The organism is Bacillus pacificus, from assembly GCF_020861345.1.
Classification (GTDB): Bacteria; Bacillota; Bacilli; order Bacillales; family Bacillaceae_G; genus Bacillus_A; species Bacillus_A pacificus.
Map to the genome: position 1 here is coordinate 1 of NZ_CP086328.1, position 461,373 is coordinate 461,373.

A 461,373-nucleotide genomic window follows, 5' to 3' on the forward strand; every position below is an offset into this window, starting at 1 on the left:
ATGGAAGAAAAGGTAGAAGAATTGATTGATATATATAAGCAGCAAATATATTCCTTATGCTATAAGTTAGCGAAGACGAAAGAAGACGCGGAAGATATTTTTCAAGAGACGTGGATAAAAGTTTTTTCATCGCGGCACCAACTTTCTTACGTGGAGAATCATAAAAAGTGGATTACTACAATTTGTGTTCGTACGTTTTATGATTTTTATCGTAAGAAAAAAAGATGGAAAGATCGAATGTTGGATTTGTTTCATAAAGAAGATGGTGGAGAAATAGACTTCTCGGATGAAGTGAATATATCAGAAGAATTTATTCAAAAAGTGGAAGCAGAAATGATACGGGAAGTTATACAGTTATTGAATGAAAAGTATAAAACTGTGCTCGTACTCTACTATTATGAACAATATTCTTATAAGGAAATGAGTGAAATATTAAATATACCGATTGGTACAGTGAAATACCGCCTTAATTATGCGAAAAAGCAAATGCGAGAACATTTGGAGGGGTTCGTTTATGAAGGAAGATAAATTTGAACAGAAGATAAAGAGTAGCTTAGCAGAAGAGATAACTCCAAGCGAAGAGCTGATAGATAACACGAAGCAGGGCGTGCGAAAGGCTCAGAAGTTAGAGAAGAGATGGGTGATTTATATTCACGCCATTTGGATTGTTTTATTAACAGTTGTTATAGAACAATTTGTCATTCATTTGGATCATAAAATTCCTATGTTGATAGCAATTGTGATTATGATGCACGTATACATTCCAATATATGTTGTCATACAGTCATTTTTAAAGAAGGAGTATAAATTACATGATAGAGTTCGCTAATCCGTTTGTAATATTTGAAGTAGCTGGAGTGACAATGTTTTTAGCTTTTATAGCACTTTTAATATGTGTTGCATCATGGGTATATACAGATGCTAAAGCACATCAAATGAGTAAAGGATGGAGTGTTTTAGCGGTTATATTGCCATTCTTTATCGGGTTTTTATTATATATGGTAAGAAGAAGTAAAAAGAAAGTTGAAGGAGAATATAGGGTGAATTTTGTTAAAAAGCAGAAGGTAACATTAGTTGCGATATTGGCAAGTACAATGTTTGTATTACTTAGTGGCTTTACTTTTGCACAGACGTTAGATGATGCGTGGAGAGCAGGAGATATATATTTAGAAAATGAGAAGCAAGGAGAGACAAGTTACGAGGCAAAATTCTCATCATGGGATATTGCTGGGAAAGATATTGAACTTGAGTATGAAAAGGATACAGAAGTGACATTTTCTTATGAGACGGATGCAAAACGTGGGAATTTATGCTTTAGCTTGTATGAAAGGCAAGGAGAAGGTATAAGAGAGTTAAAAGAGATCTGTGAATCGAAAAAAGGTACTTTTACAGTTACGTTGAAAGCAAATGAAAAATATGTATTGAATATAAGTGGATTAAAAGTAAAAGATGGTTTTGTAAAAGTGAATTGGGAAACAAAATAAAGGACCATGAGAAAGGCCCTTTATTTTATCGGATTGTATACGTAACCGAAAAGCTAACAGGACTATAGTAAACGTAAGGTGCATGAAATTGAACGTACATATTCCCATCTGTTTTTGCAGTGAAAATTCGTCCGTATCCATCAGAATAACGTCCAATAAGATTATGATTTGAGTCATAAACACTGTAACTAGGAGTTTTGCTGTTAGGTTGAATTGTTAGCTCTTGTCCCTTTTGAAGGAAAATAGGTTCTTGCTCAGAACTACCTCCAGTTTGCAAAGAATAAAATTTCGTAAAGCTCTGTTCTTGAGTCGCGGCAGCAACCTTCGTTTCAGCAATAAAAGCGGTAGCACCAGTAATTCCTGCTAAAGTTAACGCACCGGCTAAAATCATTTTTTTCATAGTAGAAAAACCTCCTTATTAGTTGTAATCATTTTTGTTACAGTTAATATTGTATACGATAATGAGTAGGAAAAAATATGCTTTTATGCATATGTATTTTTTCTCAATAAAGACCACTGATAAAAATCAGTGGTCTTTTAAATGATTAAGCAGCTTTCTGTTCGGTTTGAGCAACAGGTTTTTGAAGAGTGTTATAAACACCAGTTCCGATAACTTCTAATGCCATTTTCATACGTTCAGGTGAAATATTCTCCAATACGTTATCTTGAGGTGTATGGTATACCTTCTCAATATGATAGATTAATGGATTCCAACTATCGACACCCATCCAGATGAATAGGGCGGCCGGAATCCCAACTTCAGCAAATGGCACGTGATCACTAGAGCCAAATTTCCCTTGAAGAACGAGGTCATTATTTAATTGTTTACCTGCTTGTAAGGCCGCGTCTGTTACAAGGTTTGGAGAACCGTTAGGCGTCATAGCATATAAATTCTTCGCCTTATCGTAATTTGTTGCAACCATGTCTGCGTTAAAGACACCTAAAATCCGGTCACGTTCTTTTTGGGATAGACTATTAACGTAATGATCAGAGCCAAGTAAGCCAGTCTCTTCAGAACCGAAAGCAATAAAACGAATTTCTTTATCAGTTTCTACATTTTGAAAAGCGCGTGCTAACTCTAATACTAACCCTGTACCAGAAGCATTGTCATTTGCTCCAGGTGCTCCAACGACACTATCATAGTGTGAACTTACAACGACAGCTTTTTCATTACCTGTACTATTTTTTGGTTTCTTTTTAGCAATGACGTTTAATGACGTTAAATTAGATTCATGTCTTGCTTTTAGGGAAAGAATTGTTGTCCCTTTTTTAGCGATTTCTTCTTTAAATGCATTTCCTTGTGCATAAGCAAGACCAAAGACAGGGATAGACTGTTTTTTCGTTAGGCGGGGATTGAAAGTTTGTCCGTAATTTCCACGTCCACCAATTAAGCTGTATAAAAGAACACCTTTTGCTCCTTTGCTAACAGCATTTTCAACTTGTTTATTATAGTCTGCAACTGTTGTTCCTCTTTCGAATAGAACGATTTTTCCGTTTACTTCATTTGGGATATCCTCTAATTTTGTCCCACCTTGAACAAAGATAAGAGGGGCTGTAACAGCCTCTGTAGAAATTAGTGCGTTAGGGGCAGCACCAGCTTGCCAATTACGTTTTGTGGATAATGGTGATTCAATAAATCCAACGTATTGATCCGGCACTTGGAATGGTTGATATTCTACTTCATAGCCCATTGATTTAAGCTGCATACCAACGTAGCGGGAAGCCCATTCCTCTGATTTTGTTCCACCGGGGCGAGGACCAATTGTTTCGGATAAGAAACGGATGTGTTCGATAGCACGGCTTGCATCAACTTGTTTTGTAATAGATGAAGTCTGTGTGATTTCTGACGTGGAATCAGCTTTGGCTTGTCCAATCGGGGCTAAGCTAACAGCGAGTGATACAGCAAGCAAAGAGCTTACTATTTTTTGTTTCAAAGATTTTTTCATTTCTTCCTCTCCTATTCTTCTATTCTCTCTGACTGACAAAAGAAGACGGATAACGACTTCATTTTACCTTTACCTTTATAGTTTTTCAATATTCTGACATTGAGAAATAAAAAAGTTATATGCATATTTACATATTTTTGACGGAGATATGTATGCTATCATTTTAAATGAAGGTTCGCTTTCTGCTTGGAAAGCTCCTACATTGCATGAATCTAGTGTACCCAAACTTTAGATTATGTAGAGAAAAGAATTCACTGTAGGGTTTCTTTTCTCGTGTTTGAATCATGTGATGATAAGTATGTTTCCGCATTTCATAATTATCATCAGTGATATATGTAAGGCATCCATATGAAAATACGAGGCTGTTCAAAGGTTTTCCGTACTTTTGGACAGCCTCACCCCGTTAAAAGGACGATACTCTATGTATCGTCCTTTTTTGTATAAAAAAACACCCCATCAAATATTCACTTGATGGGGTGTGAAAAACTATTAATAATATTTTTTTCGTTTTGTAGCTAAAATACTTAACAATCCAGCTAGTAGAAGTACGATACCTACTGTTTGAGTAGAATCTTTTTTGTGACCTGTATTTGGAAGTTCTTTCCCCTTATTTTGGTCATCTTGCTGTTTGTTTTTATGTGTTTCAGGATTTCCTTTTTCTAGTTCCTCGGAAGTACCTTTACCATGTGTTTCAGGATTTCCTTTTTCTAGTTCTTCGGAAGTACCTTTACCGTGTGTTTCAGGATTTCCTTTTTCTAGTTCTTCAGAAGTTTCTTTTCCTGTTTCCTCTTCTTTATTAGGAGGAGCAACTGGTTTATCCTCTCCACCTGATGAAGAATCGATTTTTTTATTTGAAACTGTAATTTGTAGTGGTGTAGCTTGCGCTTTTTCAATTGTAAAGTCTATTGGTGATACATCTAATTGATAGCCCTCAGGAGCCTTTGTTTCCACTAATTGATAATTACCAGGTTTCAAATCATTTACGATTAATTTACCATGCTCATCTGTTTTTAAACCTTCTCGTACTACTTTTCCATCTTGATTTAAAATATTGAAAATGGCACCCTCAAGTGTTCCATTGTGATCCATATCAACTTTCGTTAACTCCATTGAACCTGTTGTTAAACTATTTAAAGCAGTCACAGAAGTAACTTGAGCTTGTCCTTTCGTAATAGTGAAAGGAATTGGCTTAGCGTTTAAATCGTATCCAGTAGGAGCTTTCGTTTCAATAAACTGATAGTCGCCCGGACGTAAATCAGAAACAGAAATTTTTCCATCTTTATTAGTATTTAAATCAGAACGAACGTCATTGCCATTCATATCAACGATTTTAAATACTGCGCCTTCAAGAGTAGCCCCGTCGATGTCATCAACTTTCGTTAATTCCACAGCGCCTTTCGTTAAGCTATTCTTAGCGGTAACAGAAGCTGTAGCAGTTTGACTCTTTTCAACAGTAAAGTTGATAGGAGTTTGATTTAAGTCGTAATGAGTAGGAGCCTTTGTTTCAATGAATTGATAGTCTCCCGGACGTAAATCAGAAACAGAAATCTTGCCATCTTTATCAGTAGTTAAATCAGAACGAACGTCATTGCCGTTCATATCAACGATTTTAAATACTGCGCCTTCAAGAGTAACACCGTCGATGTCATCAACTTTTGTTAATTCCACAGCGCCCTTCGTTAAGCTATTTTTAGCGATAACAGAAGCGGTAGTGGTTTGACTCTTTTCAACAGTAAAGTTGATAGGAGTTTGATTTAAGTCGTAATGAGTAGGAGCCTTCGTTTCAACGAATTGATAGTCTCCCGGACGTAAATCAGAAACAGAAATCTTGCCATCTTTATCAGTAGTTAAATCAGTGCGAACGTCATTGCCGTTCATATCAACGATTTTAAATACTGCGCCTTCAAGAGTAACACCGTCGATGTCATCAACTTTTGTTAATTCCACAGCGCCCTTCGTTAAGCTATTAGTAGCTGTAACGGAAGCAATTTTTTCTTGCCCTTTTTTAACTGTGAACTTAATAGGTGTTTCGTTTAAGTCATAATGGTTAGGAGCTTTTGTTTCGATAAACTCATAGTCTCCTGGCGGTAATTCATCCACAACTAAACGGCCGTTTTTATCAGTAGTTAAATCAGTACGGACGTCGTGTCCATCCTTATTAACAATTTTAAATACCGCACCCTCGAGTGTTGTGTTTTTTTCAACATCATCGACTTTAATTAACTCCACACTACCTTTCGTTAAGCTGTTAGTAGCTGTAACGAAGACATGCTTTGTTTGACTTCTTTCAATTGTGAACTTAATAGGATCTTCATTTAAGTCATAATGTTTTGGAGCTTTCGTTTCAATAAATTGATAGTCTCCAGGTTGTAAGTCTTTAGCGATGATTTTTCCGTCTTTATTGGTAACTAAATTCGTACGAATATCATTACCGTTCATATCAGTAATTTTAAATACCGCACCTTCTAGCGTTTCTTTCGCATCTAAAGAGTCAACTTTCGTTAATTCAACGCCACCCTTAGTCAAGCCGTTTTTAGCAGTAACAGAAACGTGAATTGTTTGGCTTTTTTCGATAGTGAAAGGAATCGGTGTATTATTTAAATCATAATCTTTCGGAGCTTTCGTTTCTACGAATTGATAATCTCCTGGTCTTAAATTAGAAGCAGAAACTTTCCCGTCTTTATCAGTAGTTAAATTTGTGCGAACAATTTTACCTTTCGCATCAATAATGTTAAATACTGCATCAGAAAGTTTTGTATCTTGATTTATATCATCCACTTTAATTAACTCTACCGCACCTTCAATTAAGCTGTTCTTAGCAGTGACTTGTAACTTCTCTGCTTGGCTTTTCTCAATTGTAAATTTAATTGGTGTAGCATCTAGTTTATAGTGCTTAGGAGCTGTTGTTTCAATAAATTGATAGTCTCCAGGATGTAAATCAGGAATAGAAACTTTCCCTTTTGCATCTGTCGTAATGCCAGTGCGAACGTCATTGCCGTTCATATCAACAATTTTAATACCGCACCTTCAAGAGCTGTACCGTCGATATCATCCATTTTAGAAAGTTCTACCGCACCTTTAGTTAAACTATTTTTAGCAGTAACAAAAATCGGTTCGGTTTGTCCTTTTTCAATAGTGAAAGGAATCGGTTCTTTATTTAAATCGTAATGTTTCGGAGCCTTTGTCTCGATGAATTGATAATCACCTGGACGTAGGTCAGGAACGCTAATTTTACCTTGTGAATTTGTAGTAAGATTCTCGCGAATTACAGTACCCTTCATATCAACAATGTTAAATACTGCGCCTTCAAGAGTAGCCCCGTCGACGTCATCCACTTTAGAAAGTTCAACGCCGCCTTTTGTTAAACTATTTTTCATAGTAACAGTAGCAATACCTTTTTGGCTTTTTTCAACTGTAACTACAATTGGTTTTTTGTCTAAATCATAATGTTTCGGAGCTGTTGTTTCGACAAATTTATACGTACCAGGACGTAAATTTTCAACAACGATTTTTCCTTCATTATTTGTTTTTAAATCTGTTTTAAGCACTTTCCCGTTTTGGTCTAGTAAATTAAATACCGCATCAGAAAGTTTCATTTGATCGTTTAGATCATCTACTTTAAGTAGTTCAATACTACCTTGTTGTAAGCTATTTTTAGCAGTTAAAGAAATAGCTTTCTTTTGTCCTTTTTCAATAGTGAAAGGGATCGGTGTTTCCTCTAAAACGTAATGCTTAGGAGCTTTCGTTTCGATGAATTGATAATTACCTGGACGTAGGTCATCGATTTCGATTTTCCCTTTACTATTTGTAACAAGATCTTTATGAATGACAGTACCCTTCATATCAACAATGTTAAATACTGCACCTTCAAGTTTAGTGCCATCGATGTCATCTACTTTAGAAAGTTCAACGCCACCTTTTGTTAGAGCGTTTTTAGCCGTAATATGAAGAGTTTCAGTTTGGCTTTTCTTAATTGTAAATTCAATCGGTTTTTTATTTAAATCGTAATGTTCAGGAGCTATTGTCTCAACGAATTGATACGTGCCAGGACGTAGGTTTTCAACAACAATTTTTCCCTCATCATTTGTTTTTAAGCCTTCTTCAACTATCTCTCCGTCTGCATCTAATAAATTAAATACAGCATTAGCGAGCTTCGTATCAGTATCAATATCGTCAATTTTTGTTAATTCAACGCTACCTTTTTTTAACGTATTTTTACCTGTAACAGTAATTTTCTCTGTTTGACTTCTTTCAATTGTAAATGGAATCGGTTTCTCATCTAACACATAATGTTCAGGAGCAGCTGTTTCAATAAACTGATAGTCACCTGGACGTAAATTAGAAACAGAAATTTCACCATTGTCATCTGTAACAAGGTTTGTGCGAACTTCGTTACCATTCATATCAACAACTTTAAAGATTGCACCTTTCAGCATTGTACGATCGATGTCATCGATTTTGGTTAAAATGACGCCACCCTTCGTTAAGCTGTTAGTAGCGGTAACGCTAATATTTTCTTTTTGACTTTTTCCGATAGTGAACGGAATAGGATCTTTTCTTAAGTCATAGTCTTTTGGAGCTTTTACTTCAATAAATTGATAGTCACCTGGACGTAAATCAGAAGCAGAAACTTTACCATGTTCATCGGTAGTTAATCCTTTACGAACTACCTTTTTCGTATCATGAGCATCGACAATGATAAATTCTGCACCTTCAAGAGTAGCCCCATCAACGTCATCAACCTTTGTTAAAGTAACGCCACCTGTAAGTAAACTATTTGTTACAGTGACAGGGACTGGAAGATCATCCTTGCTACCTTTTTTAATTGTGAACTTAATAGGTGTTGGATCTAATTTATAATGTTCAGGAGCTGATGTTTCAATAAATTGATAATCTCCTGGTGCTAAATCAGGAATAACTAGTACTCCGTAATCATTTGTTTTTAAATCTTTCGCAATTTCTTTGCCAGTTGCGTCTTGTAATGTGAAGACTGCGCCGGCAAGAGCGATACTACTTTCCACATCATCTTCTTTAATAAGTTTAACTTTTCCTTTCGTTAAACTATTTTTAAATGTAAGTGGAAGAAGTTTTTGTTGTCCTTTTTCGATTGTAAATTCAATTGGTTCTACATTTACATCGTAATAAGTTGGGGCCTTTGTTTCGATAAGTTTATAGTTACCAGGACGTAAGTCGTCTACAACTAACTTTCCTTCACTATTCGTAACAAGTTCCGTACGAACATCTTCATTCGTATCTCTATTAACAATTTTAAATACCGCACCTTCAAGTGTTTCCTTTTCATCTGCAGCATTCACTTTTGTTAATTCAATACCGCCTTTTGTTAAGCTGTTTTTAGCGGTAACAGTAGCAGACGTCGTTTGACTTTCTGTGATCGTAAATTTAATCGGATTTGTATTTTTATCGTAATACTTCGGTGCTGTCACTTCGATAAATTTATAATCGCCAGGGCGTAAGTCGGTAGCGATAGCTTTACCATCTGCACCAGTTTTTATATTTTCGCGAATGACTTTCTTTTCATCATTAGCATCAACAATTTTAAATACAGCACCTTCAAGAGCTGTACCATCGATATCATCAACTTTCGTTAATTCAACATCTCCTGGTTTTAAAGCATTTTCAGCTTTCACAAGTAGCGTTTCTTTTTGACTTCTATCGATTGTAAATTCAATAGGTTCTGCTCGTAAAACGTAATGTTCAGGAGCAGCTGTTTCAATAAATTTATACGTACCAGGACGTAACTTATCAGCTTTTGTTTTTCCATCAGCATCTGTAGTTAGGTCAGTACGAACATCATTATTATTTACATCAACAATTTTAAATACGGCACCTTGTAGAGGTTTTTTATCACCAAATTCATCAACTTTTAATAATTCAACTTCGCCTGTTTTTAAACTGTTTGTTGCCGTAACGGTAGCTAAAGACTGTTGGCTTTTATCGATTGTAAACTCGATAGGGTTTGTATTTAACACATAATCCTTAGGAGCTTCTGTTTCAATAAATTTATACGTACCAGGCTCTAAGTCTTTAACAGTTACTTTACCGTCAGCACCAGTTTTTACATTTTCGCGAATGACTTTCTTTTCATCATGAGCATCGACAATTTTAAATACAGCACCTGCAAGAGCTGTACCATCGATATCATCAGTTTTTGTTAAAGTGACGCCACCTTTAATGAGGTGATTCGTCGCAGTAACAGTAACTGCTTTCTTTTGACTTTTTACAATTGTAAACTCAATTGGTTTTTTATCTATGTCGTAATCTTTCGGTGCTTTTTCTTCGACAAATTGATAGTCTCCAGGGCGTAAATCTTTTGCTTCAATTTGTCCTTGATCATTTGTCGTTAATTTTTCATATCCACGAATTACATTGTTATGTCGATCTCGTACACTGAACTCCGCACCGGCTAAAGTTTTTCCATCTTTATCGACTTTTGTTAAAATGGCCGAACCCGGAATCAAGCTGTTTGTTGCAGTGCGGTTTATTACTGTTGTTTGATCTTCCGCGATTTTAACCCCAATCAGTCGATCATCTAATTTATAATGCTCAGGAGCCTTTGTTTCTTGTAAGTAGTAAGTTCCTGGTTTTAAATTATCTACAGTAATTTGTCCTTTATCATTTGTTGTTAATTTTTCATGTTCTGAAATTATTTTTTTGTCTTTATCAAGTAGTGTGAAAACGGCACCTTGTAGTGTTACGTTTTTGTTCAGGTCATCAGACTTTGTTAAAACTACTTTCCCGACAAACTTCTTATTTACAAGTTTATATGTTGTAGTCTCTTGTGTACCAAGTTCAACAATTTTCCCTTGTTTTAACTCCCAGCTAATTACATAGCCTTCAGGAGCCTTTGTTTCTTTTAATAAATATTTATCGCGTTTTAAGTTATTAAATTTAGCGATACCATCTTTGTCTGTTGTAATTTTACGGATAACAGTTTTACCTGTACGATCGTATAAAGTGAATTCTGCTCCAGCTAATGGAGTGTTCTTATTGTCGTTATCTACCTTTATAATTTCAAGGTTTCCACGACCTGTAGTAGCAGATCCTCCGCCGGAACCGGAAGACATTCGTACTTCAATCGTTTCGGTAGTTTCTGTATTTGTTACTGTTAACTTATTGCCTGTGATTTTTGCTTTATTACTTACTTTTTCTTTATCGTCTGCATTAATAAATGAACGATATTCTAAAATATAAGCTCGATCAATTTTCTTCAAGAAAGCAATTTCAAAATGTTGCTTTCCGGTATTATTGTCTGTTGTTATTTTGAGTTTATAGTCTGTTCCTTGTTTTAATTCATTTGCTGTATCTTTTGTTACATTTCCATAGTAATCGACAGTTGTAGGATATAAGTGGAATGAATCTTCCACAAGTACTTGATTGTCTGTTGGATCGTCTGTTACAACTGCGTCTGCAATGGTCGATTGGCTTTCATTAATTGCAATACTCCAATTAATATAGTTGTCATCTTGCACAGCTTTTTTAGTAACGAAGCTGCCACCTTTATTTACTTGAGCATCACCTTTAAGCGTGTTTACAATTTTAGAGCCATCTTTTAACTCTGCCTCGTTTTTGTAGATGCCTTGGATAAGTTCACCATCGAGGCTTGTTTTAAAGATAATATAGTAAGGTGAATTAATTGATTGTTTGAAATGAACCTTTAGGGTGTTTTTATTTTTCTCTGTAGGTTCTTCAAGTTCATATTTCTCAGTTGGTACAGCATTACCAGGTTGTGCATTGTCAGGACTTCCATTTAAAATCATATCGCGCACTTCAATGGATCCTGGTACTAACTTTTGTTTATTTTGTATTACGTCTATCACATATGGATCTTTAATCTCAACATTATTATAATTAAAACCTATTATCCAAGTGATTTCTTTCGTTTGGGCGTTATAAGAACCGTATTTATATCCATTCGCCTTTGTGAAAGTATCAGGATCAAAGTCCGCTTCAACTTTATTTGATTGTGGATTGGACCCTGCATCTATCCAAGATAGGTTACCTGTATTTTTAAACGAAGTTTTACCACTTTCTAATTTTGTATAGTCAAAGTCTGTCGTATATTTTACGACTAATGTCTTTGTCATATTAGACTGATATGTACCTATAAGGGTAATTTTGAAACCTTTATCTGTTACATCTAAAACATAATCAGTCCCAGCTTGAAGGGTATAATCTCCGTCTTTAATTTCTAGTTTTTTATCTTTTAATTGTAATCCACCATGGTCAAAGGTATCCGTAATGATCGCGTTGTTTAATGGATAGTTGTTATTATTTACCGTAATTGTCCAGGTTGTTGTTTTGTCTTTATAGTTTGTTTCAGCTTTATTATTAGATTTAATAATATTTTGCTGCTTGAAGCCAACTTCATTTTCTTTACTTGAACCATTATCAGCTGTAACTGTATTTTTTATTTTTCCATCTTTTATGACATTACCAGTTGGCTTTGTTTTATAGGAAATTACATAAGCACTATTAATATCCTCATTAAACTGTAAGTCGAATCCATTCTTCTTGTTACTTACAGTGTAATTATTAACAGTATCTCCTGTTACAAGCCTTCCATTATCATCGTAGGAAGCGTTTTTCACAACGATAGAATTTGCATCTAGTTCATGTGTATCGTCAAAAATATCTTTTAAAAGTGCATCAGTTTTTTTGATATTTTTTTGATCACCGTTGTAAGTAATTGTCCATTCAATCGTTTGCGTCTTTGGATCATATTTACTTGTTTTGTTTAAATGTGTACCACGAGAAACCGTTACAGTAGAGCTTGCGTTTTGTTGTTTTTGATTATCACTCGTTATCGTAACGTTATTTCGGAAGTCTTTTACATTTTCATCAGTAATTTTTGTGGCATATTCGATTTGGTATGCTTTACTGATATTCTCCTTAAAAGCAATCTCCAATTTTGAACCATCTGATGAAATAATTTTGTAATCTTCTGGATCGGCTTCTTTACCACGTGTTGCGTTCCCGTTAACATCAACTTCTAAATAATAAACTTTAATAGAATCTTTATTTAAGCTTGTACCTTGTGGGATGTTATCTTTAAAAACGGCGTTTTTAAGGGTGTCTTTCGTTTTATTCATCTCTACTGTCCAATTAATCTCATTTGTATTAATTGGTCTATCAGGTAACCCCTTTTTATTCGTGGCTGTTTTTACATTAGGCTTAAAGTCAACTGTAATAGAAACATCGTTATCTTTAATTGGGAAAGGAATTTCTTGTGTTGTTGTACCTTTAATTTCAGCTTTATTAAATTCTGTTTTTAATTGTAGGTTACCAACAACATCTGGATGTTCTTCAACATAATCGTTAAATGTCATCGTGACTTTTCCATCTTTTGTAACAGTAAAGTTACCAATTGGATTGTTTTCACTATCGTATAAAGGACTGTTAATTGTATTATAAATCTTAAAGTGTTTAGGAAGATCAAAAATATAGTAATCTCCATTTTTAACATTCATCGATTTTAAAAGTTCCCATGTAAACTCAATATTGGCAGGGGAATCTGTACTTGGACGGTTATCCTCTGTAAATGGTTTTCCGTCTTTATCCGTCAACTTTACACCCGTTAAAATGTTTGTTGTTATTTGCTTTGGACCTGAATTTGTACTCTCAGCAGGATCGCTTGCTAGATTTTGTTCTTGGTTATCAGCAGCAGGTTTAGTTGCTGGATTTTGTTCCGGATTGTCAGTAGCAGGTTTAGTTGCTGGGTTTTGTTCCGGATTGTCAGTAGCAGGTTTAGCTGCTGGGTTTTGTTCCGGATTGTCAGTAGCAGGTTTAGCTGCTGGGTTTTGTTCCGGATTGTCAGTAGCAGGTTTAGCTGCTGGGTTTTGTTCCGGATTGTCAGCAGCAGGTTTAGTTGCTGGATTTTGTTCCGGATTGTCAGTAGCAGGTTTAGCTACTTGATCTGGCACTTGTTTATTAGTATCCTGTTTGGTGCCATCTTCTTTAGAATCTTCTACTTGAATAGGAACTGTTATAGGCTGAACCAGTGTTCCTAAAGGAAAATCGATTTGAACTGATTTCTCTTCAGCTTTTAAAGTTGGGTTAAACACAGTATCAATTTTAATTTTTCCTTTAGCATCTTTCGAATTTTCTACTTGATCATTAAATATTAGTTTTAATTTATTATTTTTAGCTGTTATAAAATATTGACCAATATTTTTTTGATCTGTTACTAAATCTCCTTGTAAATCTTTAGATACTTTTAATGCAAGTGGTATTTGAATTACTGCTGTATCGTTTGCATGTACAACTTGTTGATCTTTTATTGACCAAGCATATTCTACTTGAATGGTTGATCCTATCTTTATTAAGTTGTTAGGATTTTTTGCTTCGTCAATAATATGATCCGTTGCATCTTTCATCTCAACAGTGTCAAATAATGAAGTTTCCTTTAAAGTCTCAGCTTTTGCCTGATTGTACGGGAAACTAATAAACTGTGAAAATAGTACAAATACAATTAAACATATATTGAAAAGTTTTTTCATTTTGCCTCCTTTGAACATTCATTTGTTCACTGAGGAATATATTCCACATGAACAAATGGAATATAAAAAAAGTTAATTGTTATAAAGTCTTTGTTGCTACTATCCCTCCGTTTCTATGTACGTTCTCTGACAGAATAGATGTTTAACTAAAGGCATATATAAAGTAACGTAAAAATCTGGAATATACATAATTCGACAAAAAATGTCGAAATTATGCTGATAAAAGGAACGATATCAGACCTTTATATACAAGAGCATTTTCTTGTGAATGTGTTATGAACTGGATAGTCATAAAGGTAGGTTTTACGATACATGCTAACCAAAGTAATGTATCCCAAGTTAAAAGTTTGTTTTTTGCTTTAAAATTATGTGGAAAAAATCTGAATAGGGTTGATTTTGGTTAGGGTGAAGACAATATGCACTTTGAAAATATTCATTTATGTAATCTGAAATTGAGATAATTGTATCTTAAGAATGTCACTTATTACATTTATGAAAATTAACTTTCTGCCTAGAGAGAGTTGTACAATTTGTGGACCGAAGTTAAGATGGTACAGTTCCTTTTCGGATTTAGTGGAATATAAGTTATTTATAATATTCGGCTAAATCATTACTGCGGTCATTTTTGAAGCTGTTTTACATAAGAAAAAAGAAGGTATCCCTTTTGATAATAGTGTTATCTTCTCTGAAAGATGATTATGAATAACCTTCGCTAAAGATTATATACTTAAATGATAAAGAGTTCAACAGCGGTTTAACAAATATTTTCCAAAAATTAAAAATGACCGTTTTAGTAGAAAAATTCTAAAAAACGGTCATTTTTAATTTTATATTTCTGTTAAAATTATCGGTTCGCCGCGTGTTACGACAACTGTATGTTCACATTGTGCAACAAGGCTTTTATCAGGTGTAACGAATGTCCAACCATCATCGCCACGTTCGATAATATGATCAGCTTTCATAGAAATGAATGGCTCTACAGCGATAACAAGACCGTCTTTTAGAAGCGCATTATCCATTGGATCAAAATAGCTTAAAATGTGGTTTGGTGCTTCATGTAAGCTAAGACCAATACCGTGACCAGTTAAGTTTTGAATAACATTGTATCCATTTTTATGTGCAAAGTTTGAAACGGCACGACCAATTTGGTTTTGTTTTGAACCAGCTTTCACCTTTTTCATTGCTGCCCAAAAGGCATCAACAGCTGCTTGGCAAAGCTTTTCTTTTGCTTCATCTTCTCCAAGTACAAATGAAATACCTGTATCTGCATAATAACCATCAAGTGCTGCAGATACGTCGACATTTACAAGGTCGCCTTCTTTTAATACACGATCACCTGGAATACCGTGAGCAACTTCTTCGTTTACACTGATGCAAGTTACGCCAGGGAAATCATATTCTTTTTCAGGTGCAGAAATAGCACCATGCTCATCTAATACTTTTTTACCGATCAAATCAAGCTCTTTCGTTGTCATGCCTGGCTTCGCTTCTTTTTTCATTTCTTCACGTGCAAGCGCAACGATGCGGCCGATTTTTCGTAAGCCTTCTAAATCTTGTTCATTACGAATAATCATGAAAACCACTGTCCTTCCTCGAATATATATCTTACCCGATTGTATCATGTTTATTTTCGTCCTGCTACTCGCTTGCAGTATGGCGGATTGATTCCTCTCATAAAGAATACATGACAATTGTCATATCGATGTTATGACGCATCATACTGTTTCCTAAGTTTTCCAAGGAATACAATGTAAATATAAGAAACAGCGGGGGTGGAGAGATGGAAAAGATTATTGAAGTAAATAGTGTTTCTAAAACATTTAAACATAAAAAAGCAGTAAATAACGTTTCATTTCATGTGAATAAAGGAGAAATCGTAGCATTGCTTGGACCGAATGGTGCAGGGAAAACGACGACGATGTCGATGATGCTTGGATTAAAGGATCCGACGGAAGGAACGGTTTCTATATTCGGAAAGAGTCCAAAGCATAGAGATGTTCGTAATAGCCTCGGCGCGATGTTACAAGAAGTAAGTGTCATCGATAGCATTACAGTGGAAGAGGCAATTGAGTTATTCCGTAGCTATTATACGAATCCGATAGCGAAAGAAACGTTGCTACAGTTATCGAATTTAAAATCAGAGAGAAAGCAAAGATGTGAGAAATTATCAGGAGGTCAAAAGAGAAGGTTAAATTTTGCACTCGCACTTGCAGGAAATCCAGATTTGTTATTTTTAGATGAGCCGACAGTTGGAATGGACATTACGTCTCGAAGAACATTTTGGGAAACAATTCGAAAGTTAGCAAGTGAAGGGAAAACGATTATTTTAACAACGCACTATTTAGAAGAAGCAGATGCATTAGCAAATCGTATTTTATTGTTTGCGAATGGAAAGGTTATCGCAGACGGTACGCCAGATGAGATGAAAGCGACGATTTCACGAAAAACAATCACGTTTTATTCGAAGGAAAGTATTCCTGCAAAATTACTAAAAGAATTACCAAACGTAACAGAAGTACAATCAAAAGAAGGACACTTCACTTTAACAACAGAAGATACAGATGCAACGTTAAGAGCAATTTATGAAAAGAACTTACCTGTAACAGATGTTTCTGTTGAACGTGGAAGCCTTGATGAAGCATTTGAACAATTTATCACAAATCAGGAGGGGGAAATCGCATGAGAGCTTTATGGATGCAATGCAAAATAGAAATTTTACGTACGTTTCGTAATAAATTGTTTATCTTTTTCTCATTATTAATGCCAGTTATGTTTTATTACATTTTCACAAATGTGGTTCAAGTGCCACAAAACGGAGATGCGTGGAAAGCGCATTATTTAATCTCAATGGCAACGTTCAGTATTGTAGGGACAGCACTTTTTAGTTTCGGTGTGAGAATTTCTCAAGAAAAAGGGCAGGGTTGGACACATCTTTTAAAAATTACACCACTTCCAGAGGGAGCGTATATAACAGCGAAGATTATCGCTCAAACTGTAGTGAATGCTTTTTCAATCTTAGTTATCTTTATCGCAGGAATATTAATTAATCATGTTGAGTTAACAGTAGGGCAATGGATTGGTGCTGGATTATGGTTGTTGTTAGGTGTGACACCATTTTTAGCGTTAGGAACAGTAATAGGTTCTATTAAGAAGGCGGATGCAGCAGCGGGTTTAGCGAATATTTTAAATATGAGTTTAGCTGTAATTGGCGGTCTATGGATGCCAATCGAAGTATTCCCGAAAATATTAAGATCTATCGGTGAATGGACACCAACATATCACTTCGGAAGTGGTGCATGGGATATTGTAGCTGGAAAATCGGTTGGTTGGGAAAATATCGCGGTATTAGGAGGTTATTTCCTTATATTTGTTGTAATATCAATATATATAAGAAAAAGACAGGAAGCGGTATAAATGATAGAGAAGAAGAGGATTGAGATTTTTCCGAAACATATGGGATTCTTTCCGTATATGTGGCTCGTTTATTTGTTATTTCCAATTTATAATTTAACACAAGTATCGGGATGGAAGCTTGTAATAGGAAGCGGTATGTTGATAGTTTTCATGATCACATACCGTCAACTTTATTTTGTCCAGAAGACGTTTATTTTGTGGGCTTGTATTCAAATGATACTTACGCTTTTATTTGCTTTATTTTATAATCCCTTCATGATATTCTTTGGCTTTTTCACAGCAAGTGCAATGGGGTTTGCACCAAGTAAGAAAGTATTTCGGATATTACTATGTTTGTTAGTTGTAATGCTTGGAGTATTTATAAATATGAATCAACTAACACCGACAAGTTTAGTAAATATCGTTCCGATGTTTATTTTAATGCTTCTTACACCATTTGGAATGCGTAATTTTAATCAAAAAAAGGTGTTAAGAAATCAATTAAACGAAGCAAATGAGCAAATTAAAGACTTAGTAAAACGTGAAGAGAGGCAGCGTATTGCAAGGGATCTTCATGATACGTTAGGGCATACGCTATCTCTTATTACGTTGAAAAGTCAGCTTGTTGAAAAGCTAATCGTCAAAAATCCAGAGCGCGCAAGTGCGGAAGCGAAGGAGATTACACAAACATCGCGAACTGCTTTAAAACAGCTAAGGGAGTTAATTTCTGATATGCGCATGATTACAGTGGAAGAAGAGCTTGAGCAAATAAAAGCGATCTTACAAGCTGCTAATGTTGAATTAGAGATCAAACAAGAAACGAGTGCAAGTTCGCTATCACCCATTGAACAAAATATTTTAGGAATGTGTTTACGCGAAGCTGTTACGAATGTTGTAAAGCATAGTAAGGCGACGCGTTGCATAGTTTCTGTACTAGAATCACAAGGTGAATTGATTTTGACAGTAGAAGATAACGGAATCGGTTTAGCGGACCAAAACCACGATGGGAATGGTATTCGTGGTATGAAGGAGCGAATCGCTCTTATTGATGGATTTGTTGAACTGGGTACGATTAATCCAGGAACACTATTAACAGTAAAAGTTCCAGTTGTTATTAGAACAGGAAAAGATGAGGTGAAGGCATGATTCGAATTATTATTGCAGAAGATCAGCGAATGCTTCGTGGTGCGTTAGGAGCCCTACTCGATCTAGAAGATGATATTGAAGTAATTGGGCAAGCAGCGAACGGAGAAGAGGCGCTAAAACTAATCGAATCGTTAAAACCTGATGTAAGCATTATGGATATTGAAATGCCAATTCAAAGCGGATTAGATGTTGCAGAAATGTTGAAGAAAGAAAAATCGGCATGTAAAGTAATGATTTTAACAACATTTGCGCGCCCTGGATATTTTGAACGAGCAATGAAAGCTGGTGTGCACGGATATTTATTAAAAGATAGCCCAAGCGAGGATTTAGCTGCATCAATTCGCAACGTAATGAAAGGTAAACGAGAGATCTCTCAAGATTTAATGTTCGGCTTATGGCAAGAGCAAAATCCGTTATCAGATCGCGAAAAAGAAGTATTGCTACTTGCGAAAGAAGGAAAGACAGCAAATGAAATTGCAAAGACACTTTATCTTTCACCTGGTACAGTACGTAATTATATTTCTGAAGTATTAACGAAGCTTGATGCGAAAAATAGAATTGAGGCAATTACAATTGCGGAAGAAAAGGGATGGATATGAAAAGAAGTTTACCTATGAATGGTAAGCTTCTTTTTTTGTAATTCCGTCTCAGTTATATAGTCTGGAATTAGGGGGGGATTGCGTCATATAGATTTTACTTCATTTTTCGACAAAAAATTTGTTATAGTAGGATTAGGTTATCGGTATAAATTCTGGATAACTTTACCACTAATAGTTGTGATTACTCCATTTTTATCTACTTTTATAATGAGATCTTGATCATATACTTTATAGTTTTTATAAGTTTGTGCAAGATGAAATTCGGTTTGATTTTCTTTATCGGTAGGTTGAAATTCTACATTTTTTCAGTTGTTACTTGCTCTTGTTGAGCCTTAGCCCCAGTTACCTCACCTTTTAAATACTTTTTTGCAATATTTTCTTTTATATCATTTTGAGGTTGTGTTAATTTCTAAATTGTTAAGCTAGGCTGAGCAATTTCAACTTTTACTTCATTTTTCCTAATTCTTGGGTGTGGATAGTTTTTGCCGATAAAGGATAAAAAAGACCGAGTGTAATGGAAGTATGGGCAAGTTTTCTGTAATTTATCTATAATACTCCTAATCTATTATTGGATGTGAGATGAATTGCATGAAAAATTTGCCGAATTTTATATATATTATGCATTATTTCATATCAAAAATTGTCGAATTCACATTATTGTAGTGGTATGACAACTCGAAAAATTAGATTGTTATAGTGGGATGGTGAGTAAGTATGCACGCAGAAAAATTAGGAAGTGAAATTAAGAAAATTAGGGTGATGCGGGGATTAACACAAAAACAGTTATCCGAGAATATATGTCACCAATCGGAAGTGAGCCGAATTGAATCGGGCGCGGTATACCCAAGTATGGATATATTGCAAGGTATTGCAGCAAAGTTACAAGTTCCCATTATCCATTTTTATGAGGTACTTATTTATTCTGACATGGAAAGGAATAAGCAGTTAAAAGACCGAATTATTATGCTCTGTAAGGAAAAGAAATATAAAGAAATTTATAATAAAGTATGGAATGAGTTGAAAAAGGAAGAATATCATCCTGAGCTTCAGCAGTTTCTTCAATGGCAATATCATGTAGCTGCTTACATATTGAAAAAAATTGATTACGAATATTGTATTTCAGAATTAAAGAAATTGCTCAATCAACAATTGGCAGGGATAGACGTATATCAGAACCTTTATATTGAAAACGCAATTGCAAACATTTACGCTGAAAATGGCCATTTTAAGAAGAGTATTGAGTTATATGAAAATATATTAAAACAATTAGAAGTATTACATGATAATAAAGAGTTTGATGTAAAGGTGAGACATAATCATGCAAAAGCATTATACTTGGACAATCAATACGAAGAAGCACTTTGTCATGCAAATAAAGCCATTGAATTATCGTGTCAAATTAATAGTATGACATTGATTGGACAGTTATACTATCGAAAAGTTGAATGCCTAGAAAAGCTAGAGTGTGATAGAGCAGAAATTGAAGATGCTTGCGAAAAAGCTTACTTCTTTTTCGATATATTAGGAAACCATACATTAAAAGAATTAATTATAAAAAGAATGAAGAAATAAAAAAGATTTAAAAAGCAAATATGCATAATTGCATAAGATACGGATGGATTTTCATGATATATTTAAAGAAAAAAATGCGGGTGATGGAATATGAAAAAACTACTTATTGGTAGTCTGTTAACGTTAGCAATGGCATGGGGTATTTCATTAGGAGATACAGCTTTAGAGAAAAACCAAGTAATTTCTCATAATGATCAAGAAGTACAATTAGCTTCAGATGTACCTTTTGAATATTAAAAAAACAACCGTCTTACTTAGACGGTTGTTTTTTTGTGGAGTAACCTCCAAACGTCTTTACTAGAAACGGGCTTACTAATAAAGAATCCTTGAATGTGGTCACAGTTTTGCCCATATAAAAACTTCCATTGTTCTTCGGTTTCTACACCTTCTGCGATAACTTCTAAATTTAGTTCTTTTGATAGTGTAATAATGGAAGAAATAATCGCTTCCTCTAAAGGACTAGTTGTAATTCCGCAAATAAATTCTCGAGCAATTTTTAATGTATTAATTGGATATTTTGTTAAATAAGCTAAAGAACTATAACCAGTTCCAAAGTCATCAATTGAAATTTGAATACCGAGATTTTGAAGCTGTTCTAGTTTTGCAACTACAGATTGATTTTGGTTAATGGCGATACTTTCTGTAATTTCAATATCTAGTGCTTCTGGTTTTAACTCTGTTTCTTCTAAAACCTTTGAAATAGTAGGTATTAAATTTGCATGGTTAAATTGAACAACAGATAAATTTACACCGACTTTTAAGTGAGAAAAACCTTGATTATGCCATCTTTTTGCTTCTAAGCAGGCGGTACGCAAAATCCAATTTCCAAGTTCAATAATGAATCCAGTTTCCTCGGCTAGAGGAATAAATTGGGCCGGGGATACGATACCAAGCTTTGGATGTTTCCAACGAAGTAATGCTTCAAAACCGATAATTTGTTTTGTTTTTGTGCTTACTTGCGGCTGGTATTCAAGGAAAAATTCATTTTGTTGTAATGCTTTTGCAAGTTCGCCTTCTAAAAATTGGATTTCATTTTGAGCAATACTTATTTCTTTTGAGAAGAAAACAAATCGATTTTTTCCATTTGCCTTCGCGCGATACATAGCCATATCAGCATTTTTCATTAATGCTGTTACATCTGTTCCATAATCAGGGTACATTGCAATTCCGATACTCGGTGTAATAGACAGTTCTTCGCCTTGAATGAAGAATGGTTTGTTTAAAATATTTAAAATCTGTTCAGCAATAAAAGCCGCACTTTTTTCTGAGTACATATCTGGTAATAGAATTGTAAACTCATCTCCGCCTTGGCGAGCAACGACATCCTTTGAACGTAGGCAACTGCGTAATCGTTTTGCTACTTCAATTAATAATAAGTCTCCGACGTCATGACCGAGTCTATCGTTAATTTTTTTGAATCGATCTAAATCAAGAAACATGACAGCAACATCACTTGCGCTAGTTTGAGCTGTATTTAAAATGTTTTTTAAATCCTTTTCGAACTTGCGGCGATTTGGTAGTCCAGTAAGTGCATCATGAAAGGCTAAATGCTCTACTTGTTTTTGTTTTTCATATAAAGTTGTAATATCACGTGCTATGCCGAACATCCCAACAACTTCTTTATTTATGAAAGTAGGGATGAGCGTAATGTGAAGGTAATAGTAATAACCTTCTTTTTCTTTTGTGCGAACTTCTAAAGTTTGTGGTCTACCTTTTTTCGTTAGTTGTAAAGCTTTCTTTAGTAAATCATGGTCTTTTGAGTCAATAAAGTGTAAAAGGGAATAGCTTTCTACTTCACAATAGTAGGCAGTAAATAAGCTTTCGCAAGCTGTATTAGACTGTTGGAAAATACCATACATATTTAAAGAGAAAACAGCATCCGGGTGATCTTCGAATAAAGATTTATAACGTTGTTCACTTTTTGATAACGCAGATGCACCTTCTTCTACTTTGTCTTCTAGTTGTGTAGTCAACTGCTCGTATGTATCGATTAGTGCCTGATTATCTTTCCACATATAAAGTTGTCGTAAGAACAATAAGATGAGAGATAATACTAGACCGATCAACATGAACTTATCATCCCAAGGTTGAAAGATAATAAAAGAAAAAGTAATGATTATACTAAAATAAGGTAATATAAAGCGCACATAATCAAACCGATAATATTTTGTTTTCGTTTCATGCTGCATTGGTTTATCTAAAATATATAGTATGGATGACAAACCAATTAATAAAATCGAAGCAGTATGTATTAAGTAAGAGACTTCAGAAGAAGTTTTCATCCCTGCGTTTAATTGAAAGAGATGTATATATCCGTATACAAGTATGATAGTAAAGCCGATAATTAATGAGATTCTACTAGCAGAATATTGTTCTCGTCTATATAGACTAATAACGGCGTAAATGACTAATGATTGTGCAATAAAGTATCCAATTAAAACCCAATGATCTGTTGTTAACATACGAAAGCTTGAACGGTCTAAAATAAAAGTTAAGGTAAAATAAATATTCATAATAATGATAAAGATGCTATCGAATGAAAATTGAGCTAGGCCTCTAATAGAGTAATGTTTTATGAACTTTATAGCAAAGCCAGAAAAGAGCAAAATATATTGTACGATAAAAAAGGGTAATGCCGTATATGAGAATATGACTTGGTCATATATAGAAAGTGAATGAAGAAATAAAGTTATCTCCATTGTCAATCCACACAGGCAAGTGCATAGTAATAAAACCCAAAATAATTTATCACCGCGCTTCATTTTCTTAATAGCTTTATATAAGCAATAGCAAGAAAAGAGTGCAGCAAAACAAAATAAGAAGAGAATTCCAATTTCTTTTATATTCAAGTTCTTAGGAATAAGAAATATCCAAAGAGAAAATATAATTATATATATCATAACAAAGTGTACATATTTTTTTTGATTAATCATATTATGACTCCGTTTCAATAAAGTTGAATCACAGGTGGAAAATGCTAATTCCAATCATAGCATATAAAATAGGGTGTTTTTCACTAAAAAAATTACTTTTTTTGAAAAAAATAGCTCAACATTACAATTTACCATTGTAATGTTGAGCTATTTATTCTTTTTATTCCTCTTATAGCGGATAATTCATGTATGAATTGCAGCATCGCTAAATCTTTCTGTTTACTTTCAATCATAATATCGAAATTATGATTGACTTTTTTTGCAACGTGTAAGAAAGGTTTAATAAACTCTAAATCAATATATTCCGCGTGAGCCCTAAATTCTTTTTTTGATTTAGGGGAAGAAATATGAACTTTAGGAAGGATATTTGTATGTGCCCAAGTTTCAAAAATTGCAGGAAGTAACTCTTCTAACGGTTCTTCGCAAAGATTTGCCATGTGATGATGATAATCAAATACAAATGGAATCTTTTCTTTTTGGCAAATAGATAAAGTTTCAGCAGTTGTATATGTTTTATCATCATTTTCAAGTGTCATTTGCCTTTTTATATGTGCAGGAAGTTTTTTTATGTTTTCATGGAAACGTTCAACCGCCTTTTCTTTATTTCCGTAGGCACCACCTACATGGATGTTAATATAAGAAGAATCTGCAATTCCTATTGCATCTAATACTTTATAGTGATAAGTCATATCTGTAATAGCGTTAGTTGTAATGTGTGGCTTATCGCTTGTAAATAGCGTAAATTGATTTGGATGAAAACTTACTCGTAAATTATGTTCTTTAATTAATGCCCCAATGGTACGCCAAAGCGGTGTGAACAACCCGATGTAATCAAACTCGACTTCGGGATGTGTTGCAAGTGGGACGATGGAAGAAGATAAGCGATATAATGGAATTTCATGCGCTATATTGTAATGAAGAATACGTATTGTATGCTCAAGATTCTGTCGCGTAACATCGTATAATTTATCTTCTCGTTCTTGTTTACTAAGCTTTTGAAAGCTTGTAAATGTCATCGTTTTAGCCGGAGAACAGTCCCAGAGTGCCATTGCATGTGAGACATATCCGAAACGCATAATCATAATGAATACATCTCCTTTATGCATTATCTTTCCTATAGGAAGAAAGCAAGTATTGTTCCTATCCATTCTTTGCCTCTATTAATGAGAGAATTCGGACTAACATCTTTCAAGGAAAGTAATGACGCATTTTCTAGATCTTCGTGGAATTTATTTTTTACTGTTTGTATAAAATGTTCATCATATAAAAGGCAGTTGATTTCATGGTTAATATATAAACTTCTCATATCAAAGTTTGCAGTTCCGATATCACAGATGTAGTCATCAACTATAATAACTTTAGCGTGAAAAAAACCTTGTTGAAATGCGTAAATATTACAGCCAGCTTGTATTAACTTTCGGCAATATGGGAATTTTGCTTCTCGAACAAGGGGGTGATCCGCTTTTTCTGGAACGAGAATCGTGATTTGAACCCCGCGTTTTCGTGCTTCTAATAATGCATTCATAATTTTTCTTCCAGGAATGAAATATGGTGTACCGATAAAGAGTTCTTTTTTTGCGCTTTCAATTAAATATAAAAATGTATTTTGCAAGTAGGCCCCATCAGTAGGGATAAAACGATGCAGAATGGTTCCTGGTTGTTGCTTAGGAAAATAAAGAGATGCCTCTAATAAATTTTGGTCTGTATCGTCCAGCCAATCATGTAAAAATTGCCTTTGTAAATCTTGTATTCCTTCTCCTGTAAGACGTAAATGATAATCGCGCCATAATCCTAATTTTTGATTATGCCCTAAATATTCTTCTCCAATATTAAATCCACCAATATAACCAATTTTCCCGTCGATAACTGTAATTTTTCTATGGTTTCTTTGATTTGCAGAAAAGAAAGGAAAAGGAAACTTTACTTTGTGACAAAATGAAAAAGAGACACCATGTTTTTGTAGGGAGCGAATGGCCTCATTTGATAAATGATGGCTTCCCAATCGATCGAGTAGAAGTCTTACTTCAATTCCTTCCTTTGCCTTGTCAATAAGTAACTTTAAAAATTCCCGGCTGATTTTATCGTTTTTTACAATGAAGAACAAAACGTGCACATGGTGTTTCGCCTGTTTTATATCAGTAAATAGAGCGTCATACAAATCTTTTCCGTATGTATAAAGGTGAAAATCACTTTGACGTAAAGGGAAAGAACGAGAACGTACACGCTTTAAATGAACAATTCTCCCATAAGAAAGATCAATTACAATCCAGAGAGTGCTACCTATTAATAAGAGAGATAAGAAGAACATGAGTAAATTCCCTCCTTCACGGTCTTTTCACCATTCGTTTTTTATAAATCAAACATTCATTTTATCCTGTTATTTGTGGGCTAATAATTAGTAGGGAGTAAATAACTTCTACTGATTAAAGTTTCACTTTATAGTTTCACCGAAATAAACAGCTTTATTAAAAAATATGTTGTTGTATAACAAAAAACTGTTGACTGAATGCTCACTCATTATATAATGAAGGTAGGGGATAAAATTCAGAAAATTATATGTTTTTGAAGAATCTAAAAAAGAAAGAGGGCTTACAAAGAGAGGGGTAGCATAAAAATGAATAGCTTACTGATCATGAATTGGCTGGCTGCCATTGCTGTTATTGCTTATGCGGGATATTTGTTTGTGTATCTTATACGAACGAGGATGGCCTACATACAGTTAGGAAAAAAGATTGAATTTGACCGTCGTTTTAAAGAGCGTTGGGATCTCCTTAAGGTCAATGTTTTCGGTCAGAAAAAGCTGCTGAAAGATAAAAAGAGCGGCATTATTCACGTTATGTTCTTTTACGGATTTATTCTTGTCCAATTTGGAGCAATTGACTTCGTTTGGAAAGGACTCGCACCAGGATCACATCTTCCACTTGGACCACTATACCCTGCATTTACATTCTTCCAGGAAATTGTCACACTTGTTATTTTAATTGCAGTCTTTTGGGCTTTTCATCGACGTTATGTTGAGAAGCTAGTTCGTTTAAAACGTAATTTCAAATCAGGCCTTGTTCTTATCTTCATCGGTGGCTTAATGATTTCTGTGCTACTCGGTAATGGGATGGGAATTATATGGCATGGCGAGGAGCTTTCATGGAGTGAGCCAATCGCTTCTGCAATCGCTTACGTTTTCTCAGGGATAAATGAAACCGCAGCCATTTCTGTGTTCTATTTCTCTTGGTGGGTGCATTTACTAATTTTGTTAACGTTTTTAGTTTATGTTCCACAATCGAAACACGCGCATTTAATTGCGGGACCAGCTAACGTTTTCTTCGGCCGCCTTTCAAATCCAGGGAAACTTGAAAAGATTGACTTTGAAGATGAAACACAAGAAACATTTGGTGTTGGTAAAATCGAAGACTTTAGACAAAATCAGCTTATTGATTTATACGCTTGCGTAGAGTGTGGTCGTTGTACAAATATGTGTCCGGCAACAGGAACAGGGAAAATGTTATCGCCGATGGATTTGATTTTAAAACTTCGCGATCATTTAACTGATAAAGGAGCTGCAGTGACATCAAAAGCACCGTGGGTTCCGGTAGTTGCTTTTAATAATACACAAGGAAATCAGTTAGCGATGATGGCAGCGGGGAAAGGACAACAAGAATCTGCAGTCACAACACTCGCTTACGATCCGAGTTTAATTGGAGATGTTATTACAGAAGAAGAGATTTGGGCTTGTACAACGTGTCGTAACTGTGAAGATCAGTGTCCGGTTATGAATGAGCATGTTGATAAAATTATTGATTTACGCCGCTATCTCGTTTTAACAGAAGGAAAGATGGATGCGGAAGCGCAACGTGCGATGACAAACATCGAGCGTCAAGGGAATCCGTGGGGTCTAAACCGTAAAGAGCGTGAAACTTGGCGCCAAGGTGATGATGAAGTAACGGTTCCAACTGTAAAAGAAAAATCGAAAGCTGGCGAGGAGTTCGAATATTTATTCTGGGTTGGTTCAATGGGATCATATGATAATCGTAGTCAGAAGATTGCGATATCGTTTGCGAAGTTGATGAACGAAGCAGGCATTTCATTTGCAATACTCGGTAATAAGGAGAAGAACTCTGGAGATACACCGCGCCGCCTTGGAAATGAATTTGTCTTCCAAGAGATGGCGACAAAAAATATCGAGGAATTTGAAAAAGCAGGAGTGAAGAAAATCGTTACGATTGACCCTCATGCTTATAACACATTTAAAAATGAGTATCCGGACTTTGGCTTGCAAGCAGAAGTCTATCATCATACAGAACTGTTAGCTCAGTGGGTGAAAGAAGGACGCTTAAAACCGGTTCACGCTATTGAGGAAACAGTTACGTACCATGATTCCTGCTACTTAGGAAGATACAACGAAGTATACGAAGCGCCACGAGACATTTTGAAAGCGATTCCTGGTGTGAACCTTGTAGAAATGGCACGTAACCGTGAAACGGGAATGTGCTGTGGAGCAGGTGGTGGCTTAATGTGGATGGAGGAAACAACAGGTTCACGCATTAACGTTGCTCGTACAGAACAAGCATTAGCTGTACAGCCATCCATTATCGGTACAGGATGTCCTTATTGCTTAACGATGATTAGTGATGGGACGAAAGCGAAAGAAGTTGAAGAGAAAGTTCAAACTCTCGATGTAACAGAGATTTTAGAACGTTCAGTGATTGGACAGAAGAAAGAAGCAATCTAGTTTGTAGGAATGCATACAACTTTAGAAAGAGGTGCAATTATTGCACCTCTTCTCAACGTAGGAACACCGAGCGCACGCTCAGTGATAAAAAGAAATGGGGGAAAGAAACATGAGTAAAACAGTTATTTTAAGTGCTGCAAGAACACCGGTTGGGAAATTTGGAGGGTCTTTAAAAGATGTAAAAGCAACAGAACTTGGAGGGATTGCAATTAAAGCGGCGCTTGAAAGAGCAAATGTTTCTGCTAGTGATGTTGAGGAAGTTATATTCGGAACGGTTATTCAAGGTGGACAGGGACAAATTCCATCACGCCAAGCGGCGAGGGCTGCTGGAATCCCTTGGGAAGTGCAGACGGAAACAGTGAATAAAGTTTGTGCGTCGGGGCTTCGTGCGGTTACGTTAGCGGATCAAATTATTCGTACTGGCGATCAATCATTGATTGTAGCTGGTGGTATGGAGTCGATGAGTAACAGTCCTTACATTTTACGAGGAGCAAGATGGGGATACAGAATGGGCAACAACGAAGTCGTTGATTTAAACATTGCTGACGGTTTAACATGCGCATTTTCTGGTATACACATGGGTGTTTATGGCGGAGAAGTTGCGAAGGAAGATGGAATTTCTCGCGAAGCGCAAGATGAATGGGCATATCGTAGCCACCAACGTGCGGTTTCAGCACATAAAGAAGGGCGTTTTGAAGAGGAAATCGTGCCAGTAACGATTCCGCAAAGAAAAGGCGATCCTATTGTCGTTGCAAAGGATGAGGCGCCACGCGCGGATACAACAATTGAAAAGTTAGCAAAATTAAAACCTGTATTTGATAAAACAGCGACAGTGACAGCTGGTAATGCACCAGGCTTAAACGATGGTGGTGCTGCACTTGTATTAATGAGCGAAGACAGAGCGAAGCAAGAAGGAAGAAAGCCGTTAGCGACAATTTTGGCACATACAGCAATTGCAGTGGAGTCTAAAGATTTCCCGAGAACGCCAGGTTATGCAATTAACGCATTGCTTGAAAAAACAGGCAAGACAATTGAAGACATCGATTTATTCGAGATTAATGAAGCATTTGCAGCGGTAGCAATTGCAAGTACAGAGATTGCGGGAATTGATCCAGAAAAATTGAATGTAAATGGCGGCGCAGTGGCGATGGGGCATCCGATTGGAGCAAGCGGAGCGCGCATTATCGTTACACTAATCCATGCACTGAAGCAACGCGGCGGCGGAATTGGAATTGCTTCGATTTGTAGCGGTGGTGGTCAAGGTGATGCAGTGATGATTGAAGTTCACTAATTAAGATTAGACGGTATATAGTTTATTGAAAATTAAGGGGGAAGAAGAAATGAGTGTACAAAAAATTGTTGTAATTGGTGCAGGACAAATGGGATCAGGAATTGCACAAGTATGTGCAATGGCAGGATACGATGTGAAGGTTCAAGATTTAAAACAGGAGCAATTAGATAGAGGATTGGCTATTATTACGAAAAACTTAGCACGCCAAGTAGAAAAGGGGCGCATGAAGGAAGAAGAAAAGGAAGCGACATTAAACCGTCTTGCAGTAACGCTTGATTTAGATTGTGTGAAGGAAGCGGATCTTATTATCGAAGCAGCTGTCGAGAAAATGGATATTAAAAAGAAAATCTTTGCGAATTTAGATGAAATTGCTCCAGAACACGCAATTTTAGCGACAAATACGTCATCTTTGCCAATTACAGAAATTGCCGCGGTAACGAAACGTCCGGAAAAAGTAATCGGTATGCACTTTATGAATCCGGTTCCGGTTATGAAACTTGTTGAAATTATTCGTGGTTTGGCTACAGATGATGCGGTATACGAAACAATTGAGGATATTACGAAGAAAATTGGCAAAGTACCAGTTGAAGTAAATGATTTCCCAGGATTTGTATCGAACCGTATTTTATTACCGATGATTAACGAAGCAATCTATACGTTATATGAAGGGGTAGCGACGAAAGAAGCAATTGATGAAGTAATGAAACTTGGTATGAATCACCCGATGGGCCCTTTAACGCTCGCTGATTTTATCGGTTTAGACACATGTTTATACATTATGGAAGTGTTGCATGAAGGTTTAGGTGATAGTAAATATCGCCCATGTCCATTGCTACGTAAGTACGTAAATGCAGGATGGTTAGGACGTAAAACAGGTCGTGGTTTCTACGTTTACGAATAAATCCCCCTTTGTTACAAAATAGTGGTCTTACCAAATTGTTAAAAGGTTATATAGCAAATGGAGGCGGAGTATATGAACTTTCGTTTTAATGAAGAGCAGCAAATGATGAGGAAAATGGTTCGAGATTTTGCACAGAAGGAAATTGCTCCCTTTGTTCCTAGTATGGAACAAGGGGTGTTCCCAAAAGAGATTTTGCAGAAGATGGGTGAGCTTGGATTAATGGGAATTCCAGCGCCTGCAAAATACGGTGGTGCAGAAATGGATTTTATTTCTTACATTTTAGCAATTGAAGAAATTTCAAAGGTAAGCGCAACAGTTGGTGTAATTTTAGCTGTGCATACGTCAGTTGGAATGAACCCGATTTTATATTTCGGAACAGAAGAACAGAAAGAGAAATACGTTTCTAAACTTGCGACTGGTGAATATTTAGGTGCATTTGCATTAACAGAACCAAATGCAGGATCGGATGCAGGAAGTTTGAAATCAAGAGCTGTGAAGAAAGGCGATCATTACATTATTAATGGATCGAAGGTGTTCATTACAAATGGTGGTGAAGCAAGTACATATATTGTATTCGCTTCTACAAATCCAGAGGCAGGAAAGAGTGGGATTTCTGCATTCATAGTAGAGAAAGATACACCAGGCTTAATCATCGGTAAAGATGAGCATAAAATGGGACTGCTCGGTTCTCGCACTGTACAACTTACGTTCGAGGATATGAAGGTACCGGCTGAGAATTTACTTGGTGAAGAAGGACAAGGATTTAAAGTAGCGATGGCGAATTTAGATGTTGGGCGAATTGGAATTGGGGCGCAAGCATTAGGGATTGCTGAAGCGGCGCTTGCATGTGCGATTGATTATGCGAAAGAACGTGAGCAATTCGGAAAGCCAATTGCGGCGCAGCAAGGGATTGGCTTCAAACTTGCAGATATGGCAACTAGCGTAGAAGCGGCGCGATTACTTGTATATAGGGCGGCATCGCTAAGAGCGCAAGGATTACCATGTGGTAAAGAAGCATCTATTGCGAAATTATTCGCTTCTAAAACAGCTGTTGAAGTTGCGATTGAAGCAGTGCAAGTATTTGGTGGTTACGGTTATACGAAAGATTATCCAGTAGAAAGATTTTTCCGTGATGCGAAAATCACGCAAATATATGAAGGAACGAGTGAAATACAGAAACTTGTTATTAGCCGGGCTTTATAAAAGCATAAGGGGGAGACGGGCATGCATTTTAAACTATCAGAAGAACATGAAATGATAAGAAAAATGGTTCGGGACTTTGCTAAGAACGAAGTAGCACCGACAGCAGCTGAACGTGATGAAGAAGAGAGGTTTGATCGTGCGCTATTTGATCAAATGGCAGAGCTTGGTTTAACCGGAATTCCGTGGCCTGAAGAATACGGCGGAATTGGAAGCGATTACTTGGCGTATGTAATTGCTATTGAAGAATTATCACGCGTATGTGCTTCTACAGGTGTAACATTGTCTGCACATACTTCACTTGCTGGTTGGCCAATTTTTAAATTTGGAACAGAAGAGCAAAAGCAAACATTTTTACGACCGATGGCTGAAGGAAAGAAAATTGGTGCATACGGCTTAACGGAGCCAGGATCTGGATCGGATGCTGGTGGAATGAAGACGATCGCCAAAAGAGATGGAGACCATTATGTATTAAATGGATCAAAAATATTTATCACTAATGGTGGTATTGCTGATATTTATGTTGTTTTCGCATTAACTGATCCTGAATCGAAGCAGCGTGGCACGAGTGCATTTATAGTGGAAAGTGATACACCAGGATTTTCAGTTGGGAAGAAGGAGAGTAAATTAGGGATTCGCTCTTCACCAACAACTGAAATTATGTTCGAAGATTGCCGTATTCCTGTAGAGAATTTACTAGGGGAAGAAGGACAAGGGTTTAAGATAGCGATGCAAACATTAGATGGTGGCCGTAACGGTATTGCAGCACAAGCCGTTGGCATTGCACAAGGGGCTTTAGATGCTTCCGTAGAATATGCAAGAGAGCGTCATCAGTTTGGGAAGCCGATTGCGGTGCAGCAAGGGATTGGCTTTAAACTTGCAGATATGGCAACGGATGTGGAGGCGGCGCGTCTTCTAACATATCAAGCAGCTTGGCTGGAATCGGAAGGACTTCCTTATGGGAAAGAGTCGGCGATGTCAAAAGTATTTGCAGGCGATGCCGCGATGAAGGTGACGACTGAAGCGGTACAAGTATTTGGTGGTTACGGTTATACGAAAGATTATCCGGTAGAGCGATATATGCGAGATGCAAAGATTACACAGATATATGAAGGAACACAAGAGATTCAAAGGCTCGTAATTTCTCGTATGTTAACGAAGTAGGATCAAAGGCGTAGGTATTTTCCTACGCTTTTTCCTTCCAAAAAATAATAGAGAGGTGAAGGGGATGGTTAAACATAATGTGCATGCATCAGTGAAAGATGAAAAATTAGTCGCGTTAAGGCGTGAACAAATGATTAAAGGTGCAGTGCAACTGTTTAAACAAAAAGGATTTCCGCGTACAACAACGAGAGAGATTGCAAAGGCAGCTGGATTTAGTATTGGAACGCTTTATGAATACATTCGTACAAAAGATGATGTTTTGTATTTAGTTTGTGATAGTATTTATGAACATGTAAAAGAAAGATTAGAGGAAGTAGTTTGTACGGAAAAAGGAAGTGTAGAAAGTTTAAAGATAGCAATAACGAATTATTTTAAAGTGATGGACGAATTGCAGGAAGAAGTATTAATAATGTATCAAGAGGTACGCTTCTTACCGAAAGAATCACTCCCGTACGTATTAGAAAAGGAGTTTCAAATGGTAGGAATGTTTGAGAATATTTTAGAACAGTGTACGGAAAACGGAACATTTACATTAAATAAAAAAGAAATACAGCTTCTTGCGCATAATATTTTTATACAAGGACAGATGTGGGGATTTCGACGTTGGGCGCTGCAAAAGCTATATACGCTCGAAGAATATACAGACATGCAAATTAGGTATGTATTACAAGGGGCCCATATGCTTCCGAAATAAGGAATGTATACTACCCTATAAAAGTTTCCCGTTTTTTTTGTAGCATATTTGTGTGACTTTTGTTTATAATGAATAGTATGGATTTTTTTAAGCAGGCCGTTATATATAAGGTTATATTTGATGAAAGGAAGTGCCGCATAAGTGGATTTTAAGCAATATTCACCAGAAGAGCTAAAAGAATGTTCAATGATTGAAGTTGTACATAGCGTTTTAGGGGATAAAAAACAAGCAACGACATTCAACGAGTTGGTTCAAGAAATCGCTCAAGTGCTGGGACTATCTCAAGAGCAAGTTAATGCGAAAATCGCACAATTTTATACAGACTTAAACATCGATGGACGTTTCATTAATTTAGGAGAAAATCGTTGGGGGCTACGCAGCTGGTACCCATACGAGCAAATTGATGAAGAAATCTTGCCTCAACCAAAACCGAAGAAGAAACGTAAAGTTGAAGAAGACGGTTTTGACGACTACATTGACGAAGATGAAGATGACTTTGATGATGTAGATGGAAATGAAGACGAAGATGATGATGTAGAAGATTTGGACAAGGTTCTTGAAGACGAAGACGGAGACGACGATGATCTTGATGATTTAGACGAAGATGAAGATGACTTCGCTGAAGAAGAACTTGAGTATGATGAAACTGAAGAAGAAGAAGAGGAAGAACTGTAGTTCTTGACTTTTCATTATCGTCCATGTAGAATCATTTTTGGGCTCTTTAAAAAAGGACGATAATACTTTTAAAGTGTAAATATAAAAGAAAATTGCTCCCTACTTATTACTTTATGTGATGAGGGGAGCAATTTTCTTTTTTGTTTTTTGTTTAGAAAATAAAAAGAGTCTAACAATAAGATGGATACAGTGTTATCTACATACGTTGCGCTTTGCAACGGTGATTATATAACAGCAAAATAGAAGGGAGCTTTTTCATGACTAAGTATATTTTTGTAACAGGCGGTGTAGTATCGTCTCTAGGAAAAGGTATTACAGCAGCATCTCTTGGAAGACTTTTAAAAAATCGTGGTTTAAACGTAACGATTCAAAAGTTTGATCCATACATTAACGTAGACCCAGGGACTATGAGCCCATACCAACACGGTGAGGTATTCGTAACAGATGATGGTGCAGAAACTGACTTAGACCTTGGTCACTATGAGCGTTTCATCGACATCAATTTAAATAAATACAGCAACGTAACAACAGGTAAAATTTACTCTTCAGTTCTTCAAAAAGAGCGTCGTGGTGAATACCTAGGAGGAACAGTTCAAGTTATTCCTCACATTACTAACGAAATTAAAGAGCGCGTATACCGTTCTGGTCGCGAAACAAACGCGGACGTTGTTATTACAGAAATCGGTGGAACTGTTGGTGACATTGAGTCTCTACCATTCTTAGAAGCAATCCGTCAAATTAAGAGCGACATCGGTCGTGACAATGTAATGTACATTCACTGTACGTTAATCCCGTACTTAAAAGCAGCGGGCGAAATGAAAACAAAACCAACGCAACATAGCGTTAAAGAGCTTCGCAGTTTAGGTATTCAACCAAATATTATCGTTGTTCGTACAGAAATGCCTGTTTCTCAAGATATGAAAGACAAGCTTGCATTATTCTGTGACATTGATACAAAAGCAGTTATTGAAGCACGCGATGCAGATACTTTATATGCAGTTCCATTATCTCTTCAAGAGCAAAATATGGACCAAATCGTTTGCGATCACTTAAAATTAGACAATCCAGCTGCAGATATGACAGAGTGGACTGCGCTAGTTGAAAAAGTGCGTAACCTTTCTAAGAAAACAAAAATCGCTCTTGTTGGTAAGTACGTAGAGCTTCAAGATGCATACATTTCTGTTGTAGAAGCACTTCGTCATGCAGGTTACTCTTTCGACACAGATGTAGAAGTGAAATGGGTAAATGCTGAGCACGTAACAGCAGAGAACGTACAAGAATTAGTAGGAGATACAGATGGTATCCTTGTACCAGGTGGCTTCGGTGATCGTGGTGTAGAAGGTAAAATCGTTGCAATTCAATATGCTCGTGAAAACAAAGTTCCATTCCTAGGAATTTGCTTAGGTATGCAACTTGCATCAATCGAATTCGCACGTAACGTATTAGGATTAGAAGGAGCTAACTCTTCTGAAATCAATCCTGACACACCTTATGCAATCATCGACTTATTACCAGAACAAAAAGATGTAGAAGACTTAGGTGGTACACTTCGTCTTGGTCTATATCCATGTAAGCTTGCTGAAGAAACAAATGCTTACAACGCTTACAATGAGCCGGTTGTATATGAGCGTCATCGTCATCGTTATGAGTTCAACAATCAATTCCGTCCGGATATGGAAAAAGCAGGATTTGTATTCTCTGGTACAAGCCCAGACGGCCGTTTAGTTGAAATCGTTGAATTGAAAGATCACCCTTGGTTCGTAGCAGCACAGTTCCACCCAGAACTTGTTTCTCGTCCAAACCGTCCACAACCATTGTTCCATGACTTCGTAAGAGCGTCTATTACGAATAAAGAGAGCAAGTAATAAAAAATAAAGCCGGCACTTTTAAAGTGCCGGCTTTATTTTTTGTAATGTTGATTTAAGATGCTGCAAGGTGTTGACAAAGTTCCTCATAAGCAACATTGATTTTTTTCATTTTTTCCTCTGATCCATTTCCTGTATCAGGGTGATATTTCTTGGCTAAAGTTCTATACTGTTTTTTAATAATATTCATATCTCTTGTATCTGTAGGTAATTCTAGAATTTCAAGAAGTATAGAAACTCTAGAATCATTATTCTCAGAGGTAATCCAGTCCATGTGAGTTTCGATTGTTTCTTCAGCAATCACAAATATCTCTCTAAATTTATCAACGAATAGGGGGCCATCATATTTGTTAGAGACAAATATGTTTTGATTTTCGAACTTTGCTATAATACCTCGTTTAATCATCATATTGAAAATAAGAAGGTCTCTCATGAAAATATAGACCTCTATTTTTAATTGTTCATTGAAGTTTGCATCTGATATTTCAGCATACATATGACTAAATGTGTGCACAACACTGATGATGTTGAAATTGGAATTATTTTGATTGAGAAAATTTCCATTTTTATCTACAACAGAGAATGGTTTTCCGTTTATATGAAAAAAGATAGGAACGATACGACGGTCATTTACTTGCTTGAGTTGGATTTCAATATTACCAGTAGAGTTTCGAAGTTGGAGAATACCTTCCTCGTATCCATACAGTAACCCTTGCTCCCCGAAATTAAAGGAGAAGACAGGACCTTTAGCGTAAACATCCCTATCTTCTATATAAAATCCTTCTATAAATTGTCCATCAGGATGGTACCATGAGCCAGATGAATCGTTACGGTTTACTTGGGTACTTCCCCCAGAATCAGAACTAAAACACTTATAAGCAATATAAATTACTATTAAAAATAAAATAAACCCCAATATATTCTCCTTCTTTCTAAGAAATGTAAAATCAAATTCTATTTTATATCATTAAAATGGAATCTTCCAATATAATTTAGGTACAGGAAAAAAGGAATATTAGTAAAAGGGGCGTATTGGTTCATAATAAAATAGAGATTTATAAAAGGACCTAAATTTTAGGTCCTTTTAACGTAAGTTATTCATAATCCTCAATTATTTCATCGATTGTAAATTTGATTCCGTGATATGCAAATAAAGCTATCATTAAGCTTGGGAATCCGTAGCGATTACCTTCATCGTCTGGAATAAGCCCTTTTAACAATTTCGTATCAATATGTACATCTGTATATTGTTCTAGTGATTCATTGCCTTCTTGAATAGCAGAAATGCCGACAATAGAGTGTCCATCTGCTTGAAGTTTTTTTGCTATTGCTACAACTTCTTCATCTGTTGAAAAACGGCTAATAAGAAGTACACGATCTGCAGAAGTTACTTCTACTTCCTTACCATTTTCAAATAGTCGTTTTGCTTGCTTCATTGGTTCAGCACCGAATAGCGCTTCAGCAACAACGCCCTCCATTTCATTTGTACCATGTAAATAAATGAAACCTTCGCCAACTAATGCTTGAGCAAGTAGACGGGCGCTATCTTCTATATTCATTTCCTCTTTTTGAGAAACTCTGGAGAAATAACCGCTTAATTGGGTTGAAAAAATTTTTAACATAATGTTACTCCCTTCGTACGTGTTTACCGGCTTTCATTATAGTTTATTTTTTTAGAAAGGTGAAATCGAAGGTGGCATAACAAAATGGGAAACGGTAAAATAAGAAAGAAATAGGAAGGAATTTGGTAAAGAATAGCGAAAATTAATCGTTAAGATATAAGAAGCTTTAAATCTTGTACTTACACAGAAAGGTTGGGAGTTATGGAAGGGAAAATTTTAATCGTTGATGATCAATATGGCATTCGTGTGTTATTACATGAAGTGTTCCAAAAAGAAGGTTATCAGACATTCCAAGCAGCGAATGGATTTCAAGCTTTAGATATCGTGAAAAAAGATAATCCAGATTTAGTTGTGTTAGATATGAAAATTCCAGGTATGGATGGTATAGAGATTTTAAAGCATGTAAAAGAAATTGATGAGAGTATTAAAGTGATTTTAATGACTGCTTATGGAGAGCTTGATATGATCCAAGAAGCAAAAGATTTAGGTGCTTTAATGCATTTTGCTAAACCATTTGATATTGATGAAATTCGTCAAGCGGTGAGAAATGAGCTCGCTGTAGAGGCTTAAAAATGAATTTTTTATAAAAAATATGGAAAAAAGCGTTTACATGGACTATTGTGCAGGTGAATACGGTTGAGTTTTTGAGTACAAGTTGTTATCCTATTGAGTGTAGAAAAAAGTCCGGTATGTAGATATACATATTTTACCTTATTCTGGTCATACTACCAGCGATAAGAACTTATCGGATACAAAAAACGTTTTTTAGGAGGATTCACCATGCCTTTAGTTTCTATGAAAGAAATGCTAAACAAAGCACTAGAAGGAAAATACGCAGTTGGTCAATTCAACATGAACAACTTAGAGTGGACTCAAGCTATCTTAGCTGCTGCGGAAGAAGAAAAATCTCCTGTAATCCTAGGTGTATCTGAGGGTGCAGCTCGTCATATGACTGGTTTCAAAACAGTTGTAGCTATGGTTAAAGCTTTAATCGAAGAAATGAACATCACTGTTCCTGTAGCGATTCACCTTGACCATGGTTCAAGCTTCGAAAAATGTAAAGAAGCAATCGATGCAGGTTTCACATCTGTAATGATCGACGCTTCTCACCACCCATTCGAAGAAAACGTAGAAACTACTAAAAAAGTAGTAGAATACGCACACGCTCGTAACGTATCTGTTGAAGCTGAGCTTGGAACAGTTGGCGGACAAGAAGACGACGTAATCGCTGAAGGCGTAATTTACGCTGACCCAGCTGAGTGTAAGCACCTTGTTGAAGCAACAGGTATCGATTGCCTAGCTCCAGCTTTAGGTTCTGTACACGGTCCTTACAAAGGTGAGCCTAACTTAGGATTCGCTGAAATGGAACAAGTTCGTGACTTCACTGGCGTACCTTTAGTATTACACGGTGGTACTGGTATCCCAACTGCTGATATCGAAAAAGCTATCTCTTTAGGTACTTCAAAAATCAACGTAAACACTGAGAACCAAATTGAGTTTACAAAAGCTGTTCGTGAAGTATTAAACAAAGACCAAGAAGTTTACGATCCTCGTAAATTTATCGGACCTGGCCGCGACGCTATCAAAGCAACTGTTATTGGTAAAATTCGCGAATTCGGTTCTAACGGTAAAGCGTAAGAATAAAATTCCGTTTTGGAAACCGTCTACTCTTTTAGACGGTTTCCTTTCGTTGTATAATGAAAGCGTGAACAAGTCTAAAGATTTTATCATTTTGTTTTTGAAATAGAAAATAATGTGCATAGTCCTATTAATAAATGTGATAATGTATCTAAATTGATAAAGTAAATTCGATAAATAGTTAATCTTTATCTTTTTGTATTACAGGAGAAATGAAGATGATGGTTTCCTATTTATTGAGTGTTAGGGTGGAAAGAGTGATTGAGATTCTTAAGGGGGAGCTTTCTATAAAAATATAGAAAGTAAATACATTCACAAGAAGGGAGCTCAATATGGAAAAATTGCTAATTGAAGGCGGAAGAGCTTTAAATGGAACAATTCGTGTGAGTGGTGCAAAGAACAGCGCCGTTGCACTAATTCCAGCGACAATTTTAGCAGATACTCCAGTAACTATTGGTGGTGTCCCTAATATTTCGGACGTGAAAATGTTAGGAGACTTACTAGAGGAAATTGGAGGAAGAGTAACGTATGGACAGGAGGAAGAGATGGTAGTCGATCCTTCTAACATGGTTGCAATGCCTTTACCAAATGGAAAAGTGAAAAAATTGCGTGCTTCTTATTATTTAATGGGTGCGATGCTTGGCCGTTTTAAAAAAGCTGTTATTGGGCTTCCAGGTGGATGTCACTTAGGACCGAGGCCGATTGATCAGCACATTAAAGGATTTGAAGCGTTAGGTGCACATGTTACGAATGAACAAGGTGCTATCTATTTAAGAGCAGATGAACTACGAGGGGCACGTATTTATTTAGATGTTGTTAGTGTAGGAGCTACGATTAATATTATGCTAGCAGCTGTACGAGCGAAAGGTAGAACTGTTATTGAAAACGCAGCGAAAGAACCAGAGATTATTGATGTAGCTACATTGTTAACTAGCATGGGAGCACGCATTAAAGGTGCTGGTACAGATGTAATCCGAATTGATGGTGTGGATTCATTGCACGGTTGTCATCATACGATCATTCCAGATCGTATTGAAGCGGGTACGTATATGATTTTAGGTGCTGCGTCAGGAGGAGAAGTAACAGTTGATAATGTTATTCCTCAGCATTTGGAGTCAGTTACTGCAAAATTAAGAGAAACTGGTGTCCAAGTTGAAACGAATGATGACCAGATTACAGTGAACGGTGATAGAAGATTAAAAGTAGTTGATATAAAAACGCTTGTATATCCAGGTTTCCCAACAGATTTACAACAGCCATTTACAACACTTTTAACAAAGGCGCATGGAACGGGTGTTGTAACGGATACGATTTATGGCGCACGTTTTAAACATATTGATGAATTACGTCGCATGAATGCGCAAATTAAAGTAGAAGGTCGGTCAGCTATCGTAACTGGTCCTGTTTTATTACAAGGTGCAAAAGTGAAAGCGAGTGATTTGCGAGCTGGAGCAGCTCTTGTTATTGCAGGATTGATGGCGGATGGAATTACAGAAGTAACCGGACTTGAGCATATTGATCGTGGCTATGAAAATATAGTAGACAAGCTTAAAGGGCTTGGTGCAAACATTTGGCGAGAACAAATGACAAAGCAAGAAATTGAAGAAATGAAGAACGCATAAGTGATACTTCCGCGAGGGGGAAGCGAAGCATCACTACTTGCGGAAGTACACTTTATAGAAAAACACGGTTCACAAAATACGGCAGAAATATAAAGACTTAAAGGAGAGGGATTATCGTGGAAAGAAGTTTATCTATGGAGTTAGTACGTGTAACAGAGGCTGCAGCTTTATCATCAGCGCGTTGGATGGGACGCGGGAAAAAGGATGAGGCAGACGGTGCAGCAACATCAGCTATGCGTGATGTATTTGATACAATTCCGATGAAAGGTACAGTTGTAATTGGTGAAGGTGAAATGGATGAAGCACCAATGCTATATATCGGAGAAAAATTAGGTACAGGATATGGTCCGCGTGTAGACGTTGCAGTTGATCCTTTAGAAGGGACAAACATTGTAGCAGCTGGTGGATGGAATGCTCTTGCTGTTATTGCAATTGCAGATCATGGTAATTTGTTACATGCTCCTGACATGTACATGGATAAAATCGCGGTTGGCCCAGAAGCAGTTGGGGCGGTCGATATTGATGCGCCTATTATCGATAACTTACGTGCAGTTGCGAAAGCGAAAAACAAAGATATTGAAGATGTTGTAGCGACAGTTTTAAACCGTCCACGTCATCAAGCAATTATTGAAGAAATTCGTAAAGCTGGTGCTCGCATTAAATTGATTAATGATGGAGACGTAGCTGGTGCAATCAACACCGCATTTGATCGTACAGGTGTAGATATTTTATTCGGCTCTGGTGGCGCGCCTGAGGGTGTGTTAGCAGCAGTTGCATTAAAATGTTTAGGTGGAGAAATTCACGGGAAATTATTACCACAAAACGAAGCTGAATTGGCGCGTTGCAAAAAGATGGGCATAGAAGATATCAACCGCATCCTTCGCATGGAGGACTTAGTAAAAGGTGACGATGCAATCTTCGCAGCAACAGGCGTAACAGACGGAGAACTACTACGCGGCGTTCAATTTAAAGGTAGCGTAGGAACAACACAATCCCTTGTTATGCGCGCAAAATCAGGCACAGTACGCTTCGTAGACGGACGTCACAGCTTAAATAAAAAACCGAACTTGGTTATTAAGTAAAAAGCGGAGGTGGCTTGCTCAGAAGGGGAAGGCATTGGAACTCCTGACGAAGAGGCGTTTTGTGCCTCGTAGGAAGAAGTGAAGTCACCGACCATTCTAGCTGCTGAAGCTGGATTAAATAAAAAGCGAAGACAAATTTTCTTGTCTTCGCTTCTTGTATTTGTGTTTCAACGTATTGATTAAAACTAGATAAAAGGGTTACAATAGTGAATATTACCCTACTTGAACTTATTGCCTTTCATTATTAATTATTTGCCTTCCGTATTTTTTCCCTTTACCCATGTGAAAAGAGAATAACGTTAAAGTGTGGTGTCTGAATGAATTTGTCAATTGCAGCATTAGAAAACATGAAATTAAAAGAGTTATACGAGCTTGCGAAAGAATTTAAAATTTCGTATTATAGCAAATTAACGAAAAAAGAGTTAATCTTCGCCATTTTAAAAGCTCGAGCAGAAAAAGAAGGTTTCTTCTTCATGGAAGGCGTATTAGAAATTATTCAATCAGAAGGATTTGGATTCCTACGTCCTATCAACTACTCTCCAAGCTCAGAAGATATTTATATCTCAGCTTCGCAAATTCGTCGTTTCGATTTACGTAATGGAGATAAGGTTTCTGGTAAAGTACGACCTCCGAAAGAAAATGAACGCTACTTTGGATTATTACAAGTTGAAGCTGTAAACGGAGATGATCCAGAGTCAGCAAAAGAGCGTGTGCATTTCCCTGCATTAACACCATTATACCCAGATCGCCAAATGAAATTGGAAACGGAACCGAAAAAGTTACCGACACGCATCATGGATTTAATTGCACCAGTTGGATTTGGACAACGTGGTTTAATTGTCGCGCCTCCAAAGGCTGGTAAAACTAGTCTATTAAAAGAAATCGCACACAGTGTTACAACAAATCATCCGGAAGCTGAATTAATTGTCCTTTTAATTGATGAGCGTCCAGAGGAAGTAACAGATATTGAACGTTCTGTTAAAGGAGATGTTGTAAGCTCTACTTTTGATGAAGTACCAGAAAATCATATTAAAGTAGCAGAACTTGTGTTAGAACGTGCAATGCGTCTTGTAGAGCACAAAAAAGATGTTATCATTTTAATGGATAGTATTACCCGTTTAGCGCGAGCTTACAACCTTGTTATTCCGCCAAGTGGTAGAACATTATCGGGTGGTATCGACCCAGCTGCCTTCCATAGACCGAAGCGTTTCTTTGGAGCTGCACGTAATATCGAAGAAGGCGGTAGCTTAACAATTTTAGCAACAGCTCTTGTTGATACAGGATCTCGTATGGACGATGTAATTTACGAAGAATTTAAAGGAACTGGAAATATGGAACTTCATTTAGATCGTTCATTAGCTGAGCGTCGTATCTTCCCGGCAATTGATATTCGCCGTTCTGGTACACGTAAAGAGGATCTATTAATTCCGAAAGAACATTTAGACAAGCTATGGGGTATTCGTAAAACAATGCGTGATACACCAGACTTTGTTGAAGGTTTCTTACGTAAACTTCGTCAAACAAAGACAAATGAAGAATTTTTACAAAACATTGTTGCAGATTCGAAAAGATATGTAACAACGAAGTAAAGGGAAAAGATTGGGACTCGCTTATTTTATGGTAAGCGAGTTTTTTATGTTTTTTAGGTGATCTTAAAGAGAGATGAGTGGAAGGGCATTAGTTGGTTCTAGTTGGATGAGCGGCCTCCATTTTAAGATAATATCCAGCTCCAGCGGCTAGAATGGTCGGTGGCTTCGCGTCTTCCTACGAGGCAAAAAGCGCCTCTACGTCAGAAGCTCCATCCCCCTCCCATTCTGAACGAGCCGCTTGCGCTTTTAAATTGTATCTAGTTCCGACGGCTAGCTCTTCGTGTCTAAGAACCTCCGCTACTTAAGGTAAAAAGCACCATTTGTGCGAGAGAACCTTAGCCAGTCAGAGCTGAACGAGCCGTCTCCACTTTAAAGATAATATCCAGCTTCAGCGGCTAGAATGGTCGGTGGCTTCGCGTCTTCCTACGAGGCAAAAAGCGCTTCAAGGTCGAGAGTTCCAAATAGCCTGCGATTCTGAACGAGCCGCTTCTGCTTTTAAATGATATCCAGTTCCGATGGCTAGCTCTTCGCATCTAAGAACCTTCCGCCCGAAAGGTAAAAAGCACCTTTAGGTCGAAAGAACCTTAGCTGGTCAGAGCTGAGCGAGCCACCTCCACTTTAAATTTCAAAAGACAAAAACAGGTAGTTGCAAAATGAAGTTAGCCTTGTTATAATTTCATCATATGTGTTTCATCAATATAGTTGTGTATGCAGCTGAAGATGAAAAACTCTGTTTCGAAAATGATTCAGGGCGGAAGGAGATGAAAAGAATGAAAGCAGGAATTCACCCAGATTACAAGAAAGTTGTATTCATGGACACAAACACAGGCTTCAAATTCTTAAGCGGATCTACTAGAGGATCTAACGAAACTGTTGAGTGGGAAGATGGTAACACTTATCCATTACTAAAAGTTGAGATCAGTTCTGATTCTCACCCATTCTACACTGGACGTCAGAAGTTTGCTACTGCAGACGGACGCGTTGACCGCTTCAATAAGAAATACGGTCTTAAGTAATAAAAACATAAAACAGGCAAGTGTATCTATTCGCTTGTCTGTTTTTTTTGCGAAAATATTATACCTTTACCCTACTTTTAATTAAAAAGTAGATGAAAGGAGAGCTTCATGTACTTAATAAATCAGAACGGTTGGATTGAAGTGATTTGCGGTAGTATGTTTTCTGGTAAATCAGAAGAGCTTATCCGCCGTGTGCGTCGTACGCAATTTGCGAAACAACATGCAATTGTATTTAAACCATGTATTGATAATCGCTATAGTGAAGAAGACGTTGTATCACATAACGGATTAAAGGTAAAAGCAGTTCCTGTTTCAGCTTCAAAAGATATATTTGAACATATCACTGAAGAAATGGATGTAATTGCAATCGATGAGGTGCAATTCTTTGATGGGGACATTGTGGAAGTGGTGCAAGTATTGGCAAATCGTGGCTATCGTGTCATTGTAGCTGGTTTAGACCAAGATTTCCGTGGTCTACCATTTGGACAAGTTCCTCAGCTGATGGCGATTGCTGAACATGTAACAAAACTACAAGCAGTATGTTCTGCATGTGGATCTCCGGCAAGTCGTACACAACGATTAATTGATGGAGAACCAGCGGCATTTGATGATCCGATTATTTTAGTTGGTGCTTCAGAATCGTATGAACCACGCTGTCGTCATTGTCATGCAGTTCCTACAAACAAAGATAAGTAAAACTCGCTGCGCAAGGCGGGTTTTTTTCAGAATAGAGAGTGTGAGTGGTGTGAGCCACTTGCGCTTTAAGTTGTAATATCTAGCTCCAGCGGCTAGAATCTCCGGCCATTTCACTCTCTCGCTTGAAGCAAAAAGCGCTTCAAGGTCGAGAGTTCCAATGGCCTGCGATTCTGAGCAAGCCGCTTACGCTTTTAAATATAATTTGCGTTTTTTTGAGTAAGTACCATATACTATTTGTATTAGATACTAGGATGTAGAGGTGAATGATGTGTTAGATCGTTTGCAAGCTGTAGAAAATCGTTATGAGAAGTTAAATGAATTGCTAAGCGACCCAGCAATTATTAGTGATTCAAATAAGCTTCGTGAATATTCAAAGGAACAGTCTGATATACAGGAAACGGTAGAGGTGTATCGTGAGTATAAGGATGTTCGTGAGCAATTAAAAGATGCGAAAGCAATGTTAGAAGATAAGTTAGACGCAGAAATGCGTGAAATGGTAAAAGAAGAGGTTTCTGAGTTAGAATCACAAGAAAAAACATTATCAGAGCGTCTGAAAATTTTACTTGTACCAAAAGACCCTAACGATGATAAGAACGTTATCGTTGAGGTTCGTGGAGCTGCTGGTGGCGACGAGGCCGCTTTATTTGCTGGTGACTTATATCGTATGTATAGCCGTTATGCTGAGGTGCAAGGTTGGAAAACGGAGATTATCGAGGCTAGCTATACAGAGTTAGGTGGATATAAAGAGATTATCTTTATGATTAACGGTAAAGGTGCTTTCGCGAAGCTGAAATTCGAGAATGGCGCTCACCGTGTACAACGTGTTCCTGAAACGGAATCTGGTGGACGTATCCATACATCTACAGCAACTGTAGCTGTATTACCAGAGGCAGAAGAAGTAGAAATTGATATTCATGAGAAAGATGTTCGTGTTGATACATTCGCTTCTAGTGGACCTGGTGGACAGAGCGTTAATACAACGATGTCAGCGGTACGTTTAACGCATTTACCGACTGGTGTAGTTGTATCATGTCAGGATGAGAAATCACAAATTAAGAATAAAGAAAAAGCGATGAAAGTATTACGCGCACGTGTTTATGATAAGTTTAGACAAGAAGCACAAGCTGAGTATGATCAAAACCGTAAACAAGCTGTTGGTACGGGTGATCGTTCAGAGCGTATTCGTACGTATAACTTCCCGCAAAACCGTGTTACAGACCATCGAATCGGTTTAACGATTCAAAAGTTAGATCAAATCTTACAAGGTAAGTTAGATGATTTCATCAATGCCTTAGTAATGGAAGATCAGGCTCAAAGGATGGAGGCAGCTGAGTAATGCGTGTCTATGAAGCCCTGAAATGGGCTTCTTCTTTTTTACAGGAGAATGGACGAGATGAAAATGCGGGAGAAATTGTCCTTTGTCATGTATTAAAGACGAATAGAACAGGATTATTGATGAACATGCGTGAAGAAATAACTGCGGAACAAGAAAAAAGTTTTACAGAGTTTATCCACAAGCATGTAGAAGGTATTCCTATTCAATATATGATTGGTCATGAAATGTTTTATGGAAGATCGTTCTTTGTGAATGAAGAAGTATTAATACCAAGACCAGAAACAGAAGAGCTTATAGTAGGAGTGTTAGAAAGAATCGAGCGTCATTTTGGTGATGAGAAAATACATGTAGCAGATATTGGTACAGGTAGCGGAGCAATTTCGATTACACTTGCTTTAGAAAATAAAAATCTTCATGTGTATACGGTAGATATTGCGCAGGAGTCGATTGAAGTTGCAAAAGAAAATGCGAAAACTTTGGGCGCAGAAGTAACGTTCTATCATGGTGATTTATTATCACCATTTTATGAAACGGGTCAAAAGTTAGATGTTGTTGTTTCAAATCCTCCATATATACCGGAAGAAGATTGGCGTGGTCTTTCTCCAGTGGTGAAAGAGCATGAGCCAAAGAGAGCGCTTGTTGGTGGTGAAGACGGATTAGATTTCTATCGCCGCTTTATGGAAGAGTTGCCGAATGTGTTGCAGAAGAAAGCAATTGTCGCATTTGAAATTGGAGTAGGGCAAGGTGAGGACGTGAAAGGGCTGTTACAACAAGCATTTCCACATGCTCATGTTGAGGTTGTTTTTGATATTAATGGAAAAGATCGTATGGTATTTGCGGAGATGGAGTAAGGTTTACACCTTACTCTATTTTTTTTGTGGAAAAATTCATATAGATTTTGAATTTAATAGTTTAGAAAGATGAAAGTCTGTCCACACTGTTTGTAGAAGGGACGGTGGAGGAAATGAAAAAACAAGTTATTGCTTATCTTCTTCTATTATTAATTGGTGCACAGTTACTTGTGCAGTTTGGATATATGAAAGCTGATGCGAAAGGGCCTTCAGTTATTCCGAAAGAGGCCGTTCGATTACGGATTTTAGCAAATAGTGATTCAGATAAAGACCAGGCGTTAAAGCGCAAAGTGCGTGATGAAGTAAAAGCACAAATTGATGGATGGGTAGCTGATTTAACTTCATTTGAAGAGGCACGCAAGGTCATTCAAAGTCATATTCCAGAAATCGAAAAAACAGTAGCAAATACGTTGAAAAAAGAAGGAAGTAAAGATTCATTTCAAGTGAAATTCAGTAAAAATGTAAAGTTTCCTACAAAGGTATATGGGAATTTTATTTATCCGGCAGGGGAATATGAAGCAGTCTTAATTACAATTGGGGAAGGTGAAGGGGCAAACTGGTGGTGTGTACTATTTCCACCAATGTGTTTCTTAGATTTTTCAAATGGTACAGCTGTAAGGAAAGAAGAACATGTTGTGAAGGCTGAATCTCCTGAAGAGGAGCAAGTGAAACAAATAGATGATGAAGAAGTAGTAAATGCAGAAGAGAAAAAAGGGGATGAGGTGAAAGAAAAGAAAGTTGTAAAGCAGGAAGTCGCAAAAAAAGTAACAGCTTCTGAAAAAAAAGTAGTAAAAAATGAAACGAAAGTAGAAGAACAACCTGCAAGTAAAGAGGAAACAAAAACTGTGGAAAAAGTGGAGAAACCTGTGGAACAAAAACAAGAAAAGCGAAATGAGTATGTAAAAGTAGAAGAGGAAGAAGAAAAGCCGGAAGTTAAGTTATTTATTGTAGAAGCTTTTACATCTTTATTCTCTAAATAGTACTATTCGTAAATCCCTTCTCATATATAAAAAAGAGGAGGGATTTATTATGAAGAAGGTATATTTTGCGACAAAGGCAGATGTGGAAAGATTGCATTCTTTTTTCGGACAAGCTAATAAAAAAGATGATAAAATAAATGAGTTGTACGCACAGTTTATGATTTTGGAAGAGGCGGAAGAAATACGGGCAGTCATTGGATATGAACAAAGTGAAGAAAACGCACTTATTCGTTCTTGTTTATTCACACCTAATGTGGATAAACAGACTTTCTTATATTTTTTTGAAATGTTTTTGCAGTATATGAAAGAAAAAAATATTCGACAATTGTACTTACTAACAAATCATCCACAATCTATAACGATCTTTCAGTTTTTTGACTTTGTTACGATAGAGAAAGAGAACGTACCAGAGGGGATTCGACAGTTAGAACACTTTTGTAAAAATATAAAAGAGCCAAATGCAATAATACTAAATTGTCAGCTATTCACAAAGTTATCCACGGATTAATTAGGTTTATCCACATTTTGTGGATAAACCTTGTTTGTCTTTTGGATAAATCTCATAGTAAACTAAAAATAGACAAGTATTTCAGGGTAGAAAAGGACGTGGGAAAAAATGCATACAAATATGTGGGTTGTGGATAATGTTGTGGAAAGAAAAAAATATTATCCACAGTTACAAGAAGCAGCAAAATTATTAAGGGAAAATGAGGCGATTGCCTTCCCTACAGAAACGGTATATGGACTAGGTGCAAACGCGATGAATGATGAAGCGATTGCGAAAATTTTTGAAGCGAAAGGAAGACCGAGTGATAATCCACTTATTGTCCACATCGGTACAAAATCGCAGTTAGATGGTATTGTGAAGGAAATTCCGCCAGTTGCAGAACAGTTAATGGAGCATTTTTGGCCGGGCCCTTTAACAATTATTTTACCTAGAAAAGAAGGGATTTCAGAGAAGGTAACGGCAGGACTTAATACGGTTGGAGTAAGAATGCCTGATCATCCGGTAGCTCTTGCTCTTATTGAAGAGGCAAATGTACCTGTTGCAGCACCTAGTGCAAATCGTTCAGGTCGTCCAAGTCCGACGTTAGCATCTCACGTATATGAAGATTTAAATGAGAAAATCGCAGGTATTGTAGATGGTGGTGCAACAGGAGTCGGTGTTGAATCGACTGTAATTGATTGTACGAGCGCTGTTCCAACGATATTACGCCCAGGTGGAATTACGAAAGAACAATTGGAAGCGGTGATTGGCACGGTTTCTTTAGATCCGGCTCTAAAGGATGAGAAGGAAAAACCTAAATCACCTGGAATGAAATATACACATTATGCACCGAAAGCGCCGCTAAGTATTGTTGAAGGTTCACGTGAATTTATTCAGCTTATTGTGGATAAGAAAAAGGAAGAAGGATTCAAAGTCGGTGTATTAACGACAGAAGAGTATCAGCATGTATATAGCGCGGATGTTGTATTATCTTGTGGTGTTCGAAGTGATTTAGCTAGCGTTGCGACTAAATTATATGATGTACTTAGAACATTTGATGCAAGTGAAGTGGATGTTATTTTTAGTGAATCATTCCCGAATGAAGGAATAGGGAATGCCATTATGAATCGTTTAACAAAAGCGGCAGGACATCAAATTATTACTGAATGATAAGGTACGATTAGCAAACAGAATATTTCTCCTCGGATAAGCATATTGTGAAGTAGCACGTCCGAGGAGGGACATGAATGACGTTTGAACAGCTAATACCTTTAATAATTATGGCATTCGCCTTAGGGATGGATGCATTTTCGGTGAGTCTTGGTATGGGAATGATGGCCTTAAAGATAAGACAGATCCTGTATATCGGTGTGACGATAGGGATATTTCATATTATCATGCCATTTATTGGGATGGTATTAGGTCGTTTTTTATCAGAGCAGTATGGAGACATTGCACATTTTGCAGGTGCTATTTTATTAATAGGACTAGGATTTTATATTGTGTATTCCTCTATTTTAGAGAATGAAGAGACTAGAACAGCCCCTATTGGAATTAGTTTATTCGTATTTGCATTTGGTGTTAGTATAGATAGTTTTTCAGTAGGGCTTAGTCTTGGTATTTACGGAGCACAGACAGTTATTACGATATTACTCTTTGGATTTATTAGTATGTTATTAGCGTGGACTGGTTTATTCATTGGTAGGCATGCGAAAGGTATGCTCGGTACATATGGTGAGATAGTAGGTGGTATCATTTTGGTTGGATTTGGATTATATCTCCTTTTTCCTATATAATTTTAGGGGGAGGGCGTTATTTTACAAATTTCAATTTTAGGTTGGATTAAATTAATTCGCGAATGGTAAGATAGTTCCTTTCTGTGCATAGTTTTGTTTGTACTATACTGATTGCGCTAAAAAATTAAACATATAGAAAGGATGAGATGGATGACGAGATTGAAGCAAGTTTTTGGTATTATTATTAGTTTTTTTGTTTTTTGGTTTAGTATGCTCGGTGTACAAATGTTTGCTGAGTTTTTAGATATTGAGTCATTGAAGTTTGTTGCAGGGAAAACGGAGGCAGCGCGTGCCTTTTATTCTCCGTATCCATTTATAATTGTTTTTCTTATTACATTGCTTTCCCTATATTTCTTAGTCATTAAGCTTGGGAAACCGAAAAAAGAGAAAGTACCTACTTTAGAGGAGCAGAAAGAAGAGATATAAGGGGGATACTATGTCTAACATTTCTTTGGCAGAAGCTGTAAAATTAAAAAGTGTATTATCGAAAAGAATACATGAATTAGAAGAAGAGATGAACCAAATTGGATTTGTTGAAATTGAAAAAGGTGATACACTTCCAAAACAGACGCGTACATTGGTACAAGTTGAACAGGAGCTAGATGAAGTTCGCGCTGATTTTCGTCTTTTAGGTAAATTAATGTATGAAGCAAATATCCGAAATGAAGTGAATTTCAACGGAGAGAATATAACGATTGTTGAAGCGATAGAACTTGCAACGCAGTTACGTGCAAAAGCTCGAAAGTGTAAAGAGTTTGGCGTGAGTAAGAAAGAAGAACATGTATATTCGTACGGTGAAACATCGTCGCTTGTAAAAGTAGCCATGTTTGATCCTGAAGTATATCGTGTAAAAGGTTTAGAGTTAGAGAGACAAGCTAATAGGTTATCTAACTTAATTAATGCGAAAAACTACGCCATTGAACTAGACTTTGATGGTGAAAAATACTTTTAAACCTTGAAGTGGTGAGACTCCGCTTCAAGGCATAGAAGAAGACCACTTTTGTAAAAATGAGATTTGTGATGGCCAAAGGACAACCAATCATCCAATAACCAATCACACTGTTACTTTTTACCGATGACCAATAATGGGAAAAGAGGTCGATGACCAATAATGAAAAATTATTTTTCTTCTTCTATGAAAAGGGTGTACCAAATTAATTTGGTACACCCTTTTATATTATTGTTACTTCTATTCTGAACGAGCCGCTTCCGCTTTTAGATTGGCCTCACTAATTCAAATTGTTCTCCTAGTTTTGCGTAGTTGTGTCCTGCTAGGCGGCTTACTGGTTTTAGTCCTTCGGCATGAATGCGTCCTTTTTCGTATAGGTGTTCTGCGACGTGGAAGCGAACGACGCGTCCGATTAGTAAATCGCAAGCTGGTGAGTCTTCTGTTCCGCCAAGGGGGATTGCGCGTTCTAGTACGCATTCCATTCGAATATTTGCTTCTTTTACACCTGGAACGGAGATGACATCACTTTCAATTGGTGTTAATTTTGCTAATTCAATTTCACTTTCATTTGGAGGGAGATTTGCTGCTGTTTCGTTAATTGCCGCTACATATGATTCATCAGAGATATGTACAACAAATTCTCCTTTTTCAATTGCGTTTCGAGAAGTGTCTTTTCTTTCTCCAGCTTTTCGTTGTACAGAAACTGAGATAAGTGGCGGATTAGCAGCAACAATATTGAAATAACTATATGGTGCTCCATTTAATACGCCGTCTTTTGTTACAGAAGTAACGAATGCGACAGGGCGTGGAATAATACTTCCTGTAAGTAATTTGTAATTCTCTTTTTCCGATTGTTCATTTGGATTAATGGATAACATGATTGAAATCCCCTTTCTAAATATGACGACTTATTGTTTGTTTACAAGATGTTAGTGGAAAACTCCTGCTGAAAATAATATTTTTATTACATAAAAAGAACTTACTTCAACCACAATGAAGTAAGTTCCACCTAAATAATCTCGGATTCAAGATAAAAATTATAGTAAAACGTATGCGCCAGGACCGATTAAAGCTACACCGATAGCAACAGCGATTAACATTAAGTTATATTCATATCCATTTTGAGTTACCCAGTAACCGTTTTTTCCATGAACAGTGAAGATCGCCATTAACATTGTTCCAACAATAAATAATGAACCGATTGCAGTGAAAATACCTGATGCGAATAAGAAACCACCTAACAGTTCAGTTGCACCAGCCATAAATGCCATAAATACACCAGGGCGTAAACCGATTGATTCCATCCAGCCACCTGTTCCTTTTAAACCGTAACCGCCGAACCAACCAAATAATTTTTGAGCACCATGACCCATGAATGTAATACCTATAATAAGACGAATAATAAGAAGACCGAAATCCATCATTTTTGAAAACCTCCTAAAAGTTATTAACTTACCTTACGTAAGTAATAATAAAATAGTTACTTACTTTAGTCAAGTGGATTTCGAAAAAAGTTTGAAAAAAATTTTACAAATTAACAACAAAAAATAAAATGTAGTAAAGACCTCTAGACAAGTTAAGTAAAAAAAGAGAAAATATAAGTAGAAGTTAACTTCTTATTGTTATTCAGACAATCAGAATTGACTGGAATTTTGTGAGACGCTACAATAAGAGTCTAGTAGTAATGACGTAATTTATTTCGAAAGCGTTTTTACAGTATAATATTCGAAGTATGAAGTCTTACGTTTATTCTGATCTTTAATAGAGATTGCCCTATAAACTTTTAGGTAAATTATAAGGAGGACTATCCTATGTTTAAAAAATTATTCGGTCTTGGTTCAAAAACAAATGAAGAAACAATTGTAGCTCCATTAACTGGAGCGGTGAAAAATATTGAAGAAGTACCAGATCCAGTATTCGCTGGTCGTATGATGGGTGACGGTGTTGCAATCGATCCTACTGAAGGTGTAGTTGTATCTCCAGTTGATGGCGAAATCGTACAATTATTCCACACGAAACATGCAATTGGAATTAAAGCGAAAAACGGTACAGAAATTTTAATCCACGTTGGATTAGAAACTGTAAAAATGGAAGGCGAAGGTTTTGAAGCTCACGTTTCTGAAGGACAAGCTGTAAAAGCTGGAGATAAATTAATCTCATTCGACTTAGAATTAATTCGTGAAAAAGCGAAAAGCACAATTACTCCAATCGTTATTACAAACACAGACGCAGCTGAGTCTATTAAGACAACTGTAGGTGTAACTGCTACAAAAGGTTCAACAGAAGTAATGAAAGTTACAATGAAATAATTATCACATGAAAGGAATCCGTTTCGTATGAAATGGATTCCTTATTTTGTTTTGTAGTCTGTTCCTTATATATGGTAAAATACTTTGGGCACTTGGAAATAGGGTTTCACATATATGTGGATAAGGCGCATTTTTCTTAGAAAAAATATAAGAGAAATGCGCCTTTCGTATATTCACATTTCTTTTGTTCTATTGTAATGTACGCTATGATAAAAGGAAGGAAATAGAGAAAAGGGGTGGGTTTAGATGAAACGAGTATTATTTGTTTGCACTGGAAATACATGCCGTAGTCCGATGGCTGAGGCGTTACTGCGCCATTATGGAGAAGGTAAGTTTGAAGTGCAATCTGCTGGTGTTTTCGCCTATCCTGGAAGTGATGCGTCGGTACATGCAAAGGAAGCTTTAGCTGAAAAGGGAATTGCAATCGATCATGCTTCGCAGCAGGTAAACGAAGCCTTAATTGATTGGGCAGATATTGTAGTAACAATGACGGAAAACCATAAGGAACTTATCCTTGGGCATTATCCGAGTGTTGAAGGGAAAGTAGATACATTATATGGAGTAACTGAGGGGATGAGTAAGGATATTTCAGATCCGTTCGGCGGATCTCTCTCTATTTATAAAGAAACATTAGAAGAGATGGAAAAACTTGTACAAACTTTACTGAAAAAACATTCAGAAGGTTGATGTTTCGTGTATAATACGATATTGGAGATCACTTCGTCCCATTAAAGGATTAAGTGAGAATGAAGATAATGGATTGAAACTTTGGAGGGGTAAAAATGAAAGTAGTAGTAGCATCTGATCACGGCGGTATGAATATCCGTAAAGAACTTGTAAGTTTATTAGAAGAGTTAAATATTGAATATATTGATTTAGGTTGTGAATGTGAAGCTGGTTCTGTTGATTACCCTGATTTTGCGTTTCCAGCAGCGGAAATGGTAGCAAATGGCGAAGTAGATCGTGGTATCTTAGTTTGTGGGACAGGCATCGGTATGTCAATTGCTGCAAACAAAGTAAATGGTATTCGTTGTGCATTAGTTCATGATACTTTCAGTGCGAGAGCAACGAGAGAGCATAACGATACAAACATGTTAGCAATGGGCGAGCGTGTAATTGGTGCTGGTCTAGCACGCGACATCGCAAAAATTTGGTTAACAACTGAATTTGAAGGCGGCCGTCACGAAAACCGCGTAGGAAAAATTAAAACATACGAAGCAAAGTAATAGATTCTAACTAGAAGCAGTAGGAAATATAATTTGGTGAACCAACCTGTGAAAGGAAGAGGCGTAATGACAGAAATCGTAAAGGTAAGAGAACAGCTACAAATTTCGCTTTCTGATTTCCAAGAACAAGCTTCATTACAAAGTGGTCAAATTTTTGTAGTGGGGTGTAGTACGAGCGAAGTGCTAGGAGAAAGAATTGGGACATCAGGAACGATGGAAGTAGCAGAGGCGATTTTTTCTGAGTTAAAACAATTTCAAGAACAAACAGGTATTGAGTTGGCGTTTCAATGTTGTGAGCATTTAAACCGTGCTTTAGTAGTTGAGAAAGAGTTGGCGATGAAATATCAATTTGAAATTGTAACAGTTACGCCTGTTAGATCAGCAGGTGGTGCATTAGCAACATATGCTTATCACAATTTGAAAGATCCGGTAGTAATTGAGTTTATTAAAGCAGATGCGGGAATGGATATTGGTGATACATTTATCGGTATGCATTTAAAGCACGTAGCTGTTCCGGTTCGTACTAGTGTGAAGGAAATTGGAAGTGCACATGTAACGATGGCAACAACACGTGGAAAGCTAATTGGTGGAGCACGTGCTGTTTATGCGGCGAAGGAAGAGACTATCACTTGCCGTTAAAGTTATGAATAAGGTATGTTGTCTGACTTTATTATAGAAGAAAGAAAAGACCGATTTTCGGTCTTTTTTTTCTTTTATGATATAGAAAGTCATGTTAGAATGTAGTTGAAAACATGAAGGTTCGAAAGAATTACAACCTGAATTTTCGTTTTTTCTGAATAAATAAGAAAAAACTGTTGGGAATCGATGTAATTCGTTCAGAAAAGGGGGATTTTGGTGGATCATTTAAAACGTCAAGATGAAAAGGTATTTGCTGCAATTGAGGCAGAACTAGGGAGACAGCGTTCGAAGATTGAGTTAATTGCTTCGGAAAACTTCGTAAGTGAAGCAGTAATGGAGGCGCAAGGTTCTGTTTTAACGAATAAGTATGCTGAAGGATATCCTGGGAAACGTTACTATGGTGGTTGTGAACATGTAGACGTAGTAGAAGATATCGCACGTGATCGCGTAAAAGAAATTTTCGGCGCAGAGCACGTAAATGTTCAACCGCATTCTGGTGCACAAGCGAACATGGCAGTATACTTCACGATTTTAGAGCAAGGCGATACAGTACTTGGTATGAATTTATCTCATGGTGGTCACTTAACACACGGAAGCCCTGTTAACTTCAGTGGAGTACAATATAATTTCGTAGAATATGGCGTGGATGCTGAATCTCACCGTATTAATTACGATGATGTATTAGCAAAAGCGAAAGAACATAAACCAAAATTAATCGTTGCAGGTGCAAGTGCATACCCTCGTGTTATCGATTTCAAACGATTCCGTGAGATTGCAGATGAAGTGGGCGCATACTTAATGGTTGATATGGCACATATCGCTGGTTTAGTAGCGGCTGGTTTACATCCAAATCCAGTGCCACATGCACATTTCGTTACAACAACAACACATAAAACATTACGTGGTCCACGTGGTGGTATGATTTTATGTGAAGAGCAATTTGCAAAACAAATTGATAAATCAATCTTCCCTGGTATTCAAGGTGGTCCACTTATGCACGTAATCGCTGCAAAAGCTGTTGCGTTTGGTGAGGCACTTCAAGATGATTTTAAAACATATGCACAAAATATCATTAACAATGCGAACCGCTTAGCTGAAGGTCTTCAAAAAGAAGGACTTACACTTGTTTCTGGTGGAACAGACAATCACTTAATCCTAATTGATGTTCGTAACCTAGAAATCACAGGTAAAGTAGCAGAGCACGTATTAGACGAAGTTGGTATTACAGTGAACAAAAATACAATTCCATTTGAAACAGCAAGCCCATTTGTAACAAGTGGTGTACGTATCGGTACAGCAGCTGTAACATCTCGTGGTTTCGGTTTAGAAGAAATGGATGAAATTGCGTCACTTATTGCTTACACATTAAAAAATCATGACAATGAAGCTGCATTAGAAGAAGCACGTAAGCGTGTAGAAGCGTTAACGAGCAAATTCCCAATGTATCCAAATCTATAATAGATTGAAGAAGACTGCTGAGACATAATTGTTTTGGCAGTTTTTTTTGTGGACATATATTGTTCTTTAAGTATGTATACAAATGATGAATAAATTTTGGCGATATAATGAAGGATACAGCTCCCATAATTGGTAAAGATACTAGATAGATTCATCGGAAATCATGACTTTTCCAAATTTGCCCTTGAATATTAGTAGCGTTTTCTTTACAATCGTAAATAGTGTAAAAAAGCGTGCAAACGCATGAATATCATCTAAAGGAGAGATTCACATGGGAAAACTGTATGTATTTGATCACCCGTTAATTCAACATAAGATTACATATATTCGCGACAAGAATACAGGTACGAAAGATTTTCGTGAATTAGTGGACGAAGTAGCAAGCTTAATGGCTTTTGAAATTACTCGCGACCTTCCACTTAAAGACATTGAAATTGAGACTCCTGTAAGCAAAGCGACAACAAAAGTGATCGCTGGTAAAAAACTTGGTTTAATTCCGATTTTACGTGCAGGTTTAGGAATGGTTGATGGAATTCTGAAATTAATTCCAGCAGCAAAAGTAGGACACGTTGGCTTATACCGCGACCCTAAAACATTGCAACCGGTAGAATACTATGTGAAACTTCCAACGGATGTAGAAGAGCGTGACTTTATCGTACTAGATCCGATGCTAGCAACAGGTGGTTCTGCAGCTGAAGCAATTAACTCTCTGAAAAAGCGCGGCGCAAAACAAATTAAATTAATGTGTATCGTTGCAGCTCCAGAAGGAGTAAAAGTAGTACAAGAAGAACATCCTGATGTTGATATTTATGTAGCAGCATTAGATGAGAAATTAAATGACCACGGATATGTAGTACCAGGTCTTGGTGATGCTGGTGACCGTTTATTCGGAACGAAGTAAGACAACTGACGAGCAGGGGGATTCCTCAGCTCGTCTTTTTTTGATGTAAGCAAGTAGGGGAGGGGAGAGGATAAATATACATAGTATATACAACATAAGTTGCATACACATCACATATAATATAGAAGTCTTACGTCTAAAGAGCACTATATTATGGAAGGAAAGCGTTATATCGTAAAAATATAATAGTGACAAACTTGTGAACATTTCCTTCTATTATAAAGAGAAAACTGTTAGAAATTTCATATCTCTAACCAGTATTTAGAAGGGGAACGTTTTCATTTTTGGGAGGAAATGACTAATACTCAAATTTTTTGATTTTTTACGATTTCTCGTTGACACTGTTAATACCCTATTGTATGCTAACAACGGGGATAGATGGTAGGGCTTTCAGTGACAAAAATACATCTATTCCGTGACGAAAATGTAAACTTTTTATTTTGTATAGGATTTATGCAAAAAAATGAGTTATTATTAACACATCGTGAATGAGGGCTACATATTGGAGGGATGAATCCTTGCAAAAAAACGATCGCAGCCATATAAAAGCTTATGCTTTAATGTCAGGTATTCTTGCTCAGTTAGTCGGTTCTATTCTTGTTGGGATCTTTGGTGGGCAGTGGATTGATAATAAGGTTGGAACGTTTCCATTGTTTCTTATTATAGGGTTATTACTCGGATTAGGAACAGGGGTATACGCAATGATTCGACTCATTCGACATTACTATTCGGGAGAGCAATGATGATAGACGTACATGGACTTGTCCAAAGACAAAAGAAATATATGTACTACTTGCTTGCGCTTCTAGTGCTAGGATGGGGATTCACCTCTTACAAGGATGTATTTCTTGGACTGATTATCGGAACGATTTTCAGTTTTCTTAGTTTGCGCATCATTGCACGTAGGACAGACAAGCTGTTGGATCGCGTGACAAATGGAGAAAACGTGAAGTTTAAGGCGACAGCGGTAAGTACATATTCAAGATTCGCCACGATTGGGTTATTAATTTTATTTGCAGCCAAATATCAAGAGTTAATTGCGATGTGGGGCTTAGGTGTAGGATTGCTGACAGGATACCTTGTCATGATCATAGATTTTCTTTATTTAGAGTATAAGAGCAGGGAAGAGAGGTGAATTACTAGTGGAACACGGTAAATTAGTTGAATTTCTAGGTTTAACGTTCGATTTGTCATCAGTTATGATGGTTACTGTAGCAGCAGTTATTGTTTTCTTAATCGCTGTTATCGGAACTCGCAGCTTAGCTCTTCGCCCAACAGGAATGCAAAACTTCATGGAATGGGTGTTTGACTTCGTGAAAGGGATTATCAATAGTACGATGGACTGGAAAACAGGTGGACGTTTCTTAACGCTTGGCGTTACGCTTATCATGTTTATCATCGTATCGAACTTCCTTGGTTTACCATTCATGTATTCAGCAACTGAAGCTGGCGAACATATTGCATGGTGGAGATCACCAACGTCTGATCCAGCAGTTACATTAACATTAGCCGTGATGGTAGTTACCCTCACCCATTATTATGGAATTAAGATGAAGGGTACGAAAGAATACGTAAAAGGTTATTTCCAACCTATGAAATTCTTATTCCCATTAAAGGTTATTGAGGAGTTTGCTAACACATTAACGTTAGGTCTTCGTTTATTTGGTAACATTTATGCAGGTGAGATCTTATTAGGATTACTTGCTAAGCTGGGCGGAGCATCATTCCTTGGAGCATTAGGTGCACTTGTGCCGATGTTAGCATGGATGGGATTCAGTGTATTCGTTGGATCAATCCAAGCATTTATTTTCGTTATGTTAACGATGGTTTATATGGCTCATAAAGTAAGTCATGACCATTAATATAATTTAAGTAAGAAAAAATTTATTTTTTTATAATACAAAGGAGGACAAATTAAATGAGTTTAGGTGTAATCGCAGCTGCAATTGCAATTGGTTTATCAGCATTAGGTGCAGGTATTGGTAACGGTCTTATCGTATCACGTACAATCGAAGGTGTTGCTCGTCAACCAGAATTAAAAGGCGCACTTCAAACAATTATGTTCATCGGGGTTGCTTTAGTTGAGGCACTTCCAATCATCGGTGTAGTTATTGCATTCATCGTAATGAACAAATAAGGGAGACTCCCCTTACATAGATGGCGAAGAGTGTTTTTCCGAACTTTCTTCGCCATTGCTTTATGAACGAAACGTATGTCTTTTTTTTTCATATGATCAATTTAGATATTTTGAAGGGAGTGAATCCTTGTGCCAACTTTATTATTAGGGGCTGCCATTCCATTTGGAACGATTGCTTATACATTGTTCATTTTCTTACTTCTATTAGTAATGCTACGCAAATTCGCGTGGGGTCCTTTAATGGGGATTATGAAAGAACGTGAAGAGCATGTTACTAATGAAATCGACGCTGCAGAAAGAAGTAACGCTGAAGCGAAGAAGTTAGTAGAAGAACAACGTGAAATGTTAAAACAATCACGTGTTGAAGCACAAGAGTTAATCGAAAGAGCGAAAAAACAAGCTGTAGATCAAAAAGATGCTATTGTTGCTGCTGCGAAAGAAGAAGCAGAATCAATTAAAGCATCTGCTGTACAAGAAATTCAACGCGAAAAAGAGCAAGCGATTGCTGCTTTACAAGAACAAGTTGCTTCTTTATCTGTTCAAATTGCTTCTAAAGTAATTGAAAAAGAATTAAAAGAAGAAGATCAAGTGAAGTTAATTCGCGATTATATTAAAGAAGTAGGAGAAGCGCGATGAGCAATGGGATTGTAGCAAAACGTTATGCTGTCGCTCTTTTTAAAATTGCTAAAGAAAAACACGTATTAGAAATGTTTGAAGAGGAATTACGCCTTGTACAAAACGTTTATGTAAAGAACGGAGAACTACATAGCTTTTTAACGCAACCGAACATTTCAAAGGAACAAAAGAAAACGTTTCTTGCAAACGTATTCGGGTCTGTTTCTGAATCTATTTTAAATACGTTATATATTTTAATTGATAACAAGCGCATTGATATCTTACCTGAAATTGCAGATGAATATGTTGTTCTTGCTAATGAAGAACGTAACGTAGCGGACGCAACTGTATATTCTACTCGTCTTCTATCGGAAGAAGAGAAGCTTAACATTGCAGAAGCATTTGCAAAGAGAACAGGAAAAGATGCAATTCGCGTAAAAAATGTTGTAGATGAAGATTTACTAGGCGGCATTAAAGTACGTATTGGAAATCGCATTTATGACGGAAGTTTACAAGGAAAATTAGCACGTATTCAGCGTGAATTAATGAAGAATAGATAGGGGTGAAGCACATGAGCATCAGAGCTGAAGAAATTAGCGCACTGATAAAGCAACAAATCGAGAACTATCAGTCTGAAATCGAAGTTAGTGATGTTGGTACAGTTATCCAAGTTGGTGACGGTATCGCGCGTGCTCATGGTCTTGATAACGTTATGGCTGGTGAACTTGTAGAGTTCTCTAACGGCGTTATGGGACTAGCACAAAATTTAGAGGAAAACAACGTAGGTATTATCATTTTAGGACCTTACACAGAAATCCGTGAAGGTGACGAAGTTCGTCGTACTGGTCGCATCATGCAAGTACCAGTAGGAAAAGAACTAATTGGTCGTGTTGTAAACCCATTAGGTCAACCAGTTGATGGTTTAGGCCCAATCAATACAACAAACACTCGTCCAATCGAAAGTCCAGCACCAGGTGTAATGGATCGTAAATCTGTTCATGAGCCACTTCAAACAGGTATTAAAGCGATTGACGCTCTTGTACCAATTGGCCGTGGTCAACGTGAGTTAATCATCGGTGACCGTCAAACAGGTAAAACAGCAGTTGCACTAGATACAATCATTAACCAAAAAGATGAAGATATGATTTGTATTTACGTAGCTATCGGACAAAAAGAATCAACTGTACGTAACGTAGTAGAAACACTACGTAAGCATGGTGCATTAGAGTACACAATCGTTGTAACTGCATCTGCTTCTCAACCAGCTCCATTATTATACCTAGCTCCTTACGCTGGTGTAACAATGGGTGAAGAGTTCATGTACAATGGTAAACACGTATTAGTAGTATATGATGACTTATCAAAACAAGCAGCAGCTTACCGTGAGCTGTCATTACTATTACGTCGTCCTCCAGGTCGTGAAGCTTACCCAGGGGATGTATTCTACTTACATTCTCGCTTATTAGAGCGTGCAGCAAAATTAAGTGATGCAAAAGGCGGCGGTTCTTTAACTGCACTACCTTTCATCGAAACACAAGCAGGGGACGTATCAGCTTACATCCCAACAAACGTAATCTCAATTACGGATGGACAAATCTTCTTACAATCTGACCTATTCTTCTCTGGCGTACGTCCAGCGATCGATGCGGGTACTTCTGTATCTCGTGTAGGTGGATCTGCTCAGATTAAAGCAATGAGTAAAGTATCAGGTACACTTCGTCTTGACCTTGCATCTTACCGTGAGTTAGAAGCGTTCGCTCAGTTCGGTTCTGACCTAGATAAAGCAACTCAAGCGAAACTAAACCGTGGTGCTCGTACTGTTGAGGTATTAAAACAAGGATTACACAAACCGTTACGTGTAGAGAAACAAGTTATCATTCTTTACGCTTTAACACGTGGATTCCTAGATGATATCCCAGTAGTAGATATCACTCGTTTCGAAGAAGAATTCCATGCTTGGTTAGATTCTAATGCGACTGACTTATTAGAAGAAATCCGCACAACTAAGAAACTTGCGGATGACGACAAATTTGCAGCAGCAATTAACGGATTTAAAAAAGTATTCGTAGCTTCTGAATAATAAAAAGTGAAGCCGACTGTTTAGCCCCATCGGCTAAGAGGCGGAGCTAGATAATATATAAAGGCATCTCAATTTCTGAGATTGCTGACGGTTATGTAAAGGAAAAGAGTAGGTGCACCTATTCTTTTCCTTCAATCATGAGCAAGAATATCTTGCAACGTAGATTAGGAAGAGGATTCTTACTAATCGTGCCAACTTCCGGAAAAAAGGTGGTGAAAACCTGTGGCATCTTTACGCGATATAAAAGCGAAGATTAACTCGACAAAGAAAACGAGTCAAATTACGAAAGCGATGGAGATGGTATCTGCATCTAAGTTAAACCGTGCAGAGCAAAATGCTAAATCTTTCGTTCCGTATATGGAAAAGATTCAAGAAGTAGTAGCGAGCATTGCGCAAGGAAGTAAAGGAATTAATCATCCAATGCTAAATGCGCGTCCTGTAAAGCGTACAGGATACATCGTTATTACATCTGATCGCGGACTAGCAGGTGGTTATAACAGTAACGTATTACGTACAGTAAGTAACGTAATTCGTGAACGTCATAATATGGATTCAAACCAATATTCAATTATTGTGCTTGGACGACTAGGACGTGATTATTTAAAACGTCGCGGCTTTAACATCATTGATGAAGTAGTTGGATTATCTGACCACCCATCATTTACTGATATTAAAGACCTTGCTTCTCGAGCAATTGCGATGTTCGCAGATGGTGCTTATGATGAGCTGTATATTTACTACAACCATTACGTAAGTAAAATTTCACAAGAAGTAACGGAAAATAAAATTTTACCGCTTACTGATGTGGCGTCTGATAAACCGACGACAGCTTATGAATTCGAACCTTCTGAAGAAGAAATTTTAAAAGTACTATTGCCACAATACGCAGAAAGCTTAGTGTACGGTGCATTACTAGACGGTAAAGCAAGTGAGCACGCAGCGCGTATGACAGCAATGAAGAGTGCTACAGACAACGCAATGGAAGTTATCGATTCACTTACACTTTCATTCAACCGTGCGCGTCAGGCAGCGATTACGCAAGAAATTACGGAAATCGTTGGTGGAGCAGCAGCGTTAGAATAGTAATAAAAAGCGTAGGCGGTTCGTTCAGAATGAGAGGGGGATGGAGCTTTTGACGTAGAGGCGATTTGTGCCTCGCAGGAAAAAGCGAAGCCACCGAACATTCTAACCGCTGGAGCTAGATTCAATAAAAAGCGTAGGCGGCTCTGTCAAAAGAGTCGCGTAAGCTATAAACTAATAAAAAATGAAAAGCTAGCTGCTCGTAGAAAGTTAGCTAATTAAAAGAAAGCTAGGAGGGAACCCGATGAATAAAGGGCGCGTTACGCAAATCATGGGTCCGGTTGTAGACGTTAAGTTTGATGGCGGAAAGCTACCAGAAATCTACAACGCCCTTACGGTAAAACAGAGCAACGAAAACGGTGAACTTAACTTAACATTTGAAGTTGCACTTCATTTAGGTGATGATACAGTTCGTACAGTTGCGATGTCTTCCACAGATGGACTTGTTCGTGGCACAGAAGTAGAAGATACTGGTAAAGCAATCTCTGTACCAGTTGGTGATGCAACACTTGGTCGCGTATTTAACGTATTAGGTGATGCTATTGACTTAGATGGTGAGGTTCCTTCGGATGTACGCCGTGATCCAATTCACCGTCAAGCACCTGCATTCGAAGAATTATCTACTAAAGTAGAAATTCTTGAAACTGGTATTAAAGTAGTAGACTTACTTGCTCCTTACATTAAGGGTGGTAAGATCGGTCTATTCGGTGGTGCCGGTGTAGGTAAAACAGTATTAATTCAGGAGTTAATCAACAACATCGCACAAGAGCACGGTGGTATCTCTGTATTCGCTGGTGTAGGTGAGCGTACTCGTGAGGGTAATGACTTATACCACGAAATGAGCGATTCTGGCGTAATTAAGAAAACTGCGATGGTATTCGGACAAATGAACGAGCCACCTGGAGCACGTCAACGTGTTGCATTAACAGGCTTAACAATGGCTGAATATTTCCGTGATGAGCAAGGACAAGACGTACTTCTGTTCATCGATAATATCTTCCGTTTCACGCAAGCAGGTTCTGAAGTATCTGCCCTTCTTGGCCGTATGCCATCTGCGGTAGGTTACCAACCAACACTTGCAACAGAAATGGGTCAATTACAAGAGCGTATTACATCTACAAATAAAGGGTCTATCACGTCTATCCAAGCGGTATATGTACCAGCCGATGACTATACTGACCCAGCACCAGCTACAACGTTCGCTCACTTAGATGCAACAACAAACTTAGAGCGTCGTTTAACACAAATGGGTATTTACCCAGCCGTAGATCCATTAGCATCTACATCTCGTGCACTTTCTCCAGAAATCGTAGGAGAAGAGCATTATGAAGTGGCTCGTCAAGTACAGCAAACTTTACAACGTTACAAAGAGCTTCAAGATATCATTGCTATCTTAGGTATGGATGAGTTATCTGAAGAAGATAAGTTAGTTGTACATCGTGCTCGTCGTATTCAATTCTTCTTATCTCAAAACTTCCACGTAGCGGAGCAGTTTACAGGTCAAAAAGGTTCTTACGTACCTGTAAAAGACACAGTTCGTGGTTTCAAAGAAATTCTAGAAGGAAAATATGATGACCTTCCAGAAGATGCATTCCGCTTAGTTGGTGGCATTGAAGAAGTTATTGAAAACGCGAAGAAAATGATGGCGTAAGGCCTTAGGAGGGACGAAGTATGAAGACATTTCCAGTCAGTATTGTAACTCCTGATGGACCGGTTTACGAAAAAGAAGTAGAAATGGTAAGTGTAAAAGCAGAGAGTGGGGAAATGGGGATTTTACCAGGTCACATTCCAACTGTTGCACCATTAAAAATTAGTGCAGTTCGTCTGAAAAATGGTGGACACACTGATTATGTAGCGGTAAGTGGTGGCTTTATCGAAGTTCGTCCAGATAAAGTAACTGTATTATCATCATCTGCTGAAGAAGCAAACCATATCGATATCCATCGTGCAAATGAAGCGAAGCGTCGTGCTGAGCAACGTCTGCAAGATAAACAAGCACATGTTGACTTTAAACGTGCAGAAATGGCATTACAACGCGCTGTGAACCGTTTAAACGTTTCCGATATGAAATAAAAAAATCCGTAAAGGCAAAGCCTTTACGGATTTTTTTTATGTAGTTAATGGATAATTTTACAAAAATGGTATAATTATATTGGTGCTCGTATAAGTAGAGAATGTACAACAATTTATAAAGGGGATGAATAAATGATCGGTGAAATGAAGCGAGAAGCATTGCACTCTTTAAAAGGAAAATGGGGACTAGGTGTTGGATCAACGATTTTATATCATATTGTAAGTTACGTCGTTTCAATGGCTGTAATGCTTATAGTATTAATTCCAGGAGTTATAATATTTATTTTAGCATCTATTTTAACTGGTTCAATTGAAGAAGAAACAATGGCAATTGGAGCTGCTATTACGTTTGGGGTTTTTTACTGCCTTATGATAATTTTAAGTTATGCGGCTTATGGCATTACCACATATGGTCATACGAATTTGTTTCTACAAATAAGCAAACGAGAAGATGCTAGAGTGGATTATTTATTTGAAGGATTTCGTGGCTTTAAAAGAATGATGAAAACAATGTGGGCTATGCTTGCAATTTTGTTATATACAGGTATATGGGTTCCGATGTTAGGAACGATTGTATTTGGGCTATTAGGTTTTCTTGATGAGAATGCAAATCCATCATTTATAATTGTTTTCTTTATTTTATTAGCTATTTCGTTTATTGTAATGGCTATTTTGTATTTTTCATATTCGATGACATATTATGTGATGGTTGAAAAACCGGAATACAGTGTTTCGCAAGCAATGAAAGAAAGTAAGAATCTGATGAAGGGGCATAAATTAGACCTATTTCTTTTATGGCTAAGCTTTATAGGGTGGGCTATTTTAGCGATTTTTACACTTGGAATAGGTTTTCTATGGCTTAGTCCGTACGTGAGTACAACGACAGCGCATTTTTACCGCTATATTTCAAAAGATGAATTGTAGTAGGAACATGCTATACTAATAGAGTTATTGTGTATAGGAGGTTACGTATGATTGGTGATTTAAAAGGAGAAGCATTAGATTCATTAGAAGGGAAATGGGGATTAGCTGTCGGGGCGACATTACTTATTTCAATTCTAATCATGATTTTTAGTTTTAGTATTGAGTGGGGATTTTCTTCAATTTTTGATTGGAAAGAAACGAAAAATTCAATTTCAATAAATATCCTTACATTTTTTGTTACTGGGCCTTTAACTTTAGGTGGATATTATCTTGCTTTAAATATCCTTCGTGAAAAGCAAGCTAGTATCGGTAATGTGTTCATTTGGTTTTCAGAGGGAAAGAGATTTTTAAAGTCATTTTTATTATATTTATTAGTAAATTTTTATCTTTTCTTATGGACGTTACTGTTCATTATCCCAGGCATTATTAAATCATTTTCTTATGCGATGACGTACTTTATTATAAATGATCACCCGGAGTATTCTATAAATCAAGCGATTACAGAAAGCCGTCGTATGATGGATGGACATAAGATGGAGTATTTCATTTTATGTTTGAGTTTTATTGGTTGGTTTATATTAAGTTGTATTACACTCGGGATTGGATTCTTATGGCTAATTCCATATTTTTATACGACGTCAGCAGCTTTTTATGAAGAGATTGCAGAGGAATATTACGAAAAAAAAATTCCGACATTATAAAGTGAGTCGGACACTCTGCGTCGATGAATAGCTTTGTAGTCCGCAAATAGCATGATAAAAACACCTAGTATGAGTTATTGGTTCATACTAGGTGTTTTTTGTAGAAATTTTATAAATTGATGACTAGTAAGTGGTTTACTGAAATAGTAACCTTGCATATATTTACAGTTGTTCTTTTGTAGAAACTTAAGTTGTTTTTCTGTTTCAATTCCTTCAGCAACGACAGATAGGTTTAACGTATTTGCAAGGGAAAGGATAGTGGACACGATGGCTCTCTCTTCAGGTCGATGATCAGCTAGTTGTGTAAATTCTCTCGGTACTTTTAATGTATCGATAGGGAAAATAGATAAATAAGCGAGAGAAGAATAGCCGGTGCCGAAGTCATCAATGGACGTTTGAATACCATATTCCTTTAATTGTTTTAGCTTGGATAACGTTTCCTTTTCATCGATCATTGCAATTCGTTCTGTTAATTCAAGTGTTACATCTTTTGGATCGACTTTAACGTCTGTTATTATTTGTAAAATGTTCTCGATTAAATTATTTTGCTGGAACTCTTTAGCTGATAAGTTAACACTTATTTTTAAATCTTTGTAGCCAAAAGTATGCCATATTTTTAGCTGACGACAAGATTCATTTAATACCCAATGACCAAGTGGAATGACTTGAGGAGTCTCCTCTACAATTGGAATGAACTCACATGGCGGAATGTCACCAAGGAGTGGGTGTTTCCAGCGTAGTAATGCTTCAGCACCAATAATCTTTTTCGTCGTAATATCAATTTGTGGTTGATAGACGAGATAAAATTCTTCGTTTACTAAAGCGAGTGGTAAATCTTTTTCAATTCGGGCTTTTCGTTCCGTTTTTTTATACAATTCTTTCGTGTACAGAGAGCTACCATTTTTTCCTTTATTTTTTGCTTCGTACATGGCCATATCAGCATGTTGTAAAATTGATAACGGATCTTCACCTGCTTCAGGATATATTGCAATCCCGATGCTCGGTGAGATTTGTAAATGTTGATTTTCAATTTCGAATGGTTCGTTCATGGCTGCTACAATTGTATCAGCTATTTTTTTTACGTCTGGCCCCTTTTTATAATTTTCGATAAGGATTGTGAACTCATCTCCAGCTAATCGGGCAAGCTTCATATTTGGTGTCGCTATACTTTCGAGTCTTTTTGCTACTGCAATTAATAGAAGGTCTCCTACCCTATGACCGAGGGTATCGTTAATAACTTTAAAGCGATCTAGGTCAAGAAACATAACAGCAAAAGGCATTTTTGATATTTTGGATCGCGCAATTGCTTGTTCTACATATTGATGAAATGCACGTCGATTTGCAAGCTCTGTTAGTGTATCATGATATGCTAAAAAATTAATTTGTTCTTGTTGTTGTTTGCTTTCCGTAATATCTTTAATCATTAAATAAACTCCGGAAATATGATCCTTTAAAAAGATAGGAACAGCTGTCACATGCAAGTAGTAAATATCTCTATTTTTATGATATGCCCGTATTTCTAAAGAAATAGATTTCTCCTTTTTTACGCGATGAAAGGCATTAATGATTTCTTCCAAATCTTCTTCATACGTAAGTGAATAGTAAGGCTGATTTAATAATTCATTCGTTTGATAACCGAGTAAAGTCGTACCAGCGTTATTCACGTTAAGAAAATTACCGTATAAATCTAATGTGAAGATTGGATCTGGATGATGCTCGTATAAAGATTTAAACATTTGTTGGTTATGATACAGTTCATTTTTTTGTTCTACTAAATCTTCTGTACGCAGTTCAATTTGTTTTTCGAGTTCTGAGTTGAATTGCATTTGGGCTAATAATAATATTTTATTTTGTTTTCGAACTAAACTATGGCGTATGAGAACGAAGGAGAAAGTTATCATAAGCCCAATTACTACAATAGGCGCGAAAACATATTCGACTAATATGAAAACAATAAGCATTACGACAGAAATATAAGGTAATGATAATCTGATCGCTTCCCCAAATTTAGGTGTTAATAGCACTTGTTCTTGTTTTTCAGGTTCTTTTGTATGAATAATACATGCGATTGCTACTAGTACTAAAGTTACTTGATAAAGAGGAGTAACTGTAAACATAGAATACTCGGGTATGAAGTATTTGATATAAGCATAAATCGCATCTGTAGTAGCATATAAAAGTAAAGCACTGCCAAGAAGTGCGCCAACCTTTTTGGATAATAAAGATAAAGGCTTGAATAACAGATTAATTCCTATGAGGAAAAAGAGTAAATCGGTCATTGGATAAGTAAGTTGAACAAATATGTCGATATAGGATGTTGAAGAAATGTGAATGGTTCTTTCAATAAGTAAGTAGTAACTTAAAGTGAATTGTGCTGTAACAATAATACAAATATCACATATCATAAAAAGCTTTTCTAATAAATCTCGGTTATAAATGATTTCATATAGAAAGGCGAATGCAAAGCTAATTAAAAAAAGTAAATAAAAAAAGTCGGACGGATCAACGAATGTATAGTAGTCCTTTAAAATTAAACGTTGATAGGCAACGACGATATCCCCGATGAAATAAGAGAGAGTTCCAACGCATAATATCGTCCAAAATAAACGAGGTAACCCTTCTTTCATATTTGAAAAATAAAGTATATAACTACAAGCGATAATATCAATGAATAAAGTACTCATTCCAATTAATATTTGAAAGGGAAATGAGTATTCATATAGAAAAGGCATTGCCACGTAATGAATTACTATAGATAGCAATGTAATGCTTATAAGAATACTTACATGTGTTTGTTTTTTCATCTATCTCACCCACGGTATATACATATAAATTCCTCTTTTGTATTTTTTATAGTTTCTTAAAAAACATATATAACCTATATACTTATTTTGCGCAAGTATAGCAAGTTATAAAAACAGATTTTAATAATTCTCGTTTCTGTCCCCAACATATCGACATAGGAATTTGAAGTTTGCTATAATGATTAAAATAGTTGCATTATTTAGAAAAATTTAAAAATAATAATTACTGCAACTAGGACATATTGTTTACTAAGTGAACTTGTTCTTAATTTAGGGGGGAGGGTTTCACAATGGCAAGTGTATATGAAAATAGTTATATGATCGTTTTGATTTTCTTGCTATTAGGTATATTGCTGCCGGTAGTGGCTCTTACATTAGGAAGGATGCTGCGCCCAAATAAACCAAGTGCAGCGAAAGCGACGACGTATGAGAGCGGGATTGAGCCTTTTCATGATGCGAATATTCGGTTTCATGCTCGTTATTATATTTTTGCTTTATTGTTTGTCATCTTTGATGTAGAAACTTTATTTTTATATCCATGGGCTGTTGCATATGACAACCTCGGTTTATTTGCACTGATTGAAATGCTCATCTTTGTTGTAATGTTGCTAGTTGGATTAGCGTATGCTTGGAAAAAGAAGGTGTTACAATGGTTATAAATTTTGAGGAATTACATCCAAATGAGCGAGCAGAATTAGAACGAAATATCTTTTTTTCTACATTGGAACAGTTGAAAGGATGGGCGAGAAGTAATTCTTTATGGCCGATGACATTCGGACTGGCATGCTGTGCAATTGAAATGATGGGAGTAGGTTCATCACATTATGATTTAGATCGATTTGGGTCATTTTTTCGGACTTCACCAAGGCAATCGGACGTTATGATTGTGTCGGGAACGGTAACGAAGAAGATGGCTCCTATTGTTCGGCGCTTATATGACCAAATGCCTGAACCGAAATGGGTTATTGCAATGGGATCTTGTGCGACAGCAGGTGGTCCATATGTAAATTCGTACGCTGTTGTGAAAGGTGTAGATCAAATTGTGCCAGTTGACGTGTATATCCCTGGTTGCCCACCAAATCCTGCAGCTTTAATTTATGGAATTAATAAATTAAAAGAAAAAATTCGTTACGAAGCAAAGACTGGAAAGCAGGTGACGAATAAATGAGTGATCCTAACAAAGACTTAGAGGATTTAAAAAGAGAAGCGGCTAGGCGTGCGAAAGAAGAGGCGAGAAAGCGTCTCGTTGCGAAACATGGTGTGGAAATAAGTAAACTTGAGGAAGAAAATCGCGAAAAAGAGAAAGCGCTACCAAAAAATGACGATATGACTATAGAAGAAGCAAAACGACGTGCAGCAGCGGCTGCAAAAGCAAAAGCGGCGGCGTTAGCGAAACAGAAAAGAGAAGGAATAGAAGAAGTAACGGAAGAGGAAAAGGCCAAAGCGAAGACGAAGGCGGCAGCCGCGGCAAAAGCGAAAGCGGCGGCGTTAGCAAAACAAAAAAGAGAAGGAACAGAAGAAGTGACGGAAGAGGAAAAGGCAAAAGCAAAGGCGAAGGCAGCAGCGGCTGCAAAAGCAAAAGCAGCGGCGTTAGCGAAACAAAAAAGAGAAGGAACAGAAGAAGTGACGGAAGAAGAAAAGGCAAAAGCAAAGGCGAAGGCAGCAGCGGCTGCAAAAGCGAAAGCGGCGGCGTTAGCGAAACAGAAAAGAGAAGGAATAGAAGAAGTAACGGAAGAGGAAAAGGCCAAAGCGAAGACGAAGGCAGCAGCGGCTGCAAAAGCGAAAGCGGCGGCGTTAGCGAAACAAAAAAGAGAAGGAACAGAAGAAGGAACAGAAGAAGAAAAGGCAAAAGCAAAGGCGAAGGCAGCAGCAGCCGCAAAAGCGAAAGCAGCGGCGTTAGCGAAGCAAAAAAGAGAAGGAACAGAAGAAGTGACGGAAGAAGAAAAGGCCAAGGCGAAAGCGAAGGCAGTCGCCGCCGCGAAAGCAAAAGCAGCGGCGTTAGCGAAGCAGAAAGCATCGCAAGGTGATGGGGATTCGGGGGATGAAAAGGCGAAGGCAAAAGCAGCAGCGGCTGTAAGGGCGAAGATGAAGGGTGCTGAAGGTAAGAAGGAAGAAGAGACGAAGCAGGAAGAGCCATCTGTGAATCAACCGTATTTAAATCAGTATGTTGAAGTTATTAAGGGAAAAGTAGGAGAGGATGCTTTAGTAGATTGCTACATTAATAAACTTTCCAAAGATGTACCAACTCTTGTAGTGGAGCCCTCAAAATATTATGAAGTAATGGAGTTACTGCGATTCCATGAGGGACTTGCATTTGATTATATGTCAGAGCTACATGCGACGGATTTTATGACACATATGGAAGTGTATGTTCATTTATTTTCATATGGAAAGAAACAGTCAGTAGTGGTGAAGGTGAAGTTGGATAGGGAAGCACCGCAAGTGGAATCGGTGACAGCGCTTTGGAAAGGGGCAGATTGGCCGGAGCGGGAAGCGTATGATTTGCTTGGTATCGTATTTAAGGGGCATCCGAATTTATCACGTATTTTAATGCCTGATGATTGGGTAGGGCACCCGCTTAGGAAAGATTATGAACCGTATGATGTGGAGGTGTAGCTAAATGATCCGTACGGAAGAAATGCTTTTGAATGTAGGTCCTCAGCATCCGAGTACGCACGGTGTGTTCAGGCTCGTTATTAAAATTGACGGGGAAATTATTAAAGAAGCTACACCGGTTATTGGATATTTGCATCGCGGGACCGAAAAGATTGCAGAGAGCTTACAGTATACGCAAATTATCCCTTATACAGATCGGATGGATTATTTATCGGCTATGACGAATAATTACGTCATTTGCCATGCTGTAGAGACGATGATGGGGCTTGAAATCCCGGAGCGTGCCGAATACTTGCGAGTACTTGCAATGGAGCTTGGAAGGATTGCGAGCCACCTCGTTTGGTGGGGGACAAATCTTCTTGATATAGGAGCGGTTAGCCCGTTTTTGTACGCGTTTCGTGAACGAGAGATGATTATAAATTTATTAAACGAATTATGCGGTGCCCGGCTCACTTTTAACTATATGAGAGTCGGCGGTGTAAAGTGGGATGCACCGGATGGTTGGATTGAAAAAGTGGAAGAATTTGTTCCGTATATGAGAGAACAATTGGCAGGGTATCATGATCTTGTTAGCGGCAATGAGATTTTCTTAAATCGTGTAAAAGGCGTTGGTATATATAGCGCGGAGGAAGCGATTTCGTATTCTTTAAGCGGAGCGAATTTGCGGTGCACCGGAGTAAACTGGGATCTTCGCAAGGATGAACCGTACTCCATTTACGACCGTTTTGATTTCGATATTCCTGTTGGGAGCGTGGGGGATGCTTGGGATCGCTACGTTTGCCGCATGAAGGAAATTGAGGAGTCGTTAAAAATTGTCGAGCAAGCAGTCCAGCAGTTCCCGAAAGAAGGAGCAGTACTTGCGAAAGTACCGAAAATTATTAAGGCTCCTAAAGGGGAAGCATTCGTCCGTATAGAGTCGCCGCGAGGAGAGATTGGTTGCTATATTGCTAGTGACGGAAAGAAAGAGCCGTACCGCTTGAAGTTTCGCAGGCCGTCTTTTTACAATTTGCAAATTTTACCGAAGTTATTGAAAGGCGAAAACATCGCCAATTTAATTACGATTTTAGGTGGAGTGGATATAGTACTTGGGGAGGTTGATGGCTAATGATTGAAACGCTCTTACAATCACCTTCTAGCTGGACGAATTTCTTCATTTTTTTCGGATTAGCGGTGCTCCTATTATTTGCAGTCCTTGGCTTCGTTACATATGGTATTTTGGCAGAACGGAAAGTGATGGGTTTTATGCAAGGGCGGATTGGGCCAAACCAAGTCGGGGGCCGGTTTGGTCTGCTGCAAACGGTAGCCGATGTTTTAAAACTATTACTGAAAGAAGATAGTATTCCGAAGGCGGCAGATAAACCGTTGTTTATATTAGCACCTGTCATTGCGTTCGCACCAGCATTTATGGTGCTTGCAGTCATCCCATTTACTGATAAATTTCAGTTCGCGGATATTGGCGTAGGCTTACTGTATTACATTGCTGTTTCTGGCATTACGACGATTGGTGTCGTAACCGGAGGATGGGCATCGAATAATAAATATTCCCTTTTAGGAGGGATGCGTGCAGCGGCGCAAATGATTTCTTATGAAATTCCGCTCGTAATGAGTGTAATTGGGATTGTTTTGTTAGCTGGTAGCTTAAATTTAAATGAAATCGTAGCAGCGCAGGAGAATGTTTGGTACATTTTCGTGCAACCAATCGGTTTCGTCGTATTTTTAATCGCAGCGGTAGCAGAGTTAAATAGGACGCCGTTTGATTTACCAGAAGCTGAGTCGGAGCTTGTTTCTGGATATCATACGGAATACTCAGGGTTTCGCTGGGCGTTCTTTATGCTTTCAGAGTACGTATATTTCTTCGGGATGGCATCTTTAATTACAGTGCTCTTTTTAGGCGGATGGAATCCAGTTATGTTCCTTGGATTTATCCCAGGTGCCGTATGGTTTGCTTTAAAGTTTAGCAGTGTAGTTTTTCTATTAATTTGGTTCCGCGTTACGTTTCCGCGTATAAGAGGTGATCAGTTAATGGAGTTTGGCTGGAAAGTATTATTGCCAATTGCACTTGCAAATATTTTCTTAACGGCATTGATTAAGGAGTTATTCTTCTAATCTATGAAGGGGGTGCCAGTAAGAGATGAAAGGGCTATTTAAAGGATTAAAATATACATTAAGCAATTTGAGTAAGAAGAAGGTGACGTATGATTATCCGAATCAACCGTTGCCATTGCCAGATCGTTTTCGAGGAATTCAAAAGTTTTATCCAGAAAAGTGTATCGTTTGTAACCAGTGCTCCAACATTTGTCCGACAGACTGTATTCAGTTAACGGGGAAAAAACATCCGGATCCTACGAAAAAAGGAAAAATTATTGACACGTACGATATTAATTTTGAAATTTGTATTCTTTGTGATTTATGTACAGAAGTTTGTCCGACAGAAGCGATTGTTATGACAAATAACTTTGAACTCGCGGAATATTCACGGGATGACTTATTTAAAAATTTGCAGTGGCTCGATGAAAACGACGAAAACGTCAGGAAGGAGAATAAAGCATGAATGGCGAGTTTATAGCATTCTTTATACTATCCTTGTCTGCAATTATCGGCGGCGTTCTTATGTTGAATTTAACGAAAGTCATGCATATGATGCTAGCTCTCGTTCTGACATTTCTCAGCATTGCAGGTTTGTACTTTCTTTTATCAGCTGAATTTATCGGGGTTGCACAAATTTTACTTTACTCGGGTGCGATCACCATTATTATGATTTTTGGCATTATGTTAACGAAACATAATGCAGAAAATGAATCTCGTCTTACTCTTCGAAAATGGATTATCTTCTTTGCGGTTGTAGCATTTGGGGCAGTTATGTATTTCGCTGTTAACAATATTGATTTTGCAAATGAAAGCACACAAGGAAGTTTACCTCTCCATGAAAAAAACACACTTCAAATCGGTACGCTTCTCTATTCAAAATATATCATTCCATTTGAGTTAACCTCAGTTATTTTACTTGTAGCACTTGTCGGTGCAATTATTCTTGCGAAGAAGGATGAGAAAGAGGAGGATTCCAATGAGTAGCGTGCCTGCTTCTGCGTATTTAACGCTTGCGATTATTTTGTTTTGCATCGGTTTGTTTGGAGCTTTAACGAAGCGCAATACAGTGATTGTATTAGTTTGTATTGAATTAATGCTGAACGCAGCCAATTTAAACTTAGTAGCGTTTAGTAAATTAGGTTTGTTCCCAAATGTAACAGGGCAAATTTTCTCTCTGTTTACGATGGCTGTAGCAGCAGCGGAGGCGGCGGTAGGACTCGCCATTTTAATTGCTTTATATCGTAATCGTACGACAGTTCATGTAGATGAAATGGATACGCTCAAAGGATAACATTGTGACCGAAAAGGGGGAAGGAAACAATGATCGATTATGCATGGCTCATACCGCTTTTCCCGCTTGTTTCGTTTTTGTTATTAATTATATTCGGGAAGAAAATTAGAGAAGGAAGCAGTGTACTTAGTATTTTCTTCGTCTTTCTCTCCTTTATATTTGCGGTACTTGTATTAATAGAAAGATTTACGACAGTACCAGTGAAGCATAAGTGGGTATGGCTTAGAGCTGGAGATATTGATATATCATTTGGCTTTGAAGTGACAGCATTAGGGGCTTTAATGTTGTTTATCGTTACACTTGTGAGTTTACTTGTACACGTGTATTCGAAAGGTTATATGAAAGGTGAGGAAAGATTACCAACCTTTTATGCCTATTTAGGACTCTTTACATTTGCGATGCTCGGGCTTGTTATATCACCGAATTTATTACAGCTTTATATATTTTGGGAGTTAGTCGGCCTTGGTTCATTTTTACTCATCGGTTTTTATTTCTTTAAAGAAGAAGCGAGGGCTGCTGCGAAAAAAGCTTTTGTTATGACACGTATTGGCGATGTCGGTTTATTTATTGGGATGATCTTAATTTTCTGGCATGCAGGTAGTTTTGAATATGACGCAATTTTTAGAGCGATTCATACGGGTGATCTGACTCCGACAATGATTACAATAACGGCGATATTAATTTTTATCGGGGCGATGGGGAAATCAGGTCAGTTCCCGCTTCATACGTGGTTACCGGATGCGATGGAAGGGCCGACGCCTGTTTCGGCACTTATTCATGCGGCGACAATGGTCGCAGCTGGCGTATATTTAGTGGCAACGATGTTTCCGCTATTTTCAGCAAGTGCGGTGGCGATGCAGACGGTAGCAATTGTTGGCGCCTTTACTGCAATCTTTGCAGCTTCCATCGGTCTTGTACAAACGGATATAAAGAGAGTACTTGCTTATTCTACAGTTAGCCAGCTCGGGTATATGATGCTTGCATTAGGATCTGCCGGTTATGTAGCTGGTGTGTTCCATTTAACGACACACGCTTTTTTTAAAGCGTTGCTATTTTTGGCGGCAGGAAGTGTCATTCATGCCGTGCATACGCAAAACATTAATAAAATGGGCGGTTTACAGAAGAAGATGAAAGTAACAGGTACACTATTTTTAATCGGTACACTTGCAATTAGTGGTGTGCCACTCCTTTCCGGTTTCTTTAGTAAAGATGAAATTTTAGCGGCAGCTTGGATGAACGGCAATTATGTTTTATTCGTCTTAGCGATAATTGCAGCATTCCTAACAGCGTTCTACATGTTCCGCCTATACTTTCTTGTCTTTACTGGGGAAGCGAAGACGAAGGAAGATGTGCATGAATCGCCCCGCATCATGACGTATCCGATGATTGTCCTTGGCGTTCTTGCAGTCGTGGCAGGCTATATAAATACACCGTGGTTTGGAACGTTTCTCGGGGATTGGCTTACGAAAGATGTAGCATTTAAAGTGCGAGAGGCACACGGACCAGTTTGGATTATGATTGTTGCGACGCTCGTTTCTTTGACAGGGATTGCTCTTGCATATTTCATATATGGCAAGAAATCTATTGCTAGAGATTGGGCTGGTGGCGAGGACTCGCCTCTTTATAAACTTTTGAAAGAAAAATATTATGTGGATGAACTATACAATATGACGGTGCTTCCTATTACGAAAGGAATCGCTCATGTGCTTCGCCTATTTGAAGTGTATGTAGTCGAAGGAATTGCCGTTTTAATAGGGAGTTTAGTGAAAGGGATAAGTGCAATTGGCTCTAGACTCCAAAACGGAAATGTACAAGTGTACGGGACTGTAACAGCTGTTTCACTTGCAGTACTCTTCATTATTTTGCTCTATACGGGAGGGGATTTACGATGAATGATTTGTTATTAACGTTCTTCATTTTTTCCCCGCTTTTAGGAATTCTCTTACTTACATTAACACCGAAAAAAGAATCACGTACAGTGCGAGCGCTCGGTTTATTTGGAACGGTGCTTCCATTCGGAATGGCTATCGTCCTCGCTTGTACATATGCTTCCGGAAAGAGTTTGTCTCTATTTGATGAAAAAGTGAAATGGATTACATTTGGGGATTTTGCAGCGGTGGATAAAAGGTGGTTTTCCATTTATTACGAACTTGGTATTGATGGTTTATCGCTCGTTATGATGGTACTGACGGCCCTTCTAGCGATGCTTGCAGCAATTGCGGCATTTACGATTAAAAGGAATTTGAAAGCATTTTATATGCTGTTACTCATGTTAGAAATAGGGATGCTCGGTGTCTTCGCTGCTCAAAATTTAATGTTGTTCTTTATCTTCTTTGAAATTACATTGCCACCGATGTTTTTATTAATTGGGAAGTGGGGGAAATTGTCGAGTGAAAAGGCTGCTTATAGTTATTTAATATATAACGGTATTGGCTCCGCTATTTTGCTTATCGTTTTCTCGGTTTTATTTGCGAAAACAGGTACAACCAATATTACAGAGCTTAAAGAAATATTAACGAGTGTAGGTGCTGGCGGAGGAATGGCTGTCCCAAATAGCTTACAGTTCGGCTTGTTTCTTAGCATAATGATCGCTTTTGCGATTAAACTACCCGTTTTCCCGTTACATCGCTGGATGGTCAATGTACATATTGAAGCACATCCGGCTGTCGTTATGCTTCATGCAGGTGTTTTACTGAAGATTGGAGCATACGGTATAATCCGCTTTGGCCAGGGGCTATTCCCGGAATACTTTCGCGAGGTTGCAACGCTCATTGCGATTTTAGGAGTCATCAATTTATTGTACGGAGCCTTCTTGGCACTCATTCAAACGGACTTCCGGAAGGTGCTTGCTTACTCTAGTATTTCACATATGGGTATTGTATTAATGGGCCTTGCGGCGTTAAATGCACCAGGTACACAAGGCGCTCTATTCCAAGTTGTTTCGCACGGTTTAATTGCAGCTTTACTCTTTTTCTTACTTGGTGTTATAGAACAGCGCTTTGGAACATCAAATATTACAGCGCTTGGCGGACTTGCAAAAAGTGTACCAGTACTTAGCGGTTTTTTCTTAGCGGGAGGAATGGCATCGCTTGGATTGCCGGGAATGTCTGGATTTGTTAGCGAGTTTCTTGCCTTTCTCGGTTTATTCCAAGGGGAGCCAGTTATTGCTGCGGCCGGAGTACTTGGCATCATTTTAACTGCTGTATACGTATTAAGAGCAACCCTTCAAGTAACATTTGGTAAGAAAGAGTGGGAAGCGAAAGCTGATATACACGGATGGGAGTATGTCCCGATTTTACTACTTATCTTCTGCATTATTGCAATTGGAGTAATGCCAGAAATACTAGGGGATCCGCTTCAAAATACATTGAAAACATTGGGGGTGAAGTAGGGTGGATATGAATACGTTACTTAGCTTATCATGGCATCTCATGGTGCCAGAATTCATCATTCTCGGGGCTGCCATCCTTCTTTCCATATGTGATTTGTTTTTTAAGCTGAACCATAGGTATGTAGCGCTTGGTGCAATCGCAGCTATCGTATTAGCGATCGTATCATTAATTATGCTATACGGTGAACCAGCGGGAGATATTTTAAATGGCTCGTTTGTGTTAGATGGGTTTTCAAAAGGATTTAAAACGTTGTTATTAGGCGGAGCGGCTCTCATCTTATGCACCGCAATGAGCGATGATAAGAAAAATCCAATTGAAGATAAGGGAGAATATTATTACTTATTTTTAATGGCGCTTCTTGGGGCTATGTTTATGGCTTCTAGTGTCGACTTCATTACACTTTTCGTCGGCCTAGAATTGCTTTCACTTTCTTCTTATATTTTAGTTGGGATACGAAAAAAGAACCGTGCATCAAATGAGGCAGCAATGAAATATGTCATTAATGGAGGAATTGGAACGGCAATTACACTCTTTGGAATGAGTTACTTATACGGCATTACAGGGTCAACTAATATCGTGGATATGCAAAAAGTATTTGCCGGGGAACTGGCTGGTGGTATTCAGTTATTGCTAGCTCTCGCATTCCTACTCTTACTCGTTGGGCTCTCATTCAAAATTGCGACAGTGCCGTTTCATATGTGGGCGCCTGATGTGTATGAGGGAGCGGCTACACCTGTTACTGCTTTTCTTGGAACGATTTCTAAAATTGCTGGGTTCTTACTCATTATGCGTCTGTTCCTCATGGTTTTTGCAAGTGTATCGGTGCAAGGAGACATGCAATCTTTATACGGACGTATGAGCATATACATCGCTGTGCTAGCTAGTATTACGATGATTATTGGAAATGTAGTCGCATTAAAGCAATATAACGTAAAACGCTTATTTGCTTATTCAGGAATCGCGCATGCAGGATATTTACTCGTCCCGCTTGTAGCATTATCGCCATTTACGATGGATAGCATGTGGTTTTACATGCTTGCGTATATGCTTATGAATATAGGCGCGTTTGCAATTATCCACGCCTTAATCTTACAAAGCGACAAAGAAAATATCACCATTTTCACCGGATTATATAAAAGGTCGCCATTTACAGCAATCGTGATGACGATTTTTATTTTATCGCTAGCGGGGATACCAGGAACAGCTGGTTTCATTGGGAAAATTAACATCTTTTTAGGGGCTCTTCATGTAGAGCCAGCTCATTACGTACTAGCTTCTATTATGATGGGGACGACAGTCATTTCATTCGTATATTATTTCCGTATTTTACAGCAAATGTTTTTCCGTACAGGAGAAGTAGAAGAGAAAATTCGTTTGCCACTCAACATAAAGGTTGTGATGAGCCTTTGCGCAATTTCGATTGTAATACTAGGGATTATGCCGATGATTGGGTACAATTTCTTTTATGAATATTTTCCATTAATGAAAGATTTCTTCTTCTTAGGGAACGTGGTACAATAGTGAAAATAAAAGGTGTGGAGTCGTTACTCTGCGCTTTTTATTTTGTGTGAACTACGATTGAAAATGCATATAAGTATACGCTTTTAAAGAGAAAATTACGATGTAAAATGTAAGATGCTTATTTGTATTTGAAAAAGTGTGGCTCCTACTTATTATGGTATCGTTTTTATCCGACTTTAATGGGCAGTAAGACCCCCACCTCAAAATGCAGCGAAAGCAAAGAAGTTAGGTGGGGATCAACTGCCCATAAAAGTCCGATTGGTTCAACTAATAATCAGTGGGGGATGAAGAAAACCCCCACTGATTAAAGTTTCACTTTATATAATTTCGTAAGTAGTAGCTAGTTGACACTCCCACGGCTAAAGCCGCAAGCTGACTAACGTCAGTGGGATTCTTGCTACCAAAGGCGACGTCTATTTCTAGTATCGCTGACGTGCAAGATTGCGGTGTGCCATCACCACTCCGTATCCAGTGCATCTAGCAGATACGGCACTCGTTCTATTACCAAACGAGTCAGATTGTGAGTTCTCAAATGTGTTTTAGCGTCTTGTACTTGACGACTCAATACATTTTACGGAGCAGAAGAATTTGTTACTCCAACCTCATATGTATTCTGTTTTCAGAGAACAAGATTGTTTTAGAGACTTTTACTTGTCTGTTATGAAAATTATACCATTTCAAATACTTGATGTACAGAACGTATTTTCGGTATTTTATCTGTACATCGCATTTGACCTCACTATCATCCCACCCCTAAAGGGGGTACTATCGCACCGTAGTGGGCTTTCCTATTCGGAAAATCTGTAAAAAGGAGTCGGTTTTTTGGCACATCTTTTAGGGCAACAAGCACTGATTGCTATCGTTTCGCATTTATTGTTTATTACCATTACGTGGTGGGCCTTACAAGGTATTCACATTGAGCGTTTAATGAAGCCTGGAAAGGTGATGCAGACGAGAGTATTACTCATCTTAATTACAATTGCAATTGGGACATCTGTAAGTAACTTTTTCCTTGATTATTTAGGCTATTCAAAGAGTTTAACGTATTTAGTAAAGTAAGTGTATAGAACCTCATATCTCCGTTAACAATGGGGATAGGAGGGGATGAAATTGAAGCTTAAAGCCATTCTTGTTGTTGCATTAAGTGTTGTTTTATTTTTGGTTGGGTATAGAGAGATGAAACCAATGAGCGATGAACAGAAGATGGAGAGCATGATCGCAGCTGTAGAGAAAAATGATGCTAAAGTAGAAAAATGGTCATGGCTAGCGCGAGAAACAAAAACGATTTCTAATATACATACGTTTCAAAAGTTGTTAAACGATGTGAAGGACAAGGCGAATATTCAAAAGTGGGAATTAGAGCAATCTCCAGATGGATATAAAGCTACATCCTATAAAAAGTTTTCTTCTTATGAAGAACGAGTAGTAGTAACTTGGAGTAAGGAAAATACTAAAGAAAACACTTTCATTATTTTTGAAGTGAGCGGGGCAAAATGGGACCCGAAGTACATTCAGAAAACGAATAAAATTTTTAGTGAAAAACCTATAATTTACACTTGTGTTCAAGGTGTACTGAATGATAAGATTGAAGGTGTTTTGCAAAATAAAACCAATCAGGTTTTGAAAGATCTTTCAGCAAGAGCGATCGAACAGATAGAAGAAAGAGCATTTGTGTCAGTCTCCGCATACAATAAAAAGTGGGATGACGCTCTTTCAACAAATAGAGAGAAAATAAATGTGCAAATAGCAATACGTTCTACAGACAACAAAGATACAATTGTGGTTGGCACACCGATCATAACTTCTGAGTATTGAGTGAATAGATACTGAAAAAAGGACACGGAGGGGAATAATTTGGAAAAGATCATCGTCCGTGGCGGAAAGCGGTTAAACGGCACAGTGCGTGTTGAGGGCGCAAAAAATGCTGTATTACCTATAATCGCTGCAGCCCTATTAGCGAGTGATGGAAAGAATGTACTATCTGAAGTACCAGTTTTGTCTGATGTATACACAATTAATGAGGTATTACGTCATTTAAATGCTGAAGTCGTATTTGAAAATAACCAAGTAACAATCGATGCTTCTAAAGAGCTAAACATTGAAGCACCATTTGAATATGTACGTAAAATGCGTGCATCTGTTCAAGTAATGGGACCTTTATTAGCACGTAACGGTCGTGCTCGTATTGCACTTCCTGGTGGATGTGCAATTGGTTCACGTCCAATTGACCAACATTTAAAAGGCTTCGAAGCAATGGGAGCAAAAGTACAGGTTGGTAACGGTTTTGTTGAGGCATACGTTGAGGGAGAACTAAAAGGAGCTAAAATTTATTTAGACTTCCCAAGCGTGGGCGCGACAGAAAACATTATGTCTGCAGCTACATTAGCAAAAGGGACAACAATCCTTGAAAACGCAGCGAAAGAACCAGAAATCGTTGACTTAGCTAACTTCTTAAATGCGATGGGAGCGAAAGTACGCGGAGCTGGAACTGGAACGATTCGTATCGAAGGCGTTGATAAATTATATGGTGCAAACCACTCTATTATTCCTGACCGTATTGAAGCGGGAACATTCATGGTTGCAGCGGCAATTACTGGTGGAGACATCTTAATTGAAAATGCTGTGCCTGAACATTTACGCTCAATTACAGCGAAGATGGAAGAAATGGGTGTTAAAATTATTGAGGAAAATGAAGGTGTACGTGTTATCGGCCCAGATAAGTTAAAAGCGGTTGATATTAAAACTATGCCTCACCCAGGTTTCCCAACAGACATGCAATCACAAATGATGGCATTATTACTACAAGCTGATGGAACAAGTATGATTACAGAAACGGTATTTGAAAACCGCTTTATGCACGTTGAAGAATTCCGTCGTATGAATGCTGATATTAAAATCGAAGGTCGTTCTGTTATTATGAACGGTCCAAACAGCTTACAAGGTGCTGAAGTAGCAGCAACTGATTTACGTGCTGCAGCTGCATTAATCTTAGCTGGTTTAGTATCAGAAGGTTACACTCGTGTAACTGAGTTAAAACATCTTGACCGTGGCTATGTAAACTTCCATAAGAAATTAGCTGCATTAGGTGCAACTATTGAACGTGTAAACGAAAAAGTAGAAGAAGTGAAAGAACAAGAAGTTTCTGATCTTCACGCTTAATTGAAATAGTCTCTATGTCTTTTGACATAGGGGCTATTTTTTTGGGCTTATTACTGTTATAGTCAAGAAATTCTATACTTATGCACGTACCAGTAAAAATATTTAGAAAATTTTTGTTTTATATGGATCCCCTTAAGTATGTTCTAAAAGAAAGAGTTGTTCCATAAGAATGAATGGAGTAAAGCTTTTTTTATCCCGCTTTAATGGGCAGTAAGACCCACACCTCAAAATTCAGCAAAAGCAAAGAAGTTAGGTGGGGGTCGGGCTGCCCATAAAAGCCCGATTGGTTCAACTAATAATCAGTGGGGGATGAAGGAAACCCCCACTGATTAAAGTTTCACTTTATATTGGGGGAAATAAGATGAAATTTTCAAAGCCACTTTTTATTACAGTAGCGCTTCTCATAGCGCTCGTTATCATTGTACCTGCTGCTCTTGTGATTCCGTTTGCGAAAGCAAAAGTAGAGGAAAAAGCAGCTTCTAAAACTCCTCCAGCGATAGAAAGTATACCAGCTCCAGGGAAAGTGGATACGGCGGTTCAAGTTGCTGTATATCGTGAGAAACAAAAGAAGGTAGAGTCATTACCTATGGAGGAGTATGTGACCGGTGTAGTAGCTTCTGAGATGAATGCCAGTTTTGAAATAGAGGCGCTAAAGGCGCAGGCATTAGCAGCGAGAACATTTGTCGTGCAGCGTATGCTAAGCGGAGGTAAGAAAAACAATGCGGACGTGACAGATACGGTGAAAGATCAAGTGTACAAAAGCAAAGAAGAATTGAAAAAACAATGGGGCAATAACTATGAAAATAATTTGAAGAAAATCGAAGAAGCTGTTTCGAAAACCGCAGGACAAATTTTAACGTATGACGGAAAGCCAATCTCAGCATCATTCTTCTCAACGAGTAATGGTCGGACAGAAAATGCAGCCGATTACTGGGGAAATGATTATCCGTACTTAAAGAGTGTAGATAGCCCGTGGGATCAAGCCTCTCCGAAATTTACGAGCGAGCAAACCTTTACCGTAGCTGACTTTCAAAAACGTCTCGGCGTGAAAGTGCTAGCAGACGGAAAAGTTGGAAATATTAAAGATCTTACGGAAGGAAAGCGCGTAAAGGATGTAGCATTTCAAGGGAAAACATTAACAGGAAAGGAAGTTCGTGAAAAGTTAGACTTACGTTCTTCCGACTTCACGTGGAAACAACAGGGGGATAAAATCATCGTTACGACGAAAGGCTTCGGCCACGGCGTTGGTATGAGCCAATACGGAGCGAACGGCATGGCAGCAGAAGGCAAGAAATATACAGATATCGTCGCTCATTACTATAAAGGCGTTGAAATAAAGACGATGAACGACTATGAAGGTAAGTTGATGGTGAAGAAGTAGGTGTCAGGGTATCCTGGCACCTGTTTTTTTGTTTAAAATATCATAATTTTCCATTAATTGTTTGGTATAATAGGATAAAAAGCATTTGGGGGAGACAAAATGGCGTTACTGGAGTTGAAACAGTTAGGGAAGACGAACCAGTTACCGGCAGTTGAACTGAAGGTTGAGAAGGGGCAATGTGTTGTTTTGCAATGTAATAACCATACAGCTAAAGTGTTACACCGTATTATTATTGGTGAGGAAGAAGCTTCAACTGGCAATGTGCTATTTGAGGGAGAGTCGATTGGAAAGAAAAACTATTCTCGCATCGGCTTTTGTTTTTTGAAAGATGAGGCATATGATCGTTTGAAGGTGAAGGAATACTTTAAGTTTTTAATAGGGCTCTATGAATCGAATATGAGTATAGAAGAAGTTGTACAATATGTCGGCCTTTTAGATAAATTAAACGTTAAAATAGAAAAACTATCATTTTCAGAGAAACGTCGTCTTCATATTGGGCGAGTTATGATTCATAATCCGGATTTAGTTATTTTGGAAGAACCAGAGCAAAATGTAGATACAGAGAGTACGATTATGATTCGAAAAGCAATTATGAAAATGAAAGAGCAAGGAAAGGCGATTTTTATTACATCATCTTTCCTATCGGACGCCCTTTCGTTAACAGAAGATGTATACATATTAAACAATGATGGTGTGAAAAAAGTAGAAATTGAACAAGAGGAAGCAGAAGAAATCGATGAAGAAAAAGTCGTTCAAATGATTCCGCAAATGAAGTTAGAAAGAATACCAGCGAAAGTAAACGATAAAATCATTTTATTAGATCCAATGGAAATCCATTTCATTGAAACGCAAAACGGAGTAACACATATTCACGTTCGTGAAGGTGATTTCGTATGCGCATTAACATTAAGTGAACTAGAAGCGAGATTAACAGGTTTTGGTTTCTTTAGATGTCATCGCTCTTACCTTGTGAATTTACAAAGAGTACGAGAAGTAATTACTTGGACTCGTAACAGTTTCAGCTTAATTTTAGACGACGAAAGAAAAAGTTCAATTCCGCTTTCGAAAGGACGAATGGATGAGTTGAAAGGTGTAATTGGGCTATAAAAAGTGCTCCAATAAGCTCAAAATACGATCCATTCACCGGTAAAAATACTCCTTTTACTGGTATTTTACTGCGTAAACCCTTTGATTTTTATATGATTGAGTCAAGAAAAGCGAAATAAACAAACGAAAAGCGCTAAAGCGACTTTCATCTATAAAAGAAAAAACAAAGGGGATGACGAGATGACATTGGCAATTGAAATGAAAGATGTAATGAAAAGCTTCAATGAAAAAACGGCACTTCGAAATGTAAATATTGAGGTGAAGCAAGGAGAGATTTTCGGATTCCTCGGACCGAGTGGCTCTGGGAAAACAACAACAGTAAAAATATTAACTTCTCAATTACTTCATAGCGTTGGAACGGTAAAAGTATTAGGGAAAGATATTACAGGGCCAAGCAGCATCGATTATAAACGAATTGGTATTTTAACAGACAACAGCGGTTTATATGAGAGACTTAGCATTTATGATAATCTACTATTATTTTGTGACTTATACGATTGCAAAAAAGAACGAATCGATGAAGTATTAGCGCAAGTAAACTTATTAGATGATAAAAAAACATTAGTAAAGAAACTATCAAAGGGAATGAAGCAGCGCGTTACATTAGCTAGAGCAATCCTTCATAAACCAGATATCCTCTTCTTAGACGAACCAACATCTGCACTTGATCCAGTAAACGTACAAAACATTCATAAAATCTTAAAGGATTTAAATAAAGAAGGAACGACGATTTTCTTAACGACTCACAATATGGACGAAGCAGAAACGCTTTGTAATCGCATTGCCTTTCTATGTGGCGGAGAAATTGTAGCGCTTGATACACCGGAGAACCTTCGCTTACAATACGCGAAAGATCAAATACAAGTCGTGTTAAAGGATAAGAAGAAAGAAACGGTACAAAAAGATGAATTAGGTGCAAAACGCATTTCAGAATGGATGAAAAAAGGAGAACTATTATCTATTCATTCTTATGAGCCAACGCTAGGCGATATCTTTATTGAAGTTACTGGGAGGGGATTATAATGACATTTTCAATGAGACGTGTATCAGCTATTTTTAGAAAAGAAGTACAGGACTTTAAGACGAATTCACAAGTGTTGCTAATGGTATCTTTACCAATTATATTTGCATTTATATTTAGCCGATTTGGAGAAGGACAGGCAGGGGTTGGCATTATTACTTTAATGGCCTTTCTATTTGTTGCTGGGTTTGTTCAATCGATGGTAATCGCAGAGGAAAAAGAAAAACATACATTGCGTGTGTTAATGCTATCGCCAGCTTCTTCTGTTGAAGTTCTTCTTGGGAAAAGTATATTAACAGCATGTTTAACGCTAGGCATTTCTATTGTAAACTTATTCATTTTAGATCAATTAAGTGGAAATTTCTTATTACTAGCATTTGTTTTCTTATGTGGAACAATTCTATTTACTTTAATTGGAACAATGATTGGATTACTAGCTGAGTCTGTCCCACAAACATCACTAATTGGAATGCCGATATTAATGACGATGTATTTAGCTGTACAATTTGAGCCAATGGTTGAAAATAAAGTAATTAAGACAATGATTAGTTATCTTCCAACATCTCATCTTGAAAAGGCAATTAAAAGCTTAGTAGAGGGTGCTGGGTTTAGTAGTATTAGTGGACATATGATAAATGTTGGAGCTTGGCTTATTATTTCACTTATTGCATGTTTAATCGTGTATAAAAAGAAACAATTAGATTAAAAACTGAGCCAAAACGCTCAGTTTTTTCTTTTTTCTATCATTTCCTCGGAAATTTTACAATTCCTATACATATTTTTACAGATTTTGTCGAAAAGTAATTAGTTATAGGTTGTATAGGATGCGTGAATATTGTTCAAAATGATTGCTGAGGTGATGATGGAATGCGAGGAAGAAATAATAAAAAGTCGCAAAAGGTAGTACATTTATTTCAAAAAAGATGGGTATTTCCGGCACTATACATTGCTTGTGCAGCGGTAATTTTAATGGTTGCGCTATGGTTCCAAGGAGCTAATCCGAAGAAGACTCCGAACCAAGATCAAGCAACGCCGTATACACAAACGGAAGATCCAGCAGTACCAGTAACGAAGTCTTCAGAAGTAGTGAAAATGCCAGCTCCTGCTAATGCGGAAGTAGTGGTACAGAAGAAGTTCTATGAAGATGCAGCAACTGAGGCGGAACAAGAAAAAGCACTTGTCTTTTATAACAACACATATTCCCCGAACAAAGGAATTGACATTGCTGCGAAGAATGGAAAAGAATTCAATGTTACAGCTGCTTTAAGTGGTACAGTAACGAAAGCTGAAAAAGATTCACTTCTTGGTTATGTTGTAACAGTTGATAGCGGAAATGGTGTAGCAGCTTCTTATCAAAGCTTAGGCAGTGTAAAAGTAGAAAAAGGTACACGAGTTGTACAAGGTGAAGTATTAGGAAAATCCGGTCTAAGTGCAATGAATAAAGAAGCAGGTTCTCACGTTCACTTTGAAGTACGTAAAGACAATGTGGCTGTGAACCCTGAGCGCTACTTAAATAAGTCAGTAGCAGAAATTAAAGCTGATGCAGGTGCTGCAAAGGCAACGAACGCTTCTGGTAAAAAAGCTGATGACAAATCTCAAAAAGAAGAAAAGTCAACGAGCACGAAACCAGAAAGTAAAACAGAAGACAAGTCTCAAAAAGAAGAGAAATCAACTAGCGGTTCAACTAGTGACAAAAAAGAAGAACCGAAGAAAGAAGAAAAATCAACAAATGGTTCTACAGAATCATCTAACAGTTCTTCTTCACAAGAATAAGAAAGTGAAAAAATCAGTTCTCAATAGAGAGCTGATTTTTTTATTTCTATATAAAAATACTCAATTTCGAGAAAAAAGTTGCAATAACAAGGAAAAATGACGAGATTCACGAATATATATTACAAAAAGGAGGGGATACTGTGTCATTTTTGTTTGTTCTGTCGACTGCTATTATTTTATTGTTTGTTTTATTTACTTTATATTATTACATTGCCGGTAAGAAAGAGGTTCCCCACCATCAATTGTTAGAAGAAGAGTTAGAACGAGAAGAATGACGCCTTGTATACAAGGTGTCATTTTTTTCGCCAAAATAGTCACTGTTAACGTATTTCTCACAAAAAAATGTAATTTTTCTTAACTTAGTCCGCAAAAATAGTGAACATGTAGCATATATCAGTAGTGCGGGCAATACAATGGTATAAACCAAAGCAAAGAGAGTGTTTGAGGTGAGAAATCGTGAATCATTTCATTATAAATCCAAGAATGTTTAACGCTTACAAACAGCACTCACACTTACTTCTTAGTCGTATGCAGCGAGGCTCATTTCACACTTCTCACATCCAATTTAGGGAGGCGAGTGGTGTGCACGATTACATCAAAGAGAGAACTATCAAGATTGGTAAGTATATCGTGGAGACAAGAAAGACAGTGCGTGTCATTGCAAAGGAATTTGGGGTATCAAAGAGTACAGTCCATAAAGATTTAACGGAACGTCTACCAGAAATTAATCCAGAGCTCGCAAATGAAGTGAAAGAAATTCTTGATTATCATAAGTCTATTCGTCATTTAAGAGGCGGAGAAGCAACAAAACAAAAGTATAGAAAAGAAGATGTAGAAAAGCCGGTACGTCAATAAATATGCGATCGCAAACATTCCGTTTCAATTCGGTAATATTTTTCAGAAAAATTCTTTTTGCGAATATTACGTTTCTGTTAAATTTATGATAAAATCAGAAATTAGGTGTAAAAGAATTCGGGTGTAACCTGATTTTGAATATCGAGGAGGAAAAAACGGGAATGTTTGCGCGAGATATCGGAATTGACCTAGGTACGGCTAACGTATTAATCCATGTTAAAGGTAAGGGTATTGTATTAAATGAGCCATCTGTTGTTGCTATTGATCGTAACACAGGTAAAGTATTAGCAGTAGGTGAAGAAGCAAGAAGTATGGTGGGACGTACGCCTGGTAATATTGTAGCCATTCGTCCACTAAAAGATGGTGTAATCGCAGATTTCGAAATTACAGAAGCGATGTTAAAGTATTTCATTAACAAATTGGACGTAAAGAGCTTCTTTTCAAAACCTCGCATTTTAATTTGTTGTCCAACAAATATCACATCAGTAGAACAAAAAGCAATTCGTGAGGCTGCTGAACGTTCAGGTGGTAAAACGGTATTTTTAGAAGAAGAACCAAAAGTAGCCGCAGTTGGTGCTGGTATGGAAATCTTCCAACCAAGCGGTAACATGGTTGTTGATATTGGTGGAGGTACAACAGATATCGCTGTACTATCTATGGGTGATATTGTTACCTCTTCCTCTATCAAAATGGCTGGCGATAAGTTTGATATGGAGATCTTAAACTACATTAAACGTAAGTATAAGCTATTAATTGGAGAACGTACTTCAGAAGATATTAAAATTAAAGTTGGTACAGTATTCCCAGGTGCACGTAGCGAAGAACTTGAAATTCGCGGACGTGACATGGTAACAGGTTTACCACGTACAATTACAGTATGCTCAGAAGAAATTACAGAAGCATTAAAAGAAAATGCGGCTGTTATTGTACAAGCTGCAAAAGGCGTACTAGAGCGCACACCACCAGAACTATCAGCGGACATCATCGACCGCGGTGTGATTCTAACAGGCGGTGGAGCTTTACTACACGGTATCGACATGCTTCTAGCAGAAGAACTAAAAGTACCAGTATTAATTGCTGAAAACCCAATGCACTGCGTTGCGGTTGGTACAGGTATTATGTTAGAGAATATCGATAGATTACCAAAGCGTGCTTTACGATAAAGTGAAAGGAACTAAGGTGTAAGCCTTAGTTCTTTTTTTTATTTTTATTTTTGTATTTTGATTTATTGAGAAAATAGAAGAAAAATAAAGAAAAACAAAGAATATAGGTAAAATATTCATATATATGGTTAAATTTAATATTTCCGTATTTGAAAACGTTTATAATATAATGAGTCGAATACGACATTAAGGCAAATCATGTTCAAATACATATTGCCTTTCCCTAATCTGGGCATACACTCTTTTCTACCTCCGTGTCAGTTGCAAGGATATGCAACTATTTTAAGAAAATAGAGTGTATGCATTTTTTTATAAATAGGAAGTAAAGTTTCACTTTATAATGACAAACAATAAACAAAATGGGATAATAGACAATATGTCCAAGTGGTAAGACCATTATTACAAAAGGGGCGATTGTGATATGCTAAATATAGAACAAATTAAAGAAATCATTCCTCACCGCTATCCATTTTTACTTGTTGATAAAATATTAGAAGTAGATGAAGGAAAAAGAGCGGTTGGAATTAAAAATGTATCCGCAAACGAAGAATTCTTTAACGGGCACTTTCCTGACTACGCAGTTATGCCCGGTGTACTTATTGTAGAAGCATTAGCACAAGTTGGAGCAGTTGCTGTATTAAAGAAAGAAGAAAACTGCGGAAGACTTGCTTTCTTCGCAGGTATCGACAATTGTCGTTTCAAAAAACAAGTACGTCCAGGTGATCAACTTCGTCTAGAAGTAGAAATGACACGTGTACGTGGTCCAATCGGAAAAGGAAAAGCAATCGCAACAGTAGATGGTGAAGTTGCATGTGAAGCTGAAATTACATTTGCGATTGGTGATAAAAAAGAATAGATGTGAATGAAAAAAAATTCTTCTGCAACATGCAGGAGAATTTTTTTTCATTCATATATTTTTTGTCCGAAACATTAAAGTACAGATTAATCAGAATTCTTGTTGTAAATGAATGGAACTTCGTATATAATGACGCTATAAATATCTTGAAATTAAGATAAATGATAGCGCGATAAAAATAGAGACGCGGTTGTCACATTATAAAGGGTATGAGATAGGACAAAACTTATTATGATTGGTTATGATGAAGTGTAGAGGAAAGTGATGGGGAAAATTAACAGTATAAACAAATGAAAAATGAGCGTAGCATATCGAACATAGAGAGATAAAGGGGAAAGTGTCGCATTTTGAAAAGAGGAGATCATACCATGTTCGGGAGAAAAAAAAGAAAACCATTACGACAATTAATTACACATAAAGAGCCTAAGTCACGCATTACGGAACAGTACCGTAACATCCGTACAAATATTGAATTTACATCTGTAGATAATCATGTTCGTTCTATTATTGTTACTTCGGCAGATCCAGGCGAGGGGAAAACAACGACAATTGCGAACTTAGCAGTTGTTTTTGGACAACAAGGAAAGAAAGTCTTACTAATCGGGGCTGACTTACGTAAGCCGACGATTCAAAACTTATTTGCCATTCACAGTTCAAATGGATTAACGAACCTATTATCAGGACAAGCAAAATTGATGCAATGCATTCAAAAAACAGATATAGAGAACGTATACTTAATGGCTTCAGGACCAATCCCGCCAAACCCAGCTGAACTATTAGGTAGCCGGGCAATGGACGAGCTATTACTAGAAGCGTATAACATGTTTGATATTATTTTAATCGACACACCACCAGTCCTTGCGGTTACCGATGCACAACTCTTAGCGAACAAATGCGATGGAATCGTACTGGTTGTACGTAGTGAAAAAACAGAAAAAGATAAAATCGTAAAAGCGAAGCAAATATTAGACAAAGCTTCTGGTAAATTACTTGGTGTTGTTTTAAATGATAAGAGGGAAGAAAAGGAACAATATGGATATTGTTAGAAAATAATGTATGTAATAGTAAATTTAAAAGCTGATAAATATTTTTATCGGCTTTTTTGAATTTTTTATTAATTTTTTATTAATTTTTTATTTAATTATATGAAAATAATGATATAATGGAAGTTTTGGGAAATCGATGGAATGTGTTGTCATATTTAAGATTATTTTGTAAGATTATATTTGTTTGTTATGAGCTCGTATTAAATAATTTATTAAAATAAAAAAATGTAAGATGAATATGTTATAATTTTTCTTATGTGCAAATTTTAGAAAGTTGGAGGAACTTATGGAAGAAACAATTAGTTTGAAAGAGTTATTTCTTATCTTAAAAAAGCGTCTAGCAATGATCCTCATAATCGCCTTTGGTGCCGCTATAGTAAGTGCTATCATTAGCTTCTTCTTTATGACACCAATCTATCAATCTTCTACGCAAATTCTTGTTAACCAAAAGAAACAAGAAGGGACAGCTATTCAGTTGGGGGAAATTCAGTCAAATATTCAACTAACGAATACATATAAAGTTATTATTAAAAGTCCTGTTATTTTAGATCAAGTGAAGTCGAAACTAGGATTAAATATAACAATTCAGGACCTAAATAAAAAAATTGAGGTTGCGAATGAAAAAGATTCGCAAGTTGTAACAGTAACTGCGCAAGATAAAAGTCCAAGTTTAGCTCGCGATATTGCAAATGCTACTGCAGATGTATTTAAAGGTGAAGTTGCAAAAATTATGAACGTGGATAACGTAACAGTACTGTCCAAAGCAGAAGTTACGGAAAATCAATCTCCAATTAAACCACGTCCAATGTTAAATGTGGCAATTGCCTTCGTTGTTGGCTTAATGGCTGCAGTTGGTCTTTCATTCTTACTAGAATACTTAGATAATACAGTAAAAAAAGAAGAAGATGTAGAAAACTTACTTGGTTTACCAGTGTTAGGTATTGTAGCTCGTATGGATGAAGAAACAACAAATGTGAAATCACATGCTCCATCATCAAGAAAAGTGAGGGGACAAACAATTGGCTCTTAATTTATTTAAAAAGAAAAAGAATCATCGTCAACGTCGTCAATTAATTGCTCATCAACAACCGAAATCACCAATTTCAGAACAATATCGTAATATTCGAACGAATATCGAATTTGCAGCTGTTGATACGAATTTACATTCATTAATGGTAACATCTGCGAACCCGAGTGAAGGGAAAACAACGACAACAGCGAATATGGCAGTCGTGTTTGCCCAACAAGGAAAGAAAGTATTATTAATTGATGCAGATATGCGCAAACCAGCGATGCATCAAATGTTTCAAGTAGATAATATTTTCGGATTGACGAACGTATTAACACATAGTGAACGTTTAGAGAAATGTGTACAAACAACATCAGTTGATAATCTGCACTTTTTAGCTTGTGGTCCAATTCCACCTAATCCGGCAGAGTTATTAGGTTCGAAGTCGATGCAAGAGCTTCTTGCACAAGCATACAGTATGTACGATTTGATCATTTTTGATTTACCACCGATTTTAGCCGTTACCGATGCGCAAATTATGGCAAATGTATGTGATGCTTCTATTCTTGTCGTTCGTAGTGAATTGACAGAGAAAGAAACCGCAGTAAAGGCGAAAGCTTTATTAGAATCAGCAAAAGGTAAACTGTTAGGCGTCGTCCTGAACGATCGTGAGCGCGAACAAAGCTTATATTATTACTACGGTACTAATTAATTAAAAGAGTGAGATATGGCAGGAACATATCTCCTTTTTCCCCTTGAATATGAGTGAAGTCTCATATTCAAGGGGAAAAAGATTACTATGAGAGAGGGAGGAAAATAAATGATTGATTTACATTGTCACATTTTACATGGCATCGATGATGGTGCACAGACAGTAACAGATAGTTTAGCGATGGCGCAACAAGCTGTGGCAGAAGGAATACATACAATTGTCGCAACACCACATCATCAAAATGGAAAATATGTAAATGAGCGTACTTCTATTATTCATCAAGTGAAGCAATTAAATGATGAATTAGAAAAACATGAAATCCCGCTGAAAGTTTTACCAGGGCAGGAGGTCAGGTTATACGGTGATTTATTAGAAGACTATGAAGCTGGTAAAATCGTTACGTTAAATGAAACAAACAAATACATATTCATTGAATTTCCATCTAATCATGTACCTCGTTATGCAGAACAACTTTTGTATGAACTACGTGTAAAAGGAATGATCCCAATTATCGTTCACCCTGAACGTAATGCCGAGTTAATCGAGCGACCAGCTAAGTTATATAACCTTGTTAATAAAGGTGCATTAACACAAGTAACGGCAGGTAGTTTACTAGGTAAGTTTGGTAAAAAAATCAAAAAATTTTCATTGCAGCTTGTGGAACATAATTTAACCCATATGATTGCATCGGATGCACATAATACAACATCAAGAGGATTTCATCTAGCAGAAAGTTATGCACTTATAGAGAAAGAATTCGGCGCAACTGTTATGAATGATTTAAGAGAGAATCCGTATTTAATCATTAGTGGTAAAGCAATTTATAAAGAAGATCCAGAACAAATTCGACGCAAAAAATTGTTCGGTATTTTTTAAATAAAGAATTGGTGATGTCTCCTAACCGTTATCAATGGAGGCACTCGGTCGTACTGTGGGTAGAAATTGTATTTCATGCCTACCTTAGACGCTTGTTGTCGGGAGTATGGTGTGAGGATGGGTTAGATGCCCAATAATTTATTTATGATAGAAACTCTACCTATGGAGTTATAATTATGACCTTATAGGTAGGGTTTTTGTTATTGTTACATATAAATATAAAAATGTGGGGGATATATTTGAACAAAGTAAGAAAAGCAATTATTCCAGCTGCTGGTCTTGGGACGAGATTTTTACCAGCAACGAAAGCAATGCCGAAAGAAATGTTACCTATCGTCGATAAACCAACAATTCAATACATAATAGAAGAAGCGATAGAATCAGGAATTGAAGATATTATTATTGTTACTGGAAAAGGAAAACGCGCGATTGAAGATCATTTTGATCATTCATTTGAACTAGAACAAAACCTTTTAGAAAAAGGTAAGTATGAAATGCTTGAGAAAGTACAAGCTTCTTCAAGAATTAACATTCATTACATAAGACAAAAGGAACCGAGAGGCCTGGGACACGCAGTATGGTGTGCACGTAAATTCATTGGAAATGAACCATTTGCCGTATTACTTGGCGATGATATTGTACAAGCAGAAACGCCATGTTTACGTCAATTAATGGATCAATATGAAGGTACACAATCATCAGTTATCGGTGTACAAACAGTACCTGAAAATGAAACACATCGTTATGGTATTATCGATCCAGTTGAACAAAACAATCGTCGTTATCAAGTACGTCAATTTGTTGAAAAGCCAGCAGAAGGTACAGCACCATCAAATTTAGCAATTATGGGTCGTTACGTGTTAACGCCAGAAATTTTTGTGTTCCTAGAGAATCAACAAACGGGTGCTGGTGGAGAGATTCAGTTAACAGATGCAATTCAAAGATTAAATGAAATTCAACGTGTGTTTGCTTATGATTTTGAAGGAACTCGTTATGATGTTGGGGAAAAGCTAGGGTTTATTAAAACAACAGTTGAATTGGCATTAAAAAATAGGGAATTAAGGCAAAATCTCTTAGAGTTTATCAAAAAAAAATTAAATAATGATCGTTAAGGAGTGAAAGATTTGGGCGAACCAAAAATGAATAAAACCTATGTAATAAATAAAGATGAAAGTATTTCTAAACAAAATGTAATGAATGCTGTTATGAAGAGGGGAGTAGATATTTTAGGTGCTATTATTGGATTTATAATTTTCTCACCATTTTTCATTTTGATTCCTATATTGTATGGATTTGGTGATGGGAGAGGGCCAGTATTTTTTAAACAAAAGAGAATTGGAAGAAACGGAAAAGTATTTTATATATATAAATTCAGATCTATGGTTATCAATGCAGATAAAAAACTTAAAGAAGACAAAAAATTATATACAAAGTACATAGAAAATAATTATAAACTAGAACCGCATGAGGACCCTAGAATAACTGGAATAGGGAAATTTTTACGTAAAACTAGTTTAGATGAGTTGCCACAATTTATTAATGTAATAAAAGGTGAGATGAGTTTAGTAGGGCCTCGACCTGTAGTAGAAGAAGAACTATTAGAGTACGGAGAGAAAAAAGAAAAGTTTTTATCAGCTAAACCTGGGGTGACAGGCTATTGGCAGGTTAGTGGTCGGAGCGATATAGGATATCCAGAGAGAGTTGATATAGAATTATATTATGTGGATAATCAATCTATATTGCTAGATTTAAAAATCCTTGTTTTAACAGCAATACAAGTTGTAATGAGGAAAGGTGCTTATTAATGAATATAACATGTGTAATTCAGATTTAATTGTAAGAGACATTTAGTTAAGGAGACATATTTTATGAAAATATCTCTAGTGATGGCAACTATTGGTAGGTTGGAGGATATCAGGCTTTTTTTAGAATCTCTAAAAAAACAAACATACAATAATTTTGAATTGATAGTGGTCGATCAGAATGAACATGATAGAGTAGAAAATCTAATTGAAGGATATAAAAAACTATTTACCATTAAATATATTAAATCTAGTCCTGGCTTATCTAAAGCAAGAAATATAGGATTGGAAAAGGTTGAAGGGGATATTGTTGCATTCCCAGATGATGATTGTAAGTATAGAGAGAATACACTACAAGAAGTGATGGACTTTCTAAAGGAAAACCCTCAATACCATTTTGTGACGGGTATGTGTAATGATGATAATGGAAATATTTCTGTTAGTAAATTTAATGAAAAGCCTTGCGAGATTAATAAAAATAATGCATGGGTATGTGGAGTATCAGTTACACTATTTTGTAAAAAAGAGATATTAGAAAGAGTAAGTGGATTTGATGAAGAATTAGGGGCTGGATCAGGGACTATATTTGGATCAGGAGAGGAAACTGACTTTATATTAAGGTGCTTAGGAGCGGGGTTTAAAGGGTATTATGTACCTAAAATTATAGTTTTACATGAAAATCCATTAATTGAATATAATGAAAAAACCTGTAAACGTGCTTATTATTATGGAGCAGGTTATTTAAGAGTTTTGAATAAGCATAATTATCATCCTTTGAAAAAATTTGAAGCAATTATAAAAGCAGGAATAGGTATTTTTATATCTATATACAGTATAGGGAAAATGAAATATTATTATGCTTCGTTTAAAGGGCGAATAAAAGGGTATTTAGCAAGATAAGAACATTTATCATAAGGATGAGAATATATGGATCGAAAGGCTTTTAATAAAATCTTACTTAATTTAATTTTGGTCTTTATTAATATTTTAATGATAGTTTGGTATGTATCTGTAGATATTAATGAAAGTAACTTATTACAAATGAGCCTAGTATGGTTATTTGTCTTAGGTTTTCAAATTTTGATTTCTCCTAAAAGTAGTATAGGGTTAATTGGTATAATAACTATGTTTATTTCATTGTATTCAGTATCGGCTTTTATAGCAGCTTCCTTAGGTTTTATGTACTTTGAAATTCCTCAGTACATTATATTTGAAGTAACTAGTAAAAGTTTGGTTGTTATTATTGTATGCCATTTAACTTTATTATTATTAAAAATGATGTTGAAATTTCCAGATGTTAGTTTTATTGAAAGAGAATTTATTAACATCATTTTTAATTTACCATATGGTAAATTAAAAATGATGTTGGCTCTTTTAGGTATAATGGGATTATATTTTTGGTATAGGATAATATTTGTAATAGGTATAAAAGCTTTATTAGAGAACCCTCGAGTTTATGCTACGATTTTGTTTGAACAAGTAGGATTTTATCATCAAATTGTTATGATTCCTTTAAGTATAATATTAATAACGTATGTTATTAATAAACAAATTGAATATGGAAAGAAGTTCATTATTTTAAATATTGTGTTGTTTGCTTGGCTACCACTATTATTGGTAGGAGCCCGAAAGGAAATATATATATGTATAATAGCTGTTTTTCTATTTAGTGGTATTTCTAGGATGAAGAAAATGGTATTAGGTGTCTTTGCTGTATTGTTATTATTGCTACTACCTTTATTGAGAGAAGGATGGGTTGGATTTGATAATTTAATAATGTCCTTTCATGAATTTATATTACCTCAGTATTCACATTTTATCTTTGAAGTATTAGGTAGTGAAGCCAAAAGAAATATAGTAGAAACCTCAGGATACCAAGCTGGATTTTGGTCCTTATTACCGGGAATGCTTAGACCAAAGGAATATATTCCTTTAGGGCTAAGTACATTTAATTTAGGGCTTACCAATGTTGGTATTGCAGCACATCCAATTGGGGAAGCTGTATTAAACTTTAATGAGAATGGTTATGTATTTTTTGGATTGATTTATGTTGTAATAAATACCATTGTGTTTATGATTTCTAAAAGGTCCCCTCTTGCGGCAGTTATTTTCTTTTCATATTTAAGTTTATTAGGAAGAACTGATTTATGGGTAACTATATTTTTCGGTATATATACTTATGTATTTATCAGAATGTTTTTGATGAAAGTTCAAAAAACAAATAAAATGTAAAATAGGATGCTAAAAATGAAAAAAAATATATATATAAATGGTAGATTTTTAACGCAAAATGTAACTGGCGTGCAAAGAGTCGCAGAACAGATAGTAAAAGAGTTAGATATTACTTTAAATAAAAGCAATATTTTTAGTCAATATAAAATAATTATTTTGGTTCCAAATTGTGAATGTAGAGATGTAGTTTTTAAAAATATAGAAATTAGATCTATAGGGATACTAAAAGGACACTTATGGGAACAAATTGAACTGCCTTTATTTGTGAAGAAAGAATTATTAATTAATCTATGCAATACAGGACCTATGATTAAGAAAAATCAATTAGTTATGATTCATGATGCTGCTATTTGCAGTGCACCAGAAGGATTTTCAAAAAAGTTTGTACTTTGGTATAAACTTCTATATAAACAATTTTCAAGGAATTCTAGAAAAATTGTCACAGTTTCTAATTTTTCAAAGGAAGAGCTTTTAAGGTATTATCCAAAAATGGATAATAAATTAGGGGTTATTTACAATGGTGTAGATCATGTAGTCGATATTAATCCAGATGAAAAAATTCTTAGTAAAAATGATTTGGAAGCAGATGACTATATATTGGCGGTTAGTAGTATGAATCCAAATAAAAACTTTAGGGTAATAGGAGAAGCACTGGCTAAATCAAAGAGATTTAGTGGAAAAGTAGTTATTGCAGGTGGAAATCAAACAGGTATCTTTGCTGATGGGGCTAGTTCAGTTGGGCATAATATAAAATGGGTAGGATATGTGACAGATGAGGAATTAGTTGCTCTATATAAAAATGCGAGAATTTTTATATTCCCTTCATTATACGAAGGGTTTGGATTGCCCCCATTAGAAGCTATGCGTATGGGGTGTGTAGTTATTGCATCTAACGCAGCATCTATACCTGAGATATGTAAGGAGCATGCAATTTATTTTGATCCTAATAGTCCAGAAGACCTTCTTAATAAGATTGAATCAGTATATGAAAATAAGATATTACGTGTGAATCGAGCTAGCAAAGCCCTTGAATTTTCTAAAGAATATCGTTGGAGCTTAGCTGCTAGAATTTTAATAAATTATATTAAAGAATTAGCATAGGAGAATTTTGGAGTATGAAAATAGCTATCGTTCATGACTGGTTAGTAACATACGCTGGTGCGGAAAAAGTATTAGAACAAATGCTTGAAGTTTTTCCAGAAGCAGATATATTTAGTCTAGTAGATTTTTTAGATGAAAAAGATCGTGGATTTATCAAGAATAAAAAGGTTAGTACAACATTTGTTCAGAAACTACCTTTTGCTAAGAAAAAGTACAGAAATTATCTTCCTTTAATGCCTTTAGCAATTGAACAGTTAGATTTATCAAAGTATGATGTTATTCTTTCTAGTTCTCATGCTGTAGCAAAAGGGGTCTTAACAGGACCAGATCAATTGCATATATCGTATGTACATTCACCTATTCGTTATGCATGGGATTTACAGCATCAATATTTAAAAGAGGCAAAATTGGAAAAAGGCCTTAAGGGACTGTTAACAAAATCTATTTTACATAAAATAAGAAATTGGGATTACCGAACTGCAAATGGCGTAGACTATTTTATTGGTAACTCTAAGTTTATTGGGCGTAGAATATGGAAAGTGTATAGAAGAGAATCGGATGTCATTTATCCACCTGTTGATATTTCTGCGTTTACACTGCATGAGAAAAAAGAAGATTTTTATATAACTGCATCACGTATGGTACCATATAAGAAAATTGATTTAATTGTTGAAGCTTTTTCACATATGCCAGATAAAAAATTGATTGTAATCGGAGATGGACCAGATTTTGAGAAGGTGAAAGCAAAAGCTAAAAGCAATGTTCAACTTCTAGGTTATCAATCATTTGAAGTGTTAAAAAGTCATATGCAGCGTGCAAAAGCATTTGTCTTTGCTGCAGAAGAGGATTTTGGTATTACGCCAGTTGAGGCACAGGCTTGTGGTACACCTGTTATTACATATGGTAAGGGTGGAGCTACAGAAACTGTTTTAGATTTAAATCATGAGAAACCCACTGGTCTATTCTTTAAAGAGCAGACTGTTGAAAGTATTATTGAGAAGATTAATGAATTTGAAAAAAGCTATGATAAGTTTACTCCATCTAACTGTAGGGAGAATGCTATAAGATTTTCTCCAGAGAGATTTAGAGAAGAGATTAGAAGTATTGTAGAGGAAAAATATAAAGAAAAATTTCTAGGGTGAGGAGATAGTATCTTCACCTTTTTTATTTTTGGTAAGGGAGTGGAAATATGAAATTAATATTATTATCTGGTGGTTCAGGAAAACGTCTCTGGCCATTATCAAATGATTCGCGTTCTAAGCAATTTTTAAAAGTACTTAAAAATGAAAATGATGAAATGCAATCAATGGTTCAAAGAGTATGGGGACAATTGAAAAGTTTAGGGATTGAAAATGATGCAGTTATTGCTACAAGTAAATCTCAAGTAGATATGATTAATAGTCAGCTAGGAAATGGTGTACCTATTATTATTGAGCCAGAACGACGTGATACATTCCCGGCAATCGCTCTTGCTGCTTCGTATTTATATTCTAAAGAGCACGTTGATCTGGAAGAGGTTATAGGTGTATTACCAGTAGATCCATATGTAGAAAATAGTTTCTTTGAAAGGCTATTGGATTTGGAAAAGACACTAAACTCTTCAAATGCAGATCTAGGTTTAATGGGGATTACTCCTACATATCCATCTGAAAAATACGGTTATATTGTTCCGAATGTAGAGAAAAGCACACAGGAACTTATTCAAGTAAGTCATTTTAAAGAAAAGCCAGCTACTGCTGAGGCGGAAGATTTACTAAAACAAAATGCACTTTGGAACAGTGGTGTATTTGCATTTAAATTAGATAAAATTATCTCCCTATTAGATCAAAAAGGACTTCCAGTTCAATATGATGTGTTAGTTCAACAATATGAAACTTTACCAAAGATAAGTTTTGACTATGAAGTAGTAGAGAAAACAGAAAATATTGTTGCGCTTCCTTATAACGGTCCATGGAAAGATCTTGGAACTTGGAATACTCTTACAGAAGAAATGGGGACGAATATCCTCGGTAAAGGAAATATGGGAGTTGAGTGTGAGCAAAATCATATTATTAATGAGTTAGATATACCAGTTTCGGTATTAGGTCTCTCTAATATAATTGTAGCGGTTAGTCCAGATGGTATTTTAGTTTCAGAAAAAGATGCAAGCCCTCGAGTGAAAGAATTAGTGGGGGATTGGGATCAAAGACCAATGTATGAAGAACGTCGCTGGGGCTGGTATCGTGTACTAGATCACACTAAATATGATGATGGAAATGAAGTATTAACGAAACGTATAGGCATTACAGCTAGTAAAAATCTAAGCTATCAATATCATAATAATCGAAGTGAAGTTTGGACAATTGTAAAAGGTGAAGGTATTTTCGTATTAGATGATGAAATACGAGTTGTTCGTTCTGGGGATGTATTAGAAATTCAACCTGGACAGAAGCATGCAATCAAAGCTGTTACAGACTTAGAGTTTATTGAAGTGCAATCAGGTAGCGAATTAGTTGAGGAAGATATTGTTCGAATTTATATGCATTGGAACGAAATAGAGGAAGTTTGTTATTTAAAGAAGTAAAAATTAGTAGTAAAAGCAGCTAGAGGTGGAATTATTTTGTATAGAGAACCATTATTTTTTCAACCAGTATTACAGGAACGAATTTGGGGAGGGGAAGCTCTAAAAGGATTTAATTATGATTTACCTTCACAAACAACTGGGGAATGCTGGGGAATTTCTGCTCATTTCAATGGACCAAGTATTGTAAAGAGCGGTAAATATAGAGGTTTAACATTAAAGCAACTATGGGATAAACATAGGGGATTATTCGGAAACTATAAAGCTGAGCAATTCCCTTTATTAACTAAAATTTTAGATGCAAAAAAAGATTTATCTGTACAAGTACACCCTAATGATGAATTTGCAAATATCCATGAAAATGGTGAGTTAGGGAAAACAGAATGTTGGTATATTATTGACTGTAAAAAAAATGCTGAAATGGTGTACGGGCATACTGCTCAAACTAAAGAAGAATTTAAGAGCAGAATTGAAAATAACGAGTGGAATCGATTACTACGTCGAATACCAATTAAACCCGGAGATTTTTTCTATGTACCAAGCGGAACCATCCATGCGCTATGTGAAGGAACATTAGTATTAGAGACACAGCAAAGTTCAGATACAACATATCGTGTGTATGATTATGATCGTATGGATAGTGATGGAAACAAGCGAGATCTACATGTTGAAAAATCAATTGCTGTATCGATGATTCCTCATGATGATTATCAAGTTTATCCTGAAATTGAAAAAGAGAATGGTGCTATTGTTACTAGATATGTACAAGAAAAGTATTTTTCTGTTTATAAATGGGAGATTCAAGAGGAAGCATCTTTTCAACAGAATCAACCATTTCAATTAGCAAGTGTAATTGAAGGCGAAGCTATGTTGAGAACTGTAAGTGGTGAATTTAGTATAAAAAAAGGAGATCATTTTATCCTTCCAGCCGGAATTGAAAGTTTTGTTGTAAAAGGAAATGTGACTTTAATGGTCTCTCATCCGTAGGGTAGGTCACATTAATTTTGTGATTTCACTTTATCATTTAGTATTATTGCTATAATATAATGAAGAAGTCTTAGTATTTTATTTGTAATTATAAGCAAAGAGGGTATAGAAATGAAAAAGAAAATTTTATTTTGGATTCTCGGTATAATAGGAGTACTCATTATTGGTGGCGGAGCGTATGCTTATCATGTATATTCTAATGTATCTAACACATTAGATGCAGTTCATAAGCCGTTAGATCGTGATAAATCGGATAAACGTTCAGAAAAAGTCGATGTATCTGGTAAAAAGCCTATTTCAATTTTAATGATGGGTGTGGATCAACGTGGTGAGGATCAAGGGCGTTCGGATTCTTTAATGTTATTTACACTAAATCCATCCAAAAAATCGATGAAGATTACAAGTATTCCACGTGATTCTTATACAGAGATTGTAGGAAAAGGTAAGAAAGATAAGATTAATCACGCTTATGCTTTCGGTGGAATCAATATGTCAGTAAAAACAGTGGAAAATTTCTTAAACGTTCCTGTTGATCATTATATTGAAGTGAATATGGAAGGATTTAAAGATATTGTTGATGCTGTTGGTGGAGTAGATATTAATAATGATATGGACTTTACAATTGACGGTGTTCATTATGCAAAAGGTGATTTGCATTTAAATGGCGAGAAAGCATTGTTATATTCTAGAATGAGATACCAAGATACTCGTGGTGACTTTGGTCGTCAAATGCGCCAACGTCAAGTTATTCAAGCAGTAATCAAAAAAGGGGCAAGTGTATCTTCCCTAGCAAGTTACGGTGATGTATTAAAAGCGATTGAGAAAAACGTTAAAACAAGTTTAACGCAAGAGCAAATGTTTGATATTCAAAAGAACTATAAAGATTGCATGCAGAACAGTGAAGAAATCCAAATCCCAGGGGACGGCCACAAAGCCGCTGATGGTATTTGGTATTACTATGTTCCAGATGCAGCGAAACAAGATATTACGAATAAGTTAAGAGCTCATCTTGAAGTGGCTAAGTAATTATGGAATAACCCAACTCCTTTGGTAGGAGTTGGGTTTATTTTTACGTGAATTTATATTAGTATTATATGTTGTGAGAATAATAGATGAGGTGAATCGATGAATAAGAAAGCAGTACTTGTCCTAGTTATTTTTGTATTGTTTGTCGCTTCGGTTGTGAGCGGTAAATTATATTGGAATAAGAAGATTGCGAATGCAACAGGGCAGACGAGTGAAGTAACGAAAACAAAAGCTGACGTAAAAGATAGTGGAGCGAAGAAATCAGAGAAGAAACAAGATGCAAAGTCATCTTTTAATGAAGCATATGCGAAGAATTTACCAGATGAAGTGAAAGAGAAGTTAAAGAAAGCCGCTGAGGATAAAAAGGCAGTAAACCTTGTTATTGTTGGTGATGAAGCTTCTTCATCTGCAAAAGATGCTTGGGCAGCTAAGTTAACGGCTAACTTAGAAACTGCTTACGGTAAAGGTTTATGGAATGTGACGGTAAAGGAATATAAGGGCGAAAGCACAGATGAGTTAATCGCAAATAAGCGTGATAAAGAGATTGCGAAAGAAAAGCCAGATGTGATTTTATTCGAACCGCCATTTATTACCGACAATGGTAAAACTGGTAATGGAAACTCAGTTGCAAGTACGCAGAAATTTGTGCAAGCACTTTCTACTAGTGCAAAGGGTGCTACAATTATGATTCAACCATCAAACCCAGTGTATGGTGCGAAGAATTATCCGAAGGCAATTGAGGCGTTAAAGCAATTTGCGACGCAAAATGGCTATACATATGTAGATCATTGGGGAGCGTGGCCTGATGCGACAACAAAGGCTATTCTACCGTACCTACAAGAAGAATTTGGTTTCCCAAGTGCTAAAGGATATGAGGTTTGGGCGAATTATATAATAGATTATTTTATTGCGAAATAATCTGTTATCAATTAAATAGATAAAGTGAGGAAGAGTTTAAAATGGGATTTAAAAGAAAAATTAAAACATATATTAAAAGTAATAAATTAATGTATGCAATATTAAAAAAACCCTTAAAATATCGTTTTAATAGAAAAATGCAATGGAAAAGGGATGCCATTAAAAATTATGGAATAGAATGTTTATTATTAATGAAAGAAAGCTTTAAAGAGCATAAACAAGAATTTTGGTTAGATTATGGTACATTATTAGGCGCAGTTAGAGAAAAAGACTTTATAGAGCATGATTTAGACATGGATCTTGGCACATTTAATGTGAGTGAAGAGAAAAAAAGAGCTCTAGAAAAAACACTAAATGGAAAGGGGATTAAGACCTTAAGAGAATTTAGAATTAATGGTAATATAGTTGAACAAACTTTTACGTATAAAGAGGCGCATATTGATATATTTTATTATTATCGATTAGAGGAAACACAAAAAATCTGGTGTTATTTTTTTGAAGAAACAGATAATATGATTAAAAAAGAAAACGGAAATAATAAGATAGTCACGGGCTGGAAGGCAAAGACAGCAACTTCAACATTTTTAGGAGTTAATGAGATAGAGTTTAAAGGTGAAAAATTTCCAAGTCCTATAAACATTGAACAATATCTTGTTGAGAACTATGGTCCTAATTTTATGATAAAAGATGATGAGTGGGATTACGCTAATTCAGGTAATAATATCCAAGCTATAGAGGTTAATGGTATAAAGGCGATTTATAAATAATATGATTTAAAATTATTAAATTTGAAAGGATAATTACCGTAGTGGTGGTGAAATTATCCTTTTTATTTTTATTAAAAGGAGTAAATAGAAAATTTATGATTAAAAAGTTAAGGGAATTTTTAGGGGTAAAAAAACCTTATAAGTACAATGTTAAGGAAATAAATACAATTATTGATGAGCAAAGTAATTATATTTCTCAAATTATTGATACGCAGAATATTATTTTGAATAAGTTAGATAGATTAGATAAATGCTTATTAGACAATGATTCAGAGCAAGTAATGGAATCACTAGAAAAGAGATCTAATATAATTAATGAGATAATGGGAAAAGTATATGTTAATTTAGATGACATTGAAATAAAATCGGATATAGATTATTCGAAGGTTTTACAAAAGGTAATAGATGCTGTAGATATAGAGAAACCAATTGTATTCCCAAGAGGGCAATATATATTTAAATCAACAGTTAAAGTCAGGGCTGGACAAAAAATAAATTTTCAGAACTCTACAATATTCTTTAAAGGTAAAGGAGTGTTATTCGATTGTTCTTTTAAGGAGCATTCACAAGCAATAATTGAAAATGTAGATATTGAAATGGAATTAGGAAATGAGGACCAGATAGCATTTAAAGTAGATAAATTTGTAACTGGACCTCTCAGGAATATTAATATTTATGGTGGAGGATATGGTATATATTCAACAAATTCACATAGTTATGAAGTTGAAAAATTATCTCATCGGAACCCAAAAAAATCTGGCATCTATCATCAAGGTGACTTAGGGGCTGAATTACATTTTCGAGATGTACAAATTACATTTGTTGAATTTTTTGGAGGAAATGGAATTGAGATTGAACGAAAAACAACAGAAGATATTGGAGGATACTATCTCCATAATGTCTTAATTATTGCAAATAAACTAAGGAATGGATATGCGCAGCATGGAATTTATATTCATGGCCTATGTGGTCAGATTGCGACGACAGTTTTTAATTTAATTGGTGGCGGAGTAGATGGGTTTGATATACAGGATATGGAGAAAAAGCGCTTTGCTATAAGGTTGGAAAATGTAGCAAATAATCGATTTTCCTCTGCATGGATTAATAGTGTTTTATTAAAAAATACAGATAATAATTTTTATATTAATTCAAATGTACCATATGGTTTTTTATTTGACGAGTTAGTTTCGAATTTTGTGGCCTCAAATATTCGCTGTGGAGAAAATGTAGCTTTTAATTTTACAAATAATGCGGATGTAAGGAAATTTCAATATAATAATATTTCGACGTGTGAGGGACGTTTAGCTAATGAACACTCCTTTTTAACTAAAAGTGCAGATAAATCAATGAGGACTATTTTTGTGGATAGTAGAGAAATAGAAGGAGCATTATGTATTGTCGATTCATCTGATATAGCTAATAAAATGTATCTTCGAATGAGTGCATCGGGTGAAATGGAGTTGATTGATCAGGAATTCACTAAAACTCTATTAACCATCAGTCAAAACGGTATCATAAGGATTCATAGAGGGGCTTTAGAAATTAATGGATCTCAGGTTTTAGGAGCACGAAAAAAAGAATGGGAAATTCCAGGTGGTAATAGAAACAATGGTCAATGGGACACTGAAACGGTTTCATTACAAGAGCTGGCTAGTACTATGAAGAAATTAATAGAGGATTTACATGGGCATGGTTTGATTGGAAAATAAAAAAATCATCTAGTGACTTGAAGAGGTCACGGATGATTTTTTTATTTGGTTAATAAATGAAGGTCTAGTTATTAAAGCGAGTTTTGATTTTGTTTATAAATAGCATTAGAATCTCATCTTTTGTCAAGATTAGAATAAGTGTATAGAGTAGACTATTAGTTATGATTAAAGTGATAAATAATGGGATTGGATCTGCGATAAATAATCGAATAAAATAGGAAGTTGGGATAAATAATAGGGAATAAAATCCATATTTTATTTTTGATAACTCAAATAAACGGAAATTTATCTTTAATCCTTTTCTTATATAAATATATTCTAGTGTAAACAGTAAAAAATTAGATAAGGTTGTAGTTAAAATAGCTGAAGATGGTGACAAAATGTTTAATTTTACCAACGTGATATTTAGAAATAAATTTAACCCTCCACATATAAAAATAAGTTTAACCAGCATTTTTTCTCCTTTTTTTACATAGATAACTTGATTGGCTACAATAGATTCAAAGCCAAGGGAAATCATATAAAGGGAAAATATTGATAAGACAGTACTAGTATTAATAAATTCAGCTCCGCCATAAATATACACACCAACATCTGATACAATGTATAGTCCAATCGAGGCTGGGAATAAGAAGCATAAATAAATTTTTGAAATAGTATTCAATAAGTTGATGTAAGAAGCATTATCTTCATTTCCAGATAAATGAGATAAACGAGGAATAGTTACTTGAATGATGCTTAACATTAACATATGGATAATACTCATAATTTGTTGTGCCATAGCATAATAAGATACAGATTTAGTATCAACATACTGTCCTAACATATAGCGATCAAGTTGTGTATATAAAATGTTTGCGTTTGAAAATATAACAACCAAAAATAATGGCTTTAAGTGTTTTGAAATACCAATATCTTGAAAATTAAATGAAACACGGCGTTTTACATAAATAAAACTAATGATGTTATTAAGGAAGGTTGAAAGTACCAATAACCAAGCATAGCTGTGATAGTCTTCGGAACCTTTTATTAAAACAAAAAGGAATATTACGTAAAAAATTCGAACAATTATAGTTTTGATTGTAATAAAATCATAATTTTCATAAGCTTCATTTACCCATTCCACATAGAAAATAGATCCGATGAAATTAATTCCATAAATAAGTAATATAGGGAATATAATGCTTTCTCGATAGCCTATATAGGAGAATATAAGGTACACGATTAGAGAAAGTATGCTAGTAATGAATGTAACTGTGAATAAACTTGTAAAAAGTTTGCTTACTTTTTCTTTATCATGTTTAATAAGGCTCATTTCTCGCATACCGTATTGGTATACTCCAAAAACTGCAAAAATAAAAAAGTAATTGAAAATAGATTCTGAGAACTGTACGTTTCCAATAGAAGAGGCCCCAAGTGTACGATAGACATAAGGGCCTACCAGTATTGGAAGAATCAAGTTGAATAGATTAAGTAATACTTTGTAAATAATATTTTTGAATAGTGATTTTTGCATTTTTATAGCAAACCCTTCTAGATGTTTTCAATAAGAAACAGCATAAAAATATTTGATTTTTAAATAGGATATTATACATATATTTAAAACCATAAGTTAACTACAACTAGATAATTGTAATATATAACATATTCTTGGACAATAAGAAATTAAATTTTATAAAACATTTACATTATAAATTATTAATGATAACATCGATGATACATTCAAAAAATGAATATATCATCGATGTTATGGGGGCCCTCGTTGTGCAACATATATTAAGTGTATTAGAAATTATTAATCAAGAACCAAACCTAAATCAGAAAAAAATCGCGGAATATTGTGGGATTTCGATAGGGAAGGTCAATTATATTATTAGCGATCTAGTAAAGAAAAAATATGTTTCCAGTGAGAAGAAAGGGAAGCATATAAGTTATTATTTAGAGGAGAATGGGTTTTCCTTTTTGCAAAGGGAATTAGCTATTCTTCAGAAAAAGAAAATTAAAATAAATCAAGTTGGTTATAAAAAGGTTAAGCAGGCAGTAATTTTAGCAGCTGGGAGTCGGAAAGAGCTAGAGATGCCGTCGGGTTTATTGTCTATAGGAGATAAAATACTTTTAAATAGAAATGTTGATATATTAAAAAATAATGGTATTGAAAAGATAGTTATTATTTCTGGGTACAAAAAGGAGAAATTTGTTTCATGGAATAAACATCAAAACTTGTATTTTGTGGAGAATCAGGAATACAAATGGACAGGATCAATGGCTTCACTTGCTTGTGCTCAAGAAATAATCGATGATGATTTTTTATTAATTGAAGATGATATTCTAATAGAAGAAAATGCAATTGCGCAAGTATTAAAGCATCCTGAAAGAGATTGTGTATTAATCACAAATGAGAGTGGTTCTGGGGATGAGGCCTTTGTTGAAATTCAAGAAGGACATTTATATAAAATTTCTAAAGATTTTCACCAATTAAATCGTATTGATGGAGAAATGATTGGGATTTCAAAGGTTTCATATGATGTTTTTGAGCAAATGTTAGAAATATTTGCATGTAATCAAAATCCATATGTAAATTACGAATATTTACTTTTAGATATTGCAAGAACGTATGACATTGGGTACGTGAAGTTACAAAATGTTGTATGGGCGGAGATTGATACAAAACAACAATATGAAATTGTTAAAAATACAATCTATCCTCGTTTATTGCGAAAGGAAGCCGAATTTAAAGAGAAGCAAATAAAGCAATGTATTGTAGAAGGATTAGGGATTCAGGAAGATAAAATTACAGACATTCAACCATTTGGTGGCATGACTAATACTAATTTTAAAGTATGTGTGGATGATTCGGAATATGTATTGCGTATTCCTGGAAGTGGTACTGAGAATATGATTAGCCGATATGATGAAATGGTAAATTCAAAGTTTGCAAGTGAGCTAGGAATTGATGCAGAACTAATTTATTTTAATGAAAAAACAGGTGTGAAATTGGCGGAATTTATCCCTAATGCAGAAACATTAAATCCAAAAACTGCAAAACGTAATGATAATATGATGCTAACAGCTGCAGTCTTAAAGGAGTTACATAATTCGAATGCATTAATGAGCAATAGTTTTAATGTATTTGAAAAAATTGAACAGTATGAAGGACTATTAGATAAAGTAAGGGGTGATAATTTTAATGATTATGAACAAGTTAAAAGAAAAGTTATGAAATTAAGAGATGTTTATGAGGATATGAAAATTAAGGTAACACCGTGTCATAACGATACTGTTCCTGAAAACTTTGTAAAAAGTGGAGAAAATAAAATTTATTTAATTGATTGGGAATATGGTGGGCTAAATGATCCAATGTGGGATATTGCTGCTCATTGCCTAGAAAGTGGTTTTTCGGTTGAAGAAGAGGAGCTGTTCTTAAAGTACTATTTTAATGGAAAAATAGAGGTTTTACATAAAAAAAGAATATTAATGAATAAGATTTTTCAAGATTTTTTATGGAGTATTTGGACAAAAATCAAGGAAGCTACAGGAAGTGATTTTGGTACGTATGGGATGGATCGTTATCGTCGAGCCAAAGAAAATATACAATTATTTATAGAGTATTATGGAGGATATTGTTATGAACCTAAAGCAAAGTAAGGGTATCCTATATGGTGTTTTTTCAGGCTTTGCTTGGGCTGTAGATACGGTATTAATTGGAATCGTTTTGTCTTCAACAATTATGTTAGAGACGAAACAGGTTATATTTCTTGCGCCTCTAGTTAGCACTTTTTTACATGATTTTATGTCTACAATATGGATGATAGTTTATATGGCAATTAAAGGTAGCCTAGCGACTGCACTTTCAAAATTGAAAACAAGAAGTGGACGATTTGTTGTTTTGGGTGCATTGTTAGGTGGACCGTTAGGTATGACTTTTTATGTGTTAGCTGTAAAGTATATCGGTGCATCGTATACAGCTGCCATTTCGGCAATATACCCTGCGGTAGGAGCTTTTTTTGCATTTATATTTCTCAAAGAACGTTTACGTTCCTGGAATTGGTTAGGACTTATAATTAGTATGGCTGGTATTACTATATTAGGTTTTACAGGAGTGAGTAATTCCACAGAAAGCTATATTTTAGGCTTTTTATTTTCTTTAATTTGTGTTTTAGGCTGGGGATTGGAGTGTGTAATTTGTGCATACGGTATGAAGGATAATGAAGTTTCTCCAGAAGAAGCTTTACAAATTCGTCAGCTTGTTTCATCTATTACGTATGGATTGGTAATTTTACCTTCTTTAGGTGGACATTTTTTAACAAGAGAAGTTGTGGTTAGTAGTGATTTTATTTTAATCATTTTTATTGCATTAGTGGGAACTGCGTCATATGTTTTTTACTATAAAGCAATTCGTGAATTGGGTCCTACTAAAGCGATGGCATTAAATATTACATATTCAGCTTGGTCAATTTTAATTTCCATATTTATACTAGGCACTTCCCTTTCAGTTGGATTAATAATTAGTTGTTTATTGATTGTTATGGGAGCTGTTTTAACAGTTTCGGATTCACAAGAGTTTAGAAAGAAAAAATATAGAGGTGAAGCAGCGTGAGAGCGATTTTATTAGCAGCGGGCATGGGAACACGATTACGTCCATTGACTTTAACAAAACCTAAATCTTTGGTGGAAGTAAATGGTAAACCTATGTTAGAACGTCAAATTGAATTTTTACAGGAAAAAGGTATAGAAGAGATTATTATTGTTACTGGATATCTATCAGAAAAATTTAATTATCTTACTGATAAATATGAAAATATTAAAATTGTATATAATGACAAATATAATATATACAATAATATTTATACTATGTACTTAGTGAGAGAATATTTATCAAATGCATATGTAGTTGATGCAGATGTATATTTGCATCGTAATATATTTATTGAACAACCTAAGTCATCTCTATATTTTAGTGCGAAAAAAGAAGATTTTTGTAACGAGTGGATTATTAAATATGATGTAAATAATAGAGTATATGATATTGAAGTTGGTAATGGTCACAATGATTATATTTTATGCGGTATTTCATATTGGTCTGAAAATGATGCAACTTATATAGTGAGAGAAATTGAAAAGGTAGTTACTCAAGAAGATTTTAGTGAGTTATATTGGGATAATATCGTGAAAGATAATATTAAAAATCTAGATGTTCGCTTATATGAAATCAATAAAAATGATAGTTTTGAAATTGATTCACTTGAAGATCTACAAATGGTTGAAAGAAAGCTTGCTATAATAGGGAATTAAGTGTCACTTAAATATTTAATTGTTTTGGAGGACTATAATCATGGCAATACTTGTAACAGGTGGAGCAGGATATATTGGTAGTCATACATGCGTGGAATTACTGAATAATGATTATGAAATTATTGTAGTAGATAATTTGTCAAATAGCTCAGTAGAATCTATCAATCGAGTGAAAGAGTTAACAGGAAAACAATTTAAGTTTTATAAAGAGGATCTTGAGAATTATGAGGCACTGAATAAAATTTTTGAGGAAAATACAATTGAAGCTGTTATTCACTTTGCAGGTTTAAAAGCTGTAGGGGAATCGGTAGCAAAGCCATTAATGTACTATAATAATAATATTATTAGCACATTAGTATTATGTGACGTGATGCAAAAGCGTAATGTGAAGAAGATGATTTTTAGTTCATCAGCAACGGTATATGGTATTCCAGAAACATCACCAATTACGGAAGAATTTCCATTAAGTGCTACAAATCCATATGGTCAAACGAAATTAATGATTGAACAGATGATGCGTGATGTAGCATTTGCAGATGCGGCATGGAGTATCGCATTACTTCGTTATTTCAATCCATTTGGTGCACATGAGAGTGGAAGAATTGGAGAAGATCCAAATGGAATTCCAAATAACTTAATGCCATATGTCACACAAGTGGCAGTAGGTAAACTAAAGGAATTAAGTGTATTTGGAAATGACTATCCAACGAAGGATGGTACGGGCGTTCGTGATTACATACATGTTGTCGACTTAGCGAATGGTCACGTAAAGGCACTTGAAAAAGTACTGAATACAACGGGAGTAGATGCTTATAACCTTGGTACAGGCACAGGTTATAGTGTACTTGAGATGGTTGAAGCATTTGAAAAAGTTTCGGGCAAGAAAGTTCCTTATAAAATTACGGAGCGTCGTCCTGGTGATGTGGCGGTATGTTTTGCAGATGCATCAAAGGCAAAGCGTGAACTAGGATGGGAAGCAAAACGGGGATTAGAAGAAATGTGTGCAGATTCTTGGAAATGGCAATCAAATAATAAAGATGGGTATATCACAAAATAGCATTAAGGTTTTAGTGTACACACTATAGGTAATAGGGATAGATGTCTATAGTATAATATATTATAAATTAAATAGTTCTAAACCTAAAAATTTAGCTATGAGGAAAGTAGGTATACAATGAATTCAATTCTAATTTGTGGCGGAGCTGGATATATCGGTTCTCACGCCGTGAAAAAATTAGTAGACGAAGGTTTATCTGTAGTAGTAGTAGATAACTTACAAACGGGTCATGAGGATGCAATTACGGAAGGTGCGAAGTTTTATAATGGTGACCTTCGTGATAAAGCATTTTTAAGAGATGTGTTTACACAAGAAAATATTGAGGCGGTTATGCATTTCGCGGCTGATTCTTTAGTTGGAGTTAGTATGGAGAAGCCTCTTCAATATTATAATAACAATGTGTATGGTGCACTTGGTTTATTAGAGGTAATGGATGAGTTTAAGGTAGATAAGTTTATTTTCTCTTCTACTGCGGCAACGTATGGTGAGGTAGATGTAGACCTTATTACTGAGGAAACGATGACAAATCCAACGAATACGTATGGGGAGACGAAGTTAGCAATCGAGAAGATGCTTCATTGGTATAGCCAAGCTTCTAATTTACGTTATAAGATTTTCAGATACTTTAACGTGGCTGGTGCAACTCCAAATGGTATTATTGGGGAAGATCACCGTCCAGAGACGCATTTAATTCCTCTTGTGCTGCAAGTGGCGTTAGGTCAACGTGAGAAGATTATGATGTTTGGTGATGACTATAATACACCAGATGGTACTTGTATCCGTGATTATATTCATGTTGAAGATTTAGTGGCAGCTCATTTCTTAGGGCTTAAAGATTTACAAAACGGCGGAGAAAGTGATTTCTATAACTTAGGAAATGGTAATGGTTTCAGTGTAAAAGAAATCGTTGATGCAGTTCGTGAAGTTACAAATCATGAAATCCCTGCTGAAGTAGCGCCGCGTCGTGCGGGAGATCCAGCACGTTTAGTTGCTTCTTCTCAGAAAGCGAAAGAGAAGTTAGGTTGGGATCCACAGTATGTAAATGTGAAGACAATCATTGAGCATGCTTGGAATTGGCATCAGAAGAAACCTAATGGGTATGAGAAATAATAAATCTAAATTTTAATATGAAAAATTAAGTTACTATTTTTAAGGTATGTGTATTAAAGCATACCTTTTTAGTTTGAAATTGGAGGATAATTATATGAACTGGAAACAAAAATTTAGTCGCTGGCTTTCATATGCAGAGTTAGATGCAGAACTAAAAGAACAGTTAGAAAACATGAAGCAAGATGAGAAAAAAATCGAGGACAGCTTTTATAAAAATCTAGAATTCGGCACAGGTGGTATGCGTGGTGAACTTGGTGCTGGTACGAACCGTCTGAACGTATATACAGTTCGTAAAGCGACACAAGGATTAGCGAAGTTTATTGAAAAGTTAGGTGAAGAAGCGAAGAAACGTGGTGTTGTTGTAGCGTATGATTCTCGCCATAAATCACCTGAGTTCGCAATGGAAGTTGCTGCTACACTAGGTGCACACGGCATTACAACATATGTGTTTGAAAGCTTACGTCCAACGCCAGTGCTTTCTTTCGCAGTTCGTCATTTACATACAGTGAGTGGAATCGTTCTTACGGCAAGTCATAATCCGCCTGAATATAACGGTTATAAAGTATACGGTGAAGATGGTGGGCAGTTGCCTCCAAAAGAAGCTGATGAATTAATTAGCTACGTAAACGCAGTAGAAGATGAATTAACAGTTGAGGTTGCTGATGTGGAGCAATTAAAAGCTGACGGTTTATTACATATTATTGGACAAGAAGTCGATGATGCATATGCTGCAGAATTGAACAATGTCATTATTAATAAAGAAATGGTACAAAAGGTTGGGAAAGACTTAAAAATCGTCTTCACACCACTACACGGAACATCAAATATTTCTGTACGCCGTGGTTTAGAAGAAGTTGGATTTACAGATGTAACAGTTGTAAAAGAGCAAGAGTTACCAGATCCGAACTTCTCTACAGTAAAATCACCGAACCCAGAAGAGCACGCAGCATTTGAATATGCAATTCGTGACGGTGAGAAGGTAGGCGCAGATGTGTTAATCGCAACGGATCCTGACGCAGACCGTCTTGGTGTAGCAGTTCGTAATCACGATGGTGAGTTCCAAGTATTAACTGGTAACCAAACAGGTGCATTAATGCTTGATTACTTATTATCTCAAAAGAAAGAAAACGGAACGCTACCAGAGAACGGTGTTGTATTAAAAACAATCGTAACGTCTGAAATTGGTCGTACAATCGCGAAAGCATACGGTTTAGATACAGTTGATACGTTAACTGGATTTAAATTTATCGGTGAGAAAATTAAACAGTATGAAGAAAGCGGACAATACGAATTCCAATTCGGTTATGAGGAAAGCTATGGTTATTTAATCCGTCCATTCTGCCGTGATAAAGATGCAGTACAATCTGTTCTATTTGCATGTGAAGTAGCTGCATACTACAAATCACAAGGTAAAACGTTATACGATGGTCTATTAGAAGTGTTTGAGAAGTACGGTTTCTTCCGTGAAGATCTTGTATCGTTAACGCTAAAAGGAAAAGATGGAGCGGAACAAATTCAAGAAATGATGGCAACATTCCGTGAAAATCCTCCGAAAGAAGTAGCGGGCTTAACAGTTGTAGCAGTTGAAGACTATAAAGCGAGCATGATTACATCTTTACAAGATGGACATAAAGAAGAGATTCACTTACCGAAATCAAATGTGTTAAAATATCAATTAGAAGATGGTTCTTGGTTCTGCCTACGTCCATCTGGAACTGAACCGAAGATTAAGTTCTACTTCGGTGTTCAAGATAATTCTTTACAAAATAGTGAACAAAAGTTACTTATTATTAAAGAAGATGTTATGAATCGTTTATAATAAATTTTAGAAGAGTTCGATTATGTTATCGAACTCTTTTTTATGAACAAATTCCAAACAATAAATTCCCCTAATTCAGAAATTCACCAATATGTTATGATAAATGCACTAAGTTAGTAACATATTGGGTACAAAGGATAGAAGAAACAGGTGAAGCAGATGAATAAAAGGCAACAGGAAATTTTGCAAGTTTTATTATCTGAGTCTAATGAGTATTTGTTAGTGCAGGAGCTTGCTGATAGGATAGGTTGTTCAGAGAAGACGATTCGTAATGATTTTAAGGTGATTGAGGGATATTTAGAGAAGTATTCAGATGCACTTCTTATTCGGAGACCGGGTTTAGGTGTTTGTTTAGAAATTACGGATTATGATAAGTCCAGTTTGTTCAATAAATTGTATGCTGTAAAACAGGATATAGGCTATGCATCAGACGAGGAGAGAGTGTTGCAAATTGCGTATAGCTTGTTGATGAATGTTAAACCAGTTACGGTGCAGGAGCTTGCTGAGCAGTATTTTGTTAATAGGGCTACAGTTAAGAAAGATTTAGATAGAATTGAAACGTGGCTTGAGGAACTAGGATTAGATTTAGTTGTAAAGCAAAGGATCGGATTAACGGTAGAGAGCGATGAGAGAAGTAAGAGGAAGGCATTAGCTAAACTATCAGATTTAATTCATAATCAGGAGTTAATGAACCAATTTATTAAAAAGCAGTTTTTGTATCATGAAATTGAATTTATAATGACGGAATTGAAAGCGTTACAAAAAAGGTATGATACATTTTTTACAGATGATACGTTAGAAAATCTTTTATTACATACGCTAATCATGGTACGGAGGATGAAGTTAAAACAACCAATTTCAATGTCTACAGATGATTTGAACATCGTTCGAGAGACGAAAGAGTATGGGTGGACATTAGATTTTTTAACAAGGTTAGAGTTTGTATTTACGGTTCATTTTACTGAAGAAGAGATAGCTTATTTAGCCATTCATATTTTAGGCGGGAAATTTCGTTATCAAGATGAATGGGAAAGAGATAAGTTAAATGTGAGTAATCCTGTTCTTTCACAAGTTGTATCGCATTTAATAGGTCGTATGTCTAAATTGAATGAAATCGATTTCGGGGAGGATCCATTTTTACTAGAGGGATTACAGATGCACTTGTACACGACATTAAATCGTTTGCAATATAATCTGTCTGTCTCAAATCCGATGCTTCATCAAATTAAGCGAATGTATCCGTATATGTTTGATATGTTAATTCATGAGCTGGATGATATGAATCAATCATTAAGTCTACAAATCCCTGAGGAAGAAGCAGCCTATCTTACTTTGCATTTTCAGGCGGCAATGGAGCGTTTGAGTGATAAAAGGGTATCAAAAAATGTAATTATTGTTTGTCATATGGGGATAGGGATGTCGCAATTATTACGGACGAAAATCGAAAGGAAATTCCGGTATGTCCATGTGCTAGATTGCATTGCAAAGTCCAATTTAGAAGAATACTTAATGAAAAATAAAAAGGTAGAGCTTATTATTTCTACGATAGATCTTCCGCAGTTAAATATTCCTCATTTTGTTGTATCTCCTTTATTAGAGCGGAGTGAAGAAAGTAAGTTAGAGGAATTTATGAAGAAATTAGATGAACTACCGTCTAGCGGAAATAAGGACTTTGTATTATTGAATTACACAACTCCTTTTTTAGTCTTTTTACAACAAGAGGTAGAGCATCGTTACGAATTAATTGAAAAATTAGCGAGGTCTCTTTATGAAAAGGGATATGTAGAGAAAGAATATATTGAAAATGCGATTGCTAGAGATAGAATGTCAGCAACGACAATCGGTGCAGGGGTTGCCATCCCGCACGGAAGCCCTAAGCTAATTAAAGAATCCGTGATTGCAGTTGCTACGCTTAGGGAGCCGTTGGACTGGGGAGTAGAGAAAGTATCGCTCGTATTTATGTTAGCAGTTAAGAGTGATGGTAAGGAAGTTACGAAGCAGCTATTTCATGAGTTGTCTTTTATAAGTGAACAACCTGTTTTTGTCCAGAAGCTTATAAAGGAAAAGAATATAATGAAGTTTTTATCTTATTTAAGATATGAATAGGTAAGGCGATAAGCCTTACTTTTTTGTTTGTTCCGGTAAAATAATGTTTTTTCCGGAGGTTACGGTAAAAAAGAAAACTTTTATGAATCGAATATTGATATATATTATTTGTAGGCGCTTACATAAGGGTGAGGAGGATTAAAATGAGAGTACTAGCGATTACATCGTGTCCGAATGGGATTGCCCATACGTATATGGCTGCAGAAAATTTACAAAAAGCAGCGGATAAATTAGGAATTCAAATGAAAGTTGAAACACAAGGTGGTATAGGTGTTGAGAATGAACTTACCGAGCAGGAGATTCGTGAAGCAGATGGCATCATTATAGCGGCAGATCGAGTAGTAAATAAAGATAGATTCATAGGTAAAAAGCTATTAGTTGTAGGAGTTAAAGATGGTATTCGTAAGCCAGAGGAGCTCATTCAAAAAGTAGTGGATGGTAATGTTCCTGTTTATCATTCAGATGTGAAAAAAACAGAAAATGATTTGCAAGGAAAAAAACAAAATCCTATATACCGTCATTTAATGAATGGTGTATCATTCATGGTTCCTTTCATTGTTGTAGGTGGATTATTAATTGCAATTGCATTAACACTTGGTGGTGAGAAAACTCCTGGTGGTTTAGTAATACCAGAAGGTTCTTTTTGGAAAACAATTGAGCAAATAGGTGGCGCTTCATTTGCATTTATGGTGCCAATTTTAGCTGGATATATTGCTTACAGTATAGCTGATAAACCTGGACTTGTTCCTGGTATGATTGGCGGATATATCGCAGCAACAGGAAGTTTTTATGGTAGTGAGAGTGGCGCAGGTTTCTTAGGCGGCATTATTGCAGGTTTCTTAGCTGGTTATGTTGCGTTAGGAATTAAAAAGTTAAAAGTGCCAAAAGCGATTCAACCAATTATGCCGATTATTATTATTCCTGTATTTACATCACTTATTGTTGGTTTAGCATTTGTATTTATTATCGGTGCTCCTGTAGCACAAGTATTTGAATCATTAACAGCTTGGTTAGCTGGTATGCAAGGGTCAAGTTCAATTCTTTTAGCATTAATTTTAGGTGCAATGATTTCATTTGATATGGGTGGTCCGGTAAATAAAGTAGCATTCTTATTTGGTTCTGCAATGATTGGAGAAGGAAATTATGAAATTATGGGACCGATTGCAGCGGCGATTTGTATTCCGCCAATTGGAATGGGACTTGCTACATTTATAGGAAAGAGAAAATTCCAAGAGTCTGAAAAGGAAATGGGGAAAGCTTCATTTACGATGGGCTTGTTCGGTATTACAGAAGGAGCTATTCCTTTTGCAGCACAGGATCCATTACGTGTTATTCCTAGTATTATGGCTGGTTCGATGACAGGTGCTGTTATTGCAATGATTGGTAACGTAGGAGATAGAGTAGCACATGGTGGACCTATCGTTGCGGTACTAGGAGCGGTAGATAACGTATTTATGTTCTTTGTTGCTATTATTGCAGGTTCTATTGTTACAGCGGTTATTGTGAATGTATTAAAGAAAGATATTTCAAAGATTGAAGAAACACAGGAATTAAAAGAAATGAAAGAAGTGTCAGCAACTAAGGAAGTAACGGAAGCTCAAGAACAAGAAATAGAACAGAAAGCTGAAAAGATTGAAATTCAGAAGTTAACAGATATAACAAGTCTGGAGCTAATTGATGTTAATTTAGCAGGAGAGACACGTGAAGATATTATTGATGAAATGATTGGGAAATTAAATACCGTAGGTGCTTTACATTCTGATTCTGAGTTTAAGCAAGCAATTATGAGTCGCGAAGCAGAGAGTAGTACAGGCATTGGAATGAACATTGCGATTCCTCATGGGAAGTCAGATGCAGTAAAAAAACCAAGTGTTGTATTTGGAATTAAACAATCAGGGGTAGATTGGAACAGTTTAGATGGAACGGATGCAAAATTAATATTTATGATTGCAGTTCCTAAAGAGAGTGAAGGAAATGAGCACTTGAAGATTCTTCAAATGCTTTCAAGAAAACTTATGGATGATAGTTATAGAGAGAGATTAATATCTGTCCAAACGAAAGAAGAAGCACATAAGTTATTAGATGACATCGTATAAAATGGAGGATTTTAATCATGACAGAACCGTTATTTTTTGCACCCATTTTTAAAGAAAGAATTTGGGGTGGTACGAAATTAGCCTCTTTCGGATATGAAATACCATCAGAACAAACGGGAGAATGTTGGGCGTTTGCTGCGCATCAAAATGGACAAAGTGTAGTTAAAAATGGAAAGTATAAAGGCTTGTCTTTGGGACAATTGTGGAACAATCATAGAGAGTTATTTGGGAATATTGAGGGAGATCGATTCCCTCTTCTTACAAAAATTTTAGATGCAAATCGCGATTTATCTGTTCAAGTACATCCGAATGATGAATATGCACGTATAAATGAAAATGGTGAGCTAGGAAAGACTGAATGCTGGTATGTCATCGATTGCAAAGAAGGTGCCGAGATTATTTATGGGCATCATGCAAAAACAAAGGATGAACTAGTAAATTTGGTTGAACAAGAAGAGTGGGACAAGCTATTACAACGTGTAAAAGTGAAACCAGGTGATTTCTTCTTTGTTCCAAGCGGGACTATTCATGCAATTGGTGAAGGTATTTTAATATTAGAAACGCAACAAAACTCTGATACTACTTATCGGTTATATGATTATAATAGAAGAGATTCAGAGGGGAAACTGCGTGAACTCCATCTGGAGAAAAGTATGGAAGTAATAGAGACACCATTTGTTTCAAAGCAACAATCTGTTCAATATGAAAAAATAGAAGATTTATATGTAAGAAAATTTATTGAATGTCCTTATTTTTTAGTAGAAAAATGGGAATTAGATGGAGTGGTTAACTTAACGCAAAAAAATCCATTTCTTCTTTTAAGTGTAATAGATGGAGAAGGCGAGCTAATACACGGTACTGAAAGGTATCAATTGGAGCAAGGAGATCATCTCATATTACCAAGCGATTTTGGGGAATATAGAGTGGTAGGACGTGCTGAATTTATTATTGCGAGCGTATAAGAGATGAAATATAACAGGAGAGAGTATCGTCGACAAAATATGTTCGACAATACCCTCTCTTTTTTTATAAGATTTTTGCTATACTAAACTGTACTATAATACAGGATGGAAGGAGGAGAATAATGAAAATACTTGTAGTGGATGATGAGTCGAGTATTCGTAATTTGATTCGGATGCAGCTTGAGATGGAAGGATATGAAGTGCTTACGGCGGCTGACGGGAGAGAAGCTTTAGAGAGATGGAATGAAGGGCCGGATGTTTTGATTTTGGATGTTATGCTTCCAGATACAGATGGGTATGAGTTGCTTCGTTTGTTTCGGGAGAAGGATCGAGATATTCCAGTCCTCATGTTAACTGCGAAGAGTCAGATGAATGATAAATTGCTTGGCTTGCAGCTTGGTGCAGATGATTATGTGACGAAGCCATTTAATTATGCGGAGCTTATTCTTCGGGTCAAGAATATGACGCGGCGCGTGAAGAAGGAGGTAACGGTAAGCCATGAAGTAATCGGGGCGGGAGAGATAACGATTTGTCCTAAGGAAAGAAAAGTGCATGTGAGTGGGCAAGAGATTCAGTTAACGTACCGAGAGTTTAATTTATGTCAGTTGTTTGTTTCCAATCCGCAGCGTGTATTTATGAGAGATGAGTTACTTGAGAAAGTATGGGGATTTGAGTATATCGGAAATACGAGAGCGGTTGATATTATGGTGCAAAGACTGCGGAAGAAGCTCGGGAATAGCGGAGAATATATTAAGACAATTTATGGCGTTGGTTATAAACTGGATTGTTAAGTGGTGATGGTATGTCTTTAAAAAGAAATATGGTGTTTGGAATCGTTGGACTATTAATCCCGATATTTGTTCTTTTGTACGCAGTTGTTTATATTACGTTAGAAAAGAATATGTATCATAACGCGGCAAATTCTTTAGAAAAGTTAAGTGTAGAAGCACAAATTTATACGATGAATTATTTAGAGAAGGAAGCAGAGGTAGAGACGCTCGGTCCGAATTCACTTTTAATTGCTTCGTATTTAGCAAAGCGCATGGATGTCCGTGTACAGATGATCGGGAAGAATGGGGATGTTGTGGCGGATACGCAAAAGGGAGCGCTTCTTCATCGGAATATTGATATTGAGAGTTCTTTGAAGGGAAAGAAATCTTATGTGTTTGAAGAGGGAGACCCAGCTCCAATTCTTTTGTTTTCAAGCCCGGTTTATTATGGAAACGATGTCATTGGTAGTGTTCGTTTTATAAATGAGTTAACGGGTGAGAAGGAAGTGTTAACAAATGTCGGTTGGACGTTCTTAATGACGTCTCTTTGTCTCGTAGCTGCAGGTATTTTCTTTGCGATTCGTTTGGCGAAGTCTCTTCATAAGCCGATTGATCAGTTAAGGCAAATGGCGCACCGGCTTGCGAATGGTGATTATAAAAGTAAGATTGAGCTAAATGAATATGTGGAAATTGCGCAGCTTTCAGCGTCTTTTAATGCGATGGCTGATGGGATTGAACTACATATTAAGCAATTGAAGGAAGAGAAAGAGAAGCAGAAAGATTTCTTAGACCGTATTACACATGAGCTAAAAACACCGCTAACGGCGATTATTGGCTATGTGGATTTAATTCCGAAGTTAAAGGAGAAGGAAGATGTACAGGAGAGCTTGCGCTATGTAGCTGTAGAAAGTGAGCGTTTATTATCACTTGTAGAGGAATTACTTAAGTCTTCAAAGTACGGGACGAGTACGTTTGAAATATCACCTACAGTTGTGAATATAAAGGAATTAGCCGAAGAAGCAGTTTCAATCGTGAAACCTCGTCTGCAGAAGTTTGAGATTGAAGTTATTAATGAGTTAACAGATGTATATGTTGTTGCCGATTTCGATAAGACGAAACAGATCTTCTTAAATGTGTTTGATAATGCGATAAAATATAGCGACGCTACGCAAATTCGTATGAATGTCATTGTAAATGAACGTGAGGCGAAGGTGTTTGTTCATGATGATGGCATTGGTATAGATGAAGGGGTGCTGGCAGAGTGGAATGAATCGCCAGAAGGGAAGGTACTTTCTTCTAGTTACGGGAATGGTTACGGTTTGTATATTTGTCAGGAGATTATGAATAAGCAGGGCGGAAGTATGCGGATTGAGAGTAGTGAAGAGGTTGGTACTACCATATTTATTACATTCTTACTTCCGAGACGGATGGAAGACATAAAAAACTTGAAAGCGGTTAAATGATACATTTATGAAACAATTATGCGGTATTTTCGAAACAACGTTTTTTTATCTTGGAGGTAGGCAGAAATGAAAAGGCTATCATTTCAAATTCTTATGTTTGTCCTTTGTATAATCGTTTCTCTTATTTTGTTTTATGTGATGGAGAAGCAAATATATAATCGGATCACAATCGTGAATGACAAACAAGCTGTTTTACAAAGAGTGAATGAATCCCTGCCTACTGAAATGAAGGTTAGGCATGAAAAGTGGGGAGAAATTGTTATAACGGATGAAGTTCGTTTGCATACGATTGTTTCATTCTTTGACCGAATTCAAATCAATCCGAGTGAAGCTAAGAATCAAGAACAAGTATTTACTGGAGAAGTAACGTACTTGAATGGACAGAAACGTACTTTTGCAGTAGGTGACTTGTTCCAGTACGGGGCTGATATGTACGGAAAGAATGGTACGGATCCAATGATTTCAGCATTGCAAACGTATTTGTTAAGCCTGTATTACACACCAGAACGTATTCATGATTTTTTTGCGTCAGCACAGGATGTCATAGTACGCCAAGGTGGTGTAGAACGTGCGGTGAATGTTACGCACATACTTGATTCGATTCGGTACGCAAAGCAAATTACAGATTACGGAGAAATTCAGAAGTTATTACAATCACAGAATGAACCGATCGCTTATATTACCGCTTATAAAACTGGTAAGCGTATAAAGAATGAGCGTGAAGACATTCTTACTATTTCTGTGTATCCATCGTATTTTGTTGTGCAATATCTCGGTGATAATAATGGGAATGTCATGTATATGAAAAGCTCCCTCGCAAATGTATTTGTAAAGGAGAATGTGTCATGAGAAAGATAGCCTTTTTCTTCTTTTTGCTAGTAATTGGAGGAGCGATGTCTAGTTGCTCTCGAGATACAACCTCTATTAAATATAATAAAAGTGGTCTCCCTATTTTGAATGATCGTCATCTTGTTGCGTATGTAGCGGCTCGCGAGGAAGTTGGGGAAGCGTTGCTTTCATCATTTTGTAAACCACGCGGCTGTACGTATGAATTTATTCGTCTTTCGACAGAAGAGCTTCTTCGCAGGGTAGAAGAGGAAGCTGGAAATCCGAAAGCGGATATTATTATTGGCGGTACGGTAGACGCGCATCAAATGATGAAGCAAAAAAATCTATCTATTCCTGTTACGAGTCAGCATGCGAACCGTATTTCAAAAACTGTGAAAGATAAAGACGGTTATTGGTACGGTTATGAAGTAGAGAAGCTGGCAATTGCGATCAATAAAGAGCGGTGGAACGAAGAATTAGCACCGCTCGGACTTCCTTATCCATCGAGGTGGCAAGATTTATTAAATCCAGCATATAAGGGAAAGATTGTTATGCCAGATCCAAATGTTTCAGGAACAGCCTATACGTTTTTTCAATCACTTATTGATACTGTAGGTGAAGAGGAAGCGAAAGAATATGTTAAGAACTTTGCAGGGCAAGTTGGTGAAGTAACGGTGAATGGTTACATGCCAGTAGAGCTTGTTGCGAGTGGTGAGTATATGATAGGCATCAATTTCATGGGAGATCAGAGAATGCTTCAAAAACAAGGCTTTCCAGTTGTAAGTATCGTACCTGAGCAAACAGGGCTATCTGTTAATGCGATTTCGAAACTAAAACGTGCACCGAACGGTATTATTGCGGATTTATTTATTGATTATTGTTTATCAGAAGAAGCGGGTCACATTTTAGAAAAGGTTTCGTTTGGCGTGCCAACGATGTTTGCGAAGAACGAGAAAGAAATAGAAGGACAGCCGGTTAGAAGAACGAACCAACATATATCAAATAGTGGAATAATCGAGATATGGAATAGACAACGTCTCTCTCAGAAGTGAGAAAAGGAGACGAAAGAATATGTTTAAATGGCTCAAGCCAGCACCTGCAATTGAAAGATTGCCTGCGGATATGATCGACCGTGTATATCGATTACTACGTATTCGTGTGTTAATCGGAATTTCAGTTGGATATGCTGCTTATTATTTAGTTCGTAGTAACTTTACGTTATCAAGTACGTATTTAGTACAAGAATATGGTTTTAGTACAGCTCAAATTGGTCTACTAGGTTCAGTAATGGCAATTGTTTATGGATTTAGTAAGTTCTTTATGGGCAATTTATCAGATAAAGCTTTCGCCCAGCGCTTTATCGCGGTCGGTTTATTTTTATCAGGGCTTGTAAATATTTGCTTCGGTTTTGCATCTTCATTTGGGATGATTGTTACATTACTTGTTGTGAACGGTATTGTACAAGGTATGGGTGCACCTCCTTGTAGTATCGTTATGACGAAATGGTTTTCAAAGAAAGAACGTGGTACGAAAACAGGTCTTTGGAATATTTCACATAACGTTGGTGGAATGCTTGTACCACCACTTGTCGGAATTGGTGTAGGTATTTTTGGTGAAAATCATTGGCAAGGCGGCGTGTTTATTTTCCCAGCGATTATCGCAATGGTAATTGCAGTTCTTGTTTGGATTAATGCGAAGGATACACCGGAATCAGAAGGTCTTCCTCCAATTGATGAGTATCGTAATGACTATGAAAATCTTGAAAAAGCAGATCATGCTAACAAGATGTCACCAAAAGAAATTTTAATGAAGTATGTAGTGAAAAATAAATTTGTATGGTTCTTATGTATTGCAAATGCATTCGTTTATTTAATTCGTTTCGGCGTTATTAACTGGGTTCCACTTTATTTAACGACAGTTAAAGGTTTCTCAAAAAATGAAGCACATGCGGCGTACGCAATCTTTGAAGGTATGGCAATTCCAAGTTCATTAATCGTTGGTCTTTTAAGTGATAAATTATTTAAAGGAAAACGTATGCCATTATGTATCATTAGTATGGTCGGAGTTGTTATTGGTACGTTTGTATATTGGCAAGCAACTAGCATACTTGTTGTAAGTATTGCAGTTTCTATTATCGGTTGTTTAATTTATGTACCACAGTTCTTAATCGGTTTAAGTGCGATGGAATTAGTACCGAAATTTGCAGTAGGTACGACAGTTGGTATGTGTGGTCTGTTCGGTTACGTAGGCGGAAGTCTTGTAGCAAACGCAGCAATTGGTGTTATTGTTGATCGTTCTGGCTGGGATGGTTGTTTCATCTTACTATTAACAGGTGCTATTTTATCAACGATCTTCTTGTTCATCGTTCAACGTGGACATGAGAGCAAAGCTCCTAAAGCGGCGTAATATTTTGTTTGAAAAGCTATCCAATTATCATTTTGGATAGCTTTTCTTATATTACTATAATCTTTCCTTAAATCTATCTTAAAAGACATAATGTCATATTTCTAATCATTGGAATTTTTGTTACAATATAAATGGATGTGTAAAACTTTGTAAAAAGAATGTAATAATATGTAATTCATTTTCAGAAAGTTTTATACAATTTTTATATTAAACTATTAAGTTATAAAAAGGAGAGAGAATATGGTACCAAATACGGTTCGTACTCCAAACAAGAAGAAGAAATGGATTATTATCGGGGTTATTGCACTAATTGTTATTGTAGCAGCAGTTAATATTTTTGTAATGCAAGGGAAGAAGAAGGGGGCATCAACATCTGCTGATGCTGTAAGTTTCGAGAAGGTAACGGAGCGTAAGCTGAATAATACGAAGTTAATTTCAGGTCAAGTGAAGCCTGGAAATATTGAAAGTTTTTATGCGGATCCGACTAAAGGAAAAGTGAAAGATATTGAGGTAAAAGAAGGACAAGAGGTAGAGAAAGGTGCGAAGTTATTCTCTTATGATAATGAAGAGATTAATCTTCAAATGAAGCAAGCTGAGCTTGATCAGAAGATGGCAGATATGCGTTATGATCAAGGGAAGAAGAAAATTGATTCGTTGAAGAAAGAAATTAAGAAGGCGAAAGATAGCGGAGCTGGGAAAGAAGTAACAGATCCGATGGAAGAGCAAGTAAGTGAGCTGGAGATGGCGCAAAAGACAACTGATCTTGAGAAAGAGAAAGGGAAGTTGCAGAAAGAAGAGTTAAGTAAAAAGCAGAAAGAGCTTACGATTTATAGTAACTTTGCGGGTGTCGTTCAAAAGTTAGATAAAGATGCGGCGCAAAGTTCATCTCAAGCGTTAGGTGGTCAAGGGAAAGCCTTTTTACAAGTGGCTTCTAAAGATCCGTTCCAAATTCAAGGGACGTTAACTGAGCTTCAAAAATCACAAATTCAAAAAGATCAAACATTTACTGTTACTGCGAAAGCAAATAATAAGAAGAAGTGGACAGGTAAGATTACAGAAGTAAGTGAATTCCCAACAAGTGCAGAGATGGCACAAGCTGGCGGTATGGGTGAAGCGACTCAAAATATGTCTCAATATACATATAAAGCAAGTCTTGATAGTCAAGATGGTTTATCTCCAGGTTATCACGTTTCTCTGCAAGTAAATTTAGAGAATAAGAAGATGGTTGCTGTTCCGACTAAGAGCATTGTAGAAAAAGGTGATGATGCATTTGTTTATGTTGAGGATAAAGGAAAGCTTCGTAAACAAAATGTGAAAAAAGGTTCTACTGATGGAGACTGGACAGAGATTACTGAAGGCGTAACAGTGGGGCAAAAGGTGGTTAAAAATCCTTCCGACGATGTGTATGACGGAATGGAAGTGAAAGAGAAATGATTACGTTAAATAATATTGCTAAAACGTATTATCAAGGAAAATTGGCAGTGCCGATTTTGCATGGTATTAGTTTAACAATTCAAGGCGGGGAGTTCGTTTCGATTATGGGACCGTCTGGTTCTGGTAAGTCAACGCTTATGAATATTATCGGCTGTTTAGATCGTCCAACAGAAGGCGAATATATGTTGAATGATGTGAATATCTTAACAGCAGACGAGTCAAAGCTTGCTTTAATTCGTAATGAATATATCGGTTTTGTGTTTCAGCACTTTAATTTGCTGCCGCGTCTTTCAGCAGTCGAAAATGTTGAGCTTCCGCTCGTATATGGTGGCATAAAGAAAGCAGAGCGTCGGAAGCGTGCTTTAGAGGCGTTAGGTAAAGTTGGATTAGCAGACCGCGTGCATCATTTACCGAACGAATTGTCAGGTGGACAGAAGCAGCGTGTAGCAATTGCAAGAGCGATCGCGAATAATCCAACGTTCATTATGGCCGATGAGCCGACTGGTGCGCTTGATACGAAGTCTGGTGAGCAAGTTATGGATATTTTCACGAAGCTTAATGCAGAAGGTACAACAATTGTTATGGTTACGCATGAAGAGGAAGTAGCAGCGTATTCTTCCCGACGCATTGTATTGCGAGACGGGAAAATTACAGAAGATAGAAGGTGTGCGGTATGAGTTTACTAGATAGTATAAAAATTGCCCTCTCTTCTATTTTAGCTCATAAACTGCGTTCAGCTCTTACGATGCTCGGTATTATTATCGGCGTTGGTTCTATTATTACTGTCGTTGCAATCGGGCAAGGCGGGGAAGCGATGCTGAAGTCGAAAATCGCTGGTTCTGGTAATAATCTTATGCCAATTCAATTTAAAGCAGATATTAATGACGAGTTTAATATGGGCGGGCATGAAATACCGAAGTTAACGGAAGAAGATATTCTGGAAGTAAAACAAGTGAAGGATGTATCCCACGTTATTACAACAAATCAGGGGATGGATACACTTGATGTAAATGATAAAAAAGCAAATCTGAATGTTATTGGTCTTGATAATGAATATTTTGCCGTTAATAAAGTAAAGGTCGTAAAGGGACGTACTTTAAGTGAATCAGATATTTCTCATGCAAATAACGTTATGATGATTAGTACAAAAACAGAAGAAGTATTATTTAAGGACGTAAACCCAGTCGGGCAAATTATTGAGATGAAGGGACAACCGATGCAAATTGTCGGTGTGTATACATCTGATAATGAGTTTATGGGATTTGAAATGGAAGAAGCGTTAATTCCGCTTACGTTATGGCCTGTTTTATACGGAACAGATGATATTCAAAATATCGCAATTCAGTCGAAAAATGTAGATGATTTAGAATCGGCAGGGAAACAAGCGGTTGATGTATTAAATAGTCGTAAGCCAAGTGAAATTCCAGGTAAATATGAATTAGTAAACTTGAAAGAATTCCAAGAAGGTGTTTCTAAAGTTACTAACATTATGACGATGATTATTGGTGGTATCGCAGGTATTTCATTAGTCGTTGGTGGTATTGGTGTTATGAACATTATGCTCGTATCTGTAACGGAGCGTACGCGTGAAATCGGGATACGTAAAGCACTTGGGGCAACGCGTAGTAAAATTTTATTACAGTTTTTAATTGAAGCAGTTATGTTAACACTTCTAGGCGGCTTAATTGGAATTGGTCTTGGATATGGCGGAGCATATATCGTTTCCACATTCGCAAAATGGCCACCTCTTGTTTCATGGGAAGTTGTCGTCGGCGGCGTATTATTCTCGATGACACTCGGTATTATTTTCGGATTAATTCCAGCGAATAAAGCTGCGAAATTAGATCCAATTGAAGCATTACGTTATGAGTAATTACTAGTGTAGTAGAACTAAACATTACCGTTCTAGTGGGCGGTTCGTAGCCTCTATATGAGGAAGTGAACCGCCCGTTAGAACGGGTTATATAAATGGAAGGAGGCGTTATAATGGAAGCTAATGTGAATACACAAAAAGCTGGCGGAGAGAGACCGTCATTGTTTGGAATGATTACTTCTCCTGCTTTACAGTTTGAGAGAATGAAGACGAGCGAGAAAGTTTGGGGTATGTTCTTCTTAATGGCGCTATTACAGGGGCTTTTAAGTGGTCTTACTACGTACGTTACGAATACTTCACCTGAGATGGTTAAAATGAAAAAAGAATTAGGTGAATTTGCAGGACAGAGTTCACTGACATCTGACGTTATTTCTGGTATTGTGTCGGGTGCTGTAGGTGGTATGTTTGCAATAATCGTTGTAGCAGCTATCTATAAAGTATTTATGATGTTCTATGGGAATGATACCTCTTATAAAAAATTAGTAACGATTGTTGTATATGCGAACATTGTTGCTATTATTGGTGGATTTATTAATGGAATTATAGCTTTAATTTTAGGTGAAGCACCAAATGCATATACAAGTTTAGGACCACTATTTGAGCAAGGTTCACTCGCTTATGGAATCGGTAATACAATTGAAGTGTTCTATTTATGGAATATCGTTTTAATTTGGTTAGGACTGCAAATTACAGCGGGAGTAAGTAAAGTGAAAGCAGCTATTCCAATTATCGTTTTATTTATTATTAAAGCGTTATTCTTAGCAGCGATCGTTATGTTAATTGCAGCATTTTTACCAAATGTGCCAGTATAAATAAGGAGGCGTTATAATGGAGGCAAATATTAATACGCAAGATGCAGGTGGAAAGAAGCCATCATTATTTGGAATGATTACTTCTCCAGGTGAACAGTTTGAGAGAATGAAGACGAAAAGTCCGGTTTGGGTCGCATTTGTCTTATTCGTTTTATTAGGAACACTTATGGCAACAGGTGCAGCATACTTAACATTAATTAATACGCCAGAGATGGCAAAAGAGTTAAACGGTGAAGCGGGCGCAATGATAAAAGGATTTGCACTTGGTGGTGGAGCACTTGTTGGTGTAATAGGTACCCCTATAGGGCTATTTATTGCAGCTGGTTTTTATAAAATTATTATGATGTTTATGAGCAATGATACTCCGTACATGAAGATACTATCTATTTACTTATATGCTAATCTTGTTTATTATATCGGCGGATTGTTAAATGTAGCGTTAGGCTTTGTATTTGATGGAAATGGTGTTGATATTTATACAAGTTTAGCTCCTTTATTCGAAAAAGGGACAGTGTTACATGGAATTGGTTCTTCAATTGAAATCTTCAATATTTGGAGTTTGGTTTTAACGGGACTAGGATTACACATTGTAGCTGGTTTAAGTAAGAAACAAGCTACAACATTAATCGTAATTTTCTTCGTTCTATCAGTTGCATTAGGTGTTGTAAAAGGGTTAACTGGTATTGGTGCATAATACATTTGTTAAGAAAGGTGGCTCTCCCGAGAGTCACCTTTTTTATTTGTACCTTTACTTCAAATACCGCCGTTGAAATTTCAAATACAACCTAGTGTAATTTCAAATTTCAGTGATAGTATTTAAAATTACCCACAGTGAAATCCTTTCTTTATTTTTATATTGTGAAGGTACCGCGGAATATTAGAAAGGTATACCTTTTAGAAACGGGTACTGTGTGAAGCCAGCGACTTTTAAAGAGGCAGTTGTGTTGTATGAAGGAATGATTGTAAATCAAATAAAGAGGTTAGGGATCTATCAAGATTATGAAGAGTATTATCAATGTGGGTTAATCGGTCTTTGGCATGCGTATGAAAAGTTTGATGCGGAGAAAGGGAGTTTTCCTGCATATGCAGTTGTAACGGTACGTGGTTATATATTAGAAAGATTGAAGAAAGAGTTTGCAGTGCAAGAAAAGTGTGTATGTGTAGGAGCGTATGAGGATATCTTTCATTTTGAAGATATTGAAATGAAAGCGAAGGATTTTATGAGTGTATTAGATGAGAAGGAGAAGTATATTATTTTTGAGCGTTTTTTTGTAGGAAAGACGATGGGGGAAATCGCTTTAGAGACAGAGATGACCTATTATCAAGTGAGGTGGATGTATCGGCGAGCACTTGAGAAAATGCGAAATAGCTTAAGAGGATAAACATGATCATAAGAATGGAAGGCAAGTAATATTGCTTTCCATTCTACTTATTCTGTTAAGGTAGTAAATGTAGTAAGAGGCTTTTAAATTGTAGTGAATCTTGCATGTTCATACGTGATAATACATATCCGGCTTTTAATAATTGTTGTTTTAACTTATGTTGACTGATATGTATAGTTGTAGTTGTACCATTTGAAAAATGAATGGTAGCTTTTTTACTTTTTTTGAAAAACTCTATGTCATCTATATGGTTATAAAATAGCCATATACAGTTTGGAGAAGAAGGAGACTCTGTTGGAAAAGCACAAATATATTCTCGATGATTAATTGGAATCGGCACATTTCGTTTGAAATGAAAGTTTGTTTGAACTGCTTTCCGTCTACCTTGATAAGTAGAGTGAACATTGGTTAGACAAGATTTCTTGATAAGTTGGAGAGCAGTTTGACAGGAGTAAAGATGGTTCCCGCTACTTTCGATAATCTTTGTTTGATAGTAAGGGTGCTTGTGTGGTTCTAACATCATTGTAGAATTAGAAATAATAATATCATTTTCGTCATTCATAAATTTAATTCCCCCTTTATAAATGATAATAATTCTCAATATAATTATATACGAATTAAGTAAATTAATTGTTAATCTTTTATTTCATATTGTAAATTTTAGCTATTCGTTTACAATCAATAGATGATAGTCTTTCTAATTTGCATCGCTTGTACATATATATGAAAATAGAAAAGAGTAGGCGGTGAGATAGTATGAAGAAAAGGTATATTATTATGGCTCTAGTTGTTGTTCTTCTAGTATATTTAGCAAATAGTAATCCGAGTAAAGGTGAATATACGGATTGGGCAGCGAAGCAGTTTATGAAACGTAATGATGTAAGTAAGAAGCTAGACGAAGTTCAAAAGGAAAATGAAGAGGGGCTCCTTGGTGATTTAGCATCGGCTGGTAAGAAGTTGGCGAAAAAATATGTTGAGCCGCAAGTTGGATTGTTAATCGATCATTATACGAAGCGAGATGATTATATATTCTTCTCAACATATAAGACGGAATTTGATATCGGCGGAGAACACTATAAATATGTATGCGTCGGTTTTTCAAAAATCTTTATTCCAATTGAAATGCCGAAGAAAAAAGACGAATCTGCAAAATGATGCAGATTCGTCTTTTTGTTTATAAGGTAATGGGAACTTCAGATACATTCCTTTCTACGAGACGAGCTCCTTTTTTTCGGGTATTTTCATTAATTGATGAAAATACAGATGAGGCAAGGATCGTATCCATTACTTGATTTACGACTTGTGCATCGACGGGCGTGATCGGCTTCTCGATAGAAAAGACAACTGTTTTTCCATCTTCTTTCGCGAAAATTAATTCTAGTACTTGCATACGTTGATTCCTCCTCTTTATTTATTTTGTAATCAGTGGGGCATCCCCACTGATTACATTTCCACCTTAAAGGGTAGAAAGATCTGATGTGCTAACAAGTTGTACAGCATGAAGTGGTGATGCTTGTAAAGAAGCAAGAGCACGTGCTACGTTTTGTACTTGCTCTAAGTTTGCGTTTGTTTTTACGCGCTTAAATTGTTTGTTCTTAAAAACTGTTTTTCCATTCTTATCTAATCCATTGTTTAAGACGAGACGTAAAGTTAAATCCATTACGATTGTTTCGACTGCCATGTTTATCACCTCCTTTCACTATATAAATAGGATGCAAATGTCATGTTTTGGCGTGAAATTTATTCTTTTTTTTGGTACTCTTAAAAGAATAAGAGAGGGGTTTCGGAAGAATGAATCGTAAATGGTTATTTTGGATTCCTGTTTTACTATGGATGGGGCTGATTTTCTATTCCTCGGCACAACCATATAAAAAGCAGGATATGCGTTCGGATATTGAACAATATGTAAATGTGGAGTTTGTGAAAGAGCATTTTTCATGGGTATCTATCGATTACGGCGGTGGTACACCTGTTAGTATTGCAAATAAAGGTGTAGGCGGATTTATTGAGTTTTTCCTTCGTAAAGGTGCTCATTTTATGGTGTTCTTTATGCTCGGTTCATTGACGTATTACGCTTTTCATCGATCAGGTTATTCGAGAAAAAGGTGTTTTATATACGCTCTCCTTTTCGTTGCGGGATATGCAACATTTGATGAAATTCATCAATGGTTTACGGGTGATCGTACACCGATGTGGCAAGATTCATTACTGGATACGTGCGGCGGATTAACAGGTATTATAATAAGTAATTGGTTTTGGAATAGAAAAAGGAGCTAATCTCGAAAAGATTAGCTCCTTTTGTTTATACACCAAGTAATTCTTTTAGTTCATCTGTAGATAGTTCTGTCATCCAACTATCGCTTGTAATGACGGCGTTGTTTAATGATTGTTTTCTTTCTAACATTTCATCGATTTTCTCTTCAAGTGTCCCCGTTGTAATCAGTTTATGAACGTGAACGAAACGCTTTTGACCAATGCGATATGCACGGTCTGTTGCTTGGTTTTCTACCGCTGGATTCCACCAACGATCGTAGTGAATGACATGGTTGGCAGCTGTTAAGTTTAATCCTGTACCACCTGCTTTTAACGATAAAATGAAGATGTCATACGTTCCGTTTTGGAATTGTTCGATCATTTTGTCACGTTCTTTCTTCGGTACACTACCGTTTAAGAAGAGGACGCGCTGACCGAAATGTTCTTCTAACACATCTTTTAGCATGTTCCCCATACCGATGTATTGCGTGAAGATTAAGCAACTTTCATTTTGATCTTTTATATTTTCAATGAGTTCCATGAGCGTGCTCGTTTTCATGGAACGCTCGATGATGTCTTTCGGTTCTGTTTCTTTTAAATAAAGAGCGGGATGATTACAAATTTGTTTAAGTTTGTTCAGCATGAGTAATATAAATCCGCGTCGTTCAATTCCGCTTAATCCTTCTACATTTTGCAACGTATCTTGAACAAGTTGTTCATATAAGGAAGCTTGTTCACCAGTTAGTGGACAGTAAGCTTTCTGTTCTTGTTTATCTGGTAAGTTTAATGCGACTGTTTGATCTTTCTTCGTACGACGCAGTAAAAACGGTGAGATAAAACGTTGAACTTGTTGGATTTTTCCTTCGTCACGGTCCTTTTCAATTGGTGAGACGAAGCGGCGCTGGAATTGTCCTAAGCTGCCAAGATATCCATGATTAATGAAGTCGAAAATAGACCAAAGCTCGGCAAGGCGGTTTTCCATCGGTGTCCCAGTTAATGCGATTTTGTGATTTGCTTGTAAGTTTCGTACTGCTTTAGACTGTTTCGTATGTGGGTTTTTAATATTTTGTGCTTCATCCAAAATAACAGCATCCCAGCATAACGTACTAAGTTCTTCCTCATCAAGCTGAGCTAATGCATAAGATGTTAATACGACATCTGCTGATTGAAGGAAATCTTTAAAGGATTCCCCTCTAGCTCGGTTACTTCCATAATGTAACTGAACACGTAAATTCGGTGCGAAACGCTCAAATTCTTTTTGCCAATTTCCAAGAACAGATGTCGGAGCCACGATTAAAGCAGGACCTGTTTGGAGATTGTTTTCTTTTATATATAGTAAGTAAGTAATCGTTTGAATACTCTTTCCAAGTCCCATGTCGTCAGCTAACAATGCGCCGAATCCAAGCTTTCTTAAATATAATAACCACTCAATGCCATGTTGTTGATACGGACGGAGTGTAGCGTTTAGTGAAGAAGGGACATCTACTTTCGGAATATCTCCAATGTGCAATAGTTTTTGGAATAGCTCTTCATAATATCCATCTAGTTCAATTTCAATATCGTTAAATGGACTATCCTCTTCTACAATTTCTGTTTCAGCCGTGTTGGATAAATGTTGCTGCAGGACATCTTTCATTTCAAGTCCATACTTATCAGCACGATTCATGAGCTTTCGTACTTCTTCAATAAAGGCTGGATCTAGTCGCATCCATTGACCATTTATATTGAATAATCGCTTGTTTTGTTCAACGAGTTCAAAAAATTCGCTTTCTGATAAATCAATGCCGTTCGTTGAAATGCGCCAGTCAAAATTAACGAGTGTATTCATGCCGAAGAAAGATTGCGTTTGCGTAGCATTTTGCTTCAGTTGCACACGTAATTTTGGTTTTGTCGCTTTTAAATTTTGCCACCACGATGGTAATAAGATTGTAATACCTGCGGCGAGTAATTCGTTACTTGCTTCTGTTAAGAAGTTCCACGCTTCTGTTTCAAAGAGTTCACTTCGGAATGTATCACCATCTTTTAGCCACGGTACGAGCTTACTGAAGCTTTCTTGTGTTTCCAGAATACGTTCTTCATAATCGTGCCATCGTTTTGGTAAAGAATCGATACTCTCATATACATATATGCGATGTGCCCCGCGCTTTGGCGTAACAATTGTTTCAAGCTTCCACATTTCAAATTCTTCTTGCGGCTCTTGTAGTCGTAGTCCGATTGTAAAGGGAAGGTCATCTTCAATGTAACCAATTTTTCGAAGCCAATCTTCTTCATGTAGTGCTGCATCCAATTGTCTTTTCGTAAAGTCGTAATGTTCATAAAGTCTCTTTGCATCTTCCCATCCGTCATTTGAACGGTTATCTTGTAATATGCTTTCATTTACTGCAGCCGAGAAAAGAGAAGCCAATGTGTCATCTTCGATTGGAGTATTTTGAACTTTCCAAGATGGTTGTTTAGGCCAACGCTCCATATCAGGTACGAAGCTACCGCTTGTGAAGGCATCCCACAATTCGTTCGCATCTTCCGTAAGTGCTGTAATAGGGCCGTTCATTTGAATACGAGCAAAGGAGTTCATCGGTTTATTCGCGATGTATTCAAATGCTTGTGCGTTTGTTAGCATAACACCTTGTCTTCCTTCAAAGGTTGCTTCTTTTAGAAACGTGCCGTAGAAGGAAGTGGAGTGCCATGTAAATGCATTTCGTTTCCAACTTGTTACGGATAATGGAGTACCGCTATCATCTTCTCCCCAAAGGAACCAACCGTGACTAACGTGCTGGAGCCTAATTGTTACTTCAGTTTGATTGATCATCGATTAATTTTCCTTTCCGTAATTCCTCTTGTAGTGCACGCAGACGTGAATGTAAGTTTGCGATGTGAATAATGAAAGCATCCCATTCATCGGTACGCTTTAATCGTTTATATAATGTACGTAATTTCTTTAAGTAACGAACTGCACGTCTATATGATTTGCGATTTCGCTCTTCAATAGCTTCGGTAGCAGCAAGATGATAAAGAGGAAGTGCAGCTTCTGGTGCTTCCTTTTCAATATCTTTCAGCGGCTCTTTCAAAAGTTCAATCGCTTCAAATCCATGTAAGAGCTGAAGTTCTGCCCATGTTCGATACTGTTTTTTCGCCAGTACGTATTGCTCATAGTTTGCGAAACTATATGGTAATAGCTCTTGCAAAATCATTTCGAATCCAGCTTGTTCATTTGTATGGGTTGCATACGTTTCATACATGATGACGAATAAGCGAACGATATCTTTTATGAAAATTGTATTTTCGTGCTCATGTATCGTTTTCTTCACTTGTTTATACGTAAAGGAAAGCCAGTTTTTCGCACGATCCCATTTCATTGCATGTAATAACTCTTCTAACCAATAGAAGTACAGACTTACAACAGAAGCAGGTTGTTTCTTTAGTAAGTCCATCGCTAATCGATCTTCGTCATTTAAAAAGAGTAGATGAGAAGATGCTAATGCTTTGGAAAGTGGATTCATTTTCGTATCAATTCGTTTTTCCTCTTCTTGTAGTTGCTCGTTATTGTGTAACAGTTCACTCCATATGTGACGATAAATAAAGAACCTCTCTTGCGTATAGGCATCGGTGGAGAAAAATACTTCGTGAACGAGACGAGCTGTTTCTTGCAGAATTGATTTAGACTCTGAAGGAATCGATTCTGATTGTAAGTCCCGAACGATGGATTCCACTTTATCTACAAATAGGCGAACGACATTAACAGGCTGATGATAAGAATACGTTTTATTTGCCTCAAATTCCTGAATTTCTTCTAATAATTTTTGAAAGCAATAAAGTGCCGCGTGTAGCCTGAACAATTCATGTATCACAATGATACGCGGAGCTTTCCGCTCGAGTTTCGTATAGAAGTCCGTAAAAATACTCATAAGAAAATACATTTGTTTATAAGTAAGCCGAGCTTGTTCTTTTTTAAATGATTCATATTCGTTATCAAAATAGGATTGCCAACTTTTATAATCCGTTTCTTCAAAAGCTGATGATTGCAATACTTGTCTTGCAGTTCGAATAGGAGGAAGAGAAGGTTTCGTATTATTTTTGAATAAAGTTAATACATCTCCTACTTGCCCGAAACTAGATGCTGCCGATAGTAATACAGCGAGCATATGCTCACACTGCGTTGGTGCGAAGCAATCGCAATAGCTTTCAGCGACGTTACGAATCGGGATATGGACGCTATATACGCTGCCTTCAGCATCTACAGTTCCTGATAGCGTATAGCCATCAAAGTCAACGTTGTAGACAACACCACTACGATATAGGTGCCGAGCTGTAGCGACATGTTCCTGATCAGCTGTTTGCTGTGGATCTAGTCCTTGAACGAACTCATTCGCAATCATCATAATTTCATCTTTCGTAATTGAGTGTTGCAGCATAATATTCCTCCGTACACATATTTCTTTCCTTTACCATTATAAACAAAAAATGCTCAAAACAGAAAAAATGAAATTTAGATTACATTACTTGAAAATCATGGTAATATATAAAATGTTAATTTTGTATATTACTATATATTTATAGAAGGGTAATTAGTTTGTCAGATTTACAGACGAAGTTAGGCAGTGGAATGAATAAGTTACAAGAAGGAATTGAGCAAGGGAAGATGAAGCTGCAAGTTGCACAAGAGATCGCCCAATTGAAAAAGGGAATGCAAGTGCAAATGCAGAAAAAGGCAGAAGTTCTATTAGGAGTTGGACAACAAGTATATGTTCAATTAAGAGGAAACGGAGTAAATGAAGAAAGTTTGAAAGAAATGATTGCTCCAGTTCAAGAATTTGATGTAGCTATTTATCAAGCGAGAAAACGCATTGTTGAATTGCAAAAACAACAAGGGGAGAAAGCTACATGTGAATGCGGTGGACCTTTATCGATGAATGATAAGTTTTGTGGTTCATGCGGAAATCCTAACCCAATGTTAGCGGTAGAAAATGACGGTGAAACAGCAAATTGTATTTCATGCGATGAGCATATCGATAAAAACTCTACTTACTGTCCGGTTTGTGGAATTAAGCAAAGTGGGGAGTGAATAAGATGTATTGTCGCACGTGCGGAAAGCAACATGGTGAAGAAGTAAATTATTGCCCTAATGAAGGAAGTATGGAGATTGCAGGAGCTATAGATGTAGTAACGTTAGAACAAGATACTGCAAAATACTGCAAAGGTTGTGGCAGTGAAAATGCTCAGCAAAATTTATATTGTCAAAAGTGTGGGCATTCTTTATTTATTGTGAAGAAAAAAGAACAATCTATTAAATTGCCTGCAATAGACGGTACTCCTGAAGTTAAATTTACAGCAGATAAAGCCGTTTTAAAAACAGGTTTCATTGGTGGAGCTGTTGCAAGTATTCTCATGTTAATTGCAGGATGGATTGGTAGTGTATTATTTGCGTCTATATTAAGTGAGATGTTGAGTAAATTTGCGAAAGAGTTAGAAATGTTGCCGAGCTTTTATGCAAGCGCAACTGCTACGTTGTTAAATTATCATTTACTTGGTTTTACAGCTAGTGATGATAGTGGATTGATATTATCTTTATCTTGGCATACTCCATTTACATTATTAATCATTCCATTTATTATTTTCGCTGGAACAGGAATATGGTTAGGAAAACAGCATGTTGCAAAAACGATTAAAGATCAAATTTTTGTAGCGGCAACAGTTGGTATTATTTACGGTGTCTTTTTATTCATTATAAGCTTTATAGCATCACAATCTGTTACAATCCCGTTCTCGGATGCAGGTAAGATTACAGTCGGATATTCAGCAATTAAGAGCTTCTTAAGTGGTTTTGTATGCGGGACGTTATTTACTTTAGTAGGATTTATTGCTCATACAAGTAAAAACAATATGGCAGCAGCATTTCAAGAGTTAATGCCATATGGAGCGTCTGTTTATTACGGTGTTTCAGCTATGATAAAAGGACTTTTAGTAACAGCAGTAGCGGTTTGTATTATGGCGTTGGTAAGTAAGGAAGACGGTATTGAACCATTAAAACAAATAACAACCTTAAAATCTGAAAGTACATTATTAGCATTAGAGTTAACACCTCAATTATGGAGTATGGCTCATTTTGCTCCGTTAGAAGTAACAAGTCCAGCACTGAGTAAGGAATTTACTGGAGTTGGTAAGAAATCAAAATCATCTGAGAGTACATTATCGTTTTCATTTATATCAGGCGTCTCTGTAAATGGCGTAGAGGTTAGAGATGTAATGATTTCAAAAGGAGCAAGTCAGGAAAGCCTTGCTGAATTTGATGAAGTGAATAACGTATTCAATTATGGTTTATTACTGCTTATTATTCCATTGTTCCTTATGTTTAGAGCGGGAAGAAAGTTATCTGAATTACCGACTGCCAATATATATATTACATTAGCAGTATGCAGTGGTTCTTACACAATTATGATGATTGCAATGAACATCCTTTCTAAGTTCCAAATTGATGTATCTGGAAATGTAATGAATTTATTTGGAGCGGGCGGTACTGTATTATCTATGCAAAATTCATTTGTATATTTAACTATGTTTAGTTTTATTGTGACATATGTGGCGGCATTTGCTGGAATGAAATTAGCTAAAAAATAGGGGGAGAGCATGTTGAAGTTTTGTGGAACATGTAAAAAAAACGTTGCAGGCCATTTGAACTTTTGTCCTGAGTGTGGAAGCAAAGTTGAAGTAATTGTTGATAACACTGCTGCTTCAGACACAGAAGTACAAAATGAGATAAAACCAGCGAAAAGTAAGAAAAATGTATTTTTAATCATCGGTTTCCTCATTATTGCGGCTGTATTATTTGGAGCATATAAATTTGGAGCATATAAGTTTTCAAAAGAAAAGCAAGTGAATGTAATGATTGAAGCATTCCAAAAGAAAGACATTACGGCAATTGATGAAATTGTGAAAGCAGATGATCCAAGCTTAAAGATTAAGACGGAAGATATTAAGGCGTACATGCGTTATTTAAAAGAGAACCCTTCGTACAACAAAGAATTAATTTCGTATTTACAGAAAGAGACAGTGAATCAAAAATTAACAACAGATAAAGCATCATTTAAAGATGGTCAAATTATAGAAGACGGGAAAGAATGGTTCTTATATCCAAAATATAAATTTAACATGAAATCTTATTACATGAATGTAAGCACAACTGCGAAAAGTGCTGAAATATATGTGAATGATAAGAAAGAGATAGACCTATCAAGTGATAAAGCTTCAAAAGAAGTTGGTCCATATTTCCCTGGGTCTTACGTTGTAAAGGCAAAAGCGAAGACGGAACTAACTGAGTTAGAAACAGAAAAAGAAGTGGACTTGGCAGATGAAAAAGAGGCGAAAGTGGATGTTACATTATCATTAGAAGGAAATTATGTAACCATTTCTTCTGATGAAAATGATGCAACTGTATTTGTGAATGGAAAAAAATGTGGGAAATTAAGCTATGGAAGTTATAAGCTTGGTCCTGTATCCACAGATGAAACAGTAGAAGTACATTTAGAGAAAACTACTGATTTTGGTGTGATGAAATCTGAAAGTGTTAAAATTGGAGACCAAAGCACGTATTACTTAAAATTCCCGAAAGAAACATCAAGTTCGGCTGTTGGTGACTTTGTACGAAATCATATTTATGATAATGTGCGTGCGATTTCATTAAATGATTTTAGCTTAATTGAAAATAATTATGATAAGAGCGGGAAATCGTATAAGGAAGACCGTGATTATATACAGTATTTACACAAAAAAGGAATTACAGAAGATTTATTAACAATGGAAATTCGTAATGTAGAGCGTCAAAGTGCTACGAAATATAAAGTAACGACATATGAAGAGTATCATATTCGTTACGGTGATGGCTCTGTGAAGTTCAAAAGCTTTAATAATGATCATATCGTTACTGTGAATGGAAATGGAAAGATATTGTACCATTCTCTTGGAGCGAATAATACGTTGAAATCAGAGGAAGTATCTGGTCCAACTCATTAATGCAAAAGACTATCTCATGATTGAGATAGTCTTTTTTCGATTAGAAGCGCGTTTCCTTTAATATCGCTTGTACATATGGATCATGTAATATTTGCTCTATAATTGGTAACATGTTTTGTTCGAATGGAATATTGATAGGGAATGGCTTTTGTGAGCCAGGTTTGATTCCATATTGGACAAATTTGTAATGTGTATTATCTTCAGACTTGAGCACAATTAATTTATATCGATTGTCGTCGTCAGCGAGTGAGAAATCAATGGAAGTAGCGTCGTATGTTACTTCATCCTTATATATATATGGTTTTGGTGTACCGATCCAGTCTACTTTTGCTTGTACATTCATGGACATAACCTCCTTATGGCTATTATAAAGTGAAACTTTAATCAGTGGGGGTTTTCTTTATCCCCCACTGATTATCAGCCCTCACCAATCGGACTTTTATGGGCAGTTGATCTCCACCTAACTTCTTTGCTTTCGCTGAATTTTGAGGTGGGGTCTTACTGCCCATTAAAGTGGGATAAAAAAATAAAAGCCAGCTCTCAACAAAGAGAACTGGCTTCAGCAGTCATTGGTTATTTTAAAATTTTCACTTTAACAGTTTTGCGTCCCCATTTTTGAGCAGCGCTATCTGATCCAAGTAGGATGTCGATACGGTTACCTTTAATTGCACCGCCAGTATCTCCAGCGATAGCTTCTCCGTAACCTTCTACCCATACTTTAGATCCTAATGGGATTACTTTCGGGTCAACAGCGATCATTTTCATGTTTGGGTTCGCTGTTAAGTCATGACCCATTGCAGTTAATACACGGCCGCCATATGTGCCACCGTTTTCGCTCGGATGAGCTGTATATGCTGTAGCTACAACTGTTAACTCACGACCACCAGAAGGTGTGTTAGTTTCAGCAGCCTTTACAGCAGGCTTAGCAGCTTGTTTTGCTTGAGCTGCAGGTGCTTGCGCTTTAGCAGGAGCAGGTTGTTCTTGTTTCTCAATAACAGGTGCTGTACCTGTTAAGAAAGGAACGTGAACATAAGCTGTTTTTCCGTTATATTCGAATTGTAACCACTCATTTTGTACTTGGTTCGTTGTTTCGATCATATCATCTTTCTTAAGCGTCCCAAGAATTTCTGAGTTTGTGTTCGCTTCAGCACGTACGTTTAATACGTTAGCTGTTACGTAGTAGATGCTTTTAGTGAACTCTGCACTTACGAATGCGTCTTTACCATCTAAAGTGATTTTTGACCATCCGTTCTCTGTATTTTGAACATCTATTTTATTACCGTTTAGTAATTTACCGACAACTTTTGATTCCGTAGTAGGGTTTTCGCGTACATTTAGTACGTCTGTTGTTACAACAGTTTCTGCATTAGCAGATGATGTGAAAATCCCAAGACCAAAAACTGCTGCTGTTGCTATACCAATTAATTTTTTCATGATAGCCTCCATTGCGTTTGTTTTCGTGTCCTCATTATAGCAACAGATTTTTTCGGATTTGGGGAAAACACACAATTACAAACCATTCGTAATAAGTCGTTAACATCCTGTAATATAACAAAAAATATAGGAAAGCGTTTTTTATTCTATATGTTTAGTAGGTTTCTACTTATATTCAAAATATTTAATACAACATATTGTTTTCGGCGTAAATAAAAATATTACAGGAGTGTTACATGATGTTTACTAAACGATTACATTCCTTGAGTATTTTACCGTTTTATGGGTAATATAGTTATATAAACATAAACATTTCGTTTGTGAAACTATAAACACGTGCTATATACTAGCAAAAAAACCGCATAATTGTTACAAAAAGAAAGGGTTGCAAGGAAGGAAAATGCCCTTTTTTACATCTGTAACACATCCTTTTTTGGGAAAATACATTCCCATCCGCATTTTTCTCGCACAATTTGACAGCAGTATTTCGATCTTATAGCTCTTGCAGAGTGAAAAGGTTATACGGAAGGTAAGGCTGTCCATCAGAATTCTAGTTGGTGAAGGTGAAAGTAAGAAAATCACCGCAAAATTATAGTTTTCTATCCGATTTTACATATCGGAATTAATGTTATTTATAAAAGTAAAACCTACGAAGGGGGATTTGATGAGGAAACTGACAAAAACATTCATCGTTTCATTAACATTATGTATTGCATTTACAATTTGGGGGATTATTCCCGAATCTATTATTGGAAAAGGTAGCTTAGGAAATGTAACAACCGCAATTCAAACTGCATTAGTTAGTAAGTTTGGATGGTTTTATATTATTTCTGTTTCTATTATTTTAGGTGTGTCTATCTTTTTAATTGTTTCAAAATACGGTTCTATTCGTTTAGGGAAAGATGATGACGAACCTGATTATAGTTATATGACATGGTTTGCCATGTTATTTAGTGCTGGTATGGGTATCGGCTTAGTGTTCTGGGGCGTTGCCGAACCATTAAACCATTTATACGCGCCTCCGTTTGGAGAAGGTGCAACTGAGGAAAGTGCGCGTCTTGCACTGCGTTTTTCATTTTTCCATTGGGGATTACATCCGTGGGGACTATATGCATTTGTAGCGCTTTGTATTGCTTACTTTACTTTTAGAAAAGGAAAAGCAAGTACAATTAGTGCGACAGTAGGACCGTTATTTAAGGGCGGGGACCATGGGCGCATTGCTCATTTATTTGATGTGTTAGCTGTTTTCGCCACTGTGTTTGGCGTGGCAACATCATTAGGTCTTGGCGCAAAACAAATTGCCGGTGGTGTTAGTTATTTAACTTCTATCCCGAACTCATTAACGACTCAGTTAGTTATTATTGCAATCGTAACAGTATTATTTATGTTATCTGCGCAAACAGGTCTTGATAAAGGAATTAAATATTTAAGTAATACAAACATTATTTTTGCGTTTGCACTTATGATTATTGTATTGTTTGCAGGTCCAACAAACTTTATTATGAATTACTTCACTTCGACAATCGGTTCTTATATTCAGGAATTGCCAAGTATGAGTTTCCGATTAAGTCCATTAGATGAAGGCGGAAACCAATGGATTCAATCATGGACAATTTTCTATTGGGCATGGTGGATTGCATGGTCACCATTCGTAGGTACATTTATTGCCCGTGTTTCACGAGGGCGTACCATTCGTGAATTTGTTATCGGTGTGTTACTCGTACCGACAATAATTGGTGCTCTTTGGTTCTCAGTTTTCGGCGGGACTGGTATTCATATGGAACTGTTTGGTGATGCACATATCTTTGAAAAAATTAAAGAGATGGGAACAGAAGTAGGATTATTCGCTATGTTTGATCAGATGGGAAGCTTTGGATCAGCGTTATCTGTTCTAGCTATTCTTCTTATTTCTACATTCTTTATTACATCTGCAGATTCAGCGACATTCGTTTTAGGGATGTTAACGACACATGGTAGTTTAAATCCACCAAACCGCATTAAAATGATTTGGGGTATCGTTTTAGCTGCTCTAGCTTCTATCTTATTATATGTAGGTGGATTAGAAGCCTTACAAACGGCAGCTATCATTGCAGCATTCCCATTCGTCTTCGTTATTTTCTTTATGATGGCAGCATTATTTAAAGAGTTACAAAAAGAAGGGCGTATGAAGCGTCATAAATAATAGAAGGAAAAAGAGTTGATTATGTATCAGCTCTTTTTTTTATCCGGTTTTAATGGGCAGTAAGATCCACACCTCAAAATTCAGTGAAAGCAAAGAAGTTAGGTGGGGGATGAAGAAAACCCCCACTGATTAAAGTTTCACTTTATATAGAAGGAACTTTAACTGCAAGTAAGGGAAATAAAATACTTTACAGATTTTCCGAATAGGAAAGCCCACTACGGTGCGATAGTACCCCCTTTAGGGGTGGGATGATAGTGAGGTCAAATGCGATGTACAGATAAAATACCGAAAATACGTTCTGTACATCAAGTATTTGAAATGGTATAATTTTCATAACAGACAAGTAAAAGTCTCTAAAACAATCTTGTTCTCTGAAAACAGAATACATATGAGGTTGGAGTAACAAATTCTTCTGCTCCGTAAAATGTATTGAGTCGTCAAGTACAAGACGCTAAAACACATTTGAGAACTCACAATCTGACTCGTTTGGTAATAGAACGAGTGCCGTATCTGCTAGATGCACTGGATACGGAGTGGTGATGGCACACCGCAATCTTGCACGTCAGCGATACTAGAAATAGACGTCGCCTTTGGTAGCAAGAATCCCACTGACGTTAGTCAGCTTGCGGCTTTAGCCGTGGGAGTGTCAATATATTAGTAGTATGCCTTTTATATGGAGAAAAATCGATACATTTCGACAATGTTCGATATCTTGCAGATTCTATTCATATTTTTGACAAAAAATTGTCGGAAATGTGTTGTCACGTTTATATATATGTGCTATATTATTTCCTGTAAGCGATTTCAAATAGTTTTAAAGCGCATTCAAGGGGGACATCTAGAATAATGAAACGTTACGAAAGAAAGTGGAAGCATATTTGTTTGAAACGTGTGGCACATCGTAGTGTCCAAGAAAGCACGGAACCTAAGACTGAAACGCGCAAAGAGCAGCAAGAGAAGCAATTGGTTCTACAAAAATAGCAATCACTTTTTCGTATATAAATGAAGGTCGATCGTTCGTTGGGGGATGGACGTGAAATTACTTTCAGCTAAGGGGTATTGTCTGATATATAATTTATACGGCAAAAAATAAGCACAGAGCATACGGCGCTCTGTGCTTATTTTTATTTGTCTTTTTTGAATCGAACAGTTTTATCCCAGCCAATGACTTGTTTCTTACTCTTTGCACGTAAGTATAAAATTAAGCTACGAATGAATAAGTACGTAAAGAGCTGTGCGTACGTAAAGTACATGATAACACTAATAAAAATATTAGTTGGTGTAAAGGTTCGTTCCACACTCTGGGCACTAAATAATTGAGAAACATATGTAACATATGCGACATACCACATAAATAGTAGTGGGATGCTATATTGAATTTGGAATATCCCGAGTAACCCAATTACAAACCAAACGTTCGAAATGATTAAGAATAACCAAAATACAACATACACTAAAACTTGTTGTAAAGAATGGACGAGCAGTTTTCCTTTAAAGAAACTTAATGAAGAAAACATTTTTTCTAAAATGTACAAGTTCCCTTGAAGCCAACGTGTACGCTGCTTAATAAGAATTTTTAAATGCTCAGGTTCTTGTTCCCATGTAATTGACTCTGGAACGATTGGCAGGAGATAGCCTTTTTGTGTAATTCGTAATGTTAATTCAGCGTCTTCTGCAATTGCATAAGGGTCATAGCCGCCAAGCTCTTCTAATGCAGTGCGACGAAGAAGCATGTTTGTTCCTGTTAGTGAACCTGTTTGGAATAGTAACCAGCGTCCGGATTGCATAAGGAGCTGGAAGATTTGAAATTCTAACGAAATCATTCGTGTTAGCCAGTTTCTTTTTTCATTTACAGTACGAACATGCCCAACAGCTCCAACAGCATCCTCGGTTGTTTCAGCGTGTTCTACAAGCATTCGCAGTGCGTGTGGTTCAGGCTGGTTATCTGCATCATAAACACAGAAGTATTCACCATCTGAAATACTAAGGCCATAGTTTAATACACGTGATTTTCCTTTTGGTTCACCAGGTGGAACGCGAATGTGACGAATATGAGCATAAGCTTTGTCAAAATCGTCACCAATTTCAGGTGTCTCATCTTGCGAGTTATCGTTTAATAAATAAACAGTTAGTTTGCCTGGATATTCAATCTTTGCCATCGCCTCTAAAGTATCCTTAATCACGACGCCTTCATTGTGAGCTGGTATTAAAATATCGACGCTTGGGTAATGCTCTAGCGTACGATCTTTTTGTTTTCTACTTCGGTGAACTAAACCTGCGAGTGTTAAGAAAGAATAGTAAACGAGTAAGCCAGAGAATAGAAAGGCTGTAAAAATAAGTACATACTTAATTGAAAATGTGATGCTGATCCAAAAAACGAGTACGCAAAATAGAAGGAATAAAAGAAGTATAACGAGTGTCATCATAATAACTTCGGTCCTTTTGTAGCGATTTGTTCTCGTTTCATCTTAATATCTTGAATGGCCTCATCTGCAAGCTATTTTTCCATTTTAGGCTGTAGACGGTTCATTACAATATCGGCACCAGCTTCATTTGTATTTTGTAATAAAATGACTAATGTGTTTTTATCATACTCAGCAACAAGGTCAAAGTCAGCTCTTACCGTTTCAACTAATAATGAAGCTACACGGTCCATAACACTTTCCTTTGTATATTTACTAAAGGAAGTGAAGTCAAAATAAATCATAACGCCTGTTTCATTACGACGATTCATTGCATTGATTAATAATGCTTGTCGTCTCTCGAATTCTTGTCTTGTTAATAATTTCGATTCTCCAATGTATTGTTCTAACGTTCTCACACGTTCGGTTAATTCTTTATTTTCATGAATAACCTTCTTTAATAGATGAGTGGAGATATATACAATGAAGAAATTTGCTGCCATTAGGAAGTGAGTAATAATGTATTCCCATTGTTCTGATGTACTCCATAAGTAAAGCCATGCTTGGTAGAACAGGTAGAATACCGAAGTAATGGTTCCTAATATGAAGAAAACAAATGCAGTTTTATCAGGCAAAAATAGAAATAGTACATTAACAATTACATATATAATTGTAAAAATGAGAGCATGCTCATATTGCGTTACATGTACAGTTGTAAAATAAAATAAAATTTGTAAAATCCACATAGAGAGGACTTTATAGAAGTTATCTTTCACAAAACTTTCCTCCTTAAAGATAATTCATACAAGGATACTTGTAGTATGCACAATTATTAAGAAATAGATCGGATGACTACATTCTTTTTGAGAGGCAACAACAAGTAGTATCCCTCTTTTGTAAGAAAAAATAAACAGACTTGATAATTATTGTATCATAATGTTTTTATATTTCGGCATAAAGTATTTAATATATACTGAGAAAATAAAAAGTCCCCTCTTTAGAAAGAAGGGACTTTTTATTAATTTATAGGAACATCATACCTGCAACTGCTGCGTTTAAGAAGTTAGCTAGTGTACCAGCGATAACTGCTTTAATCCCTAATTGTGCAATTTGTTTACGGCGAGTAGGAGCTAATGTCCCTGTTACACCTAATTGAATTGCGATAGAAGAGAAGTTTGCGAATCCACAGATTGCGAATGTTAAAATTAGATTTGTTTTTGCAGAGAACTCTGCCATATGTGGTCCTAAGTTTGCGTATGCAACGAATTCGTTGATTGCAAGTTTTTGACCGATAAAGCTTGCTGCTTGTACAGCTTCACCAGGAGAAACCCCGATTAAAATTGCAAATGGTGATAGTAAGTAACCGAAGATTAAATCAAGGCTAAGTTTAATATCGAACCAAGAGCCAACCCATCCTAATAGGCCATTTAATAAAGCGATTAATGCGATGAAAGCCATTAACATTGCTGCTACGTTAATAACAAGTTGCATACCTTCTGATGCACCACGTGCTGCTGCGTCAATAACGTTTGCATCTTCACGCTCTGTAGAAAGTTCAACGTTATTATCTACTTTTTCTGTTTCTGGCATAATAAGTTTCGCAATTAATAAACTTGATGGAGCTGCCATAATTGCTGCTGCTAATAAGTGTTCTAACGGAATACCCATTGCTGCATAGCCGACAAGAACTGATCCAGCAACAGCTGTCATACCGCTTACCATAATAGCGAAGAATTCACTATTTGTTAAACGTGCTAAGTAAGGTTTGATTAAGATTGGAGCTTCAGTTTGTCCTAAAAATACAGTTGTTACTGAGTTTAAACTTTCTGCTTTAGAAGTTCCAAGAAGTTTACTTAATGCGCCACCAACGATACTAACAAATCTTTGCATAATACCGAAATGATATAAGATTGCTACTAATGAACTAATAAATACGATTGGAAGTAGTGCTTGAATAACGAAGATAAATCCCCAAGGGCCTTTTGCGTTGACTAAATCCCCAGCAACGAACTTAATTCCCTCGTAAGAAAAATTAATTAATCCTTGAACGCCATCTGCAGCGTGTTTTAAACCTGCTTTTCCGGCATCCCATCGTAATACGATAAATGAAAATGACATTTGTAATGCTAGCGCGATTAAAATCGTGCGCCAATTAATAGCTTTGCGGTTGGAAGATAGTAAGAAAGCGATTGCTAATACTCCAATCACGCCGCCAATTCCCCATAAAAGATTCATGCAGTGTATGCTCCTTCCTCATAGTAAAAAAATGTATAAAACAGTTGTCTATACTTCTGCAAATATAACATCTTAAGTAACTTATCATAATGGACATCAGAGGTCAAACGTCTAACGAAAAGTTTAAATAAAAAGAAAATTCTTCAAAAAAACACATATAAAATGATTAGACATGAAATAGGTTATGTTTTTTATGTGAAAATATACATTATGATAACGTTATGGATCATTATTGTAGAATATAGTGTATGAAATAGGAAAATAGATACATTATTTTTTTAGGGAAATAGGTTATACACATTAAAAAGAGCCTTCTAGTAATCTAGAAGGCTCTAAAAATATAACTTAAGGTGCTTTCGTATAACCTAAGAAGTGCTTACTCCAATAAGAATTGCTTAATGAAGCGATTGCTACACCTTTATCTCCAGCTTGGATAAATGATCCGCCCCCAAGGTAAATACCCATATGAGAAGGACCTGATTTATAAGTGTTTTGGAAATAAATTAAGTCACCTGGTTGTGGATTTGAAGTTTGTGGTAGGCTACCCCAATATCCTGCAACACTTTGACGGCTAATGTTATGACCAAATTTCTTAAATACGTGGTAGATGTAACCACTGCAGTCAACACCAGTAGCAGAAGTTCCGCCCCAAACGTATGGTACACCTTGCATTGATTTTGCATATGCAAGTACGGAAGAACTGTCACCGCTATTATTGCTTGTATTGTTATTATTGCTTGTATTGTTATTATTGCTTGTATTGTTATTATTGTTGTTTTGATTGTTATTTTGGTTGTTGTTAGGCTTATTATCTACTGCGCCACCAACTGGTGTTTTAGAAAGGTAACGTGTGCCGATATAACCAGTTTGGCCGTTGTAGTTAATTTTGCTCCATCCAGAGTTTTCAGAGATTACTTGAACCTTCTGTCCTTGTGGAAGTGCGCCTATGATTCTATAATTTGTACCTTCACCACTACGTACATTTAAGGCAGAAGCATTAATGTAGTAGTCACCAATTGCACCTTGATTAGGTTGTTCAGGTTGTTTTGGTTGCTCAGGAGTAGTAGTGCCACCTTTAACAAATTTCACGAATTCGCTACTAACGTAGCCTGTTTTTCCTTGATAGTTAACTTTAAACCAGCTACCTTCAGAACCAATTACGTTTAATGTCGTACCATTTAATACGCCACCAATTACGCTATGGTAAGTAGCAGGACCTGTACGTACGCGTAGAGATGTTGCGTTAACAACGTAAGTACCGCCAGTTTGAACAGTTACATTATTATTTTGTTCTTGTTTGTTATCTTGGTTGTTTCCTTGTGTAACGTTATCGCTAGAACCGCCTTTTGTTACGTAGTCTTTACTTACGTAAGCTGTTTGGCCTGCATAATTGATTTTGAACCAATCTTGAACTTCGCCAACAACTTGTACGACTTGTCCTTTCGTAACAGAGCCTACAGTTGTGTGAGAAGTGCTAGGACCTGTACGAACACGAAGGGAAGATACATTTACTGTATAGTTTCCGCTTGCTGGTTTTACAGATTCTTGGTTGTTATTATTCGTATTGTTGTTTGAAGAACCTGCATTAGCAGAAACACCAGATACGAATTCGCCACTTACATAGCCAACTTGTCCATTATGGTTGATTTTCACCCAACCATTTTCTTGGCCAATTACGTTTAATGTTTGTCCTTCATATACACGTCCTGAAACAGAACTAGAAGTGTTAGGAGCAGTACGTACACGTAATACATCGGCAGTAACTTTGTTTTTTCCACCTGTTGTACTTACATTGGAATTACTTGCACCATTTTTTGATACAAATTCGCCACTAACAAAGCCTGTTTGTCCATTCATGTTAATTTTGTACCAACCATTTTCTTCGCCAATCACGTTTAGTGATTGACCGTTATAAACGCGCGAGATGATGTCGTGAGAAGTACTTGATCCTGCACGAACATGTAATACGCTAGCGTTTACCGTATAAGATGAGCTGTTTGATGCAGAAGCTTGGACAGTTGTAGCAGCTTTTTGTGTATTTTGTTCAGGGGCAGCTTGAACACTATCAAGTGTAGGTGCTGCTCCTCCTGCTACAGACACTGCCGCAAGACCGGCAAGGTATTTTTTCATAATTTGTCGATTCCTTTCTGTCTGTAATGTAGTGAAGAAATATTTACCAACTGTTAAAAATTCTAAAGAGCATGTCGATTACTGTCAAGACTTATGCGGGAATCTGAATATGACAAAAAGATTACAAGAAAAAATCAAGGCATAAATCTATACCTTGATTTCCATTTAAATACATATATTGAATGTAGAAAGGATAGAAATTATTCGTGTTTAAGAAGATGACATATTGGATTGTAACAAACTCTGAGAAAATGATCGTTGCAGCATTTTAGTGATAGGGCCAACTTGACCATCTTGGATGGCGGTTCCATCAAGATGAGTCATCGGCAAAATTTCAATCGTCGTTCCTGTAAAAAAGCATTCATCCGCTTGATAAACATCACGAACGCTGAAAAGCTCTTCTTGTACTGGAATACGAAGGGTTTTCGCTAAAGAAAGAACATATTGACGAATAATGCCATTTAAAATAAGGTGATTAGCTGGATGTGTGTAAAGAGTTCCGTTTTTAATTAGAAAGAAGTTAGAGTGGCTTCCCTCGGTTACAGTACCATTTCGTACGAAAAGGGCCTCTTTACAACCTTTTCGTTCCGCTTTCGTAGTAGCTAATATATTCGGTAATAAATTTAATGATTTAATATCACAGCGTAGCCAGCGCGTATCCGGTTCTGATATGGCACGTACACTATATTCAATCCATAACGCTGGTCTTTCTTTCTTTGTAATATAGGCATAGATTGTTGGAGGGACGTCATATGAGAACGTATGGGTACGAGCTTGTACACCACGAGATACTTGCAAATAAATCGTTCCATCTTCGTGGAAGTTATTATTTTCGATTAGTTTATAAAGTAGGGTAATCAGTTCCGCTTTTGAGAAAGGGAGTGTTAATTCTATTTCTTCCATGGAGCGATATAATCTTGTGATATGCGGATCTAATAAGTGAAAGTTCCCTTTATATAGACGAATAACCTCGTAGACACCATCCCCAAACTGCAAGCCTCTTTCCTCAAGGTCTATGTACGTTTTTTGTTTCGTTGTATCAATAACTGTATCATTCCAAAGTACAAATCTTTCATATGCCAATTTTCGTCCCATCCTTTCGTAAGTGCATAAGTAAAGTGAAGCTTTCATTCATTTGGAATAAAAATCACTACAGTAATTTTTATGTGAGTAATCCTTTACATATGACGTATATGTATTTGTAAATGGTAGAGAAGTGGTAGTGATTTACAGCATTTCGTATATACAAATTCGAAAATAAGAAATAAGAATCCTGCTTTTAAATAAAAAAAAGCAACATTCTTATGGAATGCTGCACAAGGAGGGTAGCTATCTTTCATAGGGACATCGTCTTATTGAATGTTTTGTGTATGGAAACAAAACATATTGAAAGACAATTATAAGAAAGTAGAAATAAACGATTCACATATTTCTTTAAGGGATCTTATTACAGATGAGAGATAAGAAATATATAGAACCTCGTTTACATATTTTATTATAGAGATACTTCATTAATTCTATGTGAATATTTGGTAAAGGTTATGTAATGTTAAAGTTAAAGTTAATGAATATAAGTAATTGTATGGAGGAATATAAAAAAAGAGGCTGAGATTACTCAGCGCTCTTCTTTTCTTCTTTAATAGCTGTCTTTACTTCACCAGTTTTGATCTTGTTGCTTTCAGAGAAGCGAAGTAAGTCACCCTCAATGATTTTGTCAGACATGTTCAATTCATTTTGGGCACGATCAATAAGTGGTTGAGATTCTTCTTTTGGCAGTTGTACAACTTCGCCAGTAGCACGGTCGTAGAATGTACTGTTCGTGTACATGTACTTATCTGTAACGAAGCTACCATCACGAAGAACAACGAATCCTTTATTATCAGGTGAGAATACGTCATGACCGAATCGAACGTCATTCGTAGAGTCTACACCAAGTAAGTTTAGAATAGTTGGTTTAATGTCAATTTCACCAGTTGGTTTTGAAATTGTTTTACCTTCTTTTTGACCTGGAACGTGAATAAACATCGGTGTTTTTTGTAAGTTCATATGGTCAAATGCAGTAATTTCTTCTTTTCCTAAGAACTGTGCCATTGCACGGTTATGGTTTTCAGAAATACCGTAGTGGTCACCGTAGAATACGATAACTGAGTTGTCGTAAATACCTTCTGCTTTTAGACGCTCAATAAAGTGTTTCATTGCTTCGTCTAAGTAGCGAGCTGTTACCATGTAACGGTCAAATACGCCATCACCAGAATTGTATTCGTCAATTAATTTTGTATTGTCATCATAAGTGAATGGGTAATGGTTTGTTAAAGTAAGGAAGCGAGTATAGAACGGTTGCTTCACTTGTTTTAACATATCGATAGATTGATCAAAGTACTCGATATCTTTTAATCCCCAGTTTAATTTCGTTTCTGGCGTAATCTTATAGTCAAGCTCGTTGTAGTAACGATCATAACCAAGTGCCGGATACATAATGTTACGGTTCCAGAATGTTGCGTTGTTTGCGTGGAATACTGCAGTGTAGTATCCTTGCTGACGTAAAATTTCTGGAGTTGCTGTATATTCGTTGTTACCGTGTGTGAAGAATACAGCACCACGGTCTAGTGGATACATTGAAGTATCTACTAAGAATTCAGCATCAGATGTTTTTCCTTGCCCAGTTTGATGGAAGAAGTTATCAAAGTAATAACTTTCTTTCGTAAATTGGTTTAAGAATGGTGTAACTTCTTGTCCGTTAACTGTTGCACCGATTAAGAATGTTTGTAATGACTCAAGAGAGACAACGATTACGTTCTTCCCTTTTGCAGTACCAAACATATTTGGATCTGGTTTGCTTTGCGTTGTTTTTACGTAGTTCTCTGTTTCCTGTAACTTACTGCCGTCAGCAAATGCTTTTTGTGAACTTGATTTTGCTTGTAAGCCAAGATCATATACTTGGTGTACATATAAACCTAAGTTTTTAACAAGCATAACGCGGTCGAATGAACGTGTTAATAGTTCTGGACGCTCAGCTTCTGCCAATCCTAAGTTTGCGAAGAAAATAGCAATTGTTGACACGAAGTATAGGGAACGCATTGGGCGTGCTACACGTTCTGTCGGTGCAAAATTCTTCATCTTCTTCAATAAAATGAAGAATACGATAATATCAGCAAATGCAAGGATAATTTTGTAGTTAAACAATTCTTTTACACTAGAACCTAAACTTCCGAAGTTAGATGTTTGTCCTAGTACTGGTAAAGTAACGAAGTCATTGTAGAATCCGTAGAACATTACGTTACCAACAAGAACGATTGTTAAGACAAAATTAATTCCAAGTGCTATATAGTTACGTTTTTTCCCTTTTGCAAATAATGCAAGACCAACAAGCAGTAATGATGCTGCTAATGGGCTCAGGAATAAAATGAATTCTTGCATGAAAGATTCAAGTTTTAAATCAAAGCTTGTGCGTGTAATAAGATATGTCTTCAACCATAAGGCTAAAGCTACGAATGCAGTGAAACGCACATTTTGAAATTGTGATTTCAAGGTTTCTTTCATTCATTTCCACCCTTTCTCTATCAGGCTTGGTCGATTTTGGAGCGAAAAATGCTAAAATAAAAAATACATAGTTTTCTTGGCCATAATTAGAGGTTCTATATTCACCCATATACGACTATAACTATGCATACCCTTTTAGTTTCTTGTGTTACTCATAAGCATAACGTCATTTCTGTATTATACAACAAAATTCATTTCTGAGAAACACTATAACATTTTACATTTTTTGTATAAGATTTGTCACTACCAGAGAAAACTTTAACATTCGTTTATATGTCCGTCAACTAGAAAATATAACAAAGGTAGAGCAGAATGTTAAGTGAAAGTGAAAAATTTCTTGTTGAGAAATAAGAAATGACAATGGGTAAGTGGTTATCTAGAAACCTATTATATGAAGGGAAGTATGTAAAAATTAACGAACACTTGTTCTTTTTGGGTTTGTTTGTTACAATGAAAGTTCATTGATAGATTATGTGTAAATTTGATGAACTTTTACTGAAAACATATTGTAGCTTATTTCTTTTAAAAAATAGGGAGGCTTTTACATGGAGCAAAAATTTTCAGTTGAAGCATTTTGGAAGAAAGTAAAACATGTCGCAAAGCAGGCAGGGCAGTCAGTCATTTATGCAAGTTTATTGTTGTTTTACGTTTTGCAGAAACCAGATGTTCCAAAACGAGTGAAAATTATTGTAATTGGAGCACTTGCTTATTTTATTGCACCGATTGATGCGATTCCAGATTTCGTTGCTGGAATTGGTTATACGGATGATTTAGGGGCGTTAATGGCTGCGCTATTACAAGCGTCGCTATACGTCGATGATGATGTAAAAGATAAGGCACGAATGAAGTTGGCAGAATGGTTTGGTTCGGATATAGACACATCCTTTATCGATCAGAAATTAGATCAATAGGTAAGAACTGTCACATGGTGACAGGGCGAACGTAAGCGAGGAAGTGCATTATGCCATCAGGAAGAACGCATACGAAAATAAACTTAATATCCCTTCCGGTTGTTTTGTTTATGCTCTTTTCGTATGGACTAACAAATTTTGATTTTTTATTAACTTTTGCAATTGGCTTTTTAGTAGGTACTACATTTTTAACACCGGATTTAGATACGTATAGTAATGCGTATAATAAATGGGGATTCCTGCGTATATTTTGGTATCCGTATAAGAAGGTGATGCCGCATCGTTCCTTTTTTACACACACAATTATACTTGGTGATGTAATTCGCATTGCATACATGTTAATTGTGTTTTCTCCGTTTTTATTCCTATTAAATGTAATCGCGCTTGACGGGAATTTAATAGAAATGGCGAAGGAACATGAGGTTGAAATTGTAACGTTCGTAATGGGAATTGTTGTGGCAAGCACGCTTCACATTATAGCGGATAAAGTGAATACGCGCCGTAAGAAAATGATGAGAAAAAAGAAGAAACGCAGAAGATAAAAAACCGTCCCAAAAAGGTATTTTGGGACGGTTTTTCTTTTTTAATCAAACGTTTGTTTAAAAAGGAAATTAAGCTTTCAGTACTTTTATACCTTTCACGATGTTCCAAATGAAGTAGTATAAGCTAATGATTCCGCAAATACATAAGACAATCATTGTACCGATGCCCAGTGTTACATCCGGTTGATCAGATCCAAGACCCATAACTCCTAAAATAATCATGCCAATGAATGTAGCAATACTTGGGATAATGTGTGTCCATAGAGCACGTTTTGCATGTGGTTTCGTTTCCGCGTCTCCCACAATCCACACAATAATCGGGAATAAGATAGGGGCAAATAATACACTAAAGTATGATAAAGCTGCTAATATTTTGTTTCCGTTCATATATATCACCTCATAAATAATATCCGTTGTTATACCTTTATTATGCAGGAAAGTTAGCGAGCCTTCTATCGATGAACATTACAAGAACATGACGATTTTGTAAGATTTTTTCGTTAAATAATAAAATTTTCAAAAAAATCTTTTTAAATGGAAATTGTTATGGTACAGTATAAAAGAAAGTTGTTGAAAACGTTTTCTTAAACGTTTTTTTATTTTTAGGTTTAAAGGTATGATGACCTGATAGTCTATTGATGAGGTTATTCTACTTAAAAGGGGATTCTTTAGGGGGAGAGAACAATGAACACATGGACACAAGTTTATGATCCGTTCGGAAACATTTGGATTTCGGCAGCGGTAGCACTTATTCCGATTATCTTTTTTTTCTTAGCTTTAGCAGTTTTCCGCATGAAGGGGTATGTGGCAGGATTTATTACAGTTGTACTTACAATTTTAGTGGCATTATTCGCTTATAAGATGCCGTTCACAATGGCGATGGCAGCGACCGGATATGGTTTCTTATACGGATTATGGCCAATTGCTTGGATTATCATTATGTCGGTATTTTTATATAAAATATCTGTGAAAACAGGTCAATTCGATGTGATTCGTGCATCTGTATTATCCATTACGAATGACCATCGTTTACTCGTTATTTTAATCGGTTTTTCATTCGGAGCATTTTTAGAAGGGGCAGCGGGATTTGGTGCACCAGTAGCGATTACGGCAGCGCTTCTTGCAGGTCTTGGGTTAAATCCTTTATATGCAGCAGGTCTTTGTTTAATTGCAAACACAGCACCAGTAGCGTTCGGAGCGATGGGTATTCCGATTACAGTTGCTGGACAAGTAACAGGTATTGATCCACATAAAATTGGACAAATGGCTGGACATCAATTACCGTTCTTATCATTATTTGTTCCATTCTTTATCGTATTTTTAATGGACGGGTTGAAAGGAGTAAGACAAACGTGGCCTGCTTTACTTGTAGCAGGTAGCTCATTTGCAATTACGCAGTTCATAACAGCGACATTCTTAGGGCCAGAACTTCCGGATATTACGTCGGCACTTGTAAGTTTAGTTAGTTTAGCGCTGTTCTTAAAAGTATGGCAACCGAAAGAAATTTATCAATCTGGGCAAGCAAATAGAGAAGCAGCTGCAACAACAGCGGCATCGATGCCAAAATTAACATTGGGAAAAGTAGTAAAGGCATGGTCTCCATTTATCGTATTAACGGTTATGGTAGTCATTTGGAGTCAAAGTTTCTTTAAAGCATTATTTGCTCCAGGAGGCGCGTTAGAAAGTCTTGTATTTAAGTTTGAAATTCCAGGCTTGCACAATTTAGTAATGAAAGCAGAGCCTATTGTAAATAAAGCGACTCCTTACGAGGCAATTTTGAAGTTTGATGTATTATCAGCAACGGGAACAGCAATTTTAATTGCTTGTCTCATTTCCATGCTGATTTTGAAAATGAGTGTAAAAGATGCAGTGGTAACATTTAAAGAAACTTTAAGTGAACTTAAAATGCCAATTTTATCTATTGGATTTGTATTAGGATTTGCATTTATCGCAAACTATTCTGGGCTATCTTCTACACTAGCATTGGCACTAGCAGGAACTGGCGGACTATTCCCGTTCTTCTCACCATTCTTAGGATGGATTGGCGTATTCTTAACAGGGTCTGATACGTCAGCGAATGCATTATTCTCAAATTTACAAGCAATTACAGCGCAGCAAGTCGGTGTATCTGAAGTACTCCTCGTTGCAGCGAATACAACGGGCGGTGTAACCGGAAAAATGATTTCTCCACAATCGATTGCCATTGCTTGTGCAGCAGTTGGACTTGCTGGGAAAGAATCAGATTTATTCCGGTTTACAGTAAAGCATAGTTTGTTCTTCGTAATAATTGTGGGGATTATGACTTATGTTCAGGCTTATTATTTAACTTGGATGATTCCGTAAGTGGAATATTATAAATAAAAACAAGCGATTTTAAATGAATCGCTTGTTTTTATTTATATACAAAGAGTTAAAAAACATTGAAATTTTAACTCTTTGTATATAAAATGATTCTTAAAAATAAAATTATGTATGGATATAGATTTTTGGAACGATAATATAATGGAGGAGTGAGTAATATGTATGAAAGGTTATCTAAGATTTATTATAAGGACTCTTCTGATTATCAAGCAGAATACGAAAAGCGTATTAATAGTTATGGAACTGTAAGGCTTCCTTTTAGAATTAAGCCACTAAAAAGTAGCGATGAGTTTGAGTGCTTCTATGTCAATCACATGGAATTAGATATTCTTCATGAACAAATTATTAAACAAAGTAATGAAATTCAATTTGTTGCCGATAAATTACCTCCTATTGCAATTAGACAATATATTCAAGCAAAGTTAGTAGATGAATTAATAAGTACTAATGAAATTGAAGGTGTACAAAGTACCAGGGCTGAAATGACTGATGCGATGGCTGTAAGAGAAAAAAAAGCAACAAAAACTCAAAAAAAGGTTAGACATTTGAGCTTGGTAAATTCGTATTTTAAATTGCTTTCGGATAAAAATAGTAAAATTACTAGCTTAGAACAAATTAAAGAAATATATGACTCCCTAGTAAAAGATGAAATAAAAGAAGAAGATCAATTAGATGGAGAAATGTTTAGAAGGGGACCAGTAGATGTAGTAACTTCTACTCAAAAAGTGATCCATAAGGGAGTCTACCCGGAGATACTTATACAAAATTCATTAAAAGACTTAATAAAATATTTAAATGAATATAATGCACCGATGTTATACAAAATTGCAGTAACACATTATTATTTTGGATATATACATCCTTTTTATGATGGGAACGGGCGTACCTCCAGGTATATTGCTAGTATGTATTTAAAAGAGGAATTAGATCAATTAACAGCACTTACTTTATCCTATTCGACTAATAAGTTGAAGCAGTATTATTATGATATTTTTAATGAGAGCAATAATCACTTAAATAAAGGTGAATTAACGTTTTTCTGCCAAACATTTTTTTCTATTGTGTATCAAGCACAAGAAGACATATTGGAAGATTTAGCGGAAAGGGTTGAAAAAATAGGTCAATTGCATCAATTGATAAACGAACTTGAAGAATTAGATTCTCTGTGTCAGGATATTCTTTTTGTCATTGGTCAAGACTATATTTTTGGCTTAGAAGGAGAAGGAATTGAGAAATCTGTATTGATTAAGGGGTTAGATGTGACAAAGTATAAAGTTGATAAATCTTTGAAGCAACTAAGAGAACAAAATTTAGTTATAAACACGAAGAATAATCCAGTAAAAGTTACGTTAAGTAGTAGATTATCAGATCAACTTTAGTTAAATCGAAAATTAATCAGTTTTCATTTTTCAGATTATCGTGTATGATGAGAAAGTATTGAAAATTAAATCAGTGATAAACTAGGGGTGCCTAACGTATGCGTAGGCTGAGAGAGAAGCGCGTGAACTTCTTAACCCTTTGGACCTGATCTGGCTCGTACCAGCGTAGGGAAGTTAACGGCTTTACATAATGATGTCTTTTATGAGCCAGGTCCTTATTTTTTTATGGACCTGGCTCTTTTTATTTTGGCATACGCTGGCCATATCTCGTCCTTGTCACGTACAGGGGGGCAACAAAGGTTATGAAACAGTCTGTTTCAGCTGAGCAAATTGAATTGAAATCGAGTTTACCAGGAAGTAAGAAAGTGTATGTGGATGGACCACGCGAAGGTATGAAGGTGCCGATGCGTGAGATTGAACAAAGCGATACAAACGGCGTTCCGAATCCGCCAATTCGTGTGTATGATACGAGCGGTCCTTATACGGATCCAGAGTATAAAGTGGAGTTAGAAAAGGGGTTGCAGGCGCCGCGCCACTCTTGGATTCTAGAGCGCGGGGATGTAGAAGCATACGAAGGGCGCGAAGTGAAACCAGAGGATGACGGTGTGAAGGTGGCTTCAAAACATACACCTGTTTTCCCGCAGATGGATCGCAAACCGCTTAGAGCGAAGCAAGGTGCAAATGTTACGCAAATGCATTATGCACGTAATGGCATCATTACGTCTGAGATGGAATATGTTGCGATTCGTGAAGGAGTAGAGCCGGAGTTTGTTCGTAAGGAAATTGCGGAAGGTCGCGCTATTTTACCAGCGAATATTAACCATCCTGAAGCAGAGCCGATGATTATCGGACGTAATTTCCACGTGAAGGTTAATGCAAATATCGGAAACTCTGCTGTATCTTCTTCTATTGCAGAAGAAGTAGAGAAGATGACGTGGGCTACTCGCTGGGGTGCAGATACAATTATGGATTTATCTACAGGTAAAAACATTCATACGACACGTGAGTGGATTATTCGTAACGCGCCTGTACCAGTTGGAACTGTACCAATCTATCAAGCTCTTGAAAAGGTAAACGGAATTGCAGAAGATTTAACGTGGGAAGTGTATCGTGATACGTTAATTGAGCAAGCGGAGCAAGGCGTAGATTACTTTACGATTCACGCTGGTGTATTACTTCGTTACATTCCCATTACTGCAAAGCGTACGACAGGTATCGTTTCGCGTGGTGGTTCAATTATGGCGCAGTGGTGTTTATTCCATCATAAAGAAAACTTCCTATACACTCATTTTGAAGAGATTTGTGAAATTATGAAGCAGTATGATGTTTCGTTCTCTCTTGGAGATGGATTACGTCCAGGTTCGATTGCAGATGCAAATGACGAAGCGCAGTTCTCTGAGCTTGAAACACTTGGTGAATTAACGAAGATTGCTTGGAAACATGATGTGCAAGTTATGATTGAAGGGCCTGGGCATGTACCGATGCATTTAATTAAAGAAAATATGGAGAAAGAGCTTGATATTTGTCAGGGGGCGCCATTCTATACACTTGGGCCGTTAACGACAGATATTGCACCAGGTTATGACCATATTACATCCGCAATTGGAGCTGCGATGATTGGCTGGTTTGGAACAGCGATGCTTTGTTATGTAACGCCGAAAGAACATTTAGGTTTGCCGAATAAAGATGATGTACGCGAAGGTGTTATTACGTACAAAATCGCTGCGCATGCAGCTGATCTGGCGAAAGGGCACAAAACGGCTCATCAGCGTGATGATGCACTTTCAAAAGCTCGTTTTGAATTCCGTTGGCGCGATCAATTTAATTTATCTTTAGATCCTGAACGTGCAATGGAGTATCACGATGAAACATTGCCAGCAGAAGGTGCGAAAACGGCTCATTTCTGTTCCATGTGTGGACCGAAGTTTTGTAGTATGAGAATTTCACATGATATTCGTGAATATGCAAAAGAAAATGATTTAGAAACGACAGAAGCAATTGAAAAAGGAATGGAAGAGAAAGCGAAAGAATTTAAAGAAACGGGTAGTCATTTATACCAATAACACGTTACACCTCTTTACTTGATTGATCACACTGTAGTACCTAACTTAAATATAGAAGAAGCCCGCTTTGCTAAGACGGTAGCAAAGCGGGCTTCTGTTGTTTATCCTGCTATTTGCGGGCAGTGAGACCCCTCACTGATTAAAGTTTCACTTTATAAGGCGAAGAAGAGATGTACCCAATAGAATAAGAGGAATAATGTGACGACTGTTGTGAGCGGGATAACAATAAGGGATACACTTAAATAGTCTTTCCATTTTACTTTAATTTTGTTTTGTTTCAGGATATACATCCAAATGAGGGAAGCTAGCGTACCGATTGGTAATAGTAGTGAACCGATGTCACTACCAATAATGTTTGCGAGGTAAATCGTTTTTAAAGTGATTGGGTCTAGTCCCATTTCTGTTAATGTGATTGTACCAATCATAAGTGCAGGGTGATTATTGAAGACGTTGGAGAGGAGGGAAACGAGTCCGCCCATTGTAAAGCTAGCATAAAGTAGATGCTGATTTACAACTGGTTCAAGCCATTGGACAAGTGCTGCTGTTAATCCTGCGTTGTGAAGTCCGTAAATAATGACATACATAGAGAAAGCAAAAATTAAAATGTGCCAAGGTGTCTTTTTCAAAATATCGACAGGGTTCGTTCGTAAGTAGTACCATCTCCAGATGAGAAGAACGAGTGAACCGAGTACGGCAACAATCTCGATTGGGATGGATAAGAAGGATGCAACGAATAGAAGACAGCGCATAAGGAAGACGAAGCCTAATACTTTTAGCATGAACCTTGTCCGTTTTTGCTTCGTATCAACTGAATTTTTTCCTTTTAACGGATGAAAGTTTTTCGTGAAGAATATTTCTTCAATATCATATGAAGAAACAGGCAATTTTTTCGGAAGTTTTTTCTTCAAAACCGTATACATAAGCCATGACATAAACAATAGTCCTAATGTTGCAGGTACAAACATCATAGCAGTATGCATATAAAGAGTCATATTCACGATATTTAATGCGATTAAGTTTACGATATTACTTACACCAATTGGTGCACTAGATGCAGTAGCGATTAAAGCACCGCTTAATAAATAAGGGATTTGTTGATGCGGTTTTAATTGAAGATTTTTTAGGAGAAGAATTAAAATTGGCGTTGTAATTAAAATACTACCGTCGTTATTAAATAAAAGAGTCATAAGAAAACATAATAATTGAATATACCAGTATAAGCGGCGCCCGGAGCCTTTTGCTAAGTTTGCAAGTTTCGCTGCGGACCAGTGGAAGAAGCCGAAGCTTTCTAATATAACCGCCATAACGATGGTCGCTAATATTGTTATGGAGGCACCGCCAATTTTACTAATAATGTCCATGACGTCTGGTTTTGATACAAGTCCAGTAATCAGGATAATGCCAGCGCCAATTGCTGCCGGCCACGCCTCATTTAAACCACGAGGTCGCCAAAAGATAACAATCATCGTTAAGAAGAATACAATAATAGTAATCCATATTTCAATGCTCATATTTTACCTACCTTTCTACTTTTCCTCAAAGCAATGTAGCTTGTCTTAAGGTTTGTATTGGTAGTATATTCAGCAAAAAATAAGAAGAACTAGACGTATAACGGAGTGCAATGAATATGTGTTTTTCAAGTTATGGGGCAAGTATCTCTCTTAGTGAAATAACTATTGTGAGAGGAGTCTAGAAATTAATGGGGCAGTAAGATAGTAAATAAAATTTACATAGGTGATTATGGAGATATATCGGCGATTATTGAAATATATCAGCGCAACTCAAAATATATCGGCGATTATTGAAATATATCAGTGCAACTCAAAATATATCAGCGATTTTTAAATTATATCGACTTATCGACAAAACATGACAAAAGGAGCCCATCCCAAAATACCTTTTGGAACAGGCCCTACAATATTATTTTTCTTTCAAAAAAGTTCGATCCTTCAAGAATAAATTCCAGAAGAAAATAAATCCTGGTAATAAAATTGCAATCCCAATTGCATATAGAATAAGCAATGCATAGAATGTTTCGACCGTTGTAAAACTTGTAAATACAGTTACATCAGGATAAATAATATACGGTAAATGTGCAACGCCGTAAGCATAACTTGCAAATGCATATTGAGCGATGACTGCTAAAACGGCAATGCGAGGGTATCCTAGTGTGCCATACTTCTTGTTTGTCCACCAAAGAGAAGAGTACCCGATAACGAATAAAACGATAGAAACTGTAAACCACGGGAATTGCTTTATGAGCCCTTGCATAAGCCAGTGTGTTTCCGGATCCATTACAACGAGGGCGATAATCGCCGTAACGAGTGTTGCAGGACCAAGGATGATGGCGTTTCTTCTATAAATTCTATACGAATCTTCTGAACCTTGCTCTCTCGCAAAATCAGCAAGAAAGAGGGAGGAAAGAAATAATTCCGAAGTTAGCCCAAAGAGCATATAACAGTAGATCACCGGGCTAGAAAGAAGTTTTCCATACAGGAGTACTTCTTTTCCCTCAGACATTGTAATATAAGCCCCCTCTGTAACAGGTAAAACGGTAATTAATAAGGCTGGAATTAAGAGCCCAGTAATACCTGAAATAACCCGAAGGAGGTACTGATATTTTGGCACAGAGTAAGCAAATACCATGAATGTACTGCGAATTGCAATGAGTATTAAAATTAACATAACTGGTACGAACATGACTGTCGCAAGGGTGAAAGCGGCTTTCGGAAAGAAACCGAGAAAAGCGACAACGACAAAGACGAGAAATGTATTTGTTACTTCCCAAGTCGGTGATAAGTATCGGTTGGCAAGCTTGGCAGCGAGCGTTGGATGTTTTGCGTATACCATGCCCCAAAAACCTGCTCCAAAATCGATGGACCCTAATATACTGTATACGAAAATAAGAGCCCATAAGATGATGATTGCAATACTTTCCTCATGCACGAGAATCGCCTCCTTCGTGATGTAAATCATTTGTAAGCGGATGTTTCTTAAAGAATGTCCGTAATACGAAAACTGTTAAAATACCGAGTCCAATATATAAAATGATGAATAGAATAAATAAAGGACCGACAAAATCAGCGCGTGTAGAAGCGTCGACTGTACGTTGCATACCGTAAATGGTCCATGGCTGACGACCGCTACAGCTGAAAATCCACCCAAATTCAATGCCGAGCATCATAACTGGTCCACATGCGGCAGCTCCCCAAAGAAGCCACTTCGGTAGCTCTGTTCCTTTTTTTCGGTAAACAAAGTACCAATATAAGAGGGCAATTGCTGCAACTGCAAAGGTAAAGGCAGCAGTGCCGACCATTAAATTGAACAGTGTATGCGTGTAAAATGGTGGCCATGTTTCTTGTGGAAATTCCTTTAGTCCTTTTACGACAGTGCTAGGGTCTAGTCCTACTAGTAGGCTAAGCATGTTCGGAATTTCTAGTGCGTAGTTTAGTTCAAGTGTGTTAGGATCTACAACGCCGCCAATTGATAACGGTGCATGTGATGTCGTTTCAAATAAAGCTTCAGCAGATGCCAGTTTTTCAGGGGAATGCTTATGTAAAGCAATTGCCGATTCGTGTCCCGAAAGCCACATCGTAGCGCCTGTAATAAATGTCACGACGAGTCCTAACAGTAGTCCTTTTTTATGATATGCCACTTCACGTTCACTTACATTCTTCTTTAATAATTTAAATCCGGCGATAGAGGCAATGACGGCAGCTCCAGTTGCGTAGGCTGTAATCACAACGTGGAATGCGCTCGTGCCAAAACTCGGATTAAAGAAAGCTTTCCACGGATCAACGTTAAAAACGGATCCATCTGGCCCCATTGAAAAGCCCGCGGGTGTATTCATCCATGTATTTGCCGATGTAATAAGCACGGCAGATGCCGTGGCACCAATCATGACGAAGAATAGCGAGATTAATCTCATGAATGGAGGTAGTTTGTCAGCTGCATATACATAAATGGACATGAACAAAGCCTCTAAAAAGAAGGCGAAAATCTCAATTTGAAAGGGCACAGAAATAACCTGCCCAACAATTTTGGCAAAACCAGGCCAAAGCAGTGAGATTTGCACACCAACGATTGTTCCCGTTGGAATTGCTACACCAAGAAGGATGGCAAAGGCCTTTGTCCATCTTTTCGCCATAATGGCGTAGTCGGAATCTTTCTTCCAGTGGTAGAGTATTTCACTTATAAAAATCATTAATGAAAGTCCGACACCAAGTGTTGCGAAGATAATGTGGAATGCTAGTGAAGAACCGAAAAATGCTCTTGCTAATGTTACCGTATCCATATGTAAACTCCTCTTCTTTTTTGCCATTATTTTCTGATTGAATTGGAAGATTTATTCAAAAAAACTTCCAAAAATATATATGTATTTAAAAAGTGGATATGATAATATTATGTTTGAATATTATAAATAGAAAGAATTTAATGTTTAATAATGTTTTGTTTGTTTTTTAGTAAGGAATATTTTATAATCTTTTATGCGAACATAAGTTCTGTTTTTTCGAAGTGAAGAAGTTTATGTGAAATGGAGAGGATGTTTTATGTATCCTGAAGTCATTAAAAAGATGGCATTTTCAAAAGAGCATAGAGATTTATTATTGAAGCTGTATAATAAAGAGATTACGCGTAGTGAGTATGATCGACTCGTAGAATCGCTATATAGACCTTCTAAAGAGGCTTGTGAGGGATAGAGGAACGGGAGACAATCTAATAGATTGTCTTTTTTACATTTACGTATGTTCTGGTAAAATTAAGGATAGCCTTACTAGAGAGGTGAAAAGTTTGCGGAAATGTATATATATAGTGATTGGCGTTATTCTTTTAATCGCTTTAGGTGGAATTGTATTTTGGTCAGCTTTGCAAGGAAACCGTACGGAACATTTTATTTTAAGACATATGGTGAATGAAAATGGGACACTTGCTACATATCGTTTAGAAGATACAAAAGCAGGTACTGGTGAAGCGAAAGGCCGTGAAGCTTTATCGGAATCAGCAGGGCTATGGCTGCAATATACACTCGATAAAGACGATCAAGCGTTATTCGATGAACAAGTTAAAGTTATTCAAAATAACTTTGTACATAAGAACCAAATTGTTTTATGGAAAATCTCTGAAAAGGGAGAAATGCAGTCAGCTACAAATGCACTTATTGATGATCTTCGTATTATAGAACAGTTATATCGCGCTTATGAAATGTACAAGGAAGAGCGCTATAAAAACTTAGCGGATCAATTGAGTGATGCTGTAATTCGTTATAATAAGAAAGGTAATTATTATGTTGATTATTATGATGCAGATGCAAGGAAACAAAATGATTTTGCAACAACGTCATATATAAATCCGCGCGCATTCTCCTATATGAAAAAGTATGGAAAAGTTTCTGCTCAGCAATATGAAGAAGTCGTTCAATTTTTAGCAGATTATCCAAGGCATGGATGGGCATTCCCGAAAGAGTATAAAGCAGATGGCACATTTACGTACGACAAAGAAGTGAATCTTATTGACCAATCATACGTTGCATATCATCGTAGTTTAGGTGGCCTTTCATCAGATGCTTATTTGGAATTTATAAAGAAGAAATTCCAGGAGGATGGAAAGCTATACGGTCGTTACAATTTAGAAACGGGAAAACAAACTGTGAATTATGAATCGCCTGCGGCTTACGGATTAACGATTTTGTATGTACTACAAACAGGTGATACAAAGTTTGCAAAGGAATTATATGATCATATGGCCACATTCCGAAATGACAACGTATTTAGTAGATATTACGGTGGATATGTAACAGGAGAAAATAACAATACGCATATTTTTGATAATGTTTTGCCGCTTTTAGCTGAAATAGAATTAGAGAAGAATAAGAAATAGAAGGTGCTATCCATTTCGGGTGGCGCCTTCTATTTGTGTCGTTATTTGTTGATAAGTCGATATTCCTTGTCGAAACGTCGATATATTGAAAAAATCGTCGATATAATTTTACGTCCTAATATTAGAGAAGTAGTCGATTACGAATTTACGGAATTGCTGAGCAGTTTTCGATAAGTAGCGTTTTTTCGACCAACTTAAACCGATCGTTCGCTCACAATTTGGTTCAATAATACGTAACTTATTTAATGCTAAAGTAGAGTTCTTTAATAAAGTTAAACTTGGGACGAAAGCGATGCCGAGGCCTTGCTTAATCAGGTCGCTAATCACGGTTGGTTCATCTACTTCAAAAGCGATATGTGGAATGAAGCCAGCTTCTCTACAAAATTCATCTGTTAAGTGCCGAAATCCATAACCAGTGTTCATACTAATAAACGGTTCGTCCTTTACTTCATGCAGATATACACTTTCACGTTCTGATAAACGGTGCCCTGAAGGGACGACTAAGAAAATTTCTTCTGTAATAAGTGGTTCCCAAATAATCTCTTCGCCTTCAATTGGCACAGAAGAAATGCAAAAGTCAATTTCTATATTATCTAGTTGTCGTTTCATAGAAGGAGTAGATGCGAGAAACTGTTGGAATCGAACGTTAGGATGTTGTAGTAAAAAAGAACCGAGTAGTTCTGGTAATATTCTTGGAATAGAAACAGCCAGCGTAATAGAGCTTTGTTGTAAGTTAGCTAAATCTTTAATTTCTCGTTCGCCTTCACTTAATTCATGAAAAATGCGCTCTACTCGTTTTAAAAATACTTTCCCGAAAGAGTTTAATGTAATTTGTCGACCTTGGCGATCAAATAACGGGACGCCTAAGTCTTTTTCTAGTCTAGCGATTGTTTTGCTGAGCGAAGGCTGTGCGATATGCAATTCTTCAGCGGCTTTTGTCATATGCTCTAATCGTGCAACTGTTTGAAAGTATTTTAGTTGAAGAAGTTCCATTTTGACTCTCCTTTCTATAGACCAAAAGGAATGGATTGATAATTAAAGATGTATTATACAGTATGAAAATGGACGTGTATAGTAAATCTGTTAAACCATTCTAATGGTGTGAAATTCGGAGAAGGAGTATGTTTCATGAAAGGAATTCAACTTGTATTTAAAGATTGGAAAGCGATGTGGCACCATAAACATGGGCGTATCGCTTTAATTTTTTTGTTAATCGTTCCTTTAATTTATTCAGGGTTCTTTTTAGCTGGATATTGGGATCCATACGGAAAATTAGATAAATTACCTGTTGCGATTGTAAATTTAGATAAAGGTGCTGCAATGGATGAGAAAATAATTCGTGCAGGAGACGATTTTGTAAAAAATTTAAAAGAGAATAAGGAACTGGCTTTTCATTTCGTATCAGAAAAAAATGCTGAGGAAGGGCTAAAAGAAGATAAGTACTATATGGTTGTTACGATTCCAGCAGATTTCTCTAAAAAGGTAAGTACACTTATGGATGAGAAACCAGAACCAGCACAATTGCAGTACAAAGTAAATCCGGGTAAAAACTTTGTAGCAGCGCAAATTGGAACGACAGCTGTTGAAAATATGAAAACAAAAATTTCAAATAGTATTACGAAATCTTATACAGAAGGTGTCTTTTCAAAGTTTCAAGACTTAGCACAAGGGTTGAGTGATGCAAGTAATGGTGCTGGGAAGTTACATGAAGGAACGACAGATGCAAGAAATGGGGCAAATCAGCTTGCAGATGGTATTCATCGTTTAAGTGACGGGACATCAAAAGTGAAAGAGGGAAGTGAAAAACTTGCTTCTAGCAAATCAGCCTTAACTGATGGAGCGAATGAGCTAAGTCAAGGAGCAACCTCACTTCATAGCGGTATGGAGTTATTGACGCAAGGTGAAAAACACTTACAATCAGGGATTAGTGAATTAAGTGCTGGTACAAATGAGTGGGTGAACGGAAGTGAGAAACTGGCTGAAGGACAAGCGAAAGCGGACAATGCAGCAAATAGTGTAAAACAACAATTAGAAGAGTACGTGAAAAGTCATCCAGAGGTGCAGCAAGATCCTGCTTTTCAAAAGATTATCGCTACTTCTAATAGATTAGCTCAAGCAACAAACACTTTAAATAATAGTCAGAAACAATTGACACAAGGTGCACAGAAGCTTGCAGATGGTCAGCATAAGGTTGAAGAAGGTATGAATACATTCGGAGTTAAATTAAATGAAGCTACTGCTGGAACGAAAAAGATAGCAGATGGTGCTACAAATTTAGCTAGTGGATTTACGAAATGGGGAACTGGATTTACATCATTACAAGAAGGTGTCAATCAACTTGCGAGCGGGGGAACAGAGCTGAATCATGGTGCTGATCAGTTAACGAACGGACTTGTTAAACTTGACGATGGTGCGAAAGAACTTTCGACGAAATTGGGAGAGGGCGCAGAGAAGATAGCGGATGTTCGCAATGATGATGCACGCAATACGATGTTCTCAGAGCCGGTTCAATTAGTGAAGTCAACAGTTTCTGACGTGCCTAATTACGGTTCGGGTATTGCACCATATTTCTTATCGCTTGCATTTTATGTTGGCGGAATTATGGCATCAAATATTTTACCGCTTGGCCGTAGACAAAATATGAAGGTAAGCGGAACGGTACATTTTATTAATAAACTAGGATTGGTATATGTAATTGGACTTATTCAAGCATTACTTGTGGATGTGGTTGTGCTAGGAGTTATGAAATTAGAAGTTGCAAGTGTGCCGCTCTTTGTATTATCAAGTATCGTGATTTCCTTTACGTTCATGACGTTTATTCTTATGTTAGTAACGGTGTTTGGTCTTGTTGGAAAGTTCTTAGCGGTAACGCTTCTCGTCTTGCAATTAGCGACGAGCGGTGGTACTTTCCCAGGAGAATTAAATATAGCTGTTCTTAGCAAGATTGGACAATTTCTCCCAATGTCCCATTCTCTTAGAGGATTGCAAGATGTGATTTCTTTAGGAGATTGGTCGCAATTACAAATGCAAATTTTAATATTATTATGCTATCTCGTTATTGCTGGTGGAATTGCTTGGATCACGAGCCATATACAACATAGGGAAACGAATGCAGAACAAGTTTCTTAAAATAAAAAGAAGTTATCCGATTTTTTTTGGGTGACTTCTTTTTATTTTGCTTGTAGCAAAAAGAGTATTGCATTATTTTTTTATACACCAGTTCCTATATAAGAGAAGGGGGGCATAGTGAGAGTATTTAATTTGTTTTTCTATATATATGCGCTTTAAGTATTTTGAATATTCTAAAATTGGACTATGCCAATTGTTAGAATATTATGGAAAAGTTTTTTTGAAATAAATATAATGAACGTACAAATTAAATATTGGCATTGTTTTACATGATAGGAAAGGTATTCAAATGTTTTTAAGAAAGGAAGAGGAGGCATACATAGTTTATCCCACTTTAATGGGCAGTAAGACCCCCATCTCAAAATTCAGCGAAAGCAAAGAAGTTAGGTGGGGGGCGGGCTGATTAAAGTTTCACTTTATATGTTGGTTTGTTTGGACTTTTTACTGGATAATCATTCAGTAAATTTTCTTCTACGTATAATGATGAACCGTTCCTTTGGAAATTACCGATCCTCACTCTTAATGATGTAAATTAATTTTCCTGTTTGACATGGAAAGTACAATGCAAATGCCGTAGTAATAAGTCAAGAAGTCTGGGGAGGAGTGGGATATCGTATATGAACATATGGAGGCGAAAAAAGAAGCTAAGAAGACAAAAAACCTTTTTAGTACTGTTGATGCTTTTATTAGTGTTCGCGGATATACCTATCAGTTTTATTGACAACATGACGATGCATGCGGAGACAGATTCTATGCCGAAAGATAGGGGTACAGATTCTATAACAGAACAACCGAAAGATATAGAGATAGGTTCTGTAAAAGAGCAGCCAAATCCAGAAGCTGCGAAAGATTTTGATCCAGGTCCATCTTATGAGCAGAATGTAGCAAAGGATATTCCTGTAGAGGTTGGAGAGGAACGGATTGGGACGTCTTCCTGGATAAAAGATATTGCACCAGCAAGTTTAGTAGGTAACACGTGCGTTCAGCAAAATAGAGTTGTACTTAAAAATGGTGGATTTGAAAAGCCAAGGATAACGAAAGACTTCTTTATTGATCAAGATAATGTAGAGGGCTGGAGAACGACAGATCGCTATAAAGTAATCGAAATTTGGAGAACGAGAGATAGAATACCATTGCCTTCACCACTTCCAGCAGAAGGAGAGCAATTTGCCGAACTAAATGCAAGGGAACCTGGAATGTTATATCAAGATGTGAAAACGACTCCAGGGCAAACGATTTATTGGAGATTAGCTCATAGGGGAAGAGATGGGAAAGATACGATGCGCGTTCGTATCGGATCAGCAAGTGCGAATATTACTTCCTTACCTACTATTCAAACGATGGAAGATGATAATAAAGCGTGGGGTCGCTATAGCGGGACTTATACAGTTCCAGCAGGTCAAACGTTAACTCGATTTGGTTTTGAGGCTGTAAAAACATACGGAAATGTCTTATCAGTAGGAAATTTCCTAGATGATATTTTCCTAGGAACAGAACCTTGTGTTACGGCAACAAAATCTGTAAGTCCAGAAGGAAAAGTGTATGCGGGAGATGAGTTGACGTATACAGTGAACGTTAAAAACCACGGCGGAGATGTTGCTGGTGAAGCAATGTTCACTGACATGATTCCAGATGGAACAGAATATGTACCGGGCTCCATAAAACTAAAAGCTGATGGAACCGAAAAAGCTATAACAGATGCAGAAGATAATGATGCAGGCTTTTATAAAGACAAAAAAGTCACTGTTAAATTAGGCGATGTACAAAATACAGAAGAGGATCCAAATGGAATTACAGTTCAATTTAAAGTAAGGGCTTTACCAAGTTATATTGGAAAGCAAGTTACAAATAAGGCAAGAATAGATTATGGCAACTTGTTGAAGGGCTCAAAGGAATATACAAATTCCAATGAAGTTGTAAACGAGGTTATTGCAAGAAACCCTGAAATAGAGTCGGTTAAAGAAGTGAAAAATGTACAAGGTAAGAGTAGGTACGAGGTCGGAGATACAATTGAATACACAGTTAAAATGCGTAACAAAATTGAGAATAGCATCGCGAAAAAGATTGTAATAGAAGATTCATTACCAAACGGGGTAGATTATGTACCAGGGACCATTAAAGTAGATGGAAAAGCGGTGACGGACGCTGTAGATCAAGATAGCGGCCACTATACGATAGGTAAAGTGATTGGGAATTTAGGTGATATTACAGATACAGGATGGCATACAGTTACCTTCCAAGCGAAAGTAAAATTGGATCAGTTAGATAAAACGATTCGTAACATAGGAAAAATAACAGGTGAGAACATTACACCGCAAGAACCAGAGAAATCTATTGTAATAGAACCGAAAGATCCAAAGCTAGAAACGGTAAAAGAAGCAAAGAACTTACAGCAAGGTAAGAGCATATATGAAGTCGGAGATACGATTGAATATACAGTGAAAATGCGTAATAACGTAGCGAGTAGCGTGATAAACAATGCTATTATTGAGGATCCATTACCAGAAGGTGTGGAATATGTGCCAGGGACGATTCGAATAGATGGGAAGGTTGTCACAGATGCTGAAGATGGGGATAGTGGCCATTATAAGACTGGAAAAATAACCGGGAAGTTTGGAGATATTCGAGATACAGAGTGGCATACAGTAGTGTTCCATGTGAAAGTGAAAACGAATCAAGCAGGGAAAGAAATAGTAAATAAAGCGAAGGTAACAGGAGAGAACATTACACCGCAGGAACCTGAAAAACTAGTAAAAGTAGATTATAAGAATCCGAAAGTGGAATCAGTGAAGGAAGTAAAGAACTTACAACAAGGTAAGAAGTATGAAGTAAAAGATACGATTGAATATACGATTAAGGTTCGTAATACAGTCAAAGATAGCATCATAAGAAATTCTTTAGTAGAAGACCAATTGCCAGAAGGTGTGGAATATGTACCAGGATCAATTCGGGTGGATGGCAATATAGTAACGGATGCCGAAGATGCTGACAGTGGTCATTATAAGGCTGGAAAAGTAATAGGGAAACTCGGAGACATTCAAGATACCGAATGGCATACAATCGTATTTCAAGTGAAGATAAAAGATGGTTATGAAGATAAAAAAATACTGAACGTAGGTACGGTAAAAGGAGATAATATTTCTCCACAAAAACCATCAGTAGAAATAGCAGTGGAACCTCCTCCGTCAGGGAAAATTGAAATTGAAAAAGTAGATGCAAAGGATCATACGTTGAAACTGAAAAATGCAGAGTTTCAAATTATCGATAAAGATGGAAATGTAGTCGGAAAATTAGTAACCGATGAAAGTGGAAAAGCAATTTCTGAACCGCTAGTATTCGGTAAATATGAAATTAAAGAAATAAAAGCACCGACAGGTTACATGATCTTGAAGGAATCAATTCATGTAGAACTTACATCACCTTTGCAAAAGTTGAAAGTAGAGAACAACAAGAGTGAATGGGTCATTCCGAATACAGGAGGGTTTGGAACAAATCTCATTTACTTATTTAGCACATTGCTCATTGTGTTAACGCTATTTCTCTATTTCCGAAAAGGGGACAGTAATTTATAAAATATAAAGGGGGCAATACGAGTATGAAAAAGGTATTTAGTATGGTTTTAGCATTTATATTAATGCTTTCAACGCTACCAAGTGCATTTGCAGCAAATGAGGTTCCGAAAACAGGATCTTTAACAATTCATAAGTATGCGCATGAAAAAGATGGACAAAAAGGTGAAGAAGGAACTGGTGAACCTGGTCAGAAAGTTCCTGAAGGGGCAACACCGATAGAAGGAGTAGAGTATGAGGTTATACAAATTGCATCTTTTGAGGTAATTACAAAAGATGGAGAGATTGTAAAAGAAGGTGAAAAGGAAGTTAAAAATGCAATACCGATTAAAGATAAAACAGGTAAAGATGGTACTGTGAAATTTGGTAATCTTTCAATCGGTCGTTACTTAGTGAAAGAAGTTGGTGGTCCAGCAAACGTTAATTTAAATACGGACCCATATACAATTGAAATTCCAATGACTGATAAAGAAGGTAAAAAATTAAACTACGACGTTCATATTTATCCAAAAAATGAAATCAAGCGTGGAGCAGTAGAATTAACGAAAGTAGACGATGCAGGAAAACCATTAAAAGATGTAGAGTTCACACTATATCATAAAGGGACTGATAAAGTAGTAGTAGATAAAGCAGGAAAAGAATTAAAGAATCTAAAGACAGATAAGGATGGTAAAATCCGCGTTGACGGTTTATTGTATGGAGAATATTATTTCAAAGAGTCAAAAGCACTAGAAGGGTATGTTTTAGATCCTAAAAAATATGAATTTAAAGTTGAAAAATCAGGTGCATTCCCTAAAGACGGTCAAGCAGGCTATGGGGAAATTGTAAAACTAGATAAAATTATAAACTATAAAAAACCGACAATTGATAAGAAGATTAACGGTAATTTAAATGGTTTACCAATTAACGTAGATGAAGAATTCACATACGACATTAAAACGAAACTACCAGGTGATATTCATCTGTACAAGAAATACGTAATAACAGATAACGTGGATCCAAGATTAACAATTATCGGTACACCAGTTGTTACAATTGATGGTGAAAAAGTATCTTCTGATGTTGTAAAAGTGACGTTAGGTGAAAAGACTGCTGCAGGTCAATTAGTGACAGTGACTGTAGAGAATTTTGCAGCGTTAAAAGATAAAAAAGAACTACATTTGCAAATTAAGGCGAAAGTAAATGGAGATATTAACGGTGGAACAGTAATAGAAAATATAGCAAAGATCGATTATGAAACTGGTGATAAAGTAACACCACCAGACGATGAAACAACAACACCTCCTGTAAAGGTTATCGTAACTGATGGTAAAATTTCATTGAAAAAAATTGACGGTGCAACTAAAGATGCTTTAGAAGGTGCGAAATTTGAATTACGAAAAGATGGTAAAGTTGTAAAAGTAAAAGGTGTTGACGTTGTCGGCGTATCTGATAAAGATGGGATTATTAATTGGGACAACATCCCTTACGGTGAATACGAAATCGTTGAAATTGAAGCACCGAAGTATACTGATAAAGGTGAAGTGAAATCTTATCAAAAATTAAGAGAGCCAATTAAAGTTAAGATTGATAAGGATAACCAAACGGTGAAATTAACTGTAGAAAATAATAAGAGTGGCTGGATCCTTCCTGCAACAGGTGGAATTGGGACAATCCTCTTCACAGTAGTTGGCCTTGTATTAATGGGCGCAGCGTTTATGTTCTTAAGAAGAAAAGCTTAATAAGCGTACGAGTATAGGGAGAAAAGAGGGAGAAAGAACATCTTCCTCTTTTCGTTATTTACTGCCCGGTAAATAGCGGGATAAATGGAACTACATATGCATAATAAAGGGGTATATTATGAAACGTAATATTATTTTTGGATGCATCTTTTTAGTAGGACTTAGTATTTTTTTATACCCGACGGTGAGTAATTGGTTAGCGACAAGAGCGCATTATTCTGAAGTAAGTACATATGACAAAAAGGTGAAAGAGCTGCAAAGGGAAGAGATTAAACGTAAAGAAAAAGAAGCGAAAGAGTACAATGAGAAACTACAACGGGAGAGACAGACCGTTACAGATCCATTTCGTTCCGATAAGAGTGGAAATTCCAGTTCTTACGTAGATATGTTGAATGTAGGAGAAGTAATGGGCTATGTAGAAATTCCTAAAATTAATGTGAAGCTTCCTATATATCATGGAACGTCTGAGGATGTTTTAAGTAGAGGGGTAGGTCATATAGAGAATTCCTCTTTGCCAGTTGGCGGAGAAGGAACACATTCTATTTTGACTGGACATAGGGGGTTGCCATCTGCTGTATTATTTACAGATTTGGATAAATTAAAAGAAGAGGATATTTTTTATATTCATTCTTTAGATAAAGTATTAGCATATAAAGTAGATCAAATTAAAGTAGTGCTACCAGAAGAAACGGATGATTTAACGGTAGCTGAAAGTCAGGATTATGTGACACTAATTACATGTACGCCATATGGTGTAAACACGCATAGGTTACTCGTTCGAGGACACCGTGTTCCATATGACGAAAAGGAAAAAGGAGAGATTAAGGAAGTTGTTGGAGTAGATAAACGAATGATAGGAGCAGGTGCTATCATTGTAGGTGCATTTCTAATTGCTTTATATAGAAGAAAGAAGCGTAAAACTATAGAGAAAATATAAAATGGTTCTCCTTTCAATGTATATGTATGAAAGGAGAACCATTTTTTGGCCTATTATTTGCGTTCCATTACCGCAAAGTAATTGTTTTCGTTATCAGCGAAGTTAAAAGCTCTGCCAGTAGGTAAATCTACAACTTGTCCAACAGTAACATTTTTCTCAGAAAGATCTTTATACAGTTGATCTAAGTTGTTAGAGAAGAACATAAGTGAAGGTGTATGTAAGTTTAATTCAGGTTGCATTTTTGCAATTAACTCTTTATCGTGAAGGACGATGCTTGTGCCTGCTTCTTTTGACGGCGCAATTTCAATCCAGCGAAAACCTTGTCCGTTATTTTCTTCCGCAATAATTTGGAATCCTACTGTCTCAGTCCAAAATTGTACTGCTTCATCTTGATTATTTACATATAGCATAATTTGTCCAATTTGATTAATCATAGGTGTGTCCTACTTTCTTTTCTTTTATGGAATTCTATTATATCAAAGATATGGTTTGAATACCTTTTCGTGATTTTTCCGAAGTGCAATCTTAGCCCATTTCATATTTGCCCTAGGAGAAGGTCCTGTAATCCATGTATGAAATGGTAGTGTACTGCATATGACCATTGTTGAAATCGAGATTGTGGCTGTTATTGTAAATAATAATAAGCTATATAATATTGTGTTTTCTTGCAGTGTGAATAAAGAAAGAAACTTTGTACATAGTTGCAAGAAGAAAAAGTGAGCTAAATAAGCACCATACGTGTAATTCCCGATAAATCGTAAAGCTTTATATAAGAAACCACGTCGCTGTACGATTGTAATAGATAGCACGTAAAGTATGATAATTTCGCATACGATATATAAAAACATAGACGGTTTTAAATAAGTCGAAACGGTTAAATGAATAGAGTTTGCTCCGTAAAAACTAAATAACTCATAATTGATGAATAAAAATAAGATAAAGAATAAGATTGTAATAAGCGGAATATGTTTTATGACAAATGTACGCCACGCTTTTAGTGCGACAGCAGCGATTCCTCCCATGACGAAATAGAACGAATAGAAGAAGAAGGAACGATCTGTATAATGTAAAATGGTTGAGCTAGTCAATTTCTCTCCATTAAAAATGTAGTGCGAAGAATACCACATTAAGAGGAAATATAGAGAAGCAAAGATGGTCATATATTTATATATGTCTTTTTTATTTTCTGTTCGTTTTTGAAACCAATAAAATAGTGTGCACAGCAAAGGGAACAGTAGGTGAATTTGAAACATCATAATCACGTACCAAAGATGAGGTGCGGCTGTTCCAAGTAATAAACTTTTTATTCCGCTTTGTAGTGTAATCATATCGTTTGTTGTTAATAAGTAAAGAACAGACCAGAAGAAATAAGGAATGAGTAAATGTGCGGCTTTTTCAGAAATATATTCTTTGTATACTAATTGCTTTGTATAGTGACGAATTAAGTGGAAGCCGACGATAAATATGAATGCAGGTGCTGAAAATTTTGCAAGGTTAAATAGCATGCCCATAATGAGAGATTGCTCAAGTAAGACATTTCCTTGATTCATTGTATATAATAAGGAACTTTGCAAAACGACAGCAAGGAATGCAATGCTTTGCAAAACTTTAAATTCAGGTGCGCTTTGAGTCATTATGTCCATCTCCTTTTCCATACATGATTATAGTACGGAGAAAGGATAATGAGTGTGGAATATTTGTGAAGGTTTTAACAAATTTGTGGCGGAATAGATTATATCGACGTTTCGACAAGGAATATCGACTTATCAACAAATAATGACAAAAAGAGGATGCTCAAAACGAGCATCCTCTTTCTATTTATTAAGCAAATTTGTTTTTGATCCAATTCTTACCTTCTACAAGGCGAGCTGTCATTACGGCACAAGCATTATCTGCTGTTACGTTTAACATCGTTGCAGGAGGATCGATGATTGTACTAATCGCTGCGATAATTGGCAATGCTTCTGGCGGGAAGCCGTATAGAGAAACGATTAACATTTCACCAATCATACCGCCGCCTGGAATAGCGCCCATTACTGTTCCTACTAATAAAGAAACAACAAGTGCGATTGCTAATGTTTTTGGTCCTTCGAATTCCATGTTGAAAATACCGAATAAGAAAGCAATTTTTAATACGCCGCCTAAAACAGAGCCGTCTTTATGAAGTGTAGATCCAAGAAGGACAACTGTTTCACGAACGTCAGAAGAGATACCCATTTTCTTCGTTGCTTCTAAGTTCGCTGGAATACTTGCGGCACTACTACAAGTTGCAAGAGATGTAACAGTAGGAGAGACCATGTTCTTCCAAAATACTTGTACACCTTGCTTGCGACCTGCAAGGTATGCATAGAACGTAAAGAATACAAAGAAGTAAATAAGAGACGCTGGATAGTATACCATTGCTGCTCGGAAGTAAGTTCCAAGAAGCTGTGGTCCGAATTCACCAACTAATGCTGCGAAGTAAGCAGCAAGTCCGATTGGAGCGTAGTACATAATGAAAGATACGACTTTCATTGAAATTTCTGCACCAGCTTGTAAGAATGTAGCGAATGGTTTTCCTTTTTCACCAACTGCTGAAGTTGCAACTCCCATTAAGATAGAGAAGAAAATAAGAGCTAACATATTTTCACGAGATAGTAACTTCGAGAAGTCAGATACTGTTAGAATACCGACGATTTGATCTGCAACACTAACTGCTTTTTCAGCTTTGTCAGGTTGTGTTAGTTCTAATACAACACCTTGTGCTGGCGGGAATACTTTCACGACAATAATCATAAAAATAGCAGCTAAAATACTTGTAAATAAGAAAGTCCCAGCCATACTAGACATAATTTTACCGAAACGTTTTAATCCATCCATATTAGCAATAGATGACGCGATGCTAAAGAACACTAGAGGTACAACAATCGTAAACATTAAGTTTAAGAAAATGTCACCAAGCGGCTTTAAAGCAACTGCATCGGCACCCATGAAATAACCAATGAAACCACCAATTAGGATAGAAGATAATAAAATAAGTGGAAAGCGATATGCCTTCATAAATATATCCTCCTATCAATTATAAAAAATCATACTGAATTATTATAGCGAGTTAGAGCCCTCTTTACTAGGAGAATACGGATAGATGGAATAGCGTGAAAACCGAGAAATTTTTGTTTTTAAGCTCGGCATACAGCAGGAAATCTAGACATATATATTTGTAACCTAGTTGTGGTAAGGGATGCGCCGTAACTTAGGTTTGGAAAAAGGGGGAGGGAAAAGGGATGAATATTTTACTTTGCTGTGCAGCGGGAATGTCTTCCAGTTTGATTGTTACAAAAATGGAGAAAGCAGCAGAGGCAAAAGGGATAGAGGTAAAGATTTGGGCTGTATCAGGTTCTGAAGTAAATAGCCATATTGATAAAGCCGATGTACTTTTACTTGGACCGCAAGTACGTTATTTATTACCGAAAATGAAAGAATTATGTAAGGAGAAAGGAGTACCTGTTGATGTCATTCAATCCGTCCATTACGGGCTTTGTAATGGAGAAGCTATCTTGCAAGCAGCTTTGTCAATGAAACCATGAGGAGAGTGGGATAGATGATACGGTTTTTAGAGAAATATGTAATGCCAGTGGCAGGAAAGGTTGCAGAGCAGAGGCATTTGCTAGCAATTCGTGATGGACTTGTATTGACGATGCCGTTCTTAATTATAGGATCAATTTTTCTTATTATTAGTACATTACCAATCCCTGGGTATAGTGAATTCATGGCGAGTTTGTTCGGGAAAAACTGGAACGTAGCATTAGGGTATCCAGTTAGTGCAACTTTTAATATAATGGCTTTAATAGCTGTTTTTGGAATCGCTTACAGGCTTGGGGAATATTATAAAGTGGACGCTTTAGCATCCGGGGCATTGTCGCTTGTGACATTTTTACTTGCAACTCCATTTCAAGTTGCATATATCATGCCGGGTACGAAAGAAAGTATACTGGTAGATGGAGTAATTCCAGCGGCATTAATGGGAAGCCAAGGTTTATTTGTAGCGATGATTATTGCAATTATATCTACTGAAATATACCGATTTCTTGTACAAAAAAAGATGATTATAAAAATGCCTGAGACAGTTCCACCGGCAGTAACGCGTTCATTTGCAGCGCTTATTCCTGGGTTTATTGTTGTGACAGTTGTTTGGATCATTAGATTGATTTTTGAACACACAACTTTCGGAAGCATTCATAATGTTGTAGGGAAGCTACTGCAAGAACCGCTGAGTATACTTGGTGCTAGTCTTTGGGGAGCAGTTATAGCGGTTATTCTCGTTCATGTCCTTTGGGCGTGTGGAATTCATGGAGCTACAATTGTGGGCGGTGTAATGAGCCCGATTTGGTTATCGTTAATGGATCAGAACCGGATTGCTTTTCAAGCGGGCCAAGATGTACCGAACACGATTACTGCACAGTTTTTTGATTTATGGATTTATATGGGCGGTTCTGGTGCAACATTAGCCTTAGTTGTCGGAATGTTATTGTTTGCACGAAGTCAGCAATTAAAAAGTTTAGGACGATTGTCAATTGCACCTGGTATCTTTAACATTAATGAAATGGTAACTTTCGGTATGCCAATTGTCATGAATCCACTTTTACTTATTCCATTTATAGTAGTTCCTGTTGTATTAACAATTGTTTCTTATTTCGCAATGGAATGGGGATTGGTAGCTCGCCCGAGTGGTGCTGCTGTAACATGGACGACACCAATTCTATTTAGTGGATATTTAGGCTCGGGTGGCAAAATTTCAGGTGTGATTTTGCAACTCGTTAACTTTGCACTAGCGTTCGTCATATATTTACCGTTCTTAAAAATATGGGATAAACAAAAAATAGCGGAAGAAAAGGGGGAGTAGAGAACTAAAATGGATACGATAGAAACGAAGGCCTTTCACTTAATCTTGCATGGGGGAAATGCGAGAAGTTGTTCAATGGAAGCAATTGATTGTGCAAAGCGTGGAGAATTTACAGAAGCAGAAGCGAAATTACAAGAAGCGTTAGAAGAATTAAAAGAGGCGCACCGTGTACAAACGGATCTCATACAGAAAGAAGCTGGTGGTGAAAAGACCGAAGTCACCCTTCTGATGGTGCACGCGCAAGATCATTTAATGAATGCAATTACGGTGAAGGAATTAGCGAGTGAATTTGTAGAATTATATAAGAAGATGTCGGTAACTGAATGAACCTTGCGTATGCAAGGTTTTTTATTTCATTTTTTTAGCTTGATGGCCATGGGATATTACTGCCCTTTAAAGTGGCATAAAGTTAACGTACGCCTTATAGAACAAATAGAATACAATTGAACAGCTTAAGATATAAAAGAGACTTCTTTTCCCCCTTAATATCCATTTTAATTTTCTATCCTGTAGCGACAGCTTTATTTTACTTCCTTTTGGCACGTTACATACTACTTCAAACAATTCACGCTACTCCTCATTAATCCCTAAAAGTACGTACTCTTTCCCGTTTGTATATTTTATATATAAAAATTCACTGCCGCTTTTACGATCTAATACTGTTTTCATAGAGACAATTTCATCTAACTGATATATTTTCAAATCAACATCGTTATAATATTGATTTACAAAGAACACATACAGTTTTTTATTTGTAACAACGAGGACGTTATTAATACCAAAATTCATAGAAAGAAAACCGATTCCTAATGTTATAGCTGTCCCTGTTTGCCAACCCTTTACACGCGGATTGGACGCAGCCATGCTATATAAAATCTCTTCACCCTGCTGTAAATTACCTTGCACCTGATGATAACAACGCTGCATCAAAATACTTTTTGTTACTACCATTTTTGCACGTCCTATTTTCTTTTCATCTACTTTTGTTTCAACATTATATTCTGCTACATCTTCATCACTATATTGTAAATTATTTAAACCCTGCAACAGTTCCTCTTTGCGCATCAGTTTCCCCTCCTATTATCTTTTTTATTTTTTTTCGTCCTCTTGAAAGCCTGCTATACACAGTATCTGTTGCCAGCCCTAATTCAGAAGCAATCTCTTGCACACTATATTCATCCAGATACCTTTTTATAAAAATTTTTTTATCTTCATTGTTTAGCGACCTAATTAAAAGATAAAAGTTTTCTTCCTCCTCTTCTTTTGTTTGATTTGTGCCCGTTCTCTCTTCATATATATCCTGCTGAAATTCCTGTAATCTATATACTTGATTACTCTTTCTCTTAAAATCTATCGCTTTAAACTTCGCGATAGATATAAGCCAATTTCTAAATTTTCCGCGTTTCTCATCATAACTATCAATGTTGTACCAAATGATTAACAAAATATCATCAACACACTCATCTACTAACACTTTACTATGGGATGTATCTAATACACCGTGAACAACTTTATAAATTAAATCTCCATATTGATCAATTGCTGCATGTAATGCTTTCATATCTTTCTTTCGCAACCCTTCTACTATTTCTACTTCTCGCATTCCTATCACCACTCTTTGCTCCATTCTCTATTCACTTAATATACGAATTATAATGATGGTTTTCTGACATTATGATAAAAAAATCTCATTTTTTCGTTTTGGGTTTATTTTAAAATCTTAGCTTGACGGGCATGGGGAAAAAAACACTAAAAAATTTTTTTAGTGTTTTTTTGTTTTAAATACAACTAGACAACTAAACACTAATCTATTTTCATACAGTTATGTGTTAAAAGCGTGTTGTTTTATAACACACTGTGTGTTTTTTGGTCGACACACTAATTGAAAGCGTTAACACACAAAGAAAATGGTCGAAAAAGTGCTGATTTTAGTGGTTTTAAAAAGTTGGCACGCTAATTGCATTAATAAATAGCGTAAAGAAAAATAAACAAAATATAAATTTTTTATACTACACAAGGGGGATTTTCAAATGAATATTTTATTATGTTGCTCAGCAGGGATGTCTACAAGTTTACTAGTTACAAAAATGGAAGCGGCTGCAAAAGCTCGAGGTTTAGAAGGAAAGATTTGGGCTGTATCTGGGGATGCAGTAAAAACAAATATCGATCAAGCGGATGTATTATTATTAGGACCACAAGTTCGTTACATGCTTTCTTCAATGAAAACGCTTGCTGATGAGAAGAACGTTGGAATCGACGTTATCAATCCAATGCACTACGGCATGATGAATGGAGAAGCAGTTTTAGATCACGCATTAACACTAAAAAAATAATTAGGGGGGAAGCAAAATGCAAAAGTTTATTGCATTTATGGAGAAATATTTAGTCCCAATCGCAGGTAGAATTGGATCGCAGCGCCACTTAGTTGCGATCCGTGATGGATTTATCGCAGTTATGCCTCTTATTTTAGTTGGATCATTTGCAATACTTATTAATAACTTACCAGTGGATGCATTCCAAAAATTTATGAAAGGTGCATTCGGGGAAGTTTGGAAAGATATCGGCGGCGGTATGTGGGCAGGTTCCTTCGCTATACTCGCCCTCATAGTCGCAGTAGGGATAAGTTATAATTTAGCGAAATCTTACGGCGTTGACGCGTTGTCAGCAGCAATCATTACATTCGGTGCATTAATTATTATTTCTCCGACAACGCCAAAAGAAGGCGGTATTGATTTAGCATGGACTGGATCACAAGGTTTATTCGTTTCTATAATTGTAGCTCTTCTTGTAACAGAGGCATTTAGATTCTTTGTTCAAAGAGATATTACAATTAAAATGCCAGATGGTGTTCCACCAGCAGTAATGAAATCATTCGCAGCATTAGTTCCAGCATTCGTTATTTTAATCGTAACAGCAAGTATTCAATTAGCAGTGAAATTAGCAGGAACAAGCATTCATAAAATCGTATTTGAAACAATTCAAGTACCATTACAAGGTTTAGCAGGTACATTACCAAGTGCAATTATTGTAGCATTACTTATTCACGTATTATGGTTCTTCGGATTACATGGTCCTAATATCGTTGGTGGTATTATTGACCCAATTTATTTACCAGCATTAGAAAAGAATATTAAATTATTTAACGATGGTATGTCTGCATATGATGTACCGCACATCTTCACAAAACCATTCTTTGATGTATATGTATATATCGGTGGATCTGGTGCAACGTTAGCATTCTTAGTTGCAGTAATGCTTGTTGCGAAAAGTGCACAGCTTCGCGGTGTAGGCCGTGTATCTATCGGTCCTGGTTTCTTCAATATTAACGAACCAGTTATTTTCGGTACACCAATTGTATTAAATCCAGCATTAATTATCCCATTCGTACTGACACCAGTTGTATTAGTTATTACTTCTTATACAGCAATCTCTTTAGGATGGGTACCAAAAACAGTTGCTTTAGTTCCATGGACAATGCCACCAATCTTTAGTGGTTATCTTGTAGCAGGCGGAAGTATCGCTGGTGCAGCATTACAAGTAGTAAACTTTGCAATTGCAGTATTGATTTACTATCCATTCGTATTAATGTGTGACCGTACGTATGTACAAGCTGCAAAAGCTGAAACAAAAGGAAGCGACAATTCAGTATCACTTTAAAAAATATTATTCTGACGAGTTTCTATAGCTCGTCAGAATAATTACCTTTATATCATGTTCAAAAAGATGATACTCATCTACAAGAACACCAAACTATCATTCATAAATTAATATTTTAATAGAAATGTTCAAACTGAAGGGGTATTTCAATCGGTTGAACGATAATAGAGAGGGCGGTAATTATGATGACTACAGCAGAACAAATTCCATTCCAATTAATTTTAAATAGTGGTAATGCACGAAGCTTTGCGATGGAGGCACTTCAATTTGCCAAACAGGGGAAAATGGCAGAAGCTGATGAAGCGATGGCAAAGGCGAAAGAAGCGATTAATGAAGCGCATCATTTTCAAACGGAGCTCATACAATCAGAAGCAAGAGGAGAAAAAACAGAGATTAGTGTTCTTTTAATTCATGCACAAGATCATTTAATGAATGCGATTACAGTAAAAGAATTAGCAGCAGAGTTTATTGACCTTTATAAAAAGTTAGAAGCGAAAGGGGAATAAAGCATGACTGGAATTAAAATTGCTACAATCGGCGGTGGATCTAGTTATACACCAGAGTTAATTGAAGGATTTATTAAGCGTTATGATGAGCTTCCTGTTCGTGAAATTTGGTTAGTAGATATTGAGGCAGGAAAAGAAAAGTTAGAAATCGTTGGTAACTTAGCGAAACGTATGGTGAAAAAATCTGGTTTACCAATTGAGGTACATTTAACGCTTGATCGTCGCGAAGCATTAAAAGATGCTGACTTCGTAACGACGCAGCTTCGCGTAGGTTTATTAGAAGCTCGCGCAAAAGATGAAGCAATCCCGTTAAAATATGATGTAATCGGTCAGGAAACGAATGGTCCTGGTGGTTTATTCAAAGCATTGAGAACGATTCCTGTTATTTTAGATATTTGTAAGGACATGGAGGAGCTTTGTCCGAATGCATGGTTAATTAACTTTGCAAACCCAGCTGGTATGGTAACAGAAGCTGTTCTTCGTTATACAAATATTCAAAGAGTAGTTGGTCTATGTAACGTTCCAATCGGAATCCGTATGGGTCTTGCAAAATTACTTGAAGTAGATGCAAGTCGTGTACATGTGGACTTCGCAGGTTTAAACCATATGGTATACGGACTAGACGTATATTTAGATGGCGTAAGTGTAATGGATCGTGTGTTAGAACTTGTAACAGATCCAGAAAAGCAAATTACGATGGAAAATATCGCTGCGCTTAACTGGGAGCCTGACTTTATTCGTGGCCTTCGTGCAATTCCATGTCCATACCATCGTTACTACTACAAAACACGTGAAATGCTAGAAGAAGAGAAAGAAGCTTCGGTTGAAAAAGGTACACGTGCAGAAGTAGTAAAACAATTAGAAGATGATTTATTCGAGTTATATAAAGACCCGAATTTAGATATTAAACCACCACAATTAGAAAAACGTGGAGGCGCTTATTATAGTGACGCAGCATGTAGCTTAATTACGTCTATTTATAATAATAAAGGTGATATCCAGCCTGTTAATACACGAAACAACGGAACAATTGCAAGCTTGCCACATGATTCGGCTGTTGAAGTGAACTGTATTATTACGAAAGAAGGTCCAAAACCAATTGCAGTTGGAGATCTTCCAGTACCAGTTCGCGGTTTAGTACAACAAATTAAATCATTCGAGCGCACAACAATTGAAGCTGCTGTTACAGGGGATTATCATAAAGCGCTGCTTGCTATGACAATTAATCCACTTGTACCATCAGATAAAGTGGCAAAACAAATTTTAGATGAAATGTTGGAAGCACATAAAGAACATCTTCCGCAGTTCTTCAAAAAGGTAGAGAAATAAAGCGGCGCTATTTAGCCCGCTTTTTTTTATTCTATCCCACTTTAATGGGCAGTAAGACCCCTACCTCAAAATTCAGCGAAAGCAAAGAAATTAGGTGGGGGATCAACTGTCCATAAAAGTCCGATTGGTTCAATTAATAATCAGTGGGGGGTGAAAAAAACCCCCCACTGATTAAAGTTTCACTTTATTAGGAGGTATTACGATGATTAAGTTAATTGTAAACGCAGATGATTACGGTCTTACAGAAGGTACAAATTACGGTATTATTGATGGGCATATAAATGGACTTGTAAATTCAACGACGATGATGATGAATATGCCAGGAACAGAGCATGCGGTACGTTTAGCGAAAGAACATAACACATTAGGAGTAGGCGTACATCTCGTATTAACGGCGGGGAAACCGCTTCTTGGAGACGTACCATCACTTGTAAGTAGCGATGGATTGTTTCATAAACAAAGCGTCGTATGGGAAGGGAAGATAAATCCAGAGGAAGTCGAGCGAGAATGGACTGCTCAAATTGAGAAATTCTTATCTTACGGATTAACGCCAACTCATTTAGATAGTCATCATCACGTGCATGGATTATCGATTTTACACGATGTTCTTGAGAGATTAGCGGCTACATATAATGTTCCAATTCGTCGTTGTGAGGAAGAGCGAGCAGTACGCCCGTTTTCTGACGTATTTTACAGTGACTTTTACGCGGATGGTGTGACGGAAGATTACTTTGTGAAGTTAAAAGAAAGAGTACAAGGTGAACAAACGGTGGAAATTATGGTTCATCCAGCGTATATTGATCCAGAGCTTGTGAAGCGTTCTTCTTACGTAATGGATCGCGTGAAAGAATTGCGTATTTTAACAGAGAGCGAGTTGCCTGAAGGAATAGAGCTTGTGAAGTTTTAATAGAAAAACGACGGCTATATCATGCCGTCGTTTTTTATATTTATAAAATGGATAGAATATATCCGCCAAAGGCTCCGAGTATAACGATAACCCAAGGTGGTGTTTTCCAAAAAGCAAGCAAGCAAAAGAGAAGAGACGCAAAAACAAAATCTACAGCGTTCATAATTGTGCTTGTCCAAATAGGATCATAAAAAGCAGCAATTAAAATACCAACAACAGCGGCATTGACTCCAAGTAGTGCGCCTTGTATGAAAGATATTTTTCTCACACTGTTCCAAAATGGTAAAACACCAATAACGAGAAAGAAAGCAGGAAGAAAAATAGCAATTGTTGCAAGTATTGCTCCAAGCGTCCCGTTTAACACTGCTCCTATATAAGAGGCGAATGTAAATAGTGGTCCTGGCATTGCTTGTGTTAATCCGTATCCAGCTAGAAATTGTTCTTTCGTCATCATTCCGTTTTGTACGAACTCACCTTCAAGAAGGGGCAGCACGACGTGTCCGCCTCCAAATACAAGTGCACCAGAGCGATAGAAACTATCAAATAAAGCGATGTAATAAGAGAACGGTCTTAATATTGGTAGCAGTAGTAATAGTCCGAAGAATAAGACGAGACAAGAAACTGCTATCTTTTTTGAAATAGGTACTTTTATACTTTGAGATTGGCTAATTGGTTGGTTGCGATATAAAAGCCAGCCGATACAGCCACATATGATAATGAGAGTGACTTGTGTCCAGCTACTTGGCCATAATAGGGCGATTGAGGCAGTTGCAATTGCAATCGTCGCACGATTTCGGTCTGGCGTTAATTTTTGCGCCATTCCCCATATGGCATGAGCGACAATAGCGACTGCTACAAGTTTTAGTCCATGAATCCAGCCAGTACTTCCAAGATTGAACTGATTAAGGAATGAGGCGAAGAAAACTAAACCAATCACAGACGGCAAAGTGAATCCGATCCATGAAATAATAGCTCCGAATACCCCGCCTCTTAATAATCCAACGCCCATACCAACTTGGCTGCTAGCAGGACCAGGGAGGAATTGACATAGTGCTACTAAATCTCCATAGCTTCGTTCATCCATCCATTTTCTTTTTTGTACATATTCGTGGTGGAAATAGCCGAGATGGGCGACGGGGCCACCAAATGAAGTAAGTCCTAATTTAAATGAAACGAGAAAAATCTCTAATAATTTGTGAATAGTATATTTGTTATTTTCCAAAATAACCTCCTAGAATGTTTTTCTATGTGCATTATACAAGAGGTAGTAAAGCAAAAGGAACGATTCTAATGTAAAGATTGTGTGAATCTTTTCTTCGTAATTAAAGTTTGAAAAAGTCATAAATGATTATGTATAAACCATAAAGTAGTAGAAGTAGTGCTGGGAAATTTATATAAGGAGAATGCCCGTATGACAACACATTTCTTTGCGAGGTTAACAGGTAAGAGGGAAATACCTCCTGTAAATACAGAAGCTTATGGCGTAGCAGAGTTTATATTTAGTGAGGATTTAAAGAAGTTGCAATATCGGGTCATATTGAAAAACATCGAAAAAGTTACATCATGCCAAATTCATTTAGGGAAAACAGATCAAATTGGTCCAATTGTTTTAAGTTTATTTGGTCCATTAAAGCAAGGTATTAGTGTTAATGAAGGAGTCGTCACTGGTGTAGTTAATGTGGGGGATTTTGAAGGGCCTTTACAAGGGCGAGCGTTTGATAGCTTACTGCAAGAAATCATTCAGGCGAATGTATATGTAAATGTTTATACGAAGTCTAATAAGAAAGGCGAAATCAGGGGGAGAATTAGGAAAGTAAAGAAGTAGAAAAAAGGCTGTTCATATTGAACAGCCTTTTCTGTTATAAGGTGCGAATTTTAGCGATTATTGACGGTAAATCGATATATTAGAAAAATCGCTGATAAAACTCGAGTTGCGCTGATATATCTTGAAAATCGCCGATAAAATCCGAGTTGCGCTGATATATTTTGAAAATCGCTGATAAAACTCGAGTTGCGGTCGATATACTACAAAACAGCCTCGATTAATTTTTTACAGGCTGATTTTTAATGAAGAAGTCCATAACATAAAATACTTCGTCATCAGGTATTTGTATTTCAAATGTATTTTCAATTGGCTGCAATGCTTTTTTTACTTTCATATACATCCAGTATTCATCTTGTCTTCGTTTCTCTTTATCTGGATGAGGGAGGAGGCTTTCTCCTTTTTGAAGACGGTCAACCATACAGCTCATATGAAGAATAACACCCATTAAACTGTCAGGAGTTAGCTGTAAGGAAATTAATTCTTGAATTGTATTTAATGCGTAACGGATCGTTTTAATAAGTAGTGCTCCGTCGTTACGCTGCATTTGTTGTTCAAGAATATCAGCCATTTTTGCATATGTTTCTTCATACGTAATTAATTCTTGAATTGGCTGAATCGCTGTGTAGTTTACAATATCTTGGAAATGATAAGTTAAGCATGGCACCTGCACATCGAAATTTGTGACGATACAAATGATATTCCGCTCTTTTTTTATGTTCTCAATCATTTTCGTTAAATCTTTTTCATGGACAATACTAATCGGAATGATTTCAATTAAGTCTTTGTCAAATCGCAAATAGTTCTCCAACATTTTTTGAATAGCTAAAGCACTGCCTTCCCCAGTTAAACAAGCTGTTAAAATAACAGATTTCATTGGTGATAGTGGCTTTTTCTTTTCTTCTTGTACGTTTAAGTAAAACGGTGTTAAGTTCTTTACTGTTTCATATAATGCATCTAACGAGTAGCCAAGCTGAGCTTTTCGAGCAGCTTCTAGTGCATGTGGAGTGCTCGTCATGGAAAGAACACGTACCGGAATTTTGAACTCAGTTTCTAATATATCACCAATATAAGCGAGAGATCCCATATCAACGAGTAAGAGAAGCCCGTTTACATTTTGGAGTGTTTTCATATACACTTTCACACGCTCTAAGAAATCTTTCGGCGATTCATGTAACGGCATATCGATACCGGTTACTTCCTCAATGCCGAGCAGTTCGTTTGCGACGTTTGCCATTTCTGTTGCTATGCCGTTGCCGTGCGCTAATATTAATACTTTTACTTCTGTTTGTGAGGCAGGAATTGGATCAACAACGAAGAACATTGTTAAAAAGCCTGCTTCATCGATAGGCATTGTTATTTGTAATTCGTCTTCCAGTAGTTGAATGCATTGCATAGCTACGGAAAAAGCTTCTTTATATTTCGTACGAATTTGATTTAATTGTGGGTGATGAATTTGTTTTCCAGCTTGTAAACGTTGTAGAGTTGTCTGTACATGTAAGCTTAAAGCGAGAAATACTTTTTCATCGAATGTCTTGGATAAATGTTTTTCAGCAAGTTCAGCAATTTTTTCACAAACGGAAACGATATTACGATCTACAATTTTAAAAACATTTTCATGACTTGTTTTTTTTGACATTTGGTTAAAATATTGTACGAAAAAGCTTTGAATATCATTTTCTATTAGTAATTCTAATTCTTCCTCTTCAATACCACGAGCTTGAAGTTCTTCATATTTATAGTCAATATAATCGTAAATAGAAGACTGTTTTTCGTTTTCTGCTTTATGATTACTCCAACCTTCATCGCCTGTAAATATAAATGTTTCATTCGGTATTTGGTATAGATGACGGCTTTTTCTTTCAATGAAGAGCCCTTCCTTCATATACCAAGGTAAGTCTGTACTTGAAACATAGACAGAATCACGTTTCTTTGTCACGAAGTCAGAATAGGCTTTCGCACAGGCAATTTGTACATCTGTTTTTAATTGGCCGATGTTATTGGGACAATTGTAAAAGACGAAAGCACGCATTGCATTCGGACTAACGTGAATTTCTTTTCGCAAGCGAATTGCTTCATTTGTGAAAAATAGTTGCAGTAAAGCAAAACGTTCTTTATGTGTACGCTCACGAAGTGGTGGCAGCGTGACAGTCATTGGTATACGTCTTGTAAATGTTTTTAATAAAAATGAATTTGGTTCTTCTGTTGTTGCAGTAATGATCAATACTTGTGCTTTACGTTCGTTTTCTGTTTCTCCAAGGCGACGATATACTCCGCGGTCAATAAAGGTGAAAAGCATTTCTTGTCCCTCTGGAGGAAGGCGATGTACTTCATCTAAGAAAAGGATCCCTTCATGTGCTTTTTCAATTAACCCTTTCTGATCACTTGCCCCTGTATACGCTCCTTTTTTAATCCCAAATAATTGCCCGAGTAGTAGCTGTGGGTTATTTGCATAATCAGCACAGTTAAAGACGATAAATGGTGCATTTTTAGGAAGCTGTTCAACTTCAATTGCATATTCGTGCATTAAAGAAGCAAACATGGATTTTCCGACGCCTGTTTCTCCGAGCAGTAAAGTATGCATACCGTTTGGAGGATAGAGAATAGAAGCTTTCGCTTTTTCGATTGCGATTTTAAGGCTCGTATTTTCAACTGCAAATGTATCTAATGAAGTTACTTCTTTTGAATGCGTTTCCAACGAAGTGTTCGTTTCTATATAAAAACGAACAGGACGCGTATTTGTTTTTAATAAACGTTTATCTTTTACGAGTTTGTTTAAGTCGCTACTTACATTGGCTCGATCTAGCTGCAACAGGGTAGCGAGTTCTGATGCAGTTACACCTTCTGTATAATTGCCTTTTTGTATTGCGTTAAAAATGAGATCTATTCGTTTCATTTCTATTCACCTCGAAACTTCATCACTATTTAAAATTTTACACAAAAATGGGAAGGGTGGGAAGAGAAAAATAAAACAGCTTTAGCACATAGCACTAAAGCTGTTACAATCTTGTGTCTTTCCAAAAGTTTACTTCGAGATGAGAAGATGGATTATAGGGAAGAAGCTGGTATCCTTGTGACTGTAAGTAATCAATTACTTGTGGCAGTATTTGTACGGTTACACTCGAATCATGCATTAAAATTACTTCGACTTGTTCATCGCTCTGATTACGTACCCTTTCTAGTATGGCAGAGGGATTGTCATAGCTTTTCCAGTCGTATGTATCGATTGTCCAATCCCACATTTTATACTGGGCTGATACAAGTGCATCACGGTAATTCTTTTTTAAGTAAGGCATGCTACCATATGGGACACGAACGAGATGCGTATTTAAATTTGTAACTTGCTGAACGATGCTTTGTGCTTGTTCCATCTCTGTAATTAAAGCAGATGGATCACCAGTGTAAAGGCGCTTTACATCATGGGACATACTGTGAAGTCCGATATAATGTCCCTCTTTAATTAATCGTTGCATTGTCTTTTTATAATGTGGTACTTTTCCACCAATAACAAAGAAAGTTGCTTTTCCGTTCTTTTCTTTTAAGATGTTTAAAATTTGCGTAGTATATTTGTTTGGTCCGTCATCAAATGTTAAGTACGCGATTTTTTTTGTAGAAGAGGAAGTTTCGGTATTTGGATGATGTTCAGCAGGGGGAATTGTAGTTGCTCCTGCATGAGATGACGCGTACATAGTAATCGTTAAAAATAAAATAATGTATTGAAATACTCGCTTGATCATAACATTCACCCTCAGTTTGACAATCAAGATGTAAAAAAGAAAATATAATCCTTTTCTTATTATGTATATCTTTCTCCAATAGTGGAACTCTCAAACAAGCTATATTTTGGAAATATAAAATAACGAATAAAAAATAGCATCCTCTTATAAGAAAGAGGATGCTATTTGAATATTTCATAATAGTAAAGGCTATACTACAATTAGTCTTCGCGTTTTTTCACTTTTTTATAAAAGGAAATAAGTGGTTTGTAACGTTCATGTACAAGTCCAATTACTTCAGCAATAATCTCTGTAAAGAAGATTAAAACGAAAAGAAGAATAATGGATAACCATAATGTCGCACTAGAGAAAATGATTGCATTTACACTAAAGAAAATACCGAATGCGTATATAATTAGTACCGTTTTACGATGAGAGAAGCCCATTGCAAGTAAACGGTGATGTAAATGCGACTTATCTGGTGCTGAAATAGGTTTTTTATTTACGATACGACGGATAATTGCAAATGTCGTATCAAATACAGGCACGCCTAAAATGATAACTGGAACGATAAAGCTGAATAGCGTTACACTTTTGTATAATCCAAGTAACGATATAACAGAAATACAGTATCCTAAAAATAGTGCTCCTGTATCTCCCATGAAAATTTTTGCTGGATGGAAGTTGTAGAATAAAAATCCAATTGTACTTGCTAATGTAATTAATGCTAGTGGTAAGATAATAGCAGCTCCAGTACCCCATGGGCTAGTGAAGGCCATATATGCTAGCGTTGCCAGTACGATAGATGAAATACCAGCGGATAATCCATCTAAGCCGTCAATTAAGTTGATGGCATTTGTAATACCTACAATCCAAAATACTGTAATTGGGTAAGCAAGCCATCCAAGTTCAGTATCCCCGAGGATTGGAATATATAATACTTGCACTAATAATCCACTTTTTACAATCATAATGGCAACTAATAGTTGTCCACCGAATTTTACCTTCGCAGATAACTCGTACATATCATCTAAAATACCGATGATTACAATGATAATCGCACCTAGCGTTATCGATAACATTCTTTGTTCGTATAAGCCACCGACAACAAATCCAACAGCCACACCAATAAATATTGCTAACCCGCCAAGACGAGGCATAATCTTTTGGTGCACTTTACGCGCGTTTGGCTTATCTGTTGCTCCTATTTTAAAAGCTAACTTAATAACTAAAGGAGTAACGATGAGTACAGTGATGAAAGATGCCAAAATGGCATAAATCACTTGTGAGTCCATTAATACCCCACCCTTTTATAGTCTAACGTAATTTTTTTTAATATATTTATCTGAAAATTATGATGTTTATTTACAGGCTCATAACATATGGTATCACAAAAAGATTAGAATTCAATCTTTTTTTCGTTTTATGGTAAATGGAAGCAGATAGAATATATGACAATGGTATACAGAATGTTGAATCATTTGAGAAGGTTAATCGTATTGGGCTTTGGAATATGACATTTTTTCTTTCTCTTTAATAGCGAATAATTTTATTTCAATATTATAAGTGTTACACGTAGAAATGAGTAAGTTCCGTGTTAAAATGTGGGAATTTTTCGAGCCTGAACGTGCAGCTTTAATCTCGGTAAAATTTCTATTGGTTTTATGGACAATATTTAATTTTACAAAAACTTAAAAAAGAATGAAGAAAGCAATTCATATAATAAAGAAGTAAAAGAGTTTTCTCATTTTTAATGTGAGAGGGGGAAGCACAGGGGAAATTCTATGTATTCGTATATTTTCTATTGTATATTCCTGTGCGAAAAGGAAATGAAAATTACGATAATAGGTACCGGATACGTTGGGTTGATTACAGGAGTAGGATTGGCAGTATTGGGACATTCGGTTACATGTTTTGATATAGATGATGAGAAAATTGAACGGATAAAACAAGGGGATCTGCCTATTTATGAAGCTGGCTTATATGAATTAATACATGATGCGTGTGAGAATAATCGTTTAACTTTTACAGCAAGTAAAGAAGAAGCATTTCATGATGCAGAATTTATATTTATTGCAGTTGGAACGCCATCGTTATTAGATGGGACAGCAGATTTAACATATATTCAAAATGCATGTTTTGATATTGGAGCATATGCGACTAAAGACATTATTGTTGTTACAAAAAGTACTGTTCCTGTAGGGACGAATGGTGCTATGAGGGGATGGATTGAGGAGAAATTACAAAATAGGCATGAATTACATATTGTATCGAATCCCGAATTTTTACGGGAGGGTTCAGGGATTTACGATTTTTTTCAGGGAGATCGTATTGTAATTGGAGCAGATAACGAGGAAGCGGCGCGAAAAGTTGAGAATTTATATAGTAAATTACATTTGCAAACGTATGTTACAGATATAAAAAGTGCAGAGATGATTAAATACGCATCGAATGCCTTTTTAGCGACAAAAATTAGTTTTATCAATGAAATTTCAAATATATGTGAGAAGGTAGGAGCTAATGTATTAGATGTTGCAAAAGGAATGGGAATGGATAAGAGAATTGGGGCGTCTTTTTTAAATGCGGGCATTGGTTACGGGGGATCGTGTTTTCCGAAAGATACGAAAGCGCTTGTGCAAATTGCAGGGAATGTGGCGCATGATTTTCGTTTGTTAAAAGCCGTCATTGAAGTGAATAATAAACAACAGTTGTTATTGATTGAGAAAGCGAAGAAAGTAATAAATATGAACAAGAAGCGGATTGCAGTGCTGGGAGCGGCATTTAAACCGAATACGGATGATATAAGAGACGCACCGTCCCTTATTATGATACAAGAATTAATTCATATGGGTGCGGATGTAGTTCTATATGATCCAAAGGCAATTCACAATATGAAAAATATCTTTGGGGAGACTATACAATATAGCGAATGTATAGATGAATCGATTAGAGGAGCGAGTGCGGCTTTTATCGTGACAGAATGGGAAGCAATCAGAGCTTATCCGTTAGAAAAGTACGCACAACTTATGAGAGAGCCTATTTTATTTGATGGAAGAAATTGTTATACTAATGAGGATGTCAAGAAACAAGGAATAGATTATTATTCCGTTGGAAGAGAAAGTATTCATAAGAGGGATTTTTCTGTTATTCGTTAAAAAGGTATGTATTCATGTATATTCTTATATGTCATAATAGGATTTGTAACTAGTGAAAGAAAAGAGGCAATGAAATGACTGAACGTTTAAAAGTAATGACAATTTTCGGGACACGTCCAGAAGCAATTAAAATGGCACCTCTTGTATTAGAGTTGCAAAAGCATCCTGAGAAAATTGAATCGATTGTGACTGTAACAGCACAACATCGTCAAATGTTAGACCAAGTATTAAGTATCTTTGGAATTACACCAGATTTCGATTTGAATATTATGAAGGATCGCCAAACTTTAATCGATATTACAACGCGTGGTTTAGAAGGTTTGGATAAAGTAATGAAAGAAGCAAAGCCTGATATCGTACTTGTACATGGTGATACGACGACAACGTTTATTGCAAGTTTAGCTGCTTTCTACAATCAAATTCCAGTAGGTCATGTCGAAGCAGGACTTCGTACATGGGATAAGTATTCTCCATACCCAGAAGAGATGAATCGCCAATTAACAGGCGTAATGGCAGATCTTCATTTCTCACCTACAGCAAAATCAGCAACGAACTTACAGAAAGAAAATAAAGATGAATCACGCATTTTCATAACAGGAAATACAGCGATTGACGCGCTAAAAACGACTGTAAAAGAAACATATAGTCATCCTGTACTAGAGAAACTTGGAAGTGATCGTCTTGTACTTATGACAGCTCACCGTCGTGAAAACCTAGGAGAGCCAATGCGTAATATGTTCCGTGCAATTAAGCGTCTTGTTGATAAGCATGAAGACGTACAAGTTGTGTATCCTGTTCATATGAACCCTGTTGTTCGTGAAACTGCAAATGATATTTTAGGCGATCATGGCCGCATTCATTTAATTGAGCCGCTAGATGTAATTGATTTCCACAATGTTGCAGCTCGTTCATACTTAATGTTAACTGACTCTGGCGGGGTACAAGAGGAAGCACCATCACTCGGTGTGCCAGTTCTTGTTCTTCGTGATACAACAGAGCGTCCAGAAGGTATTGAAGCAGGTACGTTGAAATTAGCGGGAACAGACGAAGAGACAATCTTTAGCCTTGCTGATGAGTTGTTATCAGACAAAGAAGCTCATGATAAGATGTCAAAAGCGTCTAATCCGTACGGTGATGGCCGTGCATCAGAGCGTATTGTAGAAGCAATTTTAAAACACTTTAATAAATAAAAAAAAGCCAAATCGCATGCGATTTGGCTTTTTTATTGCTGATTTCTCATAATCCACTCTGCATGAGCATTCGTAGAAGGAGGGGGATCAGTTGGTGTTTTGTTCTGATTCTGATTCGTTTCTTTCTTCGCTTTTTCGTTAGAGTTAGAATTTGAAGAAGGAGTGGATTCCGTTTTTGTTGTTGAATTTTCTTGCGTGGTTACCTTTTCTCCTAGTTCTTTTTTAATTTCGTTACGTACTGCCTCAACACCGTTTGGATCTGGAAGGAAGTAATAAATACCACCTATTTTTTTGTCTTCTCCTTCAAGTTTGAGTGTTTGTATTGTAGAAGGATCAAACCCAGAAAGTTTCTTGTAAAGAGCAAGGCCATCAGAAATAGGAATGTCAGTTTTTATATATTTTCCAACGACCGCTGTTAAATCTTTAATTTTAAATACGGTAGAGGTGGAATTTAGTTTTTGAGCAACAGCAGCTAGTAATTGTCTTTGTCTAGCGGCCCGACCATAGTCACCATTTGGATCTTGCTTTCGCATACGAACGTAAGCGAGTGCTTCTTCACCATTTAATTCTTGCTGTCCTTGCTTAAATTGGATTTTTTTGTAGTAATCTACGTCTGAACGCTCCCAAAAATCGAAGGGAACATCAACAGTAACACCGCCAACAGCATCAACAATACCTTTAAAGCCTTGGAAATCAATTTTAACATAATGGTCTACAGGTACTTTTAGGAAACCTTCGACAGTTTTGATTGCCATTTCTTCTCCGCCGTAAGCATGCGCAGCGTTAATTTTGTCCTCTTTATTCTTTCCGACAATTGGAACGCGACTATCACGAGGGATACTCATAAGCGAAATCTTTTGCGTTTTCGGATTGACTGTCGCAAACATTAATGAATCTGTACGACCGTTTTGGCCGTCTGTTGCATAATCTTCTATACCCATAATAAGGAGTGTAAAAGGCTCCTTTGTAATTTCTACATCTTCGGTTCTCAAATCCGATTTTTCACGAGTAAAACCACTATACATCCCCATGAGAGAAGAGTAGGAATTTAATATATAAAGTCCTACACTACCAAATAAAAATAAGAAAATAAGGAAGTAGAAAAACTTTCTTCTTCGTTTCTTTTTTATTCTGCTATTTTGGAGATGATAATAACGTTCTTCCATATATAATCTCCTTAGTTCATTTGTAGGAAAGTAATTCACTACATTAATCTTTAAAGGCGATACAGTAGTTATTCTTAGATAACATCTTGCTCTAAGTACAACATATCTCCTTCTGTAATTGTACATTTCCCATTTGTTAATTCAATCATCCAATCCGTGAATGCTTGTTTTCCATCTTCTTCTACATACGTATCAAATGTGACATTTTCGAGGTAATGTATATCTTTAATGGCATATTTTGAATTACGTAATTCATTTTCAATTTTGCCAAGTAATGTGTAATCAATTTCGGTCTGCATAATACGCATTAGCTTTCGCTCGACAACACCGACATGATTAATGCCTTCGCTTGTACATTTTCCATATGCGCGAATTAATCCACCAGCGCCCAGTTTGATGCCACCAAAATAGCGGGTAACGACAACGACGGTATCTTTTAAACCGCGTTTTTTTAGTACCTCTAACATAGGTACGCCAGCTGTACCACTAGGTTCACCATCATCATTTGCTTTTTGGATTTGATCTTGTTCGCCAATTAAATACGCAGAACAATTATGTGTTGCATTCCAGTTTTGTTTTTTGATTTTTTGTATGAATTCTTGAGCTTCTTCTTCGGTTGTAGCACGACTAACATAACAGATGAATCTTGATTTTTGAATAACAATTTCGTGTTCACCGTAGTCTTTTATTGTTAAATATTGTAATAACACTTGTATACGCCCCTATCCATCAAAATGACTAGTACTTTACATTTTAAAAGCGGGCGTTTTTATATTCAAACATTTTTTATAAATAAGCTGAAATTTTTGATGAGTATTTTACCTTTTTGTTGTAATTTGTCGAGATGATAAGTATAATTTCAAACCCGCATTTTCATGTATGGATGCACCATTTTTAGTTTTCGTGTAAAATTAGGAAATAAAAACTTTTTTATAAGGCAGGTACGAAAATGAAAACAGCTATTGTTACTGATAGTACAGCATATATACCGAAGCATATTCGTGATGAACTCAATATATATATGATTCCATTAAACGTTGTGTTTGGAACGGAATCTTATCAAGAAGAAGCTGAAATTTCAGCAGATGATTTTTATGTAAAAGTACGTGAGCAAGAAGAGCTTCCGAAAACTTCTCAACCAGCAATCGGAAAGTTTGTTGAGCTATATGAAGAATTATCTAAGGATTATGATGCAGTTATTAGCATTCATCTTTCAAGTGGGATTAGTGGTACATATCAAACGTCAACGACAGCTGGTCAAATGGTAGAGGGTATTGATGTATATACGTACGACTCTGAAATTAGTTGTGAAGTACAAGGATTCTACGTGCGTGAAGGTGCAAAGCTAGCAAGCGAAGGGAAGGATCCGAAAGAGATTATCGCCCGTTTTGATGAAATGAAGAAAACGATGGACGCTTATTTTGTAGTAGATGATTTACACCATTTACAACGTGGAGGCCGATTAAATAGTGCGCAAGCTTTCATCGGTAGTCTGTTACAAGTAAAGCCGGTTTTATATTTTAGAGACAAAATCATTATCCCGTTTGAAAAGATTCGTACGCGTAAAAAAGCGCTAAAACGTATCATTGAAATTTTTGATGAGCAAGCAAGTAAAGGTGTACCTATGGAAGCAGTTATCATTCATGCACAACGTGAAGAGGAAGCGAATGAATGGAAGGCAGAATTAGAAGCAAAATATCCTCATGTTACAATCCGCACAGGTTATTTCGGTGCTGTAATTGGAACGCATTTAGGTGAAGGTGCATTAGGCCTTGGATGGTATACGAAGTAATAAAGATATAAAAAGCTCTCTTTCGGAAGAGGGTTTTTTTACGGATATTTTACGTGAAGTTGACAAGTTAATATTTGGAAATGGTAAAATGTACGTAAAATAAAATAATGAGGAAAGTTTTATAACTTACTTTTTACAAGAAACTATATTATAATAGAAGAGAGGTGAAACATATGGAGCATAATTCTTGTTTATGTCCAAAGTTTGAGTCAGCTTTTACTTTGCTTAGTAAGAAGTGGACTGGCTTAATTATTAAATCTTTGCTGGAAGAGTCAAAACGTTTTAGAGAAATCGCAGATATTATACCGAATATGAGCGATCGTATGTTATCAGAGCGTTTAAAGGAATTGGAAAGCGAAGGCATTGTAGTTCGTAATGTTTATCCAGAAGTACCAGTTCGAATCGAGTATGGCTTAACGGACAAGGGAAAAGCGTTAGAAAGTGTTATGGATGAAGTCCAAAATTGGGCTGAGAAATGGATGAAATAACGTTTTGATTTCATCCGTATTAGTATATTTAATAAAACGTAAGGGAAACCTTGCGTTTTTTTCTTTGCTTAAAAAAACTTTTAAAACTCTACACATATATACAAAAATATGCATATTTTGCGATAGAGTTACATATAATATTACATTTGTTTTACAAAAGCGTAACATTAGCAAAAAAAATCCCGAATTATGGTATAAATTTTATAGGTTATATACGGAAAAAGAAAAAAGAAAGCGGTGTAAAAAATAAAATGAAAAAGCTAAAAATGGCATCTTGCGCATTAGTGGCAGGGTTAATGTTTTCAGGACTAACACCAAATGTATTTGCGGAAGATAAAATTTCTGACGTGAAATCACAAATTAATACACAAAATGACACTTTACATAAACAACAACAAGAACGTGATGAATTACAAAAACAAATGAATGACTTAAACAAAACAATTCAAGGTTTAGATAAGTCTGTTCAAGAGAATGCTGCAAAGCTTGATGAAACAACGAAAAAAGTTGCGGACACTGAGCAATTAATCGAAAAGAAAAATAAAGATATTGCAGAATTACAAACGAAAATTGCAAAACGTGAAGAGTTATTAAGAAAACGTTTAGTTGCACTTCAAGAGCAACCAAACACAAACGTTGTAACAGAAGTTCTTGTAAACTCTAAAAACGTTGCAGATTTAGTTGATCGTTTAACTTCTGTTTCTAAAATTCTTGAGTCTGACGAAGATATCATGAAAACACAACAAGAAGATCAAGCGAACGTGAAAAAAGATGTTGAAACGGTAAAAACAAAGCAAAAAGAATTAAAAGAAGCACAAGCTCAAATTGAAACTGCTAAAAAAGAACTTGACGCTGAAAAAGCGAAAAAAGCAGCGGCAGTAAACGATTTAAGCGGTAAAATGGATACAGTTGTAACTTCAATGACAAGTACGGAAAGTCAATTGAAAGATCTTGAAAAACAAGCATTACAATTACAACGTATTGCTGAACAAGAAGCGCAAGAAAAAGCTGCACAAGAGGCTGCTGCTCAAAAACAAGCAGAGCAAGCTGCTAAAGATGCGCAAGCTCAACCAGCACAAGCGGCACCAGCTCAGCCAGCGGCACCAGCAAACAACGGTGGACAAGCTCAAAAAGAAGAACCTAAAAAGGAAGAGCCTAAAAAAGAAGCACCTAAAAAAGAAGATAAAAAACCAGAACCGACACCAGGCCCAGCTCCAGTTCCTGGCGTAATTGGTAAAGCGCAACAATACTTAGGCTTACCATATGTTTGGGGAAGTGCATCTCCATCAAACGGTGGTTTTGACTGTAGTGGATTCATTTCTTACGTATTCGGTGTAGGTCGTCAAGATGTTAATGGTTACTGGAATTCAGTTTCTAAAGTAAGTAGCCCACAGCCAGGGGACTTAGTATTCTTCCAAAATACTTATAAAAATGGTCCATCTCACATTGGTATTTACGTTGGCAATGGCCAAATGATTCATGCTGGTGACAAAGGGATTGCTTACTCTAGCTTAAGCAGTAGCTACAACCAAAAACATTTCTTAGGATACGGTAGATTCTAGGATTTATAATCGAATAAAACATGTGTATAAAGTCGATAGCTTACTATTTTATAAGTAGGTTATCGGCTTTTTTGCGTTTTTACGAGATTATAAGAAAGGTTTATAGTAATGCTGGAGGTGAGTGCTAATGCTTGCTGGAAAACAGTTGCTATTAGAAGAACTCTCTTCAGATTTACGGAGAGAATTAAGTGATTTGAAAAAGAAGGGAGAGGTTGTATGTGTACAAGGTATAACGAAGAAGGCTTCTAAATATATATGTCAGCGCTGCGGAAATATAGAGCAGCGGCTATTTGCATCATTTTTATGTAAAAGGTGCGGTAAAGCATGCGCGTATTGCCGGAAGTGTATCACGATGGGGAGAGTTAGTGAATGTACTGTACTTGTTCGCGGGATTGCTGAAAGAACAGGAGAGTGTCATAAAAAACGGTTACATTGGAAAGGGACTTTATCTACTGGTCAGGAGTTGGCGGCGCAAGGAGTTATAGAAGCGATTAAGCAGAAAGAATCTTTTTTTATTTGGGCTGTGTGCGGGGCTGGAAAAACAGAAATGTTATTTTACGGTATAGAAGAGGTGCTTCAAAAAGGAGAAAGAGTTTGTATCGCAACGCCAAGGACGGACGTTGTACTGGAATTAGCGCCGAGATTACAAGAAGTGTTTCCGAGTATAACTGTAGCTGCTTTATACGGAGGGAGTGTAGATCATAAAAAAGATGCAGCGTTAGTCGTTGCAACGACTCACCAACTGTTACGTTACTATAGAGCGTTTCATGTGATGATTGTAGATGAGATTGATGCCTTCCCGTATCATGCGGATCAAATGTTACAGTATGCAGTGCAACAAGCAATGAAAGAGAAAGCAGCGCGTATTTATTTAACTGCAACCCCTGATGAAAAGTGGAAGCGTAATTTCAGAAAGGGGAAACAAAAAGGTGTTATTGTGTCAGGACGATACCATCGTCACCCGTTACCAGTTCCTCTATTTAGTTGGTGCGGAAATTGGAAGAAAAGCCTCCATCATAAAAAAATTCCTCGCGTGTTACTACAATGGTTAAAAATGCACTTAAACAAAAAGTATCCTATTTTTTTATTTGTTCCTCATGTGCAATATATAGAAGAAATAAGTCAGTTGTTGAAAGGGTTGGATAATAGAATCGATGGCGTGCATGCAGAAGATTCGATGAGAAAAGAAAAAGTAGCATCTTTCAGAAAGGGAGACATTCCGTTATTAGTTACAACGACAATTTTAGAAAGAGGAGTAACTGTGAAGAACTTACAAGTGGCTGTGTTAGGAGCTGAAGAAGAAATTTTTTCAGAGAGTGCGCTCGTACAAATTGCAGGCCGAGCGGGGCGTAGTTTTGAAGAGCCATACGGAGAGGTTATGTATTTTCATTACGGTAAGACAGAGGCAATGGTACGTGCGAAAAAACATATTCAAAGTATGAACAAAAATGCGAAAGAACAAGGGTTGATCGATTAATGCATTGTTTACTTTGTGATGAGTATATGGTGGAAACAGTTAGTTGGTACGCCTTCTTTGTAAAGTCCCCCAAAAAATATGTATGTGATAGATGTGAGCAAAAACTTTCCTATATTATAGGAAGAATTTGCATGGATTGTGGTCGTCCTTTAGATGACTTACCTACTCGATATAAAGAAAATGACATTTGCATGGACTGTATAAGATGGAGGAATGAGGAAGGATATCGTCCTTTTAAAAATCGTTCGTTGTACGTGTACAATGATGACATGAAAGGTATACTAGCGCAGTTTAAGTTTCGAGGTGATGCGGAGTTAGTTCGTATTTTTTATCAATCTTTTCGGGAGCTATTTCAAAAGTATTTTACGGACGTTTCAACTGTTATTGCTGTTCCGCTTAGTAGGGAACGGGAATATGAGCGAGGTTTTAATCAAGCAGAGTTATTAGCAGCTTGTTTGCCTGTCAAAAATTTTTATTCATCATTAAGAAGGAAGGAAACAGAAAAGCAAAGTAAGAAGTCGCGTAAAGAAAGGCTTTCGGGAAGTAATCCTTTTTATTTTCAGAGAGAAGAGATGTTTCATGGTCAACATATTTTACTTGTTGATGATGTATATACGACAGGAATTACAGTGAGACAAATTGGAAGTCTTTTCTATGATAAAGGAGCAAGCGAAGTTTCTAGTTTGACGCTCTGTAGAAGTTAATCTGTAACTGTCGAAAGGGATAATAAAAAGGCGATAAGTCTTCTTTGACTTCGTATGTTGTCATTCGTTATAGTGAAATTATGGGGCAAATGTCCTGATTTTTAGAGTGAAGGGAATGGAATGAACATGCAAGGAAGAGTAAAATGGTTCAATGCAGAAAAGGGATTTGGGTTTATTGAGCGTGAAGACGGTGATGATGTGTTTGTTCATTTTTCTGCTATTCAACAAGATGGATATAAGTCATTAGAAGAAGGGCAACAAGTTGAGTTTGATATTGTAGAGGGAGCACGTGGACCGCAAGCAGCTAATGTTGTAAAACTGTAGGTATATTGTTTTTGGGAAGAGAAAGCTGCGTTTGTGGCAACGTTATATATATGGTAGAACCTCTTGTTTTTTTGCAAGGGGTTTTTGTTATGAATGGAGTTGTCAAAAAGTTGTTTCTTTTCTGTAACGAATTGTCCACAGTTATATTCGTTATTCACGATGTTAATAGGATAAAATAAAGATAGAAACGATGCATCTTTTCATTTCAACAAAAAACGATAAAAAAATCGCAATTCCACTAATTTTTTTAAAAAAGTTAGAAGGAGTTTTTAAGCCGGTGTCGAAATTATAGTACATAGGCTTGAAAGGAGGAATTCATCTATGAAATTCAACATTCGTGGTGAAAATATTGAAGTAACTCCAGCATTAAAGGAATATGTAGAGAAAAAACTAAGTAAGTTAGAGCGTTATTTTGATACATTCCCAGAGATTAAAGTTAATTTAAAAGTATACTCTGACAAGCAACGTGTCGAGGTAACAATTCCATTTACTGATTTATTACTTCGTGCAGAAGAAACTAATAGCGATATGTACGCTGCTATCGATTTAGTAGTTGATAAACTTGAGCGACAAATTCGTAAACATAAAACAAAAGTAAATCGTAAGTTACGTGAGAAAGGTTCTATGAAAACGAACTTTATCCTTCCAGAAGCAGTAGCTGTTCTGGATGAGGTAGAAGAGGATGAACTAGAACTTGTACGTACAAAACGATTCGATTTAAAACCGATGGACGTTGAAGAGGCAATCCTACAAATGGATATGCTAGGACATAATTTCTTCGTCTTCACAAATGCTGATACAAATGAAACTAACGTTGTATATGGCCGTAAAGATGGGAAATATGGTTTAATTGAAACTAAATAATACTTCAAAAGCGCAGCCGAAATGGCTGCGCTTTTTTTATATTTTAGTTTTTGTTTTTCGAAAGGTGAGTTACTCTTTATGATTTGGAACAGGCATAGGTAAGTAGTTATCTCTATAAGTAATTTTTTGCTAGGAGTGTATTATTATTTTTGTTAATTTGTCAAAATGTTTACCATTATAAATATAACATTAAGTTTTCTGAATGCTATTGAGAGTACATCGAGAGATTGTTATTGTTATATTGCGTTATAGAGATTTTATTTATTCCCTCGGTGAAAAAATAAGATTAGTATAATGCTACAAATTATCGGAGGTGCTTTTAGTGAGTATTAAGAAAAAAAGTCTTTTTATGCTTGGATCTGTTTTATCTTTAGGTATTTTAGCTAGTACTTTCGTTTTAACCGAACCAGCTAATGCTGATACAAGGGATGATCATGTAGAATTTACCTTTAGACTTTGGAGTGCATATGATTTTACTAACGCACGTCCTAAAGAGACACCTACTTCTATGTATATGCGTGTGAAGAGCAGTGAGAAGGGCGGTGGTTCTTTCAATGTTTGGACAGAAGCGGATAAAAATAAAGGTAAAGGTGATAGAGATTGGGTAAATGTTTCAGGTGAGTCAGGTAAGCATGAAGGAACGGTGCGACCAGGTAAAACGTATCTTTTCCAAAATTACGCATATGAAAACTATGGGAAAAATGTACCTGTGAGATTCGGTGGTTATTCTAGAGAAAATAATGCTTATCCTACTGCTTGGAGTCCTGATAGTGTAAGACCTAGTGGACCTTACACTGAATATTGATTTAGAAATTATAAATTAAAATTATTTATTGTGTAACGTTAGAAAAAGTCGTCTAGTTCGTCATCTGGATTATACGACTTTTTCTACTATTTCATTTTTTGAATAGGAGGTGCTGCAATGAAGCTTATTTCAAAATATATTTTATTCTGTTGTTTTATATTGATTATTTGTTTATTAGCTTCTTGCCATAAGAAAGTAGATGAACCTATTGTAAATATTGAAGATACTTTAACGGAAAAAGATAATTTGAAAAGTATTCAGTTGAAAGGAATTAATAAAAATACTGTTTTTGAACAAGTATTTTTGGAAAATGAAACTGGTGATGATTTCTTTCAAGGGCAAATAGATAGAAATGATATTGCAATAAAAGATAGGCTTTCAGATAAAAATTTAAAGTCAGGAGTTATACCAGAAAATTATTATGTTTTTTTAACGGGTGTTACGAACAAGAAAAAACCAGCGTATCTTTTGGGGCGGATTGAACAAACTGATGGAAAAGTAATTGAGTGGAAACAAGAAGTTAAGAGTGTAAAAAGAAAAGGTACAAATGATGTTTATCAGTATGAAGTTGAGTTTCCTAAATTTGAAGGTGAGAGAGTAAATGTTTCCTTTCGTTACATCTGGTTAAATAAAGAAAATAAATGTTATGGTGTTGCGGATCAAATGTTCATATTAAAAAAGATTTAAATTTCATTAATGGTTTATGGAGGAGCTGTAGATGAGTTACTTTTTAGGAAGGATTTTAAAAGGTAGGATGTTTTGGTTGTCTTTATTTATTATGTTAGTAATTGTCATTGTTCAATATATTTCTATGTGTGTAACAACGAAAGGATTTAATGATGCTGGGATCATAAAGGTATCTCCATATTTATCTAACATTTTACATTTTAATAGATTACCATTTTATAGTGAATTTTATCTACTTATATTTCCTATGATTTCTGCAATGGCTGTAGCTGGGATTTATAGAATTGATAAAAATTATGGATTTATTTATCCTGTCATTTCTAAGATGGGAACGCGTCATTATTTTAGATTACTTTATTTTATTAATTTTATTGTATCTTTTTTTATTATAAGTGTCCCTTTACTATTTCATTTTTATTTATATGTGATGACTTATCCGACAGTTGCTCCGCATCCGATATTAAATTATATGGCTGCTACTGTTTCACCAACAGCTCAATTTCATACGGTTTATTATGAGTATCCGACTTTATATTTTCTTATGTATGTATTTTTAAATGGTTTATACGGTGCGGTTTTTTCAAGTTTGGCTTTATCAGTGTCATTTTTTATAAAACGAGTTTATTTTATTTATTTAGTGCCATTTATTTTACATATTTTTTGGCTTGGTATTGGAAAGGGAATTCTCAATCCTAAAGATTATTTAATTAAAGACTTCGGCTTTTTTGAATTACAAATTTTTCTTAGTGTGCTGTTATGTATTTGGTTTTGTTCTGTAGTTCTTTATTTACGGGGGAGTAGGAAGCATGTTCTTTTATAATGTAATGAAAGAAACTATAAGGATGAAATATATTTGGTTCAGTATTCTCTTTTTACTTAATGCTAGTATCATTGGTTGCTTGTTCAATTATTTTGAACCTGGAATTGTAAAAGAGAAAATGAACGAATTGGAAACCCTGTATAAGGTTATGTCGTTTTATAATTTGTCGACCATATTTATTCCTTTAACAATCGTTTTTTCTGTATATTCTATGTCGAATTTTTTTAGTATTTATGTAGTTTACCGAGTGAATAATGCATGGAAATTAGTTTCTATATATTATTTGAAACTATTCGTTTTCGTTTGTTTTTTCGCTGGGAGTATGATTTTACAGTTATTTTTGATGTCAAATATGATGGCTGTAAATAGTATTTCTGTGAATTATCCATTATTATTTTGCATTCAATTATTTGCGACTATTTTTATATGTATGATAAGTGCTTTATTGCAATTATTTTTACCTAGTTTACTTGTAATAATATGTATGATTACTGCCGTTTTATTAGATAGATTTATATTACATGGATTTTTATTTACAAATGCTTTTTATATAAATGTGTTTGAAGATGCTACTGGTTTACTTATACGCTTATTTGGATGTTTTTTTATCTTTTTTATAAGTGTATGGATTTTATCTAAAAAAAGTTATATTGCTATGAATGATGAGACAGAGGTGATCTAGTTTACATTATGATTTTATATCATTTGTTAAAAAGAGATTTACATGTAAGGTTTAGAGATTCCATCAAGATAATGGCTTTTTTATTCTTAATTTACGCTATGATTGTAGTTACCTTTTTATACAATCAGCCTCTGAGTAATGGTAAAGAACCTGTATTAGTAGATGTTACCTTTTATCGATTTTTTCATGGAGTAGACTTTGTGGATTTATCTTATTTTTATAAGGAGGGGCGATTTTCTATCCCGTTTTATTGGATATTTTTTCAAATTACTCCTTTGTTGCTAGTAGGGAAGTTTGCTTTTTCAGATATTCAGCAGAATGGTGTTTATTTATTTCCTCGTGTTAAGAAGAAGCATTTTCTTTGGTTAACGAAAATACTATCTTTGTTTTTTTACATAATTAGTATTTGGATTGTTATGTATTTGATTTGGTTTACTGTTTATTATTTGCTTACTTTTGGCGGGCATTCTTTTTCAAATGTATATAGTCAATTTTCTTATAAGATAGTAGGTACTATGCTAATTCAAATTATTATAAGCTTTTTATTAGCTTTGATTTTTGAGTTTTTAACATTTTATATACCGATAACTATTGTTTTTGTACTAATGTTGTTATACCTATTTTTCTCTATTTTCTTTCATAGTATTTATTTTTTAGGCTCTTTTGTTATGCCAAATCGTTGGTATTTTGTTGATCACAGCTCAATTCAATTGACTTTAGGTAATAATGAATCTATTCAATGGCATGAGTTACTTTTAATCGGAGTAGTAATTGTTGTTGTAATGATTTTGTTAGGTAGTTTTTGTTTAAAAAAACTAGATGTGATAGGTGAATAATTTATGGACAATTATATTAAATGTGAATATATGACGAAAAGATTAAAGGGAAATATTGTGTTAGATAATATTAGTTTGTCAGTAAAAAAAGGAGAGTTTTTAGTTTTGAAGGGGCATAATGGTTCTGGTAAAACAATGATTTTACGTGCTATATCAGGATTAATGCGTTTAAATTCTGGAGCTGTTTACGTAGATAATGAAATGATTGGAAAACAAAAGCAATTTCCGGATTCTATGGGGATATTGATTGAATATCCAAGTTTTATTCCAGGGTATACTGGTTTTCAGAATTTGAAATTTTTATCATCGATTAACAATAAAATCTCTGATGAGGAAATTTATAATATTATTCAAAGGGTTGGACTTGATAAAACAGATAAGAGAAAGTATAAAAGATACTCTTTAGGTATGAAACAACGTTTAGGGATAGCGCAAGCTTTAATGGAACAACCAACACTATTGTTATTAGATGAGCCAACGAATGCTTTAGATAGTGATGGGATAAAAGAGGTTTTGGATATTTTGAAAGTAGAAAAATCTAAAGGAACGACTATCATTGTAGCTAGTCATGATGTGCATGTTCTAGATAATGAAATAGTAGATCGCATTGTACATGTTAATAATGGAAGGTTGGTAGATTAAGAGTGACAAGAAAACATGTCTTAATAAGCATTGGATTGTGTATGTTGCTATGTACATTTGCTAGTTTCTTTAGATTTAAAACATTAAATCAAAATAATGAATCTTATAAAGTCATAAAAGGTGAGCTTTTATCTAATAGAACTTTTGAAGATGGTCAAGGAGTTACATTTCATGCACTTGATCCTCTTGATCCTACAAAAGTGTATGATCCTTATGAAGACCGTGAAGTAGTGACATATGTGTTACCTTTAGATATTACAAATACAACGAATCGGGATATTAATTTGCTTAGTAATCAGTCTACTTCTAATACAATGTTTTATTCTAAAATAGGCGAGTTTTATAATGTAATCCCTTATTCAATAGAATTACCTAAAAAATATCAGTTTGATCCTGTAATACCTGCTGGTAAAACAGTGCGAGGATATATAGGGACAAATTATTTTATAGGAGATGACCCTTATAAAAATTATAAAAACTTTTCAAATGAATCAACTAAAGTGAAATTCATTTCTTTTGTGAAAGATAAGAAAGGGAAATATCATGAATTAGAAATACCAATAAATTAATACATGATTGATACAGATATATTTTAAGCGTGCTTTTGGGATGCCATGATTGAGTAGCTCTTGCAAAATAATATTATCTTTTCAAGTCGGAGGTTTTGCGCAGGTGTAAGTATCTATGGATACTGTACCGGTGAAATTTTCGGCTTTTTGTAATTATCGATTTAGATTTAATACGAAATTTGTAATGTGAATTTGAAATGATGAGATAGAGAAAAGAAACGTAACAAATGAAACTTTAATTAGCCCTCACCAATCGGACGTTTACGGACAGTTGATCTCCCACCTAACTTCTTGGCTCCAACTGAATTTTGAGGTGGGAGTTTTACGGTCCGTTAACGCGGGATAAAAACTTTTTTTGAATATAAGGCCTGACATTCGGCCGATTGTTGTCATAGTTATAAGACAAGTGTTACAATTATCATTAGGTATATACATTTTAGTTTTTTTAATTAGGAGAAAAATTGGCATAACATACATTTGATTTTTATAACGACTGATTGTAATAGAGAAAAAGAAAAAACAATCGGAAGTTTTATTTTAATAAAAAGAGGAGCGTATTTCCTATGATCGGTATCTTAAAAAAGGTGTTTGATGTAAATCAACGCCAAATTAAACGTATGCAGAAGACAGTTGAGCAAATTGATGCACTAGAGCCATCTATTAAGCCATTAACTGATGAACAATTAAAAGGGAAGACGCTTGAATTTAAAGAACGTCTAACAAAAGGTGAAACAGTAGATGATCTACTACCTGAAGCTTTTGCGGTTGTTCGTGAAGCTGCGACTCGTGTTCTTGGAATGCGTCCGTATGGTGTACAGTTAATGGGTGGTATTGCCTTACATGAAGGGAATATCTCTGAGATGAAAACGGGTGAAGGTAAAACGTTAACATCTACATTACCTGTATATTTAAATGCTTTAACAGGAAAAGGTGTTCACGTTGTTACAGTCAATGAATACTTAGCACAACGTGATGCGAGCGAAATGGGACAACTTCATGAATTCCTAGGATTAACAGTAGGAATTAATTTAAACAGTATGTCACGCGAAGAGAAACAAGAGGCTTATGCTGCTGATATTACGTATAGCACAAATAATGAGCTTGGATTCGATTACTTACGTGACAACATGGTTTTATATAAAGAGCAGTGCGTTCAACGCCCACTGCACTTTGCTATTATCGATGAAGTCGATTCTATCTTAGTCGATGAAGCGCGTACGCCACTTATTATTTCTGGACAAGCTCAAAAATCAACAGAGCTGTACATGTTTGCAAATGCATTCGTTCGTACGTTAGAAAATGAAAAAGATTATTCATTTGATGTGAAGACGAAAAATGTAATGTTAACAGAAGATGGTATTACGAAAGCGGAGAAAGCTTTCCATATTGAAAACTTATTTGATTTAAAACATGTAGCGCTTCTTCACCATATTAATCAGGCACTTCGTGCGCACGTTGTTATGCATCGTGATACAGATTATGTTGTACAAGAAGGCGAAATCGTAATTGTAGACCAATTTACTGGTCGTCTTATGAAAGGTCGTCGTTATAGCGAAGGGTTACACCAAGCTATCGAGGCAAAAGAAGGCGTAGAAATTCAAAATGAAAGTATGACGCTTGCGACAATTACATTCCAGAACTACTTCCGTATGTACGAAAAGTTATCTGGTATGACTGGTACAGCGAAAACAGAGGAAGAGGAATTCCGTAACATTTACAATATGAACGTTATCGTAATTCCAACAAACAAACCGATTATTCGTGATGACCGTGCAGATTTAATCTTCAAATCAATGGAAGGTAAATTTAATGCTGTTGTTGAGGATATTGTAAATCGTCATAAGCAAGGACAACCAGTTCTTGTCGGTACAGTGGCGATTGAAACGTCAGAACTTATTTCAAAAATGTTAACGCGTAAAGGTGTACGTCATAACATCTTAAATGCGAAAAACCATGCGCGTGAAGCGGATATCATTGCAGAAGCAGGTATTAAAGGTGCTGTAACGATTGCGACGAACATGGCGGGTCGTGGTACAGATATTAAGCTTGGAGACGATGTGAAAAACGTTGGTTTAGCCGTTATCGGTACAGAGCGTCACGAAAGTCGTCGTATTGATAACCAGTTACGTGGTCGTGCTGGTCGTCAAGGGGACCCAGGTGTTACGCAGTTCTATTTATCAATGGAAGATGAACTAATGCGTCGCTTCGGTTCTGATAATATGAAAGCGATGATGGATCGCCTTGGTATGGATGATTCTCAGCCAATCGAAAGTAAAATGGTTTCTCGTGCAGTAGAATCTGCGCAAAAACGTGTAGAAGGAAATAACTATGATGCACGTAAGCAGTTACTACAATACGATGATGTACTTCGTCAGCAACGTGAAGTTATTTACAAACAGCGTCAAGAGGTAATGGAGTCTGAGAACTTACGCGGTATTATTGAAGGTATGATGAAATCTACAGTAGAGCGTGCGGTTGCACTTCATACACAAGAGGAAATTGAAGAAGATTGGAACATTAAAGGTCTTGTTGACTACTTAAATACAAACCTTCTGCAAGAAGGAGATGTGAAAGAAGAAGAATTACGTCGCCTTGCTCCAGAGGAAATGAGCGAGCCAATTATCGCGAAATTAATAGAGCGTTACAATGACAAAGAAAAGCTTATGCCAGAAGAGCAAATGCGTGAGTTCGAAAAAGTTGTTGTATTCCGTGTTGTAGATACGAAATGGACAGAGCATATCGATGCGATGGATCACCTTCGTGAAGGTATTCATTTACGTGCTTACGGCCAAATTGATCCACTTCGTGAGTATCAAATGGAAGGATTCGCAATGTTCGAATCAATGATTGCTTCTATTGAAGAGGAAATTTCTCGTTACATTATGAAAGCTGAAATTGAACAAAACTTAGAGCGTCAAGAAGTTGTTCAAGGTGAAGCTGTTCACCCATCTAGCGATGGCGAAGAGGCGAAGAAAAAACCAGTTGTAAAAGGTGACCAAGTGGGCCGCAACGATTTATGTAAATGTGGTAGCGGTAAAAAATATAAAAACTGCTGTGGCATTGGGAAGTAATATAGGGCGGTAGCCCAGGCTGCTTTGCAAACTTTTACATCAAAAATGTATAATTAAGAAGGATTAAACTCTCTCCGTCATAAGTGGAGAGAGTTTCCCTTGTTTTCATGCGAAAGTAACAGCAATTACATAGAGGTGAAGGAAATGGAATTAGTAGAAATTAGACAGGAATTAGAGAAAATGGCTAAGAGATTAGCGGCTTTTAGGGGGTCTCTTTGACCTCCCTACTAAGGAGAAACAAATTGCAGAATTAGAAGAGAAAATGATGGGCGCAGGATTTTGGGATGACCAACAAGGCGCACAAGCTGTAATTAACGAAGCAAATGCACTGAAAGATATGGTTGGAAAGTTCCGTCAACTAGATGAGACGTTCGAAAACCTAGAAATTACGCATGAGCTTTTAAAAGAAGAGTATGATGAAGATTTACATGAGGAACTTGAATCAGAAGTAAAAGGCTTAATCCAAGAAATGAATGAGTATGAGCTGCAGTTACTACTTAGCGATCCTTATGATAAAAATAACGCCATTTTAGAATTACACCCAGGTGCTGGTGGAACAGAGTCACAAGACTGGGGCTCTATGTTACTACGTATGTACACACGTTGGGCTGAAAAACGTGGATTTAAAGTAGAAACGGTTGACTACTTACCAGGTGATGAAGCTGGTATTAAGAGTGTTACTTTATTAATTAAAGGTCATAACGCTTACGGTTACTTAAAGGCAGAGAAAGGTGTACATCGTCTTGTACGTATTTCTCCATTCGATTCTTCAGGCCGTCGTCATACATCGTTCGTATCTTGTGAAGTTGTACCTGAGTTCAATGATGAAGTTGAAATTGAAGTGCGTACAGAAGACTTGAAAATTGATACGTATCGTGCAAGTGGAGCGGGTGGACAGCACGTTAATACGACAGATTCAGCAGTTCGTATTACGCATACACCGACAAATACGGTTGTAACGTGTCAGTCAGAGCGTTCTCAAATTAAAAACCGTGAGCATGCGATGAAGATGTTAAAAGCGAAATTATATCAAAAGAAATTAGAAGAGCAACAAGCGGAGTTAGATGAAATTCGCGGAGAGCAAAAAGAAATCGGATGGGGTAGCCAAATCCGTTCTTACGTATTCCACCCATATTCTCTTGTGAAAGACCACCGTACAAATACAGAGGTCGGTAATGTACAAGCAGTTATGGATGGAGAAATTGATCCGTTTATTGATGCTTACTTACGTTCTCGCATCTAATAAGCTAAGTGAAAAAAAGCCAACAAAATTGTTGGCACACGCTGAGGATATAGAGGATATAAAGAGTGCTATTTTATTTATATGGATGAAGTACAGAGGAAGAGAAGTTGGAAACGACAACTTCTCTTTTTGATGGAATTATATGTAGCATACAATGTTGTATATTGTTTTGTAAAAAGTAGAAAATAGTAAAACAGATTGGCAATTGAGTAAGGCTTTCTACAGGTTTTTTCTAAATTCCCGTTCAAAAAGGATCCTTTATAGAAGTTTATAAGTTGTTCACAGAATTGAAACAACTTATAAAAGCTTTATATCATTAGGGTTCCCGCTGTATTTTTGAAGAATATGAAATATACCTTAGTTTTTCTATATAAAGATAATGCTTATAATGAAAATGAGTGTGTTAGGAATGAAAAGAATATCAACAATGGGGAGCGATAGAAGTGAAAAAGAAATTGTTGGCTATTGCGCTAGGAACATCAGTCGTTTTTGCTTTAGGAGCGTGTGGAAATAAAGAAGAGAGTAAACCTTCGAACCAGTCTGCAAGTACAGACAGTGCAGAACAAATTTTCCAAAGAAGTTGTGCTGGGTGTCACGCAACAGATTTATCAGGGGCAACTGGACCTGATTTAAGAAAAGTAGGCGGTAAGTACGACGCGGCAGATATTGAAGAAATTATTAAAAAAGGTCGCGGTTCAATGTCACCAGGACTTATTCAAGGTGAAGATGCGAAAAAAGTAGCTGAATGGTTAGCTGAACATAAATAAAAAGGGGTAAAATGGACGAGTTGATTCATATAATCAACTCGTTTCCCTTTTTTTGGAATGTAACATAACTGTAACAAAAATGTATCCAAACTGGAAACCGTTTGATGTTACAATGAGGTTTGTAGAATTTTGCTGAAATATATTACATAGAGTAGTATTGCTTAGAAAAAGAGTATAAGTAGACTACCTTCAACAAGAGTCGGTTAAAAGAGAATAAAGGTTTAGCTTTTATTTTCAAATGTACAGAAAAGTATTTCAAAAAAAATCATTAAGTATTGGGTGATAAATAATGATAAAAATGACGAATGTTTATAAGGAGTACCCGAATGGTATGAAAGCCATTGCTGGTCTCACAGTTAACATTAAACAAGGCGAGTTTGTATACGTAGTTGGACCGAGTGGAGCCGGAAAATCTACATTTATTAAAATGATGTATCGTGAAGAGAAGCCATCTACAGGATCAATTAATGTAAATGGTCTTACTATCGAGTCATTAGCAGAAAGAGACGTTCCATATTTCCGTCGTCAATTAGGCGTGATTTTCCAAGACTTTAAATTACTACCTAAATTAACGGTATATGAGAATGTTGCGTTTGCCTTAGAAGTAATTGAAGAAGAGCCAGATGCAATTCGTGAGCGTGTAACAGAAGTGTTAGGTCTTGTAGGTCTTGAAGATCGTGCAGACGCACTTCCAAGCGAACTTTCAGGCGGGGAGCAGCAACGTGTTGCGATTGCGAGAGCAATTGTTAATAGACCAAAGGTTGTAATTGCCGATGAGCCAACAGGTAACTTAGATATTGAAACAGCTCTTGATATTATGAAGATTTTCACACGCATTAATGAGCGTGGTACAACGATCGTTATGGCGACACATAACGCAGATATCGTAAATACAATCCGTCATCGTGTAATCGCGATTGAAGGCGGAAAAATTGTTCGAGATGAGATGGAGGGAGGATACGGATATGAAGGCTAAGACCCTTAGTCGACATTTGCGAGAAGGTGTAAAGAATCTATCACGTAACGGATGGATGACGTTTGCTTCTGTTAGTGCAGTAACAGTTACATTATTACTTGTAGGTGTCTTTTTAACAGCGATTATGAATATGAACCATTTTGCGACGAAAGTAGAGCAAGATGTAGAAATTCGTGTACACATTGATCCAGCAGCAAAAGAAGCTGATCAAAAGAAATTAGAAGATGATATGAGTAAGATTGCAAAAGTAGACTCTATTAAATATTCTTCTAAAGAAGAAGAGTTAAAACGTTTAATTAAAAGCTTAGGCGATAGCGGAAAGACATTTGAGTTATTTGAACAAGATAACCCACTTAAAAACGTATTCGTTGTAAAAGCAAAAGAACCAACAGATACAGCAACAATTGCGAAAAAGATTGAAAAAATGCAGTTTGTAAGTAATGTTCAGTACGGAAAAGGGCAAGTTGAACGATTATTTGATACTGTAAAAACTGGTCGTAACATCGGGATTGTGTTAATTGCTGGTCTTTTATTCACAGCGATGTTCTTAATCTCTAATACAATTAAAATTACAATTTATGCTCGTAGTACAGAAATCGAAATTATGAAACTTGTAGGTGCAACAAACTGGTTTATTCGTTGGCCGTTCTTATTAGAGGGATTATTCCTAGGAGTATTAGGATCAATTATTCCAATTGGCTTAATTCTAGTTACGTATAATTCGTTGCAAGGTGTGTTTAACGAAAAACTTGGCGGAACAATTTTCGAACTTCTACCATACAGCCCATTCGTATTCCAATTAGCTGGTTTACTAGTGTTAATCGGGGCTTTAATCGGTATGTGGGGAAGTGTAATGTCAATTCGTCGCTTCTTAAAAGTATAAAAAGTTGCAAACATAATTCGTACAAGCTTATCATATAGTAGAAATAGGTAAAGGCATCACACACTGTGTGATGCCTTTTGCTACACCACCTGTGTGTTTTGGAAAGGGGAATTCCGCATTGAAACGTAGAGTTGCAATTATTGGAATGGTTGTTGCATTTTTAATTGGTGCTGGCGGAATGTTTGCAGGTATGTCTTTATTTGGGGTTAACCCAGCAGAAGTAACGCAAACAATTTCGAATGGAAACGCTAGCACTGCGCAAGGGAATTTGGCAAAAATTAATGAGGCGTATGCACTAATTGATTCACGTTATGTGGAAGACGTGAAAGATGAAAAATTAGTCGAAGGTGCAATACAAGGCATGTTGTCTACGCTGAAGGACCCTTATTCCACGTATATGGATAAAGAAACGGCTAAACAGTTTAGTGAATCGCTTGATCCCGAGTTAGAAGGGATTGGGGCTGAGGTGAACAAAACGGATGGTAAGCTTATTATCGTATCTCCAATTAAAGGCTCACCAGCAGAAAAGATTGGAATTAAACCGAATGACCAAATTTTATCTGTAGATGGAAATAGTGTGAAAGATTTATCACGTGAGGAAGCGGTATTAAAGATTCGTGGTAAAAAAGGAACGACTGTTGCGATTGAAATTAAGCGTGCAGGAGTGGCTGATCCGATTGTATTTAAAATTAAGCGTGAAAAAATTCCAATCTTCACAGTGTTTAGCTCTGTGAAACAAGAGAGCGGAAAAGATATCGGTTATATGCAAATCACTTCTTTTGCTGAAAATACAGCGAAAGAATTTAAGGATCAGTTAAAAGAGTTAGAGAAGAAAAACATAAAAGGCTTAGTTATTGACGTACGTGGTAATCCTGGTGGCTACTTAAATAGTGTAGAAGAGATACTAGGAGAAATTATGACGGATAAAAAGCCGATGCTACAAGTAGAGCAACGAAATGGTGAGAAGAAGAAATTCTCTACGGAACTGAAAGAGAGAAAACCATATCCGATTTCAGTATTAATTGATAACGGAAGTGCTTCTGCTTCAGAGATTTTAGCGGGTGCGCTAAAAGAGGGAGAAGGATATGATTTAATTGGTGAAAAAACGTTTGGCAAAGGTACTGTTCAGCAAGCTGTTCCATTTAAAGATGGCAGCAACATCAAACTAACGATGTTCAAATGGTTAACACCGGATGGAAACTGGATTCATAAAAAAGGAATCAAGCCAACTGTAGAAGTGAAACAACCAGATTATTATCATGCGACACCAATTCAAATTGAAAAAACACTTTCATACAATTCAAATGATGTACAAGTAAAACATGCCCAAGAAATGCTTAAGAGTTTAGGATATGTACCAGGACGTGAAGATGGATACTTTAGTAAAGAGACAGAATCAGCACTGAAAGCATTCCAAAATGCGAATAAGATGGAAGCGACAGGACAGCTCGATAAAAAGACAGCTGAGGCGATTCAAACGAAAATTATTGAAAAAATCCGTTCTGGAGAAAATGATCTACAATTACAGTCAGCATTAAAATTAATGGCGAAGTAAAGTGAAACTTTAATCAGTGGGGGGCTTCATCCCCCACTGATTATTAGTTGAACCAATCGGACTTTTATGGACAGTTGACTCCCCACCTAAATTCTTTGTTTTCGCTGAATTTTGAGGTGGGAGGCTTACTGCCCATTAAAGTGGGATAAAAAGAAATACAGGCAGTTTGCTGCCTGTATTTTTTTGTGTTAAACAAACGTTTGTCCAGTTATGATAATATAAAAAGAAAGAATGATATAAATGGTGGTGAATGGGTTCGTGGAGGCATGGATTTTTGAAATAATGCGGGCAGTTGGACGTTTTTTCTTACACCCTGCTGTCTATGTATTTTTAATAAGTAGTATCTTCGTTGGATACTTACGTATGTTACGAGAACGAAAAGATTTTTCTTTTAAAGTTTATGATATTTGGTTTGAACTGCGAACATCTTTATTGGCGGGAGTTAAATACGGATTAATCGTATCTATCATTACGATTGGGCTCGGACTTGTTGTTTCTAAGGCGAGCTTATGGGCCATTTTACTTTGGACGTTATTATTTGGATTAACTGCTATGTATCGATATTTATCAGCAGCTTATACGCTTAGTATCGCGATTGTATGTGTTCTATTATCTTCTAAGCTACCAGTTTCTTTCTTACAGCTTGGAGAAGGTGAAGAGAATACAATCGTATCCCTTGCTATTTTGCTAGGCATCATGCTCGTTGTAGAGGGCTTGTTGATTTCTAAAAATGCAGTAGGATATTCGACGCCGAAGATTAGGAAGGGGAAGCGTGGACTAAAGATTGGTTTACACGAATCAAAGCGTTTATGGATCGTTCCTATTTTTATTCTTGTACCAGGTGAAGCAGTAACGCAGTTTATTTCATGGTGGCCTGTCGTGTCAATCGGTTCACATACATATTCTCTATTCCTCGTTCCATTTTTAATTGGATTTATGAGAAGGATTAGAAGTTATGAGCCGACGGAAGCTTTATTATTTACAGGAAGACGTGTGTACGGATTAGCAGGACTTGTGCTTGTTTTAGGAATCGCAAGTTATTGGTGGCACGTACTTGCCATTATTGCAATGGGCGTTGCAATGCTTGGACGTTTTACAATTTCCATGCAAGAGAAAATTGCGGATGAAACAAGACCAGCATACTTCGCTGCACGTAATGATGGACTCGTTGTACTAGATACAATTCCAAATACAATTGGAGCAGAGCTGAATTTACTGCCTGGAGAAATGATTACGAAAGTAAATGGAGTCATTCCAAGAAGTGCTGAGGAATTTTATGATGCGCTTCAAACGAAGACGACAGGAGCATTTTGTAAGTTAGAAGTATTAGATACAAACGGAGAGTTACGTCTTGCTCAAACGGCATTATACGCTGGTGGACATCACGAATTGGGTATTGTGTTTGTTCAGCAGGAGCATGAATGGGATTCGGAAGCGATGTAATAGAAGAAAAGGTATCACCTTGTGGTGATGCCTTTTTTGTGTAAGATGGGCGGTAGTTATAGTACATGAAATTTATATCGGCGATTATCGGAATATATCAGCGCAACTTGAGATATATCGGCGATTATTGAAATATATCAGCGCAACTGAAATTATATCAGCGATTATCCAAATATATCGACTTTCCGGCAAAAAACGACAACTATCGCAAACCTTATTTTAGTTTCATAGTCGAATCACTTGAATAATTATTTGATAATGGTTATCATTTAGGGAGTCTTTTTGATTTTGGAAAATGGAGGGAAGATATGCTACGTAAATTTTTTTCTTATTATAAACCGTATAAAGGTTTATTTATACTCGACTTTTCTTGTGCGGTCGTCGCAGGATTACTAGAACTTGGCTTCCCGCTTATCGTAAATCAATTTATTGATAAGTTATTGCCAGGGCAAAACTGGACGCTTATTTTATGGGCTTGTTTCGGTTTACTTGCAGTGTATATGTTAAATGCAGGCTTACAATATGTCGTTACATACTGGGGACATATGCTTGGAGTTAACATTGAAACAGATATGAGGCAAAAATTATTTGGATCATATTCAAAAGCTATCATTCAGATTTTTTGACAATAATAAAACAGGTCATTTAATTTCGCGTCTTACAAACGATTTAATGGAAATTGGGGAAATTGCTCACCATGGGCCAGAAGATTTATTTATCGCTGTAATGACTTTAGTTGGGGCATTCTCATTTATGATGATGATCAACTGGAAGTTAGCGCTATTAACGTTCTTCGTCATTCCATTCCTATTATGGTTAGCACTTTACTTCAACAAAAAAATGACAGGTACGTTTAGACGTTTATTCTCAGACGTTGCTGATTTCAATGCATGTATTGAGAATAACGTTGGTGGTATTCGCGTTGTACAAGCATTCGGAAATGAAAAGTTTGAGAAAGAGCAATTTGCTGTGAACAACGCTCGTTTCCGTACAACGAAATTAATGGCGTATAAAATTATGGCGCTAAATTCATCGATTAGTTATATGCTCATGCGTCTCGTAACGCTCTTCGTCTTAATATGCGGTACATGGTTTGTTCTGCAAGGTGAATTAACGTACGGTGGATTTATCGGATTCGTTCTATTAACGAATATTTTCTTCCGCCCAATTGAAAAAATTAATGCGGTAATCGAAAGTTATCCGAAAGGGATCGCCGGTTTTAAAAGGTATGTAGAGCTTCTTGAAACAGAGCCAGATATTGTAGACTCTAAAGATGCGATGGAAGTGAGACATGTACACGGTGATATTCAATATAACAACATTACGTTCGGATATGAAAATAAAGAGCCGATTTTAAATGATATTAGTTTGAAAATACATGCAGGTGAAACAGTTGCGTTCGTTGGACCATCTGGAGCTGGAAAAACGACGTTATGTAGCTTATTACCACGTTTTTATGAGCAATCATCTGGATCCATTCAAATTGATGGTATTGATACGAAAGACATGACCTTATCTTCACTTCGTAAGCAAATTGGAATTGTGCAGCAAGACGTGTTCTTATTCTCTGGAACGATTCGTGAAAATATTGCTTACGGAAATTTAAAGGCGTCAGAAGCTGAAATTTGGCAGGCAGTAAAACGTGCGCAATTAGAAGACTTAATTTACTCACAACGAGACGGTTTAGATACCGTTATTGGTGAGCGCGGTGTGAAACTTTCAGGCGGACAGAAACAACGTCTAGCAATTGCTCGTATGTTCTTGAAAAACCCGCCAATTTTAATATTAGATGAAGCGACTTCCGCATTAGACACAGAGACGGAACTTGCGATTCAAAAATCACTTGCTGAACTATCTGTCGGTCGTACAACGTTAGTTATCGCTCACAGACTTGCAACGATTAAAAATGCAGATCGCATCGTCGTTGTAAATAAAGATGGGATTGCAGAACAAGGTTCACATGATGAATTAATTGAGCAAGGCGGGGGATACAGTAGGTTATACGAAGCGCAGTTTAGTTCGTAAATATAATTTGTACGGAATTAGTGCACCATAAGTACGTAAAAATCTCATATGGGGGGTAATAAAGTATGATTGTAACAACAACGTCTACAATTCAAGGGAAAGAAATTATTGAGTATATCGATATCGTCAATGGAGAAGCGATTATGGGTGCGAATATCGTTCGTGACCTCTTCGCCTCTGTCCGTGACGTTGTCGGTGGTCGTGCTGGCGCTTATGAAAGTAAATTAAAAGAAGCACGCGACATCGCAATGGAAGAAATGAAAACTTTCGCAAGACAAAAAAATGCGAATGCAATTGTTGGTATCGACGTGGATTACGAAGTAGTTCGCGAAGGGATGTTAATGGTTGCGGTGAGCGGGACTGCTGTTCGTATATAAAGTAAAAAGCCGTGCTGGTGCACGGCTTTTTGTATGCTATGTCGAAGTTTCAATATTTCTTGGGAAATGCGGAAGGTCCCGTCGATATATAGGGAAGACATTAGAGTGCTTCTTTACATTTCCGGATTTCAACTAATAATGTTTCGTATTCTTGTTCGAGAGATTTGATGTCATCGTGATGATTTGGTATGGAAATTCGGCCAATGATTTCTGTTAATTTTGTTTGTAATCGTAACAATTCTTGTTCGGTAACGTTTACAGAATCCTCGGTTGTTCTCTTGGTGTATTGCTCGTAATTACCGTGGAATACTCTAGGTTCACTCTCGTCTACTTGTAGAATATGGTCTGCCACAGAGCGAATAAAGGCACGGTCATGGCTAATAAAAAGTATAGTGCCAGGATATTCTTGTAACATGCTTTCTAATTCTTCTTGTGTTGCTAAGTCTAAATAGTTTGTCGGTTCATCAAGCAGAAGCATATTATAGTTTCCTAAAAATACTTTTGCGAGTGCAACCTTCATTCGCTCGCCCCCGCTTAGAACGTGCACAGGTTTATGAACATCTTCACGGCGGAATAGAAGCCGTGCAAGTATTGTGCGAACGAACGACTCTGTATAGTTTGTTTCTTCTAGCACATTTTCTAAAATGGTTTTATCCGTTTTTAAAATGGATAGTGTTTGTTCAAAGTACCCAATCTTACAACTTTTCGAAAGCTGAATGCCACGCTCGTTTGCAAGAAGCATGTTGAACAGGGTCGTTTTTCCACTTCCGTTTGCCCCTAAAATAGCAAGCTTTGCACCAGGGACAATCGTTCCGTTCATATTTTTGAATAGTGTGCGGTCATCTATTTTCTTTGTTGCTTTATTAAACTGTAATGCCACTTTACTATGAATGGGTGTATGGTATTGCACGTCAAACTGAGCTTGAGAAAGATCCTTTGGCTTTTCCTTCTTTTCTAGTTTTTCAAGACGTGTTTCTAATGCTTTCGCTGCTTTACTAACCTGTTCTTGGCCATGAGCCCCACTTAATTTATACAGTTTAGATTCAGATGAACTGAACCGTGTTGGGATTTTTGTCATGCTAGAAGCACGTTGCTTTTTTTGTAAAATGGACTGCTCTAAACGATTTTTTTCTTGTACATATTGCTCATATTCTGCTTGTTTTTGTATTCGCTCACGTTCTTTTTGCTTGCGATAGTTTGAATAATTACCTTTATACTCTTGAATAGTGCCGTCTTCGATTTCGATGATTTTTGTACATATTGCATCTAAAAAGTCACGATCATGTGATATTAAAACAAGTGCCCCTTTATAAGATAAAAGTGCCTTTTCTAATTGTTCTGTACCGGCCATATCTAAGTGGCTTGTTGGTTCATCAGCGAATAAAATGCCTGCATTCTGTTCAAGAGCGTGGGCAATCTTTAGACGCATTCGTTCACCGCCGCTCATTGAATCTGTAACGTTTGAAATGCACCATTTTCCTTTTGCGAGAGAAGAAGCGGTTTCTGGTAGTTCTTCGCTAAGCTGAGGAATGGTGCTGATAGAACTATGATGAGTTACTATGCCTTTGTCAGCTTCTATTTCTTTACTTAATATTTGTAATAACGTAGATTTACCAGCACCGTTGACTCCGACAATTCCTATGCGATCCTGTGATTGAATTTCCAGTGATGGTAACGTAAATAGTGTACGATCACCAAAGCTTTTTTCAATATTACGTGCGAATAAAATAGTCATAAAAAAACCTCCCTAGTTTCACTAGAGAGGATAAACGTCGTCCTTGCATGTAAAAATCGTACATAAATAAACGATTTTTCACATGATCGTTTCGAAAGAAAGTATCGACAAATGGACAGACTAATCCTCTGCTAGTTTTCATCATTTTTGTTCACTATTTGTGATGGATGAAATAAATAAGAGAATTAGAACTTCATTGGTCAAAGTACCTTCCTTTCATAATATTACTTTTATTGTATGCGCATACAAATGAGTTTGTCAAACTTATTTCAGCTTGTGATTTTTGAATTCGTTATTATAAATTTGTGCTTTCGCTAGCGCCTCAGCATCATTTTGAATTTCATTTAATCCATTCGCATCCCCAATAATATAACCTTCAAATGATGAACCAACAAAATCAAAGATGTATTGGAACTGGGAGATAAGCGGTAATGCTTTTAGTTTCGGATTATCGCCGCCAACGATAACAACGTACATTTTTTTGCCTTTCATTTTTTCTTTGAAATGAAGGGATGTATCACGCAAGCTTTGTGACCAGCGATCGATGAAGTTTTTCATATGACCACTCATCCCGTACCAATATAATGGTGTAGCAAAGATAATTGTGTCGTGCTCTAACATGCGCTTCGTTAACTGCTCGTAGTCATCATCTACAGGTTGGAATCCTCCTGCATCATGACGCTGATCTGTAATAGGATAGACTGTGTGATCACGTAAATAAATTTGTTCTGTTTCAATTCCATCAATCATCATATGTGTTAAAGCTTCCGTATTTCCATTTTGTCTTGAACTGCCGTGTATAACAAACATGTAATCATTCCTTTTCTTTTGCTTTTTTTAGGAGTGAAACGTGTTTTTGCAAATTCGTTTGAATATTGGAAAGCAATGAAATTTGCTTTGTTACTTCATTAAGTTTATCTTCATAAAGCGTAAGGATGCTGCTGCACGGATTGTCGTATAAGTGCGGTTCAATTTCAAGGCAGCGCAGCATCCTTGCCGTCTCTTCTAAATTTAAGCCAATTTGTAAGTACATTTGAATAAGCTCCACTTTTTCGATGGCACTTTCGTCAAAATCACGATAGCCATTTGCGAGGCGCTTCGAAGGGAGTAATCCCTTTTCTTCGTAATGTCTTAGTGACCTTTCGCTAACGCCAGTTTCTTTTGATAACTCCCCAATTCGCAATGCGTTTCACTCCTTTTACATGTATTGTAAACCTTCACACTAATGTGAAGGTCAACTCTGTTTTTTCGCAAAGTAATCTACATGATTTAAAAACACTTGAATAGCTTTAGACGGAATAAAATATTTGCCGCGCACGATGGAGAATGGACGGATGAGTTGTTCATTTGGAATTTCGACGTGGAATAGTTCTTTTGCCAGTAGCTCTTTCCGTACAGTCCAATCAGAAAGTATAGCGATGCCAAGCCCGGCAGCGACAGCTTCCTTTACGCTTTGGATACTACTAAAGGTAAAGAATCGTTTCATTTTTAAATGGTGTTGATGAATAAAGCGATCGCTATAAGCACGTGTTCCGGAACCACTTTCTCTTAATACCCACACTTGATCTTGGAGTGTCCTTTCATTTATTTCATTTGTGCGGAGCAGTGGATGATTTGGCGGGACGACGAGTTTCATTTCATCTTGCATAAATGTTTCAACGTCAACGTCAGCGTATACGACTTGCCCTTCCACTAAGCCGATATCAATTTGATTAGATCGGAGACTTTGCAAGACGTCTTCTGTATTTGAGATAAAAGTATGGACTTCGACGTGCGGATTTTCATTCGCATAGTTAGCGAGTATTTTTGGAAGTAAGTATTCGCCAATTGTAAAACTAGCACCGATGCGAAGCGTTCCTGTTACAACGTTATGTAGTTCGTTAATTTCTTGTTTGGCATCTTCGTAAAGAGAGAGCATTTGCTTTGCGTGTATATATAATATGTTTCCGGCCTCGGTCACTTGAACGTGCTTCGGGGATCGCTGAATAAGTGTAGTTCCAAATTCGCTTTCTAAGTTGCGAATGTGCGTACTTACGCCAGGCTGTGAAAGGTTTAATAATTCCGCTGCACGAGAGAAGTGTTTCTGTTCAACAACCGTAACAAAAATTTTTAAAATGTCTACGTTCATATCATCTGCTCCTTTCTTTTTCTATCATCTTATCATAAGTATTTCTGATGATAGAGATTTGGTATTGGTATTAAACTTATTATAGAAACCCTCTTATAATGTAAGTAGAAAGAACATGCATGTTCCAATACGATTATTGGAGTGGTTCAAAGTGGAACAAACACTTGTTATACAAAAGAAGAAGCGTTTTGGATTTTCGCAAGGGATTGGGATTACATTATTAATCGCAATTGTGGCGAAATATTTAGCGGAGCTTCCATTTTTAAATATTATGGGACAATTAGTAATTGCTATTCTACTTGGGATGGTTTGGCGTGCGGCAATTGGAGTTCCTCATGATGCGATTGCAGGGACGAATTTTGCGAGTAAGAAGTTGCTGCGCTTTGGAATTATCTTACTTGGAATGCGATTAAATCTTGTTGATATTGCGAAGGCGGGACCGAAAGTATTGGTTATCGCTGCGGTTGTTATTACATTTACGATTTTCATTGTATATGGACTAACGAAAGTATTTAAGGTAGAAAAGAAACTTGGGATTTTAACAGCATGCGGGACAGCAATTTGCGGCGCGGCAGCGGTCGTGGCAATTGCGCCGCAAGTGAAAGCAAAAGATGATGAAACGGCAGTTGGGGCTGCAATCATTGCAATTTTAGGTACGATATTTACGCTTATTTATACGTTGTTATATCCAGTGCTTGGCCTATCGCCGTATGGTTATGGTGTATTCTCAGGGGCGACGCTGCATGAAATTGCTCATGTCATCGCAGCTGCGGCGCCAGGAGGAAGCGTGGCTGTAGACATCGCAGTTATCGTGAAGTTAACGCGCGTTGCAATGCTGGTACCAGTAGCGGTTTTAATTGGATTATGGTTTGGTAAGAGTGAAGGTAGCGAGGAAAAAAGATCATGGCGCGACCTTCCAATTCCATGGTTCATCTTCGGATTTTTAGCAATGAGTGCAGTGCATTCGCTCGGGATTATTCCAGAAGTTGTTGCGGGATATATTGTAGTCATCGCTTATATGCTTATCGCAATGGCGATGGCGGGGCTTGGTTTAAATGTAGAGTTTAAAACGTTCCGTAAGTTAGGAAGCAAAGCATTCGTGGCAGGGCTAATTGGCTCGGTTTGCTTATCGGTGCTTGGATATGTTCTTGTATATGCGTTAGGATTTATGTAGTAAAGGAGAGAGCTGTTCCCGAAGGTATATTTGGGGGCAGCTTTTTCTTATGTTTACCTTGCTACGAATGTCGGTATTTGTCGGTAAGTCGATATATTCGAAAAATCGCTGATATAAATGGAGTTGCGCTGATATATTTGGGAAATCGCCGATATAATTTCAGTTGCGCTGATATATTTGAAAAATCGCTGATATAAATTGAATTACTTTTGTACTTTGTTAGAGTAGATGTTTAATGAGACGTTTTTCTAAAATTTGTAAAGATATCTTTACTTGTAGTTGGAAAATATTTATAATTAAAGTAAAGATATCTTTACTTTCGAAGGTGGAGCCTATGGGTGTAAAAAATAAAATTAAAGAATTAAGAAAGCAACATCATATAACGCAAGTTGAAATGGCAAAGGCGATGCAGGTGACACGGCAGACAATCGTGGCGATTGAAAACCATCATTACAACCCGAGTCTAGAGTTATCCTTAAAAATCGCCAAATATTTTGGAGTGAAGGTGGAAGAAATATTTACGCTGGAGTAAGGGGAGAGAAAAATGCAGGATGAGTTTGAGAGATTTCAGTCAGATAAAGCGTTTAAATATTTAGGGTTGTTTTTAGCGATTAGTTTAGCCATATGGAGTTTGTACAATTTAATTGTTTACGGAAGTGCTGGTATGCCGTTTGTGTTATTTGTACTAGGGCAGTTTGTTTATTTCTTTGTGAACTATTGGCCGAAATGGAGATATAGAAATAGTAAAGAGGCTGATCGTGTATGAGTAAGCAAGAGGTTATACGATTTATAGGAAGTTTGTTTTTAGCGGGTTTTATTTTAAATGTGAGTCTAATGATTTTAAGTATTTCGTGGAGAACTATTTTCATATCGAATGTAGCACTAGTCATTTTATATGGCATTGCGGAATATAGAGAACAGAAGCGTTTGAAAGAAGAGGGAATACCGTCGATTGATGAGCGAGTTGTGAACAAGATGAAGTCATATTTTGCGATTAGTATGACAAGCTTCGTTTTCTTATTCATTATGTATCTTTGTGTAAATAAGTATTTAGACAGGCCAGTAGTACATGTAAATGAGTTATTATATATTGCTATTTTTGGTCTATTAATAAGTATGGCATCGACGAGCGTGTTAGCAACAAGGAATAGATAGAAAAAGGGGAACTGGGATGGGATTACCGGTATTATGTGTCGCTACAGCTATTTTTGCTTTGTTTTGGGGAATGCAGAACTTCTCTCATAATCCAGTGCCGAGTATTTGTATTATGCTTGGTACTGTAGGTTTATCGTATTATTTATTAGTTTCAGCTCATTATCATAAAACAGCAACGAGCGTTGTTGTCGGAGCACTTATTTTATTTTGTGGTCGTGCTGTGCAAAAGGGGTTATTTCCGTAAAGGCTGTTTATACGAAGCGTATAAACAGCCTTTTGTATTTTTTTTACAAAACACTTGAAAGTTACGTAACGTCATCTTTTATAATGAAGGAGAAGAGGTGATGATAGTGATTTCAATTCAACAATTGACGAAAGAAACAGGGGTAACAGTACGCACATTACGTTATTATGATCAAATAGATTTATTAAAGCCGAGTGGTAAAACAGAGGGTGGACATCGGTTATATAGTGAAGCGGACGTTATTCGTTTGCAACAAATTTTATTTTTAAAGGAAATGGGATTTTCGTTAAAAGAAACTGCGAATATGTTAGTAAAAGGTGAGTTGGATTTAAAGAATTCTCTTGAAAAACAACTTCGATTTGTACAGGAAGAACAAAAGAAATTTAATCGAATGGAGCGTGTTTTACAAGCGGTTGTTTATTCGGTAGATGTAGAGGGAGAGCTCGATTGGAAAGTTATGTTTGAATTAATTCAGCTTTCGAAACAGTCTTCTCGTATACGTGAAATATTTCAAAATGAAGTGTTTTCAAAGGAAGAACAAAAATTGCTTCAGAATTTGCCGAATATGAGTGAAGAAGATCCGAATGTTTTAGAGTGGGTAGATTTATTAAAGCAATTTCGCACTTTTATGAAAGATGATAAAGAAGTAGCGAGTGATGAGGTACAAGGGGCAACGAAGAGATTAATGCAGAAGTGTTTAGAAATGGCTAATGGTGACGAAGCGTTTTTAGATAAGTTATGGGAAGTTAGAAAATCGAAAGAAGATTCCCAGAAAATGAGCATGTATCCAATCGAAGAAGAACTTTTATTATATATGGATGAAGCTTTTCGTATATATGATGAAAAGGAGAAGGATAAATGAGTATACTTGCAGAATATCGTTGGTATTTTTTAATTGGGGCAGAGATTGTATTTTGGTTATCAGCTATCGGTTTCTTTTTACTCCGTTACGGATTCCGTTTGAAAAAGGCGAGTTTTATTATGGGGATTGTACTACTCATAAATGAAGTGTTTATTTTAACTTTAGGAGTAGTGGATTACTATCAAACAGGAAAGTTCTCTAACTTTCAAATCATTACGGTGATTATTTTATTGTATGCAGTCTTTTACGGGAAAAAGGATTTGAAGAAGCTTGATATATTTGCGCAAAAGCTAGTTGCCAAATGGCGAAATGAGCCGGCGCCTATTATAGAAGAACAGGTAGAATTAACAGGTATGGCTTATGCGAAGCAGGAAATAAAAAATTGGGTATTGCACCTTAGTTTGTTTGTTGTTGTGCATATTTTCTTTTTCTTTCTGTACGGTCTTGCTCCGGTTGAACAATGGCGTAATTGGTTAGAAACGGGAATTGTTTTAAATAAAGCAGCGAGTCGGGTTAGCCAAGTTTGGGCGATTATACTTTTAGTGGATGCAGCTATTTCATTTTCATATGTTCTTTTTCCGAAGAAGGAGAAAGGGAAAAAGAAGCTACTTTCTTAGGGGAAAGTAGCTTCTTGTTTTCATGCATTTTCTAAAGTCTTTGGAATAATTGTAAAGTCCTGCTCATCGATATCAATTGGGAATGAAATGATAGGAATGTCACAATCAATAATGCTTGGACATATCCCGATAGAGATAATGCAATCGAAGTGCTCCTTTTCTTCTGTTAATAAAGAAGTCACTTCTCTTAGTGTATGAATACTTGTAACTGAATAATGAGGTGATAAAGAAGTTAATTTCTTTTTCGTATATAAATCTAACCCACTACCTGTTGTACATAGAAGTAATAACTTTTTTGGTAAGGCCTTCTTTTTAGGTTCTGACACACTAAATAGATAGGTGGCAAGATAATTTAATATATGTTCAGAAACTGGTTCCTGCTTACTAGTAGTAAAATTGTGTACAATTTTACGAGTTATATCATAATAATAATAAATTTTAGACTTTAAATTTTGTAATTGCGGATGATAGATATGGATATTTAACTTTTGAAAAACGTAAAATCTAAAAATTAGCCATTTTAAATCTGCAATGATAGTTTCTTGCGGGCACGTAAAAATTAGATTTTGAGTAAGTTCCTCTAAAATCGTGGGAATAAGCATATCGAATTTCTTTGTATATAGTGGAAATTGATGTTCGAAATGTAGACCGCTTATTACACAACAATTTAAATAAAGGATTTCAGGAAATAAAAGTTTATTACCTGTTAAATTTTCTATTTGTTCAATAAGACTAGAAATAGAATCACTATATGGATTTTTTAATATAAAGGAGAGATCGGGCTCCAAGTTTTTGATAAATTGCTTATGACGATAACGAATAATACATGTAAGTAATAAACAATGAATACGTTTATAACCAATATCAGAAAGTGTACCAGTATTTCTTTCTATTTGTTGTATTGTATATTTGGTTATTGAAATGTCTTGTTCGTGAAATAAGAGTTGTAATCCATTACTATACTGTGTAGTTAAATGGGCATAGTGACAAATTAATTTTCTAATATGTAGCTCGTCACCTTCTAGACGGATAGGCTGTTTTGTTAAAGTAACATCGTGCTTAGTGAACTGAAGACGAAGAGCTTGTAATAAAGTTTGGCAATAACTTTGACTGACATTTAGTGTAGTAGCAATCTTTGCTACTGTTAATCCATTTGGATAGTTAAGTATAAGCTGTAAAATTTGAAAAAAATATAACTCTTGTTTGTTTTGTATACTTTGTTTTCCTTCTTTTAAGTTGAGTTGATTAATTTTAATTCCCTTTCCCCTTGAAGATAAAATGATGTTTTCTCCATATGTATTTTTTAAAAGGGTTAAGTAATTTGAAACGCTTCTTTTACTGCATTGTAATTCTTCGGATATTTTTTGAACAGTAGTCCAATCGTGTTGGGCTAATAAAAAACTTAATAATTGTTGAATTTGCTGTTGCTTCATTGTCATCGCTACACCTTATATATATATATATATTGGTAAATCAACTAAATTTTAGATTAATATGGATACTATTGTAAATAATTTTAACTGAGGCAATACTATTCCGAATATTATGAATTTGCGTCATATAATGCAAAAACACAATAAAATTTAATGCGAAATGTTCGATACAATTCATGTGTTTGTATATATATGACAATTCAACTTACGGAGGGGTATAAGCAAAATGGGTAAGAAAAAAAATAGACACATGAAGAAGATTACATCGACAGTATGTACAATTGGGATTTTGAGTGCATCTGTCACACACGGATATGCTGCAGAGATAAATAATAAACAACAGCAGTATGATCGTTTGCAAGTTGCTGAAACAGATAAAGGTTCAAAAGATAATCTTAAAATTGATCTTAATACAACATTCCCAGATAGCGCGCTAAGAAATGCTGTGAAAACAAAGATGGGGACTACTAGCGATGAAGTAACGCTAGAACAATTAAGTAATGTACGTGACGTACTAGATTTAAGTGGTAAAGGTGTTAAAAACTTTGAAGGTTTACAATACTTAACAGGATTAAATGCTTTATATATAAAAAATTCTAATCTCACAGAAGTGCCTCAACAAGTATTAGAGCTAAAAGAATTGAAAATTTTAGATCTATCCCGCAATACGATTACAACAATTCCAGATAATATGTCCTTTGATAAATTAAGAGTATTAGATTTATCGTATAACAAAATAACAGCAGTACCAGATAGTGTATGGGAGTTACCTAAACTACAAGCGTTACTACTATCGAATAATAAAATTAAAAGCATTCCTGAAAAAAAATCTAAGTTTTTAGATCTTCGTATTTTCGACTTGGCTAATAATGAACTGGAAACATTGTCTGTAGGTTTATTACATGATTTAGCACGACTTGAAGTTTTAAATATTCAAGGTGGTAATAATAAAAAACTAGAATTAGCAGATGTGAAGTTGTTAAAAGGACTAGTTGGTTTAAAAGTATTAGAGCTAAATTCAGATGTAAGTCCTGAAGAGATTAACAAACAATTAAAAGTCGGTGTGTTAAAAGTAAAAGGGAATCAGGTTGGTTTAATTTCAGTCAATGGTGTGACTGTTTTAACGTTAAGTAAGAATGACCCTGTATTTAAACTGGATGGGGAACAAAATATGTATAAAGAGGCTGGAAAACCAGCAACTATCCCAACAGGTACAATTACAGCAACGAAGGGCTTATTAGAAAGTATTACTACGAAAAATATTTTAGGATTAGATTTATTATCTAAAGAAGTGAATGGACCATTAGTTGAAGGAAAGAATGGGACGATACATTATAACGGATTAAATACAAGGAATCCGGCTCCAGGTTCGTATACGGTAAATTACAATATCTTAGTGAAGAAAACTATTTTAGATAAAATTCCACTAGTAGGTGGGTTGTTAAGCTTCTTATTTGATAAAGGAAATATTGAAAAATTAGTTGATACAAGAAACGTCATTGTAGTTGATGTAACATCACCAACGATTGGTACAGATGAAATTGAAGTTGATGATCCATCTACATTAACAGATGAGAAGCTAAAAGAATTATTAAAGGTTAAAGACAATGTTTCGAAAAATGTTGCAATTCAATATGACAAAGATTTGAAAAACTTAGCATCTGCTGAAGAAGAAGTTACTTTTACAGTTCAAGATGAGTACGACAATATTAACGTGAAGACAGTAAAAGTAAAATCTGCTGCCAATAATCAAGCGCCAGCAATTGAAGCGAAAGATTCCATTTTAGCTAAAGTTGGAGACGAAGTAGATGTAATCAAATCAGCAGAAGCAAAAGCGATGGATAAAGAAGATGGAGATTTAACGAGCAAAATTCAAGTTGAAGGTACAGTAGATACACAAAAAGTTAGCACGCAAAAAGTTTCATTAAAGGTAACTGATAAACATAATGAGACAACGTCTAAAGATGTTGAAGTGCGTGTAATTCGTATTCAAGATAAAGTAACAGTAAATCAAAAAGATCTTGATAGTAATAACTTTGATCCTAAAAAACTTGTAGAAGGTTTAAATGATGAAGATAAGGTAACTACAAAAGTAAACAACGGTAAAATCGAAGTAACCGTAACAAATAAAAACGGTCATCAGGTAACCGGAGATATGACTCCTGAAATTAATGGAAAACCATCTATTGAAGCAAAAGATAAAGTATTTGTAGAAAAGGATAAAAAAGACTTCGATGTGAAAAAAGAAGCGAAAGTAAAAGTGATTGATAAAGAGGACGGAGATTTAACAGATAAGGCTGTAGTAGAAGGTACTCTAGAGCTAGATAAAACGGGTGAACAAAAGGTAAAAGTGACAATAACAGATAAAGATGGAGAAACAGCAGAAAAAGAAATTACAGTGAATGTGATCCGTATTCAAGATGAAATTGAAGTAAATAAAAAAGACATCGTTGATGGCAAAGTGAAAGATGAAGCAATTAATAAAGAAAAAGTGGTAGACGGTTTAGATAAAGATAGTAAAGAGGAAGTAAAAGTAGAAATCACAGTGGACGAAGAGAATGGCAAAGGTAAAGTGACTGTGAAAGATAAAGAAGACAATGTAGTAAGTGAAAAAGAAATCAAAGTGAAAGTAACTAATGAAAAACCAGAAATTAAAGTAGAAAAAGACGAATTGTTCGTAGAAAAGGACAAAAAAGACTTCGATGTGAAAAAAGAAGCAAAAGTAACAGTAATAGATAAAGAAGATGGAGATTTAACGGATCAGGCGGAAGTAAAAGATTTCGATATAAAAACAGTTGGAGAACAAAAAGCAAAAGTAACAGTAACCGATAAAGCTGGGGAAACAGTAGAGGCAGAAATTACTGTGAATGTCATTGAAATTCGAGATGAAATTGAGGTAAATAAAAAGGACATCGATAAAGGTAAAGTAAAAGATGAAGCAATTGATAAAGAAAAAGTGGTAGACGGTTTAAATAAAGATAGTAAAGAGAAAGTGAAAGTAGAAATCACAGTGGACGAAGAGAATGGCAAAGGTAAAGTGACTGTGAAAGATAAAGATGGAAATACAGTTAGTGAAAAAGAAGTCAAAGTCAAAACTGTAACAGAACTAGTAAAAATCAATGTAGCACCAATGATAGAAGCGAAGGGTAAGGTGTTAGCCTTTGTAGGAGATCAAGTCGATGCGAAGTATGTAATTGAGAAATCAGGAGCGAAAGCAACGGATAAAGAAGATGGAGATTTAACAGCGAAAATTGAAGTAGAAGGAAAAGTTGATACAAGCAAAGCTGGCGAATCGAAAGTAACGTTGAAAGTAACAGATAGCCAAGGCGCAACAGGAAATAAAGAAGTAACAGTGAAAGTAGTGAAAATCAACGACACGATTGAAGTGAAAGAAAAAGATATCGTCGATGGCAAAGTAACAAATGACAAGATTGATAAAGAGAAGATCGGTGAAGGTTTAGGTGAGAAAGAAAAAGTCGAAATTATCATTGATAAAGATGGCAAAGGAAAAGTTGTCGTAACAGATGAAGAAGGAAACAAAGTAGAAAAAGAAGTAACGGTAAAAGTGAAAGATGATAACAAAGTCATCAATGAAAAGCCTGTAATTAAAGTTGAGAAAGAAGAAGTGTTTGTAGAAAAAGATAAGAAAAACTTCGACTTGAAAAAAGAAGCAAAAGTAACGATAACGGATAAAGAAGACGGAGATTTAACAGATCAAGCGGAAGTAAAAGATTTCGATATAAAAACAGTCGGGGAACAAAAAGCGAAAGTAACAGTAACCGATAAAGCTGGAGAAACAGTAGAGGCAAAAGTGACTGTAAATGTAATCGAAATTCAAGATGAAATCGAAGTAAATAAAGAAGATATCGTAGAAGGTAAAGTAAAAGAAGACAAAATCGATAAAGAAAAAGTGGTAGGCGGATTAAATAAAGAAAGTAAAGAAAAGGTAAAAGTAGAAATCACAGTGGACGAAGAGAACGAAAAAGGCAAAGTAACTGTGAAAGATAAAGATGGAAATGTAATTAGTGAGAAAGAAGTAACAGTAACGGTTAAAGATGACCAAGGCGGCAAGGATGATCAAGATAACAAAGCAATCAATGAAAAACCAGTTATCAAAGTGGACAAAGACGAAATCTTCGTAGAAAAAGGTAAGACAGACTTTGATGTGAAGAAAGAAGCGAAGGTATCCGTAATAGATAAAGAAGACGGTGATTTAACAGATAAAGCTGTAGTAGAAGGTTTAGATACAAGTAAAATTGGCGAACAAAAAGTGAAAGTAAAAGTAATGGATAAAGATGCGGGTACAAGTGAGAAAGAAATTACAGTGAATGTCATCGATGTGAAAGATAACATTGAAATAAATAAAGAAGATATCGTCGATGGTAAAGTAAAAGAAGATAAGATTGATAAAACAAAAGTGATTGAAGGTTTAAAAGAAGAAGACAAAGAGAAAGTGAAAGTAGAAATCACAGTGGACGGAGAGAACGGCAAAGGTAAAGTAACTGTGAGAGATAAAGATGGAAATGTAATTATTGAAAAAGAAGTAACAGTGAAAGTGAAAGACGACCAAGGCGGTAAGGACGACCAAGGCGGTAAGGATGACCAAGGCGGCAAGGATGACCAAGGCGGTAAGGACGACCAAGGCGGTAAGGATGACCAAGGCGGCAAGGATGACCAAGGCGGTAAGGATGACCAAGGCGGCAAGGATGACCAAGGCGGTAAGGACGACCAAGGCGGTAAGGATGACCAAGGCGGTAAGGACGACCAAGGCGGCAAGGATGACCAAGGCGGCAAGGATGACCAAGGCGGTAAGGACGACCAAGGCGGCAAGGACGACCAAGGCGGTAAGGACGACCAAGGCGGTAAGGATGATCAGAACGGCAAAGATGATCAAGATAACAAAGTAATCAATGAAAAACCAGTTATCAAAGTGGACAAAGACGAAATCTTCGTAGAAAAAGGTAAGAAAGACTTTGATGTGAAGAAAGAAGTGAAGGTATCCGTAATAGATAAAGAAGACGGTGATTTAACAGATAAAGCTGTAGTAGAAGGTTTAGATACAAGTAAAATTGGCGAACAAAAAGTGAAAGTAAAAGTAACGGATAAAGATGCGGGTACAAGTGAGAAAGAAATTACAGTGAATGTCATCGATGTGAAAGACAAAATTGAAGTAAATAAAGAAGACATTGTTGAAGGGAAAGTAAAAGAAGATAAGATTGATAAAACAAAAGTGATTGAAGGTTTAAAAGAAGAAGATAAAGAGAAAGTGAACGTAGAAATCACAGTGGATGAAGAGAACGGAAAAGGAACAGTAACTGTGAAAGATAAAGATGGAAATGTAATTAGTGAAAAAGAAGTAACAGTGAAAGTGAAAGACGACCAAGGCGGCAAGGATGGCCAAGACAGTAAGGATGATCAAAAAGAAAAAGACGATCAGAACAGTAAGGATGATCCAAGCAGCAAAGATGATAAAACTACAACTAACTTGAATAAAGATACTATAAACAATCAAGGGAATAATGGTGGTCAAGGTAATACGAATAATGAAAGTAATAAAGGTAATGGAACGAACTCTGCAAAAGAGTTACCACAAACAGGAGCAAGCGCATCTGCTTATCCGTTAGTTGGTTCTTTATTAGTTCTGCTTTCAGGTGTAGTAGCATTCTTTAGAAGAAAGAAATAAAGTGAAAAATGGTCGTTAGGGGAAACTCTAGCGGCTGTTTTTTTATTCGTGAAAAGGATTTGCTATAAGTTGAGAGAAGAGTATATCAATTAAATGATTAGGAGAGGAATGCTTATGAAAAAGTGGGGGTGTTTATGTAGTTTTTTGATTATGTTAGTAGCATGCTCACAATCTAACACTACAATTGATAAGAAGAATGATGTCATTGTAAAGGGAGCAGGAATTCTCAATCTAGATAAATTTGAAAAGTTCGTTTTGAATGTCGAGCAAAGGGAAGTTGATAAAATAAGAATTGTACAGTATACCCATGAAGGTGACCCGATTTTTCAAACGTTAGAGCGTAGTAAGAACGATATACTTTATGTGTCAGATAATAGAAAAGACCAATTTGCCGGTGATAATAAAGGGTTATATAAAGATAGTTGTAAAAGTATTGTTAAAGACGAACGCGAATCAGGAACCACTTATAAGCTAATAGATTGTACGAATGAAGATGGGCGCAATGGATATGATGTATTATATGTACCTAAAAAATAGAGTTAGTAGAGGAAGGAAGTATATACTCCTTCCTTTTTCTATGTATATATTGTCGAAAACTTTACCGAATATCTGTTCGTTTTTTTAGGTTTTTTATGGGCATTCGTGGTAAAATAATAATACAGATTTTTATGAGGAGGTCGGATCTTACGTGGAACATCAATTTGAAATTATTTCAGCGTATTCCCCGCAAGGTGATCAGCCGGTAGCTATAGAGAAGCTTGTAGAGGGAATTAATAGCGGAAAGAAAAAGCAAGTGTTGCTTGGAGCGACAGGAACGGGTAAGACATTTACGATTTCAAATGTCATTAAAGAAGTGCAAAAGCCAACACTTGTCATGGCTCATAATAAAACGTTAGCAGGACAGTTATATAGTGAGTTGAAGGACTTTTTCCCAAATAATGCAGTTGAATATTTTGTTAGTTATTACGATTATTATCAACCAGAAGCGTATGTGCCGCAAACAGATACGTTTATTGAAAAAGACGCACAGATTAATGATGAAATTGATAAATTGCGTCACTCGGCAACGTCTGCATTATTTGAACGGGATGATGTAATTATCGTTGCGAGTGTTTCGTGCATATATGGTTTAGGTTCTCCAGAAGAATACCGCGAGTTAGTTGTTTCACTTCGAGTTGGTATGGAGAAGGATCGCAATCAATTGCTTCGTGAACTTGTTGATGTGCAGTATGGACGTAATGATATTGATTTCAAGCGCGGTACATTCCGTGTGCGCGGAGATGTAGTTGAAATCTTCCCGGCATCACTTGACGAGCATTGTATCCGAATTGAGTTTTTCGGTGATGAAATTGATCGTATTCGCGAAGTAAATGCGTTAACAGGGGAAGTATTAGCAGAACGTGATCATGTAGCAATTTTCCCAGCATCTCACTTCGTTACACGTGAAGAAAAAATGAAGGTCGCTATTGAAAATATCGAAAAAGAACTAGAAGAGCGTTTAAAGGAATTAAATGATAACGGCAAGTTGTTAGAAGCGCAGCGTATAGAGCAGCGCACACGTTATGATTTAGAAATGATGCGCGAGATGGGCTTTTGTTCAGGTATTGAAAACTATTCCCGTCATTTAACACTCCGTCCAGCGGGGGCAACGCCGTATACGTTATTAGACTATTTCCCGAAAGATTTCTTAATCGTTATGGATGAGTCGCACGTATCAGTGCCGCAAGTAAGAGCGATGTATAACGGGGACCAAGCGCGTAAGCAAGTACTTGTGGATCATGGATTCCGTCTGCCATCAGCTTTAGATAATAGACCGCTCACATTTGATGAGTTTGAAGAGAAAACGAATCAAGTTATTTACGTTTCAGCAACACCGGGACCGTACGAATTAGAGCAGTCGCCAGAAGTAATAGAACAAATTATTCGTCCAACAGGGCTTTTAGATCCGCCAATTGATATACGACCAATTGAAGGGCAGATTGACGATTTATTAGGAGAGATTCAAGATCGCATTGCAAAAAATGAACGTGTATTAATTACAACTTTAACGAAGAAGATGTCAGAGGATTTAACAGACTACTTAAAAGATGTAGGGATTAAGGTGAATTACCTGCATTCTGAAGTGAAAACATTAGAACGTATTGAAATTATTCGGGATCTTCGTCTTGGTAAGTTTGATGTTCTTGTCGGTATTAACTTATTACGAGAAGGGTTAGATATTCCAGAAGTATCACTTGTAGCTATTTTAGATGCTGATAAGGAAGGATTCTTGCGTTCAGAACGTTCATTAATTCAAACAATCGGTCGTGCAGCACGTAATGAAAACGGCCGCGTTATTATGTACGCAGATCGCATAACGAGATCGATGGAAATTGCGATTGAAGAAACGAAGCGTCGTCGTAGTATACAAGAAGCTTACAATGAAGAGCATGGTATTACGCCGAAAACGATTCAAAAAGGTGTGCGTGATGTAATTCGTGCAACGACAGCTGCTGAAGAAACAGAAACGTATGAAGCAACGCCAGCTAAGAAGATGACGAAAAAAGAGCGTGAAAAGACAATTGCGAAGATGGAAGCAGAAATGAAAGAAGCAGCAAAAGCGTTAGACTTCGAGCGTGCAGCTGAATTAAGAGATTTACTATTAGAATTAAAAGCGGAAGGGTGAAAAGAGTGAGTAAGAGCAAGGATTTTATCGTTGTAAAAGGTGCTAGAGCACATAACTTAAAAAATATTGATGTAACCATTCCGAGAAATCAGCTTGTCGTTGTAACAGGATTGTCTGGTTCGGGGAAATCATCATTAGCATTTGATACGATTTATGCAGAAGGGCAGCGCAGATACGTAGAATCGTTATCTGCGTATGCACGCCAGTTTTTAGGACAAATGGATAAACCGGATGTAGATACGATTGAAGGATTGTCACCAGCAATTTCAATCGATCAAAAAACGACGAGTCGTAATCCGCGTTCAACTGTTGGAACGGTAACGGAGATTTATGATTATTTACGTCTATTATTTGCGCGAATTGGTACGCCAATTTGTCCGAATCATGGCATTGAAATTACATCACAAACAGTAGAGCAGATGGTAGACCGCGTCCTTGAATATCCTGAACGTACGAAATTACAAGTGTTAGCTCCTATCGTTTCTGGCCGTAAAGGTGCACATGTGAAAGTACTTGAAGATATTAAGAAGCAAGGATATGTTCGTGTACGTGTTGATGGTGAAATGCTTGATGTGTCTGAAGATATTGCGTTAGATAAAAATAAGAAGCATTCCATTGAAGTTGTAATAGATCGTATTGTTGTAAAAGAAGGAATCGCAAGCCGTCTTGCGGATTCACTTGAAAGTGCATTAAAGCTTGGCGGGGGACGAGTGTTAATCGATGTTATGGGAGAAGAGGAACTTCTATTTAGTGAGCATCATGCTTGTCCGCATTGTGGTTTTTCAATCGGAGAATTAGAGCCGCGTATGTTCTCATTCAATAGTCCGTTCGGTGCATGTCCTTCTTGTGATGGACTTGGCTCAAAGCTAGAGGTAGATTTAGAACTTGTTATTCCGAACTGGGATTTATCATTAAATGAACATGCGATTGCGCCTTGGGAACCGACAAGTTCACAATATTACCCACAGCTTTTACAATCTGTATGTAATCACTACGGCGTTGATATGGATGTGCCTGTGAAAGATATACCGAAAGATTTATTTGATAAAGTGTTGTACGGAAGCGGTGAAGAGAAAGTTTATTTCCGCTATGTAAATGAATTTGGTCAAGTAAAGGAAAATGAGATTTTATTTGAAGGTGTTATTCCAAATATTGAACGTCGTTATCGCGAAACGAGTTCTGATTACATTCGTGAGCAAATGGAAAAGTATATGGCAGAACAAGCTTGTCCGAAGTGTAAAGGTGGACGTTTAAAACCTGAGAGTTTAGCTGTTTTCGTTGGCGGAAAAACGATTGCTGATGTAACGAAATATTCTGTTCAAGAAGTACAGGAATTCTTCTCAAGTGTGGAGCTAACAGAGAAACAACAAAAAATTGCTCATTTAATTTTAAGAGAAATTCAGGAGCGCGTTGGGTTCTTAGTGAACGTCGGTTTAGATTATTTAACGTTAAGTCGTGCCGCAGGAACTTTATCAGGTGGTGAGGCGCAACGTATTCGTTTAGCGACACAAATTGGTTCTCGTCTTACTGGCGTACTTTACATTCTTGATGAGCCTTCTATCGGTTTGCATCAGCGCGATAACGATCGTCTTATTCGTACATTGCAAGAAATGCGTGATTTAGGTAATACGTTAATTGTTGTTGAGCATGATGAAGATACGATGATGGCAGCTGATTATTTACTTGATATCGGGCCTGGCGCAGGTATTCACGGTGGACAAGTCGTATCAGCAGGTACACCAGCTGAAGTGATGCAAGATGAGAATTCGCTAACAGGGAAGTATTTAAGCGGTAAAGAGTTTATTCCAGTTCCACTTGAAAGACGTAAAGGTGACGGACGAAAAGTGGAAATTGTCGGTGCAAAGGAGAATAACTTAAAGAACGCGAAAATGTCATTCCCGCTTGGTACGTTTGTAGCGGTAACAGGTGTATCTGGATCAGGTAAAAGTACGATGATTAATGAAGTACTATATAAATCGTTAGCGCAAAAGTTATATAAAGCGAAAGCGAAGCCAGGTACGCATAAAGAGATTAAAGGTCTTGAGCATTTAGATAAAGTAATCGATATTGATCAATCACCAATCGGTCGTACACCACGTTCTAACCCTGCGACTTATACAGGTGTGTTCGATGATATTCGTGATGTGTTTGCCCAAACGAATGAAGCGAAAGTGCGCGGATATCAAAAAGGACGTTTCAGCTTTAACGTAAAAGGTGGACGTTGTGAAGCGTGCCGTGGTGATGGAATTATTAAAATCGAAATGCACTTCTTACCAGACGTATACGTTCCGTGTGAAGTTTGTCACGGTAAACGTTACAACCGTGAAACGTTAGAAGTGAAATATAAAGATAAAAACATTTCTGAAGTGTTAGGGATGACGATTGAAGACGGGGTAGAGTTCTTCGCTAATATCCCAAAAATTAAGCGTAAACTTCAAACGCTTGTAGATGTAGGGCTTGGTTATATGAAATTAGGACAACCAGCTACGACGTTATCTGGTGGTGAAGCACAGCGTGTGAAATTAGCTTCTGAATTACACCGTCGTTCTACAGGTCGTACATTATACATTTTAGATGAGCCAACGACTGGTTTACATGCGCATGATATCGCACGTCTGCTAGAAGTGTTGCAACGTCTTGTTGAGAGCGGTGAGACGGTACTTGTAATTGAACATAATTTAGATGTAATTAAAACAGCGGATTATATCGTTGACCTTGGACCAGAGGGCGGAGACAAAGGTGGACAAATCGTTGCTTCCGGAACGCCAGAGCAAGTAGTGAAAGAAGAGCGCTCGTATACAGGTAAGTATTTAAAAGAGATTTTAGATCGTGATAAAGCAAGAATGAAAGAGAGAATAAAAGAAGTAGAGTTATCACAATAAGTTTAGTAATAAAAACCGAGTTGAAATGACGCTCGGTTTTTATTGTATAGGGGGAGAAGATGGGGTTTTAAGAAATTTATAAGGTATCAAAATGGAATTGTAATGGAGGGGGATTATGTCAATTAATCATAAATCACTTGCCCAATTTATTGTAGAAGCGAAAAGAAGGACATATGCATCTCAGGGAGATGACGCATCGGTTCAGGCGTTATTAAACGGATCGAAACAACTTGAGTACAGTAGCGGTGATTATTTTTATCGAGATATTTATTTTGGTTCAGCTTTTTTTATTGGACAAGAAACTGTAGAGTTTGAGAATCGTCCCATTTGGTCAATGGTCTATTCAGGTGGTGTCACTAACCCAAACTCAGATTGGGATATCATGGGTCCAATTTATAACTTTCTTCGCCAAGCATTAAGGTCAGTTGATACGAATTCTATCTATCGTGGTCCAAATTACTATAAATTAGGTACATATATTTTCAAGAATGAGTATGAAGGCACTCTTGATTGTTTTCAAGGTAAAGAAATTATTCTCATAGGTGATGAAAAGGTGTATGAATTGAAATATAGCGGTGGAATAGTACGATAATTATTTTAATAGAACCACAATGTGAAAAGAGAAAAAGAAATACTTAAAGGGGAAAGAAGCAGAAAACGCGTTTCATAATGAATTGAAAAAGGAGTGCTACATCTTCTATCAACACTGTAATGATGTACTATTAATAAAAGATGCAAGTGTATTAAGTATGGATGATATATTACGTGAAACAGATGATATGTATAAAGGCGATATTTACATTGTAGATAAAGATTTCACTTAGACCTTTGTGAAAATTCATGAACATAGGTGGTGTGGTCCCTATTTCACAAAGAGATGTTGGTAGGTATACAAGCGTGAAGAGTAGAATAAGTTGATATAAGTGTTTGCTGATACTTGCGTTTATTATCTATTAGCGTATGATGAAAGATATATGTTTAAAAGGATGTGTAAGAAAATGAGATGGATTGTATCACTTCTTGTAAATAGTGTTGTGTTAATCGCTGTATCGGGACTTTTAAAAGGGATTGCACCAGACGCGTTTTACGTAGCAAATATACAAACTGCAATTATTGCGAGTATTATTTTGGCTGTTTTAAATGTGTTCGTAAAACCGTTTTTAATTTTAATTACGCTACCAATTACTGTTGTAACTTTCGGTTTCTTCTTAATTGTTATTAATGCGATTACGTTAAAAATAGCAGATTCATTATTAGGAGACGCATTTAATATATCAGGTTTCGGTGTAGCGATTGTTGCGGCAATTTGTATTTCAATTTTTAATATGATTATTGAAAAGGCAATTGTGGAACCTTTATATGAAAAAAAGAGAAAATGACAAAAAGAAAAACATTTCATGATATGTATGAAATGTTTTTTTCTATTTATTAGAAACCGTATTTCTTGTTTCCAGAAAAAAATGGTACAATATCCGGTAGAATGGAATTTTACATCAAATGAGACTGAACCCGCAGCGGAGTGGAGGTTTATACATATGCCGAAAGTAAGGACAAAAGATTTAATTGAACAATTTCAATTGGAGTTAATAAGTGGTGAAGAAGGAATTCATCGTCCGATTGATACAAGTGATTTATCACGACCTGGTATTGAAATGGCAGGATTTTTTACATATTATCCAGCTGATCGCGTGCAGCTTCTTGGAAAGACGGAGCTGACGTTCTTTGACACGTTAACGTCAGAGCAAAAACAAGAGAGAATGAAAGCGCTTTGTACTGAGGAGACGCCATGTATTATTGTAACTCGTAATCAAGATGTACCAGATGAGTTGCTGCAAGCATCGCGTGAATCAGGCATGCCTTTATTACGCTCTTCTCAAACGACAACGAGATTATCAAGTCGTTTAACAAATTATTTAGAAGGTAAGTTAGCACCAACAACAGCTGTACACGGTGTGTTAGTTGATATTTACGGCGTTGGTGTTTTAATTACAGGACAAAGTGGTGTCGGTAAAAGTGAGACAGCTCTTGAGCTTGTGAAACGTGGTCATCGCCTTGTTGCGGATGATAGTGTAGAAATTCGCCAAGAAGATGAAGACATGTTAGTTGGAAGCTCGCCAGATTTAATTGAGCATTTATTAGAAATTCGTGGTCTAGGCATTATTAACGTTATGACGTTATTCGGTGCAGGGGCAGTGCGAAATTATAAGCGTATTACACTTGTTATTAATCTTGAAATTTGGGATCAAAAGAAAAACTATGATCGCTTAGGTCTTGATGAAGAGAAGATGAAGATTATTGATACAGAACTTACGAAGATTACACTTCCAGTTCGTCCTGGTCGAAACTTAGCTGTTATTATTGAAGTGGCAGCGATGAACTTCCGTTTAAAACGTATGGGAGTCAATGCAGCACAGCAGTTCTCAGAACGATTAATGAGTGCGATTGAGTTAGGGAATCAGGAGTAAACATTGGAGAGGGAGGTCATACATATGCTGTTAGGTTCTGTACCACAGCTTGACCGCGTAGCTATCCAACTTGGACCGTTTCCTGTTTATTGGTACGGGATTATTATCGGTACAGGTGTGCTATTAGGTCTTTGGCTAGCAACTCGCGAAGGAGAAAGGCTAGGTATTCCAAAAGATACATTTGTTGACCTTGTATTAATTGCAGTACCGATCGCTATTCTATTTGCGAGAATGTACTATGTTATTTTTGAATGGGAATATTACGCGCAAAACCCGAGTCAAATTATTAATATTCGTCAAGGTGGCTTGGCGATTCATGGTGGCTTAATCGGGGCTGTTATTACAGGGATTCTTTTTGCGAAACGCCGCGGAGTTTCATTCTGGAAGTTGGCGGATATTGCTGCGCCAAGTATTTTACTAGGACAAGCAATTGGCCGATGGGGAAACTTTATGAACCAAGAGGCACATGGTGATGAGGTAACGAGACAGTTTTTAGAAGGCCTTCATTTACCGGATTTCATTATTAATCAAATGTATATTGATGGTGTTTACTATCACCCGACGTTTTTATATGAATCATTATGGAATTTTGCAGGGGTAATTTTACTACTTGCATTACGAAAAGTGAATTTACGCCGCGGAGAATTATTCTTCACATATTTAATTTGGTATTCAATAGGGCGCTTCTTCGTAGAAGGGTTACGTACAGATAGTTTAATGCTAGGGCCACTTCGTATTGCACAAGTAATGTCAATTGGACTTGTTGTTATTTCTGTTATTTTCATTATTGTGAGACGAAAAATGGGGCAAGCTGATAAAAGATATTTAGAAAATTAGAGAAAAGTAGCATCTTATTATAAGATGCTGCTTCTTTCATATTCAGGAAAGAGAAAGGACTAAGGCAATGAAAATAAATACAGTGTTATTTGATTTAGATGGAACGTTAATTAATACAAATGAACTTATTATTTCTTCTTTTTTACATACTTTACATACATATTATCCAAATCAATATAAGCGTGAAGATGTATTGCCATTTATCGGTCCATCTTTACATGATACTTTCAGCAAGATTGATGAAAGTAAGGTTGAAGAGTTAATTACAAGCTATCGTCAATTTAACCATGATCATCATGATGAATTAGTAGAAGAATATGAAACTGTATATGAAACAGTTCAAGAGTTGAAGAAGCAAGGTTATAAGGTTGGTATTGTTACAACGAAAGCGAGACAAACCGTTGAAATGGGATTAAAGTTTTCAAAGCTTGATGAGTTTTTTGATGTTGTTGTGACAATTGATGATGTCGAGCATGTGAAACCACATCCAGAGCCACTTCAAAAAGCGCTTCAGTTATTAGATGCGAAACCGGAAGAAGCATTGATGGTTGGGGATAATCATCATGATATTGTTGGCGGACAAAATGCGGGTACGAAAACAGCTGCGGTTTCATGGACGTTGAAAGGTAGAGCGTATTTAGAGGCTTACAAGCCAGACTTTATGCTAGATAAAATGAGTGATTTATTGCCGATTTTGTCCGACATGAATCGTTCGTAAAGATAAGTAGAGGAGCGAGTGAAGTGCGACGGACAACGCGCTATCCTGTTTCAGGAGAGAATTCATTATGGAATGTGTATAAAACAGTATCTTTTTGGAAGGTAATGAAAAACTTTATGATTATCCAAATTGCACGTTATACACCTTTTTTATCGGTCAAGAATTGGTTATACCGCACATTTTTGCGGATGAAAGTAGGAAAGAAAACATCGTTTGCGCTTATGGTAATGCCAGACATTATGTTCCCGGAAAAGATAACTGTGGGAGAAAATTCGATTATAGGCTATAATACAACGCTTTTAGCACATGAATATTTAATTCGAGAATATCGACTTGGAGAGATTGTTATAGGAAATGAAGTGATGATTGGAGCGAATACGACTATATTACCAGGTGTGAAAATTGGAGATGGTGCGATTGTTTCAGCTGGTACACTCGTTCATAAAGATGTACCAAGCGGTGCTTTCGTAGGTGGAAATCCAATGCGTGTTATTTATACAAAAGAAGAAATGGATGCTAGAGAAGGTTGATGCTAAAAATGTAACATTTCTCTTCTTTTTTAATGAATAAAAAGGAAATAATTGAGTATAATATACTGTTTTGTTTTTTACGGAATCGTTTATACTTATAGATAGAAGAATGTGTGAACGAAGAAAACAAAAAACTGGAGGATATATGGGGAAAAATCAAAGAATATATAAGGAGAACGGACAAGTTATCTCTTTTAATCAATTAGCGGACTTCTTTTATAAAAAAGGGATGAGGGCTTACAAAGGACAAAAATTGCAAGATGCAATTAAATATTTTCGAAGAGCGGCACAAAGTGAGAAGGAGCCGTTTATTTTATGTCAATTAGCAACAGTATTATCTGAGGCTGGTGAATATCAAGAGTCGAATCAAACCTTCTTTAAGCTTGTTAGATCTAATCCAGAACTTGAACAGTGTTATTATTTTATTGCAAATAATTATGCATATATGGGGCTATTTCAGCAGGCGAAGAAGTATGCGGATCGCTATTTAGAAGTTGCAGAAGAGAAGGAATTTGTTGAAGATACATTAGAATTACTTGAAATTATGGAAGAAGAAGCGATGGGTGCGGAAGAGATTGAGGATGAAGATGATTTAATTGTTATGCAGGAAGAAGCCAATCGTTATATTCGTAACGGACAATTGGAAGAAGCAATTGCTACATTAGAAATTGTTACGAAAGATTATCCGGAATTTTGGTCGGGGCATAATAATTTAGCCATTGCGCATTTTCAATCTGGTAATGTAGATAAGGCGCTGAAATTAACGGAAATGATTTTAGAGAAAAATCCTGGTAATATACATGCGCTTTGTAATACACTTATTTTTCTATATTCAATTGGAGAGCATAAACAGGTAGAGGCGTTAGCTGCTCAGTTAGTTTCGGTATATCCGATTTCGTTTGAACATCGTTTGAAACTTGGGACGACACTTGCAACAATTGGTCATTTCGAGCCTGCATATAAATGGTTCAAATTATTAAAGCGTCAAGGATACGAAGGAGACGTTAGTTTTTATTATTGGTTTGCATATTCTGCGTATATGGTAAAAGATCAGCAAGTAGCTGAAAAAATGTGGCAACATGTTGTAGAATTGCACCCTGATAAAAAGGGAAAAGAACCGTGGAATGCATTGAATTTAGCGGATGAAGGACAAAACGTGTTATTTGAAGAATTACGAAAATCATTTCAGCAAAGTGCGACGCTAGAGGAACAAATGCTAGCTTTATATTTAATGAATGAATTATCAACGCCAGAGAAGGTTGGATTCTTCTTTGATGTAACGCAGGCGAAGAATGGTGTTCCGATCGTATCGCAACTTGCAAAGTATTTCTTTTTACTGAATAGCCATAAGAGTATTCCGGCTGATTTACAGCAATTTGAACAGTGCGCGCGAATCGCGGATGCTTTATACAATTATACGAAAAAAGATGATGAATTAATCGAAGAGTGTTTACAATTTTGGTTTTGTACGTTCATACGTTTATATACATCTGGGGCAGTTTTTACAAATGTATACGGCTGGTCAGCTGCGGTTGAATATATTGTACGCAGTGAACAAGGAAATAAGATGACACAGTCGGAGCTCGGAGATGTGTATAATGTATCTGTAGCGACTGTTCGAAAGTATGTGCAAGCTGTTAAGCGTACGCACACATAGATAAGCAAATCATTGGGAAAAAAATGATGCGAACAGTATAATGAGGGTAACTTAATTGTGTAGGAATGGATAGGAGTGAATAGTGTGTCGGAAGAAAAAATTTATGATGTCATTATTATTGGTGCAGGACCAGCTGGTATGACAGCTGCAGTATATACATCTCGTGCGAATTTAAGCACATTAATGCTTGAGCGTGGTATTCCAGGCGGACAAATGGCAAATACAGAAGATGTAGAAAACTACCCAGGTTATGAGTCTATTTTAGGACCAGACTTATCAAATAAAATGTTCGAGCATGCGAAGAAATTTGGTGCTGAATATGCATACGGTGATGTGAAAGAAGTCATCGATGGTAAAGAATACAAAACAATTATTGCTGGCAAAAAAGAATATAAAGCACGTGCAATTATCGTTGCAAGTGGTGCAGAGTATAAAAAAATTGGTGTACCAGGTGAAACAGAACTTGGCGGCCGCGGTGTATCATATTGTGCGGTATGTGATGGTGCATTCTTTAAAGGTAAAGAACTTGTAGTTATTGGCGGCGGAGATTCTGCTGTTGAAGAGGGTGTGTTCTTAACACGCTTTGCATCAAAAGTAACGATCGTTCACCGTCGTGACACGCTTCGTGCACAGAAAATTTTACAAGATCGTGCTTTCCAAAACGAAAAAGTAGACTTCATTTGGAACCACACGATAAAAGAAATTAACGAAGCAAATGGTAAAGTAGGAAGTGTAACACTTGTAGATGTAAACAGTGGAGAAGAGAAAGAAGTCAAAACTGACGGCGTATTCGTATACATCGGTATGTTACCACTATCAAAACCATTTGTTGAACTAGGTATTACAAATGAAAATGGTTACCTTGAAACAAACGAGCGTATGGAAACGAAAGTTCCTGGTATTTTCGCAGCAGGTGATGTTCGTGAAAAAATGCTACGTCAAATTGTAACTGCAACAGGTGATGGTAGTATCGCAGCACAAAGTGCACAACATTACGTAGAAGAATTATTAGAAGAACTAAAAACTGTATCAGAAAAATAAGGGATAATATACCTTTTGAGAAGAAAGCTACCGATAGGAGCTTTCTTCTTTTTTTTGTGTGAAAATGTCAAAGTTTTGTCAAAAAATATTGAGATTATAAGCTTTCTTATTGATATACTGGACTTTACGGAAAAAATCACTATAAGAAATGAGGAATTTATTCAGTATGGAATGGCGTAATATATATCGTGGATTTTGTATGGGCGTTAGTGATTTAATTCCTGGTGTGAGCGGCGGTACAATCGCTGTTGTGTTAGGGATTTATGAACAATTGCTTGCGGCAATTAGCGGATTCTTTAGTCGTGAATGGAAAAAACATTTAGGATTTTTAATTCCACTTGCAGCTGGTGTGGCAGCAGCGTTTTTAACGTTAAGTCACGTTATTAAATATTTACTTGCAAATCATTATGAACCGACTCAATTTTTCTTCCTCGGTTTAATTATTAGTATATTACCGATGTTAATGAGAGAAGCTGATGCAAAGTCGTCGTTTAAAGGTAAGCACATTGTTTTATTAATAGTTGCAGCAATTCTTGTTGCGATTACAGCTTTCTTTAAACCAGATAAGACAGCAGATCCAATTACGACGTTAACAATTTTAAATGCAATTGGTTTATTTTTCGCAGGATGGATGGCTAGTATGGCGATGTTACTTCCTGGAATTAGCGGATCGTTTATTTTATTAATTATTGGTGTGTATCCGACAGCAATTAATGCTTTAACTACACTCAACTTACCTTTAATCGCAGTTATTGGTGCTGGCGTTATGGTAGGGTTCGTTGTAAGTAGTAAAGGAATTAGTTTCTTATTAGATCGATATAAAAGTATGACATTTGCGGCAATTATTGGACTAGTTATCGGTTCGATTGTAATTGTTTTCCCTGGTATTCCAACTGGAGGATTTTCAATTATAAGTTCAATTATTACCTTTATTTTAGGATTTGCGATTGTTACTTATTTCGGTAAGAAGTAAGGGCTGGAGTCCCCTTGGCGATAAAAGTCGTTAAGGGGATTTTTCATGCTATTCACTGAAAGTCCAGGCATTTACATTGCTTGTTATAAAAAGCTTTTTTAAAATTGTTGAGTAGCAGTGCTTAGCGAAAGGGGGACTGGCTCCTTCGTTGTAGCAAACTGTTTTTGATAGTATAATGAAATGAGTATGCAGTGAGAAATTTGCTGCAAGTAGCTGAGGTGAAGAAACATGCAAAGAGTGACAAACTGTGTGTTAATTAGAGATAATGAAGTACTCTTACTCCAAAAACCTCGCCGGAATTGGTGGGTTGCACCAGGCGGGAAAATGGAGCGTGGTGAGACTGTAAGAGATTCCGTTGTTCGCGAGTATCGTGAAGAAACAGGTATTTATTTAAAGAACCCAGCGTTAAAGGGGGTCTTCACCTTTGTCATCCAAGAAGGTGATAAAGTTGTTTCTGAATGGATGATGTTCTCCTTTTTAGCGACAGATTTTGCAGGAGAAAACAAACTAGAGAGCGAAGAAGGCATCATTGGTTGGCATACATTTGATAAAATTGATGATTTAGCAATGGCACCAGGAGATTATCACATTATTGATTATTTAATTAAAGGAAATGGCATAATCTACGGTACATTTGTATATACCCCAGATTTTGAGTTGCTTTCATATCGATTAGATCCGAGTTAAACCGTCAAGGAGAGGATACGATGACAGAGAATAATGATATAAAAATGGTAATTATTACAGGAATGTCTGGAGCTGGAAAGACAGTAGCTTTACAAAGTTTTGAAGATTTAGGATATTTCTGTGTGGATAATTTACCACCGATGTTATTGCCGAAGTTTATTGAGCTTATGGCGGATTCAAAAGGAAAAATGAATAAAGTAGCACTTGGTATTGATTTACGTGGCCGAGAGTTTTTCGAACATTTATGGGAAGCGCTTGATGATTTATCAGAACGTACATGGATTATTCCTCATATTTTATTCTTAGATGCGAAAGATAGCACGCTTGTAACTCGTTATAAAGAAACGAGACGCTCGCATCCACTTGCACCAACTGGTCTGCCGTTAAAGGGAATCGAAGCAGAGCGTAATTTATTAACAGATATGAAGGCACGCGCGAATATTGTGCTTGATACATCGGATTTAAAACCGAAAGAATTACGTGAAAAAATTGTTCACCTATTTTCAACTGAAACTGAGCAAGCATTTCGTGTAAATGTTATGTCATTTGGATTTAAGTACGGTATTCCAATTGATGCAGATTTAGTATTTGATGTTCGTTTTTTACCAAATCCATATTACATTCCACATATGAAGCCATTAACAGGACTAGATGAAGAAGTTTCATCGTATGTGCTGAAATTTAATGAGACGCATAAGTTTTTAGAGAAATTGACTGATCTTATCACTTTCATGCTGCCTCATTATAAAAGAGAAGGCAAGAGTCAACTTGTAATTGCAATTGGATGTACAGGTGGACAGCATCGTTCTGTTACGCTTACAGAATACCTTGGGAAACATCTGAAACCAGAGTATAGCGTTCATGTATCTCATCGTGATGTGGAGAAGAGAAAGGGTCATTAAGGGATGAAAAAAGAGAGAAAGCCTAAAATTGTTATCATGGGAGGCGGAACGGGACTTTCTGTTTTATTACGAGGATTAAAACAATATCCGGTTGATATTACAGCAGTTGTTACAATCGCTGATGATGGTGGCAGTTCAGGTAGATTACGTGATGAGCTAGAAATTCCACCCCCAGGTGACATTCGTAACGTACTTGTTGCGTTATCAGATGTAGAACCACTGGTGGAAGCTTTATTTCAGCATCGTTTTACAACGGGAGATGGGCTGAAAGGTCATGCGTTAGGAAATTTATTATTGGCAGGTATGACCTCGATTACAGGAGACTTCTTCCACGCTATTACAGAAACGAGTAAAGTTTTAAATGTTAGAGGACGTGTATTACCAGCAGCGAATCAAAGTGCAGTACTGCATGCGGAACTAGAAGATGGAGAAATTGTAACAGGTGAGTCAAAGATTCCTTATTTCGGAAAGAAGATTAACCGTGTCTTTTTAACTCCAGAAGATGTAGAACCGTTACATGAAACGTTGACTGAAATTAAACGAGCTGATTTACTTGTTTTCGGTCCAGGAAGTTTGTATACGAGTATATTACCGAATTTAGTTGTTAACAAAATTGGGGACGCTGTTCTTGCTGCAAAAGCGAAGAAGGTATATGTGTGTAATGTTATGACGCAAGCTGGTGAAACGATGGGATATACTGCGTTTGACCATGTGCAGGCGTTACATGATCATTTAGGTGAACCATTTATCGATACTGCAATTGTAAATAACCGTGATATTCCTTGTGAATTACGTCAGTTATATGAGGAAGAAATGTCGGCGCCAGTTGTAGTAGATGAAGAGCGTTTTACTGAAAATAATATTAATGTGATTCAAGATCAATTAGCGAAGTATGATGACCGTGTTGTAAGACACGATACATTAAAATTAGCTTCTATTTTATATTCACTGTTGTAGATGTGCGTTGCCTCGTTTGAGGTAACGCTCCTCATTTCATATAGGACAAGATTTTTGTTCCACAATAATCGTATAAGGAGGTGTTGACTGTGTCATTTGCATCAGAAACAAAGAAAGAATTGACGAATCTGGAGATGAAGGAATGCTGTGAGAAAGCAGAATTATCAGCGTTACTTCGCATGAACGGATCGCTTTCTTTTTCAAATCGTCGTCTATCAATCGATATTCAAACGGAAAATGCGGCAATTGCAAGAAGAATTTATACGCTTTTGAAAAAAGGATATGACGTGACGGTAGAATTACTTGTTCGTAAAAAAATGCGATTGAAGAAAAACAATGTATATATCGTAAGGCTTGTTGAGAAGTCGCGCGAAATATTAGCTGATCTTCATATCGTTCGAGACGACTTTTCATTTATTCGAAATATATCACAAGAATTAATTGAGAAGAAATGTTGTAAACGATCGTATTTACGCGGTGCATTTTTAGCAGGTGGTTCAGTAAATAACCCAGAAACATCATCTTATCATTTAGAGATCTTTTCGTTATATAAGGAACATAATGATGCTATATGTGAACTGATGAACGGATTTGATTTAAATAGTAAGACGTTGGAAAGAAGAAAAGGGTACATTACGTATTTGAAAGAAGCAGAAAAGATTACAGAGTTTTTAAATATTATAGGTGCTCATAATGCACTTTTAAGATTTGAAGACATTCGAATCGTACGTGATATGCGTAATTCTGTAAATCGCTTAGTGAACTGCGAAACAGCTAATTTAAATAAAACAATTGGTGCAGCGCTAAGGCAGATTGAAAATATCCGTTATATTGATGAGACGGTTGGTCTTGATATATTGCCGGATAAACTACGAGAAATTGCGCAACTACGAAGAGATTATCAAGATGTAACATTGAAAGAGTTAGGTGAGATGGTATCCGGGGGGAAAATTAGTAAATCGGGTATTAATCATCGTTTGCGTAAAATCGATGATATTGCAGAGAAATTACGCGCGGGGGAAACGGTAGCAAAAAAATAAGAGGTTAAAGGGGAAATGGAGCTGTGGTTCAAAAAAGAGTTCAGGTTTCATTAAAAAACGGTTTACAAGCACGTCCGGCTGCGTTGTTTGTACAAGAGGCCAATCGCTTTCATGCAGATATCTTCATCGAGAAAGATGGAAAGACAGTAAATGCAAAGAGCATAATGGGGATTATGAGCTTAGCAATTGGAACTGGTAGCATGATAACAATTACAACAGAAGGTTCAGATGCAGAAGAGGCTTTAGAGGCGTTAGCTGCATATGTACAATAAGAAGCTATCGCGCATGTGCGATAGCTTTTTTGTTGTTTGGGGCTTGTTGGTGGGGGTATGTGGGGTGTGCGTACTTGTCGAGAATTGTCGGTAAGTCGATAAGTTGTGTCGAAACGTCGATATATTAAAATAATCGCCGATATAATTGGAGTTACGGTCGATATATTTGAAAAATCGCCGATATATTTCGGTTGATACTAGGTGGGGTATGTGGGCGGAGAACAGCATATAAAAAAAGCGCCCTGTTATAGGGCGCTTCTGCTTTTAATCTATCCAGCTCCAGCGGCTAGAATCTCCGGTTGTTTCGCTTTTACATTCGAGGCAAAAAACGCCTCGGATGTAAAAGCTCCAACACCCTGCGATTCTGAACGAGCCGCTTCCGCTTTTAGTTATTAACGATTTGTAAAGATCTTATCGATTAAACCGTATTCTAAAGCTTTTTCTGCTGTCATGAAGTTGTCGCGGTCTGTGTCGCGTTGTAGTACTTCAAGTGGTTGACCTGTGCGGTCAGCAAGAATTTGGTTTAGTTTTTCACGTAAGAATAGGATACGTTTAGCAGCGATTTCGATTTCAGTCGCTTGACCTTGTGCTCCACCAAGTGGTTGGTGAATCATTACTTCACTGTTTGGAAGTGCATAACGTTTTCCTTTTTCACCTGCTGCAAGTAAGAATGCACCCATAGATGCAGCCATACCGATACAGATTGTTGATACTTGCGGTTTAATAAACTGCATTGTATCGTAAATTGCCATACCTGCTGTGATAGAACCACCAGGGCTGTTGATGTAGATGTGAATATCTTTTTCTGGATCTTGAGATTCCAAGAATAAAAGCTGGGAAACGATTGAGTTAGCTACGTTGTCATCAATTGCGCTACCAAGCATAATGATGCGGTCTTTTAATAGTCGAGAGTAAATATCGTAAGCGCGTTCTCCACGATTTGTTTGTTCAATTACTGTAGGAATTAAATTCATCTGTTATTTCCTCCTTATAAAGCTTTCTTAGTCTTATAATACAATTATGGTCAATAAAGGTCAAACGAAACCACTTTAAATCAAAAAAATATGTAGTTGTACCATGAAATATTCGCTATGTTTTTGAAATTCCCTGCTTATGTATCTTCAACATCATAACCGAATTACATAAATTTAAACGTTATAAAAACTGTAGAAAAAAAGAAAAGAACGCCTTTTGACTGAAGCGTTCTTGCGATATCTATTCTTTTAAAAGATAGGTTACTTTATTTAAAATCTTTTCGATTTGTTTCGCGTTTTTACTATACATTTCGCTCGCTGATTTCGACTTTGTTTCTAGGGAAAATAGTTCGAGATCAGCATGACATTTTTTTAATGATGCTAATAATAAAGGTTTGTTTTGAGGAGAAGGCATTTGTAGTTTGTCATTATAAATGTCGATAGTCAGTTGTCCGTATGAATCAACTTGACCGAGAAAGACATTTTCGATAACAACACCGAGCTTTTCTAGTTCAGCATGTAGCCAAGCGCGGTTATGTCCACTTGCGGATAGCGGTTCATCTAAGACATTGCCATCCATAATAACAGTTTGTGGTTCTTTTTCGTTCGGCACTTTTAAACCGATGTCTTTTGCTGTGAGTGGTTGGCGATCTTTCTTTAATAATACATTTAATTCTCCGCTCGGTTCTAATACAGCAAATTCAACATCAGCTACGCTGAAAGCATCTTTTCCACGGAGAAGTTCCAGTAATTCGTCACTTGTATATTTTTCTTTCTTTAAATTATCTTCGAGTATCTTTCCATCTTTTATTAATACAGTAGATTTCCCTTCAAAGAAGTCCCGAGCTGTTTTGTTCTTTAAAGAAAGGATTCCTGTTAAAAAAGGTACCACAGCGAAAATGAGTATCGCAAAGACGCCGTGAAAAAATTTTGAATCGAGCCCTGTAGATACTTGGGCAGCGATGTCACCGATTGTCATTCCGGCTATGTATTCAAAAAAGGAGAGCTGAGAGATTTGTCTTTTCCCTAACCATTTCGTAATAGCGAATAAAATAATTAATATGAATACAGAGCGAAGAATGACAAGTGTCCATTCCGGCAGGTGAGACATAGTCATTTCCTCCAGTCTACTTAAAACCCTTTATATTGAGGTTCTTCACGTTCTAATACTGAAACTCTATTTTGTAAATCAGCGATGATGCTGTCCATTTCTAACATACATTCATGAAATACACGTTTTGATTCTGCGTCCTGTGAATGTAGTGAAAGGGAGCTTAAACTTGCTTGAGCGCCCCTTACACTAGCAAGGCAGGTTTTGACGCTAGCGATAACTGTCATACGAACACCTTATCCTTTCGGTTTGAATAGCAATGCTCCGATGAAGCCGAAAATGATAGCTGCGGATACACCGGCGCTTGTTACTTTAAACATGCCGGTAATAACGCCAACGATGCCATGTTTTGCGGCTTCTTCCATTGCGCCGTGAACGAGGGCATTACCAAAGCTTGTAATAGGTACGGTTGCCCCAGCTCCAGCGAAGTCAATTAATGGTTCATACAAATTGAATCCATCTAATATAGCTCCAGCAACAACGAGTGTTGCCATTGTATGAGCGGGTGTTAGCTTGCCGACATCAAACATAAGTTGGCCGATTACACATATGAGTCCGCCAATGACGAAAGCCCAGAAAAAAATCATTGCGTTGCACCTCCGAATTCAATTGAAACGGCGTGAGCGATGCACGGAATCGTTTCTTCTTGTTGGAATGTAAGTGGAGATAGTAAAGCGCCTGTCGCAACGACAAGTATTTTTTTGAACTCTCCTCTTTTCATTCGGTTTAATAAATGACCGTACACGACTGTTGCGGAACATCCTGGTCCGCTAGCCCCAGCTATGACAGGTTGCCCTTCTCTATAAATGAGTAGCCCGCAATCTTGAAACTGTTCGCTCGTTACTTTCGTTCCGTGTTTATGTAGTAAGTCATAAGCAATTTCACGTCCTACATGCCCGAGGTCACCGGTTACGATTAAATCGTAGTAAGAGGCGTCAATTTGACGTTCGCGTAAGTGAGCTTCAATTGTATCGACGGCGGCTGGAGCCATTGCGCCTCCCATATTAAACGGATCTGTTAATCCCATATCAACCACTTTTCCGATTGTTGCGGATGTTATCCTAGGACCATGTCCAGTATCGCTTAAAATAGCGGCTCCTGCTCCAGTTACTGTCCACTGTGCGGTAGGTGGCTTTTGTCCACCATATTCGGTAGGGTAGCGGAACTGTTTTTCTACAGCGGTGTTATGGCTTGATGCCCCGGTTAATAAATATTTTGCGCCTTTTGCATTTACGATACTCGCCCCAAGTGCTAAACCTTCCATAGAAGTAGAACAAGCGCCGAATAGTCCGAGATAAGGAGTGCCCAGTGTACGGCAAGCAAAGCTTGTAGGGGTAATTTGATTAATTAAATCTCCTGCGAGTACAAATTGGATATCATCTTTACGAAGTTCTGCTTTTTCAGTGGCGCGGCTACAAGCTTCTTCGAACAAAATTTTATGTGCTTTTTCATAGGAATCTTGTCCGAGCCATAAATCTTCATGAAGGATATCGAAGTCTTCGGGGATTTTTCCTTTTGCTTCAAACGGCCCGCCGACGACGCCTGTCGAAATAATAACTGGTTTGTTTTCAAATACCCACGTTCGGTGTCCTTGTAACATTTATAGCCCTCCCCATTGAACGAGAATCGTTTTAATAAGTGCGATGACGAAAGCTGAAAATACACCAAATAAAATAACGGAGCCGGCTAATTTAAACATGTTAGCTCCAACACCAAGGACAAATCCCTCTGTTCGGTGTTCGATGCATGCTGCGATAACAGAGTTACCAAATCCAGTGACAGGTACAGCTGTTCCAGCACCTGCAAATTGACCGAGACGATCATATACACCGAATCCAGTTAGTAACATCGAGATGAAAATAAGAGTTGCTACTGTTGGATTCCCTGCTGAGCGTTCAGTGAAATCGAAATACGTAATATAAAAAGTAGAAATGAGTTGCCCAATTAGGCAAATGAAACCACCAACGAAAAAGGCTTTTATACAGTTTTTTAAGACAGGACGCTTCGGTTCGCGTTCTTGCTCGAATTTTTTATATTCCTGTTGTACAGGGGTTAAGTTTTTATCTTTACTAGACATTTAAATCCTTCCTTTTCTATTCGAAAGCGTTAAGTGTTAGATTCCATTTCTGATCCGATAAGTTTTAACTGTTTTTTGATTTCATCTTTAGATATTTCTTTTTTCTTGATTCTGTTTTCAAGCTTTTCGAGTAACATAAAGATTTTTTTATCGGTGCTAACACGAACATCGAAAGTGGGATATTCGTCACTTAGTTGCTTTTGAAGTTTCTTGCGTAAAGGTTTTAACCCAAATCGTTCATGATGCTCAGGCTTAACTGCTATGTAGAGATCTAAATTTGAATTCACAGCTGCGCTCTTTATAATTTCATCCATAGCGAGAGCTCTTTTCTTCGCTCCCTGTGATATAGATTGATTAAAGGATTCCGTACTCGTCTTTGTTAATTTGGGACCTTTCTCTTTCTCTGTTCGTTTTGCTTCTTCTTTTTTTACCTTTTTATCTAATGGGCTGTGATCACAACCGGTAAAAGAACTAAATAGAAGTATAAATAACGCGGTAATGAGTCCGATCTTTCGCATAATCATCATTCCATTTCTATTGCAATATGTAATGTGATAGAAAAAGGATGACTGCATATCACCCTTTTTCTATTTCACAGCAAGACTGATTCGTTATTGCTGTGAGTATTGTGGTTCTTCTTGTTGGACTTCTTCAACACGTGGGTTTAAAGAATCGATAATTGTTTGTGTTTGCTGCGCAGCTGTTTGGAAAAGTTGCTTAGCTTGTTGGTTATCCGTATCAAGAGCGAATCCCTCTAAGCTAGCTTGTGCACTTTTTAATCCAGAAACAGTTTGCTTTAATTTCGTAATTACAGTCATTGAATGAAGCCCCCTTTGGAATATCAATTCAAAGATTATAATTTGTGAGTTGGAGTGAATTTATGATTGGAAAATTTAGGGGTGGAGCTTCTGGGAAGAGGGACGAGTGTATAGAATGAAGGTAATTTCATAGGAAGGATAGAAGGTAAGGAATTTAATACCAATATAAATTTCTTTATTTAGCATGGTATATCCGTTTATAATGGGCACTTATGGAATTTTAATACGGAGGTTGTACATGAATACTTTATTTTTGTTAATGACGATAGTAGGATTTATTGTTTTTCCAATCCTGTCTGTTGTTTTTATTTTGTCATTTTTTATGAAACGATTAAGACCATACAAGAAAAAAATTATCGGTGCTATGGCAATAGGGTTTCTTATGTTAATCGTCGGAGCTGTTAATTACGAACCTAGCCCGGAGGCAAAGGCTCAAGCGGCGAAACAAGCTGAGGAAGCGAAAAAAGAGAAAGAAGCAAAAGCGAAAGAACAAGCTGAAAAAGAAGAGAAGAAAAAGGCTGAGCAACAAGCTGAAAAAGAAAAGAAAGCTGAAGAAAAAGCGCAGAAGGAAGCGGAAGAAGAGAAAAAGAAGAAAGATAAAGAAGAGGCTGAGCGCTTAAAAGCACAAGAAGCTGAGAAGAAAAAAGTAGAAGAAGAACAGCGTAAGGCGCAAGAAGCGGAAAAGAAAAAGGTAGAAGAAGACCAACGTAAAGCACAAGAAGCGGAATTAACGACGTTGCCTTTCGAGGAATTTTTAAATAAATATTATGCGTTAAGCGCAGATGAAAATAGTAAGTTTTATGATGAAAATATTCATAAAAAAGTGTTTACATGGAGCGGTTATGTAGCGGATGTATTTGGTTCTAAAGTTGTAGTGAATACGAAACCAATCGTTAAACAGTGGGGCGAGTTTACTGGTGAGGAACAAGCACATACGTTTATTGCGAGTTTTGATAATAAAAAAGAGTTAGCTAATGTTAAACCAGGGGATAAGATTACAGTGTCTGGTTCTGTGGAGAGCCGCGGGGCATATATGCCAGAGAAAGAGCTGTACTCTTATTGGAAAATGTATAAAGGAAAGTTAATTAAGTAGCGAAAGGAGGAGCGGGTTCGCTCCTTTTTTAATGGTTGAATTTATGTGGATTCTAAATTGAAAAACTCGTCAGAGGACGTGCATGGCAATCTGTACATCCTCTGACGAGTTTTGATGTTACTTCAATAGTTTACTTAGGATCGGAATTAACTCTGAAACGTAGTCTGTGTTGTGCCACAGAATGATACCGATTACTGTCGCAACAACACATTTTACAGTACCGCTACCTTCAATTGAATAACTTTTGTCCGTTTCTTCTTTGGATCCATCTACCTTTGTTACCGTCGTTTTGTTATTCTTTGTAAATTTAAAAATGTCCATGTATGTACCTCGCTTAACGTATTCTATTCACCCGTCTTATTTTTTGGATGTATACTTCTATATAAAAAAAAACGTGGGACTCCTTTTTTTTTTTGCTAAGTTTTTAATGGACACTTTCAAAATGTTGGTGTTGTTCCTACAAGCACTTGACTTAGTTTTACAGGGATGTTCTTTTCTACTTCAGAGGAATAAAGTGAAACTTTATTCAGTGGGAGTTTTCTTCATCTTCCCACCTTAGTTCTTTGCTTTAGCTGAATTTTGAGATGGGTCTTACTGCTCGGCGAATAGTGAGATAAATAGTTAAGAGAGTTTTTTATTTGTGTGGAGCGTGATTCCTTCTATATAATGTGTATCAGATATTTTTATTGATTTGGCTGGGTTTTATTGCTATTATTATGAGAAGAAAATAAGCAGGTATTTACTTGTTATATTTCACTTCTATTAGAGGTTTTTCGCAAGAAATTAAATGTGGAAAAGCGGAATAGAAGAAGGCTTAAAACCTTGATAATAAACGGTTTATAAAATTTTATCATGCGCCCATAGCTCAGTCGGATAGAGCGGTGGTTTCCGGTACCACGTCTGCCGGGGGTTCGAATCCCTCTGGGTGCGTTACTTATCGTTAAAGTCTTGCTATATCTACATTCTTTTAAGAAAAAATTTGGATAACCGTCATACATTTAGCGTTGCTATGACACGTTCTATTCCAAAAAGGAAAGAATTATGGTATTAAGTAAGCGGCACTCAACAGCGTGAAGAACGTGTTGAAAATTAATAGTAAAACTAGGGAAACCCCTTGTATGTGATTAGAAATAATCGTGTACAGGGGGTTTTTTCGTTATGAAAAGAATTAAAAGACGTGCCGTTGGAAAGCGTCGTGACGTTGATACGGATATTATCCTATATAAGCCGTCTATCACTGTTAATAGGGCTTTAGAACGTGTAATGGACATTTATGTAGCTGAAGGGTACAGAGAACGGACTATAAGCGATTATAGAATGTTTTGGGCGGAGTTTATTAAGATAATTGACCGCCAGCTAATTACAGATGTTACGAAAGAGGACATAAGGAAGTACGTGAATCAGCTGCTAAAAGAAAGAAAGTTATCGCCTGTGACAGTTAATATTCGCTTATCTGCTATTAGGGCAATTTTTAATCGTTTGGAAAAAGAAACGGTTATAGAAAATAATCCCGTGTTGGGTGTTAGAAAGTTAAAGGTAGATGAACAAAAAATTTATACTTTGACCGACAATCAAATAAAACGTCTATTTGCGATGATTGATAAGACTTCTTATGCGGGTTATAGAGATTATGTAGCTATGCTGGTAATGCTTAAATGCGGCTTGCGTATCAACGAAGTCAATGCATTAGAAATCAATGATGTTGACTTTGATAATGGCGTTATTTTATTGCCTGGCAGAAAAAATAAGAACCGAAAAAGTAGGGTAATTCCAATGTCTAAAAAGGTTCAAAATGAATTGGCCCAGCTAGTAACAGAAACAGGAGAGTATTTTGAAGGGTTGGGAATGGCTGTATTCGTTAATTCGTTTGGTGAACCTTTGAAATACGACCATATACGTAAAAGAATGAATTACTACGGGAAACAAGCGGGTTTAACTAAAGAATGTAGGTGTTCACCACATAGTTTACGCCATACTTTTGCCGTTAACTTTTTAAAGAATGGTGGAGATATAAGGACGTTAAGTCTTATTTTGGGTCATAGTGATTTATCGACTACACAAGTGTATTTAAGTTATTCAGATACTCACGTAGTTGAACAGTATATGAAGGCTAGTGATAATGACAATTTAGAAGTTTAAAAAAGAAAAAAGCCACCTATTCGCAGTAGGTGACTCAAAATAATTCAGCTTAAAACTAAATAACGGATATTCCGTACATTCAGCACTTGTATTATACCATTTTTGAAAAATGGATAGCAAGGGGCGTAGTTTCTCATTGCCTTTTTTAGATGATTAGAAACTTTTGTGTGCGGTAATTCCGAACGTGGAATTGCCTGTAAACCACGTTAAAAACTGATTGGCTGGCGTATGGTCGTGCAGCGGGTTCTAGTCAAGCCCGTCTAAGATACGCAACTCATAGTGTATACCTGTTCATATGCTATGAGAGGGCGAGAACTTGCCTAGACGTTTAGTCTAAAAGGTTCGGGTGGTTATCGTTAGCATTACGGTGCTAGGGAATACATTCAGTTTGTTGTGTAGGGACGATATTACAAGGACAAGCCATAGAAAAAGGATGTATGCGATGAAAATCGCTGAGTGAATAGGGCTACGCATACGGACACTGCATAACGCAAGCCATGTATAGTACTTATCCTTTCTAGCTTTCTTAGTTATTTTTAACTTTGAAAAACTAGGGGATAACTATGCTATCAGCCGTTTCTGCAATCCCCGCTTCACCATGTCAAAGGGCGTTCAAAACCGTCAAGTGATTTATTCCACTATCCACGGCTAGAGGGCAATTAAAGCATTTACCACTAACTAAGATAGAGGGGAATAAGGATTAAACGATGTATAGATTAAGAACTATTAGCCAAAATGAGAGGAAGAGAACCAAAAAAAGAATTATAGGAATATTTTACATAGAAACACTTGTTTGTCAGAAAGAAATTTGAGATAATATAGAAGGTTCATTCAACCATCAACCGCTTTTAAAGTGGTCACCATTTGCATGAATTATAAAGGGATTTTTTAATTTATATCGAAAATGCTGTACAAATAGGTGGTGGTTGTATATGTTCAAGTTCTTCTATAAGAAGGATTCAGATACAACAGAAATATCTTTTCATGTTAATTTTGAAGTGATTATTTCTGCTGTAGTAGGGTCTGGTGCAACTTTTGAATTTATTAAACAACTGTTAATGAACATATAGCAACTTGAAAAAGGAATGTGGAGATAATCCATGTTCCTTTTTCTATTTTTAAATACGATTAGCAGTACAAATTTCCCCCTAAATTTTTCAGTATGTACAGATAGTCCGAAATAGGAAAACTGATATAAGAAGTACACCTGTAGGTTAAAAAATAACCTGGCAGCTTAGGAGATAATGGATGGTAGAATGAGGTGACAATGTTTAAAGGGGAGAAAGTATTATGGTTGTTGTTAGGGTATATCGTTCATTAAAAGAAGACACACTAGGCTATTTTCAGTATAAAGGCGAATGCGTTCAAGCTATGGTTAATGAGGGATTTCCTGTAGTATCAAGTGTAATTGTAGTTGATGCATGGGAACTTCAATTTAAGCAATTGGAGGATATTGAAGTTTATCAATCAATTGCTAGAAGATACAAAGAAAAGGGATTAACTAGCACTGTAGCAGTTGCAGCAGCGTTAGATGAAGAAATGAAACTGATTCATAATACTAGGGTACAAAATATATTAAAACGCGATTAATAATGTAAGGGTCAAGTAAAAGATATTAATGTTAATATTCTTTACTAAGTTAAATGTTTTAACACAGATACAGAGGACTGAAAGGGAAACGTTAAAATGCGTACTACAGGAAGTAGGTCTGAAATCAATTGTAACAAAAATGTAACAAAGTGCCTTGAACCCTACAGCCCCAACGGTTTTAGCGTTTTGTGTAAGGTGGGGGTGAGAAATAGGCGTAGTACAAACGCTGCTTTTAACGCCCTATATACTAAAGAAAAAGAAAAAGTAACCAAAAAGAAATTAAAGATTAAAAGATATACGTAAGTCACTAACGTTCCTTACGTCGTTACTCATTTCGCTAACGCTACATGAGATAACGGCCTAAAAGATTATAGCTATAAATAATATCTATAGATTCTTAAAAAGAGTTCGTTGAATGAACGTAGTGAATGAAACGACCGAATGCGTTAGCAATTCGGAATAAGGTTTTAATGTTTTTATTGTTTTAATCTTTAATGGAGAAGTCTGTCTATATGCTATCGCAGCATAGAGGATAGAATAATAAATTATAAAATACAATTAGGAAAAACCGCTAAGGTATAAGCGGGATTGCCTATTGTCCATGTCATAGCTTGAAGTGTATACCTGTTAGTATTGTAATTCATGTGTAATCTGTTTTGAGGTGTTATTAGTGGTTTTGTATCCACTAGTAGCACCTCTTTTTTTTATATCTATTAACTAGTAAATGATAAAGAAATTGTAGTACAAAACCTTGTTCTAACGCTATTAAAGATAAGAAAGGCTATCAATTGAATAGTTAAAGTAAGAGGGAGGTTACATACATGAAGAACAATAGCCACTTGTTAAAATTCATGACCGGGGAAGTTATTTCTGGGATTGCTAGGCTGTATGGCTTATCACATCAAGATATGGCGTTACCTTTACGTTGTACACGTATAAATGTCCAGTATCACATTAGAAACAATTCTTTTGCACCATATCAGAAGGCGTTAATTCTAGAGTTGTTCCAGTCTAGAGGTTTAGAAGAAGCAGAACTATTATTTTATCATCAACTAGTTTCACTGAAGAAAGAAAAACAATCCGTTTAGCGGCCCTAGAAGGCTTATAGATGGCTTTAAAATATATATACTACAAAGGAGACAGAAACGCATGACAAAGGCAAAAACACGCTTAGATTACATCAAAGATTACTATGCTAAACATAACAAACTTGTTCACCTAGCAATTCCAGGACACCCAATAGCAAATGGGCAGATAAGAGTTGGTGAGTATGAATACAGTGGAATTAAATTTAATCGAAATGTCGCTAAAGATGTACCAGTAGCAGAGGCACACCGATTAGCAGAAGCATTTGATTATATGGTTATTGTTGAACCAGGAGAAAAGGAGGATGAAGAATTATGGAAAGTACTTTACAGCCGAGTGTCAAAAGCCGAGTAGAAGCATTTCATAAAGCTTTTTATGAAGGATTAGAAAAGATTGACCAACAAATTGAAGCTACTAATAATACGATTGTAGATAAAACCCTCGAAATGAAATTTATCAATGAAGTTGAATATCCTAAAGCAGTAGAAGTAAGGGTTATTAGTGGTGACGATAAGGAAGCAAAGAAGTTAAAAACGTTACTTGATAAGCTACAGGAGGACGTCGCAGAATTACAAGAAGAATTAGTTGTAATGGCTTCAGTTCGTGATAGATATGTATTTACGAAATCAGCTGAAGCAAAGGAATTAATACATGACTTTAATACAGAAAGAGACGCTGCTGCTAAACAATCCTATCATAGAATGTCATTAGCTAAACGAAAGTACTTAGAAGCATTGAAAGCAGAGTCTAAACCGTTAAATGAGTATTACAGGGTCGATGGAATGCTAGAAGGTGTTCTCGGAGAAGGTGGCCACGCTAAGCCAATGTCTTACTTCCCTAATTTATCAGCTAAGAAGTTTGGGGATAAGTTTTTAACTGATGGCATTTACTTGCCAGTAACGTATGATGAAGCTACACTCTTTATTCAAGGCAGAGATACAGCAGAAGATATTGAGTATCTACCTACACGGTAATTACTCATATTACTTGTTTTTAATTTAGTTGTAATGAAATAGAATCCTAAATTCCTTTTTAGCCCACTGTGTACACGGAAAGTATACGGTGGGCCTTTTTTTATGCCTATTTTTAATATAATGGCGTCTGAAAAGAATCTTTACTACGTTACTAAGGTGAGAGACAGTTAAAACCACTAGATGTAATCATTACGAAAAGGAGGGAAGGGCAATGACACAAGTAATCTTTGTAGAATCGGAAAAGACGTTAAAACCCTGGGAAACGCCAGAAGCTATTGAATTAGCAAAAACAAATAAAGCTAGACGTGAAGCGACAAGAAAGCTAGAAGCCACACCAATAGAGTCTATACCAGAAGAATCGGGGGACTACTACATTAAAAAGATGTTAGATTTTAGAACGAAAATTAGGGGCAGCCATTAATAGGGTTGTCTCTTTTCTTTGTTGTAGCAGCTGTGTACGGTTTTACAGGATACTTCTGTTAAGTCTGTAATGAGATTATAATAAAGTTATCTAATGAAGTGGTTTGGGGGCTGATTGCAGGTGTTTAAAGTAAATGGTGTAGTAAGTATTTTTGGAGATAACAAGAAACGAGAAATTACAGTAGACGAACACGGAAACATTACAGGTGACGAAATGTTTAAATTTGAAGTCCTGTTTTTATTGGAAACAATGCAGCGAAGAGGGAAGGCGATAGGGCCAATTCATTATGTGCCGGACGGTTCGTATATTTCTGATGTAATCGCTATTTCATTAGTTGTCGATATGATTTGCGAAGACGTGGAATTCATAGGGGAATGGCCGAAAATAGGGGAGGTGGAGAAGTAATACTTCTATATTTAACGAAGCATAGCGAATCTTGACGAAGCTACTACATGAAAGCGGGATTGTTTGGGCATTGTTAAAAATATTATTCTGAATAGAATCCTGTAACGGTGCGGATTCCCTTTAACCTGGTAGGGCATGTTATGGCCAGTTAGCAGTTTTGGTTGTCACTATATAAAAGTAAGTTTTGTTTTTAATTGAGTACAGTTTGTTCTCTGTATTTTTAACATTATATGAGTTTGTGAAATAGTTAACTTTTAGTGTACATAATACTTATTATTAGCAGTAGTTTGGCATAAGTGTCGTGAAGGCAGTTGTGGCAAGGGATTCAGCGTTTTGTATTTTGGGTGAATATTTTTATTTTGTGGTTAAAAGTTATTTTATTCATTTAGTGCATAATTATTTGTATTAGATTGTTGATGTAATAGTGTTCTTGATATTTTTATACGGGATTTTATACATAGTTTTTTGGGGCGTAGTCTTGTTAAATTTACCTAGGGTCATTGTTTAATTATGAGAGAAGCCGTTCTCCAGGTTTATATGAAGTGCTAGGGCTATATGCATTATATATAGAGTAGGAAGTGCTAGGCTATATATGTATAGCAAGTAGTGTTGTGTATGTTGCTATATACAGCAGCAGAGTTAGACAGACTGTTAGGACTATAGGTATATACTACAGCATGGTACGTATGGTAACACGCCGTTCGGTAGTACATGGTGCATAGTGCATAGTGTGTGATGGTGCATGGTTGGTGCATTGTGTATGTGTGTGTGATGTGTGTACAACACGTTACAACGCGATACGAACAGCGTGTTCCGTTTGATGTGTTAATGATGACTAGTGGAGGACGTAGGGTAGGTGTATATATGGCACTATCTATAGCATATCAATTAAGGCTATTTTGTCAAAGCATTTAAGATTAAGGGGGCAGCAGGGGGGATACACCCTATAATAGCCCCGGTACAGCCTTTTAATAATTTCTATTTCACTTTCTGACACTTGTATCGTAATGGTTGAATATAGAAAGCAGCTTTTAAATTTTTTTTTATTTTTTTTTGAGATTCGGCCGTGTAATTATTATTTGACTACCCTTCTTATAAGTTCTATAATGTCTATAGGTTCTATAGGGAGGAGGTTAAAAAAATGGCTAAAGTATTCCATCCAATCGAATCTTTATTAGTTCCTGCTACTACAGGGCAGAAAGCCCACCCAGCGAACACTGAATATAAAGTTTCATATGGCAGTGAAATCTGGGACGGTATTGCAGTAGAGGTGTATAAGGTTCAAATGGTTTATGATGGTAAGGTTTCTGGTAGAAGGTCACCTTCATATCCATGTGCTAGTGATTATCAGAAAGTACATGAAGCAATGCAGCAATTAATAGAAAAACACGGTAAATAAAAAAAGGAGGAAAGCCAATATAGACTTTCCACCAACACACACACTTATTTTAGTCTATATTGGTGAATTTAACAATGAATATTCCGGCTATCGAGAGATTATTGAAGAATGAAGGATTTGCCAACGTTAGATACACAGAAAAAGAAGGTTTTGTATTTGATTTAAACGCTGAATTACATACTGGGTGGGTTAACCTAGAGTATGATAAGCAGCAGAATCAATTTGTAATTAAAGGTACTGAGTTTAAAACAACTGAATTGGCTTGTTTAATGGACGTAGCTACAGAAATGAACAGTTTCACTAGATGTATGTATCACGCTAACTCGTGGTTATAGCAGCCATTTTCTTTTATATAGTAGAAACTTATCAAAATTACTTGTATAAAGTTTTAAAAATTCGTGGCAAGCTTACAATGAATAACGTTGAAAAAAGTACTTTAGCATTTTATAATCGAAATAGGCTGGCATAAGTACTTAGTATGTTCATGTCTAAAAATATCATTTCTAAATTACGTACAAGGTAAAACCTTGATTTTATTAATAATTTTAAACAGCGGTTACCGTGTGGTTTCCGGTACCACGTCTGCCGGGGGTTCGAATCCCTCTGGGCGCGTCAAAAAGTCCTAACTTACGTTTTGTAGGTTAGGACTTTTTTTATTTCCCTCTTGTTATATCTGATGATAAGATTTACTATTAGTACTTGGTTATAATTAAATTCCGTTATTATTTTCTTTCAATATTATTCAAATTTCGGTTTTAAGTTGTAAATCTCATTAATACATATAAATTAATAATATTTTGGAATGGGTGTCTGTGATAGCATTCTCCTTTTACCAAACTTATTGTACAATAGAAACAAGGGGGAGATTAGTTTGAAGGCAAGTCTTTTACAAGAACAAAGCTTACGTTTGGCAATGACACAAGAGTTAAGGCAAGCGATTACAATGCTCCAGTATAATGTACAAGAATTATCGGAGTTTTTGTATGAGCAATCGTTAGAGAATCCCCTTATTGAGTTAGGTGGTTTTGAGAGGGAGAAGAAAAAGAGCTCTAACAACAGTAAAAGTACCAGCAAACAAGTCGAGAATCAGATGGAAATCTACAGTGTGGATTCTACAACGATTCAGCAACATTTATTAAATCAAATACAGTATTATAAAATAGAGGAAGAAGAGCGAAAAGTAGCTTCTTTCATTATTATGAACATGGATGGAAATGGGTATTTACAAGAAACGAACGAGGAGTTAGCAAATCTCCTTTCCGCACCGCTACATGTAGTTGACCGCTCTGTAGAGCTTGTCCAATCACTTGAGCCAGCAGGGGTAGGGGCGCGTAATATTCAGGAATGTCTAACTTTACAATTGAAGCGCTTACAAAGACGGGATGGATTAGCAGAAGAGGTTGTAGAAGACCATTTCGCTTATTTCGTGAAGAAAGATTGGCGAAAGCTCGTTCAAGTGTTGAAGTGTAGTAATGAGGAATTACAGAGTGCTGTAAATTGTATAACGTCATTACAACCAAAACCAGGTCTTGCGTTTTCTTCTGATAAACCACTTTATATTGTGCCTGATATGGCGGTGAAAAAAGATGGTGATCGTCTCGTTTTACAAATGAATGAGAGAAATATGCCGAGAATTGAAATTCATTCTGAATATAGTGCGCTTCTTAATAATAGTGAAAGTGAAGTAGCATCTTACGTTTCAGAAAAGTATCAGCATGTACAGTGGATTATGCGTAGTTTGAAACAGAGAAAACAAACGCTTTTGCAAGTGATGACCATTATTATGGAAAAACAACGTGATTTCTTCTGGAAAGGTCCGGAGTATTTAAAGCCACTTGCTTTAAAAGAAGTAGCAGAAGAGTTAAGCGTCCATGAATCGACAATTAGTCGGGCAACGCGAAATAAATATGTGCAAACACCACACGGTTTATTTGAGATGAAATCGTTCTTTAGTAATGCCGTTTCGACTACTGAAGATGAAGCGGTTTCTACAAAGCGTGTAAAACAATTTATTCAAACGCTTGTTGAGGCGGAGAATAAGAAAAAGCCACTTTCAGACCAAAAGATTTCAAAATTGTTAGAAGAAGAGCATGAAATCGTTATTTCTCGAAGAACAGTGGCGAAGTATAGGGAACAAATGCACATCCCAGCGTCGTCATTACGAAAAACGATCGGATAGGTGAAGAAGATGAAAGTTGTACTGTATACAAAAAATGATTGTGGCCTTTGCGTGAAGGCGAAGCAAGTTTTACAGGAAGTACAATGTGAATATTCTTTTCAAATTGAGGAAATAGATATATATGAAGATAATGACCTTTTAGAAAAATATCACCTAATGATTCCGGTTGTAGAAATAGACGGAAAACAAGTAGAATATGGTAACATTCACAAAGGTGTCATAATAAACTATATAAAGAATGCAGTTAAGAGTTGAATAAGTTTCTATCTCCTGTTACAATAATACACGTAGCAGGGATTATTTTTTTAAACTATGTGGGACACAAAATGTCACTACGGGACGTAAAGTGACCACGAGGGAAAATGAACCGATGTAGTGAGGAGAAAAGATATGCGCTCATGGATTCAGAACACAAAAAAATTATTACCTGATCTGCTACCTGTTATGCAAACGAGAATGCAAATTCTTCAATACATTAGGCTTATGCAGCCAATTGGAAGAAGAAATTTATCAGCAAGTCTCGGTATGACAGAACGAGTATTGCGAAGTGAAGTTCAAGTTTTGAAAGAACAAAACTTAGTTCACGTCGCTTCTTCTGGAATGACTTTGACAGAAGAAGGAACAGCTTTAGTTCTTGCTTTGGAAGACTTTATGAAAGAAATTTCCGGGTTAAAGGTTTTAGAAAAGCAACTTAAGGAAACATTAGACTTGGATGAAGTTTTCGTTGTCCCTGGTGATAGTGATGAATCGCCTTGGGTCAAACTGGAGATGGGCCGTGCTTGTGTGACTTGTATAAAAGACCGTCTGACAGCGAATAATATCGTTGCTGTGGCTGGAGGAACTACGCTAGCTGCTGTTGCGGACATGATGCAGCTTGATTGCAAAGATTTACATATGCTATTTGTCCCAGCACGTGGTGGAATTGGAGAAGGCGTCGAGTTAGAAGCCAATACTATTTGTGCCAAGATGGCGCAAAATACGATGAGTAATTATCGCTTATTGTATGTTCCAGACCATGTTAGCAGCGAAGCATATGCGTCTATTGTGACAGAGCCTTCCGTGAAAGAAGTTCTTGAGTTGATTCGATCTTCCAATATCGTCATTCATGGAATAGGTGATGCGTTAACAATGGCACGTCGCAGAAATACTTCAGAAGCAGATTGGTTAAAGATTCAGGCAAGCGAAGCAGTTGGCGAAGCTTTCGGTTACTACTTTAATGAACAAGGAAATGTTGTTCATAAAGTAAGAACAGTTGGTATGCAACTAGAGGATTTACAAAATGTATCTCACGTTGTTGCAGTCGCTGGAGGTTCTTCAAAGGCAAAGGCAATACAGGCTGTAATTAAACAAGGGCACACTTCAATTCTAATTACAGATGAAGGTGCAGCAAAACAGTTAACAAAGGGTATTACCCTTTAATATAATCCCCCAAGGAGGAAATTCAAATGACTAAAATTGGTATTAATGGATTTGGACGTATCGGACGTAACGTATTCCGCGCAGCTCTTAACAACCCAGAGGTAGAAGTAGTAGCAATCAACGACTTAACAGATGCTAAAACTTTAGCTCACCTTTTAAAATATGACACAGTTCACGGAACTTTAAACGCAGAAGTATCTGCTAACGAAAGCAGCATCGTTGTTAACGGTAAAGAAATTAAAGTTATCGCTGAGCGTGACCCAGCACAATTACCATGGAGCGACTACGGAGTAGAAATCGTAGTAGAATCTACTGGCCGTTTCACTAAAAAAGCAGACGCTGAAAAACACTTAGGTGGATCAGTTAAAAAAGTTATCATCTCAGCTCCAGCTTCTGACGAAGATATCACTGTAGTTATGGGTGTTAACCACGAACAATACGATGCAGCTAGCCACAACGTAGTATCTAACGCTTCTTGTACTACAAACTGCTTAGCTCCATTCGCTAAAGTATTAAACGAAAAATTCGGCGTAAAACGCGGAATGATGACAACAATTCACTCTTACACTAACGACCAACAAATCTTAGACTTACCACACAAAGATTTACGTCGTGCTCGTGCAGCAGCTGAAAACATGATCCCAACATCTACTGGTGCAGCTAAAGCAGTAGCATTAGTATTACCAGAACTTAAAGGTAAATTAAACGGTGGCGCTGTACGTGTTCCAACTGCTAACGTTTCTCTAGTTGACCTAGTTGTTGAACTTGACAAAGAAGTAACAGTTGAAGAAGTAAATGCAGCATTCAAAGCAGCAGCTGAAGGCGAATTAAAAGGTATCCTTGGATACAGCGAAGAGCCATTAGTATCTATCGACTATAACGGATGTACAGCTTCTTCTACAATCGATGCATTATCTACAATGGTAATGGAAGGTAACATGGTTAAAGTACTTTCTTGGTACGATAACGAAACTGGTTACTCTAACCGCGTAGTAGACCTAGCAGCTTACATGACTTCAAAAGGTCTTTAATTCTTAATTATATAAGTTATCAATGACAAAACGAGGGAGAGGGTTTGTTCCCTCTCTCTCTTCTTTCGTTTTAAAAGCAAATGTGTTAAGCTTTTGAGTGGGTTTTGTCAATCCTAACTAGTAGTCGGAGGGAAATCCAATGAACAAAAAATCAATTCGTGACGTAGATTTAAAAGGTAAGCGTGTATTTTGCCGCGTTGACTTCAACGTACCTATGAAAGAAGGCAAAATTACAGATGAAACTCGTATCCGTGCAGCTCTTCCTACAATTCAATATTTAGTAGAGCAAGGTGCGAAAGTTATTTTAGCAAGCCACTTAGGCCGTCCAAAAGGTCAAGTAGTAGAAGAAATGCGTTTAACTCCAGTAGCAGCACGTTTAGGCGAGCTTCTTGGTAAAGACGTTAAAAAAGCAGACGAAGCATTCGGACCAGCTGTACAAGAAATGGTTGCAGCAATGAACGAAGGCGACGTATTAGTTCTTGAAAACGTACGTTTCTATGCGGGCGAAGAAAAGAACGATGCAGAACTTGCGAAAGAATTTGCAGCTCTTGCTGACATCTTCGTAAACGATGCATTCGGTGCAGCTCACCGTGCTCACGCTTCTACAGCAGGTATCGCGGACTACCTACCAGCAGTATCTGGTTTACTAATGGAAAAAGAGTTAGATGTTCTTGGAAAAGCACTTTCTAACCCAGATCGTCCATTCACAGCTATCATCGGTGGTGCGAAAGTAAAAGATAAAATCGGTGTAATTCGTCATCTATTAGACAAAGTAGATAACTTAATCATCGGTGGCGGACTTGCTTACACATTCGTTAAAGCTTTAGGTCATGAAATTGGTCTATCTCTATGTGAAGACGACAAGATTGAACTAGCAAAAGAATTTATGCAACTTGCAAAAGAAAAAGGCGTAAACTTCTACATGCCAGTTGATGTTGTAATCACTGAGGAATTCTCTGAAACTGCAACAACTAAAATCGTTAATATCGATTCTATCCCTTCTAACTGGGAAGGCGTGGACATCGGTCCTAAAACACGTGAAATTTATGCAGATGTAATTAAAAACTCTAAGCTTGTTGTATGGAATGGACCAATGGGTGTATTCGAAATGACTCCATTCGCAGAAGGTACAAAAGCAGTAGGACAAGCATTAGCAGATGCAGAAGGTACATACTCTGTTATCGGCGGTGGTGACTCTGCAGCAGCTGTTGAAAAATTCGGTATGGCTGATAAAATGAGCCACATTTCTACTGGCGGCGGTGCGTCATTAGAATTCATGGAAGGTAAAGAGCTTCCAGGTGTAGTTTGTCTTAACGACAAATAAGTAGCAGCCAAAGAAAAAGGACGGTGCAAAGCATGCGTAAACCAATTATCGCAGGTAACTGGAAAATGAATAAAACTCTATCTGAAGCAGTTAGCTTCGTAGAGGAAGTTAAAGGTCAAATCCCAGCAGCTTCAGCTGTTGATGCAGTAGTTTGCTCTCCAGCTCTATTCTTAGAGCGCCTTGTAGCAGCGACTGAAGGAACTGATTTACAAGTAGGTGCACAAAACATGCACTTCGAAAAAAATGGTGCATTCACTGGCGAAATTAGCCCAGTAGCACTTAGCGACTTAAAAGTAGGCTACGTAGTACTCGGCCACTCTGAGCGTCGTGAAATGTTTGCTGAAACAGATGAGTCAGTAAACAAAAAGACTATCGCAGCATTTGAACATGGTTTAACACCAATCGTATGTTGTGGTGAGACTTTAGAAGAGCGCGAAAGCGGAAAAACATTTGATCTAGTAGCAGGTCAAGTGACAAAAGCACTTGCAGGTTTAACTGAAGAGCAAGTTAAAGCAACTGTTATCGCTTATGAGCCAATCTGGGCTATCGGTACAGGTAAATCTTCTTCTTCTGCAGATGCAAACGAAGTATGTGCGCACATCCGTAAAGTTGTTGCAGAGGCTGTTTCTCCAGCTGCTGCAGAAGCTGTTCGTATTCAATACGGCGGTAGCGTAAAACCAGAAAACATTAAAGAGTACATGGCACAATCTGACATCGACGGCGCTTTAGTTGGCGGTGCTAGCTTAGAGCCTGCTTCGTTCTTAGGTCTTCTGGAGGCGGTAAAATGAGAAAGCCAACAGCTCTAATTATTCTTGACGGTTTCGGACTTCGTGAAGAAACTTACGGGAATGCTGTAGCACAAGCTAAGAAACCTAATTTTGATGGTTACTGGAACAAATTCCCTCACACAACGCTTACAGCTTGTGGCGAGGCAGTAGGTCTTCCAGAAGGTCAAATGGGTAACTCTGAGGTTGGTCACTTAAATATCGGTGCTGGCCGCATTGTATATCAAAGCTTAACACGCGTAAACGTTGCAATCCGTGAAGGTGAGTTCGATAAGAACGAAACGTTCCAAAGTGCAATTAAAAGCGTAAAAGAAAAAGGTACTGCACTTCATTTATTCGGTTTACTTTCTGACGGTGGTGTGCACAGTCACATGAACCACATGTTTGCTCTTCTTCGCTTAGCAGCTAAAGAAGGCGTTGAGAAAGTATACATTCATGCATTCTTAGATGGCCGCGATGTTGGACCAAAAACAGCACAAAGCTATATCGATGCAACAAATGAAGTAATTAAAGAAACAGGAGTAGGACAATTCGCGACTATCTCTGGTCGTTATTACTCCATGGACCGTGACAAGCGTTGGGATCGCGTAGAAAAATGTTACCGTGCTATGGTGAATGGTGAAGGCCCTACTTATAAATCAGCAGAAGAGTGTGTAGAAGACTCTTATGCAAATGGTATCTACGATGAATTCGTATTGCCGTCTGTAATTGTTAACGAAGATAACACGCCAGTTGCAACAATCAATGATGATGATGCAGTTATCTTCTATAACTTCCGTCCAGACCGTGCAATTCAAATTGCTCGTGTATTTACAAACGAAGACTTCCGTGAGTTCGATCGTGGTGAAAAAGTACCTCACATTCCAGAATTCGTATGTATGACACACTTTAGTGAAACAGTAGATGGTTACGTGGCATTCAAGCCAATGAACCTTGATAACACTTTAGGTGAAGTTGTTGCGCAAGCGGGATTAAAGCAACTTCGCATCGCGGAAACTGAAAAGTATCCGCACGTTACATTCTTCTTTAGCGGTGGTCGTGAGGCTGAATTCCCAGGAGAAGAGCGTATCTTAATTAACTCACCGAAGGTTGCAACGTATGACTTGAAACCTGAAATGAGCATTTACGAAGTAACGGACGCTTTAGTAAATGAAATCGAAAATGATAAACATGATGTTATCATTCTTAACTTTGCGAACTGTGATATGGTTGGCCATTCTGGGATGATGGAACCAACAATTAAAGCAGTAGAAGCAACTGACGAATGTTTAGGAAAAGTTGTAGAAGCGATTCTTGCAAAAGATGGTGTAGCACTTATTACTGCTGACCATGGTAATGCTGACGAAGAATTAACTTCTGACGGAGAGCCAATGACAGCTCATACAACTAACCCGGTTCCTTTCATCGTTACGAAGAACGACGTAGAATTACGTGAAGGTGGTATCTTAGGTGATATCGCTCCAACAATGCTTACACTTCTTGGTGTTGAGCAACCGAAAGAAATGACAGGTAAAACAATTATTAAATAATTTGCTTATATAAAAAGGAGAGAATTTATTATGTCAACAATTATTGATGTTTATGCTCGCGAAGTCCTTGACTCTCGTGGTAACCCAACTGTAGAAGTAGAAGTTTACACAGAAAGCGGCGCTTTCGGACGCGCTATCGTACCAAGTGGTGCATCTACTGGTGAACACGAAGCAGTAGAATTACGTGATGGTGACAAATCTCGTTACCTTGGTAAAGGTGTTGTTAACGCAGTAAACAACGTTAACGAAATTATCGCTCCAGAAATCGTTGGTTTCGACGTAACTGACCAAGCTGGTATCGACCGTGCTATGATCGAATTAGATGGCACTCCAAACAAAGGTAAACTAGGCGCTAACGCTATCCTTGGTGTATCTATGGCAGTAGCTCACGCAGCAGCTGACTTCGTAGGTCTTCCATTATACCGTTACCTTGGTGGATTCAATGCAAAACAATTACCAACTCCAATGATGAACATCATCAACGGTGGTTCTCACGCTGATAACAACGTAGACTTCCAAGAGTTCATGATCTTACCAGTTGGTGCTCCAACATTCAAAGAATCAATCCGTATGGGTGCTGAAGTATTCCATGCACTTAAAGCTGTATTACATGACAAAGGTCTTAACACTGCAGTAGGTGACGAAGGTGGATTCGCTCCAAACCTTGGTTCTAACCGTGAAGCATTAGAAGTAATTATCGAAGCTATCGAAAAAGCTGGTTACAAAGCTGGCGAGAACGTATTCTTAGGAATGGACGTTGCTTCTTCTGAGTTCTACAACAAAGAAACTGGTAAATATGACCTTGCAGGCGAAGGCCGTACTGGCTTAACTTCTGCAGAAATGGTTGATTTCTACGAAGAGCTTTGCAAAGACTTCCCAATCATCTCTATCGAAGATGGTTTAGACGAAAACGACTGGGATGGTCACAAATTATTAACTGAGCGTCTTGGAAGCAAAGTACAATTAGTTGGTGACGACTTATTCGTAACTAACACTCAAAAACTTGCTGAAGGTATCGAAAAAGGTATCTCTAACTCAATCTTAATTAAAGTTAACCAAATCGGTACTTTAACTGAGACTTTCGAAGCTATCGAAATGGCTAAACGTGCTGGTTACACAGCAGTTGTATCTCACCGTTCTGGTGAAACTGAAGATGCTACAATCGCTGACATCGCAGTTGCAACTAACGCTGGCCAAATCAAAACTGGTTCTATGAGCCGTACTGACCGTATTGCTAAGTACAACCAATTATTACGCATCGAAGACGAACTAGGCGAAATCGCTGTTTACGATGGTATCAAATCTTTCTACAATATCAAACGATAATTGTAGAAAATAACGACAGACCGTGAGAAATCACGGTCTGTTTTTTTATGTTAAAATTGTTCATCCGTCATAAGTGACATGAAATGTTTAAAGAAGCGGTTATAATCAAAATCAATTGCGATTTGATGAATCGGCCGATCAATAAATGGTTTAGATTCTTCTAAAGAGCGGAATTCCCCAATGCTTGCCCCTTGTGCATAAGATTCGGTCATGATAACGATAGGTGATTTGTGATACGTAAACATAGAGTTATCAAGTAAAGCGAGTATTGGCATTGTGTCATGGAAGGGGCTACCCTTTAAATGTGGTAGAGCATTTTTATAATAACTATAGTAATAATGATCGAATAAAGGTTTGACGAGTGGGGCTTTTCCTTTTGCTTCAATATATTCAGCCATTTCTGGTGTAATGATGGAATATTGGGTGACGTTTAATGGATAGATGTACATGTTAGGTGAGGATTGAAGGACTATATTAGCGGCAACAGGATCACCATAAAAGTTTGCTTCAGAAATAGGGGTAACATTACCCGGGTGTAAAAAGGCACCGCCCATTATGTAGTAAGATTTAATTTGCTTCATTAACTGTTTACATACGATGAATAAAATTGCGAGGGAGGTAAGTCTTCCTAAACTTACAATGATTACTTCATCTTTATACTGTTCAATAAGAGGAATAACTTCGAAAAAATTCTCCATTTCCCCGTTAGTTACATTCCCTTTTGGAATAATTGGCCCGAGCCCTTGTTTCCCATGTACATCGGTAAAAAAAGCAGGTGGGGCACCAGTAAGTGGACGCTCTGACCCACCAAATATCTTAATATTTCTATTCATTGTTTCATTCTTAAGAAAATGAGCATTTTGTACGGCCATCTCTTTTGGAACATTACCGTAATCAGCAACAATGCCGATGATTTCTATTTCATCAATAAAGAATGCTAAGAGGAGAGCCATCGTATCATCAATCCCAGGATCACAAAAAATGAGAACTTTTTTGGGCATATGTTCACCACCTATCTTGTTTATCCCACTTTAATGGGCAGTAAGACCGCCACCTCGAAATACAGCGAATTAGTTCAACTAATAATCAGTGGGGGATAAAGAACCCCCACTGGTTAAAGTTTCACTTTATATATATGTAAGCTTAAGGATAAAAAGATTATTTTATTGAAATAACAACCTTTAAAATTCAGAAAATAAAAACTTTTTATATTAGGTCAAGGTTTTTGACTTAATTTTCTTTTAGAAATGTAGTCATATCAAGGTTGTAAGCGTATAACATAGGCGTTTTTTGCTGTCAAGTTGATAAATTGCAGCTTTTTACAATTTATACTATGATAAAGATATTAACAGAAGATCGTATAAACAAGAGGGATGATGAACATGAAATTTACAAAGATTCTTGTCCAAATTGCTGCTCTTTACGTTTTTTATATGGTTGGAACTTGGGTACAAGAAATGTTAAATATTCCGATTCCAGGAAGTTTGATTGGAATGTTCCTCTTACTTGTTTTACTTAGCCTAAAAGTTCTTCCTGTGAAATGGTTCGATTTAGGAGCAGAAACACTCGTTGCTATTATGCCGTTTTTATTAATTCCGCCAACACTTGGCCTAATGAATTACGGTGCTTTTTTTATGAGTAAAGGAATTTCTCTTTTCATTACAATTGTAGCGAGTACATTTTTAATTATTATTGTCGCAGGACATACAGGACAATATCTTGCGAATAGAAAGGAAAGAGAGTCGCGATGAGCCAAATATTGATCGGAATCGGTTGGGTTATTTTTACGGTGCTATTATACCAATTATCTAAAAAAATCTATAAATTATTTCCAACACCATTCACCATTCCAATGCTTGTAGCAACAGGATTAATGGCTTTCTTATTTATTATGCTTGATATACCGTATCAACATTATATGGAAAGTGGTGGCGGCTGGATTGCAAAACTGCTCGGACCCGGTGTTGTAGCATTTGCAATTCCTCTTTATAAACAACGCCACGTTCTTCAAAAATATGTTGTACCAATTGCCGGCGGGGTACTAGTAGGTACAACAGTTGCCATTGCAAGTGACTTTGCTATTGCGTCACTTATGGGAACAGATAAAAGCTTAATTTTATCTTCTTTACCAAAATCAGTGACAATGCCAGTTGCGATGAGTGTTTCAGAGCAAGTTGGTGGTGTACCGTCATTAACAGCAGCCTTCGTTGTTATTGCAGGTATTACTGGAACGATTACCGGCCCGCTTTTATTAAAATGGAGCCGCGTTACAAACTCAGTTGGTAAAGGTATCGGATTTGGATGTGCTTCTCATATTATGGGCGTAATGAGAGCGATGAAAAATAATGAACATGAAGGTGTTATTGGATCGGTAACAATGACATTAACAGCGATTTTAACATGTTTGCTCGGGCCGCTATTTGCAATGATGTTCATGTAATAGAAGAAAAGCGAGAGCAACCTTATAGCTCTCGCTTTTCTATAGAATTTATGCTACAGTTACAATAACTGAATCTTTGTAGGAGGTACGCCAAGTGCATACGTTATTATCCGTTTTACTTATTATTGTATCGATTTTAATGATTGTTATGGTACTTATGCAGTCTAGTAATAGCTCAGGCCTTTCAGGTGCAATTTCAGGCGGTGCAGAGCAATTATTTGGTAAGCAAAAAGCACGTGGAATTGAAGCGGTATTAAACCGTATTACAATTGTTTTAGCTGTATTGTTCTTCGCATTAACAATTGGTGTTACGTACTTAAACTTATAGAATTGAAAGAAGAAGCGTTAGTAAGATGTACTAATGGTTCTTCTTTTTTTGTTTTGTCATTTGAAAGATGTTTCTAATTAGATTATAGAAATATAAATATGGTACACTAGATATAGAAAGAATACGACTAGATTACAGAAGAGAAAGAGGAGAAGTACATGATGAAATTAGCATCTCCGAAACCATTTACATTTGAGGGTGGAGACCGCGCTGTTTTATTACTACATGGATTCACAGGAAACTCAGCTGATGTACGTATGTTAGGGCGTTTCTTAGAAAAGAAAGGCTACACTTGTCATGCCCCAATTTATAAAGGGCACGGTGTACCACCAGAAGAGCTTGTTCATACAGGTCCTGAAGATTGGTGGCAAGACGTAACGGAGGCATATCAGCTTTTAAAAGATAAAGGTTTTGAGAAAATTGCTGTCGTTGGATTGTCACTTGGCGGCGTATTTTCTCTAAAATTAGGTTATACAGTACCGGTTTTAGGTGTAGTCCCAATGTGTGCACCGATGTATATTAAGAGTGAAGAAACGATGTACCAAGGTATATTGGCATATGCCCGCGAATATAAAAAGCGTGAGCAAAAATCACCAGAGCAAATCGAACAAGAAATGTTGGAATTCCAAAAGACACCGATGAATACATTAAAAGCATTACAACAATTAATTGCTGACGTACGTAACAATGTGGACATGATTTATGCCCCAACATTTGTTGTACAAGCGCGTCATGATGAAATGATTAATACAGATAGTGCGAACATTATTTATAACGGTGTAGAATCAACGTTAAAAGACATTAAATGGTATGAAGACTCTACGCATGTCATTACACTTGATAAACAGCGTGACGAGCTACATGAGGATGTATATAACTTCTTGGAGCAACTAGATTGGTAAGATCTAGTTGCCTCTTTTTTTCATAAGGGAATTTTTTATGGAAGCTGTAAAAAAATCATTGGGAGATGATTGAAGTTTCGCTTTATACATCCCCCATCTTTCGGATACACTAAATAATATAAGGGTTTAAAGGAGGTATTTTTGCTTGGAAGAAATCATACAAGAACATATTGATAAGTTGTTATTATTTATGAGAGAAGAAGCGTATAAACCGCTAACGATACAAGAGTTAGAAGAGGCGTTTGGGATTGAAGGTTCTGAGGGCTTTAAAGATTTTGTAAAGGCGCTTGTAACGATGGAAGAGAAGGGACTTGTTATTCGTACTCGTAGCAACCGTTACGGTCTTCCTGAAAAAATGAATTTAGTACGTGGTAAGTTAATTGGACATGCACGTGGCTTTGCATTTGTTGTACCAGACGAGAAGAAAACAGGAGACGACGATCTTTTCATTCCGCCTACAGAATTAAACGGTGCGCTTCATGGTGATACAGTATTAGCCCGCCTTAGTTCTCAATCGAGTGGTTCGCGTCAAGAAGGTTCCATTGTACGCATTTTAGAACGCGGAACGAAAGAACTAGTTGGTACATATACAGAGTCCAAAAACTTTGGATTTGTTATACCTGACAATAAACGCTGGACAAGTGACATTTTCGTATTGAAAAGCGCATCAATGGGCGCTGTAGAAGGTCATAAAGTAGTTGTGAAAATTACGAGCTATCCAGAGAATCGTTTAAGTGCAGAAGGTGAAGTTATTCAAATTCTAGGTCATAAAAATGATCCAGGAGTAGATATTTTATCTGTTATCCATAAACATCATTTGCCTTTAGCGTTCCCTGAAGAAGTGATGGAGCACGCCAACAGTGTACCAGAAACGATTTCAGAAGAAGATTTAAAAGATCGCCGTGACCTGCGTGACCAAATGATCGTAACGATTGACGGTGCAGACGCAAAAGATTTAGATGACGCTGTTACAGTCACGAAGCTCGAGAACGGTAACTATAAACTTGGCGTTCATATTGCGGATGTAAGTCATTACGTCCAAGAAGGCTCTCCAATTGATGTAGAAGCAGCGGAGAGAGCGACGAGTATATATCTTGTTGACCGTGTAATTCCGATGATTCCGCATCGTCTATCGAACGGTATTTGTTCATTAAATCCGAAAGTAGACCGTCTGACATTGTCTTGTGAAATGGAAATCAACAACTTAGGTGACGTCGTAAAGCACGAGATTTTCCAAAGTGTAATTAAAACGACAGAGCGTATGACGTATGCTGACGTAAGAAGCATTTTAGAAGATGAGGACGAAGATTTAATGAAACGCTATGAGCCGCTCGTACCGATGTTTAAAGAGATGGGGCAATTAGCACAAATCCTACGTGAAAAACGTATGCGCCGCGGTGCAATCGACTTTGATTTTAAAGAAGCGAAAGTATTAGTAGATGAAGAAGGAAAACCGACAGACGTTGTTATGCGTGATCGTTCTGTATCAGAGAAGTTAATTGAAGAATTTATGCTTGTCGCGAACGAAACAGTAGCAGAGCATTTCCACTGGATGAACGTACCATTTATGTACCGTGTCCATGAAGATCCGAAAGAAGATAAGTTAGAGCGTTTCTTCGAGTTTGTAACGAACTTCGGATATGCGGTAAAAGGACGTGCAAATGAAGTACACCCTCGTGCGCTACAACAAATTCTTGAAATGGTTCAAGGGCAACCAGAAGAAGTAGTCATTTCGACAGTAATGCTTCGTTCTATGAAGCAAGCACGTTACGATGCAGAAAGCTTAGGACATTTTGGTCTATCAACTGAGTTCTACACGCATTTCACATCACCAATTCGTCGTTATCCAGATACGATTGTTCACAGATTGATTCGTGAATATATCATTAATGGTAAAGTTGATAATGAAACGCAAGCAAAATGGCGTGAAAAATTACCTGAGATTGCAGATCATTCTTCTAATATGGAACGCCGTGCTGTTGAAGCAGAACGTGAAACAGACGAAATGAAAAAAGCAGAGTATATGGTTGATAAGATTGGCGAAGAGTATGATGGTATGATTAGCTCTGTAACAAACTTCGGTTTATTCGTAGAGCTTCCAAATACAATTGAAGGTCTTGTACACGTTAGCTACTTAACGGATGATTACTACCGTTATGATGAGCAGCATTTCGCAATGATTGGAGAACGTACAGGTAACGTATTCCGTATCGGTGACGAAATTACCATTCGTGTTATTAACGTAAACAAGGACGAGCGTGCAATCGACTTTGAAATCGTTGGCATGAAAGGTACGCCTCGTCGTAAGTTCAAAGATCGTCCAGTTGTGATCGAACAGCCAAGAACAGGCAGAAAGAAACGCGGCGGACGTAGCGAACGCAGTAATGAGCGCGGCGGAGAACGTGGCACAGGTAGAAAATTTGACCGTGGTGGAAAAGGTAAAGGAAGAGGATCTGCATCCGCGTCCGCTAGCCAACCAGGGAAAAAAGATGGTAACGGCAAGAAGAAAAAAGCATTCTTCGAAAATGTACCAGGATTCAAGAAGAAAAAGAAAAAGCGTAAGTAAGAAAAGGATGGCTTCGCTTTGATGAAAAGCGAGGCTTTTTCTTTTTTCTTAGTGGCTGGAGAACGAGCCACTTTCGCTTTTTATGGGAATCCAGCTACAGTGGCTAGAATGTTCGGCGGCTTCGCTTCTTCCCGAGAGGCAAAGGGCGCCTCAAGGTCAGAAGCTCCATCCACCTCACATTCTAAGCGAGCCACTTTCGCTTTTTATTAACATTTGTTACAATAGTAAAAATAGAGGAGGGACGTTATATGCCAAAAGGTTCAGGTAAGGTTATTGCACAAAATAAAAAAGCATTTCATGATTATTTCATCGAAGAAACATACGAAGCAGGGCTTGTCCTTCAAGGAACGGAAATTAAGTCGATTCGCGCTGGACGCGTGAACTTGAAAGATGCGTTTGCACGTGTACATAATGGTGAAGTATGGGTTCATAATATGCATATTAGTACGTACGAGCAAGGAAATCGTTTCAACCACGATCCGCTTCGTACGAGAAAGTTACTTCTGCATAAAAAAGAAATTGATAAATTAGCGGGAGCTGCAAAAGAAACAGGATATGCATTAGTTCCACTTAAAATCTATTTGAAAAATGGATTCGCGAAAATGGCACTTGGTTTAGCAAAAGGTAAGAAACAATATGATAAGCGTCACGATTTAAAAGAGAAAGAAGCAAAACGTGAAATTGCACGCGCGTTCCGTGATCGTCAAAAGATGTAATACAGATATTTACATTTGTAAAACGGCGCGCGTATGTTATAATAACTTATGTAAGATTGTTGCACATTGAAAAACAGCTCTTAGTAGCTATCACGAAATTTTCTTCGTATGCTCCATTTTTATCATGGGGACGTTACGGATTCGACAGGGATAGTTCGAGCTTAGGTTGCGAGTCGAGGGGATCGGCCTCGTTAAAACGTCAAAGCCTATAATTGGCAAACAAAACAATCTTTCTTTAGCTGCTTAATTGCACTAAAGGTTCCTCCCTCCATCGTCCATGTGGTAGGGTAAGGGACTCAAACTAAGTGGACTACGCCGGAGTTCGCCGTCTGAGGACAAAGGAAGAGAACAACCAGACTAGCAACTTGGAAGCCTGTCGATAGGCCGAAGAGTTCGCGAAATGCTAATATATCGACTACACTCGTAGAAGCTTAAGTGCCGATATTTTTGGACGTGGGTTCGACTCCCACCGTCTCCACCAATACATATTTGGTGGTTTTTTATTTTGTATGATATGAACCATAATTTTGCCAGTTTGGTGAGGTTATGGTTCTTTTTGTTTTGTGCTTTTATAAAATATTTAAGTTGATAGGGATGAGGCAGTATCCCTGAAACAGAAAATAAAGAAATGGTTATGGATGATAAGCAGGTAGATTCTATAGCTGCTCGTAAACGCCTGATTGGTGAGTTTCTATTAATAAAATCACTTTATTTAAATGTTAATATATTTTGTCTTTTTATCCATACCTATTGTAAGATTATATAGAGTTCTCCTAATAAGCTGTTATAATGACTTTTTTTAGGAGTTTAATACTTATAAATCTTAAATTATTTTTTGGGAATAATTTTTTATCTAACCAAGTTATATTGAAGTAGAGGTGAACCATCGGTGAGGCAGGTGTTAGTAATTAAGAATGAACGGTCTTTAGCGAAGAAAATCGTAAGTGGTTTAAAGCAAGAAGGCCATTTCATTTTAAAACTTCACAATGAAAACGAAGGTTTAAATATAGTATATGAACAAGATTGGGATATTATCATATTAGATTGGGATTCATTAAGCATGTCCGGACCAGAAATTTGCAGGCAAATACGCCTTGTTAAAATGACACCGATCATTATTGTGACCGACAATATTTCTAGCAAGGATTGCGTAGCAGGGTTACAAGCAGGAGCTGATGATTATATAAGAAAACCATTTGCGAAAGAAGAATTAGTAGCAAGAGTTCAAGCTATTTTAAGGCGAAGTGATTATACTCAGCAAAATGAGCCGAATTTTGTTCAGTTTAAAGATCTCCTTGTTGATGTATCTAGCAATATTGTGAAAAAAGGCGGTAAAAATCTCTCGCTTACGAAACGCGAGTACGACTTACTTGTATTTTTAATCAAGAATAAAAACACAATATTGAGCCGTGAAATGCTTTTGAATCAGGTTTGGGGATATAACGTAGTAGTAAATCCAAATGTAGTAGACTTATATATTGGATATGTAAGAAAAAAGTTAAAGTGTGAGAAGAAAGACAGATATATTCAAACGATACATGGCAGAGGCTATTCAATGATTGAATGATAAAATAGTTTATGTGAAATATGAAAAATTAGCTATTAATGGTCATTTTTTTTACAGTAGAAATCACAGTTTATAAGGTGCTAATCTACTGGTTAGTACGTGTGGGGGATGAATCTGTTGCGCATTAGTTGAGATTATATCTAAGTTATGTTTAATTTTATTAACTCACACCATTCACAAGATTTTCACAGAATTAATGACTATACTTATTTACAGGATATTCAAATGAAAATGATTATCAATATTGATTTAGGTGAATAGTAGTTACTATCTAATTCAATCTTTGGAAGTCATCATTTTCGAAATAAATTACATAATAAGGAGTATACGTATGAAAAAAACTATGCTTTTAAAATTAGTAAGTATTCTAGCAGTTTTCACTTTAATGTTAGTAGCTTGCTCAGATTCAGGTAAAGAAACTTCGAAGGCTACTAAAGATAATAGTAGTGATAAGCCAAAAACGGTTGAAATTACTGATGCGCATGGAAAAGTTACAGTTCCTGTAAATCCAAAGAATGTAGTTGCTTTAGATAATAGAACGTTTGAAACTTTAGCTGATTGGGGAATTAAATTAGCGGCTGCTCCAAAGGATGTCATGCCTGCTGATTCAGCATATAAAAAGGATGAAAAAGTTCAAAATATCGGGAATCACCGTGAACCAAATCTTGAAATTATCGCAGCTGCAAACCCTGACCTTGTAATCGTTGGTCAAAGATTTGCTAGCCATTACGAAGAAATCAAAAAATTAGTACCAAATGCAGCAGTTATTGATCTTAATGTTGATGTTTCTGAGAAGGCTACTAAGCCTGGAGAAAACTTAGTAAAAGGACTTAAAGATTCTACAGTTACTTTAGGAAAAATCTTTGATAAAGAGAAAGAAGCTAAAAAATTAGTAGCTGATTTTGATAAATCTATTGAAAATGCAAAATCTGCTTATAACGGAAAAGATAAAGTTATGAGTGTTATCGTTACTGGCGGTAATATTGGTTTTGCTGCTCCACATTCTGGTCGTGTTTGGGGACCAATGTATGAAATTTTCGGTTGGACTCCAGCATTAGAAGTTTCTAATTCTACTGCAGGTCATAAAGGTGACGACGTTTCTGTTGAAGCTATTGCACAAACAAATCCTGATTGGCTGTTCGTATTAGATCGTGATGCTGCAACATCTGATGCAGCTAAGTCAGCTCCTGCTCAGGATGTTATTTCTAAATCACCAGCTCTTCAAAACACAACTGCTGTTTCTAAAAAACAAGTTATTTATGCACCAGCAGATACTTACACAAATGAATCAATTCAGACTTATATAGAGTTATTTGGAAATATCGCAAAAACTTTAGCTAAGTAGTGTAAAGGGGTACGAAGCAGTGTCAAAAAATATAATTTCTAGGGTTGAGAATATTTCTCAACCCCAGTTTTATAATCACAATAAATTATGGACAAAATCTTTTATAATAGCGATTATAGTTGTTCTAATTTTAGGGATTATATCACTGTTTACTGGCGTTTATGATATACGTGGACAAGAGGACGGAATGGAGATGTTTTTCATCACTCGTGTTCCGAGAACAGTTGCATTAATGCTTACTGGAGCTGCAATGGCGATGGCAGGGCTTGTCATGCAACTTATTACACAAAATCGATTTGTTGAACCTACTACAACGGGGACTATTGAATGGTCAGGCTTAGGCCTGCTTTTTGTGTATTTACTATTCCCTGCCCCGACTTTAGTTCAAAGAATGACTGGTGCAATCATTTTTTCTTTTATAGGAACTATGATTTTCTTTCTATTTTTAAGAAGAGTTAAGCTTCGTTCGTCTTTAATTGTCCCGATTATTGGATTGATGCTGGGAGCAGTTATTTCTGCAGTGTCTACTTTTTTGGGACTCCTTTTTCAAATGACGCAAAGTATTGAAACTTGGTTTGTAGGTTCATTTGCTAACATTCAGGTGGGAAGATACGAATATTTATGGCTGATTGTTATCGTTACTTTGCTTATTTTTATGTATGCGAATAGATTGACTTTAGCTGGACTAGGAGAAGATGTCGCAACAAGCCTTGGCGTTAATTACAATCGAATTGTTCTTTTTGGAACGGCCCTTATTTCTTTTGCCGTTGGGATTGTTGCAGCTGTTATTGGAAACTTACCTTTCTTAGGGTTAATTGTTCCAAATATTGTTTCCATGTTTAGAGGTGATGATCTTAGAAGTAATTTACCTTGGGTGTGTCTGATCGGAATGGGTACAATAACTGCCTGTGATATCATTTCTCGAACAATTATAAAGCCTTTTGAATTACCTGTTTCTTTAATACTGGCATCAGTGGGAGCAGTCGTGTTTATTACTATTTTATTGAGAAAAAGAAAACCAAGGAGGCCACGATGATCACATTAGATTATAGAAATAAAGAAAATGTCGAAGTCGATTCTAGCCTTCATAATGAAAGTAGATCAGCTAGCGCTTTTCGTTCTAAGAAGGAAGCAAGACGTTATTGGATTGTACTGATAACATTGATTGCTTTAGGCCTCCTTTCTTCATATGGACTGTTAGTGTATAACAATCCAGTTCCGATAGATTCACCTTCTTTTATCCCAGTTGTTAAGAGAAGGATTGTAGCTATTGTTGCAATGATTATTGCAGCTGTTTGCCATAGCTTGTCGACAGTTGCTTTCCAATCCATTACGAATAATAAAATTATTACGCCTTCGCTTTTAGGTTTCGAATCACTTTATTCAGCAATTCACACGAGTACAATATTCTTCTTTGGTGCTAGTGCATTGATCAATTTTACTGGGATTGGTCCATTTTTATTTCAAATTTTTGTTATGGTCCTCATGAGTTTGATACTTTATGGATGGCTACTTTCCGGTAAATACGGAAATTTACAACTTATGCTTTTAGTCGGGATTATTATTGGTGCTGGACTAAATTCTATGTCAACTTTCATGAGAAAGTTACTTGCGCCTTCAGAGTTTGATCTTTTACAAGCAAAATTATTTGGTTCTGTTAATCATGCAGATCCTGCATATTTTCCTATTGTCATTCCGATGATTATAATTGTAGCAGTATTAATTTTTGCTCATTCTAAGAATTTAAATGTGTTATCACTAGGAAAGGATGTTGCTACTTCCTTTGGAGTTAAATATCAACCTAGTGTAATTTATACGCTTGTATTAGTAGCTATTTTAATGTCTATTTCAACAGCTTTAATTGGGCCACTTACTTTCTATGGGTTTTTAGTAGCAACTTTGAGTTATCAGGCGGCGGCAACTTATGATCATAGATATATTTTCCCAATGGCTTTTGCAATCGGATTTTTAATAATGACGAGCGCATACTTTTTAATGTATCATGTATTCAATGCTCAAGGTGTAGTTTCAGTTATTATTGAATTATTTGGTGGAATTATATTCTTAACTATAGTTTTAAGGAAGAGGGCTTTATGATAAAAATCGATAATGTTAAAAAGTTCTATACTGATAAGGTAAAAATAGGACCTTTGGATATTGAAATACCAAAAGCGGGCTTTACTTCTTTAATTGGACCAAATGGTGCTGGAAAGTCTACGACACTTTTGATGATAGGAAGACTTTTAGATATGGATGAAGGTCAAATCCAAGTAGCAAATATGGATGTTTCTGAATCCAAATCAAAAGACTTAGCAAAAGTTTTGACTATATTGCGACAAGAAAATCATTTTGTAACGAGGCTTACTGTTAGACAATTAGTTGGATTTGGACGCTTTCCTTATTCAAAGGGAAGATTAACGAAAGAGGATGAAGTTATTATTTCTAAATATATCGACTTCCTAGATTTAACGAATTTAGAGAATAGATATTTAGATGAGCTTTCTGGTGGTCAAAGACAAAGGGCATATGTAGCGATGGTATTGTGCCAAGAGACTGAATATGTACTTTTGGACGAACCTTTGAACAACCTTGATGTTGCTCGTTCTGTTCAAATGATGGAGCATTTGAGACGTGCAGCTAATGAATTCGGAAGAACAATTTTGACTGTTATGCATGACATAAATTTTGCAGCAAAATACTCTGACAAAATTTGTGCTATGAAAGATGGACAAATTGCTGCTTTTGGAACAGTAGAAGAAGTTATGGACCCAACGCTTTTAACAGATATTTTTGAAACAAAAATAGAGATTATTGATGGTCCTTATGGGCCGATCGCTGTTTATTAGTTATAAAATGTATACTGTAGCTGCTGTCTATATTTTGTAGGTAGCAGCTTTTTTGCGATTGCATTTATAAAAAAGTTATTTTACATAAGGTGAATGTGATTCTCTCGTTTTTAAAATGTCGTAATCAAAAGGGAGGAGTAACATTATGCTTACAGTGCGATTTTAGATGTGGTGATATACTGTTTATGAGTGTTTGTTGTGTCGTTTTTTGTCGGTAAGTCGATATATTATGAAAATCGCTGATATAAATTGAGTTGCGCTGATATATTTCGAAAATCGCCGATATAATTGGAGTTGCGCTGATATATTTGAAAAATCGCTGATATATTTTGGAGGGGATAAAGATGATTGTGAAAGAACGGAAAATGCCCGTACATTTGCTCCAATTAGAAGCTTTACTTAGAAGATTGCCTGCTCATCATCCAAAAAGGAACGTGGTGGCTGAAAATTTAGCGAAATTTATGGCTGGCTATAAAGGAGAGCAGGCAATTGAATATCCGCTTAGTTTTCTATCTGAAACAAAATATAGCATTTTACATGACATTAGATTGTTTGATCAGAAACATTATTTCCAAATTGATGCCCTCATAATTTCCTCATGTTTTCTTCTTTTTCTTGAAATAAAAAATATCATTGGTACGTTAATTTTTGATGCAAAGTTTAATCAACTCATTCGAATCGTAGATGGTGCTTCAGAAGAGGGTTTTCCAGATCCGCTTTTACAAGTGAAACGGCAAGAGATGCAGCTGAGAAAATGGCTGAGTTTGCATGGTTTATATAATATTCCGATTGAATCTCTCATTGTAATTAGTTCTCCTCGTACAATTATTAAAACTTCAGATGAAATGCTTCCTAATAAAATTATCCACGGTGCAAATTTACCTAATAGAATCAAACAAATGGAAAATCAATATAAAGAAGATATAATTGGTAATGTAGATGGACTTATAAATCAGATTATGAATGAGCACATTCCGCAACGACAAAATATTTTGGCACAATATAAATTAAAAAAAGAGGAATTACTAAAGGGCGTGCAGTGTGAGGAATGTTTTACAATGGCAATGTTAAAAGAAAAACAGGGCTGGCGTTGCTCAAACTGTAATAGTACGTCTAAAAATGCTCATTTACGTGCTTTACAAGACTACACACTTCTGTTTGGAACAATAACTACCAATAGCAAATTGAGGGACTTTCTTAATATGCAATCTAGTTCTGCGGTTAAAAGACTCCTCAAAACAATGAACATCCCACACACCGGCACCAACAAAGGGCGAAAATATGATTTAACCCACCTCCAATTATAATTTTGCTATAATAAATATGTACTTATACGAAGGGGAGTTTAATGAGAAAATGAAATCATTTAATATTGATCATTTTATCGCGAGTGTTTTACAGTGGATATTAAATATAGCGTTAATTATATTATCCATTGTCTTATCTATCTTTTTAATTAACGAGACTATCACATTTATTCAATACATATTTTCAACAAAGGAATATACGTCGTATAAATTGGTTGAAAGTATCATCGTCTATTTCTTATACTTCGAGTTCATCGCATTGATTATTAAGTATTTTAAGTCGAACTACCATTTTCCGTTACGTTATTTTATTTATATTGGAATCACGGCGTTAATTCGATTGATTATTGTGTCTCATGAGGAACCGATGGAGACGTTATTATACGCAGGAGCAATTCTTATTTTAGTTATCGCTTTATACATATCTAATATGAGGGATTTGAGAAAAGAGTAGTAAAAAAACCCCTATATTTAGGGGTTTTTGCTTTATCCCGCTTTAATGGGCTGTAAGACCCCCCACTGATTAAAGTTTCACTTTATATAATATGAAATCCGATTAATAAAATAACGATGAACGTGATAGCAAATACACCCCACCATAACGTATGAGTTTGTCCTCTTCTTTTTCTTGCTACGAGAATTTCCATCGACATAATAAGGATAAGAGCGAATACTGCTTTTATCATAGAAATGACAGGGAAGTTTTTAATAACTACCATTCCAATTCCTGAACCTAACATAAGAACATAAAATGCACGTTGCCCCCACAGTGTAAATTCTTGTTTGTTAAGCATGTAACTCATAATAAATAAGATGATAAGAATTGCCCATGATCCCGCGTGAATTTGATAAAAAGTATTAAGCATTACAGTTCACTCCCGTATGTATGTTGTTTTTTTGAAAATAGGATTACGAATCCGATAGAAAGTATCGTTATCATGCCGCCTATTATGAAAGATATTGCCCCTTGTGATGTAAATATCATTGTGAAAAATACTGGTCCGATAATTCTTCCTAAACTGTCAAATGAATAATTTAAGCCTGAAATGGTACCGTGATCACTTTTTATTTGTTTTGTTAAAAAGGATAAGGTACATGTTCGTACGAGTGCGTTTCCAGCTGTGAAGATGGATAAACAAATACCAGCCCATAGTAAGTTCGTAATGAATGGGATTAAAAATAAGCCTGTTGCAGAAATGATTTGTCCGATTATAATGTAGCGTTTTTCATCTCCGTTACGAATGTAGCGTATGAGTCCACCTTGTATAAATGCATCTACTAGGCCGCTTGCTAAAAAAATTATGCCAATTTGTAATGGTGTAATGCCGATTGCTTGTTTACCAAATAGTTGATAAGTGCCTTCTAATCCAGCTAATGCCATAGAAATTGTGAAGGTAATGAAAAATAATCCAATTGATGCGGCTGGTAAACGAATGAATTTTTTTAATGGATTTTCAGCATGTTTTTCTTCTGCATTGTTTAAACTCTCTTTAAAAGTAAAACATGTATAGAGAAATAAAATGAGAAGAAGATTGCTAGCAATTTGGAAAGGAACCGCATTTCCAAAATGGCTTAGCATACCGCCAATTGCTGGCCCGACAATAAAGCCCATGCCAATGCAAGCACCCATCAGTCCTATATAACGATTACGCTCATTTTCATTGGTCATATCGACAATGGAAGCTGTTGCAGCGGTGTATAATGCCCCTGCAAATAATCCGTTTAGGCTTCTTGTGATGTATAAGCCAGTTACATTATCAATCAGTAAACCTGTTAAGAAAAAACTAATGGAATATCCGAGTATACCAATTAGTAGTACAGGACGCCGACCAGCTCGATCAGCAATCTTTCCCCAAAGTGGAGCTGTTAAGAATGAAGCAAGCGAATAAGAAGATAACAGCATCCCTAAATGATGTGACGGTACATGTAAATTTGTAATGATTTCTGGTAGAACAGGGATAATCATGCCGAATCCTAAAAAGATAAAAAATTGAACGGTCATTAACGGAAGTATATTCCTTTTCATCATATCCTCCTTTCCTTTTATTATTTAAATGACATATGACTAAATAGTCATATGGTTATAATAATGGTTTATTAAAAGGAGTACAATCGATATAATAAAATTGAAACAAATTATTCATAATTTCAAAGTCCGGTTAGGAGAATTAAGAATGTCTATTCGTTATGCATTACTTGGACTACTTTCAAAAAAAGAACAAACTGGTTATGACTTGTATCATACGTTTCAAGAACAACTCATTTATTTTTGGAATTCAAGTCATTCACAAGTGTATAAAGAATTATCAAAAATGGAGCAGGATAACCTGGTTACGTTCGAATATATTTATCAAGAAGGAAGTCCAAATAAAAAAATATATTCTTTGACGAAAGAGGGGGAAAAGGCTCTTGTTGAATGGATTATTCATTCGAAAACGAAGCCCCAACGTATAAAGGATGAGTTTTTATTAAAAGCCTCAAGTTTTAATGTTATTTCAGTAGGTGAAGCTATTTCACTATTACAGAAGATAATTGATAGAGAAGCGCATGTAATACGGGAAACTCAAAAATGGAAAGATTATAGTTTTCCGGATCAGTCGTCTATTCGTAAACAGGTAATCGGAGAGTATATTACTGTTGAATATGGAATAAGGTATTCAAAAATGTACATCGACTGGTGTGAATGGGCAATTGAAGTGTTAGAAACATTACGAGAAGAAGAGTAAGAGAAAGTAGTGCAGACAAAGGTTTGCACTACTTTTTTATCCCGCTTTAATGGGCAGTAAGACCCCCACCTCAAAATGCAGCGAAAGCAAAGAAGTTAGGTGGGGATCGGGCTGATTAAATCTTGACCTTTAAGTTACTTGAAAGTTTACAATGTAAATAGGGCGTTTGAAATTGAAAAAAATTGAGAAATTAAGTGAAGAGGTTTCTTTTACTTGGAGGTTATAGAAATGAGTCAGGAATTGAAATTGCGTCCATTAGAGCGAGAAGATTTAAAGTTTGTACACGAACTGAATAATAATGCACATATTATGTCGTATTGGTTTGAAGAGCCGTATGAGGCATTTGTAGAGCTGCAAGACTTATACGATAAACATATACATGATCAAAGCGAACGCCGATTTATCGTTGAAAAGGACAATGAAATGGTTGGATTAGTTGAGTTAGTAGAAATCGATTATATTCACCGTAGAACGGAATTCCAAATTATTATTGATCCGAACTATCAAGGATATGGTTATGCAGCGGAAGCGACGCGTTTAGCGATGGATTACGCTTTTTCTGTATTAAATATGCATAAACTCTATTTAGTTGTTGATAAAGAGAATGAAAAAGCTGTACATGTTTATAAAAAGGTTGGATTTATGGTGGAAGGTGAACTGCTAGACGAGTTTTTCGTGGATGGTAACTATCATAATGCAATAAGGATGTGTATGTTCCAAAAGGCATACTTTGGAACGAAATAACCGATTGAAAAAGCTATAGATAATATTGTGTCTATAGCTTTTTTGTAATGTAAACAGAAATTATTTATTGAAAAACAATAAATAATTATTGACTTGTGATATTCCTAGGCTTATTATGATGGTAATAAGATCAATGAAAATTAAAGGAGAGTACAAGATGAAAAACAAATATGTAGTAGCTATTTCTTTCATGATTTTAGCGATTATTACTTTAGCTATACATGCTTCAAACAGTAAAGTAGGAGCGAATGGATTCCTTGAAGAACCTTTCTTTTTCCTAGTACCAATAAGTTATGTATTGTTCTTTAGCGGTATTGGTGTATTATTATTTGGATTTATTACTTCAAAGCTGAAAAATGGCAATAGATAGGGACAAAACACTCACTATGAGATAGAAACATACCATATGGAAGAAAAAGAATAAGTGAGATGAATCATGATGAACCATCATTTTTATAATGGAAGACAAGTAGGAGCAGCTATTACTTTGGCTGGGGCACAGGGAACCATTCATGCTGTGAATCAAGTGATTCAAATGCAGCAACAAGCATATTTGGCACAAATGATGCAAGGACAGTATATGCCATACTCACAACTTCCAATGCAAAGTGTGCATTATGATGTGCATCCAGCGGGGTTACTTTCTATTCCATATGGCGGGACTTACTTCTTATAAAAAGAAAGCGACTGATAAGAGTCGCTTTTTTTATATTCCGCCTAGCTTCATTCCAAGGAATGCAAAGAGGATGCCGATGATATAAGTAGCACTTAAATATAGAAATAGTATGCTAAGGTTTTTACGATTGAAGAGCTGAATGGACTCTAGCTTAAATGTTGAAAATGTCGTGAAGGCACCCATAAATCCAGTGCCTAACAATAATTGCCAACCTGTAGTGACTCCGTTGCCAATTATATATCCGAGTAAAAACGCTCCTGTTATATTAATGAGAAATGTAGCGATTGGAAAGGGAGTTTTATTTCTTTTTTTAAACCAATTGCTAATTGCAAATCGTGTAATCGCACCGAAAAATCCTCCTGTTGCTACTAATAAAGCTTCTATCATAAATAATCACCTTCCGTAAGATGTTTCTTAATTAAGAAATCACCTAATGTATAGCCAAGACCAGACATAATGAGACCACCAAGTATGCTGCATGATACATATAAGAAGGCTATGCTCCACTCAGAATGATTGATCAATTGAATAGTCTCTACACTAAATGTTGAAAACGTCGTAAAGGAACCGATGAATCCAGTCCCGATGCCTGTGATAATTTCTGAAGGCAAGATGTTAAGCTTAGCGATATACGTAGTCAGCCATGCTAATAAGAAGCATCCGGCTAAGTTAATGAGTAATGTAGCTAGTGGAAATGTATGATGCCAAAATTCCTGAATCGTAAGACCTAAATAATAACGAGAAAGGGCCCCTAATATGCCAGCAATGCCAACGATAATATAAATCAATTTTCTCACCTCTTTAAATAGCTTGCTCAAAAAAATAGACTCCTACCAGTAGTGATACTGGTAGGAGTCATTAGCTAAGCAGCGTTTATGGCGAACTCCATCGCCTATAATTATTACATATAGTGTACTAAACATTGCGCTTGATTTCCAGTGAAGGAGTTAGGGGATTTTGTATTTTTGATAATGTAAGAGCAAGAATTGTTGTTTATAAACTAAATATAGTGATATAAGGTTTTTGATATGATAAAATATTTGTTATGTCTGTCATTCAGTTTTAGTTAACTGAAAATAAAGATAATTAAGTTATGTGTTTTAGAAAAGGGGCGTTTATTTGAAGAAGTTATTAAAAATAGTACTTATATGTATTTTAGTAGGGGTAGGAGTTGTAGGTGGTTTTTTAGGGTATATGACACTTACTAAAGAACAGCCTGCTGATGTTGTAAGTTTGAAGGTGGAAAATAATAAAGAGCGCGTATTAGCGACAGGAAATGAATTTAAAGTTACAACATTTAATATTGGATATGCCGGATTAGATAAGGACCAAGACTTCTTTATGGATGGAGGAAAGGGGTCTGGTTCAAGTAGTAAAGAGCAAACGGAAGTTAACTTAAAGAATATGCTTTCGTTTTTACAAAATGAGAATAGTGATTTTGCGTTATTACAAGAAGTCGATATAAAATCAATGCGATCTTTTGATGTAAATGGGCATGAATTTTTGAAAAATGGATTACCTGATTATGCTTCATCGTTCGGAAAGAACTATGATACAAAATGGGTCCCTGTCCCAATTACAAGTCCAATGGGATATGCGGAGGCTGGATTAAGTACATTTTCTAAATATAAAGTTCAAACAGCAGAGAGGTTCCAGCTTCCTGGAATGGAGCCTTGGCCGAAGCGTTTGTTTGATTTAGATCGAGCGATTGTTGAGCATAAAATTCCTGTTAGTAATGGGAAGTTTGTTAGACTCGTAAATTTACATTTGTCTGCGTACGATGAAGGCGGGAAAATTAGAAAACAGCAAGTAGAGTTTTTAAAAGAATATATGAACAAGCATTATAAAAATGGTGATTACGTAATAATGGGCGGAGATTGGAATCAATTACTTTCTAACGTTCAATTAAGTGATCCGAAGTTTGTGAAAGAGCGTCCTGAATGGTTGGTAGAGTTACCGAAGGACTTTACTGATGGTGGCTTTAAGTGGGCTGTAGACTCATCTGTTATGACGGTGAGAGACGATGTGAAGAAGTATGTAGAAGGCGAAAACTTCGTCACGATTATTGATGGCTTTATCGTTTCACCGAATGTAGAGATTGTAAATGTACAAGGGAAAGATTTAAAGTTTGAAAATAGCGATCATAACCCAGTAAGTGCGGTATTTAAACTGAAGTAATTGATATGTATAAGTAGAAGGTGGGGCTTCATATGGAGTGGTTAAAGAGGACTTGTTTTTCTAAACTTGAGAAAGAATCACAGAAAAATCATTTATTACTGTTTATAACGATTTGTAGTTTCTTCCTTGGGATAATCGCGATTGGGTATTATGGATATATTTTTACAGAGAGAGCAATAGCGTTTTGGATTTGTGGTATTTCTGTCGTTGCATTTGGAACGCTTTTTACTTTTATAAAAAGTATGGAATCAGCGTATAAATATATCATGACATTTATGTTGCTTACAATGTCTTACATTATGGTACAAGCTTTTAATGAAAGCCCGGCTGTATTTCAAATGGTCTATTTTACATTAGCTGTTTCACTTATTTACTTAAGTGAGCGCCTCATTTTAATTCTTGGCGGGGTAGCTGTTGTGATCACATTTATCCTTTGTAGCTATTGGCCGGAGCAATTTTTTGCTTATACAGCCTCGTCTGAAGCTGCTAATTTCGCAAGTTTGTTAGCGATTGTAACAATCGCTATGTGGGGCGTCACGAAAATTGGTTCTAACTTACTGGCTCGTTTAAGTGATGAGAAGCAAGAAGTAATGAGAAAAGCTCAGGAGTTAGAAGAAACGCAAAGGCTTATTGAGGAAACGGTTGTGAAACTAGATCGTAATTTCAATTATTTAAGACAAAATATGAATACATCGATGGAGTCAATGAGTGAAATCAATTTTGCTTTTGAAGAGGTAGCAGTTGGCACGCAATCACAATCAGAGATGATCCATCGTTCGGTAGAAGTATTGAACGATATGGAGGGAAATATTGAACAAATCATTTCTCAAGTAAGAAATGCATCGATTCGTGTTGATGAAAGCTTAGAAATTTCAAAAGGTAGTGTACATACTCTACGAAGTTTTGAAGCGAATATGAGAAGTTTAAATGATGTTGTTTCACAATCAGGAATTATATTTAGAGATTTAATGATGCAATCGAAACAAATTAATGAAATTGTAGATGTAATAACGAATATTTCAAGTCAGACGAGTTTGCTAGCTTTAAATGCAAATATTGAAGCTGCAAGAGCAGGTGAGCATGGAAAAGGATTTGCTATTGTAGCGAATGAAGTATTAAAGCTTGCTGAGGAATCGAATCGTTCTGCGGGAAGAATTCAAGGGATTTTGAAGGATTTTAGTAATCAAGCAAGTAAGGTAGAAGTGCAAGTAGAGAAATCAGAAAGAGTACAAGAAGAATGTAATGAAATGCTAGTAAGTGTTTTAACAAATGTAACGGATTTAGGGAAGTTTATTGATGAAATTAATGATGTAATGAGAGAAATCGTTGGTCATCAAGAAAGTTTCCAAGTTAAAACGACGAATATCGTAAAGGATGTTACACATGCTTCCAATGTAATCCAGCAAACTTCTGCAGCTACAGAAGAAGTGTTAGCAAGTGTGGAAGAAGAAAAACATCGAAATGATACATCTGTGAAGACATTACATACTGTTAGCGAGCAAGTGAAATTGTTAGAAAATATTTTAGAAAAGTAATATCACTTAAAAAGGGCACAACGTTTGTGCCCTTTTTTCATTTAAACGAAGACTTGCTCGGATTTTAATTGCTTTTCTGCTCGTTTTCTGCCAAGCTTAAGAAGATGAAATTCAGCTAATAGCGGAATTAAAATACTTCAAAGAAAGAATTAAATAGGTGACGTATATGATCGAAGTTAAGACTTCTGAACTTAGTGATGGAGAATTTAATAGAGGTGTATTTGCAACTCGTGATATTAAAAAAGGTGAGTTGATACACGCAGCGCCAGTTATCTCTTACCCGAATGAACAGCATGAACACATTGAGAAAACATTACTTGCTGACTACGCATTTGAGTATGGGATTAATCATACGGCAATCCTTTTAGGATACGGCATGTTATTCAATCATTCATATACACCGAATGCGACGTATGATATTGTCTTTGAGAATCATACATTTAACTTCTATGCTTATAAAGATATAAAAGCAGGAGAAGAAATCTTAATCAATTATAATGGTGAAGTGGATAACGATGAACTGTTATGGTTTGATAAAGAAAAAGAAGAGAACGAAAAGTAATTTAAAATAAGTAATGAAAAAGATGTTTTTACATAGGTAAAAGCATCTTTTTTATTGATGAAAATAAAGCAAAAATTACAAAAAAATACCACTTTATTTTCGTGTGGTATAGTAAGATACTGAAGGGTAGTGTTTTGAAAAAGTAATATATTTTACAAATTGTTGTCTTTCTGATGACATGTCAAGTTTAGTAGCCTATTTGGGTTGCTTTATTATGCAATATATATTTTAATATGAGTGGCACCTCTTATAAATTAAGAGGTTAATAGGTGTCTCGAATTGATTTTGGGTACACTGTATCCACCACTTTAGGTTCATTTCATGTATGTGGGGATATTATGGGCCCGTATAACGGGATAAAAAGAATATAGAAATAGAGGAATCGTAAAATGAATATGCAAGAGGTTTATGAATATTTAAGTACGGTATTGCCTGAAGGTCATGTGAAACAAGATGAAATGTTAAAGAATCATACGCATATTAAAGTTGGCGGAAAAGCAGATGTTTTTGTTGCGCCGACAAATTATGACGAAATTCAAGAAGTTATTAAATATGCGAACAAATATAATATTCCAGTTACGTTTTTAGGAAATGGATCCAATGTTATTATTAAAGATGGTGGAATTCGCGGGATTACAGTAAGTTTAATTCATATTACAGGTGTTACTGTAACAGGAACGACGATTGTAGCACAGTGCGGTGCAGCAATTATTGACGTATCACGTATTGCGTTAGACCATAACTTAACGGGTCTTGAATTTGCTTGTGGTATTCCAGGTTCAGTTGGCGGAGCATTATATATGAATGCAGGTGCATACGGCGGTGAGATTTCGTTTGTATTAACAGAAGCTGTCGTAATGACAGGTGATGGAGAGCTACGTACTTTGACGAAAGAAGCATTTGAATTTGGATATCGTAAGAGTGTATTTGCGAACAACCATTACATTATTCTTGAAGCGAGATTTGAACTTGAAGAAGGTGTATATGAAGAAATTAAAGCAAAAATGGATGATTTAACGTTTAAACGTGAGTCAAAACAGCCTCTAGAATACCCTTCATGCGGTAGCGTATTTAAACGCCCACCAAATAACTTTGCTGGTAAATTGATTCAAGAATCAGGACTACAAGGTAAGCGAATTGGTGGAGTGGAAGTTTCTCTAAAACACGCTGGATTTATGGTGAATGTTGATAACGGAACGGCACAAGATTATATCGATTTAATTCACTTTGTACAAAAAACAGTTGAAGAGAAATTTGGCGTGAAGTTAGAGCGTGAAGTAAGGATTATTGGAGAAGATAAAGAATAACATATACGTATGAAACTGCGAATTATTTTAAAATAACATTTGGGTATTGTTGACAATTTGTTTGCAATTCAATATAATGGCTAATAATTTAACAAATAACATACGTTGAAAGAGCCCAGTAGCAGTTTGTCACTGTTAACGAGAGAGCTAGGGGATGCTGGAACCTAGCACAAACAAACTTGTGAATTACACTCTGGAGTATCTTAGGTAATGCTAAGCGGATTGGCAATCGATACTATTGCTGAGAGTGGTATGAGTAGCTATGCTATTTATACAAACTGGGTGGTAACACGGTGAATCATCGTCCCTATGTCATAGACATAGGGATTTTTTGTTTTTAAAAAATAAAGGGGATGACAAAAAATGAACATTATTGATGAATTAGAATGGCGCGGCGCCATTAATCAACAGACTGACGAAGAAGGTTTACGTAAGCTAGTAGAAGAGAAAAAGATTTCGCTATACTGCGGAGTTGATCCGACTGGTGATAGTATGCATATCGGACATTTGATTCCGTTTATGATGATGAAAAGATTTCAGTTAGCTGGCCATCATCCGGTTATTTTAATTGGCGGAGCAACAGGAACAATTGGTGATCCAAGTGGACGTCAATCAGAACGCCAACTTCAAACGCTAGAAGTAGTTCAACATAATGTGGATGCGTTAACAGCACAAATGAAAAAGCTATTTGATTTTGGCGGAAATAGCGAAGTAAAGATGGTAAATAACTACGATTGGACACATGAAATAAATATTATTGAGTTTTTACGTGATTACGGGAAAAACTTTAGCATTAATAGTATGTTAGCAAAAGATATCGTAGCAAGTCGTTTAGATACAGGAATTTCTTTCACAGAATTTACGTACCAAATCCTGCAAGCGATGGACTTCCATCATTTATACACGAAAGAAGATGTTCAACTACAAATTGGCGGTAGTGACCAATGGGGAAATATTACGAGTGGTTTAGATTTAATTCGTAAGTTAGAAGGGCACGAAGCGAAAGTATTCGGATTGACGATTCCGTTACTATTGAAATCTGATGGTACGAAGTTTGGTAAATCAGCAGGTGGTGCCGTTTGGCTTGATCCTGAAAAAACAACACCGTTTGAATTTTACCAGTTCTGGATGAATACAGATGACCGTGATGTCGTTAAATACTTGAAATACTTTACGTTCTTAACGAAAGAGCGCATCGATGAGTTGGCAGTGAAGGTAGAGACAGAGCCTCATAAACGTGAAGCGCAAAAAGTATTAGCGGAAGAAATGACGAAATTCGTTCATGGAGAAGAAGCGTTGCTGCAAGCTGTGAAAATTACAGCAGCGTTATTTAGCGGAGATATTAAATCGTTAACAGCCGATGAAATTGAACAAGGCTTTAAAGAAATGCCAACATTCCAGTCTTCAAAAGAGACGAAAAATATCGTAGAATGGCTCGTTGATTTAGGAATCGAACCATCTAGACGACAAGCACGCGAAGATATTAATAATGGAGCTATTTCTATGAATGGCGAAAAAGTAACGGATGTAGGTACGGATGTTACGGTAGAAAATTCATTTGATGGACGATTTATTATTATTCGTAAAGGGAAGAAGAACTACAGCCTTGTGAAGTTAGGATAGTAAACAAGACGGAAAAATTATATCGGCGATTTTTCGAATATATCGACCGTAACTCGAATTATATCGGCGATTTTCTCGATATATCGATTTACCGACAAAAGGTGACAATAAAAGCTGTTCCAAAACGGGACAGCTTTTATTGTGAAAAAGTCAGTATATTTAGATAAATTTAAAGGGTATATCATTTTTTTGACGAATAAATAAGTTAGAGAAAATTACGGATAAAGTGAAACTTTAATCAGTGGGGGTCTTACTGCCCATTAAAGCGGGATAAAAATAGCCCGAACCATGCAGGGCATGATTCGGGCTTATATTCAGATTAGTAAGCTAAGCTGAATAGACCTTTAATGTGTGATAAGTAACGAACGTTACTTGCTTCTTTCATTAATGATGCTGGTAAGCCTTTAAGTGGAGTATTGCTTGCTCCGATTGTAGCAACAGCATCTTTACGTCCTAGACTAGCAAGTGTTCCAGAGTTTACAGGTGCGAACTCTTCGAATGCTTTGCCTTCTAGTGCTGCGTATAAGTTGTATCCAATTAACTCACCCATTTGCCAAGCGATTTGTGCAGTTGGTGGGTATGGACGTCCGTCTGGAGCGAAGACAACAGCGCTGTCTCCAGCAACGAATACGTTTTTGTGAGAAGTAGATTGTAGGTATGCATCAACTGTTGCACGACCACGGTTTACTTCAAGACCTGATTCACCGATTAGTGGGTTACCTTGAACGCCACCTGTCCAAACGAATGTGTTAGCAACAAGTTTTTGACCGTCTTTTAAGTCAATTTCATTGCCAGCAACGTTTGTTACAGGAAGACCAGTTAAGAATGTAACGCCGCGTGCTTCTAGGCTAGTAGTTGCACGTTCGATTAAGTGGTCTGGTAATACTGGAAGGATTTTTGGACCTGCTTCAACAAGAAGAAGTTTAACTTCTTTTGGATTTACGCCGTGGCTTTTTGCAAGTTTAGGCATAATGTCAGCAAGCTCACCAACTAGCTCAACGCCAGTTAATCCGCCACCACCGATTACGATTGTAGCATCAGCTTCGTTTTTCGTTTTCGCGTATTCACGAATACGGTCTTCAACGTGTTTGTAGATTTTGTTTGCATCAGCAGCAGATTTTAATACCATGCTGTTTTCTTCTAGTCCTGGAATACCGAAGTAAGCAGTTTTACTTCCTAAAGCAACTACAAGTGCATCGTAAGATAAAGTAGTGCCGCCAGCTAATTTGATTTCTTTGCTATCAACTGAGAATGACTCAACTGTTGCGATTTTAAGATCGATATCTTTACCTTTGAAAAGCTTTGTAAGTGGCATTGCAACTGCTTGCTCAGACACGTTACCAGCTGCAAGGCGGTGTAGTTCAGTGATGATTTGGTGTGTTGGGTATTGGTTAATCACTGTAACTTGTGCTTCTGATTTGCTGTAATATTTACGTACGTTTAAAGCGGCAAGAAGACCGCCATAACCAGCGCCTAAGATGACAATTTGTTTTGACATAGTATGATATCCCCCGTCTTTACTAATTGTTGTTATAAGTTAACTTATTTATTGTTACGTTCTGCACTAATTTGAAGATATGCGTTCACAAAGCGGAACATTTTTTGTGCTTGTGGATCTTTTAGTAATTTTAAAAGACCGAATAGGCCGATAACTTCGTTGCTTTCGTCAGCACGGTCTTTCGCTTCGATTGCAGTTGCAGCCATGCTTTTCACTGTATCTTTTACAGGTTCTACAAGCTCTGTGATTGCACCAACAGTGTCGCTTTTTAATACTTCATCAGTAGCAACAGTTTGAGCGAAGTCATAAGACTTAGTTAAAATGTTAACAAGCTCAGTTAATTTTGGAAGCTGTTCTACTAGTGTTGTTAATGATTCTTGTACCTCAGGTTTTAACAACTGATCAAGTACATCAAGTTGTCCTTGGCTAGCAGAAATTTGTACAGTTTCTTGTTCTGGCTTTGTTTGAGTCATAGTTTCTGGCATCTCCAATTCTCCTTTACGATAGCAATACTCTTATTTTTGATAAGTAAGATAGTAAACGGTTACGAAACTTTATACAAAGTTTCACAAAACACAATAAAATGCCTTTAAATTTATGACAGCAAGTAAGCTGCAAACATAAATCTAAAACCATAACGTCTTACTTATTATTTATGAACTGTCCGATATATGGCTTGTCCGCATAATGGAAAAGCTCCGTTACCGGAAAGTGTATATAATATATATCCTATATTATATACTATATACACCTATGTTAACATAAAAATGATTCCTAATTATTTGATATTGAGTGTATAACGTAGTACTGACAAGGTATGGAAGCGTATAAAATATTTTGTTCCAGTTAGAAATGTACATATATATAAACAAAAAAAGGAAAAAACGAACAAATTCACGTTCGTTTTTTCCTTTTTCCTTTTATTCACTTTCTGCAATTAGCATCGATGTCTTACCTTCTTTTTCAAGATGGCATTCGCCCCAAGTACAAAGGGAATCAAGAATGGATTCTAAAGACCAACCGTAGTCTGTAAGGGAATATTCTACTTTCGGTGGTACTTGATTGTATACCTTTCTTTGAATAACGCCGTCGTCTTCTAGTTCGCGTAATTGCTGCGTTAACATTTTTTGTGTAATACCAGGCATAAGACGTTTTAATTCACTCGTTCTCTTTGTACCTTTCGTTAAGTGACAAAGAATAACGACTTTCCATTTTCCGCCGATAACTTCTAAAGTCGCTTCAACGGGAATGTTATATTTCTTCATATAAAAATCTCCTTTGATGAATCTAGATTGCATTTCTCCAACAAAAGAAGCTAAATCATTTAAATGTTACTAAAAAGTACCTATAGCACTTTAAAGTACGTACTTTTTATCATGTTGAATATGTTCCATAATAGCATACGTAAGAGGGAAATGAGTAGTACGGTACTAAAAAGTGCCTATGTTACTTTTTGGTACCTATCGTACTTTTAAGTGCGTTCTTCAAAAAAAGAGCGAAGCCATTCATAATAGCATATATGAGCAATAAAGTTATTTTTGTAGAAGAAAAAAGGCCTTTTTTCACACTATTATGATTGGATTTCTCGTATTAAGGAGGGGTTCAATTGAATTCATATACAGTATCTTCTTCGGCTATGCAGACGAATCGAAGAAGTATGTTTGCTTTATTAGCACTAGCAATTAGTGCGTTTGGAATTGGTACAACCGAATTTATTAGTGTCGGTTTATTACCATCTATTTCAGAGGATTTACATGTTTCTGTTACAACAGCGGGTTTAACCGTTTCTTTATATGCGTTAGGAGTAGCGTTCGGTGCCCCGGTATTAACGTCAGTAACAGCTAGTATGTCGCGAAAGACATTATTAATGTGGATTATGATTATTTTCATTATTGGTAATGGAATTGCGGCAGTGGCAACAAGCTTTACTGTGTTACTTATCGCAAGGGTTGTATCTGCGTTTGCACACGGCGTTTTTATGTCGATAGGATCGACAATTGCGGCTGCGCTTGTACCTGAGAATAAACGTGCGAGTGCAATTGCATTTATGTTTACTGGTTTAACGGTTGCGACCATTACAGGTGTGCCAATTGGAACATTTATCGGTCAGCAATTTGGATGGAGAGCATCGTTTATGGTAATTGTGGCAATTGGAATCGTTGCCTTAATCGCCAACAGTATGCTCATTCCTTCTAATTTAAAAAAAGGTACGTCTGTATCATTTCGCGATCAGTTTAAGCTGATTACAAATGGAAGACTATTACTTGTATTTATCATTACTGCATTAGGGTACGGGGGAACATTCGTAACATTTACGTATTTATCTCCCCTATTACAAGAAGTGACAGGATTTAAAGCAAGTACCGTTACAATTATTTTGTTAGTGTACGGAATTGCAATTGCGATTGGGAATATGGTCGGCGGAAAATTATCAAATCATAATCCGATTCGAGCGTTATTTTACATGTTCTTTATTCAAGCAATTGTATTATTTGTTTTAACATTTACAGCGCCGTTTCAAGTCGCTGGATTCATCACAATTATTTTTATGGGACTATTCGCATTTATGAATGTTCCAGGACTACAAGTATACGTTGTTATATTGGCTGAACGATTTGTACCTAGCGCTGTTGATGTGGCATCCGCGATTAACATTGCGGCATTTAACGCTGGAATCGCTCTTGGTGCTTATTTAGGTGGTATTGTAACGAACTCGTTAGGATTAATTCATACAGCTTGGGTAGGCGGTGTGATGGTAGTAGGTGCTGTTATTTTAACGGCGTGGAGTATGACTTTAGAAAAAAGAGATCAAGTGAAATAGAAGGAGAGAAAATATAATGAAAAATTTACAAAGTACAACAACATTGCATAACGGTGTAGAAATGCCTTGGTTCGGTTTAGGCGTATTTAAAGTAGAAGATGGGCCAGAACTTGTAGAAGCTGTAAAATCAGCGATTAAAGCAGGATATCGCAGCATCGATACAGCTGCAATTTACGGAAATGAAAAAGCTGTAGGTGAAGGAATTCGTGCAGGTATAAAAGAAGCAGGCATTTCTCGTGAAGATTTATTCATTACTTCAAAAGTGTGGAATTCGGATCAAGGATATGAAACGACACTTGCTGCATATGAAGAAAGCTTAAAAAAATTAGAGCTAGATTATTTAGATTTATATCTTGTTCATTGGCCTGTAGAAGGGAAATATAAAGATACGTGGAGAGCGTTAGAAACACTTTATAAAGAAGAGCGCGTACGTGCAATTGGCGTAAGTAACTTCCAAATCCATCACTTACAAGATGTAATGAAAGATGCAGAAATTAAACCAATGATTAACCAAGTGGAATACCACCCTCGTTTAACACAAAAAGAACTACAAGCTTTCTGTAAAGAACAAGGTATTCAAATGGAAGCATGGTCACCATTAATGCAAGGTCAATTATTAGATAATGAAACATTACAAGCAATTGCAGAGAAACACGGTAAAACGACAGCTCAAGTTATTTTACGTTGGGATCTTCAAAATGGAGTAATTACAATTCCAAAATCAACGAAAGAACACCGTATTATTGCAAACGCTGATGTGTTTAACTTTGAATTAACGAAAGAGGACATGGAAAAAATCGATGCGTTAAACCAAAATCACCGTGTTGGTCCAGATCCTGATAACTTTGATTTCTAAGATTAAGGTGAGAAAAAGAGTGTGTAAAAGCACTCTTTTTTTGTGCATAAAAATAGTTTCTAAATAAATACTACTTAGTATTAAGTTTGTTATTAAGGGGCTGTAAACATGAATATAAAGCAATCGTTCAAAATTTTAGCTATGTTTTTAAGTGTTTTATTTGTGTTATTCCCACTTCAAAAGGCATTCGCAGAAGTTATGGACCATACAAAGTATCAAATGGATTGGAGCTATAGTAAGTCCAAGAAGAAACCAATCCGCACAGAGCTTATTAAAACGGCAGATGGGAAAATTGCTTTTTGCTTAAATGTAGATTTGAAATCTCCAAGCGGTCAAGATTTACCGGAAATGGGGAAAGTGGATATTAATGTGTACCGTGTACTATTGAATGGATATCCACAAAAGAGCCCGCAAGAATTGGGTGTTTCTGATTGGAGAGAGGCACATTACGCAACGCAGCTTGCAGTGTGGAATGCATTAAAACAAATCGATATTAATGATTTAGACTTCCGTAATAAAAATGTAGAAAAGTTAACGAAAGATATCGTTGCTAAGGCAAATGCTAGTGAAGAATTACAAGAAATTACGATGAGTGTCGTACCATCAGAGGAACAACAAGCGGTATTGAAAAATGATTTCTTTGAAACAGGCTTATATACAGTAGAAACAAATGCAAAAAGCGGAACGTATAAAGTGCAAGCAACAGGTGCACCAGCGGGCGTGAAGTTTGTAAATGAAAAAGGCGAAGCAAAAACGGAATTTAATGTAGGAGAAAAGTTCCGCATTTTAATTCCTAAACAAACACCAGCTGGTGGATTTAGCTTTAAAGTAATCGGGAAATTAACGAAGTTACAAGGAATTTCTTATAAAGGGACACCGACGATTCAAAATGCAGTCGTATTACTTGAGAGAAGTGAGGAAAAAACAAGTCCGGAGTTATCGGTGAGCTGGAAAAAAACACATAGCCATGATCATAATAATAAACCATATACTCCAAACGAACCGCATAAACCGAATCAATATAAAAGGTAAGGATGAAAGCATTGGTATTAACCAATGCTTTTTATATATGAAATATAAAATTATATTAAAATAACTATTAACTAAACAAAGCACTGTTTTTATGTTATAAAAGCTATTTGAAAATAACGAAATATAATAAAATCCAAACGTTAAGATTAACAGATTAAATTCACAAAATTGTAACATTATTCTAATTGAAAAGGCTATCAAACAAAGTGTAAAGCGTGTAAAATTCAGTTGGAAAAACTACCTATAGATGGTCATATATGAAGAAAATGTAAGACTTTATTGTTATTTATAACTTTACATGTATAGATGACAATACTAAATGATATCTTTTACTATTCTCTTTTTATGTACGAAGAGAACTCATCACAAATAGAGAGAAGTGAGGAGGACATATTACATAAAAATTTTACAATTTAAGAAAGCGAATACATGGAGGGAAATGCGGTAGTAATAGATACAGGTGCGCAAGGTGTTCGTTTATTTATTACATGTTTTTATAAAAATAATAGGATTTTTCATTAAACAAATATATAGGATGGTTTTTCTAAATAAAGGAACAGGGGACACAGATTATGTCGAAGAAGAAAAAGAGTAGGGTATTAGTAGCTGGAATATGTATTTCTACATTATTATCACCAGTAGCTTTTGAAGCATCAAAAGGATATGCGGCACCTTTGGAAGAGGTTAAAGGTGGAAAGTTGGAAGAGAGCAAAGAGAGTCGTTTGGAGCAGAGGACGTTTTATGTGCCTGGAAAAGGTGATGTCACTGAGGAACGAGATCGTTTAAAGGTGGACTGGGAACTAGCGGCAAATGAACCAACTGGGATTTATGCAAAGCCAAATGAAGAAATGAAAATTAAAATAAAAGGTGATAAGTCTATTAAAGCTTTTATAGGAACACATGCGTATGATGAAGAAGACCCTAAGGAATTTGATTTAACACCTGGTGAAAATGTAATATCATCTCCAGTGGGCGGGATACTGTATTTCTATAACCCGAACAATCAAGGTGATATCACAGCTGAAGTTACTAATGGTGGAAGTCATTTTCCATTATTCATGTTAGGAAAGCATACGAAAAAAGATTGGGATGAAATGTTGAAAAAGTATGAGAATCCATATGCAGTGGAATTAAGAGGAGAAAGAAGCCTAATCACATCAAGCTATGATGCTGTACAAGATTATATGAAAAATACAGATCCAACAGAATTATTGAAGCTGCATGATCAAATCATTCGCATAGAAAATAAGATTTCGGGATTATCTGAAGAGAGTGTAGGGGTGGCGAAAGCGCCAAAACACTATGTTCAATTTGTTGAAAATAGATATCCAGAAGAGGGCGATTGGATGAATGCATACTATTACCGCACTTCTTATGTTAAGAATGCGATGAAGTATGTATTAGACAGTAAAGAGTTAAAAACTGATGGATGGGGGCCTTGGCATGAAGTTGGGCATTTACATCAGCAGGCACCTTGGGAGTGGGAAGACCTGGGAGAGGTAACCGTTAATATTTACTCTTTAGCAGTTCAAACTAAGTTTGGTCATCAAACGAGGCTGGAAGAAGAGGAGCGCTACAAGGCAGCTTTTGCTTATTTAGGTCAAACAGATGCACAAGAGAAGATGGATGAATTCGAGAAATTAGTTATGTTTTGGCAATTGCACTTAGCATATGGAGATCAATTTTATCCGAAACTACATCAGATGTATCGTATGTTACAAAATACAGAAATGCCTAAATCTGATGAAGAGAAAAAGCAGTTGTTTATTTACATGACATCAAAGCTGGCTGGTCAAAATTTAACTCCTTTCTTTGAAAAATGGGGATTAACTCCAAAGGATGATACTAGAGACAAGATAGAGAAATTAAATTTACCGAAATTAGAAAAAGAAATATGGTTATCTACAGACAGCAATCCAATTCGTGAAAAACAAACTGGATTATATGAGGTTCCATACGGTGAGCCGAATGATACAAAAATCCAAAATGTAGAAATTGGTACTACATATGATGAGAAAAAGGCAAAAGAACTCGTACAGAATTTAGGGAAGGGTGTCAAAACAACGGGCGTAATTATGCAAGATAAGCCCGAAGTTGGAGAAAAAACTGTAAAAGTAGAGATTATGGATGAAAAAGGGAATAAGAATTTCATTCCTGTTGTAGTGAATATTGGTTATGGTGATAGTTTAGTATTTAAAGGGCTTAATTATGATACTAATATTAAATCCATCGTAACACTGCAACATGATCAGAAAAAGTTTAGTGCGATGGCCGATTCAAATCCAGTACACTATTATTTTAAAGAAGACACGTATTTTGAATTCTCATTACTAGGCCAAAATGGAAATGAGAAAAAGAAAGCAACAGTAAAAGGTGTTGAAAATGCGGAAGAATTCGCGAAATCAATTAATGGGTTAGAGTTCGAGTATGGTGATGTAGTGAAAGTGTATCACGCTGAATCAGATCGCTTTAATTGGTATCAAAATAATGACTTTATCGGTCAAGGTAAGGCAAAGGTAGAGAAAGAATTATTATTTAAAGTAACAGAAAAGGGCTTTGAGCGAATGGGGGCCCAGCAAGAAGTAAAGGCGTTGCCACAAAAAGTAGTAATCGGAACAAACAGTGAAACATTAGACGCAAAAAACTTTGTTCAAGTGAAAGATGGAGAAGTAATTGGATTTGTAGAAAAACCAAATACAACAAAAATCGGTGAACAAAAAGTAAAAGTAGAAACGAAAGATCGTTTTGGAAATAAGAAAGTGACAGAAGTACCATTAGAAGTGACGTATGGAGATAGTATCGCATATGTGGGATATAACAATGACATTGCTTCAATCGTAACTTTAAAGCATGATGATAAGAAATTCCATGCGACTGATATGGATAGTCAAATCCATAAATATTTTAATAAAGAGCTATACATGGGAATGACGTTATACGATGGAGAAGGAAAAGAGAAAAAACATGTAACAGCAGAAGGGCAAGAAACTTCAAAGGACTTTGCGAAGCAAGTGAATGGTATGCAGTTCGAGCATGGAGATGTAGTGAAAGTATTTCATGCGGAACCAGATCGTTTGAAATGGTATCAAAATAACAATCTTATTGGTCAAGGTGAAAAACAAGGAACGAAAGAACTATTCTTCAAAGTGACAGAAAAAGGTTTTGAGAGAATGGACATGCTACAAGAAGTAACAGCAAAGCCACAAACAGTAGTAGTCGGAACAGAAATTGAAAAGCTAGATGCGAAAAACTTTGTTGGAGTAAAAGGCGGAGAAGTAGTTGGATTTGCGGAGAAACCAAATACAATGAAAATCGGTAAACAAACAGTAAAAGTAGAAACGAAAGATCGTTTCGGAAATAAGCAAATAACAGAAGTGCCAGTAGAAGTGATTTACGGAGATAGCATTATGTTCTTCGGGACATGGCACGACGGAACGAATATTAAATCGATTGTTACATTAAATCATGAAGAAAAGAAATTCAGTACAACAGATTCAGAAGGTCCAATGCATACTTCATTTAAAGATGAAAAGTATATGGCGATGGCTGTATATGATAAAGATGGGCAAGAGAAAAAAGAAGTAACAGTAAAAGCATCTGAAAATACAAAAGAATTTGCAGCGCAATTCAATGGTATGGCTTTTGAATATGGTGATATAGTAAAAATTTATCAAAAAGAATTTGATCGTTTTAAAGTGTATAAAAAGAATGAATTCATTGATGCGAAGTATGGTGTTAACGAAGTGTTCTTTAAAGTGACAACGCAAGGTTTTGAACAAATGGGAGCGCAGCAAGAAGTAAAAGCATTGCCTCAAAAAGTAGTAATTGGAACAAACAGTGAAATATTAGATGCAAAAAACTTTGTTGAAGTGAAAGATGGAGAAGTAATTGGATTTGTAGAGAAACCAAATACAACAAAAATCGGTGCACAAAAAGTAAAAGTAGAGACAAAGGATCGTTTTGGAAATAGGCAAGTGACCGAAGTTCCTGTAGAAGTTACATATGGAGATAGTATAGTATATCAAGGAGTGTCCAATGTAACGCGTTCGATTGTTACACTAAATCATGATGAAAAGAAATTACATGCAACATTTACAAATGATACGATTCATTATCGTTTTGTAAATGAACAATATATAGGTCTTACGATTTACGATGGAAATGGAAACGAGAAAAAACATGTAACAGCAGAAGGGCAAGAAACTTCAAAGAATTTTGCAGAACAAGTAAACGGTACACCATTCCAGTATGGAGATACGATAAAAGTGTATCATGCAGAATCTGATCGTTTAAGTTGGTATAAAACTGGTGAGTTACTTGGAAAAGGGGACGCGAAGAAATTTAAAGAGATTTCCTTTAAGATTACTCCAAATGGTTTAGAACAAGTGAGATAATAAAAAAGCTCGTAAAACATTATGTTTTACGAGCTTTTCTTTATTATTCAGCCTCAGAAACAACTGTGAAGCGTTCGTTTACGTGTTTTGGATTTTCGATTTCATCAAGTGCTGCGACTGCGAAGTCTTCGTAACTTACGTAGCTATCACCTTTTGCGTTAACAAGAAGGTTGTCTTTACCAGCTGTATAAGAGCCTGTGCGTTTTCCTAATGCAAATAGTGCAGAAGGGCTGATGAATGTCCAAGTGATGTCATTTGTTTGTTGTAAAATTTCTAAGTTTTTACCTTGGTTTTGAGCAGTTGCAAGGTATTCTTTCGGGAAACCTGGTGTATCAAATACACGTGTTGTTTTCTCTTCGTCTACAAATAAGCTTCCAGCGCCGCCAACTACAAGTAATTTTGTGTTAGGTGCACCTTTCATAGCTTCAATTAGTACATTTCCTGCATCTACGTGAAGGTGTTCTTCGCCTGCTGGAGCACCGAATGCATTTACAACTACATCGAATGCTTGTAGGTCGTTAGATGTAAGAGAGAATACATCTTTCTCTAAAACTTTTACATTTTCTTCTGTAATTTTTGCAGCGTTTCTTACGATTGCAGTTACTTCATGTCCGCGATCTAATGCTTCTTTTAAAATGCGACTTCCTGCTTTACCAGTTGCTCCGATAATTCCGATTTTCATAATAAATCCCTCCAAAGTGTTTTGTTAAAGTGTATATCTGAAAGTAAATGAATTTGTTGTAATTAGGTTTGTTACAACCTGATGTAATCATTATAGTTACAGGGTGTTATTTTTGTCAATAGGTTTGTTTGTGAATTATTTTTTGTTTTAGTATGCACAGTTAGAGGGAGAACAGTCATAGAGATATTTTTACTGCAAGACTGTCTAATATTTGGAAATTGCAAATTGTCGAAAAATGTTGATTTTTGAATGTTTTTTAAATATAATTCGTTTTATGGAGAAAAGGAGGGGTTAATTGTATGAATATTTTGGAACAATTCGTTTCGTCAACAAATACAATTCTTTGGTCATATATTCTTATAGCAATGTTAATTGGTTTAGGGATTTATTTTTCTATTAAATTGAAATTCGTACAAATCACTCATTTAGGGGAAATGATTCGTTTAATGAGTGATGGGTTAACTGGAAAGACGCGTAAAAAAGGTAGTGTATCTTCTTTCCAAGCATTTTGTATGAGTTCAGCAGCCCGTATTGGTATCGGTAATTTAGCTGGGGTAGCTTTAGCGATTTCTATGGGAGGACCTGGAGCAGTATTTTGGATGTGGGTGATTGCGATTATCGGGGCGTCTTCAAGTTTTGTAGAAAGTACGCTTGCCCAAATTTATAAAGTAAAAGATGGCAGTGGCTTCCGTGGTGGTCCTGCTTATTATATGGAAAAAGGTTTAAATAAACGTTGGATGGGAATTTGGTTTTCTATCCTTATTACAGTTAGTTACGGTTTAATTTTCAACTCAGTACAAGCAAATACAGTAACATTAGCGTTTAAAAATGCATTTGGTTTAGAGCGTTATATTGTTGGTATTGCATTAGCTGCATTAGTTGCAGTTATTATTTTTGGTGGTGTAAAAAGTATTGCACGTATGTCGGAAATGATTGTTCCGCCAATGGCGCTTATTTATATTGCGGTAGCTATTTTTGTTGTCATTAAAAACTTCTATTTAATACCAGATGTGTTTACGGAAATCTTTAAAGGTGCATTCGGTTTAGATTCAGCTGTAGGTGGCGGTATTGGTGCTGCGATGAAATATGGTATTCAGCGCGGATTATTTGCGAACGAAGCAGGTATGGGTAGTGCGCCGAATGCGGCAGCAACAGCTGATGTAACGCATCCAGCGAAACAAGGTTTTATTCAAACGATTGGAGTATTAGTAGATACATTTTTAGTGTGTACATCAACAGCATTTATCGTACTATGTTCTGGTGCATATAAAGCAACGAATTTAGAAGGTATTGAACTAACACAAAATGCATTAAGTTCACAAATTGGCCCATGGGCAAGTAGCTTCTTAGCGATTATTATTTTCTTATTTGCGTTTAGTTCACTTTTAGGAAACTACTATTATGGTGAAACGAATATTGAATTCATTAAACAAAGTAAAACTTGGTTAACAATTTACCGTATTGCGGTAGTGGGAATGGTATTATTCGGTTCTGTTGCGACGCTTCAAGTTGTATGGAATATGGCGGACTTATTTATGGGACTAATGGTAATCACGAACTTAATTGCGATTACACTTCTTGGACGATTTGCGTATGCTGCATTGGCAGACTATGTAAGGCAAAAGAAACAAGGAAAAGATCCAGTCTTCCGTGCAGATTCTATTCCCGGTTTAACGAACACAGAGTGTTGGGATAAGTCAGCGGTAACGGATAAAGAAAAAGCAGTATAATGAAAAGGCGAGCATCGAGATGAATTCGGTGCTCGTTTTTTATTGTAGTAAATGATGAAAAGAGTAAGAGGTAATGATTAATATAATTTTTGGTTGTTCATTTTTCATGTTATTTGTAGGGAACGTACTGTCTTAAAGGTATGAATGGTCGCATAGGATGAGTGATTTAGTATTGGATAAATGCGCGTATTGGTTATAGTTTTACGTAAAAAAATCATGTATGTTAATTATGTTAACGTATAGATGTTAGAAAACCTAACATAAAGTTCTTGATTACTAAGAGTTTTTAGAATATAATTTTCTTATTGTTAGGAAGAGGGGGCAATGCAATTATGGATTTTTTAGCTAAGGTAATTGGGGATATAAATAATGTCCTTTGGTCATATATCATTATTGCGATGTTAATTGGGTTAGGACTTTACTTTTCATTCCGTGTGAAATTTGTCCAAGTTCGTTACTTCGGTGAAATGATTCGATTGCTTGGGGATGGGGCGAGTTCGAAAACGAGGAAAGCACAAAAAGAGAAGAGTGGTGTATCATCATTCCAGGCTTTTTGTATGAGTACAGCTTCTCGTGTAGGTACTGGTAACTTAGCCGGAGTAGCTATTGCAATTTCAGCAGGTGGTCCAGGAGCAGTATTTTGGATGTGGTTAATCGCGGTAATTGGGGGTGCTTCTGCATTTGTAGAGAGCACATTAGCGCAAATTTATAAAGTGAAAGATGGGAATACGTTCCGTGGTGGTCCAGCGTATTATATGGAAAAGGGGTTAAATAAGCGCTGGCTTGGAGCTATTTTCTCTGTATTAATAACAGTGAGTTTTGGATTAATTTTTAACGCTGTACAATCTAATACTGTAGCAGCTGCTTTTGATGGGGCATTCAAAACAGATAGTAGATTAGTAGGTCTTGTAATGGCTGGTTTACTTGCAGTTATTATTTTTGGCGGAGTAAAGCGAATTGCACGCGCGGTTGAAATGATTGTTCCAGTAATGGCGATTATTTATGTAGCAGTAGCATTATTCGTTGTTGTAACAAACATTACGGCAATTCCGTATGTATTTAAAGAAATTTTCTTACATGCTTTCGGAATTAAAGAAGTAGTAGGTGGAGGATTAGGTGCTGCGATTTTATTAGGGGTAAAACGCGGATTATTCTCAAATGAAGCAGGTATGGGTAGTGCGCCGAACGCAGCAGCGACTGCAAACGTAACGCACCCAGTTAAACAAGGTTTCATTCAAACTTTAGGGGTATTTACAGATACATTATTAATTTGTAGTTGTACAGCATTTATCATTCTTTTATCAGATGTGCATAATGCAGCTGATTTAAATGGTATTCAATTAACGCAACAAGCATTAAGTCAACATATCGGACCGTGGGCATCTATATTTGTAGCAGTTGCAATCTTCTTGTTTGCATTTAGTTCATTAGTAGGTAACTACTACTACGGTGAAACGAATATTGAATTCTTAAATGGAAGTAAAGTGTTATTAACAGCGTACCGCATTGCTGTACTTGGTATGGTTATGTTAGGGTCTGTAGCAACAATTCAAATCGTTTGGGATGTAGCTGATCTATTCATGGGTATTATGGCTGTTATTAACTTAGTTGCAATCGTATTCCTTTCTAAGTATGCTTTTGCAGCGTTATCAGATTACGTAAAGCAAAAGAAACAAGGAAAAGATCCAGTCTTCTATGCGAATTCAATTCCAGGCCTGAAAAATACAGAGTGCTGGGAAGAGCAAGTAGCAGATAAAGAAAAAGCGGTATAAGGAAATGGGTATCAAGTGAAACTTGATGCCCATTTTTTTATTTTATCTAAATCTTTGCAAGAAGTAAAAGACGAACATTAATGGATGTTTCTTAATAAAATGTAATTTTTTAAAGAAAAGTGCGGATATGAGTTGTGATTTATGTTAGAATGGAAAATGCCTTTGAAACAAGAGGTTTTATGATTTTTCTTATCCGATTGAAGATTTTGGAGGAGAAATGGAAAGTTCGGATTATTTCTTGTTTTTAGTGGTCAGACGTTCAACGTTAATGAAGAGTTAAATGGAGGATTTTATTAATGAAGTTTGTTATGTTTCTTGTAGGATTACTCGTTGTATTTGTACTCGGTTTTCTTATAAGCTCCGATCGAAAGAAGATTAAGTATAAACCAATCGCAATTATGCTTATTATTCAGCTAGCATTATCTTATTTCTTATTAAATACGCAAATTGGTTATATTTTAGTAAAAGGAATTTCAGATGGGTTTGGCGCACTTCTTGGATATGCGGAAGCTGGAATCGTTTTCGTATTTGGTGGTCTTGTTAATAAAGGAGAGGTTTCATTCTTCTTAACAGCGTTATTACCAATCGTATTCTTTGCCGTTTTAATCGGGATTCTGCAACACTTTAAAATTTTACCGATATTTATTCGTGCTATTGGTACATTGTTAAGTAAAGTAAATGGTCTAGGAAAATTAGAATCATATAACGCAGTAGCAGCTGCTATTGTTGGGCAAGCGGAAGTATTTATTACAGTAAAAGATCAATTAAGTAAAATCCCAAAACACCGTTTATATACATTATGTGCATCTTCTATGTCAACAGTATCGATGTCAATCGTCGGTTCTTACATGAAAATGATCGAACCAAAATATGTAGTAACAGCACTTGTATTAAATTTATTTAGTGGTTTCATTATTATTCATATTATTAACCCGTACGATATTACAGAAGAAGAAGATACACTGAAATTAGAAAATAAGAAAAAACAGTCATTCTTTGAAATGTTAAGTGAATATATTATGCTTGGTTTCACAATCGCGATTACAGTAGCAGCGATGTTACTTGGTTTCGTAGCATTAATTACAGCAATCAATAGCTTGTTTGATTCCATGTTCGGTATTACATTCCAAGCTATTTTAGGATACATTTTCTCGCCATTAGCATTCGTAATGGGTATCCCGCAAGCCGAGATGGTAACAGCGGGACAAATTATGGCAACGAAATTAGTATCAAACGAATTTGTTGCGATGCTTGATCTTGGAAAAGTAGCTGGTGATTTATCAGCTCGTACAGTTGGTATCCTTTCTGTATTCCTTGTATCATTTGCGAACTTCTCATCAATCGGAATTATCGCAGGTGCAACGAAAGGTATCGATGAAAATCAATCAAATGTAGTATCATCATTCGGTCTACGCCTTGTGTACGGTGCAACATTAGTAAGTATTCTATCAGCGATTATCGTTGGTGTTATGTTATAAAAAAGATGGTCCTAGCTCATAGCTAGGGCTATTTTTTATGGTAAATTTGCATAGAAAAACCAATTAATTAGGAATATATTAACATATAAAAATCTTTTTAAATTTATATTGCTTTTCAGTTAGATAACGCTTACAATTTGATTTGTAGGTGGTATCAATTTCAGACTTTCAAGTATGGTAGGAGAGAAGAAGCTACCTTTTATAAATTGCAATTTATGTAAACGCTTACTGATTTTAGATAATAGTTGAATAGTATTTAGGGGTTTTAAATTTTTTTAACATCAATGGTCAGACGTCATTCGTTATACGACCGATAACTCGTGGGAGAAGTGGAGGATTCACATATGAAAATAGTAATGTTTCTAGTCGGTTTACTTGTCGTATTTGTACTAGGTTTCCTTATCAGTTCAGATCGTAAGAAAATTAAATATAAACCAATTGCACTTATGCTTGTCATTCAATTGGTACTTGCATATTTCTTACTAAATACAAAGGTCGGATTTGTATTAGTAAAAGGGATTGCAGATGGGTTTGGCGCTATTTTAAAATTTGCGGAAGCAGGGGTTAATTTCGTATTTGGTGGTCTAGCAAATGATGGACAAGCACCATTCTTCTTAACAGTATTATTACCAATTATTTTCTTAGCGGTATTAATTGGGATCTTACAACATATTAAAATTTTACCGATTATCATTCGTGCAGTCGGTTTCCTATTAAGTAAAGTGAACGGTTTAGGAAAACTAGAATCATATAATGCAGTAGCAGCTGCGATTGTTGGTCAAGGGGAAGTATTCATTACAGTAAAAGATCAATTAAGCAAATTACCGAAAAATCGTTTATACACACTTTGTGCATCTTCCATGTCAACAGTATCGATGTCAATTGTCGGTTCTTATATGAAAATGATTGATCCAAAATATGTAGTAACGGCACTTGTATTAAACTTATTTAGTGGATTCATTATCGTTCATATTATTAATCCATATGACGTGAAAGAAGAAGACGATATTTTAGAATTACAAGAAGATAAAAAGCAAACATTCTTTGAAATGTTAGGCGAATATATTATGCTTGGTTTCTCTATCGCTGTAACAGTAGCGGCGATGTTAATCGGTTTCGTAGCATTAATTACAGCAATTAATGGTGTGTTCGATTCAATTTTCGGAATCACATTCCAAAGCATTTTAGGATACATTTTCTCACCATTAGCATTCGTAATGGGTATCCCAACATCAGAGATGCTAACAGCAGGACAAATTATGGCAACGAAATTAGTAACGAATGAATTCGTTGCAATGCTTGACCTTGGTAAAGTAGCTGGTGATTTATCAGCTCGTACAGTAGGTATTTTATCCATCTTCCTTGTATCATTTGCGAACTTCTCATCAATCGGAATTATCGCAGGTGCAACGAAGAGTATCGATGGTAAACAAGCAAACGTTGTATCATCATTCGGATTAAAACTTGTATACGGTGCAACATTAGTAAGTATATTATCAGCGGTTATCGTTGGGGTTATGCTTTAATAAATAGTAAAAAAGTCGTTTATCTCTCACTTAGAGGATAAACGACTTTTTTTTGTTTTGGTATGATAAATAATACAGAGAGGGGGAATTAGGTTGGAAGAACAGGATATTTTAAGGGAGTTTGACGAGATTATAGATAACATTGATCAATTAACTGGAGAAGATGCTAGAGCGTTTTTGAAATTGATACATGGATATTTGAGCATAGTAGAAGAAGGCGATGGGACTTTTACTCATAGTGACTTTGTTGAAAAGGTTTCTAGGTTTTATAAGAAAGATGTGGCGAGGGTTATTCAGCTGAGAGAAGAAATAAAAAAATCACCTTAATCCATTCATTAAGGTGATTGAAATACTACTCAGCTGGAGGCGTAAATGTACGTTTCTCTAATTCAGCATCTAACATAAATAATGCGTTTGAATCGCTTGTAATACGTTTTAATTTTTGGATGATGCTATCGAATGAAGCTTCTTCTTCTACTTGCTCATCGACGAACCATTTTAAGAATGTAATTGTTGCGTGTTCACGCTCATCCCAAGCGATATCAGATAGATTGTAAATACGTTTTGTTACTTCACGCTCGTGCTCAAGTGCTACTTCAAAAGCGTTCAGTACAGAGTCATATTCGTTATTTGGATTATCAAATCCAGTAATAATAGCGCGCTCACCGCGGTCATTAATGTAGTTGTAAAGCTTCATTGCGTGGAAACGTTCTTCTTCAGCTTGTACAAGGAAAAAGTTAGCGAATCCATCATAGCTTTCGGCTGTACAGTAAGCAGCCATTGCCATATAAGCGTGGGCAGAGTAAAACTCAAAGTTCATTTGATCGTTTAGTGCATCGTGCAATTTTTTAGATAACATAAAATCCCCCTTAGTATTGTGACAAGAATATTATATCATAATTGATAATATTCTCATTTGGATGTTTCAAACCTTTTCGAAAGCTTTGTGACGTGTGCGTCCATAATGTCTTGCAAATCTAAATCATATTTTTGTGAAAGAATAATAAGATTAGATAGTACATCACCAAGTTCTTCTTTTAGTTCTTGTTTTAGTTCTTCTTCTGTCTTAGCGTCTTCATCAGGACGATCGCGACCGATTTCGATTGCGCGAACAACGCGTGAAACTTCCCCAACTTCCTCTGTTAAGAAATTTAAGCGAATAAAGGCATTATACTGTGACCAGCTTCGTTTTTCGTAAAATTCCTCAACCCATCTTTGAAATGCAACGATATCCATTTCTTTCTCATCCCCTCAATATGTTGTACAATGTTCATTGTATCATAACAATATATAGTTTCGGGGTGTAAGGATGAGAAAGATTTGTGTGTTTGCAGGTTCCAACTTAGGGGAGAGACCAGAATTTAAAGAGCAGGCAATAGCGTTAGGGAAAATGTTTGTTGAGAACGATTATGAGCTTGTATACGGTGGTTCTTGCGTTGGATTAATGGGAGAAGTAGCAAATGAAGTACTTCGTTTAGGCGGGCGTGTAACAGGTGTTATGCCGCGCGGTCTATTCCGAGGAGAAATCGTTCATACAGGGTTAACAGAATTAATTGAAGTAGAAACGATGCATGAACGTAAAGCGAAAATGGCAGAGCTTTCGGATGCTTTCATCGCACTGCCGGGGGGATACGGAACGTTTGAAGAGCTATTTGAAGTAGTATGTTGGTCACAAATTGGTATACATAATAAGCCAGTTGGTTTATTGAACATAAAAGATTTTTATGGACCAATTTTGCAAATGGTTGAACGCGCAGCGGAAGAAGGATTTATGAATCCGTCAAATAAAGAGTTAATCGTTTCAGCTGAGACAGCTGATAAATTAATTCATGAAATACAAAATTACGAGCGTCCTGTTTTAGGAACGAAGTGGAAGCAGTTATCATAATACAATTTTATAGAGATTATTGGAAACACATGTCACTTTATCTTCAAAAGGCATGTGTTTTTAATTTGGTTAAATATGTTAATGTTGAGATATAATGTTTTGGGAAAAGGAGAAATAGATGGAGGAGTTTGTGTATTTACGTCCTGTTTTTAAAAGTATTTTAGCAGCATCTATTCTTGTTATGCTAATTGTTTCAACACAGAAGAAAGAGCTAATTAATGAATTTTCGCTTTGGTTTATTTCGATATTGTGTATCGGTGTTTCAGCGATCACGTTGTTTATGTCTGGATTTATTGTGGATGAGTATAATCTAGCTGGGGATGCACAGAGTTTTAATATGTGTATTGCGATTGGTTGTATTAGCGGTTTGAATTTCATTATTTACTATAGACGGAAACAATAAGGAAGGCATTCCATATTACTTTGGAATGCCTTTATCATTTTGATTACTTTGTTTTTTATACAAGTACCAGCCACCCCAGCCGCCACCAATTGCTACTACAACGAGGAAAGCGTAGTCTTTCACCTCGATACGTATGTTGAAAATATTAGCTATAAGTAAGACAATCCCAACTGTTATTAACGCAAAAAATGCTCTAATTAAGTAGTCTTTCAACTGAACCACTCCCGCCATTTAAGTAGTAAATGATGAATATGGAAAAGCTTTTTTTGAATCTATGTTACTATATTTTAACATAAAAGAGATTGTAATATATTGATGAAAGTAGGGGAGAGGGACACAGATCTTGTCGTGATTTGTCGGTAAGTCGATATCCTATGTCGAATCGTCGATATAATGAAAAAATCGTTGATATATTTGAAAAATCCTTGATATATAGGGAAAATCGTTGATATAAATTTCATGTACTGATACGCGCGACCATTCCATAGAAAAAAGCGACTCTGAACGAGCCGCTTCCGCTTTTAATTATTATTGATTTAAGAACGCACGTAGCATCCAAGCGTGTTTTTCTAGTTCTGTGTAGATGCCTAGTAGTAGGTCAGATGTCATTTCGTCATCAGAGTCTTGAGCGATTTCCATGCCTTTTTTCAGTTCGACTAGCATCATTTCGTAGTCTTTCATGATTGCTTCGACCATCCCTTCTGCAGTTTCTCCGTATGCTGCTTCTTGAATAGAAGATATTTCTAAGTATTCTTTCATTGTTGCTACTGGTTTGCCGCCAATTGCTAAAATACGTTCTGCAATTTCATCGATGTGAGTAGCTGATTCTGTGTAAAGTTCTTCGAATTTCTCATGTAATGTGAAGAATTGAGGTCCTTTTACGTACCAATGGAAGTTGTGTAATTTTGTGAATAAAACGCTCCAGTCTGCTACTTGTTTGTTTAATACTTCGATTACTTGTTTGTTCATTATGATCAATCTCCTTTTGAGTTGTTATGTGATATCAATTACTAATTTATAATTATTATAATCTAGTAATTCGTATAAATCAACCCTTTTGCTGGAATTAATTTGAACAAATTATGAACTGTTGTAAATAAAAATCCCTATTACGTTGAAGTAATAGGGATTTTGTTTGATATATAGCTGTTGTTCTAAACGAGCTGCTTTCACTTTTAGTGATATCCAGCTCCAGCGGCTAGAATCTCCGGTCATTTCGCTCTCTCGCTCGAAGCAAAAAGCGCTTCAAGGTCGAGAGCTCCAAATAGTCTGCGATTCTGGACGAGCCGCCTCCGCTTTTAATTATTACACAGCCTTCTGTTTTTCTTCTATATCCTGTCCATCCCAACACTCTGTATTTTGTAAGCCAGGGATAGAACTTGCAACGAAAACAGGATCTTTTCCTTGTTTCTTTTGCTTAATATAGTCTACTAATGCTGCGTAGGCGAATTTGCTTAGGAATGAGATGGCAATTAAGTTTGTGAATACCATTAGTCCCATGAATAAATCAGCTAAGCTCCAAACTGTTTGAAGGGCAGCGATTGATCCGAAGAATACCATTCCGACAACTGCCACGCGATAAATCATTAACCATGTTTTACTTTCTTTAATGAATGCGATATTTGTTTCACCATAATAGTAGTTTCCTAGTAAAGAACTGAAAGCGAATAGGAAAATAATAATCGCTAAGAAAGTGCTTGCCCACGGTCCAATTTGTGAACTTAATGCATTTTGTGTTAATTCGATACCTTTTAAATTTGAACCTTTGTAAAGTCCAGAACATAATACGATAAATGCTGTTGATGTACATACTAAGAATGTGTCTACGAAAACACCTAATGCTTGAACAAGTCCTTGTTTTACAGGGTGAGATACATCTGATGTTGCAGCTGCGTTAGGGGAGCTACCCATACCTGCTTCTGTTGCGAATAGACCGCGCTGAATTCCGTACTTAATTGCTGCTCCAATACCACCAGCGATGGCTTGGTCTAAACCGAATGCACCATTAAATATTTCCATAAAAATGCTTGGTAACATAGTAAAGTTGTTAATCACGACAAAAATAGCCACACCAATATAAATGATTGCCATTGGAGGAACAATCATTTCCGTAATACGTGAAATGCTCTTAATGCCACCGAAAATAATAACTGCAACTAATAAAGCTAATAGAGCTCCTACGATCGTTCGCTCTAGTCCAAAAGCATTTTCAAATGCAATTGTTACTGTATTTGCTTGTACAGAATTGAAAATTAATCCGTATGCAACTGTAATAAGAAGTGAGAACCAAACACCCATCCAGCGTTTGTTTAATCCTTTTTCCATGTAATATGCGGGTCCACCACGGAATCTGCTTCCATCTTTTACTTTATAAATTTGCGCGAGCGTACATTCTACGAAACTAGTAGCTGCTCCAAGGATGGCGATAAACCACATCCAAAACACTGCGCCAGGTCCACCCATTGAAATAGCTAATGCTACACCAGCTAAATTTCCGATACCGATACGTGCTGCTGCACTTAAGCAAAATGCTTGGAACGGAGAGATGCTATCTTTCTTTTTTTCTTTTCGATTAAATCCTTTACTAATTAAACCGACCATCTCACCGAAATGAGTAATTTGGACAAATTTTAATTTAAAAGAAAAATAAAGACCGAAGCCGATTAGCATTGCAATAAGAATATATGACCATAAAATATTATTCGTTACCTCAAGGAATCTGCTAAAGATATCAACCATATAATACACTTCCTTTTTTCCGTAATAAGAAAATTATATGCAAAAAATATATGAGAATCAATTTTTCTAAAAAGTTATGTTACTTAAAGTTATTTTATGTTATGATTATGTTACATCGTAATATTTTTAGAATTGTTTCCATTTTAAAAAACTAAATGTAAAGCGAGAAAGAGGGGATAATTTGAAAGAAGAAACTTTATTGAAAGTAAGCCTTAAGAGTTTGAAAATGAGAAGTAATATATTTTTTATCATTACATCTTTAAGTATCTTTTTAGGAGCCACTTATTATTACAATAAAAGATTTCCAAATCACAGGTATCCTGAATGGTTAGAGTTTCTAAAGTTGATTGGATGAATAAAAGGCAGAAAAACAGAAAATTCAAATAAAAATTGTTGTGGAGGAGCTAAATATGAATATTAGAGAAAGTGAACTTCCGGGTATTGGTTATAAGTTTCAAATCGTTACGAAAGGTAACGAGAAGATGGTGATTGTTATTCATGATGACGGGCGTAGAGAAATGTATCATTTTGATTCAGACCATGAAGAAAGTATCTCAAGTATTTCATTACGTGACTCAGAGGCAAGACAAATTGCAGCCATATTAGGTGGAATGGTATATAAGCCGAGAGCATTAGAAAATGTTGAAATGGTTTTTGAAGGTTTGGCGATTGAGTGGTTTAAAGTGGAGAATGCTGCGCCAGCAATCGGAAAAACAATCGGCGATCTGGAAATAAGAAAAACATATAGCGTAACGATTATTGCAGTTATGAAAAAGAATATGAAAAAGCTATTTAATCCAGGACCAGAAACAGTAATTGAGGAAGGCGATATGCTTGTAGTTTCAGGTGAGAGAGAAGAAATTAAAAAAATTATTAATGAGTTACTTTCGAATAGGGGGACTGACTAGATGGATACGTTAATTTTTGAAGTTGGTACAGCGTTAGTATTAGTTGCAATTGCAGCAGTAATTGCTGGAAAGTTTAAATTCTCAGTCATTCCGTTTTTAATTGTTCTTGGGATGTTAGTGGGGCCACACGCGCCGACAATAGGTGTGATCGATTTCAAGTTTATTGAAAGTGCAAGTGTCATTTCCTTCCTTGGACGGATTGGAGTTCTGTTCCTTCTGTTCTATCTAGGACTAGAGTTTTCGATGAAAAAATTAATTAAATCTGGACGTTCTATTGCGATTGGCGGAACGATCTATATTTTAATTAACTTTTCACTTGGGTTATTGTACGGATTTATCATGGGATTCCCTTTACTAGAAATCTTAATTATTGCGGGTATTATTACGATTTCTTCTAGCGCTATCGTTGCAAAGGTGTTAGTGGATTTAAGAAGAACTGGTAATAATGAGACCGAATTAATTTTAGGAATTATCATGTTCGAAGATATATTCCTTGCTGTATATTTATCAGTCGTTTCTGGATTAGTTCTAGGGGATCACGCTTCATTCTTAGGTGCCCTTACTTCAATTGGAATTGCTTTAGGATATATGCTTCTATTCTTTATTGTAGCTAGAAAAGCGACGCCGTTATTAAATAAATTGCTTAATATTAGTTCGGATGAAATTTTCATTATTGTAGTATTTGCTTCATTATTCTTTATTGCAGGATTCTCGGAAACAATTCATGTTGCCGAAGCAATTGGAGCACTTCTTTTAGGATTAGTTTTCTCTGAGACAGAGCATAGTGACAGAATTGAACATCTCGTTGTTCCATTTAGAGACTTTTTCGGAGCTATTTTCTTCTTCAGTTTCGGATTAAGCATTGATCCGTTCTCATTGGGCGGAGCGATATGGTTAACGTTAGGTGCAGTTCTTCTTACAATCATCGGGAACTTTATAGCAGGGATGATTGCAGGACGACAAGCTGGATTATCTCATAAAGCGTCAACAAATATTGGATTAACAATCGTTTCAAGAGGAGAATTCTCCATCATTATGGCCAATATCGGTATCGCTGGTGGTTTAATGTCAGTCTTGAAGCCATTCTCAGCACTATACGTGCTTATACTATCTATCTTAGGTCCACTTCTGACAAAAGAGTCAAAGAATGTATATAAATTTTTAAATAAAGTCTTTAAGTGGGATACGAAGACTAACTAAGTTAAAAAAATAAAAGTAAAAGATATGTATGAAAAAGTGATTATGGAAAAGGAATCTATGTCGGCATAGGTTCCTTTTTTATTGGTATTTTTTCAAGGATGAAAGAATATGTTTAATATTTACCATATTGTGGCATACATATAGAAAAAGGGTGCTTGGAAAGGGGAATAAAGAGAAATGGAACTCCAGTTTCAAAATGTATATCAACAGGTGGAGAATTGGTATGTGTTGGATTCGGAGCTTCCTTGGGATGTCAAAAGGCTTAGAGACGATTTATTTTCACTGATTGAAGTATGTAAAACACCGGTTATTTTTTGTGATACGTGTGATGCGAATCATGTCCTTTTATCACTAGGAGAAGAAGAAGAGGAATTTTTATTCCCGGTAGGTGGTTTTTATCATAAAGAAAAACAATTAATTTTTGTTTGTATGTGGGAGGAGTATGAGCAAGTCCTTAAAACATTGCTACATGAATTTCGTCATGCGATGCAGCATAAGAGCGAAGTATTGTATGTTGGAAGTGAATTGTACGAAGATAGATGGATTGAGAAAGATGCGAGCAAGTTCGCGGAGAGGAAGTTAGATGAATATAAAAATAGAAAGTTAATGTAAAGCATAGTGGAGAAATAGCGCTGTGCTTTCTTTGCTTCTTACTAAAAATAAGTAATTGACTTTTATAAAGTTTAGTTCTAAACTAATGGTATGAAACGAGCGAGGTGATGAAATGAAAACAGAAGATAGACTAGGTTTACTACTATGGTTTCGTTTATCACGTTTTTATAACAAAAGTATTCGTGAGACAAATCAGCATTTGAAAGAATGGAAAGTATCTGCCGCTCAGTTTGATGTACTAGCTCAAGTTGGAGGGCATGGTCGTTTAACGCAGCAAGAGCTTGGAAATAAGCTATTTGTTACGAAGGGAAATATTACGCAGCTTTTAAATAAAATGGAGCAGCTCGAGTGGATTCGTCGTGAACGAGAAGGTACTACGAAATATATTTCGTTAACAGGAAAGGGAAGAGCTTTATATGAAGAAATCGTTCCGCCTCAAGAAACATTCCAAGCGGAGCAGTTTCAAAATTTAAATGTAGAAGAACAACATCAATTACTACAATTACTAAAAAAGTTACAGTGAGAAAAATTTTAAAATAAATCTCGAATTTGAGATAATATGAGGTGAAGGATATGTTTAGAAAAGTTGATCATAAAAATATGGGAAGAGCAAATCACGGTTGGTTAAATACACATTTTCATTTTTCATTTGCAAATTATTATAATCCTAATAACATGAACTTCGGTGCATTACGTGTAATTAATGATGACTTAGTAGCACCGCAAACTGGTTTTGATATGCATCCCCACCGCGATATGGAAATCATTTCGTACGTTGTAGACGGTGCTTTAACACATGAAGATAGCATGGGGAACCGCGGAACAATTGAGCGTGGACATGTTCAATATATGAGTGCGGGTACGGGTGTATTTCATAGTGAGCATAATTTAGGAAATGAAACATTACGTTTACTACAAATTTGGATTTTACCAGATCGCGCGGACCATAAACCAAACTATGGTGAGTTTAAATTTGATTGGAACAAGCGTGAAAATGAATGGTTTCATATGGTATCTCAAGTAGAAGGCGGGGCACCAATTCAAATTCATCAAGATGCGAATTTATATGCTTTATCGTTACATGCTGGAAAAGAAATTCATTTTCCAGTGAAAGAAGGCCGTCAATTGTATCTTGTACAAATTGAAGGTAGTAGTGTAATCAATGGTGAGACACTTGTTATGCGTGATGCGGCAGAAGCGATAGAAGAAGATATTCATATTGTAGCGAAAGAGCAATCTCACTATTTAGCAATTGAATTGAAAAAACAATAAAAGGTTTGAAAAGAGGACATCCGATAGATGTCCTCTTTTTTTGAGTGGAATTGTCAGAAAAAACTTTCTCAAATTTTAGGGAAAGGTATCAACTTGAAAAACAAGAATTGTATAAAAGTGTCAAAAATCTTTATGGGAATGGGGAATGTTATAGTGAAAAAGCAAGTCATTTCATCAGCATTAGCGTTAACTGTTATCGCCGGGGGATTTGGAACATTTGGAGCAACGACAACGAAAGCGGAAGAACAAAAAATTCAATACCATCAAGAATTTAAAACGCCTGCATACATAGGTGAAGAATGGAAAGCGCCGGAAGGACTAGATAAAAAAGAAACGGTCTTTCAATATTTAGAGAGTAAGAAAGATATGTTCAAATTAGCAGGAAATATGGATAAACACTTTAATGTCGTTGGGGAAGAAAAAGATGCTGAATCCGGTACAACACACGTGAAGCTAGTTGAGAAACATAATAACATTCCTGTGTACGGTTCAGATCAAACAGTTACACTAGATAAAGAGAATAATGTAAAAGCATTCTTCGGACAAGTTATTCCGAATTTAGAGGATAAAAATATTCCTGCATTTGCAAAGATTAGTGCAGAGCAAGCAGAAACAATTGCAAAGGCAGATATTGAAAAAGAAGTTGGTAAAGTAAAAAATTATGACGGTGTGAAAAAAGATTTATATGTGTATGAAAAAGATGGGAATTACTATCTTGCATACTTAGTGAAAGCATCGATTTCAAAGCCAGCTCCAGGGTATTGGCATTACTTTGTTGATGCGACAAATGGAAATGTGATTGAGAAATATAACGCTGTAGATAACATTACAGGATTTGGTTACGGAGTATTGGGCGGTAAACAATCATTTGAAATTGCTCAAGATACGAAAACAGGAGAATTCAACTTATTTGATGGTAAACGAGGACAAGGTATCCATACATTTGATGCAGAGAATATGGACGAAAACTGGTTTAATCTATTCTCACAAATTCTTGGGTATACGGGAGAAGAAGTTAAGAGTAAATCTAAGTTCTTCGAAGATAAAGCGGCAGTTGATGCGCATGTAAATGCAGGGAAAGTATATGATTACTACAAAAAGACATTTAATCGTAACTCTTTCGATGATAAAGGTGCGAAGCTAATTTCTACTGTTCACGTTGGAGAAAGCTGGAATAACGCAGCTTGGAACGGTGTGCAAATGATGTATGGTGATGGCGATGGTAAAACATTCATTCCATTATCTGCTGGACTAGATGTTATCGGTCACGAATTAACGCATGCTGTCACTGAGCATACAGCAAATCTTGTTTATAAAAATGAGCCGGGTGCGTTAAATGAATCGTTATCTGATATTATGGGTGTTATGGTTGAGAAGAAGAGCTGGGATTTAGGTGCTGACATTTATACACCTGGTAAACCTGGTGATGCACTTCGTTCATTGAAAGATCCAGCGTCTATTCCAAACCCATTAAAACCAGGTGAAGGTTACCCAGATCATTACAATAAACGCTACACTGGAACAGCTGATAATGGCGGCGTTCATATTAACAGTAGCATTAACAATAAAGCTGCATACTTAGTATCTGAAGGCGGGGAGCATTACGGCGTGAAAGTAACAGGAGTAGGCCGTGAAGCGACAGAAAAAATTTATTACCGTGCTCTTACGAAATATTTAACTGCAAACTCTGACTTTAAGATGATGCGTCAAGCAGCACTTCAGTCAGCTGAAGATTTATATGGTAAAAACTCTAAAGCTGTACAAGCTGTAACGAAAGCTTATGATGCAGTAGGCGTAAAATAATAAGAGAAAAAGACCTGACTAGGATGTCAGGTCTTTCTGTATTTAGTCGCGAATACCTAATGCGATTTTCGCCATACGTGACATACGTTCTTTAGACCAGGGCGGATTCCATACGACATTTACTTCTATTTCATTGACTTCAGGTACGTTCGTTGATAATACTTTTTTAACGTCTGATACAATTTGCCCAGCCATTGGACAACCGATAGAAGTCATCGTCATCGTAATGACAGCATTATTATTTTCATCTGCTGTAACGTCATAAACTAATCCAAGATTAATAATATCAACACCGAGTTCAGGGTCAATAACAGCTTCTAAGTTTGCATATAACTTTTCTTCAAATGCTTGTTGTGACATGTGTAGCACCCCCCTACATATTAATGATATCGATTCTCATTATAACGGATATATGTATAAAGTGCAGGAAATGAGCTCAAAAAAATATTCCTCTTGGAAGAGGAATATTTTTGGAATGGCTATTCAGTTTTAAAATGAGATACGAGTTGATCTAATTCTTCAACTGTTTGTTTCATTTGTTTAGCTGTTTGTGTCATTTCATTCATCGTAACGACTTTTTTCTCAGCAGATTGTGCTGTTGCTGCTGTTTCACTAGATACTTCAGTAGAAATAGAAGCGATGTTATTCAGTGAAGCGTTCATTTCTTCAGCACTTGCAGCCATTTCTTCAGCAGTTGCTGAGATGTCTTGCATTTGAGTAGATACTTTGTTTACTTGTTCTACAATTGTTGTGAAAGAATTGCCAGCTTCACGAATAACATGAATGCCTTCAGATGCTTCCGAACGGCCTTGTGACATCATAGAGTTAGCAGTTTCAGTGTCTTGTTGAATTTGATGTAGTAGCTGGTTAATATCTGTTGCCGCTGTTTTAGATTGTTCAGCAAGTTTTCGAACTTCGTCAGCTACGACAGCGAAACCTTTTCCTTGTTCGCCAGCACGAGCTGCTTCAATAGAGGCGTTTAAAGCAAGTAAGTTTGTTTGTTCTGCGATATTAGAAATAGATTGTACAGCTGTATCAATATATTTTGTATGAGTGATTAGACGTTCGACCACTTCTGACGTAGCATTTACCGCGTCGTGTATCGTTGTCATTTGTGAAACAGATTTTTGAATAACAGTATTTCCATCGTTAGCTTGTTCGGATGTAGCTACAGCAAGTTCAGTTACAGATGAAGCAGATTCAGCAATGCGCTGAACACTTACTGTCATATCGTCCATTGCAGTTGAGCTTTCTTCCATGCTAGCAGATTGCGATTGAATACTTGCATTTAAGCTAGACATCGAGCTTTGAACTTTTATTGTTGCCTCACGTGATATATTCGTTTTTTCTAGCATATTTTCAGAAGCGTTTTGTACTTCCACAGATGTTTTTTGAACACGATTAATAATATGTTGTAGATTTTCTAACATTTTATTAAATGATGTTGCAATCGTACCAATTTCATCATTACTATTTACTTGTAGGCGGGCTGTTAAGTCACCTTCTTGAGATGATAATTCTTTTAGCTTGCTATCAATTTGTTGAATTGGTTTAACAAGTTTACCAGAGAACCACCATGCAAGTGTGATAGCTACGATAATACAAATAACAAGTGATAAGAAGACAACATATTCAATTTGTAGTGAAGATTGATCAATTTTTGCGATAGATTGATCACGTAGCTTAGCTTGTTCATTACTATAATTTGTGAAGTCACCAATTACTTTATAAACAGTACCATTTTCTGCATAAGCTACTTGTAAAGCTTCTTCCCACTTTTGTTCTTTTGCAAGAGGGAAAACTTTTTCTTCAATAAATTTTCTCCAAGTGGATCCTGATTCCATTGTATTTTTCATAGATTCAGAAACATTTGGATTAGAAAGAAGCTTATCTTTTGTATTCTCAAGCTCTTTACTCATCGAATTAAACTTATCAAATTCAACTTGATCATGTTGTAATAAATACCCTCTTAAAGCAGAGAGCTGTACTTGATAAGCATCCCCGCGCTCTTTTAATTGTGTTGCAAGGGGGGAAATCTCTTTTTGTAATGCTTCAGCTTGACGAGATTGATCAATAGCAAAAAATAAAATAAAAGCTAAGGCGATTCCAAATAAAGCGCAAATCGTTCCCATCATGAACATTAGTTTTTTTCGAATGCTAATAAAACTCATATAATAAAATCCTCCTTTGTGAAATCATAGTATTAGAATTAATTAATGTAAAAAATTGAAAGAAAGCTTTACTCCGTCTGGAATAAAGCTTTCTTCTTTCCTTTAGGAATTATAGCAGACGGAATGAGAGATAGAAAGAGATATTTTAAAGTGAAAAAAGAGAGATTGTAAATCTCTCTTTTTTCACTTTAAGCATTTGTTTTAAAATGAGAAACGAGAACTTCAAGTTCTTGTACGGTCGTTTTCATTTCAGATGCTTTTTTAGCAACGACACTCATTTTGTTTACTTGGTCACCAGCTGAAGTTGCTGTTTGTGATGTTTCGGCGGCAACTTCACTTGAAATAGAAGCGATGTTATTTAAAGCTGCATTCATTTCTTCAGAACTTGCGGCCATTTCTTCAGCAGTTGCAGACACCTCCTGCATTTGTGTAGAGACTTTGTTAATGTGGTTAACAATTTCTGAGAATGAAGATCCTGCAGTACGAATGACTGTAATGCCTTCAGAAGCCTCTGACTGACCTTGCGTCATCATTTCATTTGCTATTTTTGTATCTGCTTGAATTTGATGAAGTAAATGGTTAATATCAGTTGCTGCTAGCTGAGATTGTTCAGCAAGCTTTCGTACTTCATCGGCAACAACAGCGAAGCCTTTTCCATGTTCACCAGCACGAGCCGCTTCAATGGAAGCATTTAAAGCAAGTAAATTCGTTTGTTCCGCGATATTAGAAATAGATTGAAGTGCAGTATCAATATGATTTGTATGTGTAATGAGTCGTTCCACTACTTGTGATGTAGCGTTCACAGCTTCATTAATGGTATGCATTTGTGTAATAGATTTCTCAATGACTTTATTCCCACTATCAGCTTTTTCTGAAGTAGTAACAGTTAGGCTAGCAACAGAAGAGGCGGATTCTGCAATACGTTGAACACTCGTTGCCATATCGTCCATTGCAGTTGAACTTTCTTCGATGCTGGAGACTTGTGAACGAATATTATGCTCAAGAGCATTCATAGTTTCTTGCGTTTTTGCTGTATTTTCCATAGAAGCAGTTGTTTCAATAAACACATTTTCAGATGCTTCTTTTACACTTGTTGATGTTTGTTGCACTTGTTGTATGATACGTTGTAAGTTAGCGAGCATTTGATTAAAGGAATTGGCGATATCACCGATTTCATCTTTACTCGTTACGTGCAGCCTAGCAGTTAAATCACCATCTTGAGAAGCTAATTCTTTTAATTTCTCATCAATTTGTCGTATCGGTTTAACGAGTTTACCAGAGAACCACCATGCTAATAAAATAGATGTTACTGTACATGTAATAAGTGAGAAGAAAATAATATATTGAATAAGAGATGAAGAAGATTCTACGTCAGCAATTAATGCGTCACGTTTATCATTTTCTTCATTTGCATATTTCGTAAAACGACTTAAAAGGTCGTTTACATAATCGGTTTGAGCTAAAGCGATTTTGGATGCTTCGTCCCATTTTCCTTCGCGAGCGAGAGGGAGGACTTCATTATCTATGACGCTTCGCCATTTTCCACCCATTAAAATGGCTTCTTTCATTCCTTCCGAAAGTTTTTTATCACTAGTTACTTTTTCTCTCGTATCAGCTAGTTTTTTTCCTTCTCGGTTGAATTTATCCAATCCTTTTTGATCATGTGACAGTAAATATTCTTGTAAACCAGCAACTTGTGCTTGGAACCAATCGCCACGTTCTTTTAAAATGGTTGCTCTTTTGGATACATCATTTTTTAAGGTTTCGACTTCATTTGCTTGATTCATGGCGAATGAAAGAATAACAATAAGAGCAATGCTAAATAAGGAACAAATACTTAAGAGTGTGAACAGTAGTTTTTTTCGAATGCTAACATATTTCATCGTTACCCCTACCTTTTAAAAACTATTTATTATGATTTATAAATGTTAATACAGAGTTAATAAAAACATTATTATGAAGTTATTAATCTGTTCAATGAAAATTATAGCAGATAATGGAAGATAGCAAATCAGTATGAGTAAATGTTCTTAAAATGTATACATTTGTATATCAAAAAATTCATAAATAAAAATTAGAAATGCTATTGTAATTTGAAAAAACATCATGTATACTTCTAATTAGTTGATAACGATTATCAGTATCAACTAATAACATTACTCTTCGTTATGTTGGTCATACCCCTTTTTGACGACGTAAGTCAGAGACGAAATGTTGAAATATCTTGTGTCCTATTCTACAGAATTATGGTAATCTCCAACCTCAACTTATATGCGTGAGCATGCAAAAAGGATCCTATCCGTGAAGGGATCCTTTTTTGCATGCTGTTGCAATTAATGTATATAGGCCTGGCACACGTTCTTCCATTCCTTCCGGTGCAGTAGGAGGGAAGACCCATCTTTGATGTGGCCCGTGTTCTTCAACTAGTTTTTCAATTTTAAAATGTGCTTCCGCGAGCGTTGTAATGATTTCTCCTAGCGTCCAGCGACGGATAGTTGTTTTAGGTAGCGATTCTTTCTGTGCTTCTGTAAGAAGAATGCTATAAGCAACATCATCTTCAATCAATTCTTCATCAAAATAATTTCCATTGGCCTGAAATGATGGGTGGTCGACTCCTAATAATTTCGTGTAAACAGGATGATAGTCACGAAGGATAAGCATTCCATCTTGCTTAAGCAAGGTAGCAATTTTTTGAAAAAGCGGTTTTAAATCGAGAAAGTAATGGAGTACACCAAGTTCCAGCAATACGATATCGAATGACTCTGATAGTTGCACATGTAATACATCAGAAACGACATACTGAATAGAGACACCTGCTGCGTCCGCAAGTTCATTTGCATATTTTGCATTACTTGCTGAAATATCAACAACCGTTACGTCAGCTCCTAAAAGAGCGAGAGCAACAGCTTTATTTCCTTTTGACCCGAGTAAATTAATAATACGTTTTCCTTTTGGAGATTGTATGTAAGGTAAATAGTGATCTACCTCGCGCATGGGATCTTCCATAAGCTTTTTTGCATAATCTGCTGGGGCCCCATGGCGATTCGTCCAAGCTTCATAAGCAGCTGCATTCCAGCTTTTTTCATTCCGCGCGCTTAGTTGTTTTTGATTCAATCGTATCACTCCTTTTGTGAACGTATAGGTATTCGGCGGGAGGATGGGATTTCCTTTTCTTTTTGGACAAAAGTTTGATTTTTCTGTTATTAAGTCGTACAATACTTGTTATACGTAAAAGCGTTGAAAAGGAAAAGTAGAATGAAATCATTCTGTCCAGAGAGCTTCGGTAGCTGAGAAGAAGCAAGAATATTCATTTGAACAATGGCCTTTGAGCTTCGTCCTGAACTTATGAAATGATAATAGTAGGCGGCGACGAGAGTTGGTACTCGTTATCAAAACCACAGTATAAGAGCATATAGCCCCGTACTTGTTAAGGCTAATTATGTGAGTAATTGGCGAAATAAGGTGGTACCGCGACTGTTTATACAGCCCCGCCCTTATCTTTTTTTAGATAAGGGCGGGGCTTTTTATATTTTAAAGGAGGAATGTAAGATGAGTATTTTTATTGGAGGTGCTTGGCCGTATGCAAATGGTTCGCTACATCTTGGACATATTGCGAGTTTGTTACCCGGAGATATTTTAGCACGTTATTACCGGGCAAAAGGTGAGAATGTGTTGTATGTTTCGGGAAGTGATTGTAATGGAACACCAATTGCAATTCGGGCAAAACAAGAAGGTGTGACGGCGAAGGAAATTGCTAATAAGTATCATGAAGAGTTTGAGCGATGTTTTCGTAGCCTTGGTTTTACGTATGATTGCTATACACGTACAGATAGTGAGCACCATCATAAAACGGTTCAAAAAGTTTTTTTACGTTTATTAGAAGAAGGCCATATTTATAAAAAAACAGTGGAACAAGCATATTGCGAAACGTGTACGCAGTTTTTACCTGATCGTTATGTAGAAGGAATATGTCCGCATTGTCATGAAGCAGCAAGAGGAGATCAATGTGATGCGTGTTCAGCTATTTTAGATCCACTCGATTTGTTAGAAAAGAAATGTAAGTTATGTGGTAGTACACCATCCGTACAGGAAACAGAGCATTTCTATTTCGCATTGCATACATTTCAGGAGCAAATCAAAGTGGCTGTAGAAACAGCAAAACAAACAGGAACATGGCGCGACAATGCAATTCAGCTAACAGAAAGATACGTAAAGGAAGGGTTACTAGATAGGGCTGTATCACGTGATTTACCAATTGGGGTACCAATTCCAGTAGAAGGGTATGAAGATAAGAAAATTTACGTATGGATTGAAGCAGTGACAGGATATTATTCGGCGAGTAAACATTGGGCTGAAAAAACAGGGAAAGATGATCAAGAGTTTTGGGATAGAGAAGCGAAAACATATTATGTGCACGGAAAGGATAATATTCCGTTTCATTCTATCATTTGGCCAGCGGTATTGCTTGGAATAGGAGAAGGGGCAATTCCTCGTCATATCGTTTCGAATGAATATTTAACAGTGGAAAAAAGAAAATTATCTACAAGTAAAAACTGGGCAATATGGGTGCCTGATATATTAGAACGCTATGATCCGGATTCTATTCGTTACTTTTTAACAGTGAACGCACCAGAAAATCGTGACACTGACTTTTCATGGCGGGAATTTATTTACAGTCATAATAGTGAATTGTTAGGTGCATACGGAAACTTTGTGAACCGAACATTAAAATTTATTGAAAAGTACTATGGTGGTATCGTGCCGAAGGGAAGTATTGATGTAGAGCTGAAAGATAAAATAGAAGGATTATATAAACATGTAGGAGAGGCGATTGAGCAAACTAAATTTAAGGTGGCGCTAGAATCAATATTTGATGCAGTACGTTTTGCAAATAAATACTTTGATGAGAGGCAGCCTTGGAAACAAAGGGAAGATGATCCAGTTTCATGCGAAGAAACGATTTATAATTGTGTGTATCTCATCGCTAATTTTGTAAATCTCCTTGAACCGTTTTTACCATTTTCAAGTGAAAGAGTTAGAAACACATTATCGATTGTGAACCGAAATTGGGAGCCTCAAACCACGTTGCCGAATAGAATTGATAGTGTACAGCCACTATTTGAACGGATTGATGTAAAACAAATTGAGTGTGAGATAGAGAAGTTATATGGAGCAGTAAAGTGAGATAGAGAAAAAGACCTTTCAAATATATGAAAGGTCTTTTGTTATGCAGTAGGATTCTCTTTCTTATCCTTTAAGAAGAACAGCACAGCAAGGATTACGAGAATAATAGCTGCAATATCATATGTTATTTTGAATGTGGTATTAAAGTTTAAGTACTCCACCAAAGGGGTTTTGACTGCCCCAGCATATATGCAAATGGGAATGAGGAGCACATCGTAAAATTTCTTTTCTTTCATATATCTTATTAGGAAGAAGATACACATAATGGCAAAAAAGGCTACGCTTAAAATAGTCATTTATACCTCCAAATAGATTTGAAATTATACCACATTGTAACTGTATTTACATTTATATGCAAGTTTCTATTTTCATGCACTATGCACGCTACTATGTTTCTTTTCTTTCCTAGCGGTAAGTAGCTGAGGAGTAAAAATTCCAAGTAGTATAAAGATGATCCCAATCCACTGCATGAACGTTACGACTTCATGTACAAGTGTAATAGAAGCGATAATGGCCGTTGGTAATTCAGCTGCTCCTAGTATTGTACCAAGTCCTGTTCCTACTTTCGGTACGCCAATTGAAAAACAAATGACAGGTACGACAACGCCGAACAACCCGAGGAAGAAAGCATATTTCCATAGGCCATCTTGCAAAGCACCGTCTGTTAAAAAGGTTGGCGGGAAGAATAGACATACGATAAGAGTAGCGCTTGTTGTCATAAGAAAGCTTTTCGTATAAGGCGGAACTTCTGTAGCAACACGCCCACTTGCAAAAACATAGAATGAAAAAGAGACAGCGGCTAATAGACCAAAGATCATACCTTTTGTGGAAAAGTTTTGTCCGAGGCCTTCAAAGACACCGCCTGCAAACAATGTACCAGTAAATAAAATAATGATAGATATAACTTTCTCACGACTTGGAAATGTTCGATTTGCAATGGCTTCAATAACGACACCAATCCATGTGAACTGGAAAAGTAGGACGACAGCGATAGATGCTGGTAGTTCTTCTACCGAAATAGCGTAGAAGATACCGGTCATACTCATCGTTGTGCCAACTGTTAGTAAGGAAAAGAATTGCTTTTTTGTTACTTTATGACGTGAAACGAAAAGAACGAGCAGAAGAAGACCGATCCATCCGAAGACATATTGACCTCCTAATAGTTGATGGGCTGAAAATCCATCAATGAATCCGAGTTTGAAAATAGTTGAAAGTACGCCGTAGCTACAAGCTCCGAATAAAACGAGTAATGAATACTTAAATTTCTCCATGAAAATCCCCCTTTTACATAATAAAAAACGCCCGCTATCCAAATAAGGATAACGGGCGAACGAAACAGAGTCATATACTCTACAAAATTCCGCCACTCATACGAAGTATGAATTTGGGATATGAAATTGTAGTAGGTTTTTACATTGCTTTTGGGAATACAATAGAACATTTTACACCTTGAGGCGTGTTTTGTATACCATAAGGAAATTGATGTTTATCTAGTATTTGTTTTACAATGTATAACCCAAGACCACTACCTTGTACTAAGCCGTGTTTGTCAGGGTTTGCGCGATAGAATGGCTCAAATAAATGGGCAAGTTTATCCTCATCTATTTGTGAACCTGTATTTAATACTTCTAATGCGTAACCGTTTGGCTTTTCATAAAGCTTTATATATACATGCTGATGGTCAATTGTATAATGAATTGCATTTGAAATAATGTTAAAAATGGCAGTTTGAATAAATTTGGGATCAGCTAAAACTTGTACATCTTGTTTAATGTTAGATTGAACATTTAACTGCTTTACAGATACGAAATAATCTACTTTCTTCATAACGTCCTCAATAATATTAGTTAATGAGATAACTTTTAAATCAGGTTTAAATTGAGGGTTTTGTATTTTGGATAATTCCGACATTTTTTCCGTTAATATGTTAATGTCTTGCATCATTTCATAGGAGCGTTTTAAATATTTATCTCTATCTTTATAAGCTCCAATTCCGTGAATCATGCCATCTAGTTGTCCCATAACGGCTGCGATTGGTGTTTTTAATTCATGGGAAACCATAGACATAAATTCTTTACGGGATTGTTCTAATTGTTGCTCCTTTTTGAGTTCATTTCTTAAATCTTGATTGCTCGCATGCAAATTCTTCACTATATTTGGTATTTGTGAAGCAGCTACTTGTAAATTAAAATCTGTTTGATCAGTATTTTTGTTGAGTAGCTTTTTATCTGAGAAATCAAGATTCATAATATCTTTTAAAGCATCACTCATATATTGAAAAGGTTTAGCAATTAGTTTTGCATAAATTAAAGATCCAAGCAGAGAGAGTGCAAGCATTGTTGCGCCAATATGTGGAGCTAATTGCTGCAGGACATCTGTTAATTTTGGATTATCTTGTGCATCATTTGCTTTACTTGCTGCATTTTGTTTATGTAAGGCATCATTAGTAGCGACTTGCTTTTCCGTTTCTGTAAGTGGAGCAGAAGCGCTATTTTTCCCCGAAATATTTTGAGTATGTTCTTTTGCTTTTGCAGTTTGGCTAGGCTGCAAAAGGTGATTGATAGCTGTAGAGAGAGAATTATAATCTATAATAGCAGATTGGAAATTAAACATGTCCCCCTGTGATACAGCTTTATTTTGATTCGTTTTACTTTGGTCGTTTTGTTTATCTGAATCCGCTTGTTCTGTAGTATGCGTTCCATTTTCTTTCGCAAAACGTTCTTTATCGTAGTTTGAAGCTAAGAAGTAAATAACTTGATAAAGACAAAGTGATAAAAGAATACAAAATAATAAGGTTTTGATGAAAATATTTTTGGTGATGTTGTCTTTGCTACGATTCGATTTTGTAGCCAATGCCTTTCACCGTTTTAATATAAGGAATTCCTAATTTTTTTCGTAAGTTTTTAATGTGTGTATCTATAACTCTTACATCACCATAATGTTCATAGCCCCATACCTTATTCAACAAATCACTTCTTGATAATACTTTTCCTCGATTTTGCAGTAAAGTATAAATAATTTCAAATTCTTTTGTTGTCAATTCAATTTGATTACCATGAACATAAGCGGCGTATGCTGTAGAATTTAACATCAATTCATGGAATTGTAGTATAGTCGCAGCTTCGGCTTCCTTCGTTGCTGCCCTTCTTAATACAGCTTCTACACGTTTAATAAATACGGTGTAATGGAACGGTTTCGTAATATAGTCATCAATACCTAATTCAAATCCTTTAATTTCACTTTCTTCATTATGTAAGCCTGTTAACATAATGATTGGTACATCAGATTGTCCTCGCATAATTTTACAAATACTATAGCCATCTATATCTGGTAACATCACATCAAGGAGGACAAGATCGTATGAATTTTTTTGGAAAAGAAGTATACCTTCTGTTCCAGCACCAACGACATCAACAGTAAAGTTTTGTGCCATTAGAAATTCACGAATTAGTTCTTGTATATCTGGGTTGTCTTCAATCACCAGTATATGCGTCATAGTAACACCTCCTAAATAACGCTTTTAACTGCAATATTCGAATTCATCATTTTTTCGATGACTCAGATTGTTTATACATATAATAAGCCCCTGCCATAAAATAATCATGAAAGTAGCAAGGGGAGTTGTTTAGTGAAACTGAATATTTAAGAATTACAGTAATTCTATTATAGTATGTATTATAAAATTTATAAAATATTATAACTGTATAATTTTAATATCCATGTTTATCAATGTTTGGATGTTACCTAACACAATCTATTCCTATTATATATGTAAATACAGTTGTTTTGCTACTGTAAATGAAGAAATAAAATAAGCCAAGACATAAAATTCTTGGCTACACGTAAATCGCGCTTTGAGGTTATTTTACAGTGACAGTAGCTTGCTGGGGAATACGCTCAAATAACCAGTGTATATCATTGTTATACATACGAATACAACCTAATGTTGTCCACTTACCAATTGCCTGATTATTGTTCGTACCATGAATCGCATAAGTTGTTCCGTAAGTTCCTGCCATGTTTAGTCCGAGCCAACGGTCACCAAGTGGATTGCGCGGATCGCCGCCTTTAATTTTGCCTGTGTAATAAGGACGATTTTTAATTTTATTTACGATTTGAAAAGTACCTTTAGGTGTAGGAGTAGCTGCCTTTCCAGTAGCGACAGTAAAACTTTTTATGAATTTTCCGTTTTGATAATAATCCATTTTATTTAACTGTGTATTCACGATAAGCTGATCATTTGTTGCAGCTGCCTCAGCATTTGTGAATGGAATAGTTAAAAATCCTAATGATAATAGTGCGCTTAATAATAGTTTTTTCATTATGTTCTCCTTTTTACTATTGTAGTAGTCTTACATACAATGAATTTGCAATCCTCGTAATACTTTATTTACATTTTCATCTAATGTTTCAAAGAAGGTAGTAATTTTGGCATTGTGTTTGTTGTTTTTATCAATAAGTAATCTTTCATTTAATAAAAGTTCGCCATGTAGTCCAAAACTTTGAATTTGAATATTTAATTCATCTTCAGTTTCAGAAATAATTGGTAAGAAGTAGTGAAAAGCTTTCGTTGGAATGATGTAGCTTTTGCCAATCATGCTTTCTTGATTTGAATTAATCCATTTTTTCGTAACAATCTTAATGTTCTTTTTTGAAACGATAAAAGACAGTGTTGTAGACTTTGTTAAACTTATGTCAAATTCATTTGTTTCACATATGTGCAAATTAAAAACGGTTTCATTTTGGTGAGATTCAACATTTGTATTAATAAAATCGTGCATTTTATAAGCTTCCATTTTTTATTCACCCTTTTTTCAATTTCGAAAAGCGATTAATATTTATTCAAATTAATGTTTAGTCATATATTGGTTAAATTTTTCAACAAATTCCGATATAATCTTACAATACTTATATGAAGCTAATATGAAGTTAGTATGAGTTTGTAGTGGTTTTTTATTAAGAACAAAATATAACGATTTTTAAGTGTTAAAAAATGGATAAAAAGTGCATATTAAGGCCCTAATTTTTCGCAGTGTATACTTGTTAAATTGTTTTAAAATGAGAGTACATAATGAACGTAAAAGTTTAGTGAGAGCCTTACAAAAATGTAATAAAAATGTAAGCTATTGTGATAGTTATTTCGACATTTTTTTTATACAATATTAGTAAGAAGTTGCACGTGATTGAAAGGAGAGATGACATGGAATGGATTCATGAATTATTTCAGCAATACGGGTACTATGTTGTACTTGTTGGTTTGCTGTTAGAATATATTGCACTTCCGTTTCCGGGAGAGCCAACGTTAGCATATGCGGGATTTTTAGCACATAAGGGTGATTTAAGTTTACCGATTTTAATTATCCTATCCTTTATTGGGACAAGTGTAGGAATGACAATCCAATACTTTTTAGGAAATAAATTAGGAATGCCCTTTGTTCAAAAGTGTGGGAAATACGTATTTTTAACACAAAGAAAAATCGACTTAACAAGAATGTGGTTTGATAAGTATGGATACTTCTTGATTTTTATCGGTTTCTTTATTCCTGGTGTACGTCACTTTACAGGATACTTTGCAGGAATTATTAACTTACCATTCCGCCGTTTTGCAATTACAATTTACTCAGGTGCTCTATTTTGGGTATCATTCTTCTTAATCGGTGGTTACTGGTTAGGTGGAAACTTACATGATATTTTTGGAGCGCTAGAAGGTCACATTGGTAAAATTATTTTTGGAGTGATTGCGATTGTAGCAATTACGTTAGGAGTTCGTTTCCGCAAACAGTTAAAACGAGCATTCTTACAAAACGCAAGTTAATATGGAATCCATTCTATGTCAGAATTTAGGAAGGCAGTGCAGATGCACTGCCTTTTTTATTTTAATAAGCTTTTGTTTGTTTATCAGTTTAAAATCCCATAGGTTATAATTGTCAATTATTAACGTCAAAATGACAATTATAATTGACAAAAATAAGGGTATTATTTACAATTTGATTAAATAAATGAAAAAGAGGGAAGACATGAAGCTTCAAAATCGAGTGAGAGAATTGCGGGCAAAGCATCGTTTATCACAAGGGGATTTAGGGAAAGCGATTGGATCATCGCGGCAAACGATTAGTTTAATTGAGCGCGGGGATTATGCACCATCTATCGTATTGTCGTTAAAAATCGCACAAATTTTCAACGTACCGGTGGAGGAAATATTTATGTTGGTGGAGGGGGAAGATGATGGTGAAGAGTAAGCGAAAAAAACAATTTGATTTTGTGGGGAAAATGGCATTAAGTATGATGGGTGGGTTTTTAACATCTTATATAGCTTTAGATTTACTCTCGGATGAACCGAGAAAATTATCATCTAATACATTTATAGGTATATGCACCATTTTTGGAATCTTAATGATGTACTACACTTGGAAGAATACACGTATGTTAGCGGAGGCACGTGATGAAGAGGAGAGTGTACAAGGCAGAAAATTAGGCATTATAAGTATATATTTACGTGTAGGTGATATAGTTACGCAAGCATGGTTTGTATATGCAGTTATTGCATGTAGACGTGCACTGTTGCAGGATACAAATGTTTCATTTGCAGTGTGGAATTTAGTAGCTTCTATCGTTTGTTTAACTATTGTAGTGATTAGTGGGCTCATAACAAAAAATCGTTATAATAAGCTATATCCTGAACAAGGTGTAACATATATGGAATCTATGAAAATGTGGACGAAAAACGCAGATGAAGGATTAAAACATATTGTGCATGAGGCTGGATATAAAGCTTATGAATTTACGAATACAATATTGGCATATGTATGGTGGGCTGCCGTTATATATACTGTGGCTAGTGATATCAATTTTGTATTAATTGGCTTAATCTCATTTATTTGGATATTGCATCTTGGAAAATTCATGTACGAAATGCATAGAAAAATGATTTACTAAGGGGAGAAAAAGGTGGATATTTTAAGAAGGCCAGCTGGTTCTATGACGGCGGCGTTAGTTTTGTCCATTTTATACGGAGTAATCCGAACTGGGAAATTAGAAGTAATGTTGGATATATGGGCATTATTTGGGATTTTTTTGTTAGTGCTAGCTATTCATGAGCTAGGACATGTAGTGTTTGGTGTAATAGGTGGTTTGAATTTTAAATTTATGACAGTAGGGCCGATTACTTTTCAAAAAGAGAAGGGGAAAGTACGCATTCGAGAAAATAAATTGTGGATGTACTTTGGAGGCGTGGCGATGTTAGTGCCTCCTTCTATAGAGACACCGAATCTTTCAAAAAAATGGGCGTGGATGACTTTAGGTGGACCGATTACGAGTTTATTATTTGGTATTACTTCCGGTTACATATACATGGTGAGTTATTATCAATATCTTTTATATTTTTCTGTTTTACACTTTGTGATTTTTGCAGCTACAATCGTACCGATAAAAGGAACGTTTTTGAGTGATGGCATGCAATTTCTTATTTTAATTAAAGATGATGAAAAGGCTAAGCAGCATTTATATAACATTCAAGTATCGAGTGAATTATTTAGTTATAAAAGGCCGAAAGATTGGGATGAGAGATTAATAGAGCTTAGTGAGGAAAAATTAAAAGAGGATAAAAGTATAAGAGATATAATGAGCGGACTTATGCTCGTTTTTTATGCTAGAGCTGATCAAGAGGGAATGGAAAGAGCGATACCGTATATAGAACCAATTGTTCGACAACCTGTAACGAAAGAAAATAAGTTTTTCGTTAGTAGTTTTCATAGTTGGTACCTTTTATATAAAGCTCTTTATGAGATGGATCGTCTTTCTTTGCAAGAAGCGAAGGAACATGGGAAGGCTATTACAAAAATGGACCTAAACGGATATTATCGTACACAAGGAATTATTAAATATTTAGAGGGCGATATGGAAGCGTCAAACATTTATATGAGGAAAGCGGATAAAGAATTGAAGAGCGCTGAGAAGAGTGAAATGGGATATTTACAATTAGAGAGAGAATGGTTTGAGCAGCTGAAAGAGAGGGTATCTTACGATGGGTGAGGTATCCTCTTTTTTCTATGTCGTCTTATGCCGTTCCATAAAAAGTGTGGGGCGAGTAAAATAAGATGTGAAGAGCAAAGCTTGGAGGAATTCTAGATGGAAATTTTAACGATTATTTTAATCGTCTTGCTCATTTATGTTGTTTTTAAAGTGGCATATGTAGCATTAAAAATACTCGCGATCCTATTAATTATCTTTTTAATCGTAGAGTTCGGCAGTAAATTGCTTGGGGGATAGGGTATGTTGAGCGTCTTGATTGTCGAAGAATGTCGGTAAGTCGATATCCTGTGTCGAACCGTCGATATAATGAAAAAATCGCTGATATAAGTGGAGAAATCGTCGATATATTTGAAAAATCGCTGATATAATCCGGTTGATACTGGATGGGGTATATGGAAAAGAAGTTGCCGTGAGGGTAACTTCTTTTTATTTGTTTATAAATTGTTTATTTTTACCTTCTATTCTTAGAGTAAGGAGGCGGTAGAGATGAAAAAAGCGGTTTTAGAAGTAAGAGATGTGACGAAAAAGGTGAAGGGGAGAACGTTGCTAAGTCATATGTCTTTTTCTGTTTATAAAAATGAGATTTGTGGTTTTGTTGGGCCAAATGGTTCTGGGAAGACAACTCTTATTCGAACAATTATGGGGTTAATTCGACCAAATGAAGGAGAGATATTAGTTAATGGTATTAGCGTACAAAAAAATCGGAAAGAAGCTCTTCAGCATGTAGGCGCAATTGTAGAGGCTCCAATTTTTTTCCCTTATATGTCAGGACGAAAAAATTTGCGGAATCTAGGGAGGATTACGTTACGTACTGGTGGAGAAGTTCTTGAAAATAAAGTGCAGCAAGTATTAGAAATCGTCGGTTTAGAAAATCGTGCTGACGATAAAGTTGGTACGTATTCGTTAGGGATGAAGCAGCGTTTAGGTATTGCACAGGCGCTTCTTGGGAATCCAGATTTTATCATTTTGGATGAACCGTCTAATGGATTAGATCCAGTTGGAATTAAGCAGCTTCGTAAAATTGTACTCGACTTACAGCGTGAGAAGGGCATTACTTTTTTCATTTCTAGCCATTTAATTCGTGAATTGGAGCTTATGTGTGATTCATGGGTCATGATTCGAGAAGGATCATTAATATGGCGGGGAACGACGGAAGAATTGCAAGGAAGGAATAAAGAATTAGAAGATATTTTCGTGGAGATGATGAGCTCATGATGATGTTAGTACGCTCGGAATGGGAGCGGCTTTGGGCGAAGAAAGTAACATGGCTTTGTTTTTTGATGATACCAGTGATGTTACTTGGGGCTGCTAAGTACTATTTAAAACATAATCAAGAGGTCGAAAGGATAGCGGTTGATTATACATATGCGAATTCGTTCCCCGTCCTTGCATTATCTGAAATGCTTATGAGTATATGTAATCTTGTTTTACTCGTTTTAATTGTTCTTGTGTTTGCTCAAGAGTATCATAGCGGTCAAATTAGGATGGTAATCCAAAGATCATATACGTATTCGGAGGTTCTGATTGCAAAAATAATTACGATAGTAGCGGTAAGTTTGCTATTTATAAGTGTTTATTTTATTTGCAGTTATTGTATTGGCTATATTTTCTTTGAGCATGAACCGAATATTCTTTTGTTTTATCATACGGAAAAAACGAATGCACTTGGCGTGTTCTTATACTGTATTTCTTATTACGGAATTGCTTATCTTACTTTAGTAGCAATGGCTAGCATATTAATTATGCTGTCGGTTATAAGTAAATCGACAACAAGTGCGACTCTTCTCGGTATGGGATTCATTATATTTTCCTTTGGATACCCAGCGATGGCGTTAGTGATAGGCCAATCCCCGACTTTTCTTTATATTAATTATTCTTCTTTAATTAAATTGCAACATGAAGGAATTGCTATATCTTTATCTGGTAGCTCAAGAATGATTCTTTTTGGATCTGTAGTTTTACTACTATACATTGTTGTTTGTAATACTGTAACAGTTTATTGGATAGGGAAAGAAGATAATTTTGTGTGAGGTGTGAAGAATGAGACAAATACTTATAAGTGAATTTGAACGGATTTTTAATAGAAAAAAGACGAAAGCATTAATAGCTATTTTTGGGCTGCTACTTATTTTGCATAGCGTATGGGTTCATACTTTTGGAGTTGCTATTTATGATACAAAAGGAACAGAAGTAATCTTAAGTAATTTAAACTTTCCTGTCGCAGTTACAAGAGAATGGTATTTTACGTTATTCTTATTAATTTTTCCAATCTTATTTATTGATAGTTTTAATAGTGAAATTTCATCTGGTGCGTATCGGCTTGTTATGATTCGTCCCGTAGGTAGATGGGAATTATTATTGGCGAAATGGATTACTCAAATGAGCATTGTAAGTTTGTTTTTGTTAATGGCATTCATTGAGAGTTATATATATGGAACATTTTTTATAAGGCGTGCAGAAGAGACATTCTTTTTAGATAAACAAGTCATTTATAGTGCGAATGCTTCTATTTTATATACTGTAAAATATTATTTAATACTATGGTTTATAGCAAGTGCTTTAACAATGTTGAGTAGTTTTGTAAGTCTGTGGTTTCAAAACGCTATCATTACGTATTTTGCAATAGTCGGTTTATTAGTAGCAAGTTTATATGTGAATGAAGAATTAAGTTATTTTGTAATTGGAAGTGGATCAATTCTAAGAATATTAAGTGAGGGGAAAGGAACATTTTACCTGATAAATGGTACAATTTTAGGAGGATGTGCAATAGCGGCTATGTTTAGTTGGTGTAAAAAAGATATATTTAATTAGGGGGGACTTGCCGTGACGAGCAAAATACTACTTGTAGACGATGAACCAGATATTCTTACATTTATTGAAGATAGTCTTGTCATGGAAGGGTATGAAGTAAAAAGTGCATTAAGTGGTGAAGAAGCTTTGAAGAAATTAGATAATAGCGTGGATCTCATTATTTTAGACGTTATGTTGCCAGATATGAATGGGTTTAAAGTTTGCGAGAAGATGAGAGAGTCTTATGCATGCCCAATCTTATTTTTAAGTGCGGATAGTAGTGAACGGTCTCGGATAGAAGGTTTATTGATTGGTGGAGACGATTATATTAGTAAGCCATTTAGTTTAAAAGAGTTGAAAGCGAGAATTGTTGCCAATTTGCGCCGTACGACAGATTTAAGAATGGTGGATCAAAAGGAATTTCTACGCTATGGAAGTATATTAATAGATTTGCAAAACTACGAAATAATGACTGGGAAAGAAAAAATTCATTTTACAAAAAAAGAGTATGAAGTTGTGAAAATGTTAGCACTTCATGCTGGTCAAGTTTTGACGAAAGAGCAGCTGTTTGAAAAGATTTGGGGATATGATAGTGAAAGTGATGTCTCTACTGTAGTTGAGCATATAAAGAAAATTAGAACAAAGCTTAGTGTATATGACAGAGAAAATACATATATTCAAACGGTGTGGGGAATTGGATATAAGTGGAGTGTACAGAATTGATGCAAAGGTTAAGGATTAAACAACAGCTAGTAGCTGGCTTCTTAATAGTTCTACTTGGTAGTTTAATACTAACGGTTTTAACAGCGGCTAGTGGTTGGTATTGGCTAACGAAGAATGGGAAAGTATTTCCTGCGAATTATTATGAACAGAAAATACCTATGATAAAAGAATATGTAAAAGATAAAGGCATACTATTGTTAAATGAGAAAGAGCGAAATGGATTAGAGAAAATTGTCCCTAAAGAGGGAATTAAATATCAAATTGTTAATAGGCAAGGAGATATTTCTTATGGTACATATAACAAGAAATTAATAACAAATGAGAGACCGATTTCGAGTGTTATTAATACAAATATTTATGGTGAAGAAGATGATAATGAAGTTACGACATATCTGCCTTTAGTAGATAGGAATGGAGATTTACAAGGAGCGATAGGGTTTAATTATCATTTAACAATATCTACTGCTTCGGCAGTTGATTCCTTTTTTGTAATCTTATTTTTAGCTTCACCCTTTATATACATTACAATTTTGTCCTACATTATTTCAAATCGAATGGGAAAAAGAATAAAGAAACCACTAGTTGAACTATCAGAGGCCTCAAAAAGAATTCAAGAGCAGGATTTAAATTTTCATTTAGAGTACAACGCGAAAAATGAAATTGGTGAATTAGTCAGTTCGTTTGAAAATATGCGTGCAGCGCTAGCTACTAGTTTGTCACGACAATGGGAGTTAGAAGAAGAAAGGAGAGAATATATTAGAGCTATTTCTCACGATTTGAAAACGCCATTAACGATTGTGCAAGGTCATACAGAAGGTTTGCAAAGTGGTTTATGGAAAAATGAAGATTTGTTACATCGGTATTTACAAACGATTGAAAGAAACACAAACAGAATGACAAAGCTTCTTGAGGAGTTCCAAATAGTAAATGAGCTAGAGAGTTTCTCATTTCAATTACGTTTAAATAAAGTACATATAAATCCATTCTTTCTTAAAAAACTAGAAGAATACGAATGCATAGCTAGAAAAAAAGAAATTGATTGGGATGTCATCTTTGAAAATAATGAGGATATACAAAGCTTAGTATTTGATCAAGAGCGAATCAGTCAAGTAATGGACAACATCGTAATGAATGCAGTTCGATTTACTCCGGTGTCAGGGAAGATGCTTTTGAAAGTATGTGCTTGGCATGACGCAATAGAGTTTCATGTATATGATTCAGGGCCTGGGTTTCAAGAAGGAGATTTGAAAAAAGTATTACAACGTTTTTATCAGGGAGATCAGTCGCGTTCAGGAAGCAAGGAGCATTTTGGACTCGGGTTATATATTGCTAAGACAATTGTTGAGAAGCATGGTGGTAAAATTCAGGTAGAAAATAGTGAGGTGAGAGGCGGGGCACACGTTTCGTTTCGGATTCCGAGCGGAGGTATATAGATGAAAATTGATTGTCGAAAAATGTCGGTAAGTCGATATCCTGTGTCGAACCGTCGATATAATGAAAAAATCGCTGATATAAGTGGAGAAATCGTCGATATATTTGAAAAATCGCTGATATAATCCGGTTGATACTGGATGGGGTATATGGGAAAGAAGTTGCCGTGAGGGTAACTTCTTTTTATTGTGATGCCGTGGTATGCAAACCAACATAAAAAAAGCTGGAAGAATCCCTTCCAGCTTACGAGTTACTTTCAATTTGGCGACCGTTTTCTTCTTCGTTGTCTTGTAACAGGTTGAATACATCAGCTAGACAGAATGCAATGAACCAAGTCCATAGACCGTGGAAGAAAGCTGAGCTTAATTGAAGTGGTAATGTATAGTTAGTCATTGAGTAGGAAATACATCCGCCAACGATTCCGATCATTGTTAATAACATTGTTTTTTGCGCATTTTCTTCTGGATTAAAGAGGAAGAAAATGTATCCACCTAAAATTGAAGCGCTTACAAGTGTTTCGATTCCATTAAAAATGATATTCTCTCCAAGCTGAGTGTTTGTCCAGAAGCAGATTGTTCCGCCGATAATAGCAAACAGGACAGCTATTGTATATCGTATATATTGATTCATATGTTCATCTCCTTATGTAATAAGATGATTTGGAAGTCAAAAAGGTAGGTATAGTATATTGAAGTGAGTTTTAGTTGTACGTATCTTTTTATAAAAAGATTATTGAAGAGTGATCGGTTTTTTAAACCGTTACGTGTATGATGTCTGAAATATACCCGACTGCTCGTTTCTTTTTGCTTGTAAAATAAGAGAAACTTCCAAGTCTATATACTCTTTTTTTGTGAGTCTGTTTTCATTATAACATATTTAGAGGCATAATAATAGAATTATCTGATTTTGTAATAAGTGTAAAAAATAAAAAGCGCAAGGAAATACCATTCCTTGCGCTTTTTTATATACGTTTGAAACGGCCGACAATTTCAACTGTTTCAGTAATATTCATAAATGCTTTGTTATCCACTTGACGGATAATACGTTTCATTTCGCCTAACTCATAGCGAGTCACGACAGTGTAAATCATTTTTTTCTTATGGTTTGTATAGCCGCCGACAGCATCTACCATCGTCACGCCACGTATGCCGTGATGTAGTAGGGCGCTTTTTATTTCCTCGCCTTTTTCTGTAATTGTCATTATCGTCAATTTAATATGTTTCGTATGCACAGCATCGATCACTTTGCTGACTACAAATCGACTAATTAACGTATAAAGTGTAATATCCCATCCGAAAATAAATCCTGCTACAACAAGTAAGATTAAGTTGAATACAAATATGATTGCTCCAATTGAAACATCGCGATATTTCGCTACAATTAATCCAACAACATCAAATCCACCTGTTGAAGAAGCAAATCGGAATATGATTCCTGAAGCTGCTCCGCAGATTACACCGCCGAATACAGAAGATAGTAAAATATCGTCTGAAACTTGGTGTACAGGGATAATGTTCATCGCTAATGATGATACAGCTACAAAGTACGCTGTTAAAAAGGTTGTCTTCTTGCCTAAGTAAAAGTGACTTAAAATAAGAAGAGGAATGTTTAGTAAAAAGATAAGTGCACCGATATTGTAGTGCATTAAATAACCGATAATCATCCCTACTCCAGCGAATCCACCGCTAATCATGTTATGCGGGATAAAGAACATATTCATAGAAATTGCATACAAAATAGAAGCTACGAAAATAACAACCAACTGTATGATAAATTCTAAGTGAAATGTTTTAGCTGCTGGGAAGGATAAAAAGGCGGTGTCGGGAACGTAATCGGCGTCTCCTAGTTGACCCATAGTATGTTTCATCTCCATATTCATTTTTGATTACAAGAAGAGAATAAAGGTTTTTTCAAAAACTGGCAATAGTTTTATTATAATGCAAAAATTTTATAAATTTCTAATAAATCAAGCCTATTCATTGATGTGTGTGAATATACTAAAGAAAGCGAATACAATGTTTCTTAATTATTGTTTTCTTGAGAAAATATGCAAAATACTTTTTTTGACGATAAAAGGAAATAGAGAATGTTTGCCGAATGTGCTAAAATGACCTTATTAAGGATGTGAAGCGATGGAATTTTTATTGCAGGATGCAATTCTATATATATCGTTTGTAACGACAGCACTTTGTTTATTAGAAGTTTTCTTCCTTGCTAACGTTTCTCGCTTTGTGCGTCAGCAAGCATCAAGCGGTAGACAAAGAGCATTTGCGTTAGTTGATACGTGTGAAGATAGTGCGGGGAATGTACCGCTATTTTCGATTTTTTATAAATATGGAATGATTCGTTCTGTACGCAGACAAGAATCGAGTGAAGAGAATGACGAGGTCGGTCCGTATACACCAATGTTTCGCTAAATAATTACGAAACATTGGAGGAATGAACATGTTAAAATCATACCGAACTGCGCTCGTTAGTTTATCATTATTACTTGTTTTTGTTTTATCTGGTTGTAGTAATGCAGCCCCAATTGATGCACATAGTACGGGAATTTGGGATCATTATTTTGTATATCCAATCTCGTTTATGATTCAATTTGTTGCTCATCATATACCGGGAGCTAGCTTCGGGATTGCTATCATTATTATGACGCTCGTTATTCGTTCAGCAATGATTCCATTAGCTGTTTCGCAATATCGTAGCCAAGCGAAAATGAAGAAAATGCAACCTGAATTGCAGAAGTTAAAGAAAAAATACGGTGATGTAAGTAAAGATCTTGAAAAACAAAAACAGTATCAAAAAGAAATGTCAGAACTAATGAAATCAGGCGGTTGGAATCCACTTGCTGGTTGCTGGCCAATCTTTATACAAATGCCGATTTTCTCTGCTTTGTATTATGCCATTAGCCGAACAGAAGAGATTCGCACATCTTCGTTTTTATGGGTGAACTTAGGACATGCAGATCCTTATCATATATTACCGATTATTGCAGCATTAACGACATTTATTCAGATGAAAGTTTTCCAATCTAATATTACACCTGGAGAACAAGTACAGATGCTAAAGATGCAGCAAATTATGATGCCGGCAATGATTTTATTTATGGGATTTGCGGCACCATCGGGTCTTGTGTTGTACTGGATAACAGGTAACTTATTTACAATGACACAAACAATTGTATTAAGAAGAATAATGGAACGTGAAGAATTACAATTACAAAAAGCATAGAAAAACACCGCTCATTATGAAGTGAAGTGACCCCCGAAAACGGGACACCAATCAAAACACCTAAACCACTTGTTCCCTAAATTCTTTAGGGGATAGGTGGTTTAATTTTTCTTGAATTCGCACACAATTGTAGTAATGAATGTATTCTAGCACAATCTTTCGCACAGTTGTGTTGGATACTTTTGTTATCTTTTGTGAATAGAAAGCTTCACTTTTTAAATGACCAAAGAAGCTTTCCATGACGGCATTATCATGGCAATTTCCTCTCCGGGACATGCTGGTGATAATGCCGTTTTCTTTGGCATACGCTTGAAATTCTTTTGCTGTATAAATACTTCCTTGATCTGAGTGAAGAAGGACATCTTTTACTTTTCGCCCTCTCATTGCTTGTTTTAATGTCTTCATCGCTAATGTCAGTGTTTGTGATTCGCTGATGACACAACTAATAATTTCACGATTAAAGGTATCCATAATCGTTGATAAATACAAAGTACGCTCTCCAAATAAGAGATACGTCACATCCGTAAACCATTTTTCATTTGGTCTGGATGCATCGAATTGGCGCTCCAATCGATGAGGGGCTACCATTGGCTCCGCACCATTGATATATTTCTTTTTCTTTCGACGTACTTTTGAAAGAATGTGATTTTGTCTCATGATTCGTAATACTTTTTTATGATTGACACACAGTCCCATTTTACGAAGAGTAGCGGTCACTCTTCGATATCCATACCGGAATTTATGCCTAAGACAAACGTCCTTTATTTTCTCTTCTATACCATCTTTCAAATCTTCCGTTCGTTGTAACCAACGATAAAATGTGGAACGGGGTAATTCTAATACGTTACACAATTCTTTTACCGTTATTTTTGTTTTTACATTTTCCCATAAAGTAACTACAGTTTCTGGTTTCAGCCCCTTTCGATTTCCAGATACTTTCCCCATACAAGTAATTTTGTTTTTAGATGTTTATTTTCTAAACGTAGCTGTTCTAATTCACTGAGCTCTTTTGGTCCTTTTCCATAAGAATATTGTTTTCCTACAGGTTGTTGAAAACGATACGTTTGATCTGTATGATACCATTTCATCCATGTCTTAATTTGGGAAACATTTTTAATTCCGAGTTTCTCCATAATTGTACGATTTGAATAGCCGTCTTTCTTCATTTCAATCACTTTCCACTTTGTTTCTTCTGGGTAATGAACTCTTGTCTTCAAACGAAAAACACCTCCATTGAATTTGCATACTTAGTATGCGAATTCAGGAGGTGTTTTTTTCATGTACCACTATTCGGGTTCACTTCATCATGAGCGGTGTTTTTTTGTTAAGTCGTTAAGGAAATTTTAAGAAACCAACATTACTATAGGCATTGTATACGAGAGTGTACATGCATTAGAAATATGAAGGAGGAAATTTCCTATGAAGAAGAAAACAGTTGGGTATTTAGCGATTGCAGGTGCTTTATCATTCGGAATCATTGGGGGAGTCGGCATCCCGGCATTCGCGGCAACGAATACTCCAGCAGCTGAGCAATCTACAAAAACGGCGAAAAAAGATTTAGATGACGCTACAAAACAAAAAGTAAAAACGATTATGGATGATACAAAGAAACAGTTAGAGGAGCTAGGTGTAAAGCTTCCAGAGAAAGAAAAACGTAAAGAAATGTTTGCGGGATTAGATGAAGCGACAAAAGAAAAAGCGAAATCAATTTTAGAGCAAGAAAAGTCTGGGAAATTAACACGTGAACAAGCAAAAGAAGAATTAACAAAATTAGGCGTGAAGTTCCCGGAAAAGGGTAAACACAAAGAAATGTTTGCGGGATTAGACGAAGCAACAAAAGAAAAAGCAAAATCAATTTTAGAGCAAGAGAAATCCGGCAAATTAACACGTGAACAAGCAAAAGAGGAATTAACGAAGTTAGGCGTGAAAATGCCAGAGAAGGGTAAGCATAAAGACATACTTGCTAACTTAGATGAAGCAACAAAGGAAAAAGCAAAGTCTATTTTTGAACAGGAAAAGTCCGGGAAATTAACGCATGAGCAAGCAAAAGAAGAATTAACAAAACTAGGTGTGAAACTCCCAGAGAAAGAGAAGCATGAAGACATCTTTGCGGGATTAGATGAGGCAACAAAAACAAAAGCAAAAGCGATTTTAGACAATGAGAAGAAACAATTAGAGGCATTAAATGTGGATCTTCCGCATCATAAGTTTTTTATGAACAAAGAAGATAAATAATCGAATTACGTATCTTTCGTGTGGGCAACCGGAAGATACGTATGCGAGGAGGCTGTTTTTGGAACAGTCTCCTCTTACTTGTTGTCGTTTTTTGTTGGTAAATCGATATATTTCGAAAATCGCCGATATAAATTAAGTTGCGGTCGATATATTTTGAAAATCGCTGATATAAATTAAGTTGTGGTCGATATATTTGAAAAATCGCCGATATAATTTTTTATTGCTACACGGCTCCAAAGATAAGAGGGAATTAGAGAAGTATCGTAACTTCTGTTATAATATAAGAAGAGAAATATTTCATATGTTATATAAAAAATATATTGATTTTTTCTAACAATTCAATATAATGAACAATAACTACAAAATTCGACATCAAGAAGTGATGATGAGGACATGATCAATTTTTTACGATTCTCAGAGAGGGAGGCCTTTGGCTGTGAGCTTCCTAATACGGAAAAATAGATTACCACCTCTGAACTGCAGCAGTGAACGAACATCTAGTAATTGCTTGCCGGCAAAAACCGTTATGTAGACTTGAGAAATTGGTGAAGTGTGTTACTTTGCGAATTGAAACAAGGGTGGAACCACGAATACAACACTCGTCCCTTTTTTAGGGAGGAGTGTTTTTTTATTTCATTTTTGCATCACACTAGGATTGGAAGGAGGATACGCAGTATGCATCATGATGAGAAGAACAAAATTGGTTTAACGGTAGCACTTTCTATCGTAGTAGGAACGATTATTGGGTCTGGTGTGTTTATGAAACCAGGCAGCGTATTAGATTACTCGGGGAGTTCTAATATGGCGATTCTTGCTTGGATAATTGGTGGTCTGTTGACGTTAGCAAGTGGTTTAACAGTAGCTGAAATTGGAGCGCAAATCCCGAAAAATGGTGGGTTGTATACGTATTTAGAGGAGATTTACGGAAGTTTTTGGGGATATTTATCGGGCTGGATGCAAACGATTGTTTATGGGCCAGCTATTATTGGAACATTAGGGTTATACTTTAGTTCTTTAATGATTAATTTTTTCTATTTAGATAAAGTATGGAATTTACCAATCGCGATCGGAACAGTTGTGTTCCTTGGCGTTGTAAATAGTATGGGAACAAAATACGGAGGTATCGTTCAAACGATTACGACAATCGGAAAGATGATTCCAATCGTATTAATTGTTGTGTTAGGTTTCTGGAAAGGGAATAGCGATATTTTTAACGTAGTTGTACCGATATCAGAAAATCAAAGTATCGGGATGGCAATTTTAGCAACGTTATTTGCTTATGATGGCTGGATTTTACTTGCTTCGATTGGCGGGGAAATGAAGAATCCAACAAAGTTATTACCGAAAGCAATGACAGTTGGGATTTTAATTGTAACAGCTGCTTACGTATTAATTAATTTGGCGTTACTGAATGTATTACCAGCAACTCAAATTGTAGACCTTGGAGAAAATGCAACAGCGACAGCTGCAGGAATGCTACTTGGAGAATATGGCGGGAAAATTATTAGTATCGGTATTATCGTTTCTATTTTCGGTTGTTTAAATGGAAAGATTTTAACGTTCCCACGTATCCCGATGTCGATGGCAGAACGTGGACAACTTCCATTTGCTAAGTTTATTGCGAAGGAAAGCCCAAGATTTAAAACACCAGCAAATGCGATTACTGTTGAAATCATTTTAGGAATTATTTTAATGATTATTAGTGATCCGAATAAGCTATCTGAGATTTCCGTATTCATTATTTATATTTTCTATGTAATGACGTTTATTGGTGTCTTCATTTTAAGAAAACGTAATAAGAATAAAGAGCGTGCATACAGTGTACCGTTATTCCCAATCGTACCAATCGTTGCGATTTTAGGTTCGTTCTTTGTAATTGGTAGTGCCATTATCAATGATCCGGTAAGTTGTTTCTTATCAATTGGAATTGTATTTACGGGGCTGCCGGTATATTGGTATTTAAATAAGAAGAATAAAAATGAAGTATCATGAGTGAAGGGTAGGCGTATAATACGCCTACCCTTTTTTTACTGTAAAAAAATTGTACTTGTGTTCAACTTCTATTTTGGTTACTATAGTCGTAGTAACCAAAATAGAAAGCGTGGGGAAAGACTTGAATTTTCGTGTGTATATTTTAGCTATCGCGGCTTTCGTAGTCGGAACGGTTGAGCTAATTATAGGAGGAACGCTTGATTTAGTTGCCAATGATTTAGGAGTATCTATTAGTGCAGCTGGTCAGCTTATCACAATATTTTCAGTAGTATTTGCTTTATCAGGCCCTGTTTTATTAGCATTAACAGGGAAATTTGAAAGAAAAACATTGTATGTTGGGGCATTATCAATTTTCTTAATCGGAAATATTATTTCAGCATTTAGTGTGAATTATGGGATGTTAATGTTCTCAAGGGTGATTTGTGCGGCGAGTGGTTCGCTTATTATTGCACTGTCAGTAACACTTGCTTCTAGCGTTGTAGAACCGCATTTTCGTGCGCGTGCAATTGGAATCATTTTCATGGGGATTAGTGGGTCACTTGTACTTGGAGTACCGCTTGGCCTTGTGCTCGGAAATGCATATGGATGGCGTGCACCATTTGTGCTCATTTCAATCTTAACAGTGATGGCAATCGCTTGTATTTCATTATTCTTAACGAAAGTACCACCGACATCGGTATTATCAATAAGAGAGCAAATTGCTACGTTAAAAGATAAAAAAATCGTCAGTGCACAGTTAACGTCGTTCTTATTTTTAACGGGTCATTTAACACTATATGCATATTTAACACCATTTTTAAAAGATGTTATGCATGTGGAAGCGAATTGGATTAGTGTATTTTATTTCATCTTCGGAATCGCAGCAGTAATTGGGGGCGGCTTCGGAGGCTGGCTTGCTGATAAATGGGGATCGAAGAAAAGTATTATCTCAATTATTATCGTATTTGCGTGTGCGATCTTCCTATTGCCGATGATGACATTCTCATTCCCGCTGTTCATTATTATGATGGGACTTTGGAGTATGCTGAGCTGGGCTATTTCGCCAGCACAGCAAAATTATTTAATTGAAATTGCACCAGAATCAGCTGGTATTCAGCAAAGTTTAAATAACTCTGCCCTTCACTTAGGGATTGCGCTCGGTTCAACAGTAGGTGGAGTTGTTATTGAAAAATCATCTGTTATATATAACGCTTGGGTAGGGGGCGGCTTTATTATATTAGCGCTGCTTTGTGCAATTTTCTCGATTACAAGAGGACGTTCTGCCCAGCTTGCAAAAGAAGAATCTATCGTTTGATAGGTTCTTTTTTATTTGTAAAAAATTGCAGGTTTTTGTAGGGAAGTGGAGAATTTGTATGTAGCGAGGTGATGTATATGTATACGAATTTTTCAATTATTGGTCTTCTAATTTCAATGCTTCCATTGTTTCTTATTATTCTTGCGCTTAGATGGGTTCGTTTCATCTATCAAAATTCAGAGAAACAAGTGGAGCAGAATGAGAAAATGATTGAGTTGTTGATGGAGATAAAAGAGGAAAATAAAAAGGAGTCTAGATAAAGAACTAGATTCCGTTTTGGATTGGAAATGAAATCAAAGTTGCATTGCAATAATTTGAAAAAAAGCATCTAGTGGCGCACTAGATGCTTTTTGTTTTTTATCCCGCTTTAATGGGCAGTAAGACCCACCTCAAAATTCAATGAAAGCAAAGAATTTTGAGGTGGGTCGGGCTGTCCATTAAAGTTCGATTAGTTGAACTTTATCGTATGTGTATTAGTATCTCAACTTCATCAACAAACTTTTAATTTCCTCATCTTCCATAAAGAGATCATGGTGTTTCTGGGTAATCTTTGCAAGTGCAACGTCGTGATAGAAAAATTCTGTAAAGAACTTTACGAAAGGTTGTGACATTGTTTTCATTGCTTGCCATGACTCTTGCTCTACACCAGCAAATAAAATTTCGCGGTCGTCAACGATGAGTAGTAAATAGCGCTCTAATGCGTTAGGTTCTTCAGCTGGAATTAGAAAATGCATGTTTTCTAAATTCGTTTCTACTTCTCCAACTATAAGAGATTCAATTTGGACGGCTTGTTTTGCTTTTTCTTCTAGTAACGGAAGATATTCTAAAAGAGTATCGTTCCAAGCTGAAATGCGAATCGATTCTTTTGCACTTTCGATGAGCTCTTTACTTTGAACGCGAATAGAAGATTGCATTTTTAAGCTCCATACACGGTCATCTGTAAATGATTTTTTTGATATAGTTGTCTCTAATTCTTTAATATTAGATTGGAATTCTGTCGTTAATTTTTCAATTGCTAGCTTGAGTGGTAATGCTGTATACAGCTTTTTCTTTTCTGAAACAGAATCCATTACCATTCCTTTATCGATCAGGCGTGCTAGCACTTCATATATTTTGGCTTTTGGCACACCAGAATGCTTCACAATCGTTGTAGCATCTAATGGTTCGTTGCTTGATACGACAACTTCATAAGCTTGGCTTTCATATTGTGAGAAACCGAATTTTTGTAACATAGTTACCTCCGAACGAATGAGATTATATAGTTTAAGGATAATGAACTATTTGTTTTTACACAAGTGGTAGTAGGTTTTCTAATGGGATTGAGTTGAGAATTAATTTCAATTTTTTAATTTTATCCATTATACTTAATATAGTGATTAATATGATTACAATACAACGAGAAGGGGATGCGTTGGGGAAGATGTTAAGAAGTTTACGTTTAAAAATTGCAATAGTATTTTCAGTACTTATTTCAATGATGTTCGTAATTTTAGGTACAGCTATGTATCAATTACAGAAAGAGAAGGAAGTGAGCTCCTTAGACCAGTATTCTCAAAATACGATGGATCTTGTGACAGAGCAGTTAACTGCATTTATGCAGCGAATTGAAGAGGATATGGGTCATTATGGAAGTCATGATGATATTCAAAACATGTTACAAGATGGAGTGACTCCAGAAGAAGAGAGCTTTATTTTAAAAGAGTTTTCAAGGTTTAAAAAGAATCATCCTGATATTTTAGATGTATACATTGGAACGAAAGATAAAAAAACGTTGAGTGCAAATCTTGCTGACGGAGGAAAAGTACCTGAAGGGTATGATCCAACGAGTCGTCAGTGGTATAAAGCATCAGAATCCGATACAAAATCGATTATTTGGGGGCAACCACAATATGAAATTGCGACAGGTAAGTTAAGTATTGGGGTTTCAAAAGCTATTGTCGGACAAGATGGTTCAGTATTAGGGGTAGTAGCAATGGATGTATCATTAGGAACAATCCAAAAGCTACTCCATAATATTCAATATAATAATGGCGGAGAAATGTTTATCGTAAATGATAAAAATATTGCTATTGTATATCCAGAGAAAGTAGGAAAAGATGTTTCAAAAGAATCACTTGTAAAAAGTTTGAATAAAGATGAAACAAAATTTGCAGTGACGACATTAGGAGGGAACGATGTAGTAGCCTATAGTCAACTGTTTGATAAGATGAAATGGAAAATTGGGATTGTTTATCCGAAGGACACGATTGATGGGCTATTAAATAGTACGAGAAATACAGTCCTTATAATGGCATGTATTAGCTTATTCGTTGGAATTGTAGCCTCATACTTGTTCTCAAGAAGGTTAGCAAGACCGCTGCAACTATTAACGAATCACGTTCAAAAAGTAGCAGAAGGTGATTTAACGTTGCAAATGAAAGTGACAAGTAAGGATGAAGTTGGAGAACTGACGAACCATTTTAATCATATGGTTGAGCAAATGAATGAAATGGTAAGCAAAATTAAAAATAGTGTATCAACCGTGCAACAATCAACGAATAATTTACATTATTTAACGAATGAGACTGTAGCAGCTAGTAGAGAAGTGTCAGGTGCAATGGATGACGTGAGCGGAGGAGCTTCTACGCTTGCTAATAGTGTAGATGAAGTTTCAGAGCAGCTCGAGAATATGGCGCAGTCAGTGGAACAAATGAATAACTCTGTTAGTGAAATAAAAGGTGTGGCTGGCAAAGCTGAAGAGGCATCTAAGCAAGGATTAAATACGATGCGTAATTTAGTTCGTACGAGGGGCCAATCCTCTTCGATTGTTGTTCATACAGAGGAAGCATCTGGAAAGTTAGAGCAAAGGGTTGGATCGATTCAAAATGTTGTAGAGCTTATAAAAGGTATTTCAGATCAAACGAATTTACTTGCTTTAAATGCTTCAATCGAGGCGGCACGTGCGGGTGAACAAGGTAAGGGCTTTGCTGTTGTTGCGGAAGAGGTTCGGAAATTAGCGGAACAATCAAAAGAAGCAACAGTAGAAATTGCGACGATGATTGGTGATGTACAAGTAGAGGTAAGACGAGTTGTAGAAGTTGTAAGTAAATTGAAAGACATTGCGGATATACAAAATAATGTTACGACAGAAGCAGAGGCGGAATTCCGTACCATTATGTCAGTTGTAAATACAATTAGTACTTCAGTGGAACAAATTGTAGAAGAGGTACATAACATCGGTCACGAGCAAGGAGAAATTACAGCGGTCATGCATACAATTGCTGGTACGAGTCAAGAAAGCGCAGCGGTTTCGGAAGAGGTAAATGCTGCAACTGAATCACAAGTGAATCATCTAGAAAAGGTAGCTCATACGATGGAAAGCTTGACGGAGCATATGAGAGACTTAGAAAGATTAGTTGAGCAGTTTAAAATAGAGGAATAACAAATTAGTAAAATGATGCGTATTTCGGTAAAATAGACAATGGATATATAAGAAGCAAGTATAGGAGGAAGACTACTATGGCAATTGTTGACGTATCGATTATTCCAGTAGGAACAGGTAATCCAAGTGTGAGTGAATATGTAGCAGAAGTACAAAAGGTGCTAGAGAAAAACTCAGATCGTGTGAAGTATCAATTAACACCAATGAATACAATTATTGAAGGAGATCTTCCTGTCATTCTAGAAGTAATTCAACAAATGCATGAAGTTCCATATGCGAAAGGTGCGCAGCGCGTTGCGACAACAATTCGTATCGATGATCGTCGTGATAAAGTAAGCACAATGGAGAAGAAATTAAACTCTGTTCGATCAAAATTATAAAGAAAAGCAGCGATCTTCGCTGCTTTTTTCATATAGGAGGTAGATAAGATGAGTGAAAAGTTTAACGAACAATTTGACGGGTTGTTAGAGAAATACACGGAACTATTACTTGGAGAGAGCAATGAAGAGAGAAAAGAACAGGTACAGAAGTGGGCGCTGTATTCTTACATAGCGAAGACGATGCCGGCTTTAGTGAAGCATTGGAATGAGACTTATCCCGATGCGAAAGAAGAGATGGTGCAGTTAATTACACATATTAAAAGGCTGAATGAAGAGAAGAGAAATGAGCAATAAAAAAACTTGGGGTAAATATAATCTCAAGTTTTCTGTATTAATATCCTCATATAATTTACATGGAATATAAAGGGTTTTATAGGCATGTCGAATATTTTCGGCATGCCTATTTTGTGCCTATTAAACTCTATTTTTCTAAATGTCGAAAAATATTTCAGGCATATTTATAAGCGAGAATATAGGTTTTTAAATGTTTTTATAGTATTTTATAAATTATCTAAATAATTATTTGTATCCAATAATTTTAAACAATGATATAATTTCGAAGAGGGGTAAAAAACAGATAAATTAAGTCATAGGGGTGAATTACATGGAACAATTAATGCGAAATTCGTTTCTTTTCTTATCTAAAAATAAAGCGCTAACAAAACTGGCTAAAAAGTACGGTTTACGCTTTGGTGCAGGTCGCTTTGTCGCAGGGGAGACAATTGAATTAGCGACAGCAGCTATTAAACAATTAAACAAGCAAGGACTTTGTGTAACAATCGATTATTTAGGGGAATTCGTTGATAATGAAGCGGAAGCAAATGAAATGGCTAACCAATCGATTGAAGCAATCCGTGCAATTGGAAGAGAAGGTCTTGATTCGCAACTTTCTTTAAAGATGACTTCTATGGGATTAGATATCTCTGATGAAATCGTAATGAACAATATGCGCCGCATTTTAGAAGCTGCAAAAGAAAATGGTGTGTTCGTTACAATTGATATGGAAGATTATACACGCTGTGGAAAGACGATTGATATCTTTAAACAGTTAAAGTCTGAGTACGATAATATTGGTACTGTTATTCAAGCTTACCTATATCGTACAGAAAAAGATATTGAGGACTTAAATGCTTATAATCCTAATTTACGCCTTGTAAAAGGGGCTTATAAAGAACCTGAAGAAGTGGCGTTCCCGGACAAGAAAGATGTAGATGACAATTATAAAAAGATTATTAAAATGCACTTATTAAATGGAAATTATACTGCAATTGCTTCACATGACGAAGCGATTATTGAATATACGAAAAAACTTGCCGAAGAACACAACATTCCAAGGGATCAATTTGAATTCCAGATGTTATATGGTATTCGTAATGAGCGTCAACTCGAGCTAGTAAAAGAAGGTTACAAAATGCGTGTTTACGTACCTTATGGAAACGACTGGTATGGCTACTTCATGCGTCGTCTAGCAGAGCGTCCAGCAAACGTTGCGTTCGTATTAAAAGGTATGGTTAAAAAATAACCAAGGAGAAAATACTCCTTGGTTATTTTAATTGCTGAAATGCGTAATGTGCCATTTTCTTCGTATCAGGATACAGTTGCTTGCGAGTAGAAGATAATACAACATTAATGACACGTTTACCGTCTTTCTCATCCACTGTTACGACTGTATATTTTCCGAGTGCTGATAGACCGCTTTTACTTCCAATTGCATATGGATCGTCATATAGTTCTTCTCGTCCATAGTTTGCAATCTTTGGAGAGCGTTCTGAAGTATGTAGAGTTGTACGCGTTGAATTCATATATTCTAAAACAACTGGGTACTTTAATGCTTCTTTCGTAATTATAGCAATGTCATATGGTGATACTTTGTTTCCTAGTGCATCAGCACCACTTGCGTTTTTGAAAGTCGCATGCTTTGTACCAAGTTCCTTCGCTCTAGCATTCATCATTTTTACAAATTCATTTTTTGATCCTGCAATATGTTCTGCAATGGATTCAGCTATTGGGTCTGCACTAATGATAAGCATCAGTTTTAATGCCTCATCACGTTTTAACTTTTCCCCAGCACGAAGTTTAATTTTCTTACTTTGGCTTTCTGTTTTAATTGCGTTTTCTGTAACTGTAATTTCTTCATCTTCTTTTACATTCTCTAGTAAAAGAAGGGTTGTCATCATTTTGGCTATACTAGCCGGATAAGAGCGTTCGTCCTCTCTTTTTCCATACAAAATTTCACCTGTGTCTGCATCAATTGTAATGCCGTATTGCCCAGTGATACTAGGTTGATCAGCTCTTACAGCTTGTTGTCTTTGTGCGTAAGAGAAGAAAATCATCCCTGTAAATAGTGTGGCAATCATTACAATCATAACTATTGTTCGCTTCATTATAATTCCCTCATTTGTTACAAATAAATTGGGCAGAAAAAGCAGCCATTACCCATTATGCCACGTTCTCTGCCCAAAAATATAGCGTTATTTTTCGCCCATATTATGCTTCTTATATTGTTGGTTATTACCTTGACGTCCTTTTTCTACGCCTCGATCAGTTGGGCCAGCGTTTCCTGTCACACTTGCTGCGCTAATTCCAGCCTTTGAAGGGTTCTTCTTAAGTTTTGCCATATATATTCCTCCAGTTTCGTCAGATTATAAAAAGGGAAAGTGTATTTTAGTGAAGAAAATACATATATAGCATGGGCAAATAAAAGAAAAATATTTATCCCACTTTAATGGGCAGTAAGACCCCCACCTCAAAATTCAGCGAAAGCAAAGAAGTTAGGTAGGGGTCAACTGCCCATAAAAGTCCGATTGGTTCAACTAATAATCAGTAGGGGATGAAGGAAACCCCTACTGATTAAAGTTTCACTTTATTTCAGAAAATTTTATCAATAAATATATTGCGAAAATTTAAATAGTATCATATATTTATTAGTAGAGGCTCACTCATTGATTGCGACTTATGTCGAAAAATTGAATGAGCATTCATTCAAGAATAGGGGGAGAATTGGATGTTCCAAATTAAAAAGGCTGCTGTTCTAGGGTCAGGCGTAATGGGTTCAGGAATTGCGGCACACTTAGCTAATATTGGTATTCCGACATTATTGCTTGATATTGTACCACCTGCGCTTACGAAAGAAGAAGAAGCGAAGGGACTTACATTAGAACATAAAAGTGTGAGAAATCGTTTTAGTAATACGGCACTACAAAAACTATTAAAGCAAAAACCAGCTCCTCTGACAGTGAAAGGAAATTTAGCACTGATTGAAGCAGGTAACTTAGAAGATGACCTTGAGCGTCTAGCTGATGTAGATTGGATTATTGAAGTAGTAGTTGAAAACTTAGATATTAAAAAGAAACTATTTGAAAAAGTAGATGCTGTTCGTAAACCGGGTTCTATCGTAAGCTCGAATACGTCAGGCATTTCAGTTGAAAAAATGGCAGAAGGTCGTTCAGACGACTTCCAGAAACACTTCTTAGGCACACACTTTTTTAACCCACCACGATATTTAAAACTTCTAGAGGTAATACCGACGAAAGAAACTGATCCACAAGTATTAAGCTTCATGAAACTATTTGGCGAAGACGTTCTTGGAAAAGGCGTTGTTATCGCAAAAGACACACCAAACTTTATTGGAAACCGCATCGGTACGTACGGTTTATTAGTAACTCTTCAAGAGATGGTAAAACGCGGCTATAGCATTGGGGAAGTTGATTCAGTAACAGGCCCACTTATTGGTCGTCCGAAGAGCGCAACGTTCCGTACATTAGATGTTGTCGGTTTAGATACATTCGTACACGTTGCAAATAACGTATATGAAAACGTACAAGAAGAAGAGCGCGATGTATTTAAAGTACCAGCTTTCATGCATGACATGCTTGATAAAAAATGGCTTGGAAGCAAAACAGGTCAAGGCTTCTTCTTAAAACAAGGAAAAGAAATTTTAGAATTAAATCCAGAAACGATGGAGTACGAAGCTCGTAAAAAATTAAAAGCTGCATCGATCGAGTTAAGTAAACAAGAAAAAGGTTTATCGAATAAATTGAAAGCGCTTGTATATGCGAAAGACCGCGCAGGAGAGTTGTTATGGAATATCATCACACCGACTCTTTTATACTCTGCAAAACTTCATAAAGAAATTGCTGACGATATCGTTGCAATTGACCAAGCGATGAAGTGGGGCTTCGGCTGGGAGCAAGGACCGTTTGAAGTTTGGGATGCAATTGGCGTTGAAAAGTCCGTTCAAAAGATGGAAGAAAACGGCGTAGTTGTTCCTGCTTGGGTGAAAGAAATGTTAGAGAAAGGTTTCACTACTTTCTACAAACATGATAACGGAGATAGCTACTATTACGATAATGGCGAATATAAGCTAATCGAACGTAATAAAAAAGCAATTTCTCTTAAGCAATTAAAAGCGAAAAATGGCGTATTAAAGAAAAATAGCGGAGCGAGCTTAATTGATTTAGGCGACGGCATCCTTTGTTTAGAATTCCATTCGAAGAGCAATGCAATCGGTATGGATATTACGCAAATGATTAACTACGCTGTTGATGAAGTAGAAAAGAATTATAAAGGTCTTGTTATCGGTAACCAATCGAAGAACTTCTGCGTTGGTGCGAACTTAGCAATGATCTTAATGGAAGCACAAGACGACAACTACTTTGAAATTGAGTGGGTTGTGAAAAACTTCCAAGATGCAATGATGAAAATTAAATACTCTTCTAAGCCAGTTGTAGCAGCACCATATGGTATGACGCTTGGCGGAGGTACAGAAGTTTGCTTACCAGCAGCGAGCATTCAAGCTTCTAGTGAAACGTATATGGGCTTAGTAGAAGTTGGTGTTGGCTTAATCCCTGGCGGAGGCGGTAATAAAGAGCTATACATTAAACACTTAAATAAAATGGCAAACGGCGTAGAGTTTGACCTACAAAAAGTTGCAAATAAAGTGTTTGAAACAGTCGCAATGGCGAAAGTTTCAACTTCAGGACAAGAAGCGATTTCTCATAACTTCTTAGGTGATAAAGATGGTATTAGTGTGAATGGTGATCACTTACTATACGATGCGAAACAGAAAGCACTTGCTTTATATGAAGCTGGTTATAAAGCGCCGATTCGTAAAAAGATACCGGTTGTTGGTGAAACAGGATATGCAACTCTTGCACTTGGTGCAGAAGCAATGCATTTATCTGGTTACATTTCAGAGTACGATCTTCACATTGCGAAGAAACTTGCATATGTCATCGCGGGCGGAAAAGTGCCGTATGGAACAGAAGTTGATGAGCAGTATTTATTAGATGTAGAACGTGAAGCATTTATTAGCTTAGTAAGTGAGATGAAATCACAAGCAAGAATGCAGCACATGCTTGTAAAAGGAAAGCCATTACGTAACTAATAACGAGGGGAGATATCGTTCATGAGAGAAGCTGTCATTGTTGCGGGAGCAAGAACACCAATTGGAAAAGCAAAGAGGGGTTCATTAAAAACAGTTCGTCCTGACGATCTAGGGGCGTTAGTAGTAAAGGAAACGTTAAAGCGTGCGAATTATGAAGGACCAATCGATGATTTAATTTTCGGTTGTGCGATGCCAGAAGCAGAGCAAGGTTTAAATATGGCTCGTAATATCGGCGGATTAGCAGGACTTTCTTACGATGTTCCAGCTATTACAATTAACCGTTACTGTTCTTCAGGTTTACAAAGTATCGCTTACGGAGCAGAGCGCATTATGCTTGGGCACTCGGAAGCTGTATTATCAGGCGGAGCGGAATCAATGAGTTTAGTTCCAATGATGGGACACGTTGTTCGTCCAAATAGTCGCCTTGTAGAAGCAGCTCCAGAATATTATATGGGTATGGGACATACAGCAGAGCAAGTTGCTGTGAAATATGGAATTTCCCGTGAAGAGCAAGATGCATTTGCAGTACGAAGTCATCAACGTGCTGCGAAAGCATTAGCTGCAGGAAACTTTGCTGATGAAACAGTACCTGTAGATGTAACGTTACGTACTGTTGGATCAAATAACAAACTGCAAGAAGAAACAATCACTTTCACGCAAGACGAAGGTGTAAGAGCAGAAACGACGCTAGACATTTTAGGTAAATTACGTCCAGCATTTAACGTTCGCGGTTCTGTAACGGCTGGTAACTCTTCACAAATGAGTGATGGTGCAGCATCTGTATTATTAATGGACCGTGAAAAAGCAGTAAGCGATGGTATGAAGCCACTTGCGAAATTCCGTTCATTTGCAGTAGCGGGTGTACCACCAGAAGTAATGGGAATTGGCCCAATCGCAGCAATTCCGAAAGCATTAAAACTAGCTGGCTTAGAGCTATCTGATATCGGCCTATTCGAACTAAATGAAGCATTCGCTTCACAATCGATCCAAGTTATTCGTGAACTTGGTTTAGATGAAGAAAAAGTAAACGTAAACGGCGGTGCAATCGCACTTGGACATCCACTTGGCTGTACAGGAGCAAAACTAACACTATCTCTTATTCACGAAATGAAACGCCGCAACGAACAATTCGGTATCGTAACAATGTGTATCGGCGGCGGAATGGGAGCAGCGGGAGTGTTTGAATTACTATAAAAAAAGTGCAGGTGGCTCGTTCAGAACAGGAGGGCGTTGGAAGCCCTGACGAAGAGGCGCTTTTTGCCTCACAGGAAGGGGTGAAACGACCGACTGTTCTAGCCACCGGAACTGGATTATGAAAAAAAGTGGAAGCGGCTCGCTCAGAATGTGAGGGGGATGGAGCTTCAGACGTAGAGGCGTTCTTTGCCTCGCAGGAAGAAGTGAAGCCACCGAACATTCTAGCCGCTGGAACTGGACTATAAAAAAGCGCAGGTGGCCCGTTCAGAACGAGACGTCACCAATGCAAAGAATGGAAGCAACAAAGGTTTATAAAAACAAAAGGGAGAGCCAGCTTCTTTCAAAATGAGAGAAGCGGCTTATGAAAATATGAAGGAGGAAATTTTCATGGAAAAAACAGTAGGAAGTGCAGTTAAAGGCGGTAGCTTTTTAGTAGATGAGATTACGATTGATCAAGTGTTTACGCCAGAAGATTTTTCATCTGAGCATAAAATGATTGCAAAAACGACAGAGGACTTTATCGTAAATGAAGTTCTTCCAGAGCTTGAATATTTAGAGCAACATGAGTTTGATCGTTCTGTTCGTCTTTTAAAAGAAGCTGGGGAACTTGGTTTATTAGGTGCTGACGTACCAGAAGAGTACGGCGGAATTGGTCTTGATAAAGTAAGCTCAGCGTTAATCGCAGAGAAATTCTCTCGCGCTGGTGGCTTTGCAATTACTCACGGTGCTCACGTAGGTATCGGATCTTTACCAATCGTATTATTCGGTAACGAAGAGCAAAAGAAAAAGTATTTACCATTACTTGCAACTGGTGAAAAATTAGCGGCATACGCATTAACAGAGCCAGGTTCAGGATCGGACGCATTAGGTGCAAAAACAACGGCACGTTTAAATGCAGAAGGTACACATTACGTATTAAATGGTGAAAAACAGTGGATTACAAACTCTGCATTTGCTGACGTATTTATCGTATATGCAAAAATTGATGGAGAGCACTTCTCAGCATTTATCGTGGAGAAAGACTATGCTGGTGTATCTACAAGCCCAGAAGAAAAGAAAATGGGTATTAAATGTTCTTCAACTCGTACGTTAATTTTGGAAGATGCGTTAGTACCGAAAGAAAACTTACTTGGCGAAATCGGTAAAGGTCATATTATCGCATTCAACATTTTAAATATCGGTCGTTATAAATTAGGTGTTGGTACAGTTGGATCTGCGAAACGTGCAGTAGAAATTTCAGCACAATATGCAAACCAACGTCAACAGTTCAAACAACCAATCGCTCGCTTCCCATTAATTCAAGAGAAACTTGCGAATATGGCAGCAAAAACATATGCAGCTGAAAGCTCTGTATATCGTACAGTAGGCTTATTCGAAAGCCGCATGAGCACATTATCTGAAGAAGAAGTAAAAGACGGTAAAGCAGTAGCAGCTTCTATCGCTGAATATGCAATCGAGTGTTCTTTAAACAAAGTATTCGGTTCTGAAGTACTAGACTATACAGTAGATGAAGGTGTTCAAATTCACGGTGGTTACGGATTTATGGCAGAGTATGAGATTGAAAGAATGTACCGCGATTCTCGTATTAACCGTATTTTCGAAGGAACGAATGAAATTAACCGCCTAATCGTACCAGGTACGTTCTTACGTAAAGCGATGAAAGGTGAATTACCACTTCTTCAAAAAGCACAAAAATTACAAGAAGAGTTAATGATGATGATGCCAGAAGAAGTAGGCGATGAGCCATTAGCACTTCAAAAATATTTAGTAAATAACGCGAAGAAAATCGGCTTAATGGTAGCTGGATTAGCTGCTCAAAAATACGGTAAAGCATTAGATAAAGAACAAGAAATTCTTGTGAATATCGCTGACATCGTAAGCAACCTATACGCAATGGAGTCAGCTGTTCTTCGTACAGAAAAAGCAATTAAAACAACTGGTCTTGAAAAGAATAAACAAAAAGTGTTATACACTGAAGTATTCTGCCAAGAAGCATTTAACGAAATCGAAGCAGATGCGAAAGAAACACTTATCGCAGTTGAAAACGGCGACATGCTGCGCATGATGTTATCATCATTACGTAAATTAACTCGCCACACACCACTTAACGTAATTCCGAAGAAACGTGAAATTGCTGCGAAAATTTTAGAAGATGAGCGTTACACGGTTTAATATTTTTAAAGAAAAGTAGTCGTATAAACGACTGCTTTTCTTTTTTTTCTGAGAAAATAAAGTTTTTAGTGACATAAAACTAATACCATTAGTATAATAAAACTAATGGTATTAGTTTTCGTGAAAAGGGAGATGGGAATATGAGAGTGATGCATGAAAAAACGGTATATCAATTGTCATTTTTGCCAAGAGTGTTTCCTGTGAATTGTTACTTTATAGAGGAAGAAGATGGTTTAACTTTAATTGATGCTGCTTTGCCATATAGCGCAAAAGGAATTTTACAGGCGGCTGAGAAAATAGGAAAACCAATTACGAATATTGTATTAACACACGCGCATGATGATCACATCGGTGCATTAGACGCATTAAAGGAAGTGCTTCCTCATGTTCCAGTCTATATTTCTAAAAGGGACGCAAAGCTGTTAGAAGGAGATACGACGTTACAAAAGGATGAACCGAATATACCGATAAAAGGCGGTGTACCTAAAAAAGTAAAAACGGTACCTGATGTTTTATTGGAAGATGGCGACCGAGTTGGATCGCTTCTTGCGATTATGACACCGGGACATACGCCAGGCTCCATGGCGTTTCTTGATGTACGAAATAAAGCTCTTATTGTTGGGGATGCATTCCAAACGAGAGGAGGTACGGCTGTTTCGGGACAAATGAAATTTTGGTTTCCGTTTCCAGCGATGGCAACGTGGAGTAAAGAAATATCATTACAAAGTGCAGAGAAGCTAAGAGAATATGAGCCGTCCTTGCTTGCGGCAGGGCATGGGAAAATGATAAACGATCCAGGGGCTGTCATAGAGCTTGCTATTAAGGAAGCTAAGCGGAATATAGAAAGTAGAAAAGAGGGTTAATTGATGTCACCGAGAATCGGACTTACATTACAGAAAATTGTAGAAACAGCAGCAGAAATTGCAGATGCAAATGGAATACAAGAAGTAACGTTAGCTTCATTAGCGCAAACATTAGGGGTACGTTCACCTTCGCTATACAATCATGTGAAAGGTTTACAAGATGTACGGAAACATCTTGGTATTTACGGAATCAAGCAGCTGTATAACAAACTGGAAGAAGCGGCCGAGGGTAAACGGATGGATGAAGCAATTCATGCTTTAGGAGAAGCGTATGTAGCATTCGTACGCAAACATCCTGGACTATATGAAGCAACCTTTTTACGAGATGAAGAAGTAAGAAAAGCAGGTGACGGAATTGTAAAGCTTTGTCTTCAAGTTTTACAACAGTACGGCTTAGAAGGAGAGAATGCACTTCATGCGACACGTGGATTCAGAAGTATTTGTCATGGATTTGCGTCGATTGAACAGCAGGGCGGATTTGGTTTGCCGTTAGATTTGGATATAAGTTTACATGTATTGTTGGAAACGTTTATTAAAGGATTACGTGGAATGAAAGAGTGAATAAGAGGAGAAAAAGCATGAATTTGTCGCTGAGGATGCTTTTTATATAGCAGGCTTTGATTTGCTGGAGGGACAATGACAAAAGGATGTGAAGTGAAATGTTTGCAGGACATTTTGGCTTAGCGGCAGCAGTAAAAGCCAAGTCACCTAAACTACCACTTTGGGCTCTTATGGTAAGCTCACAATTGTTGGATATCATTTTTTTGCCGCTGTATATTTTAGGAGTAGAGACAATTGAACCTATTAATAGGAATAGTTATGGTGAAGCAATCATTCATGCGGATTACACACATTCTTTAATAGGAGCACTGTTTATTGCTTTTGTTGCAGGAATAGTGGGGAAAAGGTTTTGGGGCAAGCGGAGTGGTTTTGTTATAGGGGCTGTAGTTTTTAGTCATTGGATTTTAGATTTACTTGTGCACCGTGCTGATTTGCCGTTACTTCCGGGCCATTACGGAGATTTACCTATGCTTGGTTTTGGATTGTGGAGATTTCCGGCTATTAGTATCATATTGGAATGTATTCTTATTGCGATAGGAGGTATATTATACTTCCGTTTTATCGTTTCAAGTGCGGGCGCACAAAAGAAGTTTATAGCACGAGTAACTGGCGGATTGGTAGTTATATTATTAATTCTTTCGTTACTTATTAGTATAGTGTTTTGAATATGGATAGCCGGAAACCTTAGAAGCGATTCTAAGGTTTTTTAGTGTATATGGTTTGAAAAGAACAGTAAGTGGATTAAAGTTTCTCTTTATTATTGTTAAAAATAGTTTACATGATGTTAAAAATAAATTACGATTAAAATATAGAAAATATTGTAAAAAGGAGAGGTTATGAAACAGAGTGGAATTTTACAAAATAATCTCGTTGTACTTAGAGCAGAAAAACGCTGGTCACAAACTGATTTAGCGAACAAAGCAGGGGTAAGTAGACAAACGATCGCCTCAATTGAAGCAAATCGTTACAATCCATCTTTAATTTTAGCTTTTGAAATTGCACATATTTTAGGTAAGGAGTTTCATGAAGTTTTTCAATATAAAATAGAGGGGGAAACGGAATGAGCATTGTAATAGGGGTCATAATCTCAGTAGCAGGACTAATAGGTGTTTTATATTCCACACGTTTTCAGAAGAATGAGGGGGAAGATGAAAGAGGCGAGCATATTACAGGAAATGCCGCTAAAATTTCATTATTTGTATTTTTATTTCTATATTTAGTTATCTTTTTGATTGGGAATCTATATTCACTGACAGGCGAACAGTATAAGTTAGCAAATGCATGTTTATTAGCTGGAGTGCTTTGTTCGTATGCTTTAACTATTGTAGTTTTGAAAAGAAGATATTAGATGAGAAAGAGCCTCTAGTGGTTTAGAGGCTCTTTTTTGTTAAATGATATTATTTAGCTGGTTTGAAAAATGTAAATATCGCTAAGAAAAAGCAAACGAAACTGAATGCGATGGGATCTTGATAGGGACTAGGCTCAGAGCCCTTTTGGATTTCTGTAAGGAAGTCGTGTGTTTTCATGTTTATTGCTCCTTTATATAAGAATACTGTTAATGAAACTAGTACTGACTAATAGAGTTGCACTAATAAACAATAGGAAAAATGTAGTGTTACGATTTTTATAATTGTTAAGCGCAATGAGTAAAAAACAAATGAGAAATAACATATGTAAAGGGATAGAAGTGAATAGTGGTTTTAAAGTTAATACATCAATTAATAATTTTACATATAGAATGGTGTAGACGATAAAGAAGATAATTTTAAAATATTTTTGCATAAGCACACCTACCTACTATGGTTTGTTTTGAGATGCTATCGTTAGTGTAAGGTGACTTTTTAAAATTTGTATTTTTCTGTAATTATAACATTTTTTTGTATTTATAAATAGATGTGAAATGTAAGAAAGCTTTTTCATGAATACGATTTAAAAAGAACAGAATACTAAAGGAGAATGAAAGAAGAAAGGTAGGAGTATTCCATGCAAAATTTAACAGAGCTTGAAGTAGAAAACTTACGTCATTTAATTGGTGGACATGCAACAATTATTAACAAGTTGGAGCAGTATGCACAGACGTGTACGGATCCACAACTGAAACAAATGCTACAAAAAGATGCGCAAGATGCACGAAATACGAAACAACAATTAATGACTTTCTTAGGATAGGAGGAAGCGAAAGATGAATGAAAAAGATATGGTAAATGATTATTTAGCAGGATTAAATGCAAGTTTAACAAGTTATGCAAACTATATCGCTCAGTCTGATAATGAACAGTTACACCAAACGTTAATTCAAATTCGTAATCAGGATGAGATGCGTCAACGTAATATGTATGAGTATGCAAAGCAAAAGAGTTATTACAAACCGGCAGCACCTGCAAATCCGATGATTGTACAACAATTAAAGAGCCAATTAAGTGCGGAATAACAGAAAAAAGAAAACGAGCGAATCTATTCGCTCGTTTTCTTTTTGTATATGTCAATAAATACATAATAAATATTTTTCCAGTTGTAACAAATATGACGAAAATGGAATATAACAATTCGCAAAAAGGACAAAAACTTTGCTCAATATTTCACAAAGTATCCATGGTTTATATCGTGGGAATCTCTATAATTAGGAGTGTAAAGAACAAAAGAAATAGATTATATGATCAATTAGGAGAGATTGCTATGAAACGAAATACAAGAAAAATTGCAATTATCGGTACTGGATTAGTTGGATCAAGTTGTGCATATTCCATTGTGAATCAAGGCATTTGCGAAGAGCTATTATTAATTGATATAAATCATGAACGTGCAGTTGGGGAAGCGATGGATTTATCACACTGCATTAACTTTACAAATACAAGAACAAAAGTATATGCAGGAAGCTATGAAGACTGCAAAGATATGGATATTGTTATTATTACAGCAGGACCAGCACCAAAGCCAGGGCAAAGTCGCTTAGATACTTTAGGAGCGAGTGCGAAGATTATGGAAAGTGTTGTTGGTGGCGTAATGGAAAGTGGATTTGACGGTATTTTCTTACTTGCATCGAACCCAGTTGATATTATTACATATCAAGTGTGGAAATTATCTGGATTACCTAGAAATCGTGTGATCGGCACTGGTACATCACTAGATTCTTCTCGCTTACGAACAATTTTATCTGAAATGTTACATGTAGATCCTCGTAGTATTCACGGGTATTCATTAGGGGAACATGGTGATTCTCAAATGGTTGCTTGGTCACACGTAACTGTTGGTGGAAAACCAATTCTGCAAATTTTAGAAGAGAAAAAAGATCAATTTGGTGAAATAGATTTAGATGAAATTGTTGAGAAGACTGCAAAAGCTGGATGGGAAATTTATAAACGTAAAGGAACAACTTATTACGGAATCGGAAATTCTCTAGCATATATTGCGAGCTCAATCTTTAACGATGATTACCGTGTCATTGCTGTATCAGCTATTTTAGATGGTGAGTATGGTGAATATGATCTTTGCACAGGAGTACCAGCTATTATTACTAGAGACGGTATAAAAGAAATTGTAGAACTAAACTTAACAGAAGATGAAGAATCTCGATTCGCAAAATCAAACGACATTTTACGTGATTATATGAAAACAATTGGTTACTAACTTATAGGAGAAGGTGAAACAAATGAAGGAATATATAATGTCTCGTGTATTTAAAGCTTCTGCTGGAATTGCACAAGGTATTTTCGTATCCCTCGGAATTGGTTTACTGATCGAAAATATAGGAAGAATTGTTGATATTCCGTTGCTTATTACAATCGGAGTTGTTGCAAAATCACTTATGGCACCAGCCATTGGTGCCGGAATTGCTTTTATGCTCGGTGCAAATGGCCTTGTAATCTTCTCGGCTATGGTAGCTGGAGCGATTGGTGCCGGATCCATTTCAATTACTGAAGCAGGTCTAATTATTAAAACAGGTGAGCCAATCGGAGCATTATTAACAGCGACTTTAGCTGTATATATTGGTAAACGTTTAAGTGGAAAAACTGCGTTAGATATGATGCTCGTTCCATTTGCGGCCATATTAGGTTCTGGTTTAGTCGGTATTTGGTTATCTCATAATATTACTCCTGTTTTAAATACAGTTGGAGCATTCATTAAAGATAGCTCAGCTGGTAGCCCGTTCATCGCTTCTATCGTTATTGCGGTAGTTTGGGGACTATTACTTATCTCCCCAGCTTCATCAGCTGCGTTAGCGATCGCACTTAGCTTAGACGGTGTTGCAGGTGGTGCTGCTCTTGCAGGCTGCGTTGCTCAGTTTATCGGATTCTCTGTTATCTCAGCGAAAGAAAATAATTTAGGTGGCATATTAGCTCAAGCTCTGTGTACTCCAAAAGTACAGTTGCCAAATATCACTAAAAATCCAATGATTCTCGTCCCAACGGTCGTCGCCAGTGCGATAGTTGGTCCAGTATCAGCATTAATTTTCCAACTGGAAGCAGGAAAAGAAATTGCAGGTCTTGGATTAAGTTCCCTTATCGCACCAATTAATTTAATTTCCAGCGAAGGATGGGAAGTTGTCCCAGCGATGGTAATCACTTATATCGTCATTCCAGTAGCTGTTTCTTATATACTTTACATTGCTCTTAAAAAAGCAGGTCGTATTCACTCTGGTGATATGACTGTACCGCAATCTTAACTTGAAAATCTCCCTTTATATAGAGAAAAGCAGACTGAGAAGCCACAGTCTGCTTTTTACATTTTTTGATTTTGTTTTACTGGAACACGTACTGTTTCTTTTGCTAATAACAGCTGAACGCCGAAGTATAGTATGCTTGCAAGCGTCATTCCAGAGATGGCGTCTACAAATGCATGTTGCTTCGTAAATAGCGTTGATAAAATAATAAGCGTACCGAAGAAGGTAAGAATGTAATATTCAAAAGCATGTTGTTCTCTACGTTTAAAGGCAGCTAGCATAATGACAAATGTAGTAAGAACATGAATGCTCGGGAAACAATTTACCGGTTGATCGATACTATAAATATAGCGGACTAGTTCAGAAAACACGTCTGATCCAACGACGGTTGGACGTGGTACAGTTGTCTGCCAAAAATAATAAATGGAAAAACAAGCAAGTTTTCCGAGAATGATACTACTTAAAGTGACATAATATTGTTTTCGATCTGCAAAGCAGTAATAAATAAGTGCGCCGTATAAGTAAGGAAACCAAAGTAAATAAGGAATAATAAATGCTTTCACAAATGGAATCCAATCATCTACTACAGTTGTGACATCTACTGCGTGTACAGTCGATTTATTTAATACATCGTAAAGGGGACTTACGAGTACGAGTAGAAGTATATAACTTAACGGAAGAAAAGATGAAAGTTTAAATTTCTTCATGATAATCTCCTATGTTTAGTAATGTAAGTAAATTCAATTGATTATAATATAGAAACGTAATTTGGGCTATCGATTTTGCTTACATTTTCTTGAATGAACCTTACGTTTTTGTCACTTGACTGAAAAGAAGGGGAGGGTGCTAAATGAAGCGTTTATCGTATTTCTTAGTTTTTATATTGATATGCCTAGCGAGTGCTGGGTGTGCAAAGGATAAAGAAGGAGAGAAATTAGAATATAACGGAAGAGCACTCGTAATTGGAGTTGTTGGAGAAAAACCGAAAGATACGTTTAGGAATGTAAAGTTTGAGGAAATGAAGTTAGAGGAACTGGAAAAGAAATCTAAGGAAGTAGATGGTTTTCTCATAATGAAAGATCACTTTCAAGAAGCCTCAACAGAGCAATATAAAAATGTATTTTCATCACTAAAGAAACCAGTATTTTTTATCGGTTTGCAAGATAAATCATATTCGATTTTTATTACAAAAGGGATAGAGTATAACAGTGCTCGAAAAGATGTAAATGCGATGTATACGCAAGGGTTTGCAAATATCGGAAGTGGTGAAGGACAACAATGGGCAGTTGGTTTATCGAATGGCGGAAATACTGAAGAAAGCATTCATAATATGTATATCGTCGTATTTCAAACAATTGCAGATTATTTGAGTCGATGATGAAGAAGGGTCCTGTAAACGAAGCTTCTCCTTTATTTCGCATGCAGGAATCGGGTACATAGTGGGTTCAACCGATGTCATTGTTTATGAGGTAACTAGTCGAAATTATGGAATACTGTAAATACAATATGCAAATATGCATATTGTATTTATTTGGATATTAAATGTGTTAAAATTAAATATAAGGATTTTCGTATATAAAGAACTAAAATCAGAAATATCCAGTGAATTTTGAGAGGTGTTACATGTTTACAAACAAGAAATTAATTCGTTTTGGTCTAACATTACTTGTATGTTTATTTGTAATTGATTTTACAATCGGTTATTTTCAAGCATATCTTGAATCAGCAGGTATTAAATGGGTAATATCAGAAACTTGGAGAACTATTTTGTTAGATGCCCCTGAAAGTATATTGGTTATTTTAGGCGCAATTGCTTTATATGATTTTACAAAAGAAACATCGCCAAAAGACGCATCCATTTAAATGCGTCTTTTTTCTTTGCAGTAATTTCTTCAAAATCATGGAACACTCTCATTATTACGGCCAAAATCGTTAGTTCCTTTTATCTGTACATCTTTGTCATGTAAAGTGTTTTCAGGTTTTGTGACTATAGGCTGAAATGGTTAAATAAACGTTTGTTTAAGAAGTATGTTCGGTAGGAAGAAAGCGATGTAGATCAAGGGTTAACAAAGAAAAAAGGGGAGTTAATCAAACGTTTGTTTAAGAAGTATGTTCGGTAGGAAGAAACTGATACAACTCAAGGGTTAACAAAGAAAAAAGGGGAATTAATCAAACGTTTGTTTAAGAAGTATGTTCGGTAGGAAGAAAGCGATACAGCTCAAGGGTTAACAAAGAAAAAAGGGGAGTTAATCAAACGTTTGTTTAAGATATATGTTCGGCGAGTGATAAGAGAAGAATCTAAAAAAATTTATATAGTTATTTTTTCTTAACAAATGGCGGAAAAATAAGAAAAATTTGCAGGATTATTAAAAATTATCACGAAATAAGTAAAAGTTTAGCGAATAATCGTTTGAAATAATAAAACGTTTTCTATATGATAAAGGTAAAGGTTAGTAAAAAAGTAGGTGAATTTATGACAGTAACATTTTATTCATATCCAAAGTGTGGCACATGTCAAAAAGCAAAGAAATGGTTTGAGGCAAACGATGTAGCATATGAGATGATTCATATTGTTGAAAATCCACCATCAAAAGAAGATTTACGTAATTTACATGAAAAAAGTGAATTACCATTAAAAAAATTCTTTAATACAAGTGGAATGCGTTACCGTGAACTTGGTCTGAAAGATAAGTTAAAAGATGCAAGTGAAGACGAAATGTACGAGCTTTTAGCATCTGATGGCATGTTGATTAAACGTCCAATTGTAACAGATGGAACGAAGGTAACACTTGGTTTTAACGAAGAGCAGTTTGAAAGTGTGTGGAAAAAGTACCAATAAGGTATTTTTACATAATTAATACATTCACTGGAGGTACAGTCATGAGCATTCCAAATAATTTACGTTACTCTGAAGAACACGAATGGGTAAAAACTGAAGGTAATGAAGTTGTTATCGGTATTACTCACTTTGCACAAAGTGAGCTAGGCGATATCGTATTCGTTGAACTTCCAGAAGTAGGTGCAACAATCGAAGCTGACGAGCCATTCGGAAGCGTAGAATCTGTTAAAACAGTTTCTGAATTATACGCACCTGTAAGCGGTAAAGTTGTAGCAGTAAACGAAGAATTAAGTGACCAACCAGAACTTGTTAACGAATCTCCATACGAGGGTGCATGGATGGTTAAAGTTGAACTTTCTGATGCAAGCCAAGTTGAGAAGTTATTAACTGCTGAAAAATATGCAGAAATGACAAACCAAGACTAATTATAGTCGACTGAAGGACAGCCTTTGTGCTGTCCTTTTTTATTTTATGTAAAATAATGAACGTAGAATCATATACTAATTATCGTGTGGGAGAACGTTTTTTGGAAAAACTTTTTTGTTTTAAGCTTTATATAGTTCTAGCTGTTTTCGCTTCTTCTTGCAAGGCAAAAAGCGCCTTTACGTCAGAAGCTCCATCCCCCTCGCAATCTGAACGAGCCGCTTGCGCTTTTCTTTGTCCAGCTCCACCTCCTAGCCCTTCATGTCTAAGAACCTTCCGCACGAGAAGACAAAAAGCGTCTTCTGTGCGAAAGAACCTTAGCCAACAGGGCTAAGCAGTCGGTTCCGCTTTTCTTTTGCAAAAATAAACAGGAAACAACATGAAAATAACGAATATACTATATACTAAGTTAAAGGTTGTATAGTATATGGTGATCGGGTGATGACATATGGTTTATGTAGAAAAAGTCATTATTGTAGAAGGTACATCAGATAGAAGAAAGATTGAATCTATTATTCGGGAACCGGTGGAAATTGTTTGTACAAATGGTACAATTGGTTTGTCGAAAATGGATGAGCTCGTTGATCAGTTTTTTGATAAGGAAGTGTATGTACTAGTGGATGCTGATGATGCTGGAGAAAAGTTAAGGAAACAATTTCGAAAAGAATTCCCGCAAGCAGAGCATATTTATATTGATCGCTCGTACCGAGAAGTGGCAACTGCGCCATCTTCACACTTAGCAAATGTATTATGGGGAGCTGACATTGACGTTTATACAGAATATTTACGGTAAGGAATGATAGAAGTGATTGACTGGACAGGAGCCGAAGCTACAGCTCTAATAGAGAATGAAGAAAAAACAGTGTTATATGTATATACTCCAATGTGTGGAACATGCCAATTAGCAAAAAAGATGTTAACTGTCGTTGAGATGACAATTGAAGGTTTGAAAATTGGAATGTTAGATTTAAATTATGCTCCGCATTTCGCGAAAGAGTATGGGATCGAAAGTGTACCTTGTTTACTTGTTTTTGAAAATGGGACACTGATGAAGAAGATATACGCATTTCATTCGGTTGAATATTTATATACGGAATTAAAGTAGGCGGCAAAGTTTTTGTCGCCTCGACATATTTCTCGGGAAATATGTCGAGATGCAGGGTGGTTACAGTATTTGTCGAGCGAAAATAACAGGATTGCTCTTTAGTGAGAGGGAATGGTATGTGTAATAGAAAGTGATATGAAGGATGTGATTTAGAGTGAAATTATATTCTTTGCTGCAATCATTTGTAAATTACGCTAATGGTCAATATCATTTAGAACCGCTTTTAAGACAAGGAGAAAAAACTGTTAATTTCCGCTTTGGAGATGAAAGTTGTTCGTTACAAATTTCAAGAGATTATATAGAGCTGTTGAAAGAAGAAAGAGGAACAGAGCAAATTGTGTGTGTAGATGAAGAAGATGTAAAAGAATTGGTGAACGGCAATGTACGATTGCAAATGTTAATGAACGATGGACGTGTACAATATTCGGGAACGTATCGAACGATGCTATTAGTTGAATCGATGTTTCATATATGTAAACCGATGTCAGTAGGTGCTTAAAATTCTGAAGTTTCATTTTTTGCGAAAATTTCTGTTGACATGGTGTGTGGATATTGATACAATTCAATTCATAAAATATAGATAATTTCATAAATTACAAATCAGACGAAAATGTAATCTGATTTCTCTTATCAAGAGAGGTGGAGGGACTGTGCCCTGTGAAGCCCGGCAACCGTCAACTTTATGTTGAAATGGTGCCAATTCCTGCAAAGCAAATGCTTTGAGAGATGAGAGAGAGGGATAATGTTGTTATATATGCACATAAACCTTTCTGCTTCTCTAAGGCAGAAAGGTTTTTTTGTTGTTTGAATGTGGAGGACATTCAAATAATAAAAGTAGTGATAACGGTGGACTACACGCATTAAACATAAAAAATTGCGGAGTCGATCCAAACAAAAAAGGGGTGATACACCATGATTCTATTAGAGAATGTAAAGAAAATATATAAAGCAAAAAGCGGTGATGTCACTGCTGTAGATAATGCCAATTTAAAAATAGAGAAAGGTGAGATATTTGGTGTTATCGGATATAGTGGCGCTGGAAAAAGTTCTTTAATTCGATTATTCAATCAGTTGGAGAAACCAACTTCAGGCCAAATTACAATTGCAAATCGCGTCATTTCAGCGATTACAGGAAGCGAACTTCGTAAGGCAAGGCAAGAAATCGGAATGATTTTTCAACACTTCAACTTACTTTGGTCACGAACTGTACGTGAAAATATTGAGTTCCCACTTGAAATTGCAGGTGTTGATAAGGCGAAGAGAAGAAAACGCGTGGATGAGTTAATCCATCTTGTTGGATTAGAAGGAAGAGGAGACGCGTACCCATCTCAGCTGAGCGGAGGACAAAAGCAACGTGTTGGTATTGCGAGAGCTTTAGCTAACAATCCGCAAGTACTTTTATGTGATGAAGCAACGTCAGCTCTTGATCCAGAAACGACAGATCAAATTTTAGATCTATTATTAGATATTAATAAACGTCTTGGTTTAACGATTGTACTCATTACACATGAGATGCACGTAATTCGAAAGATTTGTAATCGTGTTGCAGTAATGGAAAAAGGGAAGATTGTAGAAACAGGTCCAGTACTTGATGTGTTCCGTAATCCGCAGCAAGACATTACGAAACGATTTGTACAGCAGTTAACGGATTCTGAAGATACAAATGAAACGATTGAAAGTTTAATTGAAAAATATCCAGATGGAAAAGTAGTTCGTTTGCAGTTTATCGGTGAAGCGGTAGAAAGACCAGTACTTCAAAGATTAATGCAACGCAGTGATATAGAAGTTAGCATTTTGCAAGGAAATATCGCACAAACGAATAACGGCTCTTACGGTAGTTTAGTTGTTCATTTAAATGGTGAGGAAACAGCGATTCAGCAAGCAATAGAGGGAATACATCAAGATCAAGTAGAGCTGGAGGTGATTGCACATGGATAAGTTACTCACAAATGTTGATTGGAATCAAATGTTAGAAGCAACTGGTGAAACGTTATATATGACGGCAATCGCCGCTCTTGCCACATTTGTTTTAGGACTCATTTTAGGATTGTTACTCTTTATGACAGCGAAAGATAATTTATGGGAAAACAAAGCGGTTAACACAGCGATTGGAGCTTTCGTAAACATTTTCCGCTCGATACCGTTCATTATTTTAATCATTTTATTAATTCCATTCACAAAGATTTTGCTTGGAACAATTCTTGGAGCGAGTGCAGCACTTCCAGCTTTAATTATTGGAGCGGCACCATTTTATGCAAGAATGGTTGAAATTGCACTTCGCGAAATTGATAAAGGTGTAATTGAAGCTTCAAAAGCGATGGGAGCAAAAACAAGCACAATTATTTTGAAAGTGTTAATTCCAGAATCGTTACCAGCGTTAGTATCTGGTATTACGGTTACGACAATTGCTTTAGTGGGCTATACAGCAATGGCGGGAGTTGTTGGTGCTGGTGGTCTTGGAACACTTGCTTATTTAGAAGGATTCCAACGAGGAAATAACGACGTAACAATCGTTGCGACAATTTGTGTATTATTAGTTGTATTTTTCATTCAGTGGATTGGTGATCGTGTAACGACTCGAATAGATAAACGATAATAAAAAACGGGAGGATGTTTCAAATGAAAAAATTATTACTTACAGCACTGATTTCAACTTCAATTTTGGGGCTAGCTGCTTGTGGCGGAAAAGATAAAGATGAAAAGAAACTTGTTGTGGGGGCTTCTAACGTACCGCATGCGGTTATTTTAGAAAAGGCTAAACCTTTATTAGAGAAAAAAGGAATTGAGTTAGAAGTGAAAAAATTCCAAGACTACGTATTACCAAATAAATCGTTAGCGGATAAGGATTTAGATGCAAACTACTTCCAGCACATTCCGTATTTAGAAAAAGAAATGAAAGATAAAAAATATGATTTTGAAGTAGCAGGAAAGATTCATTTAGAACCGATTGGTGTATATTCTCAAAAATATAAGAGCTTAAAAGAACTTCCAGACGGAGCGACAATTATTATGAGTAATTCAGTTGCTGACCATGGACGTGGTCTAGCAATTTTACAAAAAGAAGGTATTTTAAAAATTAAAGACGGAGTAGATCCGGTTAAAGCAACTCCAAAAGATATTGCGGATAACCCGAAAAACTTGAAATTCAAAACAGATATTGAGCCTGGTTTATTGCCACAAGTGTATAACAATAAAGAAGGCGACGCGGTTCTAATTAACTCGAACTATGCAATTGATGCGAAGTTAAACCCAGAAAAAGATGCAATTGCAATTGAAAGTAATGATTCACCATACGCAAACGTAGTAGCTGTTCGTAAAGGCGATAAAGATAAGAAAGAGATTAAAGCTCTTGTAGAAGTATTACATTCTAAAGAAATTGAAGATTTCATTAATAAAGAATATAAAGGGGCAGTTGTTCCTGTAAAAGAATAATTGCTGTAAAAGGGCTGGTGTATGCCAGCCCTTTTTATAACTACATAATTATACGGGAGAAGGGGACATCATATGAAAAAGATTCTATTGTCAGTTGTTACAGCGCTGTCTATATTTACATTAGCTGCTTGCGGAGGAAAAGAGGAGAATAAGCTTGTTGTGGGAGCTTCTAACGTACCGCACGCTGTTATTTTAGAAAAGGCACAGCCGATATTAGAGAAAAAGGGTATTAAATTAGAAATTAAAAAATTCCAAGATTATGTGCTGCCGAATAAAGCGTTAGCGGATAAGGAAATTGATGCAAACTACTTCCAGCACATTCCTTACTTAGATAAAGAAATTCAAGAAAAAGGATATAAAATTGTAAACGCAGGGAAAATTCATTTAGAGCCAATGGGCATTTATTCTAAGAAATATAAAAGCTTAAAAGACTTACCAGATGGCGGGACAGTGATTATGAGTAATAACGTAGCGGAGCGTGGCCGTATGCTAGCGCTGTTACAAAAAGGCGGCGTTATTAAATTAAAAGACGGAGTAGATGTTGTGAAAGCAACAGTAAAAGATGTTGTAGAAAATCCGAAAAACTTAAAGTTTAAAACAGATGTAGAGCCTGGTCTTTCACCGAAGTTATATGAAAATAATGAAGGTGATGCATTATTTATTAATTCAAACTATGCAATTGATGCAAAATTAAATCCAACAAAGGATGCGATTGCGATTGAAGGATCAGACTCTCCGTATGCAAATATTATTGCAGTTCGTAAAGGTGACGAGAAGAAAAAAGAAATTAAGGAGCTAGTAGAAGTGCTGCATTCAAAAGAAATTCAAGATTTTATTAATAAAGAATATAAAGGTGCTGTACTTCCGGTAAGTGAATAGATATAAGGAAAGGGCTGGAAATTTACCAGTCCTTTTTTCTTTATATAAATAAGAAGAAAGGTGTATCATATAAGGATGCAAGTGAAATACTTATATACATTTGTGAAAAAATTGTTACTTTTTTTCATCGTTTGCGATATCATTTTATTTGATATAAAATTAGAATGAGAATAAAATGAGAATATGAACGTTTTAGGAATTTTTAAAATGTATATATAGGATTAATGGAGGTATTGAGATGGCTGGTTCTACATTAACGGTTAAAGACTTACACGTATCAATTGATGGCAAAGAAATTTTAAAAGGTGTAAACCTTGAAGTAAAAGGTGGAGAAATCCACGCAATTATGGGACCTAACGGAACAGGTAAATCAACTTTATCTTCTGCAATTATGGGTCACCCAAAATATGAAGTAACAGAAGGTAGCATCATCATCGACGGTGAAGATGTATTAGAAATGGAAGTAGACGAGCGCGCGCAAGCAGGTCTATTCCTAGCAATGCAATATCCAAGTGAAATTAGCGGAGTAACAAACGCTGACTTCTTACGTTCTGCAATTAACGCACGTCGTGAAGAAGGCGATGAAATTTCTCTTATGAAATTTATCCGTAAATTAGATAAAAACATGGAATTCCTAGAAATGGATCCAGAAATGGCACAACGTTACTTAAACGAAGGTTTCTCTGGCGGTGAGAAAAAACGTAACGAAATTCTTCAATTAATGATGATTGAGCCAAAAATCGCAATCTTAGACGAAATTGACTCAGGTCTTGATATCGATGCATTAAAAGTTGTATCTAAAGGTATTAACGAAATGCGCGGCGAAGACTTCGGTTGCCTAATGATTACGCATTACCAACGTTTATTAAACTACATCACTCCAGACTTCGTTCACGTTATGATGAACGGTCGTATCGTTAAATCTGGTGGCCCTGAGCTTGCACAACGTCTAGAAGCTGAAGGTTACGACTGGATTAAAAAAGAATTAGGTATTGAAGACGAAACAACAGAGCAAGAAGCGTAAGAGAGGAGCATAAACATGACAATCGGTACATTACCTTTCGATCAAGAAATAATCCGTCAACGCGCAAGCGAAGTAAACGAAGCAGCTTGGTTGACTGAGTTCCGCTTACAAGCTCTTGCACAAGCAACTGAACTTCCAATGCCAACTCCTGATAAAACGAAAATTGACAAATGGGACTTTATCGGAAAAGGCGACGCTGCTAAGCAAGAGCCTGTAAGTTCTTTAACAGAGCTTCCAGAAGCAGTGAAAAACTTAATCGATGAAAATAACAGCGTATTAGTGCAACGTACTGGTACAACTGCATTCGTTTCTTTAGCAGACGAAGCAAAAGAAAAAGGTGTTATTTTCACAGACATCGTAACAGCTGCAACAGAGCATGCTGAACTAGTACAAAAGTACTTAATGAAAGACGGCGTGAAGGTAGACGAGCATCGTCTAACTGCACTTCATGCTGCATTAATCAACGGTGGTGCATTCGTATATGTTCCGAAAAACGTTGTTCTTGAAACGCCACTTCAAGCTGTATTCTTAGTAGACGGCGAAGAAGCTAACGTATATAACCACGTATTATTCGTAGCTGATGCGAACAGTACTGCAACTTATGTAGAAAACTACGTTGCAAATGAAAATGCTAAAGGTATTGCAAATATCGTAGCAGAAGTAATCGTGGAACAAGGCGCACAAGTGAAATTCGGTGCGGTTGATTTATTAGCAAAAGACGTAACAACTTACGTTAACCGCCGCGGTATTGTTGGACGCGACGGCCGCGTTGATTGGGCTCTAGGCCTTATGAATGACGGAAACACAATTTCAGAGAACGTTACAAACTTAATGGGCGACGGTTCATATGCTGATACGAAAACAGTAACAATTGGCCGTGGTAACCAAACACAAAACTTTACAACTAAAGTTGTTCACTTCGGTAAACATTCTGAAGGTTGGATTTTAAAACACGGTGTACAGAAAGATAGTGCAACATCTATCTTTAACGGAATTGGTAAGATTGAACACGGTGCATCTAAGTCAAATGCACAACAATCTTCTCGCGTTCTTATGTTAGATGAGAAAGCACGCGGTGATGCAAACCCAATTCTTTTAATTGACGAAGATGATGTTATGGCAGGTCACGCAGCTTCAGTAGGTCGCGTAGATCCAACTCAACTATACTACTTAATGAGCCGTGGTATTCCAAAACGCGAAGCAGAACGTTTAGTCATCCATGGATTCTTAGCACCTGTAGTTAATGAGCTTCCAATTGAAGGAGTAAAAGCACAGCTTGTTGAGGTAATTGAAAGGAAAGTTCGCTAATGAATATTCATGAAATACGCAAACAGTTTCCAATTCTTGATCAAAAAGTGAACGGCAAACAACTTGTTTATTTCGATAGTGCAGCAACTTCTCAAAAACCAATTCAAGTCATTGAAACGTTAGAACGTTACTATAAAGAATACAATTCTAACGTGCATCGCGGTGTTCATACGCTCGGTACGAAAGCTACCGACGCGTATGAAGGTGCACGGGAGAAAGTTCGCAAGTTTATTAATGCGAAATCAATGGAAGAGATTATTTTCACGCGCGGAACGACAACTGCATTAAATACAGTAGCGGCTAGCTATGGTCTTGAAAATGTAAAAGAAGGCGATGAAATCGTTATTTCTTACATGGAGCACCATAGTAACATCATTCCGTGGCAACAAGTTGCGAAGAAAACTGGTGCAACTTTAAAATATCTTCCGCTTCAACCAGATGGGACAATTTCAATAGAAGATGCTCGTCAAACAATTACACCGAATACAAAAATCGTTTCTATCATGTATGTTTCTAACGTACTTGGAACGATTAACCCTGTAAAAGAAATCGGAGCAATCGCACATGAGAATGGCGCAATTATGGTCGTTGACGGTGCACAAAGTACACCTCATATGAAAGTAGATGTACAAGATTTAAACTGTGATTTCTACGCATTATCTGCTCATAAGATGTGCGGACCTACAGGTATCGGCGTATTATATGGTAAGAAAGAATTGCTAAACAATATGGAGCCAATTGAATTTGGCGGTGAAATGATTGATTTCGTAGATTTACAAGAATCTACTTGGAAAGAGCTTCCGTGGAAGTTTGAAGCAGGTACACCGATTATCGGTAATGCAATCGGACTTGGTGCGGCAATTGATTTCCTAGAAGAAATCGGTCTTGATAATATTGAAAAGCATGAGCATGAATTAGCGCAATACGCTTTAGAAAGACTATCAGAAGTAGATGGCGTTACAATTTATGGTCCAAAGCATCGCGCTGGTCTTGTTACATTTAATATTGAAGACGTACATCCTCACGATGTAGCGACTGTATTAGATGTAGAAGGTATTGCGGTTCGCGCAGGACACCACTGTGCACAACCGCTTATGAAGTGGCTGAAAGCTTCTTCAACAGCACGTGCGAGCTTCTATTTATATAATACAAAAGAAGAAATTGATACATTTGTTGAATCGCTAATCAAGACAAAGGAGTATTTCACAAATGTCATTTAATAATTTAGATACGTTATATCGTCAAGTTATTATGGATCATTACAAAAATCCTCGTAACCATGGCGTGCTAGAAGATAGTGTTACAGTTAACTTGAACAATCCAACTTGCGGCGATCGTATTCAACTTACGATGAAAGTAGAAGAAGGTATTGTGCAAGAAGCGAAGTTTGAAGGAGAAGGATGTTCTATCTCAATGTCTTCAGCTTCCATGATGACACAAGCAGTAAAAGGTAAGAAAATTGAAGAGGCGCTTCAGCTTTCTAAAATTTTCTCTGACATGATGCTAGGAAAAGAGTACGATGACAGCATCGATTTAGGAGATATTGAAGCATTACAAGGCGTATGCAAGTTCCCTGCACGTATTAAATGTGCAACATTAGCGTGGAAAGCGTTAGAAAAGGGCTTAAACGAAGATAAGTAATGTTAAAGGTTCCTAAAAACGAGGTTATCTAAGGAGGGACACACCAACATGGCGAAGCAACTGCCAGATATCGGCGATTATAAATATGGTTTCAAAGACAAAGACGTTTCGATTTTCCGTGCTGGACGCGGTTTAACAAAAGAGATCGTTGAAGAGATTTCACGTATGAAAGAAGAACCACAGTGGATGTTAGACTTCCGTTTAAAATCACTGGATAAGTTCTATGAAATGCCAATGCCACAATGGGGCGGCGACTTAAACGACTTAGATTTCGATGAAATTACGTACTACGTAAAACCATCTGAGAAATCTGAGAAGTCTTGGGATGAAGTACCTGATGAAATTAAAGCGACATTTGATAAATTAGGTATTCCAGAAGCTGAGCAAAAATATTTAGCTGGTGTATCTGCACAGTACGAATCTGAAGTTGTATACCACAACATGAAAGAAGACCTAGAAGCTCTAGGAATCGTCTTCAAAGATACAGATAGCGCATTAAAAGAGAACGAAGATATTTTCCGTGAGCATTTCGGAAAAGTAATCCCACCAACAGACAACAAATTCGCAGCATTAAACTCTGCAGTTTGGTCTGGTGGATCATTCATCTACGTTCCAAAAGGTGTGAAAGTTGATACACCACTTCAAGCGTATTTCCGTATTAACTCTGAAAATATGGGACAATTCGAGCGTACGCTTATCATCGTAGACGAAGGCGCACACGTACACTACGTAGAAGGTTGTACAGCACCTGTTTACACGACTAACTCACTTCACAGTGCGGTAGTAGAAATCATCATTAAGAAAGATGCATATTGCCGTTATACAACAATCCAAAACTGGGCGAACAACGTATACAACCTAGTTACAAAACGTGCGGTTTGTGAAGAAAACGCAACGATGGAATGGATTGACGGTAACATCGGATCTAAATTAACGATGAAATACCCAGCAGTTATCTTAAAAGGCGAAGGTGCTCGTGGTTTAACATTATCTATCGCGATTGCTGGTAAAGGCCAACACCAAGATGCTGGTGCGAAAATGATTCACTTAGCACCAAACACATCTTCAACAATCGTTTCTAAATCGATTGCGAAGCATGGTGGTAAAGTAACTTACCGTGGTATTGTACACTTCGGACCAAAAGCGAAAAACTCTCGCTCTAACATCGAGTGTGACACGTTAATCATGGATAACCAATCTACATCTGATACAATTCCTTACAACGAAATTAAAAACGATTACGTTTCACTTGAGCACGAGGCGAAAGTATCGAAAGTATCAGAAGAACAATTATTCTACCTAATGAGCCGTGGTATTTCTGAGCAAGAAGCTACAGAAATGATCGTAATGGGCTTCATCGAGCCATTCACTCGCGAACTTCCAATGGAATACGCAGTTGAAATGAACCGCCTAATCAAGTTTGAGATGGAAGGTTCTATCGGTTAAATAGAAATGCGGAGCCGACTGTTCAGACCCGTTGGCTAAGGTTCTTCCGCACAGAAGATGCTTTTTATCTTCTCGTGCGGAAGGTTCTTAGACATGAGGGTCTAGGAGGCGAAGCTGGACAATATATGTATGAAGAAAGCGCCCTGCTGTGCAGGGCGCTTTTTTTATTGTGTGAGCTTGGCTTGGGGTGGGGTTAGCCGAGATACCCAGGTGGGTTTCTGGCTAAATATATCAGCGATTTTTCAAATATATCGACGATAACTCCGAATATATCAGCGATTATTTCAATATATCGGCGATTCGACAAAGGATATCGACTTATCAACAAATTACGACAGGAAGAACAGGTCGTATACCCCGAACTTAAATCGTATCCACCTTATCCACAGATTTAACACGTTCCAAAATATACTTCATCCCAACAAAAGAACCGTACCCAATTAAAGCTCCTAGCATATTCAATATGATGTCATCAATATCGAAAACACCAGTAAAGGTAAGGAGTTGTAACGATTCAATTAATAAAATAAACTTAATAAAAATTTTGGATGCTATTTTTACATTGTTAATTTGTTTAAATAATAAAGGTAGCAGGAATCCGAATGGGATGAATATGATGACGTTTCCTAATGTGTTCATAAGTACGATTTCTATATTATAAGGATCTAGTAAATGAGTAGGATCGAATCCACTTAAATAGTTGATTGTACTTCTGAAAGGAACTAAGTTTATTAACCCACCGTGTATAGCATGCCAGTCACCTGTTTCAAAGAAGTACTTCAGATTACCAAAGTAAAAAGCTGACCTCCCGAGCAATAGTTTAAATAACAAAATAAGCGAATACGGTAAAAACAATCCCCAGCCAATCCACTGTACATATTTTTGAGTAGAAGATTGCATCGCTTTTTCAATTTCAGTTCCTAAAGTAGAGGCTTCTCCAAAGTTTTGAATGGCTAATGCAGTAGCTTCTTTTTCAGATTTTCCTTGATCGAGAAATTCTTGTTTTAAGCTTGTGAGATGATCATAAATTTCGAAGTATAGTTCGCTTTTATCAGATTGGGATAGGTTTGTTTTTTGAACGATACTCTTTATGTATTTTTCAATCGTCATTAATTTAAAGCTCCTTTCTGACAAGTTTTAATAAGAGCTGTAACTGAATCCCACGCTGTTAGTTTTTCTTCTAAAATTTTCTTTCCGTTCGTAGTGATGCGATAAAATTTTCGTTTCATACCCGTTTCAGATTCGCCCCAGTAGGAATTTATTAAATCCTTTTGTTCCAGACGTTTGAGTGCTGGATAGAGTGTACCTTGGCTCATTGTGTATAAATCATTGCTGTTTTCTTTTAGCTTTTGAATAATTTCATATCCGTACGTATCGTGCTGTTTAATGATGGAGAGAAGTAAAATATCAATACTTCCTTTTAATATCTCTTTATCCATTTTATGGTTCACCACCTTATAATGAGATTGTAACACGACATATGTCGTGTTACAAGGTATATATGCATGAGTATACCCCTGCTAGTATACATTTCAATATATCAGCGATTTTTCAAATATATCGACGATTATTTCAATATATCAGCGATTATTTCAATATATCGGCGATTCGACAAGGAATATCGACTTATCAACAAATTACGACATAGCAGAGCGGGCGTATACCCCTCAATATTTAGATGATATGCATGAAGTGGCCGAATGGAAGTAGTTGAGGCTAAGATATTGACAAACCCCCACAAGGAACCCCCACAACACCCCCACAAGAAAACCAAACAAACACCTCGTAAAACCACTCAACAAACTTTCTGACAAATCCCACCCCCGTTCTCTCAACGAATCCAACAACTAAAAAGAAAGTTTCTCATATGAAAAAGGGCAATCTTTTGCTTTTTCTCACAATGCGAGTACAATGTAAAATAGCAAGAAAAGACGAAAAGTATTTACAGGATTATTGCGTACGCATAGCGTAAATGGCAGTAAGGAACTGAGAGGAGGTTTTTTCTCTGAATATAAATAAAGAAACAATGATCCACCTTTATCATACAAACGATATACATAGTCATTTTGAAAATTGGCCGCAAATTTCTCGGTTTGTACAAGGAGAGAAAAAGCGAAGACAGGAAGCGGGAGAGACCGTTTTGACTGTAGATATCGGCGATCATGTGGATCGTTTTCATAGTATTTCGGAAGCGACGAATGGGCTTGGCAATACGAAGCTTTTAAATGAGGCGTTATATGATTATGTAACGATCGGAAACAATGAAGGAATTACGTTAGCGAAGGAGCATTTGAATCGCCTATATGATGATGCTGGATTTGAGGTGCTTGTCGCGAATTTATTTGAAAAAGAAGGGGTACGTCCGGAGTGGGCAAAGCCTTATAAATTACATACAACGACAGATGGGATTACGATTGCTTTTATCGGATTAACGGTTGCGTATCCAGAGTTTTATCAAATGTTAGATTGGCATATTGAAGATCCAATCGAGCATTTAGAGTCTATTTTAGAAGAAGTGAGAGATGAGGCTCATATAACGGTTGTCCTTTCTCACCTTGGAAAAAGCATGGATGAGCATATGGCGGAGCATTATGATATAGATGTTATTTTAGGGGCACATACGCATCATTTATTTGAGCGTGGTGTTCTTATGAATAATACGTTACTATGCTGTTGTGAGAAGTGGGGACGTTACGTTGGGCACGTTCAGCTTACTGTGGATAAAGAGACGAAGAAGTTGTTGAAAAAGGATGGTAGAGCGATTAAGACTGAACGTTTAGGTGCTTATAGCAAACCGTTATCCACAATTGAAGCGCTGCAGGAAGAAAGTGAACATATTATGGAAGAGCCTGTCGTTCATTTAAAGGAATCATTACCGGTTGATTGGTTTCATGAGACAGCATTTTCGCACATGTTAGCAAATGCGCTGAAAAACTGGTGTGGTGCAGAGATTGGTATGGTGAACGCTGGTGTACTTCTTGAAGGATTAGAAGAAGGCGTTGTGACGCGCGGAGATATTCACAGAATTTGTCCACATCCCATTAATCCATGTTTATTGAAAGTGCCGGGGAAAACGTTACGAGAAGTGATCTTGAAAGCACGCCGCCCGAATATGGAGAACCTTGAGGTAAAAGGATTCGGATTCCGCGGGAAAGTAATGGGAAAAATGATTTACGCTGGTGTAGAAGTCATTCCAGATACGATTCCTGGGAATAAAATTTTACTCGAAGATGTATTGATTAACGGGGAATCGCTTGAGTTAGATCGTATATATACAGTAGGAACGATTGATATGTTTACATTCGGCTACTTATACCCAGAGCTATCCACACTTTCTGACAAACAATATTATATGCCAGAACTACTTAGAGATGTGTTAACAGACATGTTAATAACTTATACATCTTCCGTCAAACTATAGGCTAGTTAACTTGTAACACTCATTTTTCTCTTGTCATACAGATAAGAAAGAGAGGAGTGTGAACTATGGTTAATGTGGAGACAATTATAATCGATAATTATACGTTTATTGCGGTTAGCGTCAAACTTCCAAAGACAAATTTGCTAGCTGTAATGAGCGATAAAGGATATATTATGTGCGGTGCATTAGATGTAGGTCTTTTAAATGAGAAGTTAGGGGATCGAGGTATTATTGCTGGCCGCGCGGTTGGTGTAAGAACGATTGAACAACTTCTTGAAGCACCGCTAGAATCAGTAACGATTGAAGCCGAAGCGTTAGGTATTACGGCTGGCACAATCGGAAAAGAAGCATTATTAAAAATGAGATAAGCATATATCGTCCCTCCTTCTTGCATAGAAATGATATAAGAAGGAGGGTTTTGTATGAGTATATTTCGTTCGAAAAATTCGCGGTTTCGAAGGGGACCTGTTTCCTTTCGGCATATACTGCTTATGTCGTTTATTCTTTTTGTCATATTACTCGTGCAAGGATTATGGATTGTGAATAGCAGCATTCAGCCGACATTAATGAAATATGGAGAAGTAGAGACACATAAAATGGCGACAGCGGTTATGACGAAGGCGGTAAAAGATAGAATTGATGAGGGATTCGATGTCGATTCATTAATGAAAGTACAAAATGATAAAAACGGGAAAGTATCCACAATTAATTTAAATACGAAGCAAGTAAATGAAATCGTAACGTCAACGACCACATACATAGAAAAATATTTACAGCAAGTAGAACAAGGGAATTTGAAGGGGCTAGGTATTTCTGAAAAAAATGGGGCAACAATGGCAGTTCCGTTTGGCCGTGTAACAAATAATGCACTTCTTGGAAATATCGGACCCGACATTCCAATTGATTTCACAACGATTGGTCATGTGAATACGGATATTAAACAAAAAATTGAGCCGCACGGAATCAATACGACAGCGATTCAAATTATTATGGAGATGGAAGTGACGTTGCAAGTCATTATTCCATTTCATACGAAAGAAATAAAAGTAAAACAAGATGTTCCGATTGCGACGCGTATCGTTCAAGGGGAAGTGCCTACGTATTATGGAAGCGGAAGTGTTGTTGTACCTGATAAAAAGAAAACGGATAGTTAGTCGAATATAAAAAATAACCGTAGCAATGTGCTACGGTTATCGTTTTGTATTCGCGCGTTCTTTTCGCTCCCAAAGACTTAAATGCATGTATGGATCGAAAGCCCATTCTGTATAACCATTGTCTTTATACATACCGAAATGTAGGTGGGGCGGGAATTTTCCAGCTGTGCCGGGAGGTCCGTAACCGGTGCTACCAACAAATCCGATTACTTTTCCAGGCTCGACAATTTGCCCAAGCTGTATTTCTTTTGAGAATCCACCTAAATGAGCGTAATAATGGTAATTATTATGAAGGTCGCGAATGCCGATGCGCCATCCGCCAAGGCGGTTCCAGCCTTTTGTTTCAATAATGCCATAGCAAGTGGATCTTACTGGCACGCCATAGCCTGCAAAAATATCAGTTCCTTCATGAACTCTTCGTCCTCCAAAACTTCTTCCAGCGCCGAAAGTACTACGGTAGCTATGGTCACTGCGAATAGGGAGAGGAAACGCATTTCCTTCTAAATTAATACGTCCATAATGTTTATAAATTTGGGCGTATTCGGTGATTAAATCAACTGTTTTTGCACGTCTATAATATTCCCAGAGCATGATTTTAATACGTTCTTCTGACGTTCCTTGTTTCTTTAAAATCGTTGCTGCTGTATGCAAAAGATCACGGTCGTTATTTGCATTTGCAAATCCATCTTTGTCACCATCTAAACCTAACCCGCCAAATAGAGCAATTGTATGGGGGAGAGTGTCGTTACCATTAACAGGTCCAGCCCATATTTCTGGTTTGAAATAAAGGGAAATGATGGCATCTGGTTTTTTCGGAATATCTTTTCTTACGCTCCGTATATTTCTTTCGTATTGATCCATTGCAGCTAAGTAATACCACGGAATGCCTGAAGCTTGCTCGGTTTCTTTATATAGTGCCATGCGCTTTTCGTATATGCTTTGCTGATTATCTTCACCGTAAGCGATGTTTTGGTGGAGAAGAAAGCAAATCGAAAGCAAAAGAGAAATTTTTCGAAGCATGAAATAGACTCCTTTCACATCATCACTCTTTTTAGTGTGGGATATACGGAGTATTTCATTATAGGGAACGATTGGAAAAAATCTTAGAATCTTCATTTGAGCAAATCGCTTTCATACGTTAGAATAGATATGTTACATTGAAAGAAGCGAACACGGTAAACTATTTCATATTGTGCGGAGTTGATAACCATGACAAAACAAACAGAATATAAGCGCAAGCCCGAATGGTTGAAAATTAAGTTAAACACGAATGAAAACTATACAGGCTTAAAGAAAATGATGCGTTCTAAAAATCTTCATACAGTTTGTGAGGAAGCAAAATGTCCGAATATTCATGAATGCTGGGCTGTAAGAAAAACAGCAACATTTATGATTTTAGGTGCGGTTTGTACACGTGCTTGTCGTTTTTGTGCGGTTAAAACAGGCTTACCAACTGAGCTTGATTTACAAGAGCCAGAACGCGTAGCAGATTCTGTAGTACAGATGGGCTTAAAGCACGTTGTTATAACAGCGGTTGCACGTGATGATTTAAAAGATGGTGGAGCAGCTGTTTTTGCTGAAACAGTACGCGCTGTACGTCGTAAAAATCCATTTACGTCAATCGAAGTATTACCATCTGATATGGGTGGAGTAGAAGAAAACTTAAAAATGTTAATGGATGCAAAACCAGATATTTTAAACCATAACATTGAAACAGTACGTCGATTATCTGACCGAGTTCGCGCTAGAGCAAAATATGATCGTTCATTAGAGTTTTTACGTCGAGCAAAAGAAATGCAGCCTGATATTCCAACTAAATCGAGCATTATGGTGGGCTTAGGTGAAACGAGAGAAGATTTAATTGAAGCAATGGATGACTTACGTGCAAACAATGTAGATATTTTAACTCTTGGACAATACCTACAACCATCTAAGAAGCATTTACCAGTTCTTAAATATTACCCACCAGCAGAATTTGCAGAGCTAAAAGAAATTGCACTTAGCAAAGGCTTTAGCCACTGTGAAGCTGGCCCACTTGTGCGTTCTTCTTACCATGCGGACGAGCAAGTTCGTTCTGCAAAAGAAAACACAGCAGAAGCAAAATAATGAAAAAAGGGAGCTAATGATTAGCTCTCTTTTTGTTTGTACTCCAAAACAGTATTTGAACATGTTAATAAAATCTTTTTTAATTCTTCTGTGGATAATTCAATTGTAAATTCAGGTACACCAGGTGTAATTAAAATTTTATCGTACGTATAAATAGCGTTATCCACAATAATTGTTACATCGTGTGAATACCCGAAAGGAGCTACACATCCCGGCGTACAACCAGTTTTGTCTCGCAGTTCATCAGGAGAACAGAGAGATAAGCGTTCTCCCGTTAGTTCTTTCATCTCTCCGCGGTTAAGCCTTGTGCCCTCTAACGTGAAAAATACGTAATAATCTCCAGCCTTTGATTTTAAAAATAAGCTTTTACTTGGAGTGCCTTGTAAGCCAAGCCTCTCGCGTACGATCCGATCTGTCTCATAATCGAGTACCGGTTCATGTTCAAATTTTTCATAAGAAACATTTGTTTTATGTAGTAAAGCAAGTACATCTTCGTACATATGGAGTGATACCCCTTTCTATTATTAGTACAGTTCCTTCTCGTGGCGTCAACTGAATGTGTTGGAAAGAGATATTACTTGGACGGTGCTTTCCATAATCGTTTTAGGCTACATTGTTCATCAATTGTAATTTCGTACATATCAGGATTGGTTAAAGCTTTCCATTCATGAAAGCCGATCGTATGATCAAGGTGCTTTAAAATGAGCGTAAGTAAGTTTCCATGTGTAACGAGTAATGTTGTAGAATGGTTTAATTTTAAAACGTCTTCGATAAGCGATATAGCACGGTCCGTTGCTTGTTTTGTTGACTCTCCGCCTGAAAAGGCAATATCTATATTTATAAAAGTAGATTCTAGTTTTTGCATCCAATCGTCCATTGGAACGTCGCTTAATATGCGTTCAGCTAATCGTTCATCTTCTTGGATAGACAAATTAGCTTGGAGTGCATAGGGCCGAATAGAATCGATAGCTCGCACAAATGGGCTTGAAATAATATGATCTATTTGTAGTTGGTTTTCTAAGAGGAATGTAGCAAGGGTGTTTGCTTGTTTTTTTCCATCGGTCGTTAATTCGGCATCACGTTCTTGGCCAGTTGCTGAACAATGTCGTATTACAATAATTTTCTTCATAATTCATCCCCATCTTTCAAGTTGACGCTATATACTTCGACAAATGCGAAAAAAATTCCTTTTTATTGGAAAGTGCATAGTGATTTATATATATGGAAAAGTAATGTGGATAATGAAAATTGAGGTGCCAGTATGAAAAAAATGATATGTATCGTATTCATGATGTGTTTTCTGACGCAAATGTCCACAACATATGCACAATCCAATCAAAAGTTAGGTTATCCAAGTAATCGAAATAAGCCATTTGTGAGCGAAGATGTGTTTTACGAACAGTTAGATAAGAAAATGTATAAAGAATACAATAATGCAGCGTATAGTGTTCGAAAAAAGATTTTATTTAAAGAAGTACCCGATGAAGAACTTTCTTTTCTACAAAAAACAGCCGCGGGTTGTCGGGGTGAAGTGGTGCTTCAAGATTCTTTTATTCACCCTGATCGCCAAGTTTATTTTTTCGCTTCCTTTTCTCAAAATGAAGTAGAAGAGTTACACAAGTACATCGTTATAGATGCAGAAACAAAGAAGGAGCTGCAAAGTGGCAAAAGTTATCATCACTATGATAATCCTTATAAAAAATAACCCACCAATTGGCGGGTTATTTTTTATTCCGGCACACTCATTAATTTCTCTTTCATTTTACGAATAAGAATGATAGCACCAATTGTGAAGAGAAGGGTGATTCCTTCTGCAACAAAGATGTTAATTGTTTTCGTTTGGTAAAGTGCCGCGAAGAAGTCTACAAGTGCGTGGAATAGTATAGCGTACACAAGGAAGATATATTTCTTCTGCTGCACTGCGTATAAAACAAGCATTGTAAAGGCGATTTGAAGCACGAGTGCCATAATTCTTTCTAAGCTACCAAGGAAGTATAAGTAGGCAGGTTGCTGAATTAACATGTCCTGTAGGCGACTTAGTTCCGGCATTTTTTCGACCATCTGGGCGAAGCTACCGTTGTTAATTGAATTCGCAAATATAAGTGCTTGGAATGCAGAGAATCCGCCAACTAAAATGGATTCTATCCCGCCGTGACCTATTCCGTAAGCAAAGCCATCTTTATATTCTTGATATTTTTTTAGTAGGAAGAAGAAGGCAACGAAGCGTCCTAATTCTTCAAAAATACCAGCAGTGAGTCCGCCATAGAGTGCGAAAACAAATGGATTTTCTAAAATTGGAGCGATTGCTGGATTACCGCGCATAAATAGGTGGAATGGTGTTTCGAGAATTTGGGTAAATCCGATAAAGATAAGAACACCAACGCCGACTACTTTCCAATTTATATTATATTTTTTACGGAAATAAACGAGTACAATAATTGGGACCAGAATCGAGACAATGAGTTGAAAGATGATGCTGGCAATTACAGTATTTGAAACCATACTTTCACCGCTTTCTAATATATGTACATATCTATTATGCATGAAATATAGGAGAGATGAAACTTTTTAAGATAAAATGAATTTACTTATTGACTCTAACGTTGCGTCATACTTTATCGTATGTACTAAGGGGGAGATACACATGGCAATGAAGGTAAAAGAAGTAGCTAATTTAGTTGGAATTAGTGTGCGCACACTGCATCATTACGATGAAATCGGGTTGTTAACCCCAGACGAGACGACAGAGTCTGGATATCGTCTGTATTCCAATGAAAATTTAGAGACGTTGCAGCAAATTTTATTTTTTAAAGAATTAGGCTTCCCTTTGAAGAAAATTAAAGACATTATCATGAGTCCATCATTTGACCGGGAAGAAGCATTGCAGCTTCATAAAAAAATGCTTCTTGAAAAGCGGGCTAGGTTAGATAAAGTGATTGCGACGATTGATAAGACAATTCAGCATACAAAAGGAGAGATTGAAATGACGAATAAAGAGAAATTTGAAGGCTTCGATTTCAGCCATAATCCGTACGAAGAAGAAGCGCGTGAAAGATGGGGAGACGCAGCTGTAGATAAAGCGAATGAATATGCGAAAGGTATGTCAAAAGATAATCAAGAAGAGTTTAATACGATTTACAGAAATTTAGCGGCGCTTAGACATGGTGCACCAGATTCTAAAGAGGCACAAGAAGCAATTGGAGTATGGTACGATTATTTGCAAAACTTCGGTGAATATTCATTAGATGCTTTTAAAGGACTTGGTCAAATGTACGTCGCTGATGAGCGCTTTACGAAAAATATCGATAAGTTTGGCGAAGGTTTAGCTCAGTTTATGTGTGATGCGATGGAGGTTTACGCAAATCGTAAGAAATAGTAAAAAATAAAGAAGATGGAGGTTTTCTCCACCTTCTTTATTTTTTTATCATATCATTCAAAGTCTGATCCTCTGTATTGTTCAAATGAGGATTTTTGCTCATTTCACGTTTTAACATATCGAGGCTCTGTGTATATTCTGTATCATTTAATGCGCCAGATTGAAGGCCTTGAATTTGAGAAATCAACTTTTGGTCTGTTGATACATATGCTTTATAATAGCGAGGGACGATGGACAAAGCAGCTCTATATACTTGATCCGCTACGAGTTTTGGATCCGTTGTGTTTGCACGGTATACAACAAATACTTCATCATCGGTAACGAGCGTAGCAGCGTTTGTAACGTCAGGAAGTTTGACTGTCATGCTTGTAATCATTTCAGCGACTTTCTCACGGTTAATGGCTCCTACTTGTTTGTTAGACACTTCATGCTTTTGTTTAGATGAATAACCGACTCTTGTAAGCCGTGTATTTGTATTTTCCGTATGATACATGTCGTTTTTATTGGAAACAAGAACACGACTTCCTTCTTCACGTTCCATTTCGGCTTTATTCGTTGATTGGCAGCCTGCAAATAAGGAAAGAGTGAGAAGAGAAAGGATAATTTGTTTTTTCACGATGTATCACCTCCTTCTCCATAGCATGCACTAATTTTCAATTTTTTGTATTTGAAATTGTTGGTTGGTATGCTTTGTGATACGATAAAAAGAAGAATGCTTAGAGAGGAAGTTAATGATGGAGCAAAAGCAAGAGATTCATGCTACGGTGAGCATTAATAATGTGCAGTACGAAGTAATTAAAAACTTTCGTGACGGTTTTAGTGAAGAAGCATTTAAAGAGCGCTATGCAGAAATTTTAAATAAATATGATTACATCGTTGGGGACTGGGGTTATGAGCAACTTAGATTGCGCGGCTTCTTTGATGATAGTAACCAGCGTGCGACATATGATACGAAAATTAGTACGTTATCGGAGTATTTATACGAGTACTGCAACTTCGGTTGTGCACATTTCGTATTACGAAAAGTGAAGAAATAAAAAAATCCTCTTACGATTGTAAGAGGATTTTTTGCATTATAAACAAATCGAGATACGATCGCCTTCAGAAAGTATTGTATTTGGTTTCATTTGTTGTCCGTTCAATTGAATATCCCCGTTTTTAATTTTATTCACAATGCGTGTACGGCTCCAGTCGGAAATATATGTGGATAAAGTTTTATCCATCCGGTGGGAACCGAAAACGAGGTCTAATACAATCGTAATTTCAGCTATACCATTTTCTTTATGTTGCGTAATGGAAATGGTAGTAGTTGTTTCTAGTTGATCCTGCTGCGACATATCGACTGTTTCAACGTGATCAGTAAATGATTTATAAATACGCAATTTTTGATTCCACGTATGATCTTTCGGACATTTATAAATAGCAAAGCGGTATATGTTTTTTCCGTTGGCGTTATGCCTACGAATATTTGTATCGGTAAATAGGGTAGTGCGTCTGCAATTTTTACAATACTTTTCGATTGTGTTTTGCTCGTTTTCATATAAACTCCAAGAAAGTTGTACTTTCTGCATTTTCCTTCACCTCTTATAGTAGTGGCAAAGAAACGTAATACAGCTATTTGGATGTCTTGTAGTATGAAGACAGGAGGAAAAGACAAAAATAAAAGGAGGTTCCCCAAAGAGGAACCTCCGTAAACATCATACTACAGATGCAATACGTTCCTTTGTAATGGGAATGGGCAGACTACTCCCTTGAAAAAGCATGGTGCTTTTTTGAGAGTAATGCTATCCAATTGCTGGTCCATTACAAAGTAGTTATTGGCATACGTAGATAACGTCCTTTCTATCCAAATAGATTTATTCTTCATTATAACATAAAGATTAGAAAATTCAAAATACTTAAAGCGAAAAAAACACCAGCTAAAAAGCTGGTGCCTAAGATAAATTATATAAGTTCAAATAAAAATGAGCGTAGTTCTTCTGCAATTTCTTCAGTCATAGAAAATGCGTGCTCTAAGTAGCCTGGTTCGTTTAAATCGTCAGCGCCGATGATTGCGAATTTATTACGCTGCATATCAAGGACAATTGTTTTACCGTAATGACGATCGGAGTATAATAGCGCTAAATCATGACGCTCATTTTCTCCCATAAAGCTAACGAAACGAGTTTTTGTAGCGACAGTGTCGTCGTACAGAAAGAAACGTTCTTCCATACACATGGCTCCTTTTATTAAATATCTAAGTTTAAGTGTGGCTTATGATCTAAATGGTGATGCGTTTTAATGAATCGTACTGTTCTTGTTTTGTAACGCATTACGATAGAGTATGTTTCAGCTAAATCTCCGCCTAGGAATTTTACGCCGTCTAATAATTCACCAGCAGATACACCAGTTGCTGAGAAGATTGCGTCATCACCAGATACTAAGTCTTCTAGCATTAGAAGTTGACGAGGGTCTTCTAATCCCATTTCACGACAACGAGCTTCTTCTTCTTCGTTCATTGGAACTAAGCGAGCTTGCATTTCACCTTCAAGACATTTTAATGCTGCTGCAGAAATAACACCTTCTGGAGCTCCACCGATACCTACGAATAAGTCGATACCTGTCCCAGGTAGTGCTGTTGCGATTGACGCACCAACATCACCATCACCAAATAATTTTACGCGTGCACCTTTTGCACGAACACGATCAATAATATCTTGATGACGTTCACGTTCTTGAACGATAACTGTTAGATCGCGAATCTTTTTATTGTTAGCTTCTGCTACAATTTCAATTGTTTTTTCAATTGGATCATCTAAGCTAATTTTACCAGCTGCTTTTGGACCAACCGCGATTTTTTCCATGTACATATCAGGAGCATGAAGAAGGTTTCCTTTATCTGCGATTGCGATAACTGCCATTGCATTTGCAAGACCTTTTGCAACGATGTTTGTACCTTCTAATGGGTCAACGGCGATATCTACTTCTGGACCGTTACCTGTTCCTAGTTCTTCACCAATATATAACATCGGTGCTTCATCAAGTTCTCCTTCACCAATTACAACTGTACCTGCCATGTTTACTGAATCGAACATATCACGCATTGCTGTAGTTGCTGCATCATCTGCTTCGTTTTTCTTTCCGCGGCCCATCCACTGTGCGGATGCTAATGCTGCTGCTTCTGTTACACGGACAATTTCTAGTGCGAGTTCACGTTCCAAGGTTCCATTCCTCCAATTTCAAAAATCATACAAATATAACTATAACAAATAACGGAGAAAAGGTGAATTCGAAAAATTGTCGATTTTTTCAGAAGAAAGCGTTACAATTAAAATGTAAATGCTTTAATTTCCAGGTAGGTGACATTCATGTATTTTGTAGACAGAAAGAAAATAGAACAAATGCTAGTATGTTTAGAACGAGCAACAAGTACATTTCAAGAGAAAAAGATATATGAAACCGAGTTTGAATTTTACGCATTAGAACGCATAGCTCATCTAATGATTGATTGTGTATTAGATGTAGGGAATGCGATGATTGATGGATTTATTATGCGCGATCCAGGAAGTTATGAAGATATTATCGATATTTTAATGGACGAGCGAGTGATAAGTACAGAAGATGGACAAGGGATGAAAGAAATTATCCTTCTTCGAAAAATGCTTACGCAAGATTATATTCAAATGAATCATGATGAATTATATAAGACGATTCAAAAACATATTGCAGTGGTAGAGAAATACCCAGCAAATATTCGCAGTTATTTAGAGAAGGAATTAGGACCTGTATCTGCATTTGTACCAGAATAATTATGCTTATAAGATCCCCAGAGAATGCCTTTTGGGGGTCTTATATTGTATGTGAGGGAGAAGGGTGAAGCATGGGGGAAGCACGTACGACGAAAGATGAAATTGTGCAGTTGTTGAAAGTAAAGGGAGAGCACACCGTAGCGGAACTAGCTGAAATGTTAGAGATTACAGAAATGGCAATTCGAAGACATTTAAGTAATCTTGAGAAAGATGGTTTCATCTATTCCAAGATGGTAAGGCAACATGTCGGAAGACCAACTTATTTGTATGGATTAAGCGAAAAGGGAGAAGATACATTTCCGAAAGAGTATAAGCAATTTGCGATTGATATGCTAGAAGATTTAGCTCGAATGGGCGATGAAAAAATACTTCGTTACGTTTTAAAAGAGAGAACGAAGCGTATGGAAGAACAGTTGCAAAAGCGAGTGAGTAATCAAAAGAATTTAGCATATAAAGTGCAAGAGATAGCAGCTATGCAAGAGAAAAATGGTTATATGGTTCAAATCAAGAGAGATGGAGAGAACTCTTTCGTAATTGAAAAACAAAATTGTCCGTTAAAGGAAATTGCAGAGAGATTCCCGCAAGTGTGTGAAGATGAAAAAGAGATGTATAATCGTTTATTTGCGAACGCAGATGTGAAAACGCTAGCAAACATGTGCGAGGGCGATTGTAGTTGTTCTTACCAAATAAAAGAGAAAAAATGAACGTTATGGGGCGCTTTAAGGTAAAGCGTTTTTTTCTTTTGGAAAAGCGGGTAATATAAGAGTGGTATGATAAGGTGAGAACGTTAGCATAGAAGGAGAGACATAATCGATGTATAAAGGTTACTTAATTGACTTAGACGGTACAATGTATCGCGGAGAAGAACAAATTGAAGAAGCAAGCGACTTCGTCAAAGCGTTAGGAGAGCGCGGCATTCCGTATTTATTCGTTACGAATAACTCAACTCGTAAACCAGAACAAGTGGCAGAAAAACTTGTTCGTTTCGATATTCCAGCGAAAGCAGAGCAAGTATTCACAACGAGTATGGCAACAGCAAACTTCATTTATGAACGTAAACAAGACGCAACTGTATATATGATTGGTGAAGAAGGTTTACACGATGCGCTTGTGGAAAAAGGATTTGAACTTGTAGATGAAAATCCTGATTTCGTTGTTGTCGGTTTAGATCGTGACATCACATATGAAAAATTAGCAAAAGCTTGTCTTGCTGTGCGTAACGGCGCAACGTTTATTTCTACAAATGGAGACATTGCCATTCCGACTGAGCGCGGATTATTACCAGGTAACGGTTCATTAACATCAGTTGTAGCAGTATCAACAGGTGTGGATCCAATCTTTATCGGAAAACCAGAATCAATCATTATGGAACAAGCCTTGAAAGTGCTTGGCATAGAAAAGAATGAAGCATTAATGGTTGGGGATAACTACGATACAGACATTTTAGCAGGAATAAATGCTGGTATGCATACACTTCTTGTCCACACTGGAGTAACAACTGTGGAGAAGTTAACAGAATACGAAGTTCAACCGACGCAAGTTGTGCATAACTTGACGGAGTGGATTGAGAAGATGTAATGAAGAAAGCTGTTCCATACTTTGGAGCAGCTTTTTTCTAATATTTGCGGGTAGCCCGATTGGGGTGGGCTAATATTCAGTTGTAATTAGTGTCGTTTTTTGTCGATAAGTCGATATATTTAGAAAATCGCCGATATAATTTGAGTTGCGCTGATATATTTGGAAAATCGCCGATATAATCTGAGTTGCGCTGATATATTAAAAAAATCGCTGATATAATGTTATTTAAAACGCACGATTCACAACATCTTTAACCTCTTCAAGATATTGTTTACGCACACTATCATCCACAGAAGGGACACTTGTATAGAATGTATGCTCAATTGTTTCAATGCCTGTAAATTCAAAAATACCAACATCCGCTGTTTTCTTCATTGCGTCAAACATACCGCCTGTTGTGTATGCCTCTTTCGTATTTCCCATTGTAGATAATAATAATCCTTTTTTACCGCTTAATAACTTTTCAATACCATTCTCACCGTAAGCATAAGCGAAGCCGTGGCTAAATACACGATCAACGTATCCTTTTAAAATAGCAGGAAGTCCCGCCCACCAAACCGGATAAATAAATGTAATGCTATCAGCCCAAGAGATATGCTCTTCTTTAATATCTGCTGGTGTGTTTCCTTGAGAAAATGAGATGAAATCGGAAGCGTCTAATACTGGGTTGAAGTTTAATTCGTATAGATCGCGAACGCGTACTTCATGACCTTTTTCTTCTAATTCACTTTTTACCGTTTCTAAAATCGCATGGTTGAAGCTTTCTGTATTCGGGTGTGCATAAACGATTACATGTTTCATTGTTCTTCCTCCTATTTGTGGATATGTGAATGGTTTCACTGTAACCATTATTGTTACTTCTTTTGCGAAAGTCAAGTAATACATATGTATAAAAAGACGCCTCAAATCGTCTTTCTACACTCCGCTCATACAAAGAACAAAGAAAACAAATAAAATGATAACAATACCAATGCCGAAGTTAAATACGAGAGTACTATCCATATTATGTAACCTCCTTGTTTGAAAGTAAAAAGCACTCTAGACAAGAGTGCTTTTTTATTTTGAGTCTACTTAAAAACTTTGAAAAAAGGACTCATGCATGTAAAGAGTTATATCATTTTATGTGTTTATGCTTTGAAATGAGTAAGTCCTTGTAAGGTATAGAAAAAAAGACACTCTTTCGAGTGTCTTTCAAGATGACAAAATGTGCCAATTGCTTGAGTTTGATAAGGCGCTAATATCCGTTTTAACGCCTTTTCTTTGATCAAGAAGTGTAGCAACAGCGATTCGAATAAATTGTACCATTTGTTCCATGGGCGTGCGTATGCAATTGTGCATATTTCAATTATGAGGTAGGTGATGAACTGTGAATGATTTGAAGTGATTTACTTACGATTTCTTCTGCGGCATATATGCCGATTGCATCTGTTTTTACAATATGGGGTTGTAAATGATTATATGTTGCCCCTAATTCACCATGAAGTGGTGCAAAGGCATAGTTCGCCTTTTCAAGCATGCATAAATCAAGTAAAGAATCCCCAGCTGTAATAATAGTATCCATTTGTAGTATTTCTTGTATATATTGCACGGCGTCCCATTTGTTAATTGGTTTTGGTACAAAGTATAGTTTCCTACCTTGAAGTGAATGATTCCAGCCCTGTTTGTCTAACCAGGAAGTGAAGGATGATAATTCATCATAAGGAATGTTCTCTCGTTTAATGATGCAATAGTGGAATAAATCATCAGCCGTTTTTTGTGATATAACCCAATCTTTATGAGCGATTTGTTCAAATTCCTTTAGTATATCGTTCCTCTCTATACATTCTACTGAAATTCTTTTTTTTATTTCTTTGTTCCAAGTAACATCTTGCTTACCGTTATGAAGGATATTACCGCCGTTACTTGTAATGGCATATTCAGGAATGATTTCATTTTGGAATAAAGTAATACGTTGAAATTGTTCAATCGTTCTTGTTGTAACTGGGATAAAATATGAATGCAGTTGCAATTTTATTAGTAGTGTAATGGTTTTATATGTTATGAAAGAAATTTCTTTTCCATCTAAAGTTTCAATGAGCTGAATTGAATTATCTTCTATATGAGCACGAAATGATTTACGGGAATAAATAAGTGTCTGATCAAGATCACTGGCGAAAATCATATCGTATTCCCCCTAAGAGGCTTAATGAGTCCGCAACATGAATAAGTCATATTCTCATATATTTCAACAGGGACATTCTTTTCTTTAGCAAGAAGTAAAATATGCTTTAAATCAGGAGTGTCTTGCTTTCGTATTAAAATTTTCCACGGTATTCTCCGGAGTAATACGCGAGTTGTTTCACCGACTCCTGGTTTAATTAGATTAATATCATCAATTTCAAAGTGAGTTTGGATAGATTGTATATCTTTTAATCCTTGCCAAGATGGATCGGTGTATGTTGAAGCAATATAATGTAATTGATTATCTATATGAGAATGAACAGAAGGGAATAAATCTGTTATCTCATCGATAAAGAAATTTGATAAATCTTCTTGTTCTAGCTCTTTATAATATTTAACACCATGAAAATCATTTGGGCCAATATAGGTGTCATTTAGTACAGTGCGGCTAATTAGTCCAGAGACGGTCGCATTTAAGCAAGCACTAGGGATAAGAAAATCTTCGCGTGTACCGTAAATTGAAGTACAGTAACCGGGATCAGCAAGTACAGCCATACAATGAGAAAGGTGTGTATTATTTCTCTCGTTAAATGTATGTACTGCCTGTTCCAATTCCTTTTTTATTGCACCCTTTCCAGTCCAGCCATCAATGAATTGAATTGTTTCTGTAGGATGATGTTCTAAAATATAGTGAAGTGCATTTTCATCGATGCCGCGTCCACGAATAATAGAAATACAATAGTGAGGTACATCAAGGTTATATTGATAGCGTATGTAGCGTTTTATAAGAATACCAATAGGTGTACCAGCACGCGCTAATGAGACGAGGACGAGATTCGTTCCTTTAGTCTGTATAATTTGTTCAGCGACAACTCCGACAGCGATGGCTAGTTTGTGTTTGTAATGTTGCAGGGAAGAAAAGAATAAATCCATATATGCTTTAGATGGTTTATATTCCGTTGGTAACATTTCAGAATAATGTATGCCAGCTTGAATGGCTTGTTCTCTCGTTTCTGTGGAACTTTCTTTCATTAAATCACTAATATCTTTTAATAGAAAAATAGCATCATTTGGATCGTAACTACTAATATGGGAATTTACCTTTACCATAATTATCAACCTTCCTTTTCTATGCTATTTGAAAATGAGACGATATGAATACAAGGAATAACTGTTTGTAACTGCTGTAGAAGAGGTGATAAGGCTTCTTCTCCTACATCACGTTCCATAAACACAAATACTTCATCGTATTCATGGGGTGAAATATTATAAAAGTAATTTGTAATAGTAGAATCTTCGGGATTTGGATAAGAGAAATGATTATGAATGGCGTAGTTCACATCATTTGAAACAGGGTGGATAGGGCTTCGTGTTGTAGATTGATATAAAATATTTTCACCCATTTCAGCAGCAATTTTCATTGGAATATACATAAACTCACCCGTTCCGAGGCAGAGTGTTCGTTTTCCAATTCTTTTTCTTTGTAACATTTTTCCTGCTTCTTGAGCAAAAGAATGAATGTGCTTTTGTTCATATGATGAAATGCCAAAGCGTCCAGTATATTTTATATAATTTGATGTATAGGATAATGCTGGACAAATAATCGTATGTTTTTTGAAATAAGGTTTTGTTTCTTCAATATGAGTATCTGTTTTTGTAATATTCAATGGCTGGCCAGTTGTGTGAATGCGGCCTTCTAATAAAAAAATAACATGAATTTTTATTTGAAGTTCTTCTTCTAGTTGTTTAAATTGTCTTCTATTAGTATTAGAACGCCAGTCTAATAAAGAAGCGATGGTATACTCTTCTCGTGGAAATTGCTGTTGAATAGACCTGATAATATTTAGTACGGTTTTCCCAGTTGTCATCTCATCATCTACGAGAATGATTGGATTGTTGTTTTGAAAAAAGCTTTTATCCACATAACAACGGTGTGATGTTGCATGGGAATGTTCTTCCTCAAATGTAATGACAGATTCGAGATTGGGTATCGATTCCCTAGTTGTATGTACATACTTTGCATTTTGAAAGCATTGAAACATAGAATGGCCAAGTGCTGTTGCTGTTTCAGCGAATCCGATAAATAAAACTTCTTCTGGCAAGGGATATTGATAATAAAATGTTTCTTCTGGAATTTCATCAACTTCTAATGAAATAAGATTTAAAATTTCTTTTTGAAATGGATGAAAAGTATTATGTAGTATTTCCATATATCTTGCAGCGAGAGCAAATCCACTTGCTAGAGAGACTGCAGGTTTAATAGGAAGATGCTTTCCAAGAATTGTACTTACAAATAAAAAACTCCGCTTCTTATTGATTCTCGCAGCCATTTGAAAAAGATTGTCTAATTCTAAGTTATATGGATTATCACGCACTTCTACATGAACCTTTATATTATTCAAAACGTTATACGTGTTGTTTTGCGTTTGTAATAAGGAGATCGGTGAATTGTTTGTTTTCATGTAGCACCCCGTAAATATTAGATTTTAAAATGGTTTTGCGAGCCCAGTTATAATGGGGCTTTACTTCATTCATTTTGTTAGCAAAACTGCTTTTTAGCACTCCGTTATACGTATTTGCATGTTGTAAAATTGACCTTGCGTCTAAATAATCTTCCATTGTAACAATGTGCATTGCTTGTACAACTTTAATATGAGATGGGTGAATGACTGTCTTTCCAATTAATCCATTTGCATGGTCAAGCGATACCTCTTGAATGAGCCCTTCTTCGTAATCATTAGAAAAATATTCCCATACACATCCTGAAATAACATATCCATTTGTTGCTCTGGAGAAAATATTAATAATGTCGGAAATACAATCACGAACAACAGTAATATGATAGATAGGGGTGTGTTTATTACGCCGAATACCAAATATGCTTGAAAAATCAGTAGCACCAATGCGTACATTTAAGATGTAATCACGATAGGAATCTAGTAGATCTTTTATTTGTAACAATGATTTTACACGTGTTTCTCTATACATAATTTCTGGGGATTCTAAAATCGGCATTCCGTAAAGGGATAATGAATATAGCTTGTTTATATAAGCAAGCTGATCGATATAAGACTTTCCATTAACGGGTGTGAATTTTGGAAAGACAAAACCACATAAGCAATGAACCGCACTACCTAATTCAGTAACAATTGTCCTCATTTGACTTGGCTGTCGAACTCTAATAAAAAGAAGGGGGATGTCTGCTTGATTTAGTATGTTAGCACTGACCAAGTTGGCGATTTGCTGTATTTGAAAGACGATATTTTGCTCTGCAAACTTTACTTCCTTATCGCTGATAGAGTCTTCTAGACAAAAAATAATCGAGGTAGCTTCCACATGTTTTTTTCTAATTATATCTTCCGCGATCGTTTCTTTCGTGCCAGGAGTATATAGTGTAGCACCTAATGCGTACGCTAATTGCTCTTTCTCTATATTTTTTGAAAAACTAAGAGGTTCTTTATAGAAAAAATTTTGACGTTCTTCTAAGGAGAGATAAGAAAAATAATTCAAATTGTCACCACCTTATTTCAAATGATTCTGTTTAATCGTAACATAATAAGAAAAATCTTCCATAAAAATAAAGCGAGAAATTAAAAAAACATATTGAGAAAGATGAATTATAAGATGAGTATCGAATATTGTTAGTAGAAATATAATAGGGGGAAGAGAAAGTGGAAATACATGAGCTGACGGTAGAAGAAGCAAATGAGATAAATACGTGGACGTACGAAGAACCCTATAATTTATATAGCTTTTCAGGCGAGAAAGAAGTAATAGAAGAATTGCTAGATGGGACGTATTATGGCTGTTGTGACGATAATGGAGAGTTTATCGGCTATTTTTGTTTTGGGGAAAATGCACAAGTGCCAGGTGGAAGAGATGCTCATTTATATAGTGGAGAAGATGTAATGGATATCGGACTTGGCATGAAGCCGGAGTTAACAGGGAAAGGGCTGGGGAAAATATTTTTTCAAGCTGGGATAGCCTTTGCAGCGAAAGAATATAAGCCGAAAACGTTTCGACTTAGCGTAGCGACATTTAATACAAGAGCGATTACGCTATATAAAAAAATAGGTTTTCAACAAGGACCTATTTTTTTGAGCCGTGGAAGAGAATTTATGCTCATGGAATACGAAAGCCCGTCAGTATGACACTGACGGGCTTTCATATTTCACTCCGAATGCTCAGCTCTATGTGCTAAACGGCTTGAAGCAGCGGCAGCGATTCCACCAACGATATCATCAAGGAATGTATGCACCTTTCCAGTTGATTTATCATTTAAGTATTCTAAAATACCAGGTTTTAATTTATCGATATATCCAAAGTTTGTGAAACCGATAGAACCGTACACGTTAACGATAGAAAGTGCGATCACTTCATCAATTCCGTATAAGCCTTCATCACGTTTTACGATATCTTGTAACGGCTCACTTAACATTCCTTTTTCAGCAAGGACATCGAGTTCGATACCAGTAATTAGTGCATTCTGTACTTCACGTTTTGATAATACACGCTCAACGTTATAACGGCATTCTGACATCTCTAAATTTGGATGATATTTTTTTTGAAGAAAATGAACAAGCTCAGCAATATCATCAATTGTTACACCGCGTTCTTGTAATAGTTGCAATGCTCTTTCTTGTAGTTGATTTGATTCTTTCATGTTTATCACCTTTTTTTCTTTTTAGTATTTGTATACGTTTCGTTGCTTTATCATGTGCATAGGAATGAAAGGCGAGCACAAGCTCATATATATAAAGAAAAACCATAGGTGGCGACTGCGATGATTCATCATATTTATGAGCATTATCATATGCATGTTAAAGAATTAATCCCCCTTGGCCCCTATAAAAGCTTTTGGATTCGCAACAAAATTTATGTACTTGTTCCAATTGGAGAAATGGAGGAAGAAGTACTTGTAGAGATGAAAAAGCTCAGTGATTATATGAACCAGCAAGGGGATATAACTGTAGCGACTTTCGTTCCGACTATACACGGCTACTATGTAAGTGAGATAGAAGAACAAAATTACTGCTTATTAAAAGGTATGCGCGCGTTAGAACGACATGCTATGTCATTAGGAAGTGAGCTTTCTATATTCCATAAACGAGGTGCATTCTTTCCAGAAGAAATTGAGCAATTAAGCCGCATTGGTGAATGGAAAGCGTTATGGGAAAAAAGGCTCGATCAGTTAGAAAAGTTTTGGCAGTCACAAGTGATGAACCACCCTACAGACGTATTCGATCAATTATTTATTGAATCCTTCCCGTATTACTTAGGAGTTGCGGAAAATGCCATTCAATACGTTGTTGATACAGAGATGGATGATACGCCGCAACTAACGGATGCAGCAACCATTTGCCAAGAACGATTCACACCTTTATTATGGCATCAAACGAAGCGTCTCAAACTCCCTTTTGACTGGGTGTATGATCATCCAACTCGAGATATAGCAGAATGGATTCGCTATATGATGATTGAAAAAAAGAAAGACTGGGAGCAAACAATCGTTCAATTTGTTACAGATTATGAACGGAACTATTCGCTATCCTCATTTGGGTGGCGCCTATTATTTGCAAGGCTCCTGTTCCCGCTTCACTATTTTGAAACAGTTGAACGATATTACCAAACTGGAAACGAAGAACAAAAAAGCATATATAGAGATCGCTTAGAAGCCATTTTACACGATGTGAACCGCTCTGAGCAATTTATGAAACATTTTTATGGCTCACTTCGTTTACCAGTTGATAAGCTCGGGATTAGAAAATTAGATTGGCTGTCTTAAAAATATAAAAAAGAGACCGATTGAGGTCTCTTTTTTATATACCACAATTATATGTAATACATTATGCCCCTACCTGTTGATCTGCACATATATTTAAAATGAATTGATGTTGTTCGATTTTTTCATTTACTTTACTCAATAATTCTTGCTGGATTTCTTTAAATAAAAATTGATAGCTCGCATTCCATGTCGGTATAACGGATGAAAGGTCCAATAAATACTCTTTTTTCCTTTCTAGTTCTTGAATTGTTAAAAACGTGTTCCCCATTTTTGGCATGTGTCGTCCCCCTATGTTTTTTACTTTATATGTGTGAACGATTCACTATATAGTATCAATTATCGCATTTTTTGAGAAGGATTTCCAATTTTGTTTTATGATGTTAACGGATAAATGTGATTTGTATAAAAAAAGGAGACCAAATTTGGTCTCCTTTTAGCAAGTGGCTTTGAACGAGCCGCTTCCGCTTTTAATTAAAATACTTGTTCTACTTCGATAACGCCTGGTACTTCTTCAAGTAATGCGCGTTCGATACCAGCTTTTAGTGTGATTGTAGAACTTGGGCAGCTTCCGCATGCACCCATAAGGCGTAATTTTACGATACCTTCTTCAATGTCTACTAATTCAACGTCTCCGCCATCGCGAAGTAAGAATGGACGTAATTTATCTAATACTTCTAGTACTTGTTCTTGCATATGTGGGTTTTCCATTTTTATCGACTCCTTTCATCAGTTTTATTATAATCAAGATAGAGGGGAAAATCTATTTTTTCTGTTCTTGTTTTATTGCCGAAATTTTTTATCATGTTTACAACGTGTTTTTTCAGTATAGGGGTATGGAATGAGTTTGTAAAATGATGTGCTTATGTAATAAGGTATCTGAATATACTGTTAGAACAAGAAGTGGGGGAGAAGAAATGGTTAATGTGCAAGTGTATGGGACGAAAGTAATTTGTGCGAGCTGCGTTGGAATGCCATCTTCAACAGAAACGTTTGAGTGGTTACAAGCGGCGATTGGTCGTAAATATGAAGGACAAGAAAATAAATTTAATTTCGAGTATATTGATTTTCAAGAAGAACAAGAAGATGAAGATAAAAAAGCATTCGCAGAGCGCGTAGTGGAGGAAGATTTATTTTATCCGGTCGTTCTTGTAAATGGAGAAATTGTTGGAGAAGGAAATCCTCGTTTGAAGGATGTTTACGAAGAAATCGAGAAATATTTATAAAGCAGGAAGCCTTTGCGAATTTGCAAAGGCTTTTTTTATTGGAGGGATAGATGTGAAGCATGCGTTACCGAAAGAAGTAGAGCAGTTGATGGAGCAGTACATAGGAGGACTGAAAGAAATTTTTTTAGATGAAAAAATAGTCGGGGTATATATTTACGGATCCATCGCACTCGGTGCATTTCATGCAGAAACGAGCGATGTTGATTTTGTCACGGTAATAAGTGATCCCGTGAATGAAGCTGAAAAACAGCAACTTGTAGAGCTTCATAAGAAACTTAGTGGTAGTACGTTAGGGAAAAGAATGGATGGTATGTATATTCCGCTTGCTGATTTAGGAAAATACAATGATGAAATGAATGAGTACGTGTATTGTGCAGATGGTAAGGCGAATATAGGACATTGGGATATTAATGCAGTCACATGGTGGACATTGAAAAATCAAGGTATTACAGTGATCGGGAAAGAAGCAGAAGACCTTTCGTTCCAAATAAGGTGGGATGATGTAGTAAATACGATGAAATACAACGTAGAACAGTACTGGAGCGGGAAGGCGAAGCAGCCATATTTATTCTTTATAGAAGAATGGGTAGAATCAGCGGTCGTTACGATGGGTCGTATTGTATATACACTAGATCATAAAACAATCGTTTCAAAAGATAGAGGACTACAATACTTGTTAGAACATTCATCGGAAGAATGGGGACCTTTATTAAAAGAAGTAGAGAGAATACGGCAGAATCCAAAAGAAAAGCGAATGCTCTCAAGGTGGAGAAGAGCGGATATGACGAAGAGATTTTTATTGCATTTAATTGAGACGTGTAGAGGGAAGTGGACGATACAGTAAATTGTATCGTCTCTTTTTGTGTTGGAATTGGTATATAATGGTTTTAAAAGTTTGATTATACTGGAGGGGATAGGATGGAAACGGAATTAGTTACATATAAAGAAAAGAATGTACAAATGAGTATGCTAGAAGTAATCGGTATGATCGGAATTATTTTTGGGGTAATGTATGGAATTGGTTATTTGAACTTTTTATATGAATTCTCATTATATCCGTGGTATGTAAATCATCTCATTTCACCCTTCACGTTTTGTATGATTATTGTAATGTATGCACCAGCAAGAAATTACTGTGTGCATTTAATAAAATCAATACAATTCAATAACTCAAAACATTATGTAACAATAATAATGACGATGATCGTATTGCTTATATATCTTGCGGTATTAAATTTAGTTTTACCACATGGGCTTCGTGTGGGTGAATCTAATATAGTAATAGAGCCTACTAAAAATGAAATCATTTTATATGTAGTTGTACTCACGATTTTTGCGCCGATTTGGGAAGAGCTTGTATTCCGAGGGATGTTTTTTATGACATTATCTCAGCGCTTCTCTACACTTAGTAGTGCCGTTATAAGTGCTTTCATATTTACTTTAGGGCATCCCTTTACAGTAGGGAGTATTTTATATATTTTTGGTATAGGGATATGTTTAGCCTACACCTATAAGAAAACAAACAATTTACTCGTTCCAATTGGAATTCATGTATTAAACAATTCATTTAATTTATTAGTAAATTTTCAACTGTAAAAAAGGCGCCTTTTTGAAAGGGCGTCTTTTCTATTTTGTAGTAGGTAGAAAAGGCTTTACAAGTATTATGTAGAGGAAAGATAATAGAAAAAATATGTGTGTGGAGGAAGATGATGAGTAAATATAAATTACATATAGATAGGGAACAATTATGGAAAGGCTGCATCTTAAATTCGATTGCAAATGCAATTTTTGTAGCACATGATCCTGATTTCTCACATGAAAGTTCATGGGATGGATGTAACTATAGTATGCAAGATAGCCAAGGCGGAAGAGGGACAATTACGTTTCATCCGGATTATACGATCGTATGTCTTCAAGATGTGAATAGTGAAAGAATTGATGAGTGGATTGATGCGGCAAATTATTTTGAAGGGGCACCTTCGGAAGTGTTAGAAATTGCGAAAGAGGAAGCGCTTCAATACGTATTGGAAGAAGTAGAAGGTGAAACAGTTCCTTTCATTACAGCAGCATTTTGGATTGATGAGAGCGGTGCATATTCAATCGATTCATTTGAAGAGATGGAAGAGCATGGCGGATTTTTATTGGAAATCCCATTACTTGATACGGAATCAGCGATGGAAAGATTGGAAGAAGAGTATGAGCTAACAGAGGAACAAATAGAGCTTTTACAACTTGTGTATGAGAGAAAAATCAAAAATCCAAACGAGGAAATGATGTTGTCTAAAGAAGAAGTGGCGATGATTGGGACGGATGATGACGAAGGATTGGAAGTATGTAAGGATTCATTTGAAGAGATGAATATTACTTGGGAGTTGTAGTGGAGGATAAAATGTTTCCGATAGGTGATCAGCCGAAGATTACGAAAGACTTAGCGGGTATAGCTGGCGATTTAGGAGAAGTAGCGATTGAGGGGAAAACAAAAAATATAGAACGACTAGCATCTTTGCAAGTTAAGAAATTATGGATTTTCGCAGTAAATCAAAAGCAGTTTGAGCATATTCTTACGTATGCTCGTCCCGATATATTATATGTTTACGAAATGCGGGTCGAGGATTTAAGTAGCCTTCAGAAATTATCAGATTTACAACAGTTGTATATGTGCTGGAATACCAAAGCGAAGACGTTATGGGATATCGCGTATAATAAGCAACTCAAATCTTTACTAATTGATGATTTTTCTAAGCTAGAAGATTTAAGTGCCTTAAGTAAGTGTCCACAACTCAATACCTTTTATATGGGCGGTGGGATAAATACAACGATGAAAGTACAAACTTTGCAGCCACTCGCTGCATTAAAACATTTGAAAAAGCTTACTCTTATGAATTTAAAGGTTAAAGATGATTCGTTAGAACCGTTAATACAATTGAAAAATTTAAAGGAGTTAAGCTTATCTAATCAATTTAAGGTGGAAGAGTATGCAAAATTATCTGTGGCATTGCCATATACGGAATGTGAATTTTTCAAACCATACGTATATATGAACGATGCAATAGAAGGAAAAAATATAATGGTGATTGGGAGAAGAAGACCACTCCTTAATTCGAAAACGGATACGGTAAAGATACAAAAGTATGAAGAGGAATTTAAAAAGTTACAAGAGGAATATAAAGCACTAGTAGAAGGTACAATGTAATTTCACATTGCACCTTCTACTAGTTTTTTCATATACATATCAACTTCACGAAAGAATACCTGCTCTTTTTCCTCGGTATTAAGATGTACAGCACAATGCAAATATTGCTGTAAGTAGTGATTAGCTTGCTCGTACTGCTTTAAATTGTAGAAAGAGAAACAAGTAAGAAGCAGAAACGCTTTTTCCTGTAATATTGGAACGACGGCTAGTACCGAAGTAACGGAATGTATATTTGTTTTTACTAAATTCTCATAAGATGCCCACACTTGAAACCAGTCGAAAATAGTAGAAAGATAATTTGGAATGTCGATAGTTTCATGTGAAACATTATGCAATAACTGGTTCTGTTTCATATGTATAGGCTCTATTCTCGTTCGCAGAATGCAATCGAATATTGAGATGTTTTCTTTAATTAGTAATTGGTCCGTGATAAGCTGCGGGAGACCGATAGGATGAACTCCTATATGTATATAGAAGTCATCTCCAAATTGACTTTTTTGTATGTTAATGAGTTTATAAAATCCGTTTTCAGTTTTGCAAAATGTATGTCTTTTTTTCTTAAATCCAAGCGGTTTTAAAGCAGCATGTAAATTTGCCATGGAACTTTGTACCGCTTTAGAATAAGGCTTACTCTTCATCATATTCATATGTAGTTAAGTTTTGTAAGAAACTTTCAAAGTTAGGTGCTAATTCAATTATTTGCTCAACTTCATTATCAATAAATATAACTGGAGGATTTTCAGCTACATTTCGATAGTCTAATGCAATCCACGTATGCCCGTCCCCCGATAAAAGTACGAGATTCTCAGGCATTTCCCATTCTTGAATTAAATAATGACTCTCTAAAATACTAGATTCATTTTCATCAAAAGAAATGCCATATAAGCCAGACACATTAACGTGATCGTCTGCCCAAGAATTTGGCTCTGAAGTAGGGTGAGCATCAAGGCGCAGTGTTCCTCCATTTTGTTCTTTTAGAAGGTTTATGTATGATTCAGGAAGCTTTACGTTCAGTACTTCTTCTGCTTTTTTGATTAGTTCGTCGTTAATAGGTGCTAGTTTTAAATAATCATCTTCTGTCCAAATTGTAGTCTTCATATTGGATCACCTCAAATAATAGTTTTAAGAATCTTATGTCATATATTATAGTTAGTTTAGATGATGCACAATAGAGGGAGGAAATAATGAAAAAGTTTCAAATCAAACTAAATAAACTACCAATAGAAAATGCTGGAGAAATAGTACTTAGCGTAGATGAGAGTATTGTGTTTCAAGAAAAGACAGACATAATAGACCCGATTTGGTGGTTGTTTGACGCTTGGGTGGGATTTTTTGAATATGATGATGCTACAATTTTCTTAGATGAATATGAAAAAAAGATGGAATTTCAGAAGAAAGATGGAGAATTTCTCATTATTAATCAGAGAGGTAAGAAGTTAGCTAGTGTTGATAGCGAGCAATTTTTACGAGTACTCTTTTCGTTTCTTAAAAAGGAGATAGGACAGATTTACATGAGTGGAGTTGATTCTTTTCGAATCAAAGATGCTTACCATAGAATGTTAGAAATTGAGCCGTTTGTTCCCGAACTTATAAATGGAAATAAATCAATTATGTATCGAATTTATCATTCTACAAGTGGCAAGTATGAATTAAGCTGGAAGTATGTAAAGGGGATAGAGGTTGAACCGATATTTGTTCCGGTATTATCTCATGATGAGAAGAGTATCTTTTATGTGGAGGAAAATAACCACGAAATTCGTAAACTCGATAGTGAAACGAAAGAAGAGGTTTGGCAGTGCCATATTCCATTAGTAGAAGATTGTAATTGCATAACTGTGAATGGTGTCACAATTATTTGGCATGCGAATCGATTGGGAGAAAGTATGGCGAAATTGTACGCTATTTCATCAAGTTCCGGGGAGCTTCTATGGGATTTAGAAATAGAAGGGCATATTATACAAGATGTAAAAATTACGAGAGAAGAATTATCACGTTTATTAGTTATTACACAGGAAGGCTATAATATTTTATTAGAGCTTGAAAGTGGAGTGAAAGTATGGGAAAAGAATGTCGGAGTTGGAGGAGAAAAGTTGCAGTGCCATCTTGGCCCAGATTACTATGTGTTAGTAGGCAATCCTGTTGATGGAGATGGGGAAGTTGATGCATATAGTAACATTGCAATTGCCATTCAATTATTAGACGCTTCTACACTATGGAAACAAATGATGGAAGATTGTAATCCAAATAAACCAGTTACTTTAACTAATGAGCATTTTATATGTGTAGGAATAGAGTTATTACAAAAGTGGGAATATGGAAAAGAAGGTTGTAACTTAATTTTTGAAAAAGCCTTTGATGAGGTATGGTATTCTTACATTGCATCACAAGAATCAAAAATACTATTAGCAAAAACTGAGTATGAATATGACGATGAAAGTAGACAAATACAATGTTATGACCATAAGAGCTATCAAAAATTATATGAAGTAAATATGCCTTTTGAAATTGAAACACATCCATTTATTACCAGTGAGATCATGGTATTGTCCTTAGGAGAAGGTAGAATTTGTGGTATTCATATTCAAACAGGTAAAGTGATTTGGAACAATACGACTCTACATGATATTACAAAGGTTCTGTTATATAAAAATGGGGAAATTTACATTGCTACTTCAAATTTAGAATTAATCATACTTGATGCTAAATGTGGCGAAGTGAAAGATATAATTAAACTCCCTAAAAATGTTGTAGCAATAGATTTTATTGTATCAATTGAGGAAGTTAATAATGGATTATTCATTAGTTGCGTAAGTGGAAATATGTTTGAAATAGTAGAAAGCTAATTTGTGAGTTCTCTTAAGTCGAGATGTTTGTTTTACAATAGTAGTATATATTCACTAAAAAAGATGTATAAAAATGATTTTGATGCATTCTTTTTAGTGAATATATAAAATAATTAACTTAGTGTATTAAACGTATTATTCATAAGTATTCTAATATATTTAAAAGTAAAATGGAATAAGAAACGGATAATTGTCGGAATATATTCGATTTCCATTCATTTTTATGAAATATATGTACTTTTTGTTAGATTCCTTCTTTTTATTTCTATAAAATACACGTATGTAGATATGAGAAAAGGATGATGTACGTGAAGGACACTGTTTTACAAAAAACGATTTCTCCACAAGAATTACATAAAGTTGTTCAAAAGAATACAGCTTATTATGACTTTAAGTGGGGCAAAGTAGAAAATCCAGCGCAAGGGAATACGTGGAATTGGGTAGCCTTTTTCTTCCCACCTTTTTGGTTAGCTTATCGTAAAATGTATAACTTTTTTATTATCCTTATGTTATTATCGGTTCCTAGTATACTTATACCTCCTTTTATAGACATTCCAGATGGAATTTTTTTATCAATTGGTCTAGTTTTTCAATTAGGAATGATGATATTTACTGGATGGCAAGGAAACCGTTTATATTATAAGCACGCTGTTCGTGTATTACATAAGGGAGAAGATATGCCAGATCATGAGAAGGCATATTATTTACAATCAAAGGGTGGAGCTAGTTTTGCTGGTATGATTGGTTTACACATAATAGTAGGGTTAGTATTTGGCGGAGCAACCTTTGGACTTTCCTTATTACCAACTGAGCCAAATATTAAAAATGTTGTTCGTTCAAGTGGTGAAGGTGTGACTTTAGAGATTATGACGGATAATCCGACTTGGAAGTTTGTGAAGAAAGAACAAGATTATGATGTAGTAGAATTTACTGGCTATGATTATACAGAGAAGAAAAATGTGAAAATTAAATTTGCTGTTTATTTTAGTGAAGACTATTTTGAATGGCAAGAAGTATATGAGAATAATAAGAAGTTAAGTGAAGATGAGCTAGAAGAGTATCAATTTTACATCGAAGAAAATGGTTGGGGGTTCTAGTGAGAACTCGTCCATTTTGAAAAGAAGAATCTTGTGAGGGTTCTTCTTTTTGTATATTAGAAAAGTAAATAATGTTAGGGGGAAAAGGTAGTATGATGGATGTTCATTTTTATGATTGGGCTAAAAAACGTCCTAAAAAACATTATAATCGATTACATGAAATGAGAATTTTTGAATTGCTTTTTTCAAAGAAGTTAAGTAGTTTCAATCTTGGATTAGGAACTGTAGAAAATATTGATATATATTGTCTAGCCAATTCTAATAAAGATACTTCTTATGAATTACGTGGGGATTTGTGGAAGATTTGTATATACCTACCTTATGATTATATGCAATTTTTAAATATGAAATCAGTTGAGGAGAAATATAAGCATTTTTGTGATTTGGTTCACCTCTATGTCGTACCAGCTATTGAAAAATATTCAAAACTATCAATAGAAATGATTAAAGCGCATGTGAATGAGGCGCTTCAAGAAATAGAGAAAGAGAATTATGAGATTGTATTTTTGGTGGATAAAACGCCGAAGAAGAGCCCAAGCCGAAAGAAAACGGCTATATTAAAAGGAATTCATCGTTCGGAAGGATTTCAGCTAATGTGTGAAGTGTATAACGATAAAGGGCTAAGAGTGGTAAATAAATTACTCGTAGAAGAAGTAGGGAATGAAGTAGTCTACTCTAGATTTTTAGGTAAACTAAAATGGGAAAACGAGCACTTAATAGTAGTGAAATCTAAGACAAGTAGTTGGATGGAAGAAGTACATGTCGAATAAACTAATTAACGAAATATGTGAATACAAAATACCATACGAATTAAAAATTTGTAAAATACAATAAAAAATGAGAATTCCAGGTAGGCTTGTCAATAACGTGAGACTATGGCACTATAAAGAAATGCTGTACAAATTTTATTTATCGAGATGTAAACATCAATTTTGATTTTTACGTATAAATAATGAACGGAGGAAATGAATTTATGGCTACTTTACCAAATTGTCCAAAATGTAATTCAGAATATACGTATGAGGATGGCGTTCTTTTCGTATGTCCAGAATGTGCTCATGAGTGGGGCCAAGAAGCAGAAACTGAAAATAATGATGGTGCAAAAGTTGTAAAAGATGCGAACGGAAACGTTCTTCAAGACGGCGATGCTGTTACTGTCATTAAAGATTTAAAAGTAAAAGGAACTTCTTCAGTTGTGAAGATCGGTACGAAAGTAAAGAGTATCCGTCTAGTTGATGGTGATCACGATATTGATTGCAAAATCGACGGTTTCGGAGCTATGAAGTTAAAATCACAATTCGTTAAGAAGGCGTAAGTAACAAGAGGAGGCGACTAGCCTCCTCTTGTTTATTGTCATTTTTTGTCGGTAAGTCGATATTCCTTGTCGAATCGTCGATATATTTCAAAAATCGTTGATATATTTTGAGTTATGATAGATATATTCGAAAAATCGTCGATATAATTTCACTCACCGAGAAAGGTGCATCATTTACCGAGCAAAAAGCCAGATTACCGTCCGCCATAGTCAATCTCCTTCAACTGACACCGCTTATTAAAGAAAGTTTTATATCCAAGCTGCAAGAAGATAATAACAGCAAAAGCGGTACTTCCTGAAATACCGAGTATAATGGCAATTTGATATTGAATGGCTGTAAATGGTGATACACCAGATAAGATTTGACCGGTCATCATGCCCGGTAAGCTTATAATTCCCATTCCGACCATAGAATTGATTGTTGGTAAAATAGCAGAGTCAAAAGCGTCGCGTATGAGCGGAGCAGCGGCTTCTTTCGGTGTGGCACCGAGCATAAGTGCCCCCTCGAGTTGACCTCTTTGCGATTTCATATTGTTTAAGAACGTATTTGCACCGAGAGAAACACCTGTCATCGCGTTCCCAACTAACATTCCGGTAATCGGAACGATATATTGCGGTGCATACCACGGATCGTGTCCGATAATAACAAAGATAAATAGTAGAAGTGGCCCAATTGATCCGGCGACCATGGAAAGAGCGGCTACTCGTTTTAATTCTTTAGACATTGGGATATTAACTCGTTTATAAATATTAAAAATTGCAAAGGTAGTAATAGAAGTAATGAGAGCAATTGTATAAAATGGATTACTGTTTTCAAATACGTATGTAAGGACATAGGCAACGAGTACGAGCTGAATCGTCATACGGAACGTTGCGAGCGCGATTTGTTTTTCGCGAGGTATCCCTTTTAATTTCACGAGCCCGATTAAAATAAGAATAAAAATATATGCAGCGGCAAGTTGCCAAATTTGGAGTTCAATCACGCCCTTCAACTGAGAGCACTTCCTTTCTAGTTGCACCGTTTGCTTTACTAATCTCAATAATATCGTCTGCAATTTCTTCTGGAAGTTGTTGCGAGTGTGTGATAACGATAACTGTTTTGTTCTTTTCTCTTGCTAGCGTAGTGAATTGTTTCATAACGCGTCGTTCTGTATCGCTATCTAGCGCCGAAGTTGGTTCATCTAATAAATAAACAGGTGGATCCATAAGTACGATACGTGCAAAAGCAAGTCGTTGTTTTTCCCCGCCTGATAATGAATTAGCGTTGTCTTCTAAATTTTTTTCTAAGCTAACAGTCGTTAATGCACTTCGCAAGGCGGCATCATTTGGAAATGGTTTTTCAGAAAGACGAAGTCCCATTAATAGATTGTCTTTAATGGTTCCATCGAAAATAGGTGGCGTTTGCCCAAGCATGACTACGTCACGTCGTAATTGAATAGGGGGATAGTCAGAAATCAATTTTCCGTTATATTCAATTGTTCCAGATGTTGGAGATTGTAGATCATTTAACATACGGAGCAATGTGCTTTTTCCGCTCCCACTCTCACCGATTATACATGTGATTTTTTCTTTTTGAATCTGTAAATAAGGAATGTGCAGTATATCTTTATATGTAACGTCTTTTAATATAAACATAGATGGCTCCTTTCTGATTCTAGTTCTATCGTATCAAAAAAGAGAAGGTAACGGTTATAAAGAGCAACGTTTTTTCTTCGTCTTGATTTCTATTAATAAGTTAAGTAAACGATCTAATTCTTGGCTGAAAGAAATTACTTTATGATGAGTGAATCCATATTGTTCAACGAGATGAATCAACTCTTTCTTCTTCGCTTCTATTCGATCGTTTAGTTTCGTAACGTTCATAAGTGAAATGGAATGCCTCCTGTAAAAGTATTTACAACACAAAAAATAAGACCGAATGAATTCGGCCTTAAAGGAAATAAAACAACTTATAAATAGCATACACTGTTTATTGGTAGTTTTTAATATGAAAATGAAAAATAAATCATAATTCATATTGAGAAAGATGTGTCTGATAATTATATTTTAACGAATAAGAGAGGCTGCTTACTTAGTAGACAGCCTGTAAAGTATTAACCGTTATGATATTTGTACATCCAGAGGATACCGGATTTTAGTAATCTTGGTACACGTCCCATTAATGGTTGGTTTGCTAGCAAACCAAAGCCATGCTTCTTACCAAGAGAGCCGAGAACACCTTTTAATTTAATGACAGGTAGTTCGTCAGGAAGTGGTTCATTATTCCAACGTTTTAATAATATTTGGACAATTTGTTCTCCTTGCCCTTCAGCAAGTTGTGCAGATGGTGCGTGTGGAAGTGCTGCACAATCTCCTACAACATATACGTGCTCGTTATTTGGAATATTGTGATATTTTGTTAAAACAACCCGTCCGCTACCATCTTGTTCAACTGGAAGGTTTCGAACAACTTCATTGGCTTGAATACCAGCTGTCCAGACGATTGCATCACATTCAAGTGGTTCATCGTGGTTGTACACAATATTTGGCTCTACTTTTGTAATGTTAGAGTTTCGTATAATAGTAACTTTATGTTTTACGAACCATTCTTCTACATATCTACTTAATTTCTCTGGATATGGGAATAGAATTCTATCTTTTCGATCAAATAAGTAGATTTTTAAATCAGAACGACTCTCGCGAAGTTCACTTGCAACTTCAACGCCACTTAATCCAGCGCCAACGACAGCTACTGTTGCATTTGGTTCTAGACTATTTAATTGTTCATATGTCTTACGTGTTTGTTCAATCGATTGTAGGCTATGTGTATATTCCTTCGCCCCAGGAACGTTATGGTATTTATCCTCACAGCCAAGTCCAATAATTAAATCATCATATTGGATCGCTTCGCCGCCATCGAGATGAACAGCTTTTTCTTCGAGATCAATATTTGTTACTGTGCCGTATTGAATATTGAGGCGTGGGTGTTCAGGAAACGGTATACGAATATGCGTTTCTGAAATAGTACCCGCAACTAATGCATAATATTCAGTTTTGAAGCAATGATATGGTACTTTGTCGATTAATGTCACTTGTACATCATCTGGAAGTTGGTTGCTTGGAAGTAGCCGCTGCAGAATTCTCATTCCACCGTAGCCGCCACCTAATATTACGAGGTGTTTCATGATGGATTACCCCTTTTCTGTTGAAATATCCCCTAATCATAAAATTTTATATTAATAAAATATTTTGACTTTACTCAATCAAATTATATCGAATTTGTGAACAAATAACAATGCATGAATGAATACTCTGTTGTACAATAAGAAGAAAAGTAGAGTAAACTGTTTTTCTTATTTAGTTACCATTTCATCGCAAGTAGCATGTTATATAGAAGGAATCATCTATTTTGAAGTGAAATAATGAAGTAACTAAATAGTTTAGAAGGTGTAATGAAAACAACAAGAAACAGCTTAGTTTTTTTCTTATAGATGAAGTCAGAAAGTAATTTGTTTTGTAGTACAGGGGGGAGAATTTTGATTAAACCATTAATTGAATTTTGTGTAGGTAACCTTGCAAGTGGTTCACAAGCAGCTTTAGAGAAATTAGAAAAAGATCCGAATTTAGATGTAATGGAGTATGGTTGTTTAGGATATTGTGGCATTTGTTTTGAAGGACCGTTTGCACTTGTAAATGGTGAAGTAGTACAAGGTGCTACAGTAGAAGAACTTGTTAATAATGTATATGAGTATTTGGATGAAAATCCAATGTTTTAAGGTGTTGCAATCGGCAGCACCTTTTTCTTTTTCTATGAGATAAAATCTTCTTTCGTAGGGAGATAATACTGTATATAAATAAAAAAAGGCCCTTTTAGAAGGGCTTTTTCTTACACAATTTGCGCAAGATTGGCTCATCGCCAAATGTTGTCAAATATGAGAAACGGGGGACATTCATATTGTGTTCTAAAAGCGTGCATTTTATACTTGAAATAACAAATTATTTTTGGAGTGAATACAAATGAGCCAATTTTCTTTTACAAAAATGCATGGTCTTGGCAATAGTTATATATATGTAAATATGTTTGAAGAACAAATTCCTGAAGAAGATTTAGCTCTTGTGGCGGAAAAGGTTTCAAATATTAATACTGGTATTGGAGCAGATGGAATGATTTTAATTTGTCCATCTGACGTAGCGCCGGTGAAAATGCGCATGTTTAATAATGATGGATCAGAAGGAAAGAGCTGTGGTAACGGTTTACGCTGCGTAGCGAAATATGCGTATGAGCATAAACTAGTAGAAGATACAGTTTTCACAATTGAAACGTTAGCTGGCATTGTAACGGCGGAAGTAACGGTAGAAGAAGGGAAAGTTACATTAGCGAAAATCGATATGGGAGCACCTCGTTTAACCCGTGCAGAAATACCGATGCTTGGTGAAGGTGAAACACCATTTATTCGTGAAAACTTCCTATACAATAATCATCGTTATGCATTTACAGCTGTTTCAATGGGGAATCCGCATGCAGTTATTTTTGTTGATGATGTAGACCAAGCGCCTCTTACAACGCTTGGTCCAGTCCTTGAGACACATGAAATGTTCCCGGAACGAGTAAATGTTGAATTCATCGAAATCTTAAATGAGGAAGAGATGAACTTCCGAGTTTGGGAACGTGGATCTGGTGTAACACAAGCTTGCGGAACAGGGGCGTGTGCTGCAGTTGTAGCCTCTATTTTAAATGGAAAGATGGAACGTGGTAAGGAAATTACAGTTCATTTAGCTGGCGGCGATTTAATGATTGCATGGACAGAAGAAGGCAATGTGTTAATGAAAGGACCAGCGGAAGTAATTTGCCGCGGAGTGTATGAGTACAAGATAGAAGCGTAAAGATGTATAATAGAATGAGAACAGAAAGGATGGTGTATTTCATGATTGAAGTTACAGAACAAGCAGCTTTTCAAATTAAAGATATGTTAAAAGATGCTGAGGATGGAGAGAAGTACGTGCGCCTTGCTGTACATGGCGGCGGATGCAGTGGTCTTTCTTACGGCTTAGGATTTGAAGTAGAACCAAACGAAGACGACACAGTTCTTGAGTTTTTCGGTGTCGAATTTGTTATCGATAAAGAAAGTGCTCCCATTGTTAAAGGAGTAAAAATTGATTATAAACAATCTATGCTTGGCGGCGGATTCACAATCGACAATCCAAACGCAATCGCATCATGCGGATGTGGATCATCTTTCCGTACAGCGACGAATGCTGGTAAGCCAGAAGAGTGCTAAGTTTTTAGGTGAAATAGAAAAAGACCTTTTTAGCGATGGAATGCAATCGTTAAGGAGGTCTTTTCTTTTGGCGTAAAAGTCCAAAATGAAACTTATGTAAAAAACTTTTGCTCAAAAGTTAGAAAACAATATATAGTCACTTCATCATTTAGAAATTTCTTTTCACATATTGAAAACGAAACTGCTAAAGTAGCTTTAGGTTGTTCAATTCATTCATTGCTAGTTATTTGAGCTTCTTTTAAAGTTCTCTTTTTTCGAGTTATAATTGAGGGGCAGAAAGAGAGGATATATGCTGGAAAATACTTTTGAATTTATATTGAAGTACATTATAGGTCCTATTTTTAGATTTATAAGATACATTGTGATAGATATTATAATAGAATGCATAATAGAAGGTGTAATAAACGGTATAAGGAAATTACGTGATAAAGCCCATGATAAGTGGCGAAACTGGCGTGAAAGACGTTATTGGCGGTAATCGGTACATAAAAAATTGGTAGTAAAGAGATAGCGGAGAAAAAGCCTTAAGGGAGATGAATGATAAAATTCATCTCCCTTAAGGCTTTTTCTTTTGACATTATGTATACGAACGTATACACTTGTGATTAATAAAATAAACGTATACATTTGTATACAAAGGGGGATTTGAAATGAGAAAAGATAAGTTCATGAAAGAAGGACACCACCGTGGTGAGCGTCATAAAGGGAGAGATGGATCGCATCATCGCGGGCCGAAAACATTTCGACGCGGGAGAGCAATTGCTTTTTTAGAAATGATGAATTTGAAACGAGCGACAATTAAACAACAGTTAAGTGAGCCAGAATTCCAGTCTATTCAGCAAATTTTAATTGGGGAATTAAAGGCAATTGATATGGTTATTAATGAATTTACACAACTATTTGAAATACATGAGAGTGAAACAGAAGAAGCGCCTATGTTAGATGAGCAGGCAGATTTAGAGAAAGGGACTGCATCTGATGAAACAAATTAATCGTTATATTGATTCCGTATTTTGTGGTCAAGATACACTTTTGGATGAAGTGATTGCTTCCATAAAAGAAAACGAAATGCCGCCCATATCGGTATCGCCTTCTTCTGGTAAACTTTTGACGATGTTAGTTTCTATTTCTGGAGCGAAAGATATTTTAGAAATAGGTGCATTAGGTGGGTATAGCGGAATTTGTCTTGCGAAAGGTTTTGGAGAAGAGGGGACGTTAACTTCACTGGAACTAGAAGAAAAATATGCAAAGGTAGCGCACCGCAATCTACATAAAGCGGGATTTGGAAAACAAGTGTCGTATATGACTGGTGCTGCCTTACAAAGTCTTGAAATATTAGCTGCAGGTAATAAACAATTTGATTTCTTCTTTATCGATGCTGATAAGGAGAATTATGAAAATTACTTGACGTACTGCATTAAGCTTGCTAAGCCAGGTGCTTTAATTGTTACAGATAATGTTCTAGCTGGTGGTAGTGTAGCTGATGAAGGTGTGAAACAAAAACGTTATACAGAAGTTATGAAGAAGTTTAATGAAGTAGTAGCAGCTCATCCGAATTTAGAATCTGTACTTATTCCAATTGGTGACGGGATGACGGTTTCTAAAGTGAAGAAATAATTACTATCTTACAAAAGTGTAATGTTCATGTCATGTTTTTGAATTTCTTCTTTAAGCTCTGGGCTTTAAGATAACAATATAAGAAAAACACATGAGGTGAAGGAAATGAAAAGATATATTGCACTTTTTAGTATTTTAGTTGTATTTGCGAGTCTTTTAGTTGGCTGTGATTTAAATCGTATGGGTAAAGATGAGTACTACGTTCAAATTACAGTAGATGGAAAAGAGTATAATGGTAAATCTGATAATGGTGAACCATATAAAGATTACCAATATAAATTAACTGGATTTGATAAAGAAGGTAAAGAAAAAGAATTAGAATTTATGGCACAAAAAAACCTTCGTAAAGAAGCATTCTTACGCGTATACCACTCAGATAAAAAAGGTGTAACAGCTTGGGAAGAAGTGAAGAAAGACGAGCTTCCAGCGAAAGTGAAAGAAAAATTAAATGTGAAATAAGACAGAAAAAAGGAATTGACGAACAGGGTCAATTCCTTTTTATCCCGCTTTAATGGGCAGTAAGACCCCCACCTCAAAATTCAGCAAAAGCAAAGAAGTTAGGTGGGATCAACTGCCCATAAAAGTCCGATTGGTTCAACTAATAATCAGTGGGGGATGAAGAAAACCCCCACTGATTAAAGTTTCACTTTATATTCTCAAAATCCTCTTCTGAAATGACTTTCAATCCATGTCTTTTGAATAAAGCAGTTGTTACCCCGTAACCAGTTTGTTTATTCCCGTTAAATTCTCCCGTATAAATTGTAGAACTACCACAAGAGGGACTACGTTCTTTCAAAATAATATATTCTGGTTGCAAATTTTTAATTTGTTCTAGCGCTTTATAAGCGCCACTCACGAAAGATTCCGTGACATCTTCCCCATCTTTTGTCATCACTTTTGCTTTTCCATCCAAAACGTCATCGCCATTCCCGCCAATAATTTCAGCTGAGGGACGAGGCGTTGGCAATCCTCCTAATACTTCAGGGCAAATGAGTAGTGTCTCTTCTTGTTGCAGCAAATCCTCTATTTTTGAAACGAGATTGTCATTTCCATCATACCGACAAGCAATACCACCTAAACAAGCGCTAATTACGATCATATTTTCATCTCCACTAAAAAAATATTAAATAGCACGCCAAATTCCCTTCCTGCCTCTTACTTATAAATGAGGTGATAAAAATGGGAAGCTTATATAACTTAATGAAACCATATAGTGAATTTCGAAGTAAAGAAGAGTTTAATACATATCAAAAACAAGTTTTGAAACATTATCGATTTCAATTAAATAAAACGGATGCTACCATTATTCATTTTTTAGGAAAGTACGCGGTGAATGAGAAACAGAAAACAGTGGGAGTTGCTTGTCCGTTAATGGAGACAATTGCTACAAATGTTGGAAAAAGTATTCGTACAGTACGTCGCTCCATTGCAAAGTTAGAGGAATTAGGAATTATAAAGCGTGTTGCAACAAAAGAAAGACATAGGCGAGGCGGATATAGTGCGAACTTATATGTTTTTCTTACATCTGCAATTGACCGCATGGATGACCGTATGAGAATGTCCGCATGTGAAAGTGAGAATGATGCAGCTGGCTGTAGTAAAAATGAGCAAAAAAATGAGGGGGAAACAATTCTTTTTAAAAACTTTCCCCAAATAAAAGAGAATAGAAAAGGAACGTACGAACTTGATGAGACGTATTGCCGTCATGATATACCGAAGCCTTTTATATATGCACTTCTACCGATGACGAGTAATCCGAAGAAGATCAATATATTTTGGAGTAAGGTGGAACTTGCATATAAAAAGAGTGGGTTACTAGAGCAAGGTGTTTTACTGGAGCAAATATTAGCTGATGAAGAAGTGTATGGAAATTTCATTTGGCGCGTGAAAAGCGTTGTGAGAGCGTATAAATACGGAGAAATCCGTAAAAATGTGAAGGCTCTTTTATATAGTACAGTGCGGGATTTATTTTTAGAAGTTGGATTAGAATGGGGAGCAGCAATGAGAAGAAGTAAGGGAATACCGTTATTTGATCCGTTTAAAAAGGAGCCATGCGTATAACGCATGACTCCAAGTAGTTAATCAAACTTTCTTACAACTGGAACACGAATCGCTACAAATAGTACGAAGACGATAACGGCGATTGCACCACTTTTCATAACGGTTACGATTGGAATTCCAATTGCAAGCGCGATGGATGTGAATGCATAAGAAAGCGGGATAAAGCCCATTGATGATAGCATAAGCAAACTCATTACGCGTCCCATCATTTCTTCTTTTACTGTCGATTGAATCATCGCCATAAGTGGAACGATAGCCATTGCGATTGTAATACCGTAAAACATGCCAGCTAATAATGCTTGCCATAGTACAGTGCTAAAGTTGATGGATAAGAAGAATACACCAGACAGTAGCATCATGATAATGCAAAATAGACCGCGTCTACGATTAATATTTTTTAAACCGACAATGACAGCACCTATCGCCATACCGCCACCTACAGATGCTTCTAAGTAACTAAACTGAAGCGAGTCACCGTGCAGAACATTTTTAACGAAAAGCGGGAAACCGACTTGCATCGGACCGATTAAAAATAAGTTTAGAAAGGCGCTACAAATAAGGAAAGTTGAAAGGAATGGCGAGTCCTTTACATATAAAATTCCTTCTTTAATAGAAGTGAACATGCCTTTGTCTGTATTTTGCTGCTCTGGCATCGTAAATTGTATTTTTTGAACGAGTATGGCTGCGATAATGAGTAATAAAATTGTAATTGAGAAAATCGTTTCATAGTTCGTAAATTTGATAAGAATGCCGCCAAGTACAGGGCCTAAGATGACCGATGCTTGGTTTGTCATTTGTGTAAGTGAGTTTGCTTGTGTTAAACGGCTTTTTTCTACAAGTTCAGGCAAGATAGATCCATCAGCTGACCAGAAAAAAGCATCAGCAAGCCCGAAGAATAGAGCGAATAAAGCAAATGTATATAGTGTTACATCACCTACGATAAACCATGTAAGGATGGTTGCGACAAGAATAGCACGAACAATATTAGAATAAAACATAATGTTTTTTTTCGGGAATTTATCAGCTACAGCGCCGCCGATAATCATAAAAATAAGCCTTGGAACACTAAGAGCTACGAAAACAACACCGAGTGATGCCTCAAGGTTTAATGTTTTTGCTATGTACCACGTTTGTGAAAAAGTAAAAAAGGCTAAAGCGAAACTTGAAAAAAGAGTAGCTGCCCAAAGAAAAAGGAAATTCGTATTTTTTAATAACGGTTTTCCGCTTCCTTCTAAAGCAGATTTATTTTGTTGTAGTTCCTCCATATTGCTTCCTTTCTATGCGACAAATTTAAACTAAAAAACTTGTTAACAATCACTTTATCCCGCGTTAACGGGCAGTAAAACTCCCACCTCAAAATTTGGCTCGAGCAAAGAAGTTAGGTGGGAGACTAACTGCCCGTAAACGTCCGATTGGTTCAACTAATACTCAGTGGTGGGGGATGAATCCCCTCCCACCACTGAGTATAGTTTCACTTTATACAGTTTCTAATATTTCTATACTGCACTTTCTCATTGTAGACAATTATGCTGGATTTGCACAGTGGCTATTTAACGACGAAAGAGAAGATACCATTTGGTATCTTCTCTTTTGTTGTTTAGGCTAATGCAATATAAATATCCAATTGTGCGTTGTTTGGATCTGTTACTTTTTCATCGTATAGCTCGAAGTCTATTGTGAAAGCACGTTTGTTTCCTTTTGACCATTTCCAAATATATTCCCAAGCTTCGCAAACGACTTCAGCAACTGGTCCTTTTCTCGTTGTAAATACCGCATACGTAGCGGCAGGTATTGTTAAAGTTGTCATATTTTCAGGAACGTCTTCTAATGAAGAAACGGGCATACCAATTGTGAATTGATATGTACCAGTTTCATCTGATTCGTAGTTTGAGTAAAAAGCGAATGTTTCTTTCGTTTGTTGATTTGGGATGTGATGCATGATTTGTTCGTGGAAGTAGCGATTCCAAAGCCCGGGAATTTTTCCTTCAGTAGATGCCTCTTTTTCATTGGTCGTCGTAATCGAAATGCCTATTGCTTGAAAAGCTTCTTTTTTTACGATAGTAGGTTCTTTCATTTTTAAATATCCCCCTTATTAAATAGAACGTTTGTTCTTGTTCATTGTAACATATTTTGGAAGGGAACGATAGCGTAATAAAAAAGAACTCCTTCGCATAAAAGGAGTTCTTTTCATTTCTATATTAAAACATACTAGAGCTATGCATCGGTTGAAGCTTTGCGTTTGGATCGAAGTAAGCTTTCGCATTGTTTACCGCTGTCGGTGCTTCACCGAAGCCGCAAGCAATGAGTTTTACTTTTCCTTCATATGTACAAATGTCACCAGCAGCGTAAATGCCAGGAATATTTGTTTCCATTTTCGAGTTCACGAGAATGCTGTTTTTTTGTATATCTAAGCCCCAGTTTTTTATTGGTCCAAGGGAAGAAACGAAGCCGTAGTTTACGATTACATCATCAACATCGATGATAATTTTTTCTTCCGTTTTTACATGCTGAAGAACGACTTGTTCAATTTTGTCATCACCAATGAGTTCTACTGGAACGTATGGTGTGCTTACTTCTGCACGAGAGTTCATTAAGCTTTCTACGCTATGTTCATGCGCACGGAATTTATCACGACGATGAACGATTGTAACTTTGTCGGCGATTGGCTCTAACATCATTGTCCAATCAACAGCTGAATCGCCGCCGCCAAATACTACGACGCGCTTACCAGCAAATTTATTCATATCATCAACGAAATAATGTAAGTTTTTCTTTTCATACTTTGCTGTTCCTTCTAATTCTAAGCGGCGTGGTTGGAAAGCACCATTGCCAGCAGTAATAATTACTGATTTAGAATAGTGAGTTTGCTTATTTGTAACAAGTTTAAATATACCGTCAGCTTGTTTCTCAAGCGTATCAACAGCTTCTTCTAAACAAACGGTTGGATCAAATTTCTTCATTTGCTCTTTTAAGTTATCAACTAATTCTTGTGCACGCACTTTCGGGAATCCGGCTACATCATAAATATATTTTTCAGGGTAGAGCGCGGATAATTGTCCTCCAAGCTGAGGTAAGCTTTCAATAATTTTTACACTTGCTTGTCTCATACCACCATAAAATGCTGTGAATAGTCCTGTTGGACCACCACCAATAATTGTTATGTCGTAAACTTTTTGATTTTCTGCCACTTTCATTCCCCCTATAGATGGAATTTTGATATTGATTTCATATATTGTTCATATGTACACGAAAATCCTGCAAATGATGACACTTTCAAATAAATGATAGCATATTTGAGTTCATAATACTTCTGAAAACGACTGAATTGTGTGTAAGTTTTCGCATAGATGTTTTTTACATTGTATAAAATATACAGAAAGGAAAATACATGAAAAAAAGGCTGAAAAACCCTTGAAAACGCTATGTTATTTTAAAATATTGATAATTCTCCAGACGCTTGAATTCTGGAATAAAACCGACTAATATAGGGAAGTATTATGTTAAATTTCTATGACAAAATTCGTACGATTTTTTGACTGCGTTTTGTTATGATATAGAATGTGATAAATTCCACATTCTTGACAAATAGAGTTTTTAGTACTTGGTATTATTTTTCATTACTATTATATAAAGAAAAGGGTTGTGATTTGGTGAAGACTCCAAAAATCGTAGTTTTAGGTGCAGGTTATGGCGGGATGATTACGACTGTTCGTCTGCAAAAAGCATTATCTGTAAATGAAGCTGAAATTACGTTAGTAAACAACAACAGCTATCACTACCAAGCGACTTGGTTACACGAGAGCGCAGCTGGTACATTACAAGATGAAAAAATCTGTCTAGATATTCAAGACGTTATTGATACAAATAAAGTGAACTTTGTACAAGATACAGTAGTAGAAATTAAAGCTGCTGAAAAACGCATTATCTTAAAAGACGGCGAGTTAGAATATGACTACTTAGTAATCGGTCTTGGTTTCGAATCAGAAACATTCGGAATTACAGGATTAAAAGAGCATGCATTCTCAATCGCTAACATTAATGCAACTCGTCAAATTCGTGAGCATATGGAAGCTAGCTTCGCTAAATATGCAGATGAAAAGCGCGATGAGTTAGTAACAATCGTTGTTGGTGGTGCTGGATTTACTGGTATCGAGTACGTAGGTGAGCTTGCAAACCGCGTTCCTGAACTTTGTAAACAGTACAATGTACCACGTGAAAAAGCACGTATTATTTGTGTAGAAGCTGCTCCAACAGCACTTCCAGGTTTCGATCCAGCGTTAGTAGAATACGCTGTGAAACAACTTGAGAAAAAAGGTGTAGAATTCCGCATCGGTACAGCAATTAAAGAAGCAACTGAAGAAGGTATTATCGTTGCGAATGGCGATGACACTGAATTAATTAAGTCTGAAACAGTAGTTTGGGCTGCAGGTGTTCGTGGTAACGGTATTGTGGAAGAGTCTGGTTTTGAAGCAATGCGCGGACGTGTAAAAGTTGATGAGTACATGCACGCTCCAGGATACGAAGATGTATTCATGGTTGGTGACGCAGCGTTAATCATTAACGAAGAAATTAACCGTCCATACCCACCAACAGCACAGATCGCAATTCAACAAGGTTACAACATTGCGCACAACTTAACTGTGTTAGTTCGTGGTAAAGGCGAAATGAAGAAATTCGTATTCGACAATAAAGGATCTGTATGTTCTTTAGGCCATGACGATGCAATGGGCGTTGTTATGGGCAAAAAGTTAACAGGTTGGAAAGCTTCCTTCATGAAGAAAGTTATCGATAACCGTTACCTATTCTTATTAGGTGGACCTTTATTAGTTCTTAAAAAAGGTAAGTTAAAGTTCTTTTAATATATAGTAGAAAAAGCAGAAACGGCTAAGAGCTGTTTCTGCTTTTTTCATTTAAAAAATATAGTATAATGTATAAAAAGAAAGAATATTCTGTCCGTTCTGGTAGAGGAGGGTACTGCATCATGGAGAAGCGAGGAAAAGTATGGTTAGCTGTCAGTGGCCTAGTAGCTACAAAAGATGGCAGGTGGCTATTCGTTAAGAAGAAATACAGTGGATTAAAGGGGAAATGGTCTTTACCGGCTGGTTTTGTAAATGAAGGTGAGACCGTTGATGAAGCTGTGAAGCGTGAAGTGTTAGAAGAGACAGGTATTGTCGCTCATGTGAAGGGGATCATTGGTGTTAGATCGGGTGTGATTCGCAATGAGATTAGTGATAATATGATTATTTTCCTTTTGGAGCCTGAAGGGGAAGAGATTATTGTACAGGAGAAGGAATTGTCTGAAGTAGCGTTTCTACATCCGGATACGATTGCGGACGATCCAAATACGTCTGTGCTTATTACATATTTGTTAGAAAGACAATCAGAATTACATCTTGAAATGGACAAAACATTAAATCCAGGAGAGCAATTTGGTTATACAGCCTATCACGTATTTACGGCACGTACGAAGGAGAGGGAGAAAGAGTGAGTATACCGGTATTACTTATTTCAATGATGTTATTTTTCATTTTGTTTTTTGGAATTGGATTTTTACTCAACATGATATTGCGAGCGACATGGGTAATGGTTATTGTATATCCGATTGTTTGTATGCTTATTATTAATAAGGCGAGTGTGTGGGATTATTTTTCAAAGCCAAAAGAAACATTCTCTTCATTTGGGACAAGTGTATCGCATTTAGGACAAGCAGATTTGTTTATTTTATCTACTGGATTGGTTGGTGCTGTTTTAGCAGGAATCGTCATTAAGAAACTTCGGAAAAGCGGATATCAAATGTTTTAATCTCCAATGCAATTGGAGATTATTTTTTTGCATATTCTTTCATCGTATAGGGAATGATTAACGATGAAGGAGTGTGGAATATAAAAATGTTAAAACGATATTGTATTCGCATTATGATGACTTGTTTACTTGTATCCGCATTATGCGTAACATGGAATGCTTTCACAGGAGTTTCTTTATTAGATATTGTAAAGAAATATGAGGGAACGAGTGCAAAAGAAGTACATGCAGCAGAAGTTAAGAGAAATGTTGCTCCGAGTAAAGAAGTGATAAATGCTTTAGAGCAGGCAAATGACTGGTCTAAATATCGTTCAATTGAAATGACTGCAACAGGTTATACATCGGGAATTGAGTCAACTGGTAAGAGGCCGGGACATCCGGAGTATGGTATTACATATTCAGGTGTTAAGGCGAAAAGGGATTTATATTCCACAATCGCAGCGGACTTACGCGTATTCCCGATTGGAACAATTTTATTCATACCAGGTTATGGGTATGGTGTAGTAGCTGATAAGGGCGGTGCAATAAAAGGAAACCGTCTTGATTTGTATTATGATACGGTGAAAGATGTTTATAGCCAATGGGGTAAGAAAAAAGTAAATGTGTATATAGTTAAGCTAGGAAATGGTAAGTTTTCAGAAGAAGAGTTAACGATGTTAAATCAAGACGAAACGATGCAAGTGTTTCGTGGTCAATATTTAAAACAAAGATAGTCTAGTGGTAAGTACGCTAGACTTTTTTTATTTTATATAGGATGTAACAGAAGTTAGAATTATCGCATTTTATCGAAAATAAAGTTATAATAAAGATAGAGTAGAGAAATTTAGGGGGTCTGAACATGTTTCACGTACAAAAAGAATTAGGAAGCCATGAAGCGGTGATTGTTGCCTTATTTGAAGAAGAGAAAACGAGTAGTTTTGTACAAGAACTGGACAAAGCGTTTGAAGGACAATTACAAGTTTTATTAGAAGAGAAAGAACTTTCTACGAAGAAGAAAGCTATTTCAAAAGTACATAGTTTAGGAAAAACAGAGGTAAAACGCTATTATTTTGTTGGTTTAGGTAAGAAAGAATCTTATACGACAGAAACATTACGTGCGGCTCTTGGTAAGGCATTTAAAACATTGCAAGCAGCAAAAGTACAAGATGCAGCAATCTTGCTTGATTCTTTCGTAACAGAGAAATTAGACGCGATTGATGTCGCTCATATTGCAGCAGAAGTACAAGGCCTTGGTACATATGAGTTACAAACGTATAAATCAGATAAAAAGGATCGTGTGGAGCTAGAGAAGTTCACGGCTATTACAGCGGAAGATACACAAGAAATTGAAGCTGCATTAACAGTTGGCTACGTACATGGGCGTGCAACAAATTCAGCTCGTACACTTGTAAATATGCCGCCAAACGTATTAACAGCGAAAAAGCTCGCTGAGTATGCTGTTGAGTTAGCCGAGAAGTATGATATGGATTATAAAGTTCTTGAGAAAGAAGAGATGGAAGAGCTTGGTATGGGTGCGTTACTTGCAGTAAACCAAGGTAGTGTAGAGCCACCAAAAATGATCGCTCTTATTTATAAAGGAAAAGAAGAGTGGACAGATGTTATTGGATTCGTTGGAAAAGGAATCACATACGATACAGGCGGTTATTCTTTAAAACCACGTGAAGGCATGGTCGGTATGAAAGGTGATATGGGCGGTGCGGCTGCTGTATTAGGTGCGATGGAAATTATCGGTGAACTTCGCCCAGAGCAAAATGTGATCGCTGTTATTCCATCAACAGATAACGTTGTAAGTGGTACAGCATTTAAGCCAGACGATGTAATCACATCTATGAGCGGAAAAACAATTGAAGTATTAAATACAGATGCAGAAGGTCGCTTAGCATTAGCTGACGGTATTACGTATGCTAAAAAATTAGGTGCAAACTACCTTATTGATGTTGCGACATTGACAGGTGGAGTAATTGTTGCACTTGGAAATCATACGACAGGTGCAATGACAAACAATGAAGAGTTATTCGAGCAAGTACTAGAGGCATCTATGGAAACAGATGAATCAATTTGGCAATTACCGATTTTTGATCGTGATAAAGAACGCGTGAGAAACAGTAAGTTTGCTGATTTAAATAACTCACCAGGCCGCGAAGGACATGCGGTTATGGCAGGTACATTCCTAGGTGAATTCGCTGAAGATACACCTTGGGTACACTTAGACATCGCTGGAACATCTGAATCATCAGGAGCGCATGATTTAGGACCAGCTGGAGCGACAGGTGCAATGGTACGTACACTTGCAACACTTGTTGAACGTTTCGGAGAAGAATAGGATAATAAGAGAAGGCTGTTCCTACATTTTGGAACAGCCTTTTTTATTGATATATGGTGTTACGGCCGATGTAATTTTACTTTATAGAGAAATTGTATATAAAGTCCCGTTTAAAGCAAAGGAAGTGCGGCCCGTTTCTTCAGAGACAACTAAAATAAGGGCATCGCTTTTTTCTGATAAGCCAATTGCAGCTCTGTGACGTGTTCCGAGTTCAGGATCAACTTCTGTACTTTTCGTTAATGGAAGAATATTAGCAGCAGAAACAATATGGTTATTTTTAACGAGAACGGCTCCGTCATGAAGAGGGTTCCCTGGATAAAAAATCGATTCGAGCAGTGGTGCGGTTAAATGAGCATGTAATGTTGTTCCAGTTTGAATACAAGATTCAAGTGGCTCGTTTCGTTCCACAACAATAAGAGCACCATGTTTTCTGGCACTTAAATGTTGAACAGCTGTTGTAATGAACTGTGAGCTTTCTGTATAAGGTGATAAATACGCTTGAATATAGTATGTAGCTGCCAGTGTTTGTACATTTGCTAACATATGATGAATATCTTCCATCTTGCACAAAATACATTCATCTTCTTTATCAATTGCCTGCCTCATAATTGATAATTCTTTTTCAGCAATTTCAATCATTTGCTTTGTTTGTATTTTGAGCTCTTCTGACAAGCCCCATTCTTGCATAATCCTCATTCCCTTTAGTGGAGTATTTAATCATAGTGTATACAAATATTCCTAGTAAAATCCTGTTAGATTGTAAAAAATATTGAGATACAGGTTGTTTTTTTCATATAATAAAGGTATGACAAGCGAGAGGAGATAGAAGTATGAACTGGAAACAAGAATTTAGTCGCTGGCTTTCATATGCAGAGTTAGATGCAGAACTAAAAGAACAGTTAGAAAACATGAAGCAAGATGAGAAAAAAATCGAGGACAGCTTTTATAAAAATCTAGAATTCGGCACAGGTGGTATGCGTGGTGAACTTGGTGCTGGTACGAACCGTCTGAACGTATATACAGTTCGTAAAGCGACACAAGGATTAGCGAAGTTTATTGAAAAGTTAGGTGAAGAAGCGAAGAAACGTGGTGTTGTTGTAGCGTATGATTCTCGCCATAAATCACCTGAGTTCGCAATGGAAGTTGCTGCTACACTAGGTGCACACGGCATTACAACATATGTGTTTGAAAGCTTACGTCCAACGCCAGTGCTTTCTTTCGCAGTTCGTCATTTACATACAGTGAGTGGAATCGTTCTTACGGCAAGTCATAATCCGCCTGAATATAACGGTTATAAAGTATACGGTGAAGATGGTGGGCAGTTGCCTCCAAAAGAAGCTGATGAATTAATTAGCTACGTAAACGCAGTAGAAGATGAATTAACAGTTGAGGTTGCTGATGTGGAGCAATTAAAAGCTGACGGTTTATTACATATTATTGGACAAGAAGTCGATGATGCATATGCTGCAGAATTGAACAATGTCATTATTAATAAAGAAATGGTACAAAAGGTTGGGAAAGACTTAAAAATCGTCTTCACACCACTACACGGAACATCAAATATTTCTGTACGCCGTGGTTTAGAAGAAGTTGGATTTACAGATGTAACAGTTGTAAAAGAGCAAGAGTTACCAGATCCGAACTTCTCTACAGTAAAATCACCGAACCCAGAAGAGCATGCAGCATTTGAATATGCAATTCGTGACGGTGAGAAGGTAGGCGCAGATGTGTTAATCGCAACGGATCCTGACGCAGACCGTCTTGGTGTAGCAGTTCGTAATCACGATGGTGAGTTCCAAGTATTAACTGGTAACCAAACAGGTGCATTAATGCTTGATTACTTATTATCTCAAAAGAAAGAAAACGGAACGCTACCAGAGAACGGTGTTGTATTAAAAACAATCGTAACGTCTGAAATTGGTCGTACAATCGCGAAAGCATACGGTTTAGATACAGTTGATACGTTAACTGGATTTAAATTTATCGGTGAGAAAATTAAACAGTATGAAGAAAGCGGACAATACGAATTCCAATTCGGTTATGAGGAAAGCTATGGTTATTTAATCCGTCCATTCTGCCGTGATAAAGATGCAGTACAATCTGTTCTATTTGCATGTGAAGTAGCTGCATACTACAAATCACAAGGTAAAACGTTATACGATGGTCTATTAGAAGTGTTTGAGAAGTACGGTTTCTTCCGTGAAGATCTTGTATCGTTAACGCTAAAAGGAAAAGATGGAGCGGAACAAATTCAAGAAATGATGGCAACATTCCGTGAAAATCCTCCGAAAGAAGTAGCGGGCTTAACAGTTGTAGCAGTTGAAGACTATAAAGCGAGCATTATTACATCTTTACAAGATGGACATAAAGAAGAGATTCACTTACCGAAATCAAATGTGTTAAAATATCAATTAGAAGATGGTTCTTGGTTCTGCCTACGTCCATCTGGAACTGAACCGAAGATTAAGTTCTACTTCGGTGTTCAAGATAATTCTTTACAAAATAGTGAACAAAAGTTACTTACTATTAAAGAAGATATTATGAATCGTTTATAATATAAAGTAATTTTAAGTAGTAAGGAACAAAAGGGAGCGAGATCTCCCTTTTGTTTTATGTAGGAAATGATTGCTATGAATTCCGACAGGAGAGAGGGTATTTTGTGATGAAAAAAGTAAGAAAAGCGATAATCCCAGCAGCTGGATTAGGAACACGTTTTTTACCAGCAACGAAAGCGATGCCGAAAGAAATGTTACCGATTGTTGATAAACCAACTATCCAATACATTGTAGAAGAAGCAGTAAAATCAGGAATCGAAGATATTATTATCGTTACTGGTAAAACGAAGCGTTCTATTGAAGATCATTTTGATAATGCATTTGAGTTAGAGCAAAACTTATTAGAAAAGAAAAAGTATGAGTTACTTGAAAAAGTACAGGCTTCTTCAAAAATGGTAGACATTCACTATATTCGTCAAAAAGAACCAAAAGGATTAGGTCACGCTGTTTGGTGTGCGCGTAAATTCATTGGTGATGAGCCATTTGCTGTTTTATTAGGTGATGATATCGTTCAAGCTGAAAAACCATGTTTACGTCAATTAATTGAAGAATATGATAAAACGCTTTCTTCTGTTATTGGTGTACAAACGGTTCCAGAAGATGAAACACACCGTTACGGAATTATCGATCCGTTAGAGCAGGAAGGACGTCGTTACCAAGTTCGCAATTTCGTTGAGAAACCAGCAGCAGGTACAGCACCTTCAAACTTAGCAATTATGGGACGTTACGTTTTAACACCTGAAATCTTCATGTTCTTAGACCAGCAACATGTTGGTGCTGGTGGTGAAATTCAGTTAACAGATGCGATTCAAAGCTTAAACGAAATTCAACGTGTATTCGCTTACGACTTCGAAGGAAAGCGCTACGACGTAGGTGAAAAGTTAGGATTTGTTCAAACAACAATCGAAATGGCACTACAACACCCAGAATTACGTGATGACATGGTTACGATGATGAAGAAAATTTTAGAAGAACAAACGAATCAAGAGTCTTAATATAAAAAAGGAGTTGTTCCAGTAGGAACAACTCCTTTTTCTTATGAAATCGTCGAATGAGAATGCTGATAAGCGGAACGGCGTACAGCATAGTATATACGAGGTGCGATAATAGCACCGATAATGGTAAATGCAATATCTTTTACTGCAAACCACATCATAATCATCCAAGCAGCTTTATAGCTCATATTACCACCCATGAAGAGATTGACTGCTCCGTACATGTAAGTAGTACCGATAATATACGTTAAAATGATTCCTGTGAACGAAGCAATTGCAAATGTACGAAATGTCGGTCGTTCCTTTTGTTCTACTAATTTTCCTGATACGTAAGCAACGATAATAAATGCAATAATAAAGCCACCAGTAGGATCTAAAAGTGCTCCAAATCCAGCTTTGAAGTTAGCGAAGATTGGCGCACCTGCTACTCCAACAAGCATGTAAACGGTCATTGATAATGCACCAAGTCTACTTCCAAGAAGAAGCCCTGCTAAAATTGCGAAAAATGGTTGCATAGATAGTGGGACGCCCGCTATTTGTAAGAATGGTGCCCAAGATACAATATTTGCACCAATGGCCATAAGAGCAACGAACATGGCAGCTAATGCTAAATCTAAAACATGAAATCTTCTCATAATGTTAACCTCCTGTTGTTTTTAGGTTAACATTATCGTAGCGAAAAGATTTACTTGTTGTCAATTAAAATATTTTGATAAGAAGGCTTCAAATAGTCTCTTAACAACGTATAAGGAATACGAAATTGCGGAATTCCACTTGAATAAGGGGCAATCTCATATAAAGGGAAATAAATGACGAGATTGTCCGGTTCTAAAAAGAAGTGGAACTTTTTCGTGCTCATGACTTTTTCAGATGCATCCGGAAAATAAATACTTTCATTTTGTTTAATTTGTCTTACAATCTCAGCACGAATTACTTCTTTGTATGCATCTTTTTGTTGAAATAAATCGTCTAAGTGTAGTAACTTTTTTTCGTTTAAATCGAATGTGTTTGCCTTCCACGTATAAAGACCATGTGCTCCGCCTGTATATTGATAGTAATTCAAATATAGGCTAAGAAAAGGTGGTTTATTTAAAGAGACTTTATAATCAACATTCGCCACGTACGGATGAAATGGTGTACTTGATCCTTCTGTTTCTTTATAATATTTTTTTGCGTCTTTTTCTAATTTGGTTTTAAATTTGTCAGTAGATTTTTTGTAATAGAAATTGAGCTTATTTTGAAATTTAGAATCGGAAAAGTTATGAAAAGAAGGTCTGTTAATTTGATATTCTATATAAGGTTTCTTACCTTTTTGTGTGACAGTCTGAACATCGATTGTCAGGTTGGATGCTTTGGCTACTAGTGCACAATTTGGTACAATAGTCAGCAAGGAGCACATAAGCAGTAATATACAAAATTTCTGTTTCATTTAGGTGAAACCTCCTTATATAAGTGTTATAAGTAGTTTGAAAATAAATAGGTAAAATTATACATTTTATTAAAGTAAGAGAAGGGGGAAACGATATGGCAAAAACTTTAATGGATTCACTTGGAATTGAGTTGTTAGAGATGACAGAAGATAAGGTGGTTGCTACGATGCCCGTAGATGAGCGTACGCATCAGCCATTTGGATTTTTACATGGTGGTGCTTCTGTTGCGTTGGCGGAAACAGTAGCAAGTGTCGGTTCATACAATTTAATTGATCAAGAAAAATGCATCTGTTTCGGTCTAGAAATTAATGCAAATCATATTCGCTCAAAGAAAGATGGAATTGTAACAGCGATCGGAACACCGATACATAGAGGAAACTCAACGATGGTTTGGGATGTACGTATCATTGATGAGAATGACGATTTATTATGTATTTCAAGATGTACAGTAGCAATTAAAGAAAAACGTGAAAAGTAAAAAAAGAGGCGCTCATTAGAGCAGCCTCTTTTTCTTATAATTAGAACTGGATTTTCTTCTCTAAGAAACCTTTTAGTTCGCTAATTGGCATACGAACTTGTTCCATTGTGTCACGGTCACGTACTGTAACAGCTTTGTCTTCAACTGAGTCGAAGTCGTAAGTGATACAGAATGGTGTACCGATTTCGTCTTGACGACGGTAACGTTTACCGATAGAACCAGTTTCGTCAAAGTCTACCATGAAGTCTTTAGCTAGTTCTGCAAATACTTCAGTAGCACCTTCAGATAGCTTTTTAGATAATGGTAAGATAGCTGCTTTGTATGGTGCTAAAGCAGGGTGGAAACGAAGAACTGTACGAGAATCGTTTTCTAATTGCTCTTCTTCGTATGCATCACATAAGAATGCTAATGTTACGCGGTCAGCACCTAAAGATGGCTCGATGCAGTATGGTACGTAACGTTCATTCGTTTGTGGATCAATATAGTTAAAGTCTTCGTTAGAGTGTTCCATGTGACGTTTTAAATCGAAGTCTGTACGAGATGCAACGCCCCATAGTTCGCCCCAACCGAATGGGAATTTGAATTCAATGTCAGTTGTCGCGTTACTGTAGTGAGATAATTCCTCTTCACCGTGGTCACGAAGACGCATGCTTTCTTCAGTCATACCAAGTGAAAGTAACCAGTTCTTACAAGTTTCACGCCAGAATGCGAACCACTCTAAATCTTCACCAGGCTTACAGAAGAATTCAAGTTCCATTTGTTCGAATTCACGTGTACGGAATGTGAAGTTACCAGGCGTGATTTCGTTACGGAAGCTCTTACCGATTTGGCCAATACCAAATGGAAGCTTTTTACGCATAGAGCGTTGTACGTTTTTGAAGTTTACGAAAATACCTTGTGCTGTTTCTGGACGAAGGAAGATTTCGTTTGTGCTAGACTCTGTAACACCTTGGAATGTTTTGAACATTAAGTTGAACTGACGGATTTCAGTGAATTCTTCACTACCGCAATCAGGACATTTTACTTCATGTTCTTTCATTAAGTCAGCCATTTGGTCGAAAGTAAGACCATCAACAACCATTTCGATGCCTTTTGCATCTAATGCATCTTCAATTAATTTGTCAGCACGGTGACGCGCTTTACATTTTTTACAGTCGATCATTGGATCGTTGAAGTTACCAACGTGACCAGAAGCGATCCAAGTTTTTGGGTTCATTAAAATAGCTGCGTCTAAACCAACGTTGTATGGGGATTCTTGAATGAATTTTTTCCACCAAGCTTTTTTAACGTTATTTTTTAATTCGATTCCAAGTGGACCGTAATCCCAAGTGTTTGCAAGACCACCGTAAATTTCAGAACCAGGGAAAACGAAACCGCGATGTTTCGCTAAGTTTACTACTTGTTCCATTGAATACATAATAAAATCCTCCTTTTGAAAGTTAACGTATTGGCGATGACGTGCTCAGGTAACTTGTGAAACGAGCAGTATATGCTTTAAAAAACATAAAAAAACGCTCATCCCAAGGCTTTATTGCCTAGGGACGAGCGTTTGCCCGCGGTTCCACCCTAGTTGATACACAAAAGGTGCATCCACTTTATCACGTATTGCTCGAGACTGCCGTTTCCTTGCGGCTTCAGGCTTTCACTATCCCTGAATCGCTTTTTGTGCAAGTACTTATAAGTCCGTCATCGCTACTTATATTAATAATAATGAACATATTCTAACACGTTCTTTTTTAAATCTCAATAGAGGAACGCGTCTATCTACGATAGAGTCTCGCCTATTTTTTCGTTATTTATTCCGTAATTTTGTTTAATGTGCTTAATTGCTTCACGCCTGCTGAGCGGGGCAAGCTCGTTATTTTGCACGTATTCCCAAACGACATCGGGCTTTGTTTTTGCATATTCGCGAAGTACCCATCCAATCGCTTTTTGAATGAAAAATTCTTTCGAAGAATGTAGTTGTCCAATAACCCAAAAAAGAAGTTCTTCATCCATCTTTTGTTTATATTTTAGCTGGAATAAAATAGCGGCGCGTTGTAACCATATGTTATTTGATGCAATCCATTTTGGAATATAGGCAGAAATCAATTCGGGATGTTGTAAAAAAATAGTACCTAAAAATGTAGGGACGATGCTATCGACAGTGTCCCACCAAGATTTTGTTACAATGAGTTCTTCTAAGAAGGGGATATGCGTTTCGTTTATATGCTTTTTATATTTTTGCATCATATCGAGTGCGGCTGCCTGAAATTCTCGTTCTGGTAAATCCCAAAGCTCACGTACGATAACTTGGAAGTCTTTTTGGTCTGGGAGCGTATGTATTTGAATGACGTCTTTCAATAATTGTCTTCTCTCGGGAGTTTGAATACCAAGAAACGGGAAGTGATTTTTCATATAACGTGCCATCGGTTCTGCTTTTTCTGGGTTTTGATTTGCTATGAAGTGCTCTTGTAATGCTTTTACAAATGGGTGCATAAGTACATTCTCCTCTCTTATTATCTTGCTTATTTCATTATACAGAGAGTTTGGTTGAATTTTAAAACATAACTTGCCATGTAACGAAATATGTTGAAAGTAGAGAGGAGAGGATAAGATGGAAGATCAAGGCGTACTAGCAGGTTTCTTTGCTCTTAGTTTTGCGTTTATTCTTGTTATCATAATTTGGGCAATTATTTCGTATTTGTTAACGGCTTTTGCACTGTATACGATGGCGAAAAATGATGGTGCAACGGATGGGGTTCTTGCTTTTATTCCTTTTATAAATAGTAAAACGTGGGGCGATTTAGCAAAAGATAAATTACCAGATTTCTTGAAAGAAGAAGCAGGATGGAAAGTATTCGGCATATATGTCGCGTGTTTCATTTTTAATTTTGTACCAATTATAAGTATACTAGCAACAGCTGTATCGATTGTGTTGTCCATTTATCTCATCTACGCTATCTTAGACAGATATGGAACGAACTCTATATTATTTACAATTATTCATGTCATCACATTTTCGGTGTTCTTGCCGATTCACTTGTTCATTATTCGAAATGAGCCGGTGAGGTATAACGAGTAGTATATGTAATATTTGAGATAGAAAAAGCGCCCTGAAAGCAGGGCGCTTTTTGTGCTACATAAGGTAGCGTACATAAATATAAATATGAGAAATGATTAATGAAACGATCATAATTGGGAAACCGACTTTTAAGAAGTCCATGTAGCTAAATTTATGTCCTTCTCGGCTTGCGATACCTGCAACGATTACGTTAGCAGAAGCGCCGATTAATGTTCCGTTTCCGCCTAGACAAGCACCTAATGCTAATGCCCACCATAATACGTCGATTTGCGCGTCAGCAGGTGATAAACCTAATCCGACAGCCATATCGTTAATAAGAGGAATCATTGTTGCAACGAATGGAATGTTATCAATCGTTGCAGAGGCGATACCAGATACCCATAAAATAAGGATAGATGCGTAAGAAATATCTCCGCCTGTTATGCCAATTACTTTTTGAGCTAACATTTTAATAAGACCGATATCGATAAGTCCTCCAACGAGTACGAATAGTCCTGCGAAGAAGAAGATTGTTACCCATTCTACACTTGCGAATACTTCTTCAATTTCATGTTCTTTTACACCGATTAACATAAGTACAGTAGCACCAGTTAAAGCGATGATAGCTGCATCGACGTGGAAAATGGAATGGGTCATGAAACCTACAATTGTAAGTCCAAGTACTGTTAAAGACTTTTTCATTAATACTGGATCTTTAATGTATTGTTTTTCATCTAAACTCATTAATTTTTTAACTTGTACAGGATCAGCGATTAATTGTTTGCGGTACATGAAGTAAAGGATTGTCGCTGTCACACCAATGATAATAATTACGATTGGCGCTAAGTTTAGCAAGAAAGCATTGAAATCTAAATGCTTATTGGCAGAACCAATCATAATGTTAGGTGGATCACCAATTAATGTTGCTGTTCCCCCGATGTTTGAAAAAATAATTTCAGAAAGTAAATAAGGAACAGGATTTACTTGCAGTATGCGCGTAATAGATAAAGTAACTGGAACAACAAGAAGTACAGTTGTAACGTTATCTAAAAACGCGGAACCAAGTGCAGTAAGTAAGGAAAGTGAAATTAAAATTTTAATTGGATTTCCTTGCGCTCCTTTTGCTGCTTTAATGGCAACGTATTGGAAGACGCCCGATTTACTCGTAATGTTCACCAAAATCATCATACCGATGAGTAGTGTAATCGTCCCCCATTCAATATGTTTCGTAAAGGCATTGTGTAAATCAACAACCCCCATAATTACCATGAGTGCTGCGCCAAGAAGTGCGATGACAGCGCGATTAATTTTTTCAGAAATAATAATGGCATATGTAATTAAAAAGACTGCGATAGCAAAATAATACTGCCAGTTTGCGAGCTCTTGCGTTGTTTCGTGCAAAACTCTCATCTCCTTTCATTCACTTTTCTTAGTGTGTCAAAAATTAACTAGATGAAACACACATAACGTCATTATAAAGTAGAAAAATGTCGGATGTAAATGAAAGGGCTTATTTTGTTATATTTTCTGCAAAGGTTACTTTTTCTTATTTTTAAAAATATTTGCGGGCATTTGACATATATATAAGATACATCCAATCTGAATATTTAAAATGGAATTAGCATTCGAGCTTGTTCGTGTAGGAGTGTCAAATAGAAAGGAATGACAAAGATGATAAGGAAGGGATCGTATGAATGAACAACAATTTTTATTTTTGGATTTTGAGTTTACGATGCCCCAGCACAGAAAAAAACCAAAAGGATTTTTCCCGGAGATTATTGAGGTAGGACTCGTTTCGGTTGTTGGCTGTAAGGTAGAAGATACGTATTCAGCTCATGTTAGGCCGAAAACTTTTCCATCTTTAACGGATCGATGTAAGAAGTTTTTAGGGATTAAACAAGAAGTCGTAGATAAAGGAATTTCGTTTCCAGAACTCGTTGAAAAACTTGCAGAA

Annotated in this window: 449 protein-coding genes, 1 tRNA gene, 1 other RNA gene, 7 pseudogenes, 3 riboswitches and 3 other annotated features (1 of these 464 only partly in view); of the genes and pseudogenes, 336 read left to right on the forward strand and 122 right to left on the reverse strand. The window is 36.5% G+C overall.

What is annotated here, in order from left to right; genetic code table 11:
- Genes LMD38_RS00005 through LMD38_RS00015 form a run of 3 tightly spaced genes read left to right on the forward strand, consistent with a single transcriptional unit; the run spans position 1 to position 1,484 of the window.
- A complete protein-coding gene (locus tag LMD38_RS00005; protein ID WP_016719021.1) occupies positions 1–528 on the forward strand; it encodes an RNA polymerase sigma factor in 528 nt (175 codons plus the stop codon).
- Positions 515–829, forward strand: a complete 315-nt coding sequence (locus LMD38_RS00010) for a hypothetical protein (RefSeq protein WP_049111413.1) — start codon at positions 515–517, stop codon at positions 827–829. Before LMD38_RS00005 ends, LMD38_RS00010 begins: the two co-directional genes overlap by 14 nt.
- Positions 813–1,484 (forward strand): anti-sigma factor, encoded by a 672-nt coding sequence (locus tag LMD38_RS00015; protein ID WP_227585489.1) that lies wholly within the window; start codon positions 813–815, stop codon positions 1,482–1,484. Before LMD38_RS00010 ends, LMD38_RS00015 begins: the two co-directional genes overlap by 17 nt.
- Positions 1,485–1,509: 25 nt before the next feature.
- Here the strand turns inward: LMD38_RS00015 and LMD38_RS00020 are convergent, their stop codons facing one another.
- From LMD38_RS00020 to map, 4 genes and pseudogenes are all read right to left on the reverse strand, one after another.
- Entirely contained in the window at positions 1,510–1,884 is a 375-nt protein-coding gene (locus LMD38_RS00020) for a hypothetical protein (protein ID WP_044791908.1), read from the reverse strand.
- A gap of 145 nt (positions 1,885–2,029) precedes the next feature.
- Positions 2,030–3,430, reverse strand: coding sequence for a M28 family metallopeptidase (locus LMD38_RS00025; protein WP_000749143.1), 1,401 nt, complete (start codon positions 3,428–3,430; stop codon positions 2,030–2,032).
- A gap of 489 nt (positions 3,431–3,919) precedes the next feature.
- Positions 3,920–13,947: pseudogene (locus tag LMD38_RS00030) on the reverse strand (SpaA isopeptide-forming pilin-related protein).
- Between the two features lie 827 nt (positions 13,948–14,774).
- The gene (gene map, locus LMD38_RS00035; protein ID WP_002096176.1) at positions 14,775–15,569 is read right to left on the reverse strand and encodes a type I methionyl aminopeptidase; all 795 of its coding nucleotides are present in this window, start codon (positions 15,567–15,569) and stop codon (positions 14,775–14,777) included.
- Positions 15,570–15,727: 158 nt separating this feature from the next.
- On the opposite strand from map, the gene LMD38_RS00040 reads away from it, so the two are divergent.
- Genes LMD38_RS00040 through LMD38_RS00055 form a run of 4 tightly spaced genes read left to right on the forward strand, consistent with a single transcriptional unit; the run spans position 15,728 to position 19,085 of the window.
- Positions 15,728–16,630 carry an ABC transporter ATP-binding protein gene (locus tag LMD38_RS00040; RefSeq protein WP_061184172.1) on the forward strand — a complete coding sequence of 301 codons (903 nt, stop codon included), beginning with the start codon at positions 15,728–15,730 and terminating at the stop codon, positions 16,628–16,630.
- Positions 16,627–17,361, forward strand: a complete 735-nt coding sequence (locus LMD38_RS00045) for an ABC transporter permease (protein WP_061184173.1) — start codon at positions 16,627–16,629, stop codon at positions 17,359–17,361. Before LMD38_RS00040 ends, LMD38_RS00045 begins: the two co-directional genes overlap by 4 nt.
- Positions 17,362–18,486: a sensor histidine kinase gene (locus LMD38_RS00050; RefSeq protein WP_061184174.1), complete on the forward strand. Its 1,125-nt coding sequence runs from the start codon at positions 17,362–17,364 to the stop codon at positions 18,484–18,486.
- Complete coding sequence (locus tag LMD38_RS00055; RefSeq protein ID WP_227585660.1) at positions 18,483–19,085, forward strand: response regulator transcription factor; 603 nt, start codon at positions 18,483–18,485, stop codon at positions 19,083–19,085. Before LMD38_RS00050 ends, LMD38_RS00055 begins: the two co-directional genes overlap by 4 nt.
- 86 nt (positions 19,086–19,171) lie before the next feature.
- Here the strand turns inward: LMD38_RS00055 and LMD38_RS00060 are convergent.
- A pseudogene (locus LMD38_RS00060) lies at positions 19,172–19,631 on the reverse strand (M4 family metallopeptidase); the annotation flags it as partial.
- A 168-nt stretch (positions 19,632–19,799) separates the two neighbouring features.
- Here LMD38_RS00060 and plcR point away from each other — a divergent pair.
- Both plcR and papR read left to right on the forward strand, forming a co-directional pair.
- Positions 19,800–20,657, forward strand: a complete 858-nt coding sequence (gene plcR / locus LMD38_RS00065) for a transcriptional regulator PlcR (RefSeq protein WP_000542932.1) — start codon at positions 19,800–19,802, stop codon at positions 20,655–20,657.
- Positions 20,658–20,747: 90 nt separating this feature from the next.
- Positions 20,748–20,894 carry a quorum-sensing peptide PapR gene (papR, locus tag LMD38_RS00070; protein ID WP_000734728.1) on the forward strand — a complete coding sequence of 49 codons (147 nt, stop codon included), beginning with the start codon at positions 20,748–20,750 and terminating at the stop codon, positions 20,892–20,894.
- Positions 20,895–20,911: 17 nt separating this feature from the next.
- Here papR and LMD38_RS00075 read toward each other — a convergent pair whose 3' ends face one another.
- The 3 genes from LMD38_RS00075 to cls all read right to left on the reverse strand — a co-directional run bounded on the left by LMD38_RS00075 (position 20,912) and on the right by cls (position 25,898).
- Entirely contained in the window at positions 20,912–23,590 is a 2,679-nt protein-coding gene (locus LMD38_RS00075; RefSeq protein ID WP_029141240.1) for a DUF4084 domain-containing protein, read from the reverse strand.
- 128 nt (positions 23,591–23,718) lie between these two features.
- The gene (gene uvsE, locus LMD38_RS00080; protein ID WP_061184176.1) at positions 23,719–24,672 is read right to left on the reverse strand and encodes a UV DNA damage repair endonuclease UvsE; all 954 of its coding nucleotides are present in this window, start codon (positions 24,670–24,672) and stop codon (positions 23,719–23,721) included.
- Between the two features lie 32 nt (positions 24,673–24,704).
- On the reverse strand, positions 24,705–25,898 hold the full coding sequence (gene cls, locus LMD38_RS00085; protein ID WP_100633531.1) for a cardiolipin synthase: 1,194 nt from the start codon (positions 25,896–25,898) through the stop codon (positions 24,705–24,707).
- A 306-nt stretch (positions 25,899–26,204) separates the two neighbouring features.
- Between cls and LMD38_RS00090 the strand changes: the two genes are divergently transcribed.
- The 8 genes and pseudogenes from LMD38_RS00090 to pyrG all read left to right on the forward strand — a co-directional run bounded on the left by LMD38_RS00090 (position 26,205) and on the right by pyrG (position 36,106).
- The gene (locus tag LMD38_RS00090; RefSeq protein ID WP_016719011.1) at positions 26,205–28,316 is read left to right on the forward strand and encodes a (Fe-S)-binding protein; all 2,112 of its coding nucleotides are present in this window, start codon (positions 26,205–26,207) and stop codon (positions 28,314–28,316) included.
- Between the two features lie 9 nt (positions 28,317–28,325).
- Positions 28,326–29,607 (forward strand): annotated as a pseudogene (locus LMD38_RS00095) (acetyl-CoA C-acetyltransferase).
- Positions 29,608–29,656: 49 nt separating this feature from the next.
- Positions 29,657–30,508, forward strand: a complete 852-nt coding sequence (locus LMD38_RS00100) for a 3-hydroxybutyryl-CoA dehydrogenase (RefSeq protein WP_000116031.1) — start codon at positions 29,657–29,659, stop codon at positions 30,506–30,508.
- A 72-nt stretch (positions 30,509–30,580) separates the two neighbouring features.
- Positions 30,581–31,711 carry an acyl-CoA dehydrogenase gene (locus LMD38_RS00105; RefSeq protein ID WP_001011168.1) on the forward strand — a complete coding sequence of 377 codons (1,131 nt, stop codon included), beginning with the start codon at positions 30,581–30,583 and terminating at the stop codon, positions 31,709–31,711.
- Between the two features lie 21 nt (positions 31,712–31,732).
- Entirely contained in the window at positions 31,733–32,872 is a 1,140-nt protein-coding gene (acdA, locus tag LMD38_RS00110) for an acyl-CoA dehydrogenase AcdA (RefSeq protein WP_000545534.1), read from the forward strand.
- A gap of 64 nt (positions 32,873–32,936) precedes the next feature.
- Positions 32,937–33,566 (forward strand): TetR/AcrR family transcriptional regulator, encoded by a 630-nt coding sequence (locus tag LMD38_RS00115; RefSeq protein WP_000238604.1) that lies wholly within the window; start codon positions 32,937–32,939, stop codon positions 33,564–33,566.
- Between the two features lie 141 nt (positions 33,567–33,707).
- Positions 33,708–34,241, forward strand: coding sequence for a DNA-directed RNA polymerase subunit delta (gene rpoE, locus LMD38_RS00120; protein WP_000346275.1), 534 nt, complete (start codon positions 33,708–33,710; stop codon positions 34,239–34,241).
- Positions 34,242–34,498: 257 nt separating this feature from the next.
- Positions 34,499–36,106, forward strand: a complete 1,608-nt coding sequence (pyrG, locus tag LMD38_RS00125) for a CTP synthase (RefSeq protein ID WP_000170453.1) — start codon at positions 34,499–34,501, stop codon at positions 36,104–36,106.
- 55 nt (positions 36,107–36,161) lie between these two features.
- Here pyrG and LMD38_RS00130 read toward each other — a convergent pair whose 3' ends face one another.
- Together LMD38_RS00130 and LMD38_RS00135 are read right to left on the reverse strand one after the other, a co-directional pair.
- Positions 36,162–37,022 carry a J domain-containing protein gene (locus LMD38_RS00130; RefSeq protein ID WP_061184178.1) on the reverse strand — a complete coding sequence of 287 codons (861 nt, stop codon included), beginning with the start codon at positions 37,020–37,022 and terminating at the stop codon, positions 36,162–36,164.
- Positions 37,023–37,200: 178 nt separating this feature from the next.
- Complete coding sequence (locus LMD38_RS00135) at positions 37,201–37,728, reverse strand: DUF2529 domain-containing protein (protein ID WP_016719006.1); 528 nt, start codon at positions 37,726–37,728, stop codon at positions 37,201–37,203.
- 201 nt (positions 37,729–37,929) lie between these two features.
- On the opposite strand from LMD38_RS00135, the gene spo0F reads away from it, so the two are divergent.
- The 15 genes from spo0F to LMD38_RS00215 all read left to right on the forward strand — a co-directional run bounded on the left by spo0F (position 37,930) and on the right by LMD38_RS00215 (position 51,773).
- Positions 37,930–38,298 carry a sporulation initiation phosphotransferase Spo0F gene (gene spo0F, locus LMD38_RS00140; RefSeq protein WP_000398594.1) on the forward strand — a complete coding sequence of 123 codons (369 nt, stop codon included), beginning with the start codon at positions 37,930–37,932 and terminating at the stop codon, positions 38,296–38,298.
- A 210-nt stretch (positions 38,299–38,508) separates the two neighbouring features.
- The gene (locus LMD38_RS00145; RefSeq protein ID WP_001131850.1) at positions 38,509–39,366 is read left to right on the forward strand and encodes a class II fructose-bisphosphate aldolase; all 858 of its coding nucleotides are present in this window, start codon (positions 38,509–38,511) and stop codon (positions 39,364–39,366) included.
- 332 nt (positions 39,367–39,698) lie between these two features.
- Complete coding sequence (murA, locus tag LMD38_RS00150; RefSeq protein ID WP_228920059.1) at positions 39,699–40,988, forward strand: UDP-N-acetylglucosamine 1-carboxyvinyltransferase; 1,290 nt, start codon at positions 39,699–39,701, stop codon at positions 40,986–40,988.
- Between the two features lie 116 nt (positions 40,989–41,104).
- Positions 41,105–42,070: a class II fructose-bisphosphatase gene (gene glpX, locus LMD38_RS00155; protein WP_000442336.1), complete on the forward strand. Its 966-nt coding sequence runs from the start codon at positions 41,105–41,107 to the stop codon at positions 42,068–42,070.
- Positions 42,071–42,387: 317 nt separating this feature from the next.
- Complete coding sequence (rho, locus tag LMD38_RS00160; protein ID WP_001053898.1) at positions 42,388–43,659, forward strand: transcription termination factor Rho; 1,272 nt, start codon at positions 42,388–42,390, stop codon at positions 43,657–43,659.
- A gap of 770 nt (positions 43,660–44,429) precedes the next feature.
- Entirely contained in the window at positions 44,430–44,675 is a 246-nt protein-coding gene (locus LMD38_RS00170; RefSeq protein WP_000643437.1) for a type B 50S ribosomal protein L31, read from the forward strand.
- 108 nt (positions 44,676–44,783) lie between these two features.
- Positions 44,784–45,371: a thymidine kinase gene (locus tag LMD38_RS00175; protein ID WP_000280862.1), complete on the forward strand. Its 588-nt coding sequence runs from the start codon at positions 44,784–44,786 to the stop codon at positions 45,369–45,371.
- A gap of 268 nt (positions 45,372–45,639) precedes the next feature.
- A complete protein-coding gene (gene prfA / locus LMD38_RS00180; RefSeq protein ID WP_000887065.1) occupies positions 45,640–46,707 on the forward strand; it encodes a peptide chain release factor 1 in 1,068 nt (355 codons plus the stop codon).
- The gene (gene prmC / locus LMD38_RS00185) at positions 46,707–47,558 is read left to right on the forward strand and encodes a peptide chain release factor N(5)-glutamine methyltransferase (RefSeq protein ID WP_001267033.1); all 852 of its coding nucleotides are present in this window, start codon (positions 46,707–46,709) and stop codon (positions 47,556–47,558) included. Before prfA ends, prmC begins: the two co-directional genes overlap by 1 nt.
- Before the next feature lie 113 nt (positions 47,559–47,671).
- On the forward strand, positions 47,672–48,538 hold the full coding sequence (gene spoIIR, locus LMD38_RS00190) for a stage II sporulation protein R (RefSeq protein WP_228920060.1): 867 nt from the start codon (positions 47,672–47,674) through the stop codon (positions 48,536–48,538).
- 49 nt (positions 48,539–48,587) lie between these two features.
- Complete coding sequence (locus tag LMD38_RS00195) at positions 48,588–49,046, forward strand: GNAT family N-acetyltransferase (RefSeq protein ID WP_000758435.1); 459 nt, start codon at positions 48,588–48,590, stop codon at positions 49,044–49,046.
- Positions 49,047–49,154: 108 nt separating this feature from the next.
- Positions 49,155–50,195, forward strand: coding sequence for an L-threonylcarbamoyladenylate synthase (locus LMD38_RS00200; RefSeq protein WP_000557347.1), 1,041 nt, complete (start codon positions 49,155–49,157; stop codon positions 50,193–50,195).
- Positions 50,196–50,272: 77 nt separating this feature from the next.
- Positions 50,273–50,821, forward strand: a complete 549-nt coding sequence (locus LMD38_RS00205) for a manganese efflux pump MntP (RefSeq protein WP_000142468.1) — start codon at positions 50,273–50,275, stop codon at positions 50,819–50,821.
- A 150-nt stretch (positions 50,822–50,971) separates the two neighbouring features.
- On the forward strand, positions 50,972–51,247 hold the full coding sequence (locus tag LMD38_RS00210; protein ID WP_000197468.1) for a DUF3935 domain-containing protein: 276 nt from the start codon (positions 50,972–50,974) through the stop codon (positions 51,245–51,247).
- Positions 51,248–51,257: 10 nt separating this feature from the next.
- Positions 51,258–51,773: a DIP1984 family protein gene (locus tag LMD38_RS00215; protein ID WP_228920062.1), complete on the forward strand. Its 516-nt coding sequence runs from the start codon at positions 51,258–51,260 to the stop codon at positions 51,771–51,773.
- 263 nt (positions 51,774–52,036) lie between these two features.
- On the opposite strand, the gene LMD38_RS00220 is transcribed toward LMD38_RS00215, so the two are convergent.
- Positions 52,037–52,648, reverse strand: coding sequence for a flavin reductase family protein (locus LMD38_RS00220; protein ID WP_000949039.1), 612 nt, complete (start codon positions 52,646–52,648; stop codon positions 52,037–52,039).
- Positions 52,649–52,807: 159 nt separating this feature from the next.
- Positions 52,808–53,194, reverse strand: a complete 387-nt coding sequence (locus tag LMD38_RS00225) for a DoxX family protein (protein WP_000968618.1) — start codon at positions 53,192–53,194, stop codon at positions 52,808–52,810.
- Between the two features lie 387 nt (positions 53,195–53,581).
- On the opposite strand from LMD38_RS00225, the gene LMD38_RS00230 reads away from it, so the two are divergent.
- From LMD38_RS00230 to LMD38_RS00320, 19 genes are all read left to right on the forward strand, one after another.
- Positions 53,582–54,079: a PTS sugar transporter subunit IIA gene (locus LMD38_RS00230; protein ID WP_000473666.1), complete on the forward strand. Its 498-nt coding sequence runs from the start codon at positions 53,582–53,584 to the stop codon at positions 54,077–54,079.
- Between the two features lie 246 nt (positions 54,080–54,325).
- Complete coding sequence (locus tag LMD38_RS00235; protein WP_000832385.1) at positions 54,326–54,766, forward strand: low molecular weight protein arginine phosphatase; 441 nt, start codon at positions 54,326–54,328, stop codon at positions 54,764–54,766.
- A 95-nt stretch (positions 54,767–54,861) separates the two neighbouring features.
- The gene (gene rpiB, locus LMD38_RS00240) at positions 54,862–55,305 is read left to right on the forward strand and encodes a ribose 5-phosphate isomerase B (RefSeq protein WP_000869919.1); all 444 of its coding nucleotides are present in this window, start codon (positions 54,862–54,864) and stop codon (positions 55,303–55,305) included.
- A gap of 66 nt (positions 55,306–55,371) precedes the next feature.
- On the forward strand, positions 55,372–55,944 hold the full coding sequence (locus LMD38_RS00245) for a TIGR01440 family protein (protein ID WP_000136362.1): 573 nt from the start codon (positions 55,372–55,374) through the stop codon (positions 55,942–55,944).
- A gap of 216 nt (positions 55,945–56,160) precedes the next feature.
- A complete protein-coding gene (gene glyA, locus LMD38_RS00250) occupies positions 56,161–57,402 on the forward strand; it encodes a serine hydroxymethyltransferase (protein ID WP_048557345.1) in 1,242 nt (413 codons plus the stop codon).
- A gap of 271 nt (positions 57,403–57,673) precedes the next feature.
- On the forward strand, positions 57,674–58,303 hold the full coding sequence (upp, locus tag LMD38_RS00255) for a uracil phosphoribosyltransferase (protein ID WP_000517539.1): 630 nt from the start codon (positions 57,674–57,676) through the stop codon (positions 58,301–58,303).
- Positions 58,304–58,681: 378 nt separating this feature from the next.
- Entirely contained in the window at positions 58,682–58,795 is a 114-nt protein-coding gene (locus LMD38_RS00260) for a DUF4024 domain-containing protein (RefSeq protein ID WP_000232961.1), read from the forward strand.
- Between the two features lie 26 nt (positions 58,796–58,821).
- Positions 58,822–59,046, forward strand: coding sequence for an AtpZ/AtpI family protein (locus LMD38_RS00265; RefSeq protein ID WP_001171223.1), 225 nt, complete (start codon positions 58,822–58,824; stop codon positions 59,044–59,046).
- On the forward strand, positions 59,046–59,438 hold the full coding sequence (locus LMD38_RS00270; protein WP_000567600.1) for an ATP synthase subunit I: 393 nt from the start codon (positions 59,046–59,048) through the stop codon (positions 59,436–59,438). The genes LMD38_RS00265 and LMD38_RS00270 overlap by 1 nt, the downstream gene beginning before the upstream one ends.
- A 7-nt stretch (positions 59,439–59,445) precedes the next feature.
- Positions 59,446–60,165, forward strand: coding sequence for a F0F1 ATP synthase subunit A (gene atpB, locus LMD38_RS00275; protein ID WP_000399870.1), 720 nt, complete (start codon positions 59,446–59,448; stop codon positions 60,163–60,165).
- A gap of 56 nt (positions 60,166–60,221) precedes the next feature.
- On the forward strand, positions 60,222–60,440 hold the full coding sequence (gene atpE / locus LMD38_RS00280) for a F0F1 ATP synthase subunit C (RefSeq protein WP_000052064.1): 219 nt from the start codon (positions 60,222–60,224) through the stop codon (positions 60,438–60,440).
- Positions 60,441–60,569: 129 nt separating this feature from the next.
- Entirely contained in the window at positions 60,570–61,076 is a 507-nt protein-coding gene (gene atpF / locus LMD38_RS00285; RefSeq protein WP_001142617.1) for a F0F1 ATP synthase subunit B, read from the forward strand.
- Positions 61,073–61,615, forward strand: coding sequence for a F0F1 ATP synthase subunit delta (atpH, locus tag LMD38_RS00290; RefSeq protein ID WP_000064683.1), 543 nt, complete (start codon positions 61,073–61,075; stop codon positions 61,613–61,615). Before atpF ends, atpH begins: the two co-directional genes overlap by 4 nt.
- 11 nt (positions 61,616–61,626) lie before the next feature.
- Positions 61,627–63,135, forward strand: a complete 1,509-nt coding sequence (atpA, locus tag LMD38_RS00295; RefSeq protein WP_000027518.1) for a F0F1 ATP synthase subunit alpha — start codon at positions 61,627–61,629, stop codon at positions 63,133–63,135.
- Positions 63,136–63,357: 222 nt separating this feature from the next.
- Positions 63,358–64,218, forward strand: a complete 861-nt coding sequence (atpG, locus tag LMD38_RS00300; RefSeq protein ID WP_000157696.1) for a F0F1 ATP synthase subunit gamma — start codon at positions 63,358–63,360, stop codon at positions 64,216–64,218.
- Between the two features lie 241 nt (positions 64,219–64,459).
- Positions 64,460–65,866: a F0F1 ATP synthase subunit beta gene (atpD, locus tag LMD38_RS00305; protein ID WP_001032592.1), complete on the forward strand. Its 1,407-nt coding sequence runs from the start codon at positions 64,460–64,462 to the stop codon at positions 65,864–65,866.
- 20 nt (positions 65,867–65,886) lie between these two features.
- Positions 65,887–66,288, forward strand: coding sequence for a F0F1 ATP synthase subunit epsilon (atpC, locus tag LMD38_RS00310; RefSeq protein WP_000847211.1), 402 nt, complete (start codon positions 65,887–65,889; stop codon positions 66,286–66,288).
- A 132-nt stretch (positions 66,289–66,420) separates the two neighbouring features.
- Positions 66,421–67,212 carry a DUF975 family protein gene (locus LMD38_RS00315; RefSeq protein WP_000578798.1) on the forward strand — a complete coding sequence of 264 codons (792 nt, stop codon included), beginning with the start codon at positions 66,421–66,423 and terminating at the stop codon, positions 67,210–67,212.
- A gap of 47 nt (positions 67,213–67,259) precedes the next feature.
- The gene (locus tag LMD38_RS00320) at positions 67,260–67,913 is read left to right on the forward strand and encodes a DUF975 family protein (RefSeq protein WP_000578699.1); all 654 of its coding nucleotides are present in this window, start codon (positions 67,260–67,262) and stop codon (positions 67,911–67,913) included.
- A gap of 74 nt (positions 67,914–67,987) precedes the next feature.
- Here LMD38_RS00320 and LMD38_RS00325 read toward each other — a convergent pair whose 3' ends face one another.
- Entirely contained in the window at positions 67,988–70,717 is a 2,730-nt protein-coding gene (locus LMD38_RS00325; protein ID WP_228920064.1) for a putative bifunctional diguanylate cyclase/phosphodiesterase, read from the reverse strand.
- A gap of 290 nt (positions 70,718–71,007) precedes the next feature.
- Here LMD38_RS00325 and nuoA point away from each other — a divergent pair, with 290 nt between their 5' ends.
- The 39 genes from nuoA (at position 71,008) to LMD38_RS00520 (ending at position 109,685) form a co-directional block, all read left to right on the forward strand.
- Positions 71,008–71,376 (forward strand): NADH-quinone oxidoreductase subunit NuoA, encoded by a 369-nt coding sequence (nuoA, locus tag LMD38_RS00330; protein ID WP_000179275.1) that lies wholly within the window; start codon positions 71,008–71,010, stop codon positions 71,374–71,376.
- Positions 71,367–71,885 (forward strand): NADH-quinone oxidoreductase subunit NuoB, encoded by a 519-nt coding sequence (gene nuoB / locus LMD38_RS00335; RefSeq protein ID WP_000236331.1) that lies wholly within the window; start codon positions 71,367–71,369, stop codon positions 71,883–71,885. Before nuoA ends, nuoB begins: the two co-directional genes overlap by 10 nt.
- Entirely contained in the window at positions 71,882–73,333 is a 1,452-nt protein-coding gene (locus LMD38_RS00340; RefSeq protein ID WP_270729947.1) for an NADH-quinone oxidoreductase subunit C, read from the forward strand. Before nuoB ends, LMD38_RS00340 begins: the two co-directional genes overlap by 4 nt.
- 4 nt (positions 73,334–73,337) lie before the next feature.
- Positions 73,338–74,438, forward strand: a complete 1,101-nt coding sequence (nuoD, locus tag LMD38_RS00345) for an NADH-quinone oxidoreductase subunit NuoD (RefSeq protein ID WP_000621432.1) — start codon at positions 73,338–73,340, stop codon at positions 74,436–74,438.
- Positions 74,438–75,439 carry an NADH-quinone oxidoreductase subunit NuoH gene (gene nuoH, locus LMD38_RS00350; protein WP_000573430.1) on the forward strand — a complete coding sequence of 334 codons (1,002 nt, stop codon included), beginning with the start codon at positions 74,438–74,440 and terminating at the stop codon, positions 75,437–75,439. Before nuoD ends, nuoH begins: the two co-directional genes overlap by 1 nt.
- Before the next feature lie 25 nt (positions 75,440–75,464).
- On the forward strand, positions 75,465–75,884 hold the full coding sequence (gene nuoI, locus LMD38_RS00355; protein WP_000677191.1) for an NADH-quinone oxidoreductase subunit NuoI: 420 nt from the start codon (positions 75,465–75,467) through the stop codon (positions 75,882–75,884).
- Entirely contained in the window at positions 75,881–76,405 is a 525-nt protein-coding gene (locus LMD38_RS00360) for an NADH-quinone oxidoreductase subunit J (protein WP_001012803.1), read from the forward strand. The genes nuoI and LMD38_RS00360 overlap by 4 nt, the downstream gene beginning before the upstream one ends.
- Entirely contained in the window at positions 76,398–76,712 is a 315-nt protein-coding gene (gene nuoK, locus LMD38_RS00365; protein WP_000100082.1) for an NADH-quinone oxidoreductase subunit NuoK, read from the forward strand. The genes LMD38_RS00360 and nuoK overlap by 8 nt, the downstream gene beginning before the upstream one ends.
- Positions 76,713–76,741: 29 nt before the next feature.
- Positions 76,742–78,604 (forward strand): NADH-quinone oxidoreductase subunit L, encoded by a 1,863-nt coding sequence (gene nuoL / locus LMD38_RS00370; RefSeq protein WP_228920066.1) that lies wholly within the window; start codon positions 76,742–76,744, stop codon positions 78,602–78,604.
- Positions 78,601–80,103, forward strand: a complete 1,503-nt coding sequence (locus LMD38_RS00375; protein WP_228920068.1) for an NADH-quinone oxidoreductase subunit M — start codon at positions 78,601–78,603, stop codon at positions 80,101–80,103. The genes nuoL and LMD38_RS00375 overlap by 4 nt, the downstream gene beginning before the upstream one ends.
- A 7-nt stretch (positions 80,104–80,110) precedes the next feature.
- Positions 80,111–81,625, forward strand: coding sequence for an NADH-quinone oxidoreductase subunit NuoN (gene nuoN / locus LMD38_RS00380; RefSeq protein ID WP_139264463.1), 1,515 nt, complete (start codon positions 80,111–80,113; stop codon positions 81,623–81,625).
- Positions 81,626–82,447: 822 nt separating this feature from the next.
- Positions 82,448–82,684 (forward strand): DUF1146 family protein, encoded by a 237-nt coding sequence (locus LMD38_RS00385; RefSeq protein ID WP_000940742.1) that lies wholly within the window; start codon positions 82,448–82,450, stop codon positions 82,682–82,684.
- Positions 82,685–82,735: 51 nt separating this feature from the next.
- Positions 82,736–83,440 carry a YwmB family TATA-box binding protein gene (locus LMD38_RS00390; RefSeq protein WP_016718990.1) on the forward strand — a complete coding sequence of 235 codons (705 nt, stop codon included), beginning with the start codon at positions 82,736–82,738 and terminating at the stop codon, positions 83,438–83,440.
- A gap of 39 nt (positions 83,441–83,479) precedes the next feature.
- Positions 83,480–84,784, forward strand: coding sequence for a UDP-N-acetylglucosamine 1-carboxyvinyltransferase (gene murA, locus LMD38_RS00395; protein ID WP_000411263.1), 1,305 nt, complete (start codon positions 83,480–83,482; stop codon positions 84,782–84,784).
- Between the two features lie 361 nt (positions 84,785–85,145).
- The gene (gene spoIID / locus LMD38_RS00400; protein WP_228920071.1) at positions 85,146–86,165 is read left to right on the forward strand and encodes a stage II sporulation protein D; all 1,020 of its coding nucleotides are present in this window, start codon (positions 85,146–85,148) and stop codon (positions 86,163–86,165) included.
- A 99-nt stretch (positions 86,166–86,264) separates the two neighbouring features.
- Positions 86,265–87,272 carry a LytTR family transcriptional regulator DNA-binding domain-containing protein gene (locus LMD38_RS00405; protein ID WP_228920073.1) on the forward strand — a complete coding sequence of 336 codons (1,008 nt, stop codon included), beginning with the start codon at positions 86,265–86,267 and terminating at the stop codon, positions 87,270–87,272.
- A 180-nt stretch (positions 87,273–87,452) separates the two neighbouring features.
- Positions 87,453–88,295, forward strand: coding sequence for an ABC transporter ATP-binding protein (locus LMD38_RS00410; RefSeq protein WP_000170839.1), 843 nt, complete (start codon positions 87,453–87,455; stop codon positions 88,293–88,295).
- Positions 88,295–88,999 carry an ABC transporter permease gene (locus tag LMD38_RS00415; protein ID WP_073530493.1) on the forward strand — a complete coding sequence of 235 codons (705 nt, stop codon included), beginning with the start codon at positions 88,295–88,297 and terminating at the stop codon, positions 88,997–88,999. The genes LMD38_RS00410 and LMD38_RS00415 overlap by 1 nt, the downstream gene beginning before the upstream one ends.
- 161 nt (positions 89,000–89,160) lie before the next feature.
- A complete protein-coding gene (locus LMD38_RS00420) occupies positions 89,161–90,066 on the forward strand; it encodes a stage II sporulation protein SpoIIQ (RefSeq protein ID WP_228920075.1) in 906 nt (301 codons plus the stop codon).
- A 140-nt stretch (positions 90,067–90,206) separates the two neighbouring features.
- Complete coding sequence (locus tag LMD38_RS00425) at positions 90,207–90,341, forward strand: hypothetical protein (protein WP_000008903.1); 135 nt, start codon at positions 90,207–90,209, stop codon at positions 90,339–90,341.
- Positions 90,342–90,648: 307 nt separating this feature from the next.
- Entirely contained in the window at positions 90,649–90,921 is a 273-nt protein-coding gene (gene spoIIID / locus LMD38_RS00430) for a sporulation transcriptional regulator SpoIIID (RefSeq protein WP_000544012.1), read from the forward strand.
- A 161-nt stretch (positions 90,922–91,082) separates the two neighbouring features.
- Positions 91,083–92,084 carry a rod shape-determining protein gene (gene mreB / locus LMD38_RS00435; protein ID WP_000457987.1) on the forward strand — a complete coding sequence of 334 codons (1,002 nt, stop codon included), beginning with the start codon at positions 91,083–91,085 and terminating at the stop codon, positions 92,082–92,084.
- 421 nt (positions 92,085–92,505) lie between these two features.
- On the forward strand, positions 92,506–92,940 hold the full coding sequence (gene fabZ / locus LMD38_RS00440; RefSeq protein ID WP_000931954.1) for a 3-hydroxyacyl-ACP dehydratase FabZ: 435 nt from the start codon (positions 92,506–92,508) through the stop codon (positions 92,938–92,940).
- Positions 92,941–93,308: 368 nt separating this feature from the next.
- Positions 93,309–93,986: a CpsD/CapB family tyrosine-protein kinase gene (locus tag LMD38_RS00445; RefSeq protein WP_228920077.1), complete on the forward strand. Its 678-nt coding sequence runs from the start codon at positions 93,309–93,311 to the stop codon at positions 93,984–93,986.
- A 286-nt stretch (positions 93,987–94,272) separates the two neighbouring features.
- Positions 94,273–95,016, forward strand: a complete 744-nt coding sequence (locus LMD38_RS00450; RefSeq protein WP_000393168.1) for a YveK family protein — start codon at positions 94,273–94,275, stop codon at positions 95,014–95,016.
- Positions 95,006–95,707, forward strand: coding sequence for a CpsD/CapB family tyrosine-protein kinase (locus LMD38_RS00455; protein WP_001207168.1), 702 nt, complete (start codon positions 95,006–95,008; stop codon positions 95,705–95,707). The genes LMD38_RS00450 and LMD38_RS00455 overlap by 11 nt, the downstream gene beginning before the upstream one ends.
- Before the next feature lie 108 nt (positions 95,708–95,815).
- Positions 95,816–96,583, forward strand: a complete 768-nt coding sequence (locus LMD38_RS00460) for a tyrosine-protein phosphatase (RefSeq protein WP_228920078.1) — start codon at positions 95,816–95,818, stop codon at positions 96,581–96,583.
- 239 nt (positions 96,584–96,822) lie between these two features.
- Entirely contained in the window at positions 96,823–97,695 is an 873-nt protein-coding gene (gene galU / locus LMD38_RS00465; RefSeq protein ID WP_228920079.1) for a UTP--glucose-1-phosphate uridylyltransferase GalU, read from the forward strand.
- Between the two features lie 27 nt (positions 97,696–97,722).
- Positions 97,723–98,388: a sugar transferase gene (locus LMD38_RS00470; RefSeq protein WP_012644719.1), complete on the forward strand. Its 666-nt coding sequence runs from the start codon at positions 97,723–97,725 to the stop codon at positions 98,386–98,388.
- Between the two features lie 63 nt (positions 98,389–98,451).
- Positions 98,452–99,285, forward strand: coding sequence for a glycosyltransferase family 2 protein (locus LMD38_RS00475; protein WP_000703598.1), 834 nt, complete (start codon positions 98,452–98,454; stop codon positions 99,283–99,285).
- Positions 99,286–99,312: 27 nt separating this feature from the next.
- Positions 99,313–100,617, forward strand: a complete 1,305-nt coding sequence (locus LMD38_RS00480) for a hypothetical protein (RefSeq protein WP_000375150.1) — start codon at positions 99,313–99,315, stop codon at positions 100,615–100,617.
- 15 nt (positions 100,618–100,632) lie between these two features.
- Entirely contained in the window at positions 100,633–101,718 is a 1,086-nt protein-coding gene (locus tag LMD38_RS00485; protein ID WP_228920080.1) for a glycosyltransferase family 4 protein, read from the forward strand.
- Between the two features lie 14 nt (positions 101,719–101,732).
- Complete coding sequence (locus tag LMD38_RS00490) at positions 101,733–102,860, forward strand: glycosyltransferase family 4 protein (RefSeq protein WP_000684574.1); 1,128 nt, start codon at positions 101,733–101,735, stop codon at positions 102,858–102,860.
- A gap of 47 nt (positions 102,861–102,907) precedes the next feature.
- A complete protein-coding gene (locus tag LMD38_RS00495; RefSeq protein ID WP_228920081.1) occupies positions 102,908–104,281 on the forward strand; it encodes a sugar phosphate nucleotidyltransferase in 1,374 nt (457 codons plus the stop codon).
- Positions 104,282–104,317: 36 nt separating this feature from the next.
- Positions 104,318–105,265 carry a mannose-6-phosphate isomerase, class I gene (manA, locus tag LMD38_RS00500; RefSeq protein WP_000285522.1) on the forward strand — a complete coding sequence of 316 codons (948 nt, stop codon included), beginning with the start codon at positions 104,318–104,320 and terminating at the stop codon, positions 105,263–105,265.
- A 111-nt stretch (positions 105,266–105,376) separates the two neighbouring features.
- On the forward strand, positions 105,377–106,291 hold the full coding sequence (gene tagU / locus LMD38_RS00505; RefSeq protein WP_228920084.1) for a polyisoprenyl-teichoic acid--peptidoglycan teichoic acid transferase TagU: 915 nt from the start codon (positions 105,377–105,379) through the stop codon (positions 106,289–106,291).
- Between the two features lie 99 nt (positions 106,292–106,390).
- A complete protein-coding gene (locus LMD38_RS00510; RefSeq protein ID WP_228920086.1) occupies positions 106,391–107,209 on the forward strand; it encodes an SGNH/GDSL hydrolase family protein in 819 nt (272 codons plus the stop codon).
- A gap of 41 nt (positions 107,210–107,250) precedes the next feature.
- Positions 107,251–107,976 carry a LicD family protein gene (locus tag LMD38_RS00515; protein ID WP_000505985.1) on the forward strand — a complete coding sequence of 242 codons (726 nt, stop codon included), beginning with the start codon at positions 107,251–107,253 and terminating at the stop codon, positions 107,974–107,976.
- A 41-nt stretch (positions 107,977–108,017) separates the two neighbouring features.
- A complete protein-coding gene (locus LMD38_RS00520) occupies positions 108,018–109,685 on the forward strand; it encodes a hypothetical protein (RefSeq protein ID WP_228920088.1) in 1,668 nt (555 codons plus the stop codon).
- A 64-nt stretch (positions 109,686–109,749) separates the two neighbouring features.
- On the opposite strand, the gene LMD38_RS00525 is transcribed toward LMD38_RS00520, so the two are convergent.
- Positions 109,750–111,201 (reverse strand): oligosaccharide flippase family protein, encoded by a 1,452-nt coding sequence (locus tag LMD38_RS00525; protein WP_228920094.1) that lies wholly within the window; start codon positions 111,199–111,201, stop codon positions 109,750–109,752.
- Between the two features lie 248 nt (positions 111,202–111,449).
- Here LMD38_RS00525 and LMD38_RS00530 point away from each other — a divergent pair, with 248 nt between their 5' ends.
- The 20 genes from LMD38_RS00530 to LMD38_RS00625 all read left to right on the forward strand — a co-directional run bounded on the left by LMD38_RS00530 (position 111,450) and on the right by LMD38_RS00625 (position 135,095).
- Positions 111,450–113,330, forward strand: coding sequence for a phosphotransferase (locus tag LMD38_RS00530; RefSeq protein WP_001163831.1), 1,881 nt, complete (start codon positions 111,450–111,452; stop codon positions 113,328–113,330).
- A complete protein-coding gene (locus LMD38_RS00535) occupies positions 113,311–114,282 on the forward strand; it encodes a DMT family transporter (protein ID WP_228920096.1) in 972 nt (323 codons plus the stop codon). Before LMD38_RS00530 ends, LMD38_RS00535 begins: the two co-directional genes overlap by 20 nt.
- Positions 114,279–114,977 (forward strand): sugar phosphate nucleotidyltransferase, encoded by a 699-nt coding sequence (locus tag LMD38_RS00540; RefSeq protein WP_228920097.1) that lies wholly within the window; start codon positions 114,279–114,281, stop codon positions 114,975–114,977. Before LMD38_RS00535 ends, LMD38_RS00540 begins: the two co-directional genes overlap by 4 nt.
- Positions 114,978–115,017: 40 nt before the next feature.
- A complete protein-coding gene (gene galE / locus LMD38_RS00545; RefSeq protein WP_000996526.1) occupies positions 115,018–116,034 on the forward strand; it encodes a UDP-glucose 4-epimerase GalE in 1,017 nt (338 codons plus the stop codon).
- 117 nt (positions 116,035–116,151) lie between these two features.
- Positions 116,152–117,144: a UDP-glucose 4-epimerase GalE gene (gene galE / locus LMD38_RS00550; protein ID WP_228920098.1), complete on the forward strand. Its 993-nt coding sequence runs from the start codon at positions 116,152–116,154 to the stop codon at positions 117,142–117,144.
- Positions 117,145–117,238: 94 nt separating this feature from the next.
- A complete protein-coding gene (locus LMD38_RS00555) occupies positions 117,239–118,963 on the forward strand; it encodes a phospho-sugar mutase (protein WP_228920099.1) in 1,725 nt (574 codons plus the stop codon).
- A gap of 159 nt (positions 118,964–119,122) precedes the next feature.
- Entirely contained in the window at positions 119,123–121,069 is a 1,947-nt protein-coding gene (locus tag LMD38_RS00560) for a BglG family transcription antiterminator (RefSeq protein ID WP_228920100.1), read from the forward strand.
- Between the two features lie 143 nt (positions 121,070–121,212).
- Positions 121,213–123,165: a PTS fructose transporter subunit IIABC gene (locus tag LMD38_RS00565; RefSeq protein WP_228920102.1), complete on the forward strand. Its 1,953-nt coding sequence runs from the start codon at positions 121,213–121,215 to the stop codon at positions 123,163–123,165.
- A gap of 17 nt (positions 123,166–123,182) precedes the next feature.
- Positions 123,183–124,127 (forward strand): mannose-6-phosphate isomerase, class I, encoded by a 945-nt coding sequence (gene manA, locus LMD38_RS00570; RefSeq protein ID WP_228920103.1) that lies wholly within the window; start codon positions 123,183–123,185, stop codon positions 124,125–124,127.
- 122 nt (positions 124,128–124,249) lie between these two features.
- The gene (locus LMD38_RS00575; RefSeq protein ID WP_228920106.1) at positions 124,250–124,918 is read left to right on the forward strand and encodes a response regulator transcription factor; all 669 of its coding nucleotides are present in this window, start codon (positions 124,250–124,252) and stop codon (positions 124,916–124,918) included.
- A gap of 11 nt (positions 124,919–124,929) precedes the next feature.
- Positions 124,930–126,360, forward strand: coding sequence for a HAMP domain-containing sensor histidine kinase (locus tag LMD38_RS00580; protein ID WP_227585437.1), 1,431 nt, complete (start codon positions 124,930–124,932; stop codon positions 126,358–126,360).
- 66 nt (positions 126,361–126,426) lie between these two features.
- On the forward strand, positions 126,427–127,209 hold the full coding sequence (locus tag LMD38_RS00585; RefSeq protein WP_097850992.1) for a DUF3919 family protein: 783 nt from the start codon (positions 126,427–126,429) through the stop codon (positions 127,207–127,209).
- The gene (locus tag LMD38_RS00590; protein ID WP_228920112.1) at positions 127,206–128,240 is read left to right on the forward strand and encodes an ABC transporter substrate-binding protein; all 1,035 of its coding nucleotides are present in this window, start codon (positions 127,206–127,208) and stop codon (positions 128,238–128,240) included. The genes LMD38_RS00585 and LMD38_RS00590 overlap by 4 nt, the downstream gene beginning before the upstream one ends.
- 19 nt (positions 128,241–128,259) lie before the next feature.
- Positions 128,260–129,594 carry an MFS transporter gene (gene pgtP, locus LMD38_RS00595; protein WP_000477605.1) on the forward strand — a complete coding sequence of 445 codons (1,335 nt, stop codon included), beginning with the start codon at positions 128,260–128,262 and terminating at the stop codon, positions 129,592–129,594.
- A gap of 240 nt (positions 129,595–129,834) precedes the next feature.
- Complete coding sequence (locus LMD38_RS00600) at positions 129,835–131,028, forward strand: efflux RND transporter periplasmic adaptor subunit (RefSeq protein ID WP_100633501.1); 1,194 nt, start codon at positions 129,835–129,837, stop codon at positions 131,026–131,028.
- Positions 131,025–131,705, forward strand: coding sequence for an ABC transporter ATP-binding protein (locus LMD38_RS00605; protein WP_000631615.1), 681 nt, complete (start codon positions 131,025–131,027; stop codon positions 131,703–131,705). Before LMD38_RS00600 ends, LMD38_RS00605 begins: the two co-directional genes overlap by 4 nt.
- Positions 131,702–132,901, forward strand: a complete 1,200-nt coding sequence (locus LMD38_RS00610; RefSeq protein ID WP_228920114.1) for an ABC transporter permease — start codon at positions 131,702–131,704, stop codon at positions 132,899–132,901. Before LMD38_RS00605 ends, LMD38_RS00610 begins: the two co-directional genes overlap by 4 nt.
- A 113-nt stretch (positions 132,902–133,014) precedes the next feature.
- Positions 133,015–133,713 (forward strand): YknW family membrane protein, encoded by a 699-nt coding sequence (locus LMD38_RS00615; protein ID WP_016718964.1) that lies wholly within the window; start codon positions 133,015–133,017, stop codon positions 133,711–133,713.
- Between the two features lie 16 nt (positions 133,714–133,729).
- On the forward strand, positions 133,730–134,407 hold the full coding sequence (locus tag LMD38_RS00620) for a YknW family membrane protein (RefSeq protein ID WP_016718963.1): 678 nt from the start codon (positions 133,730–133,732) through the stop codon (positions 134,405–134,407).
- A 217-nt stretch (positions 134,408–134,624) separates the two neighbouring features.
- Positions 134,625–135,095: a sigma-70 family RNA polymerase sigma factor gene (locus tag LMD38_RS00625; RefSeq protein ID WP_228920117.1), complete on the forward strand. Its 471-nt coding sequence runs from the start codon at positions 134,625–134,627 to the stop codon at positions 135,093–135,095.
- A gap of 55 nt (positions 135,096–135,150) precedes the next feature.
- Here LMD38_RS00625 and LMD38_RS00630 read toward each other — a convergent pair whose 3' ends face one another.
- Entirely contained in the window at positions 135,151–135,657 is a 507-nt protein-coding gene (locus LMD38_RS00630) for a competence protein ComK (RefSeq protein ID WP_000997440.1), read from the reverse strand.
- A 194-nt stretch (positions 135,658–135,851) separates the two neighbouring features.
- Here LMD38_RS00630 and LMD38_RS00635 point away from each other — a divergent pair, with 194 nt between their 5' ends.
- Complete coding sequence (locus tag LMD38_RS00635; RefSeq protein ID WP_000747726.1) at positions 135,852–136,250, forward strand: DUF4359 domain-containing protein; 399 nt, start codon at positions 135,852–135,854, stop codon at positions 136,248–136,250.
- Between the two features lie 19 nt (positions 136,251–136,269).
- Here the strand turns inward: LMD38_RS00635 and LMD38_RS00640 are convergent, their stop codons facing one another.
- Both LMD38_RS00640 and LMD38_RS00645 read right to left on the reverse strand, forming a co-directional pair.
- The gene (locus LMD38_RS00640; RefSeq protein ID WP_001197600.1) at positions 136,270–136,485 is read right to left on the reverse strand and encodes a DUF2922 domain-containing protein; all 216 of its coding nucleotides are present in this window, start codon (positions 136,483–136,485) and stop codon (positions 136,270–136,272) included.
- 66 nt (positions 136,486–136,551) lie between these two features.
- Positions 136,552–136,776: a DUF1659 domain-containing protein gene (locus LMD38_RS00645; RefSeq protein WP_000257707.1), complete on the reverse strand. Its 225-nt coding sequence runs from the start codon at positions 136,774–136,776 to the stop codon at positions 136,552–136,554.
- Positions 136,777–136,886: 110 nt separating this feature from the next.
- Here LMD38_RS00645 and LMD38_RS00650 point away from each other — a divergent pair, with 110 nt between their 5' ends.
- Positions 136,887–137,372 carry a VanZ family protein gene (locus tag LMD38_RS00650; RefSeq protein ID WP_001080717.1) on the forward strand — a complete coding sequence of 162 codons (486 nt, stop codon included), beginning with the start codon at positions 136,887–136,889 and terminating at the stop codon, positions 137,370–137,372.
- Positions 137,373–137,397: 25 nt separating this feature from the next.
- On the opposite strand, the gene LMD38_RS00655 is transcribed toward LMD38_RS00650, so the two are convergent.
- Together LMD38_RS00655 and LMD38_RS00660 are read right to left on the reverse strand one after the other, a co-directional pair.
- Complete coding sequence (locus LMD38_RS00655; protein ID WP_228920119.1) at positions 137,398–140,154, reverse strand: DEAD/DEAH box helicase; 2,757 nt, start codon at positions 140,152–140,154, stop codon at positions 137,398–137,400.
- Positions 140,138–141,757 carry an SWIM zinc finger family protein gene (locus LMD38_RS00660; RefSeq protein ID WP_016718959.1) on the reverse strand — a complete coding sequence of 540 codons (1,620 nt, stop codon included), beginning with the start codon at positions 141,755–141,757 and terminating at the stop codon, positions 140,138–140,140. Before LMD38_RS00660 ends, LMD38_RS00655 begins: the two co-directional genes overlap by 17 nt.
- Positions 141,758–141,915: 158 nt before the next feature.
- Here LMD38_RS00660 and LMD38_RS00665 point away from each other — a divergent pair, with 158 nt between their 5' ends.
- The 3 genes from LMD38_RS00665 to LMD38_RS00675 are packed head-to-tail and all read left to right on the forward strand — an operon-like array spanning position 141,916 to position 145,352.
- The gene (locus LMD38_RS00665; protein ID WP_016718958.1) at positions 141,916–142,407 is read left to right on the forward strand and encodes a zinc ribbon domain-containing protein; all 492 of its coding nucleotides are present in this window, start codon (positions 141,916–141,918) and stop codon (positions 142,405–142,407) included.
- Positions 142,408–142,412: 5 nt separating this feature from the next.
- Complete coding sequence (locus LMD38_RS00670; protein WP_228920120.1) at positions 142,413–143,960, forward strand: zinc ribbon domain-containing protein; 1,548 nt, start codon at positions 142,413–142,415, stop codon at positions 143,958–143,960.
- Between the two features lie 12 nt (positions 143,961–143,972).
- On the forward strand, positions 143,973–145,352 hold the full coding sequence (locus tag LMD38_RS00675) for a zinc ribbon domain-containing protein (RefSeq protein ID WP_228920391.1): 1,380 nt from the start codon (positions 143,973–143,975) through the stop codon (positions 145,350–145,352).
- Positions 145,353–145,392: 40 nt separating this feature from the next.
- On the opposite strand, the gene LMD38_RS00680 is transcribed toward LMD38_RS00675, so the two are convergent.
- Together LMD38_RS00680 and LMD38_RS00685 are read right to left on the reverse strand one after the other, a co-directional pair.
- Positions 145,393–145,695: a DUF3910 family protein gene (locus LMD38_RS00680; RefSeq protein ID WP_228920122.1), complete on the reverse strand. Its 303-nt coding sequence runs from the start codon at positions 145,693–145,695 to the stop codon at positions 145,393–145,395.
- A gap of 230 nt (positions 145,696–145,925) precedes the next feature.
- Entirely contained in the window at positions 145,926–146,786 is an 861-nt protein-coding gene (locus tag LMD38_RS00685; protein ID WP_227585432.1) for a cell wall-binding protein EntA, read from the reverse strand.
- Between the two features lie 664 nt (positions 146,787–147,450).
- Here LMD38_RS00685 and opuD point away from each other — a divergent pair.
- Entirely contained in the window at positions 147,451–148,968 is a 1,518-nt protein-coding gene (opuD, locus tag LMD38_RS00690) for a glycine betaine transporter OpuD (protein WP_001229108.1), read from the forward strand.
- Between the two features lie 1,124 nt (positions 148,969–150,092).
- Here the strand turns inward: opuD and LMD38_RS00695 are convergent.
- The 6 genes and pseudogenes from LMD38_RS00695 to LMD38_RS00720 form a co-directional block, all read right to left on the reverse strand.
- On the reverse strand, positions 150,093–151,394 hold the full coding sequence (locus tag LMD38_RS00695) for a glycosyltransferase family 2 protein (protein ID WP_228920124.1): 1,302 nt from the start codon (positions 151,392–151,394) through the stop codon (positions 150,093–150,095).
- Positions 151,391–152,146 (reverse strand): annotated as a pseudogene (locus LMD38_RS00700) (diguanylate cyclase domain-containing protein). The gene LMD38_RS00695 and the pseudogene LMD38_RS00700 overlap by 4 nt, the downstream one beginning before the upstream one ends.
- Positions 152,147–152,393: 247 nt before the next feature.
- Positions 152,394–153,605 (reverse strand): NupC/NupG family nucleoside CNT transporter, encoded by a 1,212-nt coding sequence (locus LMD38_RS00705; protein ID WP_001051013.1) that lies wholly within the window; start codon positions 153,603–153,605, stop codon positions 152,394–152,396.
- A 345-nt stretch (positions 153,606–153,950) separates the two neighbouring features.
- On the reverse strand, positions 153,951–155,735 hold the full coding sequence (locus LMD38_RS00710) for a C40 family peptidase (RefSeq protein WP_228920126.1): 1,785 nt from the start codon (positions 155,733–155,735) through the stop codon (positions 153,951–153,953).
- Positions 155,736–155,945: 210 nt separating this feature from the next.
- Positions 155,946–156,830 (reverse strand): D-amino-acid transaminase, encoded by an 885-nt coding sequence (locus LMD38_RS00715; protein WP_228920128.1) that lies wholly within the window; start codon positions 156,828–156,830, stop codon positions 155,946–155,948.
- Between the two features lie 516 nt (positions 156,831–157,346).
- Positions 157,347–159,275 (reverse strand): LTA synthase family protein, encoded by a 1,929-nt coding sequence (locus LMD38_RS00720; RefSeq protein ID WP_016718951.1) that lies wholly within the window; start codon positions 159,273–159,275, stop codon positions 157,347–157,349.
- A gap of 545 nt (positions 159,276–159,820) precedes the next feature.
- On the opposite strand from LMD38_RS00720, the gene LMD38_RS00725 reads away from it, so the two are divergent.
- Both LMD38_RS00725 and LMD38_RS00730 read left to right on the forward strand, forming a co-directional pair.
- Positions 159,821–160,186 carry a YkvA family protein gene (locus tag LMD38_RS00725; RefSeq protein WP_016718950.1) on the forward strand — a complete coding sequence of 122 codons (366 nt, stop codon included), beginning with the start codon at positions 159,821–159,823 and terminating at the stop codon, positions 160,184–160,186.
- Between the two features lie 50 nt (positions 160,187–160,236).
- A complete protein-coding gene (locus LMD38_RS00730) occupies positions 160,237–160,728 on the forward strand; it encodes a metal-binding protein (RefSeq protein WP_001139083.1) in 492 nt (163 codons plus the stop codon).
- 69 nt (positions 160,729–160,797) lie between these two features.
- On the opposite strand, the gene LMD38_RS00735 is transcribed toward LMD38_RS00730, so the two are convergent.
- The gene (locus LMD38_RS00735) at positions 160,798–161,115 is read right to left on the reverse strand and encodes a magnetosome magnetite crystal formation protein family (protein WP_061529301.1); all 318 of its coding nucleotides are present in this window, start codon (positions 161,113–161,115) and stop codon (positions 160,798–160,800) included.
- 297 nt (positions 161,116–161,412) lie between these two features.
- Here LMD38_RS00735 and lldP point away from each other — a divergent pair, with 297 nt between their 5' ends.
- The 3 genes from lldP to thiC all read left to right on the forward strand — a co-directional run bounded on the left by lldP (position 161,413) and on the right by thiC (position 166,531).
- Positions 161,413–163,071 carry an L-lactate permease gene (lldP, locus tag LMD38_RS00740; RefSeq protein WP_228920129.1) on the forward strand — a complete coding sequence of 553 codons (1,659 nt, stop codon included), beginning with the start codon at positions 161,413–161,415 and terminating at the stop codon, positions 163,069–163,071.
- A 176-nt stretch (positions 163,072–163,247) separates the two neighbouring features.
- Positions 163,248–164,468 carry a Fic family protein gene (locus LMD38_RS00745; RefSeq protein ID WP_228920131.1) on the forward strand — a complete coding sequence of 407 codons (1,221 nt, stop codon included), beginning with the start codon at positions 163,248–163,250 and terminating at the stop codon, positions 164,466–164,468.
- Positions 164,469–164,541: 73 nt separating this feature from the next.
- Positions 164,542–164,657: riboswitch (TPP riboswitch) on the forward strand.
- Positions 164,658–164,770: 113 nt separating this feature from the next.
- Positions 164,771–166,531: a phosphomethylpyrimidine synthase ThiC gene (gene thiC / locus LMD38_RS00750; RefSeq protein ID WP_228920133.1), complete on the forward strand. Its 1,761-nt coding sequence runs from the start codon at positions 164,771–164,773 to the stop codon at positions 166,529–166,531.
- A gap of 152 nt (positions 166,532–166,683) precedes the next feature.
- On the opposite strand, the gene LMD38_RS00755 is transcribed toward thiC, so the two are convergent.
- From LMD38_RS00755 to cydA, 3 genes are all read right to left on the reverse strand, one after another.
- Positions 166,684–168,042: an arsenic transporter gene (locus LMD38_RS00755; RefSeq protein WP_000021133.1), complete on the reverse strand. Its 1,359-nt coding sequence runs from the start codon at positions 168,040–168,042 to the stop codon at positions 166,684–166,686.
- Positions 168,043–168,451: 409 nt separating this feature from the next.
- The gene (locus LMD38_RS00760) at positions 168,452–169,477 is read right to left on the reverse strand and encodes a cytochrome d ubiquinol oxidase subunit II (protein WP_098925484.1); all 1,026 of its coding nucleotides are present in this window, start codon (positions 169,475–169,477) and stop codon (positions 168,452–168,454) included.
- Complete coding sequence (cydA, locus tag LMD38_RS00765; RefSeq protein ID WP_000381964.1) at positions 169,470–170,825, reverse strand: cytochrome ubiquinol oxidase subunit I; 1,356 nt, start codon at positions 170,823–170,825, stop codon at positions 169,470–169,472. The genes LMD38_RS00760 and cydA overlap by 8 nt, the downstream gene beginning before the upstream one ends.
- Positions 170,826–171,081: 256 nt before the next feature.
- Between cydA and LMD38_RS00770 the strand changes: the two genes are divergently transcribed.
- Positions 171,082–171,231, forward strand: a complete 150-nt coding sequence (locus LMD38_RS00770) for a hypothetical protein (protein WP_000283184.1) — start codon at positions 171,082–171,084, stop codon at positions 171,229–171,231.
- A 91-nt stretch (positions 171,232–171,322) separates the two neighbouring features.
- Positions 171,323–172,408, forward strand: a complete 1,086-nt coding sequence (locus LMD38_RS00775) for a transcriptional regulator (protein WP_228920135.1) — start codon at positions 171,323–171,325, stop codon at positions 172,406–172,408.
- Positions 172,409–172,516: 108 nt separating this feature from the next.
- On the opposite strand, the gene LMD38_RS00780 is transcribed toward LMD38_RS00775, so the two are convergent.
- The gene (locus LMD38_RS00780; RefSeq protein ID WP_228920136.1) at positions 172,517–173,401 is read right to left on the reverse strand and encodes a LysR family transcriptional regulator; all 885 of its coding nucleotides are present in this window, start codon (positions 173,399–173,401) and stop codon (positions 172,517–172,519) included.
- 135 nt (positions 173,402–173,536) lie between these two features.
- On the opposite strand from LMD38_RS00780, the gene LMD38_RS00785 reads away from it, so the two are divergent.
- The 4 genes from LMD38_RS00785 (at position 173,537) to LMD38_RS00800 (ending at position 181,764) form a co-directional block, all read left to right on the forward strand.
- Entirely contained in the window at positions 173,537–175,537 is a 2,001-nt protein-coding gene (locus LMD38_RS00785) for a YhgE/Pip domain-containing protein (RefSeq protein WP_228920138.1), read from the forward strand.
- A 617-nt stretch (positions 175,538–176,154) separates the two neighbouring features.
- Positions 176,155–179,109 (forward strand): isopeptide-forming domain-containing fimbrial protein, encoded by a 2,955-nt coding sequence (locus tag LMD38_RS00790; protein WP_267479038.1) that lies wholly within the window; start codon positions 176,155–176,157, stop codon positions 179,107–179,109.
- Between the two features lie 23 nt (positions 179,110–179,132).
- Positions 179,133–180,827, forward strand: coding sequence for a SpaH/EbpB family LPXTG-anchored major pilin (locus LMD38_RS00795; protein WP_227585427.1), 1,695 nt, complete (start codon positions 179,133–179,135; stop codon positions 180,825–180,827).
- Positions 180,828–180,945: 118 nt separating this feature from the next.
- On the forward strand, positions 180,946–181,764 hold the full coding sequence (locus LMD38_RS00800) for a class C sortase (protein ID WP_073530379.1): 819 nt from the start codon (positions 180,946–180,948) through the stop codon (positions 181,762–181,764).
- A gap of 53 nt (positions 181,765–181,817) precedes the next feature.
- Here the strand turns inward: LMD38_RS00800 and LMD38_RS00805 are convergent, their stop codons facing one another.
- The 3 genes from LMD38_RS00805 to LMD38_RS00815 all read right to left on the reverse strand — a co-directional run bounded on the left by LMD38_RS00805 (position 181,818) and on the right by LMD38_RS00815 (position 184,803).
- Positions 181,818–182,198, reverse strand: coding sequence for a VOC family protein (locus LMD38_RS00805; RefSeq protein ID WP_000609844.1), 381 nt, complete (start codon positions 182,196–182,198; stop codon positions 181,818–181,820).
- Between the two features lie 42 nt (positions 182,199–182,240).
- Positions 182,241–183,398 carry an acyltransferase gene (locus tag LMD38_RS00810; RefSeq protein ID WP_073530380.1) on the reverse strand — a complete coding sequence of 386 codons (1,158 nt, stop codon included), beginning with the start codon at positions 183,396–183,398 and terminating at the stop codon, positions 182,241–182,243.
- Between the two features lie 187 nt (positions 183,399–183,585).
- The gene (locus tag LMD38_RS00815; RefSeq protein ID WP_000649373.1) at positions 183,586–184,803 is read right to left on the reverse strand and encodes a dicarboxylate/amino acid:cation symporter; all 1,218 of its coding nucleotides are present in this window, start codon (positions 184,801–184,803) and stop codon (positions 183,586–183,588) included.
- A gap of 224 nt (positions 184,804–185,027) precedes the next feature.
- Here LMD38_RS00815 and LMD38_RS00820 point away from each other — a divergent pair, with 224 nt between their 5' ends.
- The 3 genes from LMD38_RS00820 to LMD38_RS00830 are packed head-to-tail and all read left to right on the forward strand — an operon-like array spanning position 185,028 to position 186,973.
- Entirely contained in the window at positions 185,028–185,330 is a 303-nt protein-coding gene (locus LMD38_RS00820) for a PTS sugar transporter subunit IIB (RefSeq protein WP_001023538.1), read from the forward strand.
- Between the two features lie 14 nt (positions 185,331–185,344).
- Positions 185,345–186,646 (forward strand): PTS cellobiose transporter subunit IIC, encoded by a 1,302-nt coding sequence (gene celB, locus LMD38_RS00825; protein ID WP_000617776.1) that lies wholly within the window; start codon positions 185,345–185,347, stop codon positions 186,644–186,646.
- Between the two features lie 9 nt (positions 186,647–186,655).
- Positions 186,656–186,973, forward strand: a complete 318-nt coding sequence (locus LMD38_RS00830) for a PTS sugar transporter subunit IIA (protein WP_000379635.1) — start codon at positions 186,656–186,658, stop codon at positions 186,971–186,973.
- 66 nt (positions 186,974–187,039) lie between these two features.
- On the opposite strand, the pseudogene LMD38_RS00835 reads toward LMD38_RS00830, so the two are convergent.
- Both LMD38_RS00835 and LMD38_RS00840 read right to left on the reverse strand, forming a co-directional pair.
- Positions 187,040–187,711 (reverse strand): annotated as a pseudogene (locus tag LMD38_RS00835) (septation ring formation regulator EzrA).
- Positions 187,677–188,249 (reverse strand): sigma-70 family RNA polymerase sigma factor, encoded by a 573-nt coding sequence (locus tag LMD38_RS00840; RefSeq protein ID WP_011040847.1) that lies wholly within the window; start codon positions 188,247–188,249, stop codon positions 187,677–187,679. Before LMD38_RS00840 ends, LMD38_RS00835 begins: the two are co-directional and overlap by 35 nt.
- A gap of 427 nt (positions 188,250–188,676) precedes the next feature.
- Here LMD38_RS00840 and LMD38_RS00845 point away from each other — a divergent pair, with 427 nt between their 5' ends.
- The 5 genes from LMD38_RS00845 (at position 188,677) to chbG (ending at position 193,045) form a co-directional block, all read left to right on the forward strand.
- Positions 188,677–188,979 carry a PTS sugar transporter subunit IIB gene (locus tag LMD38_RS00845; RefSeq protein WP_001023567.1) on the forward strand — a complete coding sequence of 101 codons (303 nt, stop codon included), beginning with the start codon at positions 188,677–188,679 and terminating at the stop codon, positions 188,977–188,979.
- 16 nt (positions 188,980–188,995) lie between these two features.
- Positions 188,996–190,303, forward strand: a complete 1,308-nt coding sequence (gene celB, locus LMD38_RS00850) for a PTS cellobiose transporter subunit IIC (RefSeq protein WP_016718938.1) — start codon at positions 188,996–188,998, stop codon at positions 190,301–190,303.
- A 182-nt stretch (positions 190,304–190,485) separates the two neighbouring features.
- Positions 190,486–190,809, forward strand: coding sequence for a PTS lactose/cellobiose transporter subunit IIA (locus LMD38_RS00855; RefSeq protein WP_000989047.1), 324 nt, complete (start codon positions 190,486–190,488; stop codon positions 190,807–190,809).
- A gap of 3 nt (positions 190,810–190,812) precedes the next feature.
- Positions 190,813–192,138, forward strand: a complete 1,326-nt coding sequence (gene celF / locus LMD38_RS00860; RefSeq protein WP_000145748.1) for a 6-phospho-beta-glucosidase — start codon at positions 190,813–190,815, stop codon at positions 192,136–192,138.
- Between the two features lie 202 nt (positions 192,139–192,340).
- Positions 192,341–193,045, forward strand: coding sequence for a chitin disaccharide deacetylase (chbG, locus tag LMD38_RS00865; RefSeq protein ID WP_227585426.1), 705 nt, complete (start codon positions 192,341–192,343; stop codon positions 193,043–193,045).
- A 40-nt stretch (positions 193,046–193,085) separates the two neighbouring features.
- On the opposite strand, the gene LMD38_RS00870 is transcribed toward chbG, so the two are convergent.
- On the reverse strand, positions 193,086–194,267 hold the full coding sequence (locus LMD38_RS00870; protein ID WP_061184235.1) for a chromate transporter: 1,182 nt from the start codon (positions 194,265–194,267) through the stop codon (positions 193,086–193,088).
- A 189-nt stretch (positions 194,268–194,456) separates the two neighbouring features.
- Here LMD38_RS00870 and exsM point away from each other — a divergent pair, with 189 nt between their 5' ends.
- A complete protein-coding gene (exsM, locus tag LMD38_RS00875; RefSeq protein ID WP_000207032.1) occupies positions 194,457–194,870 on the forward strand; it encodes an exosporium regulatory protein ExsM in 414 nt (137 codons plus the stop codon).
- A 217-nt stretch (positions 194,871–195,087) separates the two neighbouring features.
- On the opposite strand, the gene LMD38_RS00880 is transcribed toward exsM, so the two are convergent.
- The 3 genes from LMD38_RS00880 to LMD38_RS00890 form a co-directional block, all read right to left on the reverse strand.
- Entirely contained in the window at positions 195,088–197,763 is a 2,676-nt protein-coding gene (locus tag LMD38_RS00880) for a sigma-54-dependent transcriptional regulator (protein ID WP_061184236.1), read from the reverse strand.
- Positions 197,764–197,866: 103 nt separating this feature from the next.
- On the reverse strand, positions 197,867–198,604 hold the full coding sequence (locus LMD38_RS00885) for a polysaccharide deacetylase family protein (protein WP_227585425.1): 738 nt from the start codon (positions 198,602–198,604) through the stop codon (positions 197,867–197,869).
- Positions 198,605–198,804: 200 nt separating this feature from the next.
- Complete coding sequence (locus tag LMD38_RS00890; protein WP_061184238.1) at positions 198,805–199,878, reverse strand: UDP-N-acetylglucosamine--undecaprenyl-phosphate N-acetylglucosaminephosphotransferase TagO; 1,074 nt, start codon at positions 199,876–199,878, stop codon at positions 198,805–198,807.
- 489 nt (positions 199,879–200,367) lie between these two features.
- On the opposite strand from LMD38_RS00890, the gene LMD38_RS00895 reads away from it, so the two are divergent.
- Positions 200,368–201,738: a UDP-glucose dehydrogenase family protein gene (locus LMD38_RS00895; protein WP_061184239.1), complete on the forward strand. Its 1,371-nt coding sequence runs from the start codon at positions 200,368–200,370 to the stop codon at positions 201,736–201,738.
- Positions 201,739–201,812: 74 nt separating this feature from the next.
- Positions 201,813–202,928, forward strand: a complete 1,116-nt coding sequence (gene wecB / locus LMD38_RS00900; RefSeq protein WP_000140134.1) for a non-hydrolyzing UDP-N-acetylglucosamine 2-epimerase — start codon at positions 201,813–201,815, stop codon at positions 202,926–202,928.
- 32 nt (positions 202,929–202,960) lie between these two features.
- Here the strand turns inward: wecB and LMD38_RS00905 are convergent, their stop codons facing one another.
- Together LMD38_RS00905 and LMD38_RS00910 are read right to left on the reverse strand one after the other, a co-directional pair.
- A complete protein-coding gene (locus LMD38_RS00905; RefSeq protein ID WP_061184241.1) occupies positions 202,961–204,094 on the reverse strand; it encodes an LCP family protein in 1,134 nt (377 codons plus the stop codon).
- A 74-nt stretch (positions 204,095–204,168) separates the two neighbouring features.
- A complete protein-coding gene (locus LMD38_RS00910) occupies positions 204,169–204,804 on the reverse strand; it encodes a YigZ family protein (RefSeq protein ID WP_016718930.1) in 636 nt (211 codons plus the stop codon).
- Positions 204,805–205,043: 239 nt separating this feature from the next.
- On the opposite strand from LMD38_RS00910, the gene LMD38_RS00915 reads away from it, so the two are divergent.
- The 23 genes and pseudogenes from LMD38_RS00915 (at position 205,044) to LMD38_RS01025 (ending at position 228,686) form a co-directional block, all read left to right on the forward strand.
- Positions 205,044–205,886, forward strand: a complete 843-nt coding sequence (locus LMD38_RS00915) for a DegV family protein (RefSeq protein ID WP_000844764.1) — start codon at positions 205,044–205,046, stop codon at positions 205,884–205,886.
- 173 nt (positions 205,887–206,059) lie between these two features.
- The gene (locus tag LMD38_RS00920; RefSeq protein WP_000400857.1) at positions 206,060–206,374 is read left to right on the forward strand and encodes a winged helix-turn-helix transcriptional regulator; all 315 of its coding nucleotides are present in this window, start codon (positions 206,060–206,062) and stop codon (positions 206,372–206,374) included.
- 146 nt (positions 206,375–206,520) lie between these two features.
- Positions 206,521–207,936, forward strand: a complete 1,416-nt coding sequence (locus LMD38_RS00925; RefSeq protein WP_228920141.1) for a C40 family peptidase — start codon at positions 206,521–206,523, stop codon at positions 207,934–207,936.
- A 127-nt stretch (positions 207,937–208,063) separates the two neighbouring features.
- Positions 208,064–209,413 (forward strand): ATP-dependent helicase ComFA, encoded by a 1,350-nt coding sequence (gene comFA, locus LMD38_RS00930; RefSeq protein ID WP_227585649.1) that lies wholly within the window; start codon positions 208,064–208,066, stop codon positions 209,411–209,413.
- Entirely contained in the window at positions 209,413–210,117 is a 705-nt protein-coding gene (locus LMD38_RS00935) for a ComF family protein (protein WP_061184244.1), read from the forward strand. Before comFA ends, LMD38_RS00935 begins: the two co-directional genes overlap by 1 nt.
- A gap of 126 nt (positions 210,118–210,243) precedes the next feature.
- The gene (gene cspC, locus LMD38_RS00940; protein ID WP_001162041.1) at positions 210,244–210,441 is read left to right on the forward strand and encodes a cold shock protein CspC; all 198 of its coding nucleotides are present in this window, start codon (positions 210,244–210,246) and stop codon (positions 210,439–210,441) included.
- Positions 210,442–210,762: 321 nt separating this feature from the next.
- Positions 210,763–211,305, forward strand: coding sequence for a ribosome hibernation-promoting factor, HPF/YfiA family (gene hpf, locus LMD38_RS00945; protein ID WP_000671190.1), 543 nt, complete (start codon positions 210,763–210,765; stop codon positions 211,303–211,305).
- Between the two features lie 322 nt (positions 211,306–211,627).
- Positions 211,628–212,110, forward strand: a complete 483-nt coding sequence (locus LMD38_RS00950; RefSeq protein WP_073530387.1) for a DUF2712 domain-containing protein — start codon at positions 211,628–211,630, stop codon at positions 212,108–212,110.
- Between the two features lie 117 nt (positions 212,111–212,227).
- The gene (locus LMD38_RS00955; protein WP_228920143.1) at positions 212,228–212,797 is read left to right on the forward strand and encodes a hypothetical protein; all 570 of its coding nucleotides are present in this window, start codon (positions 212,228–212,230) and stop codon (positions 212,795–212,797) included.
- A gap of 31 nt (positions 212,798–212,828) precedes the next feature.
- Positions 212,829–213,617, forward strand: coding sequence for a hypothetical protein (locus LMD38_RS00960; RefSeq protein WP_227585651.1), 789 nt, complete (start codon positions 212,829–212,831; stop codon positions 213,615–213,617).
- A complete protein-coding gene (locus tag LMD38_RS00965) occupies positions 213,604–214,299 on the forward strand; it encodes a hypothetical protein (protein ID WP_061184246.1) in 696 nt (231 codons plus the stop codon). Before LMD38_RS00960 ends, LMD38_RS00965 begins: the two co-directional genes overlap by 14 nt.
- 71 nt (positions 214,300–214,370) lie before the next feature.
- Positions 214,371–215,135 (forward strand): hypothetical protein, encoded by a 765-nt coding sequence (locus LMD38_RS00970; RefSeq protein ID WP_227585657.1) that lies wholly within the window; start codon positions 214,371–214,373, stop codon positions 215,133–215,135.
- A gap of 3 nt (positions 215,136–215,138) precedes the next feature.
- A complete protein-coding gene (locus tag LMD38_RS00975) occupies positions 215,139–215,777 on the forward strand; it encodes an ATP-binding cassette domain-containing protein (RefSeq protein WP_061184247.1) in 639 nt (212 codons plus the stop codon).
- Between the two features lie 41 nt (positions 215,778–215,818).
- Complete coding sequence (locus tag LMD38_RS00980; RefSeq protein WP_061184263.1) at positions 215,819–216,346, forward strand: hypothetical protein; 528 nt, start codon at positions 215,819–215,821, stop codon at positions 216,344–216,346.
- A gap of 563 nt (positions 216,347–216,909) precedes the next feature.
- Positions 216,910–219,417, forward strand: a complete 2,508-nt coding sequence (secA, locus tag LMD38_RS00985) for a preprotein translocase subunit SecA (RefSeq protein WP_048553050.1) — start codon at positions 216,910–216,912, stop codon at positions 219,415–219,417.
- A gap of 144 nt (positions 219,418–219,561) precedes the next feature.
- A protein-coding gene (gene prfB / locus LMD38_RS00990; protein ID WP_096001716.1) for a peptide chain release factor 2 occupies positions 219,562–220,660 on the forward strand; the annotation gives its coding sequence in 2 pieces (ribosomal slippage) (positions 219,562–219,633 and positions 219,635–220,660; 1,098 coding nt in all).
- Positions 220,661–221,103: 443 nt separating this feature from the next.
- A complete protein-coding gene (gene cccB, locus LMD38_RS00995; protein WP_000727968.1) occupies positions 221,104–221,427 on the forward strand; it encodes a cytochrome c551 in 324 nt (107 codons plus the stop codon).
- A 331-nt stretch (positions 221,428–221,758) separates the two neighbouring features.
- Positions 221,759–222,403: a cell division ATP-binding protein FtsE gene (ftsE, locus tag LMD38_RS01000; RefSeq protein WP_002163466.1), complete on the forward strand. Its 645-nt coding sequence runs from the start codon at positions 221,759–221,761 to the stop codon at positions 222,401–222,403.
- Positions 222,393–223,286: a permease-like cell division protein FtsX gene (gene ftsX, locus LMD38_RS01005; protein WP_000645019.1), complete on the forward strand. Its 894-nt coding sequence runs from the start codon at positions 222,393–222,395 to the stop codon at positions 223,284–223,286. Before ftsE ends, ftsX begins: the two co-directional genes overlap by 11 nt.
- 118 nt (positions 223,287–223,404) lie before the next feature.
- The gene (locus LMD38_RS01010) at positions 223,405–224,841 is read left to right on the forward strand and encodes a S41 family peptidase (RefSeq protein WP_073530390.1); all 1,437 of its coding nucleotides are present in this window, start codon (positions 223,405–223,407) and stop codon (positions 224,839–224,841) included.
- 240 nt (positions 224,842–225,081) lie between these two features.
- Positions 225,082–226,284: a PDZ domain-containing protein gene (locus LMD38_RS01015; RefSeq protein WP_227585652.1), complete on the forward strand. Its 1,203-nt coding sequence runs from the start codon at positions 225,082–225,084 to the stop codon at positions 226,282–226,284.
- A 308-nt stretch (positions 226,285–226,592) separates the two neighbouring features.
- A pseudogene (locus LMD38_RS01020) lies at positions 226,593–228,309 on the forward strand (ABC transporter ATP-binding protein).
- Positions 228,310–228,374: 65 nt separating this feature from the next.
- Positions 228,375–228,686 carry a heavy metal-binding domain-containing protein gene (locus tag LMD38_RS01025; RefSeq protein ID WP_000637523.1) on the forward strand — a complete coding sequence of 104 codons (312 nt, stop codon included), beginning with the start codon at positions 228,375–228,377 and terminating at the stop codon, positions 228,684–228,686.
- A 100-nt stretch (positions 228,687–228,786) separates the two neighbouring features.
- Here LMD38_RS01025 and abc-f read toward each other — a convergent pair whose 3' ends face one another.
- From abc-f to LMD38_RS01045, 4 genes are all read right to left on the reverse strand, one after another.
- Positions 228,787–230,421 (reverse strand): ribosomal protection-like ABC-F family protein, encoded by a 1,635-nt coding sequence (gene abc-f / locus LMD38_RS01030; protein ID WP_227585653.1) that lies wholly within the window; start codon positions 230,419–230,421, stop codon positions 228,787–228,789.
- 264 nt (positions 230,422–230,685) lie between these two features.
- Positions 230,686–231,231, reverse strand: a complete 546-nt coding sequence (locus LMD38_RS01035; protein ID WP_000497604.1) for a flavodoxin family protein — start codon at positions 231,229–231,231, stop codon at positions 230,686–230,688.
- A gap of 4 nt (positions 231,232–231,235) precedes the next feature.
- The gene (locus LMD38_RS01040; RefSeq protein ID WP_001219200.1) at positions 231,236–231,604 is read right to left on the reverse strand and encodes a MerR family transcriptional regulator; all 369 of its coding nucleotides are present in this window, start codon (positions 231,602–231,604) and stop codon (positions 231,236–231,238) included.
- 51 nt (positions 231,605–231,655) lie between these two features.
- Entirely contained in the window at positions 231,656–232,549 is an 894-nt protein-coding gene (locus LMD38_RS01045; protein ID WP_227585654.1) for a LysR family transcriptional regulator, read from the reverse strand.
- 151 nt (positions 232,550–232,700) lie between these two features.
- Here LMD38_RS01045 and LMD38_RS01050 point away from each other — a divergent pair, with 151 nt between their 5' ends.
- From LMD38_RS01050 to LMD38_RS01080, 7 genes are all read left to right on the forward strand, one after another.
- Positions 232,701–233,723: a YeiH family protein gene (locus tag LMD38_RS01050; protein WP_227585655.1), complete on the forward strand. Its 1,023-nt coding sequence runs from the start codon at positions 232,701–232,703 to the stop codon at positions 233,721–233,723.
- A gap of 334 nt (positions 233,724–234,057) precedes the next feature.
- Positions 234,058–234,255, forward strand: a complete 198-nt coding sequence (locus LMD38_RS01055) for a helix-turn-helix transcriptional regulator (RefSeq protein WP_000538359.1) — start codon at positions 234,058–234,060, stop codon at positions 234,253–234,255.
- 12 nt (positions 234,256–234,267) lie between these two features.
- On the forward strand, positions 234,268–234,489 hold the full coding sequence (locus LMD38_RS01060; RefSeq protein ID WP_001150192.1) for a hypothetical protein: 222 nt from the start codon (positions 234,268–234,270) through the stop codon (positions 234,487–234,489).
- A complete protein-coding gene (locus tag LMD38_RS01065) occupies positions 234,486–234,878 on the forward strand; it encodes a hypothetical protein (RefSeq protein ID WP_016718913.1) in 393 nt (130 codons plus the stop codon). The genes LMD38_RS01060 and LMD38_RS01065 overlap by 4 nt, the downstream gene beginning before the upstream one ends.
- 16 nt (positions 234,879–234,894) lie before the next feature.
- Positions 234,895–235,122 (forward strand): hypothetical protein, encoded by a 228-nt coding sequence (locus tag LMD38_RS01070; RefSeq protein WP_000524119.1) that lies wholly within the window; start codon positions 234,895–234,897, stop codon positions 235,120–235,122.
- 100 nt (positions 235,123–235,222) lie between these two features.
- Positions 235,223–235,984 carry a MerR family transcriptional regulator gene (locus LMD38_RS01075; protein ID WP_061184253.1) on the forward strand — a complete coding sequence of 254 codons (762 nt, stop codon included), beginning with the start codon at positions 235,223–235,225 and terminating at the stop codon, positions 235,982–235,984.
- Positions 235,981–236,601: a hypothetical protein gene (locus LMD38_RS01080; protein WP_016718911.1), complete on the forward strand. Its 621-nt coding sequence runs from the start codon at positions 235,981–235,983 to the stop codon at positions 236,599–236,601. The genes LMD38_RS01075 and LMD38_RS01080 overlap by 4 nt, the downstream gene beginning before the upstream one ends.
- A gap of 20 nt (positions 236,602–236,621) precedes the next feature.
- On the opposite strand, the gene LMD38_RS01085 is transcribed toward LMD38_RS01080, so the two are convergent.
- A complete protein-coding gene (locus tag LMD38_RS01085) occupies positions 236,622–238,040 on the reverse strand; it encodes an HTH domain-containing protein (protein WP_033678204.1) in 1,419 nt (472 codons plus the stop codon).
- A 220-nt stretch (positions 238,041–238,260) separates the two neighbouring features.
- Between LMD38_RS01085 and LMD38_RS01090 the strand changes: the two genes are divergently transcribed.
- The 19 genes and pseudogenes from LMD38_RS01090 (at position 238,261) to LMD38_RS01180 (ending at position 261,343) form a co-directional block, all read left to right on the forward strand.
- Positions 238,261–243,717 (forward strand): leucine-rich repeat domain-containing protein, encoded by a 5,457-nt coding sequence (locus LMD38_RS01090; protein ID WP_228920150.1) that lies wholly within the window; start codon positions 238,261–238,263, stop codon positions 243,715–243,717.
- Between the two features lie 114 nt (positions 243,718–243,831).
- Entirely contained in the window at positions 243,832–244,254 is a 423-nt protein-coding gene (locus tag LMD38_RS01095) for a DUF4362 domain-containing protein (protein WP_016718907.1), read from the forward strand.
- A 151-nt stretch (positions 244,255–244,405) separates the two neighbouring features.
- Positions 244,406–246,382, forward strand: coding sequence for an excinuclease ABC subunit B (gene uvrB / locus LMD38_RS01100; RefSeq protein ID WP_227585706.1), 1,977 nt, complete (start codon positions 244,406–244,408; stop codon positions 246,380–246,382).
- Positions 246,383–246,387: 5 nt separating this feature from the next.
- Positions 246,388–249,264: an excinuclease ABC subunit UvrA gene (uvrA, locus tag LMD38_RS01105; RefSeq protein ID WP_016718906.1), complete on the forward strand. Its 2,877-nt coding sequence runs from the start codon at positions 246,388–246,390 to the stop codon at positions 249,262–249,264.
- A 115-nt stretch (positions 249,265–249,379) separates the two neighbouring features.
- The gene (locus LMD38_RS01110) at positions 249,380–249,856 is read left to right on the forward strand and encodes a DUF5680 domain-containing protein (protein ID WP_061182746.1); all 477 of its coding nucleotides are present in this window, start codon (positions 249,380–249,382) and stop codon (positions 249,854–249,856) included.
- Positions 249,857–249,884: 28 nt separating this feature from the next.
- Positions 249,885–250,088 (forward strand): annotated as a pseudogene (locus LMD38_RS01115) (DUF4275 family protein); the annotation flags it as partial.
- A gap of 174 nt (positions 250,089–250,262) precedes the next feature.
- On the forward strand, positions 250,263–250,643 hold the full coding sequence (locus LMD38_RS01120; RefSeq protein ID WP_001267308.1) for a phage holin family protein: 381 nt from the start codon (positions 250,263–250,265) through the stop codon (positions 250,641–250,643).
- 156 nt (positions 250,644–250,799) lie between these two features.
- Positions 250,800–251,729: an HPr(Ser) kinase/phosphatase gene (hprK, locus tag LMD38_RS01125; RefSeq protein ID WP_001127250.1), complete on the forward strand. Its 930-nt coding sequence runs from the start codon at positions 250,800–250,802 to the stop codon at positions 251,727–251,729.
- A 24-nt stretch (positions 251,730–251,753) separates the two neighbouring features.
- On the forward strand, positions 251,754–252,566 hold the full coding sequence (gene lgt, locus LMD38_RS01130; protein ID WP_000924231.1) for a prolipoprotein diacylglyceryl transferase: 813 nt from the start codon (positions 251,754–251,756) through the stop codon (positions 252,564–252,566).
- Between the two features lie 67 nt (positions 252,567–252,633).
- The gene (gene ppaX / locus LMD38_RS01135) at positions 252,634–253,284 is read left to right on the forward strand and encodes a pyrophosphatase PpaX (protein WP_000700954.1); all 651 of its coding nucleotides are present in this window, start codon (positions 252,634–252,636) and stop codon (positions 253,282–253,284) included.
- Between the two features lie 23 nt (positions 253,285–253,307).
- Positions 253,308–253,814, forward strand: coding sequence for an acyltransferase (locus tag LMD38_RS01140; protein ID WP_001255081.1), 507 nt, complete (start codon positions 253,308–253,310; stop codon positions 253,812–253,814).
- 145 nt (positions 253,815–253,959) lie between these two features.
- Positions 253,960–255,471 carry a tetratricopeptide repeat protein gene (locus tag LMD38_RS01145; protein WP_016718902.1) on the forward strand — a complete coding sequence of 504 codons (1,512 nt, stop codon included), beginning with the start codon at positions 253,960–253,962 and terminating at the stop codon, positions 255,469–255,471.
- 84 nt (positions 255,472–255,555) lie between these two features.
- Complete coding sequence (trxB, locus tag LMD38_RS01150; RefSeq protein WP_001288072.1) at positions 255,556–256,512, forward strand: thioredoxin-disulfide reductase; 957 nt, start codon at positions 255,556–255,558, stop codon at positions 256,510–256,512.
- Positions 256,513–256,678: 166 nt separating this feature from the next.
- The gene (locus LMD38_RS01155; protein ID WP_000455203.1) at positions 256,679–257,485 is read left to right on the forward strand and encodes a DUF368 domain-containing protein; all 807 of its coding nucleotides are present in this window, start codon (positions 256,679–256,681) and stop codon (positions 257,483–257,485) included.
- A gap of 228 nt (positions 257,486–257,713) precedes the next feature.
- On the forward strand, positions 257,714–258,172 hold the full coding sequence (locus LMD38_RS01160; protein ID WP_001190080.1) for an NUDIX hydrolase: 459 nt from the start codon (positions 257,714–257,716) through the stop codon (positions 258,170–258,172).
- A gap of 20 nt (positions 258,173–258,192) precedes the next feature.
- Positions 258,193–259,074: an RNase adapter RapZ gene (gene rapZ, locus LMD38_RS01165; protein WP_000138457.1), complete on the forward strand. Its 882-nt coding sequence runs from the start codon at positions 258,193–258,195 to the stop codon at positions 259,072–259,074.
- Between the two features lie 3 nt (positions 259,075–259,077).
- Positions 259,078–260,031, forward strand: a complete 954-nt coding sequence (locus LMD38_RS01170; protein WP_000712175.1) for a gluconeogenesis factor YvcK family protein — start codon at positions 259,078–259,080, stop codon at positions 260,029–260,031.
- A gap of 89 nt (positions 260,032–260,120) precedes the next feature.
- A complete protein-coding gene (gene whiA, locus LMD38_RS01175; protein WP_000006561.1) occupies positions 260,121–261,071 on the forward strand; it encodes a DNA-binding protein WhiA in 951 nt (316 codons plus the stop codon).
- A 23-nt stretch (positions 261,072–261,094) separates the two neighbouring features.
- Positions 261,095–261,343, forward strand: a complete 249-nt coding sequence (locus tag LMD38_RS01180) for an HPr family phosphocarrier protein (RefSeq protein ID WP_000250307.1) — start codon at positions 261,095–261,097, stop codon at positions 261,341–261,343.
- A 392-nt stretch (positions 261,344–261,735) separates the two neighbouring features.
- Here LMD38_RS01180 and clpP read toward each other — a convergent pair whose 3' ends face one another.
- From clpP to LMD38_RS01220, 8 genes are all read right to left on the reverse strand, one after another.
- A complete protein-coding gene (clpP, locus tag LMD38_RS01185; protein ID WP_001049162.1) occupies positions 261,736–262,317 on the reverse strand; it encodes an ATP-dependent Clp endopeptidase proteolytic subunit ClpP in 582 nt (193 codons plus the stop codon).
- Between the two features lie 241 nt (positions 262,318–262,558).
- Positions 262,559–263,428 carry a DUF421 domain-containing protein gene (locus LMD38_RS01190; RefSeq protein WP_000018910.1) on the reverse strand — a complete coding sequence of 290 codons (870 nt, stop codon included), beginning with the start codon at positions 263,426–263,428 and terminating at the stop codon, positions 262,559–262,561.
- Positions 263,429–263,448: 20 nt separating this feature from the next.
- Positions 263,449–263,655, reverse strand: coding sequence for a DUF1657 domain-containing protein (locus tag LMD38_RS01195; RefSeq protein ID WP_000215900.1), 207 nt, complete (start codon positions 263,653–263,655; stop codon positions 263,449–263,451).
- A gap of 9 nt (positions 263,656–263,664) precedes the next feature.
- Positions 263,665–264,015, reverse strand: a complete 351-nt coding sequence (gene spoVAE, locus LMD38_RS01200) for a stage V sporulation protein AE (protein ID WP_000575919.1) — start codon at positions 264,013–264,015, stop codon at positions 263,665–263,667.
- Entirely contained in the window at positions 264,012–265,028 is a 1,017-nt protein-coding gene (gene spoVAD, locus LMD38_RS01205) for a stage V sporulation protein AD (protein WP_073530990.1), read from the reverse strand. The genes spoVAE and spoVAD overlap by 4 nt, the downstream gene beginning before the upstream one ends.
- Positions 265,029–265,505, reverse strand: a complete 477-nt coding sequence (spoVAC, locus tag LMD38_RS01210) for a stage V sporulation protein AC (RefSeq protein WP_000095406.1) — start codon at positions 265,503–265,505, stop codon at positions 265,029–265,031. It lies immediately after the preceding gene.
- A 29-nt stretch (positions 265,506–265,534) separates the two neighbouring features.
- Positions 265,535–266,023, reverse strand: coding sequence for a YhcN/YlaJ family sporulation lipoprotein (locus LMD38_RS01215; RefSeq protein WP_001226063.1), 489 nt, complete (start codon positions 266,021–266,023; stop codon positions 265,535–265,537).
- 93 nt (positions 266,024–266,116) lie between these two features.
- Complete coding sequence (locus LMD38_RS01220; protein WP_000216166.1) at positions 266,117–266,323, reverse strand: DUF1657 domain-containing protein; 207 nt, start codon at positions 266,321–266,323, stop codon at positions 266,117–266,119.
- 238 nt (positions 266,324–266,561) lie between these two features.
- Here LMD38_RS01220 and LMD38_RS01225 point away from each other — a divergent pair, with 238 nt between their 5' ends.
- On the forward strand, positions 266,562–267,416 hold the full coding sequence (locus LMD38_RS01225; protein WP_016718897.1) for a cell division protein ZapC: 855 nt from the start codon (positions 266,562–266,564) through the stop codon (positions 267,414–267,416).
- A 117-nt stretch (positions 267,417–267,533) separates the two neighbouring features.
- Here LMD38_RS01225 and LMD38_RS01230 read toward each other — a convergent pair whose 3' ends face one another.
- Positions 267,534–267,737, reverse strand: coding sequence for a hypothetical protein (locus LMD38_RS01230; protein WP_016718896.1), 204 nt, complete (start codon positions 267,735–267,737; stop codon positions 267,534–267,536).
- A 533-nt stretch (positions 267,738–268,270) separates the two neighbouring features.
- Here LMD38_RS01230 and LMD38_RS01235 point away from each other — a divergent pair.
- From LMD38_RS01235 to eno, 19 genes are all read left to right on the forward strand, one after another.
- Positions 268,271–268,346 (forward strand) — tRNA-Arg (locus LMD38_RS01235).
- Between the two features lie 228 nt (positions 268,347–268,574).
- Positions 268,575–269,555, forward strand: coding sequence for a tyrosine-type recombinase/integrase (locus LMD38_RS01240; protein WP_228920152.1), 981 nt, complete (start codon positions 268,575–268,577; stop codon positions 269,553–269,555).
- Between the two features lie 932 nt (positions 269,556–270,487).
- Positions 270,488–270,625, forward strand: coding sequence for a hypothetical protein (locus tag LMD38_RS01245; RefSeq protein ID WP_172794968.1), 138 nt, complete (start codon positions 270,488–270,490; stop codon positions 270,623–270,625).
- Positions 270,626–270,845: 220 nt separating this feature from the next.
- Positions 270,846–271,145 (forward strand): hypothetical protein, encoded by a 300-nt coding sequence (locus LMD38_RS01250; protein ID WP_228920154.1) that lies wholly within the window; start codon positions 270,846–270,848, stop codon positions 271,143–271,145.
- Positions 271,146–271,966: 821 nt separating this feature from the next.
- Positions 271,967–272,233, forward strand: coding sequence for a hypothetical protein (locus LMD38_RS01255; protein ID WP_061681714.1), 267 nt, complete (start codon positions 271,967–271,969; stop codon positions 272,231–272,233).
- 61 nt (positions 272,234–272,294) lie between these two features.
- Entirely contained in the window at positions 272,295–272,585 is a 291-nt protein-coding gene (locus tag LMD38_RS01260) for a hypothetical protein (RefSeq protein ID WP_228920156.1), read from the forward strand.
- Positions 272,546–273,205, forward strand: coding sequence for a hypothetical protein (locus LMD38_RS01265; protein ID WP_228920158.1), 660 nt, complete (start codon positions 272,546–272,548; stop codon positions 273,203–273,205). Before LMD38_RS01260 ends, LMD38_RS01265 begins: the two co-directional genes overlap by 40 nt.
- 211 nt (positions 273,206–273,416) lie before the next feature.
- Complete coding sequence (locus LMD38_RS01270) at positions 273,417–273,626, forward strand: hypothetical protein (RefSeq protein ID WP_228920160.1); 210 nt, start codon at positions 273,417–273,419, stop codon at positions 273,624–273,626.
- A gap of 120 nt (positions 273,627–273,746) precedes the next feature.
- Entirely contained in the window at positions 273,747–274,031 is a 285-nt protein-coding gene (locus LMD38_RS01275; RefSeq protein WP_228920162.1) for a hypothetical protein, read from the forward strand.
- A 1,141-nt stretch (positions 274,032–275,172) separates the two neighbouring features.
- Complete coding sequence (locus LMD38_RS01280) at positions 275,173–275,430, forward strand: hypothetical protein (RefSeq protein ID WP_002195035.1); 258 nt, start codon at positions 275,173–275,175, stop codon at positions 275,428–275,430.
- A 74-nt stretch (positions 275,431–275,504) separates the two neighbouring features.
- Positions 275,505–275,765, forward strand: coding sequence for a hypothetical protein (locus LMD38_RS01285; RefSeq protein ID WP_105990073.1), 261 nt, complete (start codon positions 275,505–275,507; stop codon positions 275,763–275,765).
- 536 nt (positions 275,766–276,301) lie between these two features.
- Positions 276,302–277,609: an RNA polymerase factor sigma-54 gene (gene rpoN / locus LMD38_RS01290; protein ID WP_100634426.1), complete on the forward strand. Its 1,308-nt coding sequence runs from the start codon at positions 276,302–276,304 to the stop codon at positions 277,607–277,609.
- A 9-nt stretch (positions 277,610–277,618) separates the two neighbouring features.
- Complete coding sequence (locus LMD38_RS01295; RefSeq protein ID WP_000869738.1) at positions 277,619–277,864, forward strand: glutaredoxin family protein; 246 nt, start codon at positions 277,619–277,621, stop codon at positions 277,862–277,864.
- Positions 277,865–277,999: 135 nt separating this feature from the next.
- Entirely contained in the window at positions 278,000–279,028 is a 1,029-nt protein-coding gene (gene cggR / locus LMD38_RS01300; RefSeq protein WP_001258187.1) for a gapA transcriptional regulator CggR, read from the forward strand.
- Positions 279,029–279,054: 26 nt separating this feature from the next.
- Positions 279,055–280,059, forward strand: coding sequence for a type I glyceraldehyde-3-phosphate dehydrogenase (gene gap, locus LMD38_RS01305; RefSeq protein WP_000161231.1), 1,005 nt, complete (start codon positions 279,055–279,057; stop codon positions 280,057–280,059).
- A gap of 139 nt (positions 280,060–280,198) precedes the next feature.
- Positions 280,199–281,383 (forward strand): phosphoglycerate kinase, encoded by a 1,185-nt coding sequence (locus LMD38_RS01310; RefSeq protein WP_001036347.1) that lies wholly within the window; start codon positions 280,199–280,201, stop codon positions 281,381–281,383.
- Between the two features lie 32 nt (positions 281,384–281,415).
- Positions 281,416–282,171 carry a triose-phosphate isomerase gene (gene tpiA, locus LMD38_RS01315; RefSeq protein WP_001231036.1) on the forward strand — a complete coding sequence of 252 codons (756 nt, stop codon included), beginning with the start codon at positions 281,416–281,418 and terminating at the stop codon, positions 282,169–282,171.
- Positions 282,168–283,697 carry a 2,3-bisphosphoglycerate-independent phosphoglycerate mutase gene (gene gpmI, locus LMD38_RS01320; protein WP_001231150.1) on the forward strand — a complete coding sequence of 510 codons (1,530 nt, stop codon included), beginning with the start codon at positions 282,168–282,170 and terminating at the stop codon, positions 283,695–283,697. The genes tpiA and gpmI overlap by 4 nt, the downstream gene beginning before the upstream one ends.
- Before the next feature lie 30 nt (positions 283,698–283,727).
- Positions 283,728–285,023 (forward strand): phosphopyruvate hydratase, encoded by a 1,296-nt coding sequence (gene eno / locus LMD38_RS01325; protein ID WP_000103957.1) that lies wholly within the window; start codon positions 283,728–283,730, stop codon positions 285,021–285,023.
- Between the two features lie 50 nt (positions 285,024–285,073).
- Here eno and LMD38_RS01330 read toward each other — a convergent pair whose 3' ends face one another.
- Positions 285,074–286,024, reverse strand: coding sequence for a nucleoside hydrolase (locus LMD38_RS01330; RefSeq protein ID WP_227585526.1), 951 nt, complete (start codon positions 286,022–286,024; stop codon positions 285,074–285,076).
- Positions 286,025–286,405: 381 nt separating this feature from the next.
- On the opposite strand from LMD38_RS01330, the gene LMD38_RS01335 reads away from it, so the two are divergent.
- The 14 genes from LMD38_RS01335 (at position 286,406) to psiE (ending at position 299,494) form a co-directional block, all read left to right on the forward strand.
- Complete coding sequence (locus tag LMD38_RS01335; RefSeq protein WP_000673220.1) at positions 286,406–286,774, forward strand: CidA/LrgA family holin-like protein; 369 nt, start codon at positions 286,406–286,408, stop codon at positions 286,772–286,774.
- A complete protein-coding gene (locus LMD38_RS01340) occupies positions 286,771–287,463 on the forward strand; it encodes an LrgB family protein (protein WP_000078293.1) in 693 nt (230 codons plus the stop codon). The genes LMD38_RS01335 and LMD38_RS01340 overlap by 4 nt, the downstream gene beginning before the upstream one ends.
- A gap of 94 nt (positions 287,464–287,557) precedes the next feature.
- Complete coding sequence (gene secG, locus LMD38_RS01345) at positions 287,558–287,791, forward strand: preprotein translocase subunit SecG (RefSeq protein WP_000557262.1); 234 nt, start codon at positions 287,558–287,560, stop codon at positions 287,789–287,791.
- A 161-nt stretch (positions 287,792–287,952) separates the two neighbouring features.
- Complete coding sequence (gene estA, locus LMD38_RS01350; RefSeq protein ID WP_000761976.1) at positions 287,953–288,693, forward strand: carboxylesterase; 741 nt, start codon at positions 287,953–287,955, stop codon at positions 288,691–288,693.
- 190 nt (positions 288,694–288,883) lie between these two features.
- A complete protein-coding gene (rnr, locus tag LMD38_RS01355; RefSeq protein ID WP_407654679.1) occupies positions 288,884–291,259 on the forward strand; it encodes a ribonuclease R in 2,376 nt (791 codons plus the stop codon).
- 248 nt (positions 291,260–291,507) lie between these two features.
- On the forward strand, positions 291,508–291,975 hold the full coding sequence (gene smpB, locus LMD38_RS01360) for an SsrA-binding protein (RefSeq protein WP_001123901.1): 468 nt from the start codon (positions 291,508–291,510) through the stop codon (positions 291,973–291,975).
- A 126-nt stretch (positions 291,976–292,101) separates the two neighbouring features.
- Positions 292,102–292,456: a transfer-messenger RNA gene (gene ssrA, locus LMD38_RS01365) on the forward strand.
- Positions 292,457–292,864: 408 nt separating this feature from the next.
- Positions 292,865–293,542, forward strand: coding sequence for a response regulator transcription factor (locus LMD38_RS01370; RefSeq protein WP_016718885.1), 678 nt, complete (start codon positions 292,865–292,867; stop codon positions 293,540–293,542).
- A 331-nt stretch (positions 293,543–293,873) separates the two neighbouring features.
- Positions 293,874–294,887, forward strand: a complete 1,014-nt coding sequence (locus LMD38_RS01375; protein ID WP_227585525.1) for a siderophore ABC transporter substrate-binding protein — start codon at positions 293,874–293,876, stop codon at positions 294,885–294,887.
- A 19-nt stretch (positions 294,888–294,906) separates the two neighbouring features.
- Complete coding sequence (locus tag LMD38_RS01380) at positions 294,907–295,923, forward strand: ABC transporter permease (RefSeq protein WP_000041834.1); 1,017 nt, start codon at positions 294,907–294,909, stop codon at positions 295,921–295,923.
- Entirely contained in the window at positions 295,920–296,984 is a 1,065-nt protein-coding gene (locus tag LMD38_RS01385; RefSeq protein ID WP_000631131.1) for an iron chelate uptake ABC transporter family permease subunit, read from the forward strand. The genes LMD38_RS01380 and LMD38_RS01385 overlap by 4 nt, the downstream gene beginning before the upstream one ends.
- Positions 296,981–297,733, forward strand: coding sequence for an iron ABC transporter ATP-binding protein (locus LMD38_RS01390; RefSeq protein WP_000590065.1), 753 nt, complete (start codon positions 296,981–296,983; stop codon positions 297,731–297,733). Before LMD38_RS01385 ends, LMD38_RS01390 begins: the two co-directional genes overlap by 4 nt.
- Positions 297,734–298,077: 344 nt before the next feature.
- Positions 298,078–299,040, forward strand: coding sequence for a nuclease-related domain-containing protein (locus LMD38_RS01395; RefSeq protein ID WP_016718883.1), 963 nt, complete (start codon positions 298,078–298,080; stop codon positions 299,038–299,040).
- Positions 299,041–299,089: 49 nt separating this feature from the next.
- Positions 299,090–299,494, forward strand: coding sequence for a phosphate-starvation-inducible protein PsiE (psiE, locus tag LMD38_RS01400; protein WP_016718882.1), 405 nt, complete (start codon positions 299,090–299,092; stop codon positions 299,492–299,494).
- An 82-nt stretch (positions 299,495–299,576) separates the two neighbouring features.
- On the opposite strand, the gene LMD38_RS01405 is transcribed toward psiE, so the two are convergent.
- Together LMD38_RS01405 and LMD38_RS01410 are read right to left on the reverse strand one after the other, a co-directional pair.
- Complete coding sequence (locus LMD38_RS01405) at positions 299,577–299,906, reverse strand: DUF1516 family protein (protein WP_000935275.1); 330 nt, start codon at positions 299,904–299,906, stop codon at positions 299,577–299,579.
- Positions 299,906–301,066, reverse strand: a complete 1,161-nt coding sequence (locus tag LMD38_RS01410) for an MFS transporter (protein ID WP_016718880.1) — start codon at positions 301,064–301,066, stop codon at positions 299,906–299,908. The genes LMD38_RS01405 and LMD38_RS01410 overlap by 1 nt, the downstream gene beginning before the upstream one ends.
- A gap of 148 nt (positions 301,067–301,214) precedes the next feature.
- On the opposite strand from LMD38_RS01410, the gene LMD38_RS01415 reads away from it, so the two are divergent.
- The 4 genes from LMD38_RS01415 to LMD38_RS01430 all read left to right on the forward strand — a co-directional run bounded on the left by LMD38_RS01415 (position 301,215) and on the right by LMD38_RS01430 (position 303,186).
- Positions 301,215–301,766 (forward strand): PadR family transcriptional regulator, encoded by a 552-nt coding sequence (locus tag LMD38_RS01415; protein ID WP_016718879.1) that lies wholly within the window; start codon positions 301,215–301,217, stop codon positions 301,764–301,766.
- A 228-nt stretch (positions 301,767–301,994) separates the two neighbouring features.
- Complete coding sequence (speG, locus tag LMD38_RS01420) at positions 301,995–302,510, forward strand: spermidine N1-acetyltransferase (RefSeq protein ID WP_000076827.1); 516 nt, start codon at positions 301,995–301,997, stop codon at positions 302,508–302,510.
- A 133-nt stretch (positions 302,511–302,643) separates the two neighbouring features.
- On the forward strand, positions 302,644–302,880 hold the full coding sequence (locus LMD38_RS01425) for a DUF3955 domain-containing protein (RefSeq protein WP_142238347.1): 237 nt from the start codon (positions 302,644–302,646) through the stop codon (positions 302,878–302,880).
- 66 nt (positions 302,881–302,946) lie between these two features.
- Positions 302,947–303,186: a DUF3947 family protein gene (locus LMD38_RS01430; protein WP_000980933.1), complete on the forward strand. Its 240-nt coding sequence runs from the start codon at positions 302,947–302,949 to the stop codon at positions 303,184–303,186.
- 30 nt (positions 303,187–303,216) lie between these two features.
- Here LMD38_RS01430 and crcB (LMD38_RS01435) read toward each other — a convergent pair whose 3' ends face one another.
- Entirely contained in the window at positions 303,217–303,573 is a 357-nt protein-coding gene (gene crcB / locus LMD38_RS01435) for a fluoride efflux transporter CrcB (RefSeq protein ID WP_227585523.1), read from the reverse strand.
- Positions 303,570–303,974, reverse strand: coding sequence for a fluoride efflux transporter CrcB (gene crcB / locus LMD38_RS01440; RefSeq protein WP_227585530.1), 405 nt, complete (start codon positions 303,972–303,974; stop codon positions 303,570–303,572). Before crcB (LMD38_RS01440) ends, crcB (LMD38_RS01435) begins: the two co-directional genes overlap by 4 nt.
- A 54-nt stretch (positions 303,975–304,028) precedes the next feature.
- Positions 304,029–304,088, reverse strand: a riboswitch (Fluoride riboswitch).
- Positions 304,089–304,305: 217 nt separating this feature from the next.
- Between crcB (LMD38_RS01440) and LMD38_RS01445 the strand changes: the two genes are divergently transcribed.
- From LMD38_RS01445 to tyrS, 5 genes are all read left to right on the forward strand, one after another.
- Positions 304,306–305,364, forward strand: a complete 1,059-nt coding sequence (locus LMD38_RS01445) for an endonuclease/exonuclease/phosphatase family protein (RefSeq protein WP_000734866.1) — start codon at positions 304,306–304,308, stop codon at positions 305,362–305,364.
- A gap of 32 nt (positions 305,365–305,396) precedes the next feature.
- Complete coding sequence (locus LMD38_RS01450; protein ID WP_227585522.1) at positions 305,397–306,899, forward strand: DUF4077 domain-containing protein; 1,503 nt, start codon at positions 305,397–305,399, stop codon at positions 306,897–306,899.
- 166 nt (positions 306,900–307,065) lie between these two features.
- Positions 307,066–307,461, forward strand: a complete 396-nt coding sequence (locus LMD38_RS01455) for an SET domain-containing protein (protein ID WP_000573649.1) — start codon at positions 307,066–307,068, stop codon at positions 307,459–307,461.
- A 389-nt stretch (positions 307,462–307,850) separates the two neighbouring features.
- On the forward strand, positions 307,851–308,768 hold the full coding sequence (gene murB / locus LMD38_RS01460; protein WP_001057089.1) for a UDP-N-acetylmuramate dehydrogenase: 918 nt from the start codon (positions 307,851–307,853) through the stop codon (positions 308,766–308,768).
- Between the two features lie 96 nt (positions 308,769–308,864).
- Positions 308,865–309,080, forward strand: a binding site (T-box leader).
- Positions 309,081–309,131: 51 nt separating this feature from the next.
- On the forward strand, positions 309,132–310,391 hold the full coding sequence (gene tyrS / locus LMD38_RS01465; RefSeq protein ID WP_227585521.1) for a tyrosine--tRNA ligase: 1,260 nt from the start codon (positions 309,132–309,134) through the stop codon (positions 310,389–310,391).
- 319 nt (positions 310,392–310,710) lie between these two features.
- Here the strand turns inward: tyrS and LMD38_RS01470 are convergent, their stop codons facing one another.
- The 3 genes from LMD38_RS01470 to LMD38_RS01480 form a co-directional block, all read right to left on the reverse strand.
- Positions 310,711–311,889 carry an NAD(P)/FAD-dependent oxidoreductase gene (locus tag LMD38_RS01470; protein ID WP_000043204.1) on the reverse strand — a complete coding sequence of 393 codons (1,179 nt, stop codon included), beginning with the start codon at positions 311,887–311,889 and terminating at the stop codon, positions 310,711–310,713.
- 44 nt (positions 311,890–311,933) lie between these two features.
- Complete coding sequence (locus tag LMD38_RS01475) at positions 311,934–312,374, reverse strand: DUF1641 domain-containing protein (protein ID WP_001115309.1); 441 nt, start codon at positions 312,372–312,374, stop codon at positions 311,934–311,936.
- A gap of 435 nt (positions 312,375–312,809) precedes the next feature.
- A complete protein-coding gene (locus LMD38_RS01480) occupies positions 312,810–313,154 on the reverse strand; it encodes a winged helix-turn-helix transcriptional regulator (protein WP_000760472.1) in 345 nt (114 codons plus the stop codon).
- A gap of 371 nt (positions 313,155–313,525) precedes the next feature.
- Here LMD38_RS01480 and LMD38_RS01485 point away from each other — a divergent pair, with 371 nt between their 5' ends.
- The 4 genes from LMD38_RS01485 to LMD38_RS01500 all read left to right on the forward strand — a co-directional run bounded on the left by LMD38_RS01485 (position 313,526) and on the right by LMD38_RS01500 (position 320,992).
- On the forward strand, positions 313,526–314,710 hold the full coding sequence (locus LMD38_RS01485) for an MFS transporter (protein ID WP_161945776.1): 1,185 nt from the start codon (positions 313,526–313,528) through the stop codon (positions 314,708–314,710).
- A gap of 16 nt (positions 314,711–314,726) precedes the next feature.
- A complete protein-coding gene (locus tag LMD38_RS01490; protein ID WP_000793576.1) occupies positions 314,727–315,566 on the forward strand; it encodes an aldo/keto reductase in 840 nt (279 codons plus the stop codon).
- Positions 315,567–315,674: 108 nt separating this feature from the next.
- Positions 315,675–316,598 carry a thioester domain-containing protein gene (locus LMD38_RS01495; RefSeq protein ID WP_016718872.1) on the forward strand — a complete coding sequence of 308 codons (924 nt, stop codon included), beginning with the start codon at positions 315,675–315,677 and terminating at the stop codon, positions 316,596–316,598.
- A gap of 572 nt (positions 316,599–317,170) precedes the next feature.
- Positions 317,171–320,992 carry a putative mucin/carbohydrate-binding domain-containing protein gene (locus LMD38_RS01500; RefSeq protein ID WP_227585520.1) on the forward strand — a complete coding sequence of 1,274 codons (3,822 nt, stop codon included), beginning with the start codon at positions 317,171–317,173 and terminating at the stop codon, positions 320,990–320,992.
- Between the two features lie 43 nt (positions 320,993–321,035).
- Here the strand turns inward: LMD38_RS01500 and LMD38_RS01505 are convergent, their stop codons facing one another.
- Positions 321,036–321,674: an NAD(P)-dependent oxidoreductase gene (locus tag LMD38_RS01505; RefSeq protein WP_014893420.1), complete on the reverse strand. Its 639-nt coding sequence runs from the start codon at positions 321,672–321,674 to the stop codon at positions 321,036–321,038.
- Positions 321,675–321,973: 299 nt separating this feature from the next.
- Here LMD38_RS01505 and LMD38_RS01510 point away from each other — a divergent pair, with 299 nt between their 5' ends.
- The 5 genes from LMD38_RS01510 to LMD38_RS01530 all read left to right on the forward strand — a co-directional run bounded on the left by LMD38_RS01510 (position 321,974) and on the right by LMD38_RS01530 (position 328,507).
- Positions 321,974–323,404, forward strand: a complete 1,431-nt coding sequence (locus LMD38_RS01510) for an alanine/glycine:cation symporter family protein (RefSeq protein ID WP_227585519.1) — start codon at positions 321,974–321,976, stop codon at positions 323,402–323,404.
- A 332-nt stretch (positions 323,405–323,736) separates the two neighbouring features.
- The gene (locus LMD38_RS01515) at positions 323,737–325,176 is read left to right on the forward strand and encodes an alanine/glycine:cation symporter family protein (protein ID WP_000346387.1); all 1,440 of its coding nucleotides are present in this window, start codon (positions 323,737–323,739) and stop codon (positions 325,174–325,176) included.
- 296 nt (positions 325,177–325,472) lie between these two features.
- Complete coding sequence (locus LMD38_RS01520) at positions 325,473–326,654, forward strand: NupC/NupG family nucleoside CNT transporter (protein ID WP_016718867.1); 1,182 nt, start codon at positions 325,473–325,475, stop codon at positions 326,652–326,654.
- Positions 326,655–326,998: 344 nt separating this feature from the next.
- Complete coding sequence (locus LMD38_RS01525; RefSeq protein WP_000706846.1) at positions 326,999–328,180, forward strand: NupC/NupG family nucleoside CNT transporter; 1,182 nt, start codon at positions 326,999–327,001, stop codon at positions 328,178–328,180.
- A 93-nt stretch (positions 328,181–328,273) separates the two neighbouring features.
- On the forward strand, positions 328,274–328,507 hold the full coding sequence (locus LMD38_RS01530; RefSeq protein ID WP_061183359.1) for a hypothetical protein: 234 nt from the start codon (positions 328,274–328,276) through the stop codon (positions 328,505–328,507).
- A gap of 25 nt (positions 328,508–328,532) precedes the next feature.
- Here the strand turns inward: LMD38_RS01530 and LMD38_RS01535 are convergent, their stop codons facing one another.
- Positions 328,533–329,039, reverse strand: coding sequence for a ferritin (locus tag LMD38_RS01535; RefSeq protein ID WP_000949389.1), 507 nt, complete (start codon positions 329,037–329,039; stop codon positions 328,533–328,535).
- 53 nt (positions 329,040–329,092) lie between these two features.
- Positions 329,093–329,416 carry a MazG nucleotide pyrophosphohydrolase domain-containing protein gene (locus tag LMD38_RS01540; RefSeq protein ID WP_000355748.1) on the reverse strand — a complete coding sequence of 108 codons (324 nt, stop codon included), beginning with the start codon at positions 329,414–329,416 and terminating at the stop codon, positions 329,093–329,095.
- A 73-nt stretch (positions 329,417–329,489) separates the two neighbouring features.
- On the opposite strand from LMD38_RS01540, the gene LMD38_RS01545 reads away from it, so the two are divergent.
- Both LMD38_RS01545 and LMD38_RS01550 read left to right on the forward strand, forming a co-directional pair.
- The gene (locus tag LMD38_RS01545) at positions 329,490–330,068 is read left to right on the forward strand and encodes an LOG family protein (protein WP_001225729.1); all 579 of its coding nucleotides are present in this window, start codon (positions 329,490–329,492) and stop codon (positions 330,066–330,068) included.
- Positions 330,069–330,186: 118 nt separating this feature from the next.
- Positions 330,187–330,471, forward strand: a complete 285-nt coding sequence (locus LMD38_RS01550) for a hypothetical protein (protein ID WP_227585518.1) — start codon at positions 330,187–330,189, stop codon at positions 330,469–330,471.
- Between the two features lie 15 nt (positions 330,472–330,486).
- Here LMD38_RS01550 and LMD38_RS01555 read toward each other — a convergent pair whose 3' ends face one another.
- The 3 genes from LMD38_RS01555 to LMD38_RS01565 all read right to left on the reverse strand — a co-directional run bounded on the left by LMD38_RS01555 (position 330,487) and on the right by LMD38_RS01565 (position 333,210).
- Positions 330,487–330,684 carry a hypothetical protein gene (locus tag LMD38_RS01555; RefSeq protein WP_000656322.1) on the reverse strand — a complete coding sequence of 66 codons (198 nt, stop codon included), beginning with the start codon at positions 330,682–330,684 and terminating at the stop codon, positions 330,487–330,489.
- 315 nt (positions 330,685–330,999) lie between these two features.
- On the reverse strand, positions 331,000–331,440 hold the full coding sequence (locus tag LMD38_RS01560) for a Dps family protein (protein ID WP_001041889.1): 441 nt from the start codon (positions 331,438–331,440) through the stop codon (positions 331,000–331,002).
- A 336-nt stretch (positions 331,441–331,776) separates the two neighbouring features.
- Positions 331,777–333,210, reverse strand: coding sequence for an alanine/glycine:cation symporter family protein (locus LMD38_RS01565; RefSeq protein WP_000227573.1), 1,434 nt, complete (start codon positions 333,208–333,210; stop codon positions 331,777–331,779).
- A gap of 410 nt (positions 333,211–333,620) precedes the next feature.
- On the opposite strand from LMD38_RS01565, the gene LMD38_RS01570 reads away from it, so the two are divergent.
- From LMD38_RS01570 to nprB, 6 genes are all read left to right on the forward strand, one after another.
- Positions 333,621–334,118 (forward strand): cation:proton antiporter regulatory subunit, encoded by a 498-nt coding sequence (locus LMD38_RS01570; RefSeq protein WP_001026069.1) that lies wholly within the window; start codon positions 333,621–333,623, stop codon positions 334,116–334,118.
- Positions 334,119–335,318: a cation:proton antiporter gene (locus LMD38_RS01575; protein ID WP_000380216.1), complete on the forward strand. Its 1,200-nt coding sequence runs from the start codon at positions 334,119–334,121 to the stop codon at positions 335,316–335,318.
- Between the two features lie 177 nt (positions 335,319–335,495).
- Complete coding sequence (locus LMD38_RS01580; protein ID WP_061183356.1) at positions 335,496–335,930, forward strand: DUF3920 family protein; 435 nt, start codon at positions 335,496–335,498, stop codon at positions 335,928–335,930.
- A 112-nt stretch (positions 335,931–336,042) separates the two neighbouring features.
- Complete coding sequence (locus LMD38_RS01585; protein WP_227585517.1) at positions 336,043–336,453, forward strand: MarR family winged helix-turn-helix transcriptional regulator; 411 nt, start codon at positions 336,043–336,045, stop codon at positions 336,451–336,453.
- 50 nt (positions 336,454–336,503) lie between these two features.
- Positions 336,504–337,202: a pirin family protein gene (locus LMD38_RS01590; RefSeq protein ID WP_016718863.1), complete on the forward strand. Its 699-nt coding sequence runs from the start codon at positions 336,504–336,506 to the stop codon at positions 337,200–337,202.
- Between the two features lie 153 nt (positions 337,203–337,355).
- A complete protein-coding gene (gene nprB, locus LMD38_RS01595) occupies positions 337,356–339,005 on the forward strand; it encodes a neutral protease NprB (protein ID WP_014893422.1) in 1,650 nt (549 codons plus the stop codon).
- A 42-nt stretch (positions 339,006–339,047) separates the two neighbouring features.
- Here the strand turns inward: nprB and LMD38_RS01600 are convergent, their stop codons facing one another.
- The 4 genes from LMD38_RS01600 to LMD38_RS01615 all read right to left on the reverse strand — a co-directional run bounded on the left by LMD38_RS01600 (position 339,048) and on the right by LMD38_RS01615 (position 344,290).
- Entirely contained in the window at positions 339,048–339,365 is a 318-nt protein-coding gene (locus LMD38_RS01600; protein WP_000082521.1) for a metal-sulfur cluster assembly factor, read from the reverse strand.
- A gap of 119 nt (positions 339,366–339,484) precedes the next feature.
- Positions 339,485–341,176 (reverse strand): methyl-accepting chemotaxis protein, encoded by a 1,692-nt coding sequence (locus LMD38_RS01605; protein WP_073530962.1) that lies wholly within the window; start codon positions 341,174–341,176, stop codon positions 339,485–339,487.
- Between the two features lie 188 nt (positions 341,177–341,364).
- On the reverse strand, positions 341,365–343,059 hold the full coding sequence (locus LMD38_RS01610) for a methyl-accepting chemotaxis protein (protein WP_016718860.1): 1,695 nt from the start codon (positions 343,057–343,059) through the stop codon (positions 341,365–341,367).
- A 412-nt stretch (positions 343,060–343,471) separates the two neighbouring features.
- The gene (locus LMD38_RS01615; RefSeq protein ID WP_016718859.1) at positions 343,472–344,290 is read right to left on the reverse strand and encodes a class I SAM-dependent methyltransferase; all 819 of its coding nucleotides are present in this window, start codon (positions 344,288–344,290) and stop codon (positions 343,472–343,474) included.
- A gap of 114 nt (positions 344,291–344,404) precedes the next feature.
- Positions 344,405–344,675, forward strand: a binding site (T-box leader).
- 50 nt (positions 344,676–344,725) lie between these two features.
- Here LMD38_RS01615 and metG point away from each other — a divergent pair.
- Positions 344,726–346,360 (forward strand): methionine--tRNA ligase, encoded by a 1,635-nt coding sequence (gene metG / locus LMD38_RS01620; protein ID WP_227585516.1) that lies wholly within the window; start codon positions 344,726–344,728, stop codon positions 346,358–346,360.
- A 41-nt stretch (positions 346,361–346,401) separates the two neighbouring features.
- On the opposite strand, the gene LMD38_RS01625 is transcribed toward metG, so the two are convergent.
- The 6 genes from LMD38_RS01625 to LMD38_RS01650 all read right to left on the reverse strand — a co-directional run bounded on the left by LMD38_RS01625 (position 346,402) and on the right by LMD38_RS01650 (position 351,156).
- Positions 346,402–346,656, reverse strand: coding sequence for a hypothetical protein (locus tag LMD38_RS01625; RefSeq protein ID WP_000154154.1), 255 nt, complete (start codon positions 346,654–346,656; stop codon positions 346,402–346,404).
- Positions 346,657–346,728: 72 nt separating this feature from the next.
- Positions 346,729–347,631, reverse strand: coding sequence for an EamA family transporter (locus LMD38_RS01630; protein WP_000410497.1), 903 nt, complete (start codon positions 347,629–347,631; stop codon positions 346,729–346,731).
- A gap of 139 nt (positions 347,632–347,770) precedes the next feature.
- Entirely contained in the window at positions 347,771–349,213 is a 1,443-nt protein-coding gene (locus LMD38_RS01635; RefSeq protein ID WP_000201975.1) for a sensor histidine kinase, read from the reverse strand.
- Positions 349,191–349,856, reverse strand: coding sequence for a response regulator transcription factor (locus tag LMD38_RS01640; protein ID WP_000148833.1), 666 nt, complete (start codon positions 349,854–349,856; stop codon positions 349,191–349,193). Before LMD38_RS01640 ends, LMD38_RS01635 begins: the two co-directional genes overlap by 23 nt.
- A gap of 364 nt (positions 349,857–350,220) precedes the next feature.
- Positions 350,221–350,682, reverse strand: a complete 462-nt coding sequence (locus LMD38_RS01645; RefSeq protein WP_000735048.1) for a L,D-transpeptidase — start codon at positions 350,680–350,682, stop codon at positions 350,221–350,223.
- Between the two features lie 30 nt (positions 350,683–350,712).
- Positions 350,713–351,156 (reverse strand): DUF3978 family protein, encoded by a 444-nt coding sequence (locus LMD38_RS01650; protein WP_098921684.1) that lies wholly within the window; start codon positions 351,154–351,156, stop codon positions 350,713–350,715.
- A 404-nt stretch (positions 351,157–351,560) separates the two neighbouring features.
- Between LMD38_RS01650 and LMD38_RS01655 the strand changes: the two genes are divergently transcribed.
- From LMD38_RS01655 to LMD38_RS28575, 11 genes are all read left to right on the forward strand, one after another.
- A complete protein-coding gene (locus LMD38_RS01655) occupies positions 351,561–352,175 on the forward strand; it encodes a DedA family protein (RefSeq protein WP_227585515.1) in 615 nt (204 codons plus the stop codon).
- 202 nt (positions 352,176–352,377) lie between these two features.
- On the forward strand, positions 352,378–352,599 hold the full coding sequence (locus LMD38_RS01660) for a helix-turn-helix transcriptional regulator (RefSeq protein WP_000776164.1): 222 nt from the start codon (positions 352,378–352,380) through the stop codon (positions 352,597–352,599).
- Positions 352,586–353,296, forward strand: coding sequence for a DUF3169 family protein (locus LMD38_RS01665; RefSeq protein ID WP_000240935.1), 711 nt, complete (start codon positions 352,586–352,588; stop codon positions 353,294–353,296). The genes LMD38_RS01660 and LMD38_RS01665 overlap by 14 nt, the downstream gene beginning before the upstream one ends.
- Positions 353,297–353,338: 42 nt before the next feature.
- Positions 353,339–354,391: a M50 family metallopeptidase gene (locus tag LMD38_RS01670; RefSeq protein WP_227585529.1), complete on the forward strand. Its 1,053-nt coding sequence runs from the start codon at positions 353,339–353,341 to the stop codon at positions 354,389–354,391.
- A gap of 96 nt (positions 354,392–354,487) precedes the next feature.
- Entirely contained in the window at positions 354,488–354,628 is a 141-nt protein-coding gene (locus LMD38_RS01675) for a DUF3985 family protein (RefSeq protein ID WP_000404784.1), read from the forward strand.
- 249 nt (positions 354,629–354,877) lie between these two features.
- Positions 354,878–355,606 (forward strand): ABC transporter ATP-binding protein, encoded by a 729-nt coding sequence (locus tag LMD38_RS01680; protein ID WP_000710432.1) that lies wholly within the window; start codon positions 354,878–354,880, stop codon positions 355,604–355,606.
- On the forward strand, positions 355,603–356,421 hold the full coding sequence (locus LMD38_RS01685) for a DUF2705 family protein (RefSeq protein WP_061182759.1): 819 nt from the start codon (positions 355,603–355,605) through the stop codon (positions 356,419–356,421). Before LMD38_RS01680 ends, LMD38_RS01685 begins: the two co-directional genes overlap by 4 nt.
- A gap of 10 nt (positions 356,422–356,431) precedes the next feature.
- On the forward strand, positions 356,432–357,202 hold the full coding sequence (locus LMD38_RS01690; protein ID WP_073531271.1) for an ABC transporter permease: 771 nt from the start codon (positions 356,432–356,434) through the stop codon (positions 357,200–357,202).
- Between the two features lie 12 nt (positions 357,203–357,214).
- Positions 357,215–357,904: a response regulator transcription factor gene (locus LMD38_RS01695; RefSeq protein WP_100634446.1), complete on the forward strand. Its 690-nt coding sequence runs from the start codon at positions 357,215–357,217 to the stop codon at positions 357,902–357,904.
- A complete protein-coding gene (locus LMD38_RS01700) occupies positions 357,904–359,337 on the forward strand; it encodes a sensor histidine kinase (RefSeq protein ID WP_227585528.1) in 1,434 nt (477 codons plus the stop codon). Before LMD38_RS01695 ends, LMD38_RS01700 begins: the two co-directional genes overlap by 1 nt.
- Positions 359,338–359,460, forward strand: coding sequence for a hypothetical protein (locus tag LMD38_RS28575; protein WP_016718851.1), 123 nt, complete (start codon positions 359,338–359,340; stop codon positions 359,458–359,460).
- A 118-nt stretch (positions 359,461–359,578) separates the two neighbouring features.
- On the opposite strand, the gene LMD38_RS01705 is transcribed toward LMD38_RS28575, so the two are convergent.
- Positions 359,579–359,965 (reverse strand): DUF3938 domain-containing protein, encoded by a 387-nt coding sequence (locus tag LMD38_RS01705; RefSeq protein WP_001077770.1) that lies wholly within the window; start codon positions 359,963–359,965, stop codon positions 359,579–359,581.
- A 331-nt stretch (positions 359,966–360,296) separates the two neighbouring features.
- Entirely contained in the window at positions 360,297–361,190 is an 894-nt protein-coding gene (locus LMD38_RS01710) for a YitT family protein (RefSeq protein WP_000530037.1), read from the reverse strand.
- A 277-nt stretch (positions 361,191–361,467) separates the two neighbouring features.
- Between LMD38_RS01710 and LMD38_RS01715 the strand changes: the two genes are divergently transcribed.
- A complete protein-coding gene (locus tag LMD38_RS01715; RefSeq protein WP_000394930.1) occupies positions 361,468–361,752 on the forward strand; it encodes a hypothetical protein in 285 nt (94 codons plus the stop codon).
- 28 nt (positions 361,753–361,780) lie between these two features.
- Positions 361,781–362,563, forward strand: a complete 783-nt coding sequence (yidC, locus tag LMD38_RS01720; RefSeq protein WP_073531269.1) for a membrane protein insertase YidC — start codon at positions 361,781–361,783, stop codon at positions 362,561–362,563.
- Between the two features lie 60 nt (positions 362,564–362,623).
- Here yidC and LMD38_RS01725 read toward each other — a convergent pair.
- Positions 362,624–363,780, reverse strand: a protein-coding gene (locus LMD38_RS01725; protein ID WP_153016965.1) for an IS3 family transposase whose coding sequence is annotated in 2 segments (ribosomal slippage) — positions 362,624–363,528 and positions 363,528–363,780 — 1,158 coding nt in all. Because the reading frame shifts where the segments join, the coding sequence is not laid out codon by codon here.
- A 202-nt stretch (positions 363,781–363,982) separates the two neighbouring features.
- Between LMD38_RS01725 and LMD38_RS01730 the strand changes: the two genes are divergently transcribed.
- The 4 genes from LMD38_RS01730 to LMD38_RS01745 all read left to right on the forward strand — a co-directional run bounded on the left by LMD38_RS01730 (position 363,983) and on the right by LMD38_RS01745 (position 368,344).
- Positions 363,983–364,798: a hypothetical protein gene (locus tag LMD38_RS01730; RefSeq protein WP_227585510.1), complete on the forward strand. Its 816-nt coding sequence runs from the start codon at positions 363,983–363,985 to the stop codon at positions 364,796–364,798.
- 373 nt (positions 364,799–365,171) lie between these two features.
- Positions 365,172–365,408, forward strand: a binding site (T-box leader).
- Between the two features lie 65 nt (positions 365,409–365,473).
- Positions 365,474–366,790, forward strand: a complete 1,317-nt coding sequence (locus LMD38_RS01735) for an APC family permease (protein WP_061183289.1) — start codon at positions 365,474–365,476, stop codon at positions 366,788–366,790.
- A 109-nt stretch (positions 366,791–366,899) separates the two neighbouring features.
- Positions 366,900–368,084 (forward strand): MFS transporter, encoded by a 1,185-nt coding sequence (locus LMD38_RS01740; RefSeq protein ID WP_113759693.1) that lies wholly within the window; start codon positions 366,900–366,902, stop codon positions 368,082–368,084.
- 77 nt (positions 368,085–368,161) lie between these two features.
- Positions 368,162–368,344 carry a hypothetical protein gene (locus LMD38_RS01745; RefSeq protein WP_227585508.1) on the forward strand — a complete coding sequence of 61 codons (183 nt, stop codon included), beginning with the start codon at positions 368,162–368,164 and terminating at the stop codon, positions 368,342–368,344.
- Between the two features lie 213 nt (positions 368,345–368,557).
- Here LMD38_RS01745 and LMD38_RS01750 read toward each other — a convergent pair whose 3' ends face one another.
- On the reverse strand, positions 368,558–369,316 hold the full coding sequence (locus tag LMD38_RS01750; RefSeq protein ID WP_016718846.1) for a TrmB family transcriptional regulator: 759 nt from the start codon (positions 369,314–369,316) through the stop codon (positions 368,558–368,560).
- 188 nt (positions 369,317–369,504) lie between these two features.
- On the opposite strand from LMD38_RS01750, the gene LMD38_RS28900 reads away from it, so the two are divergent.
- The 4 genes from LMD38_RS28900 to LMD38_RS01770 all read left to right on the forward strand — a co-directional run bounded on the left by LMD38_RS28900 (position 369,505) and on the right by LMD38_RS01770 (position 373,407).
- Positions 369,505–371,505 (forward strand): methyl-accepting chemotaxis protein, encoded by a 2,001-nt coding sequence (locus LMD38_RS28900; RefSeq protein ID WP_227585511.1) that lies wholly within the window; start codon positions 369,505–369,507, stop codon positions 371,503–371,505.
- Positions 371,506–371,582: 77 nt separating this feature from the next.
- Positions 371,583–371,885 carry an MTH1187 family thiamine-binding protein gene (locus tag LMD38_RS01760; protein WP_001018866.1) on the forward strand — a complete coding sequence of 101 codons (303 nt, stop codon included), beginning with the start codon at positions 371,583–371,585 and terminating at the stop codon, positions 371,883–371,885.
- Positions 371,886–371,933: 48 nt separating this feature from the next.
- The gene (locus LMD38_RS01765; RefSeq protein ID WP_001290596.1) at positions 371,934–372,179 is read left to right on the forward strand and encodes a YusU family protein; all 246 of its coding nucleotides are present in this window, start codon (positions 371,934–371,936) and stop codon (positions 372,177–372,179) included.
- A gap of 310 nt (positions 372,180–372,489) precedes the next feature.
- A complete protein-coding gene (locus tag LMD38_RS01770; RefSeq protein ID WP_000436772.1) occupies positions 372,490–373,407 on the forward strand; it encodes a proline dehydrogenase family protein in 918 nt (305 codons plus the stop codon).
- Between the two features lie 22 nt (positions 373,408–373,429).
- Here the strand turns inward: LMD38_RS01770 and LMD38_RS01775 are convergent, their stop codons facing one another.
- Positions 373,430–374,269 (reverse strand): D-alanyl-D-alanine carboxypeptidase family protein, encoded by an 840-nt coding sequence (locus tag LMD38_RS01775; RefSeq protein WP_000831472.1) that lies wholly within the window; start codon positions 374,267–374,269, stop codon positions 373,430–373,432.
- An 87-nt stretch (positions 374,270–374,356) separates the two neighbouring features.
- Positions 374,357–374,503: a YuzL family protein gene (locus LMD38_RS01780; RefSeq protein ID WP_001096347.1), complete on the reverse strand. Its 147-nt coding sequence runs from the start codon at positions 374,501–374,503 to the stop codon at positions 374,357–374,359.
- 386 nt (positions 374,504–374,889) lie between these two features.
- On the opposite strand from LMD38_RS01780, the gene LMD38_RS01785 reads away from it, so the two are divergent.
- The 12 genes from LMD38_RS01785 (at position 374,890) to LMD38_RS01840 (ending at position 386,724) form a co-directional block, all read left to right on the forward strand.
- Entirely contained in the window at positions 374,890–377,271 is a 2,382-nt protein-coding gene (locus LMD38_RS01785) for a 3-hydroxyacyl-CoA dehydrogenase/enoyl-CoA hydratase family protein (RefSeq protein ID WP_073531321.1), read from the forward strand.
- A 21-nt stretch (positions 377,272–377,292) separates the two neighbouring features.
- The gene (locus LMD38_RS01790) at positions 377,293–378,465 is read left to right on the forward strand and encodes an acetyl-CoA C-acetyltransferase (protein ID WP_001206328.1); all 1,173 of its coding nucleotides are present in this window, start codon (positions 377,293–377,295) and stop codon (positions 378,463–378,465) included.
- A 387-nt stretch (positions 378,466–378,852) separates the two neighbouring features.
- Positions 378,853–380,637 (forward strand): acyl-CoA dehydrogenase family protein, encoded by a 1,785-nt coding sequence (locus tag LMD38_RS01795; RefSeq protein WP_029141225.1) that lies wholly within the window; start codon positions 378,853–378,855, stop codon positions 380,635–380,637.
- Positions 380,638–380,777: 140 nt separating this feature from the next.
- Positions 380,778–381,500 carry an MBL fold metallo-hydrolase gene (locus tag LMD38_RS01800; RefSeq protein ID WP_227585507.1) on the forward strand — a complete coding sequence of 241 codons (723 nt, stop codon included), beginning with the start codon at positions 380,778–380,780 and terminating at the stop codon, positions 381,498–381,500.
- Positions 381,501–381,503: 3 nt separating this feature from the next.
- Positions 381,504–382,061, forward strand: a complete 558-nt coding sequence (locus tag LMD38_RS01805; protein ID WP_016718839.1) for a TetR/AcrR family transcriptional regulator — start codon at positions 381,504–381,506, stop codon at positions 382,059–382,061.
- Between the two features lie 98 nt (positions 382,062–382,159).
- Positions 382,160–382,726, forward strand: coding sequence for a metal-dependent hydrolase (locus LMD38_RS01810; protein WP_073531322.1), 567 nt, complete (start codon positions 382,160–382,162; stop codon positions 382,724–382,726).
- A 171-nt stretch (positions 382,727–382,897) separates the two neighbouring features.
- Positions 382,898–383,125, forward strand: a complete 228-nt coding sequence (locus LMD38_RS01815; protein WP_000813828.1) for a helix-turn-helix transcriptional regulator — start codon at positions 382,898–382,900, stop codon at positions 383,123–383,125.
- On the forward strand, positions 383,122–383,409 hold the full coding sequence (locus LMD38_RS01820; protein WP_016718836.1) for a DUF2178 domain-containing protein: 288 nt from the start codon (positions 383,122–383,124) through the stop codon (positions 383,407–383,409). The genes LMD38_RS01815 and LMD38_RS01820 overlap by 4 nt, the downstream gene beginning before the upstream one ends.
- A gap of 635 nt (positions 383,410–384,044) precedes the next feature.
- Positions 384,045–384,230: a hypothetical protein gene (locus tag LMD38_RS01825; protein WP_001180555.1), complete on the forward strand. Its 186-nt coding sequence runs from the start codon at positions 384,045–384,047 to the stop codon at positions 384,228–384,230.
- Between the two features lie 13 nt (positions 384,231–384,243).
- Positions 384,244–384,492, forward strand: coding sequence for a spore coat protein (locus LMD38_RS01830; protein WP_001002987.1), 249 nt, complete (start codon positions 384,244–384,246; stop codon positions 384,490–384,492).
- Positions 384,493–384,737: 245 nt separating this feature from the next.
- Positions 384,738–385,688, forward strand: a complete 951-nt coding sequence (locus tag LMD38_RS01835) for an L-lactate dehydrogenase (RefSeq protein ID WP_011040814.1) — start codon at positions 384,738–384,740, stop codon at positions 385,686–385,688.
- A gap of 22 nt (positions 385,689–385,710) precedes the next feature.
- Positions 385,711–386,724 carry a PTS sugar transporter subunit IIC gene (locus LMD38_RS01840; RefSeq protein ID WP_000666177.1) on the forward strand — a complete coding sequence of 338 codons (1,014 nt, stop codon included), beginning with the start codon at positions 385,711–385,713 and terminating at the stop codon, positions 386,722–386,724.
- A 56-nt stretch (positions 386,725–386,780) separates the two neighbouring features.
- Here LMD38_RS01840 and LMD38_RS01845 read toward each other — a convergent pair whose 3' ends face one another.
- The gene (locus tag LMD38_RS01845; protein WP_000713765.1) at positions 386,781–387,428 is read right to left on the reverse strand and encodes a phosphatase PAP2 family protein; all 648 of its coding nucleotides are present in this window, start codon (positions 387,426–387,428) and stop codon (positions 386,781–386,783) included.
- Positions 387,429–387,571: 143 nt separating this feature from the next.
- On the opposite strand from LMD38_RS01845, the gene LMD38_RS01850 reads away from it, so the two are divergent.
- The 16 genes from LMD38_RS01850 (at position 387,572) to sufB (ending at position 400,818) form a co-directional block, all read left to right on the forward strand.
- Positions 387,572–388,099: a hypothetical protein gene (locus LMD38_RS01850; protein WP_000826900.1), complete on the forward strand. Its 528-nt coding sequence runs from the start codon at positions 387,572–387,574 to the stop codon at positions 388,097–388,099.
- A gap of 245 nt (positions 388,100–388,344) precedes the next feature.
- On the forward strand, positions 388,345–388,584 hold the full coding sequence (locus LMD38_RS01855; RefSeq protein WP_016718835.1) for a DUF3937 family protein: 240 nt from the start codon (positions 388,345–388,347) through the stop codon (positions 388,582–388,584).
- Between the two features lie 610 nt (positions 388,585–389,194).
- A complete protein-coding gene (locus tag LMD38_RS01860) occupies positions 389,195–389,560 on the forward strand; it encodes an arsenate reductase family protein (protein ID WP_000218967.1) in 366 nt (121 codons plus the stop codon).
- A 41-nt stretch (positions 389,561–389,601) separates the two neighbouring features.
- Positions 389,602–389,985: a glycine cleavage system protein GcvH gene (gene gcvH / locus LMD38_RS01865; RefSeq protein WP_000026900.1), complete on the forward strand. Its 384-nt coding sequence runs from the start codon at positions 389,602–389,604 to the stop codon at positions 389,983–389,985.
- A 446-nt stretch (positions 389,986–390,431) separates the two neighbouring features.
- Entirely contained in the window at positions 390,432–390,776 is a 345-nt protein-coding gene (locus LMD38_RS01870; RefSeq protein ID WP_000263237.1) for a toprim domain-containing protein, read from the forward strand.
- 3 nt (positions 390,777–390,779) lie between these two features.
- The gene (locus tag LMD38_RS01875) at positions 390,780–391,088 is read left to right on the forward strand and encodes a thioredoxin family protein (protein ID WP_001974355.1); all 309 of its coding nucleotides are present in this window, start codon (positions 390,780–390,782) and stop codon (positions 391,086–391,088) included.
- A 154-nt stretch (positions 391,089–391,242) separates the two neighbouring features.
- The gene (locus LMD38_RS01880; protein WP_000781222.1) at positions 391,243–391,587 is read left to right on the forward strand and encodes a hypothetical protein; all 345 of its coding nucleotides are present in this window, start codon (positions 391,243–391,245) and stop codon (positions 391,585–391,587) included.
- A gap of 125 nt (positions 391,588–391,712) precedes the next feature.
- Positions 391,713–391,821, forward strand: a riboswitch (SAM riboswitch).
- 179 nt (positions 391,822–392,000) lie between these two features.
- The gene (locus tag LMD38_RS01885) at positions 392,001–393,026 is read left to right on the forward strand and encodes a methionine ABC transporter ATP-binding protein (protein WP_000601777.1); all 1,026 of its coding nucleotides are present in this window, start codon (positions 392,001–392,003) and stop codon (positions 393,024–393,026) included.
- Positions 393,019–393,684, forward strand: a complete 666-nt coding sequence (locus LMD38_RS01890; RefSeq protein WP_000359556.1) for a methionine ABC transporter permease — start codon at positions 393,019–393,021, stop codon at positions 393,682–393,684. The genes LMD38_RS01885 and LMD38_RS01890 overlap by 8 nt, the downstream gene beginning before the upstream one ends.
- Positions 393,685–393,707: 23 nt before the next feature.
- Positions 393,708–394,520 (forward strand): methionine ABC transporter substrate-binding lipoprotein MetQ, encoded by an 813-nt coding sequence (metQ, locus tag LMD38_RS01895; RefSeq protein ID WP_016718832.1) that lies wholly within the window; start codon positions 393,708–393,710, stop codon positions 394,518–394,520.
- A gap of 72 nt (positions 394,521–394,592) precedes the next feature.
- Positions 394,593–395,399: a methionine ABC transporter substrate-binding lipoprotein MetQ gene (gene metQ / locus LMD38_RS01900; RefSeq protein ID WP_062822284.1), complete on the forward strand. Its 807-nt coding sequence runs from the start codon at positions 394,593–394,595 to the stop codon at positions 395,397–395,399.
- Between the two features lie 238 nt (positions 395,400–395,637).
- Positions 395,638–396,423, forward strand: a complete 786-nt coding sequence (sufC, locus tag LMD38_RS01905; RefSeq protein ID WP_000929157.1) for a Fe-S cluster assembly ATPase SufC — start codon at positions 395,638–395,640, stop codon at positions 396,421–396,423.
- 15 nt (positions 396,424–396,438) lie between these two features.
- Positions 396,439–397,731 carry a Fe-S cluster assembly protein SufD gene (gene sufD / locus LMD38_RS01910; protein ID WP_016718831.1) on the forward strand — a complete coding sequence of 431 codons (1,293 nt, stop codon included), beginning with the start codon at positions 396,439–396,441 and terminating at the stop codon, positions 397,729–397,731.
- Positions 397,731–398,951 carry a cysteine desulfurase SufS gene (gene sufS / locus LMD38_RS01915; protein ID WP_001020761.1) on the forward strand — a complete coding sequence of 407 codons (1,221 nt, stop codon included), beginning with the start codon at positions 397,731–397,733 and terminating at the stop codon, positions 398,949–398,951. Before sufD ends, sufS begins: the two co-directional genes overlap by 1 nt.
- Positions 398,941–399,372 (forward strand): Fe-S cluster assembly sulfur transfer protein SufU, encoded by a 432-nt coding sequence (gene sufU, locus LMD38_RS01920; protein ID WP_000009523.1) that lies wholly within the window; start codon positions 398,941–398,943, stop codon positions 399,370–399,372. Before sufS ends, sufU begins: the two co-directional genes overlap by 11 nt.
- Before the next feature lie 48 nt (positions 399,373–399,420).
- Positions 399,421–400,818: a Fe-S cluster assembly protein SufB gene (sufB, locus tag LMD38_RS01925; protein WP_001118823.1), complete on the forward strand. Its 1,398-nt coding sequence runs from the start codon at positions 399,421–399,423 to the stop codon at positions 400,816–400,818.
- Positions 400,819–401,181: 363 nt separating this feature from the next.
- Here the strand turns inward: sufB and LMD38_RS01930 are convergent, their stop codons facing one another.
- Entirely contained in the window at positions 401,182–401,928 is a 747-nt protein-coding gene (locus tag LMD38_RS01930; protein ID WP_061183277.1) for a VanZ family protein, read from the reverse strand.
- A complete protein-coding gene (locus LMD38_RS01935) occupies positions 401,928–402,257 on the reverse strand; it encodes a PadR family transcriptional regulator (RefSeq protein WP_000356633.1) in 330 nt (109 codons plus the stop codon). The genes LMD38_RS01930 and LMD38_RS01935 overlap by 1 nt, the downstream gene beginning before the upstream one ends.
- A 587-nt stretch (positions 402,258–402,844) precedes the next feature.
- On the opposite strand from LMD38_RS01935, the gene LMD38_RS01940 reads away from it, so the two are divergent.
- The 3 genes from LMD38_RS01940 to yunB all read left to right on the forward strand — a co-directional run bounded on the left by LMD38_RS01940 (position 402,845) and on the right by yunB (position 405,393).
- A complete protein-coding gene (locus LMD38_RS01940) occupies positions 402,845–404,239 on the forward strand; it encodes a bifunctional metallophosphatase/5'-nucleotidase (RefSeq protein WP_080454398.1) in 1,395 nt (464 codons plus the stop codon).
- A 65-nt stretch (positions 404,240–404,304) separates the two neighbouring features.
- Positions 404,305–404,607 carry a YunC family protein gene (locus tag LMD38_RS01945; RefSeq protein WP_062822285.1) on the forward strand — a complete coding sequence of 101 codons (303 nt, stop codon included), beginning with the start codon at positions 404,305–404,307 and terminating at the stop codon, positions 404,605–404,607.
- 54 nt (positions 404,608–404,661) lie between these two features.
- Positions 404,662–405,393, forward strand: coding sequence for a sporulation protein YunB (yunB, locus tag LMD38_RS01950; protein WP_062822286.1), 732 nt, complete (start codon positions 404,662–404,664; stop codon positions 405,391–405,393).
- A 36-nt stretch (positions 405,394–405,429) separates the two neighbouring features.
- Here the strand turns inward: yunB and LMD38_RS01955 are convergent, their stop codons facing one another.
- Entirely contained in the window at positions 405,430–406,413 is a 984-nt protein-coding gene (locus LMD38_RS01955; RefSeq protein ID WP_016718826.1) for a M23 family metallopeptidase, read from the reverse strand.
- A gap of 189 nt (positions 406,414–406,602) precedes the next feature.
- Between LMD38_RS01955 and lipA the strand changes: the two genes are divergently transcribed.
- Positions 406,603–407,499: a lipoyl synthase gene (lipA, locus tag LMD38_RS01960; protein WP_000166370.1), complete on the forward strand. Its 897-nt coding sequence runs from the start codon at positions 406,603–406,605 to the stop codon at positions 407,497–407,499.
- 20 nt (positions 407,500–407,519) lie between these two features.
- Here the strand turns inward: lipA and LMD38_RS01965 are convergent, their stop codons facing one another.
- Complete coding sequence (locus LMD38_RS01965) at positions 407,520–407,999, reverse strand: YbaK/EbsC family protein (RefSeq protein WP_000272744.1); 480 nt, start codon at positions 407,997–407,999, stop codon at positions 407,520–407,522.
- A 74-nt stretch (positions 408,000–408,073) separates the two neighbouring features.
- Positions 408,074–408,628: a histidine phosphatase family protein gene (locus LMD38_RS01970; RefSeq protein ID WP_016718825.1), complete on the reverse strand. Its 555-nt coding sequence runs from the start codon at positions 408,626–408,628 to the stop codon at positions 408,074–408,076.
- A 132-nt stretch (positions 408,629–408,760) separates the two neighbouring features.
- On the opposite strand from LMD38_RS01970, the gene LMD38_RS01975 reads away from it, so the two are divergent.
- Positions 408,761–409,204, forward strand: coding sequence for a hypothetical protein (locus LMD38_RS01975; RefSeq protein ID WP_016718824.1), 444 nt, complete (start codon positions 408,761–408,763; stop codon positions 409,202–409,204).
- A 23-nt stretch (positions 409,205–409,227) separates the two neighbouring features.
- Here the strand turns inward: LMD38_RS01975 and LMD38_RS01980 are convergent, their stop codons facing one another.
- The gene (locus LMD38_RS01980; protein WP_061183274.1) at positions 409,228–410,043 is read right to left on the reverse strand and encodes a YhfC family intramembrane metalloprotease; all 816 of its coding nucleotides are present in this window, start codon (positions 410,041–410,043) and stop codon (positions 409,228–409,230) included.
- Between the two features lie 100 nt (positions 410,044–410,143).
- On the opposite strand from LMD38_RS01980, the gene LMD38_RS01985 reads away from it, so the two are divergent.
- Positions 410,144–410,875, forward strand: a complete 732-nt coding sequence (locus tag LMD38_RS01985) for a MerR family transcriptional regulator (protein WP_061183273.1) — start codon at positions 410,144–410,146, stop codon at positions 410,873–410,875.
- 37 nt (positions 410,876–410,912) lie between these two features.
- Here LMD38_RS01985 and LMD38_RS01990 read toward each other — a convergent pair whose 3' ends face one another.
- Positions 410,913–411,491 carry a YhcN/YlaJ family sporulation lipoprotein gene (locus LMD38_RS01990; RefSeq protein WP_062822287.1) on the reverse strand — a complete coding sequence of 193 codons (579 nt, stop codon included), beginning with the start codon at positions 411,489–411,491 and terminating at the stop codon, positions 410,913–410,915.
- Between the two features lie 118 nt (positions 411,492–411,609).
- Here LMD38_RS01990 and LMD38_RS01995 point away from each other — a divergent pair, with 118 nt between their 5' ends.
- Complete coding sequence (locus tag LMD38_RS01995) at positions 411,610–411,912, forward strand: YutD family protein (protein ID WP_000435941.1); 303 nt, start codon at positions 411,610–411,612, stop codon at positions 411,910–411,912.
- A gap of 36 nt (positions 411,913–411,948) precedes the next feature.
- Here the strand turns inward: LMD38_RS01995 and LMD38_RS02000 are convergent, their stop codons facing one another.
- From LMD38_RS02000 to glpX (LMD38_RS02010), 3 genes are all read right to left on the reverse strand, one after another.
- Positions 411,949–412,446: a DUF1062 domain-containing protein gene (locus LMD38_RS02000; RefSeq protein WP_016718822.1), complete on the reverse strand. Its 498-nt coding sequence runs from the start codon at positions 412,444–412,446 to the stop codon at positions 411,949–411,951.
- A 373-nt stretch (positions 412,447–412,819) separates the two neighbouring features.
- Positions 412,820–413,086, reverse strand: a complete 267-nt coding sequence (locus LMD38_RS02005; protein ID WP_000392606.1) for a DUF3055 domain-containing protein — start codon at positions 413,084–413,086, stop codon at positions 412,820–412,822.
- A 17-nt stretch (positions 413,087–413,103) separates the two neighbouring features.
- Positions 413,104–414,075 carry a class II fructose-bisphosphatase gene (gene glpX, locus LMD38_RS02010; RefSeq protein WP_000439091.1) on the reverse strand — a complete coding sequence of 324 codons (972 nt, stop codon included), beginning with the start codon at positions 414,073–414,075 and terminating at the stop codon, positions 413,104–413,106.
- A 147-nt stretch (positions 414,076–414,222) separates the two neighbouring features.
- Between glpX (LMD38_RS02010) and LMD38_RS02015 the strand changes: the two genes are divergently transcribed.
- From LMD38_RS02015 to LMD38_RS02025, 3 genes are all read left to right on the forward strand, one after another.
- The gene (locus tag LMD38_RS02015) at positions 414,223–414,663 is read left to right on the forward strand and encodes a DUF86 domain-containing protein (protein WP_000274011.1); all 441 of its coding nucleotides are present in this window, start codon (positions 414,223–414,225) and stop codon (positions 414,661–414,663) included.
- 71 nt (positions 414,664–414,734) lie between these two features.
- Positions 414,735–415,367: a helix-turn-helix transcriptional regulator gene (locus LMD38_RS02020; protein WP_061183271.1), complete on the forward strand. Its 633-nt coding sequence runs from the start codon at positions 414,735–414,737 to the stop codon at positions 415,365–415,367.
- Between the two features lie 109 nt (positions 415,368–415,476).
- A complete protein-coding gene (locus LMD38_RS02025; RefSeq protein ID WP_000276467.1) occupies positions 415,477–416,241 on the forward strand; it encodes a TIGR01457 family HAD-type hydrolase in 765 nt (254 codons plus the stop codon).
- A 225-nt stretch (positions 416,242–416,466) separates the two neighbouring features.
- Here the strand turns inward: LMD38_RS02025 and LMD38_RS02030 are convergent, their stop codons facing one another.
- The 5 genes from LMD38_RS02030 to LMD38_RS02050 form a co-directional block, all read right to left on the reverse strand.
- Entirely contained in the window at positions 416,467–417,042 is a 576-nt protein-coding gene (locus LMD38_RS02030) for an NAD(P)H-dependent oxidoreductase (protein ID WP_062822288.1), read from the reverse strand.
- Positions 417,043–417,586: 544 nt separating this feature from the next.
- The gene (locus LMD38_RS02035; RefSeq protein ID WP_000575371.1) at positions 417,587–418,402 is read right to left on the reverse strand and encodes an HAD family hydrolase; all 816 of its coding nucleotides are present in this window, start codon (positions 418,400–418,402) and stop codon (positions 417,587–417,589) included.
- Positions 418,399–419,511: a cysteine protease StiP family protein gene (locus tag LMD38_RS02040; RefSeq protein WP_014893436.1), complete on the reverse strand. Its 1,113-nt coding sequence runs from the start codon at positions 419,509–419,511 to the stop codon at positions 418,399–418,401. The genes LMD38_RS02035 and LMD38_RS02040 overlap by 4 nt, the downstream gene beginning before the upstream one ends.
- A 5-nt stretch (positions 419,512–419,516) precedes the next feature.
- Complete coding sequence (locus tag LMD38_RS02045) at positions 419,517–420,863, reverse strand: phosphoribosyltransferase family protein (protein WP_228920168.1); 1,347 nt, start codon at positions 420,861–420,863, stop codon at positions 419,517–419,519.
- Positions 420,808–421,911, reverse strand: a complete 1,104-nt coding sequence (locus LMD38_RS02050) for an HpcH/HpaI aldolase/citrate lyase family protein (protein WP_001106073.1) — start codon at positions 421,909–421,911, stop codon at positions 420,808–420,810. Before LMD38_RS02050 ends, LMD38_RS02045 begins: the two co-directional genes overlap by 56 nt.
- A 161-nt stretch (positions 421,912–422,072) precedes the next feature.
- Here LMD38_RS02050 and LMD38_RS02055 point away from each other — a divergent pair, with 161 nt between their 5' ends.
- Complete coding sequence (locus LMD38_RS02055) at positions 422,073–422,552, forward strand: GNAT family N-acetyltransferase (protein WP_016718818.1); 480 nt, start codon at positions 422,073–422,075, stop codon at positions 422,550–422,552.
- A gap of 20 nt (positions 422,553–422,572) precedes the next feature.
- Here LMD38_RS02055 and LMD38_RS02060 read toward each other — a convergent pair whose 3' ends face one another.
- Positions 422,573–423,064, reverse strand: coding sequence for a phosphatidylglycerophosphatase A family protein (locus LMD38_RS02060; protein ID WP_000665103.1), 492 nt, complete (start codon positions 423,062–423,064; stop codon positions 422,573–422,575).
- Positions 423,065–423,184: 120 nt separating this feature from the next.
- Between LMD38_RS02060 and yutH the strand changes: the two genes are divergently transcribed.
- Entirely contained in the window at positions 423,185–424,186 is a 1,002-nt protein-coding gene (gene yutH, locus LMD38_RS02065; protein WP_016718817.1) for a spore coat putative kinase YutH, read from the forward strand.
- Positions 424,187–424,247: 61 nt separating this feature from the next.
- On the opposite strand, the gene LMD38_RS02070 is transcribed toward yutH, so the two are convergent.
- Positions 424,248–424,463: a hypothetical protein gene (locus LMD38_RS02070; RefSeq protein ID WP_014893439.1), complete on the reverse strand. Its 216-nt coding sequence runs from the start codon at positions 424,461–424,463 to the stop codon at positions 424,248–424,250.
- A gap of 194 nt (positions 424,464–424,657) precedes the next feature.
- A complete protein-coding gene (locus tag LMD38_RS02075) occupies positions 424,658–424,894 on the reverse strand; it encodes a NifU family protein (protein WP_000431159.1) in 237 nt (78 codons plus the stop codon).
- Positions 424,895–425,100: 206 nt separating this feature from the next.
- On the opposite strand from LMD38_RS02075, the gene LMD38_RS02080 reads away from it, so the two are divergent.
- From LMD38_RS02080 to LMD38_RS02100, 5 genes are all read left to right on the forward strand, one after another.
- Entirely contained in the window at positions 425,101–425,409 is a 309-nt protein-coding gene (locus LMD38_RS02080; protein ID WP_000248590.1) for a YuzD family protein, read from the forward strand.
- On the forward strand, positions 425,378–426,253 hold the full coding sequence (locus LMD38_RS02085) for a nucleotidyltransferase domain-containing protein (protein ID WP_080454399.1): 876 nt from the start codon (positions 425,378–425,380) through the stop codon (positions 426,251–426,253). Before LMD38_RS02080 ends, LMD38_RS02085 begins: the two co-directional genes overlap by 32 nt.
- A 74-nt stretch (positions 426,254–426,327) precedes the next feature.
- The gene (locus LMD38_RS02090; RefSeq protein WP_062822291.1) at positions 426,328–427,005 is read left to right on the forward strand and encodes a CPBP family intramembrane glutamic endopeptidase; all 678 of its coding nucleotides are present in this window, start codon (positions 426,328–426,330) and stop codon (positions 427,003–427,005) included.
- A gap of 113 nt (positions 427,006–427,118) precedes the next feature.
- Positions 427,119–427,787 (forward strand): hypothetical protein, encoded by a 669-nt coding sequence (locus LMD38_RS02095; protein ID WP_061183226.1) that lies wholly within the window; start codon positions 427,119–427,121, stop codon positions 427,785–427,787.
- An 11-nt stretch (positions 427,788–427,798) separates the two neighbouring features.
- The gene (locus LMD38_RS02100) at positions 427,799–428,602 is read left to right on the forward strand and encodes a leucine-rich repeat domain-containing protein (RefSeq protein WP_061183227.1); all 804 of its coding nucleotides are present in this window, start codon (positions 427,799–427,801) and stop codon (positions 428,600–428,602) included.
- Between the two features lie 2 nt (positions 428,603–428,604).
- Here the strand turns inward: LMD38_RS02100 and LMD38_RS02105 are convergent, their stop codons facing one another.
- Together LMD38_RS02105 and LMD38_RS02110 are read right to left on the reverse strand one after the other, a co-directional pair.
- Complete coding sequence (locus tag LMD38_RS02105; RefSeq protein ID WP_062822305.1) at positions 428,605–429,243, reverse strand: DUF4304 domain-containing protein; 639 nt, start codon at positions 429,241–429,243, stop codon at positions 428,605–428,607.
- Positions 429,230–429,700, reverse strand: a complete 471-nt coding sequence (locus tag LMD38_RS02110; RefSeq protein WP_000858819.1) for an SMI1/KNR4 family protein — start codon at positions 429,698–429,700, stop codon at positions 429,230–429,232. Before LMD38_RS02110 ends, LMD38_RS02105 begins: the two co-directional genes overlap by 14 nt.
- Before the next feature lie 86 nt (positions 429,701–429,786).
- Between LMD38_RS02110 and LMD38_RS02115 the strand changes: the two genes are divergently transcribed.
- The 4 genes from LMD38_RS02115 (at position 429,787) to phnA (ending at position 433,857) form a co-directional block, all read left to right on the forward strand.
- Entirely contained in the window at positions 429,787–431,445 is a 1,659-nt protein-coding gene (locus LMD38_RS02115; protein ID WP_062822292.1) for an outer membrane protein assembly factor BamB family protein, read from the forward strand.
- A 302-nt stretch (positions 431,446–431,747) separates the two neighbouring features.
- Positions 431,748–432,542 carry a DUF2628 domain-containing protein gene (locus LMD38_RS02120; RefSeq protein ID WP_061183230.1) on the forward strand — a complete coding sequence of 265 codons (795 nt, stop codon included), beginning with the start codon at positions 431,748–431,750 and terminating at the stop codon, positions 432,540–432,542.
- Between the two features lie 92 nt (positions 432,543–432,634).
- Positions 432,635–433,312: a hypothetical protein gene (locus LMD38_RS02125; RefSeq protein WP_062822293.1), complete on the forward strand. Its 678-nt coding sequence runs from the start codon at positions 432,635–432,637 to the stop codon at positions 433,310–433,312.
- Between the two features lie 203 nt (positions 433,313–433,515).
- Complete coding sequence (gene phnA, locus LMD38_RS02130; RefSeq protein WP_048528370.1) at positions 433,516–433,857, forward strand: alkylphosphonate utilization operon protein PhnA; 342 nt, start codon at positions 433,516–433,518, stop codon at positions 433,855–433,857.
- 194 nt (positions 433,858–434,051) lie between these two features.
- Here phnA and LMD38_RS02135 read toward each other — a convergent pair whose 3' ends face one another.
- The 4 genes from LMD38_RS02135 to LMD38_RS02150 form a co-directional block, all read right to left on the reverse strand.
- The gene (locus tag LMD38_RS02135) at positions 434,052–434,849 is read right to left on the reverse strand and encodes an ABC transporter permease (protein ID WP_016718809.1); all 798 of its coding nucleotides are present in this window, start codon (positions 434,847–434,849) and stop codon (positions 434,052–434,054) included.
- The gene (locus LMD38_RS02140; protein WP_062822294.1) at positions 434,833–435,492 is read right to left on the reverse strand and encodes an ABC transporter ATP-binding protein; all 660 of its coding nucleotides are present in this window, start codon (positions 435,490–435,492) and stop codon (positions 434,833–434,835) included. The genes LMD38_RS02135 and LMD38_RS02140 overlap by 17 nt, the downstream gene beginning before the upstream one ends.
- A gap of 54 nt (positions 435,493–435,546) precedes the next feature.
- Entirely contained in the window at positions 435,547–435,720 is a 174-nt protein-coding gene (locus LMD38_RS02145) for an aspartyl-phosphate phosphatase Spo0E family protein (RefSeq protein WP_001103326.1), read from the reverse strand.
- A 230-nt stretch (positions 435,721–435,950) separates the two neighbouring features.
- A complete protein-coding gene (locus LMD38_RS02150) occupies positions 435,951–437,021 on the reverse strand; it encodes an NAD(P)/FAD-dependent oxidoreductase (RefSeq protein ID WP_000682074.1) in 1,071 nt (356 codons plus the stop codon).
- A gap of 351 nt (positions 437,022–437,372) precedes the next feature.
- Here LMD38_RS02150 and LMD38_RS02155 point away from each other — a divergent pair, with 351 nt between their 5' ends.
- The 7 genes from LMD38_RS02155 to LMD38_RS02185 all read left to right on the forward strand — a co-directional run bounded on the left by LMD38_RS02155 (position 437,373) and on the right by LMD38_RS02185 (position 441,191).
- On the forward strand, positions 437,373–437,612 hold the full coding sequence (locus LMD38_RS02155; RefSeq protein WP_000595026.1) for a YuzB family protein: 240 nt from the start codon (positions 437,373–437,375) through the stop codon (positions 437,610–437,612).
- A gap of 241 nt (positions 437,613–437,853) precedes the next feature.
- Positions 437,854–438,720, forward strand: coding sequence for a diaminopimelate epimerase (dapF, locus tag LMD38_RS02160; protein WP_000077382.1), 867 nt, complete (start codon positions 437,854–437,856; stop codon positions 438,718–438,720).
- 41 nt (positions 438,721–438,761) lie between these two features.
- Positions 438,762–439,115, forward strand: a complete 354-nt coding sequence (locus LMD38_RS02165) for a HesB/IscA family protein (protein WP_000573827.1) — start codon at positions 438,762–438,764, stop codon at positions 439,113–439,115.
- Between the two features lie 289 nt (positions 439,116–439,404).
- Positions 439,405–439,593 carry a hypothetical protein gene (locus tag LMD38_RS02170; RefSeq protein WP_016718805.1) on the forward strand — a complete coding sequence of 63 codons (189 nt, stop codon included), beginning with the start codon at positions 439,405–439,407 and terminating at the stop codon, positions 439,591–439,593.
- Between the two features lie 172 nt (positions 439,594–439,765).
- Positions 439,766–440,107 carry a hypothetical protein gene (locus tag LMD38_RS02175; protein ID WP_062822295.1) on the forward strand — a complete coding sequence of 114 codons (342 nt, stop codon included), beginning with the start codon at positions 439,766–439,768 and terminating at the stop codon, positions 440,105–440,107.
- Positions 440,094–440,732, forward strand: coding sequence for an O-methyltransferase (locus LMD38_RS02180; protein ID WP_062822296.1), 639 nt, complete (start codon positions 440,094–440,096; stop codon positions 440,730–440,732). Before LMD38_RS02175 ends, LMD38_RS02180 begins: the two co-directional genes overlap by 14 nt.
- Positions 440,733–440,837: 105 nt before the next feature.
- Entirely contained in the window at positions 440,838–441,191 is a 354-nt protein-coding gene (locus tag LMD38_RS02185) for a YxeA family protein (protein WP_016718802.1), read from the forward strand.
- Positions 441,192–441,375: 184 nt separating this feature from the next.
- On the opposite strand, the gene LMD38_RS02190 is transcribed toward LMD38_RS02185, so the two are convergent.
- Positions 441,376–441,831: a 2-thiouracil desulfurase family protein gene (locus LMD38_RS02190; RefSeq protein WP_062822297.1), complete on the reverse strand. Its 456-nt coding sequence runs from the start codon at positions 441,829–441,831 to the stop codon at positions 441,376–441,378.
- 80 nt (positions 441,832–441,911) lie between these two features.
- Between LMD38_RS02190 and LMD38_RS02195 the strand changes: the two genes are divergently transcribed.
- Positions 441,912–442,793, forward strand: a complete 882-nt coding sequence (locus LMD38_RS02195; RefSeq protein ID WP_062822298.1) for a helix-turn-helix domain-containing protein — start codon at positions 441,912–441,914, stop codon at positions 442,791–442,793.
- A gap of 17 nt (positions 442,794–442,810) precedes the next feature.
- Here LMD38_RS02195 and LMD38_RS02200 read toward each other — a convergent pair whose 3' ends face one another.
- The 3 genes from LMD38_RS02200 to LMD38_RS02210 all read right to left on the reverse strand — a co-directional run bounded on the left by LMD38_RS02200 (position 442,811) and on the right by LMD38_RS02210 (position 445,981).
- On the reverse strand, positions 442,811–444,058 hold the full coding sequence (locus tag LMD38_RS02200) for an MFS transporter (protein ID WP_016718799.1): 1,248 nt from the start codon (positions 444,056–444,058) through the stop codon (positions 442,811–442,813).
- A gap of 332 nt (positions 444,059–444,390) precedes the next feature.
- Entirely contained in the window at positions 444,391–444,867 is a 477-nt protein-coding gene (locus LMD38_RS02205) for a GyrI-like domain-containing protein (RefSeq protein ID WP_016718798.1), read from the reverse strand.
- A gap of 124 nt (positions 444,868–444,991) precedes the next feature.
- Complete coding sequence (locus LMD38_RS02210; RefSeq protein ID WP_000829779.1) at positions 444,992–445,981, reverse strand: NAD(P)/FAD-dependent oxidoreductase; 990 nt, start codon at positions 445,979–445,981, stop codon at positions 444,992–444,994.
- 462 nt (positions 445,982–446,443) lie between these two features.
- Between LMD38_RS02210 and LMD38_RS02215 the strand changes: the two genes are divergently transcribed.
- The 5 genes from LMD38_RS02215 (at position 446,444) to pepA (ending at position 450,918) form a co-directional block, all read left to right on the forward strand.
- Entirely contained in the window at positions 446,444–447,652 is a 1,209-nt protein-coding gene (locus tag LMD38_RS02215) for an NAD(P)/FAD-dependent oxidoreductase (RefSeq protein ID WP_000856615.1), read from the forward strand.
- 122 nt (positions 447,653–447,774) lie between these two features.
- Positions 447,775–448,281, forward strand: coding sequence for an NUDIX hydrolase (locus tag LMD38_RS02220; RefSeq protein WP_000415312.1), 507 nt, complete (start codon positions 447,775–447,777; stop codon positions 448,279–448,281).
- Positions 448,278–448,595: a YuiB family protein gene (locus LMD38_RS02225; protein WP_016718797.1), complete on the forward strand. Its 318-nt coding sequence runs from the start codon at positions 448,278–448,280 to the stop codon at positions 448,593–448,595. The genes LMD38_RS02220 and LMD38_RS02225 overlap by 4 nt, the downstream gene beginning before the upstream one ends.
- A gap of 86 nt (positions 448,596–448,681) precedes the next feature.
- The gene (locus LMD38_RS02230) at positions 448,682–449,308 is read left to right on the forward strand and encodes a 3D domain-containing protein (protein WP_062822306.1); all 627 of its coding nucleotides are present in this window, start codon (positions 448,682–448,684) and stop codon (positions 449,306–449,308) included.
- Positions 449,309–449,433: 125 nt separating this feature from the next.
- Entirely contained in the window at positions 449,434–450,918 is a 1,485-nt protein-coding gene (pepA, locus tag LMD38_RS02235) for a cytosol aminopeptidase (protein WP_062822299.1), read from the forward strand.
- An 81-nt stretch (positions 450,919–450,999) separates the two neighbouring features.
- On the opposite strand, the gene cdaS is transcribed toward pepA, so the two are convergent.
- Positions 451,000–451,605: a sporulation-specific diadenylate cyclase CdaS gene (cdaS, locus tag LMD38_RS02240; protein WP_001158738.1), complete on the reverse strand. Its 606-nt coding sequence runs from the start codon at positions 451,603–451,605 to the stop codon at positions 451,000–451,002.
- A gap of 143 nt (positions 451,606–451,748) precedes the next feature.
- Here cdaS and LMD38_RS02245 point away from each other — a divergent pair, with 143 nt between their 5' ends.
- A complete protein-coding gene (locus tag LMD38_RS02245) occupies positions 451,749–453,473 on the forward strand; it encodes a phospho-sugar mutase (RefSeq protein WP_016718795.1) in 1,725 nt (574 codons plus the stop codon).
- Between the two features lie 107 nt (positions 453,474–453,580).
- On the forward strand, positions 453,581–454,468 hold the full coding sequence (galU, locus tag LMD38_RS02250) for a UTP--glucose-1-phosphate uridylyltransferase GalU (RefSeq protein WP_061183246.1): 888 nt from the start codon (positions 453,581–453,583) through the stop codon (positions 454,466–454,468).
- Between the two features lie 41 nt (positions 454,469–454,509).
- Here the strand turns inward: galU (LMD38_RS02250) and LMD38_RS02255 are convergent, their stop codons facing one another.
- Positions 454,510–455,103 carry a biotin transporter BioY gene (locus LMD38_RS02255; RefSeq protein ID WP_048553477.1) on the reverse strand — a complete coding sequence of 198 codons (594 nt, stop codon included), beginning with the start codon at positions 455,101–455,103 and terminating at the stop codon, positions 454,510–454,512.
- A gap of 50 nt (positions 455,104–455,153) precedes the next feature.
- On the reverse strand, positions 455,154–455,897 hold the full coding sequence (locus tag LMD38_RS02260) for a DUF3298 and DUF4163 domain-containing protein (RefSeq protein WP_014893444.1): 744 nt from the start codon (positions 455,895–455,897) through the stop codon (positions 455,154–455,156).
- A 95-nt stretch (positions 455,898–455,992) separates the two neighbouring features.
- Between LMD38_RS02260 and LMD38_RS02265 the strand changes: the two genes are divergently transcribed.
- Positions 455,993–456,376: a hotdog fold thioesterase gene (locus LMD38_RS02265; protein ID WP_001140611.1), complete on the forward strand. Its 384-nt coding sequence runs from the start codon at positions 455,993–455,995 to the stop codon at positions 456,374–456,376.
- A 40-nt stretch (positions 456,377–456,416) separates the two neighbouring features.
- Here LMD38_RS02265 and LMD38_RS02270 read toward each other — a convergent pair whose 3' ends face one another.
- Together LMD38_RS02270 and LMD38_RS02275 are read right to left on the reverse strand one after the other, a co-directional pair.
- Complete coding sequence (locus tag LMD38_RS02270) at positions 456,417–457,793, reverse strand: glycine--tRNA ligase (protein ID WP_000287154.1); 1,377 nt, start codon at positions 457,791–457,793, stop codon at positions 456,417–456,419.
- Between the two features lie 347 nt (positions 457,794–458,140).
- Complete coding sequence (locus LMD38_RS02275) at positions 458,141–458,854, reverse strand: DNA alkylation repair protein (protein WP_062822301.1); 714 nt, start codon at positions 458,852–458,854, stop codon at positions 458,141–458,143.
- A gap of 118 nt (positions 458,855–458,972) precedes the next feature.
- Between LMD38_RS02275 and LMD38_RS02280 the strand changes: the two genes are divergently transcribed.
- Entirely contained in the window at positions 458,973–459,440 is a 468-nt protein-coding gene (locus tag LMD38_RS02280; RefSeq protein WP_000390059.1) for a hypothetical protein, read from the forward strand.
- A 54-nt stretch (positions 459,441–459,494) separates the two neighbouring features.
- Here LMD38_RS02280 and LMD38_RS02285 read toward each other — a convergent pair whose 3' ends face one another.
- Complete coding sequence (locus LMD38_RS02285) at positions 459,495–460,820, reverse strand: ArsB/NhaD family transporter (RefSeq protein ID WP_000545225.1); 1,326 nt, start codon at positions 460,818–460,820, stop codon at positions 459,495–459,497.
- 289 nt (positions 460,821–461,109) lie between these two features.
- On the opposite strand from LMD38_RS02285, the gene kapD reads away from it, so the two are divergent.
- Positions 461,110–461,373, forward strand: partial view of a 3'-5' exonuclease KapD gene (kapD, locus tag LMD38_RS02290; protein ID WP_001005369.1) — the 5' portion only. Its footprint extends 360 nt past the window's final position; the window shows 264 of its 624 coding nt (coding positions 1–264); the start codon lies at positions 461,110–461,112; its stop codon lies off the right edge, out of view.

What these genes read in the sequence shown, in the direction of transcription:
- LMD38_RS00005 (WP_016719021.1), top strand. Translation starts at nt 1, where the DNA reads ATGGAAGAAAAGGTAGAAGAATTGATTGATATATATAAGCAGCAAATA.
- LMD38_RS00010 (WP_049111413.1), top strand. Translation starts at nt 515, where the DNA reads ATGAAGGAAGATAAATTTGAACAGAAGATAAAGAGTAGCTTAGCAGAA.
- LMD38_RS00015 (WP_227585489.1), top strand. Translation starts at nt 813, where the DNA reads ATGATAGAGTTCGCTAATCCGTTTGTAATATTTGAAGTAGCTGGAGTG.
- LMD38_RS00020 (WP_044791908.1), bottom strand. Translation starts at nt 1,884, where the DNA reads ATGAAAAAAATGATTTTAGCCGGTGCGTTAACTTTAGCAGGAATTACT.
- LMD38_RS00025 (WP_000749143.1), bottom strand. Translation starts at nt 3,430, where the DNA reads ATGAAAAAATCTTTGAAACAAAAAATAGTAAGCTCTTTGCTTGCTGTA.
- map (WP_002096176.1), bottom strand. Translation starts at nt 15,569, where the DNA reads ATGATACAATCGGGTAAGATATATATTCGAGGAAGGACAGTGGTTTTC.
- LMD38_RS00040 (WP_061184172.1), top strand. Translation starts at nt 15,728, where the DNA reads ATGGAAAAGATTATTGAAGTAAATAGTGTTTCTAAAACATTTAAACAT.
- LMD38_RS00045 (WP_061184173.1), top strand. Translation starts at nt 16,627, where the DNA reads ATGAGAGCTTTATGGATGCAATGCAAAATAGAAATTTTACGTACGTTT.
- LMD38_RS00050 (WP_061184174.1), top strand. Translation starts at nt 17,362, where the DNA reads ATGATAGAGAAGAAGAGGATTGAGATTTTTCCGAAACATATGGGATTC.
- LMD38_RS00055 (WP_227585660.1), top strand. Translation starts at nt 18,483, where the DNA reads ATGATTCGAATTATTATTGCAGAAGATCAGCGAATGCTTCGTGGTGCG.
- plcR (WP_000542932.1), top strand. Translation starts at nt 19,800, where the DNA reads ATGCACGCAGAAAAATTAGGAAGTGAAATTAAGAAAATTAGGGTGATG.
- papR (WP_000734728.1), top strand. Translation starts at nt 20,748, where the DNA reads ATGAAAAAACTACTTATTGGTAGTCTGTTAACGTTAGCAATGGCATGG.
- LMD38_RS00075 (WP_029141240.1), bottom strand. Translation starts at nt 23,590, where the DNA reads ATGATTAATCAAAAAAAATATGTACACTTTGTTATGATATATATAATT.
- uvsE (WP_061184176.1), bottom strand. Translation starts at nt 24,672, where the DNA reads ATGATTATGCGTTTCGGATATGTCTCACATGCAATGGCACTCTGGGAC.
- cls (WP_100633531.1), bottom strand. Translation starts at nt 25,898, where the DNA reads ATGTTCTTCTTATCTCTCTTATTAATAGGTAGCACTCTCTGGATTGTA.
- LMD38_RS00090 (WP_016719011.1), top strand. Translation starts at nt 26,205, where the DNA reads ATGAATAGCTTACTGATCATGAATTGGCTGGCTGCCATTGCTGTTATT.
- LMD38_RS00100 (WP_000116031.1), top strand. Translation starts at nt 29,657, where the DNA reads ATGAGTGTACAAAAAATTGTTGTAATTGGTGCAGGACAAATGGGATCA.
- LMD38_RS00105 (WP_001011168.1), top strand. Translation starts at nt 30,581, where the DNA reads ATGAACTTTCGTTTTAATGAAGAGCAGCAAATGATGAGGAAAATGGTT.
- acdA (WP_000545534.1), top strand. Translation starts at nt 31,733, where the DNA reads ATGCATTTTAAACTATCAGAAGAACATGAAATGATAAGAAAAATGGTT.
- LMD38_RS00115 (WP_000238604.1), top strand. Translation starts at nt 32,937, where the DNA reads ATGGTTAAACATAATGTGCATGCATCAGTGAAAGATGAAAAATTAGTC.
- pyrG (WP_000170453.1), top strand. Translation starts at nt 34,499, where the DNA reads ATGACTAAGTATATTTTTGTAACAGGCGGTGTAGTATCGTCTCTAGGA.
- LMD38_RS00135 (WP_016719006.1), bottom strand. Translation starts at nt 37,728, where the DNA reads ATGTTAAAAATTTTTTCAACCCAATTAAGCGGTTATTTCTCCAGAGTT.
- spo0F (WP_000398594.1), top strand. Translation starts at nt 37,930, where the DNA reads ATGGAAGGGAAAATTTTAATCGTTGATGATCAATATGGCATTCGTGTG.
- LMD38_RS00145 (WP_001131850.1), top strand. Translation starts at nt 38,509, where the DNA reads ATGCCTTTAGTTTCTATGAAAGAAATGCTAAACAAAGCACTAGAAGGA.
- murA (WP_228920059.1), top strand. Translation starts at nt 39,699, where the DNA reads ATGGAAAAATTGCTAATTGAAGGCGGAAGAGCTTTAAATGGAACAATT.
- rho (WP_001053898.1), top strand. Translation starts at nt 42,388, where the DNA reads ATGAATTTGTCAATTGCAGCATTAGAAAACATGAAATTAAAAGAGTTA.
- LMD38_RS00170 (WP_000643437.1), top strand. Translation starts at nt 44,430, where the DNA reads ATGAAAGCAGGAATTCACCCAGATTACAAGAAAGTTGTATTCATGGAC.
- LMD38_RS00175 (WP_000280862.1), top strand. Translation starts at nt 44,784, where the DNA reads ATGTACTTAATAAATCAGAACGGTTGGATTGAAGTGATTTGCGGTAGT.
- prmC (WP_001267033.1), top strand. Translation starts at nt 46,707, where the DNA reads ATGCGTGTCTATGAAGCCCTGAAATGGGCTTCTTCTTTTTTACAGGAG.
- spoIIR (WP_228920060.1), top strand. Translation starts at nt 47,672, where the DNA reads ATGAAAAAACAAGTTATTGCTTATCTTCTTCTATTATTAATTGGTGCA.
- LMD38_RS00195 (WP_000758435.1), top strand. Translation starts at nt 48,588, where the DNA reads ATGAAGAAGGTATATTTTGCGACAAAGGCAGATGTGGAAAGATTGCAT.
- LMD38_RS00200 (WP_000557347.1), top strand. Translation starts at nt 49,155, where the DNA reads ATGCATACAAATATGTGGGTTGTGGATAATGTTGTGGAAAGAAAAAAA.
- LMD38_RS00205 (WP_000142468.1), top strand. Translation starts at nt 50,273, where the DNA reads ATGACGTTTGAACAGCTAATACCTTTAATAATTATGGCATTCGCCTTA.
- LMD38_RS00210 (WP_000197468.1), top strand. Translation starts at nt 50,972, where the DNA reads ATGACGAGATTGAAGCAAGTTTTTGGTATTATTATTAGTTTTTTTGTT.
- LMD38_RS00215 (WP_228920062.1), top strand. Translation starts at nt 51,258, where the DNA reads ATGTCTAACATTTCTTTGGCAGAAGCTGTAAAATTAAAAAGTGTATTA.
- LMD38_RS00220 (WP_000949039.1), bottom strand. Translation starts at nt 52,648, where the DNA reads ATGTTATCCATTAATCCAAATGAACAATCGGAAAAAGAGAATTACAAA.
- LMD38_RS00225 (WP_000968618.1), bottom strand. Translation starts at nt 53,194, where the DNA reads ATGATGGATTTCGGTCTTCTTATTATTCGTCTTATTATAGGTATTACA.
- LMD38_RS00230 (WP_000473666.1), top strand. Translation starts at nt 53,582, where the DNA reads ATGTTTAAAAAATTATTCGGTCTTGGTTCAAAAACAAATGAAGAAACA.
- LMD38_RS00235 (WP_000832385.1), top strand. Translation starts at nt 54,326, where the DNA reads ATGAAACGAGTATTATTTGTTTGCACTGGAAATACATGCCGTAGTCCG.
- rpiB (WP_000869919.1), top strand. Translation starts at nt 54,862, where the DNA reads ATGAAAGTAGTAGTAGCATCTGATCACGGCGGTATGAATATCCGTAAA.
- LMD38_RS00245 (WP_000136362.1), top strand. Translation starts at nt 55,372, where the DNA reads ATGACAGAAATCGTAAAGGTAAGAGAACAGCTACAAATTTCGCTTTCT.
- upp (WP_000517539.1), top strand. Translation starts at nt 57,674, where the DNA reads ATGGGAAAACTGTATGTATTTGATCACCCGTTAATTCAACATAAGATT.
- LMD38_RS00260 (WP_000232961.1), top strand. Translation starts at nt 58,682, where the DNA reads ATGGTAGGGCTTTCAGTGACAAAAATACATCTATTCCGTGACGAAAAT.
- LMD38_RS00270 (WP_000567600.1), top strand. Translation starts at nt 59,046, where the DNA reads ATGATAGACGTACATGGACTTGTCCAAAGACAAAAGAAATATATGTAC.
- atpE (WP_000052064.1), top strand. Translation starts at nt 60,222, where the DNA reads ATGAGTTTAGGTGTAATCGCAGCTGCAATTGCAATTGGTTTATCAGCA.
- atpH (WP_000064683.1), top strand. Translation starts at nt 61,073, where the DNA reads ATGAGCAATGGGATTGTAGCAAAACGTTATGCTGTCGCTCTTTTTAAA.
- atpA (WP_000027518.1), top strand. Translation starts at nt 61,627, where the DNA reads ATGAGCATCAGAGCTGAAGAAATTAGCGCACTGATAAAGCAACAAATC.
- atpD (WP_001032592.1), top strand. Translation starts at nt 64,460, where the DNA reads ATGAATAAAGGGCGCGTTACGCAAATCATGGGTCCGGTTGTAGACGTT.
- atpC (WP_000847211.1), top strand. Translation starts at nt 65,887, where the DNA reads ATGAAGACATTTCCAGTCAGTATTGTAACTCCTGATGGACCGGTTTAC.
- LMD38_RS00315 (WP_000578798.1), top strand. Translation starts at nt 66,421, where the DNA reads ATGATCGGTGAAATGAAGCGAGAAGCATTGCACTCTTTAAAAGGAAAA.
- LMD38_RS00320 (WP_000578699.1), top strand. Translation starts at nt 67,260, where the DNA reads ATGATTGGTGATTTAAAAGGAGAAGCATTAGATTCATTAGAAGGGAAA.
- LMD38_RS00325 (WP_228920064.1), bottom strand. Translation starts at nt 70,717, where the DNA reads ATGAAAAAACAAACACATGTAAGTATTCTTATAAGCATTACATTGCTA.
- nuoA (WP_000179275.1), top strand. Translation starts at nt 71,008, where the DNA reads ATGGCAAGTGTATATGAAAATAGTTATATGATCGTTTTGATTTTCTTG.
- nuoB (WP_000236331.1), top strand. Translation starts at nt 71,367, where the DNA reads ATGGTTATAAATTTTGAGGAATTACATCCAAATGAGCGAGCAGAATTA.
- LMD38_RS00340 (WP_270729947.1), top strand. Translation starts at nt 71,882, where the DNA reads ATGAGTGATCCTAACAAAGACTTAGAGGATTTAAAAAGAGAAGCGGCT.
- nuoD (WP_000621432.1), top strand. Translation starts at nt 73,338, where the DNA reads ATGATCCGTACGGAAGAAATGCTTTTGAATGTAGGTCCTCAGCATCCG.
- nuoH (WP_000573430.1), top strand. Translation starts at nt 74,438, where the DNA reads ATGATTGAAACGCTCTTACAATCACCTTCTAGCTGGACGAATTTCTTC.
- nuoI (WP_000677191.1), top strand. Translation starts at nt 75,465, where the DNA reads ATGAAAGGGCTATTTAAAGGATTAAAATATACATTAAGCAATTTGAGT.
- LMD38_RS00360 (WP_001012803.1), top strand. Translation starts at nt 75,881, where the DNA reads ATGAATGGCGAGTTTATAGCATTCTTTATACTATCCTTGTCTGCAATT.
- nuoK (WP_000100082.1), top strand. Translation starts at nt 76,398, where the DNA reads ATGAGTAGCGTGCCTGCTTCTGCGTATTTAACGCTTGCGATTATTTTG.
- nuoL (WP_228920066.1), top strand. Translation starts at nt 76,742, where the DNA reads ATGATCGATTATGCATGGCTCATACCGCTTTTCCCGCTTGTTTCGTTT.
- LMD38_RS00375 (WP_228920068.1), top strand. Translation starts at nt 78,601, where the DNA reads ATGAATGATTTGTTATTAACGTTCTTCATTTTTTCCCCGCTTTTAGGA.
- nuoN (WP_139264463.1), top strand. Translation starts at nt 80,111, where the DNA reads ATGAATACGTTACTTAGCTTATCATGGCATCTCATGGTGCCAGAATTC.
- spoIID (WP_228920071.1), top strand. Translation starts at nt 85,146, where the DNA reads ATGAAATTTTCAAAGCCACTTTTTATTACAGTAGCGCTTCTCATAGCG.
- LMD38_RS00405 (WP_228920073.1), top strand. Translation starts at nt 86,265, where the DNA reads ATGGCGTTACTGGAGTTGAAACAGTTAGGGAAGACGAACCAGTTACCG.
- LMD38_RS00410 (WP_000170839.1), top strand. Translation starts at nt 87,453, where the DNA reads ATGACATTGGCAATTGAAATGAAAGATGTAATGAAAAGCTTCAATGAA.
- LMD38_RS00415 (WP_073530493.1), top strand. Translation starts at nt 88,295, where the DNA reads ATGACATTTTCAATGAGACGTGTATCAGCTATTTTTAGAAAAGAAGTA.
- LMD38_RS00420 (WP_228920075.1), top strand. Translation starts at nt 89,161, where the DNA reads ATGCGAGGAAGAAATAATAAAAAGTCGCAAAAGGTAGTACATTTATTT.
- mreB (WP_000457987.1), top strand. Translation starts at nt 91,083, where the DNA reads ATGTTTGCGCGAGATATCGGAATTGACCTAGGTACGGCTAACGTATTA.
- fabZ (WP_000931954.1), top strand. Translation starts at nt 92,506, where the DNA reads ATGCTAAATATAGAACAAATTAAAGAAATCATTCCTCACCGCTATCCA.
- LMD38_RS00445 (WP_228920077.1), top strand. Translation starts at nt 93,309, where the DNA reads ATGTTCGGGAGAAAAAAAAGAAAACCATTACGACAATTAATTACACAT.
- LMD38_RS00450 (WP_000393168.1), top strand. Translation starts at nt 94,273, where the DNA reads ATGGAAGAAACAATTAGTTTGAAAGAGTTATTTCTTATCTTAAAAAAG.
- LMD38_RS00460 (WP_228920078.1), top strand. Translation starts at nt 95,816, where the DNA reads ATGATTGATTTACATTGTCACATTTTACATGGCATCGATGATGGTGCA.
- LMD38_RS00470 (WP_012644719.1), top strand. Translation starts at nt 97,723, where the DNA reads ATGAATAAAACCTATGTAATAAATAAAGATGAAAGTATTTCTAAACAA.
- LMD38_RS00475 (WP_000703598.1), top strand. Translation starts at nt 98,452, where the DNA reads ATGAAAATATCTCTAGTGATGGCAACTATTGGTAGGTTGGAGGATATC.
- LMD38_RS00480 (WP_000375150.1), top strand. Translation starts at nt 99,313, where the DNA reads ATGGATCGAAAGGCTTTTAATAAAATCTTACTTAATTTAATTTTGGTC.
- LMD38_RS00485 (WP_228920080.1), top strand. Translation starts at nt 100,633, where the DNA reads ATGAAAAAAAATATATATATAAATGGTAGATTTTTAACGCAAAATGTA.
- LMD38_RS00490 (WP_000684574.1), top strand. Translation starts at nt 101,733, where the DNA reads ATGAAAATAGCTATCGTTCATGACTGGTTAGTAACATACGCTGGTGCG.
- LMD38_RS00495 (WP_228920081.1), top strand. Translation starts at nt 102,908, where the DNA reads ATGAAATTAATATTATTATCTGGTGGTTCAGGAAAACGTCTCTGGCCA.
- tagU (WP_228920084.1), top strand. Translation starts at nt 105,377, where the DNA reads ATGAAAAAGAAAATTTTATTTTGGATTCTCGGTATAATAGGAGTACTC.
- LMD38_RS00510 (WP_228920086.1), top strand. Translation starts at nt 106,391, where the DNA reads ATGAATAAGAAAGCAGTACTTGTCCTAGTTATTTTTGTATTGTTTGTC.
- LMD38_RS00515 (WP_000505985.1), top strand. Translation starts at nt 107,251, where the DNA reads ATGGGATTTAAAAGAAAAATTAAAACATATATTAAAAGTAATAAATTA.
- LMD38_RS00525 (WP_228920094.1), bottom strand. Translation starts at nt 111,201, where the DNA reads ATGCAAAAATCACTATTCAAAAATATTATTTACAAAGTATTACTTAAT.
- LMD38_RS00535 (WP_228920096.1), top strand. Translation starts at nt 113,311, where the DNA reads ATGAACCTAAAGCAAAGTAAGGGTATCCTATATGGTGTTTTTTCAGGC.
- galE (WP_000996526.1), top strand. Translation starts at nt 115,018, where the DNA reads ATGGCAATACTTGTAACAGGTGGAGCAGGATATATTGGTAGTCATACA.
- galE (WP_228920098.1), top strand. Translation starts at nt 116,152, where the DNA reads ATGAATTCAATTCTAATTTGTGGCGGAGCTGGATATATCGGTTCTCAC.
- LMD38_RS00555 (WP_228920099.1), top strand. Translation starts at nt 117,239, where the DNA reads ATGAACTGGAAACAAAAATTTAGTCGCTGGCTTTCATATGCAGAGTTA.
- LMD38_RS00560 (WP_228920100.1), top strand. Translation starts at nt 119,123, where the DNA reads ATGAATAAAAGGCAACAGGAAATTTTGCAAGTTTTATTATCTGAGTCT.
- LMD38_RS00565 (WP_228920102.1), top strand. Translation starts at nt 121,213, where the DNA reads ATGAGAGTACTAGCGATTACATCGTGTCCGAATGGGATTGCCCATACG.
- manA (WP_228920103.1), top strand. Translation starts at nt 123,183, where the DNA reads ATGACAGAACCGTTATTTTTTGCACCCATTTTTAAAGAAAGAATTTGG.
- LMD38_RS00575 (WP_228920106.1), top strand. Translation starts at nt 124,250, where the DNA reads ATGAAAATACTTGTAGTGGATGATGAGTCGAGTATTCGTAATTTGATT.
- LMD38_RS00580 (WP_227585437.1), top strand. Translation starts at nt 124,930, where the DNA reads ATGTCTTTAAAAAGAAATATGGTGTTTGGAATCGTTGGACTATTAATC.
- LMD38_RS00585 (WP_097850992.1), top strand. Translation starts at nt 126,427, where the DNA reads ATGAAAAGGCTATCATTTCAAATTCTTATGTTTGTCCTTTGTATAATC.
- LMD38_RS00590 (WP_228920112.1), top strand. Translation starts at nt 127,206, where the DNA reads ATGAGAAAGATAGCCTTTTTCTTCTTTTTGCTAGTAATTGGAGGAGCG.
- pgtP (WP_000477605.1), top strand. Translation starts at nt 128,260, where the DNA reads ATGTTTAAATGGCTCAAGCCAGCACCTGCAATTGAAAGATTGCCTGCG.
- LMD38_RS00600 (WP_100633501.1), top strand. Translation starts at nt 129,835, where the DNA reads ATGGTACCAAATACGGTTCGTACTCCAAACAAGAAGAAGAAATGGATT.
- LMD38_RS00605 (WP_000631615.1), top strand. Translation starts at nt 131,025, where the DNA reads ATGATTACGTTAAATAATATTGCTAAAACGTATTATCAAGGAAAATTG.
- LMD38_RS00610 (WP_228920114.1), top strand. Translation starts at nt 131,702, where the DNA reads ATGAGTTTACTAGATAGTATAAAAATTGCCCTCTCTTCTATTTTAGCT.
- LMD38_RS00615 (WP_016718964.1), top strand. Translation starts at nt 133,015, where the DNA reads ATGGAAGCTAATGTGAATACACAAAAAGCTGGCGGAGAGAGACCGTCA.
- LMD38_RS00620 (WP_016718963.1), top strand. Translation starts at nt 133,730, where the DNA reads ATGGAGGCAAATATTAATACGCAAGATGCAGGTGGAAAGAAGCCATCA.
- LMD38_RS00630 (WP_000997440.1), bottom strand. Translation starts at nt 135,657, where the DNA reads ATGAATGACGAAAATGATATTATTATTTCTAATTCTACAATGATGTTA.
- LMD38_RS00635 (WP_000747726.1), top strand. Translation starts at nt 135,852, where the DNA reads ATGAAGAAAAGGTATATTATTATGGCTCTAGTTGTTGTTCTTCTAGTA.
- LMD38_RS00640 (WP_001197600.1), bottom strand. Translation starts at nt 136,485, where the DNA reads ATGCAAGTACTAGAATTAATTTTCGCGAAAGAAGATGGAAAAACAGTT.
- LMD38_RS00645 (WP_000257707.1), bottom strand. Translation starts at nt 136,776, where the DNA reads ATGGCAGTCGAAACAATCGTAATGGATTTAACTTTACGTCTCGTCTTA.
- LMD38_RS00650 (WP_001080717.1), top strand. Translation starts at nt 136,887, where the DNA reads ATGAATCGTAAATGGTTATTTTGGATTCCTGTTTTACTATGGATGGGG.
- LMD38_RS00655 (WP_228920119.1), bottom strand. Translation starts at nt 140,154, where the DNA reads ATGATCAATCAAACTGAAGTAACAATTAGGCTCCAGCACGTTAGTCAC.
- LMD38_RS00660 (WP_016718959.1), bottom strand. Translation starts at nt 141,757, where the DNA reads ATGCTGCAACACTCAATTACGAAAGATGAAATTATGATGATTGCGAAT.
- LMD38_RS00670 (WP_228920120.1), top strand. Translation starts at nt 142,413, where the DNA reads ATGTATTGTCGCACGTGCGGAAAGCAACATGGTGAAGAAGTAAATTAT.
- LMD38_RS00680 (WP_228920122.1), bottom strand. Translation starts at nt 145,695, where the DNA reads ATGAATGTACAAGCAAAAGTAGACTGGATCGGTACACCAAAACCATAT.
- LMD38_RS00685 (WP_227585432.1), bottom strand. Translation starts at nt 146,786, where the DNA reads ATGAAAAAATTAATTGGTATAGCAACAGCAGCAGTTTTTGGTCTTGGG.
- opuD (WP_001229108.1), top strand. Translation starts at nt 147,451, where the DNA reads ATGAGGAAACTGACAAAAACATTCATCGTTTCATTAACATTATGTATT.
- LMD38_RS00695 (WP_228920124.1), bottom strand. Translation starts at nt 151,394, where the DNA reads ATGATGACACTCGTTATACTTCTTTTATTCCTTCTATTTTGCGTACTC.
- LMD38_RS00705 (WP_001051013.1), bottom strand. Translation starts at nt 153,605, where the DNA reads ATGAATCTTTTATGGGGAATTGGCGGCGTGATTGGAGTATTAGCAATC.
- LMD38_RS00710 (WP_228920126.1), bottom strand. Translation starts at nt 155,735, where the DNA reads ATGAAAAAATACCTTGCCGGTCTTGCGGCAGTGTCTGTAGCAGGAGGA.
- LMD38_RS00715 (WP_228920128.1), bottom strand. Translation starts at nt 156,830, where the DNA reads ATGGGACGAAAATTGGCATATGAAAGATTTGTACTTTGGAATGATACA.
- LMD38_RS00720 (WP_016718951.1), bottom strand. Translation starts at nt 159,275, where the DNA reads ATGAAAGAAACCTTGAAATCACAATTTCAAAATGTGCGTTTCACTGCA.
- LMD38_RS00725 (WP_016718950.1), top strand. Translation starts at nt 159,821, where the DNA reads ATGGAGCAAAAATTTTCAGTTGAAGCATTTTGGAAGAAAGTAAAACAT.
- LMD38_RS00730 (WP_001139083.1), top strand. Translation starts at nt 160,237, where the DNA reads ATGCCATCAGGAAGAACGCATACGAAAATAAACTTAATATCCCTTCCG.
- LMD38_RS00735 (WP_061529301.1), bottom strand. Translation starts at nt 161,115, where the DNA reads ATGAACGGAAACAAAATATTAGCAGCTTTATCATACTTTAGTGTATTA.
- lldP (WP_228920129.1), top strand. Translation starts at nt 161,413, where the DNA reads ATGAACACATGGACACAAGTTTATGATCCGTTCGGAAACATTTGGATT.
- LMD38_RS00745 (WP_228920131.1), top strand. Translation starts at nt 163,248, where the DNA reads ATGTATGAAAGGTTATCTAAGATTTATTATAAGGACTCTTCTGATTAT.
- thiC (WP_228920133.1), top strand. Translation starts at nt 164,771, where the DNA reads ATGAAACAGTCTGTTTCAGCTGAGCAAATTGAATTGAAATCGAGTTTA.
- LMD38_RS00755 (WP_000021133.1), bottom strand. Translation starts at nt 168,042, where the DNA reads ATGAGCATTGAAATATGGATTACTATTATTGTATTCTTCTTAACGATG.
- cydA (WP_000381964.1), bottom strand. Translation starts at nt 170,825, where the DNA reads ATGGATACGGTAACATTAGCAAGAGCATTTTTCGGTTCTTCACTAGCA.
- LMD38_RS00770 (WP_000283184.1), top strand. Translation starts at nt 171,082, where the DNA reads ATGTATCCTGAAGTCATTAAAAAGATGGCATTTTCAAAAGAGCATAGA.
- LMD38_RS00780 (WP_228920136.1), bottom strand. Translation starts at nt 173,401, where the DNA reads ATGGAACTTCTTCAACTAAAATACTTTCAAACAGTTGCACGATTAGAG.
- LMD38_RS00785 (WP_228920138.1), top strand. Translation starts at nt 173,537, where the DNA reads ATGAAAGGAATTCAACTTGTATTTAAAGATTGGAAAGCGATGTGGCAC.
- LMD38_RS00790 (WP_267479038.1), top strand. Translation starts at nt 176,155, where the DNA reads ATGAACATATGGAGGCGAAAAAAGAAGCTAAGAAGACAAAAAACCTTT.
- LMD38_RS00795 (WP_227585427.1), top strand. Translation starts at nt 179,133, where the DNA reads ATGAAAAAGGTATTTAGTATGGTTTTAGCATTTATATTAATGCTTTCA.
- LMD38_RS00800 (WP_073530379.1), top strand. Translation starts at nt 180,946, where the DNA reads ATGAAACGTAATATTATTTTTGGATGCATCTTTTTAGTAGGACTTAGT.
- LMD38_RS00805 (WP_000609844.1), bottom strand. Translation starts at nt 182,198, where the DNA reads ATGATTAATCAAATTGGACAAATTATGCTATATGTAAATAATCAAGAT.
- LMD38_RS00810 (WP_073530380.1), bottom strand. Translation starts at nt 183,398, where the DNA reads ATGACTCAAAGCGCACCTGAATTTAAAGTTTTGCAAAGCATTGCATTC.
- LMD38_RS00815 (WP_000649373.1), bottom strand. Translation starts at nt 184,803, where the DNA reads ATGAAGGCATATCGCTTTCCACTTATTTTATTATCTTCTATCCTAATT.
- LMD38_RS00820 (WP_001023538.1), top strand. Translation starts at nt 185,028, where the DNA reads ATGAATATTTTACTTTGCTGTGCAGCGGGAATGTCTTCCAGTTTGATT.
- celB (WP_000617776.1), top strand. Translation starts at nt 185,345, where the DNA reads ATGATACGGTTTTTAGAGAAATATGTAATGCCAGTGGCAGGAAAGGTT.
- LMD38_RS00830 (WP_000379635.1), top strand. Translation starts at nt 186,656, where the DNA reads ATGGATACGATAGAAACGAAGGCCTTTCACTTAATCTTGCATGGGGGA.
- LMD38_RS00840 (WP_011040847.1), bottom strand. Translation starts at nt 188,249, where the DNA reads ATGCGAGAAGTAGAAATAGTAGAAGGGTTGCGAAAGAAAGATATGAAA.
- LMD38_RS00845 (WP_001023567.1), top strand. Translation starts at nt 188,677, where the DNA reads ATGAATATTTTATTATGTTGCTCAGCAGGGATGTCTACAAGTTTACTA.
- celB (WP_016718938.1), top strand. Translation starts at nt 188,996, where the DNA reads ATGCAAAAGTTTATTGCATTTATGGAGAAATATTTAGTCCCAATCGCA.
- LMD38_RS00855 (WP_000989047.1), top strand. Translation starts at nt 190,486, where the DNA reads ATGATGACTACAGCAGAACAAATTCCATTCCAATTAATTTTAAATAGT.
- celF (WP_000145748.1), top strand. Translation starts at nt 190,813, where the DNA reads ATGACTGGAATTAAAATTGCTACAATCGGCGGTGGATCTAGTTATACA.
- chbG (WP_227585426.1), top strand. Translation starts at nt 192,341, where the DNA reads ATGATTAAGTTAATTGTAAACGCAGATGATTACGGTCTTACAGAAGGT.
- exsM (WP_000207032.1), top strand. Translation starts at nt 194,457, where the DNA reads ATGACAACACATTTCTTTGCGAGGTTAACAGGTAAGAGGGAAATACCT.
- LMD38_RS00880 (WP_061184236.1), bottom strand. Translation starts at nt 197,763, where the DNA reads ATGAAACGAATAGATCTCATTTTTAACGCAATACAAAAAGGCAATTAT.
- LMD38_RS00885 (WP_227585425.1), bottom strand. Translation starts at nt 198,604, where the DNA reads ATGATCAAGCGAGTATTTCAATACATTATTTTATTTTTAACGATTACT.
- LMD38_RS00890 (WP_061184238.1), bottom strand. Translation starts at nt 199,878, where the DNA reads ATGGACTCACAAGTGATTTATGCCATTTTGGCATCTTTCATCACTGTA.
- LMD38_RS00895 (WP_061184239.1), top strand. Translation starts at nt 200,368, where the DNA reads ATGTATTCGTATATTTTCTATTGTATATTCCTGTGCGAAAAGGAAATG.
- wecB (WP_000140134.1), top strand. Translation starts at nt 201,813, where the DNA reads ATGACTGAACGTTTAAAAGTAATGACAATTTTCGGGACACGTCCAGAA.
- LMD38_RS00905 (WP_061184241.1), bottom strand. Translation starts at nt 204,094, where the DNA reads ATGGAAGAACGTTATTATCATCTCCAAAATAGCAGAATAAAAAAGAAA.
- LMD38_RS00915 (WP_000844764.1), top strand. Translation starts at nt 205,044, where the DNA reads ATGAAAACAGCTATTGTTACTGATAGTACAGCATATATACCGAAGCAT.
- LMD38_RS00920 (WP_000400857.1), top strand. Translation starts at nt 206,060, where the DNA reads ATGGAGCATAATTCTTGTTTATGTCCAAAGTTTGAGTCAGCTTTTACT.
- comFA (WP_227585649.1), top strand. Translation starts at nt 208,064, where the DNA reads ATGCTTGCTGGAAAACAGTTGCTATTAGAAGAACTCTCTTCAGATTTA.
- LMD38_RS00935 (WP_061184244.1), top strand. Translation starts at nt 209,413, where the DNA reads ATGCATTGTTTACTTTGTGATGAGTATATGGTGGAAACAGTTAGTTGG.
- cspC (WP_001162041.1), top strand. Translation starts at nt 210,244, where the DNA reads ATGCAAGGAAGAGTAAAATGGTTCAATGCAGAAAAGGGATTTGGGTTT.
- hpf (WP_000671190.1), top strand. Translation starts at nt 210,763, where the DNA reads ATGAAATTCAACATTCGTGGTGAAAATATTGAAGTAACTCCAGCATTA.
- LMD38_RS00955 (WP_228920143.1), top strand. Translation starts at nt 212,228, where the DNA reads ATGAAGCTTATTTCAAAATATATTTTATTCTGTTGTTTTATATTGATT.
- LMD38_RS00960 (WP_227585651.1), top strand. Translation starts at nt 212,829, where the DNA reads ATGAGTTACTTTTTAGGAAGGATTTTAAAAGGTAGGATGTTTTGGTTG.
- LMD38_RS00965 (WP_061184246.1), top strand. Translation starts at nt 213,604, where the DNA reads ATGTTCTTTTATAATGTAATGAAAGAAACTATAAGGATGAAATATATT.
- LMD38_RS00970 (WP_227585657.1), top strand. Translation starts at nt 214,371, where the DNA reads ATGGCTTTTTTATTCTTAATTTACGCTATGATTGTAGTTACCTTTTTA.
- LMD38_RS00975 (WP_061184247.1), top strand. Translation starts at nt 215,139, where the DNA reads ATGGACAATTATATTAAATGTGAATATATGACGAAAAGATTAAAGGGA.
- LMD38_RS00980 (WP_061184263.1), top strand. Translation starts at nt 215,819, where the DNA reads ATGTTGCTATGTACATTTGCTAGTTTCTTTAGATTTAAAACATTAAAT.
- secA (WP_048553050.1), top strand. Translation starts at nt 216,910, where the DNA reads ATGATCGGTATCTTAAAAAAGGTGTTTGATGTAAATCAACGCCAAATT.
- ftsE (WP_002163466.1), top strand. Translation starts at nt 221,759, where the DNA reads ATGAAAGCCATTGCTGGTCTCACAGTTAACATTAAACAAGGCGAGTTT.
- ftsX (WP_000645019.1), top strand. Translation starts at nt 222,393, where the DNA reads ATGAAGGCTAAGACCCTTAGTCGACATTTGCGAGAAGGTGTAAAGAAT.
- LMD38_RS01015 (WP_227585652.1), top strand. Translation starts at nt 225,082, where the DNA reads ATGGTGGTGAATGGGTTCGTGGAGGCATGGATTTTTGAAATAATGCGG.
- LMD38_RS01025 (WP_000637523.1), top strand. Translation starts at nt 228,375, where the DNA reads ATGATTGTAACAACAACGTCTACAATTCAAGGGAAAGAAATTATTGAG.
- abc-f (WP_227585653.1), bottom strand. Translation starts at nt 230,421, where the DNA reads ATGACTATTTTATTCGCACGTAATATTGAAAAAAGCTTTGGTGATCGT.
- LMD38_RS01035 (WP_000497604.1), bottom strand. Translation starts at nt 231,231, where the DNA reads ATGTTTGTTATACACGGCAGTTCAAGACAAAATGGAAATACGGAAGCT.
- LMD38_RS01045 (WP_227585654.1), bottom strand. Translation starts at nt 232,549, where the DNA reads ATGAACGTAGACATTTTAAAAATTTTTGTTACGGTTGTTGAACAGAAA.
- LMD38_RS01055 (WP_000538359.1), top strand. Translation starts at nt 234,058, where the DNA reads ATGGGTGTAAAAAATAAAATTAAAGAATTAAGAAAGCAACATCATATA.
- LMD38_RS01060 (WP_001150192.1), top strand. Translation starts at nt 234,268, where the DNA reads ATGCAGGATGAGTTTGAGAGATTTCAGTCAGATAAAGCGTTTAAATAT.
- LMD38_RS01065 (WP_016718913.1), top strand. Translation starts at nt 234,486, where the DNA reads ATGAGTAAGCAAGAGGTTATACGATTTATAGGAAGTTTGTTTTTAGCG.
- LMD38_RS01070 (WP_000524119.1), top strand. Translation starts at nt 234,895, where the DNA reads ATGGGATTACCGGTATTATGTGTCGCTACAGCTATTTTTGCTTTGTTT.
- LMD38_RS01075 (WP_061184253.1), top strand. Translation starts at nt 235,223, where the DNA reads ATGATAGTGATTTCAATTCAACAATTGACGAAAGAAACAGGGGTAACA.
- LMD38_RS01080 (WP_016718911.1), top strand. Translation starts at nt 235,981, where the DNA reads ATGAGTATACTTGCAGAATATCGTTGGTATTTTTTAATTGGGGCAGAG.
- LMD38_RS01085 (WP_033678204.1), bottom strand. Translation starts at nt 238,040, where the DNA reads ATGACAATGAAGCAACAGCAAATTCAACAATTATTAAGTTTTTTATTA.
- LMD38_RS01090 (WP_228920150.1), top strand. Translation starts at nt 238,261, where the DNA reads ATGGGTAAGAAAAAAAATAGACACATGAAGAAGATTACATCGACAGTA.
- LMD38_RS01095 (WP_016718907.1), top strand. Translation starts at nt 243,832, where the DNA reads ATGAAAAAGTGGGGGTGTTTATGTAGTTTTTTGATTATGTTAGTAGCA.
- LMD38_RS01110 (WP_061182746.1), top strand. Translation starts at nt 249,380, where the DNA reads ATGTCAATTAATCATAAATCACTTGCCCAATTTATTGTAGAAGCGAAA.
- LMD38_RS01120 (WP_001267308.1), top strand. Translation starts at nt 250,263, where the DNA reads ATGAGATGGATTGTATCACTTCTTGTAAATAGTGTTGTGTTAATCGCT.
- hprK (WP_001127250.1), top strand. Translation starts at nt 250,800, where the DNA reads ATGCCGAAAGTAAGGACAAAAGATTTAATTGAACAATTTCAATTGGAG.
- lgt (WP_000924231.1), top strand. Translation starts at nt 251,754, where the DNA reads ATGCTGTTAGGTTCTGTACCACAGCTTGACCGCGTAGCTATCCAACTT.
- ppaX (WP_000700954.1), top strand. Translation starts at nt 252,634, where the DNA reads ATGAAAATAAATACAGTGTTATTTGATTTAGATGGAACGTTAATTAAT.
- LMD38_RS01145 (WP_016718902.1), top strand. Translation starts at nt 253,960, where the DNA reads ATGGGGAAAAATCAAAGAATATATAAGGAGAACGGACAAGTTATCTCT.
- LMD38_RS01155 (WP_000455203.1), top strand. Translation starts at nt 256,679, where the DNA reads ATGGAATGGCGTAATATATATCGTGGATTTTGTATGGGCGTTAGTGAT.
- LMD38_RS01160 (WP_001190080.1), top strand. Translation starts at nt 257,714, where the DNA reads ATGCAAAGAGTGACAAACTGTGTGTTAATTAGAGATAATGAAGTACTC.
- rapZ (WP_000138457.1), top strand. Translation starts at nt 258,193, where the DNA reads ATGACAGAGAATAATGATATAAAAATGGTAATTATTACAGGAATGTCT.
- LMD38_RS01170 (WP_000712175.1), top strand. Translation starts at nt 259,078, where the DNA reads ATGAAAAAAGAGAGAAAGCCTAAAATTGTTATCATGGGAGGCGGAACG.
- clpP (WP_001049162.1), bottom strand. Translation starts at nt 262,317, where the DNA reads ATGAATTTAATTCCTACAGTAATTGAACAAACAAATCGTGGAGAACGC.
- LMD38_RS01190 (WP_000018910.1), bottom strand. Translation starts at nt 263,428, where the DNA reads ATGTCTCACCTGCCGGAATGGACACTTGTCATTCTTCGCTCTGTATTC.
- LMD38_RS01195 (WP_000215900.1), bottom strand. Translation starts at nt 263,655, where the DNA reads ATGACAGTTATCGCTAGCGTCAAAACCTGCCTTGCTAGTGTAAGGGGC.
- spoVAE (WP_000575919.1), bottom strand. Translation starts at nt 264,015, where the DNA reads ATGATTTTTTTCTGGGCTTTCGTCATTGGCGGACTCATATGTGTAATC.
- spoVAD (WP_073530990.1), bottom strand. Translation starts at nt 265,028, where the DNA reads ATGTTACAAGGACACCGAACGTGGGTATTTGAAAACAAACCAGTTATT.
- spoVAC (WP_000095406.1), bottom strand. Translation starts at nt 265,505, where the DNA reads ATGTCTAGTAAAGATAAAAACTTAACCCCTGTACAACAGGAATATAAA.
- LMD38_RS01215 (WP_001226063.1), bottom strand. Translation starts at nt 266,023, where the DNA reads ATGCGAAAGATCGGACTCATTACCGCGTTATTTATACTTCTATTTAGT.
- LMD38_RS01220 (WP_000216166.1), bottom strand. Translation starts at nt 266,323, where the DNA reads ATGACTGTAATTACGAAATTAAAGCAAACTGTTTCTGGATTAAAAAGT.
- LMD38_RS01225 (WP_016718897.1), top strand. Translation starts at nt 266,562, where the DNA reads ATGAATACTTTATTTTTGTTAATGACGATAGTAGGATTTATTGTTTTT.
- LMD38_RS01230 (WP_016718896.1), bottom strand. Translation starts at nt 267,737, where the DNA reads ATGGACATTTTTAAATTTACAAAGAATAACAAAACGACGGTAACAAAG.
- LMD38_RS01240 (WP_228920152.1), top strand. Translation starts at nt 268,575, where the DNA reads ATGAAAAGAATTAAAAGACGTGCCGTTGGAAAGCGTCGTGACGTTGAT.
- LMD38_RS01245 (WP_172794968.1), top strand. Translation starts at nt 270,488, where the DNA reads ATGTTCAAGTTCTTCTATAAGAAGGATTCAGATACAACAGAAATATCT.
- LMD38_RS01250 (WP_228920154.1), top strand. Translation starts at nt 270,846, where the DNA reads ATGGTTGTTGTTAGGGTATATCGTTCATTAAAAGAAGACACACTAGGC.
- LMD38_RS01255 (WP_061681714.1), top strand. Translation starts at nt 271,967, where the DNA reads ATGAAGAACAATAGCCACTTGTTAAAATTCATGACCGGGGAAGTTATT.
- LMD38_RS01260 (WP_228920156.1), top strand. Translation starts at nt 272,295, where the DNA reads ATGACAAAGGCAAAAACACGCTTAGATTACATCAAAGATTACTATGCT.
- LMD38_RS01265 (WP_228920158.1), top strand. Translation starts at nt 272,546, where the DNA reads ATGGAAAGTACTTTACAGCCGAGTGTCAAAAGCCGAGTAGAAGCATTT.
- LMD38_RS01270 (WP_228920160.1), top strand. Translation starts at nt 273,417, where the DNA reads ATGACACAAGTAATCTTTGTAGAATCGGAAAAGACGTTAAAACCCTGG.
- LMD38_RS01280 (WP_002195035.1), top strand. Translation starts at nt 275,173, where the DNA reads ATGGCTAAAGTATTCCATCCAATCGAATCTTTATTAGTTCCTGCTACT.
- LMD38_RS01285 (WP_105990073.1), top strand. Translation starts at nt 275,505, where the DNA reads ATGAATATTCCGGCTATCGAGAGATTATTGAAGAATGAAGGATTTGCC.
- LMD38_RS01295 (WP_000869738.1), top strand. Translation starts at nt 277,619, where the DNA reads ATGAAAGTTGTACTGTATACAAAAAATGATTGTGGCCTTTGCGTGAAG.
- cggR (WP_001258187.1), top strand. Translation starts at nt 278,000, where the DNA reads ATGCGCTCATGGATTCAGAACACAAAAAAATTATTACCTGATCTGCTA.
- gap (WP_000161231.1), top strand. Translation starts at nt 279,055, where the DNA reads ATGACTAAAATTGGTATTAATGGATTTGGACGTATCGGACGTAACGTA.
- LMD38_RS01310 (WP_001036347.1), top strand. Translation starts at nt 280,199, where the DNA reads ATGAACAAAAAATCAATTCGTGACGTAGATTTAAAAGGTAAGCGTGTA.
- tpiA (WP_001231036.1), top strand. Translation starts at nt 281,416, where the DNA reads ATGCGTAAACCAATTATCGCAGGTAACTGGAAAATGAATAAAACTCTA.
- gpmI (WP_001231150.1), top strand. Translation starts at nt 282,168, where the DNA reads ATGAGAAAGCCAACAGCTCTAATTATTCTTGACGGTTTCGGACTTCGT.
- eno (WP_000103957.1), top strand. Translation starts at nt 283,728, where the DNA reads ATGTCAACAATTATTGATGTTTATGCTCGCGAAGTCCTTGACTCTCGT.
- LMD38_RS01330 (WP_227585526.1), bottom strand. Translation starts at nt 286,024, where the DNA reads ATGCCCAAAAAAGTTCTCATTTTTTGTGATCCTGGGATTGATGATACG.
- LMD38_RS01335 (WP_000673220.1), top strand. Translation starts at nt 286,406, where the DNA reads ATGAAATTTACAAAGATTCTTGTCCAAATTGCTGCTCTTTACGTTTTT.
- LMD38_RS01340 (WP_000078293.1), top strand. Translation starts at nt 286,771, where the DNA reads ATGAGCCAAATATTGATCGGAATCGGTTGGGTTATTTTTACGGTGCTA.
- estA (WP_000761976.1), top strand. Translation starts at nt 287,953, where the DNA reads ATGAAATTAGCATCTCCGAAACCATTTACATTTGAGGGTGGAGACCGC.
- rnr (WP_407654679.1), top strand. Translation starts at nt 288,884, where the DNA reads ATGAGAGAAGAAGCGTATAAACCGCTAACGATACAAGAGTTAGAAGAG.
- smpB (WP_001123901.1), top strand. Translation starts at nt 291,508, where the DNA reads ATGCCAAAAGGTTCAGGTAAGGTTATTGCACAAAATAAAAAAGCATTT.
- LMD38_RS01375 (WP_227585525.1), top strand. Translation starts at nt 293,874, where the DNA reads ATGAAAAAAACTATGCTTTTAAAATTAGTAAGTATTCTAGCAGTTTTC.
- LMD38_RS01385 (WP_000631131.1), top strand. Translation starts at nt 295,920, where the DNA reads ATGATCACATTAGATTATAGAAATAAAGAAAATGTCGAAGTCGATTCT.
- LMD38_RS01390 (WP_000590065.1), top strand. Translation starts at nt 296,981, where the DNA reads ATGATAAAAATCGATAATGTTAAAAAGTTCTATACTGATAAGGTAAAA.
- LMD38_RS01395 (WP_016718883.1), top strand. Translation starts at nt 298,078, where the DNA reads ATGATTGTGAAAGAACGGAAAATGCCCGTACATTTGCTCCAATTAGAA.
- psiE (WP_016718882.1), top strand. Translation starts at nt 299,090, where the DNA reads ATGAAATCATTTAATATTGATCATTTTATCGCGAGTGTTTTACAGTGG.
- LMD38_RS01405 (WP_000935275.1), bottom strand. Translation starts at nt 299,906, where the DNA reads ATGCTTAATACTTTTTATCAAATTCACGCGGGATCATGGGCAATTCTT.
- LMD38_RS01410 (WP_016718880.1), bottom strand. Translation starts at nt 301,066, where the DNA reads ATGAAAAGGAATATACTTCCGTTAATGACCGTTCAATTTTTTATCTTT.
- LMD38_RS01415 (WP_016718879.1), top strand. Translation starts at nt 301,215, where the DNA reads ATGTCTATTCGTTATGCATTACTTGGACTACTTTCAAAAAAAGAACAA.
- speG (WP_000076827.1), top strand. Translation starts at nt 301,995, where the DNA reads ATGAGTCAGGAATTGAAATTGCGTCCATTAGAGCGAGAAGATTTAAAG.
- LMD38_RS01425 (WP_142238347.1), top strand. Translation starts at nt 302,644, where the DNA reads ATGAAAATTAAAGGAGAGTACAAGATGAAAAACAAATATGTAGTAGCT.
- LMD38_RS01430 (WP_000980933.1), top strand. Translation starts at nt 302,947, where the DNA reads ATGATGAACCATCATTTTTATAATGGAAGACAAGTAGGAGCAGCTATT.
- crcB (WP_227585523.1), bottom strand. Translation starts at nt 303,573, where the DNA reads ATGATAGAAGCTTTATTAGTAGCAACAGGAGGATTTTTCGGTGCGATT.
- LMD38_RS01450 (WP_227585522.1), top strand. Translation starts at nt 305,397, where the DNA reads ATGGAGTGGTTAAAGAGGACTTGTTTTTCTAAACTTGAGAAAGAATCA.
- LMD38_RS01455 (WP_000573649.1), top strand. Translation starts at nt 307,066, where the DNA reads ATGATCGAAGTTAAGACTTCTGAACTTAGTGATGGAGAATTTAATAGA.
- murB (WP_001057089.1), top strand. Translation starts at nt 307,851, where the DNA reads ATGAATATGCAAGAGGTTTATGAATATTTAAGTACGGTATTGCCTGAA.
- tyrS (WP_227585521.1), top strand. Translation starts at nt 309,132, where the DNA reads ATGAACATTATTGATGAATTAGAATGGCGCGGCGCCATTAATCAACAG.
- LMD38_RS01470 (WP_000043204.1), bottom strand. Translation starts at nt 311,889, where the DNA reads ATGTCAAAACAAATTGTCATCTTAGGCGCTGGTTATGGCGGTCTTCTT.
- LMD38_RS01475 (WP_001115309.1), bottom strand. Translation starts at nt 312,374, where the DNA reads ATGCCAGAAACTATGACTCAAACAAAGCCAGAACAAGAAACTGTACAA.
- LMD38_RS01480 (WP_000760472.1), bottom strand. Translation starts at nt 313,154, where the DNA reads ATGAAGAAATATAACATTCCCGTTGAAGCGACTTTAGAAGTTATCGGC.
- LMD38_RS01485 (WP_161945776.1), top strand. Translation starts at nt 313,526, where the DNA reads ATGCAGACGAATCGAAGAAGTATGTTTGCTTTATTAGCACTAGCAATT.
- LMD38_RS01490 (WP_000793576.1), top strand. Translation starts at nt 314,727, where the DNA reads ATGAAAAATTTACAAAGTACAACAACATTGCATAACGGTGTAGAAATG.
- LMD38_RS01495 (WP_016718872.1), top strand. Translation starts at nt 315,675, where the DNA reads ATGAATATAAAGCAATCGTTCAAAATTTTAGCTATGTTTTTAAGTGTT.
- LMD38_RS01500 (WP_227585520.1), top strand. Translation starts at nt 317,171, where the DNA reads ATGTCGAAGAAGAAAAAGAGTAGGGTATTAGTAGCTGGAATATGTATT.
- LMD38_RS01505 (WP_014893420.1), bottom strand. Translation starts at nt 321,674, where the DNA reads ATGAAAATCGGAATTATCGGAGCAACTGGTAAAGCAGGAAGTCGCATT.
- LMD38_RS01510 (WP_227585519.1), top strand. Translation starts at nt 321,974, where the DNA reads ATGAATATTTTGGAACAATTCGTTTCGTCAACAAATACAATTCTTTGG.
- LMD38_RS01515 (WP_000346387.1), top strand. Translation starts at nt 323,737, where the DNA reads ATGGATTTTTTAGCTAAGGTAATTGGGGATATAAATAATGTCCTTTGG.
- LMD38_RS01520 (WP_016718867.1), top strand. Translation starts at nt 325,473, where the DNA reads ATGAAGTTTGTTATGTTTCTTGTAGGATTACTCGTTGTATTTGTACTC.
- LMD38_RS01525 (WP_000706846.1), top strand. Translation starts at nt 326,999, where the DNA reads ATGAAAATAGTAATGTTTCTAGTCGGTTTACTTGTCGTATTTGTACTA.
- LMD38_RS01535 (WP_000949389.1), bottom strand. Translation starts at nt 329,039, where the DNA reads ATGTTATCTAAAAAATTGCACGATGCACTAAACGATCAAATGAACTTT.
- LMD38_RS01540 (WP_000355748.1), bottom strand. Translation starts at nt 329,416, where the DNA reads ATGGATATCGTTGCATTTCAAAGATGGGTTGAGGAATTTTACGAAAAA.
- LMD38_RS01545 (WP_001225729.1), top strand. Translation starts at nt 329,490, where the DNA reads ATGAGAAAGATTTGTGTGTTTGCAGGTTCCAACTTAGGGGAGAGACCA.
- LMD38_RS01550 (WP_227585518.1), top strand. Translation starts at nt 330,187, where the DNA reads ATGGAGGAGTTTGTGTATTTACGTCCTGTTTTTAAAAGTATTTTAGCA.
- LMD38_RS01560 (WP_001041889.1), bottom strand. Translation starts at nt 331,440, where the DNA reads ATGAACAAACAAGTAATCGAAGTATTAAACAAACAAGTAGCAGACTGG.
- LMD38_RS01565 (WP_000227573.1), bottom strand. Translation starts at nt 333,210, where the DNA reads ATGGTTGATATCTTTAGCAGATTCCTTGAGGTAACGAATAATATTTTA.
- LMD38_RS01570 (WP_001026069.1), top strand. Translation starts at nt 333,621, where the DNA reads ATGAATATTAGAGAAAGTGAACTTCCGGGTATTGGTTATAAGTTTCAA.
- LMD38_RS01575 (WP_000380216.1), top strand. Translation starts at nt 334,119, where the DNA reads ATGGATACGTTAATTTTTGAAGTTGGTACAGCGTTAGTATTAGTTGCA.
- LMD38_RS01580 (WP_061183356.1), top strand. Translation starts at nt 335,496, where the DNA reads ATGGAACTCCAGTTTCAAAATGTATATCAACAGGTGGAGAATTGGTAT.
- LMD38_RS01585 (WP_227585517.1), top strand. Translation starts at nt 336,043, where the DNA reads ATGAAAACAGAAGATAGACTAGGTTTACTACTATGGTTTCGTTTATCA.
- LMD38_RS01590 (WP_016718863.1), top strand. Translation starts at nt 336,504, where the DNA reads ATGTTTAGAAAAGTTGATCATAAAAATATGGGAAGAGCAAATCACGGT.
- LMD38_RS01600 (WP_000082521.1), bottom strand. Translation starts at nt 339,365, where the DNA reads ATGTCACAACAAGCATTTGAAGAAAAGTTATATGCAAACTTAGAAGCT.
- LMD38_RS01605 (WP_073530962.1), bottom strand. Translation starts at nt 341,176, where the DNA reads ATGAGTTTTATTAGCATTCGAAAAAAACTAATGTTCATGATGGGAACG.
- LMD38_RS01610 (WP_016718860.1), bottom strand. Translation starts at nt 343,059, where the DNA reads ATGAAATATGTTAGCATTCGAAAAAAACTACTGTTCACACTCTTAAGT.
- metG (WP_227585516.1), top strand. Translation starts at nt 344,726, where the DNA reads ATGAGTATTTTTATTGGAGGTGCTTGGCCGTATGCAAATGGTTCGCTA.
- LMD38_RS01625 (WP_000154154.1), bottom strand. Translation starts at nt 346,656, where the DNA reads ATGACTATTTTAAGCGTAGCCTTTTTTGCCATTATGTGTATCTTCTTC.
- LMD38_RS01630 (WP_000410497.1), bottom strand. Translation starts at nt 347,631, where the DNA reads ATGGAGAAATTTAAGTATTCATTACTCGTTTTATTCGGAGCTTGTAGC.
- LMD38_RS01640 (WP_000148833.1), bottom strand. Translation starts at nt 349,856, where the DNA reads ATGACGCATATACTGGTGATTGAAGACAACCCAGATATACAAGAACTA.
- LMD38_RS01645 (WP_000735048.1), bottom strand. Translation starts at nt 350,682, where the DNA reads ATGAAAAAACTATTATTAAGCGCACTATTATCATTAGGATTTTTAACT.
- LMD38_RS01650 (WP_098921684.1), bottom strand. Translation starts at nt 351,156, where the DNA reads ATGGAAGCTTATAAAATGCACGATTTTATTAATACAAATGTTGAATCT.
- LMD38_RS01655 (WP_227585515.1), top strand. Translation starts at nt 351,561, where the DNA reads ATGGAATGGATTCATGAATTATTTCAGCAATACGGGTACTATGTTGTA.
- LMD38_RS01660 (WP_000776164.1), top strand. Translation starts at nt 352,378, where the DNA reads ATGAAGCTTCAAAATCGAGTGAGAGAATTGCGGGCAAAGCATCGTTTA.
- LMD38_RS01665 (WP_000240935.1), top strand. Translation starts at nt 352,586, where the DNA reads ATGGTGAAGAGTAAGCGAAAAAAACAATTTGATTTTGTGGGGAAAATG.
- LMD38_RS01670 (WP_227585529.1), top strand. Translation starts at nt 353,339, where the DNA reads ATGACGGCGGCGTTAGTTTTGTCCATTTTATACGGAGTAATCCGAACT.
- LMD38_RS01675 (WP_000404784.1), top strand. Translation starts at nt 354,488, where the DNA reads ATGGAAATTTTAACGATTATTTTAATCGTCTTGCTCATTTATGTTGTT.
- LMD38_RS01680 (WP_000710432.1), top strand. Translation starts at nt 354,878, where the DNA reads ATGAAAAAAGCGGTTTTAGAAGTAAGAGATGTGACGAAAAAGGTGAAG.
- LMD38_RS01685 (WP_061182759.1), top strand. Translation starts at nt 355,603, where the DNA reads ATGATGATGTTAGTACGCTCGGAATGGGAGCGGCTTTGGGCGAAGAAA.
- LMD38_RS01690 (WP_073531271.1), top strand. Translation starts at nt 356,432, where the DNA reads ATGAGACAAATACTTATAAGTGAATTTGAACGGATTTTTAATAGAAAA.
- LMD38_RS01700 (WP_227585528.1), top strand. Translation starts at nt 357,904, where the DNA reads ATGCAAAGGTTAAGGATTAAACAACAGCTAGTAGCTGGCTTCTTAATA.
- LMD38_RS28575 (WP_016718851.1), top strand. Translation starts at nt 359,338, where the DNA reads ATGAAAATTGATTGTCGAAAAATGTCGGTAAGTCGATATCCTGTGTCG.
- LMD38_RS01705 (WP_001077770.1), bottom strand. Translation starts at nt 359,965, where the DNA reads ATGAATCAATATATACGATATACAATAGCTGTCCTGTTTGCTATTATC.
- LMD38_RS01710 (WP_000530037.1), bottom strand. Translation starts at nt 361,190, where the DNA reads ATGGGTCAACTAGGAGACGCCGATTACGTTCCCGACACCGCCTTTTTA.
- LMD38_RS01715 (WP_000394930.1), top strand. Translation starts at nt 361,468, where the DNA reads ATGGAATTTTTATTGCAGGATGCAATTCTATATATATCGTTTGTAACG.
- yidC (WP_073531269.1), top strand. Translation starts at nt 361,781, where the DNA reads ATGTTAAAATCATACCGAACTGCGCTCGTTAGTTTATCATTATTACTT.
- LMD38_RS01730 (WP_227585510.1), top strand. Translation starts at nt 363,983, where the DNA reads ATGAAGAAGAAAACAGTTGGGTATTTAGCGATTGCAGGTGCTTTATCA.
- LMD38_RS01735 (WP_061183289.1), top strand. Translation starts at nt 365,474, where the DNA reads ATGCATCATGATGAGAAGAACAAAATTGGTTTAACGGTAGCACTTTCT.
- LMD38_RS01745 (WP_227585508.1), top strand. Translation starts at nt 368,162, where the DNA reads ATGTATACGAATTTTTCAATTATTGGTCTTCTAATTTCAATGCTTCCA.
- LMD38_RS01750 (WP_016718846.1), bottom strand. Translation starts at nt 369,316, where the DNA reads ATGTTACAAAAATTCGGTTTCTCACAATATGAAAGCCAAGCTTATGAA.
- LMD38_RS28900 (WP_227585511.1), top strand. Translation starts at nt 369,505, where the DNA reads ATGTTAAGAAGTTTACGTTTAAAAATTGCAATAGTATTTTCAGTACTT.
- LMD38_RS01760 (WP_001018866.1), top strand. Translation starts at nt 371,583, where the DNA reads ATGGCAATTGTTGACGTATCGATTATTCCAGTAGGAACAGGTAATCCA.
- LMD38_RS01765 (WP_001290596.1), top strand. Translation starts at nt 371,934, where the DNA reads ATGAGTGAAAAGTTTAACGAACAATTTGACGGGTTGTTAGAGAAATAC.
- LMD38_RS01770 (WP_000436772.1), top strand. Translation starts at nt 372,490, where the DNA reads ATGGAACAATTAATGCGAAATTCGTTTCTTTTCTTATCTAAAAATAAA.
- LMD38_RS01775 (WP_000831472.1), bottom strand. Translation starts at nt 374,269, where the DNA reads ATGAAGCGAACAATAGTTATGATTGTAATGATTGCCACACTATTTACA.
- LMD38_RS01780 (WP_001096347.1), bottom strand. Translation starts at nt 374,503, where the DNA reads ATGGCAAAACTTAAGAAGAACCCTTCAAAGGCTGGAATTAGCGCAGCA.
- LMD38_RS01785 (WP_073531321.1), top strand. Translation starts at nt 374,890, where the DNA reads ATGTTCCAAATTAAAAAGGCTGCTGTTCTAGGGTCAGGCGTAATGGGT.
- LMD38_RS01790 (WP_001206328.1), top strand. Translation starts at nt 377,293, where the DNA reads ATGAGAGAAGCTGTCATTGTTGCGGGAGCAAGAACACCAATTGGAAAA.
- LMD38_RS01795 (WP_029141225.1), top strand. Translation starts at nt 378,853, where the DNA reads ATGGAAAAAACAGTAGGAAGTGCAGTTAAAGGCGGTAGCTTTTTAGTA.
- LMD38_RS01800 (WP_227585507.1), top strand. Translation starts at nt 380,778, where the DNA reads ATGAGAGTGATGCATGAAAAAACGGTATATCAATTGTCATTTTTGCCA.
- LMD38_RS01805 (WP_016718839.1), top strand. Translation starts at nt 381,504, where the DNA reads ATGTCACCGAGAATCGGACTTACATTACAGAAAATTGTAGAAACAGCA.
- LMD38_RS01810 (WP_073531322.1), top strand. Translation starts at nt 382,160, where the DNA reads ATGTTTGCAGGACATTTTGGCTTAGCGGCAGCAGTAAAAGCCAAGTCA.
- LMD38_RS01815 (WP_000813828.1), top strand. Translation starts at nt 382,898, where the DNA reads ATGAAACAGAGTGGAATTTTACAAAATAATCTCGTTGTACTTAGAGCA.
- LMD38_RS01820 (WP_016718836.1), top strand. Translation starts at nt 383,122, where the DNA reads ATGAGCATTGTAATAGGGGTCATAATCTCAGTAGCAGGACTAATAGGT.
- LMD38_RS01825 (WP_001180555.1), top strand. Translation starts at nt 384,045, where the DNA reads ATGCAAAATTTAACAGAGCTTGAAGTAGAAAACTTACGTCATTTAATT.
- LMD38_RS01830 (WP_001002987.1), top strand. Translation starts at nt 384,244, where the DNA reads ATGAATGAAAAAGATATGGTAAATGATTATTTAGCAGGATTAAATGCA.
- LMD38_RS01835 (WP_011040814.1), top strand. Translation starts at nt 384,738, where the DNA reads ATGAAACGAAATACAAGAAAAATTGCAATTATCGGTACTGGATTAGTT.
- LMD38_RS01840 (WP_000666177.1), top strand. Translation starts at nt 385,711, where the DNA reads ATGAAGGAATATATAATGTCTCGTGTATTTAAAGCTTCTGCTGGAATT.
- LMD38_RS01845 (WP_000713765.1), bottom strand. Translation starts at nt 387,428, where the DNA reads ATGAAGAAATTTAAACTTTCATCTTTTCTTCCGTTAAGTTATATACTT.
- LMD38_RS01850 (WP_000826900.1), top strand. Translation starts at nt 387,572, where the DNA reads ATGAAGCGTTTATCGTATTTCTTAGTTTTTATATTGATATGCCTAGCG.
- LMD38_RS01855 (WP_016718835.1), top strand. Translation starts at nt 388,345, where the DNA reads ATGTTTACAAACAAGAAATTAATTCGTTTTGGTCTAACATTACTTGTA.
- LMD38_RS01860 (WP_000218967.1), top strand. Translation starts at nt 389,195, where the DNA reads ATGACAGTAACATTTTATTCATATCCAAAGTGTGGCACATGTCAAAAA.
- gcvH (WP_000026900.1), top strand. Translation starts at nt 389,602, where the DNA reads ATGAGCATTCCAAATAATTTACGTTACTCTGAAGAACACGAATGGGTA.
- LMD38_RS01870 (WP_000263237.1), top strand. Translation starts at nt 390,432, where the DNA reads ATGGTTTATGTAGAAAAAGTCATTATTGTAGAAGGTACATCAGATAGA.
- LMD38_RS01875 (WP_001974355.1), top strand. Translation starts at nt 390,780, where the DNA reads ATGATAGAAGTGATTGACTGGACAGGAGCCGAAGCTACAGCTCTAATA.
- LMD38_RS01885 (WP_000601777.1), top strand. Translation starts at nt 392,001, where the DNA reads ATGATTCTATTAGAGAATGTAAAGAAAATATATAAAGCAAAAAGCGGT.
- LMD38_RS01890 (WP_000359556.1), top strand. Translation starts at nt 393,019, where the DNA reads ATGGATAAGTTACTCACAAATGTTGATTGGAATCAAATGTTAGAAGCA.
- metQ (WP_016718832.1), top strand. Translation starts at nt 393,708, where the DNA reads ATGAAAAAATTATTACTTACAGCACTGATTTCAACTTCAATTTTGGGG.
- metQ (WP_062822284.1), top strand. Translation starts at nt 394,593, where the DNA reads ATGAAAAAGATTCTATTGTCAGTTGTTACAGCGCTGTCTATATTTACA.
- sufC (WP_000929157.1), top strand. Translation starts at nt 395,638, where the DNA reads ATGGCTGGTTCTACATTAACGGTTAAAGACTTACACGTATCAATTGAT.
- sufD (WP_016718831.1), top strand. Translation starts at nt 396,439, where the DNA reads ATGACAATCGGTACATTACCTTTCGATCAAGAAATAATCCGTCAACGC.
- sufS (WP_001020761.1), top strand. Translation starts at nt 397,731, where the DNA reads ATGAATATTCATGAAATACGCAAACAGTTTCCAATTCTTGATCAAAAA.
- sufU (WP_000009523.1), top strand. Translation starts at nt 398,941, where the DNA reads ATGTCATTTAATAATTTAGATACGTTATATCGTCAAGTTATTATGGAT.
- sufB (WP_001118823.1), top strand. Translation starts at nt 399,421, where the DNA reads ATGGCGAAGCAACTGCCAGATATCGGCGATTATAAATATGGTTTCAAA.
- LMD38_RS01930 (WP_061183277.1), bottom strand. Translation starts at nt 401,928, where the DNA reads ATGACGATTGAAAAATACATAAAGAGTATCGTTCAAAAAACAAACCTA.
- LMD38_RS01935 (WP_000356633.1), bottom strand. Translation starts at nt 402,257, where the DNA reads ATGGATAAAGAGATATTAAAAGGAAGTATTGATATTTTACTTCTCTCC.
- LMD38_RS01940 (WP_080454398.1), top strand. Translation starts at nt 402,845, where the DNA reads ATGATCCACCTTTATCATACAAACGATATACATAGTCATTTTGAAAAT.
- LMD38_RS01945 (WP_062822285.1), top strand. Translation starts at nt 404,305, where the DNA reads ATGGTTAATGTGGAGACAATTATAATCGATAATTATACGTTTATTGCG.
- yunB (WP_062822286.1), top strand. Translation starts at nt 404,662, where the DNA reads ATGAGTATATTTCGTTCGAAAAATTCGCGGTTTCGAAGGGGACCTGTT.
- LMD38_RS01955 (WP_016718826.1), bottom strand. Translation starts at nt 406,413, where the DNA reads ATGCTTCGAAAAATTTCTCTTTTGCTTTCGATTTGCTTTCTTCTCCAC.
- lipA (WP_000166370.1), top strand. Translation starts at nt 406,603, where the DNA reads ATGACAAAACAAACAGAATATAAGCGCAAGCCCGAATGGTTGAAAATT.
- LMD38_RS01965 (WP_000272744.1), bottom strand. Translation starts at nt 407,999, where the DNA reads ATGTACGAAGATGTACTTGCTTTACTACATAAAACAAATGTTTCTTAT.
- LMD38_RS01970 (WP_016718825.1), bottom strand. Translation starts at nt 408,628, where the DNA reads ATGAAGAAAATTATTGTAATACGACATTGTTCAGCAACTGGCCAAGAA.
- LMD38_RS01975 (WP_016718824.1), top strand. Translation starts at nt 408,761, where the DNA reads ATGAAAAAAATGATATGTATCGTATTCATGATGTGTTTTCTGACGCAA.
- LMD38_RS01980 (WP_061183274.1), bottom strand. Translation starts at nt 410,043, where the DNA reads ATGCATAATAGATATGTACATATATTAGAAAGCGGTGAAAGTATGGTT.
- LMD38_RS01985 (WP_061183273.1), top strand. Translation starts at nt 410,144, where the DNA reads ATGGCAATGAAGGTAAAAGAAGTAGCTAATTTAGTTGGAATTAGTGTG.
- LMD38_RS01995 (WP_000435941.1), top strand. Translation starts at nt 411,610, where the DNA reads ATGGAGCAAAAGCAAGAGATTCATGCTACGGTGAGCATTAATAATGTG.
- LMD38_RS02000 (WP_016718822.1), bottom strand. Translation starts at nt 412,446, where the DNA reads ATGCAGAAAGTACAACTTTCTTGGAGTTTATATGAAAACGAGCAAAAC.
- LMD38_RS02005 (WP_000392606.1), bottom strand. Translation starts at nt 413,086, where the DNA reads ATGGAAGAACGTTTCTTTCTGTACGACGACACTGTCGCTACAAAAACT.
- LMD38_RS02015 (WP_000274011.1), top strand. Translation starts at nt 414,223, where the DNA reads ATGTATTTTGTAGACAGAAAGAAAATAGAACAAATGCTAGTATGTTTA.
- LMD38_RS02020 (WP_061183271.1), top strand. Translation starts at nt 414,735, where the DNA reads ATGGGGGAAGCACGTACGACGAAAGATGAAATTGTGCAGTTGTTGAAA.
- LMD38_RS02025 (WP_000276467.1), top strand. Translation starts at nt 415,477, where the DNA reads ATGTATAAAGGTTACTTAATTGACTTAGACGGTACAATGTATCGCGGA.
- LMD38_RS02030 (WP_062822288.1), bottom strand. Translation starts at nt 417,042, where the DNA reads ATGAAACATGTAATCGTTTATGCACACCCGAATACAGAAAGCTTCAAC.
- LMD38_RS02035 (WP_000575371.1), bottom strand. Translation starts at nt 418,402, where the DNA reads ATGATTTTCGCCAGTGATCTTGATCAGACACTTATTTATTCCCGTAAA.
- LMD38_RS02040 (WP_014893436.1), bottom strand. Translation starts at nt 419,511, where the DNA reads ATGGTAAAGGTAAATTCCCATATTAGTAGTTACGATCCAAATGATGCT.
- LMD38_RS02045 (WP_228920168.1), bottom strand. Translation starts at nt 420,863, where the DNA reads ATGAAAACAAACAATTCACCGATCTCCTTATTACAAACGCAAAACAAC.
- LMD38_RS02060 (WP_000665103.1), bottom strand. Translation starts at nt 423,064, where the DNA reads ATGAAAGAATCAAATCAACTACAAGAAAGAGCATTGCAACTATTACAA.
- yutH (WP_016718817.1), top strand. Translation starts at nt 423,185, where the DNA reads ATGATTCATCATATTTATGAGCATTATCATATGCATGTTAAAGAATTA.
- LMD38_RS02070 (WP_014893439.1), bottom strand. Translation starts at nt 424,463, where the DNA reads ATGCCAAAAATGGGGAACACGTTTTTAACAATTCAAGAACTAGAAAGG.
- LMD38_RS02075 (WP_000431159.1), bottom strand. Translation starts at nt 424,894, where the DNA reads ATGGAAAACCCACATATGCAAGAACAAGTACTAGAAGTATTAGATAAA.
- LMD38_RS02080 (WP_000248590.1), top strand. Translation starts at nt 425,101, where the DNA reads ATGGTTAATGTGCAAGTGTATGGGACGAAAGTAATTTGTGCGAGCTGC.
- LMD38_RS02085 (WP_080454399.1), top strand. Translation starts at nt 425,378, where the DNA reads ATGTTTACGAAGAAATCGAGAAATATTTATAAAGCAGGAAGCCTTTGC.
- LMD38_RS02090 (WP_062822291.1), top strand. Translation starts at nt 426,328, where the DNA reads ATGGAAACGGAATTAGTTACATATAAAGAAAAGAATGTACAAATGAGT.
- LMD38_RS02095 (WP_061183226.1), top strand. Translation starts at nt 427,119, where the DNA reads ATGAGTAAATATAAATTACATATAGATAGGGAACAATTATGGAAAGGC.
- LMD38_RS02100 (WP_061183227.1), top strand. Translation starts at nt 427,799, where the DNA reads ATGTTTCCGATAGGTGATCAGCCGAAGATTACGAAAGACTTAGCGGGT.
- LMD38_RS02105 (WP_062822305.1), bottom strand. Translation starts at nt 429,243, where the DNA reads ATGATGAAGAGTAAGCCTTATTCTAAAGCGGTACAAAGTTCCATGGCA.
- LMD38_RS02110 (WP_000858819.1), bottom strand. Translation starts at nt 429,700, where the DNA reads ATGAAGACTACAATTTGGACAGAAGATGATTATTTAAAACTAGCACCT.
- LMD38_RS02115 (WP_062822292.1), top strand. Translation starts at nt 429,787, where the DNA reads ATGAAAAAGTTTCAAATCAAACTAAATAAACTACCAATAGAAAATGCT.
- LMD38_RS02120 (WP_061183230.1), top strand. Translation starts at nt 431,748, where the DNA reads ATGTACGTGAAGGACACTGTTTTACAAAAAACGATTTCTCCACAAGAA.
- LMD38_RS02125 (WP_062822293.1), top strand. Translation starts at nt 432,635, where the DNA reads ATGATGGATGTTCATTTTTATGATTGGGCTAAAAAACGTCCTAAAAAA.
- phnA (WP_048528370.1), top strand. Translation starts at nt 433,516, where the DNA reads ATGGCTACTTTACCAAATTGTCCAAAATGTAATTCAGAATATACGTAT.
- LMD38_RS02140 (WP_062822294.1), bottom strand. Translation starts at nt 435,492, where the DNA reads ATGTTTATATTAAAAGACGTTACATATAAAGATATACTGCACATTCCT.
- LMD38_RS02145 (WP_001103326.1), bottom strand. Translation starts at nt 435,720, where the DNA reads ATGAACGTTACGAAACTAAACGATCGAATAGAAGCGAAGAAGAAAGAG.
- LMD38_RS02150 (WP_000682074.1), bottom strand. Translation starts at nt 437,021, where the DNA reads ATGAAACACCTCGTAATATTAGGTGGCGGCTACGGTGGAATGAGAATT.
- dapF (WP_000077382.1), top strand. Translation starts at nt 437,854, where the DNA reads ATGAGCCAATTTTCTTTTACAAAAATGCATGGTCTTGGCAATAGTTAT.
- LMD38_RS02165 (WP_000573827.1), top strand. Translation starts at nt 438,762, where the DNA reads ATGATTGAAGTTACAGAACAAGCAGCTTTTCAAATTAAAGATATGTTA.
- LMD38_RS02170 (WP_016718805.1), top strand. Translation starts at nt 439,405, where the DNA reads ATGCTGGAAAATACTTTTGAATTTATATTGAAGTACATTATAGGTCCT.
- LMD38_RS02175 (WP_062822295.1), top strand. Translation starts at nt 439,766, where the DNA reads ATGAGAAAAGATAAGTTCATGAAAGAAGGACACCACCGTGGTGAGCGT.
- LMD38_RS02180 (WP_062822296.1), top strand. Translation starts at nt 440,094, where the DNA reads ATGAAACAAATTAATCGTTATATTGATTCCGTATTTTGTGGTCAAGAT.
- LMD38_RS02185 (WP_016718802.1), top strand. Translation starts at nt 440,838, where the DNA reads ATGAAAAGATATATTGCACTTTTTAGTATTTTAGTTGTATTTGCGAGT.
- LMD38_RS02190 (WP_062822297.1), bottom strand. Translation starts at nt 441,831, where the DNA reads ATGATCGTAATTAGCGCTTGTTTAGGTGGTATTGCTTGTCGGTATGAT.
- LMD38_RS02195 (WP_062822298.1), top strand. Translation starts at nt 441,912, where the DNA reads ATGGGAAGCTTATATAACTTAATGAAACCATATAGTGAATTTCGAAGT.
- LMD38_RS02200 (WP_016718799.1), bottom strand. Translation starts at nt 444,058, where the DNA reads ATGGAGGAACTACAACAAAATAAATCTGCTTTAGAAGGAAGCGGAAAA.
- LMD38_RS02205 (WP_016718798.1), bottom strand. Translation starts at nt 444,867, where the DNA reads ATGAAAGAACCTACTATCGTAAAAAAAGAAGCTTTTCAAGCAATAGGC.
- LMD38_RS02220 (WP_000415312.1), top strand. Translation starts at nt 447,775, where the DNA reads ATGGAGAAGCGAGGAAAAGTATGGTTAGCTGTCAGTGGCCTAGTAGCT.
- LMD38_RS02230 (WP_062822306.1), top strand. Translation starts at nt 448,682, where the DNA reads ATGTTAAAACGATATTGTATTCGCATTATGATGACTTGTTTACTTGTA.
- pepA (WP_062822299.1), top strand. Translation starts at nt 449,434, where the DNA reads ATGTTTCACGTACAAAAAGAATTAGGAAGCCATGAAGCGGTGATTGTT.
- cdaS (WP_001158738.1), bottom strand. Translation starts at nt 451,605, where the DNA reads ATGCAAGAATGGGGCTTGTCAGAAGAGCTCAAAATACAAACAAAGCAA.
- LMD38_RS02245 (WP_016718795.1), top strand. Translation starts at nt 451,749, where the DNA reads ATGAACTGGAAACAAGAATTTAGTCGCTGGCTTTCATATGCAGAGTTA.
- galU (WP_061183246.1), top strand. Translation starts at nt 453,581, where the DNA reads ATGAAAAAAGTAAGAAAAGCGATAATCCCAGCAGCTGGATTAGGAACA.
- LMD38_RS02255 (WP_048553477.1), bottom strand. Translation starts at nt 455,103, where the DNA reads ATGAGAAGATTTCATGTTTTAGATTTAGCATTAGCTGCCATGTTCGTT.
- LMD38_RS02260 (WP_014893444.1), bottom strand. Translation starts at nt 455,897, where the DNA reads ATGAAACAGAAATTTTGTATATTACTGCTTATGTGCTCCTTGCTGACT.
- LMD38_RS02265 (WP_001140611.1), top strand. Translation starts at nt 455,993, where the DNA reads ATGGCAAAAACTTTAATGGATTCACTTGGAATTGAGTTGTTAGAGATG.
- LMD38_RS02270 (WP_000287154.1), bottom strand. Translation starts at nt 457,793, where the DNA reads ATGTATTCAATGGAACAAGTAGTAAACTTAGCGAAACATCGCGGTTTC.
- LMD38_RS02275 (WP_062822301.1), bottom strand. Translation starts at nt 458,854, where the DNA reads ATGCACCCATTTGTAAAAGCATTACAAGAGCACTTCATAGCAAATCAA.
- LMD38_RS02280 (WP_000390059.1), top strand. Translation starts at nt 458,973, where the DNA reads ATGGAAGATCAAGGCGTACTAGCAGGTTTCTTTGCTCTTAGTTTTGCG.